Here is a 452,178-nt window from a genome sequence, read left to right as displayed (position 1 = left end):
ACGGCATGACGGTGATGACGTCCTGCCCGGCCAGGAAGTTCTCGACGTCCGTCTCGCGGGTCCAGGACGTGTAGTCGTCGTGCGCGCCCTGCAAGAGGTAGAGCACGGGCCGTTCGCGGTCGGGCGCCTTGGCGTACGAGGCGGGCAGGAGGACGCGGACCGGGACGTCGGCGCCCACGGCCGGGGACCGCACCGTGAGATCGACGGTCCGCTCGTCGAGCCAGTTGCGCGCCACGATCCTGGCTCCGTCCTCGGCCGTCACGGCCTGCCCGGCGGACGGGGCGGGCGCGCCCTGGGCGGGGGACATCCCGAGCGCGCCGCCGGTGGCGAGGAGTGCGACGGTGGCGGTGCAGGCCGCGAGTCGGGTACGGGCGGGTCCGCGGTGGCGGCGTCCGGGCATGAGGGCTCCAAGTGCTCAGCGGGAAGGTTCAGTTGGGGTCGACGGCGCGCGTCAGGTCGTCGGCCAGGGCGCCCACCACCGGGGGATCGAGAAGGGCCAGGTGGTGACCGGGGAGCGGGGTCACCGTGAGGTCGGTGCAGTGCGCGTCCCAGCCGAGGGCCGCGTCGGTGCGCTCGTAGCGGAGATCGCGGACCGTGTGGGGTGCCGGCTGCGTGGCCCGGTAGAGGAGGGTCCGGCCGTCGTAGCGGCGGGGTGTGTGACGTTCCCCGCTGCGCAGGTCCAGGTACGAGGTGCGCTGGTGCGCCAGGACGGCGGCGGGCAGATCGACGGCCTGCTCCAGGAGCTTGAGCACGAGATCGACCTGGGCGCCGTCGTCCAGGCCGCCCAGTTCCGCGTAGGGCAGCGGGAGTTCTGCCCCGTAGGTGGTCCGGATGTACTCCGCGAAGTCCGCGAAGCGGCGCCGGGCCTCGGCGGCCGGGCTGTCCGCGGGCGGGGCCGGCAGCGGGAGCACCGAGTCGATGAGGACGAGCGCGGCGACCTCCCCGTGCGGCGCCAGCAGCCGCGCCGCCTCCTGGGCGACGAGCCCGCCGTACGACCAGCCGCCCACCACCCAGGGTCCGTCGGGCCGCAGTCGGCGGATGCGGTGGGCGAAGTCTGCGGCGCGGCCCGGCACGTCGGCCGGACGCTCGACACGGTCGAAGCCGAACACCGGACGGTCACCGTCGAGGTGGACGGCCAGCCGCCCGTACACGTCGGACGAGCCGCCCGCGGCGTGCGCGAGGAACAGCGGGGTGCGCGGACCGTCGCCGGGGAACGAGCGCAGGATGCCCGGTGTGCCGAAGAACGGCTCGGCGGGATGCGTGAGCGAGGGAAGCGGGGGCGCGGGCGCGTCGTCGAGGAGCGCTGCCACTCCCCGCAGCGTGCCCTGGCGCAGGAGCACGCCCGGTTCGGGCGCCACGCCGAACTCCCGCTCCACGGCCGTGCGGATACGGACCGCGGTGAGCGAGTCGAGACCGAGGTCGGTGAGCGGGACGTCCGGATCGAGGCGGTCGGGGCCGAAGCCCATGACGCCCGCCACCACGGACCGCAACCGGTCCAGCGGCGTGGCCGCCGTGGCCGGTGCCGCTTCCACGGGCGGCGCCTCGGGTGTCTCGCCCGCCCAGAAGCGGCGGTGCTGCCACGGGGGCGACGGTACGTCCACGATCCGGCCGCCTCGGTGCAGCGTCTCGCGCGCCGAGGGCACCCGCACCCCGTGCACCAGAAGGGAGGCGAGCGACGAACGGAACGTCAGCGCGTCGTCGGTGCCGTGCCGCAGCGTCGGAAGGACCAGCGGACGGTCCACCCCGGCGTCCTGAAGCGTCCGGATGAGGGGATGCAACTGCGTCGCGTGCGGGGCGACTTCGACGAAGACGCGATGTCCGTCCTCGGCCGCCGCCCGCACCGCCTGCCTGAACCGGACAGGGCGGCGCACATTGGCCAGCCAGTACGCCGTGTCGTACGGGTCGTCGGCCCGCGGGTCGTCGAGGACCGTCGAGTAGCGCCGGCACCCGGGCGGCCCGTGCCGCACCGCGCCCAGCTCCCACGCGAACTCGTCGAGCAGCGGCTCGACGTCCGGGGAGTGTCCCGCCGCGGTCACCGGCATCGCCCGCGCGAAGCCGCCGTCGGCGGTGACCCGGGCGACGAGCGCCTCCACATCGGATGTCGAGCCCGTCACCACGCACTGCGCGGGGGAGGCGTGCACCGCGACGTTCAGTGTCCTCAACTCCCTTGCCAAGAGCGCGATGTCCGTCGACGGGAGATCGGCCACGGCCATCGTGCCGCCGCTCAGGGTGGCCAGGAGGCGGGAGCGCACCGCGACGATGCGCGCCCCGGTCGACGGATCGAGGGCGCCCGCCGCGACGGCCGCCGCGATCTCGCCCAGGGAGTGACCGACGACCGCCGAGGGCTCCACGCCGTAGGACCGCCACAGTTCGGCGAGCGCGACCTGAAGGCCGTACAGGACCGGCATGACGACGGTGAGGGAGGACAGGTCGGCATCGGGCTCGGTGGCGGCCCGCAGCGAGACACCGGTGTGCTCGCGGAGCAGGGGTTCGAGGCGGTCGACGGTCGCGGCGAACACCGGCTCGGTGGCGAGGAGTTCACGTCCCATGCCGGGCCACTGCGACCCGTATCCGGAGAACACCCAGACGGGTCCCGGCGCGCCGGCGGCGAGCGGGGCCCGGTCGGCGGTGACCAGATGGGTGTCCGGTGCGCCCGTGGCGAGGCGGTGCAGGGCGGTGGTGGCGGAGGGCAGGTCACGGCTGACGACCGCGGCGCGCCGGCGGCCACGACCGGTCCGGCCCGCCGCAGTCCGGGCCAGGTCCGGTAGGCGGACACCGCGGCTCGCCGGGGAGTCGAGCCAGTGCGCCAACGTGCCCGCCTGCGCGCGGAGCCGGGCGTCGGTGGGTGCGTCGAGCAGGACCACGGAGGGCTGGTCCGGGCTGCCCGCGGGCCCGGGCACCTCCGTCCGGTACTCCGCGAGTGCCACGTGCGCGTTCGTGCCGCCGAAGCCGAACGCCGAGACGCCCGCCGTCGCCGTTCCCGAGTACCGCGGCCAGGGTTCCGGCGAGGTGACGACGCGCAGGCCGAGCGCGTCGAGGTCGACGTGCGGTCCGGGCTCGGTGAAGTGGAGCTGGGCCGGCAGTTCGTCGTGGTGCAGGGCGAGGACCGTCTTGATGAGCCCCGCGATCCCGGCGGCCGCTTCCAGATGCCCGACGTTCGTCTTCACCGAGCCGATCAGCAAAGGCTGTTCGGGGGAGCGGCCGCGGCCCAGCACGGCACCGAGCGCGCCCGCCTCGACGGGGTCGCCGAGCGGGGTGCCGGTGCCGTGTGCCTCCACGTAGTCCACCAACCGGCCTTCCGCGCGGTGGACTTGAGCCAGCAGGGAGCGCTGCGCGGAGGCGTTGGGTGCGGTGAGCCCGTTCGAGCGGCCGTCGGAGTTCACCGCCGTGCCGGTGATGACGGCGAGGACCCGGTCGCCGTCGCGCTCGGCGTCCGCGAGCCGCTTGAGGACGACGACGCCGCAGCCCTCGCCGCGCACCATGCCGTCGGCCGCCGCGTCGAACGCCTTGCACCGCCCGTCACCGGCCAGCGCGCCCGTCCGCTGGAAGCCCAGCGTCACGGCGGGCGAGAGCAGTACGTTGACGCCCGCCGCGAGCGCCATGTCGGAGGCGCCGTCCGCCAGACTGCGCACCGCGTGGTCCACGGCCACCAGCGACGACGAGCACGCCGTGTCGACGGCGAGGCTCGGACCGCGCAGATCGAGCGTGTACGAGAGACGGCCCGCGGCGACACTCAGCGCGCCGCCGGGCGCGGTCCACGGGGTCACCGACTCCGGCCGCGCGGCGGTGAGATGGGCGTACTCGGTGCCGCTGATGCCGACGAACACCCCCGTCCGCGTCCCGGCCAGGGAGGGCGCGGGAAGCGCCGCGTGGTCCAGGGCCTCCCGCGTCACCTCCAGCAGCAGCCGCTGCTGCGGGTCGAGGGCGACGGCCTCGTCGGCGGCGATGCCGAAGAACTCGGCGTCGAAGTCGGCAAGCCCGTCCAGGAAGGCACCGTGCCGGCTGAGGTCCGCGGGCAGCGCGGACCCGGGCGGCACGAACTGCTCCCAGCGCCCTTCGGGCACCGTCCCGACGGCGTCCCGCCCCTCGGAGAGCAGCCGCCAGTACGCGGTCGGGGAGTCGGCCCCGCCCGGGAACCGGCAGCCGACCCCGATCACGGCGACGAGCGAACTGCTCGTAGGGGCCGGGGAACTGGCCGGTTCGGGCAGCGGTTCCTCGTCCGCCGTCGTCAGGGCCGCCACGAGCGCTCCCGGGGTCGGCGTCTCCCACAGGAGCGTCGCGGGCAGCCGGCGTCCCGTGACCTCGCCCAGGAGCGCCGTCAGGGCGACGGCGTCCCGTGAGGTGAGGCCGAGTTCGGCGAGCGGCCGGTCGTCGGTCACCTCGTCGGGCGGCACCCCGTACCACGCGCCGAGCCGGTCGACGAGCACCTCGCGGACGCGCTGCGCGGCGCTCGTCACAGCGCCTCCGCGTGCAGCGCACCGGACAGGAACCGTTCCCGGCACGCGGCCCGCGCCACCTTCCCGCTCGACGTCCGCGGCACCGTGCCCGCCGGGACCAGCAGCAGTTCGGCCAGCCGCAAGCCGTGCCGGGTCGCGATCGCCCCGCGGGCCGTGGCCGGGGCCTCGCGCACCGCCGTCCCGTCGGGTGCCGCTCCGCGCCGCGTCTCGGCCACCACCACGAGCTCCTCGCCCTCCGCACCGTCGCCGCACGGCACGAGGAACGCGGCGAGCCGGTCCCTGCGGACCACGTCCAGCGCCGACTGCACGGTCTCCTCGACGTCCTGGGGATAGTGGTTGCGGCCGTCCACGACGATCAGATCCTTGAGCCGCCCGGTCACCAGGAGCCGCCCGTCGCGCAGCGCCCCCAGGTCACCGGTGCGCAGCCATCCGTCACGGAACGTCCCGGCGCCGTGCTCGGGCTGCTTCCAGTACCCCGCGCCGACGTTCGGCCCCCGCACCTGGATCTCGCCGACCCGCCCCTCGTCGAGCACGGCCCCCGTCTCCGGGGCGGCGATCCGCACCTCCTGCCCGACCGGCCGGCCGCAGTCGACGAGCCGTGCCGCCGCGCCGGGGCGCTCCTCGACGCGGCCCGCGCCCAGGGCGTCGGCGTCGCACTCCACGGTCGTCGCGGGCCGGTCGCGGGGATCGGCCGTCACGAACACGGTCGCCTCGGCGAGCCCGTACGCCGGACACAGCGCCTCGGCGGTGAGCCCGGCCCCGCCGAACGCGCCGAGGAACCGCTCCAGCGTGCCGGGCCGCACCGGCTCGCTCCCGTTGAGCAGCGCCGCCACCCGGTCGAGGCGCAGCCCCGCCGCCTCGTCCGCGTCGACGCGGGAGACGCAGTAGTCGTACGCGAAGTTGGGCGCCGCGCTGATCGTCCCCGGATAGCTGCCGAGCAGCCGCAGCCAGCGCGCCGGCCGCTCCAGGAACGCCACGGGGTCGAGCAGCACGGACGGGAACCCCGCGTGGACGGGCGCCGCCACGCTCAGCACGAGTCCCATGTCGTGGAAGAGCGGCAGCCAGCCCACCGACGTGTTCCGCCCTGGCGCGACATCGAACGCGGTGACCGCCTGCCGCGCGTTGGCGACGACGTTCGCGTGGGTCACCATCACCCCGGCCGGGCTGCGGGTGGAGCCCGACGTGTACTGCAGGTAGGCGACGTCGTCCGGCGCGGGCCTGGGCAGCTCCGCCGCGGGCGGCGCCTGCGGAAGCGCATCCACCGCGAGCACGGGCAGGCGGCCGCCCGTGAACGACTCCACCGACACCCGCGACGCCTCGTCCGACAGCACGCAGGACGGCTCGCAGTCGTCGAGAACCGCCGCCAACCGGCCTTCGTGACCCGGCAGTTCGGGCGTGAACAGGGGCACCGCTATCACTCCGGCGTACAGGCAGCCGAGGAACGCCACCGCGTAGTCAAGGCCCTGCGGCACCAGCAGAGCCACCCGGTCGCCCGGCCGTACCGTGCGCACCAGCTGCCCGGCGACCGCGCGGGCCCGTGAGTCGAGACCGCGCCAGCCCAGCGTGCGGTGCAGCCCGGGAGAGTGTGGTTCGGGAAAGTCGACGAACGTGAAGGCCCGCTGGTGGGCGCGCTCGCCGGCCCACCGCCGCAGCCGGTCGGTCAGCAGCGGCGCGTGCGCGGGCGTCGTCGTCTCGGTCATCTCGGCGGCTCCCTCTGTGACGGACGGTGGTGACGGACGGTGCGGCTGAGGCCCCAGGTTCCGCCGCTGGGGGACATCGGAGAAAGACGAGGCGCTGACAGTTCGTCCGGAGCGGACTGTCAGCGCGGTGACAACTCCCGCGGCCGGATTCGGCAGCCGGTGCAGGAGAGCGCACCCCGTCCGCGCCCCCACAATCCGGTGGGCGAAGCGACGCAAGAAGCCCACGTGAGAAGCCGACGTGAGAGTCCGACGGAAGGGGCAGGGCGATGCATCGGGGAAGACTGTCGGCGCTCCTGGTCCTGCTGTCCCTGTCCGGATTCCTGACCACGCTCGACAACACGGTCATCAACGTCGCCCTGCCCACCGTGCAGGACGAACTGGGCCTGGACGTGCCCGACTTGGAGTGGGTCGCGACCAGCTACGTGCTGTCCTTCGGCGCGCTGCTGCTCGCCGGAGGACGCCTCACCGACCTCCTCGGGCGGCGTTCCGTGCTCGCCGTCGGCCTCGTCGTGTTCACCCTCGCCTCCGCCGCGGCCGCCCTCGCCGACAGCGGCACCGCACTCGTCGTGGCCCGCACCGTGCAGGGCGCCGGGGCAGCGCTCGTCATCCCCGCCTCCCTCGCGGTCGTCGCCGCGGACCTGCCGGAGCGGCGCCGCTCCACCGCCGTAGGACTGTGGACGGCCTCCCTCGCCGTCGCCCTCGCGCTCGGCCCGGTCATCGGCGGGTTCGTCACCGAACACTGGGGCTGGAGCTGGGTGTTCCTGCTCAACGTGCCCTTCGGGGCGCTCGCGCTGCTCCTCGTGCCCGCCGTCCCGGCCGCCGGACGGCGCCGCGCCGCAGGCCTGCCCGCCCTCCTCGACCTGCCCGGCGTCGCCCTGTCGGCCCTCGCCCTGTTCCTCCTCACCTACGCCCTGGTGAAGGGCGGCGAGGACTCCTTCGTCACGCCGCCCGTCCCGCTGTGCCTGTGGCTGTCGGCCGCGACGGGCCTGATGTTCCTGGTGGTCGAGGCGCGGACCTTCCTGCCCCTGGTGGATCTGCGGATGCTGCGCGACCGGTTCCTCGTCGGCGGGGTCGCCGCACAGGTGCTCTGGGGCATGGGCGTCAACGGCGTGTTCTTCTTCACCGCCCTCTACCTCCAGCATGTCCTCGGCTTCTCGCCGGTCAAGGCCGGCCTCGCGTTCCTGCCGCTCGCCGGCGCGCTGCTGCTGTGTACCCCGTTCGCCGAACGGGTCGCCCGGCTCGTGGGCGTACACCGCTCCATCGCCGCCGGCCTCGCGCTCGTCGCGGCGGGCCTGCTGCTCGTGTCGCGGGTCGGGGCCGGCGCCTCCTACGCGGATCTGCAGCCCGGCCTCGTGCTCATCGGTGTCGGCTCCTCGCTGACCACACCGTTGACCGTACGGTCCGTCGCGGGCGTCCCCGCCACGCGCACCGGCATGGCGTCCGGCCTGGTGAGCGCGGCACGCGAGATCAGCGGCGTGTTCGGCGTCGTCCTGGTCGGCATCGTGCTCACCCGCACCGAACGCGACGCGCTGCACGACGGCGCCGACCCGCGCACGGCGTTCCTCGACGGCTACGACACCGGGCTCCGGCTGGCCGCCGGATGTGTCCTCCTCGGCGCTGTCGTCACGGCCGTCGCGCTGCGCCGCCCGGGCCGTCATCGCCGCCGCGCGCGTCGAGCAAGGTGACGAAGCCGTCGGGTCCGCACATCGCGAGCCGTCCCGTACGCAGCCATCCGCCGGGCATCAGGCCCGGCACGTCGCCGAACTGCGGTCCGCGCAGCAGCAGTTCGCCCGCATGGCCGGGCAGCGCCTCGGCCGCGAGCGCCCCCTCGACGGCGATCCGTACCTCCGTCCCGGGCAGCGGGATCCCCGCCGTGCCCGAACGGGCGTCGGCCGTGGCCGGGTTGGCCAGCGCGATCCCGGCCGCCGCGGTCGGCCCGTACGCCTCGACGACCCGGACGTCCAGGGCCGCCCGCAGCCGCTCACCGGTGACGGCGTCCAGCGGGCCCGTGACGACCGTCCGCACCGTGGCGAGTGCCTCCCGCTCGTGGGCGGGCCGCTCCATGAGCAGCCGCAGCCGGGCGGGTGACGCCGCGAGGACGGTGGGCGCCGCGCGGCGTGCCGCCCGCAGCGCCGTCGCGGGATCGCCGTCCGGCACCAGGACGGTGCAGGCCCCGGTGAGCGCGGCCGCCGCCACGCCCAGCGCGAGACCGTGGGGCCCGGACAGCGGCACCAGCGACAGCAGCCGGGCGCTCCGCTGCGCCGACTCCGGATGCCAGGCACGGATCTGGTGGGCCGCCGCGGCCAGATGACGGTGCCGGAGCGTCACGGAGGTGCCGTCACGGCGGGGCAGGACGACGGCGATGTCCTCGGGCAGCGGACCGCCGGCCCGGCTCCGGTCGTCAGCGGCATCCCACCGGTCCAGGTCGTGATAGGCCACCAGCGTCGGGGCCTGCCGCGGCTGACGGGGAGCGGTTCCCGGCCCGCGGGCCGAGGTGGTCCGGCTCGGTCCGCGCGGCCGCGGCGGTGCCCCGCCCGCCGTCAGCGACGCCCGCGACACGGAACCGGCCGGGATCCCGCCTCGACGTCTCGCCCCCGGACCGGGACCGCCCCGTCGGCCCACCTCGACGGTCACGACCACGGACAGTGCCGCGTACCTCCCGGCCCGCGCCGTCTCCGGCCCTCTCTCCCGCGGCACGACGGCGACCACGGCTCCCGCCACCGCCCGCCCGGGGTCCGCCGGGTTCCCCGGTACGACCACCGCCCCGAGCCGCCACACCGCATGGCACAGCACCACCAGTTCCGGACAGTCGGGGAGCAGCACCGCCACCCGGTCGCCGCGGCCCACCCCGAGCCGGTCCAGCGCCGCGGCGCAGCGCACCGCGGCCCGCCGCAGCGCGCGGAAACCCGTCCGGTGCCCCTGGCAGGACAGCGCCGCGCGGAACCGGAACCGACGGGCGGCGTCGTCGAGCAGGTCCGGCAGCGTGACCGGGGGCACCGACAGGTCCGGGGGAACTCCGGGCGCGTAGAAGCGCAGCCAGGGCGCCGTCACGGGGCGTCGCGCGAACAGGTCCGTCATGCACGGATCGTGGCGCACGACACATCGTCACCACTTGTGCCCGCACGCGCAGGACGCGTCGGCGCGTTGTCACTCCAGTGACAAGGGTCACGGCGGATTCTGTACGCCGACGACGGGCCGCCGCCCGGGCCCGGCAGTATCGTCGCCGAGCCCCTGATGTCCCCACGCGCAGAGGGAGGTCCCATGGCCGACGGAGCCCGCACCACGGCCGAACGCCCGGCGGACGAGGCCGCGTTCAGCTCCTTCCCCGCCGAACTCCACGACCAGCTGAGGCCGTTCCTCGGTGACCTCACCGACGAGGTCGTCCGCGCCATCAGAACAGAGATCGCCGAGTACGCCCGGCCGATGGACGACACGTACATGCATGTCGTGCACCGTGGCGTCGAGCAGGCCCTGGAGGGTTTCCTCGCCCGCGTCGCCGACTCCGAGACCGACTGGGAGGACGTCAAGGCGACGTATCAGCGCATCGGCCGGGGCGAGGCCGACGAGGGCCGCAGCCTCGACTCGTTCCAGTCGGCGCTGCGGCTCGGCGCCCGCGTCACCTGGCGCCGGGTCAGCGAACTGGTCCGGGCCGACCGGCTCCCGCCGAACGTCCTCGTCGCGTTCGGCGAGGCCATGTTCCTGCACCTCGACGAGATGGCGGCCGCCACCACCGCCGGATACACCGAGGCCCGGCTGCACATCGCCGGTGAACTCCAGCAGCGCCGCGACCGGTTGATCGATCTGGTCACCGCCGATCCGCCGGTCTCCCCGGAGGCCGTCGCCGACCTCGCGCACACCGCGCAGTGGCCGGTGCCGAGGGAGATCGCCGTGGTCGTCACCGAGGGCGCAGGGAAGGGCGAGACGCTCCGGCCCATCGTGCCGCCCGAGTTCCTCGCCCGGTTCGAAGGACCGTCCGGCGTCATCGTCGTGCCCGACCCCGAGGGCCCGGGGCGGGAGAGGGCCATCACCGGGACGTTACGGGGCCTGCGCGCCGCGATCGGGCCGACGGTCGCGCTCGACGAGGGGGCCCGCTCCCTGCGATGGGCCCGCGACGCGCTCGACCTCGTGCGCCGTGGCGCGCTCCCCGCCACCGGCCTCGTCCGCTGCACCGACCATCTGGCGACCCTGCTGCTCTTCCGCGACGAGGACCTCGTCGACGCGCTCGCCCGCCAGCACCTCGGCCCGCTCGACGCCGTACGGTCCCCGCAGCGCGAGCGGCTCGCCGAGACCCTGCTGTGCTGGCTGAGCTGCGCCCGCAACGCGAGCGAGGTCGCCCAGCGCCTCGCCGTCCACCCCCAGACCGTCCGCTACCGGCTGCGCCAGCTGGAGGAGGTGTTCGGCGACCAACTCCGCGACCCGACGGCTCAGTTCGAGATGCAGCTCGCGTTACGGGCACTGAGCCTGCGCCGGTCGCCGCAGGGCGCGGGTGCGCCGGCCGGCTCGCGGAGCGCCTAGCGTCGGAGGAGCGGACGCGGGCCCGGTCAGCCTGCGACGCGGACGCCGAACTGGAAGCTGCCGATCGTGCTCATCGACTCGTACCGGACGACGGCGCCCGGGTACGGCGCGTGCAGTACCTGGCCGCCGCCCGCGTAGAGGCCGACGTGCTCGGTGTTGTTGAAGAAGACCAGGTCGCCGGGCTTGAGTGCGCTCATGCCCACCCGGGCTCCGTCGTTGACCTGCGTGTACGTGACCCGGGAGATCTGGACACCGGCCTGCGCGTACGCCCACTGCGTGAGGCCCGAGCAGTCGTAGGAGTTGGGGCCCGTGCCGCCACGGACGTACGGCTTGCCTATCTGAGAGGCGGCCGCGTTCAGGGCGGCCGATCCGAACTTGGAGGCGGCCACCTCGTTGCCGAGGTCGACGCGGCCGGCGGCGGAGCGGCTGGCGCGCGCTTCGTCGTCGGCCATCTCCTGGCGCTCGGCGGCGGTCAGGGAGTTCAGCAGTTTCTGTGCGGAGCCGAGCTTGCCCTGAATCTCCTTCTTCCTCTCGCCGAGCTCGGTGCGGGTGTCGGCGAGGTCCTTGAGCTTCTCGGCGGCCTCGGCGCGCTCCTGGGTCAGCTCGCGCTGCTTCGCCTGGACCTTCTTCAGCGACTCCAGCTGCTGTTCGGAGAGCGAGTCGAGGGTGGACGCCTTGTCGAGGTAGTCGTCCGGGTCGGTGGCGAGGAAGAGCTGGACGGAGGGGTCGATGCCACCGGAGCGGTACTGCTCGCTGGCCATCGCGCCGATGCCCGTGCGCAGTTCATTGAGCTCGTCCTGCTCGCGGGCGACCTTCTCCTGGAGCCGGCTGATCTCCTTCTCCAGTTTCTTCTGCTTCTCCTTGGCTCCGTCGTACTGGTTGGTGGCCCGCTCGGCCTCTTGGTAGAGCTTGTCGACCTTGGCCTTGACCTCGCTCTTCGTGGGCTTGGGGGCCGCGTTGGCGGCCTGCGAGGTGAGTGCCACGGCAGCGGCGGCGGTCACGGTGAGCACGGTCACTTGAGCGCGGCTCGGCTGCTTGGGTCGACGGTGGGACGCCACGAAGGCGAGCTCCTTCTTCCTCCGGCCGCCCACGGAACACCGAGTGGGCGGTGCCCCTCCACCGTCACACACCTCATGTGAGTGATCATCCAAGCGGAGGTTCGATGTTGACCTTAGTGACCTTCCTGTGACCGTTTCAAAGGTTGACGTGAAAAATATCGGTCACACCCTGCATTCTTTGCGCACAACTCACGTGCAGTGATGCCAACTTGACCGTACGTTGTGTGACAGTTACGTCAAATCGGCTAAGCGGGAAATAGGTTGCAGATCTGTTCGCCGACCGTGGCCATGGTCCGCCACGGAGCCGCCATCCGGATGTGGGCGGCGGCCCGGGCCGGGAACGTCGACGTCACCTGATGTGCCGCGCCGGCCGCGTGGCGGCGTGGAGCAGATACTCCAGCGGGCCGCGGGGGAGCAAGCGGGTCCAGACCGTCGCCAGGAACATGGCGGTCACCGTGAACACGCAGAGCGACAGCAGCGCCGGACCGGTGGCGTCCTCCATTCCCACCACGCGGATGGCCACGATGTGCAGCACGTAGGCCGTGAGCGCGATACGGCCCACCGCCATGACGGGAACCGCCCGGCGGGTGAAGCGGGGGCTCCGGGTGGCCGCGAGGCAGAGGGCGACGACGAGGAGCGCGAAGCCCGTGTTGCCGAGGATCGAGAACGTCGTCTGGCTGTGGGGCGCCCCCACCAGCAGCCAGCCGCCGGGGGCGGCACCGGTCAGGTCGCCGACGGTGTCGGACCACCAGGCCGCGGACGCGGAACCGCCGTCCGTGGCCCCGGCCACGGAGGACAAGGCCCCCGGGACGAGGTGCAGCGCCAGCCACGAGCCGCCGTACCCCAGGACGGCGAGCGCACCGCCGACGAGGGTCAGCCGGGCACGGACCCGGTGCCGGGTCAGGTCGAGACGGGCCACCGCCATGCCGGCCAGGAGGAACGGCGCCCACGTGAGGATCGGGTACTCGCCCGTGAAGAACAGCTCAGTGAAGCCGTCCGTGTCCGTGATCCGGGCCAGCGGATCCGCGGCGACGACAGCGTCCGACCAGTCGCCCTCCCAGATCAACTGCCGGATGACGAACAGCACTTGCGGCAGGATCAGCGCGCTCGCGGCGGCGAGGAGCGTCAACGCCCGGGCGCCCAGCCGGTGCAGCGGGAGGAGCAGGAGGAAGAGCAGGCCGTAGAAGGACAGGATCACGTCGACGTCGGTGTCCAGCGCGGTCAGCATGTAACCGAGCACCATCAGCACGAGGGCGCGCAGGACGACCCGGCCGGCCGCCTGGCGTCCCGCGCGCCCGGTGTGCGGACGCGGGCGGCCGGTGATGAGCACCAGGGAGAATCCGGCAAGCAGCGCGAAGAGCGCGGAGGAACGCCCGCGCCCCAGTTCCATGAGGAAGCCTCCGGTACCGCCGATGACGGGGTCGGGGCCGACGTGGGCGGCGTACATGCCGAGGACCGCGAGACCTCGGGCCAGGTCGATGCCCAGGAGCCGGCCCGGGGGTGGTCCCGCGCCCGGATCGGCGGTATCGGTGGTTTCGGAGGGATCGGGCGAACGGACGGATGCGGCGGACGATGCTTGTCGCGTCATGGGCCCGAGCCTCGGTGCGCGTGAGCGCCGGGCCCATCCGGCAGGCGGCCGGAGTCCCCCCGCCGACCGGCGGGGAGGCCCGCCGGGGAACCGGCGGGCGCCACCGGCCGTCACAGCGGTCCACTGGTGGTCCGACGAGGGGCTGAGCACGCATGATCCGGGTACTGGTCGTCGACGACGAGGCCATGGTGCGTACGGGCTTCCGGCACATCCTGGACACCGCGGACGACATCGAGGTGGTGGCGGCCGTCTCCGGCGGCGCCGCCGTCGAGACCGCGCGCGGACGTCGGCCGGACGTCGTACTGCTCGACATCCGGATGCCGGACGTGGACGGACTGACCGTACTGGCCGAGCTGCGCCGGATGCCGGATCCGCCGGTGGTCGCGATGCTCACGACGTTCGACATGGACGAGTACGTGTCCGCCGCCCTGCGCAGCGGGGCGGCCGGATTCCTGCTGAAGGACACCGATCCCGAGCAACTCCCTTACTTGATACGTTCCTTGGCCCAAGGCGGCGTCGTACTGTCGGGCAAGGTGACGCGCAGGGTCGTCGACGGCTACCTGGACACGGGGCCCGGCAGCCCGGCCGCCACGGGTGTCGCCCGGCTCAGCGAGCGCGAGCGCACCGTGGTCGTCCTCGTCGCCGAGGGCCTGTCCAACACCGGCATCGCCGAGCGGATGCATCTCAGTGCCGCGACGGTCAAGGACCATGTGAGCGCGGTCCTGGCGAAGCTGGGGGTCGGCAACCGGGTCCAGGCAGCGCTGCTCGCCCAGCGCGCCGGTCTGCTCAACGAGCCGTCCGCGCCGCCGGAGGGCCGATGAGCCGACGCCCGTCCGGCCTCGTCGTCGACATCGCTCTCGTGGCCGTCGCGCTGCTGGACGTCCGGGTGCACGTCCAGGGTCACCACCGGGCGTCCATGGCGTGTGCGCTGCTGGGCGCGTTCGCGCTCCTGCTGCGCCGCCACCGGCCCCTGCTGACCTATCTGCTGACGCTGCCGACCACGCTCGTCACGGACGCGGTGTTCGCCACCCTGGCCGCGCTCTACGCGCTCGCGTCCCGCACCCATCACCGCGCCCTGCTGGTCTGCTGCGCACTGGTCTTCACCCTCAGCGACACCACCGTATGGTCGTACGACGCACCGGAGTTCGCCGATCCTTCGGACTCCCGCGCCCTGGTCACGATCACGTACAGCCTGGCGACGGCGGCCGCGCCCGTCTTCCTCGGGCAGCTCGTCCAGGCCCGGCGGGCCCTGGCGCTGCGGCTCGCCGAGATCACCGAAGCGCGGGTGAACGAGCGGCAGTTGATCGCGCAGACCGTGCTGGCCAAGGAACGGGCCCAGCTGGCCCGCGAGATGCACGACGTCGTCTCCCACCAGGTCAGCCTGATCGCGGTCCGCGCGGGCGCCCTCCAGGTCAGCACCGGGGACACGGAGTCGAAGGCGGCCGCCGCCGACATCAGACGGCTCGCCGTGCAGACACTCGACGAACTGCGGCACATGGTCGGCGTCCTGCGGGCCGCGGGCAGCCGCCCCGCCGAACTCACCCCGCAGCCCTCGCTCGCCGATCTGCCGAACCTGGTCCACGCCAGCGGGATCGAGGCCGAGCTGAGCACCGAACTGACCGAGGAGCTGCCGACCACCGCGCAGCGCGCCGTCTACCGCACCGTCCAGGAAGCGCTGACCAACGTACGCAAGCACGCTCCCGGCGCGAAGGCCGCCATCCGCATCGCCCGCGCGGACGACACCGTACGCGTCGTGGTGACCAACACGGCCTCCCGCCACCCGGCCCTGCCCCTTCCGGGCGCTCACCACGGCCTGGTCGGGCTGCGCCAGCGCGCCGAACTCCTCGGCGGGAGCGTCACGGCGGGGCCCACGCTCGACGGCGGATACGAAGTGCGCCTGGAGTTCCCGGCCCGGTCCGCGCGCTGAGGGAGCGCGCCGCTCGGCAGAGCAGCGCGGCGGGCGGATTTCATGTATCCGCCTGAGCCTTGGTCCCGGATGGTTTGTGGGACGAGCTGAGTGACAAGGAGTCGAACAGACGGCCCATGTGCGGCGGTTGTACGTGAAGGGGACGGAGGCGGACGGAGGAGCATGGATTACGTGGAGCAGTTCCGACGTGAGGTCGAGGCGTTCGAGGCAGCTGCCCGCGCGGCGGCGCGGGCAGCGGGGGACGGCGGTGTCGCCCTGGTGCCGTCGTGTCCCGGATGGTCGGTGGCGGACCTGACCCTGCACCTGGGGGCGGCGCACCGCTATGTGATCCGGCTGATCGAGGAGGGGCTGCGGGAGCCGCCGCAGGACCACGGCCCCCAGTACCTCGGGCTGCCGGCGGACACGGCGGGCTGGCCGGATCCGGAAGGGGGCCCGCACCGCGGCCCGTTGGCCGAGAGCCTGCTCACCTGGTTCGTGGAGGGCGCCGCGGCGCTGGCCGAGCTGTTCGCCGAGCGGGACCCGGCGGAGCCGGTGTGGACCTGGTCCGAGAAGCAGTCCGTCGGGTTCTGGCTGCAGATGCAGACCATCGAGGCGGCCGTGCACCGCTGGGACGCGCAGAACGCACTGGGCGATCCCCGCCCGATCGACCGGCAGCTGGCGGCGGACGCCGTCACCCACACCTTCGAGGTGATGGCCCCCGCCCGCCGCAGATCGCAGGCCGCGGCGTCGGGGGCCGGGGAGCGGATGCGGTTCCGGGAGGCGGACGGCCACCGCATGTGGATCGTGCAGACGGACCCCGACGAGGTCCTCCTCAACCAGGGCACCGGATGCTGCCTCGTCGAGCTCAGCGGCACGACATCGGAACTGATGCTGTTCCTGTGGCACCGCATCCGCAAGGAGGACCTGGCGGTGCGGGGTGACGAAGCGCTCCTGGACCGCTACTTCAAACTCGTCCCGCCCATGTAGACCGACGCGCGGTGACGGCGCGCGGGCGCGGCGAAGACGGCCGGGCGCACACCGCGGGCGGTTCGAGGAGGCGCGGAGATCCGGTCACCCGGTACGGGGGCGCAGTTGCCTCATCGGGGCCGGCCGCTGCCGTACGGCGCGTACAGGTCGAGCAGCCGGGTGCGGGCCGACTGGAGGCGGTGCGCGAGCACCCGGCCGACCCAGTCGGCGACGGCACGGCCGAAGGCGGTGTCCTCGGCGCACAGGGCACGGACCGTGGCGGCGTCGAACTCCCAGGCGCGTACGGGGGTCGACGCCTCGGCGCCGAGTTGCCACACGAACGGCGTGAAGTGCCAGGACCAGCCGATGAGTTCACCGTGACCGAGCGTCTCGATGAGCGCGGCCCGGCGTCCCGGCACATGCATGTCGAGGCCGACGGTGCCGGTGCGCACCACCCAGAACCGGTCGGCGCGCCCCCCTTCCTCGAACAGGCGGGTACCCGCCTCGAAGTGGACTTCTCGGGCGACGCGCAGCAGGCGTTCCCGGTACTCGACCGGCAGGCTCGTGCGCAGCGTGGTCGCGGAGGTCATCCGTCTCTCCTTCCTTGCCTCGTTCCGGGACGGTCCCGGGGCCCGTCGCCTCAGGCGGCGCCGAGCCCCGACGCGTGATCGGGCACGTACCGCTGGAGTTCGCGCGGCGGCCGGTGGTACCCCGTGGACGGCGGACGCGGGGGGAGTTCCAGATCGGGCGGTGGCACGTCCCGGTAGGGCACCGTCGACAACAGGTGCGCGATCATGTTGAGGCGCGCGCTGCGCTTGTCGTCGCTCTCGACGACGTACCAGGGTGCTTCCGGGATGTCCGTGTGCACGAGCATGTCGTCCTTCGCCCGCGAGTACGCCTCCCAGCGCGTGATCGACTCCACGTCGAGCGGAGACAGTTTCCAGCGCCGGGTCGGGTCGTCGAGGCGGCGGCGGAAGCGCTGCTCCTGCACGGTGTCGCTCACCGAGAACCAGTACTTGCGCAACAGCACACCGTCCTCCACCAGGAGCCGCTCGAAGATGGGGCACTGGTGGAGGAAGCGCCGGTGTTCGGCCGGAGTGCAGAAGCCCATGACGTGCTCCACCCCGGCCCGGTTGTACCAACTGCGGTCGAACAGCACGATCTCGCCGGCCGTGGGAAGCCGCTCGACGTACCGCTGGAAGTACCACTGCGCCCGCTCGCGGTCCGAGGGCGCGGGCAGCGCGACGATCCGGGCGACCCGCGGGTTGAGGTGCTCGGCGACGCGTTTGATCGTGCCGCCCTTCCCGGCCGCGTCCCGGCCCTCGAAGACCACGACGAGGCGGGCCGCCTGGACGCGCACCCACTCCTGGAGCTTCACCAACTCCGTCTGCAGGCGCAGCAGTTCCCGTCCGTACAGCGCCTTGTGCACCAGGTTGCTCCTCTCCCGAGGGGGCGGCGGGTCCGGTGGGCCCGGTCAGTCGTGCGGGACGACCGCGACCGGGCAGGCGGAGTGGTGCAGGACGGCATGGCCGACCGGGCCGAGCTGCAGACCAAGAGCGCCGCGGTGCCGGCGGGCGCCGACGATCAGCAGATCGCAGTGCGCGGACACCTCGACCAGGATGTCGCGGGCCCGCCCCTCCCGCGGCTGCGTCCGTACCGTCACCGCGGCGTGACCCTCGCGCGGGTCGTGCAGCGTGACGCTCAACTCGTTCTCCGCCCGCACCTGGTGGGTCTCGCTGTCGGCCGTGGGGTAGTCGGGCACCTCGTGAGCGGGGCACCGCCAGGCCCGCAGCGCGAGCAGATCGGCCCGGCGCAGCTCGGCCTCCCGGAACGCGAACTCGGCGACGTCCGCGGCCCCTTCGGCCTCCCCCACGCCCAGGGCGAGCTGCCCGAAACCGCCGTGCACGTTCTTCTCGTGGCCGCGCACGACGACGACAGGAGCCTCGGCGCGCGCGGCGACCGGAAGGCTGACCGAGCCGAGCAGCAGCCCCGCGAAGGTACCCCGCCCGCGGCTGCCGACCACCACCATCACAGCCTCTCGGCTGGCCTCGACCAGGGCGGCCGCCGGGTCGTGCGGGGTGACCTCGCCGGTGATCCTGGTCCCGGGTGCGCGGTGCCGGGCACGTTCGGTCGCCTGCGCCGCGATGTGCTCCGCGAACTCCTGGACGGCGCCGCGGCCGCGGCCGAAGGACGGCTCCAGGACTTCGTACCGCTCCCAGCGCGAGGCGTGCAGCAGATGCAGCCCGGCGTCGCGGCGCCCCGCCTCCTCGATCGCCCAGTCCAGGGCCTGAGCACTCGACTCCGAGCCGTCGATCCCGACGATCAGCGGACCCCGTTCCACGGTCCTCGCCCCCTTCCGGGGAGGCCCCGATGAGGGCCTCCCCGCCCACGCTGGCATCGCCCGGTCGCCGGGAGCAGGGGCGAACTGGCCCCGCACATCGGGTCGTTCGGCCCTGCCGGGCCGTCCGGCTCTCTACGTCGCGCGCCTCGACGGCACGGTCGGGGGAGCGCTCGGGGCGCCGCGTCGGGCCGGTCCGCGCGGTGGGGGCACAGGGCCGGACGGCCCCGTCCCTCTGCCCCGCCCGCCCCTGGGAGCCGGGGCGCGCACGCCGGACGCTGGACGAGGAGGCCGGCGACCGAGTCGGCGTCCGAAGTCGCCGGAGGGCGAGGACATGACGGACAGGCGCAACGCCACGGCCGGGACACACGCGCTCCTCGTCGACAGAACGACCGTACGGATCCGTCCGCCGCGCGGCGCGGACCACGCCAAGGTGCGGGAACTCTACGAGGAGATGTCGCCGGGGAACCTGCGGCTGCGCTTCTTCGGGCTGAGCCGCGACTCGGCACGCCGGGCCGCGGACCGGATCTGCGACACGTCCGACAAGGGACACCGGGGGCTTCTGGCCGAGCACGAAGGGCAGTTGGTGGGAGTCGCCGAGTACGAGCGGACGCCGGGCACGGACGCCGCCGAGATCGCACTCGCCGTGGGGGACGACTGGCACCACCGGGGCGTCGGCACCCTCCTCCTGGAACATCTGGTCTCAGCCGCCCGCGCGGACGGCATCGCCGCGTTCACCGCGGACGCCCTCGCCGAGAACCACGAGGTGCTGAAGGTCTTCGCCGACCTGGGACTGCGCACCGCCCGCCGGTTCGACGGGCCCGAAGTCCGCTGCACCGTCCAACTCGCCCAGAGCGAGACCTATTTGACCGCGGTGGAGGAGCGCGGGCGGGCCGCCGCGGTCGCCAGCCTCGTGCCCCTGCTGCGGCCCCGCTCGGTCGCCGTGGTCGGCGTGGGCCGGGGGCCCGGCTCGCCCGGGCGCGCGATCCTGCGCAACCTGCGCACCGGCGGCTGCACCGCCCGGCTGCACGCCGTGCACCACCGGGCCGCCGCCGTCCTCGGGGTGCACGCCTTCCCGGCCGTCTCCGCACTGCCCGAGGTCCCGGACCTGGTGGTGCTGGCGGTGCCCGCCGATGAGATGGTCGGGATCGCCGAGGAGTGCGGCAAGCTCGGCGCGCACGCGCTGCTCGTCGTCACCGGCGGACTCGACCCGGCCCGGGCCGCCGTCCTCCTGGAGACGTGCCGCACCCACGGCATGCGGCTCGTCGGGCCGCACTGCCTCGGCCTGGCGAACACCGAGGAGACGGTCCGCCTCGACGCCACCTTCGCCGCCGCGCACCCGGCCCCGGGCACCGCCGGAGTCGCCGCCCAGTCCGGCGGCGTCGGCATCGCCCTGCTCGGCGGCCTGGCCCGCCTCGGCATCGGCGTGTCCAGCTTCGTCTCGCTCGGCGACAAGTACGACGTCAGCGGGAACGACCTGCTCCAATGGTGGGAGAGCGACGAGCGCACCGGCCTCGCGCTGCTGCACCTCGAATCGTTCGGCAACCCGCGGGCGTTCTCCCGGACCGCCCGCCGCGTGACCCGCCGGATGCCCGTGCTGACCGTGGACGCGGGCCGCACCGAGGCGGGGCGCCGCGCGGCCGCCGCGCACACCGCTGCCGCCGCCACCCGCACCATGACCCGGCAGGCCCTGTTCGCACAGGCCGGCATCACGGCCACCCGCACGATCCCCGAACTCCTCGACGCGGCGGCCCTGTTGTACGCGCAGCCCCTGCCCGCCGGACACCGGACCGGCATCGTCACCAACGCGGGCGGCGCCGCCGTGCTCACCGCCGACGCCTGCGCGGAAGCGGGGCTGACCCTGCCGCCGTTCGGGCCCGGCCTCGTCGACGAGCTGCTCGCCGTCCTGCCGCGCGGAGCGAGCGCCGTCAACCCCGTCGACGCCGGCGCCACGGTCACCGAAGCCCAACTCCGCGACTGCGTGGACCTCTTGACCGGATCCGGCGCCGTCGACGCGATCCTCGTGGCGCTGGTGCCGACCGCCGTGTCCGCCGCGACCGGCGACGATCTCGTCCGGTCCCTCACCCGGGCCCCCGGACGACGCCGCACCCGCCCGCTGGCCGCGGTCCTCCTCGACCAGGCCGAATCCGTCCGCCTGCTCCCTGCCGACCAGGGGCCCGTGCCGTCCTACGCCGATCCCCAGGCCGCCGCCCGCGCCCTCGCCCACGCGGCCGCACGCGCCGACTGGCTGTCCCGGCCCCCGGGGACCGTCCCCGCGCCCGAAGGCCTCGACCCGGAGCGCGCCCGCGGCGTGGCCGAGCGCCACCTGGGCGCATCCGGGGACGGCGGCTGGCTCGACCCGCGCGCCTGCGCCGAACTCCTCGACTGCTACCGCATTCCGCAGCTGCCCTGGGCCTGGGCGGGAACCGAGGACGAGGCCGTGCTCGCCGCCGAACGCCTCAGGGGAGCCGACGGCCTCGTCGTGCTCAAGGCGCACTGGCCCGGCCTCCTGCACAGGACCCAGCAGCGCGCCGTGCATCTGGACCTGCGCGGCGACAGCCAAGTGAGGGCGGCACACCGGGACTTCGAGATCCGATTCGGCGGCGTGCTGACCGGAGTGGTGGTGCAGCCGCTGGCCCCGCGAGGCATCGAGCTCTTCGCGGGCGTCGTGCAGGACGCCGTGTTCGGACCGCTCGTCCTCTTCGGACTCGGCGGCACCGCCCACGAGGTCCTCGCCGACCAGGCGGGCCGCCTCGCGCCGCTCACGGACCACGACGTCCACGACCTGATCACCGCGCCGCGCTGTGCCCCGCTGCTGTTCGGGCACGGCGCACGCGGCCCCGTCGACCTCGAAGGCCTGGAACAACTCCTGCTGCGGCTGTCCCATATGGCGAGCGACCTGCCGCAGCTCGCCGAGGCCGACTTCAACCCGGTGCTCGCCCGGTCCGGCGGTGTCACGGTCGTCGATGCCCGGATACGCCTCGCGCCGGCCCGGACCCGGGACCCGTACCTCAGGCGACTGCGCTGACGACGAACGACGAGAGGAGCCGGCGGAGATGAAGCACAGCAAGGTCGGATCCGTGATGGTGGCGGAGGTCGTGCACGCCGAGTACGCCACGCCCTTCAAAGAAGTCGCACGGCTGCTGAACCGGCACCGGATCAGTGGCCTGCCGGTGGTGGACGACGACGAGCGGGTCATCGGTGTGATCTCCGAGACCGATCTCATGATCCGCCAACGCGACGAGGCCGAACCGGAGTCCCGCGGCAGGCGCCGATGGCTCTCGCGGCTGCGCCGCGGTGCCCGCGGCACCCGCCGCAAGGAGACCGCTCGTACCGCCGGTCAGCTGATGTCCGAGCCGGCCGTCACGGTCCACGCCGACGACACGATCGCCGAGGCCGCCCGCACCATGGCCCACCGCAAGGTGGAGCGGCTGCCGGTGGTCGACGAGGAGGACCGGCTCGTCGGCATCGTCACGCGCCGCGATCTGCTCCAGGTGTTCCTGCGCCGTGACGACGAGATCCGCCGCGAGGTCGTCGACGAGGTGCTGGTGCGCTGCCTGTGGCTGACGCCGGAAACCCTCACCGTCCAGGTCCACGAGGGCGTGGTCACCCTGACCGGCCAGGTCGAGCGGCGCAGCGAGAAGGACATCGCCGTCCGCATGACCGGACACATCGACGGCGTCGTCGCCGTCGTCGACAAGATGTCGTACCGGCAGGACGACGCACACCTGCGCCCCGACGAGCCGGCGATGCACGGGATCCAGGAGCACTGGCTGCGCAAGCGGTGAACACACGAGAACACGAGAACGGGAGAACACGGAGGGAGACGGCGATGTTCGGCAACATGGGCCCCTACATGAACAGTTGGGGATACACGCTGATGGCGGCGAGCGTCCTTGCGCTCTGGGGGCTGCTCGGCCTGGCCGCGTTCGCGCTCAGCCGCGGCACGTCCCGCCGCTTCGACGACCGTGAGATGCCGCCCGGGCGGGCCGAGCAACTGCTCGCCGAACGGTACGCCCGCGGGGAGCTGGACGCGGACGAGTACCGCAAGCACCTCGCCGTGCTGCGCGACAACACACCCCTCACCAAGGGAGGTTGACGGCCATGGCCGACAGGGAGCCTCGCGTGCTGATCGCCTACGGGACGAAGAACGGCTCCACCGCCGAGATCGCCCGGCACCTGGGCGAGGTCCTGGCCAAGGAGGGGTGCGCCATGACGGTGTGCCCCGCCGACGAGGTCGGCGTGGACGTGTCCGCGTACGACGCCGTGGTGCTCGGCGGCGCCCTGTACGCGGGCCGCTGGCACCGGGACGCCCGCCGCTTCGCCCGCCGGGCCCGCCGCGACCTGGCGACGCGCCCGGTGTGGCTGTTCAGCAGCGGTCCGCTCGACGCCTCCGCCCCGGACCGGGAGATCGCGCCGGTGCGGGGTGTGCGCCGCGTCGCGGACCGGATCGACGCGCGGGGCCACGTCACGTTCGGGGGCCGGCTCGACGAGCACGCCCGCGGTTTCACGGCACGGATGATCGTCAGGTCCGGCAGGGGTGGGGACTACCGGAGCTTCGAGCAGGTCACCGCCTGGGCCGAGGGCATCGCCCGCGACGCCCGGTCCGCCGTCTCCGAGAGGACGTGACGCGCGGCGGGATGCCCGTACGGCACGGAAGCCGCTGGGCGGGGTGGCTTAGGCTGCCCTCCCGCGCCCGGGTGAGGTGCGGGTCGGAGGGGGCGGGCATGGCCGGTCGGGACACGAAGCACGGCGAGATCACACTCAACTCCACGCTGCGGGCGGAGATCGATCTGCCCTGCCCCGCGACCGGTGCCGCTTACCGCGAGCTGGCCGAACGCTGGTTCACCGCCGCGATCGAGGCACTCGCGGGGCCGCTGGGGGCGACCTTCGCACCCGACGCGGACTTCTCCGGCCGCGCCGTCGCACTCAGCCGCGGCGAAGCCGCCCCCGGAGAGCTGTGGGCGACCCTGGTGCTTCTCGAGCCGACCCGTCGGCGCAAGAGACCGTACGAGGTCCACTGGTCCCCGAAGAACTGGCGCGCCTTTCTGCGGGATCTGGAGGACATGCCCGGTCAGGCGACGGTCGCCCTCAGCACCGTCGGCCCCGACGGCCACCCCGACCAGCCGTCGCTGTATGTCGACGTGGACCGGGACCGCGACACCCCCGAGGTCGTCTCACTCGTCGCGTCCCGCTCAACGGAGGAATTCACCGACCCGGGCACCCGCGACGAGACCCAGCACCGCTGGATCGCCTTCTTCCGTACGCAACTGCACCGGCACACGGACATCCTCTACGGAAGCATCGCGGACGACGCGGAATCCGTGACGGGCAGGACCGCGCTGGAGCGTGAGATCGGCCTGCTGCTGGAGGACACGTTCCCCGAACTGGACACGGCCCTGCGGGGCTACGCGTGGTGGACCGTCTGCTCCCCGGGCGCGGCAGCGCGCCTCGGCGGCATCGAGGCCCTCCGCGACAGCGGCGCCTTCCACGAGGCCGAGCTGCTGCCCGGGGGAGGGGCGTCCCTGCGGGCGACCGCGAACCTCTGGGAGTACGACGAGGAACGGGTGCGCGCGGTGTTCCGGGCGGTGGCCCCCGCGCTGCCCGAAGGGAAGCCGTCCAGATCGATCAGCTCGGACACGCACAGGCTGGTCTACGAGGACGCGGCGGACCACCGAGGAGCACAGCGCCGCTGACTTTCCCTGTCGTTCCGGCCGCGGCAACGGAAATCAGGGCGGTGAAGGGAACCCCGGCGCGGGACAGTCGGGTTCGGCGTACGTACCCGACCGGGCCGTCTCACCGGCCCCGGTCCGGTCGGCCCAGCGTCAGCTTCGGCAGCGCATAGCCGACGAGGGGGCCTATCGCGAGGGCGAACACCACCGTGGCGATGCCGACACCGCCGCCCAGCAGCCATCCCGCGGCCAGCACCGACACCTCGATCGCCGCACGCGCCGCCACGACGGGAACGCCGCGCTCGGCCAGCCCGGTCATCAGCCCGTCACGGGGACCCGGGCCCCAGCCCGCCCCCACGTAGAGACCGGTCGCGACGGCCACGCCGCACACCGCCACCACGAGAAAGACCGCCCGTTCGACCAGGTGGTGCGCGGCGGGGAGCCACGCGATGCCCAGGTCGAGGAACGGCCCGACGAGCAACGCGTTGGCGACCGTGCCCAAGCCGGGACGCTGGCGCAGCGGGAGCCACAGCACCAGCAGGACCAGCGAGACGACGACGACCACCTCGCCGAGCGAGAGGCCGGTGGCCAGAGCGATGCCCTGCGTGAAGACGGTCCACGGGTCGGCGCCGAGGCCCGCTTTGAGGAGCAGTGCCAGGGAGAAGCCGAACAGGGCCAGCCCCGCCACGATCCGTGTGGCCCGCTGGACCGGGCGGTCGGACAGGCTACGCATGAGCGCCCGTGGCCGCCGCGACGAGCACCGCGGCCGCCCGCGCCGCGTCGTCGACCGCGCCGGCCGCGGCCCCGGGGCCGCGGACGACCACGCGTCCGGCCACGCCGTCGATGAGGAGCAGGAGTTGGGAGGCGAGCACCTCAGGGGACCCGGCACCGGCCTCCTCGCACAGCCGCCCGAGCGTGTTCAGCAGCCACTGCTTCTCCTCTCGCGCCGCGACCGAGACCAGCTCGTCCGACGGTGACAGCTCGGCGGCGGCGTTGACGAAGGCACACCCTCTCTTCCCGTGGCCCTCGTACCAGTCGGCCAGCCACGTGAACACGGCGAGCAGACGCGGTTCCCCTGACGCCTCGGTGGAGAGGTACGTCTCCAGATCGGCGGCCCGCCGCGCATGCCGACTTCTGAGCGCTTCCGCCGCCAGCGCCGATTTCGACGGGAAGTGGGCGTACAGGGTCGGCTTCGTCACTCCCGCTTCCTGGGCGACGGCGTCGACGTTGGTCGAGACGATCCCCCGCTCATAGAAGACGCCCTCGGCCGCGGCGAGAAGACGGGCTCGGGAGGTAGTGTTCCGCTTCATAAATTAAACTTACCAGTTAGTTTAATTAGGAGGCTACTCCGGCTTCCGTTCCGGGACTTATGTGGAGCGGGCCGTGTGGCGGAGGTTTCCGGCATGATCCACACGTGCGCGAGGTGAGCGTCCGGGCGCCGGCGGGTAGGGGAGCGGGACATGGCCGTACTGGTGAGGCCGCAGGCGATCCGGCGGCGGGCCGGATGGCATGATTGCCGACGACATAGGCGACGGCGGTTCGAGGAATCCGGTGTGAATCCGGTGCGGTACCGCCACTGTGATCGGCGAGCGGATCCCGACGAGCCACTGCCCAGAACGGGTGGGAAGGCCGGGACGAGCTTCGACCCGAGAGCCAGGAGACTCACGCTGTCGCCTCCTCGACGGACCCCGGGGCGGACTTCCCCGGTGAGGGAGGAGTGCGGCATGCCCAAGAGGCCGGCCGACGAGAAGGGGGCAGCACGGGGCCGCGAGGTTCCGTGCAGGGTGGTGGTGTGCCGCGACTGCTGCTGCGGCAGCGCCAAGGTGAGCGGTGATCACGCGGCGCAGACCGCGCGGTTGCGGGCGGTCGCGCCGGTCCGCGTCTCCGAGTGCCTGGATGTCTGCGACCAGGCCAACGTCATCGTCGTACAGCCCTCGGAGGCCGGGCGGGCGGCGGGTGCCCGCCCGGTGTGGCTCGGCCTCGTCAACGACCGTGACGCCACCGAGGACATAGCCGACTGGATCACCGCCGGCGGGCCGGGCGTCGCACCCCTTCCGGAGATTCTCGATCTGTACCTCTTCAAGCCGCCGCGCCGCCTCAGGACCTCGTGAGCCCTCGGCTCCGGATGTCCGAACCACCACAGCGCTGAAGGGACTTGTCGTGAGTGAGGAGCCGAGCGAGCTCTCGCGCGGGAGCGTGATCGAGGCGCTTGACGAGGTCGCGAGACTCGACGGATTCTTCGTCCTGGAGACGGCGGAGAGGCCCGCGGAACGGGCATCCGGGAGCGGGCGGCTCGCCTCGTCGGAATTCGCCGTTCTCGCGCGGGCGGTCAACGACCGCTGCGCCACGGACGAAGCCCGCGTAGGCGTCTCCCTCGCGCACCTGGGGCTCGCCGCCCGTCTTTGGTCACCGGTGCTGGCCTGCACGCTCCTGCACCGGATCCTGCCCGACACGAGCACGGTGGAATGGGCCGAAGGCGGCCCGGCGCTCCGCCTGGCGGCTCCGACGGGACGGCCCGCCGGGTGCTTGCCGTCCCTTGCGGAGGCCGTGTACGCCGAGGTCAACGGCCCACTGGAGGAACTGGAGAGCAGACTCACCGTCACCATCGCCCCGGGGCTGCTGGCGGGGAACGTCGCGTCCGCGCTCGTCGGGTCGGCGGCGGTGCTGCTCAGGGCTCGGCCGGACCTGCGTACAGAACTCGTGTGCCTCACAAGGGAGTTGCTGGAGACGGGACGGCTTCGTGGCACCGGCCGGATCACCGGCCCGGGTCTGACGTTCCGCCGCCGCAGTTGCTGCCTGTACTACCGCATCCCGGGCGGCGGGAAGTGCGGGGACTGCTGCCTGGCGGACTGACCGGGTTCTCCTCTCAGCGTTCTCCTGTCAGCGGAGCAGGGCGGGGAGCGGCGCCCGTCGAGGCCTACAGTCCGACCGCGCCCCGCACGAATCTCCGGAGATGCCCGCGTACCTCATCGGGCCGTTCCAGCCAGGGCTCGTGCCCCGCGCCGTCGATCCGTGTCAGCGGGACACCGAGCCGGACCGCCAGCGACGCGAGTGCCGACAGCGGGCGGGGATCGTCTCCGCCGCCGAGGATCTCCACCTGCGCGGGCAGACGTGCGCGAAGCTCGCCGAGGCGTCGGACGAGCGGTTCCTTCCGCCCCTCCGCGCCGAGTTCACGGTTCATGGTCCAGTTGACGGGGCGCCGACTCCGCGCGCCCTGCGCGGCCCAATGCCGGCCGCGTTCGGGATCGGCGTGGTCGGTGAACCAGGACAGCGTGAGCAACTCGACCTCCTGCTGCTCCGTGCGGTGCGGCAATTGCTGGAGCTCGTGGAGCCGTGCCTGTTGCGGTGCGGTCATGCGGCGGCCCCGTTCCGCTCGGTCCGCGGTGCGCCACTCACCGACGAACGGCCCGCACAGCAGCAGCATCGCGGCCACTCGCTCCGGATGCGCCAGGCAGAACCGCGAGGCGAGGTCGGCGCCGAGCGGCCGATCAGCACGGCCGCCGGCGCGTCCCACGCGTCGAGAAGCTCGGCGAGATCACCGACATGGCGGACAACTGCAACGTTGTGCGCTGGTGCGGGCACTGACGGCGTATCCGGCACTGCTGGTGTGCGACGAGGTGACATCGGCCCTGGACACCGTCTCCCGGGAACGGGTCCTCGACGCCCTGCCCCGCCTGCTCGCCCCTGCGCGGACGGCCCTGCTGTTCGTCAGCCATGACCTGCCCGCGGTGCGTGCGCTGACCGGGGAGGCCGTGCTGTTCGAGGGCGGTCGTTGTGTGCGGCGGGGGCCCGTCGAAGAGGTGCTGCCCGCTCCCGGCGGCATCGGAACCGCGTGAGCCAGGGGACGAACGAGGGCGTCGGCTTCAGCCGTGATCCGCCCGATGGCCGTGGATGGTGAGGGCCGTGGCGAGCGTCATCTGGGTGGTGAACGAGGTGACGTCCGCGTCGAGGAGCCGTCCGACCCTGTGGAGCCGGTTGTTCACGGTATTGGGATGGACGCCCAGTGCCCTGGCGGTGCGCGCGCGGTCCAGGTCGTTGGTGAACCAGGCGCGCAGGGTGTCGACCAGCTCCGGGTGCGGGTGCAGCGGTTCGATCTGCCCGAGGAGTGTGGCCTGAGCGGGGGAGACGTGAGTGAGGTGATAGTCCAGAGCGTGGTCGGCGATGCGGTGTGTGTGATCGCCCGCGGCAGTGGAGGAGCGGGCCAGACGCAGCAGGTCGTGCCCGACGCGTGCGGACGCGGGCAGGTGGCGGATCTCGGCGGGATCGGTGCAGGAGGCGCGGATGTCGAGGCGGGTCTCCGTGCGCAGGGCGCGATGCAGGGCGTTCGCCCGCTCGGCGACGACCGGGTCGGGTTCGTGCGTGTCGGCGGGGAGCAGGATCTGGGCGTGGGTCGCTTCGAGTACGGCGAGGTTGGTGCGGCCCGCGTGGTGGTGGGCGAGCGCGGTCGCCACCTGACGGACACGGCGCCGTGTGGTCACCTCGTGCGTCACCGGACGGGCGGGTGAGGACGGCAGAGGCGGCAGCGTCAGGGTGAGGATCGCGTAACGGGAGGCGAGGGGCGCACTGGTGGCGTGACCCGTCTCAGGGCCTGGTTCCTGCCCTGCCAGGAGGGCTTGTGCCAGCATTCGGCCGGTACCCAGGTCCTCGTCCCGCAGTACGGAGAGCCGGGCCTGATAGCTCTCCGTCACCGCCTGCAGGGCGGCGTCCTGGAAGGCGTACAACTGGTGGCCCAGGTAGCCGAGACCGGCGATGTGCCGATCGCCCGCGGCGTCGACGCAGGCCTGCCACAGCAGGCGGGCCGCGTGCTGCCAGTTGTGCAGGACGAGAGGGAGCGGCATGCCCTCTTCGGCGCGCTGCGCGGCGCGGTGACGGGCCAGTTCGAGGTCGGAGCGGTCGAACTGCCCGCCCGAACGCATCAGGCGCAGTGCTGCGGCGTAGTAGCGACGCGCGGTGAGCGGGAGTTCGTGACGGGCGATGTCGTCGGGCATGCCCTCCAGGAGCGGATCGTCGCTGCTGTCCCGTGCCAGGGCGTCGACGCGGACACGGACCAGGTCGAGGATGGCCACCGCGTCAGGGGGCGGGACGGCGGATGCCATGGAGTGCTGCCTTCCGTTCGGTGCTGCGGTGGTGCTCGAGCACCACCGCAGCACCTGTGAGTGTCATCGACGCCATTGTCAGGGCTCGCGCCCGGACGCCTCCCACGGGGCCGTCCCGCTCAGGCGCGGGGCTCCGGAGCCGCTGTCGACCTGACGTGTGCGCCGAGGCATGTGGCTCAGTCCCGTACGCGGGCCTACAGGTCCACGGGCTGTCCGCTGCGCACGGACTCCTCGATCGCGCACAGGATCCTCGTGACCTCGATGCCGTCCTGGCCGGTGGCGAGGACCGGCTTGTCGAAGACGACGGCGTCGACGAAGTAGGCGATGGCGTCCAGCACGAAGCCGGTGAGGTGCTCGCCGGTGGGCGGGGCGTACAGGTCGGGGAAGGTGCTGCGCTCGGCCGTGTACAGCTCCAGGGCGCGGTTGTGGGAGCCGTCGATGTTGAGCGCGCCCTTGTCGCCGAGGATCTCCAGCTTCAGGTCCTTCACGGTGGAGTGGGTGTCGGGCAGGATCCACGCGGACTCGAACACGGCGACGGCGCCCCCGGCGAACTCCACGGTGGCAGCGTGGAAGTCGGCGGTGGGGATGCCGCGTTCGCGCAGGATCTTGTCGCGGCTGACCGCGTAGACGCGGGTGACATCGTCGTCGAGCATCCAGCGCACGACGTCGATGGTGTGGCTGGCCAGGAACCACAGGGCCGAGGAGTGGCCGGCCCAGGAGAGCATGCCGGTGGCCACGCCCAGGGTGTTGCTCAGCCGGGAGTAGACGTAGGCGGGCGTGCCGATGTCACCGCGGGCGATGGCCTGTTGGGCGGAGTACATCATCGGGTTGACCCGGTTGTGGAAGTCGACCATGAGCTTGACCCCGTTGGCACGGGCGGCGTCGTCGATGGCGCGGGCGTCCTCCACCGTGGTGGCCAGTGGCTTCTCCACGAGGATGTGCTTGCCCGCTTCGGCCGCGGCCACGGCCAGATCGCGGTGCAGGTGGTCAGGGGTGGCGATGGAGACGGCGTCGATGGTGGCGTCGGCGAGAACGTCCCGGTGGTCACGGGTGGCATGGGCGGCGCCGTACGTGGCGGCGATCTCCTCGGCCCGGCCGGGGCGCATGTCGCACACGGCGGCGAAGTCCACGTAGGGGGAGCGGTGGTAGGCCTGGGCGTGGCGTTCGCCGAAGAGTCCGGCGCCGATGAGGGCAAATCGCTTGGTGTTCACGGCAGTTGTTTCCCTTGGTTGGTGCGGGTGGTGGTGCGGGTGGTGGTGCGACAGGGGGTCTTCAGAGGGCGAGCGCCCGTAGGTAGGGGGCGGCCCGGGGGAGCTGGTCCGGGGCGCGGTGGGCGAGGCGGGCCAGCTGTGCGGCGCCGTCCAGCGAGGAGCCGGCGGGTTCGGTCAGCCGGGCGTGCGGCGCGGCACGGCGTACGGCCGCCCGGAACGGGTCACGCAGCAGTGCTCCGGCGCGGAAGAGACCTCCGCACCAGGACACGAGCGGTTCGTGGTGGGCGGCCGGCAGCGCCGCGACGACGCTGTCGGCCAGATGCTCCGCGGCGCGCTGCCAGATGCTGCGGGCCACGGCGTCGCCCCGGTGGGCGGCGTCGGCGACGTCGGTGGTGAAGGAGGCGAGACGGCTGGCGACGTCGCCGTGCGGGTAGATCCGGGAAGGCCACCGCGCACACGGGCCGAAGCGGTCGACGGCCAGGTGCAGCAGCGCCGTTGAACCGCCGGGACGCTCGTCGTGGGCGCGCAGCGCGGCGCGCAGGCCCTCGGCTCCGATCCACGCGCCGCTGCCCTCGTCCCCGAGCAGATGCCCCCAGCCGTCGCGGTGGCGCCACCACTGCGCGAAGTCGGTGCCCAGCGCCACCGCCCCGGTGCCTGCGGCGACGACCGCGCCGGGCCGCATCCCGAGTGCGCCGATGTGGGAGGTGAGTACGTCGGAGGCCAGCACCACGTGCCGGGCACCGAACAGATGGGCGAGATCCGTCATGAGGCGGGCCGGGTTCGCGGTGAGGGCCAGCAGCCCGCTCATGCCCACGGCCACGGCCGTGATGGGGGTGCCCTCGGGCAGGCGCAGTGACCGCAGCGCGTTCTTCACGGTGGTGAGCAGGGCCTCGGTGTCGAGTCCGTCGCCGGTGACGGCCCGTCCTGGACCGTGCGCGGTGCGGTCGGTTCCGGACACGGTCAGACGGATGCCGGAGCCGCCGATGTCCACCGCGGCCACCCGCGCGTCGGGTGCGCCCCCGAGCGGTGCGGCTGCCGGTGCGGCCGGGCGGGGGTGGCCGGCGGAGTGCACCGCGCTCATGAGTGCCGCGTCCTTGCGGGCGTGCGCCGCTGCTGCAGCGCGTCGTGGGTCAGGGACAGGGCGCGCATGGTGGTGTCGTAGGTGCGCTGGGTGATGCCGACGAAGAGACAGTCGATGGTGAGGAGTTGGCTGATCCTGCTCGCCAGGGCGCCGGGCCGGAACGGGCTCTCGCCTCCCGCGGGGCGCAGCAGATGACCGCAGCTGCGGGCCAGCGTGGACCGTGGGTGGTTGGTGATGGCGACGGTGGCGGCGCCGGTGGCGGCGGCCTGCCGCAGCGGGTCCACGACGTCACGTGTCTCGCCCGAGTAGGAGATCCCGATGGCCACGTCGGCCTCGCCGAGCAGGGCGGTACTCGTCAGACCGGCATGGATGTCGAGATGGACGTGGCTGAGATAGCCGATGCGCTCCAGCTTGTGGTGCAGGTCCGTGGCCACCAGGCCGGAGGCGCCGGAGCCGTGGACGGTGATCCGTCGTGCGCCGATGAGCAGGTCGATGACCCTGTCGAGGACGACGGCGTCGAGCTGGGCCGCGGTGTCGGAGATGGCCTTCATCTCTTCGCCGGCCAGCTTGGCGATGACGTCGGGCAGGGCGTCGTCGCGGGAGATGTCCCCGGTGACGGGCCGTTCGCCCGCCTCTCGGGCGGCCTCGGCGGCCAGCGCGAGGCGCAGTTGAGCGTAGCCGCCGAAGCCGAGCGCCCGGGTGGCGCGGACGACGGAGGACTCGCTGGTGCCGGCCAGCTCGGCCAGCTGTGTCATCGTCAGCTGCGCGGCGCGGGCGCGGTCCTCCAGCAGGACCCGGGCGATGCGGGTGGCGGCCGGATTGAGGCTGGGCAGCAGGGCGCGGACACGTCCCTCGAGGCGTTCCGGCCGGGAGAGCAGGTGAGGGTCGCCGGCGGTCGCGGTGGTGGATTCAGTCATGGGTGGCGGCTGCTTTCCGCTCGGAGCTGCTTCGGGGGGAGACGGGAAGGCCGGCTGCGGCGGGCGCCTTGGCCATTTCGGGCACATCCGGAAAGAGCCGGGCCCGACGGCGCAACAGGCGCCCGGGGACGTCGAGGAAGACCAGCAGGACGAGGGCGACGACCCCGACGGCCGTCAGGCTGACCATCGCCGTGCCCAGCCCCCAGCTGTCGCCGAGCACGGCGCCCCACCACGGGGCGACGCCGCCGCCGACGGCGCCGATGTTGTAGACGGTGCCGAGGCCGGAGGCCCGGGTCCCGGCGTCGAAGTAGTCGTAGAGGTACTTGGGCAGGAGTCCGGAGATGCCGAAGTTGGTGCCCATGAAGCAGAACAGCAGGAGCACCAGCGGCAGGGGCCGGCCGCCGCCGACGGCGAAGACGGGGAAGAGGAACACCAAGGACACGGCGAGCACCGACGCGTAGGTGCGGGCGGTTCCGAACCGGTCCCCGAGGAACCCCGAGGCCGCGGTGCCGAGAACGGTGCCCAGGCCGGCGTAGAACATGATGTCGCCGCTGCTCCGGCGGCTGTAGCCGAGTGAGTCCAGATAGGAGGGCATCAGCCCGGAGACCGGCCAGTTGGTACAGAACGCCAGGAACACGACCAGGATCAGCGTGAGTGTCACCGGCAGGCGCTGCCGGGAGAACAGCGACAGGGCGGAGAGGGAGCGCACAATGCCCTGTTCGCGGGCGGCGGCCTGCCATTCGGCGCTCTCGGGCGCGGACTTGCGGATGTACAGGGCGACGAAGACGGGCAGCAGGCCGAGGAAGAACAGGGAACGCCAGCCGAAGTGGTCGACCACCGGGGCGTACACCTGGGCCGCGACGAGCCCGCCGACCGCGAAGCCGGTGATCAGGAAGGCGCTGGCCTTGTTCTTCAGGTGCGCGGGCCAGCTCTCGACCGCGTAGGTACTGCTCGCTCCGTACTCGCCCGCCATACCGATGCCGACGATGAGGCGGAACGCGAACAGGGCGGCGAAGTTCCAGGCGAGGCCGCACAGGAACGTGCCGCCCGAGTACAGGACGATCGACCAGACCATCGCCGCCTTGCGGCCGTAGCGGTCGCCGACGGACCCGAAGACGACTCCTCCCAGCCATCGGGACCCGAAGGTCGCCACCAACAGGGTGCTGGCGGTCGCCAGGGACACGTCGAACTCGGCGCTGATGTCACTCAGGACGTACGTCAGCAGAACGAAGTCGAAACCGTCGAGCAGGTAGCCGATCCAGGCCGCGAAGAGCGCGCGGACATGGGTGCCGGTGAGTTGTCTGAACCACGGCTTCGGGGGTGCGGGGGACAACGGGTACCTCCGGGCAGGGCGGTGCGCACGGGCGGACCGTGACGGTGGGCGTGGTGTGAAGGGACGGCCGGGCGCGGGCCGGAGCAGTGGTGGAGGATTCCGCCGGACTGCTCGTGTGCGGTGGAGATCAACTCCGCCGACGGGACACGAGCTTGCGATCACCGTCAGGGGAACGTCAACGGTTACCGGTTGGTAGGTGCGGTGGTCCGGATGCCGGGGCCGCAGGCGTCATCACCCCTCGCTCGCGCCTGCGGAGCGGTTTCGCCGCACTCCCGATGTCAGCTGCGTGACACGCCAACTCGCCTATTTAGTAGCGGAATTGGAGCGGCTCAAGCGGTGTACGTCCTGCGCTCCGCGGGCGGTCGTTTCCCGCGTTCCCGCCGGGCGTGACCGTCCCCTCGTCACCGGCGGGTGTCGTGAACTCGCCTGGCGGGAAACGGTGGTGGCGACATTGCGACAGCATCCACTTGTCGACACTGAAGCCCTGTCGCGCGCCCTGCTCCGGCTCCTGGCAGACGACCGATGCGGGGGCTCGCTCGCCGCGGCCACCTGCCCGGCCGGCGACGGCCTCGTGAACTCCGTGCATTCAGGGCGGAGGTGACGGAGGCGACACTATTCGCGGGCTCGGCGCGCGGGTCCCCAGCCGGCCGAGGCCAGATGAATCCCGAGCTGCAGACGGTTGACGCTGCCGCTCGTCTCCATGAGCCGGGCGATGCGCCGCTGCACCGTCCGCGCCGCACAGCCCAGCGCCCGTGCGATCGCCGCGTCCGTCAGTCCCGACACGAGCAGGCGCACCAACTGCTCGTCCTCCGCCGGCACCGAGGGCCGCGCTGGGAGCGCCTCGGTCAGGGGCAACGGCAGCGCCCGCGCCCACACCGACTCGAACAACTCCAGGAGTGCTTCCAGCAGCGCGCACGGACGGACCAGCACCGCCCGGTGCGAGGACTGTTCCTGCTGCTCCAGTGGAATCACCGCGACCCGCCGGTCCACCACCACCAGCTTCATCGGCAGCCGGTCCGTCGTCCGCGCCAGCTCCCCCGCCGACACCGCCGCCCGCACCGACCCCTCACCCTCCTCGGTGGCCAGCGCGGCATGCGCGTACACCGTGCGGTACTGGACCTGGCGCTCCCGCATCATCTCCACCTGCACGGCATTGAAGCGGTCCGGCGAGACGCAGGGCGGCCGGTCGAAGATCAGGACCTCGTCCCGCGCGGCCCGCTGAAGGGCGTCGAAAGCGGCCGGCCCGGCATCCCCGCGTTCGAGGATCTCGACCGGGTCGCTGCGCGATCCCCGGCCGCGGCGCCACCGTTCGGCCACCTCCTGGGCGGACGCCCGTACCTCGTCCAGTGCCGCGTCCCAGGCCCGCACGACACGGCTCAGCCCCATGCCCGGTTCCACCGCCTGCGGCATGCCCCCGGTCCTGTCGTGCTCCACCAGGCCCCAGACATGAAGGTGTTCCAGCGCCGTGCGCACGACGTCGGCGCCCAGCTCCTCGCGGAGCGGTTCCAGGCCTCCCGAGGCCCCGGACGCCAGCCGCTCGTAGAGCAGCCAGTCGTCGGGCGAGAGCGGGGAGGGATTCACGGAGAACTCCGGCAGCACGTAGAACGTCTCGTCCGCAGAACGCGCGGCGAGACATCGATGGCGGGGATGTCGATCACGCTAAGCAGTCCGCTGGGGCGGAGCAATGAGTCCTGGGCCCAACCGAAGCGCATGCGACTGTGCTCGAGCACACCACGAGGTGTGGGTACGGCTCACGAGGGCGGGGCGGACGGGCGGCTGATGCCGTCGAGCGTGACGTCGTGGACCCGCGGGGCGCGCTCGTCGAGTCCGGCGGCGGGGATGCCGAGGTCGCCGGAGAGGGTGTCGCGGAAGATGCGGTAGTCCATGGCGCAGGCCGCGGTCAGCTGGGCGAGGGCGAAGCGGAGCATGGCGCGCGGCGCCGTTCGGTGAACGGCCTGTCCCAGTGGTTCTGGGCACAGGGGGGCGAGTAGTGCGGGATCAATCGTCTCAAGCGCCACCGGGCCATAGCCACGAGGTACGACGAACTCGCCGTCCGCTACGAAGCCACGGTGCTGGTCGCGGTGATCGACGAATGTATGTGAGTGGCTCCGGCGCACCCATGATCGTTAGCCTCACCGGCTATGAAGCAGCGCCGGCAGAAGAAGCTCTCCCGCCGCCTTTTCGAGGCGATCCTGACAGGTGACGCCCGGAGTACGAAGACCCTGTTGCGCAGCGGAGCAGACCCAGAGAAGCGGAACAGCGACGGCACCACTCCGCTGTACTTGGCATCGGTGCAGGGCGAATTCGAAGTAGCCCGTCTCCTCATGGAAGCCGGGGCTTCTCCCGACACGGAGAGCAGCGGCCTCGGCTCGGAGGGCACGCCGCTGTGTGCGGCGGCGTGCTGGGGGCACATCGAAACGGTCCGGCAACTGCTGGCACACGGAGCCGATCCCAACCTTCGCGAAGACCATGGCGCAGGCTGGTCCCCGCTCGACTGGGCGGACAACGGCCCCCACCACAGCACTGCCGAGATCCTCCGAGCAGCAGGAGCGCAACCGACAGCGCACTCGGCTCCGTAGCCAGTGCGACCTCAGCACTCACTGTCGCAACAGACCCTAGGCGACATCGGTGGCGGCGAGCCGCAGCCGCAGCCGGTTCAGCCCTCGCCTGGAGTGGCTCTTGACGGTGCCCAGGGGCCAGCCCGTCACCTGAGCGATCTGACTGTGCGTGAGGTCGCTGTAGAAGGCGAGTTCCAGAACGCGCCGCTGTACCGCGGGCAACAGTGCCAGTTCGTGACTGATGAGCACCCGGTCGAGGGTGCGCTGCGTAGAGTCGTCGGCGGCCGGTGCCGCGCTCAGCGAGGCCTCCGCGGCGGATGCCAGTGCGGACCGGCGGGTCCGGGCGCTCAGGGCATCGGCGATCTTGCGTCGGGTGATGCCCACGACCCAGCCGACGAAGGCGCCGCGCTCGGGGGCGTACCCCTCACGGCCGCGCCACACGGCCAGGAAGACCTGCTGGGTGACGTCCTCGGCTTCGCGCGAGTCGCCCAGTGACCGGTAGGCCAGCGTGTGAACGAGCGTTCCCCAGCGACGGTAGGCGGCCTCCAGGCACGCTTCCTGGCCGCGGCGAAGGCCGGTGGCCAACTCTTCGTCGGCAAGGGACTCTTCGACAGGTGCCCACAGGCCGTCCTGCAGAGTCCGCGTGGTCCGCTGAGCGCGCATGGGCCCGTGCCCTTCCGTCGCCGGTCAAGTGATCTTCACTCTGGGGCAGCGGAGGCCTTGAATTCGAGTCGCATCGAATGTGCATCGCTTCTGCGTGGGGCGGGAGTCGCCCCCCCCCGGACTACAGCTCGCGTCGAATCGCCTCCCATACCGTGTCGGGCGGCCGCGCGGCTGCTACCGGTCCCTCCCGGCCGGCCGCCAGCACGCGCAGGAACGAGTTCAATGTCGACAGGCAGGTCTCGCACTCCGGCACGTGCTGGTCCGCCGGTGTCGGCGCCTCGGCGCCCAGTGCGATGAGCGCGAGATCCCCCGGCGAGGGATGGCGGATCGAGGACGGGGCTGACATCGGTCACCTCTGGCGGCCAGGCCTGTGGAGCAGGGCGAATGTGCGGGACGGGAAGAACCCGTGTCACCGGACGTTCCGTTCCTTGCGGCAGGGCAGATGCACGCGGCAGCAGATCCGTGCAGCCGCCACGCCTCGCCCCGGACCGCAACGATGTTGCGTCGATACACTTCGTGCATGAACTCCCACGCTGTGCCCGAACAGCCGCCCCGGCGTCCGGCAGCGGTCGACGATGCGGGCATCACCTCGGGATCGCTGGCCCGGCGCCTGGGCATCTCACCCACGACGCTGCGGTCATGGGACCAGCGCTACCGGCTGGGTCCAGCCCAGCGGGATCATGGTCGCCACCGTCGCTGGTCCCCGCGTGACGTCGCCATGATCGAGGACATGTGCCGCCTCACGGCTTCCGGCATCCCTCCGGCCGAAGCCGCGCGCGTCGCCAAAGAACGTGCCGGAGCCGTCGCACAGCACGGTGAAGCGACCGAGACCGCCATGTCCGCCAGTACGGCGCCGGTCCCTCCGCAGAGCCACGGCCCCGGCACGTCCTTTCTCCAGATGGGCCTGGTGCGGACCGAATGCCGGGGACTCGCCCGTGCCGCTCTGCGCCTCGACTCCGACGCCGTTCAGCAGCAGCTCGACGCCTTCGTCCGGCACCACGGGGTGATCACCGCCTGGGAAGAACTCATGATGCCGACCCTGCACGCGGTCGGCCGCAAGTGGGAGTCCGCCGGTGACCGCTATGTCGAGGTCGAACACCTGCTGTCCTGGCACGTGTCCACCACCCTGCGCAACGCACAGTTCCTGCTGGACTCTCCGCAGACGAGCCGAAACGCGCCCCGTGTGCTCCTGGCCTGCGTTCCCGGCGAACAGCACACGCTGCCGCTCGAGGCCTTGCACGCGGCGCTCCTGCACGTGGGCCGACCTGCACGGATGCTCGGCGCAGCCGTTCCGGCCGACGCACTGGTCGCCACGGTGCGCCGGACCGGGCCGGCCGCCATAGTGCTGTGGTCGCAGACCCGGTCCTTGGCGAGCACGCCGCTCGCCGCGCACCTGCAGCGAGCGGCCTGGGGGCTCAAAGGGGCGCGGCAACAGCCGGCACTCCATCTGGCGGGGCCCGGCTGGCGGGGCACCGTCATCGACGGGTCCGTCCAACCCGGGGGACTGCGCGAGGCCGTCGCCCTGCTGGAGCCGGAGCTCTGCGGCTAGGGCGTGTCCTGCGGTGGAGCGCTCGGGATCGAAGGCGGGTGGGCGTCTGTCCCGGGAGCCCTCGGCTGTGCGGCGGGCGATCTGGGCGCTGCGTTCCGGGGTGGTGAACGCGATCCCGCGAGCTCGCATTGCCGCCCGGGTCGACGGGTGGGAGTACGCCTTGTCGGCCAGGACCCGGTCGGGGTGTGTGTGAGGGCGGCCGGATCCGTCACGGCCGACTGCTATCTGCTCCAGCAGTGGCAGCAGGTGCGGGTGTACCCGGCCTGGCCCGGAGACAAGACGACCGACATGGGTAGTCCGCGCGCGTCGACGGCAAGGTGCATCTTGCTGGTCAGTCCGCCGCGGGACTCCAATCCATGGGGTGGGCGGGCGTCGCCATATGCGGGTTTGGAAGGGCGCCGGGTCATTGCCCGAGACCAGTTTCCGTACCAGCCCTCCAACACTGCTGTCGGCGAGGGCCTCGAACCGGACCGCGGCTTTCTCACGGTCCGGGCTCGCGGGTGACGACCTGGATCGGAGGTCCGAGGACGTGGCCAGGTGGACGAGGGGGTCTCTCCGCTCGCTCCACGGCCGCGTACCGACGTCCCCGAGGTCGGGGTGGGTGACCCCGCAGCGTTGAGGCGTCGTTGGATCAGGCTGTGGGCAGCCGGGTGCCGCGGCGCCAGACGGCTCGGGTGTTGAGGGTGTCGTCGATGGTGGTGGTGGGGTCGCCGTCCACGAGGAGCAGGTCGGCGCGCAGGCCCTCTGCGATGCGGCCGCGGTCGTCGAGCTTGAAGCGGCGGGCGGTTGTGGCTGTGGCGGCGCGCAGGGCCTGGGCGGGGGTGAGGCCGGCCTGTACGAGGTATTGCAGTTCGTGGTGGAGGCTGGCGCCGTGAGCGAGGCCGCCGAGGAAGGGCATCGGCATGGAGACGTCGGTGCCGGCGAGGATGTCGACGCCTGCCTCGTGCAGGGCGCGGACCGAGGCCAGGACGTCGTCGATGCGGCCCTGCGGGTAGTGGTTGAAGCTGCTACGGAGCGTCTTGATCCAGGCTTCGTCGAGGCGGCTCGCCACGCGGGGGTCGTCGGCGAGACGGTCGCCGGTGATGCCCATCATGGAGGCGTTCAGCACGACGCAGGGCACGACGAACGTGCCGGAGTCGCGGATCAGGGTGATGATCTCGTCGCTGTGGGGGCCGTCCATGAACAGGTGGGCCAGGCCGTCGACGCCGGCCTCGATGGCCATGTCGGTCGCCTCGACGGTCAGGGCGTGGGCGACGGTGAGCTTGCCGTGGCGCTTGGCCTCGGCGACTCCCGCGTTCAAGGTGGCCTGGTCCAGCATGGGCAGGCCGGGATGGCCCTCTACGGACCCGTCGTCGACCATGAACTTGATGTAGTCCGAGCCGCGTTCGATCAGCTGGGGGATGAACGCCACCGCTTCCTCAGGGGTGGTGGAGAACGGCATGAGCGGCGGGGGGCCCTCCGGCCGCGCAGATGAGGCGCCGGGTGGCGGGCCGGGACGGAATCCCTCCGGGAACAGTTCGCTGGGGTGGCCGCCGGGCGGCGTGATGCCGAAGCCGGAGGAGCGAACGTCGGCGAGCGAGTCGTCGTCGGTGATGTGCGCGCGGTTGTCGGCGGTGTTGGTGCCCTGCATCTCCAGTTCGGTGGTCACTCCGAAACGTAGCGCGAGCGCGAGCGAGGCGGTGTTGGTGTGGACGTGGGCGTCGATCAGCCCAGGCAGCAGGGTCGCGCCCTCGGCGTCGACCACTTCGGCGCCCTCGGGGGTGTCGGCGCCGAGGGCGCGGATCCCCGTGGAGTCGAAGACGACGGTGCTCGCCTGAAGCGTCTGCTCGCCGTCGAAGATGCGGGCATTGATGATCGCAGTGGTCATGACTGTGTGTCCCATCAGTGGTGTGCCGCTGCGCAGCGATCCGCAACGGCGGCGCAGCACACATGCAGTGCAGCATATACATGCATTCTTGCATGCTTATGTAATCGGCACGAGTCTGCGGATATGCTGGGCGGATGAAGGACCCCGCAGATCAGATGCCCGACATGTTGCTGGACTCGGTCGGCGCTGCGTTCGCCCGGATACGCCGGCGCACTGCATTGGTGCAGGTCGACCCGCCGGTGACCCGCAAGGACATGTCCCGCAATCAGGTCATCAACATCGTCGACGAGGCTGAGGGGGAGATGACGGTAGGAGGGGTCGCCTATCAGCTCTCCGTTGACCCCTCGGTGGCCAGCAGGATGGTCAAGGACTGCATCGATGCCGGCCTGTTGGAGCGGACCGTCTCACAGCGTGACGCGCGCCGGACCGTTCTGCGGCTGACCGGCGAGGGCGTCGCCCTGCGTGATCGTTTCCGCAGCCAGCACCGCCAGGCGTTCGTCCACCTCACCCGCGGCTGGCCGGAACAGGAGCGGCTCGAATTCGCCCGGCTGTTGCTGAAGTACGCGGACGCGACGGCCGAGCTCGGCCGGGAGGCAGGCAGCTGAACCGCCCCTTCGGCCTGCGCGGGCGTGTTGCGGTTGCGGGGTGGTGGCCGCGTGCGGCAGGTCAGCAGGTCGCGGCGATGCTGATCGCGGCGAGCTGGATTCCTGCGGCGACGCGCACGGGCACGGTGGGGGGTGTGTCCGCTACGGATTCCTGCTCCCACTGCTGGTAGGTGCGGGTCATCTGTGCGTGCAGCGGCCGCAGTGCGGGGTTCGAGGCGAGCAGGCGGACGAGCATACTTCCGTAGCGCAGGCGCAGCAGGTGCCGGGACTGTGCTTGGGATGCCACCTCGGCCCGCGTGGCCAGGCGGCCGGTGGTGGGTGGCATGAGGCTTGGCTTCGATGTCAGGCGGTCTCGGCAGGCTCGGGCGAAGAGTGAGCCTGCGTCGATGAAGCCGGCCGCCTCGGTGTAGACGTCTCCCAGGATCTGAAGGGTGTGCTGGGTGGTGGCGCGCTCCTGTTCGCGGAGCTCGTCGAGGGGGACGGTGCTGGGGCTGGTGTCGCTGAACGTGGCATCGCTCCACATGGGCACTTCGGCAATGAGTCCGGTGGTCCCGTACTTCCGGGCGTAGGAGAAGCTGGAGTCGCCGGCGCTCCAGGTGTCCGGTGCTTTGCCGTGCTCGATCAGGCAGTCGATCTCTTCTGGGGTGTCCCACTGGCCGAAGACGGCGGGCGCCAACAGGGGCGCGCCCGGTGATTCGGGTTCGCCGACGTCGACGGTGAGGCCGAAGAGCGGGGGCAGGGCGGACAGCCGTCGGGCCAGGTCGGAGACGTCGCGGGAGAGGTAGTAGAAGACGCCGCCGGTGTCGCTGTTGTGCAGCGACGGCATGAGGTCGGGCCGGAGTTCGTCGATCGATTCCATCCAGGCGTGCACCTCGGGCAGGGTTGCCTCGAATGTCACCCCCCGGTGGTCGAGGGGGAAGGTCCATTCGATCTGGTCGAAGAAGGCAGGGCGGTAGAAGCCGCGGAAGTAGGCGAGCCGGTCGTGGGGGCGGTCGAACCAGGAGTAGTTGAGCTTGGCGCCGTCGGGATCGATACAGCCAATGATGTGCCAGGAGTGGCCCAGGCGTTCGCGCAGAGCCGGGTCGGCGCAGAGCGCTTCGGCCAGGTGCAGCGCGGTGATGGAGCCGATCGGTTCGTTGGGATGCGGGCCGCCCACGACCAGGGCGGTACGGGGACCGCCGTCGATATCCAGACGCAGCAGCGGCTCGCCGCCCCGGGATGTCCCGATGCGGCGCAGGCTCGCCACGGACGGGTGCCGCTCGGCTAGTGCCGCCAGGCGGTCGTTGATCTCGGTGACGGTGGGAAAGGCCGTGACGTGCGGGACGGAGGCGCACAGCGTCCTCAGGTCGGGCGGCAGCGGCCAGTGCGGCGAGAGGGCGGGGGTGACGTGCATGAAGTCTCCAGTCAGCGGCTCGACTGACAGATGTATCAGTTTGAATCGGCTCCTGTACATGCCCATTCGCGCGTAACCCCTTCGTTACATGCATGTGCGGCGGCAACTTAGTGACAGACATGTCAATCATGCGTAGAGTTCCGGCCACTCGGCCCGGCGCGGTGGCGTCGGCACGGCTGGAACTGTTCGAGGAGCTCGGATGAAGCTCAGGAAACCGGCACGCTGGCAGGCGCGATGCGCGGCCGTCAGCATGCTCATGGTGGCAGCGGTGGGATGCCGCGCCCCGGGCGCGCCTCCGGAGGGAGAGGTGCTGCGGATCGGGACGGTGTCGCCGATCGACTCCGTCAACCCCTACACCGCGGGCAGCGACGAGGGGCTCAACGCCGTCTCGATGACCTACCCGCGACTGGTGCAGTACGGCCCGGGCAACAAGGTGATCCCGGCGCTGGCGACCCGTTGGTCGAAGACCGACGGGGGCCGGAGCCTGATCCTGCACCTGAACCCCGATGCCCGGTGGTCCGACGGGTCGGCGCTGGGCGCGCCGGACGTGGTCTGGAGTGCGCGCACCGACCTGAAGTTCGCCAAGGGTGCCACTGCCTCCCTCGCTTCCGCGTTGGGCCCGGTCGACAAGGTGAGTGCCGTCGACGCCCACACGGTGAAGCTGGCGTTCACGCGTGAGGCTCCGTCCAACATCCTCGATCTGCTCACCGGCTTCTTCGTCCTGCCGCGCACGGTGTGGAAGGACCACATCGGCAAGGGCGGGGCGGGCCTGCTGAGCTATCGGCCGCAGGACTCGCTGCCCATGGTCAGCGGGGGGCCCTTCACCATCACGCGGCTGGAGGAGAAGGGGACCACGGTCTACCGGCCCAACCCCCGCTACTACGGCGCCCGGCCCACGCTCAAGGCCGTGACCCTGACCTACTACACGAACGCCGAAGCCCTGGTCTCCGACCTCATCGCGGGCAATCTCGACTTCGTCAACCAGCTGCCCAGCACGACCGCGGACGCTCTGCGCAAGGCCGACAAGATGCGGGTGACCACAGCTGACGGACCGATGCGCAGCGACATCATCTTCAATTCCAACCCCGCCAAGCCCCGCAACCGCGAGCTGCTCGACCCGCAGGTACGCGAGGCGCTGGAGCGGGGAGTGGACCGGCGGCGCATCGCCAAGGTCGTCTTCGGCGACTACGCCCAGCCGTACGCGAACCTCATCTCGCCCATGTCGGGCGACGCCTGGCGCGACCCGAAGATCAAGCCGCTACCGTTCGACGTCGCCGCCGCCAACCGGGCACTGGACGCCCTGGGCTACCGGCGCGACAAGGACGGGACACGGATCGTCCCCGCCACGACCGGCAAGTATCCGCAGCCGGCACACCGCATGAATTACGAGATCATCACCCCCGGGGACCTGACCTTCGACGTCAACCGCCAGTTCAAGATTGTGCAGAGCGACTGGGCGAAACTCGGAGTGAAGGTCACCCAACTGCCCTCCGGAGACACGGCGCAGGCGTTCGCCGCCCTGTCGGCGCCCGACTACAAGTACGAGAAGGCCGACATCGGCATGTGGACGTGGGGCGGGAACGTCGATCCGTCGTTCAACCTGTCGCTCCTGGCCAGCGACCAGCTCGGCAACCTCAACGACACCGGGTTCAGCGACCCCGCCTACGACCGCCTCTTCCAGGAACAGGCCCGCGCCGGCTCGCTCGCCCAACGCCGCGCCCTCGTGCACCGGCTGCAGCAGATCGCCGCTCGCCAGCGCCCGTACATCTTCCTGGTCAACACCTCTCTCATCAGCGCAGCCCGCCCCGGGTGGAGCGGGTTCGCCCCCCGCACCATCGGCGCCTGCGACTGCTACTACGCCAACGTGCAGCACCACCAAGGAGATCCGCGATGACCGACTCCTGTTGTCCGCTCACGCTGTTTCCCGGGGGCCGCGCATGAGCCCGCAGCGCCTCATACGCCGGATCGGCGCGGCGCTTCTCACGCTGTGGGTGGCCGCCACGCTCAACTTCGTCCTCTTCCGCACGATCCCCGGCGACGCCGTCTCCTCCCTGCGCTGCCAGCGCTGCACCCCGGCCTTCCGGGAACTGCTGCGCCACCAGCTCGGCCTCGACCGGCCGCTGATCGTGCAGTACCTGTACTACCTGCGCGACCTGCTCCACGGCGACCTCGGCCAGTCGGTCTCCTCCCACCGCCCCGTCACCACACAGCTGCTCCAACCGCTGCTGGCCACCCTGCCCATGCTGCTGCTGGGCACCATCGCGGCCCTGCTGCTCGGCGTCATCGCCGGCTCGCTGGCCGCATGGCGGCACAACACGCTCACCGACCGCGGCCTCACCCTGACCAGCCTCATCCTCTACTCGATGCCCGCCCAGTGGCTCGGCCTCATGCTCGTCATGTACGTCGCGTTCACCGTCGGCCTGCCGGTCGCAGGACTCCACTCACCCAGCCTCGGCGTCCTCGAACCCGCCTCATGGAGCGACAGCCTGATCGACCGCGTCCAGCACATGGTGCTGCCCTCGGCGACCCTCGGCATCATCCTGTTCGGCCAGTTCGCGCTCATCACCCGCTCCTCCCTGCTGTCCGCCCTGGGTGAGGACCACGTGCTGACCGCCCGGGCCAAAGGACTCAGCCCACTGAGCGCGGTCTTCCGGCACGCACTGCCCAACGCCCTCCTCCCGCTGGTCACGATCACCGCTCAGACCTTCGGTTACATCGTGGGCGGCGCCGTCGTCATCGAGAGCGTCTTTTCCTACCCGGGCATTGGCCTCGCCGTCATGGACGCCATCAGCAGCCGCGACTACCCGACCCTGCAGGGCGCCTTCCTCCTGCTGACCGCCGCCGTGATCGTCGCCAACCTGATCGCCGACCTCCTCTACCCCAAGATCGACCCGCGTGTGGGAGCCGCCTCGTGAGCGCACCAGCCCCCACGACCATCGCCCCGCCGTCGCCTGCGCGCCGTCGCCGGCCCGTCCGTGACGCCCTGCTGCACACCCTCTACGGGCGCATCGGTCTCGTCCTGCTCGGCCTTCTGCTGATCGTGTCCGTCTTCGGGCCGCTGCTCGAACCGCACGGCACCAACAGTGCCGTGGGGGACCCGTTCGAAGCCCCCTCCGCGCGCTTCCCGCTCGGCCTGGACGACGGCGGCGTCGACATGCTCAGCCAGCTCATCGCCGGCGCCCGCGTCTCCCTGATCGTCGGCCTCACCGCGGCCGCCGTCGCGGTCCTGATCGGCGGCGCCGTCGGCATGATCTCCGGCTACGTCGGCGGCCGCACCGAGGGCATCCTCATGCGGATCACCGACTACTTCCTGACCCTGCCCGATGTCCCGTTGATGATCGTGGCCGCGGCACTGTTCGGCCGGAACCTCACCAACGTCGTGATCATCATCGCCGCGATCTACTGGACCAGCACGGCCCGCATGGTGCGCGCCGAGGTCAAGTCGCTGCGCGAACGCCCCCACATCCAGCGCGTGCGGTCCCTGGGCGCCAGTCACGGCCGGATCCTGCGCCACCACATCCTGCCGGGCATCGCACCTCTGCTGGCCGCGAACGTGGTGCTGATGATCTCCACGGCGATCTTCGCCGAGAGCTACGTGTCCTTCCTCGGCCTGGGCGACCCCAACGCCATCACCTGGGGCGGCCTCATCGAAGCCGCCTCGACCTCCAGCGCCGTCCTGCGCGGAGCCTGGTGGGCCATCGTCCCGCCCGGCCTGTGCATCACGCTCGCCGTCGTCGCCTGCTCCATGGTCGGCCAGACCATCGAGGACGCACTCAACCCCCGCCTGGGAGCGGGCCACCTGTCGGTGCGCACCTTCGGCGTCCTGCCGCTCGCCCGGTTCAAGGAGAAGCGATGACCCCGACCTCGACGCAGCCGCAGGAGTCAGAAGTCACGGCGGTGCCCACCCCCGTCCTCGAAGTCAAAGACCTCCATGTCAGGTTCGAGCAGGCGGCCGGAGAGCCGGTCACCGTGCTGCACGGGGTCGACCTGGCCGTCCACGCCGGTCAGCGACTGGGCCTCGTCGGCGAATCGGGCAGCGGCAAGTCCACCGTCTCCCTCACCTGCATGGGGCTGCTGCCCGCCAACGCCACCGCCGCCGGCCACGTTTTCCTCAACGGCACGAACATTCTGGCGGGGGGTGAGCGCTCCATCCGGCCCCACCGGTGGAAGGACATCGCCATGGTCTTCCAGGGAGCCATGGCCGCCTTCAACCCGGTACGCACCATCGGCAAGCAGATCGCCGAACCGATGCTGCTGCACCAGACCCAACCGCACCGCAAAGCGGCCCGAGCGCACACCGAACATCTTCTGGACCTGGTCGGTCTCACCCCCGCTGTTGCGGACCGCTACCCCCACGAACTGTCCGGCGGCATGCGCCAGCGCGCGGTCATCGCCATGGCACTCGCCTGCGAGCCCAAGGTGCTGCTCGCCGACGAGCCCACGACAGCCCTCGACGTCATCGTCCAGGCGCAGATCGCCGATCTCCTCGTCGACCTCACCGACCGGTTGGGTCTGGGGCTCGTCCTCGTCTCGCACGACCTGCCACTGGTGAGCCAGTACTGCGAAAGCCTCGCCGTCATGCGCCACGGCAAGGTCGTCGAGCACGGCCCCAGCGCGCGCCTGCGCACCGACCCTGCCCACCCCTACACCCGCCAGCTGTTCGACGCCTCCGAGGAAGCCGCCCGATGAGCAACCCCACACCAGCCGAGGCACCCTGCCCGCTCGAACTGCGCGACGTCTGTGTCAGCTTCGCCCCGCAGCGCCGCACCCTCCTGCCCCGCTCCCGTACGGCCGAGCCGGTCCGCGCGGTCGACCACGTCAGCCTGCGCCTGGAACACGGCAAGGCACTGGCCCTAGTCGGCGGCTCCGGCTCGGGCAAGAGCACCACGGCCGCCGTCGCCGCCCGCATGCTCACCTGCGACAGCGGCACCGTCCTGCACGCCGGCCAGGACGTCACCCACCTCGGCGGAGCCGCGCTGCGCGCCCGGCGGCGCCACATCCAGACCGTCTACCAGGATCCCTTCGCCAGCCTGCCCAGCCGCTTCACCGTGCGCCGGATCGTCGAGGAGGGTCTCCTCATCCACAAGATCGGCTCCAACGCCGGTGAGCGTGAGGACCGCATCGTCCGCGCCCTCGAACGCGCTCACGTGCCCACTGCCCTGCTGGACCGGCTGCCCCACCAGCTGTCCGGCGGCCAGCGCCAGCGCGTCGCCATCGCCGCCGCCCTGGTCCTGGAACCGGCCGTCCTCATCGCCGACGAACCCGTCTCCATGCTCGACGTCTCCATGCGGGCCGGCATCATGCAGCTCTTCGACGACCTGCGCAGCACCGGCACCGCCCTGCTGCTGATCACCCACGACCTGCCCGCCGCGGCCCGCCACGCCGACACCATCGCCGTCCTCCAGAAGGGCCGCATCGTCGAGGAAGGCGACGCCCGCACCGTCCTGAGCGAGCCCGCCCACCCCTACACACAAGCCCTTCTCGACGCCACCCCCACCACCGCTTCCCGCCCCTGAAGGGCGTTCAGAACCCCCACCCGTATAGGTTGCTGACTGTGCCCACCAGGAAAGTAGAAGTACGCCGCGAACAGATCCTCCACGCGACGATCGAGGTACTGCGCGAACACGGCTTCGCCAAGGCGCGCGTCAAGCACGTCGCCGAGCAGCTCGGCATCAGCTACACCCTCGTCTACTACCACTTCCCCACCAGGGAAAAGCTCCTGACGGACACCTTCACCTTCCTCGCCGAGGACGAAGCCGTCGCCATGCGCCACACCGCCGAAGGCGACGGCAACGCCATCGAGAAGATGCGCGCTGCCATCACCCCGATCACGGCCGAGCGGCCCACCACTCGCTGGATCCCTCTCATGGAGGGCTGGGTTGCCGCGCTGCGCGTTCCGGAAGTCAGATCGGGACAGATCCGCTACCTGCACCGGTGGCTCGACTCCTTCCAGCGCATCATTGAACAAGGCAACCAAGAAGGCTCGTTCCACTGCACTTCCCCAGAAGCATCCGCCTGGCGCATCAACGCGCTGCTCGACGGAGTCTGCGTGCAACTCGCCAGCTATGACGGGGCCCTGCCGCGCAAGACCGCCTATGCGCGCATGTGGGACGGCATTGCCCTCGAACTCGGCTGCACCACCCAGACGCTGGCACCGCAGGCCAAGTAGGGGCGGTCCTCGGCTCGCTCCGCCGCCCTGCCAGACTTCCTGCACACCTGCAACCACCACCGCTGCCACACCGCGCTCGGCGGCCACCCACCGATCACCCGCGTAAACAACGCTGCGAGTCAATACACCTAGGCAGCGACGGCCCGCACTCCACGGTGCAGAGCCCGCGCCGGGCCTGACCGACCGGCGAGAGAGGCTGCCCTGTCACAGGAAGTGCTGCACGGCCCGGGTGGCCGTCTCGGCGGCCCGGAACGACAGCGGGCGCTTCGCCCAGCGGCCGGGGTCCACCGTCACGCTGTGGGAGACGTCGGCGTCGTAGTCCGCGTCGAGGGCGGCGGTGAACTCCGTGTCGAGGACGGCGAGCATCACCTCCTCGTCGTGGTCGAGGGAACGCCGGTTGAGGTTGGCCGAGCCGATGAGGGCGGCGGTGCCGTCCACCGTGACGATCTTGCAGTGGAGCATGGTCCGCTGGTACTCGCGTATGGTCACCCCGCACTCCAGCAGCCGGTGATAGTGGTGACGTCCGGCGATCCGGCTGATCTTCTTGTCGGTGTACGGGCCGGGCACCAGCAGCTCGACCTCGACGCCGCGGCCCGCCGCGGCGCACAGCAGCTCGACGAAGTGGTCGTCGGGTGAGAAGTAGGCGGTGGCCAGGCGCAGTCGCTGCTCGGCGGACGCGATCGCCACCCGCAGCAGCGTCTGGATGTCCTGCCAGCCGAGGCTGGCCGACCCGCGCACCACCTGCACGACGGCATCGCCCTTCGGCTCGTGCTCGACGAAACGGTCCCGCTCGTCGAAGAGCTCGTCGTGGCACTCCGCCCAGTTCTGGGCGAAGGCGGCGCAGATTCCGTCGACGGCCGGGCCGTGCACCTGGACGTGGGTGTCGCGCCACTCGTGCGGGCCACGGGCGTCTCCGCACCACTCCTCGGCGATGCCGACGCCGCCGGTGAACGCCGTCAGCTCGTCGACGACGAGGACCTTGCGGTGGCAGCGGTGGTTCTGTTTGAACGGGGACAGCAGCAGTGGCTTGCGGAACCAGGCGATGTCGACGCCCTCGCGCTCCATCAGGTCGAGGAGGTCCTGTTCGATGGTGCGGCTGCCGAACGCGTCGAGCAGGAGCCGCACACGAACACCGGCGCGCGCCCGCTCGGCGAGAGCCTCGGCGAACTCCCGGGCTATCTCGCCCTGCCAGTAGACGAACGTCATCATGTCGACGGTGTGCCGGGCCTCGCGGATCGCCGTCAGCATGGCGGGGAAGATCTCGTCGCCGTTGCGCAGGGGCAGGAGTCTGTTCCCCTCGGTGGCGGCGACGCCGATGAGGCGCTCCATGCGGCGTCGCAGGCGCTGAACCCGCTCGGCCTGTGACCTCCCGTGCGTCGGCTCGGGAACGGTGGCCGCGGTGGTGGCAGACATGTGCTTCTCCAGGTCGGGTGCGGGTGGTCGCACGCATCCGCATGCCCCTTCACCTTTTGTTCACGCATCTGCACATCGCCGTGCCCTGCGGGGAGTTCGGCCGTGGTCCGCCGAGCAGGTTCCGGCCCTGCGGCACGCCCCTTCAGGTTCCGTAGATCGGTACGACAACCTGCAGGTATGCACGTCGACTTCTTGGGTAAGCGGGGCGGACGGGGACCGATAGGCAGGCCCAGTCGACAAGAGGCGGAACGCATGAAGATCGTGACGGCGCAGGGACCCACGACGGCCACACCGGCCGAGGAGGCCTTGGTCGAGCGGGCGTACGCGGACCCGTCGTCGATCGCGCCGAAGGACGCGCGTCAGGTCGGGCGGCACTTCTTCGACCGCCTCACCGAACTCGAGGAAGGCACGCACGAGTACCAGTACGTGCGCAACGTCCTGATCGAGATGAACCTCTCCCTCGTGCAGTACGCGGCGTCCCGGTTCAAGCACCGCGGTCCGCAGGAGATGGAGGACATCGTCCAGGTCGGCACGATCGGTCTGATCAAGGCGATCGACCGGTTCGAGCTGAGCCGCGAGGTCGAGTTCACCTCTTTCGCCGTCCCCTACATCACCGGCGAGATCAAGCGCTTCTTCCGCGACACGTCCTGGGCCGTGCACGTCCCACGCCGTCTGCAGGAAGCGCGCATCGAACTGTCCAAGGCCACCGAGGAGCTGCGCTCCCGTCTGGGACGCGCGCCGAGCACGGCGGAGCTGGCGGAGCTGATGCAGCTGGACCCGGCCGAGGTCGCCGAGGCGCAGAAGGCCTCCAACGGCTACAACAGCGTGTCCCTGGACGCGACGGTCAACGGCAAGGACGACGAGTCCGACACCATGCTGGCCGACTTCGTCGGCGTCGACGAGGACCGCTTCGAGCTCGTCGAGAACTTCCACGCCCTGGCTCCGCTGATCGCCGATCTGGACGAGCGGGAACGCGCCATCATCCATCTGCGCTTCGTCGAGGAGCGGACCCAACAGCAGATCGGTGAGGAACTGGGCTACTCGCAGATGCACGTCTCCCGGTTGATCACCCGCGTCGTGAACAAGCTCCGGGCGGGCCTGATGACCGACGCGTAGCCGATGCCGCCGCCCCTGCCCCCGCGCCGAGCAGACCCGGGGAAGGGGCAGCGGGACCCGTGCGGGATGAAATAATGAGTTCATGCGCGCGTCTTTGCAGGTCACCATCCGTCTCGAACCCGAGCGGTCGGTGATCGTCCTGGTCGGTGACTGCGACGAGGACACCGGGCATCTACTGGACGAGGCCTTGTCGGACGTGATGGCGGGCGCCCCCGAGATTCTCGAGATCGACGTGTCGCGGGTGGAGTTCGGTGACTCCATGCTCCTGCACGCTCTGCTGCGGGCGCTGCGCTCGCAGCGCACCCGGCAGGGCCGTCTGGTGCTGCGGGGCCCGCTGAGTGTCGGCGTTCGGCGTCTGCTCACCGAAACCGGAACCATGGACGTGTTCGAGGACTGCGTCGAGGACACGGAACGCGCGGAAGACGGCCGTCGCGGCAGGCCGGGGACCGTGACCGACAGCCGGGGGTGTTCCTCGTGAGAGAGGTGCGCGGTCCGGTGGATGCACCGTCCAGTGGAAGCAAGAGCACGCCATGAGGGCGGCGCACCACGACGGACAGGACGCATCGCGTCCGCCCCCGCAGCCCGCCCCGGGCCTGCGGGAGATGTCAGGTGCGCAGGCGCGTGAGCAAGTGCGCCGAGCGGTCCACGCATGCGCCGCCGACGCTCCTGACGGTGCCGGCGCGCAGGTGGAACAGCGCCTGGCGGATGCCCAGTTGGCCTGCTCGGAACTCGTGTCCAACGCTCGTCGGCACGGCGGCGGCCTGGCGTGGTTCCAGGTGCGTGCCGAGGGCGGCCACGTGGTGATCGAGGTGGGCGACCACAGTTCGGCGCTGCCCCTGTCGCCGCCGCGCGACGCTCTGGAGCCGGGTGGCTTCGGCTGGGCGCTGGTACAGCGGTTGGCCGAGAAGATCTCCGTGGAGGTCCGCCCCGACGGGCGCGGCAAGATCATCCGTGCCCACCTGCCGGTGCGCTGAACACGTGACCGTCTGTTGATGATTCTCTTCCCACGATCGAGGGACGTTGGGCGCCGCGCCCTGGGGGTACTGGCGCCAACGGGGCCGTCGATGGGGTGACTGAGCGGGAAGTGAGCTTGTTGTCAGTGCAGTCGGAGCAGGACACGTACGCGCTTGCCGCCGGTCAGCGGCTGGGTGGCGGTGACCGACGCGGCGACGGCCGTCACGATCGACCAGCCGTACCCGGCCCGGCTGGACATGTGGAAGTCCCCTCGCCCGCCGGGCGCGTAGTCGACGGTCACGCCGAGCGTGCCTCCGTGCACCGCCGCGGTGAAACAGAGGATGCCCGGAGTGTGCTGCTCGGCATTGGAGACGAGTTCGGACACCGCCAGCATGATGTCGCCGCGCAGCGCAACGGGACAGGCTTCGCCCGGTTCCTCGATCAGCAGGTCGACGGCCTCCCGCGCCTCCGCGGGATTGTCCGGTACCCCGCTCAGCGTGCCGCCGCTGTGCCACAGCGTCATACGAACCTCCGCACCCCGGCGATTCCCCTGCCTCCCGGTTGCCCCGCGCCCCCCGACGGACGCCGGGCAGCCCCTGCCCTCACACGAACGAGTGACCCCCGGCCCGGAACGACCAGGAGGCCGGCATGACACGCGCCCCGTACGACAGCAACGACGAAGGTCGCCACACCCACCGCTCCGTCACCATCAACCGTACTGACGCGGGCGCCACGGCGACGATCTCGGTCCTCGGTTTCCTGGAATGGGACACCACCGAAGAGTTAGTCGCCCACATCGAGAAGGCGGCCGGCACCCCCACCGTCGTCATCGACCTGCGCGGCCTCGTCTGGGCCGACTCCGCGCTGCTCCACGCGCTGATCAACACCCAGCGGCACCTGCGCCGCAGCGACTCGGTCCTCATGCTGCGAGGCCCTTTGCAGCCCGTGCTCCAGCGCCTGTTCGAACTCACCGGGACCACCTCCTACTTCGCCTTCTGTTGACACGGGGAGAGCTGATCGCTTTACTCCTCGAAACGCCGGAGCCGAGCACGCGAAGCAGGGCCCGCGGCGTCAGAGGTACGCCTAGCCGGTAAGCGCCAGGGCCCCACGGCCCGCAAGCCCGGACACAGTCGCCAGGGTCACTCCAGGGCCCGAGGCGGGGACGTACCCTCCATCACACTGGAGCTCGACAGTGAGCATCGATCGTGCCCGTACCCGCCGGATCTCCGCCGCGGTCGTGGCCCTCTCGGCAACGCTGGTCGCCCCCGTCCTCAGCGCGTCCCCCGCGGCCGCCGCACTGACCCTTCCCCCGGCCCACGCCGGGTTCGACTACCAGATCGGCGGCGCGTACACCCCGCCCGCGGGGGTGTCCGTGGTGAGCCGTGACCGCGGGGCGTCGCCGGCCCCCGGCCTCTACAACATCTGCTACGTCAACGCCTTCCAGGTGCAGCCCGACGAACTCGACGCGTGGGACGCCGACCTCCTCCTGCGGGACTCCGCGGGCGACGTCATCATCGACGAGGAGTGGAACGAGGCCGTCCTGGACGTGAGCACGGCCGCCAAGCGCGAACGGATCGCCGCCAAGGTGAACGGCTGGATCGACGGCTGCGCGGCCAAGGGCTTCCAGGCGGTCGAGCCCGACAACTACGACAGCTACACCCGCAGCCAGGGCGGGTTCGGCGCCTCGGCGGCCATGGCGTACATCACCCAGCTCTCCGCCCACGCGCACTCCAAGGGCCTGGCGATCGCCCAGAAGAACACCGCCGACCTCGCCGAGCACCGCTCCACCACCGGGCTCGACTTCGCCGTCGCGGAGGAGTGCGGGGAGTGGAACGAGTGCGACTCCTTCACCGACCACTTCGGTGACGACGTGATCGTCATCGAGTACACCGCCAAGGGGCTCGCCACCGCCTGCCAGGGCTGGAAGGACGAACTGTCCATCGTCCGCCGGGACATGGACGTCTCTCCGGCCGGCAGCAGCGGCTATCTGCGGCAGACCTGCTGACCGGCACCCTCCCCGTCCGGCGCTCCGGCGCCCCGGTCCCTGGTGAACAGGGCTCTCGGTCTGGGATGCACCAGGCCTTCGGTGATACGGCACGGCGTGCTCCGCACGCCCCTTGGAGGTGCACATGGCCGCGAACCCTCGTACGTCCCACCCGTCCCGCCGCCGGATCCTGCGCCGGGGCACCGGCCTTGCGCTCGGCGCCGCCGCGCCGGCCGCGCTGTCCGGATGCGGCGCGGACGCGTCGGACGGCGTCGGCCCCGACGGCCGTGTCACGGTCGAACTGTGGCACGGCCAGACCGACACCGCGCGGACCGTGATCGAGGCGCTGGTCCGGGAGTTCAACCGAACCCACCCCCGGATCCGCGTCGACGCGGCCGGCGGCGTCCTGTCCGACGCGATGCTCCAGAAGATCACCGCGGCGCTCGCGTCCGGTTCCTTCCCGGACATCGTGTACGTCTTCGGCTCGGACCTCGCCAGCGTCGCGCGCAGCCCGTCGGCGGTCGACCTGACCGACACCTTCCGCTCGGGTCCCGTCCCGTGGAACGGGTACTGGAAGCCGGCGCGGGACGCCGTCACCGTCAACGGCCGGGTGCGCGCGGCCCCCGCACTGATCGACTCGCTCGCCGTCGTCTGCAACAAGAAGGTCTTCCGCGACGCCGGCCTGCCGCTGCCCGAACCCGGCTGGACCTGGCAGGAATTCACCGACACGGCCGCCCGCCTCACCGACCGGCGGCGCTCCGTCTTCGGTACCGGCTGGCCGGGGGTGGGCGACGAGGACACGGTGTGGCGGCTGTGGCCGATGGTGTGGGACCTGGGCGGTGAGGTCATCGCGCCGGACGGGAAGTCGATCGGCTTCGCGAAGGAGGGCGTACGGGCCCTGGAGACGGTGGAAACCCTCGCGCGGGCGAAGAGCGTGTACATCGACCCCAAGCCCGGCAGCGAGCAGATGTACCAGGTCTTCCTCGCCGGACGGATGGGCATGGTCGTCACCGGGCCGTGGCAGCTTCCCGACATCCGGAACGCGAAGATCGACTACCACGTCGTCCCGCTGCCCAGCTACAGCCGTCGCCCGATGACCATTTCGGGACCGGACACCTGGACGGTCTTCGACAACGGCCCGGCGCGGGTCCGGGCCGCGCGCACCTTCGTGACGTGGCTGACGCAGCCCGCCCAGGACGTGCGCTGGGACGTCCAGGCGGGCAGCCTGCCGCTCAGCCGCCCGACCGCGGCGCTGCCGGCCTGGCGGAAGCGGGACGCGGAGACCGAGGGCCTCTCCGTGTTCACACAGGCACTGGACTCCGCCCGCGTACGCCCGGTGCACCCCGCCTACCCGCAGATCTCGCAGGCGCTCGGCCAGGCCGTCTCCGCCGTACTGCTCGGCAGAAGCAGCCCGGCCGAGGCGCTGCGCCGGTGCGCGCGGGAGGCCGACGCCGCGCTCCTCATCCCGCGGTGACCAGGCGCACGGCATCGACCGTGCCCGCGTACAGCGCACGGGCAGCCCCACCCGTGCGGACAGCTGCCCCGCGCAGACCGCGTACACCGCGTACACCGCGTACACCGCGTACACCGCGCTCAGGAGAACCGTCATGCCCCGACTGCCCGCCCCGCTCACGCTTCCCGACCAAGACCCCGGTTCTCTGCGCGCAGGCCGCGCCCGTGGGAAGGACCCCGGCCGACCGGTCGGGCGTGCGGAGGCCCGGCTCCCGCGCAAGGGCGGATCGCCGCCGCGCCGCGGCGAGTCCGCGACCGCCTGGGCGTACATCTCGCCCGCCGTCCTGATCATCCTCGGCCTGAGCGTCGTCCCCGTCTGCTGGTCCCTCCTCCTCTCCTTCCAGGCGGACGACCTGGTCACCCCCAGCCGCTGGGTCGGCCTCGACAACTACCGTGCGCTGCGCCAGGATCCGCACTTCGCCGAGGCCGTGTGGAACACCGTGCTCTACACGGCGCTGTACGTGCCGCTCTCCATCGGCCTCGGCCTGGCGCTGGGCCTCGCACTGAACCAGCGCATCCGCTTCGTGGGGCTCTACCGGACCCTGTTCTTCGTGCCGTTCGTCGTCTCGGCCACCGCACAGGGCGTCCTGTTCTCCTTCATCCTCGACCCGGAGTTCGGCGTCGCCAACTCCGTACTGCACCATCTCGGCGTCTCCCCGCAGGGCTTCCTCTCCGATCCGGGGCAGGCCCTCCTCGTACTGGTGGCCATCTCGCTCTGGAGCGGCACCGGCTTCTGCGTCGTCGTCTTCCTCGCCGCGCTCCAGGACGTGGAGCCGTCCCTGATCGAGGCGGCACGCCTTGACGGTGCCGGGCGGTGGCAGCTGCTGCGGCACGTCACCCTGCCCGCGCTGGCGCCGGTCAGTGTGTTCCTGCTGGTGTGGCAGACCATCAACGCCCTGCAGGTCTTCGACCTGGTGTACGTGACGACCAAGGGCGGGCCGCTCGGCTCGACCACGGTGATCGTCTACTTCATCTGGGAGCAGGCGTTCAAGAACTTCACGGCCGGCTACGGCGCGGCGGCGGCCTACGTCCTCGCGCTGGCGCTGGGCGTGGTCACCGTGGGGCTGCGGCTGGTGCGGAGCCGTTCCGTACGCCCGGCACCCCTGGAAGGAGCAGACCAGTGACGCTCACCACCCCGCCCGCCGAGCGCCCCAAGGGCCGGGCCCGGCTGCCCTTCAGCGCCTGGCACCTGCTGCTCGCCCCGCTCGCCCTGGTCTTCGCGATCCCGCTGATCTGGCTGCTGCTCAGTTCCGTGATGAGCAACGCCGAGATCAACCGCTTCCCGCCCGCCCTGTGGCCCTCCGGTATCGACCTCGGCGGCTACCGGTACGTCCTCGGCAACGCGATGTTCCCCCGCTGGTTCGCCAACTCCCTGATCGTCTCGGTCGTCGCGGTCGTGTCCAACCTGGTCCTCGGCGCCCTCGGCGGGTACGCGTTCGCCCGGATGCGGTTCGCCGGGTCCCGGCTGCTGATGGGGCTGATGCTGGCGACGATGGCGATCCCGTTCCAGCTCACGATGATCCCGACCTTCCTCGTCATGAAACGGCTCGGGCTGATCGACACCCTGGGCGCGCTCATCGTGCCGTCGCTGGTCACCCCGTTCGCGGTCTTCCTGCTGCGGCAGTTCTTCCTGTCGCTGCCCAGGGAACTGGAGGAGGCCGCCTGGATGGACGGCTGTTCACGGCTGCGCGTGCTCTTCCTGATCGTGCTGCCGATGTCGCGGCCCGCGCTGAGCACCGTCGCGGTACTGACCTTCCTGACCACCTGGAACGACCTGACCTGGCCCCTGATCGCCATCAACCACGACACGCAGTACACGCTGCAACTCGGCCTGACGACCTTCCAGGGCCTGCACCACACGAAGTGGTCGGCGGTCATGGCCGGCAACGTGATCACCGTGCTGCCGGTGCTGCTCGCCTTCCTCTTCGCCCAGAAGTCGTTCGTCCAGGCCATCACCTCGTCGGGGCTCAAGGGATGAGCAGGCGATGAGACCGGACCACCCCGCTCACCTCTCCGCATCGCAACCTCAGGGAAACCGGATGCTGCCGCACGCCTCGCCCGTCCCGCACACCTCATCCACCTACGATCTGCTGGTCATCGGGGACGCCAACCCCGACATCGTCCTAGGACCCCTCGACGCGCCGCTCGCCTTCGGCCAGCGCGAACAACTCGTCGACACGGGCCTGCTGACCCTCGGCGGCTCCGCCGCGATCATGGCGTGCGGCGCCGCGCGCCTCGGCCTGAAGGTCGCCTTCGCGGGGCGGGTCGGGGACGACGAGGCAGGACGCTTCGTCACGGCCGCACTCGCCACCCGCGGCGTCGACACCAGCGCCGTCCGGGTCGACCCCGCCCTGTCGACCCCGCTCACGGTCGTGGTGACGCGCGGCGGCGGCGACCGTACGATCCTCACCTCGCCCGGCACCCTCGCCGCCACGAGCGCCGACGACGTACCCGAGGCGCTGCTCGGCGACAGCCGCCACGTGCACGCAGCCTCGTACTTCCTGCTGCCGAAGCTCGCCGAGGCGCTGCCCGCGCTCTTCCGCACGGCGCGCGAGCGGGGGGCCACCACCTCGCTGGACACCAACGACGACCCGGCCGGGAAGTGGGACACCGGCGACCCCGACGGGTTCGGCTCGGTGCTCGCCGTCACCGACTTCCTGCTGCCCAACGCCCGCGAAGCCCGCGCCCTCGCCGGCCTGCCCGAGGACGCGCCCCTCGACGCGGCGGCGCGCCAACTCGCCCTGCGCGGACCTCTGGTGGCCGTCAAGGACGGCGCGGACGGAGCCCTCGTCCACGACGGCCGGACCGCGCTCCGCACCCGCGGCATCCAGGCCGAGCCGCTGGACACGGTCGGCGCGGGCGACAGTTTCGACGCGGGCTTCGTCGCGGCCGTGCTGGCCGGGCACTCCGCCGCCGACGCGCTCGAACTCGCCTCGGTCTGCGGGGCTCTGTCCACCCGGGCGTACGGCGGCACGCCGGCCCAGCCCACCTGGGCCGAGGCGGACGCCGCGCTCCCCACCGTGCCCCGGCCACCCGCGTAACAACGCTGCCACCGCACGCGTCACCGCACCTGTCACAGCACCGGCCGCGGCCCCGCACCAGTACTCGCAACGGAAAGAACGTCTCATGACCACCACGAAGAACGCCACGAAGATCGCCTTCATCGGCGCCGGAAGCGTTGTCTTCACCCAGGGGCTCCTGACGGACCTCTTCGCCTTCCCCGATCTCCGCGACCTCCACATCGCCCTGCACGACATCGACCCGGAGCGACTGGAGACCGCTCTCGGCGCGGCCCGGCACATCGCCGACCGTGCCGGGGCCACCCCGTACGTCACCGTCACCGCGCACCCGGACCGCCGAGAGGCCCTGGCCGGCGCCGACTTCGTCATCAACATCGTCCAGGTCGGCATGGGCGCGTCGACCCGCACGGACTTCGACGTACCCGCGGCCCACGGCGTCCGCCAGACCATCGGCGACACCCTCGGCGTCGGCGGCATCTTCCGCGCGCTGCGCACCTTCCCCGTGCTGAAGGCGCTCGGCGCGGACATCGCGGAACTGTGCCCGGACGCGTGGCTGCTCAACTACACCAACCCCATGGCGATGAACGTCCAGTACCTCACCGCCGCCACCGGGCTCACGCGCGTCGTGGGCCTGTGTCACTCCGTCTACTGGACGCTACGCGACCTCTCGGACCTGCTGAACGTGCCCTACGAGCAGGTCACTTACCGCGCGGCCGGCGTCAATCACCAAGCCTGGCTGCTGCGTTTCGAGCACGACGGCGAGGACCTCTATCCCCGACTCGACGAACTCATCGCCTCTGACCCGCAGTTGCGGCGCCGGGTGCGCGTCGACATGTACCGGCGCCTCGGCTACTACCCGACCGAGACGAGCGAGCACTCCGCCGAGTACGTGCCCTGGTACCTGCACCACGACAGCGAGATCGAGCGGCTGCGGCTGCCCGTCGGCGCCTACCTCGGCATCGTCGACGAGAACGTCGCCCTGTACGAGAAGACCCGCGACGCGCTCCGCGCCGGAGCCCCGCTCGATGTCGAGGGCATGATGGAGTACGCGCCCCAGATCATCCACAGCATCACCACCGGCACCCCGCGCACCGTCTACGGCAACGTCCCCAACCACGGCCTGATCGACAACCTCCCGGCGACCGGCACCGTCGAAGTCCCCTGCCTGGTCGACGCGTCGGGCGTGCAGCCGACCCGGATCGGTGCCCTGCCCGCCCAGTGCGCGGCCCTCAACCGCGGCTATCTGAGCATGAACGACCTGGTCGTCAGGGCCGCACTGGAGGACGACCCGCGTGCGATCCGGCAGGCCGCCATGGCGGACCCGGCGACCGCCGCCGCGCTGCCCCTGGAACGCATCTGGGAGCTGTGCGACGCCATGGTGCTGGCACACGGCGATCTGCTCCAGCCGTCCCTGCGGGCGACCGCACTGCTCTGACCCGGCTCGCCGCGGAACGGGACGGGACCGTCCGTCCCGCCTCCGCCCCGAACGACACGAGGAGAGCCGCCCGACGGTCTGCACCGTCGACCGTCAGGGCACGGAAGGGCTGACCGGGGGCTCCGGGCGCTGCCCTACGAGGCGGCCTTGACCCGGCTGTGCTTCCAGAAGCCGGAGAAGGTGATCCGGTTCTTCGGAAGCCCCGCCTTGTGCAGATGCCGGCGGCCCTCCGTGGCGAGCGTCGATTCGCCGATGACGAACGCGTACCCCGTCTCGGACACCTTCTCGTGGCGCCGCAGTTCCTTCAGCGCCGCCGCGCCGGGCACGGCCGTGGGGTCATTGCGTACGACCCACGTCACGGAGACCCCTTCCGGCGCGCCGAGTTCGCGCCGGTCGCCGTCCGCCGGGATCTCCTGGATGACGCGGCCGACAGTGCCGCGGGGGAGTGAGCGCAGCACACCGCCGGTCGCGGGGAGGCCGCTCTCGTCGGCCACCAGCAGCACCTCGGACGCGTCGTCCGGACAGTCGAACAGGAGGCCCTGGTCGAGCAGCGCGATCGGGTCGCCGGCGCGGGCGGCGCACGCCCAGATCGCCGCGGCGCCCTCGGGTTCGCCCGTCGGGCCGCAGTGCACCACGAAGTCGATGTCCAGTTCCGCCTTTTCCGGGCGGAAGTCCGCCACGGTGTAGTTGGCGCAGTGCGGACGCTCGTCCTCGGGGAGGGCGAGATAGGGCTCCCACCATGTGGAGCCGGACAGGTGCGGCAGGACGAACCGGTCCTGGTGCGGCAGTTTGAAGAAGAGCCGGAACCAGTGGTCGTAGCCCTGCCACGGGAACGTGGCGAAGGGGTCGCCGGTCACCGTCACGCGCTGCATCGAGGGAGAAAACCGGACACTGCTCACGACTTCACCGCGGAAGAGGCCGGGGTGCTTCGGTACAAGCCTGGGGGTCTTCGACACGCAGTTAGCTTAGCCTAAGCTAACTGCGTGTCCAGCTGTGTCGCGCTGCCGCCTTCGTCGCAGCCAGGGGCTCCCGGTGCCGGAGCGGGCCCCGGGTAGGCGCGTCCGCATGCTCCGATCGTCCCGTGGTGACGTCTCGGCCAGCAGCGCAGCCGACCGGTCAGAACCGTGGCCTGCTGCCTCAGTAATCCGCAGCGCGACGGCACTCATCTCTGCCGGCCCCTTCAGCCACCGCTCGCCGCTGTCGACGATCCGGCGGCCTGCGCGCATGGAGACGTCAATGACCTCGACGGCGAGCTGATGACGTTCCGGCGCGTCCTCCGCGACCGGCCCGCCGAACTGCTCCGCGCGTGCAAGCTCACCCCGCACTCCCCGGCGAACTGAAGGCGACGCTCGCCGAGGCGCCGGCCGACGATCTCGAACTCTCCCGCCGCATCTGGTCGCGGCTCGCCCAAGGTCGGTCCACCGCGCAGCGCCGCTTCCGCAAGCGCGATCGCCACGCGTTCCTGAGGCTGCGCGAACTGTCCCGACAGATCGAAGCGGGCGTCCCGCTCCCCGACGTCGTCGTGAGCGCGCGACCGGCCACCCCCTCGGTCGCGTTGCTCCTCCGGCCGGCCACCTCCGCGCTCCTACTCACCATCCGGTGGGCAGGGCGCACCCTCTACCGACGATTCACCCGCCACCACGCCACCCCGACCACCAGCATCATCGCTCCCGCCCACCACGCCGTCTGCTCGGCCGCCGCACCCCACGAGTCCTGCGCCAGCCAGCGCTCCAGCAGCAGCACGACCCCTGCACCCACAACCAGACCGACCAGACCTCGCAGCAACAGCCTCATGCCGCCCAACTACTCACACGGCTTCCGACGGCTCCGTGTTCGCTGGGAACGGCTAGCCGACATTCACGAAGCCTTCCTCAAACTGGCCTGCTGCCTCATCACTCACCGGCAACTCAGGTCACTGTGTGAGCCGCCGATAGCCGGTTAAGAACTTCGTCGGGAGTGAAGCTCCAGCCGACCAGGCTCGGCCCGGGACTGGAAGTGTGCCGCGAAGTACAGCCAGGCCTCCGCGGTGAGCGCGGGCTTCGTCGGAGCATTTACCGGACCGGGCGTCGCGCCTGCGGCGGGCCTCGGTGCCGTCGGTGGCCTGGTTGGGTCATTCTGGAGCTGCTGACGATTTGCCGCTTATGGCCTTGGGCAGGAAGAATTCCCGGCCTGCCCAAGGCCATTGCCGCGGAGAGGGAGACATGCCCAAGCTGGACCCGTCCGACATCAGTTCCGGATTCTGGATTCCCATCGCACTTTGCCTGGCGGTCTTCTTCGTGACCACCGCCTGCGGCGTGGGCCTTGTACCAGCGGCCGCCTGGGCCGCGGGAGCCGGGGTCGCGGCCGCCCTGATCCTGCGGTTCGTGAAGAAGAATCTGTTTCTCGGTCACGCCACTCACCACGAAGACGAATAGCCGCTCGTATTACTTGCATATTCACGGCAGTCAGGCCTCTGCTCGGTTTGCCGACGGACGGTCAGGCTCGGCTGACCGCCCTCATGAGCCGCCCGTATTCATCGACGGTAAGAACGGCTCGTTCTTCCTTCGTCGTGATGGCGACTGCGATCCACACGATGCCCCACAGCAGGCGGGTGGCCAGGGTCAGGATCGCGTGCAGCCTGCGGTTCGGCGCGTGGCCTTTGACGAGGACGGCTTGCACGGGAGTTCGGGATTCGATCCGCAGCCGTGGATCACATAGGTGTTGATCTCGCGGTCGAGGATGCCCGACCGGGCCGCTTCGCTGAGCAGGGGTGCGTCGCCGGGCAGCTCGGTGATCTGGTGTTCGTCGGGCTGCCTTGCGCCGTCGCCCCATCCGGGCCAGGGCTGCTTCTGCTCCATACGGTCACGGTGGCCTGCTTCTGGGGCGCCTGCCACTCGGCATGCTGTGCGCTGGTCTGCGCCATAGCCTGGTGGTCTCGGGGCTGATTGTGGAGGTTCGTCATGCCCCGCCCTGTGTGGACCGGCGCTAGGGCTGGTCACGATCCCCATCAAGGTCACGGCAGCGACCGAGGATCACAGCCTGCGTTTCCACCAGTACCACTTGGAAGACATGGCCAGGGTGCGCACCAAGAAGATCTGCGAGACCGAGGACCGCGAGGTCGCGAACGCCGAGATCGGCAAGGGCTACGAGTACGCGAAGGACCAGGTCGTCGCTATCTCCGATGAGGAACTCCGCGAGATCCCGCTGCCGACGGCGAAGGCCATCGAGATCGTCGCCTTCGTGCCCTACGAGTCCATCGACCCGATCCAAATCGGGGAGGCTACTACCTGGAGACCGACGGGCAGGTCGCCACCAAGCCGTACGTCCTCCTCAGGCAGGCCCTCGAGCGCAACAGCAAGGCCGCAGTCGCAAAGTTCGTCTGGCACGGCACGGAAGGACTCGGCTTGCTGCGTGTGGTCGAGAACGCCATCGCCCTGCACGCCCTGAAGTGGCCTGACGAGATCCGCTCCCCGGAATCCCTCGCCCCCAAGGCCGTCGACATCAGCGACAAGGAGGTCGACGAGGCGATCCTCCTCATCGAATCCATGACGCGTGAGGAGCCCATCGCCGACGCCGACTGGGCCACCGACCGCTACACGGATGCTCTCGCGGACGTCATCAAGGCGAAGGCCTCCGGCAAGAAGCCGCCGCAGATGGAGAGCGAAGAGGGGCCGGCTGGTCAGGTCGTCGACCTCATGGCCGCCCTGGAGCAGTCCGTCGCCAAGGCCCGCGACGCCCGCGGCGAGGGCGCGCACGCCGACGTCCACGAGCTGCAGACCACCGCATTACGCTCGACCACATGACCGATCCGAGCGCGTACGACTTCCCCGCTGACCTGCTGGCCGCACAGAAGCAGGCCGCGACCCTGTACGACGAGCTGCACGCCTTCCCCAAGCGGCCCGGTCTCTCCTGGTCAGTGGAACCGCTCGACGGCTGGCAGGCGGAAGACGCCCCGCACGGCGGGAAGGTCAGCCGCTTCCGGTCGACCCGGCCCGACTCCCCCGGCTGGAGCGACGAGGACAAGGCCGCCTACGCGGCACTGCGACAGGAGCTCACGGCGCAGGCACACCTCGTACTCACCCACACACACTGGAAGACGTACGAAGGCAGCGACCTGGTGAAAGCCCGCATGCAACTCACCTCCCCTGTGGTGAGTCACCAGGGGCAGGCCTTCCGGCGAGGGCCTGCCCCTTCACCCCACACGGACAACGGTGAACCTCTGCTCCCGCGACGTTCCTGCACAGAACTCTGCGCAGCTCACTTCAGCAGGCCACGATCGGCGACGGAGGCAAGGAACTCCTGGCTCTGCACCGCAGGAGTGCCCCGCAGGGGCGCAGGCCGCGAGGATCCGCGCGGCCTGCGCCGGGCGACGCGTTGATTGCGGCGCGTACAGCGATGTCGCGTTCCCTGCGCACGATCTCGGCGTAGCGCCGCGGAACCGGGCGTTTGTCTTCGATGCCCAGCAGCACCTGATCCGAGGCACCGGGCCGGTCGAAGCCGTACGTGCTGACCCTCCAGTCCAAGCGACAGGCGGCCACGCGAAGGGCGGCCCGGATCAGAGCTGGGCCGCCCAGCTGGTCTGAGTCCTTGCTCGCGAGGACCAGCTGGAAACAGCCGCCGTAACCGCCGGCATCCGGGGGAGAGCTACGCCGGAGCAGCGGTTCCACCGCCTCGGCGAGCGCTGTGCACCGCGGATCTTGTGAGTACGAGGCCATCTGGTGACCGTACGAACGGGATCGGGCCCAGCGGGTTCGGCAAGCCCGTCGCGCGCCTGCCACTACCTGGACAGGCGAACCGGGGCAGGGCTCAGCCGGACAGGTGTCCTCCTGGTCATCTGAGTCTCGTCCGCGGTCTTCGTCCACACGTAGGGCTTGGGGTCGGTGTTCCAGGCGGCGATCCCGTTACGGATGTCCTTCTCCGAGGGCGCGCGGCGCCGCCCGTACGAGCCGCCTCAGGCGGCGCCGAAGGCCCGGACGGCGCGTCCCCGCTCCACTTGAGCTTCTCGTGGCCTCGGTCCACAGGCGTCCGGCCGGCGGGCCGGGGTAGACGGCTGACCGGCCCGCCCCATTGGCGCGGCCCGAAATCAGGAGAGGACACGATCAGCGTGAGCGACGCCGAGCACCAAAAGAAGACCCCCGACGGAGCGGCCGAACTCCTGGTTCGCTGCCTGGAGAACGAGGGCGTCGAGGTGGTGTTCGGCGTGCCCGGCGAGGAGAACATCCGCTTCACCAACGCCCTCGCCCGCTCGGAGAAGATCCGCTACGTCCTCACCCGGCACGAGCAGGCCGCGTCCTTCATGGCGGAGATGCACGGCCGGCTTACCGGCTCGGCGGGGGTGATGTCCGCGACGCTGGGGCCCGGCGCGATCAACCTGATGCTGGGCGTCGCCGACGCCATGACGAACAGCACGCCCGTCGTCGCGATCACCGCGCAGGTCGGCAAGGAGCGCAACTACAAGGAGTCTCACCAGTTCGTGGACCTGGTGAGCATGTTCGCCCCGGTCACGAAGTGGTCGGCGGAGGTCCCGGCCACCCGGGCCCTGCCAGAGATGGTGCGGCGCGCGTTCAAGACCGCGGAGTCCGAGCGGCCGGGCGCCGTCTACCTCGCTGTGCCCGAGGACGTCGACGCGGCGACGGACGGCTCGGACCTGCGCCCGCTGCGCAGGAACGTCGTGCAGGCTGAGGCGCCGTCCCCGAAGCAGATCAAGCGGGCGGCGGAGCTGCTGCGCGAGGCCCGCCGGCCGGTGATCCTCGCTGGTCACGGCGCGGCGCGCGGCGGCGCCGAGGAGTCGCTGGCGGCGTTCGCCACCGCACTTGACGTGTCGACGGCGACCACCTTCCACGGCAAGGGCGTCCTGCCCGACGACCACCCGTGCGCGACCGGCACGTTCGGCTTCATGCGGCGCGACTACACCAACTTCGGGTTCGAGGAGGCCGACGTCGTCATCGCCGTCGGCTACGAGTTGCAGGAGTTCGACCCGTCCCGGATAAACCCGGACGGTGACAAGAAGATCGTCCACATCCACCGCTTCCCGGCGGAGGTGGACGACAGCTACTCGGTCGACGTCGGCATCATCGGTGACATCTCCGCCTCCCTCGACGCCCTCGCCACCGAACTCGACGGCCTGCGCTGGACCATCGACGACGAGGACACCACGGCCACCCGCGCGCTGCTGGCCAAGGAACTCGAGCAGGGCGCCGCGGACGAGCGCTACCCGCTCGCCCCGCAGCGCGTCATCGCCGATACACGTGCCGCGCTCGGTCGCGACGACATCGTGCTGGTCGACACCGGCGCGCTGAAGATGTGGATGGCCCGGCTCTACCCGACGTACGCGCCGAACACCTGCCTCATCTCCAACGGCTTGTCCACCATGGGCTTCTCACTGCCCGGCGCACTCGCGGTCCAGCTCGCCAGGCCCCAGACGAAGGTGCTGGCGACGGTCGGCGACGGCTCGTTCCTCATGCACTCCCAGGAGATCGAGACGGCGGTCCGCGAGAACATCCCGCTCACCGTGCTGATCTGGGAGGACAACGGCTACGGGCTCATCAAGTGGAAGATGGACCTGGAGGTCGGGGAAAACTCCAACACCGACTTCGCAAACCCGGATATCGTCCAGTACGCCCGCAGCTTCGGCGCGAAGGGCTACCACATCGAGTCCGCCGGGGAGCTGCTGCCGACGCTGCGTGAGGCACTGGCGGACCCGGGCGTGTCGATCATCAACTGCCCGGTGGACTACGCCGAGAACATGAACCTCATCGAGCACCTCGGGCACCTCGACTCGGCGCTCTGACCCGCCCGCGCGGCGCGGCCCGACCCCCGTACGGGCCGCGCCGCGGCCCTCCCGCAGGGGCGGCACCCTCGGGTCTTCGGCAGCGCGTGGCATTTCCGCGGCGCGGGGTAGACGGCCACCGTGAGGTTCAGCCGGTCGACGAGAGGAACGTTCGTGATGCGTGCTCGGAGCATAGGTGCGGCAGCCGCCACAGGGTTGGCGCTGGTGGCCGCCCGCGACCTCGTGCAGAAGAAGCACGCGCTGCTGAGGAACTTCCCCCTGGTGGGACACGCCAGGTACATCCTGGAGACGATCGGCCCCGAGCTACGGCAGTACATCGTGACGTCCAACGACGAGGAGCGCCCCTTCAGCCGTGACCAGCGCAGCTGGATCTACGCGTCGGCAAAGGGGGAGAACAACTACTTCGGGTTCGGCACCGACAACGACATCGAGCACGAGCAGGGTCACGCATACGTGAAGCAGCGTACTTTTGCCGGTGCGCTGCCCGATCTGAGCGACCCGCAGGCGCCGTTGCCCTCGGCCAAGGTGCTCGGCGGACCGCGCGGCCGCGCGAAGGCGTTCCGCCCGGCGAGCGTCATCAACATCTCGGCGATGAGCTTCGGCTCGCTGTCCAGCGCGGCCGTCACGGCCCTCAACAAGGGCGCGGCGCTGGCCGGGACGATGCAGAACACCGGCGAGGGCGGCCTGTCGCCCTACCACCTCAACGGCGGGGACCTCGTCCTCCAGATCGGCACGTCGTACTTCGGCTGCCGCAACGAGGACGGGACGTTCAACCTCGACAAGCTCAAGTCCACGGTCGCGGACGCGCCCGTCAAGGCGATCGAGATCAAGCTCTCGCAGGGCGCGAAGCCGGGGCTCGGCGGCATGCTACCGGGCGCGAAAGTGACCGACGAGATCGCCCGGATCCGCGACATTCCCGCGGGCGAGGACTGCGCTTCGCCGTCGCGGCACACCGCGTTCCACGACGTGGACTCGATGCTCGACTTCGTGGAACTGCTGGCCACGGAGACCGGACTGCCGGTCGGGATCAAGAGCGCCATCGGGGAGATGGACTTCTGGGAGGAGCTCGCCACCCTGATGGAGCGGGGCGAGCGAGGGGTCGACTTCGTGACCGTCGACGGTGGCGAGGGCGGCACCGGGGCGGCTCCCCTGATCTTCGCCGACTCGGTGTCCCTGCCGTTTCGCGTGGGCTTCTCCCGCGTCTACGGCGTGTTCGCCGAGCGGGGCCTGACCGACGACATCACCTTCATCGGCTCCGGCAAGCTCGGCCTGCCCGAGAACGCCGTCGTCGCGTTCGCCCTCGGCGTCGACCTGATCAACGTGGGCCGTGAGGCGATGCTCTCCATCGGCTGCATCCAGGCCCAGAAGTGCCACACCGACAAGTGCCCCACCGGCATCGCCACCCAGAACCCGTGGCTGGCGCGCGGTATCGACGCGCCCTCGAAGAGCACCCGGGCCGCGACGTACCTGCGCACCCTGCGCCGGGACTTGCTGAAGGTCTCGGGCGCCGCCGGCGTCCCCCACCCGTCGCTCATCACCCCCACCGACATAGACCTCCTGAACGGCGACTACGAAGCCCGCACCCTGGGGAGTGTGTACGGCTACAAGGATGGCTGGGGCTCGCTCGGCCCGAAGCTCGCCCATGAGATCGCCGAACTGCTCACCACCTGAGCCGGCCACTCGGCTACCTGTTTTCAGCAGATCTGAGTCCCTACGGCTGTATCAGTGCACATACCCGGGCGCGCGAACATACGTGAGACCGCACGCGATCGGGCGCAGTCTGCCATCGGTTCCCTTCCTGAGCCCTCCAAGATTCGGCGAACCCGTCGGATTCCAGTGAAGGGCGACTCGATGGCGGGCGCCCACATGCTTGATGGCGACACCGTGATCATCCGCGTGCAGGAGACAGCCGAGAACGGCGAGGTCGTGGCCGCCACGTTGGAAGGCGAAGCCACCGTCAGGCTGCTCAAGCGGGACGGCGCTCACGTGTGGCCGGTTGCCGAGAACCCGGCCTACGCATATCGCCCATATAGTGCCATTTCAGCTGGGGGTAAAGTACGGAGCTCCGCCGTTGACGAGGGGTTACTGATCTGTTCGGGGTGTTGTCGGGAGGGGTGACGGGCGGCGATTCCCGCGGTAGGCCGGTGGTATGCGGTACGCACAGGGCGGTGGACTGACCGCCGAACGGCAGCATTTTCGTGAGCGGATTCGCCTCGAGGCCGGGGAACGGTTCGAGCGGGGTGAGAAGAACACGGTGATCGCGAAGGAACTGCGGGTCAGTGTGCGCTCGGTGGAGCGCTGGCGGCGGGCCTGGCGCCAGGGCGGGACCGCCGCCCTGACCTCGGCCGGGCCGCCGAAGCTGCCCAGGCTGAGCGATGACCGGTTCACCGAACTGGAACAGGAGCTGGCCCGGGGGCCGGCGGTGCACGGCTGGGAAGACCAGCGCTGGACCCTGGCGAGGATCCGCATACTGATCTTCCGGCTATTCGCCCTGGAGGTCTCGCCGGCGGCGGTGTGGCGGCTACTGCACCGGCACGGCTGGTCCTGGCAGTCACCCGCCCGCCGGGCCGTTGAACGCGACGAATCCGCGGTCCATCTGTGGAAGAAAAACGTGTGGCCGCAGGCGGAATGACTGCGGCGGCGCTGGGCGCCTTCCTCGTCTTCGAGGACGAGGCCGGGTGCGGGATGACCCCGACACGGGCCCGGACCTGGGGCCGGCGCGGGCAGACGCCGGTGGTGCGGGTGCGCGGCCGGTCCTGGCGCCGCTATTCGATCGCCGCCCTGTGCTGTTACCGGCCGGGCGAGTTCTCCCGGCCCCGCCGGCACCGCAAGCACCCCGGCACGGGACGCAACAGTTTCGCCTGGACCGACTACCGCGACCTCATCGTTCGCGCCCACATCCAGCTCAAGGCTCCCATCGTCCTCATCTGGGACAATCTCAACACCCACCGGACCGCCGGGATGCGCCAGTACGCGGCAGGCCACGACTGGCTCACCATCGTTCATCTGCCCTCGTATACCCCGGACTTGAACCCGGTGGAGGGCGTCTGGTCACTGCTGCGGCGCGGTCCGCTGGCCAATGTCGCCTTCACCGACGACGACCATCTCGAACACACCCTCCGCCGCGGCCTGCGGCACATTCAACGCCACCCCGAACTCATCGACGGCTGCCTCACCGGCACCGGACTCAAGCTGACTCACTATCCGACGACAACACTCCGAATAGGTCAGTAGGCTCGGTCCCGACGGGCGGCCCGGCGCCGTCCTCGTTGAGAGCCCGGACGCTGACAGGTCGAACGCGCAACGCGCCCCGTCCATCCCGCTGTGAGTGCCGAGTTCGTCCACGCACAAGCGATGGAGCTTGGCGCACCCCAGGCCTTGGTTGGTCCGCGCAGCACACAAGCCCTGTGCGACACGACAACACCAGGTGATACACCTCACGCGCCTCAACGGTCGCGCGCGTACAACCCTTTCGCTTCATCGACGATCAACACTGTGCGGCCGCTGTGGCCGTGCGACCTGTATCCGCCCATCGAAAGTCCATAACGGAGCCTTCTCATGTCCCAGCACTCCCGCAACAAGTTGACGCCCGGCAAGAAGGTGACCCTGGGCGTCAGCGCACTGGCCGCCTCCGGAGTTGCCGTCGGTCTGCTCGTCACACCGTCCGCGACGGCGGGCGGGACCGGCGAGGATGAGGCGCTGCAGCAGAGCAAGGCCTTCGCCGCCGACGCGTCGGCAGCGAAAGCCGCAGCGCCCAGGACCCTCGCCGCGAGAGCTGCCGACTCCACCGTCGTCTCCGGCATCACCGTCGACGGCGGCAACAGCGCCCGCATCGGGACGACGAACACGCAGACGATCACTGTGAAGTGGACGGTCAGCGGCGGGTCGAAGCTCTACGGCAGCCACGCGTCGATCTGGCGCGGCACCGACCGCGACAGCGACCTGAAGCAGTTCTTCAACTCCGAGCAGTTCGACGCGGACATCGACCCGTGCGTTCAGTCCGGCGACACCATGTTCGACTGCACGGCCACCTTCAAGATCGACCCCCAGGACTACCTGAAGAACGAGGACGCCGGAGCGTGGAAGATCGCCCTCTATGCGATCACCGACGCGGCCACCGACGTGGACACCGACAACGCCAAGACCTGGTACCTCAAGCGCTGGTCCCGGCTGAGCAACAACGCGGCCCCCGAACCCGTCGCCAAGGGCAAGACGATCACGATCACCGGCAAGCTGGAGCGCGCCAACTGGGACACCCACAAGTACGCGGGCTACACCCAGCAGACCGTCCGCCTCCAGGAGCGTTCGCTGACCGGCTCGTACGCCACCACCAGCAGCCACATCACCGGCACCGGCAGCCTGGCGGGTGTCGAAAAGCAGACTCGCACCGCCACGACCGACCGCTGCTACCGCTACAAGTTCGAGGGCACCTCTACTACGCCGCCGGTCACCGCCACCGGTGACTGCGTGGACGTGCGCTGAGCCCGCTGACCTGGCTGACCACACCGGGGCGGCGAGGCGACAGACTCGTGCTCGTCCCGGTGTTGGCCGGCTTACGGATCCGGTGGCGCGGTCGGTCCGGCCCCGCGGCCGCCCGGACCACTGAGTTCGCCGGGCCGGGCTCGTTCGTAGCGGCGGATGACCTGCCCGGTGGGCCGGTCCAGGAAGGCCAGGCGGTTCAGCCCGTGGCGGGCCAGGATCCGGTGCGCGGTGGAGGCGGGCAGGCCAAGGATCGGGCCGATGCGGGCCGTTCCGAGTCTGCGGTCCTGGCGCAGGCGGCAGACCCGGGCCTCCAGCGGTGCCGCGGTGCGGTGCGGTGTGGTGGGGGGAGGGCTGGAACGGTCGTGCAGTCCTTGTTCGCCCTCGGTGCGCCAGCGGCGGATCCAGGTGTGGGCGGTGGGCCGCGAGATGCCCATTTCGGCGGCCACATACGTGACCGGGCGACCGGCGCGGACACGTTCGACCAGCAGTCGCCTGCCGTGCACGGTCAGACTGGCATCACGGTGGGACACGAAGCCCTCCGTGCGGTGCAGTCGCTAGTGCTCTGACCGGGAAGGTTCGCCGGGGCGGTGGTCGCTTCCTCAGGCTTGGAGCCAGCCGTGCATTCTCCTTCTGAGCGGCGGTAGCAGTCCCGAAGAAAATGGATTGGGTGTAGCTCCTTTGGAGGGATGGTCGCCGAGGAGAGCCACATCTGTCGGCTGGCCCGTGCAGGATCGGGGCTTCCCCGGAGCGACACCACACCCCTATGGTCACAGCGGTATGAGACCTGGCAGGAAGCGCAAGGTGGGCGCGAAGCGCTCGTCGCGAACTCGACCGCTCGACGAAACGAGCCTCTGGTGGATTCCGCTCGGCGTCCTTGTCATGCTGTTCATGAGCTGGGGAATCTCCGGGTTCATAGCCCGTTGCGAGCCTGGCATCAGGGGCGACTGCGTTGCGCCGCACCACAGCGTCCCGTGGCCGTTTTGGGTGGTGTTTCTCGCAGTGTTGCCGACGTACGTGGTGGTGATCACGGGACTCGCCACGTGCCATTGGCCACCCGCGCTCAGCGTAGCCCTGGGCGGTATCGCTGGTGGGGCGTACGTGCTTGCCCAAGGACAGACGAGGCCGTCCATGATCACTGCGGGCATCGCGCTCGTCCTTGCCCTTGCGTCCCCCGCACTGACATGGCATCGCCGCCGACACGGGGCCCATGCCCAACCCTAGACGGTCATCCCTCCAGAAGAGCCACACCCAAATGGATTGCCTTGGGGACGGTGCTCACGTTGGCTGGGCAGCATGGCTGAACTGCATACCGATCGCCTCGTGCTCCGTCGATGGCAAGACTCCGACCTTGAACCGTGGGCGGCGATGAATGCTGATCCCGAGGTCCGGGAGCACTTGGGCGACCTGCTCACCCGTGAACAGAGCGATGCCTCCGTGGCGCAGTTCCAGGCCGAGTTCGACCAGCGAGGCTACGGATGGTGGGCAGTTCAACTGCAGGCCACGGGCGAGTTCATCGGCTTCGCGGGCTTGGACCAGGTGGATGATGGCATGCCGTTCACTGGGGTAGAGATCGGTTGGAGGCTCGCTCGCTCGGCCTGGGGCCAGGGTTACGCCACCGAGGCCGCCTTGGCTGGCCTGGCCTTCGGCTTCGAAACGCTTGAACTTACCGAGATCCTTGCAGTGACGACTGCCACGAACCTCCGTTCCCAAGCAGTGATGCGCCGGATCGGCATGACCCGAGACCCGGCTGACGATTTCGACGACCCCACCGCACCCGAAGGGCCACTGCGTCCGAACGTGCTGTACCGAATCGCGCGTGGTGTGAGGGTCTGACGCTCTCGGCGGCCTCTGTCGCTTGGTCAGGCCGGGGCGGGGAGCGGGCGTCCGCCCCAGCGAATGCCCTTTTCGCTGCGGATGCGGGCGCGTTCGCGACGCTGGGCCGCGAGGACGTCGGGGTGGCGGGCGTTGGCGTTGCGCCAGCGCAGGTAGGAGTGCAGGGCCCGGGTCTGCACGCTGTGGTTGCGGTGGTTGGAGTTGGCAATCGTGAACTGCCGCAGTGGCCCGAAATGCGCCTCGATCGGGTTGGCCCAGGAGGCGTAGGTCGGGGTGAAGCACAGCTCGACGCGGTTCTTCTTCGCCCAGCGACGGATCTTGTCGCCCTTGTGGGCGGACAGGTTGTCCAGGATGACGTAGATCGGGGTGTCGTCCGGGCGTGCGGCCCGGATCGACCTCAGTGCGGCCAGGGTGTTCACCGCACCCTTCTTGCGGCGGTTGACGCCCCACACCCGGTCGTCGCCGACGGAGTAGCAGCCGTGGAAGTACCGCACCCCGTGGGTGCGGTGATAGGTCGCGGGATGGCGCTCAGGGTGACCGGCGGGAGCCCAGCCAGCTCCGGCGGTGGGGCGGATGCCGAGCGGCCCGAACTCGTCGAACGCAAACACGCGGTCCGGGAAGCGTTCCAGCACCTCCTCGATGCGGTCCAGCTTGGTGTCGCGCTCGGGGTCGGGCGACTCCTTCCAAGTCTTGGTGCGTTGGAAGGTGATGCCGCGACGGGCGAGCAGGCACCGTAATGTCTCGCCACCGATCCGGATCAAAGGGCCGTGCACTTTCCGCAGGTAGGCGGCGAGTTTGCGGATGGACCAGCGGGTGAAGGGCTGGCCGAGCTTGGTCGGGCGGGTGGTGGCCGTCTGGACGACGAAGTCCTCGTCGTCAGGACTAAGCAGGCGGGGACGGCCTCCCGCCCACCGAGGGTCCAGGCAGGCAAGACCGATCTCGTTGAACCGGTGGATCACGTCGCGGACGGTGTCCTCGTCGGCCTGGACCAGCTTCGCGATCACTGGGACCCGATTCCCGCCGGCCGAGGCCAGCAGCATCATCGCGCGCCGGTACCGCACCGAACTGGTGCTGCCACGACGCACGCTCTGCTGCAGCTTCTGCCCCTCCTGGTCGGTCAACCTGCGCACATGGACAGGCTTAGCCACCACACCCCCAGCGGTCGGATCGGACGTCTCCGGACATCCAACCTCTGGAACCACCGATCCGGCGAACCTTCCCGGTCAGAGCACTAGACAGCTCCACCACACCGGAGGTCTTCGCCATGATCAAGCCCCGCCAGCGGTGACAACGTTCGTGGAGAGCTGGTCCCGCGTGATGAATCTTCTGCGGCAGCACGCCCCTGCCGATCACGTGGATCTGCCTGGGCCCGCTACGGAACAGATGATCGCGGCCGCTGAGAAGCGGATGGGTATCGGCCTCCCTCAGGATCTGCGGGCATGGCTGCTGCAGAACAATCTGGATCTTCCTGAGGAGGATGTGGACGACGATGCCGCATGTTGCGGCTTCGCGGGGTTTCCGGACGAGGGAAGCTTCTTTCTGGGTATCCGGGCCATGGAGAGGCTCTACGAGAACCGCTCCATGCTCGGTGGATTCGACCCCCCGGACCAGCCGGAGAATCCGTTCTGGCGCAATGAGTGGATCCCGTTCCTGTCGGACCAGGACGGCTGGATGGGAAAGTTCATCGACGTGCGGGACGGGCGTGTCGGCAAATGGTTCGCGGGCGAGATCACGACCACGGGTGAGTACGAATCGCTGGCTCACTATTTCGACTCCGTGGCGGAGATGCTGACGAAGATCGCCGATGGAGAACACCCAGTCTGTGAGTTCGCCGAAGGGCGACTCGTCTGGTCGTGAAACAGTCCCCACCACATGACCGACATCGCCAAAGCCGTCCTCACCCTGGAGAAGCAAGAACAGAGCGTTCGTCCCGGGCCCGGTGCGTGGTCCGAAAACCGCGCGGACGCGTTCGCAGGCACATGGCGGCGGTGATGTCGGGAGGGCGCTCAGGGGGTGAGGCCGGCGTCGCGGGCCAAGAGCGCGGCCTGGACCCGGTTGGTGACGCCCAGGGTGGTCAAGATACGGCTGACGTGGGATTTGACGGTGCTCTCCTGCATGCCGAGGGATTTCGCAATATCGGCGTTGGTGTCCCCTTTAGCGAGCAGCGCCAGGACGTCCTTTTCACGTGGGGTGAGAGGTGCGATGCGGGCTTGGGCCTGGGTGGCCTGAGGGCGGCCCGTGTGGTGGTAGCGATCGATGAGGCGGCGGGCGGCGGTGGGGTGGAGCATGGCGGAACCGGCGGCGACGAGGTGGACGGCTCGCAAGATTTCAGCGGGGTCGGTGTCCTTGAGGAGGAAGCCGTCGGCGCCCGCGGCCAGTGCGTCGTAGACGTACTCGTCGAGGTCGAAGGTGGTCAGGGTGATGACCTTCGGTGGGTGGGGCAGGGCACGCAGCCGCCGAGTGGCAGCGATGCCGTCCATACGGGGCATGCGGACGTCGACCAGGGCGACGTCGATGTGGTGGGCGGTGGCCTGCTCGATGGCGTGGAGGCCGTCGGTGGCCTGGGCGACAACCTCGATGGCGTCGTCGCTGGCGAGGAGGTCGGTCAGTCCGAGGCGGACGAGGGCGTCGTCGTCGACGACCATGGCGCGGATCACGTACGGGGGCCGTTCTGTTCGGTGACGGGGTGGGGGATGCGGGCGGCCAGTCGCCAGTTCCCGGCGCCGCCGGGGCCGGCGTTCAAGTGCCCGCCCAGTGCTTCGACGCGCTCGCGCAGTCCGATGAGGCCGAATCCGGAGGGAACCGCCGGGGCGCCGCGGAGGTTCGTGCTGGGAGGGTTGGTGACTTCGATCAGGGTGGCGGGTGGCCCGTAGTCGACGCGGACGTGGACGGGCGCGTCGGGGGCGTGCTTGCGGGCATTGGTCAATGCTTCCTGGACCAACCGGTAGACGGCCAGACGGTGCGCCGCGGGCGCCTGTTCAGGACTGCCCTCGACCATCGTGCCGATGACCTGTCCGGCCGCCCGGGACTGCCCGATCATCTCTTCGACGTCGCGCAGGGCCGGTGCGGGCGGGTCGGTGGCAGCAGAGGTATCGGTACGCAGGGCGCCAAGCACGTCGCGCAGGTCGGTCAGAGCCTCGGTGGAGGTGGTACGCAGCAGGCTGAGGCGTTCGACGACGGGATCGGGCAGGGCATCCTTTTTCGTGGCGAGGACACCCGTGTGAAGGGCGATCAGGCTGAGCCGGTGGGCGAGTACGTCGTGCATCTCCGCCGCGATCGCGGACCGCTCGGCCATGCGTGCGGCCTGCTCGCGTAGTTCCCGCTCGGTCCGCAGATGATCCACCTGAGTATTCAGCGCCTCGACCAGGCGGCGGCGGTTTCCCATCCACAGCCCGCCCACCACGGCCAGCAGCACAAAGAGCACCGAACCATAGGGTTGCGGGCTCCACAAGGACACCACCGGGCGTAGGACGGCGTTGCCGGTGAGGGCCACGGCAGAGCAGACCACGGCTGCCAGGGTGCGGCGGCGGGAGGCGAGGTCGAACAGGGCCAGCAGGAACAGCGGGAGCATGGGCCACCCCCACACACCCGCCGCCGCCGTCGTGAGAGTCGGGGCGAGCCACCAGGGGCCGCGGCGCAGCAGCAGGGCGAGCCCGCACGCGAGCGCCACCGCTGTGCGGGCGCCGCCGTAGTGGCCGCCGGCGCTCGATGCCGTGTTCTGGACCGCGGCCAGCGTCAGCAACACCACCAGGCCGTAGCGACCGTACGCGGCCCACCTGTGGTTCTGTTCCCGCTTCATCTGCGCAGCGTAGGCAGGCGGCCGTCTGCGTCACGGCCACCGTTCCGCCACGGCGACCCCCTACTTTCGTAGGGGAAGGCGGACGCACAAGGGATGATCCGCAGGAGAGCGAGCGTCCTTAGCGTCGAAGACATGGACGATTGGACCACCTCACACGACCGTGTCCTCGCGCAGCGCAACGCCGAGGGCTGGATGTTTCTCATCGAAGCAGCCCGCGACCTGCGCACCACCGGAGCCATCGCTCCCAGCAGCAAAGCGCTCGCCCGCCTGCTCACCGACCCGGTCCAGGAACACGCAACGCAGCCCCTCAACGTCCTGGAGGCGGGCGCGGGCACCGGCTCCGTCACCCGCACCCTGATCCCCCGCCTCTCCCCGAGCAGCCGACTGGACATCGTCGAGGCCAACGCGCGCTTCGCCTCCCAGCTGCGCCGCCTCGTCCGCACTCATCCGCGGCTCGTCGGCCGGAGTGAACGGGTCCGCGTCCACCACACCCTCGTCGAACAGCTCGACACCGGCCGCCTTTACGACGTGATCGTCTCCGGCCTGCCCTTCACCAACTTCACCCCCGCCCAGGTCGAGACGATCATGAACCGGTACATGGAACTGCTCCACCCCGGCGGCACCCTCACCTACTTCGCCTACCGCGGCACCCGCTACGCCCGCGCCCTGACCGCCTCCCGCAGCGAAGCCCGCCGTCACCGCGCCGTCGAAGAGGTCCTCGCCGACTACCAGCGCAGGTACGCCACCGGCTGCTGGACCGTGTGGGGCAACCTGCCCCCGGCCAACGTCTGGCAGCTGCGCCGCCCCGCCCGCGCATCCGTCCCGGCAGCGCAGCACATCATGGCCGGTGCAGACCGGTGAACACGCTGACCGGACTGATCAGTCACGTTCCCGCCCAGGCCGCCTACGCGATCCTGGCCGCCGCGGTGCTGGCCGAGTCCGTGCTGCTGATCGGCGCGTTCATCCCGACCCTGACTCTCTTGCTGGCCTCCGGAACCCTGGCTCGCGCCGGCGACCTGAACCTCGTTCTGGTCATCGCCACCGCCTCGGGCGCGGTCGTCGCCGGGGACGCCCTCGGCCACCGCACCGGACACATGCTCGGCAGCCACCTGCGCACCGGACGGCTCGGCCGCCGCATCCCCACCGCCGCCTGGCAGCGAGCCGAAGCACTCATGGCCCGACGCGGCGGCCAGGCCGTCTTCCTGTCCCGCTTCGTCCCCGTCGTACGCACCCTGACCCCGCACCTGGCCGGGGCGACCCACCTGCCCTACCGGCGCATCGCCCCCTACAGCCTGCTCGCCGGACCGGTGTGGGCCTGCGCCGAAGCCACCACGGGATACGTCGCAGCCACCTCCCTCCAGCACACCATCGCCTACGGAGGCCCCGCCCTCGCCGCCACCGCCGCAGTGATCACTGCGGCCGTCCTGGGCGGCAGCAAGATCCGCAGCCGGACCCGCTCTGGTGCTTCTGCTTCTCGGCGGAAGCAGGAGGCGCTGGGCCGGTCGTCGTCGCCCAGCGCGGAGGGTCGTCGATGTGAAGGGCGGTCAACTCCGCGACGGAGTCGACGGGAAGCCCGCGGGCTCGAAGGTGAGCCACGGCTTTGGGCAGCAGGCGGCTGCGTTCATCGGAACCGGCTCCGGACGGGAGGTGGGGGGTCGTTTCGCCACCGAGTCTTTGGTCGGTGGATCTGTGGGACCACTCGGGGAAAGCTCCAGTTCATGCAGGCGGTGGAGAACAGCGGATATCGAAACACCCCAGTCGCCGGCTTCTGCGGCCAAGCGTTCGAGAGTGGCGGTGCGGAGCGTCGAGGCGACGACGGCAGTACGGGGCATGAGGAAAGCAGAGGCGGACGGGACGGCCGCAGTGCGCGAGACCCGGTGGCCCGGCCGGCTATGGCCAAGGACGCGTTGCCCGAGTTCGTGGGGGAGGTGCCGCCGTGCCTGTTCGCCGTCCAGACGGGATGGGAGGAAGACGAAGGGTGTCCCGGACTGGCGTGTGAACAACGCCCCTACGTCTCCGCAGTCGGTCGGTAGAGCAACGATGCGGATGTCATTGGCTTCGAGGAGCGGCATCAGCGCGTCAGTGGGGGCGTCGCCCATCTGTCAGTGGGCCCGTAGGGTCTCGGCGGCGTCCTTCGTGCGTTGACCGCCGTCCATGGGGTGCAAGGCGGTCGCTCACCCGTGGCCACGCCCCGCACCGAGCGCGGCCAGGGCTGCCCCACGCCCTGGCCCGGCTCGACTTGGTGAATCGGCGGGCGCGGTCGGTCCGGATCGGCCGAAGGCGCCGGTGATGGCCGCGCTGCAGGGGGCGGTTACGTGTACATCCCGCCCTGGAGGTTGTCGAAGAGCTCGTTCCACTCGCTGTACTGGTTGGCGAACGGCAGCGGATCGACTTCGCGGATGTACGCCATCAGTGCTTCGACTTCCTGACGGCGACGGGCGTCCGCGGAGTCGGGGTCCTCGTCGTCGGCGCTGAAGGAGGTGATGAAGTCGAGCCAGGACTGGGCGGTCTTGATGAGTGAGGAGATGTCCTGGTGGATGGGGATGACCAGGTTGACGCCCTCCGTGTACTGGTAGACGGTGCCTGTGTCCGGAGCGATCACGATCGGGTTGATCGGGAAGTTCCCGATCTTGACGACCGTCTTGAGCTCGTCAGGGGTCTCCCATCCGTCGGCAGCTTTCGCTGTGGCGTCCCAGATGAACGCTGAGTTGAAGTCTTGCGGCAGGAAGAACCCCAGCTCGTACTCCTCTGCTTGTGGGAGCCCGACGTGGGTGAGGAAGTCCAACGTCTCTCCGCTGAAGCCGTACTGGCGGCCGGTGGCCTCGGGCGGTACGGCGACTTCCTCCACCAGCTCGACGTCTTCCAGGGCCTGATGGTCAACGTTGAACAGCACTTACTCGGACGGAACGCGAAGCTGCAATTCAAGGTCTCCGATGTAGACACGTGGGCTCGGCAGCAACGCATCGGATGACACCGGGCGGCTCCGGATTTTCACCCGCCCGAAGCCGCCTCCGTCTCATGCAGCCAGTGCAGTCAGGCCAGCAGGGAGCGTCGGGAGTAGGAAACCGTGGGAACGATCGGGACGTACTTTGGTGAGCGCGGCGCCGGGATGTAGGGGCGCGGCGGGGTTTCGTGGTCCGGCACGGCGGGTGGCCGGACACGGCAGGCCCGGATCGCCGTCCTCCATAGGGCTCCGTACCAAACGTTGCTGACTTGGTTTCGCCAGTGGATTTGTGCTTGGTCTGCGTGCCGAGCGGGCCGCCCGGCTTGTAGATCCAGCTGGTCCCGTACGGTGCCGGCCGCCCCTCGTCGTCGCCCGTCCCTCGCCCCGCGCCCCCATCCGCGTGCCCCTCCAGCACGCCCGTCGGCGCGCCGGGGAGCGGACCTTGGGTTCCCGGTTCCGCGCCGGGCGGCCCGCGCCGGGAGGGCTTGCTCCCCGGCACGGGCGCCCGGAACGGAACCGGCGGACGGTTCAGCTGCGGTGGGCGCCGGAGAACTGAGGGGAGGCGATGGCGAAGTCGCCCGGGTCGACGCCGCCCTCCTTGGTGTCGTCGTTGGCGAAGACGAACGCCTCGACGGGCACGTCGCGTTCGGCGCTGAGGGCCTGGACGAGTTCCTGGACGACGGCCGTCTCCAGGACGACGCGCGGCGCCGGGTCCGTCCCGGGCAGCCGGACCACGCCGAGTGCGTCGCCGGCCTCGACCTCCCGGGTGGTGACGAGCAGCGTCAGGTGACCGGCGCCGGACAGCGAGCGGGCGAGCTCGACCTCGCGGCCGTCGCCGAACACAAGGTGCAGTGTGTTGCCCGCCGACTCCATCTCGCCGTGCAGGTAGTTGCGGGTGACGGAGGCGGCGGCGGGCAGGCGCGGCACCTCGCGCAGCAGCAGGGCGGCCTCCTCGGCGGTGGCCCGCGAGGCGCCGGAGGCCACGCAGTCCGCGGCGACGCAGGCGGCGGCGCGGGCCCGCAGCGGCGCGATCGTGGCGGCTGCCCGCTCCCGTACGGTGCGCAGCCGGTCCGCGATGCCGTCCCACGGATCACCGGCGCGACCCGCGACCGCGCCGGCGAGGAGGTCGAGGGCGACGACGGTGCCGGTGAAACCGACGGTCGAGGCGTACGAGTCCGGTTCGTTGCCGAGATCGAGCGTCAGTCTCGCGAGGTCGCCCAGCGGGGACGGCGCCACGTTGATCAGGGCGGCGGTGCGCACATCACCGGCCGCCCTGAACGCGGCGAGCGTCTCCGAACTGCGCCCGGACTGCGACACGCCGATCAGCGCGTCGGTGTCGAACCCGCCGAGCCCGTCCTCGATCTCGCTGGCGAGCACCCGCTGGGCGGGCACCCCATGGGCGCGCAGCACCGCGACCGGCACGGCGAGCGCGGCGTACGAGGCGCCGATCCCGGCGAACAGCGGCCTGCGGGCGGCGGCGAGGTCGCGGGCCGGTCCGGAGAGCTGCGCGCGGACGTGGGCCGTCACCCGCTCCAGGGCGTCGGGCTGCCGGTCCTGGCCGGTGTGGAAGGTGATGCGGGAGCCGGTCATGGGGGTTCCTTTCGGCGGCCCTGGGCGCGGGCGGCGGCTCGGGGCGCGGGTCGTGCGGTCGTACGGCGTCGTGGGCGGGCGCGTCAGCCGGTCGGCGGGGTCGCGGGGCCGGCCTGCGGTGACACGGGATTGGTGGGCGGAGTCACGGGGCCGGTCGCGAGGCCCGGGGCCGCCGCTGCGGTGGCCACGTTCTCCTGCTCGCGCGGGGGCGGCACGGCGGCCTCCCCGGGGTCGTCCTCGCGTTCCCGGCCCGGGGTGGGCAGGTCGAACCGGACGATGGCGAAGCGGAAGATCCCGTAGTAGAGGAGGGCGAACAGCAGACCGATCGGGATGAGCAGCCACGGCTTGGTGGCGATGCCGAAGTTGAGGACGTAGTCGATGGCGCCGGAGGAGAAACCGAAGCCGTCGCGGACACCGAGCGCGTAGCTGACGCCCATGGAGACGCCGAAGAGCACCGCGTGGATGGCGTAGAGGACGGGCGTCACGAACATGAAGCTGAACTCCAGCGGTTCGGTGACACCGGTGACGAACGAGGTCAGGGCGACCGAGATCATCATGCCCTTGACGGCCTTACGGCGCTCGGGCCGCGCGGTGTGTGCGATGGCGAGGGCGGCGGCGGGCAACGCGAACATGTAGATCGGGAAGCCGCCGGTCATGAACTGCCCGGCGCTGGGGTCGCCGGCCAGGAAGCGGGCGATGTCGCCGTGGGCCTCGGCGCCGGTCTGCGGGTTGGTGTACGAACCCGCCTCGAACCAGGGGAAGAACGAGAAGAAGTGATGCATCCCGATCGGGATGAGCGCCCGCACCACCAGGCCGAACAGCCCCGCGCCCCAGGCGCCGGTGCCCACCAGCCACTCGCCGAAGTGGAAGAACCAGCCGCCGACGACCGGCCACACCAGGCCGAAGACGAGCCCGGTCACGACACCGGCGAACGCGCTGAGGATCGGCACGAGCCGCCGGCCGCCGAAGAAGCCCAGCCACTCCGGGAGCTTGGTCCGGCTGAAGCGCTGGTAGAGCAGGGCGCAGATCAGGCCCATCACGATGCCGCCGAGCACCTTCGCATCCTGCGGCTGGCCGTCGACTCCCTTGGGGAAGGCCGGGCTTGCGAGGACGTTCTTGAAGACGAGGTAGCCGACCGCTGCGGCCAGCGCTGTCGAGCCGTCGGACTTCTTGGCGAAACCGATGGCGACACCGATCGCGAAGAGCAGCGGCAGGTTGTCGAAGACCGCCTGGCCGCCGGCGCTGAGGATCATGCCGAACTTGCGGATGACCTCGGGCAGGGCCTCGCGGCCCAGCAGGTCGTCCTTGCCGAGCCGCAGCAGGATCGCCGCCGCGGGCAGCACCGCCACCGGCAGCATCAGGCTGCGTCCGATCCGCTGCATGACCGCCATCACGCCGCTTCCGGCACGCTTCGTCGCGTGAGCCGTACTCATCTGTCTTCCTCCGTGGGACTGGGGAACACTCCCAAGGTATGCGGAGGTCTGCAACTGGTCAACACTGGTATTAATGAAGCAGACCAAAAGCGAGCCACGTACCATCGGGAGAGCGACCTGACGGGCTCTACTGGTATGCGGTGGTATGGTTCAGGTTGTCGAACCGGAGGAACCCGTATGTCGGAATTGGGCCCAGCCGCCCCCACCCCGCGCCGTGGCAGCGGTGCCGCCCCGCTGTGGGAGCAGGCCGCCGATCTGATCCGCGGGGAGATCGCGCGCGAAGGACTCGCGGCGGGCGACCGGCTGCCGTCCGAGCGTGACCTGTGCGTGCGCCTGGCCATCTCCCGGGTCACCCTGCGCAAGGCGCTGACCCACCTGGTGGAGCAGGGGCTGCTGACGGCGACGCACGGCCGGGGCTGGTTCGTCGCCGCGCCCGCGCCCGCCCGCGAGTGGCCCAACGACTTGGAGTCCTTCACCGCCACCGCGCGGCGCAAGCAGATGACGGCGAGTTCGCTGGTGCTGACGCGGGAGCGGGTGCTCGCCACCCTCGACGACGCGGACCGGCTCGACGTCCCGGCCGGCACTCCGCTCCTGCGCCTTGACCGGGTCCGCTTCCTCGACGGCGTACGCATCGCAGTCGACCGCACCCTCATCGTCGACCGGGCCGCTCCGGGCCTGGACGAGGTCGACTTCACCTCCGCCTCCCTCTTCGCGGAACTCGCCGTCCGCGGGGTTGTTCTCGACCACGCGGAGACGGCCATCGAGGCCCGCGCCGCCGATCCGGAGCTCGCCCGAGAACTCCAGATCGCGGTGGGCGCGCCAGTGCTCAGGCTCGACCAGACGATCCGCGGCCGGGACCAGCGGCCGGTACTGCTGTCGACGGTCGACTACAGCGGCGAGCGCTATCGGCTGCGTACCACGTTCCCCTCGCGCTGACCGGACTCATCCTTCCGCGCCGCATCGCCCGTCCCGCCCGCCACATGTCCCGTGGGCGGGGGCCGATCGCCCCTGATCCGCTCGGCGGAGGGCCCGGGTGGTGTCCTCGGTGAACAACTGCTGGCTGTGCGCGGCCGGGTACGCGACTTCCGTGTAGGTGAGGGCGTCCTGAGCCCGCACTTCACGGATCACGTCGCCTTGATGGCCGTCTCAAGACCGCGGCAGCACATAGGGTTCCGGTAATTCCCGGGGGGAGGGGGGGCTGCGTCGAAGTAGCGCGGCGACTTCTCCCAGGGAAGGGGGGCGCCTTGACCTACGTCAGCGCGTATATGCGGATGGCCACCACGTCCTCTCCCTCGGGGCGGGCGAGACCGACGAAGACCGTCTCGGCGAGCCAGCGGTGGGCTGGGGCGTCGGTGCGGAAGACGGGGTGGGTGCGGTAGTAGTGGCCGGCGTGGGTGACCTGGAGGTCCGCGTCGTACTGGTCCGGGCTGTCCGGCGCCGGACGGTAGTAGCCGCGGTTGACGATGTCTATGACGGCCCCGTCGTCGGCCTGAAGGAGATAGCGGGCGTCGAGTTCGCATACCTCGCCGCGCGTGCTGCTCCAGTCGCCGCCGCCGGGGAGGACCTTTCCGCGCAGCAGAGGACCGTCGACGGTGCCGCCGACGATCGGGGTGAACTCGGTGACCTCTCCGTCGCCGTGGCCGATGTGCAGGGACGGATCAAGGTGGGCGCGGATCTCGAACGCGTAGGCCAGAGTGGGGGAGAAGGGCATGGTTGAACTCCGTTACGAGGTCGGTGGGTTGGTGTCGGCGGAGGGAAGGCGGCGGCTGGGTTTCCAGCCGCGCCGTGGCACCGAGTCGAGCAGCTTGCGGGTGTACGGGTCCTGCGGCTTGTCGAGCACGGAAAGGGTGGGTCCGCTCTCGACGACACGTCCGCGGTGCATGACGACGATGTCGTCGCAGATGTGCTGGACGATGCCGAGGTCGTGGGTGATGAACAGATAGGAGATGTCCGAGCGTTCGCGGATCTCCCTGAGCAGCGCGATGATCTGCGCCTGCACGGACACGTCCAGGGCGGCGACCGCCTCGTCCAGGATCAGCAGGCGCGGCTCGACGGCCACGGCCCGTGCGATGGCCACCCGCTGCCGTTGCCCTCCGGACAGGGAACGCGGCAGCGACCGGGCCTGCGGTGCGCCGAGCCCCACTTGGTCGAGCAGTTCGGCGGTGCGGCGGCGCAGCTCGTCGCCCCTCAAGTCGGTGTGCAGCGTGAGGACTTCGCTGATGCTGTCCGCCACGCGCTGATGGCGGTCCAGCGATGCGTACGGGTCCTGGAACACCATCTGTACGCACCGGGCGAAGCGCCGGCGTGCGGCGGCTCCCGCCCGGCGCCCGGGCAGGGCCTGTCCGTCCAGCCGGAGCGTGCCGGCTGTGAGCGGCTCAAGGCCGGCGATCATGCGTGCGGTGGTGGTCTTGCCCGAGCCCGACTCGCCGACCACGGCCAGCGAGGAGCCGGGCGCCAGGGTCAGGGTGATGTCGTCCACGGCGACGAAGTCGCCGAAGGTCTTGCGCAGGCCGACCGCCTCCAGGGCGGGCGATGCGGCGTCGTCAGTCATGTCGTGCGCTCCTGTCCTGGTCGCCGTGCAGGGTGGTGGGCGAGGGAAAATGACAGGCGGCCGAGCCGTGTTCGACCGGTGCCGGCTTCGGGCTCTCGCTCGCGCAGATGTCCTGGACGGCCGGGCAGCGTGGCGCGAAGGCGCACCCCCGCCCGGCCTCGAACGCCGACAGTGGCCTGCCGCCGATGGTCCGCAGAGGCTGCGCACCGGCACCCGGCTCGGGCCGTGACGCGAGCAGAGCGTGGGTGTACGGATGCGCGGAGCCGTCGTGCAGCCGTGCCGCCGGCACCTCCTCGACGACGGAGCCCGCGTACATGACGGCGATGCTGTCGCAGACGGCCGTGGCCAGGGCCAGGTCGTGGGTGATGAACAGCATCGCGAGGCCGCGCCGAGCACGGGCCTCGTCGACGATGGCCATGACCTCCGACTGAGTGGTGACGTCCAGGGCGGTGGTGGGCTCGTCGGCCAGCAGGAGCCGGGGCTCACCGAGCAGCGCGGCGGCGATCATCACCCGCTGCAGAAGCCCCCCGGACAGCTCGGCCGGACGCTGGCGAAGGCGACGGGAGGCGTCGGCGATGCCCACCTCGCGCAGCAGGTCCACGGCCTTGGCCTCGGCACTCCCGCGGCGCTCTTCGCGCGTGGCGATCAGTCCCTCGGTGAGGAAGTCGCCGATGGTGCGCAGCGGATTGATGTGCGCCCGCGGATCCTGGAAGATCATCGCGACGTCGTGGCCGCGCAGCGCACGCAGAGCCGCCGGGCCCATGGCGGTGACCGACGCCCCGGCGAAGCGGACCTCACCCTCGACCCGGGCGCCGGGCGGCAGCAGCCGGAGCACCGACCGGGCGGTGAGCGACTTTCCCGAGCCGGATTCCCCGACCAGCCCCACGGCGCTCCCCGCCGGCACGGACAGATCCACGCGGTGGATGACGGGACGGTGCTCGCCCTTCACCGGGAGGGTGACGCGCAGCCCGTCGAATTCAAGGAGCGGTGTGCTCATCGGTCCTCTCCCAGCAGTCGGCGGGACAGGGCGCCGCCGAAGAGGTTGCAGGCGATGACGAGGACGACGATGACCAGGCCCGCGTACAGCGCCTGTGCGGGCTGGCCGGCGAGGATGCCGGGCGCGCCGTTCGCGACCATCAACCCCCATTCGGCGGTGGGTGGTTGGGTACCGAGCCCGATGAAGGAGAACGCCGCCACGTCGAGCAGCGTGTAGCCGAAGGAGGTCGTGGCCTGCACCAGGATCAGGGGCAGCAGATTGGGCAGCAGATGGCGTAGGCAGATCCGTCGCCCCGACATGCCGAGCATGCCGAGGGCGGAGACATAGGGGAGGGACCGCTCCCGCAGGGCTGAGCTGCGTACGACGCGGGCGATGTAGGGCAGGTACGCGATCGAGAGGGTGGCCACAGCGATGTGCAGACCCGCTCCGAAGACCGCCGCCCCGACCACCGCCAGGACCAGACCGGGAAACCCGAAGATCAGGTCCAGGAAGCCGGACACCAGACGGTCGTACCAGCCCCCGAGCCACGCGGCCGACACCGCGAGGCCTGTGCCGGCCAATCCGGCGATCACGGTGATCAGGGCCGGAGCGAGAAGGCTGGGCCTGGCTCCGTACAGCAGTCGCGACAACAGGTCGCGGCCGGTGTCGTCGGTGCCGAGCCAGTGCGCCGCCGAACTGCCCTGGGAGACCGCCAGCGGGTCCACGGCGTTCGGGTCGTAGGGCGCGAGGAGCGGCGCGGACACGGCGGCCAGGACCACGAGGGCGACGACGGCTCCGGAGGTGATCAGCATGCCCCGGCCACGGGTGAGGGCGCGGAAGCGGCCCGTGGAGGGCCGCCCTCGGGACAAGGACGCCAGTTGGTAGGTGCTCACCGGTCTCCTCCCAGAGCGACGCGATGGTCCAGGGCGGCGGTGACCACGTCCACCACGGTGTTGATCACGGCGAACGCCACCACGGTGAGCAGCGCCACCGCCTGCACGACCGCCAGGTCCTGCTGGGCGGCGCTGCGGATCAGCAGGGCGCCGACACCGTTGAGACCGAAGGCCTGTTCCACGATGGCGCTGCCGGCGATGAGCCCGGCGACGGCCACTCCGGAGACGGAGGCGATCGGCGCGGCGGCGTTGCGCAGGATGTGTTTGCGGATGACGACGCGCTCCCCGATGCCGCGGCTGCGGGCCGTCTGCACGTGTTCGGAGGCGAGTTCGGTCCGGACCGACGACCGGGTCACCTGGGCGACGTAGGCGAGCCAGGAGGCGGCGAGCGCGACGGCGGGCAGCGTGAGGTGTTCGAGCCGCCCGGTGAATCCGGATCCGCTGCCGTACGCCGGGAGCCAGGCGAGCCGTACGGCGAAGAGCCAGATCAGGAGCGTGGCCATGACGAACACGGGGACGGCCATGAGCGTGGTGGAGGCCACCGTCATGGTGGTGTCGGTCAGGCGGCCGCGCAGGGCGGCCACCGTGCCCGAGGTGACGCCGAGGACGACGATGAGCACGGCGGCGTACACGATGAGGAACACGGTGTTGCCGGCCCGGTCGGCCAGGAGGTGGGTGACGGAGTCCTGGTAGCTGAGCGACTGACCGGCGTCCCCTTGGACGATGCCGGTCAGCCAGCGCCAGTAGCTCTCCAGGAACGGATCGTCCAGGTGGTACTGCCGGTGGATCTCCGCGAGCAGCCCGGGGCTCGGCTCCTTGCCGCCGCCCACCAGAAGAGTCGCCGGGTCGCCGGGGGAGAGGAACAGGGCGCCGTAGACGGCGACGCTCGCGACGAGCAGCGTCACCGCCAGGGCCGCCGCGCGCCGGGCGACGAAGCGGGCGATCACGAGGTGCCCTTCCCCGTGCCGCCGAGGTAGGCCGCCCAGGGCATGTTGAGGTAGGCGAAGGAGGCGGGCGCGCCGCTGAGCCGCTTGTTGAGGAACAGCCGCTCGTAGGGTGAGGCCAGCGGCACCACCGGCAGGTCCTTCGTGTACAGCGCCTGTGCCTGGTTGAAGAGGGCTGCCGAATCGGCGGGCCGCAGGGTGGCCTGGGCCTTGCCGAGGAGGGAAGTGACCTTGGCGTTGCGGTAGTTGGTCCAGTTGAACGGCGAGGTGGGTGACGTCATGAGCTGCGCGTACGAGAGGGGGTCGGGTATCTCGACGTAGCCGAGGACCATGGTCGCGTCCAGGCCCTTGCGCAGGGACGGGTCGAAGAACAGGCCCGACATCTGTGTGGGCTGGAGCTGCTTGATGACCAGCTTGAGGCCGATCTTCTTCGCTCCCGCCTGGAGGAAGGTGAGGGTCTGCTGGGACTGCTGGTCGCCCGCGGCGACGGCGACATTCAGGGTGCGCCGGGCAGGATTCGCCTGCGCGATCAGCTTCTTGGCGCGCTCGACGTCGACCGCGGGCACGGCGGGGAGAGCGTCGTAGCCCTTGGCGTAGGTGTCGGCGGCGTCGCCGTGCTGCCACACCAAGGGCGGGTTGAACGTCTTGAGCTGCTGAGCCGCACCCGCGTACACGTTCTTGACGAGGGACTTGTGGTCGAGGACGAGGGACAGCGCCTCGGCGACCCGGTGGTCGGCGAGGGGCGAGCCGGTGCCGATGGCGGCGATGAAGTTCGTCTGGGCCGAGGGCCCGTGGTAGAGCGTGCCGACGGATGACGCGGACAGCGCGCGGGCACCGGAGGAGCTGATCTCGTAGCTGCCGTCGACCTGTCCGGACAGCAGGGCGCTGGTCAGGGTCGAGCCGTCGGTGATGAACTTGAACGTGAGCTTCTGGACCTTGGGCCTCAGGGATGTGTCCCAGTAGTCGGCGTTGCGCGTGGCCGTGATCGACTCGCCGGACTTCCACGAGCTCAGCCTGAACGGGCCGGTACACATCAGACCGCCCTTGGCCGTGCCGTAGGAACGGCCCGCGCGTTTCATCGCCGCGGCCTCGTTGACCGTGCCGAAGCCGGTCGCGAGCGACTTGAGGAACATCTCGTCCGGCCTCGTGAACCGGACCGTCACTTGGTGCGCGCCGGACGCGGTGATCGTTTTGACGTTGGCCAGCAGAGTCGCATTGACGCCTTGGGTCGCGGGGTCCTTCTGGCGCAGGAGACCGGCGACGACGTCGTCCGCGGTCATGGGGTGGCCGTTCCAGAACGTGACGTCCTTGCGCAGGTTCAGGACCAGCGTGGTGTCGTCCGGGCGGCTCCACGAGGAGGCGAGGCCCGGGCCTGTGGTGTAGTCGGGCTTCAACCGCAGCAGGGAGTCGCAGAGGTTGGCCTTCACGGTGCTCGGCGAGTAGTCGGCGATCTTCGCCGAGTCCAGCGTCCTGGGCTCGCCCATGGGGAGGTTCCAGGTGACGCTTTCCAGGGGCTTGGTCGCCGCGGGTGTGCGCAGGGTGAGCTTCGGGGCTTCGGGCGCCGACTCGGTGCCGGAGCCCGAGCTACAGGCGGTCGCCGACAGCAGGACGCACAGGGCGCCGATGGCGGTGCGGTTGGTTCGGAGAGTGGTTCTGGGAGCCTGCATGAGGGAGCTCCTCAAAGGAGACGGATCGCTGCGGTGGATTCCTTGGCGCGGGGTCGCGCGGTGGTGCGGGTGAACCGTCGGGTGTGCGGACGGCTCAGGGAGCGGCCGGCGGCACGACCGTGACGGTGAGGTGCGAAGGGCGTACTCCGCCGACGTGCAGGGTCTGCACGCTCGGTTTCGCGGTGAGCGCTGTCCACGGGTTCTCCCCGGTGCCCGGCGCCGGCAGGAACAGCGGATGATCGCTGCTCGCCAGGACCAGCGTCAGCCGGTGACCGGGCCGCAACCGGTAGCCGGTGTGCCCGAGTTCGACGCGGATCTCGTCCGCGGCCTCACTCGCGTGCACCGAGATCTGGCCACGGGCGACGAGCCGGGCCTGCCCGTCCGGAGCGAGATCGACGACCCTGGCGAACACGTCGAACACCTCGGCGGTGCTGGTGACATGCAGTCCCACGACGACCGGGCCCGCGAGGTCGAGAGGTTCCGACAGCACGGGACCGGAGAAGGCGAGGACGTCCTCCCGCCCGACCATGAGTGACAGGTCGGGGTGGACGCGCAGATAGGCGAACGAGTCGTCGACCGCCGAGGGGACCGGGTCGTCGGGATCGTGCGTCCACCGCACGGTCGCGCCCTCGTCGACCGGGTGGTCGCTCAGTGAACCGCCCGGCAGCGGGCTGCTCGCACGGACGGCATCGGCCAGCCAGAAGGTGCGTTCGGTGCTGTCGGGCGGTGGCCACTTGGTCGAGGTGCGCCAGCCGGAGTGCCCGAGCTCCCAGCTCACCTTGGACAGCGAGGAGAGGGGACGTACCTCCTTGAGGAACACGTCGAAGAACTCGATGGCCGGGTTCGCGTAGTCGGGCAGCATCCGGTCCAGGGCGCCCTCGTCGGTGTTGTGGTCGTTCTCGGCGGAGACCGGAGCCTGCGCCAGGCGGTAGTTCTCGTGGTCGACCGCACCGGCCCACAGGTACTGGACCGCGTCCCAGCCGGGCCGGGACGCCAGTTCCATGTAGTCCCGCATGTGCGCGCTGACGATGTTGTCGAACCAGCCGACGCAGTGCAGCACCGGGACGGGCCGCGCGTCGAACGGATGCAGGCCGGGCTGCGTGGACAGACCCGCCTGTCGGGGGGCCAGCAGATCGAACCAGAGCGAGCGCGCCCCGATCGCCCGGAAGGCCTCCTCGTACTGCTCGATGACGGGCCGTCGGGAACGGTCGATCGCGTACTCGTAGGACTCGTTGTCCACCCAGTGGTGGGCGAAGTACTCGACGCCCTCCAGCCAGACCGGTGCGCGCTGCCCCTCGGGCTGCCAGATCGTGTTGAAGTCCGCGGCGGTCACGCGCGGCACGATGGCGCGCAGCGCCGGGTGCTGCGCCGCGACGGCGGCCCACTGGGTGAACCCGTAGTAGGAGTCGCCGAACATGCCGACGCGGCCGTCCGACCAGGGCTGGTGCACGATCCACTCGAGGGTGTCGTAGCCGTCCTGTGGTTCACGCAGGAAGGGCACCGTGCTGCCACCGGAGCGGAACTTGCCGCGCACGTCCTGCACCACCACGGCATAGCCGCGGGCGGTGAAGAGGCGGGCCACCCGGTCGAGATACACGTACCGGCTGTTCTTGTCGTAGGGGAGGCGGACCAGGACGGCGGGGACCGTTCCCGCGCCCTCGTCCGACGCGGGGAGATAGACATCGGTGGCCAGGCGCACGCCGTCGCGCATACGGACCATGTACTGCCGGGCGTCCTCGGGGACCGGTGCCGCGCTGATCCGCTCGAAGGGAAAAGGCATGGGGCATCTCCAGCCAAATGAAATACAACAGTGTTGTGCAACGCTGTTGTATGACAACATTGCAGCTGTTCTTCACCTCGTCAACACCCGTCGACAACCCCTTGAGGTCAATGACATGCCGATCGAAGTAGACGCAGTGCGGCGGCTCGACGAGATCGCTGCCGCCACCATCGACGTGGCCCGTGAGCGAGGGGTGCGTGCCGTGACCATCCGGGCCGTCGCCGAGAAGCTCGGTGGATCGACGGCCATGGTCACCAACTACGTCCGCAGTCGCGCCGATCTCATGGTCAACGCGCTGCGCCGCGCGGAGCGGGAGTGGGGCCGGGAAGTGGAGGAGCTGCTCGACGGGGTGGGCGGGCCGGAGCGGCTGCCGGCGCTGGCCCGCTGGATGTGCACGACCGCGGACGACGACGAGGTCATGCGGCGCCTGCTGATGGAGATCGTCGGTGCCGGGTCGGGCGCCGGGACCGAGCTGAAGCAGGTCCGCACGGTGGCCCGCGCCCAGCACGCGGAACTGGTCGAGGTCGTCGCCGAAGCGGGAACTCCCGCGCCGGAACTGGCCGCCGACATCCTGCATCTGCTCTTCCGCGGCTACTGGCTCTCCACGCTGGAGGACCCCGACGGCTGGACGTCCGAGCGCGGGACGCGCACCGTTCTCGCCGCGGTGGAGCTGCTGGGGTCGGGGAAGCAGGCCTGACGGGCTCGTGGCCTTGACAACCCGCTGGTGGGGGATGAGTCTGAGCACGCGATGCAACGTTGTTGTATGACGCCGTTGCATTTTCTGGTCGGAGTGGTCCTCCTCCGACTCTCCCCGCACGCGGCCGGTTCTTCGTGAGGCGCGGGCACCCCCCTTCTCAGAGGTGAGAGGCGATCATGGAAAACCAGCACCCCGCAGCCGAGTTGTGGCAGCGCACGGCCACCGATCTGGCGGCGGCGATCCGTACCCGCGAGGTCTCGTCCGTCGACGTCGTACGGTCCTGCCTGGACCGCATCGAGGAGACCAACCCCCGCCTCGCGGCCCTGGTCGACCTGCGCCCCGAGGAGGCGCTGGCCGATGCCCGCCGCGCGGACGAGGCCGTCGCCGCGGGGGCCGAACTCGGCGCGCTGCACGGCGTACCGGTGTCTACCAAGATCAACACGGATCAGCGGGGCCACGTCACCAGCCATGGGGTGGCCGCTCTCGCCGGACCTCCCGCGCAGGACGACGCGGCGTGCGTGGCGGCGCTGCGCGAATCCGGCGCCGTGCTCCTCGGCCGGAGCAACGCCCCTTCCTTCTCCTACCGTTGGTTCTCCACCAACGACCTGCACGGCCGCACCCTCAACCCCTGGGATCCGGAGCGCACGCCGGGCGGTTCCAGCGGCGGCGCGTCCAGCAGCGTTGCCGCGGGCATGACGCCGATCGCGCAGGGCAACGACATCGGCGGCTCGATCCGCTATCCAGCCGCCTGCTGCGGAGTCGTCGGCATCCGGCCCACCGTCGGCCGGGTCTCCGGATGGATGCCGCCCGCGTACGCCGACACCCCGGCCGGCCGGGTGCAGATCGACTTCCCGCCCACCGTCCAGATGTGCGCGGTCGAGGGGCCGTTGGCCCGGACCGTGGCCGACGCCAGACTCGCGCTGGACGTCATGACGGCGCCCGACCTGCGCGATCCGGTCGGCATACCCGTCGCGCCCGCCCGTCTGCCGCAAGGAGTGAAGGCCGCGGTCGCCGTGGTGCGGGGGATCGGCACGGTCAAGAACCATCCGGCCGTCGAGCGGGCCATCGACGAGGCCGTCGCCCGGCTCACCGCCGCCGGCCACGAGGTCGAGGAGCTGGACGGACTTCCCCTGCTGGCGGAGGCCGCGCGCATCTGGTCACTCCTCATCTACGAGGACTTCCGGCCCATGCTGCCGCTGGTGGAGAAGGTCGGCGACGAGGACATCCGCACCTCGCTCGCGTACTCCTTCGCCGCGGCGGCGAACGAGTGGGGGGAGCGCCCCGGGCTGGAGACCTACATCCAGGGCTGGGCGCGCCGGGCCACACTCGTCACCCGGCTCCAGCAACTCCTGGGCAGCGACCGGATCCTGCTCACCCCGGTCTCCGCCGAGCTGCCGTTCGAGCAGGACGCCGACATCGCGGGACCGGAGCGGGCTGCCGAACTCGTCGCCGCCCAGTGGCCGATGGCCGCGGTTCCCGTCCTGGGGTTCCCGGCCGTCACGGTGCCGTCGATCCTCGACGACGGGTTTCCGGTCAGTGTCCAGCTCATCGGCGGACGCTTCGCGGAGGACCGGATCCTCGATGCCGCACAGGTCATCGAGGACGGCGCGCCCGACCTGCGACCGCCGCTTCCGCTCGGCCGGGGATGAGGGGCCGGTCCCGTTCGGGCCGAGCCCGTTCGGGACCCTGCGACCGTCAGACCGGACCGGCGGCCGTGTCGGCGGGAACAACGTCCAGGACGGCGTCGGCCACCTGCCCGGCAGGGCCGTCGTACTGGGCGGACAACTTCCGGAACACCTGCTCGGCGCGGACCGCGGGCCAGTCCTCCGGAAGATGATCCGCGGGCAACCGTGGTGTGGACCGCACCAGTTGGAGCCAGTCCGTGTGCAGCAGCAACTGCCGGGCGAGATCGTCGGGCGCGGCCGGCATCGGCCGGGGCGTGTCCCACGCCGCCAGAAAGGCGCGGCTGCGCGCGGCGATGGCGGCCGTGTCGAAGGCCCGGTCGAGTAGGTGTGCCGCCTCGGTCGGCTCGGCCGCCTGGGCCCGCAGCACATTGAGATGACGGTCCAGATCGAGCCCGGCGACGACGGTGGGTACATCGATCCGGCCGGGTGCCGCCCACAGCCCGTTCTGCAGCGGACCGAAACCGGCCCACACCAGGCGCGAGCGCAGATCGTGGCGCAGGCTGCGCCGGCTCTCGGGCAGCGAGAAACCCACCAGGGTCCAGGTGCCGTCCCAGTCGGGCTCGACGACCGAGCCGCTCCAGATCCGGTCGTGACCGTCCCGCAGCACGTCGACGGCGCGCTCGGTGAGCCCGAAGTACATTTTGCGGCCCCGCCGGTGACGGACCAGCAGATCGCGCTTGACCATACGGGCCAGCGTGGAGCGCGCCGCGTCCTCGGACACCTCCAGACGTGCGAACACATCGATGACGCTGCCCGAGTAGACCGCGGTGCCGCGCCCCAGAACGTAGAGGCCCAAGAAACTGAGCATCAGCGACTGCGGGCGCGCGGCGGTCGCGGGCCCGTCCTCCTCGTCCCTCACGGAATTCACGTCTGTCCTGGTCACGGGCGTCAGTGTAGGGCTTCCCTCTAATGTTCGGCAGAGTATTGACGACAGTCGTAGAACTGCCTAACGTCAAACGCGTCATCCCCCCTCCCTCCGACAAAGGACCGTGCACATGGATCTGTCGAACAAGGTCGCCGTCGTCACCGGCAGCGGGCAGGGACTCGGACTCGCCTACGCCACGGCACTGGCCGCGGCCGGCGCGGCGGTCGTGGTCAACGACGTGGACGCCGCGAGCGCCGACCGGGCCGTCCGGCAGATCACCGCCGCCGGCGGACGCGCGGTCGCCGAAGTCGTTCCGGTCGGCGGCACCGAAGCCGCCGAGGCGCTGGTGTCGCGCGCCGTGGACGCCTTCGGCCGCCTCGACGTCATGGTCACCAACGCAGGGATCCTGCGGGACCGGGTGCTGTGGAAGATGTCCGACGACGACTTCGACTCCGTCGTGGACGTGCACCTGCGGGGCACCTTCACCTGCGCCCGGGCCGCAGCCGTGCGGATGCGCGAGCAGGGAGAGGGGGGCCGCATCATCACCGCCTGCTCCCCGGCCGGCCAGCGCGGCAACTTCGGGCAGACCAACTACGCCGCGGCCAAGGCCGGCATCGCCGCCATGACCCGTACCTGGGCCATGGAGCTGGCCAAGGCGGGCATCACCGCCAACGCGCTGGTACCGGTCGCGGCCACCGGAATGACCCGCACCATCCCCGCGTTCGCCGCTCACGTCGACGCCCTGGAGACGCGTGGCGAGCCGCTGCCGGACCAGCTGCGCAAGGGCGAGGGCTTCGGCACCCCCGAGGACGTCGCGGGGCTCGTCGTCTACCTGGCCTCCGACGCCGCCTCCGACGTCACCGGCCAGTGCATCGGCATCGGCGGCGACAAGCTGGCCCTGTGGTCACACCCGCAGGAGGTCAACAGCGCCTACACAGAGGGAGGTTGGAGTGCCGACGCGATCGCCGCGGCCTGGCCGGTGTCCGTCGGCCGCGAGCCGCAGACCTACGGCATTCCCGCCCCGAAGCCCGTCGGGGCCTGACCTCACACTCGTACGACGAAAGGTGAGCCGACGATGACGTCGCCCAACCTCGACGAACTGGTCGCGATCGACGTACACACGCACGCGGAGATCTCCAAGGACGGCCACACAGCCCTGAGCCCCGACCTGCTGGGAGCCTCGGCGGACTACTTCAAGGCGCACGGACACCGGCAGCCGACCATCGACGAGATGGCCGCGTACTACCGGGAGCGGCGGATGGCCGCCGTGGTGTTCACCGTCGACGCCGAGCACGCCACCGGGCATCCGCGCATCGCCAATCAAGAGATCGCCGAGAGCTGCGCCGCCCACTCCGACGTACTCATCCCCTTCGCCAGCATCGATCCGCACCGGGGACGGGCCGGCGCGCGCGAAGCCAGGCGCCTGGTGGAGGAGTACGGGGTGCGCGGCTTCAAGTTCCATCCGAGCATCCAGGGCTTCGCCCCGAACGACCGCCTGGCCTACCCGCTGTACGAGGCCATCGAAGAACTCGGCGTCCCCGCCCTCTTCCATACAGGGCAGACCGGCATCGGCGCCGGCGTGCCCGGAGGCGGCGGTATCCGCCTGAAGTACTCCAACCCGATGCTCGTCGACGACGTCGCCGTGGACTTCCCGGAGCTGCGGATCATCCTGGCCCACCCGTCGTTCCCCTGGCAGGACGAGGCGCTCGCGGTGGCCACGCACAAGCCGTACGTCCACATCGACCTGTCCGGCTGGTCGCCGAAGTACTTCCCGCCGCAGCTGGTGCGCTACGCGAACACCCTGCTCAAGGACAAGGTCCTCTTCGGCTCCGACTACCCCGTCATCACGCCGGACCGCTGGCTGGCGGACTTCGAGCGGCTCGACATCAAGCCCGAGGTGCGACCGAAGATCCTCAAGGAGAACGCCGCCCGCCTGCTGGGTCTCGGCAAGGACTGAAGGGGGTCACCATGCTCGACCAAGGCATCGGCTCCTGGCCGGCCCGCCGGGCCCGCAAGACCCCCGACCGCGTCGCCGTCGTCCACGAGGACCGGCAGTGGACGTACGCGGAACTGCACCGTCGTGTCCTGCGACTGGCCGACGCGCTGCGGGAGCTGGGCGTACGGCGCGGGGACCGCGTCGCCTATCTCGGCCCCAACCATCCGTCGTTCCTGGAGACCCTGTTCGCCGTCGGCGCGCTCGGCGCGGTGTTCGTGCCGCTCAACACCCGTCTGGCCGCTCCCGAACTCGCCTTCAACCTCACCGACTCCGGCAGTCGCGTGCTCGTCCACTCCCACGAGCTGTCCGAGACCGCCGAAACGGCCGCCACCGGGGCCGGGGTCCACCACCGCATCACCCTGGGCGCACCGTGCGCGGACGCGCTCGGGTACGAGACACTGCTCGCCGCCGCGTCCGACCTGCACCTGGACGAGCTCGTGTCACCCGACGACCCCTGCATGATCATGTATACGTCGGGCACCACCGGCCGCCCCAAGGGAGCAGTCCTCTCGCACGGCAACATCGTCTGGAACAGCGTCAACGTCCTGGTCGACACCGACATCGCCGGCGACGAGGTGACCCTGGTGACCGCCCCGCTCTTCCACACCGCCGCCCTCAACATGACGTGCCTGCCCACCATCCTCAAGGGCGGGAAAGTCGTCCTGCTCGGTGCGTTCGACCCCGACCGCGTCCTCGAACTGATCGAGACCCGGCAGGTGACCTACCTGTTCGGCGTCCCTGCCATGTACGACGCGCTCACGGCTGCGCCCGGCTGGGCGAGCGCCGACCTCTCCGGCCTGCGCCACCTCAACTGCGGGGGCGCACCCGTCCCGGACCGCACCATCGCCGCCTACCTGGCGCGCGGTCTGTCGTTCAGCCAGGGCTACGGACTGACGGAGGCCGCCCCCGGCGTCCTCTACCTGGACAGGGAGCAGGTCCGTGAGAAGGCCGGATCCGCCGGCGTCCCGCACTTCTTCACCGACATGCGCGTCGTACTGCCCGACGGCCGGGACGCGGACGAAGGGGAGACCGGCGAGATCCTCGTCCAGGGACCCCACGTCATGACCGGCTACTGGGGACGGCCCGAGGCGACGGCCGACGCGTTCACCGACGACGGCTGGCTGCGCACCGGCGACCTGGCCCGTCTCGACGGCGACGGTTTCGCGTACATCGCGGGCCGGGTCAAGGACATGTTCATCTCCGGCGGCGAGAACGTCTACCCGGCCGAGGTCGAGAACGCGCTGCTCGCCCACCCGGCGATCGAGGAGTGCGCCGTGATCGGCGTACCGGACGCCCGTTGGGGCGAGGTGGGGCATGCGGTCGTCGTTCTGAAGGCCGGTGCCCGGGCACGGGAGCAGGACCTGCTGGCCTTCCTGCACGGCCGGCTCGGCAAATACAAGATCCCCAGATCGCTCGCCTTCACGGACGCGCTGCCCCGAACCGCCTCCGGGAAGATCATCAAGCCTCGGCTGCAGGCGAGCGATCAGCTCTCCTGAGCCAGCCGCAGCACCCCCTCACTCATCTGCCTTTCGAGAGGACCCCTCATGCCCACCACCGCGCGCGGGCTCGACGAGCTCAGAACACTGGGCGGCCGCGACCTCGGCCGTACGGCCTGGCTGGAGATCACCCAGGACCGGGTGAACACCTTCGCCGACGCCACAGGAGACCATCAGTGGATCCACACCGACCCCGAGCGGGCCGCGGCCGGCCCCTTCGGCGGTCCCATCGCCCACGGCTATCTCACCCTGTCCCTGATCATCCCGATGTTCAGCGACCTGCTGGAGATCTCCGGCATCACCATGAGCGTGAACTACGGCCTGGAGAAGGTCCGTTTCCCGAGTCCGGTCCCTGTCGGCGCCAAGATCCGGCTGCACGGGACCGTCGACTCCGTCGAGGAGGTCAAGGGCGACGGGGTGCAGATGCGGTTGACGTTCACTGTCGAGGCCGAGGGCGGCGCCAAGCCGGCGTGCGTCGCACAGGCGGTGTACCGCCACTACGTTTAGCGGTACGCCGCAGTGCCGTTTCAGATGGTGCCATTTCGTTCCGGCTTTGGTCACCGGCCTCTTCAGCCAGCGGTTCGTAGGGCTGTCGGGCGAGCTTCAGAACCCGGCACGTCACCGTGACGAGTAACAAGGTTCTTCGTCTGCTGGTGGTACAGCAGTTGCCCCCATGTCGACCAGGCAAAACGGTAGTTGGCGCAGCCTTCGGTCGAGGGCTGGTCCGGAGTTGGTCCGGATTTTGGTCTGGCGGCGCCGGTACCGGGCATACTGCGGCTGACGTGCCGGGGAGGGGAGAGGAGGGAGCGAGCGGGACCGGATGGGGTGGATGGTCGGCTCCCGGACGCCGGCTTCCCGGGACAGAGGGTGAGGGGCACCGGGGATCCGCTGCCAGGCCCCACCGGCGGCCCAGCGGAGCGGGCGCTTGTGAGCGGTCTGGAATGCATGGAGTTGACGCTGGTCCGGCCAGAGCGAACCAGTGCGGTACTTCCACGCAATCGCTTCCAACGTGCGGCGTTGGTCAGCGCAGCGCACCGCCGTCCACGCACTGGTTCGGCCGGCATCAGGAGCACGACCCGGTACTGGCATCTGAGCAAGCTGCTTGTCAGTGGGGCCTGAGAGGATCCGGTCAACCCCTCCCCGAGTCTGCTTGCCCTCGGCCGGTGCGGGTCCGGACAGGACCATGGCCCTGCCCGTCACCGTCTCCGATGCGGCCCTTGGTGAGGACTGAGGTGGCGCGCTACGGAAGTCCCGGGGGATTGACCTGGGATGCGGTGACCGCCTCGCCTGCCAAGTGCCAGCGTTTGACGGCCTTGCCGTAGGTACCGTTGTCGATCAGTTCGCTGATCGCCCGGCTCAGGGGAGTGGCGAGCCCGTTGCCCTTCTTGGTCGTGGCGGCTATCCAGCCTTCGCGGCCGGGCCCCGCCCCGGAGTAGGTGCCGACGATCTCGGTCTGGCCGGCATCGGCGACGTGGTAGGCCACCGACGGATTGGAGCCGAGGTAGACGTCGATCCGGCCCGAGCGCAGGGCCAGGTAGACATCGCTCTGGGTCTGGTAGTACTTGACGGTCACCGGCTTCCTGCCCGCGCGGGTGTTGTCCTTGCTCCACCGCGTGATCAGCTTCTCCTGGTTGGTCCCCGGATGCACCGCGACGGTGCGGCCTGCCACGTCTTTCGGGCCCCGCACAGTCAGGTCGCTCCCCTTCAGCGCCTCGAAGGCCACCTTGTCCTGGCGGTAGGAGGCGAAGTCGTACTTGCGCTTGCGCTCTTCGGTATCGGTGATGTTGGCGATGGCCACGTCGTACTTGCCGCTGTCCAGGCCGACGAACATGTTCTCCCACGACACCGTGTGCAGTCGGAGGTCGAGCCCCAGGACGTCGGCGACGAGGCGGGCGAGATCCGGCTCCATGCCGATGACGGTCTTGTTGTCGGTCGCGTAGAAGCTCAGGGGAGGCGCGAGACCGGCGAAGGTCACGACCTCCAGAGTCCCTCGGTCCCGGACGGCCTTCGGAACCGTCGAGGCGATCGCTTCGGTCCGGTGCGTGCGTAGGGGGCGGAGGCCGGCTTCCTTGCTGATGTCGCCGACGCCGTCGGACGCCCTGCCATTGGGGGAGTCGGCGTCCGGAGGGTTGGCACAGGAGGAGAGGGCGAGAGCCGTGAGGCAGAGCGACACGGCCAGAGCCCGTACGGAGCAGAGACGAGACACACGTGTTCCTTGAGGCTTCGAGAGCGGGACTGCAGGACGAAAGGTGCTACAGGACTTTGGAGAGGAAGGAGCGAGCTCGCGGGTGCCGCGGGTCGTCCAGGACCGCGGAGGGGGGACCCTGTTCGACGATGACGCCGTCGTGCATGAAGACGATGGTGTCGGCCACCCGCCGGGCGAACTCGATCTCGTGCGTGACCACGATCATCGTGGTGCCGGCGCGGGCCAAGTCCTCGATGACGTCGAGCACTTCGTCGACCAGTTCGGGGTCGAGTGCCGAGGTGGGCTCGTCGAAGAGCAGCACTTTCGGCTTCAGGACGAGCGCCCGAGCGATCGCCACCCGTTGCTGCTGACCGCCGGACAGCCGGCGCGGATACGTGTGGGCCTTGTCCGCGAGGCCGACCCGCTCCAGCAGCGCGTGCGCCTGTGCCGACCATTCCGCGCGACGTGCCCGCCCGGTGGCGAGAGGCGCCTCCATGAGGTTTTCCAGGACGGTCAGATGGGGGAAGAGGTTGAAGTTCTGAAAGACGAAGCCGACCTTCGCGCGCTGCCGCAGGATCTCCTTCTCCGCGAGTTCGTGAAGACGTGTGCCGGATCTGCGGTAGCCGATCAGCTCGCCGTCGATGGTGACCCACCCTTGATCGGCCCGCTCCAGATGGTTCACCACCCGCAACAGCGTCGACTTGCCCGAGCCCGACGGCCCCAGAAGGGCGGCCACTTCCCCGGTGCGCACCTGAAGGTCCACGCCGCGCAGGACCTGAAGGGTGCCGAAGCTCTTGTGGACGCCTCGCACGTCCACGGTCAGGTCGCTCATCGGGGGCTGCCGATCGCCAGGGCGTCGCGCTGACGCGAGCCAGAGGTGAGGTCGCGCAGAACACGCCGTGCGCGCTGGAGGGGAGTGGGTGGCGGAGTGCGGTCGAGGCCCCGGGCGAGCCGCCGCTCCACGTAGTACTGGGCCACCGACAGGACGGACGTCAGGGCCACGTACCACGTGGTGGCGACGAGCAGGAGCGGGATCACCCGGCTGTTGCGGCTGTAGATGACCTGCACCTGGTAGAACAGCTCGCCGATGGCCATGACGTAGACCACCGAGGTGCCCTTGAGGAGGCTGATGATCTCGCTGACGGCCGTGGGCAGGAGGGAGCGCAGGGCCTGCGGCAGGATGATCCGGCGTATCTGGCGCAGGCGGGGAATGCCCAGGGCGGCCGCGGCCTCCCACTGCCCGCGGTCCACGGCGATGACACCGCCTCGCACGATCTCCGCACAGTAGGCGGCCTGGTGCAGTGACAGCCCGATGACGGCCGCTCCCATTGTGCCGATGAGCGTGTTGCTGTCCACCGAGACGAGAACGGGGCCGAAGGGGATGCCGACCCCCAACTCCCGGTACAGAGCGCCCAGGTTGAACCAGAAGACGAGCTGCACGATCATCGGGATGGAGCGGAAGACCCAGATGTACGTCCAGGCGACCGTCCGCAGCACGGGGCTGTGCGAGAGCCGCATGAACGCGAGCACCGTGCCGAGCGTGAAGCCCAACAGTGTGGCGTACAGGGTGAGTTGCAGGGTCACGGCGACCGCGTTCACGATCGCCTCGGACAGCAGGTACGACGCGAAGACCTGCCACTCCCAGACCGGGTTCGTGAGCAGGCCGTGGGTGAACTGTGCCGTGAGCACCAGGACAGCGAGGGACGCGACCCAGCGGGCGCAGTGACGAGCGGGTACCACGTGAAGCGTCTCGGTCCCGTCGAGCGTCTTGCTTTCGGCGGCGCGGTCTGCGACGGGGTCGGGGGTACGTGTGACGGCGTCGGCGTCGCTCCGGCGAGGCGCCCCCTCCGTGGGCGGGGGATCGGTTCGGCGTGCCATGGCGTACTCCTTGTCGGTTGCCGGTGGTGCGGGAGCGACCGGCGTTCGTGCCGGTCCGTGGTCTGTGGTGTGCGGCCTTCGCGCGGCGGTGCTCCCGGCGGCTGCGGGGAGGGGACCGCACGGCCGTCCGCGGGTCGCCTCAGGTCCGGGTCCGGGCCGTCGCGGACCATGTCGCCAGCGACGCGGCCACGGCGGCGGCGAGGGGGGAGCAGAGCAGGAGGGCCGGTGTGCCGAGCGCATCGGCCAGTGCGGCCCCACCGAAGGAGCCCGCGGCGAATCCGACGGTGGTCATGCTGTTGGCCCAGCCCTGTACCTCGTGGTCGGCGCCGGGCGGTGTCGCCGCTCCGAGGTCGGTGAAGAAGCGGGCGAAGACCGAACCGGTGGCGAGGCCGGCCGGGACACTGACCGCGGCCACCGCCAGGGGGCCCAGGAACATGGCCGCGCCGATCGCGCTCGTACCGGTGGCCAGCAGCAGGAGCAGTACCGGCAGCCGGGTGATGCCGGAGCCGGGCAGTCTGCCCAGAACCAGAGCGCCGATGATGCTGCCCAGGGAGAGGCCCGCCAGGAGCAGGCCGCTGTAGGCGGCCGCGTTCTGCTGCTGCGCGTAGACGGGCAGCGACACCTCCGTGGCCGCCAGGGCCGTGCAGAAGAAGAACTGTGCGCCGAACAGGCTCACCAGCGCAGCGCCCCCCAGACGGCGTCCGTGCCGGGGAAGCGGCGCGGACGGCGTCGCGTGGTCCGCCAGACCCGACAGCAGGACGATCGCGAGCGTCATCAGCAAACCGATGAGGACCAGGGGGAGCACGGGGCTGAGGGAGGTGCTGAGCCAGCTGGCCATGAGGGGACCGGTGATCAGGGACAGGTCCATCAGGGCGGATTCCAGGGCGTTGGCGGAGGAGCGGCCGCGGCCGCGGTCCACCGCGGTCCAGTGGGAGCGCAGCAGAATGCTGGCCGGCGGGAAGAAGGTGCCCATGAGCGCCGCTGCGGCGAGGACGATCGCGAAAGGCGCGGAGACGGCCGCGGCCACCGCGATCCCCGTCAGCCCGGCCAGATAACCGGCCAGACAGGTCCGTAGCACCGCGGGTGCTCCGTGCCGGGTGAGACGGCGGCCGCGAGCCGGGCTGCCGGCCGCGTTGGTGGCGAGCATCACCGCGACGACGGCGCCGGCCTGGGCGTAGGAGTAGACCGGCGAGACGAACAGCAGCGTGCTGACGGGAAACATGCTGATCGGCCACTTGGACACCAGGCTGGCAACGGCGAGCCGGGTGGCCCCCGGGGCGGCCAGGATCTCCCGGTAGGTGGCCACGAGGCCCCCGGGCGGGTGTGCGGGCGTGGAGGTGTGGGCCGATGAGTCCGGGGACATCGGTTCAGGCATGTGAGGAGGCCGCGGTCGCGGCGTCGGTGCCGTCCACGGCTGCGGCGGGCCGCGTCTCCACCCGCACCAGGGACCTGATGCGGGCCAGTGTCGCGAGGACCGCGTCGGAGTCGGGACCGTGCACCGCGGCGCTGAAGGGGATGCTGACGTTGTCGTGTGTGGCGGGTACGTGCTCGCCCGGCGCGTAACCGAGTTCCACGCTGTCGACTCCGGGCAGGCGGGCCGCCTCCTCGGCCCCGTGCACCGCGACGAGCGGGCCGGGGCCCTGCTCGTTGTGCACGACGGCAGAACCGAACCGGACGGGAAAGACGACGGGCTTCTCGACAAGCGCCGGGCGCTGCCCGAGGTAGCAGGCGATCGTGTCGTGGAAGGGTCGCAGTCCGCCGTGCGCGATCCACAGGTCGACGGCGGGGCCCCCGGACAGCCGCGCGCCCACCTCGATGAGGAACTCGCCGTCGTCGGCGCACTTGACCTCGGTGTGGCTGGGACCGCGCCGGATGCCGAAGGCGGTCAGCACGCCGCGCGTGTAGGTCTCGACACGGGCGAAGTCGGGGTGCTCCGGGCCGATCTGGACGATGTCCCACAGCGGGAAGTCGTAGTCGGCGTCGTCGGGCCGCAGGTACTCCCAGATGTCCACCAGGCGGTGCTCGCCGTGCGCGCTCAAGAAGTTGACGGCGAACTCGCGCCCCCGCACGTAGCGTTCGACGAGCCATTCGCGCACGGGCTCGCGGTACACGTCGTGGGTGACGGATGGGCCCTGGGCGTCGAGGTCGGCGGCGGTGGAGAAGACACGCACGCCCTGTGACCCTGCCCCCAGCGTGGGTTTGACGATCACGGGGAAGCCCACCTCGTGCGCAGCGGCCGCGATGTCGTTCCGCGAACGGACGAGCCGGAACTCCGGGATCCGGACGCCTGCCTGTGCCGCGTGCTCACGCATGGCTGCCTTGTTCCGGCGGGCCCAGGCGAGGGTGTGGTCGTTGCCCGGCAGGCCGAGCCGGTCGGCCAGCACATCGGTGAGGTGGACCCCGGCCTCCAGGCAGGGCACCACGGCCCGGGCATCGACGCCGGCGGCGGTGATGAGGCGGTGCGCCTCGTGCGGGTCGGCCGGGTACAGACTGAGATCGTCACCCTCCGCGTGCCCGGACAGGGAGGCCAGGTAGTCGTGTGTGTAGAGGGAGACGACGGAGAAGCCGAGGTCACGGGCAGCCGCCTTGAAGGGCCGTCCCTGCCGCACCGGGTCTATCAGGATGATCGCGGGTGCGCTGATGGTCATGGGCGCCTCTCCTCGATGCTCGGACGGCCGCCGCTCTCGCGAACGGCCCTGCGCTGTCCGGGAATTCTGTCGGTTGGGCGGAGCCCGGGGGCACGTACCCGGAGACGGTCTGAAAGGGCGGTACGACTGCCCGCTCGTGCAGAAGCCCCCGCCCTTAAGGCCGCATCCGGATTTCTGCCACCGGCCGGAATGCAGCCGGCCGTCTCGGGGGCGCACGCACAGGTTCGACGGCCGGTCGTCCGGGCAAGATGACAACGCTGTCGAGCAGGCGTGCCGACGATGACCCTGGTGTCAGGAAGTTGCGTCGCTCCGGATTCGGGGCGGCGCAAAATGTGTGCTCAAGGAACCCGAAACCAACGGAAATCAAACTCCGCGGCACCGTGCGGCTGTGCATATGACCAAGACTGATAGGGCTAACGGGTTTTTGCGGCAGGGCAGTTGTGGTGAGGTCATCCAACACTTCCAGCCACGATCCGACGTTTCACGTCAACTTGAAAGGTAACCATCAGTCGCCAGTCCACTACGGGGCTGTCGGCGCCTAGCATCTGCGGGCAGTACGGGGGATTCACCGGATCCACTTGAAAGCAAAGGACGTACATGTCTCGGCGCTACCCCACCCTGTGCAGCGACGCACCTCTTCGCCTGCTGCAGGAGCAGCCGACCGACCACATGGCACAAAGACCGGCGTCTGTCATCTCCGTCGTTCTGCACGGGGGCGACCCGCTCACCCGTGCCGGAGTCGTCGCCCACATAGGGCACCGGCCTTCCATGACGCTGATATCCGATCCGAGCCGAACTCTCGACGATCCCACCCAGGCCGTGGCGCTGGTGCTGGACCACGAGCTGGACGCGGAGTCCGTCGCCAAACTCCGCAAGCTGGCCACGGACTACGGCAAACGCGTCGTGCTGGTGGCGGGCGAACTGGACGAGGAGCGGCTGAACTTGGTGATCGAAGCCAGGATCTCCTCCGTCGTCTGGCGTCACCAGGCCACCCCCGCGCGGCTGGTGAAGGCGATCGAGGCGACGGCCAGGAACGAGGGAGACATGCCCGGAGACCTCCTGCACCGGCTCCTTGCCCACCTCGAACGCCAAGCGCAGGGGACGGTGTTGAGCACCGTGGCGACCGGCCGTCCCACGGGGCGCGAACTGAACGTCCTGGAGCTGGTCTCGCACGGCCTGGGCACCAAGGAGATCGCCGAGAAGCTCAGCTACTCCGAGCGCACCATCAAAGGGATCCTGCACGATGCCATGACACGCCTGCACCTGCGCAATCGGGCACATGCCGTGGCCTACGCGATCCGCGAGGGCTACCTGTGACGGATCGCCCCGACCTTCCGCACAAGCGCCGCCCCACGTGAGAGCCCACACGTGTGACCCCGACAGGTGCGCCGGCAGGTCGGCGACAACGGCCTGCGGCGGTCCACGACGAACCAAGAGGTCCGCCGCGGACCGCCGCAGGCCGGGAGCCCGGCGACGTGTCAGGACCGCAGGAGCGCCAGCAACTCACCGCGCAGCGCGCTGTCGTCGCCGAACGCGCCCAGGAACGCGGTCGACGTCATCTCGGCGCTCGTCTTGATGCCGCGCATCGTCATGCAGAGGTGTTCGCCCTTGGCCAGCACCGCCACGTCCCGGGCGCCCGTGACGTCCGCCACCTCCTGGGCTATGCCGGTGACCAGCCGCTCCTGCACCTGAAGGCGGTGAGCGTGGCGGTGCGCCACGCGGGCGAACTTCGAGAGGCCCAGCAGGCGGCTCGTGGGGCGATAGGCGATGTCGATCGAGCAGTTGAAGGGCAGGAGGTGATGCTCGCACAGCGACCACACCCGGATGTCAGAGACCACCACCATCTGGCTGGTGGTCGTGGTCTCGAAGAGGGTGTCGATGGTCCCGGGGTCGTAGTCGACGAACTCGCGCCACCAGCGAGCGAAGCGTTCGGGCGTCTGCCGCAGCCCGTCCCGATCGGGATCCTCACCGATCTCCTTGAGCAGCCGGTGCGCGAGATCGACCAGCGGATCGTCCCCGCTCTCCTCGTCCCCGGTCCGCGGTTCGACAGTGTTCATGGTCACTTCAGACACCTCTCTTGTGTCCCCAGACCAGCGTGTGCAGCCGGGTGGTCACGTTCCATCCCCGGTCGATGACCGAGGAGACGAGTTCCTGCATGTGTTTGTCGATGTCGTCCGGGCTCTGTCCCTCGGGCATGACCCAGACGGATTCGATGCCGAAGTCGGCGGCGAGCACACTCACCTCGTCAAGGTCCGCGACGGTGCGGCAGACAAACTTGAACGTGGTGCCCGGCGTGGTGGCGAACTGGCGCAGCGCCTGCGGCACGATGCGCCGTCGGGCCGGATCTCCGGAGTGCGCCAGCTTCGGCGAGACGTTGAAACGCACACCCGGCCGCACCAGCCGGCTGTCCGGGACGCGGGTTCCGTTGGTTTCGAACTCCACCTCCATCCCCGCGCCCAGCAGCGTCTCGACCAGGGGCAGCAACCGTGCCTGCTGACTGAGTGGCTCCCCGCCCGAGATGACGATGAGGTCGACCCCGAGAGCCGTCAGCTCCTCGGCGACCGAGGAGACCGGCCGCCGGTGCAACTCGACCTTGGGGTCGTAGCTGACGCCGCTGTCGCTGACGCCCTGCCAGTCCCACGTGTAGGGGGTGTCACACCAGCGGCAGGACAGGTTGCAGCCGCCGAGCCGCAGGAAGCCGCATCTGCGGCCGAGCGACCGTCCTTCTCCTTGGACGGCCTCAAGTGGGGCCGAAGATCTCGTTGACGACGAGTTCCGGTTCCACGGGGCACCACCTCCTCTTCAGTTCGGGCATGCGCCGGTTGCGGGTGAGGGCGAGGACTGCAAGGAGCGGGCCCGGAGGTCAGGGCCGGTACTCCGCCCACGTCTTGGGCGTTTCGGAGACGCGGACCGAGGTCAGCTCGGGAAAGTCCTTCTCCCACTGCGCGTACATCCACACCGCCAGGTTCTCCGCGGTCGGGTTCTGGTCGACGACGTCGTTGAGGTGGCGGTGATCCAGAGTGTCGTCGAGCCATTTCTTGAACACCGAGAGGTCGCCGTAGTCGCGGACGAACCCGACCGGCGTCAACTCGTGCTGCTCGGCGCTCAGTTCGAGTTCCACCGCGTAGTTGTGGCCGTGCAGCCGCGCACACTGGTGGTCTTCGTGCAGGCCGTCGAGCCGGTGACTGGCGGAGAACTCGAAACGCTTGGTGATACGCAGGGTCATGACGGGAGGGAGACCTTTCTTCTGAGGACGGGGCGCCCCGGGTGGCCGGGGGCGCTCACGAGAAGGACGCGGTGGCGTCGGGGAGGACACCGAGCTTCTCCAGCACCGAGCGGCGCGAGATGACGGGAGCGAATGCGGAGTCCCCGCCGACCGGCGGGGCCAGCGGCTCGACGAGCGTGTCGGGGTCGGACTCGAAGAAGAACACCAAGGACAGCAGTTCCTCGTGCGGGGCGCTCGGACTGGGCGCCAGCACGCGATGGCGCAGCGCCCGCCAGCGGCCGTTCGTCCAGAGCTCCATCAGATCGCCGAGGTTCACCACCAGCGCCTCGGGGTCGTACGGCGGCGCGAACCAGCCGTCGGCCTCGTTCCAGGCCTGCAGACCGCCCACGCCCTGCTGACGGCTGAGGATGGTGAAGGCGCCGAGATCGGTGTGCGGACCGTTGCGCAGCTGCCCGCTCGCCACCGCACCCACGGTGGCCAGTGACGGGTACCAGCTCACGTTCTGGGTCCACGTGGCGTGACCGGCACGGCGGGTGAAGAAGTCCCCGGGCAGTCCCAGCACCTCGGCGAACAGTGTGTTCACGCCGCGAGCCACGCGCTCCATGTGAGCGGTGTAGGCCTCGGTGGCCCGGCGCAGTCCGGGCAGCACCGCGTCGGGCCACCGGTTGCGCGGGTAGCAGTAGCGGTCGATCGCCTCGTCGCCCGAACGGTACGCGGGGCCGGCGTAGAAGGACTCGTGCAGGTCGGGCGCCGCCATCGGCTCCTCGCCCTCCTCGCGAGGCACCCCCACACCTCCGCCGGGATGCATCTCCAGCCAGCCGCTCTCGTACGGGGCGCCGATGGCACAGGGCTCCTTCGCCTCGCGCGGCAGAGCGAAGAACTCCCGTCCCTGTGCGCGGAGTTCGTCCATCGCCCGGCGCGGCACGCCGTGTCCCTTCAGCAGGAACATGCCGGTCTCGCGCAGGGCCAGGTCCAGTGCCGTGGCGGTGGCTTGCCGCTCCTGGTCGGAGGCGGTGGGCCAGGCGCCGAGGTCGACGGTCGGGATGGCGCTGTTCATGGGGGGCTCCTTTCGTACGGTGCGGTGTTCTCGTACGGTGCGGTGTTCGTTCTCGTCAGCCGTGAAGAGTCGCGTCGACGGACGCTCCGAGGATGTCGACGCCCTGGTCCAACTCGGCGTCGGAGACGGTGAGCGGCGGCAAGAGCTTGACCACGGAGCCGTCCGCTCCCGATGTCTCGACCAGGAGCCCGCGCCGGAACGCCTCCGCGGACACCTGGGCCGCGATGGCGCCGGCCCTGTCACCGTGGGACCGGAAGTCGAGCCCCGCGGCCAGGCCCCGTCCCTTCACGGTGGGCACGCCGTCGTGGTGCCCACGGGTGATCTCACCGAGCGCGCTGGCGAGCCGTTCGCCGGACCGCCGCACAGCCTTCTCCAGGTCGTTGCCGGACCAGTAGGCACGCAGTGCGGCGGCGCCGGTCACGAACGCCGGGCCCACACCACGGAATGTGCCGTTGTGGTCGCCGGGCTTCCAGACGTCGAGTTCGGGGCGGATCAGCGTCAGCGCCAGCGGCAGGCCGTAGCCGCCGATCGACTTGGACAGACACACCATGTCCGGCACGATGCCGGCGTCCTCGAAGCTGAAGAACGGGCCGACCCGACCGCAGCCCATCTGCACGTCGTCGACGATCAGCAGCACCCCGTGGCGGCGGCACACCGCTGCCAGAGCGCGCAGCCAGTCGTCCTCCGCGGCTTGTACCCCGCCCTCGCCCTGCACCGTCTCGACGATCACGGCGGCGGGCTTGTCGAGTCCGCTCCCGCTGTCGCCGATCATGCGGTCCAGAAGTTCGGGGGCGCTGCCCGGGTAGCCGTCGTAGGGCATGGAGACGGCATGCCCCAGTGGTACGCCGGCCGCGGCCCGCTTGGCGGCGTTGCCGCTCACAGCCAAGGCGCCGAGCGTCATGCCGTGGAAGGAGTTGGTGAAGCCGACCACGGTGGTGCGACCGGTCACGCGCCGGGCGAGTTTGAGTGCGGCCTCGACCGCGTTCGTTCCCCCGGGGCCGGGGAACACCACGCGGTAGTCCAGTGCCCTGGGCGCGAGGACGGTCTCGTGGAGCGTGGTCAGGAAACGGCGCCGGGCGACGGTGAACATGTCCAGGGAGTGTGCGATCCCGTCCCTGGCGATGTAGTCCATCAGGGCCCTCTTCAGAACGGGCGGGTTGTGGCCGTAGTTCAGTGCGCCGGCGCCGGCGAAGAAGTCCAGGTAGCGGCGGCCGTCCTCGTCGTAGAGCCAGCTTCCCTGGGCGTGGTCGAACACCACTGGCCAGGTACGGCTGTAGCTGCGGACCTCGGATTCCATCTGTTCGAACACGTTCATCAGATGTCCTTCGTGCATACCCCCGCGTCGAGGCGGGTGAGGGAACGAGGGTCCTGCGAAGCAGGGTGGGAAGAGCCGCTCCGCCCGGGGCGCAATTCAGCGGGGAAAGGCCCTCAAGCCGACGCCGAGGGCGCTCTTGAGGCGGCGTAGACGGTGGGGTCGTGGACACCGGCCGCGGTGAATGCTTCGCGGCGCTCGATGCAGGACGCACACCTCCCGCAGTGCACCTCCTCACCGCGGAAGCAGGTCCAGGTGTCCTCGAACGGCACGGAGAGCTGATCGCCGAGGGTGATGACCTCACGCTTGAGCAGCCGGGCCAGGGGCGCGATCAGGTCCAGGTCCGGGTGGGCGTGACCGCGGGTCGCGATGCGCTCCATGGCGAGGAAGGCGTCCAGGAACTCGAGCGATGTGTCCGATGGACCTATGTCCTCCGCCATGATCCCGAAGGCGACGGCTTCGGCCCGCTCCACGACGGCCAGCGCGAACGCCGCTGAGAGCAACAGGGCGTTTCGGTTGGGGACGATGTTGGGACGGCCGGGGACCGCGATGTCACTGTCGGCCGGCCCGCCGCCACCCGTGCCCTCGTCCGGGACATCGACGGCGGAGTCCGTGAGGGAGGAGCCGCGCAGTACTCCGCGGGCGCCGCCGAGATCGGCTTCCTCGTACGGGGCGTCGAGGCGGCGGGCGACCAGCCGGGCACAGTCGAGTTCGCGTCGGTGGCGCTGCCCGTAGTCGATGCCGAGCAGGTGCAGGTCGTGGCCCTGCGCCCGCAACTGGTACGCCATGGTGACGGAGTCGATTCCGCCGGACACCACCGCAATGATCTTTGACACGTGTCGTCCTCACTTCGTCAGTGCACCAAGAAGGTGACCGGCCGCCCGGTCTCGTCGGCGCCGTCACCCATGCTGCGTCGCCGGGGGCGGTGGGGGACATGTCCGGCGGTACGGGCGCCCAAGATCTGCCCGTTGTCCTCTCGTGCAGCCGTGCCCGCCGGACGGACAACATCGGGTGGCCGAGCGGACACTCGTCGGCGCGAGAGCGGGCGCGGCCACGCGGAGCCCGTCGAGGGGCGACAGCCGCGCAGAGCACGACGAAGGCCCGGACACCATGGGTGTGTCCGGGCCTTCGTCGTGCTCTGGCCGGTCAGTCCTCGGCGGTGAGCTGGGCCCGGAGAACGAACCAGTGCCGGGCCAGGTGGATGCCCTCCTGCGCGGTCGCCCGCGTGACGTAGCGATCGAAGGCCTCGCGATCGGACTCGGTGTCGTAGTCCTCGAAGATCGGCACCATCTGCAGGAACCGGTCCAGATCTTCAGGGGTGTGGAAGAACTCGTCGTAGGAGAACTCGCGCTCGTAATCGACGGTGAAACCCGCGTCCTCAAGCCTGCGACGCTCCTCCAGCGCCACTGGCGTCCCGGCCCAGCGTCCGTACAACTGGCCCCGGCCGAACGTCTCCTTCAACGTCCGCACATCCCGCTCACCGATACCCAGGTAGACCACTGATCCGCCGTGGCGCAGCACCCTGCGGAACTCCTCCGGGAACAACGGACCGCGCCGCGAGGTGACCAGATCGAAGGTTCCGGCGGGGAAGCCGGTGGCCGAGGCGTCCCCGCCGGCGAACCGGACATGGTCCAGTCCCGATGCGGCCCGGTGCCGTTCGGCCGACGCCAGCATTTCCGGGGACAGATCCAGCCCGTCCACTCGCCCGAACGAGGGGGCGAGGCCCAGCAGGTTCAGGCCATCGGCGCAGCCGACATCCAGCAACTTGCCTGTAGCCGAGCCGAGTTCGTGCACCAGGGCATCGAATTCCTCCTCCGGATCCCCTTGTGGATAGGAGGTGGTGCGCCGCGCACCGCTGGAGTACCCACCGAACTTCTCGGCGACCTTGGAGTAGAACCCCTGCTGCTCCGCCATGATCTGCCCTTCGCTCAACCGTCGAGGTGTGGAACGGTCCATGCTGTCGGGCGCCCGCTCCATGCTGAAGGGCCCACCGTTCGGACCTGCGCGGTCCGGAGGGCGACCACAAAGTCACCCCCACTGCCCGAGCGGGCATGAGCCGAGGCTGGTCGGACTGCGCAGGCGGACGCCGTGCGTGCCGTGACCGGCGCGGCGGCCTCGGGCGGGAGGGGAGGCGGCGCGGCTGTCACCGGCGGGCAGCACGGCTCGATATCTCCCACAACGATGTTGCTGTTGCTGTTGCTGTTGATGGCTCAGGGCGACCTTGCCGTCGTCGCCGGAGGCCGAGTGTGGCGGTTCCAACTGGAGGGCCTCCGGTGCGTGAGGAAGACGGCCTGGTGATCGCGGCCATCAGCATCGCGGCCCTCCCTCACTGCCCGCGGGTTTCGCCGCCGAGCAGACCGGAGTCGGCGGGACCGGGGTCGGAATGATCTGGGCAGGATGCCTGGCTGTTGTTCCGTGCTTCAGGTCCCACAGCATGAGCCGGATACGGTCCTGCGCGCTCACTGTCTACCGAGAAGGGATACGCGGGTGGTGGCCATCGGCGATCCACTGCCCGGTAACCGAACGACTGCCGGGCCTTCACCGTGTCCGGCGTCGATGCGGCCTGCCGCGGTGTTCCCGTGATCGCGGATGGCGGCTACCAAGGAACCGGACTGCTCATCCCGCACCGCAGACGTCCAGATCAACAGTGCCTGAGCCCGGCACAGGAGGCTGAGAACGCGGTCCACCGCCGGGCCCGGGCGCGTGTCGAGCACGCCTTGTCCCGCCTGAAGAACTGAAAGATCCTGCGGGACTGCCGACTCAAGGGCAACGGCGTGCACCAAGCCATGCTCGGTGTCGCACACCCCCACAACATCGCCCTCACTGGATAACTCCAGCCCCATACGGGACAGCCTCTAGGTAAACCTCAGGAAGCGGCCTTGCGCAGGGCCGCCAGGGCCTGGTCCGCGTGCGCGCTCATTCTGAACTCGCTGCGTACCACTTCGAGTACGCGCCGGTCCGTGCCGATGACGAAAGTGGCCCGCTTCGTCGGCAGCGGGCCGAAACCGCGGGCCACACCGAACTGCCCGCGCACCACACCTCTCTGTGCCGCTTGGATCGCTGCTCCTTGAGCGCGGCGGTTCGGCTCTGGCTACAGAAGCACGAGCTCAGGCGGCCGGAGCGGGACAGAGGTCGGGCGTCGACTTGGAACTGACGGGGCGTTACGAAAGTCAGCATTGGGTCAGCATCAGTCCGGCTAAAGCTGGCTACAGCTGACGAAACTTGCGACTCATAAGTGCGGGTCCAGGTGTTCCGAGAAGCGTTTACGATCGCGTGGGAGGGAAGTCAGGTGAGTCGACTTTGCTGCTCGTCCGACTTCACGTGGAGTGCGCCGAGAACAGCCCGTTCAGCGCACCCGACCTCGCGGTTTAAGCGGCACAGGCGGCAGCTCAGGCGCATCCAACCGCCCTCCGTCGTACCCCTTCACATCCCCAAATCGCGACCCACTCATCCAGTCCTCCCGCGCCTGCGTGATCTCGTCCTGCGACCTGCCGATGAAGTTCCACCACATCACCAGCTCCTCCTCGAACGGCTCGCCGCCCAGCAGCATCAGGCCCGCGTCCGACGCCGCCCGGACCGGGAGTTCGGTGCGGCCGCAGCCGAGGTAGAGCATCGAGCCGGGGAGCAGCGGGACGCCGTCGACGTGGGACTCGCCGGACATCGACAAGGCCGCGTACTCGAAGTCGGGGTCCAGGGGGACGCGGACGTCGGCGCCGTGGGCCAGGGCCAGGTCCGCGCCGACGATCGGGGTGTACGTGGTGCCGGGGGAGGACGCCCCGTCCAGCGAGCCGAGGACGACCGTCGCGGTCAGACCGGGGGCCGTCACCGTCGGCAGATCTGCGTGGTGCTCGAAGTGCGGGTCCGTGTGGCGGTGGGCGTCGGGAAGCGCCACCCACAGCTGCGCGCCGTGCAGGAAGCGGGCGTGGGACTTCGGGCTCTCCTCGGAGTGGGAGATCGCCCGGCCCGACGTCATGAGACCGAGTTCGCGGGGGCGGATCGTCTGCAGGCTGCCCGTGCTGTCGCGGTGCAGCACCTCGCCGTCGTGCAGCCAGCTCACCGTCTGCAGCCCCATGTGCGGGTGGGGCGGCACCTGCATGCCGGGCTCGTCGGCGATGTCGTCGGGGCCGTAGTGATCGACGAAGGCCCAGGCCCCCACCATGCGCCGGCCCAGATTCGGGAGCAGCCGGCGCACCTCCGTGGACCCGCCCAGCTTCACCCTGCGCGGGCTGAGGAGTTCCCGTACCGGTTCCGCCACGACGAAGCCGCGTCCGCCGCACACGGAGGGCACCGCCTCGCGATCAAGATTGCTCATGTCGGACAACCTAGTCCCGCCGCCGTGTCCCGTCAGGCCCGAGGCCGGAAGTCGCCCCGTCGGACGGCGCGCGCCCGGTGCGCCTGCCGCCCGTACGGGTCATCCCAGCGCGCCCCGCGCCGTCCCTGCCACTGGAATGGACGAGTGCCCCTCGTGACCGCGGTGCCCGACACACCGCCGGACGACTGCCTCGCCCGCAACGACTGGATCTGCGGCGAGTACCTGAGCACGCGCCGGCACATCCTCGTCGACGCCGTCGTGCAGCATCTGCAGATCACCCTCGTCGCCGTCGCGATCGCCCTCGTCATCGCCGTACCGCTCGCCGTCGTCGCGCGACGGTGGGGGTGGGCCGCCGGGCCCGTGCTCGCCCTGACCACCGTGCTGTACACGATCCCGTCGCTGGCCATGTTCTCGTTGCTGCTGCCCGCCTACGGGCTCTCCGCCACGCTCGTCGTCGCCGGCCTCGTGCTGTACTCGCTGACCCTGCTCGTGCGGAACATCCTCGCCGGGCTGCGCGCCGTGCCCGAGGAGACCCGGCAGGCCGCGCGCGGTATGGGATACGGGCCGATCCGGCTGCTGCTCACCGTGGAGCTGCCCCTCGCCCTGCCCGCCGCCATGGCCGGGCTGCGCATCGCGACCGTGTCGGCCGTGTCCCTGGTGACCGTCGGCGCCATCGTCGGCTACGGGGGCCTCGGGAACCTGATCTACGCCGGGATGAACACGTACTTCAAGGCGCAGGTACTGACCGCCTCCGTGCTCTGCGTCGTCATCGCCATCGCCGCCGATCTGGTGCTGCTGGGCGTGGGCCGGCTGCTCACCCCCTGGACGAGAGCGAGCCGCGCGTGAAGACCCTCACCGACGCCTGGGACTGGCTCAGCGACCCGTCGCACTGGTCCGGCGACGACGGCATCTGGCACCGGCTCACCCAGCACCTCGTGCTCACGCTCGTGTGCCTGGTCATCAGCTGCCTGATCGCCCTGCCCATCGCCCTGGTGCTCGGGCACCTGGGCAAGGGCGGGGCACTCGCCGTGAACATCTCCAACGTCGGACGGGCCGTGCCCACCTTCGCCGTCCTCGTGCTCCTGCTGCTCACGCCGCTGGGGAAGTACGGCGAAGGGCCGACCGTCGTCGCCCTCGTCCTGTTCGCCGTGCCGCCGCTGCTCACCAACGCGTACGTGGGCATGCGCGGCGTCGACCGGGAAGTCGTCCGGGCCGCGCGGGGCATGGGCATGACCGGGCGGCAGATGCTGCTGCGGGTCGAGGCGCCGCTCGCGCTGCCCATGATCCTCAACGGGGTACGGATCGCGGCCGTGCAACTCGTCGCCACCGCCACCATCGCCGCCCTCGCGGGCGGCGGCGGCCTCGGACGCATCATCACCGCCGGGTTCAACCTCGCCAGCACACCGCAGGTGGTCGCCGGCGCCGTGCTCGTCGCCGTGTTCGCCCTCGTCGTCGAGGGACTCTTCGAGATCGCCGAGCGGCTCGCGCCGTCCTGGGCGCGGGGGAGGGCCGGATGAGGGCGCGACTGCGCGGACTGGCGGCGCTGCTGGGGCTCGTGCTGCTCGTCGCCGGGTGTTCCAGCGGGCCGTCCCTCGAGAACCAGGGCGAGGTGACGGCGCCGCCCGGCGACAGCAAGCACCTCGTCATCGGATCCGCCGGGTTCACCGAGAGCGACCTGCTCGCCACCATGTACGCGCTGCTGCTGAAGAACGCCGGCTACGGGACCGAGATCCTGTCCGTCGCCAACCGGGAGCTGTACGAACCCGCCCTGGAATCCGGCCAGATCGACGTTGTCCCGGAATACGCGGCCACCTTCGCCGACTGGCTCAACGCCAAGACCAACGGGGCCGACGCCGATCCCGTCGGCTCGCCCGACCTGGACGCCACCATGAAGGCGCTGCGGGGACTGGCCCGGCCGCGGGGCCTCGTGGTCCTCGACGCCGGCAAGGCCGTCGACCAGAACGCGTTCGCCGTCGCCCGGTCCTACGCCGCGCGGCATCACCTCAAGACCCTCAGCGACCTGGGCGCGTCGGGCCTCGAGGTACGGCTCGCCGCCGGTGACGAATGCGTCCAGCGGCCCTACTGCGAACCGGGGCTGAAGAAGGTCTACGGCATCGACATCACCGGCGTCGACCCGAAGGGCGTCGGCACCACCCAGTCCAAGAAGGCCGTGCAGAGCGGGCAGGACCAGATGGTGCTGACCACGTCCACCGACGCGACCCTGGCCGACTTCGGCCTCGTCCTCCTCGACGACGACAAGCATCTGCAGAACGCCGACTACATCGTGCCCGTCGTGAACCGGTCACGGGCGGGCAGCGCCAAGGTCGCCGCGGCCCTCGGGGCCCTCAACTCCGTACTGACCACGGAGGATCTGGCCTCCCTGAACCAGCAGGTCGACAGCTGGCGGCGGCTTCCCGAGGACGTCGCCAGGACGTACCTGGAGGACAAGGGACTCCTGAAGTAGGCCGATACGGGAGGGTGTGCGGGGGCTGGATCGCGGGAAGGTGGAACGCCCCCCGCCCCGACCCGTCCGGACAGGATCGTCCATGACCTCAGCCGTCGTCGTCGGCGCGGGCGTGCTCGGCGCCTGCGTCAGCCGTCATCTCGCCCGCGCGGGCGTCCGTGTCGTCGTCGTGGAGCGGGCCCGGCCCGCGAGCGGCACCTCCGGCGCCACGTTCTCGGCGGACGTGACCCACCTCAAGACCCCGTACGCGTACTACCGGCTGAACCGGCAGGGCTCCGAGGAGCACCGCCTCCTGTCCGAGGCGCTCGGCGGCCCGGCCTGGCGGCACCCGGCGCCGCTCCTGCAGTGGGCCGACGGCGACGACGCGCACCGGGCGCTGCGCGAACGGGCCCTGCGCGCCCGGGGCTGGGGCCACGAGTGCCGCCTCGCCCCGCCGTCCGTGCTGAGCGAGCTGGCGCCGGCCGTGGACCCGGCCGCCTGCGGTGCCGACGAGGTCGTGGTGCACGAGAACACGGCCTGGTTCGACGCGCCGCGCTTCGTGCACGCCCTGCTCGACGACGCCGTGCGGCACGGCGCCGAGACACACTACGGGGTGGCCGTCACCGGTCTGACGCGGGCGGACGGGCGGATCACCGGCGTCGTGGCGGGGGCGCGCTCCTGGAGCGCCGATGTCGTCGTCAACTGCGCCGGGCCCGCGGCCGACCGGATCGCCGGGTTCGCCGGGGTCCGGCTGCCCCTGCGTCAGGTCCCGGGTCTAGTCACCGAGACGGACCCGCTGCCGGGGGAGCCGCTGACCGCGATCGTCGCCGCCCCCGACATCGACCTGCGGCCCACCCCGGGCGGGGGCGTGCTGGCCCTGTCCTGGGAGGTCGACGCACGACTCGACGGCGCGGCCCGCGGCCTCCCGCAGGAACTGCACCGGCGCGCCGAAGCCGTTGTCCCCGGCCTGGCGCGGGCCCGGATCGAGGACGCGCGCATCGGGGTGCGGCCCGTGCCCTCCGACGGGCTGCCGCTGGTGGGAGTGGCCGCGGGGGCGCCCGGCCTCTACCACCTCGTCTCGCACAGCGCGGTCACCCTCGCGCCGGTGCTCGGCCGGCTCGCCGCGCAGGAGATCGCCACCGGACGGCCCGTCGCCGACCTCGCCGCGTACCGGCCGGACCGGACCGTCCCCAGCGACGTACAGGACGAGAACTTGCGCGCCATGAACCACTGGCGCCCCAGGCCTCAATCTGCACCTTAGGGTGAGGCTCATCGGGTCGTGCCGTCGGTCGGACAGGGAATCGGTGCGGAAGCGGTGGCCGACGCGTCGTCTTCTTGGAGAGACTCGTCGGCGTGTCTGACACCTCGTTGCTCGTGGCTGGTCTCACTGGTGTGACGGCGATCGCGGCCAGCTCGCTGGCCAGTTGGTTGACCAGCAGGGGCAATGCGACCGCTGCGCGGATCCAGGTCGGTGCCACGGTGGACGCGCAGCGTCGCGAAGGCATCCGGCAGACTCGGCGGGCCGCCTACCTGGACCTCATCGAGCGGGCTCAGTCCGTCGCCGACGGGCTTCGAGGCATCGACGGTCTGGCGACGACCGAGTGCGAAGCCGCACTGGACGCTCACCGCGACCGGCATCAGCACCTGCGTCGGGCCGTGACGCTGATCGGTCTGGAAGGCCCGTCCGCCGTCGAGGTCGCGGCGTCGAACTTGTTGATCATGTCGGGGACGCTCAGCACCGCTCTGGCGGCCCTGGCCCAGAACGTGTGCCGGGAGAACCGTCGCGAGTTCCAGGAGACCCTGCGTGCGTACATACGGCTGATCAGGCCCACCGTGGATGCGGCTGCCGCCGCACTGGATGAGACGTAGTCATCTTCTGGCCCCCCTTCGCAGCAGTGACAGTGGCAGTGGGCGGCGGGAACGAGTCAGGCGTCGGCGACCGAGTCGAACTCCACCTCGTCGCGGCCGACCCCCTGTGCGTCCGCGTCGACCGACCGGCGCAGCGCCTCGTGCAGCTTCGCCGGGGTGAGGACGCCGAGGAAGCGCGAGCCGTCCAGGACCGCCACCCAGCCGGCGTCGTGCTGGAGCATCACGCCGAACGCCTGCTTGAGCGGGGCGCCGATCGGCACCCACGCGTTCATCCGGTGCGCCAGATCGGCGACCCGGCCGTCCGGCCCGGCCAGCGTGACCTCGTCGATCCCGACCCAGCCGTGCAGATCGCCCTGTGCGTCCAGGACCACGGCCCAGCGGACCGCCTCCTCACGCATCCGGGCCGCGGCCTGCGCGGCGGACTCGTCGAGCCGGGCCACCGACGGCTGTTCCAGGTCGTCCGCCTCGATCTCGGTCACCGACAGCCGCTTGAGCCCGCGGTCCGCGCCGACGAACTCGGCGACGTACGGCGTCGCGGGGGTGCCCAGCACCGCGCCCGGGGTGTCGAACTGCTCGATGCGCCCCTGCCCGTACACCGCGATCCGGTCGCCGAGCCGGACCGCCTCCTCGATGTCGTGCGTGACCAGCAGGACCGTCTTGCGCACCGCCGCCTGCATCCGCAGGAACTCGTCCTGCAGCTGCTCGCGCACCACCGGGTCGACCGCGCCGAACGGTTCGTCCATCAGCAGGACCGGCGGATCCGCGGCCAGCGCCCGGGCCACGCCCACCCGCTGGCGCTGACCGCCCGACAGCTGTTCCGGATAGCGGCTGCCGTACGTCTTCGGGTCCAGGCCCACCAGATCGAGCAGCTCCGCGGCGCGCGCCCGCGCCTTCGGCTTCTTCCAGCCGATCAGGGCCGGGACGGTCGCCGTGTTGTCGAGGATGGTGCGGTGCGGGAAGAGGCCGACCTGCTGGATGACGTAGCCGATGCGCCTGCGCAGCTTGACCGGATCGACGGACGCGATGTCCTCGCCCTCGACGTAGATACGGCCGGACGTCGGCTCGATGAGCCGGTTGACCATCATCATCGTCGTGGTCTTGCCGCAGCCGGACGGGCCGACGAGCGTGACCAGTTCGCCCTCGGCGACCTCGAAGGAGAGGTCGTCGACCGCCGTGGTGCCGTCCGCGTACCGCTTGGTGACTTGGTCGAACCGGATCATGAGCTCACGCTAACCGCGCGTCTCACTCCTCGCTCACCAGCACCACCTCCAGCGTGCGCGGACCGTGCACCCCCTCGACCCGGTCCAGCTCGATGTCGCTGGTCGCGGACGGGCCCGAGATCCACGTCAGGGGGCGCGTCGGATCGAGCCGTTCGAGGGCCTGAGGGACCGAGGAGACGACCTGGCCGGGGACGCGGACGACGCAGATGTGGTGGTCGGGGACGAGGGTGATGCGGCGGCGGCCCTGGTCGGGGGAGCCGTCGAGGACGATCGTGCCGGTCTCGGCGACGGCGACCGCGCAGGCGGTGACGACGCTGTCGACCTCGTCGAGTTCGGCGGGGGTGTGCGCCGCGCGGTCCTGGATCCGCGTGGGATCGGCCGCGGCCAGCCACTCCACGGGAAGCTCCGGCGGCACGACCACCGTCTGCGAGCCGTGCGCGGCCAGCAGCCGCATGACCGTCTGAGGCAGTTCCGCGCCGGTGCACCGGTGCACGATCGCCCGGTAGTCCGCCAGATTCTCCGCCAGCAGATCCACCGTCTGCTCGACCGTGCGGTCGCCGTGCTCGCGCAGATAGCTCCGGTCGATATCGGTGTCGTACGTCGCCGGGGCCCCCGCCGGGCCCCCGAGCGCCCGTCGTACCCGGCCCAGGATCACGTCCCTGCTGCTCACTTCGCTCCGCCCTTTCCGCCGTTCGTCCGCTGCCACCAGTCGCGGAACGGTTCCGCCGGCACCGTCGGCAGATCCCGGGTGGCCGTCCACGCGCGGCCGGGGCCCGGCACCGTGCGCGGATGGAAGCGGCGGGTCCGCGAGGCCAGGCGCTGGCCGGTGCCGAGTGCGGCCGGGTGGGTGAACGCCCAGCGGGCCGCGCGCATCGCGGCCCGCTCCGCCGCGTGCCCCTTCGCCGGTTTCAGCGTCACCTTCGCGCCGCGCCGGGTCACCTCGCCGCCCTGGACGACCCGCTCCCGCAGATGCACCAGCACCTCGGGGATGTCGATGGCGACCGGGCACACCTCGTAGCAGGCGCCGCACAGCGACGACGCGTACGGCAGCGACGCGTCGATCTCGCTCCCGGTGCCGCGCAGCTGCGGGCTGAGGATGGCGCCGATCGGGCCCGGGTAGACCGAGCCGTAGGCGTGGCCGCCCGCCCGCTCGTACACCGGGCAGACGTTGAGGCACGCCGAGCAGCGGATGCAGCGCAGGGCCTGGCGGCCCACCTCGTCGGCGAGGGTGTCGGTGCGGCCGTTGTCGAGCAGCACCAGGTGGAACGTCCGCGGGCCGTCGGAGTCGGTGGTGCCGGTCCACGTCGACGTGTACGGGTTCATGCGCTCGGCGGTGGAGGAGCGGGGGAGCGTCTGGAGGAAGACCTCCAGGTCCTGCCAGGTGGGCACGGCCTTCTCGATGCCGACGACGGAGATCAGGGTCTCGGGCAGGGTCAGGCACATGCGGCCGTTGCCCTCGGACTCGACGACGACGAGGGTGCCGGTCTCGGCGACCATGAAGTTCGCCCCGGAGATGCCGACCTTGGCGCGCAGGAACTTCTCGCGCAGGTGAAGGCGGGCCGCCTCGGCCAGTTCGGCGGGAGTGTCGGTGAGTCCGTCGGGAGCCGGCCGGCCCCAACTGCCCATCTTCCGCTCGAAGATGTCGCGGATCTCGCCGCGGTTGCGGTGGATCGCCGGGACCAGGATGTGCGAGGGGCGGTCGTCGCCGAGTTGCACGATGAGCTCGGCGAGGTCGGTCTCGTAGGCGGCGATGCCGGCTTCCTCGAGGGCTTCGTTGAGGCCGATCTCCTGCGTGGCCATCGACTTGACCTTGACCACTTCGGTCTCGCCCGTCTCGCGGACGAGCCGGGTGACGATGCGGTTGGCCTCGTCGGCGTCGGCGGCCCAGTGGACGGTGCCGCCCGCCGCCGTCACCGCCTCCTCCAACTGGACCAGGTAGTGCTCCAGATGGCGCAGCGTGTGGTCCTTGATCTGTTTGCCCGCCTCGCGCAGCCGCGCCCAGTCGTCCAGTTCGGCGACGGCGCGGGCGCGCTTGTCGCGGATGGTGTGGGTGGCGTGCCGCAGATTGGCGCGCAGCGTCGTGTTCCGTACGGCGTCGTGCGCGGCCTTCGGGAAGGCCGGCATCCCGAGATACGTGCCGCTCATGCCAGGGGCTCCTCTTCCGTGCTCGCCAGGATCTCCGCGATGTGGACCGGCCGGAGCGCCGTGCGCAGACGGCTCATCGTGCCGCCGATGTGCATCAGGCACGAGTTGTCGGCGGCGCACAGCACGTCCGCGCCCGTCGACTCGGCGTTGCGCACCTTGTCGGCGCCCATCGCCGACGAGACATCGGAGTTCTTCACGGCGAAGGTGCCGCCGAAGCCGCAGCACTCCTGCGCGCCCGGCAGCTCCACCAGCTCAAGTCCCTTGACGGCACGGAGCAGTTGGGTGGGGCGGTCGCCGAGGCCCAGAGAGCGCAGACCGTGGCACGTCGGGTGGTACGTCACCTTGTGCGGGTAGTACGCGCCGACGTCGGTGACGCCGAGCACGTCCACCAGGAACTCCGTCAGTTCGTACGTCTTCGGGACGACCGGCGCGAGCGTCGTCGCGAGGCCGTCGCCGCGGCCCTCCGCGCGGGCCCGCTCGCCCATCCGGGGGTACAGCTCACGCACCATCGCCGCGCACGAACCGGACGGCGTGATGATGGCGTCGTAATCACCCGTGCCGATCCCCGGCCCGAAGACATCGGAGAAGTGGCGGGCCAGCGGCTCGGCCTCGTGCCGGTAGCCGGTGTTGTAGTGGGCCTGTCCGCAGCAGGTCTGGGCGGCCGGGAAGTCCACTTCCACGCCCAGTCTGGTCAGCAGTTTCACCACGGCACGTCCGGTGTCCGGGTAGAGCGTGTCGTTGACACACGTCAGGAAGAGCGCGACACGCATCGTGGCCCCTTCGGTCGGTCGATTCGGCTCGATCATCGGATGGGTGCAGGGTACGTCGTACCGGGGTCCGGGTCACGGGGTGGTGACACGGGCCGCGGCCGCCGTCCACCGGGCACGGTCGCCGCGCGGCGCGTAGCGCGTCAGCGGCTGGCTGTCGGCGACCAGTCGGCGCATCGCCGCGCGGTCGCCGAGGACTCTGTCGGCGCGCGCCTGCACGAGGACGTTGCCGAGCGCGGCGGCCTCCGCGGGGCCCGCCACGACCGGCAGTCCGCAGGCGTCCGCGGTCAGTTGGCACAGCAGGGCGTTACGGGCCCCGCCGCCGACGATGTGCACGACGTCGACCGGCCGGTCGGCGAGGCGGGCCGCCTCCTCGACGGCCCGGCGGTGGGCGAGGGCGAGCGAGTCGAGGATGCAGCGCGTCGTCTCGGCGCGGGTGCGCGGCTCGGGCTGGCCGGTGGCGCGGCAGGCGGCCGCGATCCGGTCCGGCATGTCGCCGGGGGCGAGGAACGCGGCGTCGCCCGCATCGACGACCGAGCGCAGCGCGGTGGCCCGCGCGGCCTCGTCCAGGAGCTCCGCCAAGTCGGTCTCGTCCCAGGCGCGTTGGCACTCCTGGAGCAGCCACAGGCCCATGATGTTGCGCAGGTAGCGGACCGTGCCGTCGATGCCGAGCTCGTTCGTGAAGTTCGCGGCGCGGCTCTCCTCGGTCAGGACGGGGGCGTCGAGTTCGAGACCCGCGAGCGACCAGGTGCCGGTGCAGATGTACGCGAAGTTCTCCCCGGTGGCAGGGACCGCGGCGACCGCGGACGCGGTGTCGTGGGAGGCCACGGTCGTCACCGGAACGGGACCGGTCAGGCCGGTCTCGTCGAGGACGCGGGGGAGCAGCTCGCCGGCCGGGTCGCCGGGGCGGCGCAGCGGCGCGAACAGGCCCAGGTCGATGCCGTTGCGGGCCGCGACGTCCCGCGCCCAGTCACCCGTGCGGGGATCGATGAGCTGGGTGGTGGAGGCGTTCGTCAGCTCGGTGCCCTGCTGCCCGGTCAGCCAGTACGTGAGCAGGTCCGGGATCAGCAACAGCCGCTGTGCCGAACGGAGTTGAGCGGTGTCGCGGGCCGCCGCGAGCTGGTACAGGGTGTTGAACGGGGCGTACTGGAGGCCGGTCGTGGCGTACAGCTCCTGCGGCGGCACGCTCGCCCAGACCTTCTCGGCGATGTGGTCCGTGCGGGTGTCGCGGTAGTGGAACGGGTTGCCGAGGAGCGCGCCGTCCGCGTCGAGGAGCCCGTGGTCGACGGCCCAGCTGTCGATGCCGACGGACCGGACCTGACCGGCCTTGCGCAGGCCGTCCAGGATGCCCGCGTACAGGGCGAGGACGTCCCAGTGCAGGTGGCCTCCGGCGTTCACCGGTCGGTTGGGGAACCGGTGCGCTTCGCTGAGGTTCAGCGTGGTCGGGGTGACCTGGGCCGTGATGACTCGGCCGCTCGATGCGCCCAGGTCTATCGCGGCGTAGGGGGTGGTGGGCATGGAGGTTTCGCCTTTGCGCCGTTGCGGGTTGGGGGTGTGTCGCCGGGGGCGGGTCGTCGTGGGCTGGTCGCGCAGATCCCCGCGCCCCTTGCGGGGCGCCGGTCATCCGGCGCCCCGGGTGTCCCCGGTCAGCGCAAGAACGCCGCCGCCACCCCCGCGTCCACCGGGACGTGCAGGCCCGTCGTGTGGGTCAGCTCCCCGCCCGTGAGGGCGAACACGGCGTTGGCGACATGCTCCGGGAGGACCTCGCGCTTGAGCAGGGTCCGCTGGGCGTAGAACTCGCCCAGCTTCTCCTCCTCGATGCCGTACGTCGCCGCGCGCTGCGCGCCCCAGCCGCCCGCGAAGATGCCGGAGCCGCGCACGACACCGTCCGGGTTGACGCCGTTGACGCGGATGCCGTCGCCGCCCAACTCTGCTGCGAGAAGGCGTACTTGGTGGGCCTGATCGGCCTTGGTGGCCGAGTAGGCGACGTTGTTGGGGCCGGCGAAGACGGCGTTCTTGGAGGCGATGTAGACGATGTCGCCGCCCATGCTCTGCTGCCGCATGACGCGGGCCGCCTCGCGCGAGACGAGGAAGGAGCCGCGCGCCATGATGTCGTGCTGGAGGTCCCAGTCCTTCGCCGTCGTCTCCAGCAGCGGCTTGGAGATGGAGATGCCGGCGTTGTTGACGACCAGGTCGACCCCGCCGAAGGCGAGCGCCGCGGCCCGGAAGGCCTCGGTGATCTGCTCCTCCGACGTGACGTCGACGGTGACCGCCACGGCCTTGTCCGCGCCGCCCAGTTCCTCGGCGACCGTGGCCGCGCCCTCGGCGTTGAGGTCGGCGACCACGACGCAGGCGCCCTCCGCGGAGAGGCGGTGCGCGATGGCCCTGCCGATGCCGCTGCCCGCGCCCGTCACCAGCGCCACGCGCGTGGCGAGCGCCTTGGGCTTCGGCATCCGCCGCAGCTTGGCCTCCTCCAGCTCCCAGTACTCGATGCGGAACTTCTCGGACTCCTCGATGGGCGCGTACGTGGAGACGGCCTCGGCGCCCCGCATCACGTTGATCGCGTTCAGGTAGAACTCGCCCGCGACCCGCGCCGTCTGCTTGTCCTTGCCGAAGCTGAACATGCCGACACCCGGGACGAGCACGATCGCCGGGTCCGCGCCGCGCATCGCGGGGGAGTCGGGCGTGGCGTGCCGCGCGTAGTAGGCGGCGTACTCCTCGCGGTACTCGGCGTGCAGCTCCTTCAGCCGGGCGACGGCCGTGTCGAGGCCGGCCGACGGTGGCAGGTCGAGGACCAGCGGGCGGACCTTGGTGCGCAGGAAGTGGTCGGGGCAGGAGGTGCCGAGGGCGGCGAGGCGCGGGTGCTCGGCGCTCGCCAGGAAGTCGAGGACGGTCTCGGAGTCGTCGAAGTGCCCGACCTGTGGCCGGTCGAAGGAGGCCAGGCCCCGGATCACCGGAGCGAGCTCGGCGGCGCGCGCCCTGCGCTCGGCCCCGCTCAGGGCCGCGTACCCCTCGACGACCGGACCGAACGGCTCGGCCTTGCCGCGCTCGGCGAGGAACGTCTCCGCGGTCCGGATGATGAACAGCGAGTTCGCCTCGCACTCCTCGGCGGTGTCGCCCCACGCGGTGATGCCGTGACCGCCCAGCACGCAGCCGATGGCCTCGGGGTGGGCGGCCTTGAGTGCGGCGATGTCGAGCCCGAGCTGGAAGCCGGGCCGCCGCCACGGCACCCACGCGACCTTGTCGCCGAAGCACTCGGCGGTCAGCTTCTCACCGTCGGCGGCGCAGGCGAGCGCGATCCCGGAGTCGGGGTGCAGGTGGTCGACGTGGGCGGCGTCCACCAGACCGTGCATCGCGGTGTCGATGGACGGCGCGGCGCCGCCCTTGCCGTGCAGGCAGTAGTCGAACGCGGCGACCATCTCGTCCTCGCGCTCCACCCCCGGGTACACCTCGGTGAGCGCCCGCAGGCGGTCCAGGCGCAGGGCGGCGAGCCCGGCCGCGGTGAGCGTGCCCAGGTCGCCGCCCGAGCCCTTGACCCACATCAGCTCGACGTCCGCACCGGTCACCGGGTCGGTGTCGGTGCCCTTGGCGGAGGTGTTGCCGCCCGCGTAGTTGGTGTTGCGGGGATCGGCGCCCAGGCGGTTCGAGCGCGCCAGCAGCGCGGCGACTTCGGGAGGGGTGGCGGAGGTCATGACGGGTTCCTTTGCGAGTTCGGTGAGCGGGTGTCGACTGCGGGAGGGACTGCGGTCACGCCCCCCAGCCGGCCTGCTCGCCGCCCACCCGCTCGGCCACGATCCGCTCCTGCCACCCGGACGCGTGGTAGGCGGCGACGGGGTCAGGGGCCAGGCCCTGCTCCTCGCGCAGTTCGCGCAGCAGCGGACGCACGTCGGTGTTGTAGGCGTCCATGAGGACCGCGTTGGCGGTGAGGACGTCGCCCTCGCGCTGCGCGGCGGCCAGGGCGTCGCGGTCGACGAGGAGCGCCTTGGCCGTGGCCTCCTGCACGTTCGTCACGGAGCGGATGACCGCCGGGATCTTCGCCTCGATGTTGTGGCACTGGTCGAGCATGAACGCCACGTTCGTCGCCGCGTCGAAGCCGCCGTTCTTGGCGACCTCGTGCAGGATGCGGAACAGCTGGAAGGGGTCCGCGGATCCCACCATCAGGTCGTCGTCGGCGTAGAAGCGGGAGTTGAAGTCGAAGCCGCCGAGCCTCCCCTCGCGCAGCAGCAGCGCCACGATGAACTCGATGTTGGTGCCGGGCGCGTGGTGCCCGGTGTCCACCACGACCTGCGCCCGCTCGCCCAACTTCAGGCACTGGAGGTACGACGTGCCCCAGTCCGGCACGTCCGTCGTGTAGAAGGCCGGCTCGAACAGCTTGTACTCCAGGAGCAGCCGCTGGTCGTCGGCGAGCCGCTCGTACACCGCCGCGAGGGACTCGGCCAGCCGGTCCTGGCGGGCCACGATGTCGTCCTGGCCCGGGTAGTTGGTGCCGTCGGCGAGCCACAGCTTCAGGTCCTTCGACCCGGCGGCGTCCATGATGTCGACGCACTCCAGGAGGTGGCCGACGGCCTTGCGCCGCACCTTCGGGTCCGGGTGGCAGACGCTGCCCAGCTTGTAGTCGTCGTCCTGGAAGGTGTTGGAGTTGACCGTGCCGAGTTCGAGGCCGCGCTCCTTCGCGTAGGCGGCGAGGGCGGCGTAGTCGTCGACGGTGTCCCACGGGATGTGCAGCGCCACCTTGGGGGCGATGCCGGTGAACTCGTGCACCTTGGCGGCGTCGTCGAGCTTCTCCTGGGGGGTGCGCGGCACGCCGGCCTGGGCGAACACCTTGAACCGGGTGCCGGAGTTGCCGTAGCCCCAGGACGGCGTCTCGATCCGCTGATCGGCGAGTGCGGCCTTCACGGCAGCGATGTCAGGCATGTTCACCTCTGAGTGCGTGAATCGATTCACTTCGCTGGGGAAGTTAGCCCCGGGCGATCCGGCCGTCAAGGGGTCCGGCACGAGGTCAAGTGCGTTACGCAATCGTGCTGTTACCTCGCCGCGTGCGGTCTTCCCCGCTTTTTCCTCGCAGTTCACGCGATGCCGGGGGCGGGCGAAGCGGGCGATTCGGCGCAGCCCGGTGATTCGGGTTCACTCCGGCCCCTTGACCTCTCCGGAGGGACGGAGCTAGCTTCCGGGCAACTTCACTGAAACATTTCACGCCGGTGATCCGCCCGGCGCCCTCAGTGGCTCTCGTGCGCTCGGCACGGTCCGTCCACCCCTGCACACTCACGGAGACATGCAATGACGCATCCTGAACCGGAGACCACTCCGGTCCTCGCGCTGGAGGGGGTGAGCAAGTCCTTCGGTGCCGTGCGCGCCCTGCGCGGCGTCAGCCTGCGCCTGTACGCCGGAGAGGCGCACGCCCTCGCCGGTGAGAACGGCGCAGGGAAGTCGACCCTGATCAAGGCCCTCGCCGGGGTGCACCGTCCCGACACCGGCACGGTCCTGCTCGACGGCGCGCCGGTGGAGTTCCACGGCCCCGCCGACGCCCGGGACGCCGGCGTCGCCGTCATCTACCAGGAGCCCACGCTCTTCCCCGACCTGTCGATCGCCGAGAACATCTTCATGGGGCGCCAGCCGCGCCGCTCGCTCGGCCGCGTCGACCACCGCGCCGTCAAGCAGGCCACGGCCGACCTGTTCGCCCGGCTCGGCGTCGAGCTCGACCCGGACCAGCCGGCCCGCGGCCTGTCCATCGCCGACCAGCAGCTCGTCGAGATCGCCAAGGCCCTCTCCTTCGACGCCCGTGTGCTGATCATGGACGAGCCGACCGCCGCGCTCACCGGCAGCGAGGTGGCCCGCCTGTTCGGCGTCGTCCGCACGCTGCGCGAACAGGGCGCGGCCGTGCTGTTCATCTCGCACCGCCTCGAGGAGATCTTCGGGCTGTGCCAGCGCGTCACCACCCTGCGCGACGGCGGCTGGGTCGCCAGCGAACCGCTCGACGGCCTGACCGAGGACGACCTGGTGCGCCGGATGGTCGGCCGCGACCTCGACGAGCTCTACCCCAAGCAGGACACCGAGATCGGTGACGTGGCCCTGAGCGTGCGCCGGCTGACCCGCGAGGGCGTCTTCACCGACGTCTCCTTCGAGGTGCGGCGCGGCGAGATCGTGGGCCTGGCCGGTCTGGTGGGGGCCGGCCGCAGCGAGGTCGCCCGCGCCGTGTTCGGCGTCGACCGGTTCGACGGCGGCGAGGTCGAGGTGCTCGGCACGAAGCTCAAGCCCGGCGCCCCGAGCCTCGCCATGCACGCGGGCCTCGCCCTCGTCCCCGAGGACCGGCGCGCCCAGGGCCTGGTGATGGACATGTCCATCGAGCGCAACATCGGCCTCACCGGCTTCGCCGACACCAGCCGGGCCGGCCTGATGAACCGCAGGGCCGAGCGCAGCCGCTCCCTGGACTGGTCCGTCAAGCTCCAGGTGAAGTACGCGCGCCTCGCCGACGTCGTCGGCACCCTGTCCGGCGGCAACCAGCAGAAGGTCGTCCTCGCCAAGTGGCTCGCCACCGGGCCGCAGGTCCTCATCGTCGACGAGCCGACGCGCGGCATCGACGTCGGCACCAAGGCCGAGGTGCACCGGCTGCTGTCGTCGCTCGCCGCCGAGGGCGTCGCCGTCCTGATGATCTCGTCCGACCTGCCCGAGATCCTCGGCATGGCCGACCGGGTGCTCGTCATGCACGAGGGACGGCTCACGGCGGAGCTGAGCCGCTCCGCCGCGAACGAGGAGTCCGTGATGGCCGCGGCCACGGGGAGGGGCGCCTGATGATCGCCCTTTCGCCGTTGATTGTCGCTCGTTCGTCGGCGGCCGCACGCCGTGTGTGGTTGCTCGCGCAAGTCCCCGCGCCCCTGAGGTCCCTTGAGGTGGCTGGATCATGACCGTTACCGCCCCATCCGTGCGGGAAGACGCCGCACCGGAAGCCACCGCCGGACGGCGGCTCATCGACAAGGTGTTCAAGGCCCGCGAACTCGCCGTGGCCGGTGTGCTCGTCCTGATGCTCCTCGCGACCGAGCTGTCCAACACGGAGTTCCTGTCCGAGCAGGGCGTCAAGGACCTCCTCCTGAACGCCACCATCCTGGTCCTCGTCGCCACCGGCCAGGCCGTCGTCGTCATCACCCGCAACGTCGACCTGTCCGTCGGCTCCGTACTCGGCATCTCCGCCTTCGCCGCGGGCGACTACCTCCAGGGCGGCGGCAGTTCACTGGTCGCCGTGGTCTACGCCGTCGCGATCGGCGCCCTGTTCGGCGTCCTGAACGGCGCGCTCGTCAGCCTCGGCAAGGTCCCCGCCCTCGTCGTCACGCTCGGCACCCTGTACGTGGTGCGCGGCATCGACTCCATCTGGGTCGGATCGAAGCAGATCGTCGCCGCCGACCTGCCGGACCCCTTCGTCGACTTCGGCCACGACGGCATCTGGATCGTGCCCTACCTGGCGCTCCTCGCCGTCGCCGTACTCCTCTGCGTCGGCTACTACCTGCGCAGCTACCGCAGCGGCCGCGACATGTACGCGCTCGGCTCCAGCCCCGAGGCCGCCACCCTCGCGGGCGTGCCCGTCCGCAAGCGCATCATGACCGCGTACGTCCTGTGCGGCGCGCTCGCCGGACTCGCGGGCGCCCTCTACCTCGCCCGCTTCGGCAACGTCGACTCCGCCACCGGCAACGGCTACGAACTCACCGTCGTCAGCGCCGTCGTGGTCGGCGGCGTCGCCTTCACCGGCGGCTCCGGCACCGTCTACGGCGCGGCCCTCGGCGCTCTGCTGCTGACGTCCATCAACAGCGTCCTGCCGGCGATCGGCGTCAGCTCCGTCTGGGTCACCGCCATCAACGGCATCCTGCTGCTGCTCGCCATCGCCGTCGACCGGATCCTGGCCCTGCGGGTCGCCGCAGTCCTGCGCAAGCAGGCCGCACAGATGAGGAGCGCCCGCCATGCCTGATCTCAAGAAGACGTCACGCCTCGGCGGCGCCGTGCGCTGGGACACCGCCGTCGGTGCCCTGCTGATCGTGCTGCTGCTCTGCTCGTTCTCGTTCGTCGACAACTTCGGCAACGCGCTCAACATCTCGTTCCTGATCGGCAACACCCTGCCCATCGCCCTGATCGCCCTGCCGATGACGATGCTGGTCGTCTCCGGCGAGGTCGACCTGTCCGTGGGCTCCACGGCCGGCCTGTCCGGAGCCGTCATGGGCGCCCTGTGGAACCAGGGCATGACCATCGAGACGATCATCCCGCTGTGCCTGGTGCTCGGCCTCGTCTGCGGCCTGGTCAACGGGCTGCTCGTGACCCGCCTCGGCCTGCCGTCCCTCGCCGTCACCATCGGCACCATGGCCGCCTACCGGGGCATCGCCCAGATCGTGCTCGGCTCCGACTCGGTCACCGACTTCCCCGCGCAGTACCTGGACTTCGGCGCCGGCCGGTTCGGCGACACGTTCCTGCCGTACGCGGCGCTGCCGTTCCTCGTGCTGCTCGCCATCGCCGTCGTCGTCCTGCACGCCACCCGCGTCGGCCGCTCGCTCTTCGCGATCGGCGCCAGCGAGGAGGCCGCCCGGTTCTCCGGCGTCCGCGTCAAGCGGCTCAAGCTGTCCATGTTCGTCACGACCGGCCTGCTGTCCGCGCTCACCGGCGTGTTCTGGGCCCTGCACTACGCCAGCGCCCGCTACGACAACGCCACCGGCCTCGAACTGTCCGTCATCGCGGCCGTCCTGCTCGGCGGCATCGACTTCGACGGCGGCAAGGGCACCCTCGGTGGCGCCGTCGCGGGCGTCTTCCTGCTCGGCTCGCTGCAGAACGTGATGAGCCTGCTGAACGTCTCCGCCCAGTCCCAGATCGTCGTCACCGGCGTCCTCCTGGTCATCTCCGTGCTCGCGCCCCGCGTCGGCCGCCAGATCGCGCAGACCAGGGCCCGCCGCCGCACCCCCGACACGGCCGCACCACCACCGGCACCCGCCGCCTCCTGAGCGCGCGCCCCCAGATCCCCGCACCGTCCCGCACAGCCCACCACCGAAGGAACCGCCATGTCCCGGACCGTCACCGCCAGAACCCGCCGACTCACCGCCGCGCTCGCCGTCACCACCGCCCTCGTCATCGGCGCCACCGCCTGCGGCGGCACCACCAAGGACGACGCCAACAAGGAAGCGGCCAAGTCCAACGCCGCGGGCAAGGCCGACCCGAACGCGGCCACCAAGAAGGGCCTCACGGTCGCCTTCCTGCCCAAGCAGGTCAACAACCCGTACTTCACCACCTCCGACAACGGCGGCAAGAAGGCGCTCCAGGAGCTCGGTTCGACGTACAAGGAGGTCGGCACCAGCAGCGGTACCGACACCTCCGGTCAGGTCTCCTACGTCAACACCCTCACCCAGCAGCAGGCCGACGCCATCGCCGTGTCCGCGCAGGACCCGGGCGCCCTGTGCACCGCCCTGAAGCAGGCCATGAAGAACGGCGTCAGCATCGTCACGTACGACTCCGACACCAAGGCCGACTGCCGCAATGTCTTCGTCTCGCAGGCCAGCGCCGAGGACCTCGGCCGCACCCAGGTGCAGCAGATGGCCAAGCAGATCGGCAACAAGGGCGAGATCGCGATCCTCTCGGCGGCCCAGACGGCCACCAACCAGAACACCTGGATCGACTACATGAAGGACGAGCTGAAGAAGCCCGAGTACAAGGACATCAAGCTCGTCACGACCGCCTACGGGGACGACGACGCCCAGAAGTCGTTCCAGCAGACCCAGGGCCTCCTCCAGGAGCACCCGAAGCTCAAGGGGATCATCTCCCCGACCACCGTCGGCATCAAGGCCGCCGCCCAGTACCTGTCGGGCTCGAAGTACAAGGGCAAGGTCAAGCTCACCGGCCTCGGCACCCCGAACGACATGCGCGCCTACGTCAAGAACGGCACCGTCGAGGCGTTCGAGCTGTGGGACCCGGCCAAGCTGGGCGCGCTCGCCGCGCACACCGCCGTCGCCCTGGAGTCCGGCCAGATCACCGGCAAGGAGGGCGAGAAGTACAAGGCCGGCGACATGGGCGAGTTCACCATCGGCAAGGACGGCGTCGTCTCCCTCGGCAAGCCGACCGTCTTCGACAAGTCGAACATCGACCAGTTCCAGTTCTGATCCGCGAGGAGACGGGAGAGGCGACATGACGGACCCGCAGCGCGTCTGTTTCCTGCTGAAGGTCAGAGCCGACCGCATCGACGAGTACCGCGCGCGCCACCAGGACGTGTGGCGCGAGATGCGGGAGGCCCTGACCGCGAGCGGCTGGCACAACTACTCGCTCTTCCTGCGCGAGGACGGCCTGCTCGTCGGCTACCTGGAGACGGAGGACTTCGACGCCGCGCGCGCCGCCATGGACGCCACCGACGTCAACGCCCGCTGGCAGGCCCATATGGCCGACTTCTTCGAGGAGTTGGCCGGGCAGGCCCCGGACGCCGCGATGCGCCCGCTCACCGAGGTCTTCCACCTTGCGTGAGCGCGCGACGGTCGGCATCAAGGACGTGGCCCACGCAGCCGGAGTCTCCGTGGGCACCGTCTCCAACGTCCTCAACCAGCCCCACCGCGTCTCCGAACCGACCCGGCGCCACGTCCAGCAGGTCATCGCCCGCCTCGGCTACGTACGCAGCGAGTACGCCCGCCAGTTGCGCGCCGGGCACAGCCGCATCATGGCGCTGCTCGTCCTCGACATGGGCAACCCGTTCTTCGTGGACGTCGCGCGCGGCGCCGAGCGGGCCGCCCGCGACGCCGGGCTCGGCGTCATGGTCTGCAACAGCGCGCAGAACCCGTCCGAGGAGGCCGAGTACCTCTCGCTCTTCGCCGAACAGCGGGTGCGCGGCGCCCTGATCACCCCGGCCGACCCGAGCGGCGCGACGCTGCGCGACTTCCGCCGGCACGGCATTCCGTACGTCGTCGTGGACCGCGTCGCAGGCGACGAGGAAGGCTGCTCGGTCTCCGTCGACGACGTGTCGGGCGGCGCGCTGGCCGTCCGCCACCTCGTCGCCGGAGGACACCGCGCCCTCGCCTTCGTCAGCGGCCCGGCGCACCTCAGACAGGTGCAGGACCGCCGCGAGGGCGCCCTCAAGGCACTCGCCGAGGCGGGCCTGTCCGAGGACCTGCTGCGGGAACTGCCCACCGAGCGGCTCGACGTGGCCGCGGGCCGCGACGCGGGCGCCCGCCTCCTCGGCCTCGCACAGCGCCCCACGGCCGTCTTCTGCGCCAACGACCTGCTCGCCCTCGGCGTCCTGCAGGCCCTGTACGCGGCCGGGGTCAAGGTCCCCGACGACATGTCCATCGTGGGCTACGACGACATCGAGTTCGCCGCGGCGGCCACGGTCCCGCTCACCTCGGTCCGGCAGCCCGCCCTGACCCTGGGAGCCATCGCGGCGGAACTGCTCCTCCAGGAGACGGGGGAGCGCGCCGCCGAGCACCGGCATCAACACGTCGTGCTGCGGCCGGAGCTGGTGGTACGGGGATCGAGCAGGGCGCTGGGCTGAGCGGCCCCCGCCCGCTTCGCCGAACCGTGCCGCCACTGACTCGGCGTACTGCCGTAGGCCCGGTGGAACCGGCGGGTGAAATGGGCGGGGTGGACGAAACCCCAGGAGCGGGCGATGGCGCCGATCGTGCGATGAGCCTGGCCGGGGGAGGCCAGGTCGGCCCGCGCACCCTCCAGTCTGCGCTGGATGATCCAGCTCTCCAGACTCAGCCCCTCCTGCTCGCACAGCCGGTAGAGGGTGCGCACGGAGATGCCGTGCGCCCAGGCGATGCGCTGCGGCGCGAGGTCGGGCTCGCGCAGGTGTGCCCGTACATACGCCAGGATCCGGGTGAACAGCGTCTCCTCGGCGACGGCCCGGCGCAGACGGTCCCGGCCGGCGACCGACACGATCAGGGCCCGCGTCAGATGCACGGTGGCGGCGGCGAGCGCGTCCGCCGCGGGATCGTCACTCAGCCGGTCCGCGTGTCTGCGCAGCTCGCGGATCTGGTGCAGGAGCATCGACTCGACGGGGCTGTGCTGCAGCAGCGGGACCGCGGCCCGCACGGTGTCCACCGGCAGGCCCAGATGCGCCAGGCCGACGGAGAAGGCCACGGACCGGCCGATGCCCGACCAGGCGTACTCGTGCGAGGCGACCATGTGCGGTGTCAGCCCCACGCCCCCTCCCGCCAGACGTCGTTGGAATCCGTCGCAGCCGAAGGCGGCCGTGCCGAACCCCTCGGCCTGGGTCATGACCGAGACGTTGTCCATCAGTTCGCGACGAGCCGTGCGCACCGGCCGCGCGAAGCGCACCGCTGTGCCGTACGTGTCGAACAGGGTGAGCGGCCCGAAGTGCCAGACCTCCAGCCGCTTGCGCATCCTGGCAGCCGGTTCCCTCTCCTCGACCGTGGAGACACCGCCCTCCCGGGCCACCACGGAACGCAGCGCCTCGTACCGGTCCGCCGGGGCGAGGTCGTCGGTGTCGAGAACGAGCACGGAGCCCCCCACGGCAGTGGCGGCGGTCCCCTCACCGCCGCTCCCCTCGAAGGGCAGTGTCCGCCAGGGCGGGCATGTTCGACAAAGCTGCGTGTAGCGGACACGCGCTCCTGTCGGCCGGGCCGCGTAAAGGCTCCGGCACACAGGGGCCAGACCGTGGCGCGCAGGGTCAATCGGGCCTCCCGGGCCCATGTCATGCTCCCCTCCACCGGCGCGCCACCGAGCCCCAGGAAGGGACCCCGCCATGAGCGCTCCTGACACCGTCGTCCTCATCCACGGCTTCTGGGTCACGCCCCGCAGCTGGGAGCAGTGGGCCGAGCACTACAAGAAGCGGGGCTACCGGGTCCTCGCCCCCGCCTATCCGGGCTTCGAAGCGGAGGTCGAGGCGCTCAACACCGACCCCGCGCCGATCGAGAAGGTCACCGTCGAGCAGATCGTCGAGAAGCTGGAGACGCTGGTGCGCGGCCTGGACGAGCCGCCCGTCCTGATCGGCCACTCCGCCGGCGGCGTGTTCGTGCAGCTGCTGCTCGACCGGGGGCTCGGCGCGGCGGGGGTGGCGATCTGCTCCGCCCCCACGAAGGGCGTCGCGGTGCTGCCGCTGAGCCAGATCAAGGCCGCGTTCCCCGTGCTGCGCAACCCCGCCAACCGGCACCGGTCGGTCGCGCTGACCGCCGAGCAGTGGCACTACGCCTTCACCAACACCTTCTCCGAGCAGGAGTCGAAGCTCCTGTACGAGCGGTACGCGATCCCCGCGTCCGGCGCCATCTTCTGGGACAGCGCCCTGGCCACGCTCCGCCCCGGCCACCAGAGCACGTACGTCGACTACCACAACGACGCCCGGCCGCCGCTGCTCTTCGTCTCCGGCGGCGAGGACCATCTCATGCCGCCCAAGGTGCAGCAGTCCAACGCCCGTCACTACAAGTCGAGTTCGGTCACCGAGGTGAAGGAGTTCCCGGGCATGCCGCATCTGCTGCCCGCCGCCCCCGGCTGGGAGGAGGTCGCCGACCACGCCCTCGACTGGGCCCTCGCGCACGCCCGGTAGAAGCAGACCGCCCCGGGGCATCGGGAAGGAGCCCGCGCATGACCGTGGTCCGCGTCACCCACATCGGCGGTCCGACCACACTGATCGAGGCGGCCGGCTGGCGGCTGCTGACGGATCCGACGTTCGATCCGCCCGGCCGCCGCTACCCGTTCCGCTGGGGAACCTCCTCCCGCAAGACCGCGGGCCCCGCCCTGCGGGCCGCCGAACTCCCGCCGCTGGACGCTGTGCTGCTCACGCATGATCAGCACGCCGACAATCTCGGCACGGCGGGCCGCGCCCTGCTGGCCACGGTCGGCACCGTGCTCACGACGCCGTCCGGGGCTCGCCGCCTCGGCGGCACCTCCCGCGGTCTCGCGCCGTGGACGACACGGCGGCTGACGTCCCCGGACCGGGTCACTGTGGAGGTCACCGCCACCCCCGCCCGGCACGGCCCCCCGCTGTCCCGCGCGCTCGTCGGCGACGTCACCGGTTTCGCCCTGCGCTGGGAGGGTCAGCGGCACGGCACGCTGTGGATCTCCGGCGACACCGTCCTGTACGGCGGCGTGCGCGAGCTGGCCCGCCGCCAGGACGTGGGCACCGCGCTGCTGCACCTGGGCGGGGTGCGCTTCCCGCAGACCGGGCCGGTCCGTTACACGCTGACGGCGGCCCGGGCCGTGGAGCTGTGCCGGGAACTGCGGCCGCGCACCGTAATGCCCGTGCATTACGAAGGGTGGTCGCACTTCCGGGAAGGGCGCAGCGCGGTGACCGGCGCGTGGCGAAGGCACCCGCCGACGTACGGGCACAGGTCGTCTGGCTGCCGCCCGGCTCGGCCGAGGAGGTGACGGTCTGACGGCGGCGCGCTCTCGTCCGCCGAGTGCGCATGCCGGGCGGCTGCGCGTGAGGGGCCGAACGTCGCCCGTCCGGCCCCTCACCTGGTGCTCCGCCGCGGGTCAGCGCACCGTACTGGTCAACCGGTACCGTCCGGCCGGCAGCCGGTACGTGGCCGTCCCGTCCTCGAAGCCGACATAGCGCACCCCGTCCACCGAGGCCAGCGGTGTCCGTCCCTCACGCACGGCGGACGCCGACACCGCGGGCAGGCTCAGCGTCGCCTCGCTGTTCGCGGGGACGACCGCCTCGTACGTCAGCGTCCCGTCCTTCGCCAGCGACCACGCGCTGGTGATCTCGCCGTACGGGGACTCGTGCCGGCCCGTCACCCGGGTGATGCCGCCGGTCGGGTCCAGATGGGGCCGCAGGACGAAACGCTGGAACCCGGGGTGCTCCGGGTCCCGGGCGATGCCCGCCATGTACGCGTACATCCACTCCGCGATCGCGCCGTACGAGTAGTGGTTGAAGGAGTTCATCTCGACGGGGCCGAAACCGTCCTCCTTCGAGTACGAGTTCCAGCGCTCCCACACCGTCGTCGCGCCGTTGTCGACCGAGTACAGCCACGACGGCATGGCGTTCTGGTGGAGCAGCTTGTACGCGAGGTCGGCGCGGCCCTCGTCGGTCAGCACCGGCGCGAGGACGTTCACGCCGAGGAAGCCCACGGACAGGGTGTTCTCGGCGTACTGCACACGGGCACTGTCGGGGTGGGCGGCCTTGTACGCCGCGTCGTTGCCGATGTTGTCCGCCAACAGGCCCACCAGCGACCGGCGTTGGGCCTGCGTGTCGTAGAAGCCGAGCTTGAGCACCCACAGCAGTGCCGACTGACTGTTGTCCTCGGGGTCGCCGCCCATGGACGGCTTGCCGCCGAGGCTCGACCGTACGGTGATCTTGTCGCCGTCCGTCTCCACGTACTTGGCCATGAACGCGCGCCGGATGTTGGTGAAGAGCCCGTCGTACGTCTTGGCCTCCGCGGCGCGCCCGGTGGCCCGCGCCATCTGGGCCATCAGACGGACGCTGTAGGCGTAGTACGCGTCGCTCATCAGCTGGGTGCCGGTGTTCTGCGGCGCCAGCCAGTCGGCGAAGATCGCGCCCTGTCCGGCGTAACTGTCCCCGCCCTGCTCCCGGATCCAGTCGATGTAGCGGGCCATCGCGTCCCAGCTGCGGTCGATGATGGTCCGGTCGCCGCTCATCTGCCACACCGTCCACGGCACGATCACTCCGCAGTCCGCCCAACCGCTGCACGGCGACGCCGCGTTGTACCGGTTGCCGGGCGCGACCGCCGTGAACTGGGCGCCGCCCAGCCCGTAGATCTTCTGCGACTCGATGAGGATGTCCTCGAAGTTGCTGAGGAACGCGACCGCGTCCGCGTTGTAGAGCCCGGTGTTGGAGAAGACCTGGGTGTCACCGGTCCAGCCGAGCCGCTCGTCGCGCTGCGGGCAGTCGGTGGGCACCCACAGGTAATTGCCGCGCTGACCCCACCGCACGTTGCTGATCAGCTGGTTGACCTTGTCGTCGTCCGTGCTGACACTGCCGATGTCCCGGACCGCCGACGTGGCGACCTTGCCCGTGACACCGGACACGGTGACCTCGGTGTCCGGCGTCGTCACCTCCACCGACACATAGCGGAAGCCGTAGAACGTGAGCGAGTCCTGATGGGTCTCGCCGTCCTTCGCGCCCTTGAGGACGTACGTGCTCGTGGCCTTGGCGCTGCGCAGGTTGGCCCGGTACGGGGAACCCACCGGGCCGTCCGCGCCCTTGCTGTCGTCATTGAGCATCTCGGCGAACTTCACGACGACTTCGGCGCCCGCCGGGCCGGTCAGCGTGTAGCGGGGGACGCCGACCATGTTCTGGCCGAGGTCGTAGACGGCCGTGTCGCCGGTGCGCAGCGCGACGGCCCCCGGGGTGCCCGCGGTGGAGCGCGCCGGGTCGGGCACGATACGGCCCTTGCCGTTGGCGCTCGACGACTCGCCCGTGACCTCGTCGTAGACCGTGAGGGACTGCGGGCGCCGGTCCCACTTCGCCATCAGCCGGGCCGACTCGCCGGGGTACGCGGTGAGCTTGGCGTCGGGGAACTTCGCCGCGTAGCCGACCTGCTCGACCTCCGCCCAGCCGGCGGTGTCGAAGCCGTTCGCCGCCCAGCCGTCGAGCTCCTGGCGGGCGTCGTACGTCTGGCCGTCGTAGATGTCGTCGGCGCGGTAGGGACCCTTGTCGGTGGCCTTCCACCCGTCACCGGGCTTCGTGACGACCGACTGCGTGCTGCCGTCGGCGTAGCGGATCAGGAGCTTGGCCTTCAGCGCGAGCGGGTTGCCGTCCTTGGAGTAGTACGTACTGCCCTCGGAGACCCGCGCGTTGTACCAGCCGTTGCCCAGCACCGCCGCGAGCGTCACCGGCCGGCCGCTCGCGACCAGGTCCGAGACGTCGTACGTCAGGTAGTTCACGGTCATGTCGTAGTTGGTCCAGCCCGGGGCGAGCAGCTCGGCCGTGCGGCCGCCGTCCTGGGGGACGGTGACGCGCTCGCCGTTCACGTACGCCTCGTAGACGCCGAGGGCGGTCACGTACAGGCGGGCCTCACTGACCTTGCCCTTCCGCAGCGCCGTCTCGCAGCGGAGCATGGGCGCGCCCGCCGAGTTCGGCGCCTTGCCCTTCATGCCGATCCACTGCGCGCCGTCCCAGCCGGTGACGCCGTCGGAGCCGAGCAGGCCCGTCTCGAAGGACGCGGCGGGCGCGGTGCCGACCTTGCGACGCTGGGCGTCCCAGACGGTGACGGCCCAGAAGTACCGCGTGGACGGCTTCAGCCGGGGCCCGTCGTAGAGCACGGCGACCGAGTCGGACGAGGTCACCCGGCCGCTGTCCCAGACGTCGGGCCGTGAAGAGGCGAGCCGCGCGGGCGAGGACGCGACCTGGATCCGGTACGCGCCCTGCGTGAGGCCGCGCTGCTGCGAGCCGAGGCGCCAGCCGAAGCGGGGGCGGGCGGCGTCCGTGCCGAGCGGCTGGACACGGTGCTCCACGGTCAGACCGGTCACGGCGCCGCCGTCGGTCTGCGCGGCGGGAGCCGCCTGGGCGGGGGCCGCACCGGCGAACGTGCCGGCGGCGGCCACGACGGGCACGGCGCCCGCGGTCGCGGCGAGGACGGTCCTGCGGCGGATGTCGCTGCTCATCTGTCAGGTTTCCCTTCGGCGGTGAAGGTGCTCGCCCCTGGTCAGGATCGGTTGAACGATTTCAAACGATTCAATATGGGGTGGAGGAACCTACGTGCAGCTGTGACCCGTGGCAAGAGGTGTGCATGAAGCGCCTGTATGGAAGTGATTCACCGGCGCCGTCTCCCTGTGCGGAGTCGCCGACGGTAAGGTGCGAAACGATTCAACCGGAACGGGGCGGTTGCGGCGCCGTCCGCGGCCGGACAACGACCGGGCCGGCCCACGTACACTCCCCCTGCCGCACCCGCTCACCTGGAGGTCCACGCCCGATGGCACAGTCCGTGGGGATCAAGGACGTCGCGCGCGTCGCCGGGGTGTCCGTGGGCACGGTCTCGAACGTGATCAACCGGCCCGAGACCGTCGCCGACGAGACCCGGGCCCGCGTCCTCGCGGCCATCGACCGCCTCGGCTACGTCCGCAGCGAGTCCGCCCGCCAACTGCGCGCGGGCCGCAGCCGCATCATGGGCCTGCTCGTCCTCGACATGGGCAACCCGTTCTTCGTGGACGTGGCACGCGGCGCCGAGCGCGCCGCCCGCGACGCCGGGCTCGGCGTCATGGTGTGCAACAGCGCGCAGAGCGCATCCGAGGAGGCCGAGTACCTCTCGCTCTTCGCGGAGCAGCGGGTGCGCGGCGTCCTGCTGACCCCGGCCGAGGCGACGGGCCGTACCGTCGAGGGATTCCGGCGGCACGACATCCCGTTCGTGCTCGTCGACCGGGTCGCGGAGGGCGCCACCGAGTGCTCGGTCTCCGTCGACGACGTCAACGGCGGCGCTCTCGCCGTGCGCCATCTCGTCGACGCCGGACACCGCCGCATCGCCTACGTCAGCGGCCCGCCCGCCCTGAACCAGGTCAAGGACCGCCGCCAGGGCGCGCTGCGCGCCCTGGAAGAGGCCGGGCTGCCCGCATCCGCCCTGCACGAACTGCCCACCGAGCGCCTCGACGTGGCCGCCGGGCGCGACGCCGGTGCCCGCCTGCTCGGTCTCGCAGACCGCCCCACTGCCGTCTTCTGCGCGAACGACCTGCTCGCCCTCGGCGTCCTGCAGTCCATGTACGCGGCGGGGGTACGGGTCCCGGAGGACGTCGCGATCGTCGGCTACGACGACATCGAGTTCGCGGCGGCCGCCGCGGTACCGCTCACCTCCGTGCGCCAGCCCGCCGTCACCATGGGCGCGCTCGCCGCCGATCTGCTCCTGGAGGAGATCGCCGCCGCCGACCACCCGGACACCGTGCACGAGCACCGCCGCGTGGTGCTCCAGCCCGAGCTCGTCGTCCGTGGCTCCAGCCTGGGCCCGCGCTGACCTCGGCCGCTGCCGTGTGCTGAACTGGGCGGCGGACCCGGCGTCCGGAATCCGGGGCCGCCCGCACGCCATGCGCACACCAGCGCAGCAGCACGCCCGCACATCAGCACGTTCGCACAGGAGTCGAATTGAGCGCCGCGCGATACCGACAGGCCGGGGTCGTCCTCACCGACCGCCGTTTCTCCGTCCCGCTGGACCACGACGCCCCGGACGGCGAGCGGATCGAGGTGTACGCGCGCGAGGCCGTCGCCGCGGGCCGCGAGGACGCCGAACTGCCCTGGCTGGTCTACCTCCAGGGCGGTCCCGGCTTCGGCGCCAACCGGTTCGCCGGCAAGCAGGCCTGGCTCGGCCGCGCCCTCCAGGACTACCGCGTCCTCCTCCTCGACCAGCGCGGCACCGGCGCGTCCGCCCCCGCCAACCGGCAGACCCTCCCGCTGCGCGGCGACGCCCGCGCCCAGGCCGACTACCTGACCCACTTCCGTGCCGACGCGATCGTCCGCGACTGCGAGCTCATCCGCCACGAGGTCACGGGCGGCGCGCCCTGGACCGTGCTCGGACAGAGCTTCGGCGGCTTCTGCGCCACCCACTACCTGTCGTCCGCACCGCACGGCCTGGAGGCGGCGCTCATCACGGGCGGACTGCCCACGCTGGACGGCCACGCCGACGACGTGTACCGGGCCGCGTACCCACGCATCGAACGCAAGGTCCGCGCGCACTACGCCCGCTACCCGATGGACGTCGAGCGGGCACGGGAGATCGCCGCGTACGTCCAGGAACACGAGCCCGTCCTGCCCGGCGGCTACCGGCTGACGCTGGAGGCGTTCCAGTCGCTCGGCATCTGGCTCGGCGGCTCCGACGGCAGCGACCGCCTGCACTACCTGCTGGAGGACGCGTTCGTGCGCACCCCCGCGGGCCGCGAGCTCGCGGACGCGTTCCAGGAGCAGGTGGCCTCGGCACTGTCGTACGCGGGCCACCCGCTGTACGCGGTGCTGCACGAGGCGATCTACGCGCAGGGCGGCCGCGCCACGGACTGGGCGGCCGAGCGCGTGCGCGCCGAGTTCCCCCAGTTCGACGGCGACAAGGCCCTCGCGTCCGGTGCGGCCCTCATGTTCACCGGTGAGTCGATCCACCCGTGGCAGTTCGAGAGCGACCCGGCGCTGCGGCCCCTGCGGGACGCGGCGCACGACCTGGCCGCGCGCACGGACTGGACGCCCTTGTACGACACGACCCGGCTCGCGGCGAACGAGGTGCCGGTGGCCGCCGCCGTCTACCACGACGACATGTACGTCGACACGGACCACGCCCTGCGCACGGCCGGCGCGATCCGCGGACTGCGCCCCTGGGTGACGAACGAGTTCGAGCACGACGGACTGCGGGCGGGCGGGCCGCGGGTGCTCGACCGGCTGCTGGCGACGGTGCGCGGCGAGGTGTGACCCGGCCCGGACACATAGGCTGCCGGACATGAGCGTGACTGAACCGAACAGCCAGGCACCGTTGCAGCCGATGCCGGACGACTGGACGCGGGCCCTCGCGGTCGTCGCCCACCCCGACGACCTGGAGTACGGCTGCGCCGCGGCCGTCGCCGCCTGGACGGACGGGGGCCGCGAGGTCACGTACGTCCTCGCCACCCGGGGCGAGGCCGGTATCGACACCCTCGAACCGGCGACGTGCGGCCCGCTGCGCGAACAGGAGCAGCGGGCCAGCGCCGCCGTCGTCGGCGTCGACACCGTCGAGTTCCTCGACCACCGGGACGGGGTCGTCGAGTACGGCCCGGCACTGCGCCGGGACATCGCCGCCGCGATCCGCCGCCACCGCCCGGAACTCGTCATCACCCTCAACCACCGCGACACCTGGGGCGGCGTCCACTGGAACACCCCCGACCACGTCGCCGTCGGCCGCGCCACCCTCGACGCCGCGGCCGACGCGGGCAACCGGTGGATCTTCCCGGAGCTGACCGAACAGGGCCTTCAGCCGTGGAACGGGGTGCGATGGGTGGCCGTCGCGGGATCCGCCGAGCCGACCCACGCCGTCGACGCGACGCCCGGCCTCGAACGCGCCGTCCGCTCCCTGCTCGAACACCGCACCTATATCGAGGTGTTGACGAGCGAGGACCCGGAGACGTACTGCCGTACGTTCCTGACGCAGAACGTGGAGTCCGTGGCCGAGCGGTTCGGCGGAACGCCCGCCGTGCCGTTCGAGGTGTTCAGCCGCTAGGCGCGGTCGGACACATGGGCGGGAGAGCCGGGGACATCGGGAAGAGGAACGGAGAGCCGGACGCATGATGGCTCGCAGCAAGCTGATCCAGGAGCTGCGCCGCGGCGACGCCGGCCACACCGCCGCGTCGGCCGCGCAGCTCGTGGAGGACTACGCCCACCAACTCGCCGTGCAGCTGCGGGAGGCCGGTCATCGTGACGCCGCCGACCTCATCGATCCCCGCCGCGGCCGGTGCATGTGCGGGGCGCCGGCCGGCGACGACGAGGACAGTGCGCTGACCCGCCGGTACTGGCATCACTCCCGGGCCTGTCCGCTGGGCTCGCCCACCGATTGACGAAGGCCCGCGAGCCAGCCGGTGGCGGTCACCACCTCGCCCGCGATGGCACCGACGGACCGCCCGTCCGTCGTCACCCGGATCGTGCCCGCGGCGGCCCGCCCGTCCAGGATCCGTGCCTTGCGGGCGCTCGCCGCCAGCTCCGTCGCCAGCTCGGAGCCGAGTTCCCGGCCGGTCAGCCGCTCGTGGGCGGTGGCGTCGGACGCGGTGAGCAGGATCCGGGTGATCCGGACCCGCGCCCCCATCGCGCGCTCGAACATGCCGGTCGCCTCGGGCAGCACGCTCGCCGTGTTCGTGTAGACGAGACGGCGGTGGCCGAGCGCGGCGAAGTTCGCCCAGACCGCCGTGAGATTGCGTTCGGTGATCCCCGCACGGTGCGGGTCGTCCTCCGGCGCCGGGTGCACCTGGCCCATGAAGTCGCCGTCGACGACCGTATGAGGGACGGCCGCGGCACGCAGCAGCGCCGAGACCTCCCATCCCACGGTGGTCTTGCCGACCCCGGCCCGTCCCCCGATGAGGAGTACTTCCGCTGCCGTACCGTCCGTATCCGTAGCGTCCATGGGGGCAGACTGTCAGCGTGCGGCCTCGCCTCGCGATCCTGTTTTCGCACCACCGGATGAGGCGCGCGGCGCCGTTCGAAGCGGTCAACCCGCGGGCGCGCGGGGCACTATCGTGTGCGGATGGCTGCCGAGCTGATCCGTATCGTCTCCCGTTCCTCACCGATGGCGCTCGCCCAGGTGGAGCGCGTCCGCGCCGAACTCGCCGTGATCCACCCCGATGTGCGCACCGAGGTCGTCCCCGTCACCACCAGCGGCGACAAGTGGATGGGCGACCTCGCCGCGCTCGGCGGGAAGGGCGCCTTCACCAAAGAGGTCGACCAGGCGCTGCTCGACGGGCGGGCCGATCTGGCCGTGCACTGCCTCAAGGACGTCCCGGCGGACCGGCCGCTGCCCGAAGGGTGCACGTTCGGGGCGTACTTGAAGCGCGACGACGTCCGTGACGCGCTGATCGACCCTGCGGGGCGGACCCTCGACGAACTGCCCGAAGGCACCCGGGTCGGGACGTCGTCCGTGCGCAGGGTGGCCCAACTGGCCGCCACGCACCCGCATCTGACCTGCGTTCCGATGCGCGGCAACGCCAACCGGAGGCTGGAGAAGCTCGCGGCGGGGGACGCGGACGTCCTGCTGCTCGCGGTGTCGGGGCTCGAACGGATCGGGCGCCCGGACCTGATGACCGACGTGCTGTCACCGGAGCTGATGTGCCCGCCCATCGGGGCGGGCATCCTGGCGCTGCAGTGCCGCGCCGACGACGAGGCGACCCTCGACACCGTGAGCGGGCTCGGACACCGGGACACCTGGCGCGAGGCGACCGCCGAGCGCATGTTCCTGCACGTACTGCAGGGACACTGCAACTCGCCGGTCGCCGGGTACGCGCGGGCCGAGCGCGGCGGTGACCTGTCGCTGCGGGCCTGTGTGTTCACGCCCGACGGGAAGCGGGTGCTGAACGCCCAGGAGTGGGCGGGGCCGTTGGACCCCGCCACCCTGGGCATGTCCGTGGCGGTGGCGCTGCTGCGGCAGGGCGCACGCGAGCTGATCGACGGCATTCCGCACTGACGGGAGCGACGGCATCCGCACCGACGGGACGGTCAGGCCACCTGCGCGGTCTCCCGCATCCGCCGGGGCAGCCGTCCTGCCGCCGCCGCGCCGACGCAGGTCACGAGAGCCAGGGCGGTCAGCGTCGGCCCCATCGACGCGGTGAGGTCCCTGCCGGACATGAGCAGGGTCGTGGACAGGGCCGTGCCGAGGGTCGGGCCGATGTTCATCGCCGTCTGCTGGAGGCCGCCCGCCACCCCGGCGTCGGCCGCGGCCGCCCGGCGGACGAGCACCTCCGTGGCGCTGACCATCACCGTGCCGAAGCCCGTGCCCATCGCGAACGCGCAGGCCCCGATCGCCGGTGCCGTGGCCGTGGCGTCGAGCCTGCCGAAGCCGAAGACGCCGAGCGCCAGGAGGGCCATGCCCGCGCCCGTCGTCGCCCGCGCCCCGTACCGGCGCAGCAGCACCGCGCTCAGCGGCGCCGCGAGGATCATGCACAGCGCGGCGGGCAGCATGCGCAACGCCGTGCCGAGCGCGTCGAGCCCGAGGACGTCCTGCAGGAAGTACGACGCCACGAACAGCGAGCCGAACAGCGCCGCCGACGCGGCCAGCAGGATCCCGAGCGCGGCGACGACGACCGGTGAGGCCACGACGGACGGCGCCAGCAGCGGGCTCGCCGTGCGGCGTTCGTGCCGGACGAGTGCCGCGGTCGCCGTCACGGCGCCGGCCACGGCGAGGACCGTGAGTGTCGACCAGCCGGCGCCGGGCAGCTCGACCAGCGCGGTGACCAGGCAGGCGAGGGCCGTGCCGAGCAGCAGCACACCGCCCGGGTCCAGGCCCACGGGACCCGGCGCCGCAGAGGGCTCCGGATCCCGTACGAGCAGCACGAGCAGGGCGATCGCCACCGCGGGCAGCACCCCCAGGAAGAACACCGAGCGCCAGCCGAGATGTGCCGTCAGCGCGCCGCCGACCAGGGGTCCGGCGGCCGCCGCGACGCCGATCGCGCTCGTGCGCAGCGCGATCGGCATGCCGAGTCGGTCCGGAGGGTACGCCGCCCGCAGCATGCCGAGCGTCGCCGGTTGCAGCAGGGCGCCGCACACGCCCTGCGCGACGCGCAGGGCGATCACCCAGCCGATGCCGGGCGCGAACCCGATCCCCGCCGACGTGGCCGCGAAGCCGAGCATGCCGAGGGCGAAGAGCCGCCGGTGCCCGTACCGGTCGCCGAGGCGCCCCGCGAAGACCAGCAGGCTCGCCACCGCGATGAGATAGGCCGTGCCGGTCCACTGGGCCTCGGCCAGCGACGCGTCCAGGTCGCGCTGGAGCGCGGGCCGGGCGATGGTCAGCACGGTGCCGTCGAGCGCGACGAGGACGGCGCCGACGACGCTGCCGGCCAGGGTGACGCGGCGGTGCGACAGCACACCCATCAGGCCACCGGGCCCAGATGCGCGTCGAGGACCGAGGCGAGGAGCGGCTCGATGTCGGCGGCGCCGACGGCGAGTTGCAGACTTCCCCAGCCCCACAGCTGCGCGACGCCGTGCAGATTCGCCCACAACGCGCCCGCCACGACGGTCGGTTCGACATCAGGGCGGGCCGACCCGACCAGCTCCACGAGCATCCCGAAGAGCGGCAGACTCGTCTCCCGCAGGCCCAACGTGCCGCTTTCCAGCACATCGTGACGGAACATCAACTCGTACATGCCGCGATGGTCCGCCGCGAAGTCCAGATACACGCGGGACAGGGCGGCCAGCCGTGCGCGCGGGCTCTCCTCGCTGGCGTGGACGGCCTCCTTCGCCCGCGCCCCCAGATCCGTGAAGCCGCGGCGGGCGATCGCCGACAGCAGCTCCAGGTGGGTGGGGAAGTAGCGGCGGGGCGCCCCGTGCGAGACCCCCGCCCCGCGGGCGATCTCCCTGAGCGACAGGGCCGCCGCTCCCTTCGCGTCGACGAGGGCGACACCCGTCTCGATGAGGCGGTCCCGAAGGGTGCCGCCGTCGTTCTCCGTCTGCATAGACACTGTCTACCAGTCGCCAGTAGACAGCGTCTACTCCTTCCCTGTGTGGTTGTCGGGCCTTCTAGGTGCGGGGAAAGACCGCTACGCTGCGCGCCGCCAGCACCGCCGTACCGTCCTCGACCGGCAGGGGGCCGCATGATCGACACGACCGACACGGAGATCCCCGACGGCGACGACCGGCGGCTGCGCCTGGACGTGGAGAAGAACGGCATCGGCGTCCTCACGCTCTGCCGCCCGGCCAAGCTGAACGCCTGGAGCTGGGAGTCCAGTCGCCAGCTCGGCGTCATGGCCGACCGGATCCGCTTCGACGACCGCATCCGCGTCGTCCTGCTGCGGGCCGAGGGCCGCGCCTTCTGCGCGGGCATCGACGTGGGTGCGCCCGGCGGCGGTATCGAGGGGGAGAGCGGCTCCGCACGCAGCCGGGGCTACTACGAGGGAATCCGCTGGGCGCACGAGCGGTTCGCCGCGTTCGCGCGGCTGCCACAGCCGGTGGTCGCGGGCGTCCAGGGCTACTGCCTGGGCTTCGGCTTCGAACTGGCGCTGATGGCGGACGTCCGCATCGCGGCGGACGACGCCGTGTTCGCGCTGCCCGAGGCCCGGCTCGGCGTCGCCGTCGACGCGGGCGGCGATCTGCGGATCGCGCGCGAGGCGGGAGCGGGCTGGGCGAAGTTCCTCGCGCTCACCGGACGCCGGATCGACGCGGACACCGCGCAGCGCCTCAACCTGCTCCAGCAGGTCGTGCCCGCGGCCGAGTTGGAGAGCGCCGCGCGCGAGGTGGCGGCCGAGATCGCCGCGAACGCCCCGCTCGCCGTGCAGTCCGTCAAGCGGGACATCGACGCCTACGCCGACCACGGGCTCGACGCCGCCCTGGACCGGGTGGCCATGAGCGCGGCCCTCACGCTCACCTCGGACGACGCGACGGAGGGGTTCACCGCGCAGGCGCACCGCAGGCCGCCGGAGTTCCGGGGCGCGTGACCCGGGGCCGGCCGGCCCCGGTCAGCCGGCCTCGAACGGCCCGCGCCCCAACTGCTCCCGCACCGTCGTGACGGGGGCGTTCACCAGGTCCCGCCGCTGCCAGTTCGCGCCGTCCACCACCAGCGTGTGCCCGCTGACGAAACGTGCGTAGGGGGAGGCGAGGAAGGTCGCGGCCCAGCCCAGCTCCCGTGGAGTGCCCACGCGCAGCGCGGGCTGACGGGCGCCGGGGTCCTCGGCGCGGTCGAGGTTGGCGCGGATGTCGCGCGTCATGTCGTCGTGCGGCATGAGGCCCGGCACCAGGCCGTTGACCTGGATGCCGTACGGGCCCCACTCCACGGCCAGCGTCTCCACCATGTTCTTCACGCCCGCCTTCGCCGCCGCGCTGTGCGCGAACCCCGGGCCGCCCGTCCACGCGTACGAGGCGCCGACGGCGATCACCGAGCCCGCCGTGCCCGCCGCGAGATGCCTGCGCGCGAACTCGCGGGACATGAAGAACGTGCCGTTGAGAGTGATGTCGATGACGGAGCGCCAGCCGTTGGGCGACAAGTCCTCCGCCGGTACGGGGAAGTTGGCGGCCGCGTTGTTCACGAGGACGTCCGGGACGCGGCCGTGCGCCGCCGCGGCCGCGTCGAAGACCTCGGCGATGCGCCCCGCGTCCCGGATGTCACAGGCCGCGGCCGTGACCGGCCCCGCCCCCTCGATCGCCGCCAACTCCTCGCGGGCGGGCGCCAGATGCTCGGGGCTCCGGCTGACGATCATCACGGCGGCGCCGAGCCGGGCGAACTCGGCGGCGACGGCCCGCCCGAGCCCGGTGCCGCCGCCGGTCACCAGGACGAGCCGGTCGTCGTACGTGCCCGGGGGCAGCGCCGCGGCGCCGAGCGGGGGAGGGGCGGGCAGTCCGTGCGGTGCGCTGGAGGACGTCATGCGGGCATGGATACTCCTGGACCGCTCAATCCTCCATGCCCGCGCGGTACTTCACGCGCCGGTCCGCGCCGTGCGGGCCCGCGCCACCGCGCGCTCGCCCTCCGGTGAGAACACCCCGGCCCGCCGCAGCGCCGCGGCCCGCTCCAGGTCGGTGTGGAGCAGGTCGGCGTTGATGGTGGTCCCGGCCCGGTACCCGGCGCTCGCCGCGTTCACCACCTGCTCCGCCGGACCCGCCGCGTTGCCCACGGCCCACACGCCCGGCACGCTGGTCAGCCCCGTCGGGTCCACGTCGGCGAACGGACCGGCCGGGGTCTCGCGGGTCCGCGCGCCGAGCGCGGTGAGCAGCGCGTCCCGCGGCACCATGCGCGGCGGCACCACGAACACCGACCGCGCGAAGACCCGGCCGTCCGCGAGCCGGACCCCGCTCAGCGCGTCGTCGGTCACGACGAGCCCGCCGACCTTCCCGCTCACCACGCCCACCCCGGCCGCCGCCAGCATCTGCCAGTCGGAGTCCGGGAGTTCGTCCTCGTCGGTACCGTCCAGGAAGAGCGTCACGTCGTCCGACAGCTGACTGAACAGCAGGGCCTGGTGGATGCCGGACGCCTTCGCGTGGAGCACACCGATCGCCCGGTCCCGGACCTCCCAGCCGTGGCAGTACGGGCAGTGCATCACGTCGTCGCCCCACCGCTCGGCGACGCCGGGGATGTCCGGCAGTTCGTCGACCAGGCCGGTGGCGACGACGAGCCTGCGCGCGTGCACCCGGCCGCCGTCCGCGAGGCTCACGTCGAACTCCCCGGACCCGACGGGTTCGGCCGCCGTCACCCTGTCCCGGACGAGCCCGACGCCGTACGCCGCGACCTCCCGCCGCACCTCGGCCAGGAACGCGCCGGGCGGCATGCCGTCCCGCGACGGGTACCCGTGCATGTGCGCGGCCGGCGCGTTGCGCGGCTCGCCCGCGTCCACGACGAGCACCGAGCGGCGCGAGCGGCCCAGGACCAGCGCCGCCGAGAGGCCCGCCGCTCCGCCGCCGACGACCACGACGTCGTACGCGTCCGTGCTGTGCTGCTGATGTCCCATGGTGACCGCCTTGTGCGTGAGTGCTGCGTCTGCGTCCCTCCCGAAGGTGCACCCGGTCTCGCCGTATTGACAAACGGCTTTGCCGAAACTGCAATGGAATCATGAAACCGCACCACCGTGACCGTGAAGACGAACCCTCCGAGGCGAGTACGGACGCCGTGCTCTCCGGGGTCGGACCGCGCCTGCGCGCCCTGCGCAAGGAGCGCGGCGCCACGCTCTCCGGGCTCTCCGAGACCACCGGTATCTCCGTCAGCACGCTCTCCCGCCTGGAGTCGGGCCTGCGCAAGCCCAGCCTGGAGCTGCTCCTGCCGATCGCCCGCGCCCACCAGGTGCCGCTCGACGAGCTCGTCGGCGCCCCGCCCGTCGGCGACCCGCGCGTGCGCCTGAAGCCGATCGTGCACTACGGCCGGACGATGATCCCGCTCACCCGGCAGCCCGGGGGGCTCCAGGCGTACAAGGTGATCGAGCCGGCCCGGCAGATCGAGCCGGACCCGCAGACGCACGAGGGCTACGAGTGGCTTTACATGCTCTCCGGCAGGCTGCGGCTTGTCCTCGGCGAGCACGACGTGATCCTCGGGCCCGGGGAGGCGGCCGAGTTCGACACGCGTACGCCGCACTGGTTCGGGTCCACCGGTGAGGGGCCCGCCGAATTCCTCAGCCTCTTCGGGCCGCAGGGCGAGCGGATGCACGTGCGAGCGCGCCCCACGCGCGCCGCGGCGGACTGACCTTCCGTGAGGGCATTCCCAGGACGACAAGCGACCGCTTAGTATGCGGCTGAACCCGGTAGCGGAACCAGGTGTGACGCAGCAGTCCCGACGCAGCAGTCCGTGGAGGCCCCGCATGCAGGCATGGCAAGTGCACGAGAACGGCGAGCCGAGCGAGGTGATGCGCCTCGAAGAGGTCGAGCGCCCCGTGCCCGGTGACGGGCAGGTCCTGCTCAAGGTGCGCGCCGCCAACATCAACTTCCCGGACGCCCTGCTGTGCAAGGGGCAGTACCAGGTCAGGCCGCCGCTTCCCTTCACGCCCGGCGTGGAGATCTGCGGCGAGACCGAGGACGGCCGCCGGGTCATCGCCAACCCCGTGCTGCCGCACGGCGGCCTCGCCGAGTACGTCGTCGCCGACGCGCGCGCCCTGCTGCCCGCGCCCGAGGCCCTGGACGACGCCGAGACGGCCGCCCTGCACATCGGCTACCAGACCGGCTGGTTCGGTCTGCACCAGCGCGCGCGCCTGCAGGCCGGCGAGACGCTCCTCGTGCACGCCGCCGCGGGCGGTGTCGGCAGCGCGGCGGTCCAGCTCGGCAAGGCCGCGGGCGCCCGGGTCATCGGCGTCGTCGGCGGCCCCGAGAAGGCGAAGGTCGCCCAGGAGCTGGGCTGCGACGTGGTCGTCGACCGGCGCTCCGAGGACGTCATCGCCGCCGTGAAGGAGGCCACCGGCGGCCGCGGCGCCGACGTGATCTACGACCCCGTGGGCGGCGACGCGTACACCCAGTCCGCCAAGACGGTCGCCTTCGAGGGCCGGATCGTCGTGGTCGGCTTCGCCAGCGGCACCATCCCGAGCCCCGCGCTCAACCACGCCCTGGTGAAGAACTACTCGATCCTCGGCCTGCACTGGGGCCTGTACGCCACCAAGAACCCGAGGCTCATCCCGCACTGCCACGAGAAGCTCACCGAGCTCGCCGCGCGCGGTGCCATCAAGCCCCTGGTCAGCGAGCGCGTCGATCTGACCGACGCCGCGGCCGCCGTCCAGCGCGTCGCCGACGGCGTCACCACGGGCCGCGTCGTCGTCATCCCGGGACTGAACGCGCGCACCGAAGGAGCCGCCGCATGACCGTCGACGCCGCGCAACTGCGCACGCTCACCCAGGAGTTCCTCGCGGCCAACCCGCCGGCCGGCACGCCCCGCGCGGACTTCCTGACCGCCCGCTTCGACGCCGGGCTCGCCTGGGTGCACTACCCGAAGGGCCTCGGCGGCCTCGACGCGCCGCGCGCCCTGCAGGCCGTCGTGGACGCCGAGCTGGAAGCCGCTGGCGCCCCCGACAACGACCCCCGGCGCAACGGCATCGGCCTCGGCATGGCCGCGCCGACCATCCTCCACTACGGCACCGACGAGCAGAAGCAGCGCTTCCTCAAGCCGCTCTGGGTCGGCGAGGAGGTGTGGTGCCAGCTGTTCAGCGAGCCCGGCGCCGGCTCCGACCTCGCCGCGCTCGGCACCCGCGCGGTGCGCGACGGCGACGACTGGATCGTCAACGGGCAGAAGGTGTGGACGTCCGGCGCGCACAACGCCCGGTTCGCCATCCTCATCGCCCGCACCGACCCGGACGTGCCCAAGCACCGCGGCATCACGTACTTCGTGTGCGACATGACCGACCCCGGCGTCGAGGTGCGGCCGCTGCGCCAGATCACGGGCGAGGCCGAGTTCAACGAGGTGTTCCTCACCGACGTCCGCATCCCCGACGCCCACCGGCTCGGCGCGGTCGGCAACGGCTGGAAGGTCGCGCAGACCACCCTCAACAACGAGCGCGTCGCCATCGGCGGCATGCGACTGCCGCGCGAGGGCGGTCTCATCGGCCCGGTCGCGAAGACCTGGCGCGAGCGCCCCGAGCTGCGCACCCACGACCTGCACCAGCGCCTCGTCAAGCTGTGGGTCGACGCCGAGGTCGCCCGGCTCACCGGTGAGCGGCTGCGCCAGCAGCTCGTCGCCGGGCACCCCGGCCCGGAGGGTGCCGGAATGAAGCTCGGCTTCGCCCGGCTCAACCAGGAGATCAGCGGTCTGGAGGTCGAACTCCTCGGTGAGGAAGGCCTGTTGTACGACGACTGGACCCTGCGGCGCCCCGAGCTCGTCGACTTCGCGGGCCGTGAGGCCGGATACCGCTATCTGCGCGCCAAGGGCAACAGCATCGAGGGCGGGACGAGCGAGGTCCTGCTGAACATCGTCGCCGAGCGCGTCCTGGGCCTGCCGCCCGAGCCGCGCACCGACAAGGACGTCGCCTGGAAGGACCTGTCCCGATGAGCACCCAGCCCGACCTGCTGTACTCCGAGGAAGAGGAAGCGCTGCGCTCGGCGGTCCGCGATCTGCTCGCCGACCACTGCGACGCCACCGCCGTACTGGCCCGCATCGAGACGGACGAGCCGTACGACCGCGCCCTGTGGAAGAACCTCGCCGAGAGCATGGGCCTGGCCGGACTCCTCGTCCCGGAGGAGCACGGCGGCCAGGGCGCCTCGCACCGTGAAGCCGCCGTGGTCCTGGAGGAGTTGGGACGCTCGGTGGCCCCGGTCCCGTACCTGACGAGCGCCGTCATCGCGACGGAGGCCCTGCTCGCCTGCGACACCGACGAGGCACGGGCACTGCTCGCGTCCCTCGCCTCCGGCCGCACCCTCGGCGCGCTCACCGTGCCCTTCTCGGCGACGCCCGGGCGGGACTTCAAGGACGTACGAGAAGAGGGCGGGGCGCTGACCGGGCGCGTCACCGGGGTCGCGGACGCGGCCGCCGCCGATGTGCTCCTCGTGCCCACCGAGAGCGGCCTGTTCGCCGTGGACGCGACGGCGAGCGGGGTCACCGTCGACGCCCAGATCTCCTTCGACCGCACGCGCCCGCTGGCCGCCGTCACGTTCGAGGGCGCGGCCGCACGCCCGCTCGCCGGCCATGCCGCGCCCGCCGTCCGCCGCGCCCTGCGCGCCGGAGCCGGCCTCCTCGTCTCGGAGCAACTCGGCCTCGCGGACTGGCTGTTGACGGAGACTGTGCGCTACACGCGGGAGCGCCACCAGTTCAACCGACCGGTCGGGTCCTTCCAGGCGCTCAAGCACCGGCTCGCGCAGCTGTGGCTCGAGACGGTCAACACCCGCGCCGTCGCGCGGAACGCGGCCGACGCGCTCGCCACCGGCAGCGACGACGCCGATGTCGCGGTGGCCGTCGCCCAGGCGTACGCGGCGCCCGTCGCCGTGCGCGCCGCCGAGGAGGCGCTCCAGCTGCACGGCGGCATCGGGATGACCTGGGAGCACCCGATCCACCTGTACCTCAAGCGCGCCAAGGCCGATTCGATCGCGCTCGGGACCGCGGGCCGCCACCGGGAGGAGCTGGCCGAGCTGGTCGACCTCCGGGCGCCGTGAGCCGGACATGACCCCCGGCTTTACCTGCCCTTGACGAGATGGCACTATTGCGACTCATTCGCAATAGTGGTTGATCTTGAATGGGGGTGGGCGGCGTGGCACGGCCGGCAAAGAGCGTCATATCAGGGGCAGCGGTCACCGCACTGGCGTTGACCGCTGCCGCCTGCGCGACGCCGGACGACGACGCGAAGGGCGGCGGCGCGGACAGCGCCGTCGTCGGTATCGCCTACGAGCCCGACACGCTCAGCCCGCTCCTCGGCTACGGCAAGGACGGCAACTCCAAGCTCTTCGACGGACTGCTCACGCACGACGCCGACATGAAGCTGAAGCCCGCGCTCGCCACCGCACTGCCGAAGGTCACCGACGGCGGGCGCACGTACACGTACACCCTGCGCGACGGCGTGAAATTCAGCGACGGGAAGCCGTTCACGTCCAAGGACGTCGTCTTCACGTACGAGACGATCCTCGACAAGAAGACCAACAACGCGTCCAGGACCGAGCTGGACGCCGTCAAGAGCGTCGAGGCCAAGGGGGACGACACCGTCGTCTTCCACCTCGAGTACCCCTACGCGCCGTTCGCCGAGCGCACCGTCCTGCCCATCGCGCCCGAGCACGTGGCGGGCCGGCAGGACGTGAACAACGGCGCGTTCACCACCCGGCCCGTGGGCACCGGCCCCTACACGCTGGTCACGTGGTCCAAGGGCGAGAAGCTCGTCTTCAAGGCCAACCCCGACTACTGGGGCGGCGCGCCGAAGATCAAGAACTTCACCATGGCCATCATCAAGGACGACGACGTGCGCGCCACCCGGCTGCGCTCCGGCGACCTCGACGGCGCCATCCTCCCGCCGAACCTCGCCAGGACGTTCAAGGACGACACCGGCAAGAAGACGTACGGGGCGAAGACCTTCGACTACCGCGTCGTCACCCTGCCCACCGGCAACAAGGTCGCGGGCGACCGCGCGATCCGCCGCGCCCTCGACATCGGCGTCGACCGCAAGACCATGGTCGACCGGATCCTGGAGGGCGCGGGCAAGGCGGCGTACGGCCCGGTGCCGACCGACAGCCCCTGGTTCGCGAAGGGCACGGAGCGCACGTACGACGTGGCGAAGGCCAAGAAGCTGCTGGACCGGGCGGGCTGGAAGGCCGGTGCCGGCGGCGTCCGCGCACGCGACGGAGTCCGCGCGTCCTTCCCCCTGTGGTACCTGACCGGCGACAAGCTCCGCCAGGACCACGCCCTCGCCTACGCCTCCGACGCCAAGAAGCTCGGCATCGACATCAAGGTCGAGTCCGGCACCTGGGAGGTCATCGAGCCGCGCATGCCCAAGGACGCGGTCCTCGCCGGCGGCGGCGCGCCCGCCGACCCCGACTTCGACCAGTACACGCTGCTCAAGTCCTCCCTCGCCGGGGACGGCTTCAACAACATGGCCTGGTACGAGAACGCCGAGGTCGACGCCGCCCTGGAGGACGGCCGCCGCAGCGGTGACGACACCGAGCGGCGGGCCGCCTACGACACGGTCCAGCGCGAGCTCGTGAAGGATCCCGGCTACACCTTCCTCACGCACATCGACCACCTCTACGTGGTCGACGCACGCTTCGGCGGCCTCACCACACAGACCGAGCCGCACGACCACGGGCTCGCGTCCGGGCCGTGGTGGAACGTGGAGGACTGGCGCGCATGAACCGGCGGCTCCCCTGGGGGCCGATGGCACGCCTGACGGGCCGGCGGATCCTGTTCGCCGCGCCCGTCCTGGCCGCCGTCACCTTCGGCGTCTTCGCGATCGCCGCCGCCTCCCCGTTCGATCCGGTCAAGGCGTACGCGGGCACGGCCGGCCTCACCGCGTCGCAGGAGAACCTCGACCAGCTCCGCGCCAACCTCGGCGTCGACCGGCCGCTGCCCGCCCGCTGGTGGGAATGGCTGACCTCGGCGCTCTCCGGTGACCTCGGCGACTCCGCCGTCCTGCGCCAGCCCGTCGCCGACGTGATCGCCCAGCGCCTCGGCTGGTCCGCCCTGCTCGCCGCCACCGCCTTCCTCCTCGCCATCGCGCTCGGCACCCTGCTCGGGGTGCTCGCGGCCCGTCGCCGCGGCGGCCCGCTCGACCGCGCGGTGACGTCGCTGGCCTACACACTGGAAGCCGCGCCGCCGTTCTGGCTCGGCCTGCTCGCCGTCTGGCTCTTCGCGCTCCGACTCGGCGTGCTGCCCGCGGGCGGCCTCACCGACACCGGTTCCGCGACCGTCTCCGCCGCACAGGTGCTGTCCCATCTCGTGCTGCCCGCGGGCGTGCTGGGCCTCTCGCAGCTGCCGTGGTTCGTCCTGTACGTCCGCCAGGGCGTCGGTGACGCCCTCGACGAGGACCCGGTGCGCGGCGCCCGGGCCCGCGGACTCGCCCCGCGCACCGTCCTGTTCGGGCACGCCCTGCGCTCCGGCACGCTGCCCGTGCTCACCCTCATCGGCTCCCGCGTGCCCGAACTCATCACCGGCGCCCTGCTCGTGGAGACCGTGTTCAGCTGGCCGGGCATCGCCGCCGCGACCGTCCAGGCCGCCACGGCCGTGGACTTCCCGCTGCTCGCCGCCCTCACGGTCCTCGCGACACTCGCCGTCCTCGCCGGGAACTGGGCCGCCGACCTGCTGTACGGCCTCGCCGACCCGAGAGTGGGCTTCGATGGCTGAGCAGACGCTGACATGGCGTACGCGCGGGGCGCGGCGCCGCTCCACACGCGCGTGGCGGGTGTGGTCCTCGGCCGGGATCGTGGGCCTCGTCGTCCTCGCGGTGCTGCTCGTGCCCCCGCTCGCCGACCTCGACGAGCAGGCCGTCGACCTGGCCGCGAAACTGCAACCCCCGTCCTGGACGCACCCGTTCGGAACCGACGACGTGGGACGCGACCTGCTCCTGCGCTGCGTGTACGGGCTGCGCGTCTCGCTGCTCGTCGGCGTCGTCGCGGCCGTCGTGGCCACCGTCATCGGCACGGCCGTCGGAGCCCTCGCGGGCGCCCTCGGCGGCTGGGCGGACCGGGGCGTGATGCGCGTCGTCGACACGTTCTCGTCCGTGCCGCACCTGCTGCTCGGCGTCTTCATCGTCGCCATGTTCCGGCCGGGCGTGTGGCCCGTCGTCGTCTCCGTCGGCCTGACCCACTGGCTGTCGACGGCCCGGATCGTCCGCGCCGAAGTGCTGTCGCTGCGTTCGCGCCCGTATGTCGAGGCCGCGATCTCCGGCGGCGCCTCCCGGTGGCGGGTCACCGTACGGCACCTGCTGCCAGGCGTCCTGCCACAGGCCGCGCTCGCCGCCGTGCTCATGGTGCCGCACGCCATCTGGCACGAATCGGCCCTGTCCTTCCTCGGACTGGGGCTGCCCGCCCACCGGGCGAGCCTCGGCACGCTGGTGCAGAGCGCGCGCGGTTCGCTGCTCGCCGGCGACTGGTGGCCCACCCTCTTCCCCGGCCTGTTCATCATCGTGCCGACCCTGGCCGTCGCGGGACTCGCCGGCGCCTGGCGCGAACGCCTGAACCCGCGCCGCCGATCGGAGCTGACCCTGTGACCCCCGTGCTCGCGGTCGACGAACTGTCCGTGCGTTTCCGGATGCGCGACGGCGCCCACGTGCGGGCCGTCAGCGACGTCTCCTTCGCGCTCGCGGCGGGGGAGTGCCTGGCCCTCGTCGGCGAGAGCGGGTGCGGCAAGTCGGTGCTCGCGTCGGCCCTGCTCGGGCTCCTGCCGGAGAACGCCGAGACCGCGGGCGCCGCACGCCTGGGCGACGGCCTCGATCTGCTGGCCGCCGACGAGAGGACCCTCGCCTGCCGGGTACGCGGCCGCCGCGTCGCTCTGGTGCCGCAGAGCCCCGCCGCTCATCTGACACCGGTACGGACGGTTCGCTCCCAACTCGCCGAAACCGTAGCGGCGTTGAAGGGGCGCCGGGTCGATGTCCGGCGGGCCGTGCACGAGGCCGCCGACCGTGCCGCGTTCCCGCTCGACCACCTCGACCGGTACCCCCACGAACTCTCCGGCGGCCTCGCCCAGCGTGCGGCCACCGCGCTCGCCCTCGTCGGCGACGCGCCCCTCCTCCTCGCCGACGAGCCGACGACCGGCCTCGACCGCGACCTCGTCGACCGCACCGTGGACGAACTGCGCCGCCACATCGGCGCCGACCGGGCGCTGCTCCTCATCACCCACGATCTGGCGGCGGCCGAACGGATCGCCGACCGCGTGGCCGTCATGTACGCGAGCCGCATCGTCGAACTCGCCGACGCCCCGGCCTTCTTCGGTGCGCCCGGGCCCCGCCACCCGTACGCCCGCGGCCTGCTGAACGCCCTGCCCGAGCGAGAGTTCGCCCCGATCCCCGGCATGCCGCCCGAGCTGAGCGCGCTGCCGCCCGGCTGCGCCTTCGCGGCCCGCTGCGCCCGGGCCGACGAGACGTGCGCCAGGGTGCCGGAGCCGGCCGACGGCGTGGCCTGCCACCACCCCGAACCCGCCCGGACGGAGACCCTGCGTGCTTGAACTGAACGCGATCACCGCGGGATACGACCGCCGCGCCCCCGTCCTGCGCGACGTCACCCTCACCGTGCGGCCCGGCGAGAGCGTGGGCCTGCTGGGCCCCAGCGGCTGCGGCAAGTCGACCCTCGCCCGGGTCGCGGCCCTGCTGCACGAGCCGTACGCCGGGCAGGTCGTCATCGACGGCGAGCCGGCCCGGGGCTGGCGTCACCGCGCGCCCCGGGCCCAGCGCACCGCCTTCGGCGTCGTCTTCCAGCAGCCCCGCCTGTCCGCCGACCCGCGCCTGCGCCTCGCCGACCTCATCGCCGAGCCCCTGCGCGCACAGCGACGCGCACACGTCGCGCGGGTCCGGGAGCTGGCGGACGCGGTGGGCCTCGGCGCCGATCTCCTCGGCCGCCGCCCCCATGAGGTCAGCGACGGCCAGCTCCAACGGGCCTGCGTCGCCCGCGCCCTCGTCCTGCGCCCCCGCTGGCTGGTCTGCGACGAGATGACGGCGATGCTCGACGCGTCGACCACGGCGGCGCTGGTGGGCGTGGTGGAGGAGTACCGCCGTGACACCGGCGCGGGGCTGCTGGCCGTCGGACACGACCGGGTGCTCCTCGAGCGGTGGTGCGACCGGACCGTGGATCACGGCAGCACGAGGGACGGCAGGGCACGTCAGTGATCGTTTGACGCCCATGACCACACGCATCAGGCACATCACCATCGACCGGGGAGCGCACCCGCGACGACGAGGTCGTGCGCCTGCCGGCCCTCGGAGTGAGCCTCCACAAGGACCGCCGCCGCCCCGACGGCCTCGGCCGGGTGACCCCGCGCGACCCGGAAGGCAACGAGTTCGGCGTCGAACGCAGCACATCTGAACGGGCGGCAGCCGCGCCGCACCCCGTGACGCCGTTATGAACCCGGGGCGGCAGTCCGGCCAACTCCTTTCCCAGCACTGCCCCTTGGTGCCGGGCGCCCCGCATACTCGCCCATGTCCCCACCCGCCCACCACGGGAGGCACACATGGCCCCGACCACCCGCCGCAGAGCCCTCGGCGCCCTCGCCGGCGCACTGGCCCTCGGCGCCGTCACGCCGCAACTCGCCCAGGCCACGGAGCGCGGGCACGGCCCCCGCCCCCTCCTGCGGGCCCACGCCCACAACGACTACGACCACCCGAGGCCCCTCTTCGACGCCCTCGACCACCGGTTCAACAGCGTCGAGGCCGACATCTACCTCGTCGACGGCGACCTGCTCGTCGCCCACGACCCCGTCGACCTCGATCCGGACCGCACCCTGGAGTCCCTCTACCTCGCACCGCTCGCCGCCCGCGTGAAGGCCAACCGCGGCGCGGTGTACCGCGGACGGCGCATCCCGCTCCAGCTGCTGATCGACATCAAGACCGAGGGCGCGGCGACCTACGTAGAACTCGACCGCCAACTGCGCCGCCACCGCGATCTGTTCACCACCTACGCCCATGGGCGGGTGCGTACCGGGCCCGTCACCGCCGTCATCTCCGGCGACCGCGCCGCCCGCGCCCCGATGGAGGCGCAGCGCACCCGCAGCGCCTTCTACGACGGGCGGCTCACCGACCTCGCAACGCCCGCCCCCGCCTCGTTCGTCCCGCTCATCAGCGACAACTGGGCCAACAACTTCACCTGGCAGGGCGCCGGCCCCATCCCCGCGGCCGAGCGCGACAAGCTGCGCGCCATCGTCTCCGCCGCGCACGCCCGACGCCAGCGCGTACGGTTCTGGGCCACGCCCGACCTCGCCGGACCCGAACGCGACGCTGTCTGGTCCGAGTTGATCGCCGCCGACGTCGACCACCTCAACACCGACGATCTCGCCGGTCTCGAGGCCTTCCTCGACGCGCACGACCGATGACCCGGCTTTAACACCCGTTCGGGGGACAGGTCATGCCCCGGCGGACGCCCTCCGCTACGCCACACTTGCGGCCGAAAGCCACGGTGCCGGCGTGGCGGAGGAGGTACGACGATGTCGCTGTCCATTTCCATCGTGCTGCTGCTCGTGATCGTCGCGGTGATCATCGTGCGCAACGGGGCCATGAAGCTCTCGCACGCGCTGGTCTGCGTCCTGCTCGGCTTCCTGCTCGCGGGTACCGGGGTCGCCCCGACCATCCACAACGGCATCACGGCCACCGCGGGGCTGGTCAGCAGCATCAAGCCGTGACCGCCGGCCCTGGCCCCGTGATCGTTTCGGGTTCGTGAACAACTCCCCTATATGCATGGACACTTCAAGCGTCGGAACCTAGCTTCGGGCGCATGCCGCAGCGAAGAAACCTCGCCCGGGCCCTGGCCGTGACCCTCACCCTCACGGCCGCGGGCGCCGCGCAGCCGCCGGGCGCCTGGGCGGACGGGATCCCCAAGGCGCCGGGCCACCGCCTCGTCGAGCAGTACGGCGGTGCCCCCGCGACCCCGCAGCCGGTCCCCGGCAAGGCGCCCGCCCAGCACCCCTTCCTCGCCGCCAACGGCCGCAGCGGAATGCACGCGGACGGCTGGGGCAGCGGAACGTACCCCTGGAGCGGGCCGGACGGGAAGAACCCGGACGTCACCAGCGAACAGATGGCCGCGCTCGGCGGCGAGTGCGCCACCGTCACCTTCGACAAGGCCGGACGCATCGTCACCGTCTGCGGCACCTTCACCGGCTTCCTGGTCAAACTCCTCGACCCGCACAGCCTCCGGACCCTCGCCGAGTACCAGCTGCCCCAGCGCCCCTCGACCGTCGAGGCCATCACCCGCCTCGACTTCTCCAGGATCTTCAAGGACACCTCCGGCGGCGCCTACTCCTACCTCGACGACCAGGACCGCCTCGTCCTCGCCGACTCCCGCCAGCACATCGTCCGCCTCGCCCACGAGCAGGCCGCGGACGGCAGTTGGCGGTTCGTCGTCACCGACGACCGGGACCTCACCGGACAGGTCCCGCACGACTGCGTGAGCTGGACGAACCTGTACCCGAGCGGCCAGTGCGACCCCGTCACCTCCGTCATGCCGGACTGGACGGGACGGATCTGGTGGGTGACCCGGCAGGGCCGCGTCGGCACCGTCGACCCCGCCACCGGCGCCATCAAGTCGATCCAGCTGGCAGGGGAGGAGATCCAGAACTCCTTCTCCGTCGCCGAGGACGGCGTCTCCATCGTCACCGACCACGCCCTGTACAGCTTCGACGCGGCCGCCGACGGCACCCCGAAGGCCGTCTGGCGGCAGACGTACGACCGCGGCACCGGCACCAAACCCGGTTCGGTGAACCAGGGTTCGGGGACCACCCCCGACCTGTTCGGCGAACACGACGACTACGTCGCGATCACCGACAACGCCGACGACCGCATGAACGTGCTCGTGTACCGGCGCGGCGCCGACGTCCCCGAGGGCCGGCGGCTCGTCTGCAAGGTCCCCGTCTTCGGCTCCGGCGCCTCCACGACCGACAACTCCCTGATCTCGCACGGGAACAGCCTCGTCGTCGAGAACAACTACGGCTACGAGAACATCACCTCGCTGACCTTCGGGCGCAGCGTCGTCGGCGGGGTCAGCCGCATCGACGTACGCGACGACGGCAGCGGCTGCGACACGGTGTGGGAGAGCGCCGTGCGCTCCCCGTCCACCGTGCCGAAACTCTCCACCGCCAACGGGCTGCTGTACTTCTACACGAAGGAGCCGAACTCCCTGGGCGTCGACGCCTGGTACTTCACGGCCGTCGACTTCCGGACCGGGGCGACCCGCTGGAAGCGCCTCGCCGGAACCGGCGTCGCGTACGACAACAACTGGGCGCCCGTGACCCTCGGCCCCGACGGCACGGCCTATGTCGGCGTCTTCAACGGACTGGTCGCCGTGCGCGACGGGTCCTAGCGGCCCGCGAACACGCCTATGCCGCCTGCGACGGGGCGCTCGGGGGAGTCCGTGGGGTGGTTGAGGACCGTGACCGAGGCCGCCCCCGGCTCCCGCGCCACCAGCGTCGACGAGCCGCCGCCGTCCAGACTGAACGCGTCGTCCGCACCCAACGACCGCATGGTGTCGGCCACCTCGGCGATGGACAGGCCCGTGCGGTAGGCGGGCGCGCCGTCCAGCGCCAGCAGGACGAGGGTGCGCCCGTGGTCCGCGACGCCGGCCGCCGTACGGACCGCGGACGTCTTCGCGTCGAGGCCGGGCAGCGGGGCTCCGTCGCGCAGTACCGGATAGCCGCCGACCGCGAACCGGTACGGGATGCGCGACTGCGCGGCGACCAGGCGGTGCCGCACCTGGACCGGGTCGCCCGCCGACAGCTTCCGCAGCCACTGCGCGCCCGCCTCCCGCCCCACCAGCACCGTGCTGCCGTCCGCGACGGGCCCGCTGCCGGGCGTGTCCGCCCGTGCCACGATGCGGCCGCGGCGCACCGTCACCTCATATGTGTCCGTACTGCACGGCGCCGCTCGCACGGTGTCCGTGCCGCAGGTGGCACGGGCCCGGGAGACGCTGCCCCACTCCGCGGTGAAGGCACCTATGGAACCGACCGGCAGCGCGTACTGGTTGAGCCCGCCGAGCGCCACCCGGTCCTCGCGGCTGCGCACCGACCCGTCCAGCGCCATGCTGTCGAGCCGGGCCCGCCGGTCGACGCCCACCCCGAGCACGTCGCGGGTGGACGTCCCCGGCGGCAGGGCCGGGCCGAAGCGCTGCCCGTCCGGGACGGCCGCCTTGAGGGTCCGGCCGCTCGCGACCGCAGGCCCGACCGCGGCACCGGTCGCCTCGACCCCGGGGTGCTGGGTCTCGGTGATGTTGAAGAAGTCCCCGTTGACGCCGCCGACGGCGCCCGCTGCGTCGGCCATCGAGGAGACGGTGGCCCGGGCCCCGACCGCGCCCGGGTGCAGCAGATCGACGCGTACGCGCGGATCGCGCAGATCGACCGTGAGGACATGGGCGTGGGCGGTGCCCTTGGCGGCGGGGATGTCGAACCCGGTGTACGTCACCCCGGGCGCCACCCGCTCGGCCGCCGCGGCGGCGCCGGCCGGTGCCGCCGCCGTCAGGGTGGCACCGGCCAGTACTCCCACGACCGTCAGGGCCGCCAGGACACTCTTGCGTCGCTTGCCAACTCTCGTCTGCATCAAGGGAGTTCAGCAGACGACAGGGTGCCCGTCGATGGCTAGGTGCCGACCAGCCGGGAACGGATCAGGAAACGTACGCCCTCTGGCGCCTCCAGCGAGAAGCCGCTGCCGCGCCCCTCGACGACGTCGACGATGAGCCGCGTATGGCTCCACACCTCGTACTGGCTCTTCGACATCCAGAACGAGACCGGTTCCGCCACGCCGTCCACCGCCAGATCCTGGAGCAGCACGTCCGCGGCACCGGTACGGAACTCGCCCGCCGGATAGCACATCGGCGCGCTGCCGTCGCAGCAGCCGCCGGACTGGTGGAACATCAACGGCCCATGGGTGTCACGCAGTCGCCGCACCAGTTCGGCGGCCGCGGGGGTCAGCTCCACGCGAGGTACGTCGCTCATGACGGAACAGTGAAGCGGGCAGGACGTTGCGAGCACGTTGCACCCTCGGGGCCGTCGCCCGCATAGGCTCCGCACATGGAACAGAGGGAGATCGTTCTGCGGGCCATCGGTGTGCTCACAGAGACGCAGGAGATGGTGCGCAGGCTCAACGACGGCGACGGACTCGACACCGACCTGAGTCAGCTCGGACGGCTCGTGTCGGAAGTGTTCCCGACGATCGAGATCCCGGCGGGATCCGATCCGGAGCAGGCCGCCGAGCTGACCATCGCCGCGCTCATGCCGGCCAGCGTGTCACTCGTCGAGGCGTTCGCGTTTCTCTTCACGCAGCTCGCGAAGGTGCACGACGAGGGCCGCACCGACATCAACTCCACCGAACTGCTGCGCGAGATCGCCCTGCGCATGTCCGACCCGGGCGACGAGGGGGAGGACGAGGAGTGACGCCGGCGGGCCCTACTTGTTCGGGTCGCGGAAGCGGCCGAACGCCTTCGTGAGAGCGCCCAGCGGCGAGCCGTCGGCCCTGACCTGCCCCGGCGCGACCGGCCGGGGCACGCCGTCGCCGCCGGTCGCCTCGGCCAGCGCGGCCTGCGCCGCGTCGGCCGCCTCCCGGTACAGATCACGTGACTTCGTCATGGCGTCGAGCGCCTCGGCGTACCGGGTGACCATGCCCTGGGCGTGCACCAGCTCCTCGTCCGGAGTGAGCAGGTGCCAGCCCTGGCGCAGCCGGGTCAGGGCCCGCTCGGCGTCGGCGGGCAGCGGCCGCGGCAGCGCCGCGAACTCCTTGATCCGGTCCAGCAGCTCGGTCGGCTCCGACCCGTCCAGGAAGACGCTGCGCACGGTGAAACGGTCCGCGTCGTAGTCCGGGCCCTGCGGCGCCGTGGGCAGCACGACGCCGCCGCCCCGCGGCATCCGCAGCTTCAGCTCCCGCTTCAGCGCGAAGTCGACGATCTGCGCCTGCTCCGGCGTGCCCCGGTGCTCGATCACCCGGTGCCGCAGACTCGGCGGCAGGAACCGCGTGACCGGCTGCTGCCCCTTCGCGTCCGGCGTCATCGCCTCGTGCACCACGACATGGACGTACCAGCTCTGCCGGGTCCACTCGCGCAGCCGGTGGCGCAGCTCGTCGTCGTCCTTCGGCAGGTGGTTCGTCGTCCGCAGGCGCGCACCCCCCACCGCGTCGTGGTCCCACGGCACACGGTCGCTGTCCGGCCAGAACATGGTGGCGGGCGACGGCCAGTACGGGTCCCACGGCTGTTCCGCCTCGGCCGCGAGGACCCAGGTGACGGCCTCGGCCTCCTTGCGGCGACCTTCGGGGTCGTACGTCGTCAGCTGGGCACGCACCGTGACGTCGTCGGCCACGCGCCAGCGCGCCTCGAACAGGCGGCGGGCCGACGGGCCGGCATCGGCGGACTCGTCCCGCGGATGCAGGACGGTGGAGCGGGCCGCCTCGACGGGGTCGAGGTCCAGGAAGTCGTCGAGCACCCCGGCCGCCTTGAGAGCGATCAGGTTGCGCCGGACGTCCTGCTCGGGCTCGGGCCCCAGGTGGCGCCCGCTGCCCAGCCATGCGGTGTCGGGGACGGTGGTCGAGGAGGTGCTGTTCTTGGCCATGGAGTCGTTCTGTGGGTGATCGGGGCCCGATCAGTATGGGCCGTGGACGGGTCGGCGGGAGCGGGCAGGGTGGGCGGGTGTCGGGATTGTCGCGCGTGTACACGGCTCTCCGCGGTGCGCAACGCCGTCGTACCGCGGCCTTGATCCCGTACGCTCGACGGATGGCCCGGTACTTCGACGTGCACCCCGCGAACCCGCAGACGCGCATCATCGGCGCTGTCGCCGATGGCATCCGCGACAGCGCGCTGATCGCCTACCCCACCGACTCCTGTTATGCACTCGGCTGCCGACTCGGCAACCGCGAGGGCGTCGAGCGGATCCGCGCGATCCGGCACCTCGACGACAAACACCACTTCACGCTCGTCTGCCAGGACTTCGCACAGCTGGGCAAGTTCGTGCAGATCGACAACGACGTGTTCCGCGCGATCAAGGCGGCCACGCCCGGCAGCTACACCTTCATCCTGCCCGCCACGCGTGAGGTGCCGCGCCAGCTGCAGCACCCGAAGAAGAAGACGGTCGGCGTCCGCATCCCCGACCATGTCGTCACCCAGGCGCTCCTCGCCGAGCTGGGCGAGCCGCTGCTGTCCAGCACCCTGCTGCTGCCCGGCGAGGACGAGCCGCTCACCCAGGGCTGGGAGATCAAGGAGCGGCTCGACCACGCGGTCGACGCGGTGCTCGACTCCGGCGACTGCGGCACCGAGCCGACCACCGTCATCGACTTCTCCGGCGGCGAGGCCGAGATCGTCCGCTACGGCGCGGGGGATGCCGACCGGTTCGAGTGACCCCCGCGCGCCTCAGCCGTCGTGGGCGAGCGTGCCCAGGAACCGGATGTGGGGGCGCTCGCCGGGACCGGGCCGGGTGATGTGCGCGCGGACGCCGTAGACGTCGGCGATGAGGTCCTCGGTGAGGACGGTCCCCGGCTCGCCCGCCGCCACGACCCTTCCCTGCCGCAGCACCACGACCTGGTCGCAGTACGTGGCGGCCAGGTTCAGGTCGTGCAGGGCGACGACGCTGGTCAGCTCCAGGCCCGTGATCAGGTCCATCAGCTCCAGCTGGTGCTGGATGTCGAGATGGTTCGTCGGCTCGTCGAGCAGCAGCTCACGCGGTTCCTGCGCGAGAGCGCGGGCGATCTGCACCCGCTGGCGCTCACCGCCCGACAGCGTGTGCCACAGGCGGTGCGCCTGCTCGGCGAGGCCGCTGCGGTCGAGGGCCGCACGGACCGCCGCCTCGTCCGCGGCCGAGACGGGCGCCCAGGCCCTGCGATGCGGGACCCGGCCCAGCCGGACGACATCGCCGACCGTCAACTCGACCTGGGTGTCAGCCTGTTGATGGACCAGGGCGATCCGCCGGGCCGCCTCCTTGCGGGGCAGCGCGGAGAGCGGGGCGCCGTCGAGGGTGACGACTCCGGCCGCCGGAGCGAGGACCCCGGCGAGCAGCCGCAGCAGCGTCGACTTGCCCGAGCCGTTCGGGCCGAGCACCCCGGTGACGGAGCCCGTCCGGGGCGTCAGGCTGACCCCGTCCAGGATCAGGGCGCCGCCGGGCGACCAGGACACGCGGTCCGCGCGCAGGCCCGCGCTCACCGGGTGCTCCGGCCGCGGTACAGCACGGCCACGAACGCGGGCACGCCGATCAGCGACGTCACCACGCCCACCGGAACCTCCTGCGGTTCGAGGACCGTACGGGCCAGCGTGTCGACCCACACCAGGAACACGGCACCGGCCACCGCCGTGACCGGCAGCAGCCGGGTGTGCCCCGGCCCCACCAGGGCGCGCGCCGCGTGCGGCAGGACGAGCCCGACGAAGCCGATCGCCCCCGCCGCGCTGACCAGGGCCGCCGTCAGCAGGGCCGTCACGCACAGCAGGACGAGCCGGGTGCGGGCCACGTGCACGCCGAGCGCGGCCGCCGCCTCCGGGCCGAAGGCGAACGCGTCCAGGGTCCGGCCGTACCCGAGGCACACCGCCAGCGTCACCACGAGCACCGCCAGACACAGCCACACCTCCGTCCAGCCGACCCCGCCGAGCGAGCCGAGCAGCCAGAACAGGACGCCGCGCGTCGTCTCCGCGTCGGCCGCCGTGAGCACCACGAACGAGGTCAGCGCCGAGAACAGCTGCATCGCGGCGACCCCGCACAGCACCACCCGGTCCGTCGTCCCGCCCAGGGTGTGACTGAGCAGCAGCACCAGCGCGAACGAGCACAGCGCCCCGAGGAACGCGCCGCCGGACACCGAGAGCGCGCCGCCGCCGAGGCCCAGCACCACGACGAGGACCGCCCCGGTCGACGCGCCCGACGAGACACCGAGCACGAACGGGTCGGCGAGCGGATTGCGCAGCAGCGCCTGGAGCGTGGTGCCGCACACCGCGAGCCCGGCCCCGCACACCGCGGCGAGCAGCGTGCGCGGCAGCCGCAGGTTCCACACGATGCCGTCCCGGATCGGGGACAGCTCGGAGGTGCCCCAGCCGATCCGGGCGCCGACCGCCGACCACACGTCGCCGACGCCGATGTGCGCGGGTCCGATGGTGATGGCCACGGCGACGGACGCGCACAGCACGGCGAGTGCCGCGGCCCCGTACAGGGCGGGCCGGACCGTGCTCACTTGCCGAGGCCGAAGCCGCGCAGCGCGGCGGCCACCTTCTCCACACCGTCGACGGTACGGATCGTCGGATTCAGGTCCTGCCCCTTCAGCAGCACGTACCGCTTCTCGCGGACGGCGGTCATCTCCTTGGTCACCGGGTCGGACTCCAGGAACCGGATCTTCTGCGCGGCGGACTCCGCGGACTGCGAACGGCGGGTCAGATCGCCGATGACGAGGACGTCGGGGTCGCGGTCCGCGACGGTCTCCCAGTTGATCTGCGGCCACTCCTCGTGCGTGTCGTCGAAGACGTTGCGCACACCGAGCTCCTCGGTGACGATGCCGGGCGCGCCGCAACAGCCGGCCATGTAGGGCGAGTCGGAGTTCGCGAACCAGTACAGGACGCTCACACCCTTGGCGTCCACGCCCGAAGCCGCCTTCTTCACACGGGACTTGAGCTGCGCGACGAGCTTGTCGCCGCGCTCCTCCACGTCGAAGATCCGGGCCAGGTCGCGTATCTCGCCGTAGACGGTGTCCATGGTCAGGGCACGGGTGCGTACGCCGTCGCCGTCACCGCTGTTGTCCTTGCCGGCGCAGTCCGTGGGTGACAGGTAGGTGGGCACGCCGAGCTTCTCGAACTGCTCGCGGGGCGCCACGCCGCCCTTGCCGAGGGTGTACGTGAACGAGGCTGCGGCGAAGTCCGGTTCGGTGTCCAGGACCTTCTCGAAGGACGGGTAGCGGTCGGCGAGCCGCGGGACCTTCGCGTTCGCCTTCTCCAGGCCCTTCAGGACGGGATCGGTCCACGTCGCGGTCCCCACCATCCGGTCGGCGAGACCGAGCGAGAGCATGATCTCCGCCGAACCCTGGTCCAGGGCGACGGCGCGGCGCGGGGCGTGCGCGACCCGGACCTTCGTACCGCAGTTGTCGAGGGTGACGCCCCCGCCGGCCCGGTCCGCGGTGTCGGCGGAGCCTGCCCCGCCGCAGGCCGTGAGCAACAAGGCGCCCGCCAACAGCGGTGCGAGACGGCGGACTTGACGTGCGAACGGCACGGAACTTCCTCTGCGTCCAGGGCCCATACGCGGAGCCGGTCTGTGGTCCACCCCCGGCCGGTCCTCGACCCCGGGGGCCGCCAGCAGGTCTTCGGACTCGGGATCGTCCGGCCGGAGCGCCTTCCCGGACCGGTGGACCGGCCCAGTGGCAGTGGCTCCGCCCGTCACCCTCACCGCTGCGCGTCAGTTCCGGACTTCCACCGGATTCCCTGACCCGTGCACGTACGAGAACGCACAAAGGTACGACTGGCCATCGGAAGGTATCACGGGCCTGACCAGGCACTCCCGGGCGGGCCGGGCCTCCCGGTACGTCCCGGAGGCCATGGCATGGTGCTGCTCCGGGAACATCTGGGTCGCCGCCCACGCCGTCCGGCCCCTACCCTGCGTCGGATGATGACAGCTGACGACGTGCGGGCCGTGCTCGCCCTGCTGCGCCGGGCCGGGGCGGACGTGTGGGTCGGGGGCGGCTGGGGCATCGACGCCCTGGTCGGCGAGCAGACCCGGGAGCACCGTGATCTGGACCTGATGCACCGGCAGGAACAGGAGCCGGTCGTGCTCGCCGCCCTGGCCGACGCGGCATTCACCGAGTCCCTGGACCAGCGCCCCGTCCGGTTCGTCGTCACGGATCCGGACGGACGCGTACTCGATCTGCATCCCCTGGTCTTCGCCGACGACGGTTCCGCCCGGCAGGCCTCCTTCGCCGCGGAGCGGCCGTTCGTCTATCCGGCGGAGTGCTTCGTCACCGGCACGGTCGCGGGGGAGCGGGTGCCGTGCCTCTCCGCCGCCCAGCAGGTGTCCTTCCACCAGGGCTACGAGCCCACGGACCGCGACCGGCACGACATGGCCCTGCTCCGCACGGTCTTCGGGATCGCCACGCACTTCTGACCGTCAGTCACGGCGTGAGCATCGAGCGACTGCTCCTCAGCGCTCGGCGTTCAACGCGGCGACCGCGCCCGCCGGGTCGCCGATCGTGGCGTAGTCCACGGCGACGAACGTGACCGGTCTGCCGCGCTCCCGCTCGCACCGGTGGACCCGGTCCAGGACGAAGCGGCGGGTGTTCACCGTGCCCGCGTCGAGCCGGCTGCCGCCGTCGATGGTGATGAAGTGGTTCAGCAGGAACAGCCGCTTGTCGTCGCCGCCGCGGTGCGGCGCGCAGCTCATCTCGTCCGGCGCGCGGAACGCGAACGGGGTCTCCATGCCGTACCGGTAGAAATTGCGGTACCAGGGCGCCGGGCCGTCCGCCCGCTCGGCGAAGACGACCAGGCGGCGACCGCTGTCGATCATGTCGCCGAGCGTCGGCCAGGGCTTCGCCGGGTCGGGGTCGGGCGTGTGCACGAGAGTGTCCAACCCGGCCTCGTGCACGGCCTGTCGGGTGTCCCGGCCGGTGATCGCGTCCTGCACGATGAGGGTGATCACCTCGGTCGGGTGCGCGCGCATCCAGTCACCGATCTCGCGCAGCGTCGGCACCAGGGCGAGCGCCCCCGCCCGGCACACGGAATGGCACAGCCACAGCCCCTCGCGCGGAGGGTTGAACGTGTTGATCGCCTGGGTGATGAGCGCCTGCTGCGCGGCCGTGAAGTCGGAGTCGCGCAGGCGCCCGGCGATCTCGTCGGGCTGCTCCCACCGGTAGGTGTCGATCTGCAGGGCGCGGACGCCGTCGTTCAACTGGGCGGTGATCCCCGGGTCCTGGAGAGGGCCGATGAAGCGGTCGACGGTCGTCGACATGGCGTTGTGCGAGGTGAGGTGTGCGACCTCGTCGTAGCGGCGGTCGCACAGCGCGGAGCTGCCCTGGCACGGACGCGGTGCGGCCGGCCGGGCGACGAGCGGCACCACGGTCATCCCGGCCAGCGCCACAGCGGCGCCGCCGAGCCCGAGCGTGACGAGGCGCCGGGAGTCCAGGGCCCGCACCCGCCGTACCCGGTCCACCAGGACCAGCAGCGCTCCGGCGGCCACGGGGACGAGCGCGGCCCACAGGGCGGTGCGGGCGATGTGGTCGAGGGCGCCGTGCTGCACGTCGTCGACGAGCCGGATCAGACTCGGCGGCCACGACGCGGGCGGGTCGACGACGCGGCCGTCGGTGACCAGCCGGGTCACACCGACGGCGGCCGCCGTCAGCAGCCCGCCGGCGAGGAGCGACCACCCGAAGGGCCGCAGCCGGGAGCCCGGCCGGGGAGGGCCGATGAACCAGAGCGCGGCCAGGGAGAGCACGAGCAGCACCGCGGCGACGATCTCCACGAGCCCGAGTCCCGCGGCGGTGTAGGGGCGGATGTCGTGGAGGACCTGGAGGTCGTTGCCGGAGGCGGCGAGGACCGCGCCGAGGTCCCAGGTGCCGCCGTCGACGGCCCGCTGGAACTGCCGCACCGCCTCGCGGGCCCGGTCCGAGAACACCGCGGGGGCCACGGCCGCGAGCGCCGTGGCGACGTCCCCGTCGGCCAGCGCGGTCTCGACCTGCGGGCGCAGCGCGTCACGCTCCCGCTCCGGCAGCGCCCGCAGCAGCGTCTCGGCGGCCCGGTCGGCCTGCGTCGTGGTGAGCGGGAGCGTCGGCAGCCCCTCCGGTGCCCGGCCCGCCGCCAGATCGCCCACGGCGTCCGAGAGGTCCGCCGTGAACCGGTCGAAGTCGGGTTCCGTGCTGCGCTGCAGCCCGGCCACGAGATCGCCGAAGTAGGTCTGCGCCAGATGGTCGACATTGGCGAGCACCGGCCGCAGGTCGACGGTCAGGTCGAGGGTGGCGCGCTCGCCGTTCAGATAGCCGACCACCGCGTCGATCTGCTGCTGTGCCAGGTCACGGACCGTCTCCGGCGGCAGCACCAGTTTGATGTTGGACGTCACCTGGGCTTCCGGGACGTTCAGCCCCGCCAGCAGGTCCCTGGTGACCGGGGAGACCGCGGGGTCCACCAGCACCTCGTTGTAGAGCCGGTCGTACGCGCGCTGCTCGTCGAGCACGGACGCGTGGAACGCCGGGTCGAGGACCGTGGCGCGCACCGTCGCCGTCGTGATCACGCACAGGGTGGCGAGCGCGGCCACCACGAAGGCCACCACCCGCACCGGTCCGTGGAGCGCGGTCCGTTCCATGGCGTGACCTCACCGGGTGCGCGGCGGTCAGAAGTCCACGGGGTCGCGGACGATGGGGCAGGTCATGCAGTGCCCGCCACCACGGCCGCGGCCGAGTTCGGCGCCGACGATGGTGACGACCTCGACACCGGCCTTGCGCAGCAGGGTGTTGGTCTGGGTGTTGCGGTCGTAGGTGACGACGACACCGGGTTCGAGGGCGACCGCGTTGTTGCCGCTGTCCCACTGCTGGCGCTCGGACGCGTACACGTCCCCGCCGGTCTCGATCACCTGGAGCCCGGGGAGGCCGAGCGCCTTGGCGACGACGTCGACGAACGGGGTCGAGCCCTCGTCGACGATGTCGAGGCCGGGAGCCTTGTCGCTGGGACGCAGCGAGAACGTGTGCACCGAGTCCATGATCCGCGGGTAGAGCGTGACGATGTCCCGGTCGGCGAACGTGAAGACGGTGTCCAGATGCATCGCCGAGCGCAGCTTCGGCATCCCGGCGACGACGACGTGCTCGGCCGCGCCCTTCTCGAACAGGGCGGCCGCGACCTGGGTGATGGCCTGCCGCGAGGTGCGCTCGCTCATGCCCATCAGGACCACTCCGTTGCCGACCGGCATGATGTCGCCGCCCTCGAACGTGGCCTGCCCCCAGCCCAGTTCGGGATCGCCCCACCACACGGTCGACCCGACGAAGTCCGGGTGGAAGAGGTAGATCGCCTTCATCAGCAGCGTCTCGTCGTGCCGTGCGGGCCAGTACAGCGGGTTGAGCGTGAGGCCGCCGTACAGCCAGCAGGTGGTGTCGCGGGTGTAGAGCGTGTTGGGCAGCGGCGGCATCAAGTACTCGCGCACACCGGTCGACTCGCGGGCCATCGCCACGTACGCGGAGCGGTAGTCGTCGGGCAGGTCGGTGGTGGCGAGACCGCCGATGAGGTACTCGGCGAGCTGCCGCGGCTCCAGTGACTCCAGGAAGGCGCGGGTGTCGTCGATCAGCCCCACCCCGACCTGATTGGCGACGATCTTGCGGTCGAGGAGCCAGGACCTCGCCTCGGGGATCGCCATGGTCCGCGCGAGCAGATCGTGCAGCTCGACCACGTCGACACCGCGCCGGCGCAGCTTGTTGACGAAGTCGGCGTGGTCGCGCTGGGCGTTCTCCACCCACATGACGTCGTCGAAGAGCAGGTCGTCGGAGTTGGTCGGGGTGAGCCTGCGGTGCGCGAGCCCCGGCGCGCAGACCAGGACCTTGCGCAGCGTGCCCACCTCGGAGTGGACGCCGTACGCGGCGGAAGCGGGGGTGTCGTGGTCAGTCACGGTGTGCCTTCCGGGGTTGACGGTCTCACAGGCTGATCCAGCCGGCCGCCAGGGCGACGATGCCGAGCACGGCGCCGACGACGGAGACGATCAGGATGAGCAGCTCGCGCGGGGAGAACAGGCGCCTGCCCTGCTCCCTGCGGGCCATGACGAACAGGATCGTGGCCGGGGCGTAGAAGACGAACGAGACCAGGACGAACTTCAGCCCGGCCGCGTAGAGCATGAACGCGGTGTAGAGCGTGGCGACGGCCGCGATGGTCAGCTCGCGCGTCGAGGAGCGCCCGCCCTCCGTACGGCGGTCGGGCCGCGTCCCGATCTTCACGGCGAAGGCGGCCGCCAGCAGGTACGGAATCAGGGACAGCGCGCTGGTGAGATCGAGCGCGAAGTTGAAGGCGTCGTCCGAGAACGCGGTGATCACCAGGACGACCTGGGTGAGCACGGTCGTCATGAGGAGCGCCGGCAGCGGGACGTCCGCCGAGGTCGCGCGCCGCAGGAACCGCGGCATGTCGTCGTCCTTGGCCGCCACGAACAGCACCTCGGCGGCCATCAGCGTCCAGGCGAGATAGGCGCCGAGGACGGAGACGATCAGACCGACGCTGATGAACACCTTGCCCCAGGTGCCGACGGCCTCCTCGAGGACGCCCGCCATGGACGGCTGGCGCAGTTCGGCGATCTCGCCCATCGGCAGGATCCCGTACGACACGATGACGACGGAGGCGAAGACGGCGAAGACGCTGAGGAAACCGAGGATCGTGGCCCGGCCGACGTCCGAGCGCTTCTTGGCGTGCCGGGAGTAGACGCTCGCGCCCTCGACACCGAGGAAGACGAACACGGTGGCCAGCATCGTGCCGCGCACCTGGCTGAACAGCGAACCGGCGTAGTCGGCGCCGCCGAAGTTGTCGGCGAACACCGACGGCTTGAAGTACACCAGGGCCAGTACGACGAAGACGAGGATCGGCACGATCTTGGCCACGGTCACGACCTTGTTGATCGCCGCGGCCTCCTTCACCCCGCGCCGGATCATCAGGAAGAACGCCCACAGGCCGGCCGAGGAGAGCACCACGGCGAGCGCCGTGTCGCCGTCGCCCAGAGCGGGCCAGATCGCGCCCACGGTGGACATGATCAGCACCCAGTACGTCACATTGCCGACGCAGGCGCTGGCCCAGTAGCCGAACGCCGAGAAGAAGCCCAGGTACTCGCCGAACCCTGCCTTCGCGTACGCGTAGACGCCCGCGTCCAGGTCGGGCCGGCGCACGGCCAGGGACTGGAAGACGAAGGCGAGCATCAGCATGCCGGTGCCGGCGATCGCCCAGGCGATGAGGGCGCCCGCCACCCCGGTCTCCTCGGCGAAGCGCCGGGGGAGGGAGAACACCCCGGCGCCGACCATGGAGCCGATGACCATCGTGGTCAGGGTGAAGAGAGTCAGCTTCGCGGCGGGAGCGCTCTTCTCGACGGCCTGCTCCATGTCGGCCCCTCCGGGCGGTACGGGTGTGCGTGCGGGTGTGAACGGGATGCCGGTGCACCAGTTTCAACCTGTTTGATGGGGTGCCGCACCTTTTACTCGTATCCGGATGGCTGGATGAGCCGATCTGTGCGCAGCATGGATGGATCGCGACAGAAGGGCCTTCAGGCATGCATTCCTCGTTGAACCCGGCGATTCTCGGGCAGCTGCGCGCACCGCGGCCCTATCCCGCCGTGTCCCTGGCGATGCCGACCCACCGGACGAAGCCCGACAACGCCCAGGACCCCGTCCGCCTCGGCAACCTCGTCGACGAAGCCGTACGGCAGCTCGCCGCGGACCCGGCCGTGACCAGGGAACGCCGCGACGACGTGGTCGCGCAGCTGAGGAAGGCGGTCGAGGAGGTGGACCTCGCCCACGCCAGGAAGGGGCTCGTCGTCTTCGCCGCGCCCGGGGAGCACCAGGCGTGGGTCGTCGACCGGTCCGTGCCCGAACGGGTCGTGGTCGCGGACACCTTCCTCACCCGCAACCTCGTCGCCGCCGACGCGGCGCAGCGCGCCTACTGGGTGCTGGCCGTGGCCGCCGACCGGATGACCCTCTGGGACGGGCAGGGCGACCGCGTCACCGAGGACACCGGCCACGGCTTCCCGCTGAGCCGCAGCCTGGAGGACCCCGACGCCGAGCGCAAGGAGCGCGTCGGCGACCTGCCGAGCACCTTCCGCGACGAGCAGACCCGGCAGTTCTTCCGCGACGCCGACGCCGCACTGGGCAACCGGCTGGGCGACGAGCCCCGGCCCCTCTACGTCACCGGGGAGCCGGCCGCCCTGTCCCTGCTCAACGAGATCGGGACCGCCGCGCACGGCGCGGTCCAGGTCCCGTTCGGCGGGCTGGCCAGGGCCGCCGCGGACACGGTCGCGCGGGCCGTGGCCCCGGCCCGTGCCGACGACGCCGAACGCGTGGTCGCCGAGGCGCTCGCGGAGCTGGACCGGGCACGCGGCGGCAACACCTACGCGGCCGGCGTGGACGAGGTCTGGCAGAAGGCCTCGGACGGCCGGATCCACCGGCTCGTCGTGGAGGAGAACTACCGCATCACCGTGCGGGCCGGGGAGGGCCATCTCGAACCGGCCGCCGCCGACGACCTGGACGCGGTTCACGACATCGTCGACGAGATCGTCGAGTCCGCCCTGGAGACCGGCGCGGAGGTCGTCTTCGTCCCCGACGGCACGCTGGCGGACGCCGGACACGTGGCCGCCGTCCTGCGCTTCTGACCGACCGCCCTACAGGCGCGAGGAAGCGTCAGTGCTCAGAAAGGAACCCGCTCATGAAGACAGCCCGGGCGTCCGGACGGACCCGCCGCCGTCGCGCGCCGATCGCCGTGGCCGTGTGCGCGGCCGCCGGCATGCTGACCCTCGCGGCATGCGGCTCCGACAGCGACAACGACGGCGGAGCGAGCGCCAGCCCCCGGCCGACCGCACCGAACGCGTCGGACTTCTCCGGTGAGGCTCCGTCGGCGCTGGCCTCCAGCGCCGCGTCGAAGAAGGCGGAGGTCAAGGAGTCGGCCTCCAGGGCGGCCGAGTCGGCGTCCCAGCGGGCCCACGACTTCGAGGCGTCGGTCTCCGCCGACGTGGAGCGCAACCGGCAGGAGTTCCAGAAGGAGCTGGACGCCGTCGACGGGCAAGGCAACGCGATGAAGGACGTCTCCCTCACCGGCAAGCCGCTCGCCGAGACGGACAACGTGCGCGCGCTCGTCGTCAACATCACCAACAGGACCGACGAGACCGCGTCGTTCGCGGTGCAGGTCGACTTCAGCGACTCCGACGGCAAGGTCGTGGAGTCCAAGGTCGTCGGCGCGAAGGACCTGAAGGCGGGCGACCGCGCCCAGCCGCTGGCCATCAGCTCGAAGCCGCCGGAGCCGCACCTCACCGCGAAGATCGCGAAGGCCCAGCGGTACTGACGGAACGGGGCGCCGGCACGGTCGCTATCTTGTGATCCATGCAGTCCTACACAATCGGCCAGGCGGCACGGCTGCTCGGCGTCAGCCCCGACACGGCGCGGCGCTGGGCCGACGCGGGCCGGGTCGTCACGCATCGCGACGAGGGCGGACGGCGCCTCATCGAGGGCAAGGACCTCGCCGCGTTCTCCGTGGAGCTGGCCAAGGGCACCGGCGGCGACGAGGACGTCTCGTACACCTCGGTGCGCAACGCGTTCCCCGGGATCGTCACCGCCGTCAAGCTCGGTGACGTCGCCGCCCAGGTCGAGATCCAGGCCGGACCGCACCGGCTGGTGTCGCTGCTGACCCGCGAGGCCGTGGAGGAACTCGGCCTGGAGGTCGGCATGGAGGCCACCGCCCGGGTGAAGTCGACGAACGTGCACATCGACCGCGCCTGACCGCTCAGATGCCGGCCGAGCGGTCGTGGCACAGCAGGGCCGCCCACAGATCGAGCCGGTCGGCGAGCCGGGACAGATCGCGCCCGGTGAAGAGCTCGATGCGCTGGACGCGGTAGTGAACGGTGTTGACGTGCAGGTGCAGGGCCTGCGCGGTCCGCGCCCACGACCCGTCGCAGGCGAGGAAGGTCCGCAGGGTCTCCAGAAGCGGGGTCGCGGAGGCGTTCTCGGCGTCGAGGAGCGGGGCGAGCACCGTGCCGCTGAACGCGCCGCGGACCGTCGCCGGGATCCCGGCGAGCAGCGCGTCGAGTGTGGTGAGAGCGGTCGCGTCGGTCAGCAGCGAGGAGCCGGGGGCGGTGCCGCGGGCCGCGTCCAGGGCGAACCGGGCCTCGGCCAGCGCAGGTCCGAGGCCCGCGGCCGACGCGGCGGGTGATCCGGTACCGCCGTGCAGCGCCACCCCCGGATCGCAGGCGGCGACGCGCTGCCACACCTCGTCGGCCGGCCCCGCCGGACCGGCGGTGACGGAGAACGCCGTGCCGTCCGGCAGTACACCGACCGCCGCGGGCCCCGTCGCCACCAGAGCCGTCACCTCCGCCAGCGCGCCCTCGGCGGGCCACGCGCCCTCGCCGCTCGTGCCGGCGACGACCACGCGGTACGGGCCACGGGCGGGCAGCCCGCAGTCGCGCAGCGCCGCTTCCAGCGCGCTCGCGGAGGCAGTCTCCCGGCAGAGCAGCGCGCCCAGTCCGTCGGCGGCCCGGACCCCGGTCGAGCGGTCCCGGATCCCCGACTCCTGGCAGCGGCCCAGGATCGCGGCGACCTCCTGCAACAGACGGGGCGGTACGGCGTCCCGGTCGGGCAGGTACAGATGCCTTCGCTCGTACGGGGAGGCGAGGTCCGCCTCGACGGGCAGCGCCGCGCCGTCGCTGTCATGGACCAGCGCCGCCGCCTGCACCGCGGCCAACGGCCGTGCGTGCGCGGTGGCGGCGACCGTGCGCCCGGCCGGGGTCAGCACGTAGGCCTCGGCCGCCCGGCCGAGATGCGCGAACGCGGCCTCGACGATCTCCTGCGGTCCCGCGCCCCGGGCGAGGAGCCGGCTCAGGCGGATCCGCGCGTTCTCCGGCAGGGCGTGATGACGGCTCAACTCGCCCCACTGCTGCAGATAGACGGTGTCCGTCACGGACCGGAACATGACGTGCGCCGGGACCGCCGCCACCGGCAGCGCATGCCGCGCGCACGCCTCGACCAGCACCTCGGGAACCGCGCCGTGCGTCTCCTCGCCCGCCAGCAGCGCGGCGGCCCCGGCGCCGCGCAGTGCGGAGACGAACCGCTCCGCGCGCCCCGGACCGCCCCGCGGCGTCCACCACACCAGTCCGCTGAGCACCACCTCGCCCGGGCGCACGAACCGGGCCGGATTCTCCAGGTCCGTCACGGTCACCCCGCTGATCTCCCGCTCCAGCAGCGCGTCCGCGGCCCACAGCAGGCGCAGGCCCAGGGTCTCGTCCTTCAGGAGATGTTCGACGTGCATGGTGCTCCGGGTTCTCGTACGGACCGGATCCGGCCGCTCCGCGTGCCGCTCTCCGACATATCTCATTCACCAGGCAAATGAGCTTCTTGGCATAGTAAATGCCAGGTGAAGGGAGTGGAATACCCCTTGGTTGATCCTCCAGCCGAGGCCCCGGAAAACTCGGAGTTTCCGTGCTGTGAACCAGTCGTCCGCGGCCGGATCCCGTTGCTTCACTGACCGGCATGGACCTGAACACCGTGGTGGAGATACGGGATGCCCGGGATCCCGCGCCCTGGCAGCCGGGCGACGCGTGGCTCGGCGGCGGCACCTTCCTGTTCTCCGAACCCCAGCCGCGCCTGCGGCGCCTGGTCGACCTCAGCCGCACCGGCTGGACCCCCGTGCGGCGCCACCCGGACGGCTCCGTGGAGATCGCCGCCACCTGCACCATCGCCCGACTGTCCCGCTACGCCGCGGCGTTGACGGACGCAGCGGCGCCCCTGTTCGAGCAGTGCTGCCGGGCCTTCCTGGCCTCGTTCAAGATCTGGAACATGGCCACGGTCGGCGGCAACCTCTGCAACGCCCTCCCGGCCGGCCCGATGATCTCGCTCACCGCCGCGCTCGACGGGGAGTGCCTGCTGCTCGCCCAGGACGGCGTACGCCGCCGGGTGCGCGTCGCCGACTTCGTCACGGGAGCCGGCCGCAAGGTCCTCGCCGAGGGGGAGTTGCTGCGGTCGGTGACCCTGCCGGCCCGCGCCCTCGCCTGCCGCACGGCGTTCCGGCAGGCGTCGCTGTACGGCCTCGGCCGCTCCGGGGCGCTGGTCATCGGGGCGCTCGACCCGCACGACGGATCGCTGGCCATCACCGTCACCGCCGCGACCGTGCGGCCGATCCGGCTGTGGTTCCCGCTGCCGCCGAGTGCCGACCGGCTGCGCGCGGACCTCGACACGGCGATCCGCGACGACGAGTGGTTCGACGACATCCACGGACTGCCCGCCTGGCGACGGCATATGACACTCCGGTACGCGGAGGAGATCCGCCGCGAGCTCGAAGGGACCCCCGCACCATGAGGACCGACATCAACGGCCGCCCCTTCGAGGACGAGCCGCGTCCCGGCCAGTGCCTGCGCACCTACCTGCGCGAACGCGGCTGGTTCGGGGTGAAGAAAGGCTGCGACGCGGGGGACTGCGGCGCCTGCACCGTGCACGTCGACGGCGAACCCGTGCACAGCTGCCTGTACCCGGCCTTCCGCGCCGACGGCCGAGCCGTCACCACCGTCGAGGGGCTGGCCGCACCGGACGGCGAACTCCACCCCGTGCAGCGGAAGTTCCTCGACGCCCAGGGATTCCAGTGCGGGTTCTGCACGGCCGGGTTCATGATGACGACGGCGGCCCTCTCCGACGACCAACTCGACGATCTCCCCAGAGCGTTCAAGGGAAATCTGTGCCGCTGCACCGGCTACCGCGCCATCGAGGACGCCGTACGCGGCCGGTGCCACGTCGAGGCCCCCGCCCCCGGCGAGTCCGTCGGCCGCAACCTGCCCGCCCCCGCAGGCCCCCAGGTCGTCACCGGCACCGCCCGCTACACCTTCGACCTCGACGTGCCCGGACTGCTGCACATGAAGCTGCTGCGCTCCCCGCACGCCCACGCCCGCATCACCGCGGTCGACACCGCCGCCGCCCTGCGCGTCCCCGGCGTCCACGCCGTCTTCACCCACCAGGACGCCCCCGAGCGGCACTACTCCACCGCCCGCCACGAACACCCCGAGGAGGACCCCGACGACACCCGCCTCCTCGACGACACCGTCCGCTACATCGGGCAGCGCGTCGCCGCGGTCGTCGCCGACAGCGAGGCCGCCGCGGAAGAGGGTTGCCGCCGCGTCGAGATCACGTACGAAGTGCTGCCCGCCGTCCTCGACCCGGAGGACGCCATGCGGCCGGGCGCACCCGTCGTGCACGACAAGGACGCGGCCACCGCCCGCATCGCCCGCCCTCGCGCCAACGTCGTCGGCGAGACGCACGGCGAGACCGGCGACGTGGAGCGCGGCTTCGCCGAGGCCGACGTCGTGTACGAGGACACGTACCGTACCCAGCGCGTCCAGCACGCCAGCCTGGAGACGCACGGCGCCCTCGCCTGGCTCGACGAGGACGACCGGCTCGTCGTGCGCTCCAGCACCCAGACCCCCTTCCTCACCCGGCGGGCCCTGTGCGCGCTGTTCGACCTGCCGCAGGACAAGGTCCGCGTCGTCGCGGGCCGGGTCGGCGGCGGCTTCGGCGGCAAGCAGGAGATGCTCGTCGAGGACATCGTCGCCCTCGCCGTGCTGCGGCTGCGCCGCCCGGTGAAACTGGAGTACACCCGCGCCGAGCAGTTCTACGGAGCGACCACCCGGCACCCCTTCACCATCGGCGTGAAACTCGGCGCCCGGCGCGACGGCACCCTCACCGCGCTCCAGCTCCGCGTCGTCTCCGACACGGGCGCCTACGGCAACCACGGCCCGGCCGTGATGTTCCACAGCGTCGGCGAGTCCACCGCCGTCTACCGGGCCCCGCACAAGAAGGTCGACGCGTACGCGGTCTACACGCACACCGTTCCGGCCGGCGCCTTCCGCGGCTACGGCCTCGGGCAGGTGATGTTCGCGCTGGAGTCCGCGCTCGACGAACTCGCCCGGCAACTCGGCCTGGATCCGCTGGAGTTCAAGGCCCGCAACATCATCGGCCCGGGCGAGGCCATGGTCACTCCCGGCGGCGAGGAGGAGGATCTCCACATCGCCAGCTACGGCCTCGACCAGTGCGTGGACATCGTGCGCCGCGCGCAGGCCGAACTCGCGGGCGAGAGCGCCCCGGAGGGCTGGCTCGTCGGCGAGGGCACGGCCCTCGCGATGATCGCCACCGGCCCGCCCGGCGGCCACTTCGCGGACGCCCGCGCCGCCCTCGCCTGCGACGGGACGTACGAACTCGGCTTCGGGACAGCCGAGTTCGGCAACGGCACGACCACCGTCCACCGGCAGATCGCCGCGGGCGAACTCGCCACCACCGTCGACCGCATCGCGGTGCGCCAGTCCGACACCGACGTCGTCCGCCACGACACCGGAGCCTTCGCCTCCACCGGTGTCGTGGTCGCGGGCAAGGCCACCCTGCGCGCCGCACGCGCTCTGGCCGACCAGATCCTCGACGTCGCGGCCGCCCAACTGCGCGTCCCGCGCGCCGACTGCCGTCTGGGAGAGGAGGCCGTCCTGCACCCCGGCGGACGCCTCCCGCTGAAGGAGCTGTACGCCGCCGCGCAGGCCGTCGGCGTGACCTTCACGGCCGAGGGGCACTTCGGCGGCACCCCGCGCTCGGTCGCCTTCAACGCGCAGTGGTTCCGGATCGCCGTGGACCCCGGCACCGGCGAGATCCGCATCCTGCGCAGCGTGCACGCGGCCGACGCCGGACAGGTCATGAACCCCATGCAGTGCCGGGGCCAGGTCGAGGGCGGCGTCGCGCAGGCGCTCGGCGCCACCCTCTTCGAGCACGTGCGCATCGACGAGCACGGCGCCGTGGAGACCGCCGCCTTCCGCCGCTACCGGCTCCCTCAGTACGCCGACGTGCCGCGCACCGAGGTCCACTTCATGGAGACGCGCGACGCCATCGGCCCGCTCGGCGCGAAATCGATGAGCGAGAGCCCCTTCAACCCCGTCGCCCCCGCCTTCGCCAACGCCCTGCGCGCCGCGACCGGCATCCGCTTCACCGAGCTGCCGCTCACCCGCGACCGCGTCTGGCTCGCCCTGCGCACCGCTCAGACCCAGGAGGCGTAGTCCCCCGTCACGCGGATCGCACTGATGCCGCTGATGTGCCGGGCCCCGCAGCGGTCCTGCGGCAGCACGAGCTGCGGCCCCGCCCGGTCCAGCGGGCTGTCGTCGACGGTCAGCGCCAGCAGGACCGGCTGGCCCGCGAAGTCGGGGTCGATCTCGGCCCAGGACAGCAGCGCGTGGTGACCGTCGGCGCCGCGCACCGCGACGAGATAGCGCAGCCGGTCCTTGCGGCGCACCGGGTCGAAGCCCGGCCCCGCCGCCGACAGCACGTCGTACAGCCGCGGACCGGTGAAGCGGTGGTGCTGGACGCCGCTGGTGGCGCACTCGAAGTCGACCTCGGCGCCGTGCTGCGACCAGGCCCGCAGATCGGTCACGGACAGCCGGGCCGGCCGTGCGAGATCGCCGCTCAGCGTCAGCTGCGCCACGGGGTCGGCCACGGGTTCCGTCATGGACTGGCTCATGGGCCACCACCTCCCGCAGGACCGTACCCGCCCGATCGCCCCGTACAAACGCACATGCGTATATCCAAGGGGCAAGATCCCAGCTCATGCGATGTGACAGAAGACTTACACCTTGCAGGTGCGGCAGTATGATCCCCGCAACCCATCGGCTGCCGCACCAGTCGAAAGCTCAGGAACCAAGGGAGTGGACCCGTGATAACCCGTTCCGCGCGCCGGACCCGTCGGATGCTGTCCGTGGCCGGCCTCGGTACCGCCGCGCTGCTGACCCTGAGCGCCTGCGGCTCGTCCGACTCCGGCTCGTCCTCGGACTCCTCCGCACCGGCCTCCGCGGACAAGAAGCTGTCCGGCACGGTGACCGTGTTCGCCGCCGCCTCGCTCAAGGAGAGCTTCACGACGCTGGGCAAGCAGTTCGAGAAGGAGCACCCCGGTACCAAGGTCACCTTCAACTTCGGCGGCAGCGACAGCCTCGCCGCGGGCATCAACGGCGGCGCCCCCGCGGACGTGTTCGCCGCCGCGAGCCCCAAGACCATGAAGATCGTCACCGACAAGGGCGGCGCGTCCGGCGAGCCGACGACCTTCGTGCGCAACCAGCTGGAGATCGCCACCCTGCCGGGCAACCCGGACAAGGTGTCCTCGCTGAAGGACCTCACGAACTCCGACCTCAAGGTCGTACTGTGCGACAAGAGCGTGCCGTGCGGCGCCGCCGCCCAGAAGGCGCTGGACGCCAGCAAGCTGAAGCTCACCCCGGTCTCGTACGAGCAGGACGTCAAGAGCGCCCTGACGAAGGTCGAGCTGAAGGAGGCCGACGCGGCCGTCGTCTACAAGACCGACGTCCACGCGGCAGGTGACAAGGTGGAGGGCGTGGAGTTCCCCGAATCGACCGACGCCATCAACGACTACCCGATCGCCCTGCTCAAGGACGCGCCCAACGCCGCCGCCGCGAAGGAGTTCATGAAGCTGGTGCAGTCGGCCGACGGGCAGAAGGTGCTGACCGAGGCCGGGTTCCTCAAGCCGTGACCTCGCTCGACAAGTCCGGCGCCGCGGCCGACACCCTCACCGGTGGGCCGCGGCGCCGCCGTGTCCGCACCGCGCCGCTGCCCCTGCTGCTGCCCGCCCTCGTGGGCCTCGCGTTCCTCGTGGTGCCGCTGCTGGCGCTGCTCGTCCGCGCCCCCTGGCGGGACCTGCCGTCCCAGCTGACCAGCACCGAGGTGTGGCAGGCGCTCCAGCTCTCCCTCGTCTGCGCCACGCTGGCCACCCTCGTGAGCCTGGTGCTCGGCGTGCCGCTGGCCTGGCTGCTGGCCCGCACGGAGTTCCGCGGCCGCGGTCTCGTACGCGCCCTGGTGACACTGCCGCTCGTCCTGCCCCCGGTGGTGGGCGGTGTGGCGCTGCTGACGGCGCTCGGCCGCAACGGGATCGTCGGCCAGTACCTGGACTCCTGGTTCGGCATCACCCTGCCCTTCACCACGACGGGCGTGGTGATCGCCGAGGCGTTCGTCGCCATGCCCTTCCTCGTCATCAGCGTCGAGGGCACCCTGCGCGCCGCCGACCCGCGCTACGAGGAGGCCGCCATGACGCTCGGCGCGTCCCGCTTCACCGCGTTCCGCCGGGTGACGCTGCCACTGATCGCGCCCGGCATCGCCGCGGGCTCGGTCCTCGCCTGGGCCCGTGCGCTCGGCGAGTTCGGCGCGACCATCACCTTCGCCGGGAACTTCCCCGGCCGCACCCAGACCATGCCGCTCGCCGTCTACCTCGCCATGCAGAGCGACCCGGCCGCGGCGATCGCCCTCAGCCTGGTCCTGCTCGCCGTGTCCATCACGGTTCTCGCGGGCCTGCGCGACCGCTGGATGACCGCCTCATGACCGAGACCGTGACCGACCGCGAGTCGGCCCGCCAGGACGGCGCGGGCCTGGACGCCCGTCTCGTCGTCGACCGTGGCACCTTCCGCCTCGACGTGACCCTGGCCGCCGCCCCCGGCGACGTCGTCGCCCTGCTCGGCCCGAACGGCGCGGGGAAGACCACCGCGCTGCGCGCCCTCGCCGGCCTCGCCCCGCTCGACGACGGCCACCTGCGCCTCGACGGCCACGAACTCGACGGCACCCCGCCCGAGTCCCGCCCCGTCGGCGTCGTCTTCCAGGACTACCTCCTCTTCCCGCACCTGACCGCCCTGGACAACGTCGCCTTCGGGCCCCGCTGCCAGGGCAGGACCAAGTCGGAGGCCCGCGCCGAGGCCACCGCCTGGCTCGACCGGATGGGGCTCGCCGCCCACGCCGGGGCCAAGCCGCGCCGCCTGTCCGGCGGCCAGGCCCAGCGCGTCGCCCTCGCCCGCGCCCTGGCCACCCGGCCCCGCCTGCTCCTGCTCGACGAGCCCCTGGCCGCGCTCGACGCCCGTACCCGCCTCGACGTTCGGGCTCAACTCCGGCGCCACCTGGCCGAGTTCGAGGCCGTCGCCGTCCTGGTCACGCACGACCCGCTGGACGCCATGGTGCTGGCCGACCGCCTGGTGGTCGTCGAGGACGGGCACGTCGTCCAGGAGGGCGCCCCCTCCGACATCGCCCGCCACCCGCGCACCGACTACATCGCGCAGCTCGTCGGCCTCAATCTCTACCGGGGCCGCTCCGACGGCCACACCGTCCAGGTCGACGGCGACGGTCCCGCGATCACCACCACCGAGGACCTCGACGGCCCGGTCTTCGTCGCGTTCCCGCCGGGAGCGGTGACCCTGCACGGCGAGCGGCCCACCGGTTCCAGCGCGCGCAACCTGTGGCGCTGCGAAGTGGCCGGCATGGAGACCCACGGCGACCAGATCCGCGCCGCCCTCACCGGCGAACTGGCGCTCGCCGCCGACCTCACGACCGTGGCGGCCGCCGAGCTCGACCTGCACCCCGGCGCCACGGTGTGGGCGACGGTCAAGGCGGCGCAGACCCACGCGTACCCCGCCTGATCCGGGACCTTCGGCCCCACTTGGTCCCCTGCGGCGAGGGTCCGCCACGATCTGCCAGGCGCCGCCGTCCGGGCGCCTGGCACCTGCGACGGGGGTGGGGCTCTGGCGCGCCCGGCAGGACTACGGTGAGGTCGCAACAGGCCCCGTAAGGGGCAGAACACCGCTATTCGTAAGGCGCGCCGTCATGACTCTGAGCATCCGCAACCAGCTGCCCGGCACCGTCACCGCCATCACGTCCGGCGAGGCGATGGCGACGGTCAGGGTCCGCCTCGACGGCGGTCAGCACCTCACGGCAGCCATCACCCTGGAGTCCGTCAAGGACCTCGGCCTCGCCGACGGCTCCGCCGTCCGGGCCCTGGTCAAGTCCACCGAGGTGGCCCTCGCCACCGGCCCGGTGGAAGGCCTGTCCATCCGCAACCAACTGCCCGGCACCGTCACCGACGTGACCACCGGCGCCGCCATGGCCTCCGTCAAGATCTCCGTCGACGGCGGCGAACTGACCGCGGCCGTCACCAAGGACGCGGTCACCGACCTCGGCCTGAGCGCCGGCTCCTCCGTCGTCGCCCTCATGAAGTCCACCGAGGTGTCGCTCGCCACCGTCTGACAGGCCGTTGCGTGACCCGCGGGGCCATCGGGGAGGATGGCGCCAAGAAGATCGTCCGGGCCCGCGGGTCCCCGCCTCTGGAAGGAAACGACGAGCTCATGCACATCCTCGTGACCCGTGCCCTGACGGAGGACCTCGGATGACCGGCGGCGAAGCCCCCGTCCTCGTCCACCGGGAGGGCCGGGCCGCCCACCTCGTCCTCAACCGGCCCCGCGCCCTGAACGCGCTCAACCACGACATGGTGCGCCTCATCGACCAGGCGCTCACCTCCTGGGAGGACGACGACACCGTCGGGACCGTCGTCATCACCGGCGCGGGGGAGCGCGGCCTGTGCGCGGGCGGCGACATCCGCGCGGTGCACGACGACGCGCGGGACGGCGACGGCACCGCATCCGCCGCGTTCTGGCGCGACGAGTACCACCTCAACGCCCGTATCGCCCGCTACCCCAAGCCGTACGTCGCCGTGATGGACGGCATCGTGATGGGCGGCGGCGTGGGCGTCTCCGCGCACGGCGGCGTCCGAGTCGTCACCGAACGCTCGCGGGTCGCCATGCCGGAGACCGGCATCGGTTTCGTGCCCGATGTCGGCGGCACGTACCTCCTGACGCGTGCGCCCGGCGAGACGGGCACCCGCCTCGCGCTGACGGGCGAGCACATCGGGGCCGCTGACGCCCTGCTGTGCGGGCTCGCCGACCACTACGTGCCGTCGGCGGCGCTGCCCGCACTCCTGGCCGAGCTGGCGACCGCGCCGGTGCGGGACGCGCTCGCGCGCCACGAACTCCCGGCGCCGCAGGGAGAGTTGACGGCTCAGCGTGACTGGACGGACACCTGTTTCGCGGCGGACACCGTCGAGGAGATCGTGGACCGCCTGCTCGGCCACGGCGACCCCGCGGCCAAGGAAACGGCCGAAGTGCTGCTCAGCCGGTCGCCCACCGCCGTCAAGGTCACCCTGGCCGCGATGCGCCGGGCCCGCGCACTCGACTCCCTGGAAAGCGTGCTCGACCAGGAGTACCGCGTCTCCTGCGCGGCGCTGAGCGGCCCGGACCTCGTCGAGGGCGTCCGCGCCCAGGTCATCGACAAGGACCGCAGGCCCCGATGGTCACCGCGCACCCTCGCCGAGGTCACCGACGCCGACGTGGCACGCCACTTCGCACCGCTGGGCGCGCGCGAACTCGGCCTCGGCGCGCGCAGGTCGTAGCCGCACCGGCACTGCGAGCAAGATCACTCCGGCCGGGGCTGTCTTGGCCATGCACGCGACACGCGGTACCTTCAGTGCGTATCGACGACGGCACGACGGAAGCCGGTGGAAATCCGGCACGGTCGCGCCACTGTGTGCGAGCGGTCCCAGGACCGCTCGTGAGTCAGACCCGTGGCTGTCGTCCTGTGCACCACCGAGATGGGACGCGAACTCCCGAGGAGGCCCTGCCATGGCGCAGCCTGTCGCCCAGCCGACCGCCACCACCCCTGTCATACCGGCAAAACTGCCGCTGAAGGTGATCGCCCCCTGGGCCGCCTTCTTCGGCATCCTGATGCTCGTCCTGCTCTACTTCGTCGGCGCCGAACAGGGCGCCACGTCCGTGTTCAGCGGCGCGGAGGTCCATGAGTGGGTGCACGACGCCCGCCACCTGCTCGGCTTCCCCTGCCACTGACCAGAGGGACGTCGCGCAGCTCATGAACTCGACAACCGTACGCAACCTGCTTGTTCGGGGCATGCTCGCCGGCCTTGCCGCCGGCGTGCTCGCCCTGGTCATCGCCTACTGGCTCGGTGAGCCGAACGTCGACAAGGCGATCGGCTTCGAGGAGAGCGGCCACGCCGGGCACTCCCACGGCGACGAGGTCGAACTCGTCTCCCGCAGCCTGCAGTCGACGGCCGGACTCGCCACCGGCGTCCTCGTCTACGGGGTCGCCTTCGGCGGCATCGCCGCGCTCGCCTACTGCTTCGCCCTGGGCCGGGTGGGCCGCTTCGGCCCGCGCGCCACGGCGCTGCTGCTGGCGGTGTGCGCGCTGATCGCCGTGTACGTCGTGCCGTTCCTGAAGTATCCGGCCAATCCGCCCGCGGTCGGCAACGGCGACACCATCGGCAAGCGGACCACCCTGTACTTCCTGATGATGGTGCTCAGTGTGCTGCTCGCGATCGGCGCGACGATCCTGGGCAAGCGGCTCGCCCCCAGGATCGGCACCTGGTACGCCACCGTCGTGGCGGTGCTCGGCTTCGTCGTCGTGATCGGCGTGGCCTTCGCGTTCCTGCCCGTGGTCAACGAGGTGCCGGACCACTTCCCGGCCGCTCTGCTGTGGCGCTTCCGGCTCTCCGCCCTCGCCGTACAGATCACGCTGTGGGGTGCATTCGGCCTGCTCTTCGGTGAGTTGGCCGAACGGCTGCTGCGTCCGCGGTCCGCCGCGGTGCCCGCTCGGGCGGTGCCGGCCGGGCAGTGACCCGACCCGTCGCACGAGAGGGCCCGCGGAACCGTCCGGGGGCCCTCTCGCGTTCGCGGGGGCCGGCCGGGCCACGCGTCGCCGACCGGGCGAGGAGGGGAGGAGCCGAGCGGCCGGACCGTCCCGGCCGCGCCGCACCACCCCCGGCGGTCACGAGGTGATCGCCGAACGGGAGCGAGATGTGCGGGGGCGGAGAGGTCCCCGCTCCAGGTCCGCCACTGGAGGCGCCGCCGACCGCCGCGGGAGCGCGGTCGGCCGCGCCGAACCCGGAGGCACCGCTCCCTGGCCGGCAGCGGGCCTCGTTCCCCTCGGCCGGGTCAGGACGGGCCCAGTGGACGGCCGAGCCCGACGTTCCACCGCCCCAGCCGCCCGCTGAGCTCCGTGACCGTCAGCGGCGCCACGTCCAGCCGCCAGAACGCGGCCGGGGGCGCCCCGATCGCCTGCACCACGGCGGCCCGCACCACGTCCGGTTCCACCACCGCGACGAGACGCCCCGCGCCCGGCTCCACGCCGCCCAGCCATCGCGCGACCCGCGCGCACACCTGCGCCACCGACTCCCCGCCCGGCGCGGCGGTGCCCGGTTCGGTGAGCCAGCGCCCCAGGGCCTCGGGCTCGGCGGCGCCCACCTCGTCCAGCGTCCTGCCGCGCCAGCTCCCCGCGTCGATGCCCGCCAGTTCGGCGGCGGTCGACGCGGTCGAGAGCCCGAGCGCGGCGGCGGTCTCCCGGCAGCGCGCGCTGGGCGACACCACCACCCGGGCATCCGCGGGCAGCGAACCGGCTGCCGCGCGGGCCCGCTCGGCCCCCGCGGGGTCGAGCGGATCGCCGTCGTCGAAGGCGGCCCGGCGCTGCGCCGCGCTCAGGGCGGGTGTCACGAGAAGGACGCGACTGGTCTGGTTCATAGGAGTCGAGACTAGCGACCGGCACCACGCCCCCACCGGCGAGGACCAGGGCGGGAGCGCTCTCCGAGAGCCCAAGTGCCGCTGTTGCGAAGCCACTTGATGAGGTGCCGGAACACCCCTGGAACGGGTGGGCCCGGCGCCGCTTCCTGAAACAGGGCGTTCACTTTCTCTTGACACTGCCACGTCAGAGCGAGAACACTCCCCGGCGAGAGAGCGCTCTCTCGACCCGTGCGCGACATGTCCCACGGACGGCGGCCACCCCTCGTGCCGCCGCCCACCCCCCACCACACGTCGTACCGACATGGCAGGAGGTCTCCATGGCACGGAGATCGAAAATCTTCTCAGGGCTGCTGATATCCGGCGCACTCGTACTGACCACGCTGGGCGTGGGCGGCGTCGCCCTCACCGCCGGCGCCGCCGAGGCACCCGCGCAGCAGACGTCCTCGTCCGCATCCGTCCACCAGGGCCACACGATGGCCGCGTCCACCCGAGCCGCCGCCGAGGACGCGGACGGCGACGGCTACATCCCGGCGAACCCGCCGGTCACGGGCGTCGAACCGTCCACGAAGGAGCCGCCGCACGCCTACTTCCACGAGTTCCAGGCGCACTGCTCCGTCACCCACACCAAGCCGGACGACCCGATCGTCTACCCCGGCCAGGCCGGAAAGTCCCACGACCACACGTTCATGGGCAACACCACGACCGACGCGAACAGCACCACGGACTCGCTCGGCAGCGGCTCCACGAAGTGCCTCGCGCCGGGCGACAAGTCCGGCTACTGGATGCCCACCATGCTCAACGGCGACCAGCCGGTCCTCCCGGTCGGCGAGCAGACCATCTACTACAAGGCCGGTGTCACCGACTACACCAGTGTGCGGCCCTTCCCCAAGGGACTGCGGTTCGTCGTCGGCAGCCCGATGCAGACCGCGCAGGAGTTCCGCAACCACCCCGGCTTCGTCGAGGGCTGGGAGTGCGGTGACAGCTTCTTCAACGTCGACTTCCCCAAGGACTGCCCCACGACGCCGTCCACCCAGGTCAACATCCGCTTCCAGGCGCCGAGTTGCTGGGACGGGAAGTACCTGGACACCCCTGACCACAAGAGCCACATGGCGTATCCGGTCGTGAAGAACGGGACCAACGACAACATCTGCCCGGCCGACCACCCCGTCGCCCTGCCGATGATCGAGTTCAAGATGGCGTTCCCCGTCAACGGCGACCTGTCGAAGCTGCGGCTGTCCAGCGGCCCCAGCTACTCGTTCCACTACGACTTCTTCAACGCCTGGGACGACCGGACGCTGAAGGCCATGGTCGACCACTGCGTCGTCGGCGGCCTCCAGTGCGACCCGCGCGGCTACGACCAGAACCACCCGGAGAAGGGCGCGGTCCTCAACGACCACTACGAGCTGCCCTGACCCCGCGAAGTACCCGGGGCGGCGGCCGTCCTGACCGGCCGCCGCCCCTTCCCCTCCCTCTCTCCCTCCCTCTGCTTCCCCTCTCTCTGCCCCCTCTGCTTCTCCCACCGACCCCCACCGGAGGCACCCGCATGCGCAGGACCCGCACCACCAACCGCAGATCGCACCGTCTGGCCACACCCGTCACCGCCGGGATGCTCGCGGCCGGCTTCCTGGCCCTGCCCGCCCAGCACGCGCAGGCGGCGGGCGACGTGGTGAAGGTGACCGGATCGCAGGGCAACTGGCAGCTCCAGGTCAACGGCTCGCCGTACCAGGTCAAGGGCCTGACCTGGGGACCGTCCGTCGGCGACGCCGACAAGTACCTCCCCGACCTGAAGTCCATGGGCGTCAACACCATTCGCACCTGGGGCACCGACGCCACCAGCAAGCCGCTGTTCGACTCCGCGGCCGCGAACGGCATCAAGGTCATCGCCGGCTTCTGGCTCCAGCCCGGCGGCGGCCCCGGCAGCGGCGGCTGCGTGAACTACCTGACGGACACCGCGTACAAGAACCAGATGCTCGACGAGTTCCCCAAGTGGGTCGACACGTACAAGGACAACCCCGGCGTGCTGATGTGGAACGTCGGCAACGAGTCCGTACTCGGTCTGCAGAACTGCTACAGCGGCGACGAACTGGAGAAGCAGCGCGACGCCTACACGACCTTCGTCAACGACATCACCAAGAAGATCCACGCCGTCGACCCGAACCACCCGGTCACCTCCACCGACGCCTGGGTCGGCGCCTGGCCCTACTACAAGAAGAACGCCCCCGACCTCGACCTGTACGCCGTCAACTCCTACAACGCGGTCTGCGACGTCAAGTCGGCCTGGGAGCAGGGCGGTTACACCAAGCCGTACATCGTCACCGAGACCGGTCCCGCGGGGGAGTGGGAGGTGCCCGACGACGCCAACGGCGTTCCCCAGGAGCCCACCGACCAGGCCAAGGCCGAGGGCTACACCAAGGCGTGGGGCTGCATCACCGGGCACAAGGGCGTCGCCCTCGGCGCCACCATGTTCCACTACGGCACCGAGTACGACTTCGGCGGCATCTGGTTCAACCTGCTGCCCGCCGGTGAGAAGCGGCTGTCCTACTACGCCGTGAAGAAGGCCTACGGAGCGGACACGTCCAGGGACAACACCCCGCCCGTCATCTCGCAGATGGACATCGAGGGGGGTGCGTCGAACGTGCCCGCCGGACGCGATCTCATCGTCTCCGCCAAAGCGACCGATCCCGACGGCGACCCGCTGTCCTACCAGGTCCTGAGCAACAGCAACTACATCGACCAGAGCAAGCAGCTCGTGCCGATGCAGGCCACCGACCTCGGCTCGGGACGGCTGAAGGTGACCGCCCCGGACAAGCCCGGCGTCTGGAAGATCTACGTCAAGGTGACCGACGGCAAGGGCAACGTGGGCGTCGAGACCCGCTCGGTGCGCGTCGTGCCGCCGCCCGTCGACGGCACGAACATCGCCCTCGGCAAGACCGCCACGGCCTCCTCGCAGCAGACCACCGACTACGGCGACTGCCCGTGCACCGCCCCGAGCGCCGTCGACGGCAAGAACGACACCCGCTGGGCCAGTGACTGGAGCGACCCGCAGTGGCTCCGGGTCGACCTCGGCTCCCGCCAGTCGTTCCGGCACGTCCAGCTCAACTGGGAGACCTCGTACGCGAAGGCGTACACGATCCAGACCTCGGACGACGGACAGAACTGGACGACCGTCCGCGAGGTCACCGACGGCAACGGCGGCGTCGACGACTTCGACGTGACCGGCACGGGCCGCTACGTCCGCGTCAACGGCACCGCCCGCGGCACCGGATACGGCTACTCCCTCTACGAGTTCGGTATCTACAACTGACCGGAATCCGATAGAACGACACCGTGAGAGAGCGCTCTACAGCATCCATGGGTTCGAAGGGTGGGGCAATGGCCGACGAGGAGCCGGACCGGCTGGTCGACAAGCTGGGTCCGCGGCAGAAGGTACGGCTGCTCACGGGCGGGACCACCTGGCGCACCCGCGCCGAACCCGCCGTGGGCCTGGCCGAGGTGGTCACCTCGGACGGGCCCGCGGGGGTACGGGGAGAAGCCTGGGACGAGCGCGTCACCTCGGTCCTGCTGCCGTCCGCGTCGGCCCTCGCGGCGACCTGGGACGAGCAACTGGTCCGCGAACTCGGCGGGTTGCTCGCCACGGAGGCACATCGCAAGGGCGTGCACGTCGTGCTGGCCCCCAACCTGAATCTGCACCGCTCGCCCCTGGCCGGACGCCACTTCGAGTGCTTCTCGGAGGACCCCTGGCTCGTCGGCCGCATCGGCGCGGCACTCGTCCGCGGCCTGCAGGCCGAAGGGGTCGCCGCCACCGCCAAACACCTCGTCGCCAACGACTCCGAGACGGGCCGCCTGACCGTGGACGTACGGGTGGACGAGCGCACCCTGCGCGAGGTCTGCCTCGCCCCCTTCGAGGCGGCCGTCGACGCGGGCGTCTGGGCGGTCATGGCCGGATACAACCGCGTCAACGGGACCACCATGGCCGCCAGCCCGCTGCTCGCGAGCCCCCTGAAGGACGAGTGGGGCTTCGACGGCATGGTGATCTCCGACTGGGGCGCCCTGCGCACGGCGGTCGACACGGCGAACGCCGCCCTCGACCTCGCGATGCCCGGACCGGGCGGCCCCTGGGACGACCTGCTCGCCGACGCCGTGGAGGACGGGCGGGTGCCGCAGGCCGCGATCGACGACAAGGTGCGCCGACTGCTCCTGCTGGCCCAGCGGGTCGGCGCCTTGGACACGACGCCCGCTCCGGCACGCCGCATACCGCCGCCCGCCTCCCGTACCCGGCAGTTGCTGCGCCGCGCCGTCACGGCCGGAACGGTGCTGCTGACCAATGACGGCGTACTCCCGCTGCGCGAGGCCGAGTCGAGCACCGTCGCGGTCATCGGAGCGCACGCCGTCACGCCACGCGTCCAGGGCGGCGGCAGCGCCGGGGTCTTCCCCGAGCGGATCGTCCCGCCGCTCGACGGGATCCGGGATCGACTGCGCGGCCGGGCCCGCGTCGTCCACGCCACCGGCCCGGACCTGGGGGCCCCGCCCGCCCCGCTGTCCCCGCGGAACTGCGTCGATCCGCGATCCGGCGCGCCGGGCCTGCTGCTGCGCATCCTGGACGCCGAGGGGAACGAGCTCACCAGCGAACACCGGCACTCCGGCCGGCTCCTCGAGCCCACCCTCACCGACGGCGCCCGCACGGTGGAGATCAGTGCCCTGCTGACCCCGGAGACCGGCGGCCGATGGGCCTTCGCCCTCGGTGGGTTCGGCCGGCTGTCCCTGACCGTGGACGGCCACACACTGATCGACGACGAGTTCCCGCGCCGCACCGACGACCCGGCCGTCGTCCACGTGAACCCGCCCGGCCCCACGGCACACCACACCCTCACCGCCAGAACCCCCGTACTGGTCGTGGCACGCCGCGAACTCGCCCCCGACACCGGACGCGCCACCGTCCTGACCGCGGCGGCGCCCGCCCGACCGGCCGACGCGGCGATCGCCGACGCCGTCGCCGCTGCCCGCGACGCCGACGCGGCGATCGTCGTCGTGGGGACCACGGACGGCAGCGAGTCGGAGGGCCACGACCGCACCACCCTCGCCCTGCCCGGACGCCAGGACGACCTGGTGCGCGCGGTGGCCGCGGTCAACCCCCGCACCGTCGTGGTCGTCAACTCCGGAGGGCCGGTCGAACTCCCGTGGCGGGACCGCGTCGCCGCGGTCCTGCTCGCCTGGCTGCCGGGCCAGGAGGCCGGGGGAGCCCTCGCCGACATCCTGTTCGGTGACACCGAGCCCGGCGGCCGGCTCCCCACCACCTGGGCCGACCGGCTCGACGACGCCCCCGTCACCGAGACACGGCCCGTCGACGGCGTGCTCGCCTACGAGGAAGGGCTGCACGTCGGACACCGGGCCTGGCTGCGCACCGGACGCACCCCCGCCTACTGGTTCGGGCACGGTCTCGGCTACACGACGTGGGACTACGAGAACATCACCGTGTCCCAAGCCGCTCAGGAGGAGGGCCAGTTCACGGTGACGGCACGGGTGCGGAACACGGGTGACCGGAACGGGCGCGAGGTCGTCCAGGTGTATCTGTCCCGGCCCGATTCGCGGGTGGAGCGACCCGCGCGCTGGCTCGCCGGGTACGCGGCCGTGCAGGCGGCGCCCGGTGGCACGACCCGCGCCGACATCACCGTGTCGGCCCGCGCGCTGCGGTACTGGTCCGCGGAGGAGCACAGCTGGGTCGTCGAGCCCGGCCGCTTCACCGTGCACGTGGGACGCTCGGCCGGTGACCTCCCGCTCACCGGGCACCTAGAGGTGGGCGCCGACGGCAGTTGACAAGAGAGCGCTCTATGCGCGATGCGGCGGCACGATTAAGCTGCGTGCATGCAACGACAGTCCTTGACGCTGGAGGACGTCGCCCGTGAGGCGGGGGTCTCGCGGGCGACCGTGTCCCGGGTGATCAACGAGGTCCCCAGCGTGGACCCCGCCATTCGCGAGACGGTGCGCGAGGCGATCCGGCGCACCGGCTACACCCCCAACAGGGCCGCGCGCTCCCTGGTCACCCGGCGTGCGGAGACCATCGCCCTCGTGGTGTCCGGCGCGGGCGAGGAGGACGAGAGCGCGCAGAACGCCTTCGCGGCGCGGGTGTTCGCCGACCCCTTCTTCGGCCGCATCGTCAGCGGCGTCGTCGCCTTCCTGCGGACCCGATCGATGCATCCGGTCCTGATGTTCGCCGAGTCGGAGTCGGCACGGAACGAGGTGATGGGCTACCTGCGCGAGGGCCGGGCCGACGGCGCGCTCGTCGTCTCCACGCACGCCGAGGACCCGCTGCCGCCGCTGCTCGCGCGGGAACAGCTGCCCGCCGTGTGTTTCGCCCGGCCCGCTCTGCCCGCTCCCGTCAGCTACGTGGACCTGGCACACGGCGAAGGCGGCCGGATGGCCGCGCAGCACCTCCTGGACCGGGGCCGGCGCCGCGTGGCGACGGTGACGGGCCCGCTGGACCTGCCGGCCGGCCAGCAGCGGCTCGCCGGTTTCCGGGAAGCGATGGAGCGGGCGGGCCTGCCCTACGTCCCCATCGCGGAAGGCGGCTTCACCCTCGACAGCGGCGCGGCCGCGATGGCCAGGCTGCTGGACGACCACCCTCACCTGGACGGCGTGTTCGCGGCCAACGACCTGATGGCGCAAGGCGTGTGCCAGGTGCTGCGGGAGCGGGGCCGACGCATCCCGGAGGACGTGGCGGTGGTCGGCTTCGACGACTCCAGCGTCGCGATCACCTGCACCCCGCCGCTGACGACCGTCCGCCAGCCCGTGGAGGAGATGGCCAGGGCCATGGCCCGCATCCTGCAGGAGCACATCGAGGGCGCGCGCACGGAACCGACGTCGATGATCTTCGAACCCGAGCTGGTGGTCCGCGCGTCCACGTGACCGCTCATCCGCCCGCGGCCACCGGCAGCCGTACGCGCATGCGCAGGCCCCCGCTCGCGGGCGCCTCGGCGGTGACCGTCCCGTGGTGCGCGCGGACCACGCTGCGGACGATGGCGAGACCCAGGCCGTGGCCCCGGTCGCTGGAGACGCGGGGCCGCGCGCGATAGAACGGCTCGAAGAGCCGGTCCACCGTCTCCGGGTCCACCACCGGACCGGTGTTGGTGACGGTGAGCACCACGCCGTCGGCCTCGGTGTCCGAAGAGGTGTCGGCGTCGACGGTCACCTCGACCGATCCGGCCGCCGTGTTGTGGGTGCGCGCGTTGTCGAGCAGGTTGACCACCAACTGCCGTAGGAGCGTGGCGTTTCCCGCGACGTGGCAGTCCGTCTCCGGGCCGGGCAGCCGCAGCCGCACGTCCAGGTCGCCGCCGCGGCCCGTGAGGTCGTCCACCGCCTCGGCGACGACGTCGGCCACGTCGACCGGCTCCGCGTCGAACTCGGCCTGTTCGGTGGCGGCCAGTTGCAGCAGTTCGTTGACGACGGTGATGTTGCGTTCATTGGTCTCCACCAGCATCGGCAGCAGCTCGGCGAACTCCTCGCGGCTCGGGTCGGCCGCCGCGACCTGCAGGACGGCCCGCGTCGTGGCGAGCGGGGTGAGCAGCTCGTGCGAGGCGTTGGCCGCGAACCGGCGGTGCGCCTCGAAGGACTCCTCGAGCCGCTCCAGCGTCGTGTCGAAGGTGTCCGCCAGCTGCTTGAGCTCGTCGGCGGGCCCTGCCGCGTCGATCCGGTACGACAGATCGCCCTGACCGGCGCGCGCCGCGGCCCGGTTGATCGCCGACAGCGGGGTGAGCAGCCGGCGGGACAGCAGCCATCCGGCGCCGAGTCCGACCGCGGTCACCAGCAGCACCCCGGCCACGGACACCGCGAGGACCGTGTGCCACACGTCCTCCTTGTCCTGGACGAGGCCGTTCGTGTCGACCTTCTCGCCCTCGACGGGCCGAGCCTGCCGGAAGTCCGGCAGCTTCGTCGGGGCGGGCGAGGACGCCGCCGGCGAAGGAACGGAGACGGTGGTCGTGAAGTCGTACGTCGGCAGATAGCGGATGCCCACGTAGATGATCGCGACCATGAGCGCCCCGCACCCGGCGAGCGCGGCTCCGAAACCCAGGAAGAGCCGGGTGTGGATGCTCAGGGTGCGCGAGCGCGGCGGGGTACGGCGGCCCGGCCGGATCATCCGGTCGTCCCCAGGTAGTAGCCGGCGCCGATGGACGTGTGCACGAGCCGTGGTTCTCCGAGCTTCCTGCGCAGGGTGTGGACCACCAGGCGTACCGCGTTGGTGAACGGATCGGTGTGCGCGTCCCAGGCCTTGTCCAGCAGGTACTCGGCGCTCACGACACCGCCCTCGGCGCGCATGAGCAGCTCCAGCACGGCGCGTTCCTTCGGGGTGAGACGGATCTCGACGCCGTCCCGCGCGACCCGGCGGCGGTGCGTGTCGAAGGTGAGCCCGGCGAAGGCGAGCACCGGGGGATGCGCCACGGGGCTGCGCCGGTACAGGGCCCGCAGGCGGGCCACGAGTTCGGGGAAGTCGAAGGGCTTGGCGAGGTAGTCGTCGGCGCCCAGGCCGAGCCCCTCCACCTTGTCGCCGAGCCGCCCGGCGGCCGTCAGCATCAGGATCCGGCAGTCCAGGCCCATGGCGACGATCCGCCGGCACACGTCGTCGCCGTGCAGCCCCGGCAGATCACGGTCCAGGACCACCGCGTCGTAGTCGTACACGGTGAGCTTCTCCAGCGCGCGGTCCCCGTCGTGGACGACGTCGGTGGCGATGGCCTCGCGGCGCAGCCCGATCTCCAGGACGCGCGCCATGTACTGCTCGTCCTCCACCACCAGCACGCGCACGCCGGGCCGTCCCTTCCGCACATTCCCTGTACGTTCTCTGAGCTTTTCCTGTGGGCGGTGAAAGGGAATTCCTGTTCCGCACGCACCGCCGCCACTTCTATCAGAGCGCGTATGTGACGCGTGTATGAGCGGAAGGCGGCATCCGCGGAAAGCAAACGCGGCTCAAAGCGGCCGCTGTCTAGCGTCGATGACCATGAACTTTCTGAAGCGGGCCTGGTGGCGCCTCACGGGCCATTGGGGCAAGACCCTGAGTCTGACCGGACTCTTCCTCGTCATCTGCACGCTCGTCCTGTCCGGATATCTGATCCAGGCCGCCGCGGCGCGCGCCGCCGAGGGAGCCAAGCGCGAGGTCGGTGCCGTGGCCACGATGCAGCTCGACGTCGACGCGCTCATGCGGTCCGGCGGCGCGGACGCCCCGGGCAACGGGCAGGGCGGTGTCATCGGCGAGAAGGGTGATCTGCGGCGCAGCGTCGTCGACAAGATCTGCGCGTCCGCGGTCGTCGACCGCTGCAACTACACGACGGACGCCGGAGCGTTCCCCACGAAGTCCACGAAGCTGTACCAGCCGGTCCCGGCGCCCGCCGGGGAGGGCAGCCCGATGACCGACCTCTTCAAGGCCGACGGAATTCGAGACCTGGACGCCGTCGCCGAATTCCGCAACGGCGACGCGAAGTTGGTGTCCGGGCACGGCATCACCCCCGACAGCGAAAAGGACGAGATCGTCGTCGAGGAACGGCTCGCCGAGGCGAACCACCTGAAAGTCGGCGACCGGCTCCAGCTGAAGGCCGGGGAACTCCCGGCCCCCGGCGAGAAACAGAACCAGACCGCGTACTCCTTCGAAGTCGTCGGCATCTACACGTCCGGCACCGCCGACGCCGGACAGTACGTGCCCCCGGTGACGGACCCGGCCAACCACCTGTACCTGAGCCCCGACGGCGCGAGCATCCTGATGAACAAGGGCGCGGGCAAGGACGGTGTCGTCCAGGAGGCCACCTTCACGCTCCACGACCCCGACGACCTGGGCGCGCTGCGGCACGACGCGCAGGCCGCGGGCGCCGACCCGGAGATCTTTCCGCTGACCGTCAACGACAAGCAGTACCGCCGGCTCGTCGGCCCCATCACCAAGACCGCCGACTTCGCCACGGTCACCGTGTGGCTGGTCGCCGTGGCGGGCACGGTCATCCTCGCCCTGATCGTCGCCGCGTCCCTGCGTGAGCGCCGCACCGAACTCGGCATCCTGCTGTCCCTGGGGGAGCGCGGTCCGCGGCTGCTGGGCCAGCACCTGGTGGAGATCGTCGCCTGCGCCCTCGTCGCCATCGGTCTCGCCGCCGCCTGCAGCCCGGTCCTGTCGGAGGCGATCGGGCAGCAACTGCTGTCGAGCCAGGTCTCCTCGGCCCGCGAGGACGCCGCGAACGAGACGCCCGAGCAGGACTACGCGAACACCGGCGGCGGCACGAAACGCGACGAACCCGAGGCGGAGCCGATCGAGGACATGGACATCCGCCTCGGTCCGGCCGACCTGTCCAAGGTCGCCGCCACCGGGCTCGGCATCGCCGCCCTGGCCACGCTCGTCCCGGGAGCCCGCGTCCTGCGGCTGACCCCGCGCGACATCCTGACGAAGGGGAACTGACATGTCCGACGACGCCCTCCTCGAACTCTCCGGCGTGACGCGCACGTTCACCGGCGGCGGCCGCCGCCGCGTCGTGCTCAAAGAGGTCTCCCACCGGTTCCGCGCGGGCCGCATGTACGCCGTGACGGGTCCGTCGGGATCCGGCAAGACCACCCTGCTCTCCCTGGCCAGCGGACTGGATTCACCGACCTCCGGGAGCGTGCGGTTCCGGGGCAGGGACATCGCGGAGATCGGTCTGGGCGCCTACCGCAACCGGCACGCGGCCACGGTGTTCCAGTCCCTGAACCTGCTGACGTACATGACCGCGATCCAGAACGTCACCGCGGCCATGGAGATCACCGGAGTCACGGTCCGCCACCGCAGGAAGCGCGCCGCCGAACTCCTCGCCCTGCTCGGCATCGAGGAGGCCGAGCAGCACCGCAGGACCCTCCAGCTCTCCGGCGGCCAACAGCAGCGGGTCGCGATCGCCCGGGCGCTCGCCTGCGACGTCGACATCCTGTTCGCCGACGAACCGACCGGCAGCCTCGACCACGACACCGCGGCCGGGATCATCACCCTGTTCCGGAAGCTGGCGCACGACGAGGGCAAGTGCGTGATCGTGGTGACGCACTCCAAGGACGTCGCCGACGCCGCGGACGAGACGCTGACGATCAGGCGCGGGAGGATCGGCGCCCGCGCGTGAGACGGGCCGGGCCGCCGCCGGGGGAGCGCCGGCCCAGCACCGCGACCAGGGACAGGAGCAGCAGGAGCAGCCCGGCGAACCAGGTCATCGCGGTGGTGGCGGAGAACGACAGCGTGGCCACACCGATACCGACCGCCGGGAGACTCAGCCCCAGGTAGGCGATGAGGAACAGGCTCGCCAGCGCCTCGCTGCGGCGGGCCGGCGCGGCCATCGCGACGACGGTGCCCACCGCCGCCTTGAACAGCAGCCCCGCCCCGACGCCCGCCACGACGCCACCGGTCAGGAAGGTCGCGAGGTCGACGGTGTGCATGCCGACGACGAGCGTCAGGAAACCGACGGCCTCGGCGAGCAGCCCCAGCGTCATCTTCGCGCGGGGCGGGAGCCGATGGGTCAGCGTCTGGGCGAGGGCCGCGCCGCCGAACACCGCGCACACCACGACGCCGGCCAGAGCCCGGGACGGATGGCCGAGCGTGTGCCCGACGAACCCGGCGGCGATCGACGTGAACAACCCGAACACCGCGAAGGAGGAGAAGGCCGCCGCCGCGGCGGCGACGTACCCGGCGCGGTCCCCGTGGTCGGCGCTCACGCGCTGCGGCCGGTACCGCGGGCGGACCGGCGGCGCCTGAACCGTCTCGGGGGCGAGCGCGAGCGCGGCCATGACCACGACGAGCAGCACCGCGAAGACGACGTAGGGCACCCGCAGCGGCGCACCCACGTACTGGGCGAGGAACCCGGCCACCAGCGGACCGACGCCCAAGCCGCCGATGTTGGCCGCGGTGGAGACGATCTCGAAGCGCTGCGCCGGGGCACCGGGCCGGTGCGCGGCATGCAGTTCGTGCAGGTGCGCCGTGGCCGTCGCGGTCAGCATGCCGACCCCGAGGCCCGTGACGAACCGCGCCACCAGCAGCATGGGCAGCGCCGAGGAGGTCAGGAACAGGACGGCCGCGACGAGCTCCAGGAAGAGCGCGGCCAGAAGTATCCTCCGGCGGCCCGCCCAGTCCGAGACGTGCCCGGCGAGGACGAGGCTGACCGTCACCCCCACGGCGTAGACCGCGAACACGACGGTGACCATGAACGTGGAGAAGCCGTCCCGGGCCTCGTACAGCGGATACAGCGGCGTCGGCACGGTCGAGAACGCCATGGCGATGAGGAACGCCACGGCGACCGTCCAGAACCCGATGCCGTGGCGGGCGGAACCGGCTGGCGCGGGAGGCGGTCCGCCGGGTGCGGAGAGCCGGGCGCGCTCGGGCGTCGACGTGGTCATGGCGCTGCTCCGATCGGAGGTCGGCGGGCTGGGGACGTCCCAGGGCACCTCCCACTGTGCGCCTCGACGGCGATCACGTCCAACGAATGATCAAGCTGGCAAGTATCTCTCCATGCGATAGTCGAGGCGTGGAGCTACGACATCTCGAGTACTTCGTCGCCGTCGCCGAGGAGCAGAACTTCACGCGCGCGGCGGCGCGGCTGCACATCGTGCAGTCCGCGGTGTCCGCCGCGGTGAAGGCCCTGGAGCGGGACCTGGACGCCCGGCTGCTCGACCGCAACTCCAAGCGGGTGCTGCTCACCGACGCGGGCCGCGCCCTGCTGCCCAAGGCCCGGATCGCGCTGGACGCCGCCCGGGACGCGGCCGACGCCGTCGCCGAGGTGCGCGGTGGGCTGCGCGGCACCCTGCGTCTGGGCACGCTGACCTCGATCCGGCTGATCGACCTGCCCGCCCTGCTCGGCGAGTTCCACCGCCGCCACCCCGGGGTGCAGCTGCAGATCGGCGTGGCGCCCACCGGCTCGCAGGGGCACATCGCGGGTCTCGCCGAGCGCCGCCTCGACCTGGCCTTCGTCTCGCTGCCGGGGCCGCGCCCGGCCGGCGTCAAGCTGCTGCCGCTGGCCGGTTCGACGCTGGACCTGGTCGTGCCGCCCGATCATCCGCTCGCCGGACGCGCCGACGTGGCGATCGGTGAGCTGGCCGGACTGCGCTTCATCGACTGCCCGGTCGGCTACGGCAACCGGGCCGTCGCCGACCGCGCCTTCGCGGCCCGCGCGGTGCCGCGGCACGTCACCATCGAAATCACCGACATCGCCACCAGCGCGGACTACGTGCGCGCGGGCCTCGGCGTCGCGCTGCTGCCGCGCTTCCTCACCGGCACCGCGCAGGGGCTCGCCGTGATCCCGGTGACCGGCGCGGACCTGCACTGGCCGCTGTCCCTCGCGGTCCCGGCCGACCGCCCGCCGAGCGCCGCGGCCCGCGCCCTGATCGACCTGCTGCGCGCGTCCGTGCCGTCGCCCGGCTGACCGGCTCAGCCCGCGTCGCGCGCGACCTTCCGCGCCCACAGCACCAACGGCACCTGCAGCGGCAGTCGGGCCAGAGCGGCGCGCCGCAGCGGGGCCGGGCGGTCGCGCCAGTCCACGGCCATCTGCACGTTGGCGGGCGCGACCGCGACGAAGAACGCGGCCGCGGCCGACGCCGCCCGCTCCCGCGTCGCCGGCAGGGCGACCCCCGCGGCCAGCGCCAGCTCCACGGCACCGCTGGCGTAGGTCCAGGCCCGCGCCGAGCCCGGCAGAATGCGCGGCACCATCGCGTCGAACGGCCTCGGCGCCAGGAAGTGGGTGACCCCGGCCCCGGCCAGGAGCCCGGCGAGGAGCTGGGGCGAGCGTACGCGGCGCAAGGGAGCCTCCCGAAGGCGGTGGGAATACGGATGCCCAGCGAGCTTACTGACTGGTAAGTAACGGTGTCGAGATCGCTGCCGCTCCGTCGAACCGCCCGCTCACCGCGCTCCGGTGCGAGGATCACTCCATGACGTACATGGTGCTGCCGGACGCGCACAGGACGTCCGGCACGGGCAGCGCCGCCTGATGCGCGCCTGGTTGCCGCAGGCCGCGGTGCCCCGGCTCGTCGCGGCCGTGGTCCTCGGCCCCCTGGCCGGCATCGCCGTGGGAGTCGCGACGGACAAGCCGCTGGGCTGGCTCGTGGGCATCGCCGCGACCGAACTCGTCTTCGTCGTGTCCGGGTGGGCGGTGCTCTGGCCGATGGACGCCGACGCCACCCGCCGCAACGCCGGCCGCGAGGACTTCCGCCCCGTCACCGAGGAACTCGTGGTCGTCGCCGCGGCCCTGTGCGGCCTCGTCGCCATCGTGCTGCTGCTCCTGCGCGGCAGGTCCGACACCGGCCACGTCGCCGCCGCGACCGCCCTGTGCGGCGTGTTCCTGGCCTGGGCCGCGCTGCACCTCATGTACGCGACCCGGTACGCCTACATCTACTACGCGTCCGGCGGCGGCATCGACTTCAACTCCCCGCAGCCACCGGCGTACCGGGACTTCTTCTACTTCAGCTACAACCTCGGCATGACGTACCAGGTGTCCGACACCGACGTCTCCAGTTCGACGATCCGCGCGATCGTGCTCCGGCACACCCTGCTGTCCTACGTCTTCGGCACCGGCATCCTCGCCACCGCCATCAACCTCGTCGCCGGCCTGGTGACCGGCTGACGCCGCGCTCAGACCCTGCGGTACCGGGCGAGCGCGAACGAGAACAGGCCGAACAGGAGCAGGCCGAACGCGATCAGGGCCAGCAGCCACGGCCCGGCCGGGGTGTCGGCGAAGGCGCGCAGGGTGCCGTCCATCCCCTTGGCCCGGTCCGGGTCGTACTGCGCCGCGGCGCTCAGCACGAAGACGCCCACGCCCGCGTAGATCAGCCCGCGCGCGACACCGCCGCTGATACCCAGCACATCGATCGCCCGGCGTACGTGCTGGGACATCTGGCCCTTCTTGAGGTGCTTGTGGAACTTGCGCAGCACCGCCCGCACCCCGACACCGATGCCGATGCCTATCACCACCACACCGGCGATGCCGACCAGCCAGCGGCCCAGCGGAAGATCGAGCGCCCGGGCCGTGAAGTCCTGCGACTTCGCGTCGCTGCCCTTGCTGCCGCGGGAGGAGAGGGCGAAGGACAGCACCGAGTACGCCATGAACCCGTAGAAGACGCAGCGCCCGGCCGACAGCAGCCGCTTGCCCGGCTTCTTGCCGTCGGGGCCCGAAGCGCCGAACAGCGCCTCGCTGAGCCGCCACAGCGCCATCCCCACCAGGCCCACCCCGACGGCCCACACCAGGATCTTCCCGAACGGCTGCTGGGCCAGCTCACGGATGGCGCCGCTGCTGTCGGCCTCCTTGCCCCCACCGCCGAACGCGACGCGCAGCGCCAGCAGCCCGATCAGCAGATAGAGCACCCCGCGTGCGGCCAGCCCCCAGCGCGCCCCGGTGTCGACGACGGAACTGTTCGCCGCCTTCCGGGCCGTGGCCCCGCCCTTGCCCCTGGTCAGACTCATGCGCTCTCCTCACGCCGTCGGTGCACCCGCGCTTCGGCGGTATGGACGACAGGTGCCCCCGGCGGTGCACGGCATGCGGCGACGCTGCGCATCCACGGGTTCAGCGCGCGGCGGGCGGGCCGGATCGTTCCGGCCAAGATCCTGGACCGGACCGATCCAGGAGAGGCTGTCCAGCAAGCTGGAGCCCGGCACGGTGAACAGGCTCCTCGCGCGCTCGGAAAAATGTGTCGCGCGAGGTGTCGAAAGGGAGCCGTTCCGTTCGTCGGTGGGGTGAAACAAACGGATGAACACCGGGAGGACCCATGAAGTACATGCTGCTGGTCTGCGGCGACGACACCGCGGACGCCTCGGGGATGGCGCCCGTCGCGCCCTGGGTCGAGGAGCTGAGCGGCGAGCGCGGCACGAGGCTGCACGGTCACCGGCTGAGCGCCCCGGCCGACGCCGTCACCGTGCGCGTACGGGATGGTGAAGTGCTGCGCACCGACGGGCCGTTCGCCGAGACCAAGGAGTACGTCGCGGGGTTCGACATCCTCGACTGCGCGACCATGGAGGAGGCCGTCGCGGCTGCCGCGAAGCACCCCGTCGCCACCATCGGGGCCCTGGAGGTGCGCGCGTTCTGGGACGACGAGGACGCCGAGGCCGAGATCCGGCGGCTCGACGCGGAGCTCACCGCGGCCGGCCGCGAGCGCGACTTCGACCGGGCCATGGCCTGCTACGCGCCGGACGTCGAGGTCTTCCACCCGGTGAGCGGCCTCGAGCAGAGCGGCGTGGAAGCCCTGCGCAAGGCGGAGGAGCTGTGGTTCTCGACGCTGGCCGGACCCGTCGAGCGCGAGGTGCTGGACTTCCGCGTCCGCGTCGACGAGAGCATCGCGTTCAGCCACGCCCTGGTACGGATCAGGGCGACGCTGGCCACCGGCGAACCGCTGGACACCGTCTCGCGGGTGACCACCGGATACCGGTCGGCGGGCGACCGCTGGCAGATCGTCCACCAGCACACGTCGGTGCCGCTCGTCGTTCCCGGCATGGAGGGCGAGGCGTGAGGTACGCCCTGTTCCTGTGCGCACCGCTCGACCACGAGGGGGTGACCGGGCGCGGCGCGGGGGAGGGCGGCTGCGTGCGGCTGCGCCCGCCCTGCGACGCCACCACCGTGCGGGTGCGGGGTGACGAAGTCCTGCTCGGCGACGGCCCGTTCGATCCGTCCGCGGAGTACGTCGCCGCGATCGACCTCGTCGAGGCCGCCGACCTCGACGACGCCCTCGCGCTCGCCGCCCGGCACCCCGGCGTACCGGCCGGTGGAGCGGTGGAGATTCGGCCGGTGCGGGAGTGACCGACGTCGAGGCGGCGGTCGAGGCCGCCTTCCACGAGGAATGGGGCCAGATCGTCGCCACCCTCATCAGGGTGACCGGCGGCGACTGGGACCTCGCCGAGGAGTGCGCGCAGCACGCCTTCGCCCAGGCCCTGGACCGGTGGCGGCGCGACGGAGTACCGCGCCGCCCCGGCGCCTGGCTGACCACGACCGCGCGCCACCGGGCCCTGGACGTGTTGCGCCGCACCACGGTGGAGGCCGGAAGACTTCGGGAGGCGGCCGTGCTGACACCGCGTGAGGAACCGTCCGACCCGGCGGCCGACGACGCCGACGACAGCGGGGTGCACGACGACCGGCTCCGGCTGATCTTCACCTGCTGCCATCCCGCGCTGTCCATGGAAGCCCGGGTGGCCCTGACCCTGCGCACGCTCGCCGGGCTCACCACACCGGAGATCGCCCGCGCCTTCCTCGTGCCCGAGGCGACCATGGCGCAGCGTCTCGTGCGGGCCAAGCGGAAGATCCGCAACGCGGGCATCCCGTACCGCGTGCCGCCCGCCCACCTGCTGCCCGAACGGACGACCGGCGTACTCGGCGTCGTGTACCTGCTGTTCAACGAGGGGTACGCCGCCACCTCGGGCGCCGACCTGGTGCGCGCGAACCTGTGCGCCGAGGCCGTCCGCCTGGCCCGCGTCCTGGCCCGCCTCATGCCCGACGAGCCCGAAGTGCTGGGCCTGCTCGCCCTGTTGCTGCTGCACGACGCCCGGCGCGGCAGCCGCGTCGACGTACACGGCGACCTGGTCACCCTGGAGGACCAGGACCGCACCGCCTGGGACCGGGCCGCGATCGACGAGGGCGCCGCACTGCTGGAGACCGCCCTGCGCCGCCGCCGTCCGGGGCCGTACCAGATCCAGGCCGCCATCGCCGCCTGTCACACCACGGCGGCCACGGCCGAGGCCACCGACTGGGCCGAGATCGCCGCACTGTACGGGGAGTTGGCCCGCCATGTGCCGACCGCCGTGGTGCGGCTGAACCGCGCGGTGGCCGTCGGCATGGCGGAGGGACCGCAGGCCGGGCTGGCCCTCGTCGCGGACCTGGAGGCATCGGGTGAGCTGGACGGTGTGCACCTGCTGCCGGCGACCCGGGCCGATCTGCTGCGCCGCATGGGACGGACGGCGGAGGCGGCCGAGTCCTACGCCCGCGCGCTGGACCTGGTCGGGAACGGCGCGGAGCGGCGGTTCCTGCAGAAGCGGCTCGCCACCGGACTTTGAACTCGTTGATGACAAAGTATGGACGTGCTCAGCAGAAGTCCCCTAGCGTGACGGCGCAACCGTAGGAGTACCGCCCACTTTCCGCGCACCCGCGGATCCGTACTGCTCGACCGGAGTGCGATCCGGCGGCCTCCGGTCCCGTCCTGGAGGACCGATGCATCCACGGCTGTTCCACCGCGCCCGAAGACGCCTCACCACCCTGCTCGTCGGGGGTTTCCTCGCCGGAGGCGTCTGGGCCGCGCCCCCGTCGGCCGCCGCTCCCGACGACATCCCGCCCCAGGAACCCGGTGTCACCCTGCGCGTCTTCGACACCCAGGTCCCGCTCAGCAAGCTGTGTACGCTCAAGCCCGGGCAGACGCCCAACCACGACAAGTTGATGGGGACCGTGGACTGGTCCACGGTCGACGACTTCGGCGGCTTCGCCGACAACTTCACGGCCCAGGCCTCCGGTTACCTGGTCGTCCCGAGCGACGGGACGTACGCCTTCCGTCTCACCAGTGACGACGGCTCGCGGCTCACCGTCGACGACCGCGAGGTCATCGACCACGACGGGCTGCACGGCGCCGAACCGAAGGACGGGTCCGTCGAACTCACCGCAGGATCCCACCCGTTTCGCGTCGACTACTTCGAGCGGACCGGCGGGCAGCAGCTCACGCTCGCGTGGAAGCCGCCGGGCGCGGACGACTTCACCGTCGTGCCGCGCGAGGCCCTGAGCACCGACGCGGGCGTCGTCCGGGTGACCGCGCCGGGCCGCAAGGAGTGCGAGGCGGGCGCGGACAGCCCGGGCGACGGCCTGCCGCTGGCCGGCGTACGCCCCGATCTCGACCTCACCGACCTGCGCCCGGACGGCTTCGAACCGCAGGTCACCGGCCTGGACTGGCTGCCCGACGGGCGTCTGGCACTCAGCACCTGGGGCGGTTCCGAGAACACGGCCGGCGAGGTGTACCTCCTCGACCACGTCACCGGTGACACCAGCCGCGACAAGGTGACCGTCAAGAAGGTCGCGAGCGGGCTGCGCGAGCCCATGGGCATCAAGTACGTCGACGGCTCGCTGTACGTCTCGCAGAAGCACGAGCTGACCCAACTCGTCGACAAGGACAAGGACTTCGTCACCGACGAGTACCGCACGGTCGCGACCTGGCCGTACGGCGGCAACTTCCACGAGTTCGCCTTCGGGCTGCTCTACCGTGACGGCTACTTCTACGTGAACCTCTCCGTCGCCATCAACTACGGCGGCGCGACCACCACCCCGCAGCCCGCGCCCGGCCGCGGCACCACGTACAAGATCAGCAAGAAGACGGGGAAGACCCAGCCCGTGGCGGGCGGTCTGCGCACCCCGAACGGGATCGGCTGGGGCCCCGGCGGCGACATCTTCACCGCCGACAACCAGGGCGGCTGGCTGCCCGCGTCCAAGCTCGTGCAGATCAAACAGGACCGCTTCTTCAACCACTACACCGAGCCGTCGGGCCCCTTCGACGACAAGCCCGTGACCCAGCCGGTGCTGTGGCTGCCGCAGAACGAGATAGCCAACTCGCCCAGTACACCGCTGTACTTGACCAAGGGGCGGTTCGCCGGGCAGATGCTCTTCGGTGACGTCACCTACGGCGGGCTCCAGCGCGGCTACCTGGAGAAGGTGAAGGGCCAGTACCAGGGCGCCGTGTTCCGGTACACCCAGGGACTCGAAGCCGGCGTCAACCGGATCACCATGGGACCCGACGGCGCGATCTACGCGGGCGGCCTCGGCGCCGACGGCAACTGGGGCCAGGAAGGGAAGCTGAAGTTCGGCCTGCAGAAGCTCACGCCGAACGGCGGCAACACCTTCGACGTCCAGGAGATGCGCGCCGTCCCCGGCGGCTTCGACCTGGAGTACACCCAGCCCCTGTCGGAGGCCACCGTCGAGAAGCTGGCCGAGCGCTACCAGGCCGAGCAGTGGCGCTACACCCCGACGGCCGACTACGGCGGACCGAAGATCGCCGAGGAGAAGCTCGCCGTGCGCTCGGCGACGCTCGCCTACGACGGCCGCACGGTCCGGCTGCGGCTCGACGGACTCAAGCCCGGCCGCGTCGTGCACGTCCGTTCGCCGCGCCCCTTCGCGTCCGCGTCCGGCGAGACGCTGTGGAGCACGGAGGCCTGGTACACGCTGAACGAACTGCCCGGCAAGCAGCCGCCGCCCGCCACGCTGTACGAGGCCGAGGAGGCGAGCCTCACGGGCACGGCCGGCGTCAACACCGATCACACCGGCTACTCGGGCAGCGGCTTCGTCGACCGCTACAACACCGAGGGCAGGGCCGCCACGACCTTCGACGTGACGGTCCCCAAGGCCGGCGACTACGACGTGAACCTGCGCTACTCCAACGGCCCCAACCCCTACCAGGGCACCAAGTCCCTCTCCCTGTACGCGAACGGGAAGAAGCTCAGGCAGACGCCCCTCGCCTCGACCGGCACCTGGGACGCCTGGTCGACCCGGACCGAACGCGTCACGCTGCGCGCGGGGCACAACACCGTCGCGTACCGCTTCGACACCGGCGACGCGGGCCACGTCAACCTCGACCTGATCACCGTGCGCCCGCACGGCTCCCAGGTCACCCTCTTCGACGGCACCGCCGACTCCCAGGCGCAGTGGCAGCATCCGGACGGCCGACGCGTCGAATGGCCGCTGGCCGACGAACGATCGATGGAGGTGTGCTGCGGCGACATCCGGACCAAGGACGCCTACCAGGACTTCACCCTGCACGCGGAGTTCCGCGTCCCCCTCCTGCCGGACGACGTGACCGGCCAGAACCGCGGCAACAGCGGCATCTATCTCCAGGACCGCTACGAACTCCAGATCCTGGACTCGTACGGTGACCAGACCCTCGACACGAACGAGGCCGGGGCGATCTATCTGAAGAAGGCGCCGGACGTCAACGCCGCGACGGCGCCGGAGACATGGCAGACGTACGACATCACGTTCCGTGCCGCCCGCTTCGACGACAGCGGCAACAAGACCGCCGACGCGCGGGTGACCGTGGTGTGGAACGGCAAGAAGGTCCACGACGACGTCGCGATCGACGGACCGACCGGCGCGGGCGCGCCGGAGGGACCGTCGGCCGGGGCGATCCGCCTCCAGGACCACGGGAACAAGGTGCGGTTCCGCAATGTCCGGGTGACGCCGCTGGGTTGAGGGCGCCCGGCCTGAGGCACACCTGAACGACGGAGGTGCGCACACGAGGGTGTGTGCGCACCTCTGCGTTGCGGGCCCCGCGCGGCCGAGCGGTTCAGTCGGTCCGGCCGAGATCGCTCAGGAGTCCGTCGAGGGCTTTGGTGAGGGCCGCGGAGTTGGCCGGGTCGAACCAAGTGGTGCGGATGCGTTCGTTGTTCCCCTTCGGGGTCTCGTGGTCGGCCGCGAGCCGGGGCAGGGAACGGGTCTCGTCGCTCAGGGCGCGCCCGACGCCCTGGAAGAGGCTGCGAACGTAGCGGTCCGCGTCGTCGGAGGCGATGCCGTGGCCGGCGGCCCACGACGTGAGCGTGGCGAGGTACGCGTAGTGGGTCGTCAGCGTGCCCGTCAGCGCGGAGAAGACGTTGAAGGCATCCTCGTCCGCGACCGGGAGCACCCCGCCCAGGTGCTCGAACAGGGCGTTCACCGCCGGGTGCGACGGCCACGTCACCGTGACGGAGCGTCGTTCGCGCACTGCGGGCAAGGGGATGGCCCGTACCAGCGGGGCCGTGGTGGCGAGGGTCCCGCGCAGGTCGTCCTCGCAGACGCCTGCCATCACGTTGACCACCACCTTGCAGGCGTCCACTTCGAGTCCGGCGAGCGCGTCGTGCCGGTCCTGGCGGCGTACGGCGATGATCACCACGTCGGAGCGGTCCACCACCTCCTGGTTGTCGGCACACACCCGCACGCTCCCGTAGCGCTCGGACAGCTCCGCGGCGGTGCGGGCCCCCCGAGGGGAGAGGAAGACCTCCGGCGGCTCGTCCGCCTCGTCGCACAGACCTGTCACGATCGCCCGGCCGATCTCGCCCACCCCGATGATGCCGATCCGCTGCACTGTGCCTTCCTCCATCGTCGTCCCCTGCCGTACGGTCGCCGGTCCCTTCGCGGAGCGAGTCTGCCGGAGCCGTGTCATACCGGTCGTGGTTTCCTCCATATCAGGGTGCCCTTGGTCAGTGGCTTGGTCAGCAGTTTGATCGGCGGCGAGGGAGGTGCGGAGGAAGGCCAGGATCTCGGCGCGCGCGGCCTCGGCCTGCGGTGCCACCCCCGGCAGGCTGGGGAACGCGTGTCCCGCTCCGGGGTATTCGGTGAGCCGTGCCGGTGTCCCGGCCGCCCGCAGTCGCTCGGCGTAGCGGCGCCCGTGATCGGCGAGCGGGTCGTGGGTCGGCAACCCCAGGAGCGCCGGGGCCAGCCCGTCCAGGTCGTCGGCGTACAGCGGTGACAGCGTGCGGGGTCGGTTCCCGACGGCACGCCGAACCGCCGGAACAGGTGCAGCACGGGCACGGCGAGCGTCGGGGTGTGTGCGTGCTCGGTGATCGAGGCGTGGTCGAGCATCGTGTCGGCCACGTCGGTGGCGGGGTTGACCAGCACCTGCGCCCGCAGGGGCAGACCGGTCTCCTTGGCCCGGATCGCCGCCGGCGCGCTGATCAGCGCGCCGCAGCTCTCGCCGAAGACGCCGACCCGCGTCGGATCGATGCCCCACTGCGCGGCGTGCTCCACCAGGTGCCGGAGCACCTCCCAGCCGTCGGCGACGGCCGCCGACAGGGGAGTGTCCGCTCCATGAGCCGGTGTTCGACCGACACGCCGACCGCGGGCAGCCGGGCGGCGACGTGGCTGTTGCTCCAGTCGCACTGCACGGCCGTCCCGACGAATCCGCCACCGTGCACATGGACCACGAGGGGCAGGGCGGTCCGGTCCGCGCCCCCGTCGTCCTGGCCGGAGGACGGCCGGTAGACCCGGACCGGGATCTCGCGGTCGGGCAGCGCCACCCGCTGCCAGGAGATCTCGGCACCGGGGTCCGGCTCCCCGGTGAACGCCGCGCCTCGTCGGACGCCCGGAAACGGTTCTCCGCCTCGCGGTAGGCGACCAGTTCCTCGAACGTCACCGTCGCCCAGTCCGGCTCCGGCGGCCTCGTCGCAGCAGTGCTCTCGCTCATGGCGTCCCCTGCCCATAGATTTTCGCGACCTGAGGTATCGAAACCTAGAGTAGCGAAAACAGGTATCGTCCGGGAATGACTTCGAGGACATCCGCCAGGCCGCCGGGCCGCCCCCGCGCCGGCGTCAACGACGCGGTCTTCGCCGCGACGCTGAGCACCGTCCAGGAGCTCGGCTACGCGCGTGCCACCGTCGAGCGCATCGCCGCCGCGGCCGGCGTCGCCAAATCGACGGTCTACCGGCGCTGGCCGACGAAGGGCGCGCTGATCGTGGACTGCCTCCTGGACGCGTTCGGTCCGGCGCCGCTGGAGGGCGCCGACCGGGCCGCGCTCATGTCGTCGGCCATCCGCTGGATCGCGAGGAAGGTCGGCGAGCCCGGCGTGGGAGACGCGTTCGCCGGCGTGTTCAGTGACGCCGTCAGCGATCCGGCCCTGCGCGAGATCCTGTCCACGCGGCTCCAGGACCCGTACCGGATCGCGTTCCAGGAGGCGCTCGGCGAGCCGGAGCACCGGGTCCTTTTCTTCATCGACGTGGTGGTCGGGGTCCTGCTCCACCGGATGGGCATGACCGGCGAGCCCATGGCCGAGGCCGACGTCGACGCACTGATCGAGATGGTCCTGTCGCACTTCGCCGACGCGGACGGCCCGGCCTGAGTCGCGCGTACGAGCCCCGGCGCCAGGTCGGCTCGCGACAGATCTAGGCGGCCGACCTGGCCGGAGACGCCGCCCGCCCGGAGCGGAGTTCGGCGCGGAAGGCGACGACCGTCTCGCGCGCCTCCTTGAGGCCGATCCGGGCGAACTCCTCGTCCAGCTCGTCCAGTTCGGCGAGCGTCTCCCGCTCGGGCCGGCCCAGCCGGGCCCGTGACTTGGCGAGCCCGAGCCGGGCCAGCGCCGCACCGCGCTTCTCGTGCATCGCGGTGAACTCGTCCAGGGCGATGCCGTACGTGACGCGGGCGGCCTCGTACCACCCGGCCCGGTAGAGGATGTTGCCGCGCATCTTGTGGTTGTAGGCGAGCGCGCCGGCCAGGTTCATGGCACGGCAGATGACCTCGGCCTCGGCGAGCAGGGCGAGGGCCCGGTCCGAGGCACCGCGCAGCGACAGGACGTCGGCCACCCCGCGCAGCGACCAGGCACGCCCGCGGGCGTCGTCGGCCTCGGTGGCGATGCGCACGGACTCCTCGAAGAGGTCGAGGGCCTTCGCGTAGTCACCCTGGTTGCGGTGCATCTGGGCGATGCCGGACATCGCCCAGACCATGTGACGGGCCTCGCCGTGCGCCCGCCCCTGCTCGAGGAGCTGCTCGTGCAGCTCGGCGACCGCGGCGTAGTCGCCCTGGATACGGCCCGTCTCGGCGAGCCCCGCGAGGGAGTAGCCGTGGGCCAGCCGGTCGTCGCCGCGGGCGGCGAGCGCGACGGACCAGGTCAGCAGACGCCGGGCCAGGGCGAGCGTGCCGCACTGCCGGGCCAGGGTGCCGCCGCTCCACAACGCCCAGGCCATGGCGCTCTCGTCCCCCGCGTCCCGCGCGCTGCGGTAGCTCTCGCGCCAGGCGGCCCGCGCGTCCTCGACCCGGCCGAGCCGCCGGTTGGCCTCGGCCACCGCCAGGGCCGCGCGCGATCTGTCCAGAGCGGTGCCCGCCTCGGCGAGCGCCCGGCTCGCCGCCGACAGGACGTCCTCGTACGAGGAGTTCACACCGAGCTCCGCGCTCAGTTCGCCTTGGTACTCGGGCGCGCATGCCTTGCCGTACATCGATCCATGACCTCTCGATCAACTCCGTGGTCCGATCAAGAAATTACGAGGCGGCGGGGGTGCGCCGAATCCGTCCGCGTATGGGTTGTGCCGTACGACTGGAGTGCTACGCCGAGGGGCGGGGTCATCATCGGGACGTACGGGAAGACGGCCCTTCGCCCGGTGACCGAGCGGGACGCTGAGGGGCGCACCGCCTGGCGGTGACGTGCTCCGTTCCGGTCGACCCGGACCGCTCGTCGGCGGTTGCCGCGCCGTCCCACTGGACCGGATGCCACAGGGGCGAGCGCGGCCCCCGCACCCCCGGAACACGGGCCCGTCACCCGTCCGCGTCGCCCGTCCGGCCCCGATCGGGAGTGCGGGGGCGCCGGTGAGCAGGCGCGTCACGGCTCATCGACGGAATATGGGAGAAGCCGGAGTGGGTCGAGCGACGGGAGTGCCGCAGGTGGCTGGCGGGCGCGGGGGCGAGGGTGGCGAGGAGCGCGACGCCGAGCTGCGCCAGGTCGAGGCCCTCAACCGGATGGCGGGCCCGTCGTCCGCCGGCGTGTCCGGCGGGGCGTCCGACCCCACCCGCCATCGAAGCGCCGACCTGCTCGTGACGGGGCACGCCCTGGCCTGGGTCGAATCGCTCGGGGAGGCGCTGGTCCTGATCTCCCAGCTCGCCGACGCCACCCTTCCCCTGTCCCGGCAGGCGGTGTTCCGGGCGGACCGCGAAGTCCTGCACTGCGTGGGCCAGTTCGGTCACCCCGACGGCGAGTGCGATGCCTTTCGGCTGCCGCTGGAAACCAGCCATCCGGCCGCGCAGGTGGCCAGGACCGGGCGCCCGGTGTTCCTGGCTTCGCCGCGGGAGTACCGCGACCGGTTCCCGTCCGGCTGGCCCCTCTCCGACCGGGACGGCCAAGAGGCCTGGGCCTTCCTGCCCCTGACCACCTACGGTCAGCTCACCGGCGTATGGATGGCCGCCTTCGACGCCCCGGTGCGGATGACCGACGGCCTGGGCAGCTTCCTGCTGACCCTGGCCAGGCTGCTCGGCCGGAGCATCGAGCAGACCTACAACGGCCAGGCGGACCGCGCCCTCTCCCAGAGCCTGCGCAGCAGCATGAGCCGGATCGGCCCCGGAGTCGAAGGGCTCACCGTCTCCGCCCGGTACGTCCCCACCGGCGGGGGGCTCATGGTCGGCGGCGACTGGTTCGACAGCATCACCCTGCCCAGCGGGCGCCTCGGCCTGGTGATCGGCGACGTCCAGGGCCACGACGTGCAGGCCGCCGGCCTGATGTCCCAGCTGCGCACGGCCATCCATGCCTACGCGGCCGAGGGGCACGGCCCCGACGCCGTGCTGGTGCGTGCCTCCCACTTCCTGGCGTCACTGGACGAGGGCCGCTTCGCCACCTGCATCTACCTGGAGGCCGACCCCGCCACCGGAATCCTGCGCATCGCGCGCGCCGGGCATCCGCACCCCGTGCTGCGCCTGCCCGACGGAACCTGCCTGCTCAAGCACGTACGGGGCGGCCTGCCCCTGGGCCTCGACCTGGGGGAGGACGACTATCCCGTCAGCGTCGTGTCCCTGCGCGAGAACGAGATCCTCATGCTGTGCACCGACGGGCTGATCGAGTCCGGCGGCCATGACATGTACTCCGGCTGGCTCCGGGTCCGCGACGCGCTGACCCCCGGCGGCCCCGACGACCTCGACGGCCTCGCCGACCGGCTCCTGAACGCGGTCGTGGCCCCGTCCCCCGCGCAGGCGGGCGACCAGCCCGCCGCCTCCTTCACGGAGGACGACATCGCCCTGCTGCTCCTGCGCCGCGACCCGTCGGACGCGCGCGCGGTCCGGTCCGGGCGGCACCTGCGCTTCACCCTCGAACAGGACCAGGCCCAGGGCCTCGCCGACGCACGGATCGAATTCCAGGGCCTGCTCCACGACTGGGCACGCCCCGAACAGGTCGACACCGCGCTCCTGCTCGTCTCCGAACTCCTCGGGAACGTCCTGGTCCACACCGAACACGCCGCTGTCCTGCGGGCCGACGTCGGCGGCGCGCACGGCCGGCGACGACTGCGCGTGGAGGTCACCGACCGCAGCGACGACGTCCCGCACCGGCGCGCTCCCGGCGAACTCTCCTCCTCGGGCCGCGGCCTCGTCCTCCTCGACCTGCTGGCCCACCGGTGGAACATCCGCCCCGAACCGGAGGGCAAGACGGTGTGGTTCGAACTCGACGAGGACGGCCCCGAAGAACCGTGACTCCGGGCCGGACACGGCGTCCCGCGGGTCCGTGACCTGCCCCGGCGACCTGACGGTCCGGCCCACAGAGAACGATGTCAGGATGCGGGGCATGAACGCACCAGAGGTCCCGCCCGGCACCCGACTCCTCGTCGTCGACGACGAGCCGGCCATCCTGGACGTCCTCGCCACCTCGCTGCGGTTCCTCGGGTACGAGGTGGCGGAGGCGGCGACCGGCCGGGCGGCCCTCGCGGCGGTCCGCGAGCACGCCCCGCACCTCGTGCTGCTCGACGTGATGCTGCCCGACATCGACGGCTTCGAGGTGGTGCGCCGGCTGCGGGAGGCCGGCTCGACCACCCCGGTGGTCTTCCTGACCGCCCGCGAGAGCGGACACGACATTGTGGGCGGACTCGACCTCGGCGCCGACGACTACATCACCAAGCCCTTCCGGCTGGCCGAGGTCGCCGCCCGGGTCCGTGCCGTCCTGCGCCGGGGCGAGAGCCGCACCGAGCCCCGGCTGCTCGTCTGCGGGGACGTGGAGATGAACACCGAGACCTACGAGGTGCGCCGGGCCGGCACGCGCGTGGACCTCTCGCCCACCGAATACCGGCTGCTCCACCACCTGCTGCTGAACCGGAACCGCGTCCTCACGCACGAGCAACTGCTCGCACACGTCTGGGACTTCGGCGAGGGCGACCCCGGGGTGCTGAAGACCTACATCTCCTACCTGCGCCGCAAACTCGACGCTCTGGGCCCGGGCTTGATCGAGACCCGGCGCGGCGTCGGCTACATCCTCCGCGAGAAGGGCACCGCGTGACCCCCGCGGGATCCCGGCGCCGCTCCCTGCGCCCCCGCTCGCTGCGCGGCCGGCTCCTGCTCGCGCTGCTCACCCTGGTGGCCGTGGCCCTGATCGCCCTGGACGCCGTCGTGTACGGGGCGCTGAGCAACGACCTCACCCGGCGCACCGACGTCACCCTGCGCGCGGTGCGCCAACGCGTGGCCCAACAACTGGAACAGGCCGGGCCGGGAGGAACGCTCGGCAACGACGTCCGGCTGCTCGGCGCATCCGAGTTCTATCTCCAACTGCGCCGGTCCGACGGCGGCGTGCGGGACCTGGTACCGCGGCTGCGGGACCCGGACGACGCCGCGCCGCACCTGCCGGACCCGCTGTCCGACGCCCGCGGCGCCGACCCGGTCACAGTGGGCCCGGCCGAGCCGGGCGGACCCGACTACCGCTTGCTGGTGCAGCGGGTGCCCGGCCGCGGGACGCTGATCGCGGCCGTCCCCCTGGACCAGGTCCAGGGAACGCTGCGGCAGGTGCTGATCGTCGAGGTGGCGGCGACCGGCGGCGTGCTGGCACTCCTCGCGGGCGCGGGGCTGCTCGTCCTGCGCCGCGGCCTGCGCCCGCTGGAGTCGATGGCCCGCGACGCGGACGCCATCGCGTCCGGGGACCGGGCCGGCCGGGTCGCACCGGCCGACGACGACACGGAGGTCGGCCGGCTCGGCCTGGCGCTGAACACGATGCTGGCCGCCGAGCGCACCACGCAGGACCGACTGCGCCGCTTCGTCGCGGACGCCTCGCACGAACTGCGCACGCCCGTCACCGCCGTGCTCGGCTACGCCGACCTGCACCACCAGGGCGCACTCGCCGTCCCCGCGCAGCGGGAGCGCGTGATGAACGGCATCACCACCGAGGCGCTGCGCATGCAGCGGCTCGTCGACGACCTGCTGCTGCTCGCCCGGCTCGACAGCGCCCCGGCCCGCGACCGGTCCGCCGTGGACCTGGCCGTGATCGTGCGCGACGCGGCGTCCGCCGCACGCGTCGTGGCCCCGCGCAGCCCCCTCACCGTGCGGGCCGAGGGCGGCGCGGTGGTGCACGGGGACGGCGAGCAACTACGACGTGTGGTCGACAACCTGCTGGCCAACGTCCGCAATCACACCCCGTCCGGGACCGCCGCGCAGGTGACGGTGAGCACCGCCGGTCCCTCCGCGCCGCAGGTGGTCGTCACGGTCGCCGACGAGGGCCCGGGAATCCCCGAGGAGGCGCTGCCGCACGTCTTCGACCGCTTCTATCGCGGCGACCCGGCGCACAGCGGCGACGGCAGCGGTCTGGGGCTGGCCATCGTCGCGGCGGTGGCCCAGGCGCACGGCGGCAGCGTGCACGTCGCCGGCGCGCCCGGGGGCACCCGCGTGACCGTCCGGCTCCCGCCGGCGTCCTGACGCACCGGGAGCCGGCCGGCCTCACAGGAAGGCGAGAGTGGAGTCGTGGCCGTCCAGGACCTTCGCCGGGTCCGTGTCGAGGACGTCGCGCAACAGCGTGGCGTACACGTCGCGGAAATCGGTCGTCGTGCGCAGATCGTCGTCCGTGAGATCGGTCAGGCTCGGCTGGTCACCGTAGAAGCCGCCCTTGACCGGCTCGCCCAGCACGAACACCGGCCCCGACGTGCCGTGATCGGTCCCCTGATTGGCATTGGCCTTGGGGCGGCGGCCGAACTCCGAGTACACGGCGACGACGACCTTCTGCCCGGCCTTCGTCTTCCTCACCCGGTCGAGGAACGTACCGAGATCGCGGTCGAGTTGGGCCAGCAGCCTCGACTGGGTGGCCTTCTCCCCGGCGTGGGTGTCGAAGCCGCCGAGGCTCACGCTGTACGCCCGCGTGGACACGCCGGACTCGATCGCCCTGGCCACCACGTCCAGCTGGGTGCCGAGCCCGCCCTGGCCGCCGGCCGAGCCCCTGTCGTTCGTCGCGTCGTCGTCCGACTCGTCGGTGTCGTCATGGTCCGACCCCTGTTTGTCGTCGAAGGCCGAGGACACCTTGGTCAGGTCGGCCAGTGACATACCCGCCCGCTTCAGCAGCGGGTGGGCGTCGCCGTCGACCCGCGCGAGCTCGGTGCAGGTGCGCTGCCAGGCATCCGGGAGCTTCGCACCGCCGAGGCGCACGGCCGCGCCCGCCGTCCGCTCGCCGGCCATCAGCGGCGGCAGAGTGGCGCCCACGGACACGCCCATGAGCGGGTCCTTGCCGCCCTCCTGGTCCAGCCAGCGGCCCAGCCAGCCCGAGGGCAGCGGACCGGACGGAGACGCCGTCTGCCAGATCGCCATCGAACGGAAGTGGCTGTGGTCCGGTTTCGGGTAGGACACGCCGCGGACGACCGCGAGGCGCTTGTCGTCCCAGAGCCGCTTCATCTGCTTCATGCCCGGGTTGAGGCCGAGGCCGTCGCCCAGCGCGAGCACCTCGTCCTCGCCGTACGCGAGATCGCCGCGCAGGTCCTGATAGTGCCCATCGGCGGCGGGCACCAGGGTGTTGAGGCCGTCGTTGCCTCCGTACAGGGTGACCAGCACCAGGGTCGCGGCGTCACTGCCGGCCGTACCGGAGCCGGTGGCGAGCAGTTCGTCCACGCCCCAGGCGGTCGCTCCGGCGGCCAGGGCCACGCCCCCGGCCACACCGCTCGTGGTGAGGAACTTCCGTCGGGTCCAGGTGTCCACGGGGGCTCTCCTTCAGCTCAGGACAAGGTGCTCGGGCGCGGTCAGCGCGACGGCCGTCACCTTGCGGGGGTCGTGGGCGGCGGCGCGCAGCACGCCGCGGGTGGTCGCGCCCCAGGCGCCGACGCCGAACTTGCGGGCCAGCAGGTCCGGACGCTCGCTCGCGGCCGCGGCGTCCACGTCGTCGAGGTCGGCGTGGTGCACGAGCTGCTGCGCGAACGTGATCCGCACCTGCGCGGCGGCCGTCGTCAGCCAGGCCGCGCCGGCGGGCCAGCCGCCCACGCTCTCCGGTGCGAACGGCACCTGGCCGAGACCCGTCAGCGTGCGGGTCAGCAGCTGCCTGCGTGCCTTCTGCGGCAGCGCGGAAGGGCGTACGCCGAGCGCGCGCAGACTGCCCACCACGTACTCGACCGGCTGTTTCACCAGCACGTTGTCGGCGTCCGCGAACGCCTCGTCGGTGAACATGGACCGGAACAGGGCCGTCGTGTCGCGCTGCCGCCCGTACGCCGCGGTCATGCGTGCCAGGGCCGCTTTCGACGGCTTGTTCTCGTTGCTCACCAAGGCGCCCCACATCCGGGTGGCCACGTGAGCGTGCGAGTCCGGCAGGCTCACCAGATGGTCGATGAGGGAACGCGCGGTGAAGTCGGTCGTCTCACCGACCACCGTCTGCCGTCCCTGGTCGTGCCGGCGTGCCTTGAAGCGCGCCTTCCACGGATGCGCCTGCCGGTCCACGGTCCAGCCGGTGAGCGCGGCGGCCGCCTGGCGGACGTCGGTCTCGGTGTAGTGGCCCACGCCGAGCACGAAGAGCTCCATCAGTTCCCGGCCGAGGTTCTCGTTCGGGGCCTTCGCGGTACTGCCGTCGGCGTCCAGCCACACCATGAGCGCCGGGTCGACCACCATGGCGCGGGCCAGATCGCGGAAGTCCCCTGCGCCGAGGCGCCGCAACGTCTCGTTCTGGCGCAGCATCGCGTCACCGGACTTCACCTTCCGGATGGAGGTGGCCCAGTGGTTGTGCCACAGCAGCGTGCGCTTCTCGGCCCACGGATGCTCTGCGGCCACCATGCGCTCGAGCCACCACTGGGTGAGCTCCTCGCGCTGCTGCCGCAGCACCTCGCGGTAGTGCTTGCGGACGGGATCGTCCTTGGGGTCCTTCGGTGTCCCGTCGCCCCCGGATTCACCCTTCGGTTCGTCCTTCGGTTCGGCCTGCGGGGAACCGCCGTGGTCGGCAGCGGCGGTCGCCGTGGCCGCGTCACCTCGGCGCTCGGTGCGCTTGCCCGACGGTCCCTGCTCGCGTCGCTTCTTCGCCTCGGAGTTGCGCGGCGGCAGGGGCCCCAGTTCGGGGGCCGGCGTCGCATCGACCCCACGGTCGGTTCCCGAGGCGGCCAGCACACGGTCGAGCGTGGCCTCGAAGCCGGACTTCAGCGCGGCCTCCACGGCATCCGGCCGGGCGTCGAACCCCGTACGGTGCAGCAGACGCGTCACGTGTGCCCGAGTGTCCAGTGTCCTTCCCATACCGGGAGCTTGCGGGGGCGGGGTTCCACGCACGTCTGTGCCAGGTGTGAGAACCGTGGGAATCGATCACCGCACCACGAAGAGGGGGCTCCGCGACACCGGAGCCCCCCTCGCGTCCTTGCGGACCGGCGCCGGTCAGTCGGCCCGCGCGGCCGCGCCGCACTCCTCGGCACCCTTGCAGTCCGTCAACTTCTCTGTCTGCGACGCGAGTTGCTTCTTCGTGTCCGAGGACAGCTGCGCATAGACGTTGTGCAGCATGTCCGGGTCCTTGCTGCGGTCGTAGTACTCGTGGGAGCCGTTCTCGTACGCGACATACGTGTACCGGTCGGTGCGCAGCGCCTCGTAGCTGGGCGGATTGCCGCTGCCCTTGCCCGGCTTGTCGGGGTCCTTCGCCGAGGTGGTGGGCCCGTGGTGCTCCACCAGCGCGGTCCGCGGCCAGTCCTTCGGGGTGTCCCCCTTCAGCAGGGGCACGAGGCTGCGGCCGTCGGCCGCCGGATCGGGACTGCCGCCGCCCAGCTCGGTGAAGGTGGGGCAGATGTCGATGTTGGATGCGATCGCACCGGTGGTGGCGCCCCGCTCGACGCCCGGTCCGGTGACCACCAGGGGCACGTTGACATCCGTGTCGAAGGCGGTCTGCTTGCCCGGCATCAGACGGTACTGGCCCATGTGGAACCCGTTGTCGGAGGCGAAGGCGAAGACGGTGTCATCGTAGACGCCTTCCTTCTCCAGTTTCTCCTGGAGGTCACCGATCATCCGGTCGACCGCCTGCACGGCGCGGACGCGCTTGCGGTACGTCTTGGTGATCTTCTTGATCTGCTGAGGAGTGAAGGACTTCTTGTCCGTGAGCCACTGCGGGGCGTCCGTGGGCGTCTTGTCGAAGGCCGCGGGCCTCGGCAGTTCCAGATCCTGGTACGTGTTCTCGTCCTGGGGAGCCGGGGTGGCCGGGCCGTGCGGCGCGAAAGTGGAGATGTCGAGCACGAAGGGCTTCTTCTCCTTCACCGAGTCCTCGATGAAGTCCTGGCCCTTTTCGTTTACCACGTCGGTCAGATAGTCCTCCGGGTCGTGCCCGTGGTCGACCGTCCTGCCGTTCTGGTTCAGCGTGTAGTCGTACTCCTTGTAGCCGTTCCCGGCCACGTCCCACTCGTCCCAGCCCGGGGGAACGTAGTTCTTCTCGCCGTTCACGGTCATGTCCGGCTCATAGCCGTTGAGGTACTTGCCCATCATGGCCGTGCGGTAGCCCTGCTTCTTGAGCGCCGTCGCGAAGGTCTTGTCCTCGTTGCCCTTCTCGTGGAACGTCCCGAACCCGCCGTCCGGCGGCATGTTGGTGAACACCCCGGTGTTGTGCGGGAACTTGCCGGTGAAGAGGGACGAACGTGAGGGGCAGCACAGCGAGTCCGTCACCGTGTAGTTGGAGAAGGACATGCCGTTCTTCTCCATGGCCTTCACGTGCGGCATGTAGTCCACCAGGTCCGACGAGAGGTCGTCGGTCAGCACCCACACGATGTTGGGGTGCCCGGACGACGCGGCACGCTGCCCGCCGGCGCTCTCCTCGGCCGTGTTCGCCCCGCCGCTGTCGCTGTCGCACGCGACCAGGCCGGCCGCCAGAGCGCCCGTGGCCAGCCACAGCAGGGCTTTCCTGGGAACACTTGCGTTGGTCAACGGTTCTCCTCCTGGACTGCGTGACAGAACGACTCCCGACGTCGACCGTGGCGCAAGAGGGTGGGAGAACCGTGTGAACAGGGCGCGTGGGGCGTGGGAATGCCGCGGGATCCCACGGACGGGCGCATAGGTGGGGCCCATGCGGACAGGCGAACCGTATGAATGCCAACGGGACGAAATGGAATCGTGAACGTGCCTGCGCGGCAGGACTCGTGGCGGTCGGCGTGCTGGCCGTCACCGCGTGCGGTGCGCAGGACGACCAGGCGGCCGCGCACACGACGACCCGCAGTGCGCAGTCGACCGATGCGGCCAAGGACGGCGCGGCACCGAGCAGCCACCCGCGGACCTCCGGCTCCGCGGCCCCCGCGACCACCTCCGAGGCCTCGGACGCCTCGGACGCCGGCATGGGCAGCGACTGCACCACGGACGCCCTGAAGACGGCGCTGAAGCCGACGGGCCAGGAGATGAACAGCAAGTACTTCGACCTGACCCTGACCAACACCTCGGACGGCACCTGCGCCCTCAAGGGCTATCCGGGCCTGTCGCTGACCGACGCGCACGGCAAGCGCGTCGGCAAACCCGCGACACGGTCGAACAACGGCACCATGCGTGACGTCGTGCTCAAGCCGGGCCAAACGGCCCACGCGGTGGTGCAGACACCCCGCAAGGAGGTCACCGACGGCACCTGCTGGCCCGACCCGGCCCGCATCAAGGTCTATCCGCCCAACAACACGGCGGCCCTCACCGCGACGGCCCCCGGCGAGCTCGAGGTGTGCGGGGACAGTTTCACGGTCGGCCCGTTCACGGCACGGGCGCTCTGACCGCTCCCGCTGCCAGATGCCGTCGACGACCTCTTCGAACGTGAAGTTCCCCTCCGTGAACGCGAAGAACGACGCCTTGCTCCGCGGTGGCCTCCTGCCCGCTGCGCTCGTGAATCGCTTGCGCGTTCTGTGACGAACAATCACAAGGCGTTATTTGCCGTTGGGTCGGCAGAGCACAGGCGCGGCTGGCTAGAGTCGAGGAGGTGACGCGACGGGAGGGGGAGCATGGGCGTGACGCGGCACGACACCGCGCAGTGGGACCGGCAGGTGCAGGTGCGCCTGGCCCGCGGCGAGGCGGCTGCCCTGGGCGAGACCTACGACCGGCACGCCCGACTCGTGCACGCGATCGCCGTCCGTCTGCTCGGCGAGGAGAAGGCAGCACGTGAAGTCGTGACCGCGGTCTTCTCCCAACTGTGGCAGCACCCCGAAGCGTTCGACCCGACAAGACACCGCCTCAGCACGTGGCTCGCCATGGAGGCCTGCGAGCGCGCCGGCAAGCGAGTGAGGGACGGCGGACCCGGCGGGCCCGCCCGGACCACAGAAATCGAACAGGCCGATGCCGTCCTCGCTTCCGTGAATTCCAGGACACGCGTGGCGCTTCACCTGGTGTACACAGGGAACATGGACTACCGCCAAGCGGCAGCACAGTTGGGCATCACGGAGGACGAAGTCCTCAGCCGGCTGCGGCTGGGGCTGCAGATGCTCTCCGGCGGTGTCAGGGAGGACGAGCGGTGAGCGGGAACGCGTGCGAAGACCTCCACCTGCAGCGGATGCTCGGTGCCTGGGCGCTCCACGCCTGCTCGGCGGAGGAGACGGAGCGGATCGAGGAGCATCTGTCCGCCTGTGCGTCGTGCGCGGCGGAAGCACAACGGCTGCGTTCCGCCTCCGAGTTCCTGCATCCCCACATGGACCTGGACCTGCCCCCGACCCTGCGTGCCGAGGTGCTCGGAGCCTGTCTGGGCGCTCGTCCGCCACAGGTCGCCGTGCCGGACTATGCGAAGCCCTACGACGCCGAAACCGCGCGCCTGGACGGGCTGTTGGCGGATCTGGCGGAGGACGAGTGGGCCAAGCCGGTACAACTGCAGTGGTTCGAGGGCGACGACTCCGCCAGCCACAGCACATCGGTGGGCGGGGTCCTCGGGCACTTGGTGGCCGTCGACGGGATGGTGTCCGCCAGCCTCGGTCTGCCGGATCCGGTCACGCCGGACGGGAAGGGCTCGACGGATCCGCAACAGCGCACCGAGGCCCTGTGGAAGCAGATGGAATCGCCCGAGGAGGGATCGGACGCGAGCGGGCGGGCCGACGGCAGTTCGGTGCGCAGCACGTGGCGGGACCAGGCCTACGAACTGATCCGGACCTGCGCGTACGGCGGCGGCGGAGTGGCCGACATCGCGGTGCCGTACGGGGAGGACGTGGTCCTGCCGCTGCGACTGGCGCTGCTGGACAGGGCTTTCGAGACGTGGATCCATGCCACCGACATCGCCGATGCCGTGGACTATCCGTACCCGCCGCCGGTGCCGGAGCACCTGCAGACCCTGATCGGTGTCGCCGTGCAGATGCTGCCGTCGATCCTCGCGGCCAGGCGCCAGGCCGGCCTCGCCTCTCCGCCGCTGCCGGTCGTCGAACCGGGCGCTTCGGAGCGGAGCGTCCGTCTCGAGATCGAGGGCGAGAGCGGAGGGGAGTGGTATCTCCCGCTCGACCGGCCCGACGGCCCTGCCGGTCCCGACAACTGCGTGAGCCATATCGTGCTCCCGGAGGTGGAGTTCTGCCGTCTCGCGGCCGGTCACCTCGCCCCGAGGCAGGCTGCCACCGGACAGCAGGGCGACCAGACGGCCATCGTCGAGCTCTTGTACGCGATGGCTTCCATGAGCCGCTTGTAGCGACGGCGCCCGCCCGCGTGCCGGTGGCGCCACGGCGGTCGTACAGGTGGCCGACAACAGCGTGTTCGGCGACAGGCGCAGGCCTGGAGCGCGGGCTTGAAAGCGGTCCCGCGACGAGCGAGCGGTGTCTAGGCTGGAGGCACATCTCCAGCGCGGTCGGGGCGGGTGGCGTCCATGGTGCAGTCCTTGTCGGTGCCGGGCATCGAGGTGTCGGTCACCTCGCAAGTCGAGAGAGCAGTCGTTCGCGTATCCGGGCAGCTGGATCACGGGGCTGTCGTGGCGTTGCGGAGGCAGCTCTCGCGCCTGGCGGAACAAGACGGCTGCCTCGTGCTCGACTTCAGCGACGTCTCCTTCATGGGATTCGCCGGAGTGGCGCTCGTCGAGGCACTTTCGGAACAAGTGCGCTCCGCGGGTGGGGAGATGGAGGTGTGGGGAGCCGACGATCCCAGGCTGCGGGCCCTTCATCTGAACGGCGCTCTGCGGGCCCTGCGCATCCAAGGAACAAATGGTGCGTCGTCCGCCGTCGCCGTCCAGGAGCGCAATCGGCTCGTGCTGCAGGAGGCCCTTGCGGCAGCATTGCGTGTGATCGGGGCTCCGATGGGCAACGCCCAGTTGCTCGACCCCGCGTCGCGGACGCTGCGCATCGCGGCACAGCGGGGATTCCACCCACCGTTCTTGTCCTTCTTCCACAGCGTGCAGCTCAACGGGAAGGGGAGTGCCTGCGGCGCGGCAGCCCGCCAGCAGCTTCCCGTGTTCGTGGAGGACGTGCGGACGTCACCGGTGTTCACCGGCACCACAGCGGCCGAGGTGCTCCAGGACGCGGGCGTGCACGCCGTCGCCTCACTGCCCGTCGTCACGCCGGCCGGCACGCTCATCGGGATGCTCTCCACGCACTGTGCGAAGCCGACCGTCTGGACGCCCGACGCACAGCGGGAGCTCGCGTACGTGATCCAGGTGGCCGGCCGGATGGTCCGTTGAGTCGGCGCGTGCGGCGACCGGCGCGTGGGGACAGCGCGACCGCTAGGCGAGCGGCATCGGCGAGGGCGGCCCGGAGTCGGTGGCCGCCGCACGCAGGCAGCGGGTGGGCAGGTCGGGCGCACGAGCGGCCCACAACTCGGCCTCCGCGTCCGGCGTGAGACTCGCGGACCACACCGTCATCAGGAGCTGCACCGCTGTCTCCCGCTGCGGGCACGAGAGCGAGGCCGTGAGTGCCGCCTGCCCGACCGCGCACTCGGCCGGCCGACGAAGACGGCGGATCACGACGGAGTCGGGGCAGGCGCCGTGCAGCAGGACGGCGTAGAGGGGCATGAAGACGTCCGCGTCCTCCGCCTTCAGTTCCATGACGTCCTGTGCGTAGCGCACGAGTTCGGAGAGCCGCGTGAGCTGGATGCACAACTGCTGTCCGGCACGGTCGGATCCGCACGGTTCCACGAAGCGTTCCATGGCATCGTCGCTCGCTAGGTCTGGGCGGGCACGCCTTCCTGGGCTGAGTCGTGATGTGCGGGCCTTCGCGGCGCAGCCCACCAGAATTGTCCTCCGCCTACAGCCCCCGCCTCGCCGCAAGCCGGAATCTGTCCGTTTCGCGGACTGTCCGTACAGAAGCCGATCGCGGGCCCGCACCGGGAAGCGGTGAATCCGTCACCAGTCGTGGACGGTGCCGTCGGCGAGGCGGTTGTAGGGCAGATAAGCCTGCTGGTACGGGTGGGCCGCGGCGGCCTCCTCGTCCAGGTCGACGCCGAGCCCAGGGGTGTTGCCGGGGTGGAGCAGACCGTCCTTGAACGTCAGCGAGGGGCGGAAGACCACGTGCGTGGCATCGCTGTGCCCCATGTACTCCTGGATCCCGAAGTTGTGGAGGGCCAGGCCCAGATGGGCCTGGGCGGCCAGGCCGACGGGGGAGATGTCGGTGGGCCCGTGGAAGCCCGACTTGATCTGGTACTCCGCCGCGGTGTTCATGATCTTGCGCAGCGGGGTGATGCCGCCGAAGTGGGTCGAGGCTGCCCGTACGTAGTCGATGAGCCGCTCGCTCAGCAGGGTCTGGAAGTCGGCCGCGTGGTTGAAGACCTCGCCGACCGCCAGGGGAGTGGTGGTGTGCCGGCGGATCAGGCGGAAGGCCTCCTGGTGCTCGGCGGGCGTGCTGTCCTCCAGCCAGAACAGGTCATAGGGCTCAAGGGACTTGCCGAGCTTCGCCGCCTGGATCGGCGTCATCCGGTGGTGGCCGTCGTGCAGCAGCGGCAGGGCGGGCCCGAACTCGTTCCGTACGGCTTCGAAGACAGTGGGCAGATGGCGCAGATAGGCGCGGGTGTCCCAGTCCTCCTCCGGAGGGCGGGGGCCCCGCCCGGCCGGCTCGTGGTCGTAGCGCTCGCCACTGGCCTGGGGCTGCGCCGCCACTCCGTACACGGCGTTGAGGCCGGGGACGGCGGTCTGGATCCGTACGGCCTGGTGCCCCTCCTCGATGTTCTGGCGCACCGAGTCGAACAGCTCGGGCAGATCGCGGCCGGAGGCGTGGCCGTAGGTCATGAGGCCGGTGCGGCAGGCACCGCCGAGGAGCTGGTACACGGGGAGACCCGCGACCTTTCCCTTGATGTCCCACAACGCCATGTCGACGGCGGCGACGGCGGCCATCGTCACCGGTCCGCGCCGCCAGTAGGCGCCGCGGTAGAGGAACTGCCAGGTGTCCTCGATGCGGTGCGGGTCACGGCCGACGAGCAGTTGGGCGAGGTGGTCGCGGAGGTAGGACACGACGGCGAGTTCGCGCCCGTTGAGCGTGGCGTCGCCGAGACCGGTGATCCCCTCGTCCGTGGTGATCTTCAGGGTGACGAAGTTGCGGCCGGGGCTGGTGACGATGACGTCGGCCGAAGTGATGCGCATGTCCACCTTCTGGGTCGAGGGAGCGACGGAGCCGGTTCACTGCCGCGAGGGCCGGCCGGCCCGGGCCGCCGCGCCGCAGGTCGTACATGTTCCGGTCACGGCCGACGGTAGGGAGCGGTGCCCAGCACGGCGGAGATGGTCTTGCCCCGGTCGTGCGCCTCGACGGTGACGGCGTGCGCCAGGTCGTTGACCATCATCCAGCCGAACCCGCCGGGGACGGTGGGGTCGTGGGGTCTCAGGAGCGGTGCGTGCGGGCTGCGGTCGCTGACCTCGACCACCAGGGCACCGTCGTGGACGCGGGCGCTGAAGCCGGTGATGCCACCGCCGTGGCGCAGCGCGTTCGAGGCGAGCTCGCTGGCGATCAGGAGCGCATCGTCGTGCAGACGGCGGGCCTGCTGCTCGGTCAGGTCCGCGCACAGGGCGACCACGGTCCTGCTCGTGTCGGTCCGAGCCTGCGAGCAGGTGAAGCGCTCCGTGTCGGATGCGTCCGGAGCACCCACAGGACCTCCTCCAGTGTCTTCGGGCACCGGGCCTCTGTAGCCCGAACCCCGGTGCGCGGACGTCTGCTCCACGGTCTCGTCAGGGACGGGGAGGCTGAGTGGTCGTGTCCAGGTAGAACGCGTCGATGCTCTGGACCGCGTGCTCGAAGTCGTCGAGGTTGACCGGCTTGGTGACGTAGGCGTTGGCGTACTGCCGGTAGGCGCCCGTCACGTCGTCCGGAGCCGCGGAGGTCGTCAGGACCACCACGGGGATCGTGCGCAGGTCGTCGTCGCCCTTGAGCACGGCCAGCAGCTCCCGCCCGTTCATCCTCGGCATGTTGAGGTCGAGGACGATCAGGTCGGGACGCGTGGAGCTCGGGTCGCGCAGGTACTCCAGAGCGGCGATGCCGTCCTCGACCTGGGTCAGGTTCCGGGCACCGCGCGCGCTCAGGGCGTCCTGGACCAGCATGGCGTCGGCGAGGTCGTCCTCGACGAGGAGGACGTCGTAGGGACGGGGCGACGTGGTCATCTCATGGGCTCCGGGGCGGGGTCGGGTCGGCTGGGGTGCGGGACGGGTGGGTGATCAGATCGGGCCAGCGGTTCCTGGCCCCTTGCCGGGTGATGTTGAGGACCCGGCCGAGCTCCGGGTAGCCGGCCCCCGCCGCGACCGCATCCTGGGCCGCCTGGTACTCCAGGCGATCCAGCGCGCTCCTCAGTTGCAACACCATGTACAAGCGCGTCAACGCCTGTGATTGTGCCGTGACGTGGCCGTCGTCGGCGGGCCGGGGGTCCAGGGTGCGAGGGGTGAGCCGACGGACGAGGTCGCCGAGCGCGTCGATGGACAGCTGGGCGATCTCCTCCTCGGTCACACGTAGGGAGAAATGCTTGCCAGGCATGCCGCACACCCTAGGAAACTGCTGGTCGCTCGACAACATGACTTGTCGGATTGCGGTTACAGTATGCACGCCGCGCACAAGGGGAGGCGGCCCTGACTGATTCAAGGAGCGCCCCGGTATGGCGACCGACGTCAAGAGCGGACGTTCCCGAACATCCCGCGCGAACTGGACCACGCGCCGCTGGCTGCGGGTGAGCGCCGGCTCGGCGCTCGTCGTGCTCGCCGTGCTCGGCGGGCTCGGTCTCTGGTCCCTGACCCGCGCGTCCGCCATCACCGACGAGCTGGTCGGTGTCCGCAGCCCGTCCCTGTCCAACGCCGTGCGCCTGGAGGCGGCCCTGGTCAACCAGGAGACGGGCGTCCGCGGCTACGGCCTCACCGGTGAGCGTGCCTTCCTTGCGCCCTACGAGCAGGGCCTGACCGACCAGCGCTCGGCCGTGACCCAGCTGCGCGACCTGCTCGCGGACGACAAGGAGGGGCGGGCCGACCTCGACAACGTCCTGGCCAAGGCGGGACGCTGGCAGCGCACCGTTGCCCGACCGGTCGCCGAGGCCCCCGCCGGGACCTCGGTGGAACTCTCCGCGCAACGGGCCACCCAGGGCAAGACCTCGTTCGACGCGCTGCGCAAGGCCATGGTCGTCCAGCAGGACCACCTGCGCGACGCCCGCTTCGCGGCCACGGAGGATCTGAAGAGCGCGTCGCGGCTGCGCGACGGCATCCTCATCAGCATCGCCGCTGTCATCCTCCTGCTCACGGTCCTGGTCTTCGAGGGGCTCCGGCGGGGCATCACCACCCCTCTGGAGCGGCTGGGCGCCGATGCCCGCGAGGTCTCCGGCGGCAACTTCGAGCACCCCGTCGTCGCCACCGGACCCGCGGACCTGCGCCGGCTCGGCGCGGACATGGAAGCCATGCGGCGCCGGCTCCTGGACGAACTCGCCTTCACCGAGGAAGCCCGCCGCCGGCTCGACGAACAGGCGGTGGACCTGCGCCGCTCCAACTCCGAGCTGGAGCAGTTCGCCTACGTCGCCTCGCACGACCTGCAGGAACCCCTGCGCAAGGTGTCGAGCTTCAGCCAGCTCCTCCAGCGTCGCTACGCCGGACAGCTCGACGAGCGGGCCGACCAGTACATCGGGTTCGCGGTCGACGGGGCGAACCGCATGCAGAAGCTCATCAACGACCTGCTGGAGTTCTCGCGCGTGGGCCGCGTCCACAACGACCACCGCGAGGTCGATCTCGACGCGGTGGTCAGCCAGACGCTCGACGCGCTGAGTGTCTCCATAGAGGAGTCCGGCGCCCGGATCGTGCGCGATCCGCTCCCCACCGTCACCGGGGACAGCACGCAGCTCGGCATCCTGTGGCAGAACCTGATCGCCAACGCCGTGAAGTTCCGGCACGCCGACCGGGCACCCGAGATCACCATCGAGGCGACCCGTGACGGCGACCTGTGGCGCTGCGCGGTCAGCGACAACGGCATCGGGATCGCCCCGGAGTTCGCGGAGAAGGTGTTCATCATCTTCCAGCGCCTGCACACCAAGGACGCCTATCCAGGAAGCGGCATCGGCCTCGCCATGTGCAAGAAGATCACCGAGTTCCACGGCGGAACCATCGGTATCGACCCGGACCACGGGCCCGGCACCCGCTTCGTCTTCACCCTCGCGGCCACCGGGGCCGCGCAGCAGGCCGACGTCGTCGAAGGCGCGGCCGCGAGATGAACACCTTCGCACCCGAACAGCACGTGCGGATCATCCTGGTCGAGGACGACGACGGCGACGCCCTCCTGGTGGAGGAGTTGCTGATCGACACCGGGCTGCGCCATTCGCTGATCCGGGCCAGCAGCCTCGCCGCTGTCCGCGCCGAACCGACGGTCCACGCCGCGGACTGCATCCTGCTGGACCTGCACCTGCCCGACGCCAGCGGGATCGGTGCGGTCGCCGCGGTCCAGGAGATCGCACCCGATGCGGCGATCATCGTCCTGACCGGTCTCGCCGAGTCGCAGGCCGGCAGCGAGGCGGTGGCCGCCGGTGCCCAGGACTACCTCGTCAAGGGTCAGGTCGCCCCTGACCTTCTGCACCGCGCCGTTCGCTACGCGGTCCACCGCAAGCAGGCCGAGCGGGCCAGCGCCGACATCCGGACCGGGCAGCTGCGCGCCGAGGAGAACGCCCGCCTCGAACGGGGCCTGCTGCCGCAGCCGATGATCTCCGCCTCCGCCATCAGGGCCACGAGCCGCTACCTGCCCGGCCGCGAACGGGCCTTACTGGGCGGCGACTTCCTCGACGTGGTCCAGACGCCCGACGGTCAGTTGCACGCCATCGTCGGTGACGTGAGCGGGCACGGTCCCGACGCCGCCGCGCTCGGAGTGTGTCTGCGCATCGCCTGGCGATCCCTCACCCTGGGCGGCCACCGCGCCCAGGACCTGCTGCTGCTCCTCGAACGGATGCTGGTCGCCGAACGCACGCAGAGCGACCTCTTCGCGACCGTCACGCTGGCCTGCCTGGACCCGGCCGCCGGCCGCGCGACCCTCCATCTCGCGGGCCATCACCCGCCGTTGCTGACCACGGCGGGCCGGACGCGCGAGGTGTCGGCACGCCACGGCATCGCTCTGGGCATCGCGCCGGGCCACGCCAACTGGCAGGCCAGCGAGCTCACCCTGCCGGACCGTGGAGCGCTCGTCATCTACACGGACGGCCTGGTCGAGGGCCACGAGGGGAAAGAGCCGCAGCGGCTCGGCGTGGACGGACTCATCCGTCTCATGGACCGGATACCGGCGGACGACACCGACACGCACCTCGACGAGCTGATCACCCAGGTCCGCGAACTCAACGCCAACCGGCACACCGACGATCTCGCCATTCTCCGTCTGGAATGGAACGGCATCGGTTCACTCACGGGCCTGCTGCCCGCTCCGGGGACAGCTGATTCCCCGTCCCCGCGGCTCGAGCGTCGTTGACGACGCCCCAGGGGCGGCCCGCGGTCAACTAGGCCGCCCCTGGCGCGCTTTGCGCTGCCGTCCGTCCTCGGCGCAGCGCCGCGCCGCCGGATCCGTCCCTGTCACGTCGACGACCTTCGGTCCGTCGTACCTCCTGCGCGCCATGGCGCCGGCCGGCCCCTGTTGGCGCCCACGCGCGTGATCCAGGTACGCGGTTGGGCCGTCGCATTGGGGTACTTTGTCGCGTGTGTTCCAACTGCCCGCCGCCGAGCGGTCGAAGGGTGACGCCCGGCACGGATGCGTTCCGATCCGGAGCAGTTCTGAAGAAGTGAAGAGGATGGATCGGATGACCACAGTGATGTCGCAGCAGCACGCCCACGAGGCGGGCGGCGTCGACATGAAGTTGGTGGAACAGGCTTACGCGGATCCGGCGTCGATCGCGCCGCGTGACGTCAGAGAAGTGGCCACGTACTTCTTCGAGCGCCTCGCGCAGCTCGAGGAGGGTACGCGTGATCACCAGTACGTGCGCAACACGCTGATCGAGATGAACCTCTCGCTGGTCCAGTACGCGGCCGGACGGTTCAAGTACCGCGGTGTCGCGGAGAGAGAGGACCTCGTCCAGGTCGGCACGATCGGTCTGATCAAAGCCATCGACCGGTTCGAGCTCTCCCGCGAGGTGGAGTTCACGTCCTTCGCCGTTCCGTGGATCACCGGTGAGATCAAGCGCTTCTTCCGCGACGCCACGTGGGCCGTGCACGTCCCGCGCCGGCTGAAGGAGGCCCGCGCCGAAGTGACCGAGGCGACCGAGGAGTTGCGCCAGCGTCTGGGGCGCTCGCCGTCCACGGCCGAACTGGCGGAGCGGGTGCAGCTCGACCGGGCCGAGGTCGCCCAGGTCCAGATGGCGGTGAACGGGTACAACACCGCCTCCCTGGACGCCGCCGTCTCCGGGGGCAGCGGCGAAACCGACACCGTGCTGGGCGACTTCGTCGGTTTCGAGGAACAGTCCTACGAACTCATCGAGACCCAGCGCTCCCTCGCTCCGCTCATCGCGGAGCTGGACGAACGAGATCGCGTCATCCTGCATATGCGTTTCGTGGAGGAGCGTTCCCAGGTCGAGATCGGCCGCGAGTTGGGCGTCTCGCAGATGCACGCCTCACGCCTGATCAGCAGGCTCGTGGCCAGACTCCGGATCGGTCTGCTGGGGGACGGCGGTTCCTGACGGGCGCCTGTCCCGCGCGGCCGGCCCTCCGGGAGCTCCCGACGTCACAAGCCGCAAGACAGGTTTTGGCCAGCCGGAAATCCGCGGCCGGTCAGCGGCCCGTGACCCCAGCTACAAATCTTGAGCACAAATTCCACACATCACCCTCTCCAGACGGGTTCCGATGCTCTAGATTGTCCATGCTTCACATGCCGGGACACGAGGCGACAAGTGATGATCTATAGCTCAAATGCCATGGATATTCAGCTGTTGTGTCTCCGGCGTCAGAGGCGGGGGTGATCAATTCTGGGGGCCCGAGAGGGGGCTTCGGGTGTGGGGAGCACTCGAAGTTGAGACGGGTCCCGTGCATCTCGGCAGTCCGGCAGGACCTGCGAATCTGCCGCCGGGGTGAGCAGTCCAAGCAGCGCTGAAACGGCCGAGAAGTCATGCGCGGGAGGCGGGGGCCTCCAGGGGGAGGAACAGCGCGGTGCGGGGGGCGTGGCCTCCCGGGGGGATCAGCACACGACCATGTCGAACCATTGGGGACCGGGGGGTTCTTGTGCGGCAGGGGGGATTAGTCGGCCCTTTTCCGTCGGCGCGCGGGCGTCTGGCGGACGGGACGATCAGCCAGCCGGCGAATGACTGGGAACAGCGGTATCGCCGTACCGTGATCACCAGCGACACCGTGGCCACCGCCTTGGTGGTGGCCGGGATCGGCAACTTTTTCGGGGCCCGGGACGCGGCCAACTGGCATGAGAAATGGGGAATCCTCGCCTTCGGCACCGAACTGCTGGTGCTGGCATCGCTTGCGGTCAGCCGGGCCTGGGCCCCGGCTGTGCTCGGTCAGGGAGCCGAGGAGTTCCGCAGGCTCGGACGCTCACTGTTCACGGCGACCGTCGTGCTCGCGCTCGGCGGGATAGCCCTCACCTCGCGCAACATCAAACTATGGATCTTCGTCGCGATCCCCGCGATCGCGCTCGTCACCATGACCGAGCGGTATGTGCTCCGCCTCTCGCTGCACAAGCAGCGGAAGGAAGGGCAGTGCCTCAGACCGGTGCTCGCTGCCGGGAGCCCGGCCACCGTGCGCGACCTGATCAACCGGACCCGCAAGTTTCCGCACCTCGGCTGGCGCGTGGACGCGGTGTGCACCACGGACGGTCTCGGGCTCGACGGTGACCAGTTGGACGGAGTGCCGGTCGTCGGCCGGCTGACGGACGTCGCCAACCACGTCCGCCGCGACGGCTACCGTGTCGTCGCGGTCACCCCGGACCCGCACTGGTCACCGGACCGGCTGCAGCGGCTGGCCTGGAACCTCGAAGGCAGCGAGGCCGAGATGGTCGTGGCCCCCGTCCTGATGGAGGTGGCCGGCCCGCGGCTGCACGTCGACGCGGTGCTCGGCATCCCGCTGCTGCGGGTCAGCATGCCGACCTTCACCGGGGGCCGCCGGGCGGTCAAAGAGGTCGTCGACCGGCTGGGCGCGGCGGTCCTGCTGATGCTGTTCGCGCCGCTGATGGTGCTTGTCGGACTGTTCGTCCTGGCGGACAGCCGGGGCGGCGCGTTCTACCGCCAGCGCAGAGTCGGCAAGGACGGCCGCGAGTTCACCATTCTCAAGTTCCGCACCATGGTGACCGGAGCCCACGGGGCACGTGCCGAACTGGCCGACCGCAACGAGGGCGCGGGGCTGCTGTTCAAGCTCCGCCGGGATCCGCGGGTGACCCGGGTGGGGACGGTGCTGCGCCGGTACTCGCTCGACGAACTCCCGCAACTCTTCAACGTGCTCACCGGTTCGATGTCGCTCGTCGGCCCGCGGCCTCCCTTACCGGAGGAGTCCGCGGCGTACGGCCCGGACATCCGGCGGCGGCTGCTCGTCAAGCCCGGGCTCACCGGCCTGTGGCAGATCAGCGGGCGCAGCGACCTGCCGTGGGAGGAGGCCGTCCGCCTCGACCTGCGGTACGTGGAGGACTGGTCGCTCGCCCTCGACACAGTGATCTTGTGGAAGACGCTGCGCGCGGTGCTCCACGGGCAGGGGGCGTACTGATGCGCGGGGAGCATCGCACGGACGACGCAGGGAACGCAGGCCGAAAGGGCCTGCCTTGGGGGAGGAACGGGTCATGAGAGTCAGCGTCCTGGGGCTCGGCTACGTGGGCTGCGTGTCGGCCGCGTGCCTGGCGAGCCTCGGCCACGAGGTCATCGGTGTGGACGTCAACCAGGCGAAGGTCGACCTGGTCAACGACGGCAAGGCCCCGGTGGTCGAGGAGCGGATCGGCGAGCTCACCGCCGAGGTCGTAGGGACCGGAGCCTTACGCGCCACCACCGACGTCCGCGAGGCGATCATGGGCAGCGAGGTGTCCCTGATCTGCGTGGGCACACCGTCGGAGCCCAACGGCAGCCTGTGCACCACGTACTTGGAGCGGGTCACCGAGCAGATCGGCGCCGCACTGGCCGAACGGGGCGGGCGGCACACCATCGTGTTCCGCAGCACCATGCTGCCGGGCACCTGCACGAACCTGCTGGTGCCGATCCTGGAGAAGTACGTGGGCGGCACGGCCGGGGTGGACTTCGGCGTCGCGGTCAACCCGGAGTTCCTGCGCGAGGGCACGAGCGTGCGGGACTTCTTCGACCCGCCCAAGACCGTCATCGGCGAAGTCGACGCGGACAGCGGCGACGTGGTGGCGGCGCTGTACGACGGCCTGCCCGGCGAGGTGTTCCGGGTGCCGGTCTCGACAGCCGAGGCGATCAAGTACGCGGACAACGCGTTCCACGGCCTCAAGATCGGCTTCGCGAACGAGCTGGGCGCGGTCTGCCAGGCCCTCGGGGTGGACTCGCACCAGGTCATGGACGTGTTCCTGGCCGACCGCAAGCTGAACATCAGTCCCGCCTACCTGCGGCCCGGCTTCGCCTTCGGCGGCTCCTGCCTGCCCAAGGACCTGCGCAGCCTGGTCCACGCGGCCAACCGGGCCGACGTCTCGGTGCCCATCCTCTCCCACGTGCTGCCCTCCAACTCCGACCATCTGCAGCGCGCGGTCGACCTGGTCGAGCGCACCGGCAAGCGCCGGGTGGGCATGTTCGGGCTGTCCTTCAAGCCCGGCACCGACGACCTCCGCGAGAGCCCGCTCGTCGAGCTGGCGGAGAGGCTCTTCGGCAAGGGGTACGACCTGCGGATCTACGACGCCAACGTGAGCCTCTCCCGGCTGATCGGCGCCAACCGCGAGTACATCGAGACTCGGCTGCCGCACCTCGCGCAGCTGCTCGCGAACTCCGTCGGCGAGGTGCTGGAGCACGCCGAGGTGTGCCTCGTCGGGACCAAGGACCCGGCTGTCCTCTCGGCGCTCGGCCACGGCGAAAAACCGGTGATCGTCGATCTCGTCCGCCTTCCCGACGCCGAAGCGCGCCGGGCCGAACCGGGGTACATGGGCCTTGCTTGGTAACACGACCGGCGGCGACGGCACGGGCCGTCGCGCGCTGATCCTGGTCGAGAACCTGTCGGTGCCGTTCGACCGGCGGGTCTGGCAGGAGTGCACGACGCTGCGCGACGCCGGGTGGGAGGTGCACGTCATCTGCCCCCGAGGGAGCAAGCGGGACACGGAGCCGGAGGCGGTGATCGACGGGGTGCGGATCCACCGCTACCCGTTGCGCGCGGCCACCGGAGGACCGGCCGGCTACCTGAAGGAGTACGGATCGGCGTTGTGGCACACGGCCCGGCTGATCCGCAAGGTCGGCCCGGTCCACGTGGTCCACGCCTGCAACCCGCCCGACCTGCTGTTCCTGTCGGCACGGTGGCTGAAGCGGCGCGGCGCGCGGTTCGTCTTCGACCAGCACGACCTGGTACCCGAGCTGTACCTCTCCCGGTTCGACCGCGGCAAGGACCTGCTCTACCGCGGCGTGTGCGCGCTGGAACGGATGACGTACCGGGCCGCGGACGTCGTGCTCGCCACGAACGAGAGCTACCGGGACGTCGCGGTGGGCCGCGGCGGGCAGCGGCCGGAGGACGTGTTCGTGGTGCGCAGCGCGCCGCAGACCGACCGTTTCCAACCGGTTCCGCCCGAGCCGGAGTTGAAGCGCGGCAAGCCTCATCTGCTGTGCTACCTCGGCGTCATGGGCCCGCAGGACGGCGTCGACTACGCCCTGCGGGCACTGGCCAAGCTGCGCGACGAGTTCGGACGGACCGACTGGCACGCGGTGTTCGTCGGCTCCGGCGACGCCTTCGACGCGATGGTGGAGCTGTCCCGGCAGCTCGGGCTCTGCGAGCAGGTGCAGTTCACCGGACGCATTCCGGACGCCGACCTGGTGCGCTACCTGTCCACCGCGGACGTGTGCCTGTCCCCGGACCCGCGCAATCCGCTCAACGACGTGTCCACCATGAACAAGGTCCTGGAGTACATGGCGATGGGCCGGCCCATCGTCTCGTTCGACCTCCGGGAGGCGCGCGTCTCCGCCGGTGACGCCGCCGTCTACGCGCCCGCCAACGACGAGGCCGAATTCGCCAAGCTCATCACGGTGCTCCTCGACGATCCGGAGAAGCGCGCCCGGATGGGCGAGACGGGCCAGGAGCGGATCAGCGGGCAGCTTTCCTGGCGGAACTCGCAGGCGTCGCTGCTCGCCGCCTACGCCGCCGCGTGCCGTGACCGCACTCCGGTGTCGGCAGGTGGCCCGGACGGTACGAGGAAGAGGCCGCGTCAGTGAGTGATGACACGATCCGCCTGGTCACAGTCGGGCGGATACTGCGCCGGCGGTGGCGGCTGCTCGCCGTTCTCACCGTGGTCGGCGCGCTCGTCGGCTACGGCACATCGATGGTGTTCCCGCCCCGCTACACGGCGTCGGCATCAGTACTGCTCCCCGGGCAGTGGGAGGAGCGCGAACTGCTGACCCAGGTGGACATCGCGACCAGTTCGTCGGTGGTCGACCGTGCCGCCGCCAAGCTCGACTGGCATGACGTCACCAGCAGCGAGCTGCGGGACCGAGTGAGCGCCAAGGCGGCCGACGGGAACCTCATCAAGATCTCGGGCACGGCCGACACCCCGAAGCGCGCACAGCAGCTCTCCGACCAAGTGGCCAAGGAATTCGTCAGCTTCGCCGCGCGGATCGCGGGCGGCAGCACCGACCCCGACGCGGCGACCGGGACCGAGGCGCTGCGTCAGCAGGTCGTGGAGACCAACCGCCGCATCTCCGACCTGGCCGATGCGGCCGACCCGGGGCAGACCGTGGAGAGCGTGCAGGCCCGCACCGCCCTCGAGAAGCTGCGCACCTCGCTGGAGGAGGCCATGACGAAGCTCGACCAGGCCGACCCGGCGACCGACAAGGCGGGCATGGTGGTCATGGGCCCGGCGGCCCGGCCGACCGGCGAGGCGCCGCCGACGAGGACGCAGTTCATCGTCGCCGGAGCGCTGCTGTTCTTCCTGTTCGCGGTCATCGGCCATCTCGTCGCCGCACGGGCGAACCGCCGGCTGCGCACCGAACCGGAGATCGCCGCGGCGCTGGGCTCGCCGCTCCTCGGCACCGTCGACGTGCCGGGTGAACAGGGCGCGCACCGGCCGCAGGACGCTGCCCCGCGCGCCCGGATCCGCCGGCTCCTCGGCATCGACACCCGGTGGGACGTACCGGCCCCGCAGAGATCCGGCGACGAGGCCGGCAGACGGATCCGCTACCAGCGGGTGTGCGCCCGCCTCCGGGACCGGTTGCCCTCACCCCGGCGGCTGCTGGTCGTCGTACCGAACGGCGACGCGACCGCCCACCAGGCCGCCGAGCAGCTCGCCGCCGAGGCCCAGGGCGACCCGGTGCTGCGCGTGGTGGAGGTTTCGACGGACCGGCCGACCGTGCCGGACCGCGACACCGAGTCCGGTGCCCTGGTGGTCCTCAGCGCCGGCAGCTGGACCGCGGAAGAGCTCGCCGGCATCGCCGAGGCGTGCGCGGACGGCAGCCATGAGGTCGTCGGCACCGTCGTCGTCGGCACGGTCCTGGCCCGTGCGACACGGTCTGCCGACCGTCCTTCGGACGACGCCGCTCCGGCGCTCGCGGCGCACGGTCACATGACGGGAGGTTCGCTGTGACGACGAGCACGACGTCCGAGTCGTCGGCGGCCGCCCCGCTCTTCGACCTGCAGGCGCTGGTGGTGTCGGTGCGCAGGCGCCGCCGCCTCTGGTGCTCCCTGGCGCTCCTCGGGCTGCTGGCCGGCGCGGCGGTGGCCGTCCTGATGCCGCCGCCACCGACCGCGGTGACCAAGGTGCTGGTCGCGCACGAGGACGACCAGCCCAACGACACCGGAACGCTGATCCGCACCGACGTCGCCGTACTGGGGACCACGCAGATCGCCGACAAGGCCCTGCGGGCCCTCAAGTCCTCCGAGGACCCGCAGGACTTCATGCGCGACTACCGGGGGACCGGCCTGACCAACAACCTGCTCCAGATCGACGTGACCGGTGACAGCGACGCCGAAGCGGTCGCCCGAGCCCAGGCGTTGGCCGACGCGTTCGTCGCGGACCACGTGCGGCGGATGCAGGAAGCCGCGAATGCCGAGGCCAAAGCCCTGAGCGACCAGCGTGACCGCATGCGGGACGAACTCACCCAGGTCAACAAGGAGATCGGGAACAGGTCGCCGGACAGCGACCCGAAGGCGTCGGCGAGCATCGAGTCGCTCTTCGCCCGCCGGGCCGAACTCAACTCACGGATCGCCGATTTCGACCAGCGCGCCGCGGACGCACGCACCGGCACCCCCAAGGTGGTCGCCGGCACGCAGATCGTGGACGCCCCGCGCGCGGTGCGGCACTCCCTGCCCAAGGCCGCCGCCACCGACGCCGCGATCGGCCTCGTCCTCGGGCTCGTCCTCGGCCTCGCGCTGGCCGCGGTCGGCACGGTGGTGGCGGACCGCCCCGTGCTGCGCCGGGACATCGCGGCGAACCTGGGCGCCTCGGTCATCGCCGAGCTGCCCCGCCGATCGGGCAGGCCGTGGCAACGCCGACGGACCCGGGCGGCACGCGAACGGCTCACCGCGACCCTGGCCCGCACCGTGCGGGACTCCACGGAACCGGTGTCGCTGCTCGAACTGGGCTGCGCGCGCAGCACCAGCGTGATCGCCCTCGACCTCGCCAGGGCTTTGGGGGCCGAGGGGCAAGCGGTCATCATCGACGCGCTGCCCGGCCGACAGCTCTCGGGCCGCCGCCTGAAGCCGGGGGACCCGACCGTGGTCAGCAGCGAGCATGCCGCGACCGTGGCGCATCAGGAGCACCGGCTCGGCGTCGGCACGGTGGCGCCCGGCACGGCGTGGACCGGACTCCAGGACCTCGGTACGCAGACCGTGCTCGTCGTGCGGGCCGGGCACGGCAGCGTCGCATGGCTGCACACCGTGGCACGGCAGCTCGCGGACCTGCTCATCCCGGTGATCGGTGTGGTGCTGATCGACCCCGATCCGCGGGACCGGACCGACGGCACCCTCTGGGACGGGCTGCAGACCGCGCTGCGCGGCCACAACGTGCGGCCTGCCCGGGAGAAGACGACGGGCCGGCCGCGGACGGAGCGGCCGTCATGGGCACGGGTCCCGGAGATCGACCAGGAGGCGCGGTAAGACATGTGTGGCATCGCAGGCACGTACCGATGGCCGGACGGAAAGGCCGTGACCGACCGGCTCACCGACACCCTCGCCCACCGGGGTCCGGACGGTTCCGGTCGCTACAGCCACCGCGTCGGTGACGGCGAGGTGCACCTCGGGCACCGGCGCCTCGCCATCATCGACCTGTCCGAGACCGGCGCCCAGCCGATGGTCTCCGACGGCCTCGTCCTCACGTACAACGGTGAGCTGTACAACGCGCCCGAGCTGCGCGCCGAGCTGGCCGCCGCCGGGGTGCGCTTCCGCGGTACCTCCGACACCGAGGTGGTGCTGGAGGCGTGGCGGCGCTGGGGCACGGACTGCCTGCCCCGGCTGCGCGGCATGTTCGCGTTCGGGATCTTCGACGAGCGAACCGGTGAACTGGTGCTCGCCCGCGACCAGTTGGGCATCAAGCCGCTGTTCCTGCTCCGGCGCGGTGCGGGTCTGGTCTTCGCCTCCGAGCTCAAGGCGCTCGCCGCCGCCACCGGGGGGTCCCTGGAGGTGGACCACGCCGCGCTGGTGGCCTCGCTGCTCTACTACTGGGTGCCGGACTCGCGCTGCGCGTTCCGCGAAGCGGAGAAGCTGCCCCCGGGGAGCTGGCTCAGATGCCGGCCCGACGGGCGGGTGGAGCGCGGCCGGTTCTGGAACCTCAAGGACGTCGCCGCCGAAGGCCGGGAGCGGGCCCGCAGCGGCGACCAGCCGGACCTGGCCGCCATCGTCGAGGAGTCGACCCGGCGGCACATGCTCTCCGACGTACCCGTGGCGACCTTCCTCTCCGGCGGCCTCGACTCCAGCTACCTGACCGCGCTGGCGGCCCGCCGGCAACCCGGGATCTCCGCCTACACGATCGGGTTCCGCGCCGAGGACGCCAAGTTCGAGGCGATGCCGGACGACCTGCGCTACGCCCGGCAGGTGGCCGAGCGGTTCGGTGTCGACCTGCACGAGATCGAGATCGCCCCGAACGTGCTCGACCTGCTGCCGCAGATGACGTACAGCCTGGACGAGCCGATCGGCGACCCCGCCGCGATCAACACGTTCCTGATCTGCTCGGCCGCCCGGGAGGCCGGGGTCAAGGTGATGCTCTCGGGGATGGGCGCCGACGAACTGTTCGCCGGGTACCGCAAGCACCTCGCCAACCTGATCGCGCTGCGCTACCAGCGCGTCCCGCGGCCCCTGCGGCGCGGCCTGTCCGCGGCCGTGGACCGGCTGCCGGTCGCCACGGCCCGCCGGGGCTACCGCTCGGTGCGCTTCGCGAAGCGGTTCCTCTCCTTCGCCGATCTGCCGGAGGAGACCGCGTTCCGGCGCAGCTACACCATGTACGACCAGGAGGAACTGCTCGCCCTGGTCGATCCGGACCTGGCCGGGACGGTCGACGACGTGCTGACCGAGCACGCGGACATCTACGAGGACAACGACCTCGACGACTTCGTCAACCGCATGTGCCTGGGCGACGCCCGGATGTTCCTGCCGGGCCTGAACCTCACGTACACGGACCGCTCCAGCATGGCCGCGTCGACCGAGGTGCGGGTGCCCTACGTGGACGTCGAGGTGGTCAAAGCGGCGTTCGCCGTACCCGGCGACCGCAAGATCGTCGGACGGCAGGGCAAGGCCGTCCTCAAGGAGGCGGCCACCTCGGTCCTGCCCCGGGAGATCGTCTACCGCCCCAAGGGCCTGTTCAGCGCCCCGCTGCGCGCCTGGATGAGCCGGGACCTGGCACCGCTGGTGCGCGAGGTGGTGCACGACGGTGTGCTCGTCAACTCCGGGCTCCTGCGCCGCGACGCGCTCGCGCGCATGGTCGCCGAGGACGCCGCCGGGCAGCGGGACTTCTCCAAGCACCTGTGGCACGTGCTGACCCTCGAGTACTGGTACCGCGACGCGACCTCCGGGACCGGTCGGAGCGCTCGCTCGGCGGCGTAGAAGACAGCGAACACGGCGAACACGGCGAACACGGCTGAGGAACAAGGGGACTTCGGGTGAAGCAGGTTGTACAGAACTACAAGAGCGGCGAGCTTGCGGTGCTCGACGTGCCGGAGCCGGGCTGCAAGCCGGGCGGTGTGCTGGTCCGCACCGCCTACTCGCTGATATCCACCGGGACCGAGCTCATGAAGGTGTCCGAGGCCGGCATGTCGATGCTGGGCAAGGCCCGCTCCCGCCCCGACCAGGTGGCCAAGGTCATGCAGAGCGTGGCCATCAACGGGGTGCCCGCCACCTACCGCAAGGTGATGGGCAAGCTGGACTCCTACACGCCGCTCGGCTATTCGCTGTGCGGGATCGTCGAGCAGGTCGGCCCCGGGATCGACGATGTGAAGGTCGGCGACCTCGTCGCCTGCGCCGGCAACGAGCACGCGCTGCACGCCGAACTGAACTGGGTGCCGAAGAACCTCTACACCCCGGTGCCGGACGGCCTCGCGCCGCGTCACGCGGCCTTCGGCACCGTCGGGTCGATCGCGATGCAGGGCGTCCGCCAGGGCGAGCCGCAGCTCGGTGAGGTGGCGCTCGTCATCGGCCTCGGGCTGATCGGACAGCTGGTGGTGCAGCTCCTCACCGCCTCGGGCGTCCGTGTCGTCGGGGCCGACCCCGACCCGGTGCGCTGCGAGCTCGCCGAGCGCCTGGGCGCCGCGGCCTGCGGCGATCCCGGGTCCGCGGCCGTGGAGGCCGCCGTCGCCGAACTCACCGGCGGTCACGGCGTGGACCAGGTGTACCTGGCCGCCGGCGGCGGCAGCAACCAGCCCGTCGAGCTGGCCGCCCGGCTCTGCCGGGACCGCGGCCGGGTCGTCGACATCGGCAAGTGCCGCCTGGACCTGCCGTGGAACGCGTACTACGAGAAAGAGCTCGACGTCCGGTTCTCCCGCAGTTACGGCCCCGGACGCTACGACCCGGAGTACGAGATCGAGGGGCGGGACTACCCGATCGGCTACGTGCGCTGGACCGAGCGCCGCAATCTCGCGTGCTTCCTCGACCTCGTCGCCCGCGGCCGTGTCGACGTGGAGCCCCTGGTCTCCCACGTAGCCGACTTCGACGACGCCGTCGAGACGTACCAGCGCCTGAAGGACGGCGATCTGAAGGCCGTGGCCGTGCTGTTCCGGTACCCCGAACAGTCGGGGGAAGGGGAGGCGGAGGCCCCGGTGGTGGCCGTGCCCGCGGTGCGCCGCAGCGGCGAGGCGGCCGCCCCGGCCCGGGCCGCCGGGACACCGGTGCGCCTTGCGTTCGTCGGCGCGGGCAACTACGCGACATCGATGCTGCTGCCGCACCTCTCGCAGCGCGACGGCGTCGAGCTGTCGACCGTCGTCACCACGACGGCGCTGTCCGCGGCCAACGCGCAGCGGAAGTTCGGCTTCGCCGAGGCGACCACCGACCTCGACGCCGTGCTCGGCGACAAGTCCATCGACGCGGTCTTCGTCGTCACCCGGCACAGCTCGCACGCCGAACTCACCCGCAAGGCGCTGCTGGCCGGCAAGGCGGTGTTCGTGGAGAAGCCGCTGGCCCTCACCGAGGACGAGCTGGCCGGCGTGCTCGCCGCGGTGGAGGAGTCCGGCAACGACCGGCTGCAGGTGGGCTTCAACCGCCGCTTCGCGCCGCTGCTGCAGGAGGCGAAGAAGCGCCTCGGCGCCCGGACCGGTCCGGCGAGCCTGCGCTACCTGGTCAACGCGGGCCGGCTGCAGCACGGCAGCTGGTACCTCCAGCAGGGCACGGAGGGCTCGCGGTTCGAGGGCGAGGGTGGACACTTCATCGACACGGCGAGCTGGCTGCTCGAGGCCGACCCGGTCTCGGTGTACACGGTCGCCTCGTCCGGCAACGAGGACCTGCAGGTCGTACTGAGCTACCCGGACGGGTCCACCGCCACCATCAGCTACGTCACCACCGGCGCGCCCGGCTTCCCCAAGGAGACGCTGGACCTCGTCGCGGACGGCAAGGTGCTGCGGCTCGACGACTTCGTCCGTGCCTCGGTCTACGGCCGCAAGCGGTGGGTCAGTTCGCGGCTGCCCAAGGCCCGGGACAAGGGACAGAACGCCGAACTGGCCGCGTTCATCAAGGCCGTGCGGACCGGCGGGCCGATGCCGGTACCGCTGGAGTCGCTGGTCGCCACCACGTCGGCCACCCTCGCCGTGCAGGCCGGCCTGGCCGGCGGCGCGCCGGTGACGCTGGCGAGGACGCGATGACCATGAGCGCGGGCTGGTACCTGCGGCGGCTGTCCCGGATGAGACCGGCGGAGGTCGGCGGCCGGGTGGGCGACGCGGTGCGCAGGCGGCGGTGGCGGTCGGCGCGGCCCGACTGCCCGAGCGTGACCGGCGCCCGGTTCACCGCGGTCCTGCCCGCCGGGACGATCGGCGCGATACCGCCGGACGCCGCGAAGCGTCTCCTCGCCGAGGCGGACCGGCTGATGTACGGCCACGCCGAATTCTTCGGAGTGGTCCGCGACGACCTGACCGATCCGGACTGGTGGTACGACCCGAAGACCGGCCGCCGGGCGCCGTTCGGCTACGCCTTCGGTGTGCCGTACCGGAACGAGGACGTGGTCGGGGACATCAAGCAGATCTGGGAGCCGTCCCGGCACCAGTACCTCACCGTGCTCGCCGCCGCCTACGCGGTCACCGGGAACGAGCGGTACGCCGAGCGCGTGGCCGAGCACCTGAGGTCGTGGTGGGCGGCCAACCCGCCGCTGCGCGGCGTGCACTGGATCAGCGGCATCGAGCTGGGCATCCGGCTGCTGTCCTGGGTGTGGATCCGCCGGCTGCTCGACGGCTGGGCGGGCGCGGCCGAGCTGTTCGAGGACAACCCGGTCGCACGGAACCAGATCTGGCACCACCAGCGCTGGCTGGCCGGCTTCCCCAGCCGGGGGTCCTCGGCGAACAACCACGTCATCGCCGAGACCGCCGGGCAGTTCGCCGCGGCCTGCGCGTTCGGCTGGTTCCCCTCCTCGGCGCGCTGGCGAGACGACGCGCTGCGGTCGCTGGAGCGGCAGCTGCGCAACAACACCTTCGTCTCCGGCCTCAACCGCGAACTGGCCACCGAGTACCACGGCCTGGTGCTCGAACTCGGCCTGGCCGCGGTGGCCGAGGCGGATGCCGCCGACGTGCCGGTCCCCGCGTCGATCCGGCTGGTGCTGCTGCGGATGACCGACGCGCTCGCGGCCGTCGTCGACAGCCGCCTGCGACCGCCGCGCCAAGGCGACGCGGACGACGGGTACGGCCTGGTCGTGGACGGCGCCGGCACCGACCGCTGGGCCTCGCTGCTCGCCACCGGGGACGCCGTGTTCGGCCGGCTCGCCTGGTGGCCGGCCGTGACCGGCACCGATGTGCGCACCCCGCTCCTCGCCGCGCTCATCAAGCGCACGGAACCGTCCGTGACGCGTCCGGCGAGCCGACCGGCCCACTTCGCCGACGCGGGCCTGACCATCCTGCGCGGCGGGTCGGAGATCTGGTGCCGCTGCGACGGCGGTCCGCACGGCTTCCTGTCCATCGCCGCGCATGCCCACGCGGACGCGCTGTCCGTGGAGGTCCGGCACGACGGGGTCGACGTGCTCGCCGACCCCGGGACGTTCTGCTACCACGGGCAGCCCGAGTGGCGGCAGTACTTCCGGTCGACCCTCGGTCACAACACCCTGGAACTGGACGGCAGCGACCAGTCCGTCTCCGGCGGCCCCTTCCTGTGGACCCGCCAGGCCCGCAGCCGTGTCCTGGTCGCGGACACGTCCGGAGAGGGCGTGGCCCGCTGGTGCGCCGAGCACGACGGCTACGAGGACTCCGTGCACCGCCGCCGGGTCGAACTGACCGAAGCGACAAAGGAATTGAGGATCGTCGACGAGGTGCGCGGCCCGCGCCGGGCCGTGCGGCTGGCGTTCCACCTCGGCCCGGCGATCACCGCTGACCTGTCGGGCGACCGGGCCGTGCTCACCTGGACCCGGGACGGCGAGGACCGCTCCGCCGTGCTCGACCTGCCCGGCGAACTGAGCTGGCGGGCCCATCGCGGCGAGACCGAACCGCCGCTGGGCTGGTACTCCGCCGGGTTCGGGCGCAAGGAACCCTCCACCACGCTGGTCGGCACCGGCTTCACCGACGGCACGGAGGGCTTCACCACCGTGCTCGGGTTCCACGGCTAGGGGGGGCGCGTGGAGATCAAGAGGCGGCACTGGGTGTGGGCGACGGCTCTACTGGCGCTGGCCCTGCTGACGGTGACCGGCTGTGAGAACACGACGACGGACGCGCGGACAGAGCCGACCGCTGTGCCCTCCACGTCCGCGACCCCGTCCACGGCCGTGGCCCGGGTGTGCGCCAGACCCGCGGCCGGGCCGGCGAAGGCACCGGCGGGCGCGGTGACGGTCGACCCCAAGAAGGTCGGTGACCTGGCGGCGAAGACCAAGAGCAACCCCCCGCACACCACGTTCTGGCTCCGGCCGGGCAAGCACCGGCTCGACCCGGACCGCTACGCCCAGGTCATCCCCAAGAAGGGGAACCGCTACCTCGGTGCGCCGGGCGCGGTGCTCGACGGCCGGAAGAAGAACCAGTACGCGTTCGGCGGCAGCGCCCGCGACGTCACCATCCGCTACCTGACCGTGCAGGGTTTCGTCGCCCCGCAGAACGAGGGCGTGGTCAACCACGACTCGGCCGACGGCTGGGTGATCGAGCACGCGACGATCCAGAAGAACTCCGGCGCCGGGCTGATGGCCGGTGCCCGCCAGCAGGTCCGCGCCAACTGCCTGCGCGACAACGGCCAGTACGGAATGAACGCGTACAAGTCCGGCGGTCCCCTCAGCGGCCTGGTCGTCGAGGGCAACGAGATCGTCGGCAACAACACCGGCGACTGGGAGCGGCGGCGCAAGGGCTGCGGCTGCACCGGAGGCATCAAGTTCTGGGCCGTCAACGGCGCCGACGTACGCGGCAACTGGGTGCACGACAACCGCGGCACCGGCTTGTGGGCTGACACCAACAACAACGACTTCCGCATCGAGAACAACGTGCTCGAGGCGAACGACGGGGCCGCGCTGATCTACGAGACCAGCTACAACGCGGTCATCCGGAACAACACGATCCGGCGCAACAACTGGGTCGAGGGCCGCAAGGCGGCCGACAGCGGCGACAGTTTCCCGTTCGCGACCGTCTACCTGTCCGAGTCCGGCGGCGAACCGCGGATCCGAGCCCGCACCGACAAGATCGAGATCTACCGGAACGTGCTGGAGAACAACTGGTCCGGGATCACCCTGTGGGAGAACGCCGACCGGTTCTGCAACAGCCCGGCCAACACCTCGTCCGGTGACTGCACCCTGCTGGTGCACCACACCGACCGCTGCGCGAAACCGGCGATCTCCAAAGCACCGCTCTACGCCGACTGCCGGTGGAAGACCCAGCGGGTGGACATCCACGACAACCGCTTCGTGCTGGACAAGTCCGTCCTCAAGTGCACGGCGAAGTGCGACCGCATGTCGGTGCTCGCCAACTACGGCACCTATCCGGACTGGTCGCCCTACAAGGGGGAAGGGGTGGCTGACGCGATCACCGAGAAGCAGCACAACCGCTGGCACGACAACGCCTACCTCGGACCGTGGAAGTTCGTCGCCCGCGACCCGAGCCAGGTGCTCGACGTCGGGGAGTGGCAGGACGCGCCGTACCAGCAGGACGCGGGCAGCACCTTCCGCGCACAGGCGGGTGGTTGAGATGGCCTGGAACCTGACGCGCACCGGGCCGCCGAGCCGACCGGACACCGCGGGCACGCAGCCCGCCGCGCCGCGCCCGGCCGGCACTCCGAAGATCGTCGGCATCGTCTGGGGTCTGCTGATCCTCAACACGCTCGGCTCCGCCGGTGCGAAGACCATCGTCCCGCTGCCCCGCTCCCTCATCCAGATGGTCACGATGGGCTCGCTGGTCGCCGCGTTCGCCCTGGCGCTCGCGGTCAATCTCCGGCTGCGCATCCGGGGCGGCGCCTTCCTGCTCCTGCTCACCCTGCTGCTGGTGCCGAGCGTGATCTCCAGCGCGGACCTGGAGTCCGGGTTCGGCGCGCTGTTCCGCTGCGGCCGGCTGGCGCTCTTCGTCGGCACGCTGTGGCTGCTCAGCCGCTGGTGGGACGGCGGCCTGACGTTCGCCCGGCACCACATCCGCCTGTACTTCGCGGTGCTCGGGTCGGTGGCCGCCGGCCTGGTCATCTCACCGGGCGCCGCCCTGCCCGAGCTCTACGGCGGACGCCTCGTCGGAGCGTTGTGGCCGCTCACCCCGCCGCAGATCGGACAGTACGCCGCGGTGATCATCGGCCTCACCGTGCTGCTCCTCCTGGGCCGCCGGACCGACAGGACCAGCGCGGCGGTGGTCATCGTGCCGTCACTCGTCCTGCTCGCGCTGACCCATACCCGTACCGCTACGCTCGGCCTGCTCGTCGGTCTTGCCCTGGCGATCGGCTCGCTCATTCTGACCAGCGCCGCCGCCCGCCGGTTCTTCGCCTGGACGGTGCTGTGCGCCACGGTGGCCGCGGTGGGGTTCAGCTCCGCTCTGCAGGCGTGGTTCCTGCGCGGGCAGACCCAGGAGAACTTCTCCAACCTCACCGGCCGGGCCAAGGTCTGGGACGCCCTGCTGGCAGCACCCCGGACGACCTCGGAGCAGCTGTTCGGCATGGGCCTGGGCGACAAGTCGTTCGGCGGGCTGCCCATCGACAACAGCTGGCTCGCCGTGTACGAGGAGCAGGGCCTGATCGGCACCGCCATCGTGGCGGCGATCATCATCGTCCTGGCCGGCGTCGCGTTGCTGCGGCCACCGTCGTTGCAGCGGGCCTGCGCGATCTTCCTGATCAGCTACTGCGCGATCGCGTCGTACACCGAGGCCGGGCTCGGCGATGCCTCGCCGTATCTGCTGCATCTGGCCGTGGCCGCCTCGCTGCTGGCGGCGCCTGCCGCGGCCACCGCGCTGCCCGCGCCCGACGTCCCCCGACGACGCGTGCCGCGCCGGGCCCGGAAACCGGAGGTGACCTGAGCATGCACGTCCTCGTGGTGCACAACCGCTACGCCTCGGCGCAGCCGAGCGGGGAGAACAAGGTCGTCGACCAGGAGGTGGAGCTGCTGCGCGCGGCCGGCCACCGGGTCGAGGTGTTCGAGCGGCGCAGCGACACCATCGCCGACCGGTCCCTGCTCAGCAAGGCCGCCGTACCGCTGCTCGTGCCGTGGAACCCGGCGGTCCGCGGCGAACTCGCCACCCGGCTGCGCGCCGAGCGGCCGGACGTGGTCCACGTCCACAACGTCTTCCCGCTCCTGTCGCCCGCGGTGCTTGCCGCCTGCGCCGACGCCGGTGTGCCCGCCGTCGCGACGCTGCACAACTACACCCAGGTCTGCCCGCCCGGCACGCTGCAACGGGACGGCCGGCCGTGCACCGAGTGCGTCGGGTCGACGCCGCTGCCCGCCGTCCGGCACGGCTGCTACCGGAACTCCCGGCTCGCGACGGTGCCGCTCGCCGTCAGCCTGTCGGTCAACCGGCGGCGCTGGTGGTCCGGCGTGGAGCGGTTCTTCTGCATCTCCGAGGCACAGCGCGACGTGCTGGTGCGATCGGGCATGCCGGCCGAGCGGCTGGCGGTGAAGCACAACTTCGTGCCCGACCCCGGTACGTGCCGTGAGGACGCCGGTGAGCACGTGCTCTATCTCGGCCGGCTCGCGCAGGCCAAGGGAGTGCGGCTGCTGATGGCCGCGTGGGACGAGCTCGCGGCGAGCGGCGGTGTGGGCGTACCGCTCGTGATCGCCGGCGCGGGGCCGCTGGAGCAGGAGGTGACCGCCTGGGCGGCGGGCCGGGACGACGTGCGCTACGTCGGCCTGTACGACACGGCGGAGTGCCAGAAGGCCATCGCCCGGTCGGTCGCCGTGGTGGCTCCCTCGACGTGGCTGGAGGCGTTCGGCCTCGTGGTCGTCGAGGCGATGGCGGCCGGGGTGCCGACCGTCGCCGCCGGGCACGGCGCCTTCGTCGAACTCGTCGAGGACGGGGTGACCGGGCTGCTGCACCGGCCGGGCGAGGCCGCCTCGCTCGCGTCCTGCATACGCCGGATCGCGGTCGAACCGGACCGCAACCGGGAGATGGGCCGGGCGGCCCGACGCCGTTACGAGCAGGGGTTCAGCCCGGCCGTCGGCCTGGAGCGCCTGGTGGAGGAGTACCGCACCGCGATCGCGGGGCGGTCAGCACTGGCTCGTGGCGGGGACATCCGCGCGAGCAGGGGGGATGGGGACAGCACATGACACGATGCCGACTCTGCGGCTCGGAAGCGATGGCGAGCGTCGTCGACCTGGGAGCGACGCCACCGTGCGAGAGCTTTCTCGCCGCGGACCACCTGGACGAGCCGGAGCCCGCGTACCCGCTGCACCTGCGGGTCTGCACGGACTGCTGGCTGGCGCAGATCCCGCCGCTGATCACGCCGGAGGAGACGTTCAAGGAGTACGCGTACTTCTCCTCCTACTCGACCTCCTGGGTGGAGCACGCGCGCACGTTCGTCGCCGACGCCGTGCAGAAGGTGGGTCTCGGCCCCGACGGCTTCGTGGTCGAGGTCGCGAGCAACGACGGGTACCTGCTGAGCCACGTGGTGGACCGGGGGATCCGCTGCCTCGGCATCGAGCCGTCGGTGAACGTCGGCGCGGCGGCACGGGACGCGGGGGTGCCCACCCTCACGGAGTTCCTGTCCCCGGAGACCGGCGCGGCCGTCCGCGCCGAGCACGGTCCGGCGGGCCTGGTCGTGGCCAACAACGTGTACGCGCACATTCCCGACGTGGTCGGGTTCACCCAGGGGCTGCGCGCCCTGGTCGCCGACGACGGCTGGGTGTCCATCGAGGTGCAGCACCTGCTGACCCTGATCGAGGAGAACCAGTACGACACGATCTACCACGAGCACTTCCAGTACTACACGGTCGCGTCCGCGATCCGGGCCCTGGCCAGCGGCGGGCTGAAGCTCGTGGACGTCGAGTTGCTGCCCACGCACGGCGGCTCCATCCGGCTGTGGGCCCGGCCCGCCGAGGTGGCCGGCGAGCCGACGCAGCAGGTGGCCGACGTGCTGGCCCGGGAGAAGGCCGCCGGGCTGCAGGAGCTGTCCGGGTACACCGAGTTCTCCGCGCGGGTGGCCAAGGTGCGCCGGGACCTCCTCAAGTTCCTCATCGAGGCCGCCGAGCGCGGCGAGACGGTCGTCGGCTACGGCGCCCCGGGCAAGGGCAACACCCTGCTCAACCACTGCGGCATCCGGCCCGACCTGCTCCCGTACACGGTCGACCGCAACCCGTACAAGCACGGCAGGTTCACCCCGGGCACCCGCATCCCGATCCTGTCGCCCGAGCAGATCGGCACCGACAGGCCCGACTACGTCCTCGTCCTCCCGTGGAACCTGCGGGCCGAGCTGGTCGAGCAGCTGTCCTTCGTGCACGAGTGGGGCGGCCGCCTCGTCTTTCCCATCCCGGAACTGAGCATTGTCGAGGTCGCGTCCTTGAAAGAGGTCACAGCATGAAGGTCGTTCTGTTCTGCGGCGGTTACGGGATGCGGATGCGCAGCGGCGCCGCCGACGACGTGCCCAAGCCGATGGCGATGGTCGGCCCGAGACCGCTGATCTGGCACGTCATGCGCTACTACGCGCACTTCGGGCACACCGAGTTCATCCTGTGCCTCGGGTACGGGGCGCACCACATCAAGAACTTCTTCCTCAACTACGAGGAGACGACGTCGAACGACTTCGTGCTGCGCGGCGGGCGGACCGAGCTGCTGTCCACCGACATAGCCGACTGGACGATCACGTTCGCGCAGACGGGCATCGAGTCGCCGATCGGGGAGCGGCTGCGCCGGGTCCGCCACCACCTGGACGGCGACGAGATGTTCCTCGCCAACTACGCCGACGTGCTCACCGACGCGCCGCTGCCGGAGATGATCGACCGGTTCGCCGCGCGCGACGCCGGAGCGTCGATGATGGTGGTACCGCCGCAATCGTCCTTCCACTGCGTGGAGTTGGGCGAGGACGGTCTGGTCGGGGGCATCACCGCGGTGAGCGACATGCCGCTGTGGGAGAACGGCGGCTACTTCGTTCTCCGGCAGGAGGTCTTCGACCACATACCGGAGAACGGGGACCTGGTCGCCGACGGATGCGCCCAACTGGCCAAGCAGGGACGGCTGGTGGCACATCAGCACCGCGGCTTCTGGAAGCCGACCGACACCGTGAAGGAACGGGCCGCGCTCGACGACGCCTACACCCGGGGCGACCGCCCGTGGGCCGTGTGGGAGCGGGACGCCGCGGGGGTGAGTGCGTGATCCGGCTCGGGGCCGGTCGGCTCGACCGGATCGTCGCGGTCGGCGCGCACTGCGACGACATCGCCATCGGCGCCGGCGGCACCCTGCTGACGCTGTGCCTCGCCCACCCGGGAATCCGGGTCGACGCGCTGGTGCTCTCCGGCGGCGGCAGTGAGCGGGAGCAGGAGGAGCAGGCCGCGCTCGCCGCCTTCTGCCCGGGCGCCGACCTGCGGCTGACCGTGCTCAAGCTGCCGGACGGCCGGATGCCCGCGCACTGGGAGGAGGCCAAGGCCGCGGTCGAGGAGCTCCGCGAGCGGACCGAGCCGGACCTCGTCCTCGCGCCGCGTACCGATGACGCGCACCAGGACCACCGCGGCCTGGCGAAGCTCATGACCACCGCGTACCGCGACCACCTCGTGCTCCGCTACGAGATCGTCAAGTGGGACGGCGACCTCGGCCGCCCGTCGGCGTACCAGCCGCTGTCCCCGGAGACCGCCGAACAGAAGGTCCGGCTGCTCCAGGAGCACTACCCCTCGCAGCGGCACCGGCCCTGGTACGACCGGGAGGCCTTCCTCGGTCTCGCGCGGATCCGCGGCATCGAATGCCACGCCCGCTACGCCGAGGCCTTCGCCGTCTCCAAACTCACGCTCGATCTCGGCACTTCCACTCTGGGGGAATGAACCTTGCGCGTACTGCTGACCGGACACCAGGGCTACCTGGGCACCGTGATGGCCCCGGTCCTCACGGCAGCCGGACACGAAGTCGTCGGTCTCGACGCCGGCCTGTTCGCCGACTGCGTCCTCGGCCCGCCGCCGGCGGACCCGTCCGGGCACCGGGTGGACCTGCGTGACATCACGGCCGAACACGTCGCCGGGGTGGACGCCGTGATCCACCTGGCCGCGCTCTCCAACGACCCGCTGGGTTCGCTGGCACCGGAACTCACCTACGACATCAACCACCACGCGTCCGTACGCCTCGCCCGGCTGGCCCGCGACGCCGGCGTGCGGCGCTTCCTGTACGCGTCGACCTGCTCCGTCTACGGCGCCTCCGGCGGCGACGACCTGGTGACCGAGGACGCCCCGCTGCGCCCGGTGACGCCGTACGCGGAGTCCAAGGTGCGGGTGGAGGACGACCTGCACGCACTCGCCGACGACGACTTCACCCCGGTGTTCATGCGCAACGCCACCGCCTTCGGCTACTCGCCCCGGCTGCGCGCCGACATCGTGCTGAACAACCTGGTGGGCCACGCGCTGATGTCCGGCGAGGTGCGGGTGCTCTCCGACGGCACTCCCTGGCGCCCGCTGGTGCACGCCGCCGACATCGCGCGGGCCTTCACGGCCGCGCTGTCCGCGCCCCAGGAGGCGGTGCACGACCGGGCGTTCAACATCGGCAGCGAGATCAACAACGTCACGGTCGCCGAGATCGCCGAGCAGGTCGCCGAGGCGGTGCCCGGCTCGAAGGTGGTGATCACCGGGGAGAACGGCGCCGATCCGCGGTCGTACCGGGTGGACTTCTCGCGGTTCCGTGCCGCGCTGCCCGGCTTCGACGTCGAGTGGACGGTGGAGCAGGGCGCGCTCGAACTCGCCGAGGCCTACCGGAAACACGGGCTGGCCCAGGAGGACTTCGAGCGACGCTTCACCCGCCTCGCCGTGCTGCGCGCGGCGTCCGACGCCGGCACCGTCGACGGCACCCTGCGGTGGCGCCGATGACAGGCGCCGGCGAAGAGATGCACGCACTGGTGGAGCGGCTCTACCCGCTCTGCCGGAGCATCACCGGCGACGGTGTGCGCGCCACCCTGGACATCGTCGGTGAGTACGTCCCGCTGCAGGTGCACGAGGTGCCGACCGGGACGCAGGTGCTCGACTGGACGGTGCCGCAGGAGTGGAACATCCGGGACGCGTACGTCGCCGACACCGCGGGCAACCGCGTCGTCGACTTCGCCGCGTCCAGCCTGCACGTGCTCGGCTACAGCGTGCCGGTGTCACGGACCATGCCGCTGGCCGAGCTCCGCGCACACCTGCACACCCTGCCCGACCAGCCGGGTCTGGTCCCGTACCGCACCAGCTACTACAAACCCGAATGGGGGTTCTGCCTGGCCCAGGAGACGCTGGACGCACTGCCGGACGGCGACTACGAGGTGCGCATCGACTCCACACTCGCCGACGGGCACCTCACCTACGCCGAGCACGTCGTCCCCGGGCAGGTCTCCGACGAGGTGATCGTCTCCTGCCACGTCTGCCACCCGTCGCTGGCCAACGACAACCTGGCCGGCATCGCGGTGGCGACGTACCTGGCCAGGGCGCTGGCCGAGCAGACGCCCTACTACACCTACCGGTTCATCTACGCGCCCGGCACCATCGGGGCCATCACCTGGCTGGCGCGCAACGCGGAGCGGATCGAGCGGGTCAAGCACGGCCTGGTGCTGGCCTGCGCCGGCGACTCGGGACAGCTGACGTACAAGCAGAGCAGACGCGGCGACGCGGAGATCGACCGGGTGATGCGGCACGTGCTGTCCGCCTCCGAACGGCCGCACCACATCAACGAGTTCACCCCGTACGGCTACGACGAGCGGCAGTACTGCTCGCCCGGTTTCGACCTCGGCGTGGGCTCGCTCAGCCGGACCCCGTACGCCGGGTACCCCGAGTACCACACCTCGGCGGACAACCCGGACTTCGTCACTCCGGAGGCGATGGCGGACACCCTCGCCGTCTGCCGCGAGGCGTTCGCCGTGCTCGACCGCAACCGGCAGTACGTCAACCTCAGCCCCTACGGCGAACCACAGCTGGGACGCCGCGGGTTGTACGACGCGCTCGGCGGCCGCAGCGACACCAAGCAGGCCCAGATGGCCATGCTCTGGGTGCTCAACCTCTCCGACGGCGAGCACAGTCTGCTGGACGTCGCCGAACGGTCCGCTCTGCCGTTCGACACCGTCGCCGCCGCGGCCGACGCCCTGCACGGCGCCGGACTGATCAAGGCATGACGCCGATGACCACCGAGGGGGAGAAGACGAGGCCGAAGACGGCGAGCGCGCGGCGGGCCGTCGTCGGCCGGCTGTCCTGGGGACTGGCCGACCAGGCGGCCTCCAGCATGACCAACTTCGCGGTGGGCATCTACGTGGCACGCTCGCTCGGGGTGACCGCGTTCGGCGTGTTCAGCCTGGCCTGGCTGACCTACGGCGTGGTGCTCAACGTCGCCCGCGGTCTCGCCACCGACCCGCTCGTGGTGCGCTTCAGCGGCGTGCCGGAGGCGTCCTGGCGTGCGGCGGCCGGCCGGTCGTCGGGTGCCGCGCTCGGCGTCGGTACCGCCCTCGGCGCGGTGTGCCTGCTGGTCGGGCTCGGCCTCGGCGGCCGGGTGGGGCCCGCGTTCGTCTCTCTCGGTGTCGTGCTGCCCGCGCTGCTGCTGCAGGACGCCTGGCGGTTCGCGTTCTTCGCCGCCGGCGCCGGGCGCAAGGCGTTCGTCAACGACCTCGTGTGGGGCGTCGCGCTCGTCCCGGCCATGGTCGTGGCGGCCCGCGTGGGCAGCGTCGCCGCTTTCGTGCTCGCCTGGGGCGTGTCCGCCGCGGTGGCCGCGGCGTACGGCTGCCTGCAGTCCGGCATTCGGCCCCGGGTGACCCAGGCGCGCGGGTGGCTGCGCGAGCAGCGCGACCTGGGCTACCGGTACCTGGTCGAGAACGTCAGCCTCAGCGGCGCGAGCCAGCTGCGGGCGTACGGGCTCGGCGCGATCGTCGGCGTCGGCGCGGTGGGCGCGGTCCGGGGCGCCGAGCTGCTCCTCGGCCCGTTCCTCGCCCTGCTGATGGGGCTCTCGCTGGTGACCGTCGCGGAGGCGGCACGGGTGCTGCGGCAGGCCCCGCAACGCCTCGCCAAGTTCTGCCTCCTGCTGGGCGGTGGGCAGGCCGCCGCCGCGCTGCTGTGGGGCGCCGCGCTGCTCCTGATGCCCGACCGGGCCGGCGAACTCGTCCTCGGCGACGTCTGGCACTCCGCCTCCCAGCTCATCGTGCCGGCCACCCTCGGCGTCGCGGGCAGCGGCCTCGGCACCGGCGCGGCGGCCGGACTGCGCGCGCTCGCCGCGGCCCGGCGCAGCCTGCGCTGCCAACTGTTCGCCTCCGCCTGCTACGTCGGCGGCGGACTCGGCGGCGCGGTCGTCGGCGGCACGGTCGGCTCGGCCTGGGGCGTCGCCGCCGCGACCGTCTGCAGCTCGGCCGTGTGGTGGCTGCACCTGCGGTCCGCCCTGCGCGAGCGCCACCAGAACCCCATCCCCGAAGTGAGGACGCAATGACCGCCCACCCCAGGCTGAGCATCGGCCTGCCCGTGTACAACGGCGAGGAGTACCTCGCCGAGTCGCTCGACGCCCTGCTCGGCCAGACCTACGAGGACTTCGAGCTGGTCATCACCGACAACGCCTCGACCGACGGGACCCAGGACATCTGCCGCAAGTACGCCGCGCAGGACTCCCGCATCCGCTACATCCGGCTGCTGAAGAACATCGGCGCCGCGCCGAACCACAACTACGTGTTCACCCAGTGCCGCGGCGAGCTGTTCAAGTGGGCCTCGCACGACGACCTGTACGCGCGGGACCTGCTGCGGGCTTGCGTGGAGGCCCTCGACGAGCGGCCGGACGTGGTCCTCGCGCACTCCGACCAGGCGGTCATCGACGGCGACGGGCAGGTGAAGGTGCCTTACGAGTACACGCTCGCCACCGACTCGCCCAGCGCGCCCGAGCGCTTCCGCAGCCTGCTGTTCGAGCCCGGCGGCGACGACTTCTACGGGGTGATGCGGGCCGACGTGCTGCGCCGGGTGAAGCCGCACGACAGCTACCACCACGCGGACCGCACGTTCGTCGCCGAGATCACCCTGCACGGGGCCTTCCACCAGGTGCCGGAGCTCCTCTACTTCCGCCGCGACCATCCCACCCGCGCCGAGCGGGCGAACCCTTCCAAGCGCTCCCGGTGCGTCAACCTGGACCCGCGCCGGGCCGGCCCGCTGCACCCGACGCCCCGGCTGCTCGCCGAGTACGTCTGGGGTTTCGCCTCGGCGATCCGGCGGGCGCCGTTGTCGGCGGCCGACCGGCGCGCGTGCCACCGCCACCTGGCCACCTGGATGACCAGCCGGGTCCGTCCGGGCGCCGGCGAACGGGTCGAGGACCGCGCTCCGGTCGACCCGGCCAAGCTCACCGTCTCCGTCGACGCCCTCGTCGCCGGGCGTGAGGGCCGTGCGGGTCGTGAAGGTCGTGAAGGGGGACAGGCGTGACCCCGGTGCGGGTCGGTGTGTTCGGCCTGCTCGGCTCCGGCAACCTCGGCAACGACGGGTCGCTCGAAGCGGTGCTCGGATACCTCCGCGCCGACCACCCGGAAGCGGTCGTGGACGCACTGTGCGGTGGCCCCGAGGCCGTCACGGCCCGGTTCGGGATTCCCGCGACGCGGCTGCACTGGTACCGCGGGGAGTACCGGACCGCGTCGCGGGCGGGCGCGATCGCGGGCAAGGGCCTGGGCAAACTCGTCGACGTCGTCCGTACCGCCGCCTGGGTGCGCCGGCACGACGTGGTGATCGTGCCGGGCATGGGCGTCCTGGAGGCCACGCTGCCGCTGCGGCCGTGGGGCTTCCCGTACGCGCTGTTCCTGCTCTGCGCGAGCGGCCGCGTACTGCGCACCCGGACGGCGCTGGTCGGCGTCGGCGCCGCCCCGATCGGCAACCGTCCGACCCGCGCGCTGGTGCGCTGGTCGGCCCGGCTCGCCACCTACCGCTCGTACCGTGACACCCAGTCCCGGGACGCGATACGGGAGATGGGCGTGGACACCACGCGCGACGAGGTCTACCCGGACCTCGCCTTCGCCCTGCCGACGCCGTCGGCGAGCGCGGCACCGGGCCCGCCGGGCCCGGTCTGCGTCGGGGTCATGGACTTCCACGGCGGCAACGACGACCGTGCCCGGTCCGAGGAGATCCACCGCCGTTACCTCGACGGCACGACCCGGTTCGTGCGCGCGCTCGTCGAGGACGGCAGGCCGGTCCGGCTGCTCACCGGCGACGAATGCGACGCGCCGGTGGTCGCCGCGATCACCGACGCGGTGGACTCACCGCTGGTCACCGCCGCCGAGGCGACCTCGCTGGCCGACCTGATGAAGGAGACGGCGGCCGCCGACACCGTGGTGGCCACCCGCTACCACAACCTGATCTGCGCGCTGAAGGCCGGCACACCGACACTCGCACTCAGCTACGCGGCCAAGAGCGACGCGCTCATGGCGCAGATGGGACTTGCCGCGTACTGCCATCCGGCCCGTGAGGTCGACGCCGACCAACTGATGCAGCAGTTCCGGGCGTTGGAGAAGCGCTCGGCCGAACTGCGCCGGACCCTCGCCGAGCGGAACCTGGCCGCCACCCGACAACTCGCGCATCAATTCACCGCCTTGACCACGGCCCTTTTCCCGGCGACCGCCGACGCCGGCGCCAAAGCCCACGCCCGGCAGGAGACCTCATGAAAGCGACCGCAGTCCCGGAGATCTCCGGCGCCTACCTGTTCGAGCCGACGCCGTACGCCGACGAACGCGGCTTCTTCTGCCGCACCTTCGACGCCGACGTGGTCCGCTCGGTCGGCCTCGACCCGGACGCCTTCATCCAGGACAGCGTGTCCCGCTCGGTCCGCGGCGTACTGCGCGGCCTGCACCTGCGCTCCGGCGCGGGCGAGGCCAAGCTGGTGCGGTGCTCGTACGGGCGGATCTTCGACGTCGTCGTCGACCTGCGGCCCGACTCGCCGACCTACCGCAACGTGGCCTCCTTCGATCTGTCCGGCGAGACGCAGGTGACCCTGTACATCCCGGCGGGGTGCGCGCACGGCTTCCAGGCGCTGACCGAGACCGCCGACACCTCGTACCGGATCGACCGCCCGCACGATCCGGCCGAGGACGTGACGATCGCCTTCGACGACCCTGAACTCGCCATTCCCTGGCCGCTGCCGGTCACATCGATCTCCGAGCGGGATCGGAAGGCGCCGGGACTCGCCGAGGCCCTGAAGCAGAAAGAGAGCTGAACTCACCGTGGACACCGAAGAGTTCTCCCTGCCCCGGTCGCGGACGGCGAACGAGCGGCTGCACGCCCTGATCCCGGGCGGCGCGCACACCTACGCCAAGGGCGACGACCAGTACCCCGAGGACCTGGCCCCGGTCATCAGCCACGGCCGCGGTGCCCACGTGTGGGACCTCGACGGCAACCGTTACATCGAGTACGGCTCCGGCCTGCGGTCGGTCAGCCTCGGCCATGCCCACCCACGGGTGAGTGAGGCGGCGCGCCGGGAACTCGACCGCGGCAGCAACTTCGTCCGGCCCTCCGTCGTGGAGGTCGAGGCCGCCGAACGCTTCCTGGCCACGGTGCCGACCGCGGAGATGGTGAAGTTCGCGAAGAACGGCTCCGACGTCACCACCGCCGCGGTGCGCCTCGCCCGCGCCGTCACCGGGCGCCCGCGGGTGGCCATCTGCGGCGACCATCCGTTCTTCTCCGTCGACGACTGGTTCATCGGCACCACACCCATGTCCGCCGGTATTCCGGCGGCGACCACCGAGCTCACCGTGTCCTTCCCGTACGGGGACCTGGCCGCCACGGACGAGCTGCTGACCCGGTATCAGGACGAGATCGCCTGCCTGATCCTCGAACCCGCCGGCCACACCGAACCCGCGCCCGGGTACCTCGAGGGCCTGCGCGAGCTGGCCGACCGGCACGGCTGCGTACTGATCTTCGACGAGATGATCACCGGCTTCCGCTGGTCCGAGGCGGGCGCCCAGGGCCTGTACGGTGTCGTGCCCGACCTCTCCACGTTCGGCAAGGCGCTGGGCAACGGGTTCGCCGTCTCCGCGCTGGCCGGGCGCCGCGAACTGATGGAGCGGGGCGGGCTGCGGCACTCCGGGGACCGCGTGTTCCTGCTGTCCACCACGCACGGAGCGGAAACGCACTCCCTGGCGGCCGCCATGGCCGTGCAGGCCACCTACGTCGAGGAAGGGATCACCGCGCGGCTGCACGCCCTCGGCGAGCGGCTGGCCGCCGGGGTCCGCGACGCGGCGGCGAGCATGGGCGTCGCCGAGCACGTCGTCGTCCGGGGCCGGGCCAGCAACCTGGTCTTCGCCACTCTCGACGAGAACGGGCAGCCGTCGCAGCAGTACCGCACCCTGTTCCTGCGCAGGCTCCTCGCGGGCGGAGTGCTGGCCCCGTCGTTCGTGGTGAGCAGCGCGCTCGACGACGCCGACATCGATCACACCGTCGACGTCGTGGCCCAGGCATGTGCGGTGTACCGGAAGGCACTGGACGCCGCCGACCCCACCCCCTGGGTGGGCGGGCGGCCGGTGAAACCCGTCTTCCGCCGCCTGGCATGACGTGACGTGACGTCAGAGACGCTCCGGCAGAGGGGCGTCGGCCGACCGGTCTGCCCGCCGGTCGGCCGTCCGGTCGATCAGCCATGCGGTCGCCGGTACCACCGCCAGCGCGGTGCACCAGCCGCCGAGGACATCGGTCGGGTAGTGCGCGCCCAGGGCGACCTGCGCCCATCCCATCGCGGCGCCGGCCACCAGCGCCGCGCCGAGCACGAGTGACGTGCCGGCCGTCCTGCCGAGGCCGAGCCGGCCGGTCGCGAGCAGCGCCACCGCGAGGGCGAGCGCGGTGGCGAAGGCGGTGTGCCCGCTCGGATAGGACAGATTGTCGGGGCCGTGGATGGTGCGCCCCACCAGAGGCTTGAGCAGCGTCGTCGTCGCCACGGCCAGGCCGACGCCGGCGACGAGGAGCACGGCCCCGCGGGGACGCCTGAGCAGCAGGCAGGCCGCCGCGGCGGGCACGACCAGGATCGCCGCGCCGGCGGGCTCCCCCCAGAAGTCGATGGCCAGAGCGATGTTCCGCCACGGCTGCTGCACACTGTCCGCGGTCGGATCGACGAACCACCTGTCCACCCGGCCGGGCTGAGTGTGGCCGGCATACAGGACCCCGATCACGACGACCACCAGCGCGGCGAGCACCGCGATCGGCCCGAGCCGCGAGCGCAGCGTCGGGGGCAGTACCGCGGGTGCCGGCCGGCCGGTCACACGCTCACCGCGTCCGGTCGACCCGCGGCTTCGCTGTCCGCTCCGGCCAGGCGTTCCAATGCGAGCCCTCCCCGTGTGTCCGACCACCCTCCAGCGGCCATGACCGTCCCACGGAGAGCTGTTCCTGGGGATCAGCGTAGCGTCCCAGAACGTACGAGATGCGACGAAACACCTTCGCGAGGATGGGGGCAACTCTGCTACCCCGGGCCGTAGTTGTGGCGCGAGGTGCGTGGGAGTCGTGAAGGGTTCGCGCACGATTCTCGGAATTCGGTCACGTGAGAGGAAAACTCGGAGGGCTCACTCGGCGCTTTCGAACAGGTCGGGCGCCGATCCATGCGAGGGGAGACCGATCAACGATGTTCACTCTGGTACGGCGCAGAGCGCGGACGGCCGCGCTCGCGCTCTCGGCCGTCGCAGCTCTCGCCTTCGGCACGACCGCCACGGCCGGCGCGGCAGCGGCCCCCGCTCCCGCGCCCGCGAAACAGGGGCCGACCTCGGTGGCGTACGTCGAGGTGAACAACAACAGCATGCTGAACGTCGGCAAGTACACCCTCGCCAATGGCGGCGGCAACGTCTTCGACGTCGCCGTGATCTTCGCGGCGAACATCAACTACGACACGGGCTCGAAGGCGGCCTATCTGTCCTTCAACGAGAACGTGCAGCGCGTCCTCGACAACGCCGCCACGGAGATACGGCCGTTGCAGCAGAAGGGCATCAAGGTCGTCCTCTCGGTACTCGGCAACCACCAGGGCGCGGGCTTCGCCAACTTCCCGTCCCAGCAGGCGGCTTCGGCGTTCGCGACGCAACTGTCGGACACCGTCACCAAGTACGGCCTCGACGGCATCGACTTCGACGACGAGTACGCCGAGTACGGCAACAACGGCACCGGCCAGCCCAACGACAGTTCGTTCGTGCACCTGGTGACGGCGCTGCGCGCGAACATGCCGGACAAGATCATCAGCCTCTACAACATCGGCCCGGCCGCGTCGCGCCTCTCCTACGGCGGCGTCGACATCTCGTCCAAGTTCGACTACGCCTGGAACCCGTACTACGGCAGCTGGCAGGTCCCCGGCATCGCCCTGCCCAAGTCGCAGCTGTCGCCGGCGGCCGTCGAGATCGGCGGAACCCCGCAGAGCACGGTCGCCGACCTCGCCCGCCGTACCGTCAGCGAGGGATACGGCGTCTACCTGACGTACAACCTCGACGGCTCCGACCGCAGCGCCGATGTCTCCGCGTTCACCAGGGAGCTGTACGGCAGTGACGCCGTCTACACGCCGTGATCCGACCGCACGCTCCGGCGCGCGGTGCCCTCGCGGGGCTCGCCGCATGCCGTAGTGATGCGCCTTGTGCAGGCCGCGCCTTCGACAACGATGTCGGGGGCGCGGCCCGCGCGTCTTGGCCACCGGCGACCGAGGCCGGCGCACGGTCTGCCGTTCAGGGTTCGATGAGGCCGGTACGGATCGCGTAGCGCGTCAGGTCGGTGCGGTCACGCATGCCGAGCCGCTGGAGGATGCTCGCCCGGTGACGTTCCACGGTTTTCGTGCTGATGAAGAGCAACTCGCCGATCTCCTGGGAGGAGCGGCCCTCGGCGACCAGCTTGAGGACCTCTTCCTCACGGTCGGTGACGGCACGATCGGGAAGGTCGTCGCCTCGCCGGACACGGTCGACATAACTGCGCACCAGCGTGGTCTGTGTGCCTCCGCGCAGACGAACGACTCGTCGCGCAAGGCGGCGCGGCATGCTGGGACAAGGTCCCGGTCGGCGGCCGATGTGAGGAGGCCGGGCCGGCAAGGCGGACCCGCTCACCCACGGCGACGACTCCCGGATCCAGAACAGCTGCGCGCTGGAACCCCGAGTACGAGAGCCTTCTCATGGACCGCGCTCGCCGTGCCGGCCGGCGTCCACGGTGGTGAAGCTCAAGCGGACGCCGTTCCAGCACTTCCTGGACAGTGCGGCCGCATCCCATGGATGCCCCCCGGGTGGCCTTCACCCGCGCGTAGAGCTGCCGGGTACGGAGGGTGGGGGCGGTCCTGGATGCCGGGGGTCGGACGAAGGCGCTGTCACGTTCAGGTCCGCGCGCATGGTCGCCCGCATCAGGGACAGGGCCCGCCAGCTTTCCTTGATCCGGGACTGTGCGGTGGCGATGTCCTCGCCTTCACGGGCTGTCCCTCGCGTGATGCGGGCGAGGATTCCGTAGACGGCAGCGATGCCGGTGTTGACCGTGCGTACCTGTGCCAGCACCTGGTCCGGCACGATCATCTGTGCCTCGGCGTACCACTGGCGGTATTCCGCACGTGCCGTTTCGACGGCGTCGAACGAGGTCTGCGGGGTCTCCGTGCCGAGGCGCAACGCGTGGACGTGATCGTTCAGGCTCGCCAGGTAGTGCCGAGCGGCAGCATTGAACGCGATGTAAGCCGCCTTCCGGGCCTCCACCATCACCGTTCGCTGCTGGGCCGCGAGGTCGGCGATCCGCGTGCGCTCGAGGTGCCGCCACTCCTCTCTGCGGGTGGCGTCCGCGCGGCGCTGGACCAGCCAGGCCGAGGCCAGCGTGCCTCCCACACCCACCGCCGCCGCCAGCAGACCTGCCGTAGCCGAATCCATCCAGCCTCCCCAGTACGCCTGTCGATGCCAACGGACTGCCTCCGTCACCTGACGCGTCACAGTCCCTGACAGGAGAACGCGGCCCATAGTTCGAGCGCTGCCGGATCTCCGTCGTTCAGGATGTCGGTCACCGCGCGTGGCATGTTCTCGGGGATCTCGCGGTGGGGGTCCAGCAACCACAGCTGGGTCTCGCGAAGGGCATGGACCGGCGGCGATCCTTTGCGCAGGCGGTCGTGGAAGACGTACATCATGAGGCCGGTGAGACCGTCGAGCACCTCCCAGCGGGAGCCCACGACCCCGGTGGCACCCGCCGCGAGGAAGGCGGTCGACAGGGTCAGGGCCTCGTCGAAGTCGCCGGTGGCGTGGTCGCTGACGCAGGCATCGAGGACCACCAGGCCGCCGGGGGCGCCGACCGGGCGGCCGCGGGCCTGCCGGAGGATCTCGTGGACGGGCAGCAGACCGGAACCGTCCTCGGGCGCGGCCAGCAGCAAGCAGGCGTCCAGTGGGGAGTTCCCCGACGGCCGCGCGTGGCAGGCCAGGTGGAGAACGGAGGCCCCGGCCCCCGTGCGACCCGGCAGCGCGGCCAGTACTTCCGCGGGCACACCGCGCCCGGCCGCGCGGCGCACCTTGCCGAGCAGTCTGCCGCGCGGATAGAGCGCCGCGTGCAGATGCCGCGCCTCGGTGGTGGCGCCGGGCAGGGAACCGTCCGGATTGCCCACGATCACCGGACCGGCGTCCAGCGGCAGCCGGGGACGGCCGAGCACCTCCAGCAACTGGCGTGAGGAGGCGGCGTAGGAGAGGGCGAGACGGTGGACGGCCCGGACCGGCGGGCCGCCGTGCCGCAGTCCGCTGCTCAGCAGGGCCGCGTGCCAGGGGACGCCGCCGAGATCGCCGAACGGCACCAGGATCAGATGGGGTTCGGGTCCCGCCTCCCTGATCAGCGGGGAGCGCACGAGCGGGGCCATCACCACCGTGCCCGCCCAGTCGCACAGCTCCTCCAGGGCGCCGTGCCAGCGTGCGTGCGCCGTCTTCCGTTCGGCCGGGGACGCGTCCCGGTCCAGCGTGGCCTGACGGTGCCGGTGGGCCTCCTGGTACGTCGCCAGGACATCGAGGGACTCGCGCCGCACCAGGCCGAGGTCGACAGTGCCGACGCGGGCATCGTGCGTGACGACGACCGCCCGGCCCGCGCTCCCGCCACCGGGCGGCAGCAGATACACCAGCGCGTGCGCGCCGGCCCGGTGCAGCGCGGCGGCGATCTCCTCGGCCGTGGGCGGCGACATCAACGCGGTGTTCACCCGCGACTTGGCGAGCGCGGCGAGCGTCCGCTGCCGCAGGTCGTCCGGGAGCGGCAGCTCGGCCCCCTCGTCGAGGGCGCCCAGCAGCGAGCCGGCCCCGGCCAGCAGGCTCCCCAGGTCGTTCGGCGTCGGTGCCCGGCCGCCGCCCTCCCACTCCTCGGCCAGATCCGCCCGGCCCGCCTCCCGCAGCAGGCGGGCACGTCGGAGGTGGTGGTGGAGGCGTGCAGCACCTGGCCGCGCCCCAGCTCCAACGCCTCGACCGCGCCGGGCAGATCGCCGTCCGCCAGACACCAGCGGGCGATGGTCAGGGCCCGTTCGGACGCCGTGCGGGCCATCTGCAGCGCCGGTTCGGCGGAGGCCTGGAGCAGGACGACGGTGGCCGCCTCGCGCAGCCCGGCGACCCCCGTGCGCCGCGCCGCCTCGTCGTCGCCGGGACCCGAACGGGCCCGCAGGACATCGGAGAGCACCTGGGCGAGCAGCGTCGCCAGCGGGGACGGCGGGCGGTCCGCGATCCGTTCCCGCGCGGCGCGCGCCAGCTCGACGGCCCGGTCGGCGTCCGCGGGCGCCCGACCGTGGGCGAACCGGGCGTGGCACAGGACCGCGTGCAGCGTGGTGGCGCGCAACCCCTCGGGACTGTCCGGCTCCACCGCGGCGAGGGTCTCCCGCACGAGCTTCTCCGCCGCCTCGACGCCCCGCTTGTTGTACGGCGCGAACGAGGTCATCAGCAGCGCGGCCGACGTGCGGAGCAACAGACGTGGCCGCTGCGGGTGTTGCCCGGGCATCGCCTCCACGCTCTCCGCCATGAGGGCGAGCCCGTCCACGCGGTCGCGCGGCGTGCCGCCGAAGAAGGAGTACAGCAGCAGCATCAGTCCGAGGTCCGCGTCGAGCTCCAGGCGACCCGGGTCGTCCTCGGGCACGGACGTCTGCAGTCGGCGCATGGCCTCGACCGCGGCCGCCATCCCGGAGCGGGACCGGGAGGCCGAGGCCAGCATGAACTGCATCTGGACCAGGCCGTGTTCGAGATACGGCAGATCCTGCCCGACCAGGTGCAGATCGGCGAAACCGGCCCGGTCGCCGCCGGCGACGACGGCGTTGACCTCCTGGATGTAGCGGGCCGCGGTCTGCAGGTCCTGGAGATCACCGCCCTCCTGGTAGCGCTGGTAGAGGCTGATGGACAGGTTCTGCAGGTACACGATCCGGTTCACGTCGTCGACGGCGGTCTGCCGGTACGCCGCCGTCAGATGCCGGATCGCCTCGTCCAGGTCGTCCGACGAATGGGACAGCGCATGACGCTGGCTGAGCGCGGCGGCGTACGCCCCGTGCGACTGCGAGCCGAAGCCGGGCGTTTGCGACGGTACCCGCATCGACTCGTTGAGCAGCGCGATCGTGCGGTCGACCCCCTCCAGGTCGACGTGGCCCTGGTCGCTGCGGACGATCCTGGCGTGCGCGAGCTGATTGAGCAGATCGCTGCGCATCGGATCGTCCGCCGGAATCAGCTCGACGGCCCGCTCCAGATGATGCAGGGCCTCGTCGTTGTCGTAGCGCGCGGGATGGTGCTCGCGCAGGGAGTTGAGCAGACAGCCCAGCAGGGCGTGGCTCGTCGGACGCAGCCCGTCGTCCTCGGCCAGGTCGTCGAGGGCCTCACGCAACAGCCCGACGGCCTGCTCGTTCTCCGGTGTCGGCAGGGAGCCGGGCCCGGCGGACTCGTCCCGTTCCGCGAGCGCGGCGCCCAGCATCGCCGTCGCCTGGGCCCGGTACGGGCTCTGCGGATCCACCAGGCGGGACAGATCGCGCAGGCTCGCCAGGTACGCCGGACGGTCCGCGGGGCTGACGCGGCCGTCGCCGCGCTCCCGGTAGACGTCGACCAGGTGCGCGGCGGCGAAGATCCGCGCATGGTGCTCGTGCGGGAGGGTCGCGGCGAGCAGCTCCAGGTGCGCGACGGCCGACGCGCCGTCGGCGGTGTCCGCAGCCGGGTCGAGGAGCCGGATCAGCCGGACCCTGGCCTCGGTCTCCAGGTCGTCCGCCTCGTCGGCCCACGAGCCCGCCCCGTCCTCGGCGGGCACCCAGCCGACCGGGCGGAGCCCGTCGAGGACCGACTCCAGCGCGGCCCGCGCCCGCCGCATGTCCTCGGGATCCGCGTCGAGGTCGTACCGGTCGGCCAGCGCACAGCCGTACGCCACGATCAGTCCGGGGTGCGGCTCCTCGTCGAGCCGGGGCACGCCGTCGTCGAAGGCGGCGAGGGCCTCGACGAGGTCGGACGCGTCGGGCCCCGTCACCCGGTCCGCGGGCGGGGACGGCTCCGTCGCCGCGTCGTCCTCGGCGGCACGGGCGTCCTCGTACCGGGAGTGGAGCAGCAGACCGACGCGGACACAGGCCGTGGCGTACTCCGGATCGTCCGGGTGCAGCGTCGCCCGGGCCTCGGCCAGCAGCGGGATCGCCGTCTCGCGCGTCTGTGGCGGGTCGTGCACCTCGTACGCGTCCGCGTTGCCCCCGACGGCCTGCCAGTAGCCCACCGACAGGGTGAGACCCAGCAGGAACCGGCACCGGGCCAACTCCGCCGGGTCGACGGCGCCGCCCTGCCCCACCAGCAGTCCGTCGGCGCGCAGCAGCGCGTCGCGGGAGGAGCGCCAGGAGACCCCCGCCTCCTCGGGCCGGTCCTGCGCGTCGTGGAGTTCGAGCAACTGCTCCGCGTGGTCGAGGAGTTCGGCCGGTCCCGCCCCGGGCGCGAGGTCGGGCGGGCCGGCCGCCGCGGTGGGGGCGGTCATCGCGCGGCGCGCCGCGTGCGGCGCACGGCGAAGGTGCCCGCGTACAGACACAGCGGCAGGGCCAGCAGCAGGGCCGACCAGAACGCCGCATGCCCCCAGGTCCCGGCGAAGTCCGCGAACAGGCCGGAGAGGATCGGCCGGCTGACCGCCTCCGCGGGTTCGACCGGCGGTGGCCACAGGCCGAGCGCGGCCACCACGACGACGCAGACGCCGAGCAGCCGCCGCGCTCCTTCCGGAGACAGCAGGGCGGCCAGCGCACACGCCGCCGCGCAGACCAGCACGTACTGCGACTGGTAGGAGGCGCCTTCCTGCCCCGTTCCCCACGACGCGAGCGTCCGGTGTTCCCCGGTGAGCGCGACCCGCACCTCGACGGCGGCCCACAGCAGGGTGACCAGCGTCAGCAGGCAGGCCAGGGCGAACAGCACACGGTCCCGGGTGCCGAGCTGCCCGGTGCGCCAGCGGCTCGGGTCCTGGTAAGGGTGCCGGGCCAGGCCGGCGCGGGCGCGCCGCTGCTCGGTCCGCTGTCGCCGCAGGCCGGCCTGCTGCTCCTCCGCGGCACGGGCCTCGGCCAGCCGGCCGCGGGCGAGGCGCAGGAGCACGACACAGACCAACGGGACGATCACCAGCGCCACGACGGCGTTCCAGCTGCGCCAGCCGCCCAACAGGGGGCGCAGGAACTCGGTCAGCCAGTCCGGGGCCCGCAGCACGTCGAGGGGCGGCAGGTCCGGGAGCGCGTGCCCGAGGTACCCGGTCAACGCCGCACCGGCCAGCAGCGGTCGCAGGGACAACCGCGCCGGAGCCACCGCGAAGGCCACGGCGAAGGCGAGGGCCACCGCGCACAACCCGGTCTGGGCCGCGCACGCGGCGTCGGCGGCGCGCGCGAGGGGCGCGGTCAGCCGGTCGGACGGGTCCATCGCGTCCCAGCCGAGCCCGGAGTCCGAGACGAACCGGAGCATCGCGCCCGACCAGATCAGCAGCAGGAACATCGTGAACAGCGCGGCGGCGGCGAACAGCCGTCGGACCAGCGGCCCCCGGGCGCCGCTCCACCACTCGGCGAACGTGACGTCGTGGTCCTGCCCGATGGCATCGGCGCGCAGCGCCCGCGGCAGCAGCACGGCCGCGGCGACGAGGGCGGCCCGTCCCGGTACCGTCCGCGTGTCACCGCCCGCCGCCCGGCGCAGGAGATCCGCCCAGCCGCGCCGGAACCCGGCGTCCTCGGAACCACGGCGCAGCGCGGCGCCCGCACGGTGCCGCAGCGCGCCCAGCCGGACCAGGACGGCGAGGACGACCGCCGGTGCCCTCGCGAGCAGCACGGCGAGCGGACGAGGCAGTCCGGTCAGCGGCAGGAGCGCCTGGCCGCGCCGCCCCGGGTCCACGATCAGCGCGGCGGCCAGCCCGTACGCGGCCTCTCTCTCGCGCTGGTCGAGACGGCCGTCGCCGCCCCCGCGCCGACCCACGGACCGGGCCCGGGAGCGTACGTCCTCGATGGTGCGGGGCAGTTCGTCGGCGAGAGCGAGCAGCACCGCGCAGCGCCGCTCGCCGCAATCGGGATGGGCGCAGTCGAAACCGGCCGCGATGATCGGCACGTTCGCCTTGAGCAGCTCGTCGAGGAACGCGACCGCGCCCTGCCCCTGGGCGATGCGGGCGATGCCCTCGGCGTCCACGCGCCGGCCCCGGTACTGCGGGGTGGCCGAGGGAGCGAAGACCGCGACGAAGGAGAGCGCCGCCACGGCGGCCCGCGTCGCCTTGTCCGGACCGCGGCCGAGTCCGAGCAACTGGCCGCTGTCGAAGGAGGTGTCCTCCAGTTCGTCGCGCAGCCAGGTGGCGAGCCGGGACCCGTCCGGGCCCGCCAGCCAGTCCGCGGCCTCCGTGGAGTGCTGCGCCATGGCGGCGGCCAGGCTCTCCGCCTCGTGGTGCGCGGTGCCACGGAAGGTGATGGGCCGGTTGGCGTGGCGGGCGCCCGGTGCGGTGTCGGGAGCGTCGGGCCGGATCACGGGCGGGTTCTCGCCCCGGAGCCAGCGGCGGACCTCGGCCGCGGTCCAGCGGTCGTCGGGGTCCTTGGTGAGCAGGCCCTGGAGCAGCAGGTTCTGCCGGGCGTCCGTGACGGCCGTCAGGTCGACCTCGTGGTTGACGATCAGCTTCCTGGTCCAGGCCTCGTCGGTGATCCGGGCGTCGTCGCCGAGGACGTAGAGCGGGCGGCCGGTGAACACCTGGTAGAGGACGAGGCCGACAGTCCACCACGGGGTGGCCTTGAGGTTCTGGTTGACGATCTGCTCGGGCGCCATGTACAGGGCCGTGATCTGGAAGTCGTGGTAGCTCTGGCTGGCGGTGAACCGGGCGACTCCGCCGAAGTCCGCGACGACGAACTGGGACCGGTCCCCGCCACCGCCCCGGCGCTGCCGGACGAGGATGTTCGCAGGTTTCAGGTCGAGGGGGTTCCGGTCGATCCGGGACTGCCAGAAGTCGAGCAGGTCGGTGAGCTCGCGCACCGTCCGTTCCGTGTGCGCCCGGTTCTCGCGCGGTTTCCCGTCCCGCAGCCGCCGGGTGAGGTGGTCCTCGAACGTGGTCGGCAGATACTCCATCGCGACCCAGCCGCATACGACGGGTCCGACCGCGACCTCCCCGAACTCGTGGATCCGGGGCACGTGGCGGCGGAAATCGGGGGTCGCCAGGTGTTCCAGCGTGTCCAGGTCCATGGACTGGCCCGGGTGCGCGACCTTCACCGCGGCGTCGGTGCCGTCGGCGAGGCGTCGCACGTGCCAGACGGTGCCCTCGCTGCCGACACCGGCGACGTTGTGGGGCTCGTACCGGTCGAGCAGGCCCTGGGGGAAGTCGGACCGGGCGGCGTTTGCCGTCTCACGGCGCGTGGGCGGATCGGTGCCGGGCCGGCCGGCGCGGGTGGGAGCCTCGGGATTCTGCAGGCGGGTGCGGGGGCTGGGAACCGCTGCCGGGTCGTCCTGGCGCCGGGTCTGCTCCGGCTGTGCGTCGTCGGCGGGCCGGGCGCCGCGCTGCAGGCGTGTCGGCGGGCTCGGGGGAGCGGCGGAGGGCCGCTGCTTGCGGGTCCGCGGGCTCGGCTGTCTGCGGGTCGGCGGGCTGGGCTGCTTGCGGGGCGGGCCGGCGGGGTGCGCCGGTGTCTCGTCGGAGTCGTCGGCCATGAGGGGTCCTCGAAGGTTTCCAAGTCCTGCGCGTACTACAGGACTTCTTGCGAAAGGCGTCGGTTCGGCCGGTGAGCGCCACAGGGCGTCGTACGGCTCAGCGGGGCAAGCCGAACTCGTCGAGCTCGACGAGGCTGATGTCCACGGCCTCCGGGGGCTGCGCCAGTTGGACGCGGTGGGTGCCGGGCCACAGCTGGACGGGGCGGGTGAGGCGCTCGCCGTCGACGAACGTGCCGTTGGACGAGCCCCTGTCGGCGAGATAGAGCCGGCCCGCGTCCCAGTACACCTCGGCGTGGACCCGGGACACCTGGTCCAGCGCGGCCAGTCCCGGCACATGGGCGCAGTCGGGGGAGTCCCGCCCGAGCGGGGTGGGCCCGCGCTCCGCGGCGCGTACGGGGACGAGGACCTCGGCCACCAGGAGGGCGAGACTCGGGGCGGCCGGGACGGACCCGGTAGCCCGGCCCGTCGCCGACTGCAGGCGCGTGGCGGGCGCGGGAGCACCGGGACGGCTGTCGGGCTGCGGGGGGACGGACCCCGGTCCGGCGGGCCGGGACTCCCGGCCGGGTGCGTCGGCTCCTCGGCTCGGAGCGTCGCGCTCGGAGCCCGGCCCGGACGTCGCGGCGCCCTGCCGGTCGCCCTCCTCATCGACCGTCAGATACTGCCGCTCAGGCACGAGTTGCTCCCACTCGTGGATCCGGCAGTAGCCGCGGCGCGGTGACGTCGGACAGTCGTCGGGCGTCACCGGGCAGCGATAGCGGGTGGTCACGGTCGCCATGTGTTCTCCCGGAAGGTCAGGCCCTGAGTGGTCAAGTCGCGTTCCAGTGAGCTCAGTTCACCTGGCCTGGGTACGCCGATGATGTGCACGGCATCCTCCGTGACCTGTATCTGCAGTTCGGGATGGTCGGTGCGTCGCTCGAGATGGGGTCCGTAACGGCGTCGGCCCCGTGCGGTGCGCGGCGTCAGCCGCTGGTTGGCCGAGCCGCGCCACACCAGACGCGTCGGCTCGCCCGCGCGGTACCGACCGGTGACGACGGCGTCCGCGTGCCGGAGCGCGAGCACGGCCGACGGCGAGGCGGCGATCTCGGTCTCCTCCCATCCCGTGTACACGAGCAGGTCGGCCTCGGCCCGGCCCACGTCGCGACGCACCCGGTCCGCCGTGTCCAGCAGCGCGCCCAGCGCCTCCGGCTGCTCCAGAGGCTCACCGCCGCTCACCGTCAGCCCGTCGTAACCGTCGGCCAGAGCGCGCTGCCAGACGCGCGCCAGCCGCTCCACGGTGACGTCGTGGCCACCGCCGGGGTCCCAGGTGTGCCGGGACATACAGCCCGCGCAGGCGAGGGGACAGCCCTGTACCCACAGCCCCAGGCGTCGCCCCGGGCCCAGCGCGGTGATCGGACCGAGCACCTGCGACACCCGCAGCGTCGGCACCGCCGGTGCGTCCCTCATGTCCCTCGCCGTACCTTCACCGCGTACGCGTCACCCTCGCCGTCCACCGCCTCCACCTCGAGCCGGTCGCCGGGCCGGGCCGGCTGGTGGAACAGCTCGCGCGACAGCGGATTGACCAGCGCGGACTCGACGGCCGTCACCACTCCGCGGCCGCCGTGGTCGAGACGCCGCGTGGCCTCCACCCGCAGGACCTCCCACGGGTCGTCGGCCACCGTGAGGTCCGCGCCGTGCACCTCTTTGATCCGGGCGGTCACGGAGGCCAGCGCCTTGTTGAGGATCGGCGGTACCGAGTCGGGCTGGATGAAGTCCATGGCGACGAAACTGTCGCCGAACCGGTTGCGCAGTTCGGGCCGGCCGATGTGATCGTTGAAGAAGGTGTCGAAAGCCGCGCGCAGCGCCTCGCGGACGTCCTCCGGCTTGTCGTGCCGGCTGAGCCGGGGCGCCTGCCCGGCCTTCTCCTTCCCGGGGTCCTCCGGACCGTCCCCGCTGCCGTCGCCGCCGCCCGCTTTCGCATCCCGACGGTTCTTCGGCCGGATCACCTCCGCGGACACGCCCAGGTTCGACGTGAAGATCAGCACGCATTCGGTGAAGTGCACCGTGGCCCCCTGCCCGTCGGTGAGCCGACCGTCCTCCAGGATCTGCAGGAACAGGTCGAACAGCCGCGGGTGGGCCTTGTCGATCTCGTCGAAGAGCAGCACGCTCATCGGGTGCGCGCGCACGGCGTTGGTCAGTTCGCCGCCCGCGCTGTGTCCGACGAAGCCGGGCGGCGCGCCGATCAGCCGGTCCCTGGCGTGCTCCTCGGCGAACTCGCTCATGTCGAACCGGATCGGCCGGGCGTCCTCACCGAGGATCATCTTGGCGACGCCCTTGGCGAGTTCGGTCTTGCCGACACCGGTGGGCCCGGACAGGAAGAGGGTGCCGCGGGGCCGGCTGGGCGAACTCGACGACTGGGCGCCGGTGAGCCCGGCCGCCGAGCGCATGAAGATCTCGATGGTCCGCCGTACCGCGTGCGGCTGGCCGATGACCTCGGCGTTGAGATACGCCTCGCCGTTGAGGATGTTCTCGCGCACGGCCTGGGTCGCCCACGGGTTGTCGAGCACCCCCACCCGGTACAGCCTGGCGGCTTCGTCGAGGCGGGCGAGCGGCAGTCCCCGGTCGGCGGCCATGCGGCCGACGGCCAGGATCTCGCCTACTCCCATCCCGTGCGAGGACCGGGTCAGCGCCTCGGCCGCCTGGTCCCGCTCCTCCCGCGTCGCCGGTGCGACCGCCGTGCCGTCCTTCGCCGTCCTGCGTCCGGCCAGCCGCTCGACGACGAACCGGCCGGCCGCGCGGCGCTGGTCGTGCGGCGGCTCGGGCACACTGATCACGCGCAACGCCCGGCTGCCGATGGCGAATTCGAGCGGCAGTTCCTCCTGCTTCTCGACCACCCAGAAGATGGTGTTGTACGGAGTCACGCCCCCGGTGCCGCGCACCGGCCGCGCCGTGTGGCCCAGCTCCTCGACCGTGGCCAGCAGCCGCGCGGCCTCACCGGCGACCGGGCCGCGCGGCGACCCCAGGCGGGCCGTGTACGGGATGATCAGGCCGATCGCGGGCCCCGTGTGCCGGACCGTGCCGATCATGATCTCCCGGATACGTGCGATGCCCGCCTCGACGTCGTCGCCGTCGTCCGCATCGTCGGTATCGGCCGCGCCGTTGTGCTCCTCGCGCTCCCGCGCCTCGCGTTCGTGATCGGTGCGGGCGTCCTCCTCGGCCATGCGGCGCAGCGCGGGCGGGAAGGCGAACGGATCGTTGGTCAGCCGCCAGGCGAGCACCCGGTCGTCGACCAGGCTCTGCCGGGCCAGGGCGCCGTATCCCCGGGTGCGGCACAGCGACTCGACGACCTCCTCCAGGCTGTACGGGGTGGGCGGCCCGTCCGGTTCGGGTGCCGCCACGCCGCCTTCGCCCTCCTCGGGCAGGAGGAACACATCGCGGACGTTGCCGGTCAGCAGGATCTGCGGATAGACGGTCAGGGCCATGTCCAGCTCGCGGATCCAGGCGGGCGCCAGAGCCGGGGCCTCAGGTGCGGACGACCCGCGCTCCTTCCCGAACATCCCTGCGGTCTCAGCGTTCACGCCACTGCTCCTGCCCGTATGCCGCGGACCGCGGGGTCTTCCGCTTCTTCTTGGGGCGCTGCTTCGGCTGGGCCGACGCGTTCGCCGAGGCCGTCTCCTCCGTGCCCTCCGCCGCGTCGTCGGGGGAGCTCTCCGCGTCGGGCCACGAACCGTCGGGCAGCACCGCGGTGGGGCGCACGCCCGGCGGCAGCGTCATCGTCCGGGCCAGCTCGACGCCCTGTCGGCGCACCGCGTCCTCGATGCCGGGCAACTGCTCGTCGCAGAACCAGCGTTGGACCTGATCGTCCACCTCGGCCGTGGCGCCGGTCCGGGCCACCAGTACCGTGTTGAGGCCCGGCCGGTCCGGCGTCAGGGCCACTCGCACCCCGTAGTTGTCGGACGCGGTGGTCCCGCCGTCCGCTCCGTCGGCGGCCGTGCCGAGCGGCACGACGACGCTCCCCTCGTCCGTCAGCAGGTCGGCGAAGTCGTCGCCGACGGCGTACCCCCGCGTGCGCAGCGCGTCCATCACGGTGCCGGCGACCGTGGCGCGGTGCCGGGCGGTCTCCGCCTGTGCCACGGCCCAGTCCACCTCCCGTTCCAGATGGGACGGATCGGGCGACTCGGTGATCGCCGCCGACAGCCGGTCCCGGTCCTCGGGCGCGGCATCCTCCAGACGGTCGAGCAGCCGCGCCCGCACCGCAGACCGCCGGGCCGCGTCGCGCTGGCGCTGGGTCGACCTGTGCACGAGCACGCCGAGATCGTGGAAGAGCGTCCGGGCCTCGTCCGCGCCGCGCGCCTGACGCAGCGCCTCAAGACGTCGGGCGAACACCGGCAGGTCGTCCGGCTCGCAGGACGCGCCGTCACGGCTCAGCAGCGCCTCGGCCTGCGCCACGGCGGCGTCCCGCGCGCGCGAGGCGTGTTCCCCGTCGGCGGCGCGGGCCGCGGGAGCGGCGGCCGGACGTGTGGCGGGCCGGGGCGCAGCCGTTCGCCGGCTCCCTCGGCTCCTGTCGGCGGACGTGTCGGTCGACGTGGCCCAGACGTCGGCGGCGGCCCGGCTGAGTTCGGACTCCGCGCGCGCGTTGATGTCGCGGGCCGACGCCAGGGCGGCGGCCAACTCCGTGGAGTCGGCGGAACCGGACGCGGAGACGATGTGCACGTCGACCTTGGCCGTGCCGTACGCGCGACGCAGAGACCTGGCCTGCCCCCGCAGGTTCCGCGACCGAGCGGTCTCCTGCGCCAGTTGGGCACGCAGCTCCCTGCGCCGTTCCGCCTCGCGATCGACGTAGGTCCACTCATAGGCCGCGGAATTGCTCACAGACCCCCCTATGGCGCGGTCGCACCGGGAGGGCCCTGGTTCCGCGCATCTGCCGGCTGACGGCGTGCACCTACTCCCTCGGGCGCTGCCTCCTGCCCATGATGCCTCACACGGCGCATCCGCGACCGAGCTTCGGGAATCCCAACACCCCTCCCGGACACGGCTGTTACGGTGCGGGCGACGACGGCGAGAGGAGGTGTCCACGTGCCCTTCCTGGCGGACGCGATCGAAGCGATCGAGGAGAACTGGGAGGAACTGTCCGGGCTGCTGGACGCGGCCGGACGCGCCGAGCTCCTCGAGATCGTCGAGGACGCGGAATCGGCCCCGGAGATCGCCGCGGACGAACTGCGCGACCTCATCAAGCCGCTGCTCGCGCCCGGCCACCCGGTACGCGACGCCCTGACCCCGTCGGGCGTGCGCTACCACCCGGTGTCGGGAACCGCGCAGGAGCGCCCTCAACTCCTCGAATCCTTCCGGAAACTGAGGACGCGTCTGCTGGCGACGGGAATCCTGGAGACCGGCGGCGTCGCCCTGCCGTACGAGATGAGCGCGGTGGAGCCGGCGGCCGAACCCGCGTACCGTCCCGACGCCGACGACGCCTGGATCCTCGCGGCACCCTCGTTCCCCGTCACCTTGGTGGAGCTTCCCCCGGGCCAGGCCGACCAGTTGATCGTGCTGACCGACGAGAACGAGGTGGACCGGGTCCCCGCCTTCCAGCTGGCCGAGCGGTCGGGCGCTCCGTACCCGGTCGTCATCGAGATCAACAGGCTCCTGTCGGCCGACGAGGATCCCTGGGGCGCCGCCGACTGGTGGCTGGGGGCCAATGTGTGGTTGGGCGCCGCGCCCGCGACCCTGCTGGGCACCGGGGTGGACCATGCGCTGCTGTCCGCCGCACGAGCCGAGATCCCGGAGTGGTGAGTACGTGCCCGACGTCATGATTCCCGCCCCCGCCGTCCGGGCCGAGCCGCACCGGTACGTTCTCCCGGCCGGCACCGAGCTGTGGCGCGTGCACGCGGCGCACCGTGCGGCCACCGAGTTCAAGGGCGTACCGGCCGACCTGCACTGGGGCGGCGGGCGCTTCTGTCACATCCGCGACGGGCTCAGCCCCGACACGCTGCCTTTCCTCTACGCCGGGCTGACCCCGTTGACGGCGGTCTGCGAAACCCTGGCCCGCGACCTGCTGCCGCGTGCGGACGGCCGACGGCGCATCACGCAGCCCCGTGTGCGGGGCAGGGCGCTGTCGAAGGTCGTCGCCGCCGTCGACCTGCCGCTGGTCGACCTGACGGACAATGCCGGTCTGGCCGCGGTCCATCAGGACATCTGGCTCGTCCAAGCAGCGGCTCCCGACTATCCGCGCACCCGCCGCTGGGGTTCCTGGATCCGGGGCCAGGCCCCCTGGGCCGTGGGCATGCGCTGGCCGTCACGCCAGGATTCCGGACTGCTCTCCGGCGAGGTCGTCGCCCTGTACGGACACCATGACAACGGCCAGCACCTGCTCCGGCCGTCCGCCGATCCATCGGTGGACCTCGATTCCCCGGCAGGGCGTGACTACCTGAACGAGCTGCTGAAACCGTTGCGGATCCGGGTCGAAGCCGCGCGCAAGCGGTCCCAGGCGTGACACAACCGCTGGTCAGCAGTGGGACACCTGCTGTCCGCAGGCGGCCCCGGCCGGTCTTCTAGCGTTCCTCTGACTCGGCTCGCTTTGACACGATCTAGGCCCCGGTCAGCCGAGGCAGGAGGGAAGCGGTCGAGAGCCGGACGACGAGTTCCGGTTCGTGCAGGAGTTCGTGCGGGATGGGGCTGTCGCCGGAGATCTGGTTGGCGAGGAGGGTGACGGCTGCCCGGGACATGGCCTCGATCGGCTGTCGCAGGGTGGTCAGTGGCGGGTCCGTGTAGTTCATGAAGGCGGAGTCGTCGAAGCCGACGATCGACAGGTCGTCGGGGACGTGCAGGCCCACGCGCCGGGCGGCCCGGATGGCGCCGAGGGCCAGGACGTCGCTGCCGCAGATCAGTGCGGTGATGTCCTGGGAGAGCAGTTCGGAGGCGACGGCCTGGCCGCCCTCGAAGGAGAACAGGGCGTTGCCGACCGGGTGGTTGCCCCGGGCGTTCGCGGTGAGGGCTTCGAACGCGGCGACCTTGCGGCGGGACGGCATGTGGTGGCCGGGGCCGACCATGAGACCGATGTCGGTGTGCCCCATGGCGGTGAGGTGGGCGAAGGCCTGGCGGACGGCGGCGGTGTCGTCGGTGCTGACGCTGGGGAAGCCGGGGTAGTCGACCGCGGCGTTGAGCAGGACGACAGGGACCTTCCGCTGCAGCAGCGCCTGGTGTTCGTCCTCGGTCAGGCCACCGCAGAAGATGACACCCGCGACCTGTTGGTCGAGGAGCATGGAGACGTACTCGGCCTCGGTGAGACCGCCGGCGGTGCGGGTGCACAGGACGGGCGTGAACCCGAGCTGGACGAGGGCGCCGCCGGCGATCTCGGCTATCGCGGGGAATATGGGGTTCTGCAGCTCGGGCAGGACGATGCCGACCAGACGCGCCCGTGCCGCACGCAGGTGCGTGGGGCGCTCGTAGCCCAGGACGTCGAGTGCCGTGAGGACGGCTTGTCGCGTGCTGTCCGACACTCCTGGTTTCTCGTTCAGGACGCGACTGACGGTTGCTTCACTGACGCCCACTCGGCGGGCTACTTCTGCGAGCTTGCGGGCCATGGGCGGAGTGTATCCGCACGTCAGTGATGTGGGTCGCGGCGTGAGTCACAGTGGATCAAAGGGAGAGACCCGGTCGTACGGCCCCGGGCGTGCCAGGGACGGGCGCACGACCGGGGCCGGGGGCTTCGGTGTTCAGAAGCCGCTGTTGCCGCTTCCCCGGGTGAGGGTGAAGGAGGGGGAGTTGTTGAGCAGCCCGCCCGTCTTCGCGGTGACGCTGGTGTTCGAGACGGTCATGCCGCCGGTGACGTTGTTGAGGTCGAAGCCGTAGGTGCCGGCATTGGTGATCGTGTCGTGGTCGAGGGTCAGGTTGCTGATCTGCTTGGCATAGCTGAGCAGGACGCCCTGGTACGTGCTGTCCTTGATGGTGTTGCCGTCGACGTGGACGGGCTGGGTGATGTCGGCGGTGTTCGCGTAGATCCACAGGGCGCCGATCGTGGTGGCCCAGTTGATGTGATACGAACCGCAGCGGGTGAGGAGGTTGTCCTCGACGTAGGTGGGGGCGCTGAAGCCCTGCCCGAAGTACGTGCTGATGGTGATGCCGGAGCCGAAGGCGACCGTGTCGCTGACGGAGTTGTTCTCCACGGTGTTGTCACCGCCGCCGTAGACGCCGATGCCGTTGGCCTGGATGGGGAGTTGCACGGTGTTGTGGGAGACCGTGCTGTGGGTGACGTTGCCGTCCTCGGTGTCCAGCGCGATCGTGTCGTCGCCGGTGTTGCGTACGTGGGACTGCTCGACGCGGGTGTTGGTGGAGCCGCCGTGGACGTGGAGGCCGTCGGCGAAGACGTTGCGCACGCGGACCCCGGAGACGAGCAGGCCGGTGCCGGGCCGTGCCCACAGGCCGACCTTGGTGTGCTCCATCCACACGTTGGAGATCAACGAGCCGGAGGCGAAGCTGCCCTCGATGGCGGCGGCACCGGAGTCGTTGTTGCGTGAGGTCTGGTCGCCGAAGACGGACAGGTCGGCGATCTGTACCCGGCCACCGGTGGAGAAGAGGCCGCCCGCTCCGTTCTCCGCGCTGGACGTGAGGGTGGTGTACCAGGGGCCCGCGCCGCGCAGCGAGACACCGGACAGGTTGATCCGGCCGGAGATCGTGTACGTGCCCGTGGGCAGCCACAGTCCCTTGCCGGCGCTTGCGGCGCTGCTCAGCGCCGAGTTGAGGGCGCTGGTCATGTCGGTCGAGCCGGGCTTCACGCCGTAGTCGGCGGCGGAGACGTACCCCGCCGGCATCGTGGCGGCGGCGTCGACGAGCTCGGTGTCGACGACGTCGACGGTGTACGAGGCGGCCGTGGAAGAGGCGTCCTTCTGCAGTTTGAGGACGGTACCGGCGGGCCACGTCGTCGAGTTGAGGTAGCGCACCTCGTCGAAGTAGTGGTGACCGGTGGAGTCCCCGGCATTGCCGGGCGTGTTGGTGTCGTAGTAGCCGGCGCCGTACAGCCACGAGAACTTGTTGGTGGTCTGCAGGTCCGTGACCTTGGTGGAGCCCGCGTACAGGGACAGCGGGGCGGTGGTGACGGAGCCGCTCGCGGTGTCGGGGATCGAGTAGCGCACGACGACGGCGTTCGCCGGCTCGGTCAGGGTGATCTGCACGTACTGGCCGGTGGCGGTGAGCTTCACCGCGCTGCGGCCGGTGGACTCGGCGGACAGGCTCGGGTAGCTCGTGCTGACGGCCAGCTTGGTGCCGTTGGTGGTGGCGTCGGCCGCGCGGTACTCGGTGTAGGGCAGGGCGGCGCCCTGGGTGGGCAGCGCGCTGCCGCCGTCGACCGAGACGCTGTCCACGGAGACGTTGCCGCTGTCGCCGGAATCGTTCTGCAGGCCGATCAGGTTCAGGCCGCCGCGCAGCTTGGCGTTGACGGTGACGTAGGCCCAGGTGCCCGTGGCCGGCAGTGACAGCTGGCTGGAGCGGACCCCGTTCACGTAGAGCGAGAGGGTCTGCGGGGAGCTGGTGGTGTTGCGGTAGGTGACCGCGACCGGATAGGTGCCGGCCGAGGGTACGGCGGTGTCGATCACGGTCTGGGCGCCCTGGGCGGTGAAGCCGGTGAGGTAGCCGCTGCCGCTGAACCCCGACAGGGACGTGGCGGAGGTGGGACCGCCGGTGGCGAAGGCGGTCTCCGCCTCGTAGACCTTGCCCGGAGCGGTGCCGCCTCCGCCGCCGGGCGGCGGCTCGGTGGAGCCGGACGCCACGGTGATGTCGTCCAGGTTGACGTTGCCGCTGTCGGAGGAGTCGAAGCGGTAGGCGACGGTGTTGGAGCCGGACTTCAGGGTGAGTGACTCCGTGCGGGTGGCCCAGGTGTTCCAGTCGGAGGTCGCCGGGAGTGACGTGGTCAGGGCCTTGCTGCCGTTGACGTACACCGACAGCGTCTTGGCGGACCCGGTGCCGTTGGCGTAGCGCAGCACCACGTCGGTGGCTCCGGCGGCGCTCGCGGTGACGGTGAAGGTGGTGGCCGCAGAGCCCTTGTTGGCGTCCGTGTAGCCGCCCACGTATCCGCTGCCCTGGTAGCCGGGGTGCTCGGTCTCGGTGAGGGTTCCACCGGTCAACGCCGCGGACTCGGCCTCGTACTGGCCGGCGGGTGGGGCGGGAGCCGCCTCCAGCGCGAGCGCGTCGATGTTCACGTTGCCGCTGTCGGAGGAGCCGAAGGCGTAGGCGATCTTGTTGCTGCCGGCGGTGAGGTTCACCGGGCTCGCCACGGTGGTCCAGGTGTTCCAGTCGGCGGTGGCCGGCAGGGAGACGGTGCCGACCTTGGTGCCGCGGACGGAGAGGGACAGCGTCTGCGTGCTGCCCGTGCCGTTCGCGTACCGGAGGGTGGAGGTGTAGGCGCCCGCGGTGCTCGCGGTGACGGCGAACGTGGTGGTGGCGGTGCCCTTGGCGGAGTCGGTGTACCCGCCGACGAAGCCGCTGCCGGTGAAGCCCGTGTGGTCGCTCTGGACGACGGCGCCCCCGCTGAGGGCGGCCGATTCGGCTTGGTAGGTGGTGGAGGCGGCCACGGCCGGGGTGCCGCGCCAGCCGAGTGCGGCGCACAGCACAGCCAGGATCGTGCCCACGAGAAGGAGGCGGGGTCTGGCGCGCTCCAGGCGGAGCACGGAGCCGAATTGAGACATGGGAATCTCCCACGAGTGAGGAGCGGGTGAGTGACGCGCACCGTAACGGCGGGGTGATGACCGGGCAATGCGTGTGGACATCCGCGAATTCCACCGACGTGCCGCACGAAATCCGTTGCGCTCCTTGCGGGCCCTCAAGTACCGCGCGAATGAAGGGAGTTCAGGCATCCGGTGCGTTGAATGCGCGGAACGGAATTACGTTCGGACGGTTGTGTTCTTGCTCTGCATCTTGCGTGCTCCCGGTGAGGGGGCAAGGGCGGCTCCGGGGGTGTCGGGCCAGCTCAGCGTGGGCGCGAATGCTTGGCATCGCTGATGGACGCACCGCGGCGGCCGGTGCGGCGGCGGCTAGCTGCGGGACGCACGTCGGGTTCTTGCGTACGGTTTCGTCGACAAATTTCTCGGTGGTTCGCAGGTGTTATTGATGCTTTGCGCATCCAGGTTTGTGTATTGCTCGGCGTTCTCGTGGCCCGTAACTTGTGCGTCACCTCGACGGGCCGCGAACCGACACAGGGCCCACACCCACTTCACCCTCAGGGACGATCCATGACCGCAATACCGGCGGGCAGAAACACCCGCGTCGGCATCGCCGTGGCCGCGATGGCCGCACTCGGCCTCGTTGTGAGCGGCTGCGGAGCCTCCAACGACGAGTCCGGAGACCCCAACGGCAGGATCACTATCACCGTGAACGACATGCCGGCCAAGACCGACCCGGTCAACCGCAAGATCTTCCTGCAGGACGTCGCCGCGTTCGAGAAGGCCAACCCGAAGATCCACGTCGTGCCGCACGAGGGCCAGATGGATCCCCAGACGTTCTCCGCCAAGCTCGCCGGAGGCCAGCTGGAGAACGCCTACTACGTCTACCTCACCGACCCGGCCGGCATCATCGCCAAGCACCAGGCGGCCGACATCACCGACTTCCTCAAGGACTATCCCGAGGCCCAGCAGGTCAAGCCCGAACTGCGCAAGGTCTTCCAGGACGAGGCCGGACGCACCTACGGCGTCACCGAAGGCAACTACTCCATGGGGCTGGTGTACAACCGCACCCTGTTCAAGAAAGCGGGCCTGGACCCCGACAAGCCGCCCACCACCTGGGACGAGGTCCGCGCCGACGCGAAGAAGATCGCCGCCCTCGGCAAGGGCGTCACCGGCTACGGCGACTACAGCAAGTCCAACACGGGCGGCTGGCACTTCACCGCCGAGATGTACTCGCGCGGCGGCGACGTCGCCGAGCAGCAGTCCGACGGGACGTGGAAGGCCGACTTCGACAACGCCACCGGCCGCGCGGTCCTCCAGCAGCTGCACGACATGCGCTGGACCGACAACTCCATGGGGCAGCGCCAACTCCTCGAATGGGCCGACCTGTTGCAGATGATGGGCTCGGGCAAGCTGGGCATGTACCTGGCCACCTCCGACAACATCACCACCATCGCCGCGCAGTACAAGGGCGACCCGAAGGAGTACGGCCTCGGCCCCATGCCGGAGGGCAAGGGCACCCTGGCCGGCGGTGGCGGGTTCATGTTCAACCCGAAGAACACCGCGGCGCAGACCAAGGCCGCTCTCGCCTGGATCATGTTCAAGTACGAGAACCCGGACCGGATCACGCTCGGCCAGAAGCGCGCCGCCGACCACGACCAGCCCGTCGGCCTGCCCGAGCCCAACATCTGGGCCGGTGCCGCGCAGAAGACCAAGGCGGCGGCCGACAAGAAGTACGCGAACCAGCCCGTCGCCAACTACGCGCCGTTCGCCGCCTCGATCGGCAAGGTTCCGCTGAAGCTGGAACCGCCGCAGGCACAGAAGGTCTATGCCGTGCTGGACACCGCCATGGCCAAGGTCCTCACGCAGAAGGGCGCCGACATCGACAAGCTCCTCGAGGACGCCTCGAAGCAGGTCGACTCGCTGCTCGCCGCCCAGCAGTAGCGGCCCGTACGTCACTGACAGGGCCGTGCCGCCGCCCTGACCCGCGGCACGGCCCCCGCGGATCCACCACCAGCGCACCCGATGTGTCCGACCCGAACCGCCCTGAACAGCCCTGAACAGCCCTGAACCACCCTGAACCACCCTGAACCACAAGGAGAACCCATGGCGACGTCCCTCGCGCCGCGTCGCAGCGAGGTCCACCCGCCCGCGCCCGCCGACATCGCGGCCGGCCCGCCCGGCCGGTGGCCCCATCTGCGCCGACGGATCACGGACAACGTCTGGGCCTACGGCTTCCTCACGGCAGGGATCCTCAGCTTCGCCTACTTCTCCTGGTACCCGCTGGTCCGCGGCATCGTCCTCAGCTTCCAGCGGGACAACCTCATCACCGACCCGCAGTGGATCGGCCTCGGCAACTACCGCACCCTGTTCGCCGACCCGCTGTTCTGGACCGCGTGGAAGAACACCGCCGAGTTCACCGGCCTCGCCCTGGTCTTCGGCTACGCGGTGCCGTTCGTCATCGCGGTCCTCCTCAACGAACTGCGCCACTTCAAGGCCTATTTCCGCATCGCCGTGTACCTGCCGGTGATGCTGCCGCCGATCGTCAGCGTCATGCTCTGGCAGTACTTCTACGATCCGGGGCAGGGCCTCTTCAACACCCTCCTGCACGGCGCGCATCTGCCCACGTCACAGTGGGTGCAGTCCCCGCACACGGCGATGATCTCCCTCGTCCTCGTCTCGACCTGGGCGAACATGGGCGGCGCCACGCTGATGTACCTCGCCGCGCTGCAGTCCATACCCGGCGAGCTGTACGAGGCCGCCGAACTGGACGGGGCCGGCATGTGGGCCCGGCTGCGCCACGTCACCGTCCCGCAGATGCGGTTCGTGATGCTGGTCCTGCTGCTGCTCCAGATCATCTCGACGATGCAGGTGTTCATCGAGCCGTTCCAGATGACCGGGTTCACCAACCCCTCGACCATCACCGTGATGACGCTGATCTACCGCTACGCCTTCGCCGTCAACAACGACTTCGGCCTGGCCGCCGCGATGAGCGTCCTCCTCTTCGTCGTACTCGCCGTATTCGCCGCCGTCTACCTGCGCCTGACCCGCGACGGCGACCAGGGCTGAGGGAGAAACACATGTCCAGGGCCACCCCCTCCGCCGAGCCGGCGCAGCGCAGCCTGATCTCCGCCAAGGAGCTCGCACGCCCCCGCAACCGGCGTCTCTACTACGCGATCCTCACGCTCACGGTGCTCGCCTTCGCGGCCGCGTTCCTCTACCCGCTGTACTGGATGGCCAGTGCCGCGCTGGAGACACCCCGGCAGTTCGCCGAGCAGACTCCGACCCTGCTGCCCGAGTCCGTCCACCTCAGCGCCTACAAGGACGCCTGGACACAGATGGACATCGCCCACTTCTTCCTGAACACCGTGTACTACGCGGCCGGGGGCTGGGCCATCCAGATGGCGGTCGACGTCTGTGCCGCGTACGCGCTGTCGAAACTGCGCCCGGCCTTCGGCAACATCGTCTTCGCCGGCATGCTCGCCAGCCTCATGCTCCCGGCCGCGGCGCTCCTCGTGCCCGCCTACCTGACGGTCAACGACCTGCCGCTGCTCCACCTCAACCTCATCAACACCCCCTGGGCGCTGTGGCTGCCCGGCGCGGCCAACGCCTTCAACATCTACGTGCTGCGGCGCTTCTTCGACCAGATCCCCACCGACATCCTCGACGCCGCGGCCATCGACGGCGCCTCCCGCCTCCAGGTGCTGCTGCGCATCGTGCTGCCCCTGTCCCGCCCCGTGCTGGCCGTGGTCTCGATCTTCTCGGTCGTCGGCATGTGGAAGGACTTCCTGTGGCCGCTGCTGGTCCTGCAGGACCCGGACAAGCAGACGCTGTCCGTCGCCCTGCACCGGCTGTCCACGTCCACCACCCAGGTCCCGCCCACCGAGATGATCGCCGGTCTGGCCATCGCCGCCGTCCCGATGATCGTGCTGTTCCTCTTCTTCCAGCGCCACATCATCAGCGGCCTGTCCGCCGGCGCCCTCAAGGGATGACCCGCACCCGACGCCCCGGCAGCCGCGGGCACACCCCCGGGCTGTCCCAGCAGCCTGGGCACATCCCGGGCCGCCGCGGCGCGCGGGCACACCTCAGACCTCCCACACCTCATCCGCACTTTGCATCCAAGGAGTCTGCTCCGTGGTCCGATCCGCCGACGCCCACGACGAGTGGTGGCGCCACGCCGTCATCTACCAGGTCTACCCGCGCTCGTTCGCCGATGCCGACGGCGACGGCGTCGGCGACCTCGCCGGTGTCCGCCGACACCTGCCCTACCTGGCCGAACTCGGCGTCAACGCCCTCTGGTTCAGCCCTTGGTACGCCTCGCCGCAGGCCGACGCCGGCTACGACGTCGCCGACTACCGGCGCATCGACCCCGCCTTCGGGGACCTGGCCGAGGCCGAGGCCCTCATCGCCGAAGCGCATGACCTGGGCCTGCGCATCATCGTCGACATCGTTCCCAATCACGTGTCCGACCAGCACGCCTGGTTCAAGGAGGCCGTCGCCGCGGCGCCCGGCGCCGAGGCCCGCGACCTGTTCTGGTTCCGGCCCGGCCGGGGCGAGGACGGCGAACTGCCGCCCAACACCTGGCAGTCCGTCTTCGGCGGCCCCGCGTGGACACGCGTCACCCACCCGGACGGAACGCCGGGGGAGTGGTACCTGCACCTCTTCGCGCCCGAGCAGCCCGACCTGAACTGGAACAACCCGAAGGTCCGCGAGGAGCACGAGGACGTCCTCAGGTTCTGGTTCGACCGCGGGGCCGACGGCGTACGCATCGACTCGGCCACCATGCCCGCCAAGGACCCCGCCCTGCCCGAGTTCGACCCGGACGCGACACCGCCCGACCACCCCTACATCGACCGGGACGACGTCCACTCCATCTACCGCTCCTGGCGCGCCATCGCCGACGGCTACCGGCCGGCCCGGGCTCTCATCGGCGAGGTCTGGCTCGCCGACCCCGAACGCTTCGCCCGCTACCTGCGCAGCGACGAGATGCACACCGCCTTCAACTTCGACTACCTCAACAGCCCCTGGGAGCCGGGCGCCCTGCGCACCGTCATCCAGGACACCCTCGACGCCCACGCCGGCGTGGGCGCCTCGCCCACCTGGGTGCTCTCCAACCACGACGTGACGCGGCACGTCACCCGTTACGGCCGCGCGGACTCCTCGTACGGGCACGCGCTGCGCCAGCACGGCACCCCCACCGACCTCGCCCTCGGCACCCGCCGGGCCCGCGCGGCCCTGCTCCTCGCCCTGGCCCTGCCGGGTGCGCACTACCTGTACCAGGGGGAGGAACTGGGCCTGGGGGAGGTCGAGGACATTCCCGCCGGGCTGCGGCAGGACCCGATCTTCCACCGCACCGCGGGCCGGGACATCGGCCGCGACGGATGCCGCGTCCCCCTGCCCTGGTCGGGCCAGGAGCCGCCGTTCGGATTCAGCCCCACCGCCACGGCGCGGACCTGGCTGCCCCAGCCCGCGGACTGGGCCGGCCTCACCGTCGAGGCCCAGCAGGCCGACCCCGACTCCATGCTCGCCTTCTACCGGGGCGCGCTCGCGGCCCGCCACCACCACGCCGCGAGCCTGCGCGGCGACGGCTTCCGCTGGCTCGACGCGGACCCGCACGTCCTCGCCTTCCAGCGCGACGCGGGCCTCGTCTGCGTCACCAACCTGTCCGCCGCCGAACAGCCCCTGCCGCCCCACAGCGACGTCCTCCTCAGCAGCGCGACCGGCGCCGCCTCCTCCGACCGCACGGTGGCTCCCGACACCACGGTCTGGCTGCGCACCGGATGACACCGCACGCCGTCGGGGCCGGTGACCGCCGGCCCCGACGGTGCCCTCACATCCAGCGTCACCTACAGAAGGCACCCCTCTCATGGCTCGTAAGCTCTCCGAAGTGGCCCGCCGCGTCGGCGTCAGCGAAGCGACCGTCAGCCGCGTCCTGAACAGCAAACCCGGAGTCTCCGACGCCACCCGCAAGGCCGTCCTCACCGCCGTCGACGTCCTCGGCTACGAACGGCCCACCCAACTGCGCGGCAGCAGCTCCCGCCTCGTCGGACTCGTCCTGCCCGAGCTGCAGAACCCCATCTTCCCCGCGCTGGCCGAAGTCGCGGGCGGCGCACTGGTCCAGCTGGGCTTCACTCCCGTGCTCTGCACGCGGACCGCCGGCGGCCTCACCGAGGCCGAATACGTGTCCATGCTGCTCGACCAACACGTGAGCGGGGTGATCTTCTGCGGAGGCCTCAACGCGCAGGAGTACGAGGCTCTCGCGCAGCGCGGCGTGCCCGTCGTGCTGCTCAACGCCGCCGTCAGCCAGCCGCCCGCGAGCCAGGGCGGCCCGGGCTTCCCCCAGGTCTCCACCGACGACGCCACCGCGGTCGAACAGGCCTACGCACATCTCACCGCACTCGGCCACACCCGGATCGGTCTCCTCGTCGGCCCCTCCGACCACGGCCCCTCACGCCGGAAGGCCGACGCCTTCGCACGACTGACAGCACGTCACGCTCCGCACCTCCGCGAACAGCTCGTGGGGCACGCCCTGTTCTCCTTCGAAGGCGGACAGGCGGCGGCCCACGAACTCCTGCGGCAGCAGATCACCGGGCTCATCTGCGGCAGCGACATCCTGGCCCTCGGCGCCATCCGGGCGGCCCGCCGCGCGGATCTGTCCGTCCCCGAAGACCTCTCGGTGGTCGGCTACGACGATTCCGCGTTCATGAACTACACCAACCCGCCTCTGACGACCCTGCGCCAGCCCATCGACGCCATGTCCCGCTCCGCCGTCACCCTCCTGGCCAACCAGATCGGGGGAGTCCCCACCAGCTCCAACGAACTCCTGCACGAGCCCGAACTGGTGGTGCGCAACTCCACCGCACCGCCGTCACGCCAGCGCAGGATGCGCCCCGTCTCAGGGGTGGCCAGTTGAGGACCTCTCGCAGGGCTCGGCTGATGAGGGAGCACGGTCCGCTCCGTCAGACCACAGGACGTGCGGGCTGCTCGATCACGATGGCCCGCTTGAGAATCTTGCCCGTGGCCCCCTTGGGCAGAGCGTCGACCAGCCGCACGATCCGGGGGTACTTGTACGCCGCCACCCGTTCCTTGACGTGGGAGCGCAGCGACTCCGCCGTGGTGGCGGAGCCCGGCCGAAGGACCACCACGGCGGCGATCTCCTCGCCGTGCGTGGGGTCGGGCACACCGACCACCGCGGCTTCCACGACGTCCGGATGGCGGTACAGGACCTCCTCGATCTCGCGCGGATAGACGTTGTAGCCCCCGCGGATGACGAGGTCCTTCGTGCGGTCGACGACGAAGTAGTAGCCGTCCTCGTCGACCCGTGCGAGATCGCCGGTGCGGAACCAGCCGTCCCGGAACGCGAGCCGGGTGGCGTCGGGGCGATTCCAGTACCCCTTCATGACGTTCTCGCCCCGGACGGCCAGCTCGCCGACCTCGCCCGGGCCGACGACGCGGCCGTCCTTGCCGACGAGCCGCAGCTCGACCCCGTGCACCGGGAACCCGATGGAGCCGGCCTTGCGCGGTCGATCCGGGGGATTGAAGCAGGCCACCGGCGATGTCTCCGAGAGACCGTAGCCCTCCAGCACGGTGACGCCGAGCTCTCGTTCGGTGGAGTGCAGCAGCTCCACGGGGAGCGAGGCACCGCCCGAGACCGCGAGACGCAAGTGCGGCATCGCGCCCGGGACGCCTGCCTGAAGCAGCGCGGTGTACATCGTGGGCACGCCCAGGAAGACGGTCACTGCGTCCCGGCGCAGGGTCTCCAGGGCCCTCGCCGCGTCGAAGCGCGGCAGCAGTGTCAGGCAGGCCCCCGAGGCGATCGCGGTGTTGAGGGCGCAGGTCTGGCCGAACGCGTGGAACAGCGGGAGACCACCGAACAGAACGTCGTCGGGTCCCACCCGCAACAGGGTCCGTGCCGTCGTCAGCGCGTTGGTCACCAGATTGCGGTGCGTCAGCTCCGCGCCTTTCGGGGTGCCCGTCGTGCCGGACGTGTAGAGGATCACCGCGGTGTCGCCGTCGGCTGCCTCGACCGCCCCGGCCATCGGCGGCGTCGCCCGCAACAGCGCGTCGAACTCCTCGGGAACGGCGACCAGGCACGCGGCTCCGGCCCGGTCCGCCGCCGACGTCGCCTGGCCCGACGGCCGCTACTACATGCCGCTGTTCGTCGTCCCCGCGGACGGAGAACGGTTCGACGACACCCTGCGCGCCGAGCTGGTCAGCGCGATCAGACAACACCTCTCTCCCCGCCACGTACCCGACACCATCGTCCCCATCGCGGCCGTACCCCGCACACTCACGGGCAAGAAGCTGGAGGTCCCGGTCAAACGCATCCTCCAGGGCGCGAGGATCACCGACGTCGCCGCCGAGGGATCCGTGACCAGGCCCGACATGCTGAACTGGTTCGCGAACTTCAGCGCCGAACTGGGCCACCTCTGAGGAGGCGCACGCACGGACCCCGGCTGCTTCGCGCTGTACGAAACAAGAAGGTTCTTCGCCTGCTGGTGGCACAGCGGCTGCACCCAGCCTGACCGGTGAAAACGGCCGTAGCTGTGGTTCTCGAGAGGTTGCTGGTCCGGAGATGGTCCGGATCTTGGCGCGTGTGGCGCTGGGGAGGGCAGGCTTCGGGCGCAGAGGGGCGACCGGTCGGGCACGCACGGGTCAGCGGAATCCCCGGAGCGTCCGCGAAGGATCCGACGGTCTCTTCCGTGCCGCAGGGGGCTAGGCGTTGCTCCACCCGGCTGTGCTGGAATACGAGTCAAGCAGGTCCACGACGAAGACGAGGGTCGAGCCCGCCGGGATCAACGGTGATGGCGACTGATTGCCGTAGCCGAGACGTGGGGGAATGATGATCTCGCGTCGCCCGCCGACCTTCATGCCCTTCACTCCCCGGTCCCAGCCCTTGATGACCCTGCCACTGCCCAGGGCGAACTTGAACGGCTGGCCCCGTTCCCAGGAGGCGTCGAACTCCTTCCCGGACTCGAAGGCCACCCCGACGTAGTGGACCCTGACCACCATGCCCGGCTTCACCTCGACCCCGTCCCCGACGACCAGGTCCCGGATGGTCAACTCGGTAGGAGCGTCACCCTCCGGAACGTTCACCTCGGGCTTCGTCAGTTCACTCATTGCACCCTCATAGCTCTCCGCCGAATGCCCTCCGCACAGGCCGGATGGACACATGGACACCCCATGCGGCAGAGGGACACGCTATCGGGAATGCCGAATCCGCCTGGAGGCAACTTCCCATGTGGCCGGCAACCCCGCTCGGCGCCCCCCCGGCCAGGGACAGACGTGTCGGACCGTTCAGCAGTCGACTAGGTGATTGCGGAATTTCTGACGGACCAGGAGCAAGCGGCGGCGCCGTAGCTCATGCCGGCTGGCCTGCGAGTCGTACGCCTTATCGCCCAGGACGGACTTGGACCGCCGTCGTGGCCGTCCGGCGACGGACCGGTTGCGGCACCCCCCTCTGCAACCAGAGGCACATGCGATGGCCGGACTCCCTGACTGGCGGGATGACCGTCTGAGCGGGCTCAGGGCGCGTTGGGTCGAGGCGGCATCATCTTGAGGCCCGAGGCGTCCTTGTGCTCATGCACAGCAGTCTGTGGCGGTTTCGGATCGGAATGCTCTTGCCCAGTGACCAGGCCCCAGGCGTCGATGTCCTGATAGCGCCGTGGGCCCGGGTGGCCTTTTACCGTGCTGCCGACCAGGTGGAGGCGTTCGGCCTGCCAAGGGCGTCCAGTAAAGCCGTCGAGGCAGGCGGCCGCCGCCGTCACGGACGCGTTGTCGTAGCGGCGAGCGCGGGCCAGCGTGAGGTGGGGACGCAGCGGACGTTCGGCGAAGACGACGTCGCAGTCCCTGATCCGCGCACGTACCGCTTCGGCCAGCTCGTGCAGTCTGTCGAGATCGCCCTCGATGCCGCTCCACAGCACTCGCTCGTCGAAGTGTCCGCCACCGAGCAGCGCCAGTTCGGGAGACGGGCGGGCAGCCGCCAGGTCGGCGAGGGGTGCACGAAGCCGCTGAACGGCCTGTACCGGCAGCTCGCCCAGGAACGCCAGGGTGATGTGCCAGTCCTCGATGCGGTTCCAGCGCAGACCGGGATAGGCGGCGTAGGCCGGGCTCAGCGCGTGCGCCAGCTCGTTCTTCGCATGGTCGGGCGGCGCGAGGGCGACAAAGGCGTGCTGGGTGGCGGTCTGGGGTGGTTCTGTCACGGATGTTTTCTTACCTCATGCGTTCACCCGTTCTCCTCGAAGGCCAAGGCCGGGAAACTCGCCGACGGCTCCAAGCATCAAGGAGCGGGCTGATACGAGTACGCCCTTTGTGTCCGCCGGAGGCGCCAGGGGATAGAGCGAGAAACCCCATCGACGACAGACGGTAGGCACCCAAGCGGGTTGTCTGGAGAGGGCCACCGAAACGCAGATCTGTGAGCAGCACGGTGCGTACGGTATGGCGCTCATCGGCATCGGCAGCTTCACGGAAGCCCTTCTCCTCGACGTAGTAACCCACAGAGATCCAAGCCTGCAACGAGGCTTCCCCCAGGGCGAGAGGCGCGTTGCCCCTGAACGGGCAAGCTTTGTCCTGCTGCTCGACACCGCTCGTACCCGAGGGTGGATTCAGATGGACGCCCATGACTTCATGGCGATCGGTCGTGAGTATCGAAACTTCGTCCACCTCCGCAAGCAACGAGAACGCGGCGTCATCCCGGACCGAGACACCGTCGGCATGTGCTGGGGACCAGTCCTCGCGGTGCTCAACGACCTCGAGACCACCCGTGATCACACTGCCGTGTGATCACGCCCACCACGCGACATCGTCTGCTCTTCCTCGCACGCTTCGCACCACTGAGGGCGCGGCGACGTAGCGCCCCAGTTGGCCCGTGGCTGCCCCGTGACGGGCGCAGATTCGTGGTGAATGGGTCCAGAAGGTTGCTGACTGGTCACGGATAGTTGCTGCGTCCTGTGGGTGCCTGAAAGGGCAAAGTTCCTTCCAGGCACCCAACTTGAGGTTCTAGAAGAACCCAAGTTTCTGAGGGCTGTATGAAACAAGAAGATTCTTCGTCTGCTGGTAGTGCTCCAGCATCATCTTGTGGTTCTCCCGCCCGATCCCCGACTGCTTGTACCCGCCGAACGCCGCGTGCGCCGGGTACGCGTGGTAGCAGTTCGTCCAGACGCGGCCCGCCTGGATCGAACGGCCCGCGCGGTAGGCCGTGTTGATGTCGCGGGTCCACACGCCCGCGCCGAGCCCGTACAGCGTGTCGTTGGCGATCTTGATGGCGTCGTCGTAGTCGGCGAACGAGGCGACCGAGACGACCGGGCCGAAGATCTCCTCCTGGAAGATCCGCATGCGGTTGGAGCCCTCGAAGATGGTCGGCTGGACGTAGTAGCCGCCCGCCAGTTCGCCGTCGTGCTCGATGCGCTGTCCGCCCGTGAGGACCTTCGCGCCCTCCTGCTGGCCGATGTCCAGGTACGAGAGGATCTTCTGCAGCTGGTCGTTGGAGGCCTGGGCGCCGATCATCGTGTCGGTGTCCAGCGGGTGGCCCGGCTTGATGGCCTCCGTGCGGGCGATCGCCGCCTCGAGGAACTCGCTGTAGTGGCCCTGCTGGATGAGCGCCCGGGACGGGCAGGTGCACACCTCGCCCTGGTTGAGCGCGAACATCGTGAAGCCTTCGAGGGCCTTGTCGCGGAAGTCGTCGTCCTTCGCCCAGACGTCGTCGAAGAAGATGTTGGGGGACTTGCCGCCGAGTTCGAGGGTGACCGGCTTGATGTTCTCGGACGCGTACTGCATGATCAGGCGGCCCGTCGTGGTCTCGCCCGTGAACGCGACCTTCGCCACGCGCGAGCTGGAGGCCAGCGGCTTGCCCGCCTCGACGCCGAAGCCGTTGACGACGTTGACGACGCCCGGCGGGATCAGGTCCGCGACCAGGCTCAGCCAGAAGTGGATCGAGGCGGGTGTCTGTTCGGCCGGCTTGATGACGACCGCGTTGCCGGCCGCGAGCGCCGGGGCCAGCTTCCATGTCGCCATCAGGATCGGGAAGTTCCACGGGATGATCTGCGCGACGACGCCCAGCGGCTCGTGGAAGTGGTACGCGACCGTGTCGTCGTCGATCTCGGAGAGGCTGCCCTCCTGCGCGCGGACCGCGCCCGCGAAGTAGCGGAAGTGGTCGATCGCGAGCGGGATGTCGGCGGCGAGGGTCTCGCGGACCGGCTTGCCGTTCTCCCAGCTCTCCGCGACGGCGAGCTGCTCGAGGTTCGCCTCCATCCGGTCGGCGATCTTGAGGAGGATGTCGGCGCGGGCACCGGCGGAGGTGCGGCCCCAGGCGGGCGCGGCGGCGTGCGCGGCGTCGAGGGCGGCCTCGACGTCCTCGACGGTGCCGCGCGCGATCTCGGTGAACGGCTGTCCGTTGACCGGGCTCGGGTTCTCGAAGTACTGGCCGCGGGCGGGCGGCACGTACTCGCCGCCGATGAAATGGTCGTAGCGGGCCTGGTAGGAGACGACGGAGCCCTCGGTGCCGGGCGCGGTGTAACGGGTCATCTTGGCTGGCCTCCAGTGCGGGCTGCCCGCCGTTGGGCAGCTTTCGCCCGGGAGGCTAGGGACCAGGACGTTGCAGCTACGTTGCGTACGGGTCCGGGGCGCGCTGTTCCTCGTCCAGCGCCGCGAGGCGGGTCAGGACCGGCGGAGTCGGACGGGCCGCGGCGAGCGCCTGCCAGACGGCGAGGTCGTCCTCGCCCCAGGGGGCGTGCGCCCAGTCCGCGAGCAGGTCCGGGTCACCCCGCGCGATGAGCGCCGCCCGCAGCCCGTCGGCGAGCCTGCGTCGTATACGGGCCACCGCCGGCGCCTGCGAGGCCGGCAGCAGCGGACCCGTGTACGCGGACGCCGCCGCGGTCACCGCGCCGGAGCCGAGGCGCCGCTCCACCGTGGTGAGGTCCGAGTCGACCGGGACGGCGAGGCGATAGGGGCGGGACGTGAGGACATCCGGGCCCAGCACTCTGCGCAGCCGGGCGAGTTCGGCCCGCAGGGTCACCGGCGTGACCCGTTCGTCGTCGTACAGGAAACACATCAGCTCGTCGCCGCTCAGGCCCTCCGGATGGCGGGACAGGAGGACGACCAGTTCGCTGTGGCGGCGGCTCAGGCGGATCTTGTGGCCGGATGCGGTGACCAGCAGCGCCTCGTCGCGGCCGAGCGCGTTCAGCCGCAGACCCGGCCCGGCCGTCGGTCGGGGGGCGAGCAGCGCGAGCTGGGACTCGGCGGCGCGGGCCACCGCCTGCACGAACGCGAGGCTGTGCGGATGCGCGAGGCCGTCCCCGCCGGTGATGTCGACCGCGCCGAGCAGCCGCCCGGAGTGTGGATCGTGCACGGGAGCCGCCGCGCACGTCCACGGCTGCACCTCGCGGATGAAGTGCTCGGCGGCGAACACCTGCACCGGGCGGTCCACGGCGACCGCCGTCCCCGGCGCGTTCGTCCCCATCGCCGACTCCGACCAGCGGGCCCCCGGCACGAAGTTCATCCCGTCCGCCCGCCGCCGGGTGGCCGGGTGACCCTCGACCCACAGCAGCCGGCCCTGCGCGTCGCACACGGCCAGGAGATGCTCTCCGTCCGACGCGAACGTGCCCATCAGCTCGCGGAACAACGGCATCACCCGGGACAGCGGATGCTCCGCGCGATACGCCCCGAGGTCGCCGTCGGTCAGCTCCACCGCCGCCGACGCGTCCGGGCTCACGTGCGCCCCGGCCGAGCGGCGCCAGGAATCGGCGACCACCGGGCGCACCGGACGGGCGACGGTGCCCGCCGCGGTGAACCGGTCATGGGCGTGACGCAGCGCCCGCACCCGCTCGGAGGGATCGGCGCCCGGCTCCAGGGCGACCCAGGGATCGGTCAACTCGGCCTCCAGACGGCGATGCGGTGGGGACATCGTCGCTCCGGCAGCGCGGGTCGACAAGGAGCCGGGCACGGATCGTCCGAGGTGGCACATGCCGCCCCGGACGCGGCGTCAGGCGAAGTTCACCATCCGGATGTAGCGCGTCCAGTCCCAGTACGGGCCCGGATCGGTGTGGTCGGTGCCGGGAACCTCCACGTGGCCGATGATGTGCTCACGGTCCATCGGAATGCCGTACCGGGCACAGATCGACGCGGTCAGCGCCGCCGACTGCTCGTACATCGCGTCGGTGAAGTACTCGGGCTTGTCGACCCAGCCCTCGTGCTCGATACCGATGCTGCGCGTGTTGTAGTCCCAGTTCCCCGCGTGCCAGGCGACGTTCTTCTCGCGCACGCACTGCGCGATGTGTCCGTCGGCCGAGCGCACGAGATAGTGCGGGGAGACCTGCTTCGCGGAGTTCTTGAAGATGGCGACGGCGTCGGCATAGGTCTCCTGCGTGACGTGGACGACGACGTAGTCGACGGGATACGACGACGGGCGGCTGGACACGGTGTAGTTGGAGGTGCTCGCGGGGACGGACTCGGCCGGCGGGTAGTCGACCGCCTGTGCCCCGGCGCCGGCCCGGCCCGCTGGCAGCAGCGCGGCGGGCACCGCGGCCAGCGCCCCGGCCTGGAGCAGACGGCGGCGGCTGGGGCGGCCGGGGGAGTGTGCTCCTCTTGCTCGGTCCATGACGATCCTGCCTCTCGAATGGCTCGGACGGTGGGGGGAACCGGCAGCGCCTGGACGCTGCCGCAGAGCTCAGAGCTGCGGTGCCCGGTGGTTCAACGCTCGGGGCGCGGCAGGGTCGCCGTGCTCTCGCGCGGCCGTGCGTGCAGTCCGCGGTGCGTCTCGCGCGCCGGCGGCCGCTCCTCGCGGAGCTCGGCGACGCAGGTGTCATCGGTGTCGCAGACGTTCGCCAGCGGTGACCCGACGGTCCGCGTGGCGAACCGGTGGGCGTCCAACTCGCTGACGCCGTAGTCCCGTACGAGCCACCGCACCAGGTCGAGCCGGGACACCCGGAAGGCGTTCTCCAGCCCGGCCAGGCGTGGCGGATGACGTCGCGTCGGCACGAGCCGGACGACGACCCCGAGGGCGAGCCAGGTGCCGACGACGGGACCCGCGTACGGGACGGGGGCGGGGACGCCCGCCGCGGACAGCGGCGCGGGCACGAACGCGACGGTCCCGAGCAGCGGGCACAACAGGTGCTGCACAGGACTGCTTCCGATCGCCAGCCTCTGGTCTCCGACGGCGTCCCCCGACACAGGAATCCCCTTCCCGTGCGCACGCCGCCACCCGTCGGACGGACAGGAGTCCGGCGCCTCGCGTGAAGTACGGTACGGCGCCCGCAGGTTGGCGCGAAAGAGGGCGCGACGCCCCTGTGGAGAACCCACGGAATGTGCACAACCGCACGTCAGAGGTCCGAACCACTGGCAGCGGCGGGCCCGGCCGGGGCGGCGCGCTACGCCTCCTGCGCGACTCCCATCGGGTCGTCGAGCACCGCCCGCACTACGGAATGCGCCGCGCCGAGCAGCGGCCCGTCCGAGCCGAACCGGGAGACGGCGACCCCGTCGGCCGGAGTCGCCGTGCGGCGCGTCAACTCACGCTCCAGGGACGGCAGAAGCCACGGCGCGAGACGGGACAGCGCGCCGCCCAGCACCACCGCGCGCGGATCGAGCAGATTCACCGCGCCGGTCAGCGCGATGCCCAGCGCGGTGCCGGCGCCGCGCAGCGCACGGCGGGTGGCCGTGTCGCCCGCCTCGGCCCGCTCGGCCAGCAGCGACACCCGGTCCGCGCCCGGCGCGACGCCCGCCGCCCGCAGCACCGCCTCCTCGCCCGCGTACTGCTCCAGGCAGCCGCGCCCGCCGCACGGGCAGGCCGGACCCTCGGGGCGTACCGGAACATGCCCGAGCTCGCCCGCGAACCCCCTTGCCCCGCGCAGCAGTTGACCGTCGACGACCAGGGCGGCGCCGATACCGATCTCCGCCGACACATGAAGGAAGTCCGCCGGGGACTCCGCGGCGAGCCACAGCTCGGCGAGCGCGCCGAAGTTCGCCTCGTTGTCGACGCTCAGCGGCACCTCGCAGGGCAGCAGCGCGGCGACGTCCGTGTCGTGCCAGTCCAGGTTGGGGGCGCGGACGACGGTCTGGGTGCCCCGCGCCACGAGTCCGGGCACCGCGACGGCGAGCCCCGCCGGGCGCAGCCCCTCCGCCGCGGCCTCCTCGGTCACCTGCCGCACCAGCTCCGCGAGGTCGAGCAGCACGGGGCCCGGCGCGCGCCCCCGGTTGCCGACCCGCAGCTCCGCGCGCGCCCGCACCTCGCCGCGCAGGTCCACCGCGCACACCGCGAGATGGTCGACGCCCACCTCGGCGCCCAGCCCGGCGGGGCCCCGGCCGCTGACCGCGAGCGCGGAGCCCGGCCGGCCCACACCGCCGGGCCGCTGCGGCCCGAGCTCCTCCAGGAGACCGGCCCGGATCAGCTCGTCGACGAGCGTGGAGACGGCGGCCCGGGTCAGCCCGATGCGGCCCGCCACCGACGCCCGGGACAGAGGGCCCGCGGCGGCGACCGCGTGCATCACGCGGGACAGGTTGCGGCGGCGCATGCCCTGCTGGGTGTCGGGCGTCCCCGGCCGGGGACGGTGCAGTGGTGCGGTCATGCGGTCATGCTCCCAGGATGTGCGACGGGCGATGCGCGCAGGTCGACGTGAGCGGCCCGGCCGCGCGGCCGGGCGGGCACGGCGTCCCGGTCACGGCCGCTCCAGCAGCGGCGCCGCGCCCGCCAGCACCCCCGAGAGCCGCTCCAGGGTCGCCTCGTCCCGTTCCACCGCGTCGAGGACAGGACCGCGCGCGGTCTCCCAGCGCCGGGCCACGGCCCCCGGGTCCTCGCCGGTGAGCAGGCCCGCGGCCTGCGCGGCGGCGCCGAGCGCCACCAGCTCGCGGGCCTCGGGGACCTGGACGGCCCGCCCCGACAGCCGGCGCACGGTCTCCTGCCAGGCCGTGCCGCGCGCGCCGCCACCGATCAGCAGCAGGGGAGCGGACCGGTCGGCCTCGTCGTCCAGGACCCGGTCGAGGGCGCCGAGCAGCGCGTGCACCGCCCCGTCGTACGCCGCCTGCAGCAGCTGCCCGCCGGTCGTGTCGTGCCGCAGACCGGTCAACAGGCCGGAGGCGTGCGGGAGATCGGGGGTCCGCTCGCCGTCGAGGTAGGGCAGGATCGTCGCGGTGCCGCCCGTCTCGACGGCCTCCCGGTCCAGGCCGAGCAGCGCGGCGATCCGGTCCACGGCGAGGGTGCAGTTCAGCGTGCAGGCCAGCGGCAGCCAGTCGCCGCGCGCGTCCGCGAACCCGGCGACGGTGCCGCTCGCGTCCGCGGGCCGGCGCCGGGACACCGCGTACACCGTGCCGGACGTGCCGAGGCTCAGTACGGGCGTGCCCGGCAGCAGGCCGAGGCCGAGCGCGGCGGCGGCGTTGTCCCCGGTGCCGGCGGCCACCAGCGTGCCCTTGGAGAAGGGCAGTCCGTCCGCCGCGTCGCGGACCGTGCCCGCGACCTCGCCGGGCGCGACCACGCTGGGCAGCAGCGCGGGATCGAGCCCGACCCGCCCGAGGATGTCCTCGTCGTACGCCTCGGTCGCCGACGCCCACCATCCCGTACCGGACGCGTCGCCCCGGTCCGTCGTGCCCGCACCCGTCAGCCGCCCGGTCAGGTAGTCGTGCGGCAGCCGCACCGCCGCCGTCGCGCGTACGGCCTCCGGCTCGTGCTCGGCCAGCCACGCCCACTTCGACACCGTGAAGGAGGCCCCGGGTACGCTCCCGAACCGGTCCGCCCACACCTTCGCCCCGCCCAGCTCGTCCACCAGACGGCGGGCCTGCGGCGCGGAGCGCACGTCGTTCCACAACAGCGCCGGACGCACCGGCCGCCCCTGGGCGTCGAGCGTCACCAGGCCGTGCTGCTGCCCGCCCACCGACACGGCCGACGCGCGGCGTGCCGCGTCGCCGCACTGGGCGAGCGCCGAGGTCAGCGCGGTGTACCACTCCTCGGGGTCGCTCTCGCGGCCCGCGCCCGAGGTCACCGTGTGCGGCGCCTGCCCGCTGGCCACGACCGCGCCCGTGGCGACATCGACGACCAGGGCCTTCGTGGACTGCGTGGAACTGTCGACCCCGACGACAAGGGGGCCCTCGGCAGCTGACATGCGGCTCTCCTGATTTCCGGTGATCCCGTGATCGTGAAAGGTCCGATCCGGGTCGGCTCTTCCCAGCGGCGTGCCCGCATACTAATTTGTAAAGCGCCATGACGAAATAGGCGGGCGACATGACATGCCATGCCGCCCGCGATCGGCGAGGGAGCCGCGAGATGACGTACCAGCCCACCCCCGACGACAAGTTCAGCTTCGGCCTCTGGACGGTCGGCTGGCAGGGCCGCGACCCGTTCGGCGACGCGACCCGCCCCGCGCTCGACCCGGTCGAGTCCGTGCAGCGCCTGGCCGAGCTCGGTGCCTACGGCGTCACGTTCCACGACGACGACCTGATCCCCTTCGGTGCCTCCGACACCGAGCGCGAGTCCCACATCAAGCGCTTCCGCCAGGCACTCGACACCACCGGCCTGGTCGTCCCGATGGCGACGACGAACCTCTTCACGCACCCGGTCTTCAAGGACGGCGGCTTCACCGCCAACGACCGCGACGTGCGCCGCTACGCGCTGCGCAAGACCATGCGCAACATCGACCTCGCCGCCGAGCTGGGCGCGCAGACCTACGTCGCATGGGGCGGCCGCGAGGGTGCCGAGTCCGGCGGTGCCAAGGACGTCCGGCACGCGCTCGACCGGATGAAGGAGGCCTTCGACCTCCTCGGCGAGTACGTCATCGAGAAGGGCTACGACCTCAAGTTCGCCATCGAGCCCAAGCCGAACGAGCCCCGCGGCGACATCCTCCTGCCCACCGTCGGCCACGCCCTCGCCTTCATCGAGCGCCTGGAGCGCCCGGAGATGTACGGCGTGAACCCGGAGGTCGGCCACGAGCAGATGGCAGGCCTGAACTTCCCGCACGGCATCGCCCAGGCCCTGTGGGCGGGCAAGCTGTTCCACATCGACCTCAACGGCCAGTCCGGCATCAAGTACGACCAGGACCTGCGCTTCGGCGCCGGTGACCTGCGCTCCGCCTTCTGGCTCGTCGACCTCCTGGAGACGGCCGGCTACGCGGGCCCGCGGCACTTCGACTTCAAGCCGCCGCGGACCGAGGACTTCGACGGTGTCTGGGCGTCCGCCGCGGGCTGCATGCGCAACTACCTGATCCTCAAGGACCGTGCCGCCGCCTTCCGCGCCGACCCCGAGGTGCAGGAAGCGCTGCGCGCGTCGCGCCTGGACGAGCTGGCGCAGCCGACGGCGGCCGACGGCGTCGCCGCGCTCCTCGCGGACAAGAGCGCCTACGAGGAGTTCGACGTGAACGCCGCCGCCGAGCGCGGCATGGCCTTCGAGCGCCTGGACCAGCTGGCCATGGACCACCTGCTGGCCGCCCGCGGCTGACCGCACACGGGTCAGGGGAGACCACAACTTCCCTCCGGGGGTCGCGTGTTGGACCGTCGACGGGGACCCTGGGGGTATGTCCGTACCCCCGCCCCCGTCGCAGCCGCCCCCGCCGCCCAGCGATCGACCGCCCTCGGGCGACGGGTTCGGCCCGCCGCCCGGGGGCTCCTACGGTGCACCGCCACCCGAGGAACCGCGGCGCCCCGGGCGACGCCCCCTCCTCCTGCTCGCCGTGCTCGTCGCCCTCGTGGTGATCGTCGGCGCCGTCGTGCTCGTGGCGACGCGCGACACCGGCGGCGACGGCCGGCCCTCGCCGGCCAGCAGCAGCCAACGAGGCACGCCCTCCCCGTCGTTGAGCATCCCGAGCGAGCTCCCGAGCGCGCTGCCCAGCGAACTTCCCAGCGGCCTGCCGTCCGGGATCCCGACCGAACTGCCCAGCGAACTCCCCAGCGGCCTGCTGCCGAGCGACGTGGAGTCCCTGCTGCCGTGACGCTCCGCCCGGAGGACCGGGACGGGTGTTACAGGATGGACGGATGACTGCCTTCTACCATGTGTGCTTCGCCGTTCCCGACATCGAGCCGGCGATGCGGGACCTCCAGCGGGCGGCCGGGGTGACCTGGAGCGACCCGGTGTCCGACCGGCTCGGCGCGTGGGACTACCGCATCGCCTTCACCCAGGGCGGGCCGCCCTTCATCGAGCTGATCGAAGGCGCGCCCGGCAGCCCGTGGGACGCTGCCGCGGGACCCCGGTTCGATCACCTGGGCTTCTGGTCGAGCGATGTCGACCGAGGATCCCGTCGCCTGACGGACGCCGGTTTCCCCGTGGACTTCTCGGGCTGCCCCTACGGCCGGCCCTTCGCCTACCACCGGATGGACAGCATCGGTGCCCGCGTCGAACTCGTCGACCTCGGCCGCCAGGCCGGCTTCCTCCGCGCCTGGCATCCGGACGGCGCACCGATGCCGGCCATCGACGAGACGGCCGGCGAGCAGCCCTGAAGCGGTGACCGGGGCGCTCGTCAGAGAGCGCCCTTCGGCAGCTTCACGTACGTCACGCGCGTCTCGATGCCGCTGTCCACGAGCCGCCCGTTCGCGTCGAACGCGCCCGCGCCGTCGGTCATCCCGAAGTCGTTGTCGTTGATCAGAGCGAGCGTGCCGTGCCCGGCGAGCGCCACGCCCTCGATCTTGTCCTGCACCCCCTCGACCGTGTTCAGGTCCACCACGAGCCGCTTGCCGAGCACCGGCACCCCGGAGGCCGCCGGGTCCTCGAGCTGCTCCAGCGACGGTGACGTACCGGCGTCGTCCCACGCTCCGCCCAGGATGTCCGCGCGACGGGTGAGCCGGACCTCCTGGAGGCGGGCCGCCTTGTCGGTGCGCTCCTCCACCAGCAGCCGGTCGCGGCCGAGCGCCACCACGGAGGAGATCTTCAGCTCGGAGGTGTCGTCCTCGCCCGGGTCGACGTCACCGACCGCATCGAAGCGGTACGCGTACTCGGCCGTGACCGCCTTCTTCTGCGGCGAGAAGCGGAAGAGCCGCGTGGTGCGCGAGGCGTCCCCCGCATCCCCGTCGGGCAGCGACAGCGGGCTCTGCAGGGCCAGCACCAGGTCACCGCCAGGCAGTTGGGCGAGCCCCTCGAAGCCTCGGTTGATCTTGCGGTGCAGCAGCACGGACGGCAGGGACTCGACGACGGGGTAGTCGGCGCCCTTCAGGTTCAGGCCCTTCGGCACGTGCCGGGCGAGCACCTTCCCGTGCGCCGAGACGTGCACCAGCGACGGCCCGTACTCGTCGATGAGCCAGAACGTCCCGTCCGCGGCCCGCACGATGCCCTCGGTGTCGAGCCCGTTCGGGTCGTACGCGAGCGGGGACCCCGCGTCGTACGTGTACGGCTTCTCGTCGCGGCCCTCCTGGTTCGACAGGCCGGTGACGGGCCTGCCGGACGTCGTCGTCAGCGGGATCGACCGCAGGACCTTCACCCGGTCGCCGGTGACACGGATCTTCACGATTGCCGGGTCGAAGCCGGGGACGGGGAAGGTGCGGCGCTTGGTGCCGTCGACCTTGATCTGGCCGTTCGGGCCGCGGTCGGTGACCGTCCAGTACTCGCCCTCGCGTCCCGCCGGGAAGATGTCGGAGCCGATGCCGCCCAGGTCGACACCGCGGTCGTCGTCCACCGTGCCCGGCAGCAGACCGTTGCTGAACGTGCCCAGCGGTATGTCGCCGAGCGTCGCGCTGCCCGTCACCTCGGCCGTGCGGGACCCGCCGTGGCCGGCCGGGGCACCCGTCGCCGTCCCGGCCACGGCGATCGCGGCCAGCGCGGCGAGCGGCACCCCCGCGGCGACGGTGCGGCGGACGCGGCGCTTGCCGGTGACGTGCGGGGACATGGAGCCTCCTGAGGCGCTGAAAGGTGAACTGCGCACACGGTCGGCCCCGGCGCCGAACTCCCGGTGACGGCGAGGTGAATGCGGGTGAACGCACGGACGGCGTGTGCCCGTACCGGCTCAGGCTCGCGCTTTTCGTGTACGCGAGGCGCACGCGGGCGAGAGCGTGCGGATGTGCGCGGACCGGTCCCGCTCCTCGATGGTGGACACCATGCGAGACCGGGTCGAGGAAGCGCGCGAGGGTCTGCGAGACTGCGGAAGTGAACGACAGTGCGAATCCTGCCGCCCTCCCCGCCTGGGAACTGCGCCCCGCCCTCGTCGCCGACATCGAGGTCATCGTCGAGTTGCGCGCCGCGGTGATGCGCGCCGATCTCGAACGGCTCGGGCGGTACGACCCGCACCGTGTGCGGCAGCGGTTCCGGGACTCCTTCGCCCCGATGCACACCCTCGTCGTCGAGGCCGACGGCGCGTTCGCGGGCTGCGTCACGCTGCGACCCGACGGGGACGACCTGCGGTTGGAGCACTTCTACCTCGCACCGGTCCACCAGGGCCGTGGCCTCGGGTCGGCGGTGCTGGGCGCCCTCCTGGACCGGGCGGACGCCGACGCCCGGGCCGTCCGCCTCGACGTGCTGCAGGGCAGCGCCGCGCGGCGGCTGTACGAACGGCACGGCTTCACCATGGAGTCACAGGACCCGGTGGACGTCCACATGATCCGCAAGCCCAACTCCGGCCCTCCCGCCGGATCGTTGTGAGCGCACTCGATCGATACGATGACGCGGCCGACGCCGACGGCGCGCGGATCGGGGCAGGGGACCACGGGGAGGGGCCGGAACCATGCGGCTGCACGTCGACCGGCGCCACGCGCGCGTCCTCGAACTGCTCCGGGAACGCGGCACCCTCCGCGTCGCCGACCTCGCCCACGAGCTGGGTGTCTCCCCGGTCACCCTGCGCCGTGACGTCGAGTCCCTCGCTGCCCAGGGCAGACTCCACCGGCTGCACGGCGCCGTCGTGTGGCCCGGAGAGACAGGGGAGCTCCCCGAGCAGACGGGCCGGCCGGCCGAGGGAGGCGTCGTCGGCATGGTGGTGCCGACCACCGAGTACTACTACGCGGAAGTGGTGCGCGGCGCCCGGGAAGCCGTGGAGGAGCGCGGCGCCCGCCTCGTGGTGGCGCTCTCCCAGTACCTGCCCGGCGAGGACTCCGTACAGGTCGACCGGCTCCTCGCGGCGGGCGTCGACGGGCTTCTCCTGACGCCCAGTTGGGACCGCGGGGTACCTGGGCCGGGGGAGGGGCTGCGGATCACCGAGCGGCCCGTTCCGACGGTCCTCGTCGAGCGCTCGGCGCCGCACGGGCACCCCGCAGCCGCCCTCGACCGGGTCCGTTCCGACCATGCCCACGGCGCCGCCGAGGCCGTCCGGCACCTGGCCTCGCTCGGTCACCGCACCATCGCCCTCGCGGCCCAGGAGTCGCCCACCAGCGCCCAGTTGAGGCGCGGCTACGAGGCGGCCGTGGAGGCGCTCGGCCTGCGCCCCGCACCCGAGTCGTCGCTCGCGCGGCGGCCCGCGGCCACCGAGGCCGAGCGTTTCGAGCGGACCTTCGCCTTTCTGCGCGATGCGGTCGAGGAGCACGGGGTGAGCGCGGCGATCCTGCACAGCGACGCCGACGCGATCGTCCTCGTCCCCCGGCTGCGGGCACACGGCGTGCGCGTGCCCGAGGACCTGTCCGTCATCACCTACGACGACGAGGTCGCCGCGCTCGCCGATCTGCCGCTGACGGCGGTCGCCCCGGCCAAGCGGACCGTGGGGCGTCGCGCCGCGGAGCTGCTGCTGTCCCGGCTCGCCGAGCCGTCAGGCACCCGCGAACCGGGACAACACCTCGACATCCTCCCGGAGTTGAACCTCCGGGCCTCGTGCGGCGCGCCGGTCAGCCGAGCCGGACGGTCACCTTCTGCGTGAGGCCGCCGGTCGCGCTCAGGTCGCCGAACGTGAGCTTCAGCTCCCGGCCCGGCTCGGCGCCGGTGACCGTCCCCGGCTTCGACGTCACCGACCGGACCGGGCGCCGCCAGGTCAGCGTGGCCGCCTTCACCGCGCGGTTCGGGTCACTGACCGACACCGTCGCCGTGCCGTCCCGCTTCTCCCGGATCTGCACGATCAGCGGCGCGTCCACCGTCACCCGGCCCACCGATCCGGGCTCCCAGAACGTCACCCCGGTGAAGCCGAGTGACGGCACCCGAACGCCCTGCCGCGCACCGGAGTTGACGTCGACGTCCAGCCACCCCCGGTCCAACGCCCGCGCTGCTGTGCGCAGTTCGCTCGCGCCGGGCATGAGGATGTAGGCGTACGTCGCGTCCGAGGGGTCGGTGCCGTGGTCGGCCAGCAGGGTCACGTACCGTCGCGTCACCGGATCGGTCGAGCCGCCGCCGTTGATGCTCCGCCACGTGCCCGTACGCTCCTCGCGCAGCGTCGTCAGGGAGGTGCCGCCGGGGAAGACGTAGCCGCCGTGACCCGCGACATGGGCCCAACGGGCGTGCGGATGGGCCGCGTTCCAGGGGTGGCTCGTCGGCTGCGGGCGGCCGTCGACCGTCAGGCGCGCTGTGCCCGCAGCCCCGAGGTTGCGGCTGTCGAAGACGCTCTCCACCGCGGCGCCGTCCGTGCTCGTGATGCCCGCGCCCAGGCACACCACCGCGTCGTCGAGGAAGAACCACGACTTCTTCGCCCGAAGCGTCGACGACAGGCCGCGCACGTCCTGCGCGAGGGCCGCGTACGTGCCGTCCGTCGCGCCGCCCACCCACGCCGTGTCGGGCCTGGCCGCACCCCATGTCCCGCCCTCGGCGTCCGTGAGCTGCTTGCGGGAGACCGTCGTGCCGGGCAGCCGGTAGGGGTCCGCGGTGGGCCAGTAGCCGTCGCTGTACTGGCCGCCGCCGTCGCTGTCGTCCGCGGCCCACCAGGAGAGCATGCCCGAACCGGTGTGCCAGCCGCGGACGTTCTCGCCGTTGCCGTTCTCGTAGAACGTGATCGCCTTCGAGGACATCGACACCGACGCCGTGAACCGCTTCGTGCGGTGGGTGGCCCGCGCCATCGACGGGAAGACGTGGTGGCCGGTCGGTTCGGCCGCCGGTTTCACGGTGGAGTCGTCGAGCAGCGACGTCACGCGGGACAGCGCGGCGACACCGAGCGTGCGGCCCGTCGTCACGTCGCTGTAGTGGTCGCGGGTGAACCAGCCCTTGGCGAGCGCCCGCCACCGCGCGTTCTCCTCGGCGCTCGCCCCCAGACCGAGCAGCACGATCGAGGCGATCACCCCGTGCCCGCGCGCGTGGTCGTCCTGCTGGATCTTCAGCGGATCGGTGGCGACCAGGCCCCGGCTGATCGCCCGCCCCGACACGTTGTCCATCATCAGCCCGTCGTGCAGGAACGGCGCGTACGCGTCCTCCACGGAGTCCAGGAAGATCTGCCGTCCGCTGTCGGTGATCGCCCAGGTGGAGTCGCCGAGCAGCGCGAACAGCTTGCTCAGGCCGTCGATCAGGACCGCGCCGTACGAGCCCGTGTACGGCACGTACGTGTGCTGGATCAGCGAGCCGTCCGCGTACAGGCCGTCGCCCGAGGTGACGTACGGGAAGACCGGCGACACGGCGTCCCTGGCCAGCGCGACCTTCGCCGCGGTGCCGTCGAGGATGCCGCGCAGCGCGAGCACGCGGCACAGGTCGATGCGGTTGGCGCCGGTGCTGGTGCCCGTGTACTTGGCGACCAGCGAGTCCGGTACGAAGTGGTCGATCGCCTCGACCGCCGCCGTCAGCTGCTCGGCGCTCAGGTGCTCGTACATCAGGATCGCGATGTCGAGCAGCCGCTGCGGGGCGCCTATCTGGAAGTTGTACCAATTGCCGTACTGGGCCTGGGACTTGTTGTAGACCTGTGTGCCCAGGTGGTCCACGGCGGTCAGGACGGCCGTCTTGAGGGACGCGTCGCCGGTGAGGCCGGTGCCGGGCTGGCAGAACGCCTCGGCCATGGCCCGCACGCGCTCGTAACTCGTCTGGATCTTCTCCGAGTAGCCGTACGACTCGGTGTCCGTGTCGGGGTCCGGGTCGCCGAACACGGCGTCCGGCCACAGCGAACCGTCCGTCGGGGCCATCGCGTCGTGCCAGGACTTCGCCTGCGCCCCGAGCGTCGCGAGCTTCGACTTGAACGGCTCGGCGGTCGGGCTGAAGCCCTCGCCGAGGTACAGCGTCCGCCACTTCGCCCGCAGCGCCGCGAACTCGTCGTCGGCCGCGGCCGCGCCGCCCGCGCCGGCGGCCACGGCCTGCTGGGGGAGTCCGACGGCGAGCGCGGCACCGGCGGCCGCGGTCGAGGCGAGGAAGCCGCGACGGGACCAGGAGGGAGCCGACGGGAGGAACGAGGGCGAAGGGGGTGTCTGCGACGTCATGAAGGGCTCCGGGATGCTGGAGTGACCGCTGGGAGTAAGCGGTTTCTAGCACCCGGAGTTTCAAACGCTCAAGAGGATCGCCCAAGTTGAGCGTTTCGATCGTTCTGTGGAGGTGGATGAACTCAGGCGCCGATCCACACCGTCGTGATGTTGCAGAACTCCTTGATGCCGTGGTCCGCGAGCTCCCGGCCGTACCCGGACCGTTTGGCGCCGCCGAAGGGAAGCGCCGGATGCGAGGCCGTCATGCCGTTCACGAAGACGCCGCCCGCCGCGCTGTCGCGGGCGAACCGCTCGATCTCGTCCTCGTCGCCGGTCCACAGATTGGAACTCAGCCCGAAGGATGTGTCGTTCGCGACGGCGAGCGCCTCGTCCAGGTCCCCGACCCGGTACAGCGTGGCGACCGGCCCGAACGTCTCCTCCTGGTGGATGCGCATCTGCGGCGTGATGTCGGCCAGCACCGTCGGCTCGTAGTACCAGCCGCGCTCCGCGAGGCCCTTCGGCCGCTGACCGCCGCACAGCACGGTGGCCCCGGCCTCCACAGCGTCGTCGACCAACTCCTCCAGGTCGGCCCGGCCCTGCTCGCTGGAGAGCGGGCCCACGTCCGTCGACTCGTCGAGCGGATCGCCGACGCGCAGCGCCCGCATACCGTCCACGAAAGCGTCCCTGAACTGCTCGAAGACGTCCTCGTGCACGATGAACCGCTTCGCCGCGATGCACGACTGGCCGTTGTTCTGCACCCGGGCCGTCACGGCCGTCCTCGCCGCCTTGGCGACGTCCGCCGACGGCATGACCACGTACGGGTCGCTGCCGCCCAGCTCCAGGACCGTCTTCTTCACCTCGTCACCGGCGATCGCGGCGACGGACCGCCCGGCCGGCTCGCTGCCGGTCAGCGTCGCCGCGGCGACCCGCTCGTCGCGCAGGATGCCCTCCACGGCGCCGGACCCCACGAGCAGCGTCTGGAAACAGCCCTCGGGGAACCCGGCCCGGCGGAACAGGTCCTCCAGGTAGAGGGCGGTCTGCGGGACGTTCGAGGCGTGCTTGAGCAGGCCCACGTTCCCGGCCATCAGAGCGGGCGCCGCGAACCGGACGACCTGCCACAGCGGGAAGTTCCACGGCATCACCGCGAGCACCACGCCCAGCGGCCGGTAGCGGACGTGCGCCCGGACCGCACCGGAGTCCTTCACGTCCTGCTCGGCCGGGTGCTCGTCGGCCAGCAGCCGCGCCGCGTTCTCCGCGTACCAGCGCATCGTCCGCGCGCACTTCGCCGCCTCCGCGCGGGCCGCCGCTACCGGCTTGCCCATCTCCGTCGTCATGACGCGCGCGATGTCCGGGGTGTCCGCGTCCAGCAGATCGGCGGCCTGCTGGAGCAGCCTGGCCCGGTCGAAGAACGTCGTGGTGCGGTACGTGTCGAACGTCCGGGCCGCCAGGGCCACCTTCTGCTCGATGTCCTCGGGGGAGAGGGCGTCGTACGTCCTCAGCGTCTCGCCGTTCGCGGGGTTGACCGTCGCGATGGGCATGGGGGCGACCTCCTGTGCGCGGTTCCTTCGACCTTCCCGCGCGGCGCGGGGCCGCGCAACGCGGGGTCCTCCGCGTACCCGGACGGACCGGTGTCAGACCTGCTCGGCCAGCCGGTCCAGGAACACCGTCTGCGCCGTGACGACGACGGCCCGCGCCGCGTCCAGGCCGAACCACGCCACCCGATCCAGCTCGGGGAACTCGGCGGTGCGCCCCGAACCGCGCGGCCACTCCATCGTGAACGTGCCGGGCACCACGTCCGCCGGGTCGAGGTCCGCCTCCACGGCCCACACCGTGACGTGCTTCCCGCCGGACTGCACCGTCTCGCCGAGCGGCAGCGGCGTGCCGTCCGGGGCGGGCAGTCCCAGCTCCTCGCGGAACTCGCGGCGTGCCGCGTCCCAGGGCGGCTCGTCCGGCCCGTACTCGCCCTTCGGGACGCTCCACGCCCCCGCGTCCTTGTGCGCCCAGAACGGGCCGCCCATGTGACCGAGCAGCACCTCGGGCCCCGCGGGGGTGCGGCGGAAGAGGAGCAGACCCGCGCTGCGTTTCGTTCGCTTCGTCCCGTCAGCCATACCGCCAGTCTCGGTGCAGATGCCGGACGACCGCGAGGGCACGGCGGTCCCGGGGGTCCACGGTCCGGGCCGGGTTCAGCAGCGGGTGAGAGGCCGGATGCCCAGGGCCGTGGCGTCCGCCAGGTGCTGGCCCAGGCGCAGTTGCAGCGGTCCCGGCGGGCCGGCCCGCTCCGACAGCAGGCTGAGCGAGCCGACCGCCCGTTCCGCCGTGCGCAGCGGCACCGCCACCACGCACGCGAAGCCCAGCGAGCGCGCCATCGCCGTGTACGACGGCCAGTTGGCCCGCGCGTACGGATGCGCCAGCGGCACACCGCGGATCGGCTGCTCCGAGGCCCGGCAGTCCGCTCCGGGGCCCTCGCCCCAGGACAGCGAGGCCCGCTCCAGACGCAGCCCCCGAGGGTCGGAGGCGGCCATCTCGACCCGCCCGGTCGGCGGCTTGAGCACCGCCGCCGCCGAGGGCACGCCGAGCAGGGACACACAGCAGCCGACCAGGGCGGACAGGGCCTGCGATCCGCCCTGCGCGGCGGCGTCCGCCACTTCGACGAACGCCGTCGCGAGCCGCTCGCTGTCCACCTGGTACGCCTCGTACGGCACGCCGCGCATGGTCGGTCCCCCTTGACCCTCGCCCCTGATTCCGCCACCCCGCGCAAGCGCCGTCGCCCGCCCGGCACACGGCCGGGCGGGCGGACTTTGCAGAAGGGGTATGCCCCGTGGATGGGCGGCCCGAACCGTCTCACATGTGGACGGCGCCCTCGGCCGAAGCCGACGCCGACTTCGGTACGCCCGGCCGGTACAGCACCAGCGTCACCACGAAGCCCACCGCGAAGAACAGCGCCGACCACGTGAACGCGGTCGAGTAGCTCTCCATCGACGCCTGCGCCTGCACCTGGGGCGAGGGCTGCTTGCCGGAGAGATAGCTCGTCGCGGCGCTCGTCGCGAGCGTGTTCAGCAGCGCCGTGCCGATCGAACCGCCCACCTGCTGGCTGGTGTTGACCATCGCGGAGGCCACGCCCGCGTCGTGCGCGGCGATTCCCGCCGTGGCCAGGTTCATGGCGGTCGCGAAGATGAGACCGAGGCCGATACCGGCGACGAGCAGCGGCGGCAGCACATGCGCCGCGTAACTGCTGTGCAGGTCGAGCGCGGTGAGCCAGGCCATGCCGCCGGCCGCGAGCGCCATGCCGAGCGGCACGATCGGTTTCGGCCCGAGCCGCGGCACCAGATAGTTCGTGGTGACGATCGACGAGAACACCATGCAGGCGACCATCGGCAGGAACGCCACACCGGTGATCACCGGCGAGTACGCGAGGATCTGCTGCAGGTAGTACGTCAGGAACAGGAACACGCCGAACATGCCCGCGCCGGAGATGAACATCGCGAGGTACGACGCCCCGCGGTCCCGGTCGAGCACCACGCGCAGCGGCAGCAACGGGTGCGCGGCCCGCGTCTCCCACCAGGCGAACGCCACGAGCAGCAGCGCGCCGACCACGAGGAAACCCCACGTCTGCACATCGCCCCAGGCATGCGTCTCGGCGTTCGAGAACCCGTAGACGATGCAGAACAGGCCGACCGAGACGAGGATCGTGCCCGGCACGTCCAGCTTCGGCCGGTCCGCGGGGCGGCCGCCGTGCAGCAGCCGCATGCCGCCGAGGATCGCGACGACCGCGAACGCCAGGTTCACGTACAGACACCAGCGCCAGTCCAGGTACTCGGTCAGCACACCGCCCAGCAGCAGGCCGACCGCGCCGCCGGCGCCCGCGATGGCGCCGTAGATGCCGAACGCCTTGGCGCGCTCGCGCGGGTCCGTGAACGTCGTGGTCAGCAGTGACAGCGCGGCCGGCGCGAGCAGCGCGCCGAACACGCCCTGCAGGGCCCGCGCGAACACCAGCATCCCGAAACTCGTCGCCGCGCCGCCCAGCGCCGAGGCCGCCGCGAAGCCGATCAGACCGGCGATGAAGACGGCCTTGCGGCCCACCAGGTCGGCGATGCGGCCGCCGAGCAGCAGCAGGCTGCCGAACGCGAGGGCGTAGGCGGTGACGATCCACTGCCGGTTGCCGTCCGTGAAGCCCAGGTCCTGCTGGGCGGAGGGCAGCGCGATGTTCACGATCGTCGCGTCGAGCACGACCATCAGCTGAGCGATGCCGATGACGGCGAGGATCAGCCATCGGTGCTCATGCGCGCCGCCGCCCGCGTACGGCGCCGAGCCGCCGTCGGGCGGCGTGGTCCGTATGCCGGATTCGGCTGATGCCTCGGCGGAGTCGGGCGAGCGATCCATGGTGGCCTCCAGACAACCAGGTGCACCCCCCGATCTACCTCGCCCACCACGCTAAGCGCCCGGCTCACGGACGGCGACCGGGAGAGAACGGGACCGTTCACGGGGCCCGCCGCTGTCCGTGCCGCTCCGGTCCCCGTGCGCCACGGGGACCGGAGCGGCGGGATCAGGCCGTGTGCTCGGCCGCGGACAGCAGGGCCGTCACGTGCGCACGGGCCCGGGAGACCCGCGAGCGGACCGTGCCGACGGGGCAGCCGACGGCCGCCGCCGCGTCCTCGTACGGCAGCCCGGCCAGCTGGGTCAGCAGGAACGCCTCCCGGCGCGGCGCGTCGATCCGGGCCAGCAGATCGAGCAGCGCGACCCCCTCGTCGAAGCCGGGCAGACCGGGCGCCTGGGCCCGCTCCACCGCCGCCTGCCAGTCGTCGGTGTCGGCGATCCGCGGCCGGGCCGCCGCCGAGCGGAACCGGTCCGCGACGGTGCGCCGCGCGATCGACAGGAGCCAGACGCGGGCGCTGGAGCGCGCCGCGAACCGCGGCAGCGCTGTCAGCGCCCGCAGATAGGTCTCCTGCGTCAGATCGTCGGCGCCGTGCACGTCGCCGCTCAGGTGCAGCACATAGCGGCGCACGTCCTGACGGGTCGCGAGCACGAAGCGCTCGACCGCCGGCGGATCGCCGTCCCGCGCGGCGAGCGCGAGCGCGGTGATCCGTTCGTCGTCGGCCGCGCGCGCCGCGGCCGGCGGGGGAGAGGGGTGTACGAGGGCAGGGGTCATCGCCGGACGTCCTTCGGTGGTGCGGGCGTGGGGAAGCCGCCCGTCACCCCGAGGCGCGAGCGGTCACATGAGGACGGGCGAGCGGGGCGGCCCCCGACGCGAGACGACGTGCTGCAGCAGCACCGTGCGCAGCCGCCGCGGCGCCGCGAACAGGCCCGCGCGCGGCGGCCGTCCGGGCACCGCGACGACCCGCGGCACCCCGAGCGCCCGGCGCAGCGGTACGAACAGGGCGGCGGCGAGCGCCCGCCCCGTCCGGTACGCGGCGGCTTCTCCGCGCCACAGCCACAGGCCGCACACCACCGCGGCGGCGACGTGGGCGAGGAACATCCCGGTCGTCGAACCCGGCGACATGAAGGCGAGGTGTCCGTGCGCCTCCGGCATGGGCATGGCGCCCATGTCCGTCATGGGGGAGTCCGCCGTCGGGGCCGTCAACTTCTGGGCGAGAGCGAACAGTTCGTGCAGCGTCAGCTGGGTGACCACGGTCGCCCCGGTCACCGCCCGGCCGCCGCGTTCACGCCCGGTCAGCCACCACGCGGCCGCGGTCGTCGCCGCGCCCGCGTATCCGACCGCCCACCAGGGAAGGGCGGTCGCGGACATCAGGGCGTGTCCCGTCGCCGTCGCCGACACGCACACGGCCGCGAACACGGCGGCGCGAGCGAGGCGGAAAGCGGGCCCTGACGTCATGGCGAGCATCGTGCCAGGAGCCTGCCCAGCGCGACCGGCCACCTCCCCAACTCCCGCCCGCCCGGCCGCAGATGTGACGCACACCACAAGAGGCGCCGGGAACTCAGGGCCGAACCGCCCCGACTCCTGACCCGTACCGACCCGAAGCCCCGAGGAGTTGCCGCCCATGTCAGCACCGCCGACGACGCCACCCCTCACCGAAGGCGTCCCGCCCGTCGCCCGCCGCGGCGCCCTGCGCACCCTGCGCCCGATGGTGCGCCGCCTGCACTTCTACGCGGGCGTCTGCGTCGCCCCCTTCCTGCTCGTGGCGGCCTTCTCCGGATTCCTGTACGCGGCCTCCTTCCAGGCCGAGAAGGTCGTGTACGCGCATGAGCTGCGGGTGCCCGAAGGCGACCGCAAGCTCTCGGTGTCGCGCCAGGTGGCCGCGGCCCGCGCGGCGCACCCGGAGGGCACCGTGGCGGCGGTCCGCCCGTCGCCCGAGCCCGGCGCCACCACCCGCGTCCTGCTGGCCGGGGTGCCGGGCGTCGCCGCGGACCACACCCTCGCCGTGTTCGTCGACCCGTACAAGGGCACCGTGCGCGGAGCGCTGGAGCAGTACGGATCGACGGGCGCGCTGCCCCTGCGGACCTGGATCGACGGCCTGCACCGCGACCTCCACCTCGGTGAGAACGGGCGCCTCTACGGGGAGTTCGCGGCGAGCTGGCTGTGGGTGATCGCGGGCGGCGGAGTGGTGCTCTGGTGCGGCCGGGCCCGCGCCCGACGCAAGGTGCGCGGCAGCACGGGCCGACGCCGCAGCCTCGGCCTGCACGGGACGGTCGGGGTGTGGGCGGCCGTGGGCCTGGTCTTCCTGTCCGCCACGGGCCTGACCTGGTCGACGTACGCGGGCAAGAGCATCGAGGACCTGCGGGTGGCGGTCGGGCAGACGACACCCGCGGTGACGGCCACCGTGCCGGGGCCGGATGCCGGCTCGGGTACGGGCGCGGGTTCGGGCGAGCACGCGGAACACGGCGGGGGCGCTGCGGCCGGTGCCCCTGTCGAGGGCGTCGGGGTCGACCGGGTCCTGGCCTCCGCGCGGGCCGAGGGGCTGGGCGACCCCGTCGAGATCGTGCCCCCGGCCGACGCGTCGTCGGCGTACGTCGTCAAGCAGATCCAGCGCAGCTGGCCGGTGAAGCAGGACGCGGTCGCGGTCGATCCGGCCACCGGGAAGGTCACCGACGTGCTGCGGTTCGCGGACTATCCGGTGCTCGCCAAGCTGACCCGCTGGGGCATCGACGCGCACACCGGCACCCTGTTCGGCCTCGTCAACCAGATCGTCCTCGCCGCGCTGGCGCTGAGCGTGATCCTCCTGATCCTCTGGGGCTACCGCATGTGGTGGCAGCGCGGCAGGGGCTCCCGTTTCGGGAAGCCCCTGCCGCGTGGCGCCTGGCAGCACGTGCCGCCGTACGTCCTGGTGCCGTCGATGGCGCTGATCGCCGTCCTCGGCTACTTCGTCCCGCTCCTGGGCATCCCCCTGGCCGCGTTCCTGGCGGTGGACATCGCACTGGGCGAGATCGCCTACCGGAAGGGGAAGGCGCGCGCCTGAGCTTCACGGCCCGGGGGCCGGGCGGTCAGCCGATCTGTTCGTCGACCGGCGTCGTGTTCTCGGAGGCCCGCGGTGCCGGCACGGTGCCCGCCGCGGGCGCCGCCGCCCGCTGCCGGGGGAACAGCCGCTGGGCGATCGGCTCCGTGTACCGCGCGGTCAGCGGGCCCACGATCACCAGGATCAGCACGTACGCGGTCGCCAGCGGACCGAGCCGCGGCTCGATCCCGGACGTCACCGCGAGGCCCGCGATCACGATGGAGAACTCGCCGCGCGCCACGAGCGCGCCACCGGCCCGCCAGCGCCCCTTGACGGAGACACCGGCGCGGCGGGACGCCCAGTACCCGGTGAAGATCTTCGTGCAGGCCGTGACCACGGCGAGCAGCAGCGCGGGCAGCAGCACCGGCGGAATGCTCGCCGGATCGGTGTGCAGCCCGAAGAAGACGAAGAACACGGCGGCGAACAGATCCCGCAGCGGGGACAGCAGCGTGTGCGTCCCCTCCGCGACCTCACCCGACAGCGCGATACCGACGAGGAAGGCGCCGACGGCGGCGGAGACCTGGAGCTGCTGGGCGAGCCCGGCGACGAGAATCGTCAGACCGAGCACCACCAGGAGCAGCTTCTCCGGGTCGTCGCTCGACACGAACCGGGAGATGTGCCGCCCGTACCGCACCGCCACGAACAGGACGAGGCCCGCCGCACCCAGCGCGATGGCCAGCGTCAGACCGCCCGCCGCCCAGCCGACCCCGGCCAGCAGCGCGGTGATGATGGGCAGGTACACCGCCATCGCCAGGTCCTCCAGGACCAGGATGCTCAGGATGACCGGCGTCTCCCGGTTGCCGAGCCGCCCGAGGTCCCCGAGCACCTTGGCGATGACGCCCGACGACGAGATCCAGGTGACACCGGCGAGCACGACGGCCGCCACCGGACCCCAGCCCATCAGCAGCGCGGCGGCCGCGCCGGGCAGCGCGTTGCACGTCATGTCGACGAGCCCCGCCGGGTACTGCGTCTTCAGATTGCTGACGAGGTCGCTCGCCGTGTACTCCAGGCCGAGCATCAACAGCAGCAGGATCACGCCTATCTCGGCGCCGATCGCCACGAACTCCTCGCTCGCGCCGAGCGGGAGCAGCCCGCCCTCGCCGAACGCCAGCCCCGCGAGGAGATAGAGCGGGATCGGCGAGAAGCGCAGCCGCCCGGCGAGCCGGCCCAGCAGGCCGAGCGCCAGGATGATCGCCCCGAACTCGATGAGAAAGACAGCGGAGTGCATCCGATCACTCCCGACCCAGGATCGTGGCCGCCGCCTCGACGCCCTCGCGGGTACCGATCACGATGACGGTGTCGCCGCCCGCCAGCCGGAAGTCCGGGGTCGGCGACGGGATCGCCTCCGCCCGGCGCAGCACGGCGACGATCGACGCGCCGGTCTCGGTGCGCATCTGCGTCTCCCCGAGCAGCCGGCCGTTCCAGTGCGACACCCCCGGGATCTCGATGCGCTCGGCGACCAGGCCCAGATCGGTGGTGTGCAGGAGGTTCGGGCTGTGGTGCGACGGCATCAGCGCGTCGATCAGATACGCCGCTTCCCCCGAGGTCAGCTTGAGCGACAGGGCGCAGGCGTCGGGATCGTCGGCCTGGTAGGCGTTGAGCGTGCGACCCCCGTCCCGGTGCGCGACGACCGACAGTTGGCGTTGCTCTCGCGTCGTGAGGTCGTAGCGGAATCCGATCCCCGGCAATGGTGTCCTGCTCAGGCGTGAAGCGGGCACGTCTCTCCCCTTGTCCGTGCATGTCCGGGCGGCGGTCCCGGCGGCCGTTACGTGGCTGATGCATCTTTCAGTGCGGGTGTCACCCTATACGGCTCATGTTTTGGCAAAGAAATGCTCAGGCGTCGAGGGCGGGGTGGGCCGCCAGCACCGTTGTCACGGTGTCCGCCTGTTCGGCCGTTTTGTCCTCGCGATAGCGCACCACGCGCGCGAAGCGCAGCGTGACGCCCGCCGGATAGCGCGAGGACCGCTGCAGCCCGTCGTACGCGATCTCGACGACCAGCTCGGGCCGCACCGTCACCACGTGCCCGTCGTCGCCCACGGCCAGCTCCCGCAGCCGCTCGGTCTGCCAGGTGAGTAGCGCGTCGGTGAGCCCCTTGAACGTCTTGCCGAGCATCGCGAACGAGCCGTCCTCGCGGCGCGCGCCCAGGTGCAGGTTGGACAGCTTGCCGGTGCGCCGCCCGTGCCCCCACTCGGCGGCGAGCACCACCAGGTCGAGGGTGTGCACCGGCTTCACCTTGAGCCAGGACGCGCCCCGCCGCCCCGCGCTGTACGGCGCTTCGAGGCCCTTGAGGACGACGCCTTCGTGCCCGCGCTCCAGCGTCGCGGTGAAGAAGTCCTCGGCCGCGGCCCGCTGCTCCTGGTCGGCGGCGTCCTCGACGACGGTCCGCCGCACCCGCATCGGCTCGGGCACGAGCCGCGCCAGCCGCTCGTGCCGCCGGGCGAACGGCAGATCCAGCAGGTCGACCCCGTCGACGTACAGCACGTCGAAGAAGACGGGCGAGACGGGCAGGGCCGCGGCTGCCCGTGCCACGTCCACCCGCGATCCGACCCGCCCGGCGACCTCCTGGAACGCCTTCGGCCGCCCGGCGTCGTCCAGCGCGATCACCTCGCCGTCCAGGATGAACCGATCGCTCGGCAACTCCCTGGCCGCCGCGATCACTTCGGGCAGCCGGTCGGTGATGTCGTCGAGGGTGCGGGTGTAGACCCGGATGTCTTCTCCGTCCCGGTGCACCTGGACGCGGATGCCGTCGAGCTTCTCCTCCACGGCGCACGCCCCCAGCTTGTCCAGGCCCTCGCCGACCGAGCCCGCGCTGTGGGCGAGCATCGGCAGCACGGGGTGCCCGACGGTCAGCCGGAAGTCCGCGAGCGCGGCGGGCCCCCGGGAGAGCAGCGCCTGCGCGACCGGCTGCAACCCGCCCGCCAGCATCACCGCACGCCGTACGTCCGCCGGGGGAGCGTCGGTCGCCCGGGCGAGCCCCTCGAGCGCGACCGCGTCCAGGGCGCCCTGCCGCACCTCGCCGGTCACCAGGCCGAACAGGAACCGCTGCTCGTCCTCCGTCGCCGCCCCCATCAACTCGCCCACCAGGCGCCGCCGTTCGGCTTGTGACCCGGCGCCGGACACATCGCCCAGCACGGTCAGCGCCGCGTCGACGTCCTGCACGCTCAGCCGTGGTTCGGCCGTGGGCTCCACTCGCTCGCCCAGCACGCGCCAGCCGACGCCGAGCCGCCCCTGGGGGAGCCGACCCGCCAGATACGGGATGACGATCGGCACGTCGTCGGGCTCCGCTCCCCGGAACAGCTCGGCGAGCAGCTCGATCTTCCGGGACCGCGCCGAGGTGGCGGCGACCTCCTGTGACACCTGTGCGAGCCGGGCGAACAGCATGCAGCCATGGTGCAACGCGGGGGAGCACGGCGCACCAGTACGGTCCTGTCGCCGCCCGGGGCGCCCGTGGTCAGCCGAAGTGGCACACGTAGATCGGACCCAGCCAGGGTTCGCAGGCCGGAGCGGGTTCAGTCGGTTCAGCGGGTGCACTGGGCTCGGCCGGCTGGGTCGGTTCGGTGGGCTGCGTCGGCGGGGTGGGGCCGGTGGGCCGGGCGGGTTCCGTGGGCTGCGGCGGCTGGGTGGGTTCGGCCGGTTCGGTGGGCTGTGTGGGCTGCGTCGGCTGGGCGGGTCCAGTCGGTTCGGTGGGTGTCGTGGTCTCGGGGCCGGTGGGTGCGGGCGGTGTCGTCGGGGATGTGGCGCTCGGCGGCGGGGCCGCGGGCGCGGTCGGGGTGGCCGGGGCTGCCGGTGTGTCCGGTGTCTGCGGCGGAGCCGCCGGGGCCTCGGGTGCCGTCGGCTGGACGGGAGCCGTCGGAGTCGCCGGACCCTGTCGCTGCGCTGGAGGCCTGGGTGCCGTGGACGCGGTCGGTTGCCCGGGCTCGGCCGGTGCGGACGGTCGGTCCGGCGGCTTCGGAGCACTCGGTGCCGCGGGCGGGTCCTGCCGGGAGTCAGGAGTTACAGGATCAGGAGCAGCGGACCCGGGCGAAGGGGGAGTTGACGGCGCGGGCTGCGCCTGGCGCGGGGCCGGTGCCTGCGTTCCCTCCCGATCGGCGGCGGGGCTGTCCGCGACCGTCGCCGCACGCTGCGGCGGCACCGGGTCGCCGGGCCCGCTGAACACGAGCCCGGCTGCGACGGCCGCCCCCGCGACCGAGACCCCGAGCACCCCGGCCACCGCGCCCGGCGCTTTGGACCCGCCGGTCAGGACGTGCCGCATCCCGTGCAGGAGGCCGGACCCGTGACCGCCGGACGCGACGCCCGCCCCCGCCCCGGTCGCCAGTGGCAGCAGGAACGTGCCCGCGCCGCCGAGCGCGAAGACCAGCAGCGCCGGACCCGCCAGAGCGGGCAGCCGGTCGTTGGCGCGCAGCAGGACCGCGAGCCGTGCCCGGCAGTCGTCGCAGGTGTCGATGTGCGCGAGGAGCTTCTCCGATTGCCGTGCGGACGCCTCGTCGCGTACGTGCGCGGGCATCCTGTCCCAGTGGGCCTCGCAGGCCGGATCCTCAGGGGTGCCGGGATGGGCCCGCAGGAACGCCTGGCGCATGCCCTCCCGCGCCCGGTGCAGCAGGACCGCCGTCGCCCCGCTGCCCGCGCCGATGCGCCGGCCCACCGCCTCCAGCGGCTGCCCCTCCGCCTCGGCGAGCCACAACGCCTTCACCCAGCGCTCGGGGAGCTGGCCCAGCACCCGGGCCAGCAGGTCCACGCCCGCCGCCCGCACGGCCGGGTCCTGGTCCTCGTGCGCGCCGAAGGCCGCAGGCGCCGACTCCACGCCGTCGTGCGGATCGAGCGGTGTCTCGCGGGCGGCGCCGCGCCCCGCCGTCGCCGCGAGATGACGCACGGTCGTCGTCAGATAGGCGGCCACGTTGTCGATGGCGTGCCCGGCGGCGAGGCGTCGCCACACCCGGAAGTGCGCCTCGGCGACGAGATCGTCTGCGAGCCAGGGGTTCGCGGTCAGGGAGCGGGCGTACGCGACGAGGCGCGGCTGCTCCGCCTCGTAGATCCGGGCGTACCCGGCCGGGCTGAGGCCGCCCTCCGTGGCGGCTGCGGATATCGGCGCGGCGGCGGGGCCGTCGGTCATGGCAGGACTCTTCCGTCCGACGTCAGCGGAAAGGCCCGACTGCGATCGGGCGGGCGGATTGACACGTTAATTGACGAATGTCGGATTATGGAGGGGTGAGTGGCGCAGGTCACATCAACCTCTCCGGGCTTTGCCGTAATGCGTCGCCCCACTGCCGCGTCGAACGGGTATCAGGAACCACGCAGCGCAGAAAGAGAGCCCGCCATGCCGACCACGCTGCCCGTCACTCTCGAACAGCCCGCTCGCGCCCGCCTCGTCACCGCCGAGGGGCCGGGCGGCCCGGAGCGCGCGCTGACCGTCACGCTCCGCTACTCCTCCGCCGACCCGCTCGCGATACGGCTGGTGTTCCCGGCCGCGGCCACGCTGGCCGGTGCCGAGGTGACGTGGGCGTTCTCGCGCGCCCTCCTCGACGAGGGGCTCCGCACCCCGACCGGCACCGGTGACGTGCACGTCTGGCCGTGCGGTCGCGCCCGCACCGTCGTGGAACTGCACGCGCCGGAGGGTCTCGCCGTGGTCCAGTTCGACACCTCGGCCCTGCGTCGCTTCCTGCGGCGCTCGTACGCCCTGGTGCCTGCCGGCGACGAGGACGTCACCGCCGTCGTGGACCGCGCGATCGCCGCGCTGCTCGGCCGTCAGGAGTGAGGGACGCCCGGCGGTCGTCACCGGACTCCAACGCCGGTGCGCAGACGCCGAGATGGGACCGGCACTGCGGCTGCGGGGCCTCGGCGATGCGGGGCCGCACGTGCCGTGGCCGCACGAACAGGGCCGCCGTCGCGGACGCCAGGACGAACAGCAGGGCGCAGCCGTACGCCGCCCGGTGGAACGAGGTGTTCACGGCGGCGGGCCGGGTGTACGCCTCGCCCGACAGTCCGACGGCCAGCGGCAGACCGGCGACGACCAGCAGCTGCGCGACGCGTGCCGCTGTGTTGTTCACACCGCTGGCGAGCCCGGCGCGCTCCGGCTCCACCGACGCCAGGACGGTCGCCGTCAGCGGGGCCACGAACAGGCTCATGCCGAGCCCCAGCACGGCGACCGCGGGGAGCACCTCCGTGACGTACGAGGCCCCTGGCTCGATCCGCAGCATCAGCAGCACCCCCACCGCGGCGACGAGCGGGCCGGTCACGAGCGGCGGTGTCGGCCCGACCCGGCGCGCCAGATCACCGGCCCGGGCGGACAGCAGCAGCATCAACGCGGTCACCGGCAGCGTCGCCGTCCCGGCCTGCAGTGCGTCGTAGCCCAACGTGGTCTGCAGCTGCACCGGCAGCAGGAAAAGGATGCCGCCGATCCCCGCGTACAGGCAGAGCGTCATCCCGTTCGTGGCGCTGAACAGCCGCGAGGAGAAGAGCGAGAGCGGCAGCATGGGGGCGGCCCGGCGTCGCTCGACCAGCACGAACGCGACACCGGCGACGACGCCCAGGAGCGCGGGAAGCCCGGTGGACACGGCGGACGCGCCGCCGGACGAGCCGATGAGCGCGTAACTCACGCCCGCCAGGCACAGCGCCGCGAGTGCCGCGCCGGCCACGTCGAACGGCGTGTCGGCGGCGTGGGCATCGCGGCTCTCTGGCACGAACCGCAGCGCGACCACGAGCACGGCCGCGGCGATCGGCACGTTGATGAGGAAGATCCACCGCCACCCGGGCCCGTCGATCAGCCAACCGCCGAGGAACGGTCCGAGCGCGCCCGCCACCCCGGTCAGCCCGGACCAGGCGCCGACCGCCCGCGCCTGGTCGTCCGGATGGAACACGGACCGCACCAGCGCCAGCGACCCCGGGGTCAGCAGCGCGCCCCCGACGCCCTGCAGCGCACGCGCCGCGATCAACGTCCCCTCGTTCGGGGCCAGGCCGCACAGGGCCGACGCTGCCGCGAACCCCGCGACCCCCAGCACGAGCGTCCGCCGTCGGCCGATCCGGTCACCCAGCGCGCCGCCCCACAGCAGCAGCGCCGACAGCGTCAGCATGTAGGCGTTGACGACCCACTGCAGGGTGGACAAGGAGGCCCCGAGGTCGCGCCCCATGGTCGGGAGCGCGACGTTCACGACGGTCCCGTCGAGCATCGCCATGCCGGAGGCGAGCACCACGCACGCCAGGATCCACCGCCCGTGCGCGGAGGAGAGCCGTACGCCCGGGGCGGCGCCGGGTCCGTGATGCGCCGTCGCAGTCATCGCGGCCCATTCTCGGGGACGGGACCCGCGGCCGCGACCCCCACTGCGGCGACTCAGCCGTGCCGGCGCCGCGGCGGCACGGCGGCGATCTGGTCGCGCCCCGGCCCCGGCGGCTCCTGGCTCTGCGCCGGGCGGCGCCCCCGCAGGCGCGTGAAGGCGGTCGGGCTGGGGCGCACCGGAAGGAAGTCCCTGATCCGCTCGGCGCAGGCGCGCGGACTCGCCGTACCGGTGTCGCACTCCAGGTCGTAGTCGCCGTGCCGGTGCACCAGGTGGTACTGGTGCGCGGCGAGGCCCGGCGGGCGGTCGCCCCGCGCCCGTTCCCGGCGGGTCAGTTCGTCGAGGGGGCAATGGACGCCGACGAACAGCACGTTCTCCGGGGGCAGTACCGCGAGGCAGTCGAGCAGTCGCCACGGCTCGCTGAGCACATGGTCGACGACGACGTCGTTGCCCACCTCGGACATCGCCGCGACCGAGCGGTGGAAGCCCATCCGGGTCCGGCGCAGCGCGGCGTCGAGTTGCTCCGGATCGAGCTTCCGCTTCGTGCGCATCGCGTTGAAACCGTCCACCGCCAGATGGAAGAACACACCGTCGTCGAGGATGTCGAGCAGTTCCCGGGCGATGCTCGACTTTCCCGAACTGGACGTCCCGTTGAGGAAGATGATGCGGCCCGCTGTCATCCCCGCATGCTCACACGGCGACGCTCGCGGCAGGAAAACCCGATGCGGGTCCGCCGCCCGTTGGGGAGAGTCTGGGGCCATGGAGTTCTTCTGCTACCACCGTGACCGTCCCGGCTCCCTCGAACTGCGCGACGAACTGCTGGAGGACCACTGGTCCTACATGGACCGGTACGCCAAGGAGCTGATCGCGCGCGGCCCGACCTTCGCCGAGGACGGCGAGACGCCCACGGGCAGCGTGCACATCGTCGACCTGCCGGATGCCGCCGCCGCCCGCGCGTTCGCCTTCGACGAGCCGGGCCACCAGGCGGGCGTGTACCGGGACGTGCTGCTGCGCCGCTGGCGCAATCTGCTGGGGCGCACCATGTGGGAGTTCCCCGGCGGCCTGACCGGCGGCGATCGGTACCTGGTGCTGGGCCTCGGATCGGGCCGGGCGGCCGACCTCGACGTGCCGCCGGACCGGGACGAGCTCCTCGCGTACGGCCCGCTGCTCTCCGACGACGGCACCACCTGGCTGGGCACGGCGGTGCTGCTCCGGGCCCCGGACCCGGACACGGCGCGCGCCGTCCTGACCGCGGACCGGTATGCCGACATCGAGGTCCACGACTGGGAGTGCGGCGGGCGGCGGTGATCCCAGAGTGGCGGCAAGCGCGGAGGGGGAGGGCGTGGCGCGTGTCGTTTGCACAGAAAATCGAACACGCGCTCTAATTGGTTGTATGCGGAACACGATCACGGAGGACCTCGTACAGACGCGGCGGGAATGGGACGCGACCTATCGGCAGCTCGCCGAGCAGCCCGGCCGCACCGCACTGCGACGGCGTCTCCTGCACCTGTCGCGGGTGCTCGCCGGAGAGCGGCTGAGCCCGGCGGCGAAAGCCGAGCTGCGCCGGCGGGCACGGGAGAGCCGCTGATCAGGAGCGGCGCAGCCGGCCTCGGGCCACCAGCTCGACCGTCGTCGCCACCGCGATCGTCTGGACGGCCAGCAGCGCCACGAGAACGAACAGCTGGGCCGCGCCCGCCATGAGCGGGGACGCGCCGCCCAGGAGCATGCCGACGAACGCGCCGGGCAGCGTGACCAGGCCGACCGTGCGGGTCTGGTCGAGGCCGGGGAGCAGCGCGTCGGACGCCGCGGGCCGGGCGATCTCCAGACGGGCGTCGTGCGGGAGGAAACCCAGGGCCAGACAGGCCTCCACCTCACCGCTGCGCACGGTGAGTTCGTCCAGGGCGCGCCGCCCCGCGAGCACGGTCGCCGTCAGCGCGCCGCCGATGAGGATCCCGGTCACCGGGATCACGGCGATGCCACGGGGCGGCAGCAGACCCGAGGCGACGAGTGCGCCGACGACCGGTGCCACCGGCGCCGCGATCGGCAGCGCCGCCCACACCCCACTGCGATGCGGGGTGACACGGCGGCCCGCGGTGACCGCCGCCACGCAGAACATGAGCAGGATGAACGCGAGCAGCGCCGCACCGTGCCGGATCACCCAGCCGATCACCAGGGAGACCACGCCCAGTTGGACCGCCGCGCGCACGCCCGCGACCGCGACGTCCCGGGCCCGTCGCCACGAGCCGTCCGGCGCGAGCCGGAACACCGCCGCCACCGCCACGGCCACCAGCAGCAGGACGACGAGCGTCACCGCGAGGACGCCGTTGACGGGCAGGAGGGTGGACGCGGCCACCGTTCGGTCAGGCACTCACGCAGCCTAGAACGCTCCGACCTGGGCACCGGTGCTGTCCCGCGCTCCGCGCGTGCGCGACCATGGGTGCGTAGAGAGACGACGCCGAGAGAAAGAAGGCTGACCGTCATGGCACAGCAGGTGCAAGGTGTGATCGCGCGAGCCAAGGGCGCACCGGTGGCGATCGAGACGATCACGGTGCCGGATCCGGGGCCGGGCGAGGCCGTCGTGAAGATCCAGGCGTGCGGCGTCTGCCACACCGACTTGCACTACCGGGAGGGCGGGATCAACGACGAGTTCCCGTTCCTGCTCGGGCACGAGGCGGCGGGCGTCGTGGAATCGGTGGGCGAGGGAGTGAGCGAGGTCGCCCCCGGCGACTTCGTGATCCTCAACTGGCGTGCGGTGTGCGGCCAGTGCCGTGCCTGTCGGCGCGGCCGGCCCCAGTACTGTTTCGCCACGCACAACGCGAAGCAGAAGATGACCCTCGCCGACGGCACCGAGCTCAGCCCCGCGCTCGGCATCGGCGCGTTCGCCGAGAAGACCCTGGTCGCCGCCGGACAGTGCACCAAGGTCGACCCGGCCGCCTCGCCGGCCGCGGCCGGTCTGCTCGGCTGCGGTGTGATGGCGGGCCTCGGCGCCGCCATCAACACCGGTGAGGTCGGACGGGGCGACTCCGTCGCCGTCATCGGCTGCGGCGGCGTCGGGAACGCGTCGGTGGTCGGGGCCCGGCTGGCCGGCGCCGCGAAGATCATCGCCGTCGACATCGACGACAAGAAGCTGGAGACGGCCCGCTCGCTCGGCGCGACGCACACCGTCAACTCCCGCTCCACCGACCCGATCGAGGCCGTGCGCCAGCTCACCGGCGGCTTCGGCGCGGACGTGGTCATCGACGCGGTCGGCCGCCCGGAGACCTATGAACAGGCCTTCTACGCACGCGACCTGGCGGGCACGGTGGTCCTCGTCGGTGTGCCCACGCCCGAGATGCGGCTCGAACTGCCCCTGCTCGACGTGTTCGGACGCGGTGGCGCGCTCAAGTCGTCCTGGTACGGCGACTGCCTGCCCTCCCGCGACTTCCCGATGCTCATCGACCTCTATCTGCAAGGACGTCTCGACCTCGACGCGTTCGTCACCGAGACCATCGCGCTCGAGGACGTGGAGAAGGCGTTCGAGCGGATGCACCACGGCGACGTGCTCCGCTCGGTGGTGATGTTCTGATGGCCGGCTCCACGGACGGCGGCGCCCGCATCGAGCACCTCGTCACCTCCGGCACGTTCTCCCTCGACGGCGGCACCTGGGACGTCGACAACAACGTGTGGATCGTCGGTGACGACTCCGAGGCCGTCGTGATCGACGCGGCGCACGACGCCGACGCCATCGCCGCGGCCGTCGGGGACCGACGCCTCGTCGCGATCGTCTGCACCCACGCCCACGACGACCACATCGACGCCGCGCCCGCGCTCGCCGCGCGGACCGGAGCGCCGATCCTGCTGCACCCCGCCGACACGGAGCTGTGGAAGCGGACGCACCCGGACCGCGCACCCGACGCCGAGCTGGCGGACGGGCAGCGAGTGAGCGTCGCGGGCGTCGAGCTGACGGTCCTGCACACCCCGGGGCACTGCCACGGGGCGGTCAGCCTGTACGCGCCCGCGCTCGGGACCGTCTTCACGGGGGACACCCTGTTCCAGGGCGGTCCCGGGGCGACCGGGCGCACGTTCAGCGACTTCCCGACCATCGTCGAGTCCATCCGCGAACGGCTGCTGACCCTGCCGGCCGAGACCGTCGTCCGCACCGGGCACGGTGACAGCACGACGATCGGGGCGGAGGCGCCGCACCTGGAGGAGTGGATCGCCCGCGGCCACTGAGTCAGGGCACCGGACACGTCGGGCCGGACGGCAGGCCGAGCGCTGCCGCCCGGTCCGACGAAGTCTCTCCCCGTCACGCCTTCGGGCCCGAATCGCGGAGGACCCGTCAGGACGGCGTCAGCACCGCGCGCACCGTCTTGCCGCCCCGCGGATCGGGCTCGATGCTCCACCGCTCGGCGAGTGCGTGGACCAGAGCGATGCCACGGCCCGACTCGGCCGAGTCCGACGCGGGCTTGAGACGGGGCAGGCCCGGACCGTCGTCGTGCACCGCCACGGTCAGCTCGCCCGCGTCGAGCCGCAGACTCATCCGGCAGCGGCTGTGCGACGCCCGGTTGGCGTTGGTGACGAGCTCCGACACCACCAGTTCGGCGTCCGCCGCCGTCTCGCCCGGGCGCCCGGCCAGGAACGACCTGGTCAGGCGACGGGCCCAGCGAGCAGCGCCGGTGCCGTGCGGCATCAGGTACTCCACGCGTGCGGCACGCCGTTCGGCGCCCCTGGACGCACGCATGTCGATCACTTCCTCTCGTTGTCTCCTGCATGGGTCTTGTCCCGGTAACGAGCCCCATTCCCGCGGAACATGATCCGCAAGCGGCTCTGCTCCTTCGGTCCCGCCAGCGCGTGGTACCCGCGACCGATGCGCCGGCCGACCAGGAGGTACGCGATCAGCGCGCCCGCCGTGTTGAGGATGACGTCGTCGATGTCGAACGCACGGCCCTGGACGAGGGCGCCCTGCGCCAGCTCCACGAGCACCATGACCGTCCCGGTCAGCAGCAGGACCCGCACCATCCGCATCCGGCGCGCCACGAGCACCGGCAGCAACAGCCCGAACGGCGCCCCGAGCAGAAGATTTCCGCCGATCTGCTTGCACGCGCCCAGGAAGGTGTACGACTCCGCGTACTGCCGCAGCGAGGCGCCGGGCCGCAGATTGGACCCGGCGATCTGGTCGGACGCCGGCGACGGGGTGAGCGTGAGCCGGGCCAGCACGGCGGAGAACAGCACGAGGCCGAGAAACGCGACGAGCGCGACCACGGCCCGTACGAGCATCCGCCCCCAGCGTCTCGTGGGGGTCCGCTCCGCCTTCGTGGGCCGTGCCGTCACCGTTGTCATGAACTGCATGTGCCCCGGCAATGCGGGATCACGCGGAGTGACCGTGCGTCAGTCTCCCTCGCTGGGGTGCGCCAGCGTGTCCAGGAACCGCTTCAGCGCGGGCGAGGACGCGTCGGCCCCGCAGCGCGCCCGGTCGACCTGCGGTATCGACAACTTCCCGAAGTGCAGGGCCTGGGCCTCGATCGCCTCCGTCAAGTGCAGTTGTTCGAGAGCTCGTTCGGCAGCCGTGCGGCACACGTACTCGACGACCGTCACGCCCAGATGATCGGCGTGCCTGCTGACCGCGTCGTATTCGTCGGGCGTGAAGAGCTCCCGCAGAAGCGCAGTACCGTCCATGGCGGGCATGATGCCTCTCCGGATCCCGGCGCGGGGGCGGATGGCATATTCACCCCTCGTTCGCGTGGAGTTGGGACATGCGGGTGGCTCAGAAGCGGTCGGGGTGCGCGGCGGCCCAGTCGGCGGCCCAGGACGCGGGCGGTTCGTCGAGCAGCCGGCCCGGCTCCAGCCACTCGTAGAGCCGCGCGTACGAGAGCACCTCGTGCGGCGCGATACGGCGCATCAGCAGGTCGGGGCGGAGCTGCCGGGGGTCCTGGACCCCCATCGCCGCCATGATCTGCGCCGCGCTGCGCACCGTCGCCCGCTGGTAGTCGCGGACCCGGGCGGCCTTGTCGGCGACGTCCAACGCCCGGGCGCGGCGCGGGTCCTGGGTGGCGACCCCTACCGGGCAGGTGTTGGTGTGACAGCGCTGCGCCTGGATGCAGCCGACCGCGAACATCATGGCGCGGGCCGCGTTCGTGAAGTCGGCGCCCTGAAGCAGGCGCTTGACGATGTCGGCGCCGGTGGCGACCTTGCCGCTCGCGCCGATCCGGATCCGGGGCCGCAGTCCCGTCCCCACCAGGGCGTTGTGTACCGTGATCAGCCCTTCGGTGAGCGGCGCGCCGAGGTGGTCGGCGAACTCGAGCGGCGCGGCGCCCGTGCCGCCCTCCGCGCCGTCCACGATCACGAAGTCCGGCGTCACCCCCTCCTCGAGCATCGCCTTGCACACCGAGAGGAACTGGACCCGGGAGCCCACGCACAGCTTGAACCCGACCGGTTTGCCGCCGGTGAGGCTTCTCAGTTCGGCCAGGAAGAGCACCAGTTGGCGTGGCGTGCCGAACTCCCGGTGGTACGGCGGGGAGATCACCGTCTCGCCCTCGGGCACGTCCCGCACGCGCGCGATCTCCGCGGTCACCTTGCCGCCCGGCAGCACCCCGCCGATACCCGGCTTGGCGCCCTGCGACAGCTTCAGCGACACACATCTGACCTGCGCGCGGGCCGCCTTGTCGGCGAACTCGGCGCGGTCGAAACCGCCGTCGGCGGTGCGGCACCCGAAGTAGCCCGTGCCGATCTCCCAGATCAGATCGCCGCCGGGCGCCAGATGGTGGTCGGACAGGCCGCCCTCGCCGGTGTCGTGCGCGAACCCGCCCAGGGCGGCGCCCTTGTTCAGGGCCCGGATCGCGGGCGCCGACAGAGCACCGAAGCTCATCGCCGAGACGTTCAGGAGCGCCATGTCGTACGGCTGCGTGCAGTCGGGCCCGCCGATCCGCACACGGGGAGGCTGCTCGGGCGTGTCGCGCGGGCGCATCGACGGCACCAGGTACTCGTACCCCTCCTCGTACACGTCCCGTTCCGTGCCGAACGGCTCCTCCGCCTCCTCGCCCTTCGCCCGCTCGTAGACGATGCTGCGCACGTCCCGGTCGTAGGGCCGCCCGTCGTAGTTGCGCTCCACGAAGTACTGCTGGACCTCGGGGCGCAGGGCCTCCATCAGGAAGCGGAGACGGCCGAGCAGCGGGTAGTTCCGCAGCACCGAGTGGCGGGGCTGGGCCAGGTCCCGCACCCCGAGCGCGGCGAGCGCGAGCAGCGGGCCCGCCGCGCACCACCACCAGGGCGAGAGCAGCAGCGACAGGACCAGCGTCCCGGCCGCACCGGCGACGACGAACAGGAACACGAGAAAACGGCGCACCCGGCGAGTCAATCGCACCGGGGACCACACGGCTCGCCGACGACACCGGGCGATGGGGTGGACCCCCACCGACGATCTCCGATAAGTTAGGCAAGGCTTACCTAATGGAGGTTCGGGATGGGTGTCCGACAGATCGCTAGCGCCGTGCCCACCACGGCGGTCCGCGCACGCTCCGTACTCGCCGCCGCGTGGACCTGCGGCGTCACCACCGACGTGGGACAGGACGACCTCGTCGGCGCGCACTGCGTCACCGACGGCGGCACCGTCCGGATCGCGCCGCCCCCGGACAGCGTGCTCGCCGCCGCCGTTCTCTGCTCACCGCACGGCAGGCCCACGGCCCTCCTGGAGTTCGCCGACGCCGCCCCCGTCCCGGTGCGCGACCGGGTCCGCGCCCGGCTGTGGCTGTCGGGCGAACTCGTGCCCGAGGGCCCCATCGGCTCGGAGATGGTGCTGCACCTACGGCGCGCCGTGCTGCAGACCCGCACCGAACGCATCGGCGTCGACCTCGACGAACTCGCCGCGGCCGCACCCGATCCGCTGGCCCTCGCCGAGCCCCGCCTGCTGACGCATCTCGCCGACGCACACCCCGAGGCCATCGAGCAGCTCACCCGGCTCATCACCCCCGACAGCCTGCACGGCGTCGTCCGCGTCCAGCCGCTCGCCGTCGACCGGCACGGCCTGACGCTGCGTCTGGAGCGCACCCGCGGACAGGCCGACGTGCGCATCCCGTTCCACAGCCCCGCCGACGACCTGACGGCGCTCACCGAGCGCATGCACTGCCTGCTCGCCTCGGCCCAGGCGGTCAGCCGCCGCCGGAGGTGACCGTCTCCCGCTCGGCCTGCCGCTCGGCGCCGGGCCGCGGCCGGGGCCGCCGGAACGCCCAGTCCATGCGCGGCTCGACCACGAAGCGGAAGACCCGTCGCACCGGATTCGTGCAGAGCAGAGTGATGCCGGTGACCGCCGTCGCCGTCACCGCCAGCTCACCTGCCGGGGTGTGCAGCCACGGATGGTCGTACCAGCCCCCGAAGCGCGAGGACTTGATGACGAAACCGTGCAGCAGATACGCGTAGATGGTCCCGGTCCCCAGGGCCGTGAACCACAGCCTGCGCCCCGGCACCCACGCCAGGAAGCAGGCGGTGAGCACGAGCGCGAGGGCGAACAGGGCGGGTGTCGCGAACAGCCCCGCCCACGCGGGCACCCCGCGGCCCACCACGCTGCCGCGGTGATAGAACCAGCCCGCGTCGAACCACGGCGCCACCCAGTACGCCGCCCCCACCGCGACCAGCGCCACCGGCGCCGCCGCCGCGCGCACCCGCCAGGTGCGCAGCCGCGCGAAGTGCTCGGGCCGCAGCACCAGACCCACCACGAAGAACGGCAGGAACTGGATCACCCGCTGCAGGGCCAGGTCGCCGCCCGCGTCCGGCATCATCGACACGCCCGTCGCCAGCGCGAGCGACACGGGCACGGGGTGACGCATCTGCAGCCACAGCGGCGTCGAGAGCCGCCAGATGAACAAGGCGGCCAGGAACCACATCAGATACCAGGGGTCCAGCAGGCTGATCGGATACCCGGGATCGTCCTGCGCCCACCGGTAGAACAGCGTGTACGCGACCTCGAAGACGACGTACGGCACGACGACCCCGGTCACCAGCCGCTTCAGCCGCCCCGGAGCCATGTCGAAACTGCGGGAGAAGTACCCCGACACCAGCGCGAACGCCGGCATGTGGAAGGCGTACACGGTGAGGTACACCGCCGTCACCGCGCGACTGCCGTACGTCAGCGGTTCCCATGCGTGCCCGCACGCGACGAGCACGATGGTCAGGAACTTCACGTTGTCGAAGTACGACTCGCGTGCCTTGCCGCCGCCCGATGCCCCTTGCGCTGCCTGCCGTTCCATGGTGCCCCCGCGCCCCTCCTCGAGCTGATCCACGCCCCCCCGCCTGCCCGACACCGACGGTTCCATTACTCATGCCGTGACACAAGCGCCTTGACGTGACGCGTGAGACATAAGGGGATCCGGCCGCAGAACGACCACAACGGTGCCGGAGAGCCGAACGGGCTCCCGGTGACGCATTCGAGAGCGTCACCGGGAGCCCATCAGGAGAGCTGTGCCGCCGGGGCGGAGGCGGCTCACACGGCGGTGTAGGCGCCGTCCACCAGGTGGTAGCTGCCCGCGATGAACGAGGCGCGGTCCGAGAGCAGGAACGCGATCAGCTCGGCGACCTCCTCGGACTGCCCGAGCCGGCCCGCCGGGTGCAGGGAGACGAGCCCGTCGTAGGCGGCCTTGTCCATCTCCTTGAGCAGCGGGGTCTCGATGAAGCCCGGGCCGACCGCGTTGACGCGGACGCCCTTCGCCGCGTACTCGGCGGCGGCCGCCTTCGTCAGGCCGACCACGCCGTGCTTGGCGGCGACATAGGCGGGGGAGCCCGCGAAGCCGACCGAGCCGAGGATCGAGGCGACGTTCACGATCGCGCCGCCCTGGCCCGCGGCCTCGATGACGGGGAGTTCGTAGCGCATCGAGTAGAAGACGCCGTCGAGGTTCGTGCGGACGACCCGGTTGTACACGTCGATGTCGTACTCGCCGGTGGGGGCGCTGGCGCCGCCGATACCGGCGTTGTTCACGGCCAGGTCGAGTCCGCCGAACGTGTCGACGGCGAACTGCACGGCCGCCTCGACGGAGGCGGGCTGCGTCACGTCGAGCGCGACGGCCGCGGCCTCGACGCCCTCGCCCTTCAGCGTCTCGGCGGCCTCCTTCGCGCCCTGCTCGTTGTAGTCGGCGATGACGACGTTCGCGCCGCCGCGGCCCAGGCGGCGGGCGGTGGCCAGGCCGATGCCGGAGGCGGCGCCGGTGACCAGGGCGGTCTTTCCGGCGAACTCGGCGGCGTACTCGGTGATCTGACCGGTGGTGGGGGTGGTGCTCATGGTGCGTGTCACTCTCTGGTTGCGATGTCGGAGGTCGCCGCCGATCGGGCGGCCTCCCCGATGAGGGCGTCGTAGGCCCGCGCCACCAGATCGGCGAGGTCCTCGGCGTCCGTGCCCGTGCCGCCGCGCGCCCAGGTGCGCAGCGCGGCGGTCAGCACGCCGGCGGCGGCACCGACGACGACCTCGGGACGCAGGTCCCGGGCCGGGTCGGTGCCGAGCCGGTCGGCGATGATGCGGACGGACTCGTCCTGGGCGTCGACCCGGATCCGCTCGTACGCGGCGAACAGGGCGGGTTCCTCGTCCACGGCGGCGTACAGCTCGCGCAGCCGCGGGCGGTGGTGCCAGCCCGGGGTCTCCCGGTCGGCCAGCCAGTCCGCGACGGCCCTGCGGTACGCGAGGAGCGGGGGTTCGTCCCCGGGCCGGGCGCGCAGCGCCGCGTTGATGCGGGCGCCGTCCGCGCGGGTGAAGTCCAGTGCCGCGTCCTCCTTGCCGGCGAAGTGCCGGCTGAAGGTGCGGCGCGTGACGTCCGCGCGCTCGGCGATCGCCTCGACGGTCACGTCCCCGAGCCCACGCTCGAGCACCAGCTCGACGGCCGCCTCCGCCAGCGCCTCACGCGTCCGGCGGGCCTTGACCTGTCGACGGTCCTCGGGGAGCCGGGTGGGAGTGGGCTCGTTCGCCTTCATGCCCCCAGGGTACACCTTTGTGTCCCGGTGGGACATGAGTCCCGGCGGGACATTCTTGGCTCAGCCGTGCCAGTGGCCGTGCAGGGCTGCCGTGGTGAACCCGGGGCCGTAGGCGACCATCGTGCCGCGGGAGCCCGGCGCGGGGGGTTCGTCGTGTGTGCGCTCCAATATGCGGAGCACGCTCGGTGCGCCCAGGTTCCCTTCGTCGGCCAGGGTGGCCGTCGAGTGACGCGCGTCGACCCCGGACAGGCCGAGCGCCGCCGCCGTGTCGGCGATGATGCGGGGGCTGCCTGGATGAATGACGGGAAAGTCGGTGTGCCGAGGGCCGAGCCACGTGACCAGTGACGGCAGGACGTCGTCCGCGGCCGTCAGCGCCTCCTTGGTGGAGTCGAAGTGGAAACCGTCAGCGGCGATGCGCCCGCTGTAGCGGTCGACGCTTTCCGGGAGGAGGTACTCGAAGCTGTCCTCGATCGCCAGGCCCGGCGTCAGGGGTTGCGAGGTGACGACGGCGGCGGAAGCCGAGTCGCCGAAGAGGACCTTGTAGACCATCGACTGCATGCTGGTGTCGCCGTGGTGGTAGACGCCGGAGATCGCCTCGGCCCCGACGACGAGCACCTTGGCGGACGGTCGAGCGGTGACGTGGTCGGCCGCCAGTATCAGGGCCTGGGTGCCGCCTGCGCAGGCCAGTGTGGTCAGGGCCAGGCGGCGGACCGTGGGACGCAGCCCCAGCCGCCCCGCGAGATGCACGTCGAGATTCGGCACGGACCACCCCGTGGAGTGGGAGGTGATGACGGCATCGATGTCGAGCGCCGTGAGCCCGGCCGAGTCGAGTGCCGCTGCGGCGGCCCTCTCCGCCAGGTCCAGGGCGTCCTGGAAAGTGGCTCGAGCACGTTCGCCGACATCGGCGGTGCCCGACACGGTCGGTGACTGCAGCGGCCTGGCGAAGAACCGTGTGCGGACACCGCAGTTGTTCACCACGCGCACGATGGCGCCGAGGCGCGGATGCTCGGCGTGGTGGGAGCGGATGTCGTCGACTATCTCGGCGGTACTGATCTTGTGGGCACCGAAGACTGTCCGAGGTCTGGATATGTAGGCGGGCACGGAGCGACTCCCACTTGGCTGAGATGGGGTGTGGGGGGTAGCGCTCAACGTACTTCACGGTAGTGGAGTGCTGACCAGGGCCTGCGCTCAGGTGAACCGGAGGTTGGGCGCCCGCAAGTGTGATCGCTGGGCCCCGGGGTGGAACACGAGGATGATCAGGCGGGCCCCGGGAGCCGTGAGCGGCTGCGCCGCGCACGTGGTGACCCAGCCCGGTCCCCGCTCCGCGTGCAGCAGCGGACGCTCGTCTCCGTCGGGGTGGACGGATGCGCCACCTGCCTCGTACATCTGGGCCGTCTCCTGGTCGGCGAGGATCTCCTTCTCGATCTGGAGCAACGTGTCGTCGTCCGGCCGTGACGCGATCGCCGCGCGCAACTGAGGCATGACCAGAGGGGCCCACGCCGTGTGCCAATCCGTGAGGGACGAGCGCGCTTCCCGGTCGAGCAGCATCCAGCGCATGGTGTTCGACGGCACGCGCTGTCCCGGGAACAGCCTCGCGAACGGCTCGTTGCAGGCCAGCAGATCCCACGACGCGTCCGTGACGTAGGCCATGTGACCGATGCTCTCCACCGCTTCCTGCCAGACGCCCGGGACCTCCTTGCCCGACGAAAGGTGCAGAGGCCCAGGAGGATCCTGCAGCACGGCGTATCTGCAGAGCAGCACCCATTCCGTCTCGTTGAGGCCGAAAAGGTGCGCCACGTCGCGCAGGAGATCGGTCGGCGGATTCGGGTAACTCCCCGACTCCAGCCGGTGATACGTCCCCAGCGTCCGGTGCAGCAACTGGTCGACCTGGTGCTGCGACAGGCCGGGCGCGCGGCGGCCCTGCCCGGTCGGGCGGGTGAAGCCGTGGGACTCGGGGGCTATGAGGGCGCGCCGTTCACGGAGCAGGGCGCGGAGCGCCTTCTTGTTCATGGTGGGTAATCCCTCTTCGTACACGCCGAGTTGAGCGTGAGCAGTCTAAATACTCCCATCGTCTTTGGTAATAAACATTGCCCGAAGAAAACGATCAGACGGTCCGTCATGATGGGGCATGCGGGGCTACCCACCTGCCGGTTTCATCGTCTGTGAGCACGTAGGCACAGCGATGTGGCACCTGTGCCAGGCCGCTCGAAAATGGCCGAAATTTCCCGGCGTCGGGTATCCCACGCGCCTTCGGGCTGTTTGCGGGAGAGAGCGGGACCGGGCCACCCAATTGTTCGATGTGGCCGGAAAATGCGTTGCACGACGCACGTCCCGCGCTGGCCCGTGAGCGGCACCCGGGGGTCACTGGCTGCGGCCGGTGCCGTCACTCGCCATTACGTAGCGGCCACGGCACCGGCCGCGCCCGGTCCTGTGCGACCGCCCCGGGCATACTCGGGCCCATGACCATACGAAGACCCCTCGCCGCTGCCTGTCTCGTGCTCACGACGGGCCTGTCCCTCGTCGGCTGCGGAGACGAGAAGGCCGCCGACACGGCCCGCGCCGTGGCCCCCTCGACACAGCCGCCCTCAACTCCGGCGCCGTCCGCGACCGCCGCCGACTGCGCGACTCCCACGGCCTCGGGCCCACCTGCCGAGCAGCCCTCGGCGGCCGGCGACGCCAACCCGAAGTACCGCGAGAACCATGCCTTCCAGAGCACGCTCGAACTCAAGGGCGCCTCCTTGTGCACGGCCCTCCGGGAGGAGGAGCGAGTGAAGGGGGCGCTCGCGAGACTTGCCGGTAAGGGCGGAGTGACCAGCACACAGGTCACGTCGGCCCTGACGAAACTCGGCTACGCGCCGGACAAGGTGAGCACGACGGGCAGCGGCGGCCTGGTGGCCTACGTCGTCGATCTCTCCCCGGTGTGCGTCGAGGGCTCCGTCGGCGACGTGGTGAACGTCGAGACGCACGGCGTGTACATCGAGGGCACCGGCTGCGTGAAGCCGCAGGGCGGGCACTGACCCCGGACCGGCGTCAGCCCTGCTTGGACATGCTGCGTACGTAGTCCTCGGCCGCCGCTTCCAGCCCGATGTCGTGCTGGGCGCGCTCCGACAGGTACCAGCGGTGCTCCAGCAGCTCGTGGTACAGCTCGGCCGGATCCGTCAGAGCCGGGAGACGGTCGCGGACCGCGCGGACCGTCGGCCGGAACACGTCGCGCACCCAGCGATGGGCGAGGACCTCGGGCCGGGCGCCCTGCGCGTCGTCCTGTGTCGCCATCCAGCTCTCCAGATCGCCGAGCAGCCGCCGCGCCTGGTTCTCCTCCGCGTCCAGGCCGGTGAGGCGCAGCAGCTGGCGCTGGTGGTGCCCGGCGTCGACGACCTTCGGCACGAACGTGACCGTGTCGCCGTGCGGCGAGCGCGATATCTGCATCTCGGCCACGTCGAAGCCCAGGTCGTTCAGCCGGCGGATGCGGCGCTCCATGTAGTGGTGCTTGCCCGCCGGGTACACCGACGTGCGGGTCAGCTCGCTCCACAGGTTCGTGTACCGCTGCCCGATCTCCGTGCCGAACTCGATCGGGTCGATGGACGGGTGCAGGGCCCCCGACGCCTCCAGGTCGAGCATCTCGCCGCTGATGTTCACCCGGGCCAGATCGATGTCGTACTCGCGCTGCCCCTGACTCAGCTTCGGATGCAGCTCGCCGGTCTCCGCGTCCACGAGGTACGCGGCGTACGCGCCCGCGTCGCGCCGGAAGAGGGTGTTGGAGAGCGAGCAGTCGCCCCACGCGAAACCGGCGAGATGCAGCCGGACCAGCAGCACGGCCAGCGCGTCCATCAGCCGGTGGACCGTGGACGGGCGCAGCGTCGTCTCGAACATGGAGCGGTAGGGCTGGGAGCCGCCCAGGAACCGGGTGATCAGCACCGGTTCGAGCGGGCTGCCGTCCGGCTGTTCGCGGCCCGTGACGACGGCCAGCGGGTCGACCGAGGGGATCCCCAGCCGGTCGAGGGTGCGCAGCAGTTCGTACTCGCGCAGGGCCGGTCGCTCGGCCAGCTCCTTCACGGCGACGACCTCGTCGCCGGCGCGCGCGTAGCGGACCACGTGTCGCGAGATGCCGCGCGGCAGTGGCACGAGGTACTCCTCGGGCCACTCCTCCAGCGGGATGTGCCACGGCAGGGCGAGCAGGAGCACCGGGTGCTCGGGGTTGGTGGCGCTGATCTGGAGCGGCATGGTCACCAGCGTAAAGGGCCCGCGCCAGGGCCCGTCATGCGTGGGAGGCGCTGGTGGGCGGCGTTCTTGAGTGCCCGGCACGCTGTCGCTCTTGGAGACCGACGCGCAGGGGGAGTGCGTCGTCCCGTCCCGACGAAGCCTGTTGCGGCCCGGCGTGCTCGACCTGTGCCGACGGCTGGGGCCGCCCGACGCCGCACTCGCGCGGTTCACCGCGGCACCCAGCCGGTGTACGCCGTCGACGACGGGCACGCCCCGACGCTGTTCCCCGCCGCGGCGGTCGGGGACGGCATGCGCGAGGCCCGCGTGCTGGAGTTCCTGCACGGCCGACTTCCCGTCGCTACGCCGGAGTTGTACGCCGCGGGGGAGTGCGAGAACGCATGACGCTTCGCCGCGGCGTACGGACGCACCGTCGACCCGCGCACCGCCATGGCGTACACGCTGCTCCCCGAGTACGCCGATCTCCCCTGGTATCTGCGCGAGTTGCCGCCGCCGCAAGGAGTGGGCGAGCTCGGCTCACTCGCCGATGTCTGGTTCGGTACCGGCTGAGGCCAGGGACCGCTCCGCCGTCGCGAGGATCTCCGTGAGCCGTAGGCCGAAGCGTGCGTCGCACGCCGACGGCACGCCCGTACGGGCCGATTCCAGCAGGGTGTCGACGGCCAGGGCGAGGGACTCCTGCGCCGCGCCGCCCGTCGGCATCGTGAACACCCCGGCCGCGCCGCGCAGTTCGACCGAGACGCCGCCCGCGGCCTTCGGGGTCGTCAGGCTCAGGGCCGCCGTGCTGGACGCGCCGTCCGCGTGCCGCAGGACGAGATGCACGGTGTCGCCGGGGCCGCGGCGGGCCGTCACCGCCACCGCGTCGCCGAGGACGGGCAGCAGCACCGACAGGGCGTGCGGGCCCACGTCCCACAGGGCGCCCCGTTCGGCCCGCCACGGTGTCGAGGCCCGGACCTCGGCGTCGTCGCCGGGCGTGTACAGCGCGCCGTACCAGTCGGCGCGGCCGGTGAACCAGCCCTCCACAGCGGCCTGTTCGGCGATCCAGGCCGAGGCGGCGGGTGCGTAGCGCAGGGTGCAGAAGACGGCCGAGGCGACCCCTGCCGCGTCGGCGGCCTCGACCACGGCGCGGGCCGCGGCCGGCTCCGTGGCGAGCGGCTTGTCGAGCAGCAGGTGACAGCCGGCCGCCGCGGCCCGGACCGCCAGCGGTGCCTGCACGTCCGGCGGCACGGCGAACGCCACCGCGTCGCACGCCGCGAACAGCGCCTCCACGTCGTTGTATGCCGTCGTGCCGTACTCGCCCGCGAGCTCGGTGGCGGCCTGCGGGCGGCGCCCCCAGACACCGGTGAAGAGGGCGTGCGGATGGGCGGCGAGCGTGGGGGCGTAAGTCCGCCGGGCCCAGGGGCCCGTGCCGACAAGCCCGAAGCGGAGCGCGTCAGTCGAGGTCATGATCGGCAGTATCGCCCGGATGCGGCGGCAAGCGAAGGCGTCCCGGCGCCCGTCGCGCGGCGGGTCAGCGCCACTCCGGCCAGCACCACCGCCATGCCGGCGATCACCCGGGGCGACAGGGCCTCGTCGAGCACCAGGGCGCCCAGGCCCACCGAGACGACCGGCAGCAGATAGCCGACCGTCGCCGCGCTGGTCGGCCCCTCGTCCTCGATGAGCCGGTAGTTGAGGTAGAAGGTGACGCCCGTGCCGAGGACACCCAGGATCAGCACCGCCGCCACACCGGTCACGTCCACCGAACCGGGTGCCCCGATGCCCGTCACCGGCAGCGCCGACGCGGTCAGGCCCGTCGCCGTGAGCAATTGGGCCGCCGACACCGCCACGGAGCCCGCGCCGTGCCCGGCCAGCTTGCGGCCCATGTACGCGAACGCCACCGCGTAACTCACCGCGGCGGCGAGCAGGGCGAGGGCGCCCCAGCTCGCCAGGCCCGCACGCTGCCACGGAGCGAAGATCAGCGCGGTGCCGCCGAAGCCGAGGACGAGCCCCGCCAGCCGGGCCGGCGACAGCCCGCGCTCCGAACCGAGAAGCAGCCCGATCAGCAGCGACCACAGGGGAGTCGTGGCATTGAGCACCCCGGCGACACCCGAGTCGACGGTCTGCTCGCCGATGCTGAACAGGGCGAAGGGCAGCGCGTTGCAGAACAGCGCGGCCACCACCAGCCGCCCCCAGACGGTCCGCCCGCGCGGCAGCCGCTGACGCGCCCCCAGCGCCAGGACCAGCAGCGTCACGGCGCCGATCGCACAGCGCAGCACCGTCACCTCGACCGGCGAGAAACCGTGCTCCAACGCCACCTTGATCCACAGGAACGCCGAACCCCACAACAGGGCCAGCACCGCCATCCGCACCCCGACACGCACGTCCGCCTCCACATCCCTCGTCCGGTGCGTCCCACGCTGCCTCCCCGCACCTGACAGGACAAGTGAAAAGTAATGCAGCCACTGTTAACCTTTGCTGCATGCTCGACGTACGACGCATGCAGGTGCTCCGGGCCGTGGTCACCAGCGGCTCCGTCACCGCGGCCGCGGCCAACCTCGGCTACACCCCGTCCGCGATCAGCCAGTCCGTCGCGGCACTGGAGAAGCAGGCGGGCACCGCCCTGCTGGAGCGCATCGGCCGCGGGGTGCGGCCCACCGAGGCCGGACGGCTGCTCACGCGGTACGCGGAGGAGATCGGCCGGCAGGTCTCCGAGGCCGAGACGGCGCTCGGCGACCTGCGCGCGGGCCGCAGCGGACGGCTCACCGTGCGCTATTTCCCCACCGCCGGGTCCGCCCTCGTCGCCCCCGCGCTCGCCCGCCTGCGCGCTGAACACCCCTCCGTCGGCGTCGATCTGGCCGCCGCCGACCCGGACGATCCGCTGGCCGAGGTGCAGCGGGGCGACGCCGACCTGGCCGTCGTGGTGCGCACCGCGGACGGGCCGCGGGCCGGTGTCCGCCTCCTCGACCTCGTCGCGGACCCGTACCGCGCGGTCCTGCCCAAGGGGCATCCGCTGGCCGCCCGGCGCGTCCTGGACCTGGCCGACCTCGCCGACCAGCCGTGGGTCGGCACCGAGGGCCCGGCCGGCCCCTGCCACGTCCTCGTCACCGAGGCGTGCGGCGCCGCCGGATTCACCCCGGACGTCGTGGTGGACAGCGCCGACTACGCCACCGCGCAGGGCTTCGTCGCGGCCGGCATCGGCGTCGGACTGATGCCGCTGATGGGGCTTGCCCACCGGCATTCCGACGTCGTCGTGCGCACGGTCCGCGGCCCCGAGCCGGTGCGCCGGATCTGCGCGGCCGTGCGCGACACCGCTCCCGCACAGCCCGCCCTGACCGCGCTCGTGTCGGCGCTGCGCGCGGCGGCCGAAGCCTGACGGGCGCCCGGGATCCGCGGGCGCAGACAACGGGGCACCTCATGGTGAATACTCATTCACCAGCCGGGTGAATGCCGATTCACCCGACCTTCACGACGCGCCGGCCGTCCGCCCGCCGTCCCCGAGCAGGAGACCCATGGACCCCGCCCCGCTCCCGATACCCGAGCCGCCGCGCCTGCGCGACCGCCTCACCGTGCCCGTGCTGGCCTTCGGCGGCATCCTCATGGCGGTCATGCAGACCGTCGTCGTGCCGCTGCTGCCGGATCTGCCACGGCTCACCGGCGCGTCCCCCGCGGCCGTCTCCTGGATGGTCACCGCCACGCTCCTGGCGGGCGCGGTCCTCACCCCCGTCCTCGGCCGGGCCGGAGACATGTACGGCAAGCGGCGCGTCCTGCTGATCGCTCTCGGCCTGATGACCGGCGGCTCCGTGCTGTGCGCGCTGACCTCCGACATCCGGATCCTGATCGCCGCCCGCGCCCTGCAGGGCGCCGCCGCGGCCGTCGTGCCGCTGTCCATCAGCATCCTGCGCGACGAACTCCCGCCGCACCGCACCGGCTCCGCCGTCGCCCTGATGAGCTCAACCGTCGGCATCGGCGCCGCCCTCGGCCTGCCGGTCGCCGCGCTCATCGTCCAGTACGCGAACTGGCACGTGATGTTCTGGGCGACCAGCGCCCTCGGCGCGCTCGGCCTCGCGCTCGCCTGGTGGGCGGTGCGCGAATCGCCCGTCAGGTCCCCGGGCCGCTTCGACGCCCTCGGTACGCTCGGCCTCGCCGCGGGCCTGAGCAGCCTGCTGCTCGGCGTCTCGCAGGGCGGGCAGTGGGGCTGGGGCAGCGCGCGGATCCTCGGCCTCTTCGGCGGCGCCGTCGTGATCCTCGCCCTGTGGGCGTGGCAGCAACTGCGTGCCGCCCGCCCGCTGGTGGACCTGCGCCTGGCCGCCGGCCGCCGCGTCGGACTGCCGCACGTCGCCGCACTGTTCACCGGCTTCGCGTTCTACGCCAACTCGCTCGTCACCGCGCAGCTCGTGCAGGCACCCGTCGCCACCGGCTACGGCCTGGGCCTGTCCATCGTCGCCACCGGTCTGTGCATGCTGCCCAGCGGCGTCATCATGCTGCTGTTCTCCCCGGTCTCCGCCCGCGTCTCCACGGCCCGCGGCCCCCGCGTCACCCTGGCCATCGGCGGCATCGTCCTCGCCCTCGGCTATGTCGTGCGCATCGTCGACAGCACCGACCTGCGGGTCATCCTCGTCGGCGCGGCCGTCGTGTCGACCGGCACCACCCTCGCCTACTCGGCGCTGCCCACACTGATCCTGCGCGCCGTCCCCTCGGAGGCGACCGCCTCGGCCAACGGGGTCAACGTCCTCATGCGCACCATCGGACAGGCCGTCTCCAGCGCCGCCGTCGCCGCCGTCCTCGTGCACCACACGACCCGCGTGGGAGACGCCGAGGTGCCGACCCTGCCCGGCTACCAACTCGCGTTCGCCCTGGCGGGTACGGTCGCCCTGGTGGCCACGGCCGTCGCCCTGGCCGTCCCGTCCGACACCGCGCAGGAGGGCGTGGGCGCGGGCGTTCCGGCTCACGTGGCGACGACGAAGGGAGCCTGACGCGATGACCACGGCGTACGCCGACGAGCGCGAACCCGGCACGGGCCGACGCGATGCCGAGGCGACCAAGGCCGCCATCGTGCGGGCGGCCCGGCACCTGCTCGCCCGGCACGCGCACGGCGACATCACGCTCAGGGCGGTCGCCGACCGGGCCGGGGTCAGCCCGCCGCTCATCCTCAAGTACTTCGGCAACAAGGACGCCCTGTTCTCCCGCGTCATGAACTTCGAAGCCGACGTGGAGTCCTTCCTCGACGCCCCCCTCGCGGAACTCGGCCCGCACATGGTGCGCCACGTACTGACCGGGCAGGCCGAGCGCGGCGCCGACCCGATCCTGCGTATCGTCTTCGCCCCGCTCCACGGCGAACAGGGCGAGATCCTGCGGGCCAACTTCCGCGCCCAGGTCAGCGGCCGCCTCGCCGAACGCCTCACCGGCGAGGACGCGGGCCTGCGCGCCGAACTGGCCGTGTCGATGCTGCTCGGCCTCGGCGTCATGTACGGCATCGCCCGCGGCCCGCATGTGCGGGCCGCGGACGTCGACGCGGTGGTGGCCAGGTACGCCCCGGCCGTTCAGGCACAGCTCGATCCATCAGGGGCGCGAGGAAGCGCGCGACCAGCCCCCGCTCACCGGCACTGAACGCGCAGCGGCTCGAACCCGACGGCAGACTCGAACCCGTCGGCCCACCGCACCCTCAACTCCCCGTCATGGACGGAAACATCGGCCACGGCATCAGCGAGCGGGACATCGCACTCCCCGCCGAGAGCGGCCAGCGCCACGAAGATCCCGCCCCCTTCGACACCCGCCGAGAGCCGCGGCACCCGCACCCACGCCTCGTACGCCGTCCCCTCCGGCGCCCGCGCGGAGTCCGGCTCACCCCACCCGTACAGCCCCACCAACTCCGAGCGGAGCGCCTCCGTCGGCCACCCGGTGAGCGTCACGCGGGCCCCGTGCGGGGCGCCCACGACCCGGTGGACCCGCAGTTCGTGCCGGCCCCGCACCACGGTCACGCTCTCGACCCGCAGCCCCGGCACCATCGGCGGCCCGGACGCGAACACCGGGCGGTGCCAGGACGCCGCCCAGCCCCACCCGTCGCCCTGCCCCGCGCCCAGCGGACGGATCCGGCGCCGTACGCTCGCGGCGCCGCCGACCTCGACCGACAGATGGTTGTCCGCGACGTTCGTCAGGGACGTCGGGCCGGTGTGCGTGGAGTATGCCTGGCGGCCGTAGAGCGGGTCGTCCTGCGCCGCGAACTCGCCCTCGTACGGGCGGACATGGTCGCTGCCGTGATTGTGCAGCCGCACGATCCCGTCGTCCTGCGTCGACTGCACGAGCAGGCCCGGCGCCGGCAGCGCGAGCACCCGGTCGGGGCCCTCGCTCGGGGCGGGCTCCTCCGTCGCGGTCCACAGCGGATGGTCCTCCGGCGCGAGCAGCGCCACGAAGCCCTTCGACGCCCAGTACGGGGACGCGGGCCCGGAGTACGGCTGGAGCGTCGCGCTGTGCGGGCCGTGCCAGCCCAGGCTGAGCAGGCCCTCGTCCGTGACGCCGCCCCGGTCCAGGAAGTAGCGCAGACTGCCGCTGATGAGGCGGCGCGACGTGCCCGGCGACAGCGGTGTGTGCCCGGTGACGGCGCCGACGCCGATCGCCGCCGACGCCGCGAAGCGGTACGTCAGCGAACGGCCGAAGTGGATCGGCGCGCCGTCCCCGCCGAAGAGCAGCGAGAAGCCGTCCAGGTGCTCGCGCAGCCGGGGACCGAACCGGGCCGACAGCGCCGTGTCGTCCGACAGATGGGCGTGCAGCAGCGGATACAGGTGCAGCGCCCACCCGTTGTAGTGGTCGAAGGCCCGCCCGTCCCCGTCCGCGTACCAGCCGTCGCCCCGGTACCACGTCTCCATCAGGTCCAGGGCCCGCTCCATGGCGCGCGTCGTGGCCCCGTCGCCGCGGCCCACCGACTCCAGGAACGACGCCACCATGAAGGGGAAGAGGTACCAGTTGTTGGGCGCGGGCGTATGCGTGATCGCGCCGCGCAGCCACTTCTCCGCCCGGTCCTGCACGTCGCCGTCGAGCCGGTCCCACAGCCACGGCCGCGTCAGCATCAGACCGAGCGCCACCGACGCCGATTCGACCATCGGCTGGCCCTGCACATGGTGGTCCAGGATCAGCGGCCACGACTCGGCGTCGTCCGCGCCGGGCGTGCGGGTACCCGCCGTCAGGCCGCTCGCGTACCGCTCCAGCCAGCCGTGCGGATCCTTGCCGTCGGCGCCCGCGACCCGGAACCCGGCCGCCAGGAACGTACGGGCGAAGCCCTCGAGGCCGTCCGAGCGGACCCCCGACGCGGACGGCCGGCCCGGCAGGTCGAGCAGCGCGCCCTGCGGCGTGGCCCAGCGCCAGGCCGCGCCGAGCAGCCCGTCGGCGACGGCTTCCCAGTGCGCGCGGGCGTAGCCGGTGTACGGGCTCAGCTCCCGGTTCTCCACGGGAAGATCGAACGGAATGCTCATGCCAGGAACGCCAGCCTTTCGCGTCGTACGGGATGGGCGAAACCGTCGCCCGCGGCCCACCGCGCCACCTCGCCGACGGCCGTGTCGGCGAGCCGCTCCCACTCGCTGCCCTGGGAACCGGCGAGGTGCGGGGTGATCAGAGCGTTCGGGCAGTCCCACAAAGGGTGGTCGGCGGGCAGTACTTCGGGATCGGTGACGTCCAGCACCGCCCGGACACGGCCCGCGCGCACCACGTCGGTGAGCGCCTCCTGGTCGACGACGGCGCCGCGCGCGGTGTTGATGAGCGTGGCACCCGGCCGCATGGAGGCCAGCAGGTCACGGCTGACGAGACCGCGTGTGGCCGGCAGCAGCGGCGTGTGGATGCTCAACAGGTCGCTGCGCGTGAACAGTTCGGGCAGCTTCACCCACTCCACGCCCAGTTCGGCGGCCTCCGCCCCGGTGACGTACGGGTCGTGCAGCAGGACCTCGAAGTCGAAGGGCCGCAGCAACTCGATCACCCGGCGTCCGATGAGGGAGGCGGACAGCAGGCCCACCGTGCGCCGGTAGTTGCCGACGGCGTGCGAGGTGAGCAGCCAGTCGTCGCGGTCCTGGGTCTGCCGGAACTCGCGGGCCCGCTCCAGCACGTGCTTGCCGTGCAGCAGCAGCATCGCGAGCGTGTACTCGGCGACGGGCAGTGCGTTGGCCGCGGCCGCCGAGGTCACCTCGATGCCCCGCTCCCAGCAGGCGTCGGTGACGTGCCCGCGTACCGAACCGGCCGCGTGCACCACGGCCTTGAGCCGGGGCGCCGTCGCGAGGACGTCCGCGTCGAGGCGCGGACACCCCCATCCGGTGACGAGGAGCTCGACGTCGGCGAGGACCTCTCGGGCCCGCGCCGTCGTCAGGTCGTCCAGTACGGGCAGGGGCGCCAGGTCGCAGACCTTCGTGAGCGCGGCCGTGGACCGGGGCGTGAAGACGGCCGCCGCGGCCTGGGGGGACATGGCCAACGCCACGCGGGGCAGGGTCACTTGACCGCCCCCGCCGTCAGACCGGACCGCCAGAACCGCTGGAGGAGGATGAACGCGAGAATGAGGGGGAGGACCGCGAGAAGCGAACCCATGATCACCACCGGGTAGTACTCGGGAGAGACGGACGCCTGGCTGTTCCACTGATAGAGGCCCAGGCTCACCGGATACAGGTCCTGGTTCGACAGCATCACCATCGGCAGGAAGAAGTTGTTCCAGATCGCGGTCAGCTGGAAGAGGAAGACCGTGATCAGACCCGGGCCGAGCATACGCAGGGCGACCCGGACGTACGTCGTCAGTTCACCGGCGCCGTCCACCCGCGCGGCCTCCAGAACCTCGTTGGGTACATAGCCCTGGGCGAAGATGCGGCCCAGATACACCCCGAACGGGTTGAAGAGGACCGGGACGAACACCGACCAGAACGTGTTCACCACGCCCGTCTCGGACGCGATCAGGTACAGCGGCAGCGCCAGAACCGTCTGCGGCACCATGACCGCCGCGAGCACCAGGCCGAACAGCTTCTCCTTGTGCCGGAAGTGGTACTTGTCGAAGGCGTAGCCGCAGGCGATGCTGATCAGCGCTCCGATCGCCGCGCCCAGGACCGCGTAGAGCAGGCTGTTGCCGTACCAGCGCCCGTACAGACCGCCGTCCATCGCGAACAGGTCCTTGATGTTCTGCACCGGCGAGAAGTCGCTGAACGACAGGATGTTGCTGCTGAACAGGGCGTCGCGGGACTTCGACGAGGCGAGCACCAGCCACAGCACCGGGAGCAGCGTGTACAGGACGGAGATCGTGACGACCACGTTGACGGTGGCCCGGCCCAGCAGACGCGGGCGCAGCAGGGTGGAGTTCATCGGCTCGGCGGTGCTCATCGGGCGTTCTCCTCGGCCGCGTCGACGCGGTTGGTCCAGCGGGTGACGCCGTAGGAGAGGGCGATCGTGATGATCAGGAGGATCACCGACGCGGCGGCCGCGAGCGAGTAGTTGTTGCGGCTGAAGGCCGCGTCGTAGATGTACATGCTCGGCGAGAACCGCGAGTTGATCATCTGGGAGGACTGGTGGAGCAGCATCGGTTCGGTGAACAGCTGCAGCGCCCAGATCAGCGTGAACATCGCGACCATGACGATCGAGGAGCGCACGAGCGGCGTCTTCACCTGGAGCGCGGTGCGTACCGGGCCGGCGCCGTCGACCACGGACGCCTCCAGCACCTCACGCGGGACCGCCTGCAGGGCCGCGTAGAAGACGACCATGTTGTAGCCGAGGTTGCTCCACAGGGCGATGTTCACGATCGACGGCAGTGTGGTGTGCAGACCCAGGAAGTCGACCGTGATGTCGGCCTTGCCGAGGACCTCGATGACCGGGCTGATGCCGGGCGTGTACAGATACAGCCAGATCAGCGAGGCGATGATGCCGGGCACGGCGTGCGGCAGGAACAGGCCCAACTGGGCCCAGGCGCGCAGCCGTACGACCCCCGAGTCGAGCAGCAGCGCCAGCGCCAGGGAGCCGATCACCATCAGCGGGATGTAGATCACGCAGTACAGCGCGACCGTGCCGAGCCCGGACAGGAACGTCGGGTCGGTGAGCACCGCGGCGTACGAGCGCAGCCCCACGAACACGGTCCGCTCGGGGCCGAAGCCGAGTCCCGGCTGGTCGTCGCTGAAGAAGCTCAGCCACACCGCCGTGCCGACCGGGATCAGGAAGACCAGGGTCAGGAGGATGAAGAACGGCGTCATCAGGATGCCCGCGGCGCCGTTGCGCCGGCGCTTGGCCGCCCGGTGCGCCTGCTGCGGGGAGACGCCGGCCGTCCGGGGCGGCGCGGTGGTCGACGAAGGGACGTGCGTGGTCGCGGTCATGGAGGTCACCTGCCTTTCGGGGTGCGGGCGGTCATGTCGAGTGCTGGGTGGTGGCGAGACCGAGCGCCTTCAGGTCGGGCATCGTGCCCTCCTGCGCGGCGCGCACGGACGACAGGACGGTGCCCGAACCGGCGCCCGCGCGGGCGAACGAGTCCTGCATGACGGAGGCGGTGGCGGTCATCCGCGGACCCCACACCCAGCCGTCGCGGATCTTGTGGGCCTCCTCCTCGAACAGCGCGTAGATGTCCTGGCCGCCGTAGTACGTCCGGTCGAACGCGGCGCGGCCCACCTCGATGAGCTCGGTCGCCGCCGGGTACTGACTGCTCGCGCCGCTCGACAGCCGCGCCTTGAGGGCGTCGGGGTGGGAGACCTGCCACTCGATGAACTCCAGGGCGGCCTCGGGGTGGGAGCTGTTCTTCGTCACGGCGAACGTCGAGCCGCCGTGCGTGCCGAGCGAGGGCCGGTCGGGGGTCCACTGGGGCAGTGGTGCGATCCGCCACTTGGCCTTCTGCTCCGGCCGGGCGTTCATCTGCGCTCCCGCGTCCCACGCGCCGCTGAGCCGGGTCAGGACCAGGCCGTTGCCGATCTGCGCGTCGTAGAGACGGGCGGTGGAGGAGTTGACGTAGACGAGGTCCTCGTCGATGAGCCGCTGCCAGTAGGCGGCCACCTTCCGGGTCGGCGCGTCCGCCATGGAGACGTTCCACGCGCCCTTCGACGTGTCGAACCACGTGGCCCCCGCCTGCCAGGACCAGGCGGCGAACTGCGTCATCCCGTCCGTGGGGAAGGTGGCGATCCTGCGGCCCCCGCCGGTACGGCGCACCTTGCGCGCGAGCTCGGCGTACTCGTCCCAGGTGGTGGGGACGTCGAAGCCGTAGTGGCCGAAGAGGTCCTTGCGGTAGTGCATCACCATCGGCTCGATGTCGAGGGGCACGCTGTACGTGTGCTTCTCGAACGTCGTCTGGCCCAGCGACTGCGGCAGCAGCTTCGAGCGCAGCTCGTCGCTGATCATCGAGGTGATGTCCCGTGCGACACCGTCGATCGCGAACCCCGGCAGCTGCGGGTACTCGATGGTGGCGACGTCGGGGGCGTTGCCCGCCCGTGCCGCGTTGCTGAGCTTCAGGTACCCGCCCTGCGTGCCGGAGGGGATCTGCTCGAAGACGACCTTGATGTGGTCGTGCGTCTTGTTGAACGCGTCCACCACTTCCTGGCTGCCGCGCAGCGCGGACCAGAACGTGATGGTGGTCGTGCCTTTGGTACCGGACTTGCTGGTGCTCCCGGATCGAATGGACGCGCTGTCGTTCCCGCCGCAGGCGCTCAGGGCGCCCGTCAGCGGCAGCGCGGTGATCGCGGCGAGCACGGATCGACGGCTCTGTCGACCAGGCATGGGCGCCTCCCGCGGCTCCTGCGTGTTCGAGTCACGGGAATACTGATCGGCTGAGCGGACCTGGTCAATAGATCGATCAGAAGAAACTGAAACGGTCAAACGCTCATTCCGAAGCGGGAGTTGACGCCGGGACGGCGGAGGTGCCCGGCGCCCGGGTCGTCGAGCCGCGGACCTCCAGCGCCGGCAACAGCTCCAGACGCCGTACCGGACCCGCGGAGCCGCCGGCGGCGCTGCGGTCGGAGAGGCGGCGCAGCAGCAGCTCCGCGGCCGCCCGGCCGACATCCGCCTTCGGCGGCGACACGGCGGTCAGCGGGGTACTGCCGAGCGCCGCGACCACATCGTCGTACGCGATCACGGAACAGTCCTCCGGGACCCGCACCCCGCCGTCCCGCAGCGCCTGTACCAGCATCAACGCGTCCACGTCGCCGTGCAGCAAGGCAGCCGTCGCCCCCAACTCGGCCAACAGAGCCGGGAGTTCGATCGCCTTCTCCGCGCTCTCCGCTCCGGGATCGGGGGCCGCGCCGGGCGAACTGAGGGCCACCGCCCACTTGTCGACGTCCCCGTGCTCCGCCGTGATCTCGGTGAACGCCGCGCGGATGGCCCGCGCCGTCGGGCTGTCGTCGCGCGCGGCGAGCACGATGCGCCGGTGACCGAGGCCGGTGAGGTGCTCGACGGCGAGGTGGACGCCGTACCAGTGGTCCGTGCAGACGGTGTCCACGGCGTGCAGCGCGCTGCCGCGCCGCGGCCTGCGCTCCATCACGACGGCGGGTACCTCCAGGCGCGACAGCCAGGCGTAGTCCGCCTCCTCCGTCGCGCTGCTGCGCCAGCGCGGGGCGATCAGCAGACCGCGCGCACCCTCGGCCAACGCCCGCTCCACGATGGGCTGTTCGGCTCCCGGTGCGGTCGGTGCGATATGCAGCGCGATCCGGACACCGGCCTCCTCGAAAGCGGTGCGCGCGCCGTGCAGCGCCTCGTACAGGTAGGCGTGCCGCTCGGGGACGACGAGCGCGACGGGGCCGCCGTCCGCGGTGGGCGGCGGCGCGGGGACCGCCGCCCGTTCGGTCTCCGGCAGGACCGGGCGGGCCACTCCGTGACCGCGGCGCAGTTTGCCCTCGCGGGCCAGCTCCTCCACGTCGCGGCGGAGCGTCACCACCGACACCGCGAGCTCCGCTGCGAGATCGCTGACCCGGGTCGCGCCGCGCGACTGCACGACGGCGAGGATCCGCTGCCGCCTGAGATCGACCGGTTCGCGCATGCTGATGGCCCCCTCGTCACCCGCTGTTCGTTTGAGCGCTTCGCTGAACGCTTCGGCGGCAGCATAACCAGCGGGGACCGGACGAGGTCAGCCCTCAGCGATGTTCGGTTCCCCCGGGAGGCGGTCCAGAACGATACCGAAGTGCTGGTCGTAGGCCTTGAGCACCGCGGCGTCCGTGGGCAGTTCGCTGCGGGTGCGCTCCTCGCCCACCGTCGTGGTGAGCGTATGACCGCTGAGGGTGATCCGCCCGTCCTCGGTCAGCAGCGAACAGACCAGGGACCGGGTGAAGTGCGAGGCGGATGAGGTCCGGTGGTACCAGGCGCCCGCGTCGAAGTCCCGCAGGGCGCGGGGGCGCTGGTCGAGCAGGTACTGCGGCTCCCCGTCGCGCAGCACGAGCAGATCGCCGTCGGCGGCGTCCTCGACGCGGAAGACGCCGCCGGGGTCGCTCTGGTCGCCGCGCTCCGCGTACGCCAGCGGGAAGTGCGTGTGCGTGCCGAATCCGATGTCGGCGAGCCAGTCGGCGCCCTCGGCGTCGCGCACCCGCAGCGCCATGTGGTCGTACGGGATGCCGAGCGTGCCGCCCTCGCCCACGACACGCGCCTGCAGCAGGGTCACCTCGAAGCCGAGGGCGGTGAGCAGCGCGGCGAACGCGCCGTTGAGTTCGTAGCAGAAGCCGCCGCGTCGCCGGTCGACCAGTTTGGCGACCAGCTCGTCGGTGTCGAGCGTGATGTCCTCGCCCAGGTGCACGGAGAGGTTCTCGAACGGCACGGTGCGCAGATGCGCCAGGTGCAGGGCGCGCAGCGCCTCGCCGGTCGGGGCGGCCGGGCGTGCCGCCCCGATGCGGGCCAGGTAGGCGTCGGTACGGGGGTGATCCATGTGGTCCATGCGGACAGTGTCACCGCCCGTCGGCGTCGGCCTCGGCGTCGGGTCCCGGCCGGACCGGCAGCCGCCGCACGCTGTTGCCGATGAAACCCGAGTTCGCGGGCAGCTCCTCCCGTGGCACGGCGAGATCGAGAGCGGGGAACCGGGTGAACAGCCGCTCCAGCGCGACCGTCGCCTCCATCCGGGCCAGCGGCGCGCCCAGGCAGTAGTGCGCGCCGTGCCCGAGCGAGAGATGCCGGCTCTTCGCGGGGCGGGTGAGGTCGAACCGGTCGGCGTCCGGACCGTGCGCGGCCGGGTCGCGGCCCGCGCCCGAGTACCCCGCGAGCACCGGGGTGCCCTGCGGGATCACCGTGCCGCCCACGGTCAGGTCCCGGGTCGGGTAGCGGAACGGGAAGTAGCTGACCGGGCTGTCCCAGCGCAGCGTCTCCTCCACGACGTCCGACCACGTCGCCGTCCCCGCGCGCACCAGCGCGAGCTGGTCGCGGTGCGCGCACAGCGCCCGTACCGCGTTCGTGATCAGGTTCAGCGTCGTCTCGTGACCGGCGATGACGAACAGGATGAGTGTGCCGATCAACTCCTCCTGGCCGAGCCGGTCGCCGTCCTCCTCGCGCGCTGTGATGAGGGCGCTCGTGAGGTCGTCCCCGGGCTCCTTCGCCCGGGCCGCGGCGACCTGGGCGAGCACCGCCACCATCTCCTTGTTCGCGTCGAGGGCTTCCTGCGGGGTCGTGTCCGTGGAGACGATCTGGCTCGACAGGTGATGCAGACGGTCCCTGAACTCTTCGTCCACGCCGAAGAGTTCGCAGATCACCCGCATGGGCAGCGGCAGCGCGAACCGCGACCGCAGCTCCACCACACCGTCGGCGGCCGCCTGCTGGGCGACGCCGTCGAGCAGCTCGTCGACGAGCCGCTCGATACGCGGCCGCAGTCCCTCCACCCGGCGCACCGTGAACGCGCGGCTCACCAGCGACCGCAGTCGCCGGTGGTCCTCGCCGTCCGCCGTCGTCATGCCGCGCACCGTCGCGAACGTGCGCAGCGGCCAGCCCGGTGGTATCCGGCCCTCGGCCAGCGCCGTGAAGTGGCGGGCGTCCTTGGCGACGTCGGGGTGGGCGAGGAACTCCCTGAGCGCGTCGTGGCCGAGGACGACCATGCCCGGCACGTCGCCGGGGAGCACGACCGGCGCGACCGCGCCGCGCTCCAGGAAGCGGGCGTTGCGCGCGTGCGGGCAGCCGCCCGCCGGGTCGAGGCGGTAGGCGGGGGAGCCGGCGGCCCCGAGGGGGCCGGTGGCATCGTCGATGGAGGTCAACTGGGGCTCCAGACAGGTCGGGTGACGAGCACGGGGGAGTGCCCGGCCCTGACCGGCCCGTCGACTCCCCCCAGTGCGACGGCCCTCGGATCCTACGGTGCCTGCGGCCCGAGGCCCAGGTCGTAGATCCGATCCAGCAGCCACCCCTCGTTGCCCGCGAGACCGGCGCGCAGGAGTGCCTCGTCGGCCTCCGCGATCGGCACGGCGAGCACGGACGCGGTCGCCGGTGGCTCCGTGCCGGAGAGCGCCGCGCGCGCCGTGTGGAGCAGCCGCAGGCACGCCTGTGCCGCCGCCACCTCGTGGTGCTTCGTCTGCTGACCCTGCTTGCCGAGGTTCCTGATCCCGTTCATGCCTCCCACTCTTGCGCACGGGTCTGACAATCCCTCTCCAATGGGGCGGGACTAGCCTCGTGAGTGCCCTGAGCCGCGCGCCAGGGTGAGAACGGAAAGGAAGGATCCGCTTTTGTCGTCGCTCGCAGTTCCCCTGTTCGATCCCGCGGCGGGCCAAGGCGCCCGGCAACTGGCCGAATTGGGGCTCGCACTGGTGCTGTCCACCCTGATCGGTGCGGAGCGCGCCGTCCAGCAGAAGAGCGCGGGGCTGCGTACGCACACGCTCGTCGGCGTGGGCAGCGCCCTGTTCATGGAGGTGTCCCAGCACGGGTTCAACTCCGTGCTCGGGCTCGACGGCGTGTCGTTCGACCCGTCACGGGTCGCCGCGCAGATCGTCTCCGGCATCGGGTTCATCGGCGGCGGGCTCATCTTCGTCCGCCGGGATGCCGTACGCGGTCTCACCACCGCCGCGACGGTCTGGCTGACCTGCGCCATAGGGATGGCCTGCGGCGGCGGTCTGCCTCTGCTCGCCCTCGCGGCGACCGCCTGCCACTTCCTGGTCGTGCGCGGTTACCCCTGGCTGAGCCGGCGCGTGCCCGCCCTGGCCACCGAACGGCGCTCGGGTCTGCATCTCGCCCATCGGGTCGGCAGCAGCGTGCTGACCCGCGTCCTGGAGGAGTGCACGAGCCGCGGCTTCCGCGTCGTGGAACTGCGCACCGACCGCACCGAGTGGGAGGAGCGGCCCGACCGGCCCGGCACCATGGCCGTGCGCATGGAGATCGAAGGCGCCGCGGGAGTCCCCGAACTGGTCGCCGTCCTGGCCGAACTCGACGGGGTGCTGGACGTGGCGTCCATGGAGTCGGCGGCGGACGAATAGCGCCGGCCGGTGCGCGGTCGGCCGCCCCGGGGCGCCGGACCGGCCCGGCGGCCCAGGGCGAAAGCCGCTCTCGTGCACCCGCGGGCCGCACGGGATGATCCGAGCATGACCGAACCCGTCAGCGCACGGCCCTGATGGGCGGTACGGGCGGGCTCGCGATGATCGGCCCCGGGGCGACGGTGGCCGCGACCGGGCGCCCGGACCGACTCCGCGCGCCCGCCCGCTCGCCGGAAGAGTCAGCGGCGCGTCAGACGCAGCCGCAGATCGTGCGGCATCAGCGTCAGTCGCTCGGTGATCCTCAGCCGGTAGTCCGGCTCCGCCCGCAGGTCGTAGCGGCGCAGCAGCAGCCCCAGCACCAACATGCTCTCGTGCAGCGCGAACTGACGGCCGATGCAGGCCCGCGCCCCCGTGCCGAACGGCTTGAAGACGTGCGCGGGGCGCCCGCGCACCGCCTGCGGCGCGAACCGCTCCGGGTCGAACGACTCGGGGTCGTCGCCCCACGCCACCGGGTCGCGGTGCAGCATCGTCGTCAGGACCAGCGCCCAGGCGCCGCGCCGCATCGGGTGCGTCCCGCCCAGCGTCGTGTCGGCGACCGCCTCCCGCGCGAACGCCGGAGCCGTCGGCCACAGCCGCAGCGACTCGTCCAACACCCGGCGCAGATAACGCAACTTGGCCACCTGCTCGTACGCGGGCGTGGGCGTGTCGCCCCACACCCGGTCGACCTCCTCCTGCGCCTTCGCGAGCACGGCGCGGTCCTGCGCGAGATAGTGCAGCGCGAACGACAACGCGCCCGACGTCGTCTCGTGCCCGGCCACCAGGAACGTGATGACCTGGCGACGGATGTTCTCCGGCGTGAGGCGCTCGCCCGTCTCGGGATGCGCCACGTCGAGCATCCGGTCGAGCAGATCGCCGGGGCCGCCGCCCGAGGCACGGCGCGCGGCGATCACCTCGTCGACCGTCCGGTTCAGGTACGCGCGGTCCGCGGCGTTCCGCTTCTCCGCGCCGCGCAGCAGCACCGACAGCAGCGGCGGCACGACGTTGCGGCGCTGGGCGAAGGACAGCGCGCCCACCATCGCCGTCACGAACGGATGGGGGCGCTCGCGTTCGAACGACCCGAAGTCGTGCCCGAACCCGGTGCGCGCGATGGTCTCCAGGGTCAGCTTCGTCATGTCCCCGGGCACGTCCACGGTCCGCCCGGCCGCCTCGCTCGCGTCCCACGCGGCCGTCAGCTGCCCCGCCACGTCCAGCATCAGCGGGTGGTAGCCGGCCATCGCCTCACGGCTGAAGCCGGGCGCCAGGATGTCGTGCGCCAGCTGCCAGTTGGGCTCGTGGTTGTACGCCGTGAACAGTCCGTCGCCGGCCACCGGCCGCAGATTCGCGACCCCGAGCCCGACGTGCTTGGCGAACCGCGACTCGTCCGCGAGCTCCGCGGCCAGCTCGGCGCCCGCCACGAACACGATCTCCTTGCCGAACCCCTTGCGCCGGAAGATCGGCCCCAGCTCGGCCGCGATCCGCATCGAGTCCTGCAGCGGCGTGCGGACGTTGGCGCCCACCACATCGCCGATCAGCGGCACCCGGCGCGGCGGGTGCGGGATCCGGTCCAGGCGCGGCCAGCCCTGCTCGGCGCTGCGAAAGCCCCGGGGCAGCACGCTCCCCGCCGTCTGCGTCACCTGCGCCATCGTGCCCATCTCCCCTGCGCGCGCGGCTGGTTGAGACCGCATCCGCACCTTGTTAGACGTGGATTCAATAATGCGCCACAGTGTGGTCCCGTTGTTGAACCGACGTCAAGTAAGCGGACGGACGTCCAGTAAGGTGCCCGCATGAGCGCAGAGCGAGGGGGAGCGCGGACGTCGGGGGAGCGGACCCGGCGCAGGCTGAGCACCGAGGAGCGGCGGGAGCAACTGCTGTCCGTGGGGTCCACGTTGTTCGCGCAGGATCCGTACGACGACGTCTGGATCGAGCAGGTCGCCGAGATCGCGGGTGTTTCGCGCGGACTGCTGTACCACTACTTCCCGACGAAGCGGGATTTCTTCGCCGCCGTCGTCCGCCGCGAGAGCGCCAGGATGCTGCGGCTGACCGCGGCCGTCCCCGGCGTTCCGGTCCGTGACCAGCTGGGGACCGGCCTGGACACGTTCCTCGAGTACGTCGCCTCGCACGCGGAGGGTTTCCGGGCCTTCCACCGCGCCGAGGCGGCGGGCGATCCCACGGTGCGCACCGTGTACCGGGAGGGTCTCGCCGCCCACGAGGCACAGATCATGGCCGCCATCGAGGCCGACCCGCAGCTCGTGGGCCGGCTCCCGGAACCGGCCGTGCTGCGCCTGGCCGTGCGCGGCTGGCTGGCCTTCCTCGTCGCCGTCTGCCTGGACTGGCTCGACGGGCGGGAGCTCACCCGGGCGCAGGTGCGCGACCTGTGCGCACGGACCCTGCTCGGCGCGCTGGAGCCCTGACCTCAGGGAATCGCGGGGATCGTAAGGAAAACTTGCAAGGCTGCCTGTCTATCTCCTACGGTGGAGGCATGTCAGGAACGCAGGGACCCGCGGCCGCCGAGCCGCCCACCGAGCGGATCGCCGCCGACCTCGCCACCGTCGTCGGGCGGCTCTCGCGCCGACTGCGCAGCGCGTCGCCGGACAGCCTCCTCACCCCCACCCAGCGCACGGTCCTGGCGCGCCTCGGCACGGAAGGGCCCGCCACCACAGCCGCGCTCGCCCGCTCCGAGTACGTGCGCCCGCAGTCCATGCGCCTGACGATCGGTGCCCTGGAGGAACAGGGCTTCGTGACGCGCTCGCCGGATCCGAACGACGGGCGGCAGTCCGTCATGTCGATCACCGACAGCGGCCGGGCCACCCTGGACTCCGTGCGCGCCGCGAAGCACGGCTGGCTCGCCCAGGCCCTCTCCTCCGAGCTCGACGCCGCCGAGCGCCGCACCCTCGCCGAAGCGACCCTGCTCCTCGAGCGGCTGGTGCAGAAGTGAGCGGTGACGCGAGCGACATAGCCGCCACCCGCGTCACCGTCCCCCGGGAGTCCGCCCCGGCGGAGACCGGATTCCGGGCCCGGCTCACCGCCCCGCTGCTGCTCGGCTCGGTCCTCAACCCGCTCAACACCACGATGATCTCCACCGCGCTGGTGGCGATCGGGCACCACTTCGGGATCGGCGCCGCCGACACGGCCTGGCTGATCTCCGTCCTCTACCTCGCCAGCGCCGTCGCCCAGCCCGTCCTCGGCAAACTCGCCGACGCCCTCGGCCCGCGCCGCGTCTTCCTCGCCGGACTCGTCGTCGTGTGCGCCTCCGGGCTCGTCGGCGCCCTGGCCCCCACCTTCGGCTGGCTCATCGTCTCCCGGCTGCTGCTCGGCATCGGCACCTCCGCCGCCTACCCCGCCGCGATGGCCGTCCTGCGGGACGAGGGGCGCCGCGTGGGCCGCCGCCCGCCGCGGCCGGTCATGGCCCGGCTGTCCTTCGCCGCGCTCGGCAGCGCGGCCGTCGGTCCGACGCTCGGCGGACTGCTGGTCACCGTCGTCGGCTGGCGCGGCATCTTCGCGGTGAACGTGCCCGTTGCCGCCGTCGCGTTCGCCTGCGCACTCGCCTGGATCCCCGCCGACCCGCCCCGGGCCACGGCCAGCGGCCCGGCCCCCAGGCTCGCCCTCGACCCGCTCGGGATCGGCCTGTTCTCCACGGCGCTGACCGTGCTGGTGTTCTTCCTCCTGGACCTCGCCCACCCCATGTGGTGGCTGCTCGCCCCCTTCGCCGTCCTCACGGCCGCACTGCTGTGGTGGCAACTGCGCTGCCGCACCCCGTTCATCGACATCCGGATGCTCGCCGGCAACGGCCCGCTCGCCCGCACCTACCTGCGCCACGGGGTGAGCTACCTGCTCATCTACTGCGTCATGTACGGATACACCCAGTGGCTGGAAGAGGGGCGCGGCTACTCCTCCGGGCACACCGGCCTGCTGATGCTGCCGATGTCCGTCGCCGCACTGGTCTGCTCCCTGCTCGGCGCCCGCACCAAGGGCATCCGCGCCCCGCTCACCGTCGCGTGCGTCCTGCTCACCGCGGGGGCGGGCCTGCTCACCCTCGTGTCCGGGGACACCCCGCTCGCGGTCCTGCTCCTCGCGGGCGCCTGCTTCGGCATCCCGCAGGGCCTCATCGGGACCAGCAACCAGGCGGCGGTCCAGGAGTACGCACCCGCCGCCGACATCGGCGCCGCCGCGGGCCTGCAGCGCACCGCCCAGTACATCGGCGCCATCACCGCCTCCAGCCTGATCGCTCTCGCCTACGGTCAGCGGGCCGACGACGCCGGACTCCACCTGATGGCGACCGCCTCGGCCGTCCTGGGTGTCCTGCTCGTGGCCCTCACGGTGACGGACCGGGCCCTGCGCCGGGCGGGCCGGTAGGAGGCGCCACGCCGGACGGCTGCTGCTGAGCGCGTTCCAGGAAGCGCAGCAGCTCCACTGGGAAGGGCAGCACCAGCGTCGAGTTCTTCTCGGCGGCGACCGCCACCACGGTCTGGAGCAGCCGGAGTTGCAGCGCGGCGGGCTGCTCGGACATCACCCCTGCGGCCTCGGCGAGCTTCTTCGACGCCTGCAGTTCGGCGTCGGCGTTGATGACGCGGGCCCGCCGTTCCCGGTCGGCCTCCGCCTGCCGGGCCATCGACCGCTTCATCGACTCGGGCAGCGACACGTCCTTGATCTCGACGCGGTCGATCTGTACGCCCCAGCCGATGGCCGGGCTGTCGATCATCAGCTCCAGGCCCTGGTTGAGCTTCTCGCGGTTGGAGAGCAGGTCGTCGAGGTCGCTCTTGCCCATGATCGACCGCAGCGAGGTCTGCGCCATCTGGGAGACGGCGAACCGGTAGTCCTCGACCTGGACGACCGCGTTCGCCGCGTCGACGACCTTGAAGTAGATGACGGCGTCCACCCGTACGGTGACGTTGTCCCGCGTGATGCCGTCCTGCGCGGGCACCGGCATCGTCACGATCTGCATGTTGACCTTGCGCAGCCGGTCCACCCCGGGCACCACCAGGGTGAACCCGGGCGAGCGCACACCGCCCGACAGCCGCCCCAGACGGAACATGACTCCGCGCTCGTACTGCTTCACCACGCGGGCCGCCGCCGCGACGTACACCAGACAGGCCGAGCCGGCCGCCGCGCCCGCGATCAGGAGTTCCTGGACCATGGCGACCCCCAGCCGTCCGATTCATCCGCTTAAGCAACGATATGTCCGACCGGTCGGCAAAAGCGAGCGTCGCTCATGGGGGGGGCATGCTCGGAGCACGGTCACTCGGCGTCGTGGAAGACGAGCCCCAGCGTGTGCCGGCGGCCTGTGCGGACCGTGCTCACGCCGTGCCGCATGGGGCCGTTCGCCCAGCCGCGCACCGAGCGCACCGGCCGGTCCCGGGTCGTGAACACCAGCGCGTGCCCCCGTGTCAGGGTCGTCGCGAAGCCCCGCGACTGGGCGCGCGGCCGCTGCTCGGTCATGAGGAACTCGCCGCCGCGGTAGTCCACGCCCGGTTCGTCGAGGCCGATCACGACCTGGAGGGGGAACACCAGCTCGCCGTACAGGTCCCGGTGCAGGGCGTTCCAGTCGCCCGGCCCGTAGCGCAGCAGGATCGGCGCCGGCCGGGTCTGGCCCGCCGCGTGGCAGTGCTCCAGCCAGGTGCCGAGGTCGTCCGGCCAGGGCGCGGGCCGGTTCAGCCGCCGGGCCCAGGACCGCGCGATCGGCAGCAGCCGCGGATAGAACGCGGCGCGCAGCTCCCGGACCGGCTCGGGCAGCGGGTGACCGAAGTACCGGTACTGGCCCCGGCCGAACCGGTACCGGGCCATGTCGACGGTCGAGCGGAACCGTGCCGCGTCGTCGTAGAGAGCGGCGACGGACCGGCACTCGTCCGGAGCGAGCACCGGCCGCGACGTCAGGGCGCTGCCGAACTCGTCCAGTTCTCCCGCGAGTTCGGCCCAGTCGAGGGCGTCGAGCCGGTCCTGTGCCGTGCCGAGAGAGGTGCTGGTCATGGGAGGCGTTCCTGTTCCACTCGCATAAGGGTCGGTCCGGGACCGTGCGTCCGCCGACGGTCTCCACACTGGTCGCGGGCGCGTGAGGATGCCGGCGGAAATCGGACGCGGAGTCCGGTGAGGTAGTGTGACCGGGCCCAACAGCGCCACGAGGGAACGAGGAGGTGAGTCCGATCACCGCTGTGTCAGGTCGGGAGCTCCCTTCTCCTGTCGTACGAGCCCTCCGTTCGCTCTGAGCGGGACGGCGGCCGTGCGGCGCCCGGGAGCCCCATCGGTATCCCGAGAGGTCACCCACCAGCCATGTCGCTTCCGCCGGCAACCCCGTCGCCCCGTTCCGTGCCGTCCTCCGATGTCCCCGCAGACCCTTCGCCGGTCGTCGCGACCCTGCGTGCCGCGGGCTGCGTCTTCGCCGAGGACGAGGCCCGCGTCCTGCTGTCCAGCGCCCGGGACGCGGCCGAACTGACCGCCATGGTCGAGCGCCGCGCCGCCGGACTGCCCCTCGAACACGTGGTGGGGTGGGCCGAGTTCTGCGGCCTGCGCATCGCGGTCGACCCGGGCGTCTTCGTACCCCGCCGCCGCACCGAGTTCCTGGCCCGCCAGGCACACGCGCTCACCCCGCCGGGCGCCGTCGTCGTCGACCTGTGCTGCGGGAGCGGCGCCGTCGCCGCCGCGCTCGCCGACCTGCGCCCCGCGCGGCTGCACGCGGCGGACCTCGACCCGGCCGCGGTGCGCTGCGCCCGGCGCAACATCGAGCCGCTCGGGGGAGAGGTCCACGAGGGGGACCTGTACGAGCCGCTGCCGCCCGAGCTGGCGGGCCGGGTCGACATCCTGATCGCCAACGGCCCGTACGTCCCCACGGACGACGTGCCGCTGCTGCCGCCCGAGGCCCGCGACCACGAGCGGCGCATGGCCCTGGACGGCGGCGCCGACGGACTCGACATTCTGCGCCGGGTGGCCGCCGGGGCGCCGCGCTGGCTGGCGCCCGGCGGCCGGCTGTTCGTGGAGACCAGCGACCGCCAGGCCGCGGCCGCCGAGGCGGCCGTCCGCTCCGCCGGTCTGCGGCCACGGGTGGCGCAGGACGACGACCTCTACGCGACGGTGATCATCGCGACGCGCGCCTGAGGGCCCGTTCCCGGAGGGCGGGGCGTCGCCCGCGAGGGCGCCGGGCTCACGTTCCGAAGGACACCCGCACGTCCTTGAACCCCAGTGAGCGCAGCAACCCCTTCAGCATGTCGGTCGTGTTGCGTTCGGCACGTCCGGTGAGGCCACTGTCCCGCGCCGCCTCACCGATGTGCCGGGCGGCGAGCTTGCGCACGGCCCGCTCGTCGTTCGGGTTGTCGGAGAACAGGTCCCCGAGCCGGTCGAGGAGACCGCGCTGCTTCGACACGGCGTAGGACCGGTCCGTGTCGAGCGCGGGGTCGCCCAGCCGCGCATGCGGCAGCTTGAGCGTCGCCGACGTCCGCTCGTCGTTCACCTTCACGTCCCCGGAGCCGACCTTTCCGAGGTCCACGTACGCGTCCACGCTGCCGGCCCCGATGTACAGGGTCCGGGTCCCGCGGATCGCGTCCGGGAGGTACTTGGTGTCCTTCTCCAGGTCGACCACGACCTGGAAGTTCCCGGACGCGGCATCGTAACGGCTCAGATCTCGCACCGACTTGAGCAGCGCGGGTCCCGACCGGTCGTGCGTCTCGGTGCCGAACACGTCCAACCGGTCCACCAGGCGCAGCCCGGTGAAGACGAGCACCAGCACCACGACAAGTACACCCACGGCTTTCGCCCAACGGGGCAGTGGCAGAGCCCTCGACGTCATGACGGATACCTCCCTTCCCAGGAGGTCTAGTTCCACCGTATCGACGGATCACGCCTTGGGCAGCGCCCCGGGCGTGCGGACGAGCCGGTCGCCCGACACCCGGGACCACCACACTCCCTCGCCGCGCGTGAGACCCGGCAGGGCCAGTTCCATCTCCCGCACCCTGCGCGCCGTCAACTCCCCGGTGATCAGCCACGTCTCCCGGCCGCCCGTGGTCTCACCGAACTCGGCTCCGAGTGCGGACAGTCGGGCGGTCACCGGTGCGAGCGTGTCCAGCGGCACCTCGACCTCGAAGGAGTGCACCGGCTCGAAGACCCGGGTCCCGGCCCGCTCCAGGGCCCGGCGCACGACGAGCGCGGTCACGGTCCTGAAGTCGCCGGCGACGCTCACGGGGGAGTCGAACCCCGAGCGGATCAACGTCACATGACAGTCCGTCACCGCATGGCCCTGCGGCCCGCCGCGGGCGAGGATCGCGTGCACCGTGTCCTCGATGGCCTGGTGGAACGCCCTGGGGAGAGCGCCCAGTTCGGTCTCGTACGAGAAGACGCGCCCGGAGCCGAGCGGTCCCGGTGCGACCCGGAGCCCCACGGTCGCGGGCAGCCCGGTCGTGCTGCGGTGCCCCATCTCCTCGACCGCCTCACCCGTGCCGGCGGGCCGCTCCAGGCAGCGGACGCGGCTCGGCCGGAACTCCGCCTCGATGCCGTACTCCTGGGCCAGAGTGGCCCCGAGGACCTCCTTCTGGACCTCCCCGTAGAGGAGGAGCTCGGTGCTGCCGTCGGGTTCCGGGCGGGCATGGATCAGCGGGTCCTGGTCCGCGAGTTCGAGCAGCGCCGCCCGCAGCGCGGCACCCTGCCCGGGGCGGACCGCCCGGGCCACGGTCTCGAGCGTCGGCGGCGCGAACCGCGCCCCGTCACCGGTGAGTTCACCCAGCCGGTCGCCGACGCGGATCCCGGCCGTGGCGCGCACCTCGGCGATCTGGCCGGGCCCTGCGATGTCGCCGCCGGGGCCGACGACCTGGAGCCCGGTGAGCCGTCCGGAGATCCGCTCCGAACCGCCCTCGGCGTCACGCCTGAGGAACGTGACCTTCTGACGTGCCCTCACTTCACCTCCGTACAGGCGCAGATAGCCGATCCGTTCGCCGACGGGCCCGCGCCGCACCGCGAAGACCGTGCCGGTCGGCTCTGCCGGCGCGGGCCCGGGCCGTGGGGCGGCCGGGAGGAACGCCCGCACCGCATCCACCAGTTGGGTGACTCCCTGGCCGCCGATCGCCGAACCGAACAGCAGGGGGTGGACCGTGCCGTCGCCGGTCCGTGCCGCCAGCGCGGCGCGCACGGTCGCGGTACTCGGCGGCGGCCCGTCCACCAGTGCCGCCAGGATCGTGTCGTCCACCTCGGCGAGCGTCCGGGCGGCCGCGTCCCGCACCGCCGGGTCGTCGAGAAGGCGGGCCGTGACGGCGGCGCGCGGCGTACCGGCGTCCCGTACGTCGCTCAGCGGCACCACGTGCGGGGTCAGCCGGCGGCGGATGTCGTCGAGCAGCGGGGCGACGCGGGCACCCGCCCGGTCGATCTTGTTGACGAACACGAGCGTGGGCAGCCCCATGCGCCGCAGCGTCTTGAGCAGCACGCGCGTCTGCGCCTGCACACCCTCCACGGCGGAGATCAGCAGGACGGCCCCGTCGAGCACCGCGAGGGCCCGCTCGACCTCGGCGATGAAGTCGGAGTGGCCCGGGGTGTCGATGAGGTTGATCTGGGTGTCGCCGACGGTGAACGCCGCGACGGCCGAGCGGATCGTGATGCCGCGCTGCCGCTCGATCGCGCCGGTGTCCGTGCGGGTGTCGCCGCCGTCGACGCTGCCGAGCCGGTCGATGGCACCCGTGTCGAACAGGAGCCGCTCGGTGAGGCTGGTCTTACCGGCGTCGACGTGGGCGAGAATGCCGATGTTCAGGGTCGTGCGAGCCTGCGGGGTCTGCATGGAAGGTCGAGTCCTCGAAAACGATGGTCCGGCGGGGTCGCTGAACTGCTTCGAGGAATCGGCGCATGCGGGTCTCCTGAACGGCGAAAGGTGTGACGCGCCTATGGTGCGCAGCGGGTCACGGCGCGGCGCAACTCAATTTTCCGGGACGGTGAACCGGCGGACGTAGCGCTTCTGCCACGGTGTCTCCACGGCGCGCCGGTCGTAGTTCCGGCGCACGTACGCGACGGCCTCGGCGGCCGGCACCCCGTCCAGCACCGCGAGGCAGGCGAGCGCCGTCCCGGTCCGGCCCCGGCCGCCCGCGCACGCCACTTCCACGCGTGCGTCGGCACACCGCCGCCATGCTTCGTGCAGCACGGCGCGGGCGCGCTCGGCATCGGACGGCAGCCGGAAGTCCGGCCAGTGCAGCCAGGCCGACTCCCAGTCCACGGGCGGCGGCCGACGGCCGAGGAGGTACACGCCGAATTCCGCGCGCGGACCGGGCGGCAGCGGGGCGCGCAGCCCCCGGCCGCGCACCAGCCGCCCCGAGGGCAGGCGCAGCACGCCGGGCCCGTCCGGCTCCCAGGTCATCGCGCCTCCTGCGCGGCGGAGAGCAGGAACGCCGCCAGACGGCGCGCCCGCCCGAACGCGTCCGGGAAGACATCCAGACCGTCCGAGACCAGCGCACCCTCGTGCAACAACATCAGCGAACGCCCCAACTCCCGTGCCGCGTCCGGCGATACGTCCTGGGCGAGCCGGGTGAACAGCTCCAGCGTCCACTGCTTCTGCCCGGCGATCACCGCGTACGCGGGATGCGCCGGATCGCTGATCTCGGCGTGCGCGTTCACCATGCTGCAGCCCTTGCCGCTGTGGGCCGCCATCCACTCCTTCGACGCGTCGAAGACGGCCAGCACCCGCTCGGACGGGCTGAGCGCGGCCGGGTCGTGGTGCGCCGCGAGGAAGGCCCGCCAGCGCGCGTCCCGCGTGGCCAGGTAGTCGACGACGATCTGCTCCTTGGAGCCGAACCGGTCGTAGAGCGTCTTCTTCGTGACGCCCGCCTCCGCCGCGATCAGGTCGACGCCCACGGCATGGATGCCCCGCTCGTAGAAGAGCCGCGATGCGGTGTCCAGGACGCGGCGCGCGGCCGGGGTGAGGTCGGGGCGGTCCGGATCGACGGTCGGCGGGCCTGAGGTCTTCGTAGGCATGCCTCCAGAGTAAACCGATCTGTATAGTGACGTCAGGTAAACAGATCTGTATACCTCTGCTCGACATCGACATCGACATCGACATCGACATCCGATACCCGCGCTCACAAGGCGGTGCCCACGCCATGAACGTCCTTCTGTCCCTAGGTTTCGTCCTGACCTGGAGCTCCGGTTTCATCGGAGCCAAGCTCGGGGCCGACGAGGCGGCCGCCGTGACCACGCTGATGTGGCGGTTCCTGCCGCTCGCGCTGGTCCTCGGCGCCGTCGCCGCGACGGCGGGGCGGCGCTGGTGGCGCGGCCTGTCGCTCCGCGACGCCGGACGCCAGATCGTCGTCGGCGTCCTCTCCCAGAGCGGCTATCTGCTGACCGTCTACTACGCCATCCAGCTCGGCGTCTCCAGCGGCACCACCGCCCTGATCGACGGCACCCAGCCGCTCGTCGCGGGCGCGCTCGCCGGACCGCTGCTGCGCCAGTACGTCACGGCGCGTCAGTGGCTCGGACTGTGCCTGGGGGTGGCCGGGGTCGCCGTCGTCACCACGGCCGACGCGGCGGCCGTCACCGGCGTCGCCGGGTGGGCGTACCTGATCCCCTTCCTCGGGATGCTGGCGCTGGTGGCGGCGACGTTCGTCGAGAGCCGCTCGCCCGCGCCCGTCGAACCGATGGCCGCCCTGACCGTGCACTGCGCCACGAGCGCCGTGATCTTCACCGCCCTGGCCGCCGCCACCGGTGGCACGGCGCCGCCCGCCGCGCCGTCGTTCTGGCTGGCGATCGCCTGGCTCGTGGGCCTGTCGACGTTCGGCGGCTACGGCCTGTACTGGATCGTGCTGCGCCGGCGGGGACTGACGCAGGTCAACACCCTGATGTTCCTGATGGCGCCGGTGACCGCGGTATGGGGAGCGCTCATGTTCGGCGAACCGTTCGGCGTGCGCACCGTGCTCGGGCTCGCCCTGGGGCTCGCCGCGGTCGTGGTCGTCCAGCGGGGCGCGGCAGGTCGGCGGCGAACTCCCGCGGCCCGCTACTCCTGATGTCCGGCGGTGACCAGGTGCCGATTGGGGCGCACGGCAGCCTCGGCCAGCTCGGGCACCTCCGCGACCACGACGCCCGCCCCGGCCAGCGCCCCGATCCCGTCGGCGCCCGGCACGAACGTGTCGGGCTCCCGCCACGCCGTCACCACCCGACGCACCCCCGCGTCGACGATCAGCCGCGCGCACGGCTTCGGCCGCGACGCCCGGCGGGCGCACGGCTCCAGGCTGCTGTACACGGTGGCGGTCGCCAGGCGCGGATCGTCGGCGGCGAGCTTGCCGAGCGCGGCCTCCTCGGCATGCACGACCGGGTCGCCGGCCTCCCGGGAGTGGCCCCGCGCGAGTTCCGTGCCGTCGGCCGCCACGATCACCGCGCCGACGCTGAACGCGGTCTCGGACGGCGGGCAGTCGGCGGCCAGCTCGCAGGCGAGCCGCAGCCAGTGCCGGTCCGCCGCCGTCGCCGCGTCCGTGGCGCCGGGCACGGTCGGCGCGTAGCGCGTCACGATCACGTCGCCCACCTGCTCCGAGTCCAGGAGCCGCATCCGCCCGCGCGGGCCGCCCGGATAGGCGCCGGGCCCGAACAGTCGTGGCGCGTCCGGCGCGCCGACCACCAACGGCGCGACGGCGAGCCGCAGTTCGTCCGCGAACCCGAGCTGCAGCAACTGCGTGTGCACCCGCGCCCCGCCCTCGACCATCAGCCGGCCCACGCCCCGCGCGCCGAGGTCGTCGAGCAGCGCCGCCCAGTCGACCACCGGGCCGAGCGGCACCACGTCCGCCACCTCGCCCACGCGGCTGCGGGCCGGCGGGGCGCCCTCGTCCGTCGTGTACAGCAGCCGCTCGCCCCCGGTCGTCCAGAATGGGTCCCCGGGGTCCAGGTCACCGGACGCGCTGACCGTCACCTTCAACGGGTACGCGGGGCGCCCCTCGCCGACCCGCCGGGCACGCCGCTCGGCGGAGTTGACCAGCAGCCGGGGCCGGTCCGCGCGCAGCGTCCCCGCGCCGACGAGGATCGCGTCGCTCGCGGCCCGCACCGCGTCGACCCGGTCGAAGTCCTCGGGCCCCGACAGCAGCAGCCGCTCGGGCCCGGTGTCGTCGAGGCAGCCGTCGAGCGAGACGGCGGCGGACAACAGCACGTAAGGGCGGGACATGGCGGCTCCGTGACCTGGGTGGCGTACGCCCCGACCCTACCGAGGCGCGGGCGGTGTTCCGTCGCCGAAGGGCCGCCCGCCCAGCCGCTCACGTCCGTGCGGCGCCCGCCAGCCCGAGAGATCCGGCCCCAGCGGCACGATCCCCGTCGGATTGATGCCCGAGTGCACCTGGTAGTAGTGCCGCTTGATGTGGTCGAAGTCGACCGTGTCGCCGAAGCCCGGCGTCTGGAACAGATCCCGCGCGTACGCCCACAGCACCGGGTCCTCGGTGAGCTTGTTCCGGTTGCACTTGAAGTGGCCGTGGTAGACGGCGTCGAAGCGCACCAGCGTCGTGAACAGCCGCACGTCCGCCTCGGTGATCGTGTCGCCGACGAGGAAGCGCTGCCCCGCCAGCCGCTCGGACACCGCGTCCAGGCGTGCGAACACATCCCGGTACGCGTCCTCGTACTCGCTCTGCTTCGTCGCGAACCCGGCGCGGTACACGCCGTTGTTCACGTCCCGGTACACGTCCTCCATGACCGCGTCGATCTCCTCGCGCAGCGGCTCCGGATACAGATCGGGAGCGCCGGCGCGGTGCAGCGCGGTCCACTCGGTCTCCAGGTCCAGGGTCAGCTGCTGGAAGTCGTTCGTGACGAGCTCGCCGGACGGTACGTCGACGATCGCGGGCACGCTGACACCGCCCGGATAGCCGGTCTCCCGGGCGTCGTACGCCTCGCTGAGGTAGCGGATGCCGAGCACCGGGTCGCGGTCGTCCGGGTCCAGCGTGAACCGCCAGCTGCGGTCGTCCTGGATCGGATCGGTGACGGCCAGGGACAGCGCGTCCTCCAGGCCGAGCAGCCGCCGCACCACCAGGGCGCGGCTCGCCCACGGACAGGCGAGGCTCACGACGAGCCGGTAGCGGCCCGCCTCCACCGGCCAGCCGTCCCGGCCGTCGGCCGTGATCCGGTCCGCGAAGTGACTGCGGGACCGCTTGAAGCCCTTCTTTCCGTACGCGTCGTTGCCGTTCACGGAGTCTCCCTCCAGAGCCGGATCCATGGGTGGGCCACGGTGTCGAGCCTGCCCGGGAAACGGCCCCCGTACCACCGCACCGCGAGCGCCGGCCGGCGCCCGGTGAGAGGCTCGCAGGACCTGGGGCACCCCGGAACGCGGGGACGTCCCGCGCGGACCACGGAAGGCGCAGGCATGACGACCCTCACCGGCACCTACCTCACCCTGGACGACGGGCGCCCCGCCGTCCGCCTGACCCGGACCTACGCGCGGCCGGTCGAGCGCGTCTGGCGGTACGTCACGGACCCGGCCGAGCTGCGGCACTGGTTCCCGTCCCCGTTCCGGGCGGACGAGCTGAAGCCCGGAGCCACCGTTCTCTTCTCCGACGCCCCGGACGCGGCGCAGCAAGGGGCCACCGGCACCGTCCTCGCCGCCGACGCCCCGCGCAGCCTCGCCTACACCTGGGGAGGCGACGAACTCCGCCTCGGCCTCGAACCGCTCGACGACGGAGGCACCCGTCTCACCCTCACCAATGTCCTGGAGACGGCCGACGGCGCCGCACGCAACGCCGCAGGCTGGGAGGTCTGCCTCACCGCCCTCGACGCAGCCGACCGCGGCCAGGCCCCCGACGGGCCGCACACCGGGGCGAGCGCGCCGTGGAAGGAGCTGTACGACGCCTACATCACCGCCGGATTCCCCTCCGGCGCACCGGTGCCCGGCCTCGACGACCTGACCTGAGGCGGCCACACGCCCGGCTCCAGAATCCCCAACGCGTAGGCGCGGGCGACCAGTTCGGTCCGGTTGGACGCGCCCCAGCGCTGCGACAGGCGCCGCAGGTGGTACGTGACACCGTCGGTCGTCAGACCCGTCTCACGCGCCGCCCTGGCCGTCGTCGCGCCCGCCGCGAGCAGCGCGAGGATCCGCTCCTCGTTCGGATGCAGCACCACCGGGGCCGGCGCAGGACGCGGCGCGGACTCGCCCGTCACCCGCAGCATCACCAGCAGATCGGGCAGCGCGTTCGGGGTCTCGCTCACCGGGTCGACCGTCAGCTCACCGCTGCGCCCCGCACCGTCGGCGGCCCGCCAGGTCACCGCCACGGTGTAGCGCGAACGGCGCCGCAGCTTCAGCGCCTCGACGATCCGGTCGACCTGCGTGCCGTCGCGCGGCGCGAACAGCTCCAGCAGGTCGCGGCCCTTGAGCCGCCCCGGGGTCGTGCCCCACTCGGCGGCGAGCGCGGCGTTGACGATGCGCACGACCCCGTACGGGTCGCACACCGCCACCGGCATCGGAATGCGGTCGAAGAGGACCATCGCGCGATTGCGCCACACCACCGCGTCCACCGGCCCGCATCTGCCTCTCGTCCCTGCCACGAATGCGGGCCGGGCACAAGCCCGCCACGCCGTCACCCGCTACACAATCATGTAGCGGAGCGGCGCTGACCAGCGGGGGAGCGGGATCAAGCTGGAAGCGCCGATCCCCCCACCCGCGAAAGGCAGTTGCCGCACCATGCCGCACCCCACGCTGCTCCCGCCGCCCCCCACCGACGGCCTTCCGCTCATCGACATCTCCGCCACCGGCCCGGGCCCCGCCCCGCTGCAGCAGGTCATGGGCCTGATGCGCGAGCACGGCCCGGTCCTGGTGCGCCGCCTGCACGGCCGCGACGCGCTGTTCGTCGCCGACCTCGACCTCGTCACCGAACTCGCCGACGAGTCCCGCTTCACCAAACACATCGGTCCCGCCCTGGAGAACGTCCGCGCGTTCGCCGCCGACGGCCTGTTCACCGCCTACAACGACGAGCCGAACTGGGCGCGCGCCCACGACATCCTGATGCCCGCCTTCGCGCTCGGCTCCATGCGCAGCTACCACCCGGTGATGTACCGCGTCGCCCGCCGGCTCGTCGACGCCTGGGACCGGGCCGCCCACGACGGCCGCCCCGTGGACGTCCCCGCAGACATGACCCGGATGACGCTCGACACCATCGGACTCGCCGGATTCGGCTACGACTTCGGGTCCTTCGCCGGCACCGAACCGCACCCGTTCGTCGAGTCGATGGTGCGCTGCCTGGAGTGGAGCATGAAGCGGCTCGCCCGCACCCCGGGCGGCGACCACACGGCGGCCGACGCCGCCTTCCGCACCGACGCCGACTACCTCGCACAGGTCGTCGACGACGTCATCACCGCCCGCGTGCGCGGCGGCGAGCAGCACACCGACGACCTGCTCGGTCTGATGCTGACCGCCGAACACCCGCAGGGCGGCGGCACGCTGGACACCGCCAACATCCGCAACCAGGTCATCACCTTCCTCATCGCCGGACACGAGACGACGTCCGGCGCGATGTCCTTCGCCCTGTACTACCTCGCCAAGAACCCGGCGGTCCTCGACCTCGTCCGCCGTGAGGTCGACGACCTGTGGGGCGACACCGCCGACCCCGAGCCGGACTTCGACGAGGTCGGCCGGCTCACCTACACCCGGCAGGTGCTCAACGAGGCGCTGCGCCTGTGGCCCACGGCGGCGGCGTTCAGCCGGGAGGCCCGCGCCGACACCCTGCTCGGCGGGCGCGTGCCCGTGCGCGCCGGACAGGGCGTCACCGTGCTCACCCCGATGCTGCACCGCCGGCCGGTGTGGGGCGACAACCCCGAGCGGTTCGACCCGAACCGGTTCACGCCCGAGGCCGAGGCGGCACGCTCACCGCACGCCTTCAAGCCCTTCGGAACCGGTGAACGCGCCTGCATCGGGCGGCAGTTCGCGCTCCACGAGGCCACCATGCTGCTCGCGATGCTGGTGCACCGCTACCGGCTGCGCGACCACGCCGACTACCGGCTCACGGTGAAGGAGACCCTCACCATGAAACCGGACGGCTTCACCCTCGAACTCGCCCCGCGCACCCCCGCCGACCGCCGCCACACTCCGCTCCCCGGCCACACCGCGGCGCCCGAACAGGTCCGCGACACGACGGAGCTGCCGGTACAGGTCCGGCCCGGAACACGCGCCCTGTTCCTGCACGGCAGCAACTACGGCACCTGCCGGAGCCTGGCCGCCCAACTCGCCGACGAGGCCGCCGCCCTCGGCTGCGCGACCGACGTCGCCCCGCTCGACACCTACGCGGGAGCACTGCCCACCGACCACCCGGTGATCGTCGTCGCCGCCTCCTACAACGGACAACCCACCGACGAAGCCCGGGAGTTCATGACCGCCCTGGACCGGGCCGCGGACGGCTCCCTCGACGGAGCGGTGCACGCCGTGCTCGGGGTCGGCGACCGCAACTGGGCCGCCACCTACCAGCACGTCCCCACCCGCATCGACGACCGCCTCGCCGCCCTCGGCTCCGAGCGGCTCTGCGAGCGCGCCGCCGCCGACGCCTCCGGCGACCTGACCGGCACCGTGCGCACCTTCACCGCCGGGCTGCGCGCCGCACTCCTGGAGCGGTACGGCGACCCCGACGCCACCGGCACCGGGCCCGCGCCCACGGCGACGTACGACATCCGCGAGGTCACCGGCGGCCCCCGCGACCTCGCCGCCGCCCGGCACGGACTCGCCCCGCTGACCGTCACCGAGGCCCACGACCTCACGGCCCCCGGCCACCCGCGCACCAAACGGTTCCTGCGGCTCGCGCTGCCCGACGGGCAGACCTACCGCACCGGCGACCACCTCACCGTGCTCCCGGCGCACGAACCCGCCCTCGTCGACCGCGCGGTGCGCGCACTCGGCGTCGACCCGGACACCCTGCTCGACATCCGCACCGACCGGCCACGCCGCGACACGCTCCCCGTCGACCGCCCTCTGACGGTCCGTGAGCTCCTGTCCCGGCACGTCGAGTTGCAGCACCGCCCCAGCCCCGATCACGTCGCCGCGCTCGCCGCCGCGAACCCCTGCCCGCCCGAGGCCGCCGCGCTCGCGGCACTGCCCGCCGACGATCCCCGGACGTTCCTCGAACTGATCGAGGACCACCCGGCCCTGCGTGGCGCCCTCACCTGGCCGCAACTCATCGACCTGCTGCCCCCGTTGAAGCCGCGCCACTACTCGGTCTCCTCCAGCCCGGCCCTGGTGCCAGGCCACGTGGACCTGATGGTGTCCGTGCTCGACGCGCCCGCCGCCTCCGGCAGCGGCCGCTACCGGGGCACCGGCTCCACCCACCTGGCGGCCCTGCGCCCCGGCGACACCGTCCTCGGCCGCGTCCAGCCGTGCCGCGACGCCTTCCGCATCCGGCCCGACGCCCCCGGACCCGTCGTCATGATCGCGGCCGGAACAGGACTCGCGCCGTTCCGCGGCGCGATCGCCGAACGACTGGCAGCGGCCGGCCAGGGCGACCGACTCCCGCCCGCCCTGCTCTACTTCGGCTGCGATCACCCCGACCGCGACCTCCTGCACGCCGACGAACTGCGCGCCGCCGACGCCGACGCGGCGATCTCCCTGCGCGCGGTCTTCAGCGATGCCCCCGTCGACGGACACGCCTTCGTGCAGCACCGCATCGCCGCCGAGGGAGCCGAACTCTGGGCACTGCTCGACGCCGGTGCCCGGGTGTACGTGTGCGGAGACGGCGCCCGGATGGCGCCGGGCGTCCGCGCCGCGTTCCGGGACCTGTACCGCGCGCACGTCCCCGGCGCCGACGCGACCGCGGCCGAACAGTGGCTCGCCGCACTCGTCGTCGACGGCCGCTACGTGGAGGACGTCTACGGGGGCTGACGGCCCAGGAGAACCTCAGCTCGCCCCGAGGTCCGCGCTCAGCCAGTGCTCCGGATGCAGCTGCACGAGGAGCAGGCCCTCGGGGCCCGACCTGCGGAAGGAGTTCTCCACGTACCCGGCCAGCACCTCCGGCGCCAGGTACCGGCCGGCGACCTCCTTCAGGTCGTCGGCCGTCGCCGTACGCAACGCCACCGGCCCCTCCGCCGCCACATAGCGGTACGACGGCTCGACACGCTGCACCAGGAACGTGCACCGCCCCGCGGCCGCCAGCAGATGCGCCTTGCGGCTGTCGCGTCCGGTCACCGCGGTGAACGCGCCACCCGGCCGGTACGCGTACCAGATGGGCACGTTGAGGGGACCCCGGCCGCCCCGGGCGTCCACCGCGACGCACGCGGGATGCGTGGCCGCGAGGAACTCGTCGCGCTGTTCTTTCGTGAGCGGCATGAACTCTCTTTGGAGAAGCGCGAGTTGTGGTGGTGCCGGCGCCTGCCTGCTGCTCGGTCTACTTGGCGGGCATCTTGAGCTTCTGGCCGACCCGGATCAGATTCGGGTCCGCGATCCCGTTGAGCCTGGCGATCTCGCCGTAGCGGCTCGCGCTGCCCAGCTTCGACTGCGCGATCCCGGACAGCGTGTCGCCCGCCCGGACCGTGTACGCCGCCGGGGCCGCCGCCTTGCGCGCCGTGGCCGTCGCCGCCTTCTTGCGGGGCGCGGCGGCCTTCTTCGCGCCCGCCTTGCCGACTCCGTGCCCGGCGAGATAGGCGAGCGGATCGGTGTGCCCGTTGTACTCGTTGCGGGTGCGGGCCTCGAAGTGCAGATGAGGGCCGGTGACATTGCCGGTCGCGCCCGAGAGCCCGAGCCGCTGGCCACCGGTCACCGACTGGCCGGTCTTCACGTCCAGCGAGTTCAGATGGGCGTACAGCGTGAAACGGCCGTCGCTCATCTTCACGATCACCGCGTTGCCGTACGCGCCCTGGTTGCCCGCCGTCACGACGGTGCCGGGCCCCACGGACTTCACGGGCGTGCCGGTGGGGACCGCGAAGTCGACGCCGGTGTGGAAACCGGCCGCCCAGCCGCCGGGCTGGCGGTACTTGGCGCTGACGCGGCCCTTGTCGACGGGCATGCTCCAGGTTCCAGTGCTCATGGTTCCGTTGTACCGGCCGCACCCCGGTACCGCATGCGGCGGACCGCCCGCCCTGTCCCGGCGGCAAGCCTCCGACCTGCGGCGGAGCCGAATTCTTTCTAGGCTCCGAGACATGGCAGAGCCGATGAGCGCGGATCAGTTCGCGGCCGCACTGCGCGCCGAGGGCGGGTCCGTCACCGAGTGCGGGAACTGGCGCGACCACCACCGCAACGCCAAGGGGGCCTGGGGCCCGGTGAACGGCGTCATGATCCACCACACCGTCACCCGCGGCACCGAGGCGACCGTGCGACTGTGCCGCGACGGGTACGAGGGGCTGCCGGGCCCGCTGTGTCACGGCGTCATCGCCAAGGACGGCACTGTCCACCTCGTCGGCTACGGCCGCGCCAACCACGCCGGCCTCGGAGACCCCGACGTGCTCAAGGCCGTCGTGGCCGAGACGGAACTGCCGCGGCGGCAGCAGGCCACCGTCGACGGCAACCGGCATTTCTACGGCTTCGAGTGCGAGAACCTGGGCGACGGCAAGGACCCGTGGCCCGCCGCTCAGCTCGACGCCGTCGAACGGGCCGCCGCCGCGCTCTGCCGCCACCACGGCTGGAACGCCCGCTCCGTCATCGGCCACAGCGAGTGGCAGCCCGGGAAGATCGACCCCACCGGGTTCACGATGGCGTCGATGCGGAGCCGTATCGACGCACGTCTCGCAGATCGCCCGAGGTAGGTCCCGCGAAGACCACTCCTGCCGCCGGGCTAGCGCGATGGCCGAACTGGCCGCAGAATCAGACGTATGTCCTTTATGTCCGCGGGTGTGACGTGGCTCGGACTCGGCCTGACGCTCACTACGGCCGGTCTGGTGACGTATGGCCTCGCGGCGCTTCCCTGTTCGGCCTCCGTCCGCCAGGAGGACGCCGAACTGGTCTGCCGCCCGGCGCGGCGGACGGCTCTGGGGCTGGGGGCGCTGGGGGCTGCGGCCTTGGTCGTGGGAACGGTCCTGCTCGTTCTCCATGTGACGGATTTCCGCTGAGCGCAGACAGACAGATCGAGGCACACAGGTAGGCGTACGGAGCAGGGTCGCGTCGACGACGCGACCCCACCGCCTGGCGTGTCAGTCCTCCCCTCCGCCGTAGGGGCGGGTGATGACTTCCATGCCATGGCGCACCGGATCCATGAAGTACACGCCACGACCGCCGTCGTTGTGGTTGATCTCGCCCGGCTGCTTTCCGTGCGGATCGGCGTAGTACGTGATACCGGCGTCCTTGATGCGCTGGAAGATGCCGTCGAACTCCTCCTCGGTGACGAGGAAGGCGTAGTGCTGGGTGACGATGGACTCTGCCGGAATGGACGCGAAGTCCAAGGTCACACCGTTACTCAGGTCGAGGGCGACGAACGGACCCCATTCGGCCCCGACGTCCAGACCCAGGATGTGGGCCAGGAACTCGGCGGATTCCCGGCTGTCCCGGGCGTGCACGATGGTGTGGTTGAGCTGAACTGCCATGGGGGATTGCCTCCAGAAGGCAACTCCGGCACCTCCATGCCTCACCCGGACGGTGACCGGCACGCGATGCTGCCGCGGATACTAGGCACACCGCGGGCCGGCCCGCCAGTTCTTTCGGGCCGGACGGGCTCAGTCCAGGGCCAGTTCCGGGTTGTACATGTCCAGCCACAGCGCCAGGTCAAGGGTGCGCTCCAGGCCACGCCGTGAGGCCTGGGTGATCTGGGGTGCCTCACGGTGCGCGGCGCGGGCGACGCGCGCGTGGTCGACGAGGTCGAAGACGCGGTGCGAGGGCCGGGAGAGCAGGTCCTTCGCGTGGTCCTGGAGAGCGACCGCGTACTTGGGGTCCTGCGTCGACGGGTAGGGGCTCTTGACCCGGTCGTACACCGACTTCGGCAGCACGTCCGCGGTCGCCTCGCGCAGCAGACTCTTCTCCCGGCCGTCGAAGGACTTCAGCGCCCACGGGGTGTTGTACACGTACTCGACGAGCCGGTGGTCGCAGAACGGCACCCGCACCTCCAGGCCCACCGCCATGCTCGCCCGGTCCTTGCGGTCCAGCAGGACCCGCACGAACCGGGTCAGGTGGAGGTGGCAGATGCGCCGCATCCGGTACTCGAAGTCGCTCTCGCCGTCGAGACGCCGGATGCCCTTGACCGCGCCCGCGTAGCTGTCGGCGACGTAGCCCTCCAGGTCGAGCCGCTTGCCGAGGTCGGGGCGGAGCACGTCCGCGTCGTCACCGAAGTGCCGGCCCATCCGCACCAGCCAGGGGAACGTGTCGGCGTTGCGTGCCTCCTCGTCGAAGAACTGCAGATAGCCGCCGAACACCTCGTCCGCCGACTCGCCGGAGAGGGCGACCGTGGAGTGCTCGCGGATGGCGCGGAACAGCAGGTAGAGCGAGGCGTCCATGTCGCCGAACCCGGCCGGGATGTCACGGGCCCGGATCACCTTGGCCCGCACCTCCGGGTCGGCCAGCGCATGCGAGTCGAGCACGATGTCGCGGTGGTCGGTGCCGGCCGAGCGCGCCACGTCGTGCACGAAGGGGGTGTCGGGTGTGCCGCGCAGCTCGTCCGCGACGAAGTTCTCCGCCTGACCGACGAAGTCGACCGCGAAACTCCGGACGGTCTCGCCCTGCCCGGCCAGCTGCCGCGCCGCGATCGCGGTCATCGCCGAGGAGTCGAGACCGCCCGACAGGAGCGTGCAGCGCGGCACGTCCGAGACCAGCTGGCGGCGCACGATGTCGTCGAGCAGGCCGCGCACCGTGGCGATGGTCGTCTCCCGGTCGTCGGTGTGCGCCCGCGTCTCCAGCGTCCAGTACGCGCGGCGGCGCAGCCCGGACCGGTCGACGGTGACGACGGTGCCCGGCTCGACCTCGTGCATCCCGTCCCACACGGCATGTCCGGGAGTCTTCACGAACGTGAACAGTTCGCGGAGTCCCTCGAGGGTGACCCGGCCCCTGGCGAGCGGGTTGGCGAGGATCGCCTTCGGTTCGGAGCCGAACAGCACGCCGTCCGCGGTCTCGTAGAAGTAGAAGGGCTTGATGCCCATCCGGTCGCGGATCATGAGCAGCTTGTCGACGCGTCCGTCCCACACGGCGAAGGCGTACATGCCGTTGAGCCGCTCGGGCAGTTCCTCGCCCCATTCGAGGTAGCCGCGGAGCACCACCTCGGTGTCCGAGTCGGTCCTGAACTCATGCCCGCGAGCGGCGAGTTCGGCGCGCAGCTCGGTGTAGTTGTACGTCTCTCCCGAGTACACCAGAGCGACCGTGCCGCTCGGTGTCGTCGCGGTCATGGGCTGCCGGCCGCCCGGCAGATCGATGATGGCGAGCCTGCGGTGACCGAGCGCCGCGGGACCCTCGATCCAGGTGCCGCGGTCGTCGGGGCCGCGGCACTCCATCGTCCGCGTCATCGCATCCAATGCGTCGGCCGAGGCCCGCAGGTCGCGGTCGAAGGAGACCCAGCCGGTGATGCCACACATATGCTTCCTCCTGCTTCCCGTTCCGCCGTGGGCAGCCGGACACGGCCGCGTTGACCTGCGGTGACGCAGGCGTGGGTGCCGTCGGGGCCGAGTCGGTTGTACACGGCATCTATATGTCGAGCGTGTGTCATGGCGGCGGGCCGGGTCAACGCGGCCGTAACGTGCCGGGCGGCGCGACCCGGAGGATTTCGGCCGCGCCGCGCCGGACCGGCCGGAGTGATCCCCTTCGCAAATCCCTTGCTGTGCGGGCTTCCCGGCTTCGGTTGCCTCGGGCGACCAGTGCGATCCGGCCATCGGCAAAGGTTTGATCAATCCTGCCGGCATCGTCGGCGGATGACTCCCTGGGAACGCGCGGAGCGACTCGACGCCGACCGCTTGGCCGACGCCCTGCGCGCGCGGACGGGGACGCGACTGACCGCGGAGGGTCCTGTTCCGGCGGGCAGGTGGGCGCTGCGGCCGGCCTGGGCGCACATGCGCCTGCGCATGACGGACCGGACGATCCGTCACTTCACCCCCGACGAGGTGGAGCACTGGCTCGACCTCGCCGAGCGGCGCCTCGACTGACCCGCGCCGCACCGGCCGTCTCGCTGCGGTACGTGTGCCCGAGCTCGGGCCCGAGGCCGAAGTAGTGGCGGAAGTTGTAGACGAGCGGACTCCACGCCACCGGGTCGATGTGGTCGGTGCCGGGCACGACGATGTCGGACGTGGCGTGCACCTGGCGCACCGCCGCCTCGACGACGACGAAGTCACCGCCCGTGTCGGGCCGTACGGCCACGGCCCGCGCCTCCAGTTGCAGCGGGCACTCGGCGACCCGCGGCGGCCGCACCGCGACCGACGGCTGCGGCGTCAGGCCCGCCGCCGCGAACTTGTCCGCCTCGAAGCGGCAGCCGCGCGGCTTCGAGGCGGGCACCGGGTCCCGGCCGGTGAGCGGGGCCAGCCGCTCGACCGCCTGCCACAGGCCGGGCCCCGGCAGGCTGACCACCACATCGGGGCGGGTCGCCAGGTTCCGTGCGGTCTGCCCCTCGGCGCCGAGCCCCAGCACGAGCGTGCGGCCCAGCGCCCACGCCGAGGACATCGGGGCCAGGTTGAACGTGCCGTCCGGATTCTCCGTCGTCAGCAGCACCACGGGCGTGCCGAAGTACAGGACGCCCGGCTCGACGGACAGATGAGGCAGCGAGGTCGCGGTGGTCATGGACGGGAGCGTAGGCAGCGATCGGTTCGGCGCCCGCCGAAAGGTGCCGGGCCGGTCCCGCCCCGGGGGCGGCCGTGGTCCCGGTCAGATCCACCCGCGGCGCTGCGCGATCACCCCGGCCTGGAAACGGTTGGCCGCGCCGAGGAGTTCGTGCAGCCGGCTCGTGCGGCGCCGCATGGTGCGCACCGACCAGCCGAGCTGACGGGCGATCGCCTCGTCCTTCAACCCGCTCACCAGCAGCGACAGCATCAGTCGGTCGTCCGCGTCCAACGGACCCTCGGCGGGCGCGTCCAGCGGCTCGGCCGCGGCCCAGCACAGCTCCCAGTGGTCGATGAGCGCGTCGAGCAGTGCCGAGGGCCGGATCACCGCCGCCCGCACGTCGGACAGGTCCAGGGAGAGGGGCAGCAGCGCGATGCGGTCGTCGGCGATCGCCAGCTTCACCCGCAGCCCGGACAGCACCCGCGCCTGCTCCCCGTGCGCCACGAGCCGCCGGATGTCGTCGAGCACCCCGGGCCACTCCAGCGCCTCGGGCGCGTACACGGCGCGATAGCCGACGCCCTCGGCGAGCGCCGTCTCCTCCACCGGGTTCGCCGTGGTCAGCGCGTACGGCGGCCGGTCCAGGGTGCGGACCTGGTGCCGCGCCTCCTGCTGCAGGCGGACGAACCAGCGGCCCAGCGCCTCGCTGCCGTGCACGATCTCGACCTCCTCACCGCCGCCGTGCCGGCCCGCCGAGAACAGCCGGGACAGCTCGGCCGCCGTCGACCGGACGCGGTCCAGCTCGGCCGCGCGCGTGCGGACCAGCGCGTCGACGGCGTGCTCGGGGTCGATCGCCGCGTACCGCCGGCGCGTTCCGGACAGCCGGCCGACCAGCCCCAGGTCGTGCAGCCGGGCCAGGGCGCGGCCCACCCGGTCCGCGGAGCACGCCAGTTCGTCGCCGAGCTGCCCCGGCGAGGCGGCCTGGCGGGTGAGCAGGGCACGGTAGACGGCCTCGTCGAACGGGTCGACGCCGACGGCAGCGAGCTGATCGGTCATGCCGGGATCCTGGCCCATGTGTGCCAGCGGCAGCAATGGGCCGCGGTGATCCATTGTGCGGGCATCGGCCGGGCGACTACCAAGTGCACGCATGGGCAACCACATACGACACACACGACGCGGCGTCCGAAGACCCCTGCACGCCGCGCTGACCGCCGCCGTGCTCGGCGGGCTGCTGGGAGCGGCGCCCGCCGCCGAGGCGGCCGGCGCCCCCGCGCGCACCCGCGTCATCGTCGAACTCGACGGCGCCACCGCACTGGAGGCGCCCCGGGGCGCCACCCGTGACGCACGCGCCGCCGACGTCCGGGTGGCTCGCGCGAAGATCGACGACCGGCAGGACACGGTGATCGAGGCGGCCGAGGACGCGGGCGCGGCCCCGAAGGCCGTACGCCGCCTGGGACTTGCCCTCAACGCGGTCGCCATGACCGTCGACGAGGACACCCTGACCCGGCTGCGCGCCCTGCCCGGCGTCAAGGCCGTCGTCCCCGACACCCGGATGAAGGTGCAGGCCACCGACGCCCACGAACTCGTCGGCCTCCCCGAGGTCTGGCAGCGCCCCGCGCCCGGCGGAGGGAAGGCCACCGGCAGGGGCGTGACCGTCGCCGTCGTCGACTCGGGCGTCGACTACACGCACCCCGACCTGGGCGGCGGCCTCGGCGAGGGCCACAAGGTCGTCGGCGGCCACGACTTCGTCAACAACGACGACGACCCCATGGACGACAACGCCCACGGCACCCACGTTGCCGGCATCATCGCGGCGAAGGCGGCCGGGAGCGGCGGCGTCACCGGCGCGGCGCCGGACGCCCGGCTCCTCGCGTACAAGGTGATGGACGCCGACGGCTACGGCGACACCTCCGCGATCGTCGCGGGCATCGAGGCGGCGATCGACCCCGCCAACCCGCACCGCGCCGACGTCATCAACCTCAGCATCGGCGGACCCGGCGACGGCACCGACCCGCTCGGCCTGGCCGCGAGCGCCGCCGTCGACGCGGGCGTCGTGGTCGTCGCCTCCGCGGGCAACGAGGGCCCCGGGGCGTACTCGGTCGGCAGCCCCGCCGCCGCCCGGGGCGTCCTCGCGGTCGGCGCCTCCACCAGCGGGATCGCCGTGCCCGAACTCCGCCTGGCCGGACAGCGGGAGACCCTGGAGACGTACCGCGGACTGGTCTCCGCCAACCCGCCGGACACGCCCGTGACCGGCGCCCTGGTCGACATCGGCACCGGCAGCCCCGAGGACTGGGAGCGGGCCGGGGACGTACGCGGCAAGACCGTCCTGTACGCCTTCCCGCCCGCCCGCGGCGAGGGCGACACCGTCTACGCGGACGACCTCGCCGTGTACGAGCAAGCGGAGAAGCGCGGCGCCGTCGCCCTGGTCGGCGGTGTCGCGAACAGCGGCGGACCGGTCGTCGCCGGCGGCAGGGAGCAGCAGGAATCCGACGGCGCGCCCGTGCCCGCGGACAGCGGACGGCGCCTGGCCGGTTCGGGCGGCGACCTGCGCATGGACCACCTCGTCGTGACCGGAGTCGACCGCATCCAGGGCCAGGAACTCACCGAACTCGCCGCCCAGGAAGCCAAGGTGACGCTCTCCGGCCGGGACTCCAGCGACGAGATCGCCTCCTTCTCCTCGCGCGGCCCCGACCAGAACCTCGGCCCGAAGCCTGACCTCGTCGCCCCCGGCGTCGAGATCCGCTCGACCGTGCCCAGGAGCATGGTGGCCTCCGGCGCCTGGCGCATGTCCGGCACGTCGATGGCCTCGCCCCTCGTCGCGGGCTCCGCGGCCCTGCTGCGCCAGTTGCAGCCCGACCGCCCCGCCATCGAGATCGGCGCGGAGCTGACCGGAACGGCCCACCGCCTCAAGGGAGTCGACACCATCGCCCAGGGCGCGGGACGGCTCGACGTCGCCGCGGCCGCGGCGGCCGCACTGACCGCGTCGCCTGCCAGTGTCTCGTTCGGCCTCGCCGACATGGGCGGATCACGCGTCACCGGTACCCGCACCGTCACCCTGCACAACACGTCGAAGCGCACCGTCAGCGGATCGGTGTCCGTCACCGGCGACGCTGCGCGCGTGAGCCCGCGCCGGGTCACCGTCCGCGCCGGAGGCAGCGCCACCGTGCGACTGACGGTCGACGCGCGCCGCCCCGACACCACCGTGCACCTCTCCGGAGCGATCAGCGTCACCGGCCGCGGCGCTCCGTCCCTGACGGTGCCGTACCTCCTGGAAGCGGCCCCGCTGTACGTCGACGCCAGCCCCGACCCGTCGTCGGGCGCGAGCACCGCATACGTCTACACGCCGACCCCGCTGACCGCGCCGCCCGTCCTCACGGTCGACCCGCCGCGCGGCCGTACGTACACCAAGGCCACGCGCGCGACCGGCAACCCGCACTACTTCGCCGCCGACCTCACCGGCACGACGGCCGGGACCTACCGGATCACCGCGCGCGCCACCGCCACCGGCGGCCAACGCCAGTACGGCAGCGGCGGGTTCGAGGTCACGCAGGAGAACGCGGACGGGGCGACCTGGCAGCCGGTCGGACCGAACAGCGCCGACGGACGCGTCACCCTGGCCCCGGGTGCCCCGAAGCAGGCGGTCATGACGCAGGGCGGCAAGCCGGGCGCCTGGCTCACCACCGACGCCGGCCGGACGTGGACGGAGCGCAGCCGCACCCCGTTCACGGGCGCCTCCACCGGCGAGCCCTCGCTCGTCGTCGACGCCCACGACCCGGACCGCTGGTGGTCCGCGATGACCGCCGTGTCCTGGTCGGTCGCCGCCGGTGGCATCCTGCGCACCGAGGACCGGGGGCGGACCTGGGAGCGCCTGAACGCGCCCGACACGTCCTACGACGAGCTGGTCGCCGACGCCGACACCCATGTGCTGGCGGCCCTTTCGAGCGACGGTCTCCTCGTCAGCCGCGACAAGGGCGACAGCTGGCAGGCCGAGGACCTCGGGCTGCCGGGGGACGTCCTGCAGATCGCCATGGGCGGCGACGACCTGTACGCGTGGTCCGGACGCGCCCTGTGGGTCGTGCGCGGCATGGCCGGCGACGGTCCGAAGAAGGCCGAGCGCATCTACTCCGCGGCCGAGGACGGCTCGCAGGTCCTCGCGGGCTTCGACGCCGACGGGCCGCTTGTCGCGGTGCGTGTGCTCGGCAAGGGCGGCGGCCTGTTCATCAGCAGTGACAGCGGCCGGAGCTGGGGCGCCGGCCAGGGCGACGGCCGCGGGCTCGTCACCGTGAGCCGCGGCGAGATCCTGCGGGACGGATCGGACGGCACCGTCCGCGTCAGCAAGGACGCGGGCGCCACCTGGCAGGAGATCGGCAAGCCGGTGTCCGGCACGGTGCTGTACGACTACGACCGCTGGGCCGACGGCAGTTACACCGTCAGCGCCGCCTCGGCGGGCATCTACCGCGGCGGGGACGGGAGCCCGGGACAGCGGCGGATCGGCGTGCAGGGCGAGGGCGTACCCGCGCTCGCCGTCGCCGACGGGTCGCTGCTCGCCGGGACGAGCGTCGGCATGTACCGCACCGCACTGCCCGTCGCCTCCCCGGAATGGGGCCCGGGCGAACACGAAGGCACCACCGGTACCCAGGTCACGGCGATCCGCGTCTACGCCCGCGACAGCAGGATCGTGTGGCGCACCTTCGAGAGCCTCGCCGGGCTCTCCGTGCAGAAGAGCACGGACGGCGGGCGCACCTGGGAGGAGAAGGGGCAGCTCGACGGGAACGCGCTCGCCCTGCTGGTCGACCCGCGCGACCCCGACCGCGTCGCCGTCTCGTACGCCCGGATCGACGGCCCCGGCGTCTACACCACCACCGACGGCGGAGCCCACTGGAAGAGCCTGCGCAAGAACGACGAGTTCCGCGCGCTGACCGCCGACCCGGACAGGCCCGGACGGATCTGGCTCGGCGGATACGGCGGGCTGTCCTACTCGGACGACTTCGGGAGGACCCTGACGAAGGCGGCCGACGGTGAGGTGTCCGCGCTCGGCACCGACGGCGACCGGCTGATCGTCGGCGGCACCGCACTGCGCTGGTCCTCCGACGGCGGCCGCACCTTCCACACCGCCGACCACGGCGGCCTGCGGATCCAGGTGTCGGGCGTCGTCAAGGCGGGCGGTGCCTGGTACGCGGGCACCACGGGGCGCTGGGTTCCCGGTGAAGTCCCGTACGGTGCAAGGGGAGTTCTGAAGTCCACCGACGGCGGGCGCACCTGGCGCAACGTCTCCGGAACCCTCCAGAACACCGACGTCCTCTCACTGGCCGCCACGCCGGACGGGCGGAGCCTCTACGTCGGGACGCAGCTGGGAGGAGTGCACCGGCTGGGTCTGAAGTGAGCCGGGGAAGGGGGCCCCATGTGAGGGGAGGGGCCCCCTTCCTCATCCTTCTCAGGCCGCCTCGCGCCGTCCTCCTCAGGCGGTGGCGCGCAAGGTTCCGTCGAACGTCGCGGCGGCCAGGCCGAACGACAGCGTCATCCCGACACCCGACGTCACGGAGAGGGCCCGCACGCCCGGTGCCAGGTCCCGCACGAGCAGCGGCCCGCGCGCGCTGCTCGCGTACACGCCCTGCCAGCGCTCGGTCACTCGCACGTCCCGCACCCCGAGGACCCGCGCCACCTCGCGCAGCAGCAATGCCGGCACCGCCTCGTCCTGGAACGGGATCTCCGTCGTGTCGTACGCGTGCGAGTCGCCGACCAGCACCGTGCCGTCGGGCAGCCGCGTGAACATCACGTTGGCCCCGATGTCGAGCAACTCGGCACTGTGACCGATGACTTCGTCGCGCAGTGCGGCCGCGGAGGGCGTCGCCGTGAAGGCGTCGTAGCGCAGCATGGACGTGGCGGTCAGGACCGCCGCGTCGGTCCGGAACGCCGCGGGCGCCTCGACGCGGGCCATCGACAGGCGGCAGCGCTCGATGCCGTGCGCCTCGGCCTCCCGCGGGTAGAGGCGGTCCAGGTCGTGGCCGACGCAGACGAGGACCTGGTCGCCGTGGACCGGGCCGCGGCTGGTGTGCACGGTGCCGGACTCGACGCCGGTCACGTTCGTGCCCCACAGGACGCGCACCCCGGGCTGCTCCGCGAGCCACGCGGCGATCCGGGGCGCCGCCTCGCGCGGATTCACCCGCAGATCGGCCGGCAGCAGCGCGCCTCCGGCCAGGTCACCCCGCTCGTCCGCGGGCCGGCCCAGCGCGTCGCCCACCTCGTCGCGCGTGCGCAGCCGCACCGCGTCCGTGCCGCGCTCCTCGCGCAGCTCCTCCAGGACGGCCAGCTCCGTCGCCGACCGGGCCACCACCAGGGCGCCCGCCTCCGGCGCCCACAGGCCGGCCCGGGCCGCGGCGTCCAGCCAGCCCGTGCGCGAGCGGGTGGCGAGGTCGAGCAGTTCCCCGCGCTGGGCGGTGACGCAGCAGTGCCCGAAGTTGCGCACGGAGGCGCCGACCGGCCGCCGGTCCCGCTCGACCACCGTGACGCGCAGGCCGCGGCGCACCGCTTCGACGGCGTGCGCGAGACCGACGATGCCGGCGCCGACCACGACGAGGTCGCTGCGGTCGCGCGGCAGAGTGACAGGTGTGGAGGGTGCGGTAGTGATGCTCATGCCGTCCAGCCTGCGCAGCGGTGATCGACTCCGACAAGAGCTATCTATACAAGTTTCCTGGATGTTTACCTGCTGGGCAGCGGATCGAGCCTTGCGTCGCGCGGCGCGAGGCTGCGAGACTCAACTTGTGAAGACAAGTGAGGACGGGCCGCTGCACCAGCGGCTCGGAGCGGAGTTCCGACGGCGGATCGAAGCGGGGGAGTGGCCCGAGGGGCATCCCGTGCCGAGCGAGGCCCAGCTGTGCGAGGAGTTCGGCACCTCGCGCGGCCCGGTCCGGCAGGCGCTGGCGCAGCTGCGCGCGGAGGGACACCTGGTCGGCGGCCGCGGCAGACCGCCGCTCGCCCGCCGGGTCACGCCGTCCCAGCCGTTCGCCTCGCTGATGTCGTTCACGCAGTGGGCGCACTCCATCGGGCGCACCCCGGGACAGGTCACCATCGAGGTCGCCCGCCGGCGCGCGACACCGGACACCGCCGCCCGCCTCGGCCTCGACGAGGGTGCCCCGGTCGTCGATCTCGTGCGGCTGCGGCACCTGGACGGGGTCCCCGCCATGATCGAGCGCTCCACGTTCGTCCTCGACGCGGGCACGCATCTGTTCGCGGTCGACCCCGACGCGGGGTCCGTCTACGAGGCCCTGACCTCCCGCGGCGTCGACCTGCACCACGCGCGCCACACCATCGACGCCATCGCCGCGGACCACGCCGACGCCGGTCTCCTGGACGTGACGGAGGGTCAACCTCTGCTGCGGGTAAGGCGGTTGGCGTTCACGAGTGACGGCGCGCCCGTGGAGTACGCGGACGACCGCTATCTGCCGTCCATGGCCACCTTCACCATCGAGAACACCGTCGGGGGCCGCACCGTCGCCGGTCGCGACCGCTCCGACGGCGCATCGCCCCGACCCACCGATAAGGAACCCCAGTGATCGAACTCGCCGTCTTCGACATGGCAGGCACGACGATCGAGGAGCACGGCGCCGTGTACGAGGCGCTGCGCCACGCCGTCGAGTCCACCGGCGTGGCCGTCGCCCCCGCCGACCTCCAGACCTGGATGGGCACCGACAAGCGCGAGGCCATCGCCGCACTCGTCCGCATCGGCGGCGGCACCCCCGACGCCGACCTGGTCGAGCGGCAGTACGGAGCCTTCCGCACGTTCCTCAAGAAGCGCTACGAGGACGTGCCGCCGCAGCCGATAGCCCACGCCGACACGGCACTTGCGGAGCTGCGCGCCCGTGGCGTCAAGGTCGCGCTCACCACCGGCTTCAGCGACGACGTCGCCCTGCCACTGCTCGCCTCGCTCGGCTGGTCGACCGGAGAGGGCGGGAACCTCGACGCCGTCGTCACCTCCGACGAGGTGCCGCGCGGCCGGCCCGCGCCGTACATGATCCACCGCGCGATGGAGAAGACGGGCGTCGCCGACGTGCGCAAGGTGCTCGTCGCGGGCGACACCGTCGTCGACCTGGAGGCCGGGACGAACGCGGGGGCGGGGGTCGTCGTGGGCGTGCTCACGGGCCAGCTGACCCGCGAGCAGCTCGAAGCCCACCCGCACACCTACGTGGTGAGCGGTGTCGCGGACGTCCCCGGTCTCCCGGAGGCCGCCCGCGACTGAGGCCGCTCAGGCGAGGGCCGCGTCCACGATCGCCTGCGCCTCGCTCTGCACCTGCGCGAGATGCTCGGCCCCGCGGAACGACTCGGCGTAGATCTTGTACACGTCCTCCGTACCGCTGGGCCGCGCCGCGAACCACGCGTTCTGCGTGGTCACCTTGACGCCGCCGATCGCCGCGCCGTTGCCCGGAGCCTCACTGAGCCGGGCGGTGATCGGCTCCCCGGCGAGGGTGTCCGCGGTGATCGCGTCCCCCGTGAGCCGGGACAGCCGGGCCTTCTGCTCCTTCGTCGCCTTCGCGTCGATCCGCGCGTACGCGGCGCCCGACGCCCCGTACTCCGCGGCGAGTTCGGCGTAGTACACGGACGGCGTCTTCCCGGTGACCGCGAGGATCTCGGCGGCCAGCAGGGCGAGCAGAATACCGTCCTTGTCGGTCGTCCAGGTGCCGCCGTCCTTGCGCACGAAGCTCGCCCCGGCGCTCTCCTCGCCGCCGAACGCCACCGAGCCGTCGACCAGACCCGGCACGAACCACTTGAATCCGACGGGCACTTCCACCAGATCGCGGCCGAGCGAGGCGGCGACCCGGTCGATCACGGCGCTCGACACGAGGGTCTTGCCGATCGCGGCGGACGCCGACCATTGCGGCCGGTGCGAGAACAGGTAGTGGATGGCGACGGCCAGATAGTGGTTCGGGTTCATCAGGCCCGCGTCCGGGGTGACGATGCCGTGCCGGTCGGCGTCCGCGTCGTTGCCGGTGAGCAGGTCGTAGTCGTGCCGCCGCGCGAGGACCGACGCCATCGCGGGCGCCGACGACGGGTCCATCCGGATCTTCCCGTCCCAGTCCAGCGTCATGAAGCGCCACGTCGGGTCGACCGCCGGGTTCACGACGGTGAGGTCCAGCTCGTACATGTCGGCGATACGGGACCAGTAGTCGACGCTCGCGCCGCCCAGCGGATCGGCGCCGATCCGCACGCCCGCCGCGCGGATGGCGTCCACGTCGATGATGTTGCGCAGGTCCTCGACGTAGTGCTCACGGAAGTCGTACGGCTCCGGGGCCGGTTCGTCGACCGTGCGGGGCGTCCAACTCGCGTCCTCGAGCAGGGCGTTGGCGCGGTCCGCGATCCAGGACGTGGCCGTCGAGTCGGCGGGGCCGCCGTGCGGCGGGTTGTACTTGAAGCCGCCGTCGCGCGGCGGGTTGTGGCTGGGCGTGATGACGATGCCGTCGGCCCGGTCGGCCGGCTCCGTGCGGTTCCAGCGCAGGATCGCGTGGCTGAGCGCGGGGGTCGGCACGAAGCCGTCGTGCGCGTCGGCCATGACGCGTACGCCGTGCGCCGCCAGCACACCCAGCGCGGTCTTGAGCGCGGGCTTCGACAGGGCGTGGGTGTCCGGGCCGATGAACAGCGGCCCGGTGATGCCCTCGGCCGTGCGGTGCTCGACGATGGCCTGGGTGATCGCGGCGATGTGCTTCTCGTTGAAGGCGCCGTCGAGGCTGGAGCCGCGATGGCCACTCGTGCCGAAGACGACGCGCTGTTCCGGGCGCGCGACGTCGGGCTCCCTCGTGTAGTAGGCGTCGATCAGCTGGTCGAGGTCGACGAGATCGTCCGGCCGGGCGGGGGTTCCTGAGCGGTCAGTCATGGGAGCAGTTTCCCACCCGCCGCTGTGCGCCCGGCCGGGGACCTGGCCGTCCGCTGCGTATGTCGCGCGGTCCTCAGTCGTGCTCGGTGAGCGAGGCGAGCGCGGCGGAGATGGTCGCCTCGGCCTCGGCCTTGCCGATGCCCAGGTCCGCGAGGACGCCCGACCCGTTCTCCTGCTCCAGGAGCGCGAGCAGGATGTGCTCCGTGCCGATGTAGTTGTGCCCCAGGCGCAGCGCCTCACGGAACGTCAGCTCCAGCGCCTTCTTCGCCTCGGCGTCGAACGGCACCAGGGCCGGCATGTCGTCGCAGGCCGCCGGGAGCAGCGCGGTCGCCGCCTGCCGCACGGTGTCGAGCAGCACGTCCTGCGCGAGGATCGCCTTGGCGCCGAGGCTGTCCGGCTCGTGCAGCAGGCCGAGGACGAGATGTGCCGTGCCGATCGTGTTGCTGTTCGCGGCCCGCGCCTCGTTCTGCGCGTTCACCACCACGTTCCTGGCGCGCGGGGTGTAGCGGTTGAAGCCCTGGCTCGGGTCGAGGTCGTTCTCGGAGCCCTTGGGCACGAAGCGCTTCTGCGCGGCCTGCCGGGTGACCCCCATGCTCTTGCCGATGTCGGTCCAGGAGGCACCGGAGCGGCGGGCCTGGTCGACGAAGTGCCCGATCAGGTGATCGGCGACGTCGCCGAGGTGGTCCGCCGCGAGGACGGCGTCCTGCAGCTGGTCGAGCGCGTCGGTGTGGACCTTCTTGATGGCCTCGATCAGGTCGTCGAGGCGGACGTTCGTGCCGACTGGATTCGTCATGAGGCAACCGTAGGTTGACAGTGTCCGGGTGTCAACGTCGGGTTGACACCCGGATGCGGTGGTCGCTCACACGGTCGGCGGGTTCAGCTGCCGGAAGCCGTCCTGGGTCCGGTACGGGTAGTACGGGTACGGCACCTTCACCTCGCTCGCCGCGTCCAGCTTCGCGACCTGGTCGGGCGTCAGCTCCCAGCCGACCGCCCCCAGGTTCTGCTTCAGCTGCTCCTCGTTGCGGGCCCCGATGAGGACCGACGAGACGGTGGGGCGGCGCAGCAGCCAGTTGATGGCGATCTGCGGGATCGCCTTCCCGGTCTCCTCGGCGATCTCGTCGAGCGCGTCGACGACCCGGTACAGGTGCTCGTCCTCGATGGGAGGCCCGAACTGCGCTGTCTCGTGCAGCCGGCTGTTCACCGGGAGCGGCTGCCCGCGCCGGATCTTCCCCGTGAGCCGGCCCCAGCCCAGCGGGCTCCACACCAGCGCGCCCACGCCCTGGTCCTGGCCGAGCGGCATCAGCTCCCACTCGTAGTCGCGGCCGACGAGCGAGTAGTACACCTGGTGCGCCGCGAAGCGTGGGCGCCCGTGCTTCTCCGCCTCCGTGAGGCCCTTCATCAGCTGCCAGCCCGAGTAGTTGGAGACGCCGGTGTAGCGGATCTTGCCCGCCTCGACCAGGTCGTCGAGCGTCGAGAGGACCTCCTCCACCGGCGTGCCCGCGTCGTAGGCGTGCAGTTGGAACAGGTCGATGTAGTCGGTGTCCAGGCGGCGCAGTGCCGCCTCGGTCGCCTTGATCAGGCGTGAGCGCGAGACCCCTGCGTCGTTCGGTCCTGTGCCCGTCGGCAGGGCCGCCTTCGTGGAGATCAACGCCTGGTCGCGGCGGCCCTTGAGTGCCGCGCCCAGCACCTCCTCGGACGCCCCGTCGGAGTAGACGTCGGCGGTGTCGAACAGGGTGACCCCGGCTTCCAGGCTCAGATCGACCATGCGCCGGGCCTCGTCCACGCCTGACGTGCCCCAGGCCGAGAACAGGGGGCCGCGCCCGCCGAACGTCCCGGCTCCGAAGCTGAGTGCGGGGACCTTCAGGCCGGACGTCCCCAACTGTCGGTACTCCATGTCGATCCCCTTGATGGTCGGTCGTGTTGCCTCGTCGAACTCACTAACGGGTCGTGCGTTCCGTTAGTTCGTGACGTAACCGTACCAGGGGAGGGGCCCGTAATGGAACCAGGGCCCCTTTAGGTGTGAGAGGGGAGGCGAGAAGGGGGTGACCGGGCCCGCGGCCCGACCACCCCCTTCTGCTGTGCCGTGTGACGCGCTACGGCTGAAGGTTGATCTTGAACGTGGACGTCGTGTTGCGGACGTCCACCGCGTTGTCGCTCAACTTCAGGTTCTTGAAGGTCACTTCACCGACCGCCGGGCCCTGACCCGACTCCGGCATCTCGTTCGCCCACAGGCCGAAGCCGGACTTCGCGTCGTACGCGTCGCCGCTCTTGCGTGCGCCCGAGATCGTGACGTCGGTCAGGATCGTGTCTTTGATCGGGAACTGAGCCTGTCCTCCTACGTAGTTGGTCTGGAACATGATGCCGCTGTAGGTCGGGTCGACGATGTCGACGTCGTTGACGCGGATGCCCTGGAACACCTTCGAGGCCGAGAACATCCAGATCCCCGGGAACGTCTGACCGTTCCAGAAATGGCCGCCGGAGCGGACGATCGAGGTGTTCTCCAGGGCGGTCGGACCCGTGCCGAACCCGTTCATCGGATACCCGAAGTCCAGCGAGCTGATGGTGACGCCGGAGTAGACGAGGGTGTCCGCGACGAGGATGTTGCGGAACGTGTTGTCGTACCCGCCGTACACGGCGATGCCCGCCGCCCGCCACGTCAGCAGCGAGGTCAGGTTCTCGAACACGTTGTTCTTCTCGTCCGCGCCGCCCGCGTCGATCGCCGAGAACAGCGCGAAGCTGTCGTCGCCGGTCGCCCGCGACTCGTTGTTGACGACGTGGTTGTCCGTCGAGCCGTTCGTCATGTTGACGCCGTCGGCGAAGGTGTCCCGGATCCGGGAGTTCTTGACCGTGATGCGGTCGGTGTTGGCGCCCCAGTACAGGCACACCGTGTGCTCGTTCCACACGTCATCGATGGTGATGTCCGCGACGTTCGAGAAGTCGAAGACCTTGCCCGGGCCGTCGATGCGGGACGTGTAGTTCCCGAAGAACGAGAAGTGCGCGAACGTCGACCCGTTCGCACTCGCCTCCGCGCGGAACCCGGCGTCCGTGTTCTCCTGCGACGACGGCGTGCGGAACCGGGTGAACCACGGCCCGGCGCCGACGACCTTCACCGCCTTCCCGTAGACCTGGAACTTGTTCGACGTCTCGTAGTCACCGGCCGGCAGGTAGACCCCGACGAGCTTGCCCGTCGTGTCCATGCGCACCTTGTCCAGCGCGTCCTGCACGGCCTGCTGCGAGAAGCCGGTCGGAACCGCGTAGGTCGCCGGGTCCGGGTTGGGCAGCGCGGTCGCCTGCTCCAGGTTCACGAAGTCGATCGCGTACGTGGTGTCGTTCGCGGCGTCCTTCTGCAGCCGGATCTTGCTGCCCTGCGGCACGGTCTGCCCGAGCAGCAGGTTCGCCTCGTCGTAGATGTGCCGGGGAGCGCCCGCGCTCGGCGCGTTGCCGGGCCCGGTCTCCGCCCCGTACAGCCAGGCGTACTTCGAGGTCAGGTCGATGGCCTTGAGGAACTTGCCGTCGACGTACACGTTGAGCGTGGAGTTCTTCCCGCCGCCACCGGCGGCGTCCGGGATCGAGAAGCGCGTGACGAGCGTGTTCGTCGGCGCCTTGGTGGTGAACTCGACGTAGCTGCCGGTGCTGTCGAGCGTGACGGCCTTGCGGCCCGAGGCCTCGCCCGCCAGGTCGCCGACCGTGCGGTTGGGGCCGAGGACCTTCGCCCCGCCGCCGACCGTGCCGTCCTCCGCCTCGTACATGTCGTACGGCATGCTCGCGCCGCGTCCCACGAACAGCGGCTGCGACGACGTGTTGTTGTCGCGCTTGACCGGCAGCTCATTGGCGTCGGCGGCGATCACGGTCTTCACCGTGAACTTGCCCTTGCCCGCCGTCCACGTACCGAGCTTCACCGCCGCGGTCGTGGCGCCGGCCGCGATCGCACCGTCGTAGGACCCGGTGAGCGTCTTCACGACCGTGCCACCGGAGTCGGTGACCGTGAGCGTGATGCCGTGGCTGCCCGCCGAACTCGCCTGGTTCCCCTGGTTCTTGAGGACGGCGGAGAAGGTGACCGTGTCGCCCTCGCCCGGTGCGCTCGGCGACCAGGACACGGGGGAGGCCACCAGGTCGGCGCTGGTCACCGGCTTGACGACGAGGCCCGTCGGGCTCGTGTAGGCGTTGTTGTTCTCGTCGCGCTCGACGACCTTGTTGCCCGGGTCGACGACCGCGCCGACCTGGTACGTGCCCGCGTCGCGCGTCCCGATGTCCGCGCTGACGGTCGCCGTCGCACCGGCCGCGAGGGCGCCCACGGAGGCGGACCCCACCTTGTCGGAGCCGAGCTTGAAGTCCAGGTCGGTCGCGGTGCTCGGCTGGGTGCCCGCGTTGCGCACCGTCGCCGACAGCGTGATCTTGTCGGACTCCACCGGCGACGCCGGGTTCGAGGTGATGCCCGTGACCTGGAGGTCCGGGTTCGGCGCCGGCTCACCCAGCACCTGGAACTCGGCCAACTGGCCAGCCGGAGCACCGGAGTTGGCGGTGAAGACCAGGCGGACGTCCGCGACGCGCCCGGTGACCGGCACCGTCACCGAGTTCCCGCTCGACGGGTTGAACGTGTAGTCCTTCGCGGCAGCCAGCGTCGTGAAGGACGACGCGCCCTGCTCGCGGCCCTGCACCTCGATCTTCTGGGTGCGGGTGGACCACGCGGCGTCCGGGTTCAGCTTCAGGACGAGCGAGGAGACGTCCGCGTTCGCGCCGAGCTTCACGGTCAGGCTGTTCGGGTAACTGCCCCCGCCGCCCTCCCAGTACGTGCTGGTGTCGCCGTCGACCGCGTTCTCGGCGACGTACGTGAACGTCGAGGACGAGGCCGTGATCGGCTTGCCCACGGCCAGGTTCACCTGGTCGCTCGTGGAGCCGTTGCGGGTCACGGAGTTGGAGCTCGCCGACTGGTTGCCCGCCGCGTCCTTGGCGCGCACCGCGTACGTCACGGTCGCCGAAGCGGGCTGCGTGTCGGTGTACGAAGTGACGTCCCCGGCAACCGACTTGAGCAGGGTGCCGTTCGCGTAGATGTCGTAGGCGGTGACCTTCACATTGTCGGTCGACGCCTGCCAGGTCAGCTTGACCTGCCCCTTGGTCGCCTCGGTGAAGGCCAGATTCCCGGGCGCGGTCGGCGCCTGCGTGTCACCCGAATCGCCCTTGCGTGTAACCGAGTTGGAGTTGGCCGACTGGTTGCCTGCCGCGTCCTTGGCGCGCACGAAGTACGTGAGCGTCGCCGACGCGGGCTGGTTGTCGGTGTAGGTGAGCGTGTCACCGTCGACCGACGCGCGCAGCGTCCCGTCCGCGTAGATGTCGTAGCCGGTGACCTTCACATTGTCCGAGGCGGCCTTCCAGGTCAGCTTGATCTGACCGGTCGCGGGCTCGGTGTAGGCGAGGCCGCTGGGCGCGCCCGGCGCCTCGGTGTCGCCGGTCGTCGGCCCGAACACCTCCAGCTCGGAGAGCTGGCCCGCCGACTGCCGCGTGTTCGCGGTGACCTGCACCCGCACGTACCGAGTGGTGACCGTGTCGAAGGACAGCGTCTGCGTCTGCCCGTTCGACGCGCTGAACTCGTACGCCTTCGACGCGACCAGATCGCTGAAGTCCGTGCCGTTCGTGCTGCCCCGCACCGTCAGCGTCTGCGTCCTGGTCTCCCACCCGGACGGCAGCCGCAGCACCACCCGGTTCACACGTACCGAAGCGCCCAGATCCACCTGGACCCATTGCGGCAGCGCGTCGTTCTGGGACTCCCAGTAGCTGGCGATGTCGCCGTCACCGGCGTTCGCCGCCGTGTACATCTGCGTGGTGGAGCTCGCCGTGAACGTCTTGCCGCGGGCCAGGTTGACCGACGAGTCGCCCGTGCCGTGCACCTCCAGCTCCGACAGCTGCGCCGCCTGCCAGCCGGTGTTGGCGCTCACCACGATCCGCACGAAGCGGGTCTGCGTCGCCGGGAAGGACACCGTCACCGTGTTCCCCGAGCCGGGGGCGAAGGTGTACTGCGCCGACGACTTGAGCGTGTCGAAGGAGGTGCCGTCCGCGCTGCCCTGCACCGCCAAGGTCTGGTTCCGGCTCTCCCACGATCCCGGAAGGCGCAGCACCACCTCGTCGACGCGGGCCGTCGACCCCAGGTCGGCCTGCACCCACTGCGGCAGGCTGGAGCCCGAACTCTCCCAGTACGTACCGGCGTTGCCGTCGACCACGTTCGCCGCCTTGTACTCCGCATTGGCGCTGCTGGCCTTCGTCGCCGCGCCCGCGGCGAGATTCGGGCCGCCCGCGGCATGCCCGGCGACCGCCGGCAGGCCGAGGAACGCCAGCGCGAGAGCGAGGAACGCGACCGTGAGGCCGCGTCTTCTGCTCCGCCATCTGGATCTGAGCAACGACTGTCCGAACATGCTTCCCCTGTCCCTGCACAGGTCGTGCAGTGAAGCGAGCGATCTCAAGGATCGCATCAGGTTCTTGCGTTTAGTTGTTGGAGAATTGCAGAGTGATGTTGTCGAGTCCACCGTTTGAACAGAGGTAGTTGCGATGAGGAAGAATCGTCGACCATGTCCCACGCACAGGCGGCCGACGGTGCCGCGCTCCACTACCAAGTCCGCGGCAGCGGCGCCCCGTTGGTGCTGCTGACCGGACAGTCGAACGACCACCGCTGGTGGGACCCGGTGCTCGACCGCTTCGCCGCGGCCTTCACGACCGTCGTCCTCGACTGGCGCGGCACCGGCGACAGCGACCGGCCCGACACGGACACCTACAGCACGGAGAACTTCGCCCGTGACGTCGTCGCCGTCCTCGACCACGCGGGCATCGACCGCGCCCACGTCTACGGCACCTCGATGGGCGGCCGCGTCGCCCAGTGGCTCGCCGCCGACCACGCCGCACGCGTCGACCGCCTCGTCCTCGGCTGCACCTCCCCGGGCGCACCGCACGGCGCCGAGCGCGGCCCCGCCGTCCGCAAGGCCCTCGCCGACCCGGACCCGGCCGCCGCCCGCGCGGCCCTGCTCGACCTGATGTACACACCCGCGTACGTCGCCACGCACCCCGGCCCGTTCCACACGCTCGGCGACCCGACGATGCCCGCGTACGCCCGCCGCCGTCACCTGCGGGCCAGCGCCCGCCACGACGCGTGGGACGCGCTGCCCCGGATCACCGCGCCGACCCTCGTCGTGCACGGCACGGACGACGACTTCAACCCGACCGCCAACGCGCCGCTGCTGGCCGAGCGCATCCCCGACGCGCGCCTCCTGCTGATCCCCGGCGGCCGGCACGCCTACTTCGAGGAGTTCGCGGACGACGCGACGCCCCCGGTCGTCGACTTCCTGAACGCGCGGACGGAGGAGGCCCGTTGACCAAGACCGCCCGAATACCCGGGCAGCAGGCCGAGCCGAGGGAGGCATCGCTCGCCCGGTCCTCGTTCCTCATGGCGATCGGCACGCTCGTCTCCCGCGCCACCGGCCTGATCCGCCAGGTCCTCCAGGCCGCCGCGCTCGGCACCGCCCTCTACGCGAGCACGTACAACACGGCGAACACCGTCCCCACCAGCCTGTACACCCTGCTCATCGGCGGCGCCCTGAACTCGGTCCTGGTGCCGCAGCTGGTCCGCGCCCGCGTCGAGCACGCCGACGGGGGCCGCGCCTACGAACAGCGCCTCGTCACCCTCGTCGTCTGCGTCCTCGGTCTCGGCACCGCCCTGGCCGTGTGGGCGGCGCCGCAGATCGTCGGCATCTACATGAACGACACGCCCCGAACGCACGCCGCGTTCGAGCTCACCGTCGTCTTCGCCCGATTCCTGCTGCCGCAGATCTTCTTCTACGGACTGTTCGCCATGCTCGGACAAGTCCTGAACGCACGCGGCAGGTTCGGCGCCATGATGTGGACGCCTGTCCTCAACAACATCGTCCTCATCGGCATGTTCGTCGCCTACCTGTCCCTGATGACGAGGCCCGCCGACGTCACCGACGTCACCATGACCCAGGTCCGCCTCCTCGGCACCGGCACGACCTGCGGCATCGCTGTCCAGGCCCTCGCCCTGATCCCGTTCGCCCGCGCGGCCGGGTTCCGGCTGCGGCCCCGCTTCGACTGGAAGGGCACGGGCCTCGGCGGAAGCATCCGGGCCGCCCGCTGGACCCTCCTGTTCGTCCTCGCGAACCAGGCCGCCCTCGCCGTCGTCACCCACTTCGCGAACTCCGCCGACGGCGCCCTGCCGCATTCCGGCGTCGGCTACACCGCGTACACCTACGCCCAGACCATCTGGCTGCTGCCCCAGTCCATCGTCACCGTCTCCCTCGTCACCGCACTGCTGCCCCGGATGAGCGCCGCGGCCGCCGAGGGCCGCGTCGACGACATCCGCGCCGACCTGTCCCGCGGTCTGCGCGCCACCGGCGCCGTGATCGTGCCCGCCGGATTCCTGTTCCTCGCGCTGGGACCGCAGATCGCCGCGCTGCTGTTCGGACACGGCGCCGCCGACCCCGGACCGCTGGGCCACATGCTGCAGGCGTTCGGCCTCGGCCTGATCCCGTTCTCCGCGCAGTACCTGATGCTGCGCGGCTTCTACGCGTTCGAGGACACCCGCACCCCGTTCCTGACCGCCGTCTGGATCGGAGCGATCAACGTCGCGCTCGCCTGTGCTTGCCACTGGCTGCTGCCCGTGCGCTGGGCCGTCACCGGTATGGCCGCGGGCTACGCGCTCTCGTACGGCATCGGACTGCTGCTCACCGCGCGGCTGCTGCGGCGCCGTCTCGACGGCCGCCTCGACGGACGGCGCCTGGTCCGCAGCTACGGGAAACTGGTCGCCGCCGCCGGGCTCGCGGCGGTCGCCGGCTGGGGCGCGGCCCGCGGATGCGCCGACGCGGCCGGTACCTCCGCCACCGGCACCGCGGTCGCGCTGGCCGCCGGGACCCTCACCATGGCCGTCGCCTTCCTGGCCCTCGGCCGGCTGCTGCGCATCGCCGAACTGCGTAGGCTGCCGTTCGCCTGACCACCAGGGAGGAACGATCGCGATGCCCGCAGCCCATGTCCTGCTCACGGAGCTCCTGGAGGCGGCCGACCCGGCCGCGACCGGAGCGTTGTGGCGCCTCGGCGGCGCGGCCCGGCAGCTCGACGCCAACGTGATCCGCGTACGGCCCGGCGCGCGCGGCGACGCCTACGTCGAGAACGACCTCGACGTCCTGCTCGTCGTCGCCGAGGGCCACGGGACCCTCCACCGGGCCGGCACCGACGAGGAACTGGCGCCGGGCACCCTCGTGTTCGTTCCGCGCGGTGAGCGGCGCGCCGTCAGCGCGGGCGAGGCGGGCCTCGTCTACATCACGGCGCACCGCAGGCGGCCCGGCATGACCATCGGCCGGGCCGCCACCGCGGTGACCGCGGAGGGCGGCGAGGCGCCGTGTCTGCTGCCCCGCGTCTGCGCGGAGTGCGGCCGGGCCGCCGAGGAGGCCGCGGCGCGCTTCTGCAGCCGGTGCGGAGAGCGCTTGCCCGCGGAGACTTCCGGCCGTAGTTGAGTGCGAGCAATCAAGCCAGACGGCGGGTTCCGCGCCCTCGGTACCTGCGTGCCGCAAGGGCTCAGGAGCTTCCCTTCCGTCACTTCTCGCCACTGATTCAACACGCAAGGTTACTGAAAGACGGGGGTCCGGGATGAGTTCCCCGGCCGCCCACGGCAGACTCTGGCGCAGGCGGCCGCCTACTCCCGAGGCGGTCGACCTGGGGAGGGGAAGCACCCCAGGGGGAGTCCGTGTGTGTGGGGCGCGCGGACTCCCCGTTTCCCCTCAGCTCCTGGTCAGGAAGCCGGCACCGTGTCCTCGAACGTGGTGCCCGCCGAGCGGTATGCGGTCACCTTCGCCGCGACCTGCGCCGGGGTGAGCACCTGGTCCTTGACGTGCAGCACATAGTCGACCTGCTGGTCGTAGGCGCGCGCGGTGGTGCTCGTCTGGCCGGCCAGGTCGATCAGCCACTGGTTGAAGTTGATCGACATGGGCCGCTCCGGCAGGTACGCGGCGTCGTGCGTGCCGAAGAGCTGCCCGTCGACGTAGTACTTGATGGTGCTGTTGTCGATGGTGAGCACCAGGTCGTGCCAGCCGCTGTAGCTCTGCCGGCTCTCCGTGTGCTGGTTCACCGCCTGCCACGGGTCAGGGTTGTAGGTCTCCCAGGACGTCGTGTACAGGATGTTCGACGGCTCGCCCCAGCCGCCGTTGGGCAGGTACTCGAAGTCGTACTCGGCGTAGTCGTCCGCCATCGGCGCCTTCAGGTCGTTGATGGTGAAGAACGTCTGCACCAGGTGGTCGCCGTCCGGACCGCTCTTCGGTGCGTCACTGAACTTGACCCGCGCCGCGTACGTCCCGTTCTTGAACTTGAGTGCCTTGGTGAGGACCTCGGTCTGCTTGGTGCTCTCGCCCGTACCCGCCGTCGACGTCTCCAGGTTCATCACCGCGTTGCCGCCGGAGGACGGGAACGTCACGTTTTGCGGCGCCCAGGTCGCGCCCGGTACGCCGGGGCCGCCGGAGTTCGAGCGCACGCTCCAGCCGTTCGCGGAGATCTTCGGGTCGTTGTAGCCGCTGTAGTTGAAGTCGTCGAAGAGCGTGGCCCCGTCGCCGGGCGGATCGGTCGGATCGGTCGGGTCCGTGGGATCGGTCGGGTCGTTGCCCTCGGGGGCCGTGCCCCAGACGACGGCTCCGTCGAGCTGCGCGGTGACCTTCGACCAGTTCGCGTACGCCGACTGGGCCGCGCCGAACGAGTAGTCGTCGGCCTGGTTCAGCGACTGCCAGTCCGCTCGGTAGAAGCGCAGCTGCAGATCACCGGTGTCCGCGCCCGCCGCGAGCGAACCGGCACCCGACGTGAAGCCGACCTCCAGGTAGCGGTCGGCGGTCGCGGTCGGGTGGGCGAGGGTGCCGAACGTGCCGGTGACGTTCCCGCAGCCCTTGACGGCCCACGAGCAGGCGAAGCGGTAATTCGCGCTCGCGGTGTCGGACTTGAAGTAGTAGCGGACCTTGACCGAGCTGAGCGGCACGCTCGCACTGCCGGTGTTGCGTACCTTCAGCCAGGGCTCGGCCTGGTCGCTGCCGGTGCTGCCCGTGTGGTACTGCACCGTCAGATCGCCGGAGGCGGCGGAGGCGCTGGACGGGAGCGCGAACAGGCCCGCGCAGCCGAGGGCGACGGCCACGGCGCAGGTGGCCGATCTGTTGAGGGCGGTCTTTCGCGTGGTGGACTTCTTCATGTCGGTTCCTTTCCGGAACGGTGGGGGACGGTGAGGTGCGGATCGAGGGGGCCGTGCCGCACGCCGAGCGCGGCGAGCCGGGACGTGTGCGCGGCGACGCGGTCGCGGAAGCCGGGCCAGGACGGAGCTCCGTGCCAGGCACGGTCGGCGAACGCGCACAGCCGGGGGAAGGACAGGCGGTCGACGTGCTCGGCGGCCGGGACGAACTCGGTCCACAACTGCGCCTGCATGCCGATGAGCTGTCCTGCGACGTCGGTGTCGTCCGGTGGCTCGTGGTCGTGGACCGCGCGCAGGTCGACCACGGCACCCGGCTGTGCCTGCGGTTCGGCGGGGGAGTGGGACTGCGCGTAGTCCAGGTAGCTCGCCCGGTGCTGGCCGCTGATCACGGTGTGGCCGCGTTTGAGGGCGATGCGGGTGTGCTCCGGGTCGCGCCACGTCATCACCGTGAAGTGCGGCGGCAGCCCCTCCCCGGTCTCCGCCCAGGCCGTCGGGACGCGGCCGCGATCGGTCAGGAGCTCCCCGATGCGGCCCAGGAACCAGCCGCGCAGCGCGGCCGTGTCCGGCAGCCCCTCGGCGGCGGCCCGGGCCCGCGCCGCCGGGCTCCGCGCCCACTCCGTGGTGGGGCACTCGTCGCCGCCGATGTGCACGTGCGGCGAGGGGAACACGTCGAGGACCTCGTCGAGGACGGCACGGCAGAAGTCGAGCACCGGCTCGTGCACGCCGAGGACGTTCTCGCACACACCCCACCGCGTCCACACGCCGAGCGGCCGCCCGGGCACGTTGCCCAGCTCCGGATAGGCGGCGAGGGCGGCCCGTGCGTGCCCCGGCATCTCGATCTCCGGCACGACGGTGACACCGCGCGCGGCGGCGTACGCGACGAGCCCGCGTAACTCCTCGCGCGTATAGGCGCCTTCGTGCGGCACCCCGTCGAAGAGGCGGCTCCCCGCGGGGCCCACCATCGACTCGGCCCGCCGCCCGCCCACCTCGGTCAGGCGGGGATACGCGGCGACCGGCATCCGCCAGCCCTGGTCGTCGGTGAGATGCAGATGCAGCACGTTCAGCTTGTGCAGGGCGAGCAGATCGACGTAGCGGCGCAGCAGCGACACCTGCTGGAAGTGCCGTGCCACGTCGAGCATGAAACCGCGCCAGGAATGCCGCGGCACATCGGTGATCTCCGCGCAGGGCACGCGCCAGGCGACGCCGGGCCGGGCCGTCCCCGACAGGGCTTCCGCCGGCAGCAGTTGGCGCACGGTCTGGATGCCCCGGAGCAGCCCGGGCAGGCGCGCGGCCCGCAGCAGCACCGCGTCCGGCGCGACGGTGAGGCCGTACCCCTCTTCGCCGAGGCCGCCCAACTGGGGATCGAGCGCGAGCACGAACGGCCCGTCGGGTGAGGCGGCCAGCGGCAGCCCGGTGGCGGGCGCGAGGAGCGTACGGAGCAGGTCGGCGGCCGGTTCGGCGCCGGGGGAGACCCGGACCGTCGTGCCGGGACGGAGCGTGAAGTGGCCGGGGCGAAAGGAGAGGTGCGTGGGCAGAGGGATCAGAGAGGGGCGGTGTGCGGGCACTGCGGACCTCCGGACAGGGGTGGCTCAGCCCTTGACGGCGCCGGCCGCGAAACCGGACGTGACATGCCGCTGCAGCACGAGGAAGATCACCAGCGCGGGCAGCGCGAACAGGGTGGAGGCGGCCATGGTGGCGCCCCAGTCGGTGCCGAACGTGTTGTGGAACGAGGACAGCCACACCGGCAGCGTCCGCTGGTCCTGCTGCTTGATGATGAGGAAGTTGGCGTACGCGAACTCGTTCCACGCCGTGATGTAGCCGAACAGCGACGTCGCCATCAGACCCGGCGCCAGCAGCGGGAACGCGATGTGCCGGAACGCGCCGACCCGGGTGCATCCGTCGACCTGCGCCGACTCCTCCAGCTCGGCCGGGATCGTCGCGATGAAACCGCGCAGCACCACGATCGTGAACGGCAGCGTCATCATGAAGTACACCAGCGTCAGCGTCGGCAGCCGGTCCAGCATCCCGGTGTCCCGCGAGATGATGTAGACGGGAATGATCAGCGATTCCCACGGTGCCATCTGCGCGACGAACACCATGAGCATGAACTGCCGCCGCCCGCGCCAGCGCATCCGCGCCACCGCGAACGAGGCGCCGAGCGCCACCAGCAGCGCGAGCAGGACCGCGCTCACGGTCACCAGCAGGCTGTTGCGCCAGAACAGTCCGAACCCGTCGGCGTCGATCGCCCGGCGGAAATGGTCGAGCGTCCAGCTCTGCGGCAGCAGCTGGGGGTGCTCGGACTGGATGTCGCGGCTCGGCTTGAAGGCCGTCGCGACCATCCAGTACACGGGGAAGAGGCAGACGACCACGGTGAGGGTCGCGGCGACATGGATCGGGATGCGGCGCAGCGCACGGGGGGTCGTCACCGTTCCGCCTCCTGTCGGAACATCTGCCGGAAGTAGGCCACGAGCACGCCGGACATGAGCAGCACCGTCAGCATCGACGCGGCCGATCCCAGGTCGTAGCGCTGCTGGGCCAGGGCCGTCTGCACCGCGTACACCGGCAGGATGGTCGTCGCGTCGCCCGGGCCGCCGCGGGTCATCACCCAGATCTGCACGAACGCCTTGAACGTCCAGATCACCTCGAGGGACAGCACCAGCATGAAGATCGGCCGCACGATCGGCAGCGTGACCGAGCGGAAGATACGGGCGCCGGACGCGCCGTCGATGCGAGCGGCCTCGTACAGCTCGGACGGCACCGTGGTGAGTGCCGAGTACAGCGTGATCGCCGCGAACGGGACCGACTGCCAGACCACGAGCGCGACCAGGATGGCGAACGCCGCCGGCCCGTGCGCCAGCCACGGATACCCCTCGTACGACGAGAACCCGAGGCCGGTCAGGGCGTGGTTGACGATCCCGAACTCCGAGTGGAACAGCCACTGGAACACCGTCGTCGCCGCGACCACCGGCATCGCCCAGGTCAGCACGAGCGCGCTGAGCACGGCCGTGCGCCAGAGCCGCCCGAGCCGCTCCACCATCAGCGCCACCAGCGTCGACAGCCCCATGATCAAGGCGACGTTGACCGCCATGAACAGGAACGTGCGGCGTACGACGGTCCAGAACCGGGCGTCGGAGAGCAGCGTGGTGTAGTTGTCGAAGCCGGTGAAGTGCGCGTCACCCAGGATGAGTTGGCGCAGCCCGAAGTCCTGGAAGGAGATCAGGACCGTGCGGGCCAGCGGATAGACGAGCAGGTACAGCATGCCGAGGAGGGCGGGGGCCACCAGCAGGTACGGCCAGGCGCCGGACGTGGTGGCGCGGCGGGCGGGGTCCCGTGGGCGCCGGGGCGGCCGGGTGAGGGGGCGGGGTGCGGTCCGCTCGCGGACGACCGACACGGCGCTCACTCCTTTCCGTCGTGACGAGGGGAGAGGGTCAGGATCCGGACTTCATCGCCGCGGTGATGGCGTCGGACGCCTTCTTCGCCTCCGAGGCCGCGTCGCCGCCCGCGAGGACCGCCGTCAGGTAGTCCTTGATCGGGTTCTTGGCCTCGACGGCCGCCCAGCCCGGCGTGTTCGGTGTCGCGTGCCCGACGGCCGCGCCGACCGCCATCGCCGAGGCGCCCGGGTCCTTGGCCACCGCGCCCGCGAGCGTCGTCTTGTTCGGTACGTAGCTCATCGCGACGGCGAGCTTCTTCTGCCAGGCGTCGCCGGTCAGTTCCTCGATGAAGGTGTACGCGGCGTCGTGGTGCTGCGACACCGTCGGGATCACCAGGTCCGAGCCGCCGGTGAAGACGGCGCCGGGCGTGCCGGCCGTCTTGCCGGGGATCGGGAAGAACCCCAGCTTGCCCTTCAGCTCGGGGTTGTTCTGGGTGACGACGTTGGCGCCGCCGGGGGTGCTGATGATCTGCGCCACCTGTCCCTTGGCCATCACTTCGGCCTGCGGCGGCTGTGCCTCGTCGGAGTCCTTGGGGCCCTTGCCGAGGGCCTGCAGCTTCTTGTAGAAGGCCATGGCGCGCAGCGCCTCGGGGGAGTCCAGGGCGCCCTTCCACTGTCCGCCGGACTCGGTGGCCAGGTCGCCGCCCTCGTCCCAGACGAAGCCGGAGAGGGCGTACCAGTTCTGTCCCGGCAGGTAGATGCCCTGCTGCGCCCCCTTGTCGAGCTTCTTCGTCGCGTCGATCCACTGCTCGCGCGTCGTGATCGACTTCGCGTCGACGCCGGCCTTCTCGAACAGGTCCGTGCGGTAGATGACGACCCGGTTCGCCGCGTAGTACGGGATACCGTACTGCTTGCCCTCGTACGCCCCCGGCTCGGCGAGGCCCTTCAGCCAGTCCTTGCCGCCGAGCGCGTCGACCTTGTCGCTCAGGTCCAACAGGCCGCCGCTCTGGGCGAACTGGGCGACCTGGGTGTTCCCGGTCTCGATGACGTCGGGCGCGTCGTTGCTGGCGAGGGCGGCCGTGACCTTCTCGCCGATGCCGTCCCACTCCTGGATCTGGACGCGCACGTCGATGTGCGGGTGCGCTGCCTCGAACCCCTTCTCGAACTCCTTCTGGAAGGCGGCCGAGACGCTGTCGCGCATCAGCCACACGTCGATGGTGGTCCGCCCGCCGTCACCCGATTCCCCGTCACCGGAGCCGGACGAACTGCAGGCACTGAGCCCGGCGACCGCGACGAGCGCGGACAGACCGGCGAGCAAGCGGAGCTTCACGGTTCACCTCTGGGGCGCCGGACCTGACCAGTTGTGCAACTGGTCAGGTGACCTCTGGTGGTGGAGAAAGCTGGCATAGACCACTGGACACGTCAAGCCCCCGGGAAATGCTGGGTAGTTGTCGATCAAGCCCGGGCCGTGGTCAACTGGTAAGGCAACTGGTCGTACGGCACGAGGGGGCGGAAGTGAACGCCGACGCGAACAGGGACGCGCCGGGGGCGGTGCTCAAGCGCGAGCGGGTCCGCGACCACATCCTCGAACTCATCGAGTCGCAGCGCCCCGGCGACGCGATCCCCTCCGAGCGCGCACTCTGCGCCCGGCTGGGCGTCTCGCGTCCCACGCTGCGCGCGGCCGTCGACGAACTCGTCGCCGCGGGCCTTCTCGTCCGCGAACACGGCCGCGGCATGTTCGTCGCCCCGGAGAAGATCACCCAGGAGCTCGTCGCCCAGGAAGAGGCGCTGACGGTGCCCCAGGCCGCCGGGGCCTGGACCAGCCGGCTGCTGGAGTTCACCACCATCCAGGCGGGCGCCCGGGTCGGCCGCAAGCTGCGCCTCTCACCCGCCGCGAAGATCGTGTACGTGGCCCGACTGCGGCTCGTCGACGGGGCGCCGATGGCCATCGAGCACCTGCACATCCGCGCCGACCTGGTCCCGGGCCTGAGCGCCCAGGAGCTGGAGAGCGGCGACCTGTACGCGCATTTGCGCGAACACCACGACGTACACGTCCGCGAAGCCGTCCAGGCCATCGAACCGACCGTCGTGACCCGCGCCGAGGCCGACCTCCTCGACGTCCCCGAACTGTCCCCCGCCCTGCTCTTCGAGCGGCTCACCTCGGACACGTCGGGGCGGCCCGTCGAGTACGTCCACTCGCTGTACCGCGGCGACCGCTACCGCATCGTCTCCCGCCTCACCCTCGGCCCCACGGCGACCGCCTCGGCCGTCGCCGTCCCGGAGGCGGGCCACCACCCCGGCATCCCGCCCGGCGACTTCGCGCACCGCGACACCGTCGCCTCCTCCACCCGGGGCGATGTCCAGCAGGCACCCTGACACACGCCGGCGCCTGCGCGGCGCGGGCCCCGGACCTGGTTACGGTTCCGCCATGGCCGACTACCGCATCGAAACCGTCCGCAACGGCGAGCGCGACTGGACCGCCCGCAACGACCGCGGCGCCGAGGTCCGTATCGCTCCCGCCGACTCCGACGGGGCCCAGCCCTCGTTCACCCCCGTCGAACTCCTCCTCGCCGCGCTCGGCGGCTGCGGCGGCCTCGTGGTCGACCGCACCGCCCGCACCGTCGACCACGACGCCCTGCGCATCGTCGTCGAGTCGGTCTCCCGGCCCGAGGACGACGGCCGCGTCGGCGCCGTGCGCGTCTCCTACGAACTCGCCCTGCCCGAGGGCGACACCCGCGCCGCCGAGACCCTGGAACGCGGCATCCGGCTCACCCACGAGAAGTACTGCACGGTCAGCCGCACCGTCGAACACGGCGCGCGCGTAGAGGCGTTGGGCCCCGACGGCACGATGCTCTTCATGGGCGGCTGACGGGGCGTCCCGCGCCCGGTCGGCTCAGCGTGCCCCGTCCGCCGACCGGAACCGCGCCGCCTCCAGGCGCACCGACTCGACGTACTGCCCCGGCGTCATCCCGGTCTCCGTGCGGAACGGCCGGGCCAGATGCCGGACGCTCTCACTCGGGCCTTGCGCCACGAAGTGCCGCCGGACGATCCGGCGGCACTCCTCAGCTTCCGCCTCCGCGGAGACGGGCGTCTTGGCTGTGGGGTCAGGTGTCCCACAGATTCGCAGATTCGGACACGGCCTGGTCAGGGCAGGTTGTGCACCTTCGGGCCGACCGAGTTCGACCAGGCGGAACCGGCCGTCGCGTCCCAGTTGGTCGACCAGGTCATCGCGCCGCGCAGCCCCGGATAGGTCTTCGCGGGCTTGAAGGAGCCGCAGCCCGTGCCGCGCGCCAGGCAGTCGAGCGCGTTGTTCACCACCGACGGGTCCACGTAACCGCTGCCCGCCCCGCGCGTCGACGCCGGGACGCCGAGACCGACCTGCGACGGGTCGAGGCCGCCCTCCAGCTGGATGCAGGCGAGTGCGGTCAGGAAGTCCACCGAGCCCTGGCTGTACACCTTGCCGTCGCAGCCCAGCATCGAACCGCTGTTGTAGTACTGCATGTTGACGACGGTGAGGATGTCCTTCACGTTGAGCGCGGTCTTGAAGTACTCGCCCGACGTCGACTGCATGTCGATGGTCTGCGGCGCCATGGTGAGCACCAGCTTCGACCCGGCCTTCTGCGACAGCTGGCGCAGCGCCTTCGTCATGTACGTCGAGTTGAGGCCGTTCTCCAGGTCGATGTCGACGCCGTCGAAGCCGTACTCCTGCATGAGCGCGTACGCGCTGTTCGCGAACGCCGTCGCGGACGCGTCGCTGTTGACCGAGATGCTGCCCTTCTCGCCGCCGACCGAGAGGATCACGGACTTGCCCGCGGAGTGCTTGGCGGCGATGTCCGCCTTGAAGTCGGCGGTGGAGGCGTAGCCGACGGCCGGGTCGAGGTTGAAGGTGATCTGCCCCGGGGTGGTCGTGGCGTCGGCGAACGACACCGCGATGATGTCGTACTGCGACGAGACGTCCCGCAGCTTCTGCACGGTCGCGCCGTTGTCGAAGTTCTGCCAGTAACCGGTCAGCGCGTGCTTGGGCACGGTGCCGCCGCCTCCGCCGCCCCCGGAGGTGGCTGTCTTCGCCGTCACGGCCGCCGACTTGGCGGACTCACCGGCCGCGTTCGTCGCGCTGACCTGGAAGCTGTACGAGGTGTTCGCCGTCAGGCCGGTGACGGTCGCCGAGGAACCGGAGACCGAGGCGACCTTCGTGCCGTCCCGGTAGACGTTGTAGCCGGTGGCCGTGGAGACCGGGGTCCAGGACAGGTCGACGGAGGACGACGTCGTCGCGCCCGCGGCGAGGCCCGCCGGTACGCCCGGAACGACCACCGGGTCGGTGCCGCCGCCCCCGTCGGGTCCGAAGACGCTCACGTCGTCCACGTAGTACGGGCTCTGCCCGTACCAGCCGTGCGTGTAGACCGTCACCGACGTCGTGTTCGCGCCTGTCTTGAAACTGGTGGTGAGCTGCTGCCAGGACGAGCTGCCCGGCGTCCAGGTCGAGACATCGGTGGTGCCGGTGCCGCTCGCGCCGAGGTAGGCGTAGCCGCCCTGTACCCAACTGCTCAGCGTGTACGTCGAGTTGGGCTTGACCGCGACGGTCTGGGTGCACTTGGCGTTGTCCTGGCCCGCGGGGGTGCCCTTCAGCGCCTTGGCGCCGCCGTGCACGGGCGAGGAGACGGTCGCGCCGCTGCCCGCGGTACAGGTCCAGTTGCTCAGATCGGACTCGAAGCCGGCGTTCTTGGCGACGTTGACGTCCGCGGCCTGGGCGGGAGCGGCGAGCGCGGTGACGCCGAGCGCCGCGGCCGAGGTGACGGCGAGTGCGGCGCCGAGCCGGCGCCGGGCGCCGGGTCTGCCATGACGTGCACGGTCCACGGGAGTGCCTCCGGGGGAGAGGTGAAGGGCGGATGTGAACGGTGGCCACCGCTGTGCGTCAGAATTGGTCCAGGCCAATCGAGTTGTCAAGACCTCTGGAGTGCCCGGCCCGCGGAAGTCCCCGGCCTCGTGGAGTGCGACGAGTCCCGCCGCGCGGCAAGGTCGTAGCAGGGGGCGGGGCAGGAGGCCCCGCCGCACACCGGCCGTCGGAGGTCACCATGGCAGCGCGCCCGGACGCGGCGACGGCGCTGAACAAGCGTTTCAGCGCCGTGCTGGAGAAAAGCCCGAACCCGGGCGGATGGACCTACGTCGTCTGGCCCGAAGCGGCCGCGTTCTTCGGTACGCGCGGACTGGTGAAGGTGCGCGGCACCGTCGACGGGCACCCTTTCCGCAGTTCCTTCATGGCCCTCGGCGACGGCCGCCACAAACTTCCCGTGAAGGCGGACGTGCGACGCGCGATCGGAAAGGATGTGGGCGACACCGTGACCGTCCTGCTGGAGGAGCGGCTTTCCTGAGCGTTCAGAGCAGTCCGCGCACGTAAGCGGCCTGCCCCACGTGCTGGAGGTCGTCCGACAGCACACTGATGAGCCGCACGCCCAGGGTCACCGGCGGGTCCCAGTTCTCGTCCACGACGCGGTCGAGCGCGGCGTCTTTCAGGTCACCCAGAAAGCCCAGCGTCTGCTCGTGGACCGCGTCGTAGTAGCCGAGCAGCAGCGTGCCGGAATCGACCTTCACCTGGCCGACCTGCTGGGACGTATGGCCGTATCCGGTGTCCGTCGCCGGCAGGCGCAGGCCGAACCGGTCGGCCCAGCCCCGCGCGAGCCAGACCTGCTCGAACCCGGCCGCATCGGCGAGATGGTCGTCCTGCACGCGCGTGAGATGCCAGATCAGCCAGGCGACGGAATTCGCGCCGCCGGGGCGCGCGTGGAGATCGTCGGGGGAAAGGCCCTCGACCGCCGCGTGCACTTCCTCCTGAATGCGGCCGTAGCCGTCGATGAGTACGTCGTGTGAGTGCATGGGGTGCAGTTTCGTCGACCGTCTGCATTTCGGCCAACGGAGCGCCCGAATATGCCAGGAGACTGGCGCGAAAAGCATGGTGACAGTGCGCACGAAGTGCCGATACTCGTCGGGTGAGACGGTTGAACTTTGTTCGATGCGGCATATCGCGGATCAATGACCTTGATCGGCGCGGCCGTCGGGATCGGATCGCTGATCAATTACCGACCAGTTAGTGATCAATGGTGCCAGGCAATGGGGGAGATCGTGCACGACGAATTCCTGTGCCACGTCACCGCGTACGGAATCTGCGGTGGACGGCGCGTCGGAGTTCCGCTCGGTACCTACCGCGCCCCCACCCTGCCGCTCGCCCTGTGGTGGCTGCGCGACCGTGCCACCTGGATCGCCGAACGGCTCGACCCCCGCCCCGGACTGTCGCACGTGCCGGAGGGCGCCCTGATGCCGATCGGCGACGACACCCCGGACGTGCCCGACCTGCTGCGGGCCTGGTGCGCGGACACCGCTCAGCAGGAGTGCGTCGCCGAGGAGTTGGCGGGCGGCCGGCTCGTCCGCGTCGCCACCCGCGACGACACCACCGAGTACGAGCTCCTCGCCGAGTCCGTGGACGCCGTGCGCATGGCCCGCACGGCCGCGCGCGCCCGGACCCACGCCTCCGTATGACAGTCATGACTAGTAACCGACACGAGTGAAGCGGCGATTGCCTGAGCGAACACCCGGGGAGTGTGGTCACGCACGGTAATCACGACCACCTCGGGGCCGCCTGAATGAAGAGCACGTCCGCACTCACCGTCACGCTCCTGGCCCTCGCGGCCGCCCTCGTGCCGAGCGCGACCGGCGCCCAGGCGGCAGGGGGTCCGGGCCAGGTCTGCTTCTGGACCGAGCCGGGCCAGCACGGCCAGGCCTGGTGCTACGGGCCACCCGGCTACGCCGAGGCGGAGAACGGCACACAGCGTCACGCCTACTCCTTCGAGTCCCGCGTCGCGGGCAGCGTCTACGCCATCAGCTACACCGCCTCCAACTGCCTCTACCGGGAGATCCGGCGCGACGACTACTCCGAGAACTGGGAGTGGGCACAGAAGATCGACGGGGTCAGCGACAACACCATGGGCTGTGAGCGGGGCTGACCGACCATGCGATCCCGACCACGGCCGTGGAGGCTCGCCCTCGTGACGGGCCTGCTCCTGCTCACCGGGTGCGCGGGCCGCCCCGCACCACCGGCTCTCTCGCCCGACGACACCATCAGGGCCGCACAACAGGTCCTCACCGACCGCTGCCTCACCCGCCAGGGGCTCACCCCGCCCCGGCCCGGGCAGCGCGGGGTGAGCGCCGACGAACAACAGCGCGTCGCCGCCGCCCTGTTCGGTCGCCCGCCCGCCGAGCTGTCCCTGACCCTCGCCAACGGCGTCCCCGTACGCGCCCACACCGACGGCTGCCTGGCCGCGGCCCAGCGCAGCCTCTACGGGGACGAGAAGCGCTGGTTCCAGGTCTCGACCGTCGTCAACAACCTCCGGCCCGAGGCCGCCTACCGGGAGCGCAGCCTCGCCTCGGTGCGGGCGCGGCACCGAGCCGAGGTCACCGAATGGCGCCGGCTGAAGGCGCACGCATTCGATGCGTCGGCCCGCGTGCTGCATGCCGCCGGCCACCGCTGACACACGGCACCAGCCGAAGAACACACCACAAGGAGACACATGACCCTGAAGCACCCCCTCGCCCTGCTCGCCGCCGCCGTCATCGCCTTCGGCGGCGCCGCGGTCACCACGACCGCGTACGCCGCCCAGTGCCCCAGCGGCGAGTTCTGCGCCTGGACCGACGCCGACTACTCCGGTCAGCGCTGGAACTGGTCCGGCGACGACGGCGACTGGGAGCCCGGCATCCAGGACGAGGACTCCTCCTGGGCCAACCACGGCATCTCCGGACCCGGTATCAAGGACCACGTCCAGGTCTACGAGAACCCGGGCTGGGTCGGCTTCGGCACCGTCTGTCTCGCGCCGGGGCAGGAGATCCCGTCCGACGGCTGGGGCAACGACAGCGGTGACTCCCACACCTGGAAGATGAGCTGCTGAACGCCCCGCGCCGCGGCGGGAGTTCAGAACCCGTCGGTCGTGTGCGGCAGTAGCTCCGTGTACAGCGCGGCGTCGAGCATCGACGCCGCGCCCGGCGTGTGCTCGGTGACCAGCCCCGCCTGCACCAGCGACCGCACGGGCGTCGCGCCCATGTAGGCGGCGGCCAGGTCGCGCGCCTCCAGCGACAGATCCGGCGCGTCCCCGGTCGGCGCGTACGAGAACCCGTCCGGCGACGCGATCAGCCGGTACGAACCCGCATTGTCCGGCCGCTGCTCGTCACGGACCGCGAGCACCACGTCGACGGGGGCCGCCCAGGAGCGTGCCGCCAGTGCGGCCCGCACGTCGACGAGCCGCACCCACAGCGACGGGAACGAGCCCGTCACCCGCACCTGGTCCCGGTCCGCCGCGAACAGCAGCAGCGGATCGTCCAGCGGCCGGACCCAGGCCCGCACCTTCCCCGTCAGGTCGATCGCGGTCAGATAGCTCCACAGCGCGGCGGCCTCCTCGGGACCATCGGCCTCCAGGTCGTCGACGCGGACCAGGCCCGGCGTGTTCGCGTCCTCGTCACCCGCCTTGGTCCGGTAGATCGCGTACCCGGCGAGCGGGTCGCCCAGCGTGACCACCCGGGGCGGCGACATGTCGTCGTCGTCCTCGTCCTTCTCGACCAGCCACTCGTCGCGCCACCAGGCCTCCGTACGCGCCTGCCGGCCCGCCCGGTGCGCACGCGTGCTCTCGAAGTAGGGGCCGAGCAGCGCGGGGGCCGACTCCGGGTCGACCAGGCGCAGGGGGCGGGGGTCGGGCGCGATGCGCAGCGCGAGTGGACGCCGCGAGTCGATCTCCACGGTCGCGCCGTACGTGCCCGCGCCGAAGCCGAACCGCCCATAGATCGACGCCTCCGACGCCCACAGGGCGACGAGCGGCGCGCCCTGCCGGGCACAGCGGGCGAACAGCTCGCCCATCATCGCGGAGAGCACGCCGCGCCGCCGGTGCGTCGGCGCCACCGACACGAACGTCAGGCCGGGACAGGGGAGTTCACCGCCGCCCGGCACGGAGACGGTGAAGGGGTGCGCCGCCGCGAACCCGATCAGATCGTCACCGTCGTAGGCGCCGATGCGCAGAAGGTCGGCCAGGGTCTCACGGTGGTGCTTGCGCCGGTCGTCCTCCGGTGATTCGTGGAAGACGAGGTAGGCGAGCGCGAGGGCGCGCTCGATGTCGGATTCGGGCAGCTCACGGATCTGGACGGATCGGGCATTCATGATCACAAACCCTAACGGGGAGCTGCCTCTCGCGCCGCCCGTGGGGCCTCCGTGGGCAGCGCCATGGGGCGCCGCCCACGGCGACAGGCCTCGGCGGCGCCGACTCCGTCGAGGACGGGCAGGCGGCGGGGGCCGGGCCACCCCGCCGTCCGACTGCGAGGATGCGTCACACAAGCCTGTCAGGTACTTCCGGCATCCTGCCCGGGGCGGATGCGCCCGCGCCGCGATTTCTGCTGCACTCCCGCAGGCGCGCACTCAGCCGTTGCATGCCGCGCCGGGCATGACTCTTGACCGTACCCAGAGGCCACCCCGTGCGGTCCGCGATCTGCGGCTGGGTCAGATCCTCGTAGAACGCGAGCCACAGGACCGTGCGCTGGGGCACCGGCAGCCGCGCCAGCTCCTGGGACACCAGCACCCGGTCGAGCGCCGCCTCCGTCTCCTCCACCACCACCGTGCACTCGGCGGTCACCCCGTCGAGCACGGCCGCCCAGCGGCTGCGCGAGGCCAGCGCGTCCGCGATGTGATGCCGGGTGATCCCCGTCAACCACGCGGCTGGGGAACCGAGTTCGGGACGATAGCCGGCCCGTCCGCGCCATGCGGCGAGGAACACCTGCTGGGTGATGTCCTCCGCGTCACACGTGTCGCCCAACGCCCGCCGGGAGAGCCGCAGCACCAGAGGCGACCATCGCCGGTACAGGTCCGCCAGCTGTGCCGCGTCCGTCCGAGCTCCCGTCTCGGGCGACTCGTACACCCCCGGCGTAACAGGCCGGACCGCTGTGCTCATCGGTGCCTCGTCAACTCCTCGGCCCGTACCCGAACGTGACGTTTCCCGAACGGAAGTGGACGGATGGGCCGCGTCTCCGTCCACGGACCGGTCATCCTGGAAACCCGTACGGCCGAACGGCAACTCGCATCGTTTGTGCGTCGTATCGTGAGCCGATGGACGAGGAGCGGGACACAACGCGAGACGCGCACGGCGACGTAGCGACGGAACCGGGGGTCACCACCGGCGCCCTCGCCCGGCGCCTGGGAGTGTCACCGACGACCCTGCGCACCTGGGACCGCCGCTACGGGCTCGGACCCGCAACGCGGTCCGAGGGCCACCACCGCCGCTGGTCGGCGGAGGACATCGCGGTCGTCGAGGAGATGTGCCGCCTCGCCGCGACGGGACTGCCGCCCGCCGAGGCCGCGCAGATGGCCCGCAAGCGCCAGGACCCGGTCCTTCCCGTCGTCCTCCCGCAGCCGCGCCGGGAACCGGCCCGGCTCCCGGAGACCACGCTCGAACGGCAGCGGCGCGGTCTGGCGCGCGCCGCCACGCGCCTCGACGCACCAGCCGTACACGAACTGCTGACGCAGGCGGTGGCGCGGCACGGCCTGGTCGGGGCCTGGCAGGACGTGATGGCGCCGGTGCTGCACGCGATCGGCCGTAAGTGGGAGGAGGCGGGCGACCGCTACGTCGAGGTCGAACACCTGCTGTCCTGGCATGTCGCGCGCATCCTGCACCGCGGCAGCGTCGCGCCCGTCACCGTCGCCGCCCCGCCCGTCGTGCTGGCCTGCGTGCCGGCCGAACAGCACGCACTGCCGCTGGAGGCGCTCAGCGCGGCGCTGGACGAAATCGGCCTGCCCCAGCGCATGTTCGGAGCGGCCGTGCCCGTCGAGGCGGTCACGGCGGCCGTGCGCAGGACGGGGCCGCGGGTCGTCGTCCTGTGGGCGCAGGCCCGGTCCACCGCGAGCGTGCCGCTGGCCAGGCACCTCGCCGAGACCCGATGGGGCGTGCGCGGGGCCCGCGGCAGGTCCGCCGTGATGCTCGGCGGACCCGGCTGGGCGGGGCACACGGTCCGCGGCACCCTGCGCCCGACGTCGCTGCCGGATGCCCTGACCCGCATCGAGCGGCTCTACCCCGAGCTCACCGCACGCTTCGAGCCCGTTTGAACCGGGCCAGTCCGTCGGGCAGTTCCAGCAGCGGCTCCGGGTAGTCGTACGCGGCCCGGTCCTTGCCGCTCAGCTTCCACGGTTCGTGCACCGCGGGCCCGTCCAGCCCGGCCAGCTCCGGGACCCAGCGCCGCACATACGCTCCGTCCGGGTCGTAGCGCTTGGCCTGCGTCACCGGATTCAGCACCCGATTGGGGCGGCTGTCCGTTCCGGTGCCCGCCATCCACTGCCAGTTCATCTGGTTGTTGGCGACGTCTCCGTCCACGAGGTGGTGGAGGAAGTGCCGGGCGCCCACCCGCCAGTCGACGTACAGCGTCTTGGTGAGGAAGCTCGCTGTCAGCAGACGGGCGCGGTTGTGCATCCAGCCTTCGTGCAGCAGCTGCCGCATTCCCGCGTCGACCACCGGATATCCCGTGCGCCCCTCCCGCCATGCGTCGATCTCCTCGCCCGCCGACCGCTCGGAGCGCCACCGGTCGTGGTGGGTGCGGTAGTCGTCGTGCGCCGCGGCCGGGCGGGCGGCCAGCACCTGATGGTGGAAGTCCCGCCAGGCCAGCTGCCGGACGAACGCCTCGGCGCCGGAACCGCCCGCCGCCCGCGCCCGGGTGACCGCCTCGACCGGGCTGACCGTGCCGAAGTGCAGATCGGGGGAGAGCCGGGAGGTCGCGTCGCCCGGCAGGTCGTCGTGCCGGTTCTCGTAATCGGCGATCCCGGAGCGCAGCCAGGCGGTGAGCCGCGCCCGGCCCGCCTGCTCCCCGCCCTCGGCGAGACCCGGTGACACCCCGGGGACGGCGCCGCGCTCGGGCAACGGCTCGGAGCCGATGCCGTCGGGCACGGTGACGGCGCGCGGGGCCCGGCCCACCGTGCGCGTCTGATGCTGCGCCCAGTGCCGGTGGTACGGCGTGAACACGGCGAAGTGGTCCTTGGCCGCCGGGGTGACCGCACCCGGCGGCACGCAGGTCACCACGGCGTCATGGGCGATCACCTCGCAGCCGATGCCGTGCAGCGCCGCCCGCAGCGCCTCCTCACGACGGCGGGCGTAGGCGCTCACGCCTCCCGCCAGATGCAGCGCGCACGCGTCCGTCTCGGTCACCACCTTCGCGACCTCCTCCGCGATGTCCCCCGACCGCACCACGAGCCGCCCGCCGCGCTCCCGTAGCGCCGCGTCGAGATCACGCAGGCAGTCGGCGAGGAACGCCTCCCGGTTCGGAGCGGGGAACCCGGTCGCGTCGATCCCCGCGTCCCGGACGAACAGCGGCACCACCGCGTCCGACGCGTTCAGAGCGGCCCGCAGGGGCGGGTGGTCGTGGACCCGCAGGTCCGAGGTGAACAGGACGACACGGACACGCACGGAATCACTCCTGGCTGATCGAGGGGGGCTGTTCGGGGAACGGGGTCCGGCCGAGCGTGCTCAGCCGTTCCCTCAGTCCCTTCCGGCCCTGGGACGTGCACGGATGCATGTATTCCATGGCAGCAGGGGCATCCGTGCATGATCACCCCAGGAGGGGGCAAGCGCAGCTCAAGGGACGACGGACGGTCACCGGGCGGGGACCGTCCGTGCGGTGTCGACGGTGTGGAGGTGCCGGCGAAATGCGGGCGAAGGTGTTGCGACGGTTTCCCGCGGGGGCGCCCCGCGGATCCTGGCCGGCGGAGGAGTACGCCGCACGGCTGCGTGCCCAGGGACGGTCCGCGAGGGTGGTGATGGACCTGGATTCGGACACGTTCCTGGTGGTGGCCGGGGACGCCGAGGTACCCGGCTGACCCGGGCGTCGGCCCGCGCCAGGGCAGCGCGGCGAGCCGACCGCCACACAGTGAGCCCCCGTCCACGCGGACGGGGGCTCACTGGTGTCAGTAGCCGACCTGCTTCAGCTTCTCCCCGGTGTCCAGCCGCGCCGTCACCCGTACGGCACCCCGCTCGGGCGCGCGCACGGCGAGCGACCGGCCGGACCGGGCGGCGTCGACCGCCCCGCTTACCGAGATCCCGGTGACCGCGCGGCTGCCCGCCGCCACCAGGTACCAGTGGCCCTTCGGCGACTTCCACCGACCGGAGGCCACCACGTGCTGCCCGAACCGGCTGCAGGCGGCCGTGTTCCTCGCCGTCCCGACGAGCCGGGCGGGTTCGGTGGTCGACGAGGCAGGGGGCCGCAGCAGCAGGGCCACGTCCCCGGGGCCGCGCCAGGTCGAGGCGCGGGCGCACGTCCACACCGCGTGGCCGCCGCCCTCGGGCAGATCCTGCTCGGCGAAGTCCCACGCGTTGACCGCGCGCACCGCGCCGCCGCGCCAGGGCTCCAGCCGGCAGGCGGACCGCGCCCACACCAGCAGGGCCTGCGTGCTGGTCGCCTCGCGGGGCTGGCGGGCCGGTGGCGTGCCGTGGCCGGGAAGCGGCGTGTACGTGAGGTGCACCGGCGAGAGCCCGCCGAGATCCGCGACGATGAACGCGTGGTGCTCCACGATCCGCGAGGAGGACCGCAACTGCATCACCGGCCGCCGGTCGCAGCCCGTCGCCGGGGCGACCGGAACGGGATCGGTCACGCCGTCGTCCGAGAGATCGAGCGGCCGGCCCGGGGTGTCGGGTCGCAGCAGATCCCGTGTGGTCGCCTCGGTGATCCACGGAGCCGTCAGATACCGCGCGGAGCCGTCGCGACGGGACAGGACCACCGCGGCCGCGGTGGTCACGTCGGCGTCGTCGACGCGGGCCAGGTCGAGTGCGGCGCGCCCGCTGCCGTCCGGCTCGCTGTAGCGGGCCAGCCGGTCGCCGTCGCTCAGCAGCACGACGTCGTGCCCGTCGACACCTCCGGCGAAGAGCAGCTGGGGTGTGCGGGGCGGTGCGTCCGTCGGGGTGCCGGGCGTGGCCGTCACCCGGACCGCGTCCGAGCGGGTGCCCCAGGAATCGAGCGCCCGGGCCAGCAGCGCCTCGTCGTCGGCCCGGTCGCCCCGGGCGGGCCAGGCCGTGAAGTCGACCCGGGAGGTGTCGGCCCACGCGTCCGGCGCCGTGCGGGTCAGCCGGGCGGAGTCGAGGATCCCTTTGGCCGCCGTGCTCGACCGGACCTCCGGGCGCTCCACGGGGCTGCCGCCCGGCAGGACGAGGACGACCGCCGACACCGCGGCCAGCGCGCCGACGGCCAGGACCAGCCGCTTGCGTCGGGTGCGCCGCACGAGGTCCGTGGGCCGGGTCTGCACCGAGCAGGCGTCGAACTCCTGGGAGCGCAGCAGCGCCTCGGCGGCCGGTCCGGCATCGGCGTCCAGACCGGCCGCCTCCCGCACGGCCCGCTCGGGGGCCTGCACCCCGGCCGCGCCCAAGAGGTCGGCGACGCGCCGGGAGGTGAAGCCGTCGATCTTGCGGAGGACGAACGCGGCTCGGGCCGGAGCCGACGCGCCGGACAGCGCCTGCCCGAGCGCGATCTCCTCGGCGCCGCCGGCCCGCGGGAACAGGCGCAGCCCCCACACCACGGGCAGCCGCGGCAGCAGCGTCCGGGGCGGCGGCAGCCTGGCGGGCCAGCCGGCCGGGCGGTGCGCCCCGGCGAGGGCGGCGCGCAGCACCCGCACCCGCAGGACGTCCTCCGGGCCACCTGGGCCGTCACCCGCCGTCCGCGGGCCCGGCACCCGGGCCGGCCGGGTCCCGGGCAGTGCGGCCTGGGCCGCCGCGTGGGCCATGAGCACCCGTCGGTGCCGGGACAGCGAGGCGGGAAGGGTCAGATAGGCGAGCCGGACGAACGCGGTGTACTGCTCGACGAGGGCGGCCTCGGCCCGGTCGTCGGCTATCCGGGTGCGCAGGGCCGGGCGGCCGCGGCGAAGGGTTGGCATGGTCGGGTTCTCCCGCGTCGAAGTACGAAACGTGCTCAGCCCTGCAAACGACCGGACCGTAGGACAGTCACACGGGGATCCACAGGACTGCCGCGCCCCACGCGGGGTATCAGCAAGGCTGCGGGGGCCTGATCGACAGAAGCAGGCCTGGTCGAGAGAGACACGGATGATCGAGTACATGGACGGGACAGTGATCCCAACTGGCTTCGACGCACCTGTCGAGCCGCTGCGGCGGGTGACGCACTATTCCGGCGAGCCGGGCTGCATAGCGCAGGCCCGGAGCTTCGCAGAGACGTTTCTGGCGCAGCTGACGCAGGAGTGGTGCGTTCCCGTGGACCGACGGGCCGCGGGTGATGTCCTGCTCGTCGTGAGCGAACTCGTCACCAACGCGGACCGGCACAGCCACGGCCCGTACGTCCTCGAGCTCGAGGGGACGGCGGAGCGGATCGCCGTCACCGTCTACGACAGCAGCGCCCGGGTCCCGCTGCGCTACCCGCGGGACCCGTCCCGGATCGGCGGGCACGGCCTGGAGATCGTGGACACCCTCGCCGACGTCACGGTCGAACGCGTCCCGGTCGGCAAACGCGTCAGGGCCGTCCTCACACTCCCGACGTGAGGACGGCCCCGGTTCGCCGGGCGGGTCACACGAGGTCGGTGCCCGCCAGCATCCCGGACTTCAGCCGGGCGATCAGCTGCTTGATGAGTCGTGAGACGTGCATCTGCGAGTAGCCGAGCCGCTCACCGATCTCCGCCTGGGTCAGCTCCTCCACGAAGCGCAGATGCAGCAGCTGCCGGTCGCGGTCGGGCAGCTGCGCCACGAGAGGCGCGAGCGCGTGGAAGTCCTCCACCAGCTCCATCGCCTCGTCCTCCACCCCGATGAAGTCGGCGAGCACCGACTCGCCGTCCTGACCGTTGTCCGTGGTCAGGGCCGCATCGAGGGACGCGGACGTGTAACCGTTCGAGGCCAGCTGGGCCTCCACCACCTGGGACTCCGGCAGGTCCATCAGGGTCGCCAGCTCGGCGGTCGTCGGATCGCGGTCCAGACGGCTGCACAGTTCCTCGCGCGCCTTGGCCAGCTCGAGCCGGAGCTCCTGCAGCCGGCGCGGCACGTGCACGGCCCACGTGGTGTCGCGGAAGAACCGCTTGATCTCGCCGGTGATGTAGGGCAGCACGAACGAGGTGAACTCGACCTCGCGCGAGATCTCGAACCGGTCGATCGCCTTGATCAGGCCGATCATGCCGACCTGGACGATGTCCTCCATGTCGTCGCCGCGGTGCCGGAAACGCCCCGCCGCGAAGCGGACCAGCGACATGTTCATCTCGATCAGGGTGTTACGGGTGTACTGGTACTCCTCGGTGCCCTCCTCGAGTTCCGCGAGCCGCCGGAAGAAGTGCCGGGAGAGTTCCCGCGCGTCCAGCGGTGCCACCTGGGTGGGGTCCGCGATGTAGTGAAGAGACGTCTCACCATCCGTGGTCCGGGTCCTGTCCGCAGTGACGTCCGTCCCGCTCATGGTGGTTGCCACCATCCCTCCCGCGCCGTGAGGCGACGCACAGCCTTGTTCCATCATGGTGTTCGGCAGTTACCCGCGAACTGGCCGGTCATGCACACTCGTTCTGGAGGTACGACATCAACACGGCAGAAACAGCAGACACGGTGCGCGAACTGGCGGCCGTGCTTCCCGGCAGCACCCTCGTCACCGACGCGGACGTGCTCGCCTCGCTCGGCCGTGACGACGCCGAGTGGGCGCCCGTGGGACGGCCGCTCGCGGCGGTGCGTGCCGGCTCCGCCGAGGAGGTGCAGGCGGTGGTGCGGGCGTGCGCGGCCCGGGGGATACCCGTCGTCACCCGGGGCGCGGGCACCGGCCTGTCGGGCGGTGCCAACGCTGTCGACGGCTGTGTCGTCCTCGACGTCTCCCGGATGAACCGCATCCTGGAGATCGACGCGGAGAACCTGCTCGCCGTCGTCCAACCGGGGGTCGTCAACAACGACTTGAAGGCCGCCGTCGCCGAGCACGGCCTGTGGTACCCGCCGGACCCGGCCAGCGCCCCCTGGTCCACGATCGGCGGCAACGTGTCGACGAACGCGGGCGGCCTGTGCTGTCTCAAGTACGGCGTCACCCGGGACTACGTCCTCGGCCTGGAGGTCGTCATGGGCGGCCCGGCGGGCGAGTACGGCAGCCGGGTCCGGTTCGGCCGGCGCACCACCAAGGGCGTCAGCGGCTACGACCTGACCGGCCTCTTCGTCGGCTCCGAGGGCACGTTCGGCGTCATCACCGAGATCACGCTGCGGCTGCGGCCCGCGCCCGCCGCCGAACCGCGCACGGTCGTCGGCAACTTCGACAGCCTGGTCGCCGCCGGAGCCGCGGTCGCCCTCGTCACCCGCCGCGGGCTCGCGCCCGCCGCCCTGGAACTGCTCGACCGCGCCTGCATGGAGGCCGTCGAGGACTGGAAGCACCTGGGCATCGAACCCGGCGCCGAGGCCATGCTGCTCGCCCGCATCGACGCCCCGGGGGACGCGGGCGCCGCCGAGGCCGACGCGGTGGCCGCCGCCTTCCGGGAGGCCGGTGCGCTGTGGGCGGAGCAGTCGACCGACGCGGTCGAGGCCGAGGCGCTCTTCGACGTACGGCGCCTCGCCTATCCCGCGCTCGAACGGCTCGGGCCCGTCCTCACCGAGGACCTCTGCGTGCCCCGCTCGGCGGTGCCCGAGATGCTCGCCACCATCGAGAAGATCGGCCGCCGGCACGGTGTGCGGATCGCCACCATCGCGCACGCCGGGGACGGCAACCTGCATCCGCTGCTGATCACCGAGCCCGGCGACGAGGCGGCCCGCGTCGCCGCGCAGGCCGCCTTCGAAGAGCTCCTCCAGGCGGCGATCGCCGCGGGCGGCACCGTCACCGGCGAGCACGGCGTCGGGCTGCTCAAGCGGGGCGGCATGCGCAGCGAACTGGGACCCGCCGTCTGTTCCGTCCAGCGCGCCGTGAAGCAGACCCTCGATCCGCTGGACCTGTTCAACCCGGGGAAGGTCGTCGGCGAGGACTGATCGCCCCGGCCTTCCCCGGGTGCGGGATCAGTGCGGCAGGTCCGCCGGGTCGGTGGCCCAGGTCGTGTCGGGCCGGTCGACGAGCCGGTAGGCGAGCGTGCCGCCCCGCCGCAGGAGTTCCGCGTCCGTCCACGACCGCGTGCGGTCACGTCCGTCGAGGCGCACCCCGGCGACGTAGGCGTGCGTGGCATCGGCCGCGGGCGCCTCGACCACGATGTCGGCGCGGCCCGGCCGGTCCACCACCGCGTGCGGGAACAGCGGCGCGCCGAGCAGCAGATCGGCGCTGCCCGGTGCCTTCGGGTACAGGCCGAGCGCGGAGAACACGTACCAGGCGGACATGGTGCCGAGGTCGTCGTTGCCGGGCAGTCCCGAAGGGCCGGTCCCGTACACGGAGTTGACGATCTCGCGCACCGTGGCCTGCCCCTTCCAGGGCTGTCCGAGCGCGTTGTAGAGCCACGGCGCGTGGATGCCGGGCTCGTTCGTCGGGTCGTAGCGCAGCGCGTCGCCGCCCTTGACCGACCAGGAGCCGTCCGCCTTGTGGAAGAACCCGTCGAGCCGCGTCGCCGCCTTCTCGCGGCCGCCCATCGCCTCGGCGAGTCCCTGCACGTCCTGCGGCACCATCCAGGTGTACGTGGCGCTCGTGCCCTGCGCGAAGCCGCGGTCGCTGCCCGGGTCGAACGGGGTCACCCAGGAGCCGTCCAGGTTCCGCGCCTGGATGTAGCCCGTCGCCGGGTTGAAGACATTGCGCCACCAGGTGCCGCGCTCGGTGAAGTACGCGGCCTGTGCGTCCCGGCCGAGCAGCTTCGCCCAGGAGCCGAGCGCGGAGTCGGCGACCGAGTCCTCCAGCGTCTCGGCGGCGCCGCCCCAGCAGTGGCATACGTCCTGCGCCGCGTAGTGCGAGCTCAAGTACTGCGCCAGGTTGGGTCGTTGGCCCTCGCACTGGCCGGGGCAGCCCGCGTCCGACAGGCCCGCGTCACGTGGTTCGGTGGCCTGCCGGGCCAGGGAGTCGAAGGCGCCCTCGTAGTCGAAGTTGCGCACGCCCATCGCGTAGAAGGTCGCCAGGGTCGCCGCCGACGGGTCGCCGGTCATCACGTGGGTCGCGCCGTTGACGTGCACCCAGCGGTCCCACACCCCGTCGTTCTGCTGCGCGAAGTTGTACAGCGACTGGGCGAAGTCCCCGGCGACCTTCGGTTTGAGCAGGGCGAGCAACTGGATCTGGGCGCGGTACTGGTCCCAGCCCGAGAAGTTGCTGTACTGCGCGCCCTGCCCGCGGGCGAGGCGGTGCGGCTCGCCGTCCATGCCGGGATAGCGGCCGTCGGTGTCGCTCACGATGTTCGGCTGCATCAGGGAGTGGTAGAGCGCGGTGAAGAAGGCCGTGCGCTGCGCGTCACTGCCGCCGCCGATCCGCACGGAGCCCAGCTCCCGGTCCCAGTCGGCGCGCGCCTGCGCCGCCACGTCGTCGACGCTCGCGCGGGGCGCTATCTCCTTGCGCAGGTTCGTCTCGGCGCCCGCGAGGGACACGTAGGAGATCCCGAGCCGCATGTGGACATCGTTGTCAGAGGACGGGTCGAAGCCGACCCATCCACCGGAACCACGGCCCGCGCGGTCGGCGCCGGTCGCGTACCCCTCGCCGCCGCCGGCGCTGGTCGTGCCGGGGGAGAGGGTGGCGTCCTTCCAGGTCCCGTACGAGGAGAAGGCGCGGTCGAAGGAGGCGCTGAAGTACAGCCGGTAGTAGCTCTTGCGGTTGTTCACCCCGCCGTTGGCCCGGCGTCCGCAGAACGCGCCGGTCAGCACCCAGCCGGTGACCTTGCGGTGCGCGCGGTCGATGTCGATGTGCGCGTCCTCGCTGCCGTTCAGCGAGTTGGAGACACGGAACAGGAGGGAGGCCTGCCGGTCGGCCGGGAACGTGAAGTCGGCGACGCCCGCCCTGCGGCTCACCGCCAGGTCGGCGGAGGCGCCCGAGTCGAGGCCGAGGGTGTAGCGGCCGGGGACCGCCCGCTCGTTCGCGTGGCTGAAGCTCGACGCGTACACCGCGTCCTTGGTGTCGGCCGACGGCGACGACGTGACGTCCCCGGCGAACGGCATGATCGGCACGTCGCCCGCGGCGCCCGGGTTGCAGCCCGCGCCGTTGACGTGCGTCAGGCTCAGGCCGCGGATCCGCGTCGCGTTGTACTCGTAGCCGTTCGCGGCGCCGGTGCTGGTCTGGTCGCCGGTGGTGCTGGTCGGGGACCAGGCGATCATGCCGTAGGGGCGGGTGGCGCCGGGGTAGGTGTTGCCGCCGTTCGTGGAGCCGATCAGCGGATCGACGTACGCGGTGGGCCGCTCGGGCGGCGCCGCGGCCGAGGCGAGCGGGCCGGGCAGCGTCAGGGCGAGGGCGCTCGCCAGGCCGACCGCTCCCGCGCGGCGCAGCAGCGCCGTGGGTCTGGACAGGACGTCGAACACGTCGCGGAACCTTTCGGAGTCGGGACAGATGCCGTGGCGGGACGGATGCCGTCAAGGCGCCGCCGAGCGTAGGTCGTTCAGGCCCCGCGGGGAACGCCGCGGCGCGCATCCGGGATGAACGCCCGGTGAAGCCCCGGCCCCTTGGCGAGGCTTTTGCGCGGCACGCCGACCTAAATGTGTCATTTGTCCGTTTATCGGTTCTACGGTGCGGGGGTCGGTGTCCGTGTGGGGGGACACACAACGCGCCCACACGCGGCGCGGGTTGGGATGTCCATGAGTGGAATCAGCCGCAGAGGCGCGGCACGCCTGGGGCTCGGTGTCGGTCTGGGTGCCGCAGCCGCGACGCTCGCCGGGTGCGGCAGCGGCGAGGAACAGGGCCGGCCCCCGGCGGGACCGGGCCGCCACCCGGACCGGCCGGCCGCCCCGCCGAAGAAGGCCGCGCCCCGGCTGATCGGCGACGGTTCGACGGCGTACACCGGCAAGCAGCCGCGTCAGCCGGGCGCGGCAGCCCCGCTCGAAGTCGGCCAGACGCCCCCGCAGTTCGTGGTCTTCTCGTGGGACGGCGCGGGCGAGGTCGGCAACGGCCTGTTCCCCCGCTTCCTGGAACTCGCCCGCGAGCACGACGCCCACATGACCTTCTTCCTCTCGGGCCTCTACCTGCTGCCCGAGGCGAAGAAGCGCCTGTACCGCCCGCCGAACAACCCCGTCGGCGCCTCCGACATCGGCTACCTCACCGACGGGCACGTCAAGGAGACCCTGAAGTACGTCCATCAGGCCTGGCTGGAGGGCCACGAGATCGGCACGCACTTCAACGGACACTTCTGCGGCGGCTCCGGATCCGTCGCCAACTGGAGCGCGGCGCAGTGGCGCAGCGAGATCGAGCAGGCCCAGTCGTTCGTCAAGACCTGGCGCACCAACACCGGTTGGCACACGCACCCGTCGCTGCCCTTCGACTACGACAAGGAACTCGTCGGCGGCCGCACCCCCTGTCTGCTGGGGCAGGAGAACCTGCTGCCGGTCGCCAGGGAACTCGGCTGGCGCTACGACTCCTCGTCGCCCGGCGGCCTGCAGCGCTGGCCGGACAAGAAGCAGGGCGTGTGGGATCTGCCGTTGCAGGGCATCCCGTTCCCCGGCCACCGCTTCGAGGTCCTGTCGATGGACTACAACATCCTCGCCAACCAGTCGAAGAACTCGACGCGCGCACCCTCGTACAACTATCCGGGCTGGCGGAGACAGGCCACGCAGTCCTATCTGGCCGGTTTCCAGCGGGCGTACGAGACGAACCGGGCCCCGTTCTTCATCGGCAACCACTTCGAGGAGTGGAACGGCGGCATCTACATGGACGCCGTCGAGGAGACCCTCAAGCAGATCGCCGGGAAGAAGGACGTGCGGCTCGTCTCCTTCCGGCAGTTCGTCGACTGGCTCGACGCACAGGACCCGGCCGTCCTCGCCAAGCTGCGCGGCCTGCAGGTGGGGGAGCGGCCGCCGGGCGGATGGAACGGGTTCCTGCGCCCGGAGAAGCGGCCGAAGGCCGGCGCCGGACAACCGGCGACATGAGGAAGGCCCGGCAGTAGGAGAAGGTAGGCGTACGAGGCAGCGCACGGACCAGGAGGAGGGCCCCATGACCCGGCCGATCACCGCGGGAGTCGACGGATCACCTGAGAGCGAGGCCGCGGCCGCGTGGGCGGCGCGCGAGGCGGTGCGGCGGGGACAGCCACTGCGCCTGGTGCATGTCGGGACGCCCGTGCCCGAGGCGCTGGCCCTCGCCGCCGACGCGGACGCGCAGGCGCGGTGGGCCCGTGACCTGCTGGCGGAGACCGAGCAGGAGATCGCCGACCGGCATCCCGGGCTCGCGGTCACCACCGACATCCTCGACGACGAGGGCGCCGCCGCGGCCCTGCTCGCCGCGGGCCGCGACGCGGAGCTCCTCGCGCTCGGCTCGCGCGGCCACGGCCCGCTGCTCGGATTCCTGCTCGGTTCCGTCGGCCAGCAGGTCATCGCCCGCAGCGAGCGGCCCGTCGTCCTGGTCCGCGCGGACGACCGGGCCACCGCAGAGGCGGCCGGACCCGACGTGGTCGTCGGGCAGGAGGGCGACCCGCAGGACAGCGCCGCCGCCCTGGAGTTCGCCTTCCGCACGGCGGCGGCCCGCGGGGCGACGGTCCGGGCCGTGCGCGCCTGGAGTCTGCCGCCCGTCTTCGCGTACAGTCCCGCCTCCCTGGAACTCCTCGACGAGTCCGGCGGCATGGAACCGTACGAGAAGAAGGCGCTCGGCGAGGCCCTCGCGCCGTGGCGCGAGCAGTTCCCCGACGTGCCCGTCACCGAGCACGTCGAGATCGGCAGCGCCGGGCAGGTCCTGCTCTCGGTGGCGCCGCAGGCCCAGCTCCTGGTCGTCGGGCGCCGCGCGCGCCGCACCGCCGTCGGCGCCCGGATCGGTTCGGTCGCCCACGCGGTGCTGCACCACGCGCCGTGCCCGGTGGCCGTGGTGCCGCACAGCTGAGCGGACGGGACGCGGGCCGGTGTCACTCCTCGGTGAGCGACACCGCCCCGACCGGGCAGGCGCGGACCGCCTCCTTCACCATCGGGTGCTCCCCGGCCCGCTCGGCGCGGCCGGGGAGCACCTCGCTGAAGCCGTCGTCGTCCTGTGTGAACACGTCCGGCGCCGTCAGCGCGCACATGCCCGCGCCCACGCACCGCTCCTTGTCGACCTGGACCGTCATGGCGCTCACCACGTCAGGGGCAGTTCGAGCATGCCCTGGATCGTGTCGCCGGGTTTGAACGGGATCTCCTCGGCGGGCGCCGCGAGCCGGAGCCCCGGCAGCCGTTCGAAGAGGGTGCCCAGCGCGATCTCCAGCTCGGCGCGGGCGAGGTTCTGGCCCAGGCACTGGTGGATGCCGAAGCCGAACGCGAGATGATGACGCGCCGAGCGGTCCCAGTCGAGGGTCTCCGGCGTGGCGAACGTGTCGCCGTCCCGGTTGATCAGCGAGGTGGAGAAGACGATGCCCTCGCCGGCCCGGATGGTCTCCCCGGCCACCTGGAGGTCCTCCTTCGCCACGCGCAGCAGCCCGTCCGCGATCGACAGGTAGCGCAGCAGCTCCTCCACCACGACGGCCGTCGTGGTGTCGCCCGCGCGCAGTGCCGCGAGCTGCTCGGGGTGGTTGAGCAGGGTGAACGTACCGAGCGAGATCATGTTCGCCGTCGTCTCGTGCCCGGCGACGAGCAGGATCACCGCGAACGCGATCAGCTCGTCACGGTCGGGCGGCCCGTCCGCCGACTCCCGGTGGATCAGCTCGTCCAGCAGGCCGTCGCCCGGCTCGCGCCGCTTGCGGTCGATCAACTCGCCCAGATACGCGTCGAGTTCGTCCCGGGCCCGCTCCACGTCGGCCGCCGCGGGCCCGCGCAGCAGCCGCCGGGAGCGCTCCTCGAAGAACTCGTGGTCGGCGTACGGCACACCGAGCAGGGCGCAGATCACCATCGACGGCACGGGCAGCGCGAACGAACCGACGAGTTCGGCCGGCGGCCCCTGCTCCTCCATGGCGTCGATCAGCCGGTCCACGGTCTCCTGGATCCGGGGGCGCAGCGCGGCGATCCGCTTCAGCGAGAAGCTCGGGATCAGCATGCGGCGCTGGGCGTTGTGCTCGGGATCGTCGACGCCGAGCAGCGCCACGCGCCGGGCCCCGGCCTGCGCGAACCGTGCGGTCGGGGCCGGGAACCCGGGCCGCTGGCGGTTGCTCGACAACCGGGGGTCGGCGAGCAGCTCGCGGGCCAGACCGTGGCCGGTGACGGCCCAGACGGTGCGTCCGTCGTAGAACGTGACGCGGCTCAGCGGTCCCGCCTCGCGCAGCGGGGCGTAGGCGGCGGGCGGGTGGTAGGGGCAGCCCCGGTCCTGCGGGAAGGGGACCGGGGCCTCGGCGACGGGTGTGGGGGTGGGGTGCAGGTCCTGGCGGGCCGGTTCCGTCGTGGATTCCGTCATGGAGCGGATCGCCTCGCAGTGCTCGTCCGTGTGCGCGGAGCATGTTTTTTTCCGCGCTCCTCGACCATTGGATGCCCCAGGCATCTACCGGGTCCACGGCAAGACCGGCCAGTTCCCGCGGAAGGCCTATCTGGCCGGGGCCGTTCGTACACGTTCGAGCCCGGCCGCGTTCGTCCAGCTCGGGCAGGGGTCGTCGCGGGCCGGCGCTCGGGCGAGGGGACGGCCGACGGCCGGAATCCTGCGGCACAGCGACCGGAATCATGCCGTCCGTGCGGGCCCCGGATGCGTCCGCCGGGCTGACGGGGCCGCTCAGGCCCGCAGCGCGACCACGGCCTCGTCCGTGTAGGGCAGGAACGTCAGCGTCTGGTGGAAGTACAGCTCGATGCCGCTCGCGTCGTGCGCCGTGTAGCCGATCGCCAGGTCCTGCCCGAGGCGCAGCTCGAAGTCGCCGCCGCGGGTCGACAGGACGAACGCGCCGTTCAGGGCCGGAGCCCAGATCAGCTCGCCGTCCAGGATCCGGCTCAGATGGTTCGCGACCGGATAGCCGTGGTCGGAGGTCTCGCTGACCGCCGTGTACGCGTCGGCGCCCAGCAGCAGCGCGTACGGGCCGTCGACACCGGCCAGTCGCAGCGCGGTGAGGGCGCGGCTGATCGTGTCCGGATAGTCGCGCGGCTCGGCCGGCAGGCTCAGGACCGGGTTCGAGGTGCGCTCGCGCAGTCCGTCGATGCCCGCCGCCGCGTACCCGTCGAAGATCGCCTGGTCCTCGGCGAAGGCCATGGCCCGCGCGGCGTCCTTCACCGGCTGCCAGTCGGAGTCCTGCGCCCCGCGCTCCACGTCGTCGACGGCCGCCCGGCTCACGGTGAACGGGACCCGCAGCTCGACCAGCGGCTGCACCTCCCGCAGCCGCGCCGAGACCCCCGGCGCGGGCGGCGTGACGTCCCCGAGGTGACCGGTGCCGACACCCGACAGCTCCGGACCGTCCGGACCGGTGACGTCCACGACGCGGCGGCCCGCGACATGGCGCTGGAAGGTGCGCGCCGCCTCCTCCTCGATCTCCGCCCACGCGGCGGGTGTGATGGGGGCCAGTTCGCGATGGAGGTTGGTGCTCGGGGCGGTACTGCTCATGCTGATCGGACTCCTTTGAGGCTGCCGATGCGCAGCGAGCCGTCGACGACGTCGGCCGCTGCGGGCGGTGGGTCGGGCAGGTCGTCGAGGAAGTCGGCGCTCGGCACATGGAAGAGGCACCCGGTCACCGCGGTGGAGAAGTCGAGGATGCGGTCGTGGTTGCCCGGCGGATCGCCGAGGAACATGTTGCGCAGCATCCGCTCGGTCACGTCCGGGGTGCGCGCGTAGCCGATGAAGTACGTGCCGAACTCGCCGCGCCCGAGGCTGCCGAACGGCATGTTCTCGCGCAGGATCTGCCGCTCGGTGCCGTCCTCCTCGACGATCGTGTTCAGGGCGACGTGCGAGTTCGCGGGCTTGACGTCGTCGTCCAGCTCGACGTTCGCGCTCTTCGTGCGGCCGATGACCCGCTCCTGCTCCTCGGCGGGCAGCGCCTCCCAGGCCGCCATGTCGTGCACGTACTTCTGCACGATCACATAGCTCCCGCCCCGGAAGCCCGGGTCCTCGTCGCCCACGAGCACCGCCTCGGCGGCCGCCTGCCCGGTCGGGTTCTCGCTGCCGTCGACGAAGCCGAGCAGATCGCGCTCGTCGAAGTACTTGAAGCCGTGCACCTCGTCCACGACGGTGACGGCGGAGCCGAGCCGGGCCATGATCAGACGGGCCAGCTCGAAGCAGAGGTCCATGCGCCGGGCCCGGAGATGGAACAGCAGATCGCCGGGGGTGGCCGGAGCCAGATGCCGGGGACCGGCGAGGGCCTGGAAGGGGTGCAGCCCGCGCGGGCGCGGCCCGTCGAAGAGCCGGTCCCAGGCGGTCGAGCCGATTCCCACGACGCAGCTGAGGCCGTCGTCGGGGGAGCGGAAGCCGACCGAGCGCCGGAGCCCGGCGAGATCCTCGAGCGCGTCCCGTACGGCAGCCTCCCCGCCGGGTGCGACGGTCACCACCAGAAAGACGGCGGCCTTCGCGGGCGGGATGAGAAGGGACTGCGACTCGACCACAGGGGCTCCCGTCGGACAGGGGGTGGGGCGCGGGGGCACGCGCCGGGCGCACCTTATGTCACTTTATGGGCGCTCCGTCGTGACGGCATGTGGTCGGGTGCATGCGTCGTAAGGTGCGACTGTGGCGCACTTCACGGCGGGGTCGACCCCGGTTCGGTAGGGTCCACCATTGGTTCTTCGTTAAACTATGAGCAGACCCCGACCGTTCTCCCCCGTACGGTCGGGGTCACTTGCGTTCCGGGGCGTCCTGTCCGGATCGACGCGGGGCGACGCCCGGCCAATGGGCGCGCCGACAGTCCTGGCCGCGCGACGTTGTCCGGCCGTACGGCCCCGCTCCGCAGTGGCGTGCATAGCCTCCGCAGCACTGTCTCCCCGCTGTCGGAGGTCCCCGCCACCCCATGGACGCCCACCCGCGCACCCCTGAGCCCGGCCGAGTCCCGCTGCGGCAGCTGGCCCCCGCGCTCGCCGGTCACCGGCCGCCTCCCTCGCCGGGCACCTGGGCATCTCCGTCGACTGCGGCGTCACGGTCATCGCCGTCGAACCGCGCGAGCCCGACCCCGGTGACGGCCAGGACACCGGTCCGCGCAGCGACCGCTGCGCCGAGATGGTCGCCCCGGGCACCGGCTCGCCGCGATGCGCCAGCTGTGGCTGTACCGCGACCGCCCCGGGACGGGTGGCCCCGGCGCCCTTCCCCGATGAGATACGCGTCTCGGAGGGACATGTGTCTCATTGGGACATGAAGAGCTATCCTGGAGGCACGGGGGTCGGACATAAGCGACGAAGGAGTCGAGTCATGAAGGCGCTTCAGTACCGCACCGTCGGGTCTGCACCCGAGGTCGTCATCGTTCCCGATCCGGAGCCGGGTCCGGGGCAGGTCCTGCTGAAGGTCACCGCCGCCGGCGTCTGCCACTCCGACATCGCTGTCATGAGCTGGCCCGCGGAGAGCTTCCCGTACGAACTGCCGCTGACCCTCGGCCACGAGGGCGTGGGCACCGTCGCCGGTCTCGGCGCGGGTGTCACCGGACTGAAGGAGGGCGACTCCGTCGCCGTCTACGGGCCGTGGGGCTGCGGCACCTGCGCCAACTGCGCGCAGGGCAAGGAGAACTACTGCCTGCGCGCCGACGAGCTCGGCATCCGCCCGCCCGGCCTCGGCGCCCCCGGCTCCATGGCCGAGTACATGATCGTCGACGACCCGCGCCACCTCGTGCCGATCGACGGCCTCGACCCCGTCGCCACCGTGCCGCTCACCGACGCGGGCCTCACCCCGTACCACGCGATCAAGCGTTCGCTGCCGAAGCTGGTGCCCGGCTCCACCGCCGTCGTCATCGGCACCGGCGGCCTCGGCCACGTCGCCATCCAGCTGCTGCGCGCCATGACCGCCGCCCGCGTCATCGCCCTGGACGTCTCCGAGGACAAGCTCGCCCTCGCCCGCACCGTCGGCGCCCACGAGGCGATCCTGTCGAACGCCGAGGCCGCCGCGAAGGTCAAGGAGCTGACCGGTGGCCGCGGCGCCGAGGCCGTCTTCGACTTCGTGGGCGTCCAGCCCACCGTCGAGACCGCCGGCGCCGTCGCCGCCATCGAGGGCGACGTCACCCTCGTCGGCATCGGCGGCGGCATCCTGCCCGTCGGCTTCGGCGCGACGAACTTCGAGGTCAGCGTCACCGCCCCGTACTGGGGCAGCCGCGGCGAGCTCATCGAGGTCCTCGACCTCGCGCGGGCCGGCGCCGTCTCCGTGCACACCGAGACGTACTCGCTCGACGACGCCCCCAAGGCGTACGAGCGGCTGCACGACGGCAAGATCAACGGGCGCGCGGTCATCCTGCCCAACGGCTGAGACCGGCCCCGAAAGGTCGATTTTCGGCCACAGAATTCGTGCAGCGCTCAACTGTCGGCGAGGAGGGGGCTGTTCCGGGTGACGGGTGATCAATAGCCTGAGGCGGACCGCCCGTCACCCATTCAGGGAGCCCCATGTCCACCGCGCAGGTCCCCGACATCCTCTCGCCGGAGTTCGCCGCGAACCCCTACCCCGCGTACCGCGTCATGCGTGAGTCAGCGCCCCTCTTCTGGCACGAGGCCACGCAGAGCTGGATCGTCTCGCGGTACGCCGATGTCGAACGCGTCTTCAAGGACAAGGAGGCGCAGTTCACCACCGACAACTACGACTGGCAGCTGGAGCCCGTCCACGGCAAGACGATCCTCCAGCTCAGCGGCCGCGAGCACGCGGTGCGCCGGGCCCTGGTCGCCCCCGCCTTCCGCGGCAGCGACCTCCAGGAGAAGTTCCTGCCGGTCATCGAGAACAACTCCCGCGCCCTGATAGACCAGTTCCGCGCCACCGGCTCCGCCGACATCGTGCACGACTACGCCACCCGGTTCCCGGTCAACGTCATCGCCGACATGCTCGGCCTCGACAAGGCCGACCACGCCCGCTTCCATGGCTGGTACACCGCCGTCATCGCCTTCCTCGGCAACCTGGCGGGCGACCAGGAGGTCGCGGCGGCCGGCGAGCGCACCCGCGTCGAGTTCGCCGAGTACATGATCCCGATCATCCAGGCCCGCCGCGAGAACCTCGGCGACGACCTGCTGTCCACGCTCTGCGCCGCCGAGGTCGACGGCGTACGGATGAGCGACGAGGACATCAAGGCCTTCTGCAGCCTGCTGCTCGCCGCCGGCGGCGAGACCACCGACAAGGCCATCGCCAGCATCTTCGCCAATCTGCTGGTCAACCCCGAGCAGCTGGCCGCCGTCCGCGAGGACCGTTCGCTGATCCCGCGCGCCTTCGCCGAGACGCTGCGCGTCACCCCGCCCGTCCACATGATCATGCGCCAGTCCGCGGTCGACGTGGAGGTGTCGGGCGGCACGATCCCCGCCGGGGCCACCGTCACCTGCCTCATCGGCTCCGCCAACCGCGATGCGGACCGCTACAAGGACCCCGACCGCTTCGACATCTTCCGCGACGACCTGACGACCACGACGGCCTTCTCGGCCGCCGCCGACCACCTCGCCTTCGCCCTCGGCCGGCACTTCTGCGTCGGTGCGCTGCTCGCCAAGGCGGAGGTCGAGATCGGCGTGAACCAGTTGCTCGACGCCATGCCGGACGTCCGGCTCGCCGACGGCTTCGACCCGGTCGAGCAGGGCGTGTTCACCCGTGGCCCGCAGTCCCTGCCGGTGCGGTTCACGCCGGTCGGAGCCTGACGCCAGACCTTTTACGGGTGTAGTATCTCCGTATGCATCGTTCTTCGTGTCTGACCTGGTGGCGCCTCACTTAGAGGCGGCCACAGTCATGCACGTACAGGGCCGTCCCCGGACGGCCCTTCTTTCTTGCCTCCCGCGGAGGTCATGCCGTCCCGAGGGCGCCCGTGACCATCGGGAGAGACCATGAGCACGACCGACACGCTTGGCACCCTCGGCACCACCACCGCACAGGCCCGCAGCGCCGAGCTCGAGAAGCTGATCCAGAAGGAGCCCGGCCGGTTCCGCGTCCTCACCGGCGACCGTCCCACCGGCCGACTCCATCTCGGCCACTACTTCGGCACCCTGCACAACCGCGTCAGACTCCAGGACCTCGGCGTCGAGACCCTGGTCCTGGTCCCCGACTACCAGGTGCTCACCGACCGCGACATCGCCGAGAACCTCAAGGAGTACGTCGAGGAGCTCGTGCTCGACTATCTGGCCATCGGCATCGACCCGGAGCGCTCCACGATCTTCGCGCACAGTGCTGTGCCCGCGCTCAACCAGCTGCTGCTGCCGTTCCTCAGCCTCGTCTCGGTCGCCGAGCTGAACCGCAACCCCACCGTCAAGGACGAGATCGCCCACTCACGGCAGGCGGCCGTCAGCGGCCTGATGCTCACCTATCCCGTCCACCAGGCCGCCGACATCCTCTTCTGCAAGGCGAACGTCGTGCCCGTCGGCCAGGACCAGCTGCCCCACCTGGAGATCACCCGCACCGTCGCCCGCCGCTTCAACGACCGCTACGGCAACGGAGGTTCGGTCTTCCCGCAGCCCGAGGCGCTGCTGTCCGCCGCACCGCTGCTGCTCGGTACCGACGGAACCAAGATGAGCAAGAGCCGCGGCAACGCCATCTCCCTGTCCGCCGACGCCGACGAGACCGCACGTCTGATCCGCGGCGCGAAGACCGACGCCGAGCGCCACATCACGTACGACCCGGCGAACCGGCCCGAGGTCTCCTCGCTCGTCCTGCTCACCGCCCTGTGTGAGGACGGCGACCCGCGGCAGGTGGCCGAGGAGATCGGCGCCGGGGGCGCCGCGGCGTTGAAGCGCCGGGTCACCGAGGCGGTCAACGGCCACTTCGCGCCGATCCGGGCCCGCCGGGCCGCCTACGCACAGGACCGGCGCCTCGTCAGGGACGTGCTGCGGACCGGGAACGAGCGGGCGGGCGCCCTCGCCGACGCGACCCTGAAGGAAGTACGCGCCGCCATGCACTGCGACTACTGAAGGACGGGCCGTGCACCCGCGCGGCGGGTGCACGGCGGCTCACTGCACGACCGGCGTGAAACTGACCGGCAGCGACGTCAGACCGCGCATCCAGATCGACGGCCGCCACCTCAGCTCCGCCGGGTCCACGGACAGGACGATGTCCGGCAGCCGGTCCAGGAGCGTCTCCACCGCCGTGCGCGCGATCACGTCGGCCAGCAGGGGTGCGGGGTAGGGGCAGCGGTGCTCGCCGTTGCTGAACGACAGGTGCGCCGCGTTCTCCGCGCCCACGTGCGCCTCCGGCCAGATCTGTGGGTCCGTGTTCGCGGCGGCGAGCCCCAGCACCACACAGTCGCCGGCCCGGATCTGCCGGCCGCCCAGCTGCGTGTCGCGCACCGCCCAGCGGCCGATGAAGTTCTGCGTCGGCGTGTCCAGCCACAGCACCTCGTTCAGGGCCTCGCCGACACTGAGCCGCCCGCCCGACACGTTCAGCGCGAACCGCTCGTCCGTCAGCAGCAGACGCAGGGTGTTGCAGATCCAGTTCGCCGTCGGCTGCTGGGCCGCCGCGATCACCGAGATCAGGTCCTGCACGATCTCCTCGTCGGTGAGACCCGCCGGGTCCTGGATCATCCGGGAGGTGACGTCGGGGCCGGGCCGCTCCCGCTTCTCCTTGACCAGCTTCTGGATCCGCTCACCGACGCGGACGTACGCGGCGACCGGATCGTCGCCCTCCGCCGCGTCCAGCGAGATCCGCAGGTCGTCCACCAGGTCCTGGGTGTCCGTGCCCGCGTGCGGCATCCCGCACATCTGGACGGCGGCCACCATCGGCAGCGCGTGCGCGTACGCGTCCATCAGCTCGGCCTGCCCGCTGCCCGCGAACGCGGCGATGAGCCGGTCGGCGATGAGCCCGCAGTCCCGGGCCAGCTCGAACTGGTCGACCTGCTCCAGGGCGTGCGTGATCACCCCGGCCCGCCGCTGGTGCTCCGCGCCCTCCGTGAACAGGACCGAGGGCTGATAGCCGACGAACGGCAGCAGCGGCCAGTCCTCGGGGATGTGCTCCCACTGGTTCCAGCGCCGCGAGTCCCGCGCGAACAGCTCGTCGTGCGAGGTCACATAGCTCAGCTCGGAGTAACCGAGGACCAGCCACGCGGGCACGCCCCCGTCGAGCAGCACCGGCGCGACCGGGCCGTGCTCACGCCGCAGCGAGCGGTACAGCTGCGAGGGCGTCTGCTGGTACTCCAGACCGCTGAGCGGCACCGCACCCGCGTGGGCGGGGCAGCCGGCGGGAGCGCCGCTGGGGGAAGGGGTCGGGCTCTGCTCGGTCACGGTGTCGTCTCCTGGGCCATGGCCATTGCGTAGAGGTGGTCCACGAGGGTGATCAGCACGTCCTTGCCGGAGGACCTGACGCGGGCGTCGCAGTCGACCATCGGCACGTGCTCCGGCAGCGCGAGGGCCTGCCGGATCTCGTCGAGCGAGTGGCGCACGGGCTCGTCGTCGAACCGGTTGACCGCGACCACGAACGGCGTGCCGTGGTGCTCCAGGCGGTCGATCGCGTACCACGAGTCGTCCATCCGGCGCGTGTCGACGAGGACGACCGCCCCCAGCGTCCCGGAGAACAGCCGGTCCCACAGGAACCAGAACCGCTCCTGCCCCGGCGCCCCGAACAAATACAGCACCATGCGGTCGTTCAGGCTGATGCGGCCGAAGTCGAAGGCGACGGTGGTCGTGGTCTTCGCCGCCACGCCCGTCGTCTCGTCGACGCCCACGCCGGCCTGCGTCATCACCTCTTCGGTGTTCAGCGGCCGGATCTCGCTGACGGAGCGGACGAGGGTCGTCTTGCCGACCCCGAACCCGCCCACCACGACGATCTTCAAGCCGGTGTCCGCGAGGGCGCCGAGCGGTGAGCGGTGCGCGGGCAGTTCAGAGGTTGCGGAGCCCATGGAGCACCTCCTTGAGAAGGGCGGAATCGGGGAGGGCCGCGCCGGCCGAGGCCGGGCGCGGATGACGGGCGGTGACCTTGCCGCCGGCCAGCAGATCACCGAGCAGGATCCGTACGACGGTGATCGGGAGCTTCAGCTCCGCGGCGATCTCCACGACGGCCGTGGGATCCCGGCACAGTTCGAGGATCCGTACGTGCTCGGACTGCATCCCGGCTGTCGGCTCGCACTCACTGACCACCAGCGTCACCAGGTCGAACGACGTGTCGTCGACCCGGCTGCGGCCCCCGGTGACCGTGTAGAGCCGGTCCGGGTCGCCGGTGTCCACCGGCCGGCGCGTCACGAGGCGCCGCCCCCGGCGGTGGACTCGCGCGGTTCGGCCCGCAGGTGCTCCCCGATCTGCTCCACCAGCTCCGTCATCTGGTGGCCCACCACACCCGGATCGGCGTCCTCGTCCGCGACGACCGCCAGATGCGCCCCCTCGCCCGCGTCCACGATGAAGAGCAGGCCGCCGTGGAACTCCGTCATGGAGTGCCGTACACCGCCGCTCCCGTCGCCGAACTCCACCGACGCGCCCTGCGCGAGGGCCTGGATGCCGGAGCAGATCGCCGCGAGCTGATCGGCCTGGTCGAGCGTCAGATGCTCGCTCCAGCACAGCTTCAGCCCGTCCCGGGACAGGACGAGGGCGTGCCGGGTGCCGGGGGTGCGCTCCAGCAGGCTCTCCAGGAGCCAGGTCAGGCTGGTGTCAGTGGTCTGCATGGCGGGGTCGGGCGGTGCTGCGTCCGGCACTGCCGGACACCGCCCGTGCCTCCAATCTCACGGTGTAGAGCGGGGGGTGAGGGGTCCTTCGGGAGCGCGGCGGCCTACTCGGGCCGATCGCCTTCCTTGGCCTTGCGGGCGCGGTGGAAGGCGCCGAAGCGGGAGCCCGCGTCCCGGCCGGGCTGGGTGGCCCGGTCGGCGGCGGGCGCGGGCGTGGCTCGTCCGCGCTCCTGGTCGGCGGCGGCCATCGTGCGGCCGGGCGGGCGCACCGGCAGTCCGTTCGGGGTCGCGGCGGCCGGCTGTGCGGGCTGCGGCACACCGGCCCCGGTCTGCTCGGGCTGAGCTGTCTGCCCGGTGAGCTCGACGGGTTCGGCGCGCTCGTGGGTCTCCGTGGTCTCCGTCCGCGCGGGGGCCGGGCGCGGCGCGGGCACGGTCTGGGGCTGCACGATGTCCCGCTGCTGGGCGAGGAGCTGGGGCGGCAGCAGGACGACGACGCCGGTTCCGCCGCGCGAGGACGGGCGGAAGTTCACGTCGATCCGGTACTTCGCGGCGAGCCGGCCGACGACGGCTAGGCCGAGCCGGGTGCCCTGGAGCGACGCCAGGTCGGTGACCTGACCCGACACCGCCTGCTCCGCGCGGCGCATCGCCGCGTCGGCCATCTTCAGGCCACTGTCCTCGATGGTCACGACGAGCCCCGCGGACCGCTCCTCGACGTAGACGTGCACCTCGTCGATGGGCGGCGAGAAGTTCGCCGCGTTGTCCATCAGCTCGGCCAGGAGGTGCATCACGCCCTCGGCCGCGAACCCGGCGATCGCCGCGCCCGTGGCGCAGTGCAGCCGCACCCGCTGGTAGGCGGCGATCCGGCCGACGGCGCCGCGCAGCACGCTCTCCATCACGATCGGCTTGTTCCAGGCGCGGCTGGAGCGACCGCCCATCAGGAGCGCCAGCCGGTCGGTCATCAGGCCGAGCTGGGAGGTCGAGTGGTCCAGGCGCAGCAGATCGCCGAACACTTCCTCGCCGTGCCGCTCCTGCATGCCGCGCAGCTCCGCCAGCATGCTGACGGACTTGGCCTGGACGCGGCTGAGCGCCTTGGCCGAGGCGGCCTGGGCGGCGGCGGCCCGTCGCTCGCTCAGCGCGAGTTCGCGCAGGAACCCTTCGGCCGGAACCCTCAACAAGGGGTTCTCCGGCCAGGTCAGCTCGGCGAGCACGGTCTCGGCGGACGAGCCCTCGCGCAGCCGGGCCACCGCGGTGGGGAACGTCTCGGCCGTGAGCCGGTCCAGTTCCTGGCCGGCCCGCTCCAGCACGCCGCGGGCGGCGTCCCGCTCCGCCGCGGCGTGCACGGCCTCCCGGACGGACGTCTCGACGGTCGCCGTGAACTCTTCCATGATCCGGCGCAGTTGGGGATCGGACGGTGCCATCGCCGGTCCCGCGCTCGCCGTCTCCCGCAGCTGCCGCACGACGCCGGGCAGCGTCACGTTCACCAGTTGCGCGGCCTCCGCCGCCTGCTGGGCCAACCGGCCCTGCGCCTGGGCGAGGTCCTGCCGGGCGCGTACGGTCTCCCGCCGGGCCCGGCCGAGCAGGACGATGCCCGTCACGACGGCGACGGTCAGGCACACCCACGCGATCGCGGCCGTCCACACGGCCCAGGTGCGGGCGCCGGACGGGGCGAGAGCGGCAGCGGCGCCGGCGGCGGCCGCCGCCACCACCAGCACGGCGAGTGCCGCGCCGAGGGAGGTGCGCCCCGCCCTGGCTATCGCTTGCGGGCTGGGGGGTGCAGGCACTGACATTCCGCGGGTCCCTCGGTCCTTGAGTGGGGAAGCGACGAGCCGACCGGTCATGTCGGCTGCGGATCCGGTCAGCAGGCATCGAAGGGGACGCCGATCTTCCGGACCGTTTGAGCGTTCATGCTAGTCATGCCGACGGCCGAGATGGCCGGACAAGCCGGGCAGTCCGCCTAGCCGAGAAGTTCGTCGTGAACTCGCCGTCAGGTGGCCGGTTCGTGCTGGAGCCTGAACTGGCCATCTCAGCCTTACAAAAGCGGATGTTCGGGAGATCATCTCGGGGCCGCAGGCCCCTGTGCAGGAAGTGGACTGCGAGCCACGAGCGCTTCAACGCCCGGGTCGGCGAATGTTTTCGGCCATCATCAGTCGGCTTCCGTGACGTGCCATCGGCCTACTTCCGCGTACTGGGAGTCATGGATCGCCGAGCCGTCACCGGGCGTCAGGGCGAAGTGGTGGAGGTTGCCGCCCCAGTACCGCAGGATCCGGCCCAGCTCGCGGGCCGCGTCGCCGTCGAACGCGGAATCGCCCATGTCGACCTCGAGAAGGAATTTCATGCCTTCCACTGTGTCATTGAACTCCAGTTTGAGACTTTTGCGGGACCCGTAGCTGCCGCGCAGGAACGGTCCTTCGAAAGTCGGCTCCGGACATGCATGCTCCGGCCGATCCCGGGAACCAGGAGGGTGAGCAGCTCAAGCAGCCCACCCCCCCCGGGCGCTCGAGCCTGTGGCCCTGTCGCCTCCTCTCCCCCCCTGTGAGGCGACGGGGCCGTCTCATGTCCGGGGCCCCCGGGCGCGCGGAGCGCGTTCTCAGACGCCCTGCTTCGCCCCGAGCACCAGCACCTGGATCGCGAGCACGGCGGCACCGCGGGCCCACGCGTGGAAGTCGGAGACCTCGGTCTCCAGCACGACGGGCTCGGCGTCGGGGTGGCGCCGGGCCCGGACCGTGGCGGCCACGACGTCGCCGGCCACCTCCATGAGCCCGACGCCTTCCCCGGCCAGCAGAATCTTCCGCGGCAGCGCGAGATCGGCGATCTGCGCCACCATCACGCCCAGTGCGCGGGCCGCCTCCGTGACGACCCGGGCGGCCGCCGGTTCCCCGGCCGCCGCCGCGGTCAGGATCTCGGCGTACGTCGCGGGCCGCCCGGTCGCCGCCTGCACCTGGTAGCGGATGCTCGGGATGGTCAACAGGGAGGCGGCGCTGCCCCGTTCGCCCTCGGGGGTCAGCGGGCCGCAGGGGTCGACGATCCAGTGCCGGCCGATGCCGCCCCCGCCCGTACGGACCGGTCGGCCGTCCAGGACGAGTGCGTAGCCGATGCCCGCCCCTATGGTGAGCAGCGCGAACCGGTCGAGGCCGCGGCCCGCGCCGAACCAGGCCTGTGCCTCGGCCAGGGCCGCCACGTCGTTGTCGACGACCACCGCGAGCCCGGTGCGCTCGCCCACCAGGTCCGCCAGCGGCACCTCGGACCAGCCGAGGAAGGGGTTGTCGACGACCACGCCGCGCTCGCGCACCGGACCGGCCACGCCGATCCCGATCCCGGCGAGCCGGGCGAAGCGCGACGCGAAGTCGCCGGTCAGGTCCGCCAGCAGCGCCGCTACGCGCCCCGGGTCATGGGTGTCGAGCGGCACCGAGCGCCGGGCGACGACCTCGCTGCGCAGCGTCGTGACGACTCCGTGGACGGCGTCACCCGTGATCTTGAACCCGGCGAAGTGCCGCGACCCCGCGACGACGGCGAGCGGCTGCGAGGGGCGGCCCTGCCGGGGCTGAGCCGTCGCCGCCTCCTCGACCAGCAGGCCGGAGTCGATCAGCGGCCGGGTCAGCCGGGTGAGGCTGCCCGCGGAGAGGCCGAGTCGCCGGGACAGTGCGGAACGGGACAGCGGGCCGTGCGTGAGCACCTCGATTGCCACCGCACGCTCACCGGGGCTCAGCGGCGGCCAGCTCTCCTTCTCGGGTGCGCTCATGACCGGAAGAATTGTTCCGCGACGGAAGCAAAGTCAAGGCGGGGGAGGGGAGTTGAGGAGTGCGGGCGAGACGCGGTGTCGTCTTGACGGGTGGATCCTTCCGCCCCAAAAGTAATCGGAGGTATCCGTCGCCTCCGGAAAGGGGTCCGCCGTGACCTTCTCGCTCGGCATCGTCGGCGCAGGACAGTTCGCCGGCCAGTTCGCGAAGCTGTTCCACGCGCATCCGGGGGTCGGCGCGATGTACGCCACCGATCTGATCCCGGAACGGGCCGAGGAGCTCGTCGCCGGTGAGGGGCTGACCCGCACGTTCGACACGTACGACGCGATGCTCGCCGCACCGGACGTCGACGCCGTCGCGATCTTCACCCAGCGCTGGACCCACGGCCCACTCGTCCTGCGGGCCCTGCGCGCCGGCAAGCACGTCTACTCGGCGGTGCCGATGGCGATCACCGAGGAGGAGATCGGCGCGATCATCGACGCCGTCCGGGAGACCGGCCTCACGTACATGATGGGCGAGACCAGCCAGTACAACCCGGCGACCGTGCACGCGCGCCGGCAGATCGCCGACGGCGCCTTCGGGCGTCTCTTCTACGCCGAGGGCGACTACGTCCACGACATGGACCTCGGGTTCTACGAGGCCTACCAGTACAGCGGGGGCGCCGACTGGAAGGCCACGGCCAGCTACCCGCCGCTGCTCTACCCCACCCACTCCGTCGGCGGCGTCCTCGGAGCCTGGGACACGCACGCGGTGAGCGTCTCCGCGATCGGGGTCCGTGACGCACGCGGGGACGGCGTCTTCGACAAGGACGTCAGCCGGTTCGGCAACGACGTGTCGAACGCGACCGCGCTGTTCGAGGTCGCGGGCGGCGGATCGTTCCGCACCAACGAGTTCCGCCGGGTCGGCTACCCGTCGCACATCCGGGAGTCCCGCTTCCGGTTCTTCGGGACCGACGCGAGCATGGAGCAGCTCGCCACGGTCAGCCTCTGGCAGGACAAGAAGGGCGTCACGGACATCTCGGAGCTCCTGCGGCCCAAGCCGACGGTGGCGCCGGACGACCCCTCCCTCGCGAACGTCGCGCCCGCCCTGCGTGCCGCGTTCACCTCGGGCTCGGCGCCCGTGCACGACCGCGCCCGGCTGCCCCGCGTCTTCGACCGGCTGCCCAACGGCCACGAGGGCAGCCATCACTTCCTGGTCGACGACTTCGTCACCGCCGTCGCCACCGGCGACCACCCCCCGGTCAACGCCTGGGTCGCCGCCCGCTACACCCTGCCGGGCATCGTCGCCCACGCGTCGGCGCAGCGCGACGGCGAACGCCTGCGCGTCCCCGACTTCGGCGACGCGCCCTGATCCGCCGGACGGGTCCTAGCCTTGGTGGTGGTGCTGCTGCGGGGCGCCGCCCTGCGGAGCACCGCCCTGCGGAGCGGTGGCCTGCGCGAGCATGGCCTCCGCCTGATCCTTGGGTACCTGGTGCTCGACGCCGCAGAAGGTGCACTGCGTGCGGAACTTCGTCGAGATGGGGAACAGCGGGACGAAGAACAGCGTGAACTTCGTGACGTACTTGCGCACTGTGTGAGCCGCGGGGTTCCCGCAGTTCCCGCAGACGAACGTGAGTATCGCGAGCTGAAAGGCGTAGCCCCGCGTACCGAAGATGATCATTCCTGGCCCCTCCCGTGCCGTGGCCACCGCCGAGGGTTCGTGGCCGGAGCGCCATCGTAGGCGGCGCGCGTACCGGCCTCACAGGGCGTATCCCCGTACGGAGTGCTCCCGCCGCGCCCGACGGCCCGGGAACGGGAGGAACCCGTCGCTTTCCGGCACCGGAGTGTCACGGAACGTACGGACACGGCCGTGCGGCCGGGCCGAATCGGCAATCCGGGGGTCGTGATGCAAGGATTGCCGCATGGCAATCAAGACCTACTTCGACATCACGATCAACGACGAGCCCGCCGGGCGGATCACGTTCAACCTCTTCGAGGACGTCGTCCCGAAGACCGCGGAGAACTTCCGCGCCCTGTGCACCGGCGAGAAGGGCTTCGGCTACGCCGGTTCGTCCTTCCACCGCGTCATCCCGCAGTTCATGCTGCAGGGCGGCGACTTCACCGCCGGCAACGGCACGGGTGGCAAGAGCATCTACGGCGAGAAGTTCGCCGACGAGAACTTCCAGCTCAAGCACACCAAGCCGGGCCAGCTCTCCATGGCCAACGCGGGCCCGAACACCAACGGCTCGCAGTTCTTCATCACGACCATCGTCACCGACTGGCTCGACGGCAAGCACGTCGTCTTCGGCGAGGTCGCGGACGAGGCGAGCATGGAGCTCGTGAAGAAGATCGAGGCCCTCGGCTCGCGCAGCGGTGCCACCTCGGCCAAGATCACGATCGCCGAGTCCGGTCAGCTCTGACCGACCTCGCACGGAGCCGGGGCCCCCGCCGTACAGGCGGGGGCCCCGGCTCCGTCGTTTCCCGCCCGCGCGGCAGCCGGACAGTGACGGGACAGTAAGACGACGACCCCAACTCCCCGCCGGGCGGCTCGGGTTAAGGTCTCGGTCGACGGACCAGTGATCCAGTTCACCGTTTCCTCGACCCGGGAGGCCTCCGTGCGTCTGCGCACCTTGCCCACGCTGCTCTTGTCCGCCGCCCTCACGGCGGGAGCCCTGGCCGCCACCGCGGCACCGGCCGCCGCCTCCACCGCCTCCGCGGCGTCCTTCGAGGAGCGGCTGCGCGCCATACCGGGGGTCACCGTCACCGCGGTCACGGACAAGGAGGGCTTCCCGCTCTACTCCCTGTCGATCACGCAGCCGATCGACCACGACAAGCCGTGGTCGGGCACCTTCCAGCAGCGGTTCACCCTCTGGCACAAGTCGACGGCCAAGCCGGTCGTCTTCTACACCGGCGGCTACGGCCTGTCGTCGACCACCCGCGAACCCACCACGATCCTCGACGCGAACCAGCTCAGCGTCGAGCACCGCTTCTTCGGCCCGTCCGTCCCGGCCGGCGCCACCCCGTGGCAGAAGATGACCGTCCAGCAGGAGGCCGCCGACGAGCACGCCATCGTGCGGGCCGTCAGACCGCTGTACGAGAAGTCCTCGAAGTGGCTCGCCACCGGTGGCAGCAAGGGCGGCATGACCGCGACGTACCACTACCGCTTCTACCCGCGGGACTACGACGGCGTGGTCGCCTACGTCGCCCCGAACGACGCGAACAACAAGGACGACAGCACCTACGACCGCTTCTTCAGGACGGTCGGCACCAAGGAGTGCCGCGACGCGCTCGCCGCCGTGCAGCGCGAGATGCTCGTGCGGCGCGACACGCTCCTGCCGAAGTTCGAGAAGACCGCCGAGGACGCGGGCTACACCTTCACCGACACGCTCGGCACCACCGACCGCGCCTACGAGTTCGCGGTCCTCGACCAGGTGTGGAACTTCTGGCAGTCGGGCACCGTCGACAACTGCCCGACGGTGCCCGACGCGAAGACCGTCTCCGACGACGGGCTGTACCAGTGGTCGCTCGACCACGGCCTGTCCATCTACGAGGACTCCACGCTCGGCGCCAACGGATCGGGCCCCTACTACCGGCAGGCCGCCGCCCAACTCGGCTGGGCCGACCTGAAGTTCGAGAACCTCAAGGGCGTCCGCCACTACCTGGACATCTACCAGCCGAACTCCGTGCTCCCCGCCGACATGCGCACCGGCTACGACGGCGCCGTCATCAAGGGCGTCGACAAGTGGGTGCGCACGGAGTCGCAGCGCATGCTGTTCGTGTACGGGCAGAACGACCCGTGGAGCGCCGAGCAGTTCACGCCCGGCCAGCGCGACTCGTACAAGTACATCGTGCCCAACTCCAACCACGGCGCCCGGATCTCCGCCCTGCCCGCCGACCAGCGGGACGCGGCCACCGCCACGATCCGGCGGTGGGCCGCGCAGTAGCCGCACGCACGGGGGCCGGTGGGCCCTCGCTACTTGCGCGGGCCCACCGGCACGTCCAGGGGCCTGGCCAGGCCGGTGATGCCCTCGTCGAGGCGCTGCAGATGACGCAGCACGCGGAACGTGACGGTGTTCGCGGCCGGGACGCCGAGGCCGTCGGTCTCCAGCATCGCCGCGATGCTCGCGCCCGACTCGACGCTGCCCGTCGTGTCCGTCTCGGTCACGTGCGCGACGAGCACGTCGATGTTGTGGGCGATGCGCCGCGCGGCCCGGCCCAGGCGCGGATCGGCACCCACCCGCTTGCTGTACGGCACGAGTTCGGCGGTCGCCGCCAGCGACCGGGCGTGGTAGGCCGACGTCTCCAGGAGCGCCACCAGGTAGCGGGCCGTCTGGCGCCGCTCGCGCAGCGGCGTGATCGGATGGGTCAGCGGCTGCGTGGACGCCCGCAGGTCGTCGAGCGCGGTGTCCAGGTCCCGCGCCTTGTCCAGGAGATCGACCGCCGGTCCGCCGCTGAGCTGCTCCACCGCGCCCGCCACGACCTCGCCGAGCCGCTCCAGGACCGTGCCGAGCAGTTCGTCGGTGCGGCTGTCGGTACGCACCGGCAGCACCAGCACCGCCGCGATGATGCCGCACGCCGCGCCGAGGGCCGTCTCCTCGATGCGCAGCACGAGCACGTCGAAGCTGTAGGTGTTCAGGAGCGTGTACAGCAGGCCCAGCATCGCCGTCACGAAGAACGACATCAGCGCGTACGACAGCGGAGCGGTGAAGAACATCGCGAACACGCACAGCAGGACCAGCACGAACGCGAGCCAGGTGTGGTGACCCACCGCCCCGGCCAGCGCCACACCGGCGACGACCCCGAGGACCGTGCCGAGCAGCCGTCGGTAGCCCTTGACGACGATCTCGCCCGTGGACGCGGTGTTGAGGAAGACGACCCAGCAGGTGAGTACCGCCCAGTACCAGCGCTGGCTCGACAGGAACTCGCCGCCGACGATGGCGAGCGCCGAGCCGACGGCGACCTGGAACGCGGCGCGGGTGGTCGGCCGCTTGAGCCCGTCGGGTTCCTCGGCCTCCTCCTCGGCGGGTGCCTCCTTCTCCGCCGTGATGGACACGTCCTCCGCGTCGAACTCCTCGCGTGACCGGGTCGTGGCGGGGGAGTCGTCGGACTCGTCCTGCGGCCCGTCGAGCGCGAGCCTGAGGCCCATGACGGCGCGCGCCGCCTCACCGATGCCGCGGAACACGTCCTGCGCGGCGAGCGTGGCCCCCGGCGGGATGCGCTCCTCGTCGCGGTAGCCGAGCAGACGGTTGCGTACGTGGGCGACGGCGGTGCCCCGGTTGGCGTCGGCGGGGCGCGCCACCATCAGGTGCAGGGCGCCCAGGTCGCGGCGGAGCGTGGCCGTCGCCTCGTCCTCGCGGGGCAGCAGCGCGCCGGCGGCCGGCACCGGCGCGCCCGGCAGGTGCAGGGTGAGGGTGTCGGCGCGCTCGGCACTGCGCGCGTTCAGGAGCAGCATGCCCAGGCGCTCGGCGGCGACCTCGGCGTCCGCGACACGGCGCTGGATCAGCGCGGCCGTGGCCGCGTCCCGGGTGCCGTCCTCCAGACGGCCCTGGATCATCAGCGCCGCCTCGTGCAGACGTGCCGTGTGCCGGCGCAGGTCGTCGAGGACGTCCTCGAGCTCCTCGGGCGGGGCGTCGAGCAGCCGTGTCTGCGCGGTGACCAACTGGGCCAGCCGCGCCCGGAACGCCTCGCGCAGCCGCCCGAGCACCAGCTGGGGCGTCTCCGGCACGAGCACGAAACGGGCCACCGCACTGCACACGAACGCGATCGCCAACGTTCCGAACAGGAGGGGCAGTTGATCCACCGACGCGTTCACGAACAGGGACACGAAGTAGACCTGGAAACCGATCAGCCCGAGCGCCGTGCCCCGGTCGCCGAATCTGCGACTGTAAACCGCGCCGAAGATCAGCGCGATGAAGAACAGGTCGCCCACCACCACCCGGCTGTGCAGCAGCGCGCCGAGCGACATCGCCGCGAGCGCCACCGGCAGGCCGAGCGCCAGCGTGGCCGCCTGCCCGCGCACCGTCTTCTCGCGGATCGCGAACGTGCCGACCATCGCGGCCATCGCGCCCGCGACCATGTGCGTGACATCGGTTCTGAGCAGCGAGAGCACGGCGAGGGCCAGGCCGATCGCGGCGACGGTCCGCAGTCCGGCCATCAGTCGCAGCAGCCCCGGGTCGGACGCCACGAAGCGGTCCCACGTCCGGGTCAGGGCCGGCCGTCGTGCCACCTGGGTCACCTGTGTCACTCCAAGATCGATCCGTCGTTCGTGCCCCCGAGCATACGAGGATGCGAACGCGGCCTTGACGTGAGCATGGCCTAGTCCTTTACTGCTCCTGCCGTGATTCACGTTGATACGCGATGTTCACACACCTGAACTTCGGCTCTGTGTGGCCGAGTTGACCCGAACCAGGATGTGAGGCACGGAAGTCGATGAAGCGATGTGTCTGTTCGCCGACCGTGGTGTCCGAAGGGCTGCTCCCGCCGCGCCCGTGCCCGCATCCGCGCCCGTTACCCGTACCCGCACCCGAGAGAAGGCCCCCACATGCGTAGACGCCACTTCCTCTCCGGCGCCGCCGCCCTGACCGTGACGACCGCGCTCGCGCCCCTGGCCCACGCGGCTCCTCCACCCGCGGCGCTGCCGCCCCGCACCGAGATCGTCACGGTGCTGCGCCGCGTCGCCGACCACTGGATCGCCGCCCACAGCGACTCCGGCGACAACCTCTGGGCCAACGCCACCTTCTTCAGCGGCCTGCTCGCCCTGCGTCGCCTGACCGGCGACACCCGCTACCTCACCTACGCGCGCAACTGGGCCGAGCGGCACGACTACGCCCTCAACGGCGGCGCCACCACCCGCCACGCCGACAACCAGTGCGCAGCGCAGGCCTACCTCGACCTGTACGAGGCCGAACCCGAGGACGCGAAACTCACCGCCCTCGAAGCCAACCTGCACCGCATGACGTACACCGACCAGCCCGACAAGAACGACGACTGGTGGTGGGACGACGCCCTGCACATGGCGATGCCCCCGTTCGCCCGTCTCGGCGCGCTGCGCGCCGACCCCGCGTACGCGCAGAAGCTGCACCGCCTCTACAGCCACACCAAACACACCGAGGGCGGCCCCGGCCTCTACGACGACGCGACCGGCCTCTGGTACCGCGACAAACGCTTCCTGCCCGGCGGCATCGTCGCGCCTTCCGGCAAGCCGGTCCTGTGGTCGCGCGGCAACGGCTGGGTGGCCGGCGGCCATGCCAAGACCCTGAAGGCGCTGCCGAGCGCGCACCCCGACGCCCCCGAGTACCGCGCCACTCTCAAGCGCCTGGTCGAGGCGGTCGCCGCCGTCCAGCGAACCGACGGCTTCTGGAACGTGAACCTCGCCGACCCGACGCACCTGCCGGGCCCCGAGACGAGCGGCACCAGCTTCTTCCTGTACGGCACCGCGTACGCGATCCGCGCCGGACTCGTCGACCGGGCCGCGCTGCTGCCCGTCGCGGCCCGCGCCTGGAACGGCCTCGTCGGCAAGGCCGTGCACCCCGACGGTTTCCTCGGCTACGTCCAGAAGGTCGGCGACCGGCCCGAGTCCAGCCAGCCGATCACCTACGACAGCACGGCCGACTTCGGCGTGGGCGGCTTCCTCCTGGCCGGGACGGAGCTCGCCGCACTGGCCGCGTGACGTGCGCGGACGGGGCCAATCGGTCGGACTCGGCGAGGCGCGTCGGGCACGTGCGCCGGGTCCGGCCGTCGCCGTCGG

General features: G+C 71.7%; 407 protein-coding genes, 13 pseudogenes and 2 riboswitches (1 of these 422 running past the window's edge). Of the genes and pseudogenes, 213 read left to right on the top strand and 207 right to left on the bottom strand.

Going from position 1 to position 452,178, the window contains the following annotated elements; all coding sequences use genetic code 11:
• The 3 genes in view from ACQUQD_RS04390 to ACQUQD_RS04380 are tightly spaced (at most 28 nt apart) and all read right to left on the bottom strand, a layout consistent with a single transcriptional unit that may run on beyond the window.
• Positions 1-400, bottom strand: the beginning of a protein-coding gene (locus tag ACQUQD_RS04390; RefSeq protein ID WP_428950586.1) for an alpha/beta hydrolase. 623 nt of this gene lie to the left of the window's left edge; 400 of the gene's 1,023 nt are visible here — the first part of the coding sequence; it begins with the start codon at positions 398-400; its stop codon lies off the left edge, out of view.
• Positions 401-428: 28 nt separating this feature from the next.
• On the bottom strand, positions 429-4,457 hold the full coding sequence (locus tag ACQUQD_RS04385; RefSeq protein ID WP_428950585.1) for an alpha/beta fold hydrolase: 4,029 nt from the start codon (positions 4,455-4,457) through the stop codon (positions 429-431).
• On the bottom strand, positions 4,454-6,157 hold the full coding sequence (locus ACQUQD_RS04380; RefSeq protein ID WP_428950584.1) for a fatty acyl-AMP ligase: 1,704 nt from the start codon (positions 6,155-6,157) through the stop codon (positions 4,454-4,456). The genes ACQUQD_RS04385 and ACQUQD_RS04380 overlap by 4 nt, the downstream gene beginning before the upstream one ends.
• A 266-nt stretch (positions 6,158-6,423) precedes the next feature.
• On the opposite strand from ACQUQD_RS04380, the gene ACQUQD_RS04375 reads away from it, so the two are divergent.
• Positions 6,424-7,842 carry an MFS transporter gene (locus tag ACQUQD_RS04375; protein ID WP_428950583.1) on the top strand — a complete coding sequence of 473 codons (1,419 nt, stop codon included), beginning with the start codon at positions 6,424-6,426 and terminating at the stop codon, positions 7,840-7,842.
• Here the strand turns inward: ACQUQD_RS04375 and ACQUQD_RS04370 are convergent.
• A complete protein-coding gene (locus ACQUQD_RS04370; protein WP_428950582.1) occupies positions 7,781-9,235 on the bottom strand; it encodes an AMP-binding protein in 1,455 nt (484 codons plus the stop codon). The two genes, ACQUQD_RS04375 and ACQUQD_RS04370, sit on opposite strands and share 62 nt — an antisense overlap.
• A 183-nt stretch (positions 9,236-9,418) precedes the next feature.
• Between ACQUQD_RS04370 and ACQUQD_RS04365 the strand changes: the two genes are divergently transcribed.
• Positions 9,419-10,672: a PucR family transcriptional regulator gene (locus ACQUQD_RS04365; RefSeq protein ID WP_428950581.1), complete on the top strand. Its 1,254-nt coding sequence runs from the start codon at positions 9,419-9,421 to the stop codon at positions 10,670-10,672.
• 26 nt (positions 10,673-10,698) lie between these two features.
• Here the strand turns inward: ACQUQD_RS04365 and ACQUQD_RS04360 are convergent, their stop codons facing one another.
• On the bottom strand, positions 10,699-11,730 hold the full coding sequence (locus tag ACQUQD_RS04360; RefSeq protein ID WP_428950580.1) for an NlpC/P60 family protein: 1,032 nt from the start codon (positions 11,728-11,730) through the stop codon (positions 10,699-10,701).
• A 279-nt stretch (positions 11,731-12,009) separates the two neighbouring features.
• Between ACQUQD_RS04360 and ACQUQD_RS04355 the strand changes: the two are divergent.
• Positions 12,010-12,081 (top strand): annotated as a pseudogene (locus tag ACQUQD_RS04355) (histidine phosphatase family protein); the annotation flags it as partial.
• Here the strand turns inward: ACQUQD_RS04355 and ACQUQD_RS04350 are convergent.
• On the bottom strand, positions 12,080-13,318 hold the full coding sequence (locus ACQUQD_RS04350) for a DUF418 domain-containing protein (RefSeq protein ID WP_428950579.1): 1,239 nt from the start codon (positions 13,316-13,318) through the stop codon (positions 12,080-12,082). The pseudogene ACQUQD_RS04355 and the gene ACQUQD_RS04350 sit on opposite strands and share 2 nt — an antisense overlap.
• A 152-nt stretch (positions 13,319-13,470) precedes the next feature.
• Between ACQUQD_RS04350 and ACQUQD_RS04345 the strand changes: the two genes are divergently transcribed.
• From ACQUQD_RS04345 to ACQUQD_RS04335, 3 genes are all read left to right on the top strand, one after another.
• Positions 13,471-14,139, top strand: a complete 669-nt coding sequence (locus tag ACQUQD_RS04345; protein ID WP_428950578.1) for a response regulator — start codon at positions 13,471-13,473, stop codon at positions 14,137-14,139.
• Positions 14,136-15,245 carry a sensor histidine kinase gene (locus ACQUQD_RS04340; protein ID WP_428950577.1) on the top strand — a complete coding sequence of 370 codons (1,110 nt, stop codon included), beginning with the start codon at positions 14,136-14,138 and terminating at the stop codon, positions 15,243-15,245. Before ACQUQD_RS04345 ends, ACQUQD_RS04340 begins: the two co-directional genes overlap by 4 nt.
• Before the next feature lie 162 nt (positions 15,246-15,407).
• A complete protein-coding gene (locus ACQUQD_RS04335) occupies positions 15,408-16,211 on the top strand; it encodes a maleylpyruvate isomerase family mycothiol-dependent enzyme (protein ID WP_428950576.1) in 804 nt (267 codons plus the stop codon).
• Between the two features lie 110 nt (positions 16,212-16,321).
• Here ACQUQD_RS04335 and ACQUQD_RS04330 read toward each other — a convergent pair whose 3' ends face one another.
• Genes ACQUQD_RS04330 through ACQUQD_RS04320 form a run of 3 tightly spaced genes read right to left on the bottom strand, consistent with a single transcriptional unit; the run spans position 16,322 to position 18,531 of the window.
• The gene (locus ACQUQD_RS04330; protein WP_428950575.1) at positions 16,322-16,780 is read right to left on the bottom strand and encodes a Crp/Fnr family transcriptional regulator; all 459 of its coding nucleotides are present in this window, start codon (positions 16,778-16,780) and stop codon (positions 16,322-16,324) included.
• 50 nt (positions 16,781-16,830) lie between these two features.
• Positions 16,831-17,622 carry a polyphosphate kinase 2 gene (gene ppk2, locus ACQUQD_RS04325; protein WP_428957450.1) on the bottom strand — a complete coding sequence of 264 codons (792 nt, stop codon included), beginning with the start codon at positions 17,620-17,622 and terminating at the stop codon, positions 16,831-16,833.
• Between the two features lie 42 nt (positions 17,623-17,664).
• On the bottom strand, positions 17,665-18,531 hold the full coding sequence (locus ACQUQD_RS04320; RefSeq protein WP_428950574.1) for a universal stress protein: 867 nt from the start codon (positions 18,529-18,531) through the stop codon (positions 17,665-17,667).
• Between the two features lie 331 nt (positions 18,532-18,862).
• Between ACQUQD_RS04320 and ACQUQD_RS04315 the strand changes: the two genes are divergently transcribed.
• The 5 genes from ACQUQD_RS04315 to ACQUQD_RS04295 all read left to right on the top strand — a co-directional run bounded on the left by ACQUQD_RS04315 (position 18,863) and on the right by ACQUQD_RS04295 (position 24,224).
• Positions 18,863-21,556, top strand: a complete 2,694-nt coding sequence (locus ACQUQD_RS04315) for a GNAT family N-acetyltransferase (protein WP_428950573.1) — start codon at positions 18,863-18,865, stop codon at positions 21,554-21,556.
• Between the two features lie 28 nt (positions 21,557-21,584).
• Entirely contained in the window at positions 21,585-22,316 is a 732-nt protein-coding gene (locus ACQUQD_RS04310; RefSeq protein ID WP_428950572.1) for a CBS domain-containing protein, read from the top strand.
• 44 nt (positions 22,317-22,360) lie between these two features.
• Positions 22,361-22,627, top strand: a complete 267-nt coding sequence (locus tag ACQUQD_RS04305) for an SHOCT domain-containing protein (RefSeq protein WP_428950571.1) — start codon at positions 22,361-22,363, stop codon at positions 22,625-22,627.
• 5 nt (positions 22,628-22,632) lie between these two features.
• Positions 22,633-23,157 carry a flavodoxin domain-containing protein gene (locus ACQUQD_RS04300; protein ID WP_428950570.1) on the top strand — a complete coding sequence of 175 codons (525 nt, stop codon included), beginning with the start codon at positions 22,633-22,635 and terminating at the stop codon, positions 23,155-23,157.
• Between the two features lie 98 nt (positions 23,158-23,255).
• On the top strand, positions 23,256-24,224 hold the full coding sequence (locus tag ACQUQD_RS04295; RefSeq protein WP_428950569.1) for a hypothetical protein: 969 nt from the start codon (positions 23,256-23,258) through the stop codon (positions 24,222-24,224).
• Between the two features lie 100 nt (positions 24,225-24,324).
• Here ACQUQD_RS04295 and ACQUQD_RS04290 read toward each other — a convergent pair whose 3' ends face one another.
• Together ACQUQD_RS04290 and ACQUQD_RS04285 are read right to left on the bottom strand one after the other, a co-directional pair.
• A complete protein-coding gene (locus ACQUQD_RS04290; protein ID WP_428950568.1) occupies positions 24,325-24,933 on the bottom strand; it encodes a YczE/YyaS/YitT family protein in 609 nt (202 codons plus the stop codon).
• Complete coding sequence (locus tag ACQUQD_RS04285) at positions 24,926-25,510, bottom strand: TetR/AcrR family transcriptional regulator (protein ID WP_428950567.1); 585 nt, start codon at positions 25,508-25,510, stop codon at positions 24,926-24,928. Before ACQUQD_RS04285 ends, ACQUQD_RS04290 begins: the two co-directional genes overlap by 8 nt.
• 208 nt (positions 25,511-25,718) lie before the next feature.
• Positions 25,719-25,883, top strand: a riboswitch (cobalamin riboswitch).
• A 41-nt stretch (positions 25,884-25,924) separates the two neighbouring features.
• Between ACQUQD_RS04285 and ACQUQD_RS04280 the strand changes: the two genes are divergently transcribed.
• Both ACQUQD_RS04280 and ACQUQD_RS04275 read left to right on the top strand, forming a co-directional pair.
• Positions 25,925-26,311: a hypothetical protein gene (locus ACQUQD_RS04280; protein ID WP_428950566.1), complete on the top strand. Its 387-nt coding sequence runs from the start codon at positions 25,925-25,927 to the stop codon at positions 26,309-26,311.
• A gap of 49 nt (positions 26,312-26,360) precedes the next feature.
• Complete coding sequence (locus tag ACQUQD_RS04275; RefSeq protein WP_428950565.1) at positions 26,361-27,053, top strand: (2Fe-2S)-binding protein; 693 nt, start codon at positions 26,361-26,363, stop codon at positions 27,051-27,053.
• 64 nt (positions 27,054-27,117) lie between these two features.
• Here the strand turns inward: ACQUQD_RS04275 and ACQUQD_RS04270 are convergent, their stop codons facing one another.
• Entirely contained in the window at positions 27,118-27,714 is a 597-nt protein-coding gene (locus tag ACQUQD_RS04270; RefSeq protein WP_428950564.1) for an alpha/beta fold hydrolase, read from the bottom strand.
• 58 nt (positions 27,715-27,772) lie between these two features.
• Between ACQUQD_RS04270 and ACQUQD_RS04265 the strand changes: the two genes are divergently transcribed.
• Positions 27,773-28,036 (top strand): hypothetical protein, encoded by a 264-nt coding sequence (locus tag ACQUQD_RS04265; RefSeq protein WP_428950563.1) that lies wholly within the window; start codon positions 27,773-27,775, stop codon positions 28,034-28,036.
• Between the two features lie 27 nt (positions 28,037-28,063).
• On the opposite strand, the gene ACQUQD_RS04260 is transcribed toward ACQUQD_RS04265, so the two are convergent.
• The 7 genes from ACQUQD_RS04260 to ACQUQD_RS04230 form a co-directional block, all read right to left on the bottom strand.
• Positions 28,064-29,296, bottom strand: coding sequence for a PucR family transcriptional regulator (locus ACQUQD_RS04260; protein ID WP_428950562.1), 1,233 nt, complete (start codon positions 29,294-29,296; stop codon positions 28,064-28,066).
• Between the two features lie 194 nt (positions 29,297-29,490).
• Positions 29,491-30,507 carry a Gfo/Idh/MocA family protein gene (locus ACQUQD_RS04255; RefSeq protein WP_428950561.1) on the bottom strand — a complete coding sequence of 339 codons (1,017 nt, stop codon included), beginning with the start codon at positions 30,505-30,507 and terminating at the stop codon, positions 29,491-29,493.
• Between the two features lie 61 nt (positions 30,508-30,568).
• A complete protein-coding gene (locus ACQUQD_RS04250) occupies positions 30,569-31,588 on the bottom strand; it encodes an N-acetylglucosamine kinase (RefSeq protein ID WP_428950560.1) in 1,020 nt (339 codons plus the stop codon).
• Complete coding sequence (locus tag ACQUQD_RS04245; protein WP_428950559.1) at positions 31,585-32,505, bottom strand: MurR/RpiR family transcriptional regulator; 921 nt, start codon at positions 32,503-32,505, stop codon at positions 31,585-31,587. Before ACQUQD_RS04245 ends, ACQUQD_RS04250 begins: the two co-directional genes overlap by 4 nt.
• The gene (locus ACQUQD_RS04240) at positions 32,498-33,838 is read right to left on the bottom strand and encodes an MFS transporter (protein ID WP_428950558.1); all 1,341 of its coding nucleotides are present in this window, start codon (positions 33,836-33,838) and stop codon (positions 32,498-32,500) included. The genes ACQUQD_RS04245 and ACQUQD_RS04240 overlap by 8 nt, the downstream gene beginning before the upstream one ends.
• Before the next feature lie 612 nt (positions 33,839-34,450).
• A complete protein-coding gene (locus ACQUQD_RS04235) occupies positions 34,451-35,419 on the bottom strand; it encodes a hypothetical protein (RefSeq protein WP_428950557.1) in 969 nt (322 codons plus the stop codon).
• A 170-nt stretch (positions 35,420-35,589) separates the two neighbouring features.
• A complete protein-coding gene (locus ACQUQD_RS04230) occupies positions 35,590-35,766 on the bottom strand; it encodes a hypothetical protein (protein ID WP_428950556.1) in 177 nt (58 codons plus the stop codon).
• A gap of 63 nt (positions 35,767-35,829) precedes the next feature.
• Here ACQUQD_RS04230 and ACQUQD_RS04225 point away from each other — a divergent pair.
• Both ACQUQD_RS04225 and ACQUQD_RS04220 read left to right on the top strand, forming a co-directional pair.
• Positions 35,830-35,940, top strand: a pseudogene (locus tag ACQUQD_RS04225) (IS5 family transposase); the annotation flags it as partial.
• Between the two features lie 39 nt (positions 35,941-35,979).
• Positions 35,980-36,417: an ankyrin repeat domain-containing protein gene (locus tag ACQUQD_RS04220; RefSeq protein ID WP_428950555.1), complete on the top strand. Its 438-nt coding sequence runs from the start codon at positions 35,980-35,982 to the stop codon at positions 36,415-36,417.
• A 36-nt stretch (positions 36,418-36,453) separates the two neighbouring features.
• Here the strand turns inward: ACQUQD_RS04220 and ACQUQD_RS04215 are convergent, their stop codons facing one another.
• Positions 36,454-37,059: a sigma-70 family RNA polymerase sigma factor gene (locus tag ACQUQD_RS04215; protein ID WP_428950554.1), complete on the bottom strand. Its 606-nt coding sequence runs from the start codon at positions 37,057-37,059 to the stop codon at positions 36,454-36,456.
• A gap of 121 nt (positions 37,060-37,180) precedes the next feature.
• Entirely contained in the window at positions 37,181-37,405 is a 225-nt protein-coding gene (locus tag ACQUQD_RS04210) for a hypothetical protein (protein WP_428950553.1), read from the bottom strand.
• A gap of 174 nt (positions 37,406-37,579) precedes the next feature.
• Here ACQUQD_RS04210 and ACQUQD_RS04205 point away from each other — a divergent pair, with 174 nt between their 5' ends.
• Positions 37,580-38,608, top strand: coding sequence for a MerR family transcriptional regulator (locus ACQUQD_RS04205; RefSeq protein ID WP_428950552.1), 1,029 nt, complete (start codon positions 37,580-37,582; stop codon positions 38,606-38,608).
• 631 nt (positions 38,609-39,239) lie between these two features.
• Here ACQUQD_RS04205 and ACQUQD_RS04200 read toward each other — a convergent pair.
• Positions 39,240-40,475, bottom strand: a complete 1,236-nt coding sequence (locus ACQUQD_RS04200; protein ID WP_428950551.1) for an amidohydrolase family protein — start codon at positions 40,473-40,475, stop codon at positions 39,240-39,242.
• A 134-nt stretch (positions 40,476-40,609) separates the two neighbouring features.
• Between ACQUQD_RS04200 and ACQUQD_RS04195 the strand changes: the two genes are divergently transcribed.
• Complete coding sequence (locus ACQUQD_RS04195) at positions 40,610-41,080, top strand: MarR family winged helix-turn-helix transcriptional regulator (protein WP_428950550.1); 471 nt, start codon at positions 40,610-40,612, stop codon at positions 41,078-41,080.
• 61 nt (positions 41,081-41,141) lie between these two features.
• Here ACQUQD_RS04195 and ACQUQD_RS04190 read toward each other — a convergent pair whose 3' ends face one another.
• On the bottom strand, positions 41,142-42,473 hold the full coding sequence (locus ACQUQD_RS04190; protein ID WP_428950549.1) for a M14 family zinc carboxypeptidase: 1,332 nt from the start codon (positions 42,471-42,473) through the stop codon (positions 41,142-41,144).
• 199 nt (positions 42,474-42,672) lie between these two features.
• Between ACQUQD_RS04190 and ACQUQD_RS04185 the strand changes: the two genes are divergently transcribed.
• From ACQUQD_RS04185 to ACQUQD_RS04155, 7 genes and pseudogenes are all read left to right on the top strand, one after another.
• Positions 42,673-44,367 carry an ABC transporter substrate-binding protein gene (locus ACQUQD_RS04185; protein WP_428950548.1) on the top strand — a complete coding sequence of 565 codons (1,695 nt, stop codon included), beginning with the start codon at positions 42,673-42,675 and terminating at the stop codon, positions 44,365-44,367.
• Positions 44,368-44,410: 43 nt separating this feature from the next.
• Complete coding sequence (locus ACQUQD_RS04180; protein ID WP_428950547.1) at positions 44,411-45,388, top strand: ABC transporter permease; 978 nt, start codon at positions 44,411-44,413, stop codon at positions 45,386-45,388.
• On the top strand, positions 45,385-46,329 hold the full coding sequence (locus tag ACQUQD_RS04175) for an ABC transporter permease (protein WP_428950546.1): 945 nt from the start codon (positions 45,385-45,387) through the stop codon (positions 46,327-46,329). Before ACQUQD_RS04180 ends, ACQUQD_RS04175 begins: the two co-directional genes overlap by 4 nt.
• Complete coding sequence (locus ACQUQD_RS04170) at positions 46,326-47,162, top strand: ABC transporter ATP-binding protein (protein WP_428950545.1); 837 nt, start codon at positions 46,326-46,328, stop codon at positions 47,160-47,162. The genes ACQUQD_RS04175 and ACQUQD_RS04170 overlap by 4 nt, the downstream gene beginning before the upstream one ends.
• Positions 47,159-47,989 (top strand): ABC transporter ATP-binding protein, encoded by an 831-nt coding sequence (locus ACQUQD_RS04165; protein WP_428950544.1) that lies wholly within the window; start codon positions 47,159-47,161, stop codon positions 47,987-47,989. Before ACQUQD_RS04170 ends, ACQUQD_RS04165 begins: the two co-directional genes overlap by 4 nt.
• A gap of 38 nt (positions 47,990-48,027) precedes the next feature.
• A complete protein-coding gene (locus tag ACQUQD_RS04160; RefSeq protein ID WP_428950543.1) occupies positions 48,028-48,642 on the top strand; it encodes a TetR/AcrR family transcriptional regulator in 615 nt (204 codons plus the stop codon).
• Positions 48,643-48,648: 6 nt separating this feature from the next.
• Positions 48,649-48,774 (top strand): annotated as a pseudogene (locus tag ACQUQD_RS04155) (IS481 family transposase); the annotation flags it as partial.
• A gap of 72 nt (positions 48,775-48,846) precedes the next feature.
• Here ACQUQD_RS04155 and ACQUQD_RS04150 read toward each other — a convergent pair.
• Positions 48,847-50,055, bottom strand: a complete 1,209-nt coding sequence (locus ACQUQD_RS04150; protein ID WP_428950542.1) for a phospholipase D-like domain-containing protein — start codon at positions 50,053-50,055, stop codon at positions 48,847-48,849.
• Positions 50,056-50,307: 252 nt separating this feature from the next.
• Here ACQUQD_RS04150 and ACQUQD_RS04145 point away from each other — a divergent pair, with 252 nt between their 5' ends.
• From ACQUQD_RS04145 to ACQUQD_RS04135, 3 genes are all read left to right on the top strand, one after another.
• Positions 50,308-51,171: a SigB/SigF/SigG family RNA polymerase sigma factor gene (locus tag ACQUQD_RS04145; protein ID WP_428950541.1), complete on the top strand. Its 864-nt coding sequence runs from the start codon at positions 50,308-50,310 to the stop codon at positions 51,169-51,171.
• 82 nt (positions 51,172-51,253) lie between these two features.
• Positions 51,254-51,649, top strand: a complete 396-nt coding sequence (locus tag ACQUQD_RS04140; RefSeq protein ID WP_428950540.1) for an STAS domain-containing protein — start codon at positions 51,254-51,256, stop codon at positions 51,647-51,649.
• A gap of 52 nt (positions 51,650-51,701) precedes the next feature.
• Entirely contained in the window at positions 51,702-52,145 is a 444-nt protein-coding gene (locus ACQUQD_RS04135) for an ATP-binding protein (protein ID WP_428950539.1), read from the top strand.
• A gap of 122 nt (positions 52,146-52,267) precedes the next feature.
• On the opposite strand, the gene ACQUQD_RS04130 is transcribed toward ACQUQD_RS04135, so the two are convergent.
• Positions 52,268-52,648 (bottom strand): ATP-binding protein, encoded by a 381-nt coding sequence (locus ACQUQD_RS04130; protein WP_428950538.1) that lies wholly within the window; start codon positions 52,646-52,648, stop codon positions 52,268-52,270.
• Positions 52,649-52,773: 125 nt separating this feature from the next.
• Here ACQUQD_RS04130 and ACQUQD_RS04125 point away from each other — a divergent pair, with 125 nt between their 5' ends.
• From ACQUQD_RS04125 to ACQUQD_RS04095, 7 genes are all read left to right on the top strand, one after another.
• Positions 52,774-53,127 (top strand): STAS domain-containing protein, encoded by a 354-nt coding sequence (locus tag ACQUQD_RS04125; protein WP_428950537.1) that lies wholly within the window; start codon positions 52,774-52,776, stop codon positions 53,125-53,127.
• Between the two features lie 190 nt (positions 53,128-53,317).
• Positions 53,318-54,130 carry an endo alpha-1,4 polygalactosaminidase gene (locus tag ACQUQD_RS04120; RefSeq protein WP_428950536.1) on the top strand — a complete coding sequence of 271 codons (813 nt, stop codon included), beginning with the start codon at positions 53,318-53,320 and terminating at the stop codon, positions 54,128-54,130.
• Between the two features lie 124 nt (positions 54,131-54,254).
• Positions 54,255-55,583: an ABC transporter substrate-binding protein gene (locus tag ACQUQD_RS04115; protein ID WP_428950535.1), complete on the top strand. Its 1,329-nt coding sequence runs from the start codon at positions 54,255-54,257 to the stop codon at positions 55,581-55,583.
• A gap of 133 nt (positions 55,584-55,716) precedes the next feature.
• A complete protein-coding gene (locus ACQUQD_RS04110) occupies positions 55,717-56,745 on the top strand; it encodes a carbohydrate ABC transporter permease (protein ID WP_428950534.1) in 1,029 nt (342 codons plus the stop codon).
• Positions 56,742-57,599 (top strand): carbohydrate ABC transporter permease, encoded by an 858-nt coding sequence (locus tag ACQUQD_RS04105; protein WP_428950533.1) that lies wholly within the window; start codon positions 56,742-56,744, stop codon positions 57,597-57,599. The genes ACQUQD_RS04110 and ACQUQD_RS04105 overlap by 4 nt, the downstream gene beginning before the upstream one ends.
• Before the next feature lie 61 nt (positions 57,600-57,660).
• The gene (locus ACQUQD_RS04100; RefSeq protein WP_428950532.1) at positions 57,661-58,662 is read left to right on the top strand and encodes a carbohydrate kinase family protein; all 1,002 of its coding nucleotides are present in this window, start codon (positions 57,661-57,663) and stop codon (positions 58,660-58,662) included.
• Positions 58,663-58,747: 85 nt separating this feature from the next.
• The gene (locus ACQUQD_RS04095) at positions 58,748-60,076 is read left to right on the top strand and encodes an alpha-glucosidase/alpha-galactosidase (RefSeq protein WP_428950531.1); all 1,329 of its coding nucleotides are present in this window, start codon (positions 58,748-58,750) and stop codon (positions 60,074-60,076) included.
• 134 nt (positions 60,077-60,210) lie between these two features.
• On the opposite strand, the gene ACQUQD_RS04090 is transcribed toward ACQUQD_RS04095, so the two are convergent.
• Positions 60,211-61,032, bottom strand: coding sequence for a siderophore-interacting protein (locus tag ACQUQD_RS04090; protein WP_428950530.1), 822 nt, complete (start codon positions 61,030-61,032; stop codon positions 60,211-60,213).
• Positions 61,033-61,200: 168 nt separating this feature from the next.
• On the opposite strand from ACQUQD_RS04090, the gene ACQUQD_RS04085 reads away from it, so the two are divergent.
• Positions 61,201-61,416 (top strand): hypothetical protein, encoded by a 216-nt coding sequence (locus ACQUQD_RS04085; protein WP_428950529.1) that lies wholly within the window; start codon positions 61,201-61,203, stop codon positions 61,414-61,416.
• 277 nt (positions 61,417-61,693) lie between these two features.
• Here the strand turns inward: ACQUQD_RS04085 and ACQUQD_RS04080 are convergent, their stop codons facing one another.
• A complete protein-coding gene (locus tag ACQUQD_RS04080) occupies positions 61,694-61,834 on the bottom strand; it encodes a hypothetical protein (protein WP_428957786.1) in 141 nt (46 codons plus the stop codon).
• Positions 61,835-61,886: 52 nt separating this feature from the next.
• Between ACQUQD_RS04080 and ACQUQD_RS04075 the strand changes: the two are divergent.
• Positions 61,887-62,018 (top strand): annotated as a pseudogene (locus ACQUQD_RS04075) (IS5/IS1182 family transposase); the annotation flags it as partial.
• Between the two features lie 259 nt (positions 62,019-62,277).
• A complete protein-coding gene (locus ACQUQD_RS04070; RefSeq protein WP_428950528.1) occupies positions 62,278-62,490 on the top strand; it encodes a hypothetical protein in 213 nt (70 codons plus the stop codon).
• A 186-nt stretch (positions 62,491-62,676) separates the two neighbouring features.
• Here the strand turns inward: ACQUQD_RS04070 and ACQUQD_RS04065 are convergent, their stop codons facing one another.
• Positions 62,677-62,913 carry a hypothetical protein gene (locus tag ACQUQD_RS04065; protein ID WP_428950527.1) on the bottom strand — a complete coding sequence of 79 codons (237 nt, stop codon included), beginning with the start codon at positions 62,911-62,913 and terminating at the stop codon, positions 62,677-62,679.
• 112 nt (positions 62,914-63,025) lie between these two features.
• On the opposite strand from ACQUQD_RS04065, the pseudogene ACQUQD_RS04060 reads away from it, so the two are divergent.
• The 8 genes and pseudogenes from ACQUQD_RS04060 to ACQUQD_RS04025 all read left to right on the top strand — a co-directional run.
• A pseudogene (locus ACQUQD_RS04060) lies at positions 63,026-63,268 on the top strand (Ku protein); the annotation flags it as partial.
• Between the two features lie 74 nt (positions 63,269-63,342).
• A complete protein-coding gene (locus tag ACQUQD_RS04055) occupies positions 63,343-63,858 on the top strand; it encodes a Ku protein (protein WP_428957449.1) in 516 nt (171 codons plus the stop codon).
• Positions 63,855-64,433 carry a hypothetical protein gene (locus tag ACQUQD_RS04050; RefSeq protein ID WP_428950526.1) on the top strand — a complete coding sequence of 193 codons (579 nt, stop codon included), beginning with the start codon at positions 63,855-63,857 and terminating at the stop codon, positions 64,431-64,433. Before ACQUQD_RS04055 ends, ACQUQD_RS04050 begins: the two co-directional genes overlap by 4 nt.
• A 726-nt stretch (positions 64,434-65,159) precedes the next feature.
• Positions 65,160-66,845: an acetolactate synthase large subunit gene (locus ACQUQD_RS04045; protein ID WP_428950525.1), complete on the top strand. Its 1,686-nt coding sequence runs from the start codon at positions 65,160-65,162 to the stop codon at positions 66,843-66,845.
• Between the two features lie 156 nt (positions 66,846-67,001).
• A complete protein-coding gene (locus ACQUQD_RS04040) occupies positions 67,002-68,516 on the top strand; it encodes an FMN-binding glutamate synthase family protein (protein ID WP_428950524.1) in 1,515 nt (504 codons plus the stop codon).
• Between the two features lie 54 nt (positions 68,517-68,570).
• Positions 68,571-68,963: a LexA family protein gene (locus ACQUQD_RS04035; RefSeq protein WP_428950523.1), complete on the top strand. Its 393-nt coding sequence runs from the start codon at positions 68,571-68,573 to the stop codon at positions 68,961-68,963.
• 31 nt (positions 68,964-68,994) lie between these two features.
• A protein-coding gene (locus ACQUQD_RS04030) for an IS630 family transposase (protein WP_428950522.1) occupies positions 68,995-70,079 on the top strand; the annotation gives its coding sequence in 2 pieces (ribosomal slippage) (positions 68,995-69,456 and positions 69,459-70,079; 1,083 coding nt in all).
• Between the two features lie 324 nt (positions 70,080-70,403).
• The gene (locus ACQUQD_RS04025; protein WP_428950521.1) at positions 70,404-71,327 is read left to right on the top strand and encodes a calcium-binding protein; all 924 of its coding nucleotides are present in this window, start codon (positions 70,404-70,406) and stop codon (positions 71,325-71,327) included.
• Positions 71,328-71,449: 122 nt separating this feature from the next.
• On the opposite strand, the pseudogene ACQUQD_RS04020 reads toward ACQUQD_RS04025, so the two are convergent.
• Positions 71,450-71,857: pseudogene (locus ACQUQD_RS04020) on the bottom strand (helix-turn-helix domain-containing protein); the annotation flags it as partial.
• 763 nt (positions 71,858-72,620) lie between these two features.
• Here ACQUQD_RS04020 and ACQUQD_RS04015 point away from each other — a divergent pair.
• Positions 72,621-73,160, top strand: coding sequence for a GNAT family N-acetyltransferase (locus ACQUQD_RS04015; RefSeq protein WP_428950520.1), 540 nt, complete (start codon positions 72,621-72,623; stop codon positions 73,158-73,160).
• Positions 73,161-73,186: 26 nt separating this feature from the next.
• On the opposite strand, the gene ACQUQD_RS04010 is transcribed toward ACQUQD_RS04015, so the two are convergent.
• Entirely contained in the window at positions 73,187-74,308 is a 1,122-nt protein-coding gene (locus ACQUQD_RS04010) for an IS630 family transposase (protein ID WP_428950519.1), read from the bottom strand.
• Between the two features lie 169 nt (positions 74,309-74,477).
• Here ACQUQD_RS04010 and ACQUQD_RS04005 point away from each other — a divergent pair, with 169 nt between their 5' ends.
• Positions 74,478-75,017 (top strand): SMI1/KNR4 family protein, encoded by a 540-nt coding sequence (locus ACQUQD_RS04005; protein WP_428957448.1) that lies wholly within the window; start codon positions 74,478-74,480, stop codon positions 75,015-75,017.
• A gap of 149 nt (positions 75,018-75,166) precedes the next feature.
• On the opposite strand, the gene ACQUQD_RS04000 is transcribed toward ACQUQD_RS04005, so the two are convergent.
• The gene (locus ACQUQD_RS04000; RefSeq protein ID WP_428950518.1) at positions 75,167-75,817 is read right to left on the bottom strand and encodes a response regulator; all 651 of its coding nucleotides are present in this window, start codon (positions 75,815-75,817) and stop codon (positions 75,167-75,169) included.
• Positions 75,814-76,959, bottom strand: coding sequence for a sensor histidine kinase (locus ACQUQD_RS03995; protein ID WP_428950517.1), 1,146 nt, complete (start codon positions 76,957-76,959; stop codon positions 75,814-75,816). Before ACQUQD_RS03995 ends, ACQUQD_RS04000 begins: the two co-directional genes overlap by 4 nt.
• Positions 76,960-77,091: 132 nt before the next feature.
• Between ACQUQD_RS03995 and ACQUQD_RS03990 the strand changes: the two genes are divergently transcribed.
• Both ACQUQD_RS03990 and ACQUQD_RS03985 read left to right on the top strand, forming a co-directional pair.
• Positions 77,092-77,820, top strand: coding sequence for a class I SAM-dependent methyltransferase (locus tag ACQUQD_RS03990; protein WP_428950516.1), 729 nt, complete (start codon positions 77,092-77,094; stop codon positions 77,818-77,820).
• Positions 77,721-78,239 (top strand): annotated as a pseudogene (locus ACQUQD_RS03985) (DedA family protein); the annotation flags it as partial. The gene ACQUQD_RS03990 and the pseudogene ACQUQD_RS03985, both read left to right, overlap by 100 nt.
• A 264-nt stretch (positions 78,240-78,503) precedes the next feature.
• Here the strand turns inward: ACQUQD_RS03985 and ACQUQD_RS03980 are convergent.
• The 4 genes from ACQUQD_RS03980 to ACQUQD_RS03965 all read right to left on the bottom strand — a co-directional run bounded on the left by ACQUQD_RS03980 (position 78,504) and on the right by ACQUQD_RS03965 (position 82,926).
• Positions 78,504-79,031 carry an ImmA/IrrE family metallo-endopeptidase gene (locus ACQUQD_RS03980; protein ID WP_428957447.1) on the bottom strand — a complete coding sequence of 176 codons (528 nt, stop codon included), beginning with the start codon at positions 79,029-79,031 and terminating at the stop codon, positions 78,504-78,506.
• A gap of 239 nt (positions 79,032-79,270) precedes the next feature.
• The gene (locus tag ACQUQD_RS03975; RefSeq protein ID WP_428950515.1) at positions 79,271-79,852 is read right to left on the bottom strand and encodes an SUKH-4 family immunity protein; all 582 of its coding nucleotides are present in this window, start codon (positions 79,850-79,852) and stop codon (positions 79,271-79,273) included.
• A gap of 579 nt (positions 79,853-80,431) precedes the next feature.
• Complete coding sequence (locus ACQUQD_RS03970) at positions 80,432-81,493, bottom strand: SIS domain-containing protein (protein ID WP_428950514.1); 1,062 nt, start codon at positions 81,491-81,493, stop codon at positions 80,432-80,434.
• A gap of 83 nt (positions 81,494-81,576) precedes the next feature.
• On the bottom strand, positions 81,577-82,926 hold the full coding sequence (locus tag ACQUQD_RS03965) for a PTS transporter subunit EIIC (protein WP_428950513.1): 1,350 nt from the start codon (positions 82,924-82,926) through the stop codon (positions 81,577-81,579).
• A 177-nt stretch (positions 82,927-83,103) separates the two neighbouring features.
• On the opposite strand from ACQUQD_RS03965, the gene ACQUQD_RS03960 reads away from it, so the two are divergent.
• Positions 83,104-83,862 (top strand): GntR family transcriptional regulator, encoded by a 759-nt coding sequence (locus ACQUQD_RS03960; protein ID WP_428950512.1) that lies wholly within the window; start codon positions 83,104-83,106, stop codon positions 83,860-83,862.
• Positions 83,863-84,175: 313 nt separating this feature from the next.
• On the opposite strand, the gene ACQUQD_RS03955 is transcribed toward ACQUQD_RS03960, so the two are convergent.
• The 7 genes from ACQUQD_RS03955 to ACQUQD_RS03925 all read right to left on the bottom strand — a co-directional run bounded on the left by ACQUQD_RS03955 (position 84,176) and on the right by ACQUQD_RS03925 (position 91,737).
• Positions 84,176-84,637: a DUF3237 domain-containing protein gene (locus ACQUQD_RS03955; protein ID WP_428950511.1), complete on the bottom strand. Its 462-nt coding sequence runs from the start codon at positions 84,635-84,637 to the stop codon at positions 84,176-84,178.
• Between the two features lie 12 nt (positions 84,638-84,649).
• Positions 84,650-85,477 carry an ABC transporter ATP-binding protein gene (locus tag ACQUQD_RS03950; protein ID WP_428950510.1) on the bottom strand — a complete coding sequence of 276 codons (828 nt, stop codon included), beginning with the start codon at positions 85,475-85,477 and terminating at the stop codon, positions 84,650-84,652.
• Entirely contained in the window at positions 85,470-86,474 is a 1,005-nt protein-coding gene (locus tag ACQUQD_RS03945; protein ID WP_428950509.1) for an ABC transporter ATP-binding protein, read from the bottom strand. The genes ACQUQD_RS03950 and ACQUQD_RS03945 overlap by 8 nt, the downstream gene beginning before the upstream one ends.
• Entirely contained in the window at positions 86,471-87,346 is an 876-nt protein-coding gene (locus ACQUQD_RS03940; RefSeq protein ID WP_428950508.1) for an ABC transporter permease, read from the bottom strand. The genes ACQUQD_RS03945 and ACQUQD_RS03940 overlap by 4 nt, the downstream gene beginning before the upstream one ends.
• Positions 87,343-88,293 (bottom strand): ABC transporter permease, encoded by a 951-nt coding sequence (locus ACQUQD_RS03935; protein ID WP_428950507.1) that lies wholly within the window; start codon positions 88,291-88,293, stop codon positions 87,343-87,345. Before ACQUQD_RS03935 ends, ACQUQD_RS03940 begins: the two co-directional genes overlap by 4 nt.
• Positions 88,290-89,957, bottom strand: coding sequence for an ABC transporter substrate-binding protein (locus tag ACQUQD_RS03930; RefSeq protein WP_428950506.1), 1,668 nt, complete (start codon positions 89,955-89,957; stop codon positions 88,290-88,292). Before ACQUQD_RS03930 ends, ACQUQD_RS03935 begins: the two co-directional genes overlap by 4 nt.
• A 94-nt stretch (positions 89,958-90,051) precedes the next feature.
• Positions 90,052-91,737: a CocE/NonD family hydrolase gene (locus ACQUQD_RS03925; protein ID WP_428950505.1), complete on the bottom strand. Its 1,686-nt coding sequence runs from the start codon at positions 91,735-91,737 to the stop codon at positions 90,052-90,054.
• Between the two features lie 115 nt (positions 91,738-91,852).
• Here ACQUQD_RS03925 and ACQUQD_RS03920 point away from each other — a divergent pair, with 115 nt between their 5' ends.
• A complete protein-coding gene (locus ACQUQD_RS03920; RefSeq protein WP_428950504.1) occupies positions 91,853-92,434 on the top strand; it encodes a TetR/AcrR family transcriptional regulator in 582 nt (193 codons plus the stop codon).
• 176 nt (positions 92,435-92,610) lie between these two features.
• A complete protein-coding gene (locus tag ACQUQD_RS03915; protein WP_428950503.1) occupies positions 92,611-94,083 on the top strand; it encodes an amidase in 1,473 nt (490 codons plus the stop codon).
• Positions 94,084-94,129: 46 nt separating this feature from the next.
• Here the strand turns inward: ACQUQD_RS03915 and ACQUQD_RS03910 are convergent, their stop codons facing one another.
• On the bottom strand, positions 94,130-95,002 hold the full coding sequence (locus ACQUQD_RS03910; protein ID WP_428950502.1) for a PaaX family transcriptional regulator: 873 nt from the start codon (positions 95,000-95,002) through the stop codon (positions 94,130-94,132).
• A gap of 112 nt (positions 95,003-95,114) precedes the next feature.
• On the opposite strand from ACQUQD_RS03910, the gene ACQUQD_RS03905 reads away from it, so the two are divergent.
• Genes ACQUQD_RS03905 through ACQUQD_RS03890 form a run of 4 tightly spaced genes read left to right on the top strand, consistent with a single transcriptional unit; the run spans position 95,115 to position 98,983 of the window.
• Positions 95,115-96,026 carry an SDR family NAD(P)-dependent oxidoreductase gene (locus ACQUQD_RS03905; protein WP_428950501.1) on the top strand — a complete coding sequence of 304 codons (912 nt, stop codon included), beginning with the start codon at positions 95,115-95,117 and terminating at the stop codon, positions 96,024-96,026.
• A 33-nt stretch (positions 96,027-96,059) separates the two neighbouring features.
• Entirely contained in the window at positions 96,060-96,941 is an 882-nt protein-coding gene (locus tag ACQUQD_RS03900; RefSeq protein ID WP_428950500.1) for an amidohydrolase family protein, read from the top strand.
• 11 nt (positions 96,942-96,952) lie between these two features.
• Positions 96,953-98,476 (top strand): acyl-CoA synthetase, encoded by a 1,524-nt coding sequence (locus ACQUQD_RS03895; RefSeq protein WP_428950499.1) that lies wholly within the window; start codon positions 96,953-96,955, stop codon positions 98,474-98,476.
• Between the two features lie 48 nt (positions 98,477-98,524).
• Entirely contained in the window at positions 98,525-98,983 is a 459-nt protein-coding gene (locus tag ACQUQD_RS03890; RefSeq protein WP_428950498.1) for a MaoC family dehydratase, read from the top strand.
• Positions 98,984-99,358: 375 nt separating this feature from the next.
• On the opposite strand, the pseudogene ACQUQD_RS03885 reads toward ACQUQD_RS03890, so the two are convergent.
• From ACQUQD_RS03885 to ACQUQD_RS03860, 6 genes and pseudogenes are all read right to left on the bottom strand, one after another.
• A pseudogene (locus ACQUQD_RS03885) lies at positions 99,359-99,540 on the bottom strand (transposase); the annotation flags it as partial.
• Between the two features lie 176 nt (positions 99,541-99,716).
• Complete coding sequence (locus ACQUQD_RS03880) at positions 99,717-100,682, bottom strand: ABC transporter substrate-binding protein (protein ID WP_428950497.1); 966 nt, start codon at positions 100,680-100,682, stop codon at positions 99,717-99,719.
• Positions 100,683-100,728: 46 nt separating this feature from the next.
• Complete coding sequence (locus ACQUQD_RS03875; RefSeq protein WP_428950496.1) at positions 100,729-101,493, bottom strand: amino acid ABC transporter ATP-binding protein; 765 nt, start codon at positions 101,491-101,493, stop codon at positions 100,729-100,731.
• Positions 101,490-102,539 (bottom strand): amino acid ABC transporter permease, encoded by a 1,050-nt coding sequence (locus tag ACQUQD_RS03870; RefSeq protein ID WP_428950494.1) that lies wholly within the window; start codon positions 102,537-102,539, stop codon positions 101,490-101,492. Before ACQUQD_RS03870 ends, ACQUQD_RS03875 begins: the two co-directional genes overlap by 4 nt.
• Positions 102,540-102,678: 139 nt before the next feature.
• Positions 102,679-103,914: an MFS transporter gene (locus ACQUQD_RS03865; protein ID WP_428950493.1), complete on the bottom strand. Its 1,236-nt coding sequence runs from the start codon at positions 103,912-103,914 to the stop codon at positions 102,679-102,681.
• Positions 103,907-105,187, bottom strand: a complete 1,281-nt coding sequence (locus ACQUQD_RS03860) for an ATP-grasp domain-containing protein (RefSeq protein WP_428950492.1) — start codon at positions 105,185-105,187, stop codon at positions 103,907-103,909. The genes ACQUQD_RS03865 and ACQUQD_RS03860 overlap by 8 nt, the downstream gene beginning before the upstream one ends.
• A gap of 768 nt (positions 105,188-105,955) precedes the next feature.
• Here ACQUQD_RS03860 and ACQUQD_RS03855 point away from each other — a divergent pair.
• Positions 105,956-106,504 (top strand): helix-turn-helix transcriptional regulator, encoded by a 549-nt coding sequence (locus ACQUQD_RS03855; protein ID WP_428950491.1) that lies wholly within the window; start codon positions 105,956-105,958, stop codon positions 106,502-106,504.
• 161 nt (positions 106,505-106,665) lie between these two features.
• Here the strand turns inward: ACQUQD_RS03855 and folE are convergent, their stop codons facing one another.
• From folE to ACQUQD_RS03820, 7 genes are all read right to left on the bottom strand, one after another.
• Entirely contained in the window at positions 106,666-107,244 is a 579-nt protein-coding gene (gene folE / locus ACQUQD_RS03850) for a GTP cyclohydrolase I (RefSeq protein ID WP_428950490.1), read from the bottom strand.
• Positions 107,245-107,251: 7 nt separating this feature from the next.
• Positions 107,252-107,860 carry a 7-carboxy-7-deazaguanine synthase QueE gene (locus ACQUQD_RS03845; RefSeq protein ID WP_428957446.1) on the bottom strand — a complete coding sequence of 203 codons (609 nt, stop codon included), beginning with the start codon at positions 107,858-107,860 and terminating at the stop codon, positions 107,252-107,254.
• 190 nt (positions 107,861-108,050) lie between these two features.
• Positions 108,051-108,413 carry a 6-carboxytetrahydropterin synthase QueD gene (queD, locus tag ACQUQD_RS03840; protein ID WP_428950489.1) on the bottom strand — a complete coding sequence of 121 codons (363 nt, stop codon included), beginning with the start codon at positions 108,411-108,413 and terminating at the stop codon, positions 108,051-108,053.
• Positions 108,414-108,468: 55 nt separating this feature from the next.
• Positions 108,469-109,470, bottom strand: a complete 1,002-nt coding sequence (locus ACQUQD_RS03835; protein WP_428950488.1) for an isopenicillin N synthase family dioxygenase — start codon at positions 109,468-109,470, stop codon at positions 108,469-108,471.
• A 55-nt stretch (positions 109,471-109,525) separates the two neighbouring features.
• Positions 109,526-110,785, bottom strand: a complete 1,260-nt coding sequence (gene ectB, locus ACQUQD_RS03830) for a diaminobutyrate--2-oxoglutarate transaminase (RefSeq protein ID WP_428950487.1) — start codon at positions 110,783-110,785, stop codon at positions 109,526-109,528.
• A 113-nt stretch (positions 110,786-110,898) separates the two neighbouring features.
• Positions 110,899-111,618, bottom strand: a complete 720-nt coding sequence (locus ACQUQD_RS03825) for a 7-cyano-7-deazaguanine synthase (protein ID WP_428950486.1) — start codon at positions 111,616-111,618, stop codon at positions 110,899-110,901.
• A 310-nt stretch (positions 111,619-111,928) separates the two neighbouring features.
• Complete coding sequence (locus ACQUQD_RS03820) at positions 111,929-112,696, bottom strand: class I SAM-dependent methyltransferase (RefSeq protein WP_428950485.1); 768 nt, start codon at positions 112,694-112,696, stop codon at positions 111,929-111,931.
• A 573-nt stretch (positions 112,697-113,269) separates the two neighbouring features.
• Between ACQUQD_RS03820 and ACQUQD_RS03815 the strand changes: the two are divergent.
• Positions 113,270-113,613 (top strand): annotated as a pseudogene (locus tag ACQUQD_RS03815) (transposase); the annotation flags it as partial.
• A gap of 35 nt (positions 113,614-113,648) precedes the next feature.
• Here the strand turns inward: ACQUQD_RS03815 and ACQUQD_RS03810 are convergent.
• Positions 113,649-113,822: pseudogene (locus ACQUQD_RS03810) on the bottom strand (peroxiredoxin); the annotation flags it as partial.
• A 306-nt stretch (positions 113,823-114,128) separates the two neighbouring features.
• Positions 114,129-115,094, bottom strand: coding sequence for a pirin family protein (locus ACQUQD_RS03805; RefSeq protein ID WP_428950484.1), 966 nt, complete (start codon positions 115,092-115,094; stop codon positions 114,129-114,131).
• 153 nt (positions 115,095-115,247) lie between these two features.
• On the opposite strand from ACQUQD_RS03805, the gene ACQUQD_RS03800 reads away from it, so the two are divergent.
• The 5 genes from ACQUQD_RS03800 (at position 115,248) to ACQUQD_RS03780 (ending at position 119,406) form a co-directional block, all read left to right on the top strand.
• Entirely contained in the window at positions 115,248-115,940 is a 693-nt protein-coding gene (locus ACQUQD_RS03800; RefSeq protein WP_428957445.1) for an ABC transporter permease, read from the top strand.
• The gene (locus ACQUQD_RS03795) at positions 115,937-116,611 is read left to right on the top strand and encodes an ABC transporter permease (RefSeq protein ID WP_428950483.1); all 675 of its coding nucleotides are present in this window, start codon (positions 115,937-115,939) and stop codon (positions 116,609-116,611) included. Before ACQUQD_RS03800 ends, ACQUQD_RS03795 begins: the two co-directional genes overlap by 4 nt.
• On the top strand, positions 116,608-117,558 hold the full coding sequence (locus ACQUQD_RS03790; RefSeq protein ID WP_428950482.1) for an ABC transporter substrate-binding protein: 951 nt from the start codon (positions 116,608-116,610) through the stop codon (positions 117,556-117,558). The genes ACQUQD_RS03795 and ACQUQD_RS03790 overlap by 4 nt, the downstream gene beginning before the upstream one ends.
• 82 nt (positions 117,559-117,640) lie before the next feature.
• The gene (locus ACQUQD_RS03785; RefSeq protein ID WP_428950481.1) at positions 117,641-118,798 is read left to right on the top strand and encodes an NAD(P)/FAD-dependent oxidoreductase; all 1,158 of its coding nucleotides are present in this window, start codon (positions 117,641-117,643) and stop codon (positions 118,796-118,798) included.
• A 92-nt stretch (positions 118,799-118,890) separates the two neighbouring features.
• Positions 118,891-119,406, top strand: a complete 516-nt coding sequence (locus ACQUQD_RS03780; protein ID WP_428950480.1) for a hypothetical protein — start codon at positions 118,891-118,893, stop codon at positions 119,404-119,406.
• A gap of 56 nt (positions 119,407-119,462) precedes the next feature.
• On the opposite strand, the gene ACQUQD_RS03775 is transcribed toward ACQUQD_RS03780, so the two are convergent.
• The 7 genes from ACQUQD_RS03775 to rhaI form a co-directional block, all read right to left on the bottom strand.
• Complete coding sequence (locus tag ACQUQD_RS03775; RefSeq protein WP_428950479.1) at positions 119,463-120,626, bottom strand: ABC transporter ATP-binding protein; 1,164 nt, start codon at positions 120,624-120,626, stop codon at positions 119,463-119,465.
• Between the two features lie 22 nt (positions 120,627-120,648).
• Positions 120,649-121,296, bottom strand: coding sequence for a LutC/YkgG family protein (locus ACQUQD_RS03770; RefSeq protein ID WP_428950478.1), 648 nt, complete (start codon positions 121,294-121,296; stop codon positions 120,649-120,651).
• Positions 121,293-122,771 carry a LutB/LldF family L-lactate oxidation iron-sulfur protein gene (locus tag ACQUQD_RS03765; RefSeq protein WP_428950477.1) on the bottom strand — a complete coding sequence of 493 codons (1,479 nt, stop codon included), beginning with the start codon at positions 122,769-122,771 and terminating at the stop codon, positions 121,293-121,295. Before ACQUQD_RS03765 ends, ACQUQD_RS03770 begins: the two co-directional genes overlap by 4 nt.
• Positions 122,768-123,541, bottom strand: a complete 774-nt coding sequence (locus ACQUQD_RS03760) for a (Fe-S)-binding protein (RefSeq protein WP_428950475.1) — start codon at positions 123,539-123,541, stop codon at positions 122,768-122,770. The genes ACQUQD_RS03765 and ACQUQD_RS03760 overlap by 4 nt, the downstream gene beginning before the upstream one ends.
• A 72-nt stretch (positions 123,542-123,613) precedes the next feature.
• Complete coding sequence (locus tag ACQUQD_RS03755; RefSeq protein WP_428950474.1) at positions 123,614-125,056, bottom strand: rhamnulokinase; 1,443 nt, start codon at positions 125,054-125,056, stop codon at positions 123,614-123,616.
• A 128-nt stretch (positions 125,057-125,184) separates the two neighbouring features.
• Entirely contained in the window at positions 125,185-127,230 is a 2,046-nt protein-coding gene (locus ACQUQD_RS03750) for a bifunctional aldolase/short-chain dehydrogenase (RefSeq protein WP_428950473.1), read from the bottom strand.
• A 55-nt stretch (positions 127,231-127,285) separates the two neighbouring features.
• On the bottom strand, positions 127,286-128,452 hold the full coding sequence (gene rhaI / locus ACQUQD_RS03745; protein ID WP_428950472.1) for an L-rhamnose isomerase: 1,167 nt from the start codon (positions 128,450-128,452) through the stop codon (positions 127,286-127,288).
• Positions 128,453-128,815: 363 nt separating this feature from the next.
• On the opposite strand from rhaI, the gene ACQUQD_RS03740 reads away from it, so the two are divergent.
• The 6 genes from ACQUQD_RS03740 to ACQUQD_RS03715 all read left to right on the top strand — a co-directional run bounded on the left by ACQUQD_RS03740 (position 128,816) and on the right by ACQUQD_RS03715 (position 135,032).
• Entirely contained in the window at positions 128,816-130,327 is a 1,512-nt protein-coding gene (locus ACQUQD_RS03740; protein WP_428950471.1) for a sugar ABC transporter ATP-binding protein, read from the top strand.
• 109 nt (positions 130,328-130,436) lie between these two features.
• Complete coding sequence (locus tag ACQUQD_RS03735) at positions 130,437-131,492, top strand: ABC transporter permease (protein ID WP_428950470.1); 1,056 nt, start codon at positions 130,437-130,439, stop codon at positions 131,490-131,492.
• A complete protein-coding gene (locus ACQUQD_RS03730) occupies positions 131,485-132,510 on the top strand; it encodes an ABC transporter permease (RefSeq protein ID WP_428950469.1) in 1,026 nt (341 codons plus the stop codon). The genes ACQUQD_RS03735 and ACQUQD_RS03730 overlap by 8 nt, the downstream gene beginning before the upstream one ends.
• Before the next feature lie 57 nt (positions 132,511-132,567).
• Complete coding sequence (gene rhaS / locus ACQUQD_RS03725; protein WP_428950468.1) at positions 132,568-133,659, top strand: rhamnose ABC transporter substrate-binding protein; 1,092 nt, start codon at positions 132,568-132,570, stop codon at positions 133,657-133,659.
• 25 nt (positions 133,660-133,684) lie between these two features.
• Positions 133,685-134,014 (top strand): L-rhamnose mutarotase, encoded by a 330-nt coding sequence (locus ACQUQD_RS03720; protein ID WP_428950467.1) that lies wholly within the window; start codon positions 133,685-133,687, stop codon positions 134,012-134,014.
• Positions 134,007-135,032, top strand: a complete 1,026-nt coding sequence (locus ACQUQD_RS03715; protein ID WP_428950466.1) for a LacI family DNA-binding transcriptional regulator — start codon at positions 134,007-134,009, stop codon at positions 135,030-135,032. Before ACQUQD_RS03720 ends, ACQUQD_RS03715 begins: the two co-directional genes overlap by 8 nt.
• On the opposite strand, the gene ACQUQD_RS03710 is transcribed toward ACQUQD_RS03715, so the two are convergent.
• On the bottom strand, positions 134,972-136,003 hold the full coding sequence (locus ACQUQD_RS03710) for a helix-turn-helix domain-containing protein (RefSeq protein WP_428950465.1): 1,032 nt from the start codon (positions 136,001-136,003) through the stop codon (positions 134,972-134,974). The two genes, ACQUQD_RS03715 and ACQUQD_RS03710, sit on opposite strands and share 61 nt — an antisense overlap.
• A 244-nt stretch (positions 136,004-136,247) precedes the next feature.
• Between ACQUQD_RS03710 and ACQUQD_RS03705 the strand changes: the two genes are divergently transcribed.
• Together ACQUQD_RS03705 and ACQUQD_RS03700 are read left to right on the top strand one after the other, a co-directional pair.
• On the top strand, positions 136,248-137,045 hold the full coding sequence (locus tag ACQUQD_RS03705) for an alpha/beta hydrolase (protein WP_428950464.1): 798 nt from the start codon (positions 136,248-136,250) through the stop codon (positions 137,043-137,045).
• A 38-nt stretch (positions 137,046-137,083) separates the two neighbouring features.
• Positions 137,084-137,866: an MBL fold metallo-hydrolase gene (locus tag ACQUQD_RS03700; RefSeq protein WP_428950463.1), complete on the top strand. Its 783-nt coding sequence runs from the start codon at positions 137,084-137,086 to the stop codon at positions 137,864-137,866.
• A 108-nt stretch (positions 137,867-137,974) separates the two neighbouring features.
• Here ACQUQD_RS03700 and ACQUQD_RS03695 read toward each other — a convergent pair whose 3' ends face one another.
• On the bottom strand, positions 137,975-141,067 hold the full coding sequence (locus tag ACQUQD_RS03695; protein WP_428950462.1) for a family 78 glycoside hydrolase catalytic domain: 3,093 nt from the start codon (positions 141,065-141,067) through the stop codon (positions 137,975-137,977).
• Positions 141,068-141,375: 308 nt separating this feature from the next.
• Here ACQUQD_RS03695 and ACQUQD_RS03690 point away from each other — a divergent pair, with 308 nt between their 5' ends.
• The 4 genes from ACQUQD_RS03690 (at position 141,376) to ACQUQD_RS03675 (ending at position 144,952) form a co-directional block, all read left to right on the top strand.
• Positions 141,376-142,404 carry a LacI family DNA-binding transcriptional regulator gene (locus ACQUQD_RS03690; protein ID WP_428950461.1) on the top strand — a complete coding sequence of 343 codons (1,029 nt, stop codon included), beginning with the start codon at positions 141,376-141,378 and terminating at the stop codon, positions 142,402-142,404.
• A gap of 128 nt (positions 142,405-142,532) precedes the next feature.
• The gene (locus ACQUQD_RS03685) at positions 142,533-143,837 is read left to right on the top strand and encodes an alpha/beta fold hydrolase (protein ID WP_428950460.1); all 1,305 of its coding nucleotides are present in this window, start codon (positions 142,533-142,535) and stop codon (positions 143,835-143,837) included.
• A 28-nt stretch (positions 143,838-143,865) separates the two neighbouring features.
• Positions 143,866-144,618, top strand: coding sequence for a PIG-L deacetylase family protein (locus ACQUQD_RS03680; RefSeq protein WP_428950459.1), 753 nt, complete (start codon positions 143,866-143,868; stop codon positions 144,616-144,618).
• 64 nt (positions 144,619-144,682) lie between these two features.
• On the top strand, positions 144,683-144,952 hold the full coding sequence (locus ACQUQD_RS03675) for a hypothetical protein (protein WP_428950458.1): 270 nt from the start codon (positions 144,683-144,685) through the stop codon (positions 144,950-144,952).
• Here ACQUQD_RS03675 and ACQUQD_RS03670 read toward each other — a convergent pair.
• Positions 144,913-145,512: a hypothetical protein gene (locus ACQUQD_RS03670; RefSeq protein ID WP_428950457.1), complete on the bottom strand. Its 600-nt coding sequence runs from the start codon at positions 145,510-145,512 to the stop codon at positions 144,913-144,915. The two genes, ACQUQD_RS03675 and ACQUQD_RS03670, sit on opposite strands and share 40 nt — an antisense overlap.
• Before the next feature lie 120 nt (positions 145,513-145,632).
• Between ACQUQD_RS03670 and hemC the strand changes: the two genes are divergently transcribed.
• Positions 145,633-146,565, top strand: coding sequence for a hydroxymethylbilane synthase (gene hemC / locus ACQUQD_RS03665; RefSeq protein ID WP_428950456.1), 933 nt, complete (start codon positions 145,633-145,635; stop codon positions 146,563-146,565).
• Between the two features lie 32 nt (positions 146,566-146,597).
• Here the strand turns inward: hemC and ACQUQD_RS03660 are convergent, their stop codons facing one another.
• A complete protein-coding gene (locus tag ACQUQD_RS03660; protein ID WP_428950455.1) occupies positions 146,598-147,968 on the bottom strand; it encodes an MFS transporter in 1,371 nt (456 codons plus the stop codon).
• On the bottom strand, positions 147,968-148,549 hold the full coding sequence (locus ACQUQD_RS03655; protein WP_428950454.1) for a TetR/AcrR family transcriptional regulator: 582 nt from the start codon (positions 148,547-148,549) through the stop codon (positions 147,968-147,970). The genes ACQUQD_RS03660 and ACQUQD_RS03655 overlap by 1 nt, the downstream gene beginning before the upstream one ends.
• Positions 148,550-148,687: 138 nt before the next feature.
• Here ACQUQD_RS03655 and ACQUQD_RS03650 point away from each other — a divergent pair, with 138 nt between their 5' ends.
• A complete protein-coding gene (locus ACQUQD_RS03650; RefSeq protein ID WP_428950453.1) occupies positions 148,688-149,527 on the top strand; it encodes an enoyl-CoA hydratase/isomerase family protein in 840 nt (279 codons plus the stop codon).
• Between the two features lie 21 nt (positions 149,528-149,548).
• Here ACQUQD_RS03650 and ACQUQD_RS03645 read toward each other — a convergent pair whose 3' ends face one another.
• Together ACQUQD_RS03645 and ACQUQD_RS03640 are read right to left on the bottom strand one after the other, a co-directional pair.
• Positions 149,549-150,451 (bottom strand): SDR family oxidoreductase, encoded by a 903-nt coding sequence (locus ACQUQD_RS03645; protein WP_428950452.1) that lies wholly within the window; start codon positions 150,449-150,451, stop codon positions 149,549-149,551.
• 51 nt (positions 150,452-150,502) lie between these two features.
• A complete protein-coding gene (locus tag ACQUQD_RS03640; RefSeq protein ID WP_428950451.1) occupies positions 150,503-151,528 on the bottom strand; it encodes an NAD(P)/FAD-dependent oxidoreductase in 1,026 nt (341 codons plus the stop codon).
• Positions 151,529-151,629: 101 nt separating this feature from the next.
• On the opposite strand from ACQUQD_RS03640, the gene ACQUQD_RS03635 reads away from it, so the two are divergent.
• From ACQUQD_RS03635 to ACQUQD_RS03580, 12 genes are all read left to right on the top strand, one after another.
• On the top strand, positions 151,630-152,253 hold the full coding sequence (locus ACQUQD_RS03635) for a helix-turn-helix domain-containing protein (protein WP_428950450.1): 624 nt from the start codon (positions 151,630-151,632) through the stop codon (positions 152,251-152,253).
• A 115-nt stretch (positions 152,254-152,368) separates the two neighbouring features.
• Entirely contained in the window at positions 152,369-153,355 is a 987-nt protein-coding gene (locus ACQUQD_RS03630; protein WP_428950449.1) for an NADPH:quinone oxidoreductase family protein, read from the top strand.
• Positions 153,352-154,536 (top strand): acyl-CoA dehydrogenase family protein, encoded by a 1,185-nt coding sequence (locus tag ACQUQD_RS03625; RefSeq protein WP_428950448.1) that lies wholly within the window; start codon positions 153,352-153,354, stop codon positions 154,534-154,536. The genes ACQUQD_RS03630 and ACQUQD_RS03625 overlap by 4 nt, the downstream gene beginning before the upstream one ends.
• Positions 154,533-155,633, top strand: coding sequence for an acyl-CoA dehydrogenase family protein (locus tag ACQUQD_RS03620; protein WP_428950447.1), 1,101 nt, complete (start codon positions 154,533-154,535; stop codon positions 155,631-155,633). The genes ACQUQD_RS03625 and ACQUQD_RS03620 overlap by 4 nt, the downstream gene beginning before the upstream one ends.
• Before the next feature lie 80 nt (positions 155,634-155,713).
• Positions 155,714-157,312 carry an ABC transporter substrate-binding protein gene (locus ACQUQD_RS03615; RefSeq protein ID WP_428950446.1) on the top strand — a complete coding sequence of 533 codons (1,599 nt, stop codon included), beginning with the start codon at positions 155,714-155,716 and terminating at the stop codon, positions 157,310-157,312.
• On the top strand, positions 157,309-158,301 hold the full coding sequence (locus tag ACQUQD_RS03610) for an ABC transporter permease (protein ID WP_428950445.1): 993 nt from the start codon (positions 157,309-157,311) through the stop codon (positions 158,299-158,301). The genes ACQUQD_RS03615 and ACQUQD_RS03610 overlap by 4 nt, the downstream gene beginning before the upstream one ends.
• Positions 158,294-159,166 carry an ABC transporter permease gene (locus ACQUQD_RS03605; RefSeq protein WP_428950444.1) on the top strand — a complete coding sequence of 291 codons (873 nt, stop codon included), beginning with the start codon at positions 158,294-158,296 and terminating at the stop codon, positions 159,164-159,166. Before ACQUQD_RS03610 ends, ACQUQD_RS03605 begins: the two co-directional genes overlap by 8 nt.
• Positions 159,167-159,207: 41 nt before the next feature.
• Positions 159,208-160,119: an ABC transporter ATP-binding protein gene (locus tag ACQUQD_RS03600; RefSeq protein WP_428957444.1), complete on the top strand. Its 912-nt coding sequence runs from the start codon at positions 159,208-159,210 to the stop codon at positions 160,117-160,119.
• Entirely contained in the window at positions 160,112-160,777 is a 666-nt protein-coding gene (locus ACQUQD_RS03595; protein WP_428950443.1) for an ABC transporter ATP-binding protein, read from the top strand. The genes ACQUQD_RS03600 and ACQUQD_RS03595 overlap by 8 nt, the downstream gene beginning before the upstream one ends.
• A 341-nt stretch (positions 160,778-161,118) precedes the next feature.
• On the top strand, positions 161,119-161,976 hold the full coding sequence (locus ACQUQD_RS03590) for a phosphatidylinositol-specific phospholipase C/glycerophosphodiester phosphodiesterase family protein (protein ID WP_428950442.1): 858 nt from the start codon (positions 161,119-161,121) through the stop codon (positions 161,974-161,976).
• Positions 161,977-162,087: 111 nt separating this feature from the next.
• On the top strand, positions 162,088-162,282 hold the full coding sequence (locus tag ACQUQD_RS03585; protein WP_428950441.1) for a hypothetical protein: 195 nt from the start codon (positions 162,088-162,090) through the stop codon (positions 162,280-162,282).
• A gap of 92 nt (positions 162,283-162,374) precedes the next feature.
• Complete coding sequence (locus tag ACQUQD_RS03580) at positions 162,375-163,955, top strand: hypothetical protein (protein ID WP_428950440.1); 1,581 nt, start codon at positions 162,375-162,377, stop codon at positions 163,953-163,955.
• On the opposite strand, the gene ACQUQD_RS03575 is transcribed toward ACQUQD_RS03580, so the two are convergent.
• Positions 163,952-165,184 (bottom strand): phosphodiester glycosidase family protein, encoded by a 1,233-nt coding sequence (locus ACQUQD_RS03575; RefSeq protein ID WP_428950439.1) that lies wholly within the window; start codon positions 165,182-165,184, stop codon positions 163,952-163,954. The two genes, ACQUQD_RS03580 and ACQUQD_RS03575, sit on opposite strands and share 4 nt — an antisense overlap.
• Positions 165,185-165,222: 38 nt before the next feature.
• Positions 165,223-165,579, bottom strand: coding sequence for a DUF779 domain-containing protein (locus ACQUQD_RS03570; RefSeq protein ID WP_428950438.1), 357 nt, complete (start codon positions 165,577-165,579; stop codon positions 165,223-165,225).
• 75 nt (positions 165,580-165,654) lie between these two features.
• Between ACQUQD_RS03570 and ACQUQD_RS03565 the strand changes: the two genes are divergently transcribed.
• Entirely contained in the window at positions 165,655-166,017 is a 363-nt protein-coding gene (locus tag ACQUQD_RS03565; RefSeq protein ID WP_428950437.1) for a hypothetical protein, read from the top strand.
• A gap of 12 nt (positions 166,018-166,029) precedes the next feature.
• On the opposite strand, the gene ACQUQD_RS03560 is transcribed toward ACQUQD_RS03565, so the two are convergent.
• Positions 166,030-167,181 (bottom strand): hypothetical protein, encoded by a 1,152-nt coding sequence (locus ACQUQD_RS03560; RefSeq protein WP_428950436.1) that lies wholly within the window; start codon positions 167,179-167,181, stop codon positions 166,030-166,032.
• Between the two features lie 161 nt (positions 167,182-167,342).
• Here ACQUQD_RS03560 and ACQUQD_RS03555 point away from each other — a divergent pair, with 161 nt between their 5' ends.
• Complete coding sequence (locus ACQUQD_RS03555) at positions 167,343-167,963, top strand: L-threonylcarbamoyladenylate synthase (protein ID WP_428950435.1); 621 nt, start codon at positions 167,343-167,345, stop codon at positions 167,961-167,963.
• Between the two features lie 12 nt (positions 167,964-167,975).
• Here ACQUQD_RS03555 and ACQUQD_RS03550 read toward each other — a convergent pair whose 3' ends face one another.
• The 3 genes from ACQUQD_RS03550 to ACQUQD_RS03540 are packed head-to-tail and all read right to left on the bottom strand — an operon-like array spanning position 167,976 to position 170,826.
• Positions 167,976-168,761, bottom strand: a complete 786-nt coding sequence (locus ACQUQD_RS03550; RefSeq protein WP_428950434.1) for an ABC transporter ATP-binding protein — start codon at positions 168,759-168,761, stop codon at positions 167,976-167,978.
• Complete coding sequence (locus tag ACQUQD_RS03545) at positions 168,758-169,774, bottom strand: FecCD family ABC transporter permease (protein ID WP_428950433.1); 1,017 nt, start codon at positions 169,772-169,774, stop codon at positions 168,758-168,760. The genes ACQUQD_RS03550 and ACQUQD_RS03545 overlap by 4 nt, the downstream gene beginning before the upstream one ends.
• A complete protein-coding gene (locus ACQUQD_RS03540) occupies positions 169,771-170,826 on the bottom strand; it encodes an ABC transporter substrate-binding protein (protein WP_428950432.1) in 1,056 nt (351 codons plus the stop codon). The genes ACQUQD_RS03545 and ACQUQD_RS03540 overlap by 4 nt, the downstream gene beginning before the upstream one ends.
• Positions 170,827-170,864: 38 nt before the next feature.
• Positions 170,865-171,065, bottom strand: a riboswitch (cobalamin riboswitch).
• A gap of 127 nt (positions 171,066-171,192) precedes the next feature.
• On the opposite strand from ACQUQD_RS03540, the gene ACQUQD_RS03535 reads away from it, so the two are divergent.
• Complete coding sequence (locus tag ACQUQD_RS03535) at positions 171,193-171,684, top strand: nucleotidyltransferase domain-containing protein (RefSeq protein ID WP_428957443.1); 492 nt, start codon at positions 171,193-171,195, stop codon at positions 171,682-171,684.
• A gap of 36 nt (positions 171,685-171,720) precedes the next feature.
• Here ACQUQD_RS03535 and ACQUQD_RS03530 read toward each other — a convergent pair whose 3' ends face one another.
• Genes ACQUQD_RS03530 through ACQUQD_RS03520 form a run of 3 tightly spaced genes read right to left on the bottom strand, consistent with a single transcriptional unit; the run spans position 171,721 to position 176,626 of the window.
• On the bottom strand, positions 171,721-173,871 hold the full coding sequence (locus ACQUQD_RS03530) for a hypothetical protein (RefSeq protein ID WP_428950431.1): 2,151 nt from the start codon (positions 173,869-173,871) through the stop codon (positions 171,721-171,723).
• A 27-nt stretch (positions 173,872-173,898) separates the two neighbouring features.
• Positions 173,899-175,161 (bottom strand): arginine deiminase, encoded by a 1,263-nt coding sequence (locus ACQUQD_RS03525; protein WP_428950430.1) that lies wholly within the window; start codon positions 175,159-175,161, stop codon positions 173,899-173,901.
• A 25-nt stretch (positions 175,162-175,186) separates the two neighbouring features.
• The gene (locus tag ACQUQD_RS03520; protein ID WP_428950429.1) at positions 175,187-176,626 is read right to left on the bottom strand and encodes a basic amino acid/polyamine antiporter; all 1,440 of its coding nucleotides are present in this window, start codon (positions 176,624-176,626) and stop codon (positions 175,187-175,189) included.
• 167 nt (positions 176,627-176,793) lie between these two features.
• On the opposite strand from ACQUQD_RS03520, the gene ACQUQD_RS03515 reads away from it, so the two are divergent.
• From ACQUQD_RS03515 to ACQUQD_RS03505, 3 genes are read left to right on the top strand one after another with little or no spacing between them, the layout of a single operon-like run.
• Positions 176,794-177,888, top strand: a complete 1,095-nt coding sequence (locus ACQUQD_RS03515) for a chemotaxis protein (protein ID WP_428950428.1) — start codon at positions 176,794-176,796, stop codon at positions 177,886-177,888.
• Positions 177,889-177,941: 53 nt separating this feature from the next.
• Entirely contained in the window at positions 177,942-178,574 is a 633-nt protein-coding gene (locus ACQUQD_RS03510) for a hypothetical protein (RefSeq protein WP_428950427.1), read from the top strand.
• A gap of 38 nt (positions 178,575-178,612) precedes the next feature.
• Positions 178,613-179,008 (top strand): TOBE domain-containing protein, encoded by a 396-nt coding sequence (locus ACQUQD_RS03505; protein ID WP_428950426.1) that lies wholly within the window; start codon positions 178,613-178,615, stop codon positions 179,006-179,008.
• A gap of 4 nt (positions 179,009-179,012) precedes the next feature.
• Here the strand turns inward: ACQUQD_RS03505 and ACQUQD_RS03500 are convergent, their stop codons facing one another.
• Positions 179,013-180,530 (bottom strand): helix-turn-helix domain-containing protein, encoded by a 1,518-nt coding sequence (locus ACQUQD_RS03500; protein ID WP_428950425.1) that lies wholly within the window; start codon positions 180,528-180,530, stop codon positions 179,013-179,015.
• A 221-nt stretch (positions 180,531-180,751) separates the two neighbouring features.
• Between ACQUQD_RS03500 and ACQUQD_RS03495 the strand changes: the two genes are divergently transcribed.
• Together ACQUQD_RS03495 and ACQUQD_RS03490 are read left to right on the top strand one after the other, a co-directional pair.
• Complete coding sequence (locus ACQUQD_RS03495; protein WP_428950424.1) at positions 180,752-181,576, top strand: FAD binding domain-containing protein; 825 nt, start codon at positions 180,752-180,754, stop codon at positions 181,574-181,576.
• Positions 181,573-184,299, top strand: a complete 2,727-nt coding sequence (locus ACQUQD_RS03490) for a molybdopterin-dependent oxidoreductase (RefSeq protein WP_428950423.1) — start codon at positions 181,573-181,575, stop codon at positions 184,297-184,299. The genes ACQUQD_RS03495 and ACQUQD_RS03490 overlap by 4 nt, the downstream gene beginning before the upstream one ends.
• On the opposite strand, the gene ACQUQD_RS03485 is transcribed toward ACQUQD_RS03490, so the two are convergent.
• Positions 184,281-184,757, bottom strand: coding sequence for a molybdopterin-dependent oxidoreductase (locus ACQUQD_RS03485; protein WP_428950422.1), 477 nt, complete (start codon positions 184,755-184,757; stop codon positions 184,281-184,283). The two genes, ACQUQD_RS03490 and ACQUQD_RS03485, sit on opposite strands and share 19 nt — an antisense overlap.
• A 195-nt stretch (positions 184,758-184,952) precedes the next feature.
• On the opposite strand from ACQUQD_RS03485, the gene modA reads away from it, so the two are divergent.
• The 7 genes from modA to ACQUQD_RS03450 all read left to right on the top strand — a co-directional run bounded on the left by modA (position 184,953) and on the right by ACQUQD_RS03450 (position 190,735).
• Positions 184,953-185,774, top strand: a complete 822-nt coding sequence (modA, locus tag ACQUQD_RS03480; protein ID WP_428957442.1) for a molybdate ABC transporter substrate-binding protein — start codon at positions 184,953-184,955, stop codon at positions 185,772-185,774.
• Positions 185,771-186,616 carry a molybdate ABC transporter permease subunit gene (modB, locus tag ACQUQD_RS03475; RefSeq protein WP_428950421.1) on the top strand — a complete coding sequence of 282 codons (846 nt, stop codon included), beginning with the start codon at positions 185,771-185,773 and terminating at the stop codon, positions 186,614-186,616. The genes modA and modB overlap by 4 nt, the downstream gene beginning before the upstream one ends.
• The gene (locus tag ACQUQD_RS03470; RefSeq protein ID WP_428950420.1) at positions 186,613-187,698 is read left to right on the top strand and encodes an ABC transporter ATP-binding protein; all 1,086 of its coding nucleotides are present in this window, start codon (positions 186,613-186,615) and stop codon (positions 187,696-187,698) included. Before modB ends, ACQUQD_RS03470 begins: the two co-directional genes overlap by 4 nt.
• A gap of 184 nt (positions 187,699-187,882) precedes the next feature.
• Positions 187,883-188,302 carry a TOBE domain-containing protein gene (locus tag ACQUQD_RS03465; RefSeq protein ID WP_428950419.1) on the top strand — a complete coding sequence of 140 codons (420 nt, stop codon included), beginning with the start codon at positions 187,883-187,885 and terminating at the stop codon, positions 188,300-188,302.
• A 139-nt stretch (positions 188,303-188,441) separates the two neighbouring features.
• Positions 188,442-189,500 (top strand): enoyl-CoA hydratase/isomerase family protein, encoded by a 1,059-nt coding sequence (locus ACQUQD_RS03460; protein WP_428950418.1) that lies wholly within the window; start codon positions 188,442-188,444, stop codon positions 189,498-189,500.
• A gap of 229 nt (positions 189,501-189,729) precedes the next feature.
• Positions 189,730-189,951: a CbtB domain-containing protein gene (locus ACQUQD_RS03455; protein ID WP_428950417.1), complete on the top strand. Its 222-nt coding sequence runs from the start codon at positions 189,730-189,732 to the stop codon at positions 189,949-189,951.
• Between the two features lie 22 nt (positions 189,952-189,973).
• The gene (locus ACQUQD_RS03450; RefSeq protein WP_428950416.1) at positions 189,974-190,735 is read left to right on the top strand and encodes a CbtA family protein; all 762 of its coding nucleotides are present in this window, start codon (positions 189,974-189,976) and stop codon (positions 190,733-190,735) included.
• A 317-nt stretch (positions 190,736-191,052) separates the two neighbouring features.
• On the opposite strand, the gene ACQUQD_RS03445 is transcribed toward ACQUQD_RS03450, so the two are convergent.
• Positions 191,053-191,634 (bottom strand): histidine phosphatase family protein, encoded by a 582-nt coding sequence (locus tag ACQUQD_RS03445; protein WP_428950415.1) that lies wholly within the window; start codon positions 191,632-191,634, stop codon positions 191,053-191,055.
• 317 nt (positions 191,635-191,951) lie between these two features.
• Here ACQUQD_RS03445 and ACQUQD_RS03440 point away from each other — a divergent pair, with 317 nt between their 5' ends.
• The 4 genes from ACQUQD_RS03440 to ACQUQD_RS03425 all read left to right on the top strand — a co-directional run bounded on the left by ACQUQD_RS03440 (position 191,952) and on the right by ACQUQD_RS03425 (position 198,537).
• A complete protein-coding gene (locus tag ACQUQD_RS03440) occupies positions 191,952-193,046 on the top strand; it encodes a DUF1996 domain-containing protein (RefSeq protein ID WP_428950414.1) in 1,095 nt (364 codons plus the stop codon).
• A 131-nt stretch (positions 193,047-193,177) separates the two neighbouring features.
• Positions 193,178-194,938, top strand: a complete 1,761-nt coding sequence (locus ACQUQD_RS03435; protein ID WP_428950413.1) for a discoidin domain-containing protein — start codon at positions 193,178-193,180, stop codon at positions 194,936-194,938.
• 68 nt (positions 194,939-195,006) lie between these two features.
• Complete coding sequence (locus tag ACQUQD_RS03430; RefSeq protein ID WP_428950412.1) at positions 195,007-197,448, top strand: glycoside hydrolase family 3 C-terminal domain-containing protein; 2,442 nt, start codon at positions 195,007-195,009, stop codon at positions 197,446-197,448.
• Positions 197,449-197,496: 48 nt separating this feature from the next.
• Complete coding sequence (locus tag ACQUQD_RS03425) at positions 197,497-198,537, top strand: LacI family DNA-binding transcriptional regulator (protein WP_428950411.1); 1,041 nt, start codon at positions 197,497-197,499, stop codon at positions 198,535-198,537.
• 4 nt (positions 198,538-198,541) lie between these two features.
• On the opposite strand, the gene ACQUQD_RS03420 is transcribed toward ACQUQD_RS03425, so the two are convergent.
• Together ACQUQD_RS03420 and ACQUQD_RS03415 are read right to left on the bottom strand one after the other, a co-directional pair.
• Positions 198,542-199,765, bottom strand: a complete 1,224-nt coding sequence (locus ACQUQD_RS03420; RefSeq protein WP_428950410.1) for a sensor histidine kinase — start codon at positions 199,763-199,765, stop codon at positions 198,542-198,544.
• Positions 199,762-200,427 carry a response regulator transcription factor gene (locus tag ACQUQD_RS03415; RefSeq protein ID WP_428950409.1) on the bottom strand — a complete coding sequence of 222 codons (666 nt, stop codon included), beginning with the start codon at positions 200,425-200,427 and terminating at the stop codon, positions 199,762-199,764. Before ACQUQD_RS03415 ends, ACQUQD_RS03420 begins: the two co-directional genes overlap by 4 nt.
• A gap of 193 nt (positions 200,428-200,620) precedes the next feature.
• On the opposite strand from ACQUQD_RS03415, the gene ACQUQD_RS03410 reads away from it, so the two are divergent.
• Both ACQUQD_RS03410 and ACQUQD_RS03405 read left to right on the top strand, forming a co-directional pair.
• On the top strand, positions 200,621-202,057 hold the full coding sequence (locus ACQUQD_RS03410; protein WP_428950408.1) for an ABC transporter permease: 1,437 nt from the start codon (positions 200,621-200,623) through the stop codon (positions 202,055-202,057).
• 1 nt (position 202,058) lies between these two features.
• Positions 202,059-202,739, top strand: coding sequence for an ABC transporter ATP-binding protein (locus ACQUQD_RS03405; protein ID WP_428950407.1), 681 nt, complete (start codon positions 202,059-202,061; stop codon positions 202,737-202,739).
• On the opposite strand, the gene ACQUQD_RS03400 is transcribed toward ACQUQD_RS03405, so the two are convergent.
• Complete coding sequence (locus ACQUQD_RS03400) at positions 202,708-204,003, bottom strand: MFS transporter (RefSeq protein WP_428950406.1); 1,296 nt, start codon at positions 204,001-204,003, stop codon at positions 202,708-202,710. The genes ACQUQD_RS03405 and ACQUQD_RS03400 overlap by 32 nt on opposite strands.
• A gap of 128 nt (positions 204,004-204,131) precedes the next feature.
• Between ACQUQD_RS03400 and ACQUQD_RS03395 the strand changes: the two genes are divergently transcribed.
• The gene (locus tag ACQUQD_RS03395) at positions 204,132-205,025 is read left to right on the top strand and encodes a LysR family transcriptional regulator (RefSeq protein ID WP_428950405.1); all 894 of its coding nucleotides are present in this window, start codon (positions 204,132-204,134) and stop codon (positions 205,023-205,025) included.
• A gap of 5 nt (positions 205,026-205,030) precedes the next feature.
• Here the strand turns inward: ACQUQD_RS03395 and ACQUQD_RS03390 are convergent, their stop codons facing one another.
• The gene (locus tag ACQUQD_RS03390; RefSeq protein ID WP_428950404.1) at positions 205,031-205,399 is read right to left on the bottom strand and encodes a DoxX family protein; all 369 of its coding nucleotides are present in this window, start codon (positions 205,397-205,399) and stop codon (positions 205,031-205,033) included.
• Between the two features lie 187 nt (positions 205,400-205,586).
• On the opposite strand from ACQUQD_RS03390, the gene ACQUQD_RS03385 reads away from it, so the two are divergent.
• Positions 205,587-206,219, top strand: a complete 633-nt coding sequence (locus ACQUQD_RS03385; protein ID WP_428950403.1) for a DUF1345 domain-containing protein — start codon at positions 205,587-205,589, stop codon at positions 206,217-206,219.
• Between the two features lie 8 nt (positions 206,220-206,227).
• Here the strand turns inward: ACQUQD_RS03385 and ACQUQD_RS03380 are convergent, their stop codons facing one another.
• Entirely contained in the window at positions 206,228-207,055 is an 828-nt protein-coding gene (locus ACQUQD_RS03380) for a DUF1206 domain-containing protein (protein WP_428950402.1), read from the bottom strand.
• Positions 207,056-207,357: 302 nt separating this feature from the next.
• On the opposite strand from ACQUQD_RS03380, the gene ACQUQD_RS03375 reads away from it, so the two are divergent.
• The 4 genes from ACQUQD_RS03375 (at position 207,358) to ACQUQD_RS03360 (ending at position 212,792) form a co-directional block, all read left to right on the top strand.
• Positions 207,358-208,095 carry a nuclear transport factor 2 family protein gene (locus ACQUQD_RS03375; protein WP_428950401.1) on the top strand — a complete coding sequence of 246 codons (738 nt, stop codon included), beginning with the start codon at positions 207,358-207,360 and terminating at the stop codon, positions 208,093-208,095.
• Positions 208,092-208,382, top strand: a complete 291-nt coding sequence (locus ACQUQD_RS03370; RefSeq protein ID WP_428950400.1) for a YciI family protein — start codon at positions 208,092-208,094, stop codon at positions 208,380-208,382. Before ACQUQD_RS03375 ends, ACQUQD_RS03370 begins: the two co-directional genes overlap by 4 nt.
• Positions 208,379-209,629 carry an RNA polymerase sigma factor gene (locus ACQUQD_RS03365; RefSeq protein ID WP_428950399.1) on the top strand — a complete coding sequence of 417 codons (1,251 nt, stop codon included), beginning with the start codon at positions 208,379-208,381 and terminating at the stop codon, positions 209,627-209,629. The genes ACQUQD_RS03370 and ACQUQD_RS03365 overlap by 4 nt, the downstream gene beginning before the upstream one ends.
• 154 nt (positions 209,630-209,783) lie before the next feature.
• Positions 209,784-212,792 (top strand): family 16 glycoside hydrolase, encoded by a 3,009-nt coding sequence (locus ACQUQD_RS03360; RefSeq protein ID WP_428950398.1) that lies wholly within the window; start codon positions 209,784-209,786, stop codon positions 212,790-212,792.
• 94 nt (positions 212,793-212,886) lie between these two features.
• Here the strand turns inward: ACQUQD_RS03360 and ACQUQD_RS03355 are convergent, their stop codons facing one another.
• The 3 genes and pseudogenes from ACQUQD_RS03355 to ACQUQD_RS03345 form a co-directional block, all read right to left on the bottom strand.
• Positions 212,887-213,675, bottom strand: a complete 789-nt coding sequence (locus tag ACQUQD_RS03355; protein WP_428957441.1) for an NAD(P)-binding domain-containing protein — start codon at positions 213,673-213,675, stop codon at positions 212,887-212,889.
• A 264-nt stretch (positions 213,676-213,939) separates the two neighbouring features.
• Positions 213,940-213,993, bottom strand: a pseudogene (locus ACQUQD_RS03350) (hypothetical protein); the annotation flags it as partial.
• Between the two features lie 119 nt (positions 213,994-214,112).
• Positions 214,113-214,322: pseudogene (locus ACQUQD_RS03345) on the bottom strand (alpha/beta hydrolase fold domain-containing protein); the annotation flags it as partial.
• A 68-nt stretch (positions 214,323-214,390) separates the two neighbouring features.
• Between ACQUQD_RS03345 and ACQUQD_RS03340 the strand changes: the two are divergent.
• Positions 214,391-214,684: a hypothetical protein gene (locus ACQUQD_RS03340; protein WP_428950397.1), complete on the top strand. Its 294-nt coding sequence runs from the start codon at positions 214,391-214,393 to the stop codon at positions 214,682-214,684.
• A gap of 149 nt (positions 214,685-214,833) precedes the next feature.
• On the top strand, positions 214,834-215,409 hold the full coding sequence (locus tag ACQUQD_RS03335) for a TetR/AcrR family transcriptional regulator (protein ID WP_428950396.1): 576 nt from the start codon (positions 214,834-214,836) through the stop codon (positions 215,407-215,409).
• Positions 215,410-215,452: 43 nt separating this feature from the next.
• Here ACQUQD_RS03335 and ACQUQD_RS03330 read toward each other — a convergent pair whose 3' ends face one another.
• Positions 215,453-216,499 (bottom strand): tetratricopeptide repeat protein, encoded by a 1,047-nt coding sequence (locus ACQUQD_RS03330; protein WP_428950395.1) that lies wholly within the window; start codon positions 216,497-216,499, stop codon positions 215,453-215,455.
• A gap of 442 nt (positions 216,500-216,941) precedes the next feature.
• Here ACQUQD_RS03330 and ACQUQD_RS03325 point away from each other — a divergent pair, with 442 nt between their 5' ends.
• The 3 genes from ACQUQD_RS03325 to ACQUQD_RS03315 all read left to right on the top strand — a co-directional run bounded on the left by ACQUQD_RS03325 (position 216,942) and on the right by ACQUQD_RS03315 (position 220,931).
• Positions 216,942-218,732: a SpoIIE family protein phosphatase gene (locus ACQUQD_RS03325; protein ID WP_428950394.1), complete on the top strand. Its 1,791-nt coding sequence runs from the start codon at positions 216,942-216,944 to the stop codon at positions 218,730-218,732.
• Between the two features lie 91 nt (positions 218,733-218,823).
• Positions 218,824-219,528 carry a response regulator transcription factor gene (locus ACQUQD_RS03320; RefSeq protein WP_428950393.1) on the top strand — a complete coding sequence of 235 codons (705 nt, stop codon included), beginning with the start codon at positions 218,824-218,826 and terminating at the stop codon, positions 219,526-219,528.
• Positions 219,525-220,931, top strand: coding sequence for a sensor histidine kinase (locus ACQUQD_RS03315; protein ID WP_428950392.1), 1,407 nt, complete (start codon positions 219,525-219,527; stop codon positions 220,929-220,931). Before ACQUQD_RS03320 ends, ACQUQD_RS03315 begins: the two co-directional genes overlap by 4 nt.
• A gap of 21 nt (positions 220,932-220,952) precedes the next feature.
• Here ACQUQD_RS03315 and ACQUQD_RS03310 read toward each other — a convergent pair whose 3' ends face one another.
• The 3 genes from ACQUQD_RS03310 to ACQUQD_RS03300 all read right to left on the bottom strand — a co-directional run bounded on the left by ACQUQD_RS03310 (position 220,953) and on the right by ACQUQD_RS03300 (position 225,362).
• Positions 220,953-222,194, bottom strand: coding sequence for a DUF1501 domain-containing protein (locus tag ACQUQD_RS03310; protein WP_428950391.1), 1,242 nt, complete (start codon positions 222,192-222,194; stop codon positions 220,953-220,955).
• A gap of 12 nt (positions 222,195-222,206) precedes the next feature.
• Positions 222,207-223,673, bottom strand: coding sequence for a DUF1800 domain-containing protein (locus ACQUQD_RS03305; RefSeq protein WP_428950390.1), 1,467 nt, complete (start codon positions 223,671-223,673; stop codon positions 222,207-222,209).
• A 165-nt stretch (positions 223,674-223,838) separates the two neighbouring features.
• Positions 223,839-225,362, bottom strand: coding sequence for a sulfatase-like hydrolase/transferase (locus ACQUQD_RS03300; RefSeq protein ID WP_428950389.1), 1,524 nt, complete (start codon positions 225,360-225,362; stop codon positions 223,839-223,841).
• A 158-nt stretch (positions 225,363-225,520) separates the two neighbouring features.
• Between ACQUQD_RS03300 and ACQUQD_RS03295 the strand changes: the two genes are divergently transcribed.
• The 4 genes from ACQUQD_RS03295 (at position 225,521) to ACQUQD_RS03280 (ending at position 229,041) form a co-directional block, all read left to right on the top strand.
• Positions 225,521-226,183 (top strand): DUF4232 domain-containing protein, encoded by a 663-nt coding sequence (locus tag ACQUQD_RS03295; RefSeq protein ID WP_428950388.1) that lies wholly within the window; start codon positions 225,521-225,523, stop codon positions 226,181-226,183.
• A 231-nt stretch (positions 226,184-226,414) separates the two neighbouring features.
• A complete protein-coding gene (locus ACQUQD_RS03290; RefSeq protein ID WP_428950387.1) occupies positions 226,415-226,918 on the top strand; it encodes a sigma factor in 504 nt (167 codons plus the stop codon).
• A complete protein-coding gene (locus ACQUQD_RS03285; protein WP_428950386.1) occupies positions 226,915-228,063 on the top strand; it encodes a maleylpyruvate isomerase N-terminal domain-containing protein in 1,149 nt (382 codons plus the stop codon). Before ACQUQD_RS03290 ends, ACQUQD_RS03285 begins: the two co-directional genes overlap by 4 nt.
• Before the next feature lie 174 nt (positions 228,064-228,237).
• Positions 228,238-229,041 (top strand): STAS domain-containing protein, encoded by an 804-nt coding sequence (locus ACQUQD_RS03280; protein ID WP_428950385.1) that lies wholly within the window; start codon positions 228,238-228,240, stop codon positions 229,039-229,041.
• A gap of 42 nt (positions 229,042-229,083) precedes the next feature.
• On the opposite strand, the gene ACQUQD_RS03275 is transcribed toward ACQUQD_RS03280, so the two are convergent.
• The 5 genes from ACQUQD_RS03275 to ACQUQD_RS03255 all read right to left on the bottom strand — a co-directional run bounded on the left by ACQUQD_RS03275 (position 229,084) and on the right by ACQUQD_RS03255 (position 232,306).
• On the bottom strand, positions 229,084-229,506 hold the full coding sequence (locus ACQUQD_RS03275) for a hypothetical protein (RefSeq protein WP_428950384.1): 423 nt from the start codon (positions 229,504-229,506) through the stop codon (positions 229,084-229,086).
• A gap of 195 nt (positions 229,507-229,701) precedes the next feature.
• On the bottom strand, positions 229,702-230,931 hold the full coding sequence (manD, locus tag ACQUQD_RS03270) for a D-mannonate dehydratase ManD (protein ID WP_428950383.1): 1,230 nt from the start codon (positions 230,929-230,931) through the stop codon (positions 229,702-229,704).
• Positions 230,932-231,026: 95 nt separating this feature from the next.
• Positions 231,027-231,431: an ATP-binding protein gene (locus ACQUQD_RS03265; RefSeq protein WP_428950382.1), complete on the bottom strand. Its 405-nt coding sequence runs from the start codon at positions 231,429-231,431 to the stop codon at positions 231,027-231,029.
• Between the two features lie 79 nt (positions 231,432-231,510).
• Positions 231,511-231,939, bottom strand: a complete 429-nt coding sequence (locus ACQUQD_RS03260) for a response regulator (protein WP_428950381.1) — start codon at positions 231,937-231,939, stop codon at positions 231,511-231,513.
• 1 nt (position 231,940) lies between these two features.
• A complete protein-coding gene (locus ACQUQD_RS03255; protein WP_428950380.1) occupies positions 231,941-232,306 on the bottom strand; it encodes a hypothetical protein in 366 nt (121 codons plus the stop codon).
• A gap of 118 nt (positions 232,307-232,424) precedes the next feature.
• Here ACQUQD_RS03255 and ACQUQD_RS03250 point away from each other — a divergent pair, with 118 nt between their 5' ends.
• From ACQUQD_RS03250 to ACQUQD_RS03135, 24 genes are all read left to right on the top strand, one after another.
• Positions 232,425-234,014, top strand: a complete 1,590-nt coding sequence (locus ACQUQD_RS03250; RefSeq protein WP_428950379.1) for a sensor histidine kinase — start codon at positions 232,425-232,427, stop codon at positions 234,012-234,014.
• The gene (locus ACQUQD_RS03245) at positions 234,011-235,249 is read left to right on the top strand and encodes a PP2C family protein-serine/threonine phosphatase (protein ID WP_428950378.1); all 1,239 of its coding nucleotides are present in this window, start codon (positions 234,011-234,013) and stop codon (positions 235,247-235,249) included. Before ACQUQD_RS03250 ends, ACQUQD_RS03245 begins: the two co-directional genes overlap by 4 nt.
• 376 nt (positions 235,250-235,625) lie before the next feature.
• Complete coding sequence (locus ACQUQD_RS03240) at positions 235,626-236,447, top strand: SigB/SigF/SigG family RNA polymerase sigma factor (protein ID WP_428957440.1); 822 nt, start codon at positions 235,626-235,628, stop codon at positions 236,445-236,447.
• A 538-nt stretch (positions 236,448-236,985) separates the two neighbouring features.
• A complete protein-coding gene (locus tag ACQUQD_RS03235; RefSeq protein WP_428950377.1) occupies positions 236,986-238,464 on the top strand; it encodes a sugar transferase in 1,479 nt (492 codons plus the stop codon).
• 73 nt (positions 238,465-238,537) lie between these two features.
• Positions 238,538-239,854 (top strand): nucleotide sugar dehydrogenase, encoded by a 1,317-nt coding sequence (locus tag ACQUQD_RS03230; protein WP_428950376.1) that lies wholly within the window; start codon positions 238,538-238,540, stop codon positions 239,852-239,854.
• On the top strand, positions 239,844-241,109 hold the full coding sequence (locus tag ACQUQD_RS03225; protein WP_428950375.1) for a glycosyltransferase family 4 protein: 1,266 nt from the start codon (positions 239,844-239,846) through the stop codon (positions 241,107-241,109). The genes ACQUQD_RS03230 and ACQUQD_RS03225 overlap by 11 nt, the downstream gene beginning before the upstream one ends.
• A complete protein-coding gene (locus ACQUQD_RS03220; RefSeq protein WP_428950374.1) occupies positions 241,106-242,473 on the top strand; it encodes a Wzz/FepE/Etk N-terminal domain-containing protein in 1,368 nt (455 codons plus the stop codon). Before ACQUQD_RS03225 ends, ACQUQD_RS03220 begins: the two co-directional genes overlap by 4 nt.
• Complete coding sequence (locus ACQUQD_RS03215) at positions 242,470-243,984, top strand: Wzz/FepE/Etk N-terminal domain-containing protein (RefSeq protein ID WP_428950373.1); 1,515 nt, start codon at positions 242,470-242,472, stop codon at positions 243,982-243,984. Before ACQUQD_RS03220 ends, ACQUQD_RS03215 begins: the two co-directional genes overlap by 4 nt.
• Before the next feature lie 3 nt (positions 243,985-243,987).
• Positions 243,988-245,922: an asparagine synthase (glutamine-hydrolyzing) gene (asnB, locus tag ACQUQD_RS03210; RefSeq protein WP_428950372.1), complete on the top strand. Its 1,935-nt coding sequence runs from the start codon at positions 243,988-243,990 to the stop codon at positions 245,920-245,922.
• Positions 245,923-245,978: 56 nt separating this feature from the next.
• Positions 245,979-248,165, top strand: a complete 2,187-nt coding sequence (locus tag ACQUQD_RS03205; RefSeq protein ID WP_428950371.1) for a bi-domain-containing oxidoreductase — start codon at positions 245,979-245,981, stop codon at positions 248,163-248,165.
• On the top strand, positions 248,162-250,105 hold the full coding sequence (locus ACQUQD_RS03200) for an alginate lyase family protein (RefSeq protein WP_428950370.1): 1,944 nt from the start codon (positions 248,162-248,164) through the stop codon (positions 250,103-250,105). The genes ACQUQD_RS03205 and ACQUQD_RS03200 overlap by 4 nt, the downstream gene beginning before the upstream one ends.
• Before the next feature lie 9 nt (positions 250,106-250,114).
• Positions 250,115-251,656, top strand: coding sequence for a right-handed parallel beta-helix repeat-containing protein (locus tag ACQUQD_RS03195; protein ID WP_428950369.1), 1,542 nt, complete (start codon positions 250,115-250,117; stop codon positions 251,654-251,656).
• A gap of 1 nt (position 251,657) precedes the next feature.
• Positions 251,658-252,959 (top strand): O-antigen ligase domain-containing protein, encoded by a 1,302-nt coding sequence (locus ACQUQD_RS03190; protein WP_428950368.1) that lies wholly within the window; start codon positions 251,658-251,660, stop codon positions 252,957-252,959.
• A gap of 2 nt (positions 252,960-252,961) precedes the next feature.
• A complete protein-coding gene (locus tag ACQUQD_RS03185; protein ID WP_428950367.1) occupies positions 252,962-254,203 on the top strand; it encodes a glycosyltransferase in 1,242 nt (413 codons plus the stop codon).
• Complete coding sequence (locus ACQUQD_RS03180) at positions 254,200-255,453, top strand: class I SAM-dependent methyltransferase (protein WP_428950366.1); 1,254 nt, start codon at positions 254,200-254,202, stop codon at positions 255,451-255,453. The genes ACQUQD_RS03185 and ACQUQD_RS03180 overlap by 4 nt, the downstream gene beginning before the upstream one ends.
• Positions 255,450-256,244: a glucose-1-phosphate cytidylyltransferase gene (locus ACQUQD_RS03175; protein ID WP_428950365.1), complete on the top strand. Its 795-nt coding sequence runs from the start codon at positions 255,450-255,452 to the stop codon at positions 256,242-256,244. Before ACQUQD_RS03180 ends, ACQUQD_RS03175 begins: the two co-directional genes overlap by 4 nt.
• On the top strand, positions 256,241-256,903 hold the full coding sequence (locus ACQUQD_RS03170; RefSeq protein ID WP_428950364.1) for a PIG-L deacetylase family protein: 663 nt from the start codon (positions 256,241-256,243) through the stop codon (positions 256,901-256,903). The genes ACQUQD_RS03175 and ACQUQD_RS03170 overlap by 4 nt, the downstream gene beginning before the upstream one ends.
• 3 nt (positions 256,904-256,906) lie before the next feature.
• Entirely contained in the window at positions 256,907-257,932 is a 1,026-nt protein-coding gene (locus tag ACQUQD_RS03165; protein ID WP_428950363.1) for an NAD-dependent epimerase/dehydratase family protein, read from the top strand.
• The gene (locus ACQUQD_RS03160; RefSeq protein ID WP_428950362.1) at positions 257,920-259,203 is read left to right on the top strand and encodes a DUF4910 domain-containing protein; all 1,284 of its coding nucleotides are present in this window, start codon (positions 257,920-257,922) and stop codon (positions 259,201-259,203) included. Before ACQUQD_RS03165 ends, ACQUQD_RS03160 begins: the two co-directional genes overlap by 13 nt.
• 5 nt (positions 259,204-259,208) lie before the next feature.
• Complete coding sequence (locus ACQUQD_RS03155; RefSeq protein ID WP_428957439.1) at positions 259,209-260,498, top strand: hypothetical protein; 1,290 nt, start codon at positions 259,209-259,211, stop codon at positions 260,496-260,498.
• The gene (locus tag ACQUQD_RS03150; RefSeq protein ID WP_428950361.1) at positions 260,495-261,469 is read left to right on the top strand and encodes a glycosyltransferase family 2 protein; all 975 of its coding nucleotides are present in this window, start codon (positions 260,495-260,497) and stop codon (positions 261,467-261,469) included. The genes ACQUQD_RS03155 and ACQUQD_RS03150 overlap by 4 nt, the downstream gene beginning before the upstream one ends.
• On the top strand, positions 261,466-262,695 hold the full coding sequence (locus ACQUQD_RS03145) for a polysaccharide pyruvyl transferase family protein (RefSeq protein WP_428950360.1): 1,230 nt from the start codon (positions 261,466-261,468) through the stop codon (positions 262,693-262,695). Before ACQUQD_RS03150 ends, ACQUQD_RS03145 begins: the two co-directional genes overlap by 4 nt.
• The gene (rfbC, locus tag ACQUQD_RS03140; RefSeq protein ID WP_428950359.1) at positions 262,692-263,243 is read left to right on the top strand and encodes a dTDP-4-dehydrorhamnose 3,5-epimerase; all 552 of its coding nucleotides are present in this window, start codon (positions 262,692-262,694) and stop codon (positions 263,241-263,243) included. Before ACQUQD_RS03145 ends, rfbC begins: the two co-directional genes overlap by 4 nt.
• 7 nt (positions 263,244-263,250) lie before the next feature.
• Positions 263,251-264,576 (top strand): glutamate-1-semialdehyde 2,1-aminomutase, encoded by a 1,326-nt coding sequence (locus tag ACQUQD_RS03135; RefSeq protein ID WP_428950358.1) that lies wholly within the window; start codon positions 263,251-263,253, stop codon positions 264,574-264,576.
• A gap of 12 nt (positions 264,577-264,588) precedes the next feature.
• Here ACQUQD_RS03135 and ACQUQD_RS03130 read toward each other — a convergent pair whose 3' ends face one another.
• Positions 264,589-265,275, bottom strand: a complete 687-nt coding sequence (locus tag ACQUQD_RS03130) for a phosphatase PAP2 family protein (RefSeq protein WP_428950357.1) — start codon at positions 265,273-265,275, stop codon at positions 264,589-264,591.
• Positions 265,276-265,631: 356 nt separating this feature from the next.
• Here ACQUQD_RS03130 and ACQUQD_RS03125 point away from each other — a divergent pair, with 356 nt between their 5' ends.
• Positions 265,632-266,555: an endo-beta-N-acetylglucosaminidase H gene (locus ACQUQD_RS03125; RefSeq protein WP_428950356.1), complete on the top strand. Its 924-nt coding sequence runs from the start codon at positions 265,632-265,634 to the stop codon at positions 266,553-266,555.
• 154 nt (positions 266,556-266,709) lie between these two features.
• On the opposite strand, the pseudogene ACQUQD_RS03120 reads toward ACQUQD_RS03125, so the two are convergent.
• The 9 genes and pseudogenes from ACQUQD_RS03120 to ACQUQD_RS03080 all read right to left on the bottom strand — a co-directional run.
• Positions 266,710-267,053 (bottom strand): annotated as a pseudogene (locus tag ACQUQD_RS03120) (response regulator transcription factor); the annotation flags it as partial.
• Between the two features lie 208 nt (positions 267,054-267,261).
• Positions 267,262-267,924 (bottom strand): hypothetical protein, encoded by a 663-nt coding sequence (locus ACQUQD_RS03115; protein WP_428950355.1) that lies wholly within the window; start codon positions 267,922-267,924, stop codon positions 267,262-267,264.
• Positions 267,925-267,932: 8 nt separating this feature from the next.
• Positions 267,933-269,156: a CHAT domain-containing protein gene (locus ACQUQD_RS03110; RefSeq protein WP_428950354.1), complete on the bottom strand. Its 1,224-nt coding sequence runs from the start codon at positions 269,154-269,156 to the stop codon at positions 267,933-267,935.
• 11 nt (positions 269,157-269,167) lie between these two features.
• Positions 269,168-271,936: a hypothetical protein gene (locus tag ACQUQD_RS03105; protein WP_428950353.1), complete on the bottom strand. Its 2,769-nt coding sequence runs from the start codon at positions 271,934-271,936 to the stop codon at positions 269,168-269,170.
• Positions 271,933-275,091: a protein kinase domain-containing protein gene (locus ACQUQD_RS03100; RefSeq protein WP_428950352.1), complete on the bottom strand. Its 3,159-nt coding sequence runs from the start codon at positions 275,089-275,091 to the stop codon at positions 271,933-271,935. Before ACQUQD_RS03100 ends, ACQUQD_RS03105 begins: the two co-directional genes overlap by 4 nt.
• Positions 275,092-275,188: 97 nt before the next feature.
• A complete protein-coding gene (locus ACQUQD_RS03095) occupies positions 275,189-275,866 on the bottom strand; it encodes an FHA domain-containing protein (RefSeq protein WP_428950351.1) in 678 nt (225 codons plus the stop codon).
• Positions 275,854-276,534 carry a 4Fe-4S single cluster domain-containing protein gene (locus tag ACQUQD_RS03090; RefSeq protein ID WP_428950350.1) on the bottom strand — a complete coding sequence of 227 codons (681 nt, stop codon included), beginning with the start codon at positions 276,532-276,534 and terminating at the stop codon, positions 275,854-275,856. Before ACQUQD_RS03090 ends, ACQUQD_RS03095 begins: the two co-directional genes overlap by 13 nt.
• A complete protein-coding gene (locus ACQUQD_RS03085) occupies positions 276,531-278,645 on the bottom strand; it encodes an AAA family ATPase (protein ID WP_428950349.1) in 2,115 nt (704 codons plus the stop codon). Before ACQUQD_RS03085 ends, ACQUQD_RS03090 begins: the two co-directional genes overlap by 4 nt.
• Positions 278,635-279,939: a hypothetical protein gene (locus ACQUQD_RS03080; RefSeq protein WP_428950348.1), complete on the bottom strand. Its 1,305-nt coding sequence runs from the start codon at positions 279,937-279,939 to the stop codon at positions 278,635-278,637. The genes ACQUQD_RS03085 and ACQUQD_RS03080 overlap by 11 nt, the downstream gene beginning before the upstream one ends.
• 204 nt (positions 279,940-280,143) lie before the next feature.
• Between ACQUQD_RS03080 and ACQUQD_RS03075 the strand changes: the two genes are divergently transcribed.
• Together ACQUQD_RS03075 and ACQUQD_RS03070 are read left to right on the top strand one after the other, a co-directional pair.
• Complete coding sequence (locus tag ACQUQD_RS03075; protein WP_428950347.1) at positions 280,144-280,857, top strand: hypothetical protein; 714 nt, start codon at positions 280,144-280,146, stop codon at positions 280,855-280,857.
• A 4-nt stretch (positions 280,858-280,861) separates the two neighbouring features.
• Positions 280,862-281,557, top strand: coding sequence for an RES family NAD+ phosphorylase (locus ACQUQD_RS03070; protein ID WP_428950346.1), 696 nt, complete (start codon positions 280,862-280,864; stop codon positions 281,555-281,557).
• Between the two features lie 94 nt (positions 281,558-281,651).
• Here ACQUQD_RS03070 and ACQUQD_RS03065 read toward each other — a convergent pair whose 3' ends face one another.
• Together ACQUQD_RS03065 and ACQUQD_RS03060 are read right to left on the bottom strand one after the other, a co-directional pair.
• Positions 281,652-282,647, bottom strand: coding sequence for a LacI family DNA-binding transcriptional regulator (locus ACQUQD_RS03065; RefSeq protein WP_428950345.1), 996 nt, complete (start codon positions 282,645-282,647; stop codon positions 281,652-281,654).
• Between the two features lie 132 nt (positions 282,648-282,779).
• Positions 282,780-285,743: a CBM35 domain-containing protein gene (locus ACQUQD_RS03060; RefSeq protein ID WP_428950344.1), complete on the bottom strand. Its 2,964-nt coding sequence runs from the start codon at positions 285,741-285,743 to the stop codon at positions 282,780-282,782.
• Between the two features lie 543 nt (positions 285,744-286,286).
• On the opposite strand from ACQUQD_RS03060, the gene ACQUQD_RS03055 reads away from it, so the two are divergent.
• The 5 genes from ACQUQD_RS03055 to ACQUQD_RS03035 all read left to right on the top strand — a co-directional run bounded on the left by ACQUQD_RS03055 (position 286,287) and on the right by ACQUQD_RS03035 (position 292,629).
• Positions 286,287-287,660 (top strand): ABC transporter substrate-binding protein, encoded by a 1,374-nt coding sequence (locus ACQUQD_RS03055; protein WP_428950343.1) that lies wholly within the window; start codon positions 286,287-286,289, stop codon positions 287,658-287,660.
• A gap of 162 nt (positions 287,661-287,822) precedes the next feature.
• Complete coding sequence (locus ACQUQD_RS03050; protein ID WP_428950342.1) at positions 287,823-288,785, top strand: carbohydrate ABC transporter permease; 963 nt, start codon at positions 287,823-287,825, stop codon at positions 288,783-288,785.
• Positions 288,786-288,796: 11 nt separating this feature from the next.
• Positions 288,797-289,708: a carbohydrate ABC transporter permease gene (locus ACQUQD_RS03045; protein ID WP_428950341.1), complete on the top strand. Its 912-nt coding sequence runs from the start codon at positions 288,797-288,799 to the stop codon at positions 289,706-289,708.
• Positions 289,709-289,850: 142 nt separating this feature from the next.
• A complete protein-coding gene (locus ACQUQD_RS03040) occupies positions 289,851-291,500 on the top strand; it encodes a glycoside hydrolase family 13 protein (RefSeq protein WP_428950340.1) in 1,650 nt (549 codons plus the stop codon).
• Positions 291,501-291,582: 82 nt separating this feature from the next.
• Positions 291,583-292,629 carry a LacI family DNA-binding transcriptional regulator gene (locus ACQUQD_RS03035; protein WP_428950339.1) on the top strand — a complete coding sequence of 349 codons (1,047 nt, stop codon included), beginning with the start codon at positions 291,583-291,585 and terminating at the stop codon, positions 292,627-292,629.
• A 46-nt stretch (positions 292,630-292,675) separates the two neighbouring features.
• Here ACQUQD_RS03035 and ACQUQD_RS03030 read toward each other — a convergent pair whose 3' ends face one another.
• Entirely contained in the window at positions 292,676-293,755 is a 1,080-nt protein-coding gene (locus ACQUQD_RS03030; protein WP_428950338.1) for an AMP-binding protein, read from the bottom strand.
• Between ACQUQD_RS03030 and ACQUQD_RS03025 the strand changes: the two genes are divergently transcribed.
• A complete protein-coding gene (locus ACQUQD_RS03025; RefSeq protein ID WP_428950337.1) occupies positions 293,721-294,149 on the top strand; it encodes an AMP-binding enzyme in 429 nt (142 codons plus the stop codon). The two genes, ACQUQD_RS03030 and ACQUQD_RS03025, sit on opposite strands and share 35 nt — an antisense overlap.
• 282 nt (positions 294,150-294,431) lie before the next feature.
• Here the strand turns inward: ACQUQD_RS03025 and ACQUQD_RS03020 are convergent, their stop codons facing one another.
• A complete protein-coding gene (locus ACQUQD_RS03020) occupies positions 294,432-294,836 on the bottom strand; it encodes an FKBP-type peptidyl-prolyl cis-trans isomerase (protein WP_428950336.1) in 405 nt (134 codons plus the stop codon).
• 404 nt (positions 294,837-295,240) lie between these two features.
• Positions 295,241-295,918: an RNA 2',3'-cyclic phosphodiesterase gene (gene thpR / locus ACQUQD_RS03015; RefSeq protein WP_428950335.1), complete on the bottom strand. Its 678-nt coding sequence runs from the start codon at positions 295,916-295,918 to the stop codon at positions 295,241-295,243.
• Between the two features lie 235 nt (positions 295,919-296,153).
• Between thpR and ACQUQD_RS03010 the strand changes: the two genes are divergently transcribed.
• The gene (locus ACQUQD_RS03010; protein WP_428950334.1) at positions 296,154-296,498 is read left to right on the top strand and encodes a hypothetical protein; all 345 of its coding nucleotides are present in this window, start codon (positions 296,154-296,156) and stop codon (positions 296,496-296,498) included.
• 216 nt (positions 296,499-296,714) lie between these two features.
• On the opposite strand, the gene exaC is transcribed toward ACQUQD_RS03010, so the two are convergent.
• The 6 genes from exaC to xylB form a co-directional block, all read right to left on the bottom strand.
• Positions 296,715-298,238, bottom strand: a complete 1,524-nt coding sequence (gene exaC, locus ACQUQD_RS03005; RefSeq protein ID WP_428950333.1) for an acetaldehyde dehydrogenase ExaC — start codon at positions 298,236-298,238, stop codon at positions 296,715-296,717.
• 76 nt (positions 298,239-298,314) lie between these two features.
• Positions 298,315-299,583 (bottom strand): GAF domain-containing protein, encoded by a 1,269-nt coding sequence (locus ACQUQD_RS03000; RefSeq protein WP_428957438.1) that lies wholly within the window; start codon positions 299,581-299,583, stop codon positions 298,315-298,317.
• A gap of 111 nt (positions 299,584-299,694) precedes the next feature.
• A complete protein-coding gene (locus tag ACQUQD_RS02995; protein WP_428950332.1) occupies positions 299,695-300,309 on the bottom strand; it encodes an N-acetylmuramoyl-L-alanine amidase in 615 nt (204 codons plus the stop codon).
• Between the two features lie 92 nt (positions 300,310-300,401).
• A complete protein-coding gene (locus ACQUQD_RS02990) occupies positions 300,402-300,830 on the bottom strand; it encodes a hypothetical protein (RefSeq protein WP_428950331.1) in 429 nt (142 codons plus the stop codon).
• 248 nt (positions 300,831-301,078) lie between these two features.
• Positions 301,079-302,272 carry an ROK family protein gene (locus tag ACQUQD_RS02985; protein WP_428950330.1) on the bottom strand — a complete coding sequence of 398 codons (1,194 nt, stop codon included), beginning with the start codon at positions 302,270-302,272 and terminating at the stop codon, positions 301,079-301,081.
• 90 nt (positions 302,273-302,362) lie between these two features.
• Positions 302,363-303,799 carry a xylulokinase gene (xylB, locus tag ACQUQD_RS02980; protein WP_428950329.1) on the bottom strand — a complete coding sequence of 479 codons (1,437 nt, stop codon included), beginning with the start codon at positions 303,797-303,799 and terminating at the stop codon, positions 302,363-302,365.
• Positions 303,800-303,960: 161 nt separating this feature from the next.
• Here xylB and xylA point away from each other — a divergent pair, with 161 nt between their 5' ends.
• From xylA to ACQUQD_RS02965, 3 genes are all read left to right on the top strand, one after another.
• Positions 303,961-305,127, top strand: a complete 1,167-nt coding sequence (xylA, locus tag ACQUQD_RS02975; RefSeq protein WP_428950328.1) for a xylose isomerase — start codon at positions 303,961-303,963, stop codon at positions 305,125-305,127.
• Positions 305,128-305,203: 76 nt separating this feature from the next.
• Positions 305,204-305,617 (top strand): hypothetical protein, encoded by a 414-nt coding sequence (locus tag ACQUQD_RS02970; RefSeq protein ID WP_428950327.1) that lies wholly within the window; start codon positions 305,204-305,206, stop codon positions 305,615-305,617.
• 43 nt (positions 305,618-305,660) lie between these two features.
• Entirely contained in the window at positions 305,661-306,122 is a 462-nt protein-coding gene (locus tag ACQUQD_RS02965) for a VOC family protein (RefSeq protein WP_428950326.1), read from the top strand.
• A gap of 20 nt (positions 306,123-306,142) precedes the next feature.
• Here the strand turns inward: ACQUQD_RS02965 and ACQUQD_RS02960 are convergent, their stop codons facing one another.
• Positions 306,143-307,501 carry an esterase-like activity of phytase family protein gene (locus tag ACQUQD_RS02960; RefSeq protein WP_428950325.1) on the bottom strand — a complete coding sequence of 453 codons (1,359 nt, stop codon included), beginning with the start codon at positions 307,499-307,501 and terminating at the stop codon, positions 306,143-306,145.
• A 257-nt stretch (positions 307,502-307,758) separates the two neighbouring features.
• Between ACQUQD_RS02960 and ACQUQD_RS02955 the strand changes: the two genes are divergently transcribed.
• Both ACQUQD_RS02955 and ACQUQD_RS02950 read left to right on the top strand, forming a co-directional pair.
• The gene (locus ACQUQD_RS02955; protein WP_428950324.1) at positions 307,759-308,250 is read left to right on the top strand and encodes an N-acetyltransferase family protein; all 492 of its coding nucleotides are present in this window, start codon (positions 307,759-307,761) and stop codon (positions 308,248-308,250) included.
• A gap of 82 nt (positions 308,251-308,332) precedes the next feature.
• Positions 308,333-309,451, top strand: a complete 1,119-nt coding sequence (locus tag ACQUQD_RS02950; RefSeq protein WP_428950323.1) for a substrate-binding domain-containing protein — start codon at positions 308,333-308,335, stop codon at positions 309,449-309,451.
• Here ACQUQD_RS02950 and ACQUQD_RS02945 read toward each other — a convergent pair.
• The 7 genes from ACQUQD_RS02945 to ACQUQD_RS02915 form a co-directional block, all read right to left on the bottom strand.
• Positions 309,420-311,912 carry a polysaccharide lyase 8 family protein gene (locus tag ACQUQD_RS02945; RefSeq protein ID WP_428950322.1) on the bottom strand — a complete coding sequence of 831 codons (2,493 nt, stop codon included), beginning with the start codon at positions 311,910-311,912 and terminating at the stop codon, positions 309,420-309,422. The two genes, ACQUQD_RS02950 and ACQUQD_RS02945, sit on opposite strands and share 32 nt — an antisense overlap.
• A 122-nt stretch (positions 311,913-312,034) precedes the next feature.
• Complete coding sequence (locus ACQUQD_RS02940) at positions 312,035-313,429, bottom strand: NADP-dependent succinic semialdehyde dehydrogenase (RefSeq protein WP_428950321.1); 1,395 nt, start codon at positions 313,427-313,429, stop codon at positions 312,035-312,037.
• 93 nt (positions 313,430-313,522) lie between these two features.
• Positions 313,523-313,999 (bottom strand): NUDIX domain-containing protein, encoded by a 477-nt coding sequence (locus tag ACQUQD_RS02935; RefSeq protein ID WP_428950320.1) that lies wholly within the window; start codon positions 313,997-313,999, stop codon positions 313,523-313,525.
• A gap of 75 nt (positions 314,000-314,074) precedes the next feature.
• A complete protein-coding gene (locus ACQUQD_RS02930) occupies positions 314,075-314,602 on the bottom strand; it encodes a GAF domain-containing protein (RefSeq protein WP_428950319.1) in 528 nt (175 codons plus the stop codon).
• A gap of 130 nt (positions 314,603-314,732) precedes the next feature.
• Positions 314,733-316,271, bottom strand: a complete 1,539-nt coding sequence (locus ACQUQD_RS02925) for an MFS transporter (RefSeq protein WP_428950318.1) — start codon at positions 316,269-316,271, stop codon at positions 314,733-314,735.
• 163 nt (positions 316,272-316,434) lie between these two features.
• Positions 316,435-317,037 (bottom strand): sigma-70 family RNA polymerase sigma factor, encoded by a 603-nt coding sequence (locus ACQUQD_RS02920; RefSeq protein ID WP_428950317.1) that lies wholly within the window; start codon positions 317,035-317,037, stop codon positions 316,435-316,437.
• A gap of 63 nt (positions 317,038-317,100) precedes the next feature.
• Positions 317,101-317,721, bottom strand: a complete 621-nt coding sequence (locus ACQUQD_RS02915) for a hypothetical protein (RefSeq protein ID WP_428950316.1) — start codon at positions 317,719-317,721, stop codon at positions 317,101-317,103.
• A gap of 166 nt (positions 317,722-317,887) precedes the next feature.
• Between ACQUQD_RS02915 and ACQUQD_RS02910 the strand changes: the two genes are divergently transcribed.
• The gene (locus ACQUQD_RS02910; protein WP_428950315.1) at positions 317,888-319,303 is read left to right on the top strand and encodes a PepSY-associated TM helix domain-containing protein; all 1,416 of its coding nucleotides are present in this window, start codon (positions 317,888-317,890) and stop codon (positions 319,301-319,303) included.
• A gap of 25 nt (positions 319,304-319,328) precedes the next feature.
• Here ACQUQD_RS02910 and ACQUQD_RS02905 read toward each other — a convergent pair whose 3' ends face one another.
• From ACQUQD_RS02905 to ACQUQD_RS02890, 4 genes are all read right to left on the bottom strand, one after another.
• Positions 319,329-320,567 (bottom strand): cation:proton antiporter, encoded by a 1,239-nt coding sequence (locus ACQUQD_RS02905; protein WP_428950314.1) that lies wholly within the window; start codon positions 320,565-320,567, stop codon positions 319,329-319,331.
• Positions 320,568-320,571: 4 nt separating this feature from the next.
• Positions 320,572-321,057 carry a cation:proton antiporter regulatory subunit gene (locus ACQUQD_RS02900; RefSeq protein ID WP_428950313.1) on the bottom strand — a complete coding sequence of 162 codons (486 nt, stop codon included), beginning with the start codon at positions 321,055-321,057 and terminating at the stop codon, positions 320,572-320,574.
• 115 nt (positions 321,058-321,172) lie between these two features.
• Positions 321,173-322,720 (bottom strand): ATP-dependent DNA ligase, encoded by a 1,548-nt coding sequence (locus tag ACQUQD_RS02895; RefSeq protein WP_428950312.1) that lies wholly within the window; start codon positions 322,718-322,720, stop codon positions 321,173-321,175.
• A 70-nt stretch (positions 322,721-322,790) separates the two neighbouring features.
• Positions 322,791-324,449, bottom strand: a complete 1,659-nt coding sequence (locus ACQUQD_RS02890) for a sigma factor (protein ID WP_428950311.1) — start codon at positions 324,447-324,449, stop codon at positions 322,791-322,793.
• A 204-nt stretch (positions 324,450-324,653) separates the two neighbouring features.
• On the opposite strand from ACQUQD_RS02890, the gene ACQUQD_RS02885 reads away from it, so the two are divergent.
• Positions 324,654-325,091, top strand: coding sequence for an SsgA family sporulation/cell division regulator (locus ACQUQD_RS02885; protein ID WP_428950310.1), 438 nt, complete (start codon positions 324,654-324,656; stop codon positions 325,089-325,091).
• On the opposite strand, the gene ACQUQD_RS02880 is transcribed toward ACQUQD_RS02885, so the two are convergent.
• Entirely contained in the window at positions 325,039-326,610 is a 1,572-nt protein-coding gene (locus tag ACQUQD_RS02880) for an MFS transporter (protein ID WP_428950309.1), read from the bottom strand. The two genes, ACQUQD_RS02885 and ACQUQD_RS02880, sit on opposite strands and share 53 nt — an antisense overlap.
• 53 nt (positions 326,611-326,663) lie before the next feature.
• Positions 326,664-327,287, bottom strand: a complete 624-nt coding sequence (locus tag ACQUQD_RS02875) for a chloramphenicol phosphotransferase CPT family protein (RefSeq protein ID WP_428950308.1) — start codon at positions 327,285-327,287, stop codon at positions 326,664-326,666.
• A gap of 79 nt (positions 327,288-327,366) precedes the next feature.
• On the opposite strand from ACQUQD_RS02875, the gene ACQUQD_RS02870 reads away from it, so the two are divergent.
• Both ACQUQD_RS02870 and ACQUQD_RS02865 read left to right on the top strand, forming a co-directional pair.
• The gene (locus ACQUQD_RS02870; RefSeq protein WP_428950307.1) at positions 327,367-327,915 is read left to right on the top strand and encodes a YciI family protein; all 549 of its coding nucleotides are present in this window, start codon (positions 327,367-327,369) and stop codon (positions 327,913-327,915) included.
• Between the two features lie 85 nt (positions 327,916-328,000).
• Positions 328,001-328,195, top strand: coding sequence for a hypothetical protein (locus ACQUQD_RS02865; RefSeq protein ID WP_428950306.1), 195 nt, complete (start codon positions 328,001-328,003; stop codon positions 328,193-328,195).
• On the opposite strand, the gene ACQUQD_RS02860 is transcribed toward ACQUQD_RS02865, so the two are convergent.
• Positions 328,196-328,975 (bottom strand): ABC transporter permease, encoded by a 780-nt coding sequence (locus tag ACQUQD_RS02860; RefSeq protein ID WP_428950305.1) that lies wholly within the window; start codon positions 328,973-328,975, stop codon positions 328,196-328,198.
• A 111-nt stretch (positions 328,976-329,086) separates the two neighbouring features.
• Here ACQUQD_RS02860 and ACQUQD_RS02855 point away from each other — a divergent pair, with 111 nt between their 5' ends.
• Together ACQUQD_RS02855 and ACQUQD_RS02850 are read left to right on the top strand one after the other, a co-directional pair.
• Entirely contained in the window at positions 329,087-330,172 is a 1,086-nt protein-coding gene (locus ACQUQD_RS02855; protein WP_428950304.1) for an S-(hydroxymethyl)mycothiol dehydrogenase, read from the top strand.
• The gene (locus tag ACQUQD_RS02850; protein WP_428950302.1) at positions 330,172-330,819 is read left to right on the top strand and encodes an MBL fold metallo-hydrolase; all 648 of its coding nucleotides are present in this window, start codon (positions 330,172-330,174) and stop codon (positions 330,817-330,819) included. The genes ACQUQD_RS02855 and ACQUQD_RS02850 overlap by 1 nt, the downstream gene beginning before the upstream one ends.
• A 106-nt stretch (positions 330,820-330,925) precedes the next feature.
• Here ACQUQD_RS02850 and ACQUQD_RS02845 read toward each other — a convergent pair whose 3' ends face one another.
• The 4 genes from ACQUQD_RS02845 to ACQUQD_RS02830 form a co-directional block, all read right to left on the bottom strand.
• On the bottom strand, positions 330,926-331,327 hold the full coding sequence (locus tag ACQUQD_RS02845) for an ATP-binding protein (RefSeq protein WP_428950301.1): 402 nt from the start codon (positions 331,325-331,327) through the stop codon (positions 330,926-330,928).
• A gap of 5 nt (positions 331,328-331,332) precedes the next feature.
• Positions 331,333-331,926 carry a VanZ family protein gene (locus tag ACQUQD_RS02840; RefSeq protein WP_428950300.1) on the bottom strand — a complete coding sequence of 198 codons (594 nt, stop codon included), beginning with the start codon at positions 331,924-331,926 and terminating at the stop codon, positions 331,333-331,335.
• Between the two features lie 48 nt (positions 331,927-331,974).
• Positions 331,975-332,262 carry a hypothetical protein gene (locus ACQUQD_RS02835; RefSeq protein ID WP_428950299.1) on the bottom strand — a complete coding sequence of 96 codons (288 nt, stop codon included), beginning with the start codon at positions 332,260-332,262 and terminating at the stop codon, positions 331,975-331,977.
• 88 nt (positions 332,263-332,350) lie between these two features.
• Positions 332,351-333,913: an FMN-binding glutamate synthase family protein gene (locus tag ACQUQD_RS02830; protein ID WP_428957437.1), complete on the bottom strand. Its 1,563-nt coding sequence runs from the start codon at positions 333,911-333,913 to the stop codon at positions 332,351-332,353.
• Between the two features lie 132 nt (positions 333,914-334,045).
• On the opposite strand from ACQUQD_RS02830, the gene ACQUQD_RS02825 reads away from it, so the two are divergent.
• Positions 334,046-334,750: a DUF2470 domain-containing protein gene (locus ACQUQD_RS02825; RefSeq protein ID WP_428950298.1), complete on the top strand. Its 705-nt coding sequence runs from the start codon at positions 334,046-334,048 to the stop codon at positions 334,748-334,750.
• Here ACQUQD_RS02825 and ACQUQD_RS02820 read toward each other — a convergent pair.
• The 5 genes from ACQUQD_RS02820 to ACQUQD_RS02800 form a co-directional block, all read right to left on the bottom strand.
• Positions 334,731-335,825, bottom strand: coding sequence for an acyltransferase family protein (locus tag ACQUQD_RS02820; protein WP_428957436.1), 1,095 nt, complete (start codon positions 335,823-335,825; stop codon positions 334,731-334,733). The two genes, ACQUQD_RS02825 and ACQUQD_RS02820, sit on opposite strands and share 20 nt — an antisense overlap.
• Positions 335,826-336,058: 233 nt before the next feature.
• Complete coding sequence (locus tag ACQUQD_RS02815) at positions 336,059-336,850, bottom strand: SDR family NAD(P)-dependent oxidoreductase (RefSeq protein WP_428950297.1); 792 nt, start codon at positions 336,848-336,850, stop codon at positions 336,059-336,061.
• 8 nt (positions 336,851-336,858) lie between these two features.
• Entirely contained in the window at positions 336,859-337,533 is a 675-nt protein-coding gene (locus tag ACQUQD_RS02810; RefSeq protein WP_428950296.1) for a TetR/AcrR family transcriptional regulator, read from the bottom strand.
• Between the two features lie 60 nt (positions 337,534-337,593).
• Positions 337,594-338,634, bottom strand: coding sequence for a PhlD (locus ACQUQD_RS02805; RefSeq protein WP_428950295.1), 1,041 nt, complete (start codon positions 338,632-338,634; stop codon positions 337,594-337,596).
• Positions 338,635-338,721: 87 nt separating this feature from the next.
• Entirely contained in the window at positions 338,722-339,543 is an 822-nt protein-coding gene (locus tag ACQUQD_RS02800) for a helix-turn-helix domain-containing protein (protein WP_428950294.1), read from the bottom strand.
• 449 nt (positions 339,544-339,992) lie between these two features.
• Between ACQUQD_RS02800 and ACQUQD_RS02795 the strand changes: the two genes are divergently transcribed.
• The gene (locus ACQUQD_RS02795) at positions 339,993-340,550 is read left to right on the top strand and encodes a hypothetical protein (RefSeq protein WP_428950293.1); all 558 of its coding nucleotides are present in this window, start codon (positions 339,993-339,995) and stop codon (positions 340,548-340,550) included.
• A gap of 13 nt (positions 340,551-340,563) precedes the next feature.
• On the opposite strand, the gene ACQUQD_RS02790 is transcribed toward ACQUQD_RS02795, so the two are convergent.
• Positions 340,564-341,754, bottom strand: coding sequence for a DUF4032 domain-containing protein (locus ACQUQD_RS02790; protein WP_428950292.1), 1,191 nt, complete (start codon positions 341,752-341,754; stop codon positions 340,564-340,566).
• Positions 341,755-341,919: 165 nt separating this feature from the next.
• Between ACQUQD_RS02790 and ACQUQD_RS02785 the strand changes: the two genes are divergently transcribed.
• Complete coding sequence (locus tag ACQUQD_RS02785) at positions 341,920-342,135, top strand: hypothetical protein (RefSeq protein ID WP_428950291.1); 216 nt, start codon at positions 341,920-341,922, stop codon at positions 342,133-342,135.
• 132 nt (positions 342,136-342,267) lie between these two features.
• Here the strand turns inward: ACQUQD_RS02785 and ACQUQD_RS02780 are convergent, their stop codons facing one another.
• The gene (locus ACQUQD_RS02780; RefSeq protein ID WP_428950290.1) at positions 342,268-343,194 is read right to left on the bottom strand and encodes a Gfo/Idh/MocA family protein; all 927 of its coding nucleotides are present in this window, start codon (positions 343,192-343,194) and stop codon (positions 342,268-342,270) included.
• The gene (locus tag ACQUQD_RS02775) at positions 343,191-344,090 is read right to left on the bottom strand and encodes a DMT family transporter (RefSeq protein ID WP_428957435.1); all 900 of its coding nucleotides are present in this window, start codon (positions 344,088-344,090) and stop codon (positions 343,191-343,193) included. Before ACQUQD_RS02775 ends, ACQUQD_RS02780 begins: the two co-directional genes overlap by 4 nt.
• Before the next feature lie 116 nt (positions 344,091-344,206).
• Between ACQUQD_RS02775 and ACQUQD_RS02770 the strand changes: the two genes are divergently transcribed.
• The 3 genes from ACQUQD_RS02770 (at position 344,207) to ACQUQD_RS02760 (ending at position 347,334) form a co-directional block, all read left to right on the top strand.
• The gene (locus ACQUQD_RS02770) at positions 344,207-345,100 is read left to right on the top strand and encodes a LysR family transcriptional regulator (RefSeq protein WP_428950289.1); all 894 of its coding nucleotides are present in this window, start codon (positions 344,207-344,209) and stop codon (positions 345,098-345,100) included.
• Positions 345,101-345,236: 136 nt separating this feature from the next.
• A complete protein-coding gene (locus ACQUQD_RS02765; protein WP_428950288.1) occupies positions 345,237-346,700 on the top strand; it encodes an MFS transporter in 1,464 nt (487 codons plus the stop codon).
• A gap of 4 nt (positions 346,701-346,704) precedes the next feature.
• A complete protein-coding gene (locus tag ACQUQD_RS02760) occupies positions 346,705-347,334 on the top strand; it encodes a TetR family transcriptional regulator (RefSeq protein ID WP_428950287.1) in 630 nt (209 codons plus the stop codon).
• Here ACQUQD_RS02760 and ACQUQD_RS02755 read toward each other — a convergent pair.
• From ACQUQD_RS02755 to ACQUQD_RS02715, 9 genes are all read right to left on the bottom strand, one after another.
• On the bottom strand, positions 347,322-349,193 hold the full coding sequence (locus ACQUQD_RS02755) for a DUF2264 domain-containing protein (protein WP_428950286.1): 1,872 nt from the start codon (positions 349,191-349,193) through the stop codon (positions 347,322-347,324). The genes ACQUQD_RS02760 and ACQUQD_RS02755 overlap by 13 nt on opposite strands.
• On the bottom strand, positions 349,190-350,170 hold the full coding sequence (locus ACQUQD_RS02750) for a hydroxyacid dehydrogenase (protein ID WP_428957434.1): 981 nt from the start codon (positions 350,168-350,170) through the stop codon (positions 349,190-349,192). The genes ACQUQD_RS02755 and ACQUQD_RS02750 overlap by 4 nt, the downstream gene beginning before the upstream one ends.
• A 23-nt stretch (positions 350,171-350,193) precedes the next feature.
• The gene (locus ACQUQD_RS02745; protein WP_428950285.1) at positions 350,194-351,066 is read right to left on the bottom strand and encodes a carbohydrate ABC transporter permease; all 873 of its coding nucleotides are present in this window, start codon (positions 351,064-351,066) and stop codon (positions 350,194-350,196) included.
• Positions 351,063-352,046 carry a carbohydrate ABC transporter permease gene (locus ACQUQD_RS02740; RefSeq protein WP_428950284.1) on the bottom strand — a complete coding sequence of 328 codons (984 nt, stop codon included), beginning with the start codon at positions 352,044-352,046 and terminating at the stop codon, positions 351,063-351,065. The genes ACQUQD_RS02745 and ACQUQD_RS02740 overlap by 4 nt, the downstream gene beginning before the upstream one ends.
• Before the next feature lie 31 nt (positions 352,047-352,077).
• Positions 352,078-353,430 carry an ABC transporter substrate-binding protein gene (locus tag ACQUQD_RS02735; RefSeq protein WP_428950283.1) on the bottom strand — a complete coding sequence of 451 codons (1,353 nt, stop codon included), beginning with the start codon at positions 353,428-353,430 and terminating at the stop codon, positions 352,078-352,080.
• 103 nt (positions 353,431-353,533) lie between these two features.
• On the bottom strand, positions 353,534-354,685 hold the full coding sequence (locus ACQUQD_RS02730) for a substrate-binding domain-containing protein (RefSeq protein ID WP_428950282.1): 1,152 nt from the start codon (positions 354,683-354,685) through the stop codon (positions 353,534-353,536).
• Positions 354,686-354,772: 87 nt separating this feature from the next.
• Positions 354,773-355,561 carry an arylamine N-acetyltransferase family protein gene (locus ACQUQD_RS02725; RefSeq protein WP_428957433.1) on the bottom strand — a complete coding sequence of 263 codons (789 nt, stop codon included), beginning with the start codon at positions 355,559-355,561 and terminating at the stop codon, positions 354,773-354,775.
• A 19-nt stretch (positions 355,562-355,580) separates the two neighbouring features.
• Positions 355,581-356,870: a cytochrome P450 family protein gene (locus ACQUQD_RS02720; protein WP_428950281.1), complete on the bottom strand. Its 1,290-nt coding sequence runs from the start codon at positions 356,868-356,870 to the stop codon at positions 355,581-355,583.
• A gap of 92 nt (positions 356,871-356,962) precedes the next feature.
• Entirely contained in the window at positions 356,963-357,220 is a 258-nt protein-coding gene (locus tag ACQUQD_RS02715; protein ID WP_428950280.1) for a hypothetical protein, read from the bottom strand.
• A 112-nt stretch (positions 357,221-357,332) separates the two neighbouring features.
• Between ACQUQD_RS02715 and ACQUQD_RS02710 the strand changes: the two genes are divergently transcribed.
• Positions 357,333-358,076, top strand: a complete 744-nt coding sequence (locus ACQUQD_RS02710) for an MgtC/SapB family protein (RefSeq protein WP_428950279.1) — start codon at positions 357,333-357,335, stop codon at positions 358,074-358,076.
• Between the two features lie 236 nt (positions 358,077-358,312).
• On the opposite strand, the gene ACQUQD_RS02705 is transcribed toward ACQUQD_RS02710, so the two are convergent.
• A complete protein-coding gene (locus ACQUQD_RS02705) occupies positions 358,313-359,755 on the bottom strand; it encodes a cytochrome P450 (protein WP_428950278.1) in 1,443 nt (480 codons plus the stop codon).
• 141 nt (positions 359,756-359,896) lie between these two features.
• On the opposite strand from ACQUQD_RS02705, the gene ACQUQD_RS02700 reads away from it, so the two are divergent.
• The 3 genes from ACQUQD_RS02700 to ACQUQD_RS02690 all read left to right on the top strand — a co-directional run bounded on the left by ACQUQD_RS02700 (position 359,897) and on the right by ACQUQD_RS02690 (position 362,465).
• Positions 359,897-360,523: a TetR/AcrR family transcriptional regulator gene (locus tag ACQUQD_RS02700; RefSeq protein WP_428950277.1), complete on the top strand. Its 627-nt coding sequence runs from the start codon at positions 359,897-359,899 to the stop codon at positions 360,521-360,523.
• Positions 360,524-360,591: 68 nt separating this feature from the next.
• Positions 360,592-361,047 (top strand): MarR family winged helix-turn-helix transcriptional regulator, encoded by a 456-nt coding sequence (locus tag ACQUQD_RS02695; RefSeq protein ID WP_428950276.1) that lies wholly within the window; start codon positions 360,592-360,594, stop codon positions 361,045-361,047.
• Positions 361,044-362,465, top strand: coding sequence for an MFS transporter (locus ACQUQD_RS02690; RefSeq protein WP_428950275.1), 1,422 nt, complete (start codon positions 361,044-361,046; stop codon positions 362,463-362,465). Before ACQUQD_RS02695 ends, ACQUQD_RS02690 begins: the two co-directional genes overlap by 4 nt.
• On the opposite strand, the gene ACQUQD_RS02685 is transcribed toward ACQUQD_RS02690, so the two are convergent.
• Together ACQUQD_RS02685 and ACQUQD_RS02680 are read right to left on the bottom strand one after the other, a co-directional pair.
• Positions 362,425-363,246: a slipin family protein gene (locus ACQUQD_RS02685; protein ID WP_428950274.1), complete on the bottom strand. Its 822-nt coding sequence runs from the start codon at positions 363,244-363,246 to the stop codon at positions 362,425-362,427. The genes ACQUQD_RS02690 and ACQUQD_RS02685 overlap by 41 nt on opposite strands.
• A 101-nt stretch (positions 363,247-363,347) precedes the next feature.
• Positions 363,348-364,076 carry a 2OG-Fe(II) oxygenase gene (locus tag ACQUQD_RS02680; RefSeq protein WP_428950273.1) on the bottom strand — a complete coding sequence of 243 codons (729 nt, stop codon included), beginning with the start codon at positions 364,074-364,076 and terminating at the stop codon, positions 363,348-363,350.
• A 300-nt stretch (positions 364,077-364,376) separates the two neighbouring features.
• Here ACQUQD_RS02680 and ACQUQD_RS02675 point away from each other — a divergent pair, with 300 nt between their 5' ends.
• A complete protein-coding gene (locus ACQUQD_RS02675) occupies positions 364,377-365,198 on the top strand; it encodes a putative protein N(5)-glutamine methyltransferase (protein ID WP_428950272.1) in 822 nt (273 codons plus the stop codon).
• 46 nt (positions 365,199-365,244) lie between these two features.
• Here the strand turns inward: ACQUQD_RS02675 and ACQUQD_RS02670 are convergent, their stop codons facing one another.
• The 4 genes from ACQUQD_RS02670 to ACQUQD_RS02655 all read right to left on the bottom strand — a co-directional run bounded on the left by ACQUQD_RS02670 (position 365,245) and on the right by ACQUQD_RS02655 (position 369,041).
• The gene (locus ACQUQD_RS02670) at positions 365,245-365,886 is read right to left on the bottom strand and encodes a DUF4230 domain-containing protein (protein WP_428950271.1); all 642 of its coding nucleotides are present in this window, start codon (positions 365,884-365,886) and stop codon (positions 365,245-365,247) included.
• Between the two features lie 48 nt (positions 365,887-365,934).
• Positions 365,935-367,857, bottom strand: a complete 1,923-nt coding sequence (gene otr(A), locus ACQUQD_RS02665) for a tetracycline resistance ribosomal protection protein Otr(A) (RefSeq protein ID WP_428950270.1) — start codon at positions 367,855-367,857, stop codon at positions 365,935-365,937.
• A 135-nt stretch (positions 367,858-367,992) separates the two neighbouring features.
• The gene (locus tag ACQUQD_RS02660; RefSeq protein ID WP_428950269.1) at positions 367,993-368,427 is read right to left on the bottom strand and encodes a protein-tyrosine phosphatase family protein; all 435 of its coding nucleotides are present in this window, start codon (positions 368,425-368,427) and stop codon (positions 367,993-367,995) included.
• Positions 368,424-369,041: a TetR/AcrR family transcriptional regulator gene (locus tag ACQUQD_RS02655; RefSeq protein WP_428950268.1), complete on the bottom strand. Its 618-nt coding sequence runs from the start codon at positions 369,039-369,041 to the stop codon at positions 368,424-368,426. Before ACQUQD_RS02655 ends, ACQUQD_RS02660 begins: the two co-directional genes overlap by 4 nt.
• 125 nt (positions 369,042-369,166) lie before the next feature.
• Between ACQUQD_RS02655 and ACQUQD_RS02650 the strand changes: the two genes are divergently transcribed.
• Positions 369,167-370,066, top strand: coding sequence for a DMT family transporter (locus ACQUQD_RS02650; protein WP_428957432.1), 900 nt, complete (start codon positions 369,167-369,169; stop codon positions 370,064-370,066).
• Here ACQUQD_RS02650 and ACQUQD_RS02645 read toward each other — a convergent pair.
• Both ACQUQD_RS02645 and ACQUQD_RS02640 read right to left on the bottom strand, forming a co-directional pair.
• Positions 370,057-371,211 carry a dihydrofolate reductase family protein gene (locus tag ACQUQD_RS02645; RefSeq protein WP_428950267.1) on the bottom strand — a complete coding sequence of 385 codons (1,155 nt, stop codon included), beginning with the start codon at positions 371,209-371,211 and terminating at the stop codon, positions 370,057-370,059. The genes ACQUQD_RS02650 and ACQUQD_RS02645 overlap by 10 nt on opposite strands.
• Positions 371,212-371,247: 36 nt before the next feature.
• Positions 371,248-372,246, bottom strand: coding sequence for a glutathione S-transferase family protein (locus ACQUQD_RS02640; protein ID WP_428950266.1), 999 nt, complete (start codon positions 372,244-372,246; stop codon positions 371,248-371,250).
• A gap of 147 nt (positions 372,247-372,393) precedes the next feature.
• On the opposite strand from ACQUQD_RS02640, the gene ACQUQD_RS02635 reads away from it, so the two are divergent.
• Entirely contained in the window at positions 372,394-372,936 is a 543-nt protein-coding gene (locus tag ACQUQD_RS02635) for an SRPBCC family protein (protein ID WP_428950265.1), read from the top strand.
• On the opposite strand, the gene ACQUQD_RS02630 is transcribed toward ACQUQD_RS02635, so the two are convergent.
• The gene (locus tag ACQUQD_RS02630; protein ID WP_428957431.1) at positions 372,876-373,508 is read right to left on the bottom strand and encodes a PAS domain-containing protein; all 633 of its coding nucleotides are present in this window, start codon (positions 373,506-373,508) and stop codon (positions 372,876-372,878) included. The genes ACQUQD_RS02635 and ACQUQD_RS02630 overlap by 61 nt on opposite strands.
• 196 nt (positions 373,509-373,704) lie before the next feature.
• On the opposite strand from ACQUQD_RS02630, the gene ACQUQD_RS02625 reads away from it, so the two are divergent.
• Positions 373,705-376,881: a cytochrome P450 gene (locus ACQUQD_RS02625; RefSeq protein ID WP_428950264.1), complete on the top strand. Its 3,177-nt coding sequence runs from the start codon at positions 373,705-373,707 to the stop codon at positions 376,879-376,881.
• A gap of 15 nt (positions 376,882-376,896) precedes the next feature.
• Here ACQUQD_RS02625 and ACQUQD_RS02620 read toward each other — a convergent pair whose 3' ends face one another.
• A complete protein-coding gene (locus tag ACQUQD_RS02620; RefSeq protein ID WP_428950263.1) occupies positions 376,897-377,325 on the bottom strand; it encodes a pyridoxamine 5'-phosphate oxidase family protein in 429 nt (142 codons plus the stop codon).
• Between the two features lie 58 nt (positions 377,326-377,383).
• A complete protein-coding gene (locus ACQUQD_RS02615; RefSeq protein WP_428950262.1) occupies positions 377,384-378,022 on the bottom strand; it encodes a peptidoglycan DD-metalloendopeptidase family protein in 639 nt (212 codons plus the stop codon).
• Positions 378,023-378,146: 124 nt separating this feature from the next.
• On the opposite strand from ACQUQD_RS02615, the gene ACQUQD_RS02610 reads away from it, so the two are divergent.
• Together ACQUQD_RS02610 and ACQUQD_RS02605 are read left to right on the top strand one after the other, a co-directional pair.
• On the top strand, positions 378,147-378,737 hold the full coding sequence (locus ACQUQD_RS02610) for an N-acetylmuramoyl-L-alanine amidase (RefSeq protein ID WP_428957430.1): 591 nt from the start codon (positions 378,147-378,149) through the stop codon (positions 378,735-378,737).
• A 66-nt stretch (positions 378,738-378,803) separates the two neighbouring features.
• The gene (locus tag ACQUQD_RS02605; RefSeq protein WP_428950261.1) at positions 378,804-379,040 is read left to right on the top strand and encodes a hypothetical protein; all 237 of its coding nucleotides are present in this window, start codon (positions 378,804-378,806) and stop codon (positions 379,038-379,040) included.
• 81 nt (positions 379,041-379,121) lie between these two features.
• Here the strand turns inward: ACQUQD_RS02605 and ACQUQD_RS02600 are convergent, their stop codons facing one another.
• Entirely contained in the window at positions 379,122-379,511 is a 390-nt protein-coding gene (locus ACQUQD_RS02600) for a VOC family protein (RefSeq protein ID WP_428950260.1), read from the bottom strand.
• 129 nt (positions 379,512-379,640) lie between these two features.
• The gene (gene asnB, locus ACQUQD_RS02595) at positions 379,641-381,482 is read right to left on the bottom strand and encodes an asparagine synthase (glutamine-hydrolyzing) (protein ID WP_428950259.1); all 1,842 of its coding nucleotides are present in this window, start codon (positions 381,480-381,482) and stop codon (positions 379,641-379,643) included.
• A 333-nt stretch (positions 381,483-381,815) separates the two neighbouring features.
• Here asnB (ACQUQD_RS02595) and ACQUQD_RS02590 point away from each other — a divergent pair, with 333 nt between their 5' ends.
• Positions 381,816-382,046, top strand: a complete 231-nt coding sequence (locus tag ACQUQD_RS02590; RefSeq protein WP_428950258.1) for a hypothetical protein — start codon at positions 381,816-381,818, stop codon at positions 382,044-382,046.
• On the opposite strand, the gene ACQUQD_RS02585 is transcribed toward ACQUQD_RS02590, so the two are convergent.
• Positions 381,991-382,674, bottom strand: coding sequence for a flavin reductase family protein (locus ACQUQD_RS02585; protein WP_428950257.1), 684 nt, complete (start codon positions 382,672-382,674; stop codon positions 381,991-381,993). The genes ACQUQD_RS02590 and ACQUQD_RS02585 overlap by 56 nt on opposite strands.
• Positions 382,675-382,758: 84 nt before the next feature.
• Positions 382,759-383,706, bottom strand: a complete 948-nt coding sequence (locus tag ACQUQD_RS02580) for a helix-turn-helix domain-containing protein (RefSeq protein WP_428950256.1) — start codon at positions 383,704-383,706, stop codon at positions 382,759-382,761.
• 91 nt (positions 383,707-383,797) lie between these two features.
• Between ACQUQD_RS02580 and ACQUQD_RS02575 the strand changes: the two genes are divergently transcribed.
• Positions 383,798-388,033: a S8 family serine peptidase gene (locus ACQUQD_RS02575; protein WP_428950255.1), complete on the top strand. Its 4,236-nt coding sequence runs from the start codon at positions 383,798-383,800 to the stop codon at positions 388,031-388,033.
• A 75-nt stretch (positions 388,034-388,108) separates the two neighbouring features.
• Here the strand turns inward: ACQUQD_RS02575 and ACQUQD_RS02570 are convergent, their stop codons facing one another.
• Positions 388,109-389,284: a TIGR03364 family FAD-dependent oxidoreductase gene (locus ACQUQD_RS02570; RefSeq protein ID WP_428950254.1), complete on the bottom strand. Its 1,176-nt coding sequence runs from the start codon at positions 389,282-389,284 to the stop codon at positions 388,109-388,111.
• A 127-nt stretch (positions 389,285-389,411) separates the two neighbouring features.
• Between ACQUQD_RS02570 and ACQUQD_RS02565 the strand changes: the two genes are divergently transcribed.
• Together ACQUQD_RS02565 and ACQUQD_RS02560 are read left to right on the top strand one after the other, a co-directional pair.
• Positions 389,412-390,203, top strand: a complete 792-nt coding sequence (locus tag ACQUQD_RS02565; RefSeq protein ID WP_428950253.1) for a GntR family transcriptional regulator — start codon at positions 389,412-389,414, stop codon at positions 390,201-390,203.
• On the top strand, positions 390,200-390,886 hold the full coding sequence (locus ACQUQD_RS02560; protein WP_428950252.1) for a phosphonatase-like hydrolase: 687 nt from the start codon (positions 390,200-390,202) through the stop codon (positions 390,884-390,886). Before ACQUQD_RS02565 ends, ACQUQD_RS02560 begins: the two co-directional genes overlap by 4 nt.
• Before the next feature lie 6 nt (positions 390,887-390,892).
• Here ACQUQD_RS02560 and pgm read toward each other — a convergent pair whose 3' ends face one another.
• The 4 genes from pgm to ACQUQD_RS02540 form a co-directional block, all read right to left on the bottom strand.
• Positions 390,893-392,515, bottom strand: a complete 1,623-nt coding sequence (pgm, locus tag ACQUQD_RS02555) for a phosphoglucomutase (alpha-D-glucose-1,6-bisphosphate-dependent) (RefSeq protein ID WP_428950251.1) — start codon at positions 392,513-392,515, stop codon at positions 390,893-390,895.
• A 73-nt stretch (positions 392,516-392,588) separates the two neighbouring features.
• A complete protein-coding gene (locus tag ACQUQD_RS02550; RefSeq protein WP_428950250.1) occupies positions 392,589-393,308 on the bottom strand; it encodes a Clp protease N-terminal domain-containing protein in 720 nt (239 codons plus the stop codon).
• Between the two features lie 66 nt (positions 393,309-393,374).
• On the bottom strand, positions 393,375-394,409 hold the full coding sequence (locus ACQUQD_RS02545; protein WP_428950249.1) for an aldo/keto reductase: 1,035 nt from the start codon (positions 394,407-394,409) through the stop codon (positions 393,375-393,377).
• Positions 394,410-394,608: 199 nt separating this feature from the next.
• On the bottom strand, positions 394,609-398,922 hold the full coding sequence (locus ACQUQD_RS02540) for a discoidin domain-containing protein (RefSeq protein ID WP_428950248.1): 4,314 nt from the start codon (positions 398,920-398,922) through the stop codon (positions 394,609-394,611).
• Between the two features lie 153 nt (positions 398,923-399,075).
• Here ACQUQD_RS02540 and ACQUQD_RS02535 point away from each other — a divergent pair, with 153 nt between their 5' ends.
• The 3 genes from ACQUQD_RS02535 (at position 399,076) to ACQUQD_RS02525 (ending at position 402,021) form a co-directional block, all read left to right on the top strand.
• The gene (locus ACQUQD_RS02535) at positions 399,076-399,873 is read left to right on the top strand and encodes an alpha/beta fold hydrolase (protein ID WP_428950247.1); all 798 of its coding nucleotides are present in this window, start codon (positions 399,076-399,078) and stop codon (positions 399,871-399,873) included.
• Positions 399,874-399,944: 71 nt separating this feature from the next.
• Positions 399,945-401,501, top strand: a complete 1,557-nt coding sequence (gene murJ, locus ACQUQD_RS02530; protein ID WP_428957429.1) for a murein biosynthesis integral membrane protein MurJ — start codon at positions 399,945-399,947, stop codon at positions 401,499-401,501.
• A gap of 22 nt (positions 401,502-401,523) precedes the next feature.
• The gene (locus ACQUQD_RS02525) at positions 401,524-402,021 is read left to right on the top strand and encodes a cupin domain-containing protein (RefSeq protein ID WP_428950246.1); all 498 of its coding nucleotides are present in this window, start codon (positions 401,524-401,526) and stop codon (positions 402,019-402,021) included.
• 275 nt (positions 402,022-402,296) lie between these two features.
• Here ACQUQD_RS02525 and ACQUQD_RS02520 read toward each other — a convergent pair whose 3' ends face one another.
• The 5 genes from ACQUQD_RS02520 to ACQUQD_RS02500 are packed head-to-tail and all read right to left on the bottom strand — an operon-like array spanning position 402,297 to position 408,427.
• Positions 402,297-403,730: a cellulose binding domain-containing protein gene (locus tag ACQUQD_RS02520; protein WP_428950245.1), complete on the bottom strand. Its 1,434-nt coding sequence runs from the start codon at positions 403,728-403,730 to the stop codon at positions 402,297-402,299.
• A complete protein-coding gene (locus ACQUQD_RS02515) occupies positions 403,727-405,292 on the bottom strand; it encodes a beta-N-acetylhexosaminidase (RefSeq protein WP_428950244.1) in 1,566 nt (521 codons plus the stop codon). The genes ACQUQD_RS02520 and ACQUQD_RS02515 overlap by 4 nt, the downstream gene beginning before the upstream one ends.
• Before the next feature lie 24 nt (positions 405,293-405,316).
• Complete coding sequence (locus tag ACQUQD_RS02510) at positions 405,317-406,153, bottom strand: carbohydrate ABC transporter permease (RefSeq protein ID WP_428950243.1); 837 nt, start codon at positions 406,151-406,153, stop codon at positions 405,317-405,319.
• Positions 406,150-407,118: a carbohydrate ABC transporter permease gene (locus ACQUQD_RS02505; RefSeq protein ID WP_428950242.1), complete on the bottom strand. Its 969-nt coding sequence runs from the start codon at positions 407,116-407,118 to the stop codon at positions 406,150-406,152. The genes ACQUQD_RS02510 and ACQUQD_RS02505 overlap by 4 nt, the downstream gene beginning before the upstream one ends.
• A 37-nt stretch (positions 407,119-407,155) precedes the next feature.
• Positions 407,156-408,427, bottom strand: coding sequence for an extracellular solute-binding protein (locus tag ACQUQD_RS02500; protein ID WP_428950241.1), 1,272 nt, complete (start codon positions 408,425-408,427; stop codon positions 407,156-407,158).
• Positions 408,428-408,612: 185 nt separating this feature from the next.
• On the opposite strand from ACQUQD_RS02500, the gene ACQUQD_RS02495 reads away from it, so the two are divergent.
• Both ACQUQD_RS02495 and ACQUQD_RS02490 read left to right on the top strand, forming a co-directional pair.
• Complete coding sequence (locus tag ACQUQD_RS02495) at positions 408,613-409,473, top strand: GntR family transcriptional regulator (protein WP_428950240.1); 861 nt, start codon at positions 408,613-408,615, stop codon at positions 409,471-409,473.
• 52 nt (positions 409,474-409,525) lie between these two features.
• Entirely contained in the window at positions 409,526-409,966 is a 441-nt protein-coding gene (locus ACQUQD_RS02490; protein ID WP_428950239.1) for an OsmC family protein, read from the top strand.
• A 24-nt stretch (positions 409,967-409,990) separates the two neighbouring features.
• On the opposite strand, the gene ACQUQD_RS02485 is transcribed toward ACQUQD_RS02490, so the two are convergent.
• Together ACQUQD_RS02485 and ACQUQD_RS02480 are read right to left on the bottom strand one after the other, a co-directional pair.
• Positions 409,991-410,128 (bottom strand): hypothetical protein, encoded by a 138-nt coding sequence (locus ACQUQD_RS02485; protein WP_428950238.1) that lies wholly within the window; start codon positions 410,126-410,128, stop codon positions 409,991-409,993.
• 113 nt (positions 410,129-410,241) lie between these two features.
• Positions 410,242-411,951, bottom strand: coding sequence for a chitinase (locus ACQUQD_RS02480; protein WP_428950237.1), 1,710 nt, complete (start codon positions 411,949-411,951; stop codon positions 410,242-410,244).
• 218 nt (positions 411,952-412,169) lie between these two features.
• On the opposite strand from ACQUQD_RS02480, the gene ACQUQD_RS02475 reads away from it, so the two are divergent.
• Positions 412,170-412,466: a DUF1905 domain-containing protein gene (locus ACQUQD_RS02475; protein ID WP_428950236.1), complete on the top strand. Its 297-nt coding sequence runs from the start codon at positions 412,170-412,172 to the stop codon at positions 412,464-412,466.
• A 4-nt stretch (positions 412,467-412,470) separates the two neighbouring features.
• Here ACQUQD_RS02475 and ACQUQD_RS02470 read toward each other — a convergent pair whose 3' ends face one another.
• Entirely contained in the window at positions 412,471-412,968 is a 498-nt protein-coding gene (locus ACQUQD_RS02470; RefSeq protein ID WP_428950235.1) for a mycothiol transferase, read from the bottom strand.
• A gap of 246 nt (positions 412,969-413,214) precedes the next feature.
• Here ACQUQD_RS02470 and ACQUQD_RS02465 point away from each other — a divergent pair, with 246 nt between their 5' ends.
• From ACQUQD_RS02465 to ACQUQD_RS02450, 4 genes are all read left to right on the top strand, one after another.
• Positions 413,215-413,628, top strand: coding sequence for a hypothetical protein (locus tag ACQUQD_RS02465; RefSeq protein ID WP_428957428.1), 414 nt, complete (start codon positions 413,215-413,217; stop codon positions 413,626-413,628).
• Positions 413,629-413,732: 104 nt separating this feature from the next.
• Entirely contained in the window at positions 413,733-414,092 is a 360-nt protein-coding gene (locus tag ACQUQD_RS02460) for a hypothetical protein (RefSeq protein ID WP_428950234.1), read from the top strand.
• 42 nt (positions 414,093-414,134) lie between these two features.
• Positions 414,135-414,617, top strand: a complete 483-nt coding sequence (locus ACQUQD_RS02455; protein WP_428950233.1) for a hypothetical protein — start codon at positions 414,135-414,137, stop codon at positions 414,615-414,617.
• Between the two features lie 39 nt (positions 414,618-414,656).
• Positions 414,657-415,031 carry a peptidase inhibitor family I36 protein gene (locus ACQUQD_RS02450; RefSeq protein WP_428950232.1) on the top strand — a complete coding sequence of 125 codons (375 nt, stop codon included), beginning with the start codon at positions 414,657-414,659 and terminating at the stop codon, positions 415,029-415,031.
• A 23-nt stretch (positions 415,032-415,054) separates the two neighbouring features.
• Here ACQUQD_RS02450 and ACQUQD_RS02445 read toward each other — a convergent pair whose 3' ends face one another.
• Both ACQUQD_RS02445 and ACQUQD_RS02440 read right to left on the bottom strand, forming a co-directional pair.
• Positions 415,055-416,287 carry a GNAT family N-acetyltransferase gene (locus ACQUQD_RS02445; protein ID WP_428950231.1) on the bottom strand — a complete coding sequence of 411 codons (1,233 nt, stop codon included), beginning with the start codon at positions 416,285-416,287 and terminating at the stop codon, positions 415,055-415,057.
• Positions 416,288-416,453: 166 nt separating this feature from the next.
• Positions 416,454-417,071, bottom strand: coding sequence for an RNA polymerase sigma factor (locus tag ACQUQD_RS02440; RefSeq protein WP_428950230.1), 618 nt, complete (start codon positions 417,069-417,071; stop codon positions 416,454-416,456).
• A gap of 155 nt (positions 417,072-417,226) precedes the next feature.
• Here ACQUQD_RS02440 and ACQUQD_RS02435 point away from each other — a divergent pair, with 155 nt between their 5' ends.
• Entirely contained in the window at positions 417,227-418,219 is a 993-nt protein-coding gene (locus tag ACQUQD_RS02435) for a MerR family transcriptional regulator (protein ID WP_428950229.1), read from the top strand.
• Here the strand turns inward: ACQUQD_RS02435 and ACQUQD_RS02430 are convergent.
• On the bottom strand, positions 418,194-419,567 hold the full coding sequence (locus ACQUQD_RS02430; protein WP_428950228.1) for a cryptochrome/photolyase family protein: 1,374 nt from the start codon (positions 419,565-419,567) through the stop codon (positions 418,194-418,196). The genes ACQUQD_RS02435 and ACQUQD_RS02430 overlap by 26 nt on opposite strands.
• A 497-nt stretch (positions 419,568-420,064) precedes the next feature.
• On the bottom strand, positions 420,065-422,020 hold the full coding sequence (locus ACQUQD_RS02425) for a hypothetical protein (protein WP_428950227.1): 1,956 nt from the start codon (positions 422,018-422,020) through the stop codon (positions 420,065-420,067).
• Between the two features lie 166 nt (positions 422,021-422,186).
• Between ACQUQD_RS02425 and ACQUQD_RS02420 the strand changes: the two genes are divergently transcribed.
• Entirely contained in the window at positions 422,187-422,636 is a 450-nt protein-coding gene (locus ACQUQD_RS02420) for an ATP-binding protein (protein ID WP_428950226.1), read from the top strand.
• Between the two features lie 25 nt (positions 422,637-422,661).
• On the opposite strand, the gene ACQUQD_RS02415 is transcribed toward ACQUQD_RS02420, so the two are convergent.
• Complete coding sequence (locus tag ACQUQD_RS02415; RefSeq protein ID WP_428950225.1) at positions 422,662-423,531, bottom strand: SigB/SigF/SigG family RNA polymerase sigma factor; 870 nt, start codon at positions 423,529-423,531, stop codon at positions 422,662-422,664.
• Positions 423,532-423,674: 143 nt separating this feature from the next.
• On the opposite strand from ACQUQD_RS02415, the gene ACQUQD_RS02410 reads away from it, so the two are divergent.
• Positions 423,675-425,060 (top strand): FAD-binding oxidoreductase, encoded by a 1,386-nt coding sequence (locus ACQUQD_RS02410; RefSeq protein WP_428950224.1) that lies wholly within the window; start codon positions 423,675-423,677, stop codon positions 425,058-425,060.
• 27 nt (positions 425,061-425,087) lie between these two features.
• On the opposite strand, the gene ACQUQD_RS02405 is transcribed toward ACQUQD_RS02410, so the two are convergent.
• Positions 425,088-427,502: a GH92 family glycosyl hydrolase gene (locus ACQUQD_RS02405; RefSeq protein WP_428950223.1), complete on the bottom strand. Its 2,415-nt coding sequence runs from the start codon at positions 427,500-427,502 to the stop codon at positions 425,088-425,090.
• 273 nt (positions 427,503-427,775) lie between these two features.
• Between ACQUQD_RS02405 and ACQUQD_RS02400 the strand changes: the two genes are divergently transcribed.
• Together ACQUQD_RS02400 and ACQUQD_RS02395 are read left to right on the top strand one after the other, a co-directional pair.
• Positions 427,776-429,059, top strand: coding sequence for a hypothetical protein (locus ACQUQD_RS02400; protein WP_428950222.1), 1,284 nt, complete (start codon positions 427,776-427,778; stop codon positions 429,057-429,059).
• A 64-nt stretch (positions 429,060-429,123) separates the two neighbouring features.
• On the top strand, positions 429,124-429,999 hold the full coding sequence (locus ACQUQD_RS02395; RefSeq protein WP_428950221.1) for a universal stress protein: 876 nt from the start codon (positions 429,124-429,126) through the stop codon (positions 429,997-429,999).
• Positions 430,000-430,021: 22 nt separating this feature from the next.
• On the opposite strand, the gene ACQUQD_RS02390 is transcribed toward ACQUQD_RS02395, so the two are convergent.
• From ACQUQD_RS02390 to ACQUQD_RS02375, 4 genes are all read right to left on the bottom strand, one after another.
• Entirely contained in the window at positions 430,022-430,219 is a 198-nt protein-coding gene (locus ACQUQD_RS02390) for a ferredoxin (protein ID WP_428950220.1), read from the bottom strand.
• A 5-nt stretch (positions 430,220-430,224) separates the two neighbouring features.
• On the bottom strand, positions 430,225-431,472 hold the full coding sequence (locus ACQUQD_RS02385) for a cytochrome P450 (protein ID WP_428950219.1): 1,248 nt from the start codon (positions 431,470-431,472) through the stop codon (positions 430,225-430,227).
• A gap of 309 nt (positions 431,473-431,781) precedes the next feature.
• Entirely contained in the window at positions 431,782-432,597 is an 816-nt protein-coding gene (locus ACQUQD_RS02380; protein ID WP_428950218.1) for a family 1 encapsulin nanocompartment shell protein, read from the bottom strand.
• Complete coding sequence (locus ACQUQD_RS02375) at positions 432,594-433,589, bottom strand: Dyp-type peroxidase (RefSeq protein ID WP_428950217.1); 996 nt, start codon at positions 433,587-433,589, stop codon at positions 432,594-432,596. Before ACQUQD_RS02375 ends, ACQUQD_RS02380 begins: the two co-directional genes overlap by 4 nt.
• A 793-nt stretch (positions 433,590-434,382) precedes the next feature.
• Here ACQUQD_RS02375 and ACQUQD_RS02370 point away from each other — a divergent pair.
• From ACQUQD_RS02370 to trpS, 3 genes are all read left to right on the top strand, one after another.
• Positions 434,383-435,423 (top strand): NAD(P)-dependent alcohol dehydrogenase, encoded by a 1,041-nt coding sequence (locus ACQUQD_RS02370; protein ID WP_428950216.1) that lies wholly within the window; start codon positions 434,383-434,385, stop codon positions 435,421-435,423.
• A 134-nt stretch (positions 435,424-435,557) separates the two neighbouring features.
• Positions 435,558-436,781, top strand: a complete 1,224-nt coding sequence (locus tag ACQUQD_RS02365; protein ID WP_428950215.1) for a cytochrome P450 — start codon at positions 435,558-435,560, stop codon at positions 436,779-436,781.
• Between the two features lie 183 nt (positions 436,782-436,964).
• Positions 436,965-438,041: a tryptophan--tRNA ligase gene (trpS, locus tag ACQUQD_RS02360; RefSeq protein ID WP_428950214.1), complete on the top strand. Its 1,077-nt coding sequence runs from the start codon at positions 436,965-436,967 to the stop codon at positions 438,039-438,041.
• Between the two features lie 39 nt (positions 438,042-438,080).
• Here the strand turns inward: trpS and ACQUQD_RS02355 are convergent, their stop codons facing one another.
• The 7 genes from ACQUQD_RS02355 to ACQUQD_RS02325 all read right to left on the bottom strand — a co-directional run bounded on the left by ACQUQD_RS02355 (position 438,081) and on the right by ACQUQD_RS02325 (position 444,455).
• On the bottom strand, positions 438,081-439,346 hold the full coding sequence (locus ACQUQD_RS02355; RefSeq protein ID WP_428950213.1) for a cytochrome P450: 1,266 nt from the start codon (positions 439,344-439,346) through the stop codon (positions 438,081-438,083).
• On the bottom strand, positions 439,343-439,960 hold the full coding sequence (locus ACQUQD_RS02350; protein ID WP_428950212.1) for a GTP-binding protein: 618 nt from the start codon (positions 439,958-439,960) through the stop codon (positions 439,343-439,345). The genes ACQUQD_RS02355 and ACQUQD_RS02350 overlap by 4 nt, the downstream gene beginning before the upstream one ends.
• Positions 439,941-440,300 (bottom strand): DUF742 domain-containing protein, encoded by a 360-nt coding sequence (locus ACQUQD_RS02345; protein ID WP_428950211.1) that lies wholly within the window; start codon positions 440,298-440,300, stop codon positions 439,941-439,943. Before ACQUQD_RS02345 ends, ACQUQD_RS02350 begins: the two co-directional genes overlap by 20 nt.
• Positions 440,297-440,716, bottom strand: a complete 420-nt coding sequence (locus ACQUQD_RS02340) for a roadblock/LC7 domain-containing protein (RefSeq protein WP_428950210.1) — start codon at positions 440,714-440,716, stop codon at positions 440,297-440,299. Before ACQUQD_RS02340 ends, ACQUQD_RS02345 begins: the two co-directional genes overlap by 4 nt.
• Positions 440,717-440,820: 104 nt before the next feature.
• On the bottom strand, positions 440,821-442,503 hold the full coding sequence (locus tag ACQUQD_RS02335; protein ID WP_428950209.1) for an ATP-binding protein: 1,683 nt from the start codon (positions 442,501-442,503) through the stop codon (positions 440,821-440,823).
• A 356-nt stretch (positions 442,504-442,859) separates the two neighbouring features.
• A complete protein-coding gene (locus tag ACQUQD_RS02330; RefSeq protein ID WP_428950208.1) occupies positions 442,860-443,051 on the bottom strand; it encodes a hypothetical protein in 192 nt (63 codons plus the stop codon).
• 252 nt (positions 443,052-443,303) lie between these two features.
• Entirely contained in the window at positions 443,304-444,455 is a 1,152-nt protein-coding gene (locus ACQUQD_RS02325) for an ROK family protein (RefSeq protein ID WP_428950207.1), read from the bottom strand.
• A 151-nt stretch (positions 444,456-444,606) separates the two neighbouring features.
• Between ACQUQD_RS02325 and ACQUQD_RS02320 the strand changes: the two genes are divergently transcribed.
• Complete coding sequence (locus tag ACQUQD_RS02320; RefSeq protein ID WP_428950206.1) at positions 444,607-445,803, top strand: Gfo/Idh/MocA family protein; 1,197 nt, start codon at positions 444,607-444,609, stop codon at positions 445,801-445,803.
• 15 nt (positions 445,804-445,818) lie between these two features.
• On the opposite strand, the gene ACQUQD_RS02315 is transcribed toward ACQUQD_RS02320, so the two are convergent.
• Positions 445,819-446,112: a zinc-ribbon domain-containing protein gene (locus ACQUQD_RS02315; protein ID WP_428950205.1), complete on the bottom strand. Its 294-nt coding sequence runs from the start codon at positions 446,110-446,112 to the stop codon at positions 445,819-445,821.
• A 241-nt stretch (positions 446,113-446,353) separates the two neighbouring features.
• On the opposite strand from ACQUQD_RS02315, the gene ACQUQD_RS02310 reads away from it, so the two are divergent.
• The gene (locus ACQUQD_RS02310; RefSeq protein WP_428950204.1) at positions 446,354-446,851 is read left to right on the top strand and encodes a peptidylprolyl isomerase; all 498 of its coding nucleotides are present in this window, start codon (positions 446,354-446,356) and stop codon (positions 446,849-446,851) included.
• 195 nt (positions 446,852-447,046) lie between these two features.
• Positions 447,047-448,375: a S28 family serine protease gene (locus ACQUQD_RS02305; RefSeq protein ID WP_428950203.1), complete on the top strand. Its 1,329-nt coding sequence runs from the start codon at positions 447,047-447,049 to the stop codon at positions 448,373-448,375.
• Positions 448,376-448,404: 29 nt separating this feature from the next.
• Here the strand turns inward: ACQUQD_RS02305 and ACQUQD_RS02300 are convergent, their stop codons facing one another.
• A complete protein-coding gene (locus tag ACQUQD_RS02300; protein WP_428957427.1) occupies positions 448,405-450,585 on the bottom strand; it encodes an FUSC family protein in 2,181 nt (726 codons plus the stop codon).
• A gap of 387 nt (positions 450,586-450,972) precedes the next feature.
• Between ACQUQD_RS02300 and ACQUQD_RS02295 the strand changes: the two genes are divergently transcribed.
• The gene (locus tag ACQUQD_RS02295) at positions 450,973-452,100 is read left to right on the top strand and encodes a glycoside hydrolase family 88 protein (RefSeq protein ID WP_428950202.1); all 1,128 of its coding nucleotides are present in this window, start codon (positions 450,973-450,975) and stop codon (positions 452,098-452,100) included.
• Positions 452,101-452,178 lie beyond the last annotated feature (78 nt).

It is taken from the genome of Streptomyces sp. cg35, from assembly GCF_050410835.1.
GTDB lineage: Bacteria > Actinomycetota > Actinomycetes > Streptomycetales > Streptomycetaceae > Streptomyces.
This window is presented reverse-complemented; position numbering and strand designations above follow the sequence as displayed.

Coding starts and splice junctions, on each gene's coding strand:
- ACQUQD_RS04380 (WP_428950584.1), bottom strand. CDS start 6,157: ATGACCGAGACGACGACGCCCGCGCACGCGCCGCTGCTGACCGACCGG.
- ACQUQD_RS04375 (WP_428950583.1), top strand. CDS start 6,424: ATGCATCGGGGAAGACTGTCGGCGCTCCTGGTCCTGCTGTCCCTGTCC.
- ACQUQD_RS04370 (WP_428950582.1), bottom strand. CDS start 9,235: ATGACGGACCTGTTCGCGCGACGCCCCGTGACGGCGCCCTGGCTGCGC.
- ACQUQD_RS04365 (WP_428950581.1), top strand. CDS start 9,419: ATGGCCGACGGAGCCCGCACCACGGCCGAACGCCCGGCGGACGAGGCC.
- ACQUQD_RS04350 (WP_428950579.1), bottom strand. CDS start 13,318: ATGACGCGACAAGCATCGTCCGCCGCATCCGTCCGTTCGCCCGATCCC.
- ACQUQD_RS04345 (WP_428950578.1), top strand. CDS start 13,471: ATGATCCGGGTACTGGTCGTCGACGACGAGGCCATGGTGCGTACGGGC.
- ACQUQD_RS04340 (WP_428950577.1), top strand. CDS start 14,136: ATGAGCCGACGCCCGTCCGGCCTCGTCGTCGACATCGCTCTCGTGGCC.
- ACQUQD_RS04335 (WP_428950576.1), top strand. CDS start 15,408: ATGGATTACGTGGAGCAGTTCCGACGTGAGGTCGAGGCGTTCGAGGCA.
- ACQUQD_RS04330 (WP_428950575.1), bottom strand. CDS start 16,780: ATGACCTCCGCGACCACGCTGCGCACGAGCCTGCCGGTCGAGTACCGG.
- ACQUQD_RS04315 (WP_428950573.1), top strand. CDS start 18,863: ATGACGGACAGGCGCAACGCCACGGCCGGGACACACGCGCTCCTCGTC.
- ACQUQD_RS04310 (WP_428950572.1), top strand. CDS start 21,585: ATGAAGCACAGCAAGGTCGGATCCGTGATGGTGGCGGAGGTCGTGCAC.
- ACQUQD_RS04305 (WP_428950571.1), top strand. CDS start 22,361: ATGTTCGGCAACATGGGCCCCTACATGAACAGTTGGGGATACACGCTG.
- ACQUQD_RS04300 (WP_428950570.1), top strand. CDS start 22,633: ATGGCCGACAGGGAGCCTCGCGTGCTGATCGCCTACGGGACGAAGAAC.
- ACQUQD_RS04295 (WP_428950569.1), top strand. CDS start 23,256: ATGGCCGGTCGGGACACGAAGCACGGCGAGATCACACTCAACTCCACG.
- ACQUQD_RS04290 (WP_428950568.1), bottom strand. CDS start 24,933: ATGCGTAGCCTGTCCGACCGCCCGGTCCAGCGGGCCACACGGATCGTG.
- ACQUQD_RS04285 (WP_428950567.1), bottom strand. CDS start 25,510: ATGAAGCGGAACACTACCTCCCGAGCCCGTCTTCTCGCCGCGGCCGAG.
- ACQUQD_RS04280 (WP_428950566.1), top strand. CDS start 25,925: ATGCCCAAGAGGCCGGCCGACGAGAAGGGGGCAGCACGGGGCCGCGAG.
- ACQUQD_RS04260 (WP_428950562.1), bottom strand. CDS start 29,296: ATGGCATCCGCCGTCCCGCCCCCTGACGCGGTGGCCATCCTCGACCTG.
- ACQUQD_RS04250 (WP_428950560.1), bottom strand. CDS start 31,588: ATGAGCGCGGTGCACTCCGCCGGCCACCCCCGCCCGGCCGCACCGGCA.
- ACQUQD_RS04245 (WP_428950559.1), bottom strand. CDS start 32,505: ATGACTGAATCCACCACCGCGACCGCCGGCGACCCTCACCTGCTCTCC.
- ACQUQD_RS04230 (WP_428950556.1), bottom strand. CDS start 35,766: ATGCTCCGCTTCGCCCTCGCCCAGCTGACCGCGGCCTGCGCCATGGAC.
- ACQUQD_RS04220 (WP_428950555.1), top strand. CDS start 35,980: ATGAAGCAGCGCCGGCAGAAGAAGCTCTCCCGCCGCCTTTTCGAGGCG.
- ACQUQD_RS04215 (WP_428950554.1), bottom strand. CDS start 37,059: ATGCGCGCTCAGCGGACCACGCGGACTCTGCAGGACGGCCTGTGGGCA.
- ACQUQD_RS04210 (WP_428950553.1), bottom strand. CDS start 37,405: ATGTCAGCCCCGTCCTCGATCCGCCATCCCTCGCCGGGGGATCTCGCG.
- ACQUQD_RS04205 (WP_428950552.1), top strand. CDS start 37,580: ATGAACTCCCACGCTGTGCCCGAACAGCCGCCCCGGCGTCCGGCAGCG.
- ACQUQD_RS04200 (WP_428950551.1), bottom strand. CDS start 40,475: ATGACCACTGCGATCATCAATGCCCGCATCTTCGACGGCGAGCAGACG.
- ACQUQD_RS04195 (WP_428950550.1), top strand. CDS start 40,610: ATGAAGGACCCCGCAGATCAGATGCCCGACATGTTGCTGGACTCGGTC.
- ACQUQD_RS04190 (WP_428950549.1), bottom strand. CDS start 42,473: ATGCACGTCACCCCCGCCCTCTCGCCGCACTGGCCGCTGCCGCCCGAC.
- ACQUQD_RS04185 (WP_428950548.1), top strand. CDS start 42,673: ATGAAGCTCAGGAAACCGGCACGCTGGCAGGCGCGATGCGCGGCCGTC.
- ACQUQD_RS04180 (WP_428950547.1), top strand. CDS start 44,411: ATGAGCCCGCAGCGCCTCATACGCCGGATCGGCGCGGCGCTTCTCACG.
- ACQUQD_RS04170 (WP_428950545.1), top strand. CDS start 46,326: ATGACCCCGACCTCGACGCAGCCGCAGGAGTCAGAAGTCACGGCGGTG.
- ACQUQD_RS04165 (WP_428950544.1), top strand. CDS start 47,159: ATGAGCAACCCCACACCAGCCGAGGCACCCTGCCCGCTCGAACTGCGC.
- ACQUQD_RS04150 (WP_428950542.1), bottom strand. CDS start 50,055: ATGTCTGCCACCACCGCGGCCACCGTTCCCGAGCCGACGCACGGGAGG.
- ACQUQD_RS04145 (WP_428950541.1), top strand. CDS start 50,308: ATGAAGATCGTGACGGCGCAGGGACCCACGACGGCCACACCGGCCGAG.
- ACQUQD_RS04140 (WP_428950540.1), top strand. CDS start 51,254: ATGCGCGCGTCTTTGCAGGTCACCATCCGTCTCGAACCCGAGCGGTCG.
- ACQUQD_RS04135 (WP_428950539.1), top strand. CDS start 51,702: ATGAGGGCGGCGCACCACGACGGACAGGACGCATCGCGTCCGCCCCCG.
- ACQUQD_RS04130 (WP_428950538.1), bottom strand. CDS start 52,648: ATGACGCTGTGGCACAGCGGCGGCACGCTGAGCGGGGTACCGGACAAT.
- ACQUQD_RS04125 (WP_428950537.1), top strand. CDS start 52,774: ATGACACGCGCCCCGTACGACAGCAACGACGAAGGTCGCCACACCCAC.
- ACQUQD_RS04115 (WP_428950535.1), top strand. CDS start 54,255: ATGGCCGCGAACCCTCGTACGTCCCACCCGTCCCGCCGCCGGATCCTG.
- ACQUQD_RS04110 (WP_428950534.1), top strand. CDS start 55,717: ATGCCCCGACTGCCCGCCCCGCTCACGCTTCCCGACCAAGACCCCGGT.
- ACQUQD_RS04100 (WP_428950532.1), top strand. CDS start 57,661: ATGCTGCCGCACGCCTCGCCCGTCCCGCACACCTCATCCACCTACGAT.
- ACQUQD_RS04095 (WP_428950531.1), top strand. CDS start 58,748: ATGACCACCACGAAGAACGCCACGAAGATCGCCTTCATCGGCGCCGGA.
- ACQUQD_RS04070 (WP_428950528.1), top strand. CDS start 62,278: ATGCCCAAGCTGGACCCGTCCGACATCAGTTCCGGATTCTGGATTCCC.
- ACQUQD_RS04065 (WP_428950527.1), bottom strand. CDS start 62,913: ATGGAGCAGAAGCAGCCCTGGCCCGGATGGGGCGACGGCGCAAGGCAG.
- ACQUQD_RS04050 (WP_428950526.1), top strand. CDS start 63,855: ATGACCGATCCGAGCGCGTACGACTTCCCCGCTGACCTGCTGGCCGCA.
- ACQUQD_RS04040 (WP_428950524.1), top strand. CDS start 67,002: ATGCGTGCTCGGAGCATAGGTGCGGCAGCCGCCACAGGGTTGGCGCTG.
- ACQUQD_RS04025 (WP_428950521.1), top strand. CDS start 70,404: ATGTCCCAGCACTCCCGCAACAAGTTGACGCCCGGCAAGAAGGTGACC.
- ACQUQD_RS04015 (WP_428950520.1), top strand. CDS start 72,621: ATGGCTGAACTGCATACCGATCGCCTCGTGCTCCGTCGATGGCAAGAC.
- ACQUQD_RS04005 (WP_428957448.1), top strand. CDS start 74,478: ATGAATCTTCTGCGGCAGCACGCCCCTGCCGATCACGTGGATCTGCCT.
- ACQUQD_RS03995 (WP_428950517.1), bottom strand. CDS start 76,959: ATGAAGCGGGAACAGAACCACAGGTGGGCCGCGTACGGTCGCTACGGC.
- ACQUQD_RS03990 (WP_428950516.1), top strand. CDS start 77,092: ATGGACGATTGGACCACCTCACACGACCGTGTCCTCGCGCAGCGCAAC.
- ACQUQD_RS03980 (WP_428957447.1), bottom strand. CDS start 79,031: ATGCCGCTCCTCGAAGCCAATGACATCCGCATCGTTGCTCTACCGACC.
- ACQUQD_RS03970 (WP_428950514.1), bottom strand. CDS start 81,493: ATGACCGGCTCCCGCATCACCTTCCACACCGGCCAGGACCGGCAGCCC.
- ACQUQD_RS03965 (WP_428950513.1), bottom strand. CDS start 82,926: ATGAGTACGGCTCACGCGACGAAGCGTGCCGGAAGCGGCGTGATGGCG.
- ACQUQD_RS03960 (WP_428950512.1), top strand. CDS start 83,104: ATGTCGGAATTGGGCCCAGCCGCCCCCACCCCGCGCCGTGGCAGCGGT.
- ACQUQD_RS03955 (WP_428950511.1), bottom strand. CDS start 84,637: ATGCCCTTCTCCCCCACTCTGGCCTACGCGTTCGAGATCCGCGCCCAC.
- ACQUQD_RS03950 (WP_428950510.1), bottom strand. CDS start 85,477: ATGACTGACGACGCCGCATCGCCCGCCCTGGAGGCGGTCGGCCTGCGC.
- ACQUQD_RS03945 (WP_428950509.1), bottom strand. CDS start 86,474: ATGAGCACACCGCTCCTTGAATTCGACGGGCTGCGCGTCACCCTCCCG.
- ACQUQD_RS03930 (WP_428950506.1), bottom strand. CDS start 89,957: ATGCAGGCTCCCAGAACCACTCTCCGAACCAACCGCACCGCCATCGGC.
- ACQUQD_RS03925 (WP_428950505.1), bottom strand. CDS start 91,737: ATGCCTTTTCCCTTCGAGCGGATCAGCGCGGCACCGGTCCCCGAGGAC.
- ACQUQD_RS03920 (WP_428950504.1), top strand. CDS start 91,853: ATGCCGATCGAAGTAGACGCAGTGCGGCGGCTCGACGAGATCGCTGCC.
- ACQUQD_RS03915 (WP_428950503.1), top strand. CDS start 92,611: ATGGAAAACCAGCACCCCGCAGCCGAGTTGTGGCAGCGCACGGCCACC.
- ACQUQD_RS03905 (WP_428950501.1), top strand. CDS start 95,115: ATGGATCTGTCGAACAAGGTCGCCGTCGTCACCGGCAGCGGGCAGGGA.
- ACQUQD_RS03900 (WP_428950500.1), top strand. CDS start 96,060: ATGACGTCGCCCAACCTCGACGAACTGGTCGCGATCGACGTACACACG.
- ACQUQD_RS03895 (WP_428950499.1), top strand. CDS start 96,953: ATGCTCGACCAAGGCATCGGCTCCTGGCCGGCCCGCCGGGCCCGCAAG.
- ACQUQD_RS03890 (WP_428950498.1), top strand. CDS start 98,525: ATGCCCACCACCGCGCGCGGGCTCGACGAGCTCAGAACACTGGGCGGC.
- ACQUQD_RS03875 (WP_428950496.1), bottom strand. CDS start 101,493: ATGAGCGACCTGACCGTGGACGTGCGAGGCGTCCACAAGAGCTTCGGC.
- ACQUQD_RS03870 (WP_428950494.1), bottom strand. CDS start 102,539: ATGGCACGCCGAACCGATCCCCCGCCCACGGAGGGGGCGCCTCGCCGG.
- ACQUQD_RS03865 (WP_428950493.1), bottom strand. CDS start 103,914: ATGCCTGAACCGATGTCCCCGGACTCATCGGCCCACACCTCCACGCCC.
- ACQUQD_RS03860 (WP_428950492.1), bottom strand. CDS start 105,187: ATGACCATCAGCGCACCCGCGATCATCCTGATAGACCCGGTGCGGCAG.
- ACQUQD_RS03855 (WP_428950491.1), top strand. CDS start 105,956: ATGACGCTGATATCCGATCCGAGCCGAACTCTCGACGATCCCACCCAG.
- folE (WP_428950490.1), bottom strand. CDS start 107,244: ATGAACACTGTCGAACCGCGGACCGGGGACGAGGAGAGCGGGGACGAT.
- queD (WP_428950489.1), bottom strand. CDS start 108,413: ATGACCCTGCGTATCACCAAGCGTTTCGAGTTCTCCGCCAGTCACCGG.
- ACQUQD_RS03835 (WP_428950488.1), bottom strand. CDS start 109,470: ATGAACAGCGCCATCCCGACCGTCGACCTCGGCGCCTGGCCCACCGCC.
- ectB (WP_428950487.1), bottom strand. CDS start 110,785: ATGAACGTGTTCGAACAGATGGAATCCGAGGTCCGCAGCTACAGCCGT.
- ACQUQD_RS03820 (WP_428950485.1), bottom strand. CDS start 112,696: ATGGCGGAGCAGCAGGGGTTCTACTCCAAGGTCGCCGAGAAGTTCGGT.
- ACQUQD_RS03805 (WP_428950484.1), bottom strand. CDS start 115,094: ATGAGCAATCTTGATCGCGAGGCGGTGCCCTCCGTGTGCGGCGGACGC.
- ACQUQD_RS03790 (WP_428950482.1), top strand. CDS start 116,608: ATGAGGGCGCGACTGCGCGGACTGGCGGCGCTGCTGGGGCTCGTGCTG.
- ACQUQD_RS03785 (WP_428950481.1), top strand. CDS start 117,641: ATGACCTCAGCCGTCGTCGTCGGCGCGGGCGTGCTCGGCGCCTGCGTC.
- ACQUQD_RS03775 (WP_428950479.1), bottom strand. CDS start 120,626: ATGATCCGGTTCGACCAAGTCACCAAGCGGTACGCGGACGGCACCACG.
- ACQUQD_RS03765 (WP_428950477.1), bottom strand. CDS start 122,771: ATGAGCGGCACGTATCTCGGGATGCCGGCCTTCCCGAAGGCCGCGCAC.
- ACQUQD_RS03760 (WP_428950475.1), bottom strand. CDS start 123,541: ATGCGTGTCGCGCTCTTCCTGACGTGTGTCAACGACACGCTCTACCCG.
- ACQUQD_RS03755 (WP_428950474.1), bottom strand. CDS start 125,056: ATGCCCACCACCCCCTACGCCGCGATAGACCTGGGCGCATCGAGCGGC.
- ACQUQD_RS03750 (WP_428950473.1), bottom strand. CDS start 127,230: ATGACCTCCGCCACCCCTCCCGAAGTCGCCGCGCTGCTGGCGCGCTCG.
- rhaI (WP_428950472.1), bottom strand. CDS start 128,452: ATGCCTGACATCGCTGCCGTGAAGGCCGCACTCGCCGATCAGCGGATC.
- ACQUQD_RS03740 (WP_428950471.1), top strand. CDS start 128,816: ATGACGCATCCTGAACCGGAGACCACTCCGGTCCTCGCGCTGGAGGGG.
- ACQUQD_RS03735 (WP_428950470.1), top strand. CDS start 130,437: ATGACCGTTACCGCCCCATCCGTGCGGGAAGACGCCGCACCGGAAGCC.
- ACQUQD_RS03730 (WP_428950469.1), top strand. CDS start 131,485: ATGCCTGATCTCAAGAAGACGTCACGCCTCGGCGGCGCCGTGCGCTGG.
- rhaS (WP_428950468.1), top strand. CDS start 132,568: ATGTCCCGGACCGTCACCGCCAGAACCCGCCGACTCACCGCCGCGCTC.
- ACQUQD_RS03720 (WP_428950467.1), top strand. CDS start 133,685: ATGACGGACCCGCAGCGCGTCTGTTTCCTGCTGAAGGTCAGAGCCGAC.
- ACQUQD_RS03705 (WP_428950464.1), top strand. CDS start 136,248: ATGAGCGCTCCTGACACCGTCGTCCTCATCCACGGCTTCTGGGTCACG.
- ACQUQD_RS03700 (WP_428950463.1), top strand. CDS start 137,084: ATGACCGTGGTCCGCGTCACCCACATCGGCGGTCCGACCACACTGATC.
- ACQUQD_RS03695 (WP_428950462.1), bottom strand. CDS start 141,067: ATGAGCAGCGACATCCGCCGCAGGACCGTCCTCGCCGCGACCGCGGGC.
- ACQUQD_RS03690 (WP_428950461.1), top strand. CDS start 141,376: ATGGCACAGTCCGTGGGGATCAAGGACGTCGCGCGCGTCGCCGGGGTG.
- ACQUQD_RS03680 (WP_428950459.1), top strand. CDS start 143,866: ATGAGCGTGACTGAACCGAACAGCCAGGCACCGTTGCAGCCGATGCCG.
- ACQUQD_RS03675 (WP_428950458.1), top strand. CDS start 144,683: ATGATGGCTCGCAGCAAGCTGATCCAGGAGCTGCGCCGCGGCGACGCC.
- ACQUQD_RS03670 (WP_428950457.1), bottom strand. CDS start 145,512: ATGGACGCTACGGATACGGACGGTACGGCAGCGGAAGTACTCCTCATC.
- hemC (WP_428950456.1), top strand. CDS start 145,633: ATGGCTGCCGAGCTGATCCGTATCGTCTCCCGTTCCTCACCGATGGCG.
- ACQUQD_RS03660 (WP_428950455.1), bottom strand. CDS start 147,968: ATGGGTGTGCTGTCGCACCGCCGCGTCACCCTGGCCGGCAGCGTCGTC.
- ACQUQD_RS03655 (WP_428950454.1), bottom strand. CDS start 148,549: ATGCAGACGGAGAACGACGGCGGCACCCTTCGGGACCGCCTCATCGAG.
- ACQUQD_RS03650 (WP_428950453.1), top strand. CDS start 148,688: ATGATCGACACGACCGACACGGAGATCCCCGACGGCGACGACCGGCGG.
- ACQUQD_RS03645 (WP_428950452.1), bottom strand. CDS start 150,451: ATGACGTCCTCCAGCGCACCGCACGGACTGCCCGCCCCTCCCCCGCTC.
- ACQUQD_RS03640 (WP_428950451.1), bottom strand. CDS start 151,528: ATGGGACATCAGCAGCACAGCACGGACGCGTACGACGTCGTGGTCGTC.
- ACQUQD_RS03635 (WP_428950450.1), top strand. CDS start 151,630: ATGAAACCGCACCACCGTGACCGTGAAGACGAACCCTCCGAGGCGAGT.
- ACQUQD_RS03630 (WP_428950449.1), top strand. CDS start 152,369: ATGCAGGCATGGCAAGTGCACGAGAACGGCGAGCCGAGCGAGGTGATG.
- ACQUQD_RS03625 (WP_428950448.1), top strand. CDS start 153,352: ATGACCGTCGACGCCGCGCAACTGCGCACGCTCACCCAGGAGTTCCTC.
- ACQUQD_RS03620 (WP_428950447.1), top strand. CDS start 154,533: ATGAGCACCCAGCCCGACCTGCTGTACTCCGAGGAAGAGGAAGCGCTG.
- ACQUQD_RS03615 (WP_428950446.1), top strand. CDS start 155,714: ATGGGGGTGGGCGGCGTGGCACGGCCGGCAAAGAGCGTCATATCAGGG.
- ACQUQD_RS03610 (WP_428950445.1), top strand. CDS start 157,309: ATGAACCGGCGGCTCCCCTGGGGGCCGATGGCACGCCTGACGGGCCGG.
- ACQUQD_RS03605 (WP_428950444.1), top strand. CDS start 158,294: ATGGCTGAGCAGACGCTGACATGGCGTACGCGCGGGGCGCGGCGCCGC.
- ACQUQD_RS03600 (WP_428957444.1), top strand. CDS start 159,208: ATGCGCGACGGCGCCCACGTGCGGGCCGTCAGCGACGTCTCCTTCGCG.
- ACQUQD_RS03590 (WP_428950442.1), top strand. CDS start 161,119: ATGGCCCCGACCACCCGCCGCAGAGCCCTCGGCGCCCTCGCCGGCGCA.
- ACQUQD_RS03585 (WP_428950441.1), top strand. CDS start 162,088: ATGTCGCTGTCCATTTCCATCGTGCTGCTGCTCGTGATCGTCGCGGTG.
- ACQUQD_RS03580 (WP_428950440.1), top strand. CDS start 162,375: ATGCCGCAGCGAAGAAACCTCGCCCGGGCCCTGGCCGTGACCCTCACC.
- ACQUQD_RS03575 (WP_428950439.1), bottom strand. CDS start 165,184: ATGCAGACGAGAGTTGGCAAGCGACGCAAGAGTGTCCTGGCGGCCCTG.
- ACQUQD_RS03570 (WP_428950438.1), bottom strand. CDS start 165,579: ATGAGCGACGTACCTCGCGTGGAGCTGACCCCCGCGGCCGCCGAACTG.
- ACQUQD_RS03565 (WP_428950437.1), top strand. CDS start 165,655: ATGGAACAGAGGGAGATCGTTCTGCGGGCCATCGGTGTGCTCACAGAG.
- ACQUQD_RS03560 (WP_428950436.1), bottom strand. CDS start 167,181: ATGGCCAAGAACAGCACCTCCTCGACCACCGTCCCCGACACCGCATGG.
- ACQUQD_RS03555 (WP_428950435.1), top strand. CDS start 167,343: ATGGCCCGGTACTTCGACGTGCACCCCGCGAACCCGCAGACGCGCATC.
- ACQUQD_RS03540 (WP_428950432.1), bottom strand. CDS start 170,826: ATGGGCCCTGGACGCAGAGGAAGTTCCGTGCCGTTCGCACGTCAAGTC.
- ACQUQD_RS03535 (WP_428957443.1), top strand. CDS start 171,193: ATGACAGCTGACGACGTGCGGGCCGTGCTCGCCCTGCTGCGCCGGGCC.
- ACQUQD_RS03530 (WP_428950431.1), bottom strand. CDS start 173,871: ATGGAACGGACCGCGCTCCACGGACCGGTGCGGGTGGTGGCCTTCGTG.
- ACQUQD_RS03520 (WP_428950429.1), bottom strand. CDS start 176,626: ATGGAGCAGGCCGTCGAGAAGAGCGCTCCCGCCGCGAAGCTGACTCTC.
- ACQUQD_RS03515 (WP_428950428.1), top strand. CDS start 176,794: ATGCATTCCTCGTTGAACCCGGCGATTCTCGGGCAGCTGCGCGCACCG.
- ACQUQD_RS03510 (WP_428950427.1), top strand. CDS start 177,942: ATGAAGACAGCCCGGGCGTCCGGACGGACCCGCCGCCGTCGCGCGCCG.
- ACQUQD_RS03505 (WP_428950426.1), top strand. CDS start 178,613: ATGCAGTCCTACACAATCGGCCAGGCGGCACGGCTGCTCGGCGTCAGC.
- ACQUQD_RS03500 (WP_428950425.1), bottom strand. CDS start 180,530: ATGCACGTCGAACATCTCCTGAAGGACGAGACCCTGGGCCTGCGCCTG.
- ACQUQD_RS03495 (WP_428950424.1), top strand. CDS start 180,752: ATGGACCTGAACACCGTGGTGGAGATACGGGATGCCCGGGATCCCGCG.
- ACQUQD_RS03490 (WP_428950423.1), top strand. CDS start 181,573: ATGAGGACCGACATCAACGGCCGCCCCTTCGAGGACGAGCCGCGTCCC.
- ACQUQD_RS03485 (WP_428950422.1), bottom strand. CDS start 184,757: ATGAGCCAGTCCATGACGGAACCCGTGGCCGACCCCGTGGCGCAGCTG.
- ACQUQD_RS03470 (WP_428950420.1), top strand. CDS start 186,613: ATGACCGAGACCGTGACCGACCGCGAGTCGGCCCGCCAGGACGGCGCG.
- ACQUQD_RS03465 (WP_428950419.1), top strand. CDS start 187,883: ATGACTCTGAGCATCCGCAACCAGCTGCCCGGCACCGTCACCGCCATC.
- ACQUQD_RS03460 (WP_428950418.1), top strand. CDS start 188,442: ATGACCGGCGGCGAAGCCCCCGTCCTCGTCCACCGGGAGGGCCGGGCC.
- ACQUQD_RS03455 (WP_428950417.1), top strand. CDS start 189,730: ATGGCGCAGCCTGTCGCCCAGCCGACCGCCACCACCCCTGTCATACCG.
- ACQUQD_RS03450 (WP_428950416.1), top strand. CDS start 189,974: ATGAACTCGACAACCGTACGCAACCTGCTTGTTCGGGGCATGCTCGCC.
- ACQUQD_RS03445 (WP_428950415.1), bottom strand. CDS start 191,634: ATGAACCAGACCAGTCGCGTCCTTCTCGTGACACCCGCCCTGAGCGCG.
- ACQUQD_RS03440 (WP_428950414.1), top strand. CDS start 191,952: ATGGCACGGAGATCGAAAATCTTCTCAGGGCTGCTGATATCCGGCGCA.
- ACQUQD_RS03435 (WP_428950413.1), top strand. CDS start 193,178: ATGCGCAGGACCCGCACCACCAACCGCAGATCGCACCGTCTGGCCACA.
- ACQUQD_RS03430 (WP_428950412.1), top strand. CDS start 195,007: ATGGCCGACGAGGAGCCGGACCGGCTGGTCGACAAGCTGGGTCCGCGG.
- ACQUQD_RS03425 (WP_428950411.1), top strand. CDS start 197,497: ATGCAACGACAGTCCTTGACGCTGGAGGACGTCGCCCGTGAGGCGGGG.
- ACQUQD_RS03420 (WP_428950410.1), bottom strand. CDS start 199,765: ATGATCCGGCCGGGCCGCCGTACCCCGCCGCGCTCGCGCACCCTGAGC.
- ACQUQD_RS03410 (WP_428950408.1), top strand. CDS start 200,621: ATGAACTTTCTGAAGCGGGCCTGGTGGCGCCTCACGGGCCATTGGGGC.
- ACQUQD_RS03405 (WP_428950407.1), top strand. CDS start 202,059: ATGTCCGACGACGCCCTCCTCGAACTCTCCGGCGTGACGCGCACGTTC.
- ACQUQD_RS03400 (WP_428950406.1), bottom strand. CDS start 204,003: ATGACCACGTCGACGCCCGAGCGCGCCCGGCTCTCCGCACCCGGCGGA.
- ACQUQD_RS03385 (WP_428950403.1), top strand. CDS start 205,587: ATGCGCGCCTGGTTGCCGCAGGCCGCGGTGCCCCGGCTCGTCGCGGCC.
- ACQUQD_RS03380 (WP_428950402.1), bottom strand. CDS start 207,055: ATGAGTCTGACCAGGGGCAAGGGCGGGGCCACGGCCCGGAAGGCGGCG.
- ACQUQD_RS03375 (WP_428950401.1), top strand. CDS start 207,358: ATGAAGTACATGCTGCTGGTCTGCGGCGACGACACCGCGGACGCCTCG.
- ACQUQD_RS03360 (WP_428950398.1), top strand. CDS start 209,784: ATGCATCCACGGCTGTTCCACCGCGCCCGAAGACGCCTCACCACCCTG.
- ACQUQD_RS03355 (WP_428957441.1), bottom strand. CDS start 213,675: ATGGAGGAAGGCACAGTGCAGCGGATCGGCATCATCGGGGTGGGCGAG.
- ACQUQD_RS03335 (WP_428950396.1), top strand. CDS start 214,834: ATGACTTCGAGGACATCCGCCAGGCCGCCGGGCCGCCCCCGCGCCGGC.
- ACQUQD_RS03330 (WP_428950395.1), bottom strand. CDS start 216,499: ATGTACGGCAAGGCATGCGCGCCCGAGTACCAAGGCGAACTGAGCGCG.
- ACQUQD_RS03320 (WP_428950393.1), top strand. CDS start 218,824: ATGAACGCACCAGAGGTCCCGCCCGGCACCCGACTCCTCGTCGTCGAC.
- ACQUQD_RS03295 (WP_428950388.1), top strand. CDS start 225,521: ATGAATGCCAACGGGACGAAATGGAATCGTGAACGTGCCTGCGCGGCA.
- ACQUQD_RS03280 (WP_428950385.1), top strand. CDS start 228,238: ATGGTGCAGTCCTTGTCGGTGCCGGGCATCGAGGTGTCGGTCACCTCG.
- ACQUQD_RS03275 (WP_428950384.1), bottom strand. CDS start 229,506: ATGGAACGCTTCGTGGAACCGTGCGGATCCGACCGTGCCGGACAGCAG.
- manD (WP_428950383.1), bottom strand. CDS start 230,931: ATGCGCATCACTTCGGCCGACGTCATCGTCACCAGCCCCGGCCGCAAC.
- ACQUQD_RS03260 (WP_428950381.1), bottom strand. CDS start 231,939: ATGACCACGTCGCCCCGTCCCTACGACGTCCTCCTCGTCGAGGACGAC.
- ACQUQD_RS03255 (WP_428950380.1), bottom strand. CDS start 232,306: ATGCCTGGCAAGCATTTCTCCCTACGTGTGACCGAGGAGGAGATCGCC.
- ACQUQD_RS03250 (WP_428950379.1), top strand. CDS start 232,425: ATGGCGACCGACGTCAAGAGCGGACGTTCCCGAACATCCCGCGCGAAC.
- ACQUQD_RS03245 (WP_428950378.1), top strand. CDS start 234,011: ATGAACACCTTCGCACCCGAACAGCACGTGCGGATCATCCTGGTCGAG.
- ACQUQD_RS03240 (WP_428957440.1), top strand. CDS start 235,626: ATGAAGTTGGTGGAACAGGCTTACGCGGATCCGGCGTCGATCGCGCCG.
- ACQUQD_RS03230 (WP_428950376.1), top strand. CDS start 238,538: ATGAGAGTCAGCGTCCTGGGGCTCGGCTACGTGGGCTGCGTGTCGGCC.
- asnB (WP_428950372.1), top strand. CDS start 243,988: ATGTGTGGCATCGCAGGCACGTACCGATGGCCGGACGGAAAGGCCGTG.
- ACQUQD_RS03200 (WP_428950370.1), top strand. CDS start 248,162: ATGACCATGAGCGCGGGCTGGTACCTGCGGCGGCTGTCCCGGATGAGA.
- ACQUQD_RS03190 (WP_428950368.1), top strand. CDS start 251,658: ATGGCCTGGAACCTGACGCGCACCGGGCCGCCGAGCCGACCGGACACC.
- ACQUQD_RS03185 (WP_428950367.1), top strand. CDS start 252,962: ATGCACGTCCTCGTGGTGCACAACCGCTACGCCTCGGCGCAGCCGAGC.
- ACQUQD_RS03180 (WP_428950366.1), top strand. CDS start 254,200: ATGACACGATGCCGACTCTGCGGCTCGGAAGCGATGGCGAGCGTCGTC.
- ACQUQD_RS03175 (WP_428950365.1), top strand. CDS start 255,450: ATGAAGGTCGTTCTGTTCTGCGGCGGTTACGGGATGCGGATGCGCAGC.
- ACQUQD_RS03155 (WP_428957439.1), top strand. CDS start 259,209: ATGACCACCGAGGGGGAGAAGACGAGGCCGAAGACGGCGAGCGCGCGG.
- ACQUQD_RS03150 (WP_428950361.1), top strand. CDS start 260,495: ATGACCGCCCACCCCAGGCTGAGCATCGGCCTGCCCGTGTACAACGGC.
- rfbC (WP_428950359.1), top strand. CDS start 262,692: ATGAAAGCGACCGCAGTCCCGGAGATCTCCGGCGCCTACCTGTTCGAG.
- ACQUQD_RS03125 (WP_428950356.1), top strand. CDS start 265,632: ATGTTCACTCTGGTACGGCGCAGAGCGCGGACGGCCGCGCTCGCGCTC.
- ACQUQD_RS03110 (WP_428950354.1), bottom strand. CDS start 269,156: ATGTCGCCGCCCACGGCCGAGGAGATCGCCGCCGCGCTGCACCGGGCC.
- ACQUQD_RS03105 (WP_428950353.1), bottom strand. CDS start 271,936: ATGACCGCCCCCACCGCGGCGGCCGGCCCGCCCGACCTCGCGCCCGGG.
- ACQUQD_RS03100 (WP_428950352.1), bottom strand. CDS start 275,091: ATGGCCGACGACTCCGACGAGACACCGGCGCACCCCGCCGGCCCGCCC.
- ACQUQD_RS03095 (WP_428950351.1), bottom strand. CDS start 275,866: ATGGCGACCGTGACCACCCGCTATCGCTGCCCGGTGACGCCCGACGAC.
- ACQUQD_RS03090 (WP_428950350.1), bottom strand. CDS start 276,534: ATGAGGGACGCACCGGCGGTGCCGACGCTGCGGGTGTCGCAGGTGCTC.
- ACQUQD_RS03065 (WP_428950345.1), bottom strand. CDS start 282,647: ATGGCCCGCAAGCTCGCAGAAGTAGCCCGCCGAGTGGGCGTCAGTGAA.
- ACQUQD_RS03060 (WP_428950344.1), bottom strand. CDS start 285,743: ATGTCTCAATTCGGCTCCGTGCTCCGCCTGGAGCGCGCCAGACCCCGC.
- ACQUQD_RS03055 (WP_428950343.1), top strand. CDS start 286,287: ATGACCGCAATACCGGCGGGCAGAAACACCCGCGTCGGCATCGCCGTG.
- ACQUQD_RS03050 (WP_428950342.1), top strand. CDS start 287,823: ATGGCGACGTCCCTCGCGCCGCGTCGCAGCGAGGTCCACCCGCCCGCG.
- ACQUQD_RS03045 (WP_428950341.1), top strand. CDS start 288,797: ATGTCCAGGGCCACCCCCTCCGCCGAGCCGGCGCAGCGCAGCCTGATC.
- ACQUQD_RS03035 (WP_428950339.1), top strand. CDS start 291,583: ATGGCTCGTAAGCTCTCCGAAGTGGCCCGCCGCGTCGGCGTCAGCGAA.
- ACQUQD_RS03030 (WP_428950338.1), bottom strand. CDS start 293,755: ATGGCCGGGGCGGTCGAGGCAGCCGACGGCGACACCGCGGTGATCCTC.
- ACQUQD_RS03020 (WP_428950336.1), bottom strand. CDS start 294,836: ATGAGTGAACTGACGAAGCCCGAGGTGAACGTTCCGGAGGGTGACGCT.
- ACQUQD_RS03010 (WP_428950334.1), top strand. CDS start 296,154: ATGGCGCTCATCGGCATCGGCAGCTTCACGGAAGCCCTTCTCCTCGAC.
- exaC (WP_428950333.1), bottom strand. CDS start 298,238: ATGACCCGTTACACCGCGCCCGGCACCGAGGGCTCCGTCGTCTCCTAC.
- ACQUQD_RS02995 (WP_428950332.1), bottom strand. CDS start 300,309: ATGGACCGAGCAAGAGGAGCACACTCCCCCGGCCGCCCCAGCCGCCGC.
- ACQUQD_RS02985 (WP_428950330.1), bottom strand. CDS start 302,272: ATGACCGCACCACTGCACCGTCCCCGGCCGGGGACGCCCGACACCCAG.
- xylB (WP_428950329.1), bottom strand. CDS start 303,799: ATGTCAGCTGCCGAGGGCCCCCTTGTCGTCGGGGTCGACAGTTCCACG.
- xylA (WP_428950328.1), top strand. CDS start 303,961: ATGACGTACCAGCCCACCCCCGACGACAAGTTCAGCTTCGGCCTCTGG.
- ACQUQD_RS02970 (WP_428950327.1), top strand. CDS start 305,204: ATGTCCGTACCCCCGCCCCCGTCGCAGCCGCCCCCGCCGCCCAGCGAT.
- ACQUQD_RS02965 (WP_428950326.1), top strand. CDS start 305,661: ATGACTGCCTTCTACCATGTGTGCTTCGCCGTTCCCGACATCGAGCCG.
- ACQUQD_RS02960 (WP_428950325.1), bottom strand. CDS start 307,501: ATGTCCCCGCACGTCACCGGCAAGCGCCGCGTCCGCCGCACCGTCGCC.
- ACQUQD_RS02950 (WP_428950323.1), top strand. CDS start 308,333: ATGCGGCTGCACGTCGACCGGCGCCACGCGCGCGTCCTCGAACTGCTC.
- ACQUQD_RS02945 (WP_428950322.1), bottom strand. CDS start 311,912: ATGACGTCGCAGACACCCCCTTCGCCCTCGTTCCTCCCGTCGGCTCCC.
- ACQUQD_RS02940 (WP_428950321.1), bottom strand. CDS start 313,429: ATGCCCATCGCGACGGTCAACCCCGCGAACGGCGAGACGCTGAGGACG.
- ACQUQD_RS02935 (WP_428950320.1), bottom strand. CDS start 313,999: ATGGCTGACGGGACGAAGCGAACGAAACGCAGCGCGGGTCTGCTCCTC.
- ACQUQD_RS02930 (WP_428950319.1), bottom strand. CDS start 314,602: ATGCGCGGCGTGCCGTACGAGGCGTACCAGGTGGACAGCGAGCGGCTC.
- ACQUQD_RS02925 (WP_428950318.1), bottom strand. CDS start 316,271: ATGGATCGCTCGCCCGACTCCGCCGAGGCATCAGCCGAATCCGGCATA.
- ACQUQD_RS02920 (WP_428950317.1), bottom strand. CDS start 317,037: ATGACCCCTGCCCTCGTACACCCCTCTCCCCCGCCGGCCGCGGCGCGC.
- ACQUQD_RS02915 (WP_428950316.1), bottom strand. CDS start 317,721: ATGACGTCAGGGCCCGCTTTCCGCCTCGCTCGCGCCGCCGTGTTCGCG.
- ACQUQD_RS02910 (WP_428950315.1), top strand. CDS start 317,888: ATGTCAGCACCGCCGACGACGCCACCCCTCACCGAAGGCGTCCCGCCC.
- ACQUQD_RS02905 (WP_428950314.1), bottom strand. CDS start 320,567: ATGCACTCCGCTGTCTTTCTCATCGAGTTCGGGGCGATCATCCTGGCG.
- ACQUQD_RS02895 (WP_428950312.1), bottom strand. CDS start 322,720: ATGCTGTTCGCCCGGCTCGCACAGGTGTCACAGGAGGTCGCCGCCACC.
- ACQUQD_RS02890 (WP_428950311.1), bottom strand. CDS start 324,449: ATGACCGACGGCCCCGCCGCCGCGCCGATATCCGCAGCCGCCACGGAG.
- ACQUQD_RS02885 (WP_428950310.1), top strand. CDS start 324,654: ATGCCGACCACGCTGCCCGTCACTCTCGAACAGCCCGCTCGCGCCCGC.
- ACQUQD_RS02880 (WP_428950309.1), bottom strand. CDS start 326,610: ATGACTGCGACGGCGCATCACGGACCCGGCGCCGCCCCGGGCGTACGG.
- ACQUQD_RS02875 (WP_428950308.1), bottom strand. CDS start 327,287: ATGACAGCGGGCCGCATCATCTTCCTCAACGGGACGTCCAGTTCGGGA.
- ACQUQD_RS02870 (WP_428950307.1), top strand. CDS start 327,367: ATGGAGTTCTTCTGCTACCACCGTGACCGTCCCGGCTCCCTCGAACTG.
- ACQUQD_RS02865 (WP_428950306.1), top strand. CDS start 328,001: ATGCGGAACACGATCACGGAGGACCTCGTACAGACGCGGCGGGAATGG.
- ACQUQD_RS02855 (WP_428950304.1), top strand. CDS start 329,087: ATGGCACAGCAGGTGCAAGGTGTGATCGCGCGAGCCAAGGGCGCACCG.
- ACQUQD_RS02850 (WP_428950302.1), top strand. CDS start 330,172: ATGGCCGGCTCCACGGACGGCGGCGCCCGCATCGAGCACCTCGTCACC.
- ACQUQD_RS02845 (WP_428950301.1), bottom strand. CDS start 331,327: ATGCGTGCGTCCAGGGGCGCCGAACGGCGTGCCGCACGCGTGGAGTAC.
- ACQUQD_RS02840 (WP_428950300.1), bottom strand. CDS start 331,926: ATGACAACGGTGACGGCACGGCCCACGAAGGCGGAGCGGACCCCCACG.
- ACQUQD_RS02835 (WP_428950299.1), bottom strand. CDS start 332,262: ATGGACGGTACTGCGCTTCTGCGGGAGCTCTTCACGCCCGACGAATAC.
- ACQUQD_RS02825 (WP_428950298.1), top strand. CDS start 334,046: ATGGGTGTCCGACAGATCGCTAGCGCCGTGCCCACCACGGCGGTCCGC.
- ACQUQD_RS02820 (WP_428957436.1), bottom strand. CDS start 335,825: ATGGAACGGCAGGCAGCGCAAGGGGCATCGGGCGGCGGCAAGGCACGC.
- ACQUQD_RS02815 (WP_428950297.1), bottom strand. CDS start 336,850: ATGAGCACCACCCCCACCACCGGTCAGATCACCGAGTACGCCGCCGAG.
- ACQUQD_RS02810 (WP_428950296.1), bottom strand. CDS start 337,533: ATGAAGGCGAACGAGCCCACTCCCACCCGGCTCCCCGAGGACCGTCGA.
- ACQUQD_RS02800 (WP_428950294.1), bottom strand. CDS start 339,543: ATGAACAAGAAGGCGCTCCGCGCCCTGCTCCGTGAACGGCGCGCCCTC.
- ACQUQD_RS02795 (WP_428950293.1), top strand. CDS start 339,993: ATGACCATACGAAGACCCCTCGCCGCTGCCTGTCTCGTGCTCACGACG.
- ACQUQD_RS02790 (WP_428950292.1), bottom strand. CDS start 341,754: ATGCCGCTCCAGATCAGCGCCACCAACCCCGAGCACCCGGTGCTCCTG.
- ACQUQD_RS02780 (WP_428950290.1), bottom strand. CDS start 343,194: ATGACCTCGACTGACGCGCTCCGCTTCGGGCTTGTCGGCACGGGCCCC.
- ACQUQD_RS02775 (WP_428957435.1), bottom strand. CDS start 344,090: ATGGCGGTGCTGGCCCTGTTGTGGGGTTCGGCGTTCCTGTGGATCAAG.
- ACQUQD_RS02770 (WP_428950289.1), top strand. CDS start 344,207: ATGCTCGACGTACGACGCATGCAGGTGCTCCGGGCCGTGGTCACCAGC.
- ACQUQD_RS02765 (WP_428950288.1), top strand. CDS start 345,237: ATGGACCCCGCCCCGCTCCCGATACCCGAGCCGCCGCGCCTGCGCGAC.
- ACQUQD_RS02760 (WP_428950287.1), top strand. CDS start 346,705: ATGACCACGGCGTACGCCGACGAGCGCGAACCCGGCACGGGCCGACGC.
- ACQUQD_RS02755 (WP_428950286.1), bottom strand. CDS start 349,193: ATGAGCATTCCGTTCGATCTTCCCGTGGAGAACCGGGAGCTGAGCCCG.
- ACQUQD_RS02750 (WP_428957434.1), bottom strand. CDS start 350,170: ATGTCCCCCCAGGCCGCGGCGGCCGTCTTCACGCCCCGGTCCACGGCC.
- ACQUQD_RS02745 (WP_428950285.1), bottom strand. CDS start 351,066: ATGAGCACCGCCGAGCCGATGAACTCCACCCTGCTGCGCCCGCGTCTG.
- ACQUQD_RS02740 (WP_428950284.1), bottom strand. CDS start 352,046: ATGACCGCGACCACGCACGTCCCTTCGTCGACCACCGCGCCGCCCCGG.
- ACQUQD_RS02735 (WP_428950283.1), bottom strand. CDS start 353,430: ATGCCTGGTCGACAGAGCCGTCGATCCGTGCTCGCCGCGATCACCGCG.
- ACQUQD_RS02730 (WP_428950282.1), bottom strand. CDS start 354,685: ATGCGCGAACCGGTCGATCTCAGGCGGCAGCGGATCCTCGCCGTCGTG.
- ACQUQD_RS02725 (WP_428957433.1), bottom strand. CDS start 355,561: ATGGATCACCCCCGTACCGACGCCTACCTGGCCCGCATCGGGGCGGCA.
- ACQUQD_RS02715 (WP_428950280.1), bottom strand. CDS start 357,220: ATGAACGGGATCAGGAACCTCGGCAAGCAGGGTCAGCAGACGAAGCAC.
- ACQUQD_RS02705 (WP_428950278.1), bottom strand. CDS start 359,755: ATGGCGCAGGTGACGCAGACGGCGGGGAGCGTGCTGCCCCGGGGCTTT.
- ACQUQD_RS02700 (WP_428950277.1), top strand. CDS start 359,897: ATGAGCGCAGAGCGAGGGGGAGCGCGGACGTCGGGGGAGCGGACCCGG.
- ACQUQD_RS02695 (WP_428950276.1), top strand. CDS start 360,592: ATGTCAGGAACGCAGGGACCCGCGGCCGCCGAGCCGCCCACCGAGCGG.
- ACQUQD_RS02685 (WP_428950274.1), bottom strand. CDS start 363,246: ATGGTCCAGGAACTCCTGATCGCGGGCGCGGCGGCCGGCTCGGCCTGT.
- ACQUQD_RS02680 (WP_428950273.1), bottom strand. CDS start 364,076: ATGACCAGCACCTCTCTCGGCACGGCACAGGACCGGCTCGACGCCCTC.
- ACQUQD_RS02675 (WP_428950272.1), top strand. CDS start 364,377: ATGTCGCTTCCGCCGGCAACCCCGTCGCCCCGTTCCGTGCCGTCCTCC.
- ACQUQD_RS02670 (WP_428950271.1), bottom strand. CDS start 365,886: ATGACGTCGAGGGCTCTGCCACTGCCCCGTTGGGCGAAAGCCGTGGGT.
- ACQUQD_RS02660 (WP_428950269.1), bottom strand. CDS start 368,427: ATGACCTGGGAGCCGGACGGGCCCGGCGTGCTGCGCCTGCCCTCGGGG.
- ACQUQD_RS02655 (WP_428950268.1), bottom strand. CDS start 369,041: ATGCCTACGAAGACCTCAGGCCCGCCGACCGTCGATCCGGACCGCCCC.
- ACQUQD_RS02650 (WP_428957432.1), top strand. CDS start 369,167: ATGAACGTCCTTCTGTCCCTAGGTTTCGTCCTGACCTGGAGCTCCGGT.
- ACQUQD_RS02645 (WP_428950267.1), bottom strand. CDS start 371,211: ATGTCCCGCCCTTACGTGCTGTTGTCCGCCGCCGTCTCGCTCGACGGC.
- ACQUQD_RS02640 (WP_428950266.1), bottom strand. CDS start 372,246: ATGGATCCGGCTCTGGAGGGAGACTCCGTGAACGGCAACGACGCGTAC.
- ACQUQD_RS02635 (WP_428950265.1), top strand. CDS start 372,394: ATGACGACCCTCACCGGCACCTACCTCACCCTGGACGACGGGCGCCCC.
- ACQUQD_RS02630 (WP_428957431.1), bottom strand. CDS start 373,508: ATGGTCCTCTTCGACCGCATTCCGATGCCGGTGGCGGTGTGCGACCCG.
- ACQUQD_RS02625 (WP_428950264.1), top strand. CDS start 373,705: ATGCCGCACCCCACGCTGCTCCCGCCGCCCCCCACCGACGGCCTTCCG.
- ACQUQD_RS02620 (WP_428950263.1), bottom strand. CDS start 377,325: ATGCCGCTCACGAAAGAACAGCGCGACGAGTTCCTCGCGGCCACGCAT.
- ACQUQD_RS02615 (WP_428950262.1), bottom strand. CDS start 378,022: ATGAGCACTGGAACCTGGAGCATGCCCGTCGACAAGGGCCGCGTCAGC.
- ACQUQD_RS02610 (WP_428957430.1), top strand. CDS start 378,147: ATGAGCGCGGATCAGTTCGCGGCCGCACTGCGCGCCGAGGGCGGGTCC.
- ACQUQD_RS02605 (WP_428950261.1), top strand. CDS start 378,804: ATGTCCTTTATGTCCGCGGGTGTGACGTGGCTCGGACTCGGCCTGACG.
- ACQUQD_RS02600 (WP_428950260.1), bottom strand. CDS start 379,511: ATGGCAGTTCAGCTCAACCACACCATCGTGCACGCCCGGGACAGCCGG.
- asnB (WP_428950259.1), bottom strand. CDS start 381,482: ATGTGTGGCATCACCGGCTGGGTCTCCTTCGACCGCGACCTGCGGGCC.
- ACQUQD_RS02590 (WP_428950258.1), top strand. CDS start 381,816: ATGACTCCCTGGGAACGCGCGGAGCGACTCGACGCCGACCGCTTGGCC.
- ACQUQD_RS02585 (WP_428950257.1), bottom strand. CDS start 382,674: ATGACCACCGCGACCTCGCTGCCTCATCTGTCCGTCGAGCCGGGCGTC.
- ACQUQD_RS02580 (WP_428950256.1), bottom strand. CDS start 383,706: ATGACCGATCAGCTCGCTGCCGTCGGCGTCGACCCGTTCGACGAGGCC.
- ACQUQD_RS02575 (WP_428950255.1), top strand. CDS start 383,798: ATGGGCAACCACATACGACACACACGACGCGGCGTCCGAAGACCCCTG.
- ACQUQD_RS02570 (WP_428950254.1), bottom strand. CDS start 389,284: ATGAGCATCACTACCGCACCCTCCACACCTGTCACTCTGCCGCGCGAC.
- pgm (WP_428950251.1), bottom strand. CDS start 392,515: ATGACTGACCGCTCAGGAACCCCCGCCCGGCCGGACGATCTCGTCGAC.
- ACQUQD_RS02550 (WP_428950250.1), bottom strand. CDS start 393,308: ATGACGAATCCAGTCGGCACGAACGTCCGCCTCGACGACCTGATCGAG.
- ACQUQD_RS02545 (WP_428950249.1), bottom strand. CDS start 394,409: ATGGAGTACCGACAGTTGGGGACGTCCGGCCTGAAGGTCCCCGCACTC.
- ACQUQD_RS02540 (WP_428950248.1), bottom strand. CDS start 398,922: ATGTTCGGACAGTCGTTGCTCAGATCCAGATGGCGGAGCAGAAGACGC.
- ACQUQD_RS02535 (WP_428950247.1), top strand. CDS start 399,076: ATGTCCCACGCACAGGCGGCCGACGGTGCCGCGCTCCACTACCAAGTC.
- murJ (WP_428957429.1), top strand. CDS start 399,945: ATGGCGATCGGCACGCTCGTCTCCCGCGCCACCGGCCTGATCCGCCAG.
- ACQUQD_RS02525 (WP_428950246.1), top strand. CDS start 401,524: ATGCCCGCAGCCCATGTCCTGCTCACGGAGCTCCTGGAGGCGGCCGAC.
- ACQUQD_RS02520 (WP_428950245.1), bottom strand. CDS start 403,730: ATGAAGAAGTCCACCACGCGAAAGACCGCCCTCAACAGATCGGCCACC.
- ACQUQD_RS02490 (WP_428950239.1), top strand. CDS start 409,526: ATGGCCGACTACCGCATCGAAACCGTCCGCAACGGCGAGCGCGACTGG.
- ACQUQD_RS02475 (WP_428950236.1), top strand. CDS start 412,170: ATGGCAGCGCGCCCGGACGCGGCGACGGCGCTGAACAAGCGTTTCAGC.
- ACQUQD_RS02470 (WP_428950235.1), bottom strand. CDS start 412,968: ATGCACTCACACGACGTACTCATCGACGGCTACGGCCGCATTCAGGAG.
- ACQUQD_RS02460 (WP_428950234.1), top strand. CDS start 413,733: ATGAAGAGCACGTCCGCACTCACCGTCACGCTCCTGGCCCTCGCGGCC.
- ACQUQD_RS02450 (WP_428950232.1), top strand. CDS start 414,657: ATGACCCTGAAGCACCCCCTCGCCCTGCTCGCCGCCGCCGTCATCGCC.
- ACQUQD_RS02445 (WP_428950231.1), bottom strand. CDS start 416,287: ATGAATGCCCGATCCGTCCAGATCCGTGAGCTGCCCGAATCCGACATC.
- ACQUQD_RS02440 (WP_428950230.1), bottom strand. CDS start 417,071: ATGAGCACAGCGGTCCGGCCTGTTACGCCGGGGGTGTACGAGTCGCCC.
- ACQUQD_RS02435 (WP_428950229.1), top strand. CDS start 417,227: ATGGACGAGGAGCGGGACACAACGCGAGACGCGCACGGCGACGTAGCG.
- ACQUQD_RS02425 (WP_428950227.1), bottom strand. CDS start 422,020: ATGCCAACCCTTCGCCGCGGCCGCCCGGCCCTGCGCACCCGGATAGCC.
- ACQUQD_RS02420 (WP_428950226.1), top strand. CDS start 422,187: ATGATCGAGTACATGGACGGGACAGTGATCCCAACTGGCTTCGACGCA.
- ACQUQD_RS02415 (WP_428950225.1), bottom strand. CDS start 423,531: ATGAGCGGGACGGACGTCACTGCGGACAGGACCCGGACCACGGATGGT.
- ACQUQD_RS02400 (WP_428950222.1), top strand. CDS start 427,776: ATGAGTGGAATCAGCCGCAGAGGCGCGGCACGCCTGGGGCTCGGTGTC.
- ACQUQD_RS02395 (WP_428950221.1), top strand. CDS start 429,124: ATGACCCGGCCGATCACCGCGGGAGTCGACGGATCACCTGAGAGCGAG.
- ACQUQD_RS02390 (WP_428950220.1), bottom strand. CDS start 430,219: ATGACGGTCCAGGTCGACAAGGAGCGGTGCGTGGGCGCGGGCATGTGC.
- ACQUQD_RS02385 (WP_428950219.1), bottom strand. CDS start 431,472: ATGACGGAATCCACGACGGAACCGGCCCGCCAGGACCTGCACCCCACC.
- ACQUQD_RS02380 (WP_428950218.1), bottom strand. CDS start 432,597: ATGAGCAGTACCGCCCCGAGCACCAACCTCCATCGCGAACTGGCCCCC.
- ACQUQD_RS02370 (WP_428950216.1), top strand. CDS start 434,383: ATGAAGGCGCTTCAGTACCGCACCGTCGGGTCTGCACCCGAGGTCGTC.
- ACQUQD_RS02365 (WP_428950215.1), top strand. CDS start 435,558: ATGTCCACCGCGCAGGTCCCCGACATCCTCTCGCCGGAGTTCGCCGCG.
- trpS (WP_428950214.1), top strand. CDS start 436,965: ATGAGCACGACCGACACGCTTGGCACCCTCGGCACCACCACCGCACAG.
- ACQUQD_RS02350 (WP_428950212.1), bottom strand. CDS start 439,960: ATGGGCTCCGCAACCTCTGAACTGCCCGCGCACCGCTCACCGCTCGGC.
- ACQUQD_RS02340 (WP_428950210.1), bottom strand. CDS start 440,716: ATGCAGACCACTGACACCAGCCTGACCTGGCTCCTGGAGAGCCTGCTG.
- ACQUQD_RS02335 (WP_428950209.1), bottom strand. CDS start 442,503: ATGTCAGTGCCTGCACCCCCCAGCCCGCAAGCGATAGCCAGGGCGGGG.
- ACQUQD_RS02330 (WP_428950208.1), bottom strand. CDS start 443,051: ATGAAATTCCTTCTCGAGGTCGACATGGGCGATTCCGCGTTCGACGGC.
- ACQUQD_RS02325 (WP_428950207.1), bottom strand. CDS start 444,455: ATGAGCGCACCCGAGAAGGAGAGCTGGCCGCCGCTGAGCCCCGGTGAG.
- ACQUQD_RS02315 (WP_428950205.1), bottom strand. CDS start 446,112: ATGATCATCTTCGGTACGCGGGGCTACGCCTTTCAGCTCGCGATACTC.
- ACQUQD_RS02310 (WP_428950204.1), top strand. CDS start 446,354: ATGGCAATCAAGACCTACTTCGACATCACGATCAACGACGAGCCCGCC.
- ACQUQD_RS02300 (WP_428957427.1), bottom strand. CDS start 450,585: ATGGCCGGACTGCGGACCGTCGCCGCGATCGGCCTGGCCCTCGCCGTG.
- ACQUQD_RS02295 (WP_428950202.1), top strand. CDS start 450,973: ATGCGTAGACGCCACTTCCTCTCCGGCGCCGCCGCCCTGACCGTGACG.